This is a genomic window from Pedobacter sp. NJ-S-72 (assembly GCF_053890575.1).
Window position 1 is genome coordinate 1 of the sequence record NZ_CM132681.1, and the last position, 444,868, is coordinate 444,868.

The window sequence follows — 444,868 nt, forward strand, 5'->3', positions numbered from 1 at the left end:
ATGCAAAAAACTTGTACCGAAGTATGGAATAACTGTCTCCAGATTATTAAGGATAATATCCCGGTCCAAAGTTTTAAAACTTGGTTCGAACCGATTTCGGCACTAAAATTGGAAGGCAACATATTAACTGTACAGGTGCCAAGTTTATTCTTTTATGAATGGCTTGAAGAACACTATGTAGGTTTATTGCGCAAGACAGTTAAACAGCAAATGGGAGAAGAAGGTCGTTTGGAATATAATATTGTGGTAGATAAATCGTCTAACAGCGGTTCTCCATACACTACAAGTATGCCCTCCAATGGGAATGGAGCAGCATCAAAAAAACAACAATCAATGCCAGTTCCGGTATCAATTAATAAGGATATTAAAAACCCTTTTATTATACCTGGGTTGAAAAAATTGAATGTGGATCCTCAATTAAATTCTCAGTATACTTTTGATAGTTATGTTGAAGGAGATTGTAATCGTTTAGCCCGTTCTGCAGGTTTTGCAGTAGCAGCTAAACCGGGTGCGACCTCATTTAACCCATTAATGATTTATGGTGCTGTAGGATTGGGTAAAACCCACCTTGTACAGGCTATAGGCAATGAAATCAGACGTACTTTACCAGATAAACTGGTTATATATGTATCCTGCGAGAAGTTCTGTCAGCAGTTTGTCGAGTCCTTAAAAAACAACACAATTAATGATTTTGTGAACTTTTACCAGGCAATGGATGTAATCATCATGGATGATGTCCATAACTTTGCAGGAAAAGAGAAAACTCAGGATATTTTCTTCCATATTTTCAATCACCTGCACCAATCTGGGAAACAGAGAGATCATTATCACCTCAGATAAAGCTCCAAAAGATCTTTCGGGTGTTGAAGAACGCTTATTGAGCCGTTTCAAATGGGGGCTTTCGGCTGATTTGCAAATTCCTGATCTGGAAACCAGAATAGCGATACTAAGAAAGAAAATGTACGCTGACGGAATTGAACTTCCTTCGGATGTAGTTGAGTATGTAGCGAATAACATTGATAACAATGTACGTGAGCTTGAAGGAGCAATGGTATCCTTATTAGCACAGTCAACGTTGAATAAAAAAGACATTGATCTTGGTTTGGCTAAATCAATGTTGAAGAACTTTATCAAAAATACGACGAAAGAAATTTCTATGGATTATATCCAGAAACTGGTTTGTGAGTATTTCGAAGTACCGGTAGAGATGGTAAAATCACCTACACGTAAACGTGAAATCGTACAGGCTCGTCAGATTTCAATGTATTTATCGAAAAACCTGACTAAATCTTCATTGAAAAGTATTGGCGCATTTTATGGTGGGAGAGACCACTCTACAGTGATTTATGCTTGCCAGACTGTAGAAGATCTGATTGATACCGATAAAAAATTCAAAGGTTATGTGACTGATATTCAGAAAAAACTTAAAATGAGCTAGGTTTATCCTGGTTGAAATCAAGGTTTATTTTGATCGAAATAGAAAAGGGCATCCGTATCACGGATGCCCTTTTTACTGTTATAACCAGGTTGTTTCGGGTAAGACAGGATTAGTGCCGTATTAAGGATTGATACCCTTGACGTTCGGGTCAATTACCTCTGCTATAATCACTTCTTTACGTTTTTCGGGATCCATCATTTCCATTAACTTCAATCCTAAAAGTCCGTCCATTGCAGAACCACTGCCATTTCCGTTTCCGCCTATCAAAACATCAGGAATCAGTTTGATTTTACCTTTTGATAGCTCTTCAGTGATTTTGTAACGGGTAAAGTTTTCCCCACCAAGTGCTTTTACTGCAAGTTCATAGGCTTCGGCCGTTGACTTTCCAATAGCCAGAATCTTTCCTGCCTCAGCACTACCTGTCAGTGAGATCAGCTCTGCTTCAGCTGATGCCCTTAGCTTAATTGCTTCTGAATCGGCCTGTGCCCTTGCTTTCGTAGCTTCGGCTTCTGCATGTGCACGCATTTTAGTTGCTTCGGCCTCTGCTCCAACGGCTAATTTTACACCGGCAGCGTCACCTTCAGATTTTTTAACTGTCGCACTTGCAGTACGTTCTGCAATCTCTACACTTTGCTGTGCCTTCACTATGTCTTTCTGCATATCAGCAATAGCAGTTTCTTTCTCCATGCCCTGACGAGTTTCCTGAGCCTGTTTTTGTGTATTGTAAGTTACTTTTTGCTCTTCTGCAATTTTACGGTCTGTTAATGTTTTCATCAGTGATTCTGGCGGAACAATATCTCCGATTAAAGTGTCAACTGCGTTCACATTATATTCATCAAGCACTTTACGAATATGCTCTTTGGCAGATTCCTGACGTTCTCTTTACGTGTACTTAAGAAGGCAATTACGTCGCTGTCCTGAGCCGAGTTGCGGAAATAATTGCCGATTGTTGGTTCTAAAACCTGTGATACGAGGTTGACCATATTACCGAAACGAGCAATTACTTTAGGGGCTTCTGCGGTTGGAACGTGAATGATCTGTGATACATCCAGGTTAAAAGGGAACCCGTCTTTTGAACGTACTGTGATGGTAGAGAGGTTTTTATCTAAATTGTGGGCCTCACTTCTTGCGCTTGCCCAATTCAAAACCAGGTTGGTTGTTGGTACAAGCTCAACTTTCATGATATACTTATTAATCGGGTATTTACCCGGTCCTAATGGTTCAAGCCATACCCCTTTTGACCCTTTTCCGACGATATTACCATGTTTGAAATCGCTGCCTGTTAAGTCATTACCGTCAGTGCCGATATAAGATATAACTACGCCAACGTAACCAATAGCAATTTCCATCATTGGGATTTCTTCCATTTGTATCGCCCATGGGTTCAGGTTGTATGAACCTGCAAGTATCACCTGTGGTTGTAAACCCCGATTACCGCCATTTTTTATAAAATTGTCAAAGTTCTGGAAGTTGTTATGCCCATCTACCAGTTTACCGGCAATCTGGTTAGCTTCAATTGGCAATCCATCTAACGTTGTGACAATACCCACCATACTTTCCTGGATACGAATCATATCCGTAACTGAAACCTGGAATAACATTGTGTTAATACGGTAAGAACCGGAGGTGATGTAAGAAGTCTGACGGCCACGCTGTCCGCCATTTTCAAGGAATTTTACTGCATCCTGAAAGTTATCCGAGTCTACACGCTGACCTAAAATGTTTCCTGTAGGGATTTCCGAACCATCTTTTGCCATGATCAGACCAATTTTACCTTCGGGGATGATTGTAAATTGTTCCATCGTTACGCTGTATTGCCAGAACCACATACCAAAGTACAAACCTGGTGCGAGGGTTTTTCCCTGGAAACCGGCCTCACCTTTAATGGCGATTATACGCCCGTCCGGTAGTTCTTTGTCTGCTCCAAAGAGTACGAACTTCTTGGTAATCAGGCCAACTTTGTCTTCTGGAACGATAACCATACCGAACAAGAAGCGTAGAATGTATTTGTATAATACAAGGCATAAAAGGGCTATAAATACCCAGTAATAATTAGAAATGAGCGCTTCCATAAATGCTGTTTTTTTAATGCAAGGTATATTATTTTTTCAAGCATTATATATGTACTGAGCCTTATTCTGCGATAATTTTAATATTAAATTAGTGTAATATTTATTAATTATTTATTGTTATGGATAATATTTTGTTGAAGAAATATGCCGGTTTAGTTCGATTTTGTCCCGGAAATAAAAACCTTATATTAAACCTAAAATAATTGATATGAAAGTAGCCGTATTCAGTACTCAATCTTATGACAGACAGTATTTTAATCTTGTTAATGCTGATTTTAACCATGAATTTGTTTTCCTTGAACCAGCGTTAAATTCAGCTACTGCAGTCCTGGCTAAAGGATGTACTGGTGTCTGCGTGTTTGTAAATGATCAGGTCGATTCAAATACTTTAGAAATCCTTCATCAATCCGGGGTAAATACTATTGTATTGCGTTGTGCCGGGTTTAATCAGGTGGATTTGAATTTTGCTAAAAGTCTGGGAATTAAGGTGTATCGGGTGCCTTCTTATTCACCGGAGGCTGTTGCTGAACATGCCGTAGCAATGATTATGACTTTAAACCGTAAAACACATAAGGCTTATAACCGGGTAAGGGAAGGGAATTTTTCTTTAGAAAGGCTGATTGGTTTTAATCTGAACGGGAAAAAAGTGGGGGTAATAGGGTTGGGGCAAATCGGTGTTGCCTTTGCGAAAATAATGCATGGATTTGGTTGTCAGGTTGTTGCTTATGATCCTGTTGTTAAAGATGTACCTTCATTTATCGAATTGGTGGAATTGGATACTTTAATGATTACAGCAGATCTGATTTCAAATCCATTGCCCGTTAAATGAGCATACACATCATTTGATTAATCAAAAGCGTTTCGATCAGATGAAGGGTGGTGTGATGCTGATCAATACGAGCAGAGGGGCGATATTGAATACTCACGATGCTATTGAAGCGCTTAAACAGGGTAAATTAGGCTACCTGGGAATTGATGTTTATGAGCAGGAAGACAAGCTTTTTTTTAGAGATCTTTCCGAAAGTCTGATTGAAGATGAACAGATTTTGAGACTGATGAGTTTTTCAAATGTACTGATTACAGCGCACCAGGGGTTTTTTACGACAGAGGCTTTGACCGAAATTGCTCAGACTACTTTGCAGAATCTGAATGATGCAGAACATGGACATTCCGGTTTAGAAAAAGGCCAGTCTGAGAGGAACAAACTGGCCTGATTTCTCCTCTAAAACAGGTTCGTTTTTTTGCTTAAGAGCTGCAGGATAGGGTAGAACTTCCTGGCTGATCATTTGCCCATTCTGGTCTTAATTAAAGAATTCATCATGTGTATTTGAGTATGGGGTTTTTATGGCTTCCTGCAATTTTAAGAACAGTGTTTGTTCTCCTTTTTCTAATTCTTGTATCGCCTGATGGAGCAAATAGTTCCTTAAAATGAAGCGGGGGTTGCTCTTTTTCATTATCTCTTTTGATACTTCATTTGAAGTCTTGTTCTCTCTGATTCTTAAATGGTAATGATTTATTGTTTCTGTGAGTGTTTGTAGTGTGTCTTTGTTAGGAAGCTCATAAAATGAGGCGGAAAAATGCGATGTGACAGCTTCTTGTGTACTAGTTTCAATTGGCAGCGTCATTAACAATTGATAGAAGATTGTCATGTCAGCCTTGAGTAGGGTAAGGGTTTTTTCGAACGCTTCGATCAGCTCCTGATCCTGCTCTTTAAACTCATCGAAGCCTAATTTACCAGCCATCATCACATGGTATTTTGCGAAGTAAATAGTCTTGTATTTTTCCAGTGCTGAGGACAGCTTTTCTTGTCTTCAAATAGGGGTGCGATGGCACTTGCCAGGCATCCCAAATTCCAATAACCTATGGATGGCTGACGGCCATAAGCGTATCTCCGGCCTGGAAGATCTGTTGTATTTGGTGTGAATTCAGGATCATACTGATCAAGGAAAGAGAAGGGGCCGTAATCAATAGTCAGGCCAAGGATCGACATGTTATCTGTATTCATTACACCATGTACAAAACCTACTCTGATCCATTCGACCATTAAAGCTGCTGTTTTTTCTACGATCTCTTCAAACCACTCCAAAGTCTTGTTTTCTCCTTTGATATGCGGAAAAAAACGGTCTATTGTCCATGAAGTCAGTTTTTCCAATTGTGGTATTTCTTGTCTCGCAGCCAGCATTTCAAAGTTCCCGAAACGGAGGAAGCTTGGGGCGGTACGCATGACAATAGCTCCTTGTTCATAGGCAAGGTGCCCATCATAAAAGAGATCACGCATCACCTGATCCCCGGTCGAAACAAGTGCAAGAGCACGTGTTGTAGGTACGCCAAGATAAAACATGCTCTCACTCATCAGGTATTCACGAACAGATGATCTGAGGACAGCTCTGCCATCTCCTCTGCGGGAATAAGGTGTAGGGCCTGCCCCTTTTAGCTGAAGTTCATAAGTTGGTTCTCCGGGATTGTCCCACTCCCCGAGGGTAATTGCCCGCCCGTCACCAAGCTGCCCTGCCCAGTTTCCAAACTGATGACCTGCATAACAGGCTGCGTAAGGATACATAGTTGGGGTTACCAGGTTTCCGCCAAGGATAAGGATATCTTTTTCATCAGGTTTTTCGATGTGAAGTTCTGCGGCCAGTTCATCAGACCAGGCTAAAAGTTCTGGATTTTTAACGGGAGTAGGAATGGCTTTACTGTATAAAGCGCCTGGAGTTTGACGGGGTTGGAGATCTCCGGTTTTATCGCCATCAAATGCGGTAATGAACTCATTTTTAAAGGCTTTTGTACTTAAGTTTTTCATCAGTATATATTGTTTTTAACGGTGTTGAAGCTGTCATGTGTTGCCTGGTTGCCTGCCTTTCGGTTTGGGTTCTGCTGCACATGATGGTTTCATGCTGATCCTGATCGTGTTTTAAATGACAAAGGTAGGTTCATTTTATTGCTAAAAAGTTTTAATTCTGTAAAATCGGTAGCTATTTAATTGTTTTATTCGTATATTTAAAACGAGTTTTTAATCACTAATGGGAAAATAACTTTAACTTATATAATATTAGTGAATTGTTAGTGTAAAAAATACAGCCCATATGTTTTGGTGGAATCTGAAATTATCGTTTTAGAAAATGAACGGAATGAATGGTAACATGCTCTTGCGAGTCTTATTTCAAGAGAGTAATTTTAAACAGATTAAAAGGTTAAATTAATTAATAATATGGACAGGGCATGCGGTCATAAATTTATGGTAATTACCAATGGTGACAAAAACCCGGGTCAAAAAGATTGCTTTGAAGTTGAAATTGTCAGAGAACTAAAAAACAGACTGAGTTATCTTTTAATAAATTATATCTGAGTTATGCATCAATGCTTCTCGGGGTTATATTGAAATTGGTATCCTCCAGAGAGATAGCAGAAGACATTTTGCAGGAAACTTTTATCAAAATATGGAGATCAATTGAGCTGTATGATGCTGATAAAGGAAGGTTATTTACATGGATGTCTTGTTTGGCCCGCAACACAGCAAAGGATTACCTTAAAGGGAAGAACTTTGCCAAGAGTATTAAGAATGATGATATTGATAGTGTTTATGCTCAGGTGAATGATTGCCATTATTTCCGGTATAATACTGATATAATTGGGTTGCGTGATCTGGTGGCAGTATTATCGGACTCCCAGAAGCAAATTCTTAATCTGGTTTATTTTCAGGGATATACCCAGGTAGAAGTTTCTGATGAACTTCATATCCCCCTGGGTACTGTAAAATCAAAAATAAGGCTTGCAGTAAAAGAGCTGCGCTGTTATTTTGGATAGGTTTAACGATAAACTTCTATTTCTGCAATTCGTAATAAGCTATTTCCTGATCCTGTTTGTCCGGTTGTCTGTTTAGCTACCAATCTCAAATATCTTGCTGTGGTCTTTTTGGCTAACGAAATGCGCTGTAGAATTGGATTAGCTTTGATGTTTGAAAATTCACCGGAGGCTATTGTTTTCCAGTTTTTTCCGTCATTACTACTTAGTAATTCATATTTTTCAATGATTCCTGCAGCTATTGCATCCTGGGCAGGCAGATATCCAACGGCCGAAAATTCAAGTGGTTTTGTGAAGTCAATGTCAAGGCTTCCTGTAGTGGGGTTTGTTGCTTTCCAGGTGGTTTTGTTATAGGTTTTTTCTGTGTTTTTAGTTTCTGCTGATTTGATGACCGGTTCCAGGTAAAGGCCGATTTCACTTAACGCGATAGCTACTGGTGCATAAATATGGATTCGGATTTTTCCAGCTGTTTGTGGTTGTGTAAGGCGGATTATCCGGTTTGAACCGATACTGGTTGCTTTTGCCAGTTCTTCCCATTTATTGTTTTTAAAGATATCGATGCTCACGCTATCTATTCTTTGTCCGAGTTTAATATTCTCGCGGAGCTGTATAATGCTGAAACGCGCGGGTTTTTTAAAATCCAGTTGTGCAGTGGCCTGATGAATATTGTTATCTGTGGCCCAATAGCTGTATCTGCTGGCGTCTGTAAGATTAGGGCTTCCATATTGTTGTTGTTGATTGTTTCTTACGTTAGAGAGGCTTATTTTAGCTTCTTTAGCCAGATTATGGGCGAATACTTGTTTAATTAATTTGCCGAATTCTGCTAACGTGTTTACATCTTTAGGGTGTAATATCCCTTCTGTGGTAGGAGAAAGGCCAAGATCCAAAGCTCCGCCATGACCAACAGATTTACAGTAAATATTAAATAGTTCTGCTACAGTTTTGACTTGTCCATCTTGTTCAGCATGATAAAACCATCCCGGACGCAGTGATACATCGCCCTCAGGAATCCACTGTTTGCCTCCTCTTGTACCGCTGCCAAGATTTGCATCATCCATAAAACCGGGCATTGCAGGTTTGTCATCATTGCCTTTAATAGTAATCGTTGACCAGCTTGTTTCTGGTGAAATACCTTTCTCGTTACCTACCCAGCGTACATCAAGGCCAATATCACTGAAAATACTGGCATTTGGCTGTAGTTTTCTGGTAATTTCCCAGGTATTCATCCAATCGTAATAGCTGGACTGATCTACTTTTCTTTTTTCATTTTTGCCTCCATAATAGCCATCTCCGCCATTTGCACCATCGTGCCAGCTCATAAAAAGCTCACCATAATTGCTGTATAATTCTTTAAGCTGGTTTCTGTAAATAGTCAGGTAAGCAGGTGTGCCATAGGCAGGATTATTTCTATCCCATGGTGAACAGTAAACTCCAAATTTCATGCCTTCCTGCTGGGCGGCCTGCTGAAATTCTCTGACCATATCTCCTTTGCCGTTTTTTCATGGGCTTTCGCTAATGTTATAGGCGGCAGTTTTAGTTGGCCATAATGCAAAACCGTCATGGTGTTTGGTTACGAATACAATGCCTTTGAAACCTCCTGATTTAGCGGCAGTTACGATTTGCTTTGCGCTGAATTTTGAAGGGTTGAAAAGGGAAGGGGCTGCATCTCCATAGCCCCATTCTTTATTTTGAAAAGTTGTTGGTGTAAAATGAATCAGACAATACATTTCTGTCTCATGCCATTTCAGCTGTCTTTCTGTAGGGATAGCGCCATAGGGTTGTGGGGCATCAGTTTGGGCATATGCTCCTGTTGAGAATAGCAGAGCTGATAAAATGGAAAGATACTGTATGTTAAATAGCCTCATTGTCTTTGTTAATTGATAGCTGTAAAATACAGTTTTTTCTGCTGATCTCAATTGATTTATCATTATTGTGTCAGCTTTTAGTTAAAATTTCAGTTACAAAGAGATTTGGAATAATCCTTTTGATTTGGTGGAAGTCTTATAGCCAAATTGATTCATTTGAATATGAAAACTTCAAGTTTTAAATCGTTAATAGTTGTAGCCGTTATACTGATATTCAGTGGGTTTGCAACAAGTGTTTTTGCCCAAAGAGGTGGGCGTGGTGGCGGTGGAAGGTCTTTTCATGGTCCCTCAAGAGGTTCATTTGGCAGAGGCGCCTCAGTGCATATCGGCGTTCGTGCCGGTTATCATTACCGTCCGGTTGGTTGGGGGTATAGAAGACCTTATTATTCATACCGAAGTTTTTACAGACCTTACCTGGGCTTTGGGATCAGCGTTTTGCCTTTTGGCTATTACCCGTTTTTTTATGGGGCCGATCAGTTTTACTATTCAGGAGGGTTATTTTACAGACAGTATGATAATCAGTATAAGGTAGTTGTGCCGCCAGTAGGAGCTTCTGTGCCTACGCTTCCTTCGGATGCGCAACAGGTTGTTATCAACGGCCAGACTTATTATGAGTATAAAGGAGTGTATTACAGTGAATCACAAGATGCAGACGGGAAAACGATTTATATAGTTGCGGGTAAAGATGGTGTACTGAATACTGATAATGGAAATGATAATAATACAGATAATGGCCCTCAGATTGGGGATGTTGTGAGCCAGTTACCTGAAGGTTATAAAGAAGTGATGGTCAAAGGAAATAAATATTATGTTACTGATTACGGGGTTTATTATGAACAGATTTTTGGTGATGATGGAAAGGTTTCTTATAAAGTGATAGGAAAATAATCTCTGATCAGATCATTCAGGAGCGGGGGGTGCTTAATTAATTTTTCATGCCCTGCTCCTTTGTAGTTCTCTGATTTTATCCACGGTCTGTCTTTTAAAAAGGTACTGAGATAGGTTGAATCTACTACTGTATCGTCTTCGTCAAAAGCAATCCAGTGGTTTAATGTTTGATCAAAGTTGTAATAAGTGTCCAGATCATAATCAGAAGCGGGCCTGTTAAAAGTGACCTGGAAGGATTTAAAGAAGCTGGTCTTGTGCATTTTGAGGGACATTTACACTATTCAGCATATTGCAGAACAGGGCTTTCAGTTTGATAACCGGAGCAATACTGATGAGTATATCAGGTTTGATGCCAGCCTGTTGCAGTGCAATAACATTTGCCATTGCGCCTAAGGAATGACCAATGACGATAGATGGCTTTCCATATTGATTGATAATCTCTTTGATCGCTTCTATATAAAGGATCAGGTTTGATAGTTCTGCAGGCGAACTTCCGTTTCCCGGGGCATCAAAAGCAGAAATTTCTACATCTTCGAGTTTCAGGAGTTCTTCAATAATAGCAGAGAAATCTGCGGCTTTAGAACTCCATCCATGAGTCAGCAAAATCTTCCGGCTGCCTGTTCCCCATTTGAATCCGTTAAAAATGAGTTGTTTTTTACTAAAATAGGTATCTGCAACGGTGAGCTGAAATGGAGTAGCTTTATTCAATAATTCTTCTTGTGCCAGTCTTAAAGGCAATTTAGGCAATTTAGGAGCATAACAAATCAAATTTCAATTTCCAGAGTAAATTGTCAATTGCTGAGTTGTCTAATTGGCTCAGGTCTTTTGCTTGCTGATAGATTTGTCGGTAGTGTTTCATCTATGTTATATTATTGAACGGTGGCAATATAAGACTTCTGTTTCGGGAGCTTTTCAAGTGAATGTCAAAATTGAGGTAAACTGCTACCTTTGCAGCAATGGAATATTTCAAAAAAAAAACTACTCGATTTACTCAAAACTGAACGTGAAGAAGATCAAAATGCATATCTTAAATTAACTGAATCTTCTTCTGTAGCAGATCGCAGGGCGAATGGTTTAACATGGTATCCTATCGCTATAAGAGGTTCTGAAATGAGCCGTGGTGATTATCTGACGGTAGAAATGGAGCGGACTTCTCATCAGGATATCAGCCATCAGCTTAGATTTGGAGCATCGGTAGTGTTGTTTTCTAACCATGATCCGAAAGTTGACCGGGTAGAGGGGGTGGTTTCTCATCAATCGGGTAATCAGATTAAGGTTACTTTACTTTACGGACTGATGAATTGCCTGATTGGTCACGTGATGGCAAATTAGGATTAGATGTGCTTTTTGATAACAATAGTTATGATGAAATGCAAAATGCGCTTAAGATTGCTTCATCGCCTTTTGAAAAGGAAGAAGATGGGCGGATTGTCAGGATACTGACTGGAGGGTTGGCGCCTTCGTTCAATAATACTGGTTATAATTATACAATTCCATCTTTAAATACTGTTCAGCAGGCTGCGGTAGATAAAATTCTTTCTGCAACTGATCTGGCCATTGTTCACGGCCCTCCGGGTACGGGTAAAACAACTACGTTGGTACAGGCGATAAAAGCACTGATTAAACAGGATCATCACCAGATTTTAGTAGTTGCACCGAGTAATACAGCAGTTGATTTATTGAGTGAAAAATTAGCTGATGAGGGCTTAAATGTGCTACGTGTAGGGAATCCTGCACGGGTTTCTGAAAGACTGACTGCTTTGACACTGGATAGTAAAAATGTCTGTCTGAGCATAGCAGCATGAAGGAGATGAAGAATCTCAAAAAACAGGCTAATGAGTACAAAAATATGGCTCATAAGTATAAGCGGAATTTCGGAAAGGCTGAACAGGAGCAACGTAAAGCACTTTTTAGTGAAGCGCATAAGATTATGAAAGAGGTGGGTAATACTGAGCAATATATTATTGATGATCTGGTTGCGAAAGCTCAGGTAATTACTGCGACTTTGGTTGGATCTAACCATTATACGGTCAGAAACAGAAATTTTCATACGGTGGTGATTGATGAGGCGGGACAGGCGCTTGAACCGGCTTGCTGGATACCCGTATTGAAGGCCAAAAAGGTGATTTTTGCGGGTGATCATTGTCAGTTATCTCCAACTGTGAAGTCTAATGTAGCTGCAAGAAATGGATTAAGCACTACTTTATTAGAAAAGTGTGTGGCTTTGCATCCTCAGGCTGTAGTGTTGCTGGAGGAGCAATACAGAATGAATGAGAAGATCATGGGGGGTATTCTTCGAAGGTTTTCTATGAGGATAAAATGAAGGCACATGTTTCGGTAGCTACCCGTGTATTAATGGAAGGGGAAGAGCCTGTGGAGTTTATTGATACGGCAGGTTGTGGTTTTGAGGAGAAGAATGAGGGGACTAGTACGGTCAATCCTGAGGAGGGTGTGTTTTTGATTAAACACCTGACGCAATTGGTGGGTAAGGTAAAAGAGAGTGGAGTGGCTTTGGTAGATTTCCCAAGTATAGCGGTTATTTCTCCTTATAAACAGCAGGTTTATTTGCTGAAAGAGCTTTTGTTGAATTCTCCGGAACTACAGGTTTATGCGGATAAGATATCTGTTAATACTATTGATAGTTTCCAGGGACAGGAAAGGGATGTAGTATATATAGGACTGACAAGAAGTAATAGTGATGGGGTAATTGGATTTTTGGCTGATGTGAGAAGGATGAATGTGGCGATCACAAGGGCGAAAAAGAAGCTGGTCGTGATTGGAGACAGTGTGCGACATTGGGAAGGTCTGAGTTTTATGGTGGGTTTATAGGGTATGCGGAAGGATGTGGGGGGTATAAGAGTGCATGGGAGTTCGTGGAAGGGTAACGGTAAAAAAAAGACAAGCTATGTTCGGCCGGCATTGCCTTCGCTGAAGGGCTCGGAAAGCTATGTCCTCACATTAGCTTGTCTTTTTTTTATCGTTATCCGGTTCTTGGTTGGTGGCTAGGAAGGAGCTTAAGAAGGAACCTGGGAAGGAGCTTAAGAAGAAACCTGGGATGGAGTATAAAAAGAAACTTTGGAAGGAGCTTAAGAAGGAACCTGGGAAGGAGCTTAAGAAGAAACCTGGGATGGAGTATAAAAAGAAACTTTGGAAGGAGTATAAAAAGAAACTTTGGAAGGAGTTTAAGAAGAAACCTGGGATGGAGCTTAAGAAGGAACCTGGGAAGGAGCTTAAGAAGAAACCTGGGAAGGAGCTTAAGAAGAAACCTGGGATGGAGCTTAAGAAGAAACCTGAAACTGGGACGGAGCTTAAGAAGAAACCTGGGATGGAGCTTAAGAAGTAACCTGGGAAGGAGCTTAAGAAGGAACCTGGGAAGGAGCTTAAGAAGAAACCTGGGAAGGAGCTTAAGAAGTAACCTGGGAAGGAGTTTAAGAAGAAACCTGGGATGGAGCTTAAGAAGTAACCTGGGAAGGAGCTTAAGAAGGAACCTGGGAAGGAGCTTAAGAAGAAACCTGGGAAGGAGCTTAAGAAGAAACCTGGGATGGAGCTTAAGAAGTAACCTGGGAAGGAGCTTAAGAAGAAATCTGGGAAGGAGCTTAAGAAGTAACCTGGGAAGGAGCTTAAGAAGAAATCTGGGAAGGAGCTTAAGAAGGAACCTGGGAAGGAGCTTAAGAAGAAACCTGGGAAGGAGCTTAAGAAGAAACCTGGGATGGAGCTTAAGAAGGAACCTGGGAAGGAGCTTAAGAAGAAACCTGGGAAGGAGCTTAAGAAGAAACCTGGGATGGAGCTTAAGAAGAAACCTGGGATGGAGCTTAAGAAGTAACCTGGGAAGGAGTTTAAGAAGAAACCTGAGATTAAGAGGAAAGCTGGGGTGGAGCTTAAGGAAAAGCAGGCTTGGTTTTTGGATTGTTTTATGATTTATGTGTGGTTTTTTAGTGGTATCGTTAAAATATAATTTTTCAGTGATTTCTTTTTATTGCCTTTTATAATTCCATATATTAGACGTGATGATTTGGTAATCAGTACCTTGTTGCAAGGGGGTATGCCTTGGGCCTGAAAATATATTTATATGGGATTATTCGATTTTTTAAATACCAATGAAAATGATGGTGAAGAGCGTGGAGATGACCATTTTGATTATTCTAAGGGTACAGATATGGGGTTTGTAGAGAGCCTGGTTAGTTTATTTGTCACTAAGCCAGCGGTATTGAAAGCTTATTTTGGGCTTTTGTACGACGAGGAGAAGGATGATAATGACTTGTTTTTAGCTGTTGAGCATTTAGGGGAGGTTGAAGGATTGAAAAAGATGACTCATCTGATTAAAAAGACCTTTTTGCCTGACGTTCCTATGTTTTATACTTCTACAGAAGACCAGCCTGAATTACTAGGATATATCGAGGAAACCAATTTCCCGTTTTATGTAAAGGACAAACCGCAGCCTTTAAATATATTGGTTATGAAACAGTGGTTCGACCCCACTTATAAAAAGAGCTTCATTGAAAAGGTCAAAACTTCAAAAGTCACTTCACTCTTTAAAGATTTTAACCCGCTTGGTAAAGGAATAGATTTTCAGACTTTTGTAAGGGAAGGAAAAGAATTTATTCCTTTGTTCTCTGGTAAGGAAATGATTTTTAAAAGTGGTATGACCGAAGTGCCAAGCGATTTAACGGTAGCCGAATTTGACTGGCGTAAAATTGATGAGGCCATTGACGGTAGCCTCAAGGAGCATTTTTATGTGCTTAACCCTGGTACTTCCTTCGAAGTAGAGTTTCACGCTTAAAGAAATCCCTGATTCTTAGAGTTATGATGAAGGCTTGCCAATAGCAAATACATGGTGAATTCTAATGCCCTGTCTTGAAAATGACGGCCTGTTCTGACATATCAATGATATCTTTTCGTTTTGAACAAAAAAATAGATATGTATCTTTAAAAAATCTTAGAGTCTGTCTGGAATTTATCTGATAAATTTTAAACAGGCTCTTTTTAGTCTAACCTCTAATCAACATTAGGTTTATTGACAAATGAACCCGGCACGAATAAAATAATTATTAAACCGGCAGGGCAGTAATTAGTTTACCAATCCAGGGCTTCATCTGACAAAAACTTGAAATAAATAAATAGATGAATAGAATTGAAAGTTATATTGAAGTGTTTTCTGAAAAAATCATCAATGGTTTACCAAACTTCATCCTTGCTGTAATTACTCTTTTAGTTGGGATATGGCTCATTAAATGGTTTCTTGGATTCATACACCGACGTTTCCAGCGTAATACTGTAGATATTTCTCTGAGTGAATTTTTTTAATCAGTATTATAAGGGTGGTCCTTTATATTTTATTGGTCATCTCTTGTGCATCGATGATCGGAATACAAACGAGTTCTTTTGTTGCGGTTTTAGGAGCAGGTGGTCTTGCGGTTGGCCTGGCTTTACAAGGGAGTCTCTCTAATTTTGCCGGAGGGGTTCTGATCTTGCTTTTTAAGCCTTTTAAGGTTGGACATTTTATTAGCTCTGCCAATAATGTTTCGGGTACGGTATTAAAGATTGATATTTTATATACCACTTTGAAGGCTGGTAATGGTACAACGATTTATGCACCTAATGGCCCGCTGGCAAATGCGGTGATCAATAATACTTCTGATAATGAAATAAGACAGGCGGAATATAAGATTAGTATTTCTTTTGATACTAATATCGATACTGCACGTAAGGTTATACTGGCTGTTTTAGAAAGTGATGGACTAATCCTTAAAGATCCTAAGCCTGTGGTATTGGTCTCATCAATCGAAGATAATGCAGTTGTATTATTAGTAAGGGCATGGGCAGCAAACGGGAACTTCTGGCCTGTTTATCATGCTAACTATCAAAAATTAAAAGAGGCGCTAGAAAAGAATCGAATTATTTTATCAAAAAAAGCCGATATATATGTGATGAGTAATCATGTGTCTTAAGGTCTAAAATCCACCTATAATGAACGAAGAATTTTATCTTCATATCTACAACAAACAAAGCCAGATTGAAGCAATACCATCTAATCTTGAAATAGCGGAATGGGCTGTAAGTCTGCTGAATTTAGTTTACCCTGAGCGGTTAACTAATCCCAGCCATACTTTAGAGGAAATCAAAGGGTATTTTAGCCATTCTGAACAGGAATTGTTGAATATACTGCAAAAGACTAAAGCTTGTACAGCTTGCAATCATCACATCATTGCAGAGACTTTTTATAATGAACTGCCTGAACTTTTCCGTCAGATGAATACGGATATTACAGCTACTCTAAGTGGTGATCCGGCAGCGAAAAGCGAATTTGAGATTATCAGAACCTATCCAGGTTTTCTGGCAGTATCAATTTATAGAATTGCCCATAAATTATTGAAACTAGGTATCCCTTTAATTCCAAGAGTACTGACTGAATATGCGCATTCTGCAACTGGTATTGATATCCATCCGGGCGCTGAAATTGGAGAATATTTATTCATTGATCATGGCACAGGCCTGGTTATCGGAGAAACAACGAAAATTGGTGACCATGTGAAATTATATCAGGGGGTGACATTAGGCGCACTGAGTGTCGAGAAGTTTATGGCGAATACTAAAAGACATCCTACGATTGGTGATCATGTGATTATTTATTCGGGGGCGACGATTTTAGGTGGTGATACCCTTATTGGTGAAAATAGTGTGATTGGCGGGAATGTCTGGCTGACTAAAAGTGTTCCGCCTAATTCAACTGTTTATCATCAGTCAGCAATGAAAGTTATAGAAACAAAAAGCAAAATATAAGCATGGGAACTTTAATAGATTGCATCGGAAATACGCCATTGGTAGAAATTACTAAGCTGAACCCTAACCCGGCTGTCCGGATTTTCGCTAAACTGGAAGGTAATAATCCTGGTGGAAGTGTGAAAGACAGAGCTGCTTTAAATATGATCCGCAGCGCGATGGAACGCGGCGAAGTGAATAAGGATACGAAATTAGTAGAGGCTACCAGTGGAAATACGGGGATCGCACTGGCAATGATTGCTGCGATTTACGGACTGGAAATTGAATTGGTTATGCCCTCGAATTCTACAAGGGAGCGGACTTTAACAATGGAGGCCTTCGGCGCAAAAGTTACTTTGCTGGAATCTATAGAGAAATGCAGGGATTACGCGGAAGAAAAAGGGGTTAAACCTGGTTATTTCTTATTGAACCAGTTTGCAAATCCGGATAATTATCTGGCGCATTATAAAACTACGGGGCCTGAAATATGGACTGATACTGAACATCAGATTACACATTTTGTGAGTTCTATGGAACTACAGGAAGTATCATGGGGAATTCTATGTATTTAAAGGAGCAAAACCCGGAAATACAGATAGTAGGCTGTCAGCCTACTGAAGAGTCTTCAATCCCTGGTATCAGAAGATGGCCTAAAGAATATCTGCCGAAAATATTTGATCCATCAAGAGTGGACAGGGTAATGGATGTTTCGCAGGATGAGGCTTCGGAATGTACAAGACAAATGGCAAAATCCGAAGGGATTTTTGCTGGAATGAGCAGTGGAGGTGCCCTGGCATGCTCACTTAGATTAGCCGCTGAATTAACTTCAGGGGTAATCGTTTTTATTGCCTGCGACAGGGGGGACCGGTACTTAAGCAGCGATCTGTTTTTGTAAATAATAGCATTTATTGACTATCATTAAATGAAAAGCCTCAGCAGATCTATTTCTGCTGAGGCTTTCTTATTATTTAAGCTGAATTTATTGTGCGTCTACTACAGCAATTGTAATCATATTGACAATCTCTCTAACAGAGCTGTCCATTTGTAAAACGTGTACTGGTTTATTCAGACCAAGAAGAATAGGGCCTACGGCTTCTACGTTTCCAAGTTCCTGTAATAATTTATAGGCAACGTTTCCGGATTCTAAATTTGGAAAAATCAAAGTGTTTGCCGGACTTCCTTTTAAGCTGGAGAATGGGTAGTTACTTTGAAGCAATTCTGCATTCATAGCGAAGTTGGCCTGCATTTCACCATCAACAATCATATCAGGATATTTTTGTTTCAGCAATGCTGTCGCAATTCTCATTTTTTCTGGAACAGGCCCGCTGTTTGAACCAAAGTTAGAATAAGATAATAAAGCGATACGCGGAGTGATATTGAATCCTTTGATCGTTTCATTAATCATCCCGGTAATATCTACCATATCTTGTGCTGAAGGATCCGGGTTTACAGTGGTATCTCCTAAAAATACTGGTCCTTTTTTAGTCAGCATCATATACATACCAGCGATTTTTTTAACGCCTGGTTTTGTGCCGATAACCTGCAATGCAGGTTTTAAAGTCGATTTGTAGTTTTTAGTCAATCCTGAGATTAACGCGTCGGCCTGTCCGAATTCTACCATACTTGCACCGTAATAGTTACGGTCACGTACTAGTTTTTTAGCTTCGTATAAGGTGATGCCACGTCTCTGACGTCTTTGGTACAGGTGTTCTGCAAATTTATCTGACTCTTCTGTTCCCTGCCATGGGTCAATGATTTCGACATCGCCGAATTCAATTCCATGTTCAAGGATGATTTTCTGGATTCTGGCTACGTTTCCTAATAAAATAGGGGTGGCGATACCTTCGTCCTTCACAATTTGTGCTGCTTTTAATATTTTATAGTTATCGGCTTCTGCAAATACTACCCGTTTTGGGGCAGATTTTGCTTTGTTAGCCAGATTTCTTAGTATTTTATCATCTGCACCTAATCTGATTTGTAATTCTTCCTGGTAAGCTGTCCAGTCTGTAATCTGTTTGCGGGCAACGCCGGATTCCATCGCCGCTTTGGCAACAGCTGTAGAAACAATGCAGATTAATCTTGAATCGATTGGTTTTGGAATGATATAGTCTTTTCCAAATTTCAGGTTCTTCGCTTTATAAGCAAGGTTCACGATTTCTGGTACCGGAAGTTTAGTCAGTTCAGCAATAGCTTTTACTGCGGCAATCTTCATCTCTTCATTAATCGATGTAGCACGTACGTCAAGAGCACCTCTAAAGATATATGGAAATCCTAATACGTTATTCACCTGGTTAGGGAAGTCGGAACGTCCGGTTGCCATGATGATGTCTTTACGGCTGTTTATGGCCAGATCATAAGCGATTTCAGGATCAGGATTAGCTAATGCAAATACGATTGGGTTTTTGGCCATTGACTGTACCATCTCTACAGATACTACATTCGCTGCCGAAAGACCTAAAAATACGTCTGCACCTTTCATTGCTTCAGCTAAAGTGCTGATATCTTTTCTTGGTGTAGCAAACTCCATACGCTTGGGATCAAGGTCGGTACGGTCAATATTTACAATGCCATCCTTATCGAATACCAGCATGTTTTCCTTTTTGACACCTAATTTAAGGTATAGTTTGATGCAGGATACTGCCGCTGCACCAGCTCCGCTTACCACAAGCTTTATTTTGTCTATTTTTTTATGCTGTAATTCGCAGGCATTTAATAACGCTGCGCTGGTAATGATGGCTGTTCCATGCTGATCATCATGCATTACCGGGATATTCATTTCTTCTTTTAAACGGCGTTCGATTTCAAAACACATCGGCGCTGCTATATCTTCAAGGTTTACACCTCCAAAAGTTGGTTCTAATGCTTTAACTACATTTACAAATTCGTCAGCAGTAGTTGCATTGATTTCTAAATCGAAAACGTCAATGTCAGCAAAGATCTTGAATAATAGGCCTTTACCTTCCATTACTGGTTTACTTGCTGCCGGACCAATATTTCCTAAACCTAATACTGCGGTTCCATTACTGATTACGGCCACTAAATTACCTTTAGCTGTATATTTATATACGTCTTCAGGGTTTCTGTATATTTCCATACAGGGTTCCGCTACTCCAGGTGAATAGGCAAGTGCTAAATCTCGTTGTGAATTTGTTGGCTTGGAAGGTACGACTTCAATCTTACCTGGCCGGCCATCCGAGTGATAATCTAATGCGTCCTGTTTACGGTTTGTTGCTTTGTTCATCTGCGTGTGTATCCTTGATCTTTGTTGTGCTGGAGGAGTAGATTACTCCAAGAAGCTAATAAGTGGTCGAAAGTAGGTATATGTTTAAAATAATACTAGAAAATAATGGGGAAATTACCTTGAATTGACCGTTAGATGTAAGAATTTTTTATATAATAGCTGATTTGTAAAAAATCCAACGTACTTTCACAAGAAAAACTAATCGCAGTCTATGGCATTTTTGAGTATAGTATTGGATCCACCAACGTATGGATGGGCCGATGCTAATGGTAATCTAGCGAAGCCGACGGCTGGACAATTGTTGAAGGAATTCTTTACAAGACTTAATATTTTTAAAACTAAAAAAAACTGGCTTCCGCTAATGAGCTGGACAAAAGTCGTTGTAACGATCCCTTTCCTTTACTTTTTTATCTTTGAATATTTTAGCTGGAGCTTATTGATTGTTGCCTTCTTATATAGTATGATTATCATGGGTACTCATGGAACTATATGGCATCATCGGTTCTGTACACATAATGCTTATGCTTTCAAGAACAAATTCTGGCGCTTTTTTACGCAGAACCTGACTATATCTATGATTCCTGAAGAAATTTATGTGGTTTCGCACCATGTGCATCATGCTAAATCTGATGCTCCTGGAGATCCTTATAATGCTTCTGGTGGGTTTTTATATTGTTTTCTTGCAGATGTTAATCACCAGCCAATAGCAAAAGATTTATGTGAGCGGAATTATCACCGTGCAGCAAGGCTGATGAAACATACTGGTATTCAGCCAAATACTTATGCTCAGTATTTAAAGTGGGGGCTCTATTGCTAATCCTGCAAGAACGGTTCTTGCCTGGGCTTTGAACTGGGGATTCTGGTATGCTACATTGTTTTTGATTGGTGGTCATGGTTTAGCTTGTACGGTATTTGGTGCGGCTGGTATCTGGGCAGTAGGTGTAAGAACTTTCAATTATGAAGGTCATGGTAAAGGAAAGGATATGCGCAGGGATAATTATGATTTCTCAAGAGAAGATATGTCTATTAACCAGCTTTGGCCGGGAATAGTTGCCGGTGAATGGCATAATAATCATCATTTATATCCGAAAAGTGCGAGAACTGGATTCTTACCTCATCAGGTAGACATCGCATGGTATTATATCCGTTTCATGTATTCGATTGGAACTGTTAAGTCTTTTAAAGATTCCAAAACGGACTTTTTAGAGACGCATTATAATAAAGTGGCTATGGAGGAAGAAGATGAAGCACTTCTTTTACAGGAAGAGAAATTGTTGGTCTTACAAAAGGATAAAGGCTAAATTCGCTAAAAGGATTAATTTTTTATGTATTCTAAAGATCAGGTTTCAAAGTTGAAACAGGCCTTCTGGACTGCTTTTGGTCAATATATTGCTCCTCAGCTTTCCGCTGAGGGGATGAGGATTAACTGGATAAATTATAAAACAGGCATTAAGCACCTGCATTTTAAATTGCATGCAGATAATAAGTCTGCTTTTGTTGCCATTGAACTTTCTCATCCTGATGCTGGTGTTCAGGAACTGTTATTCGAACAGTTTATGGAATTCAGGAACATCATGAAAGGTTATTTAAATGAGGAGTGGGAATGGGAACCGAATATGCCTGATGAGAACTATAAAACTGTAAGCAGAATTTATAAGCCTTTAACTGATGTCAGTATTTTTAAGGAGGAAGACTGGCCTAAGCTGATTTCTTTTCTTAAACCAAGGATCATCGCTCTTGATGAATTCTGGTGCGATGCATCGCATAGTTTTGAGCTGTTTAAGTAATAATTAGTTATTCTTACCTGTACCAACTAAATCATTTGATACATTTGTCTTTTGTCAGCGGTTAGGCTGACCTGATTTTCTTATTAATAAAGGTATATGTACGATATTTGTTGTATAGGTCATATTACGCTTGACAGAGTGGTTACACCCACAACGGAAAAGCATATGGCAGGAGGAACATCATTTTATTTCTCAAATGCTATCCGTAAGATGGATGTGAATTATGGTCTGGTTACGGCTGTAGGACAAAGTGAAATGCCATTTGTATTGGATTTACGTGCAAAAGGTACGGATGTTAATGTTTTTCCAAGTGCAAAAACCGTTTATTTCGAAAATATCTATTCGGGAAACCTGGACCACCGGACTCAAAGGGTTTTACAGGAGGCTGATCCGTTTACGGTTGAACAGCTTAAGCCCATACAAGCTGAAATCTTTCATTTAGGACCTTTGTTGTCAAATGATATTTCTGTTGAACTGATCAAAGATCTGGCGGACAGGAGTAGGGTGTCATTATTAGATGTGCAGGGATATTTGCGTGAGGTAAGAGGGGAAAGTGTATGTGCTGTGGATTGGCCACAGAAAATGGAAGCACTTCAATATGTACATACGGTAAAAGCTGATGAGGCTGAGCTGGAGGTGTTAACCGGGGTTACTGGTATACCAGAGGGGGTGAAGATCTTAAGTGACTGGGGAGTTCAGGAAATCGTTATTACAAGGGCTAGTTTGGGGTCTGTTATTTATGCTGATGGTGTATTTTATGATATTCCTGCTTTCAGGCCGTCTGCTGAAGTCGATGCTACAGGCTGTGGTGATACTTATATGGCGGGGGGGTATTTATATCAAAGGGTAAAAGGAGCAGGAATACAGCAGGCCGGAGAGTTCGGCGCAGCTATGGCCAGCTTAAAAATGGAATCTTACGGGCCTTTTGATGGTACTGAAAATGATATACTTCAATTATTAGTGGCTGATAGAAGCTAATCTAAAATATTTTAATGTCTGTTTCCTGATTAACAGTGCTGTTTTTGATGTTAATTCGTCATGGAAATGTTTTATTTAAAATAATTGTTAGTGTAATTTGTACACTATACAAAAGTTGTATATATTTGTATCAGAAAATAAGTCATAAATATTTTCCGGATCAAGGATGAGTCATTATAGGTGACAGCAACACTGCCGGAGATTTAAAGAGAAAACCCGTTCATACAGGTTTATATTTGGTTAGAATAGGGATGTGTCTGGATGGAACAACCCTTTCTTTTTTTTATAGCCTTTTGTAAATTGGTATTCAGCGAGTTAGGTTCCTGTTCAAGGACAAATAGTTAGTTAATCTATTAATTATTATTATTCTGTTTACTCTGCTAATATTCACGGATGATTATGTGCTAATATGATCCCACTTGCACAAGTTTTTAACGCTGCTGCAAATATTACTTTTGGATCTGCAACTATTCCTGCAATTCCTCCCTGTGAAATATTAACTATTCCTAATACTCTTTTCTTCTATTCAATAGAAGCACCTTAAATTCTTCCAGTAACCCTATCTTTCCGGGGCTCCATTCCTGTATGAAAATATCATAAGCATCTTTAGATTTGCTTATTTGCTGTCTTTCTGAGACCTTAAATTTTGGATTGTAACTGATCCGCACTTCTGCAACTTTGAATAATTTTGATTGTAATACCATATGATTTTAATTAATTATGGTACCCAACCAAGCTTTCCAACCAAATTAGCAAAGGAGGAACGGAATAAATGGACTGTGCGGTTGCTAATTGAGCGTTTATGCCATAGTTCCTTTAAGCGTTTTGGTTGGACAAGCTTACCTTTGTGGAGTAATTAATAAACTATAGATTTCTCATAATCTTTATTTTGACTCTAGTTTTATTTCACTTAGTCCTTTGTTAATCCTACTTGGGAGTACAAATAAAATGTCGGCAAGTGTTTTAGTAAAGTCAATCCCTTTTTGTGCATCACCAACAGTAGGTAATCCAGCATTTTCATCTGCATGCCTTTGATCATTTGCATCAAGTCTAACATGATGAGCCCATTCTGCCATATCTTTAGTTATCTGGTGGTCTTCAGCTGCTTTATTAATTCTTTTATATAATGAGCCATCTTTGTATCCTTTCTCTTTAAGCATTGCATCAACAGCGCTAGCGCATAACATTAACGATCCAGAAGGGGCGAATGTGCTATCTATTGCCTGTTGCAAAAATGCTTTTACTTTAATTGGTAAATTCTCGTCTATGATTAAGGGGCTCGGATAGATTTCGCGGACAGCGTTATCATGTGAATATGCAGAGGCAGTTACTACACCACCGCAACGACCACAAACATAAACATACCAATTCCTTGCATTTGTACCGTTAGCCGCTGTCGTTTGCAATGTACTCTTTGCTACTAAATTCGGTTGGTCAACTGAACAATGTGGACATCGTTCAACTTTTAAATAATTATCAAGTTGCATGCTCTTTTATATTAGGTTAATTATGGTAATCAAATCTAAATAAACTTCATAAAGAAACAAGTTTGAACAATTGATTATCAGTCCATCGCAAACCTAAAATTGAGTTTCGAGTTGCTTACATATAAGTCCCTTTTTTTAAACTGTAGGTCCGAACAGATGAATACATTGAGTGGCAAGGCTATATTGCTATTGGTCCCCGTACATTAGAAGTAAAATCAGGTAAATGGCTACTAACAAATGTTTACTTATAAATAATAGACTGTCTCTCCTATGAAGCCAGAGCGAAAGGCCCTAGTGAAATAACTATATGATATTGCTAGAGCTAAGATACTTTTAAATCCTGAAGTAGTTTATGCCCGATCTCCAACAATTTAGGTACGTGATGGATTACTGTTTCTATACTTTTCCAAAGGATCTTTAATAATGCATTGTTTTTTTTCGGCTTAATTCATTCTTTGTTGAACTCTTCAAATGCTGTAATAGCTTCTTGGTTGTTAGCATTCTGTATCAACTTTTTCATGGTGTCCAAAAGAGCAGCTGATTCTGAATGACTCTGACTCTCCGATGATAGTTTGTTAATTACGTCATTTACTGTGCTGCCAAGCACTAGATTACCAGTATTGTTACCGCCTATGTGGACATTTATAGTTGAAGGGCCTTCAGTTTTAGTATGTTTTTTCATAAATCCAACTTCATTAAATAACATCCTTCCTTGCGAAGTAAGTTTAAGATAGACGTCATCAGTATCTTCTTCAACATTCCAATTGTTCTCGCTTAATACTTTATCTTCCAAATATTCTCTGTACCTTTTGACATCAGATTCACTTAGTCCTGTCGCTTTGATTAAATCTCTCCAGTGTATTTTCCTAGGAAATCCTTTTTAGTGTGTGTAGCTGTCAATACCACATCAAGTTTACGATAATTTTCCTGATTCATATCCTTATTATATTCAATTATGCTGTTAATAAATCTTTAAATAAAAGACTGATCATATTCCGGCCTAGAATGTCTACATAAAGTTGATTAATGATAAAGTTGTTTCAACCAATTATGAGAGAGAGAGTCACAGGTTTCATTTTCTGCGTTAAGGTATTGTTTGGTTATACTAAGCCCCATAGGGCTTCCTGGACTTTGTTGTAAGGCAAGCCATGAATGTATCTTAGCTTTTGACTTATGGATTAAGGCATATTTATTAATCCCCGCATCTTCAATTTCCTGCATAGTTTTATTTACTATAGGCAAGATCAAGTCATCAGCTGGCACCATAAAAGCAATAAAGTCTTCCAACATACCTGAAAGATCATTATTAGGCATAATCCAGATACCAATTTTGATTTGTTGATCATTAATCAGTATTAATCCTTCTTCCGGCATATCAGGTGGAAAATTAAATCCAAGCGGAGATATGATGTTGATTAGTCTATCCCATCTAAGGCGAAGATCGGAGTCAGCGTCTAATATGATTCCTATAACTTCTATATTAGACTGCTTTAGTCTAATAGGTATTTGATCAAATAGCTTATCGATCCCTTCACAATCAACGATATCAAAGCAATGGTCTATCTGATGTTTTTCGCACAATGCAAAAAGAACATGCTGATCATCGTTACCCTCTACCAGCAGCTTTTTCGCGAATTTTTCGTTGACTTTCATTATCGGGTTTCAATATTTAAATCGGTCGCAATTTTCAATTCTGCCGCAGTAAATTCAACTTGTTTAATTACTCCATTTTCATTATCAAGACGAACCAATTTACCACTATTTTCCTTGTTTTCTTTTCGATTTAAAATATTTTCAAACCCTCTAATACAATCATCACTGTGCGTAGTAACAAAAACTTGAACGTTCAATATTTTGGATATGGTAAAAATGATTTCCCAAAGTTTCTCCTGCACGGTGTAATGTAAACCATTTTCAAACTCATCAATTAATAAATATCCATTATCCGAATTAATCAAAGCTAAAATAATTGTTAAGATCCTATTCATTCCGTCGCCCATGCTCCGCAACGGTATAACTCCTGAGGAATTTACTAATTTGATAACAGGAGATCTGTCTTGGCCTCCATCTTGGATGAATGCTATTCTTTCTGTAGCAGGCTCAATAATTTTCAAGGCATCAATGACATATACCTCCCGCTCTGTCAAAGTAATATTATCCCAAAGTTTACCATTAACTTCGCGATCAATATTTCTCGTTCTGATAAACTGCAAGTTATCAAACTCGGAAATTAATTGACGATTTACAAATCTACTAAATCGTTCCTCATCTAGGGCGATTAATCTTGCACCTAGTTTTGTTCGAGTTTCAAAGCCAATCTTATAACTGGATAATTCAGAGTCTTCTGTCTTATCAACAACTACCCTCTTTCTACTTAAAATTCCGTCCTTATCTGTTTGTGTCTCCTCAATAAATTTCACAAACCTAATTAATACAGCATCATAGCCGGAATTGGATTTGTCATTTTCAGTACCAATTGATATTGCGTTGTCTTCATTAAAACTAATAGTTCTGTTAGCGAACAGAGATGACAATGTCTTAATATTTGAATCGACGATATTTATATTTTCATTCTCACGCACGCGTTTGAATTTTTCACCTCGCTCTGCTAATAGTTCATAGAGAAACGGTAAATCGCCTTTCATGGCAAAGATTGCAATTGCCTCAAGTAATGTTGATTTTCCTGTGTTATTTTTACCAGTAAAGAGGTTGACTCGTCCCAGTGATGGTATTCGAAAATCCTTTAGATTTCTATAATTATTAATTTCTAATGAGCTTATCATACCTTATAAAGGTAGAAAATTAAGTTGACATGAAGATCTCGCAATGGAAATGTTTTCTTATAATGGTGTGCTAGAAAAGGCCAAAAATGATCTTATCCCTTGTTCAAAATAATGTAAACCCTATTGATAATCATCAGCATTGTAAGTAAAAATGTACCCAAAAGGAAATATATTAAGAAAGAAATCAGTTGTGATAGGCAAAATCTCCAGATACAGAGTAATTGTTGTAATGAGGTGAGAGCCGGATATTTAATCGGCATTAGATATAAGAATAGAGATTATCAGTAGCGATAATACAAATAATGAAATGACGATGTTGAATGATATATTAATATGGATTTCCTTTACACTATGATGGAGTAGTGCTACCAGAACTCACCAAGGTTTTTCTTGTACGGTGGGCGATTCCACCGTCTGCTTATTTGCAACTTTCTTTATTCCTATTCCACCCATGGTTCGGAAAACTGTACAGTTTTCTCAGTGATTTTATAAGGCAGATAATAAACTCCGTTGACATCCATATCCGTGCTTTTAAACTTAGCTATTAATACATATACAGGATCTTTATATTGTTTATTGGTAACTATTGCCTGATAAACTATTGCATAAGCAACGATATTACCAGATGACAGTTTTGTTGTGAAGTCATTTTGTATATGATCTAACAGCACGCTTGCCATTGGGTAATTATCATTATCACCTATTAATCTTTGCATGGTTTTTCCTTCCTGATCGACACAAACACCAATAGGGTAGAATTCACCCTGTTGTTGCTCCAGAAGGCCTTTTGCCATGGAATAGCTATAGTTCAGTAGGTTAATAATAGTATCGGAAAGTTGGTGCATTGTTTGTCTTTAAGAGTTAAAAGACGGCTAAGATACCCCTTTGCTTCCACCTTTCTTGTAGGATGTGCTATTTTAGGCTATGTATTTGGGCTGTATATAAATTATTTTAATTATCAATCTTAAAATCTGATTTCATTGATTTGACTACCAGGATACCTATCAGCCCGATTAATACAACCATGATCACTTCTCCTATAATGAGTACTATATTAGAAGGAGGAAATGATGCGCCGCTGAATTTTATAAAGAATGATAATAAAAGTAGAGCGATTTCTAAAATCGCTGTAACTAAGATAGCTTTTGATAAATTCCCCATGATTAATCTCTATTAGGCGTGTATAGTCATATGTAATACTGCTTTTCTGAGCCTTACTCATTAATAATTCCTGGATATTACCTGAGTTAAAACAGATATAAATAGCCTTAGCCTTGATTATTCTTAATTATAGGGATATATAATATAATTTATGCGATTTTATTACGTGAACAACCGTTTTACCAATGTGAATTTGGGTTTAGATGGGTATCTAAAATGTCATTTCTTCTTATCTGGAAGTTAAAAGATGACGCATGGCAGGTTACGAGGGTTGTGAGTTTCATTAATAAGCAATCACCTGTCTTAAATGATGTTCTAAATGCTGCACATAATCATCGAATATAAAAGCTAATGTTGCACTTTCACTTCCTCCGGCAAAACATTGTCTTTTTAATGATTCAGCAGGTATTAATTTGATCAATTCTAATATTTGTTTGTTGTAAACAGTCCATAAGGAAATAATCTGCCTGCTATCAATCTGGTTATAATAGTTGAAAGTATTACAATTGTTCTGGTCGTAAGTTATTTTTGGGGTGTCCTCAAACTGACCTCTTACAAAACGCTGGTGATTAGCAGCGGCACTGTCAATAAGATGTCCGATGATTTCTTTTTTACTCCATTTGTAGCTGCTGCAGGCTTTAAAGAAAATATATGATCATTAATGTCATTCAAAAGTTGGGGTATAGTATCACATAAATATTGTAATCTTTGAATTGATTGTATAGTCATATATTTTCTCTTATAAATGGTTTAGAATTTATCTGATAGTTCAGATAGTCTCTTATTTCTCAGGGAGCATCTTTGTGTGCTCCTTTAACTTTTGTTCTTTTTGCGCTCTTCAGGCTGTTACTCAGCATCCACTCAATCTGACCATTAACACTACGAAATTCATCAGCAGCCCATTTCTCTATAGCCTTCATCGTTTCTGAATCAATCCTTAACGCAAATGATTTCTTTTCTGACATATTTATTGATTTAATGTCCCGGTATTGATAACGGGTTTTGTTTCGCTGTCTCCACAAAGGACAACCATTAAATTACTGACCATTGTTGCTTTTCTATCATCATCAAACTCAATGATTTTCTTGTCTGCAAGAAGCTTCAATGCACTTTCTACCATTCCCACCGCGCACCTTCAACAATCTTATGGCGGGCAGCTACTACAGCAGATGCCTGTTGTCTTCTAAGCATAGAATGGGCAATTTCAGGAGCATAAGCTAAATAACCTATTCTTGATTCTATGACCTCTATTCCTGCAATTTCCAGTCTTTCTGCCAGTTCTTTTTCTAAAGCAATATTGACATCATCAAAGTTGGTACTTAAAGTAATGGTTGCTGTTTCGTCTTCGAAATGATCATAAGGAAAAGAACCTGCAAGCTTTCTCACTGCAGAATCTGTTTGTATTTTGATAAAAGTTGTATAGCTGTCAACTTCAAATGCAACTTTAAAAGTATCTCTTACTCTCCAAACCAGGATTACACTGATCAGGATCGGATTTCCCATTTTATCATTCACCTTGATTTTTTCACTCTCAAAGTTTCTGGCACGAAGCGAATAGGTGAACCTGGTATACAATGGGTTGACCCAGAACATTCCATTTTGCTTAATAGTTCCTTTATATTTTCCAAAAAGCAAAAGTACTTTTGAACTATTGGGGCTGACAATGATCAAGCCCTTTGCCAGGATGATAAATGCTGGAATACAGGCTGTAATTAAAATGATTTGCTCTGTGCTAATCGCATAAGCTAATAAACCAGCAGTAATGGCTAAAAGGAAGATGACGAGATAGCCATTAAAGGGTGTAACAATCTTTTCTACTTTCATGTGTATAGTATTTAAATGATATTAAATTGATATCATAAATTTAGTTATTTAATAATCGTAATACCAAATGTTTTGATTATTTTTATTTCGGTTGGCTCCTTAATTATCCCATTCTTGTTTCTTGATCACTTTTAAATCATCCAGTACATTAATCGCAATAGCAACACCAGCTTTCCTGAACTCTGGCTTCTTATCCTCGGTCTGTATACAATTAGAGAAGTAATAAACATTATCACTGGTTGTAATGTAGCCTACATACCAGGAAACATACAGGTCACCCTGTTTTCCATTTCCGGTTTTAGCTCTGATTACATAGTCTTTGGTGTTTTTAACTATCATAATGCTTTTTACAATATCCATCGTACGGGAAGAGAATGGAAGTTTATCGCCTTGCAGCCTTTTTAAGAAATCAATTTGTTGAACAGGAGTGATGCGAAGACCTCCCCATAGCCAGAACCCATCTATTCCACCATTGATATTTTCATTGCCATAATTCGCTTTGTGCAACCAGACTTCCATTTTCTCTTTGCCTACTAATTTTGCAAGCTCTTGATAAAACCATACTGTTGAATTTTTAAATGCGTTCTTCATGTCTGTGTCAGCATTCCAGGCTGGTACAGGCCGTTCTTTCTTATCCCATTTGAAAACTACATTTTCATCTTTAACAGCTCCGGTTTCAAGTGCAATTAGTGAATTGCAGATTTTAAATGTCGAGGCAGGGGTAAAAGGTGTGGTCGTTTGTTCCTGGTTGTAATAGGTGTATTGTGCATTCTTCTGATCATACAAAATAAAAGAACCTTTACTGGTATTCATCATAGAATTTTTTAAGATTATCCTGAGGATTTGTCTTAATATCTGATTTAAAAGAAACCAATCCCGCTGCTGTTAATATTATTAAGTACGATATACATTTTATCATTTTCATCTGTATTTTATTAGCTAAAATCCATTACACTGTCCAGACCTCTTTTCAAACCGGTGAAAGTGTCTACTTTCCTGATTGCAAGTAAAGCGCCCTGCACATATGGTTTTGCACTGTTTCCGGCGTCGTGTTTAATCGTAAGTTTTTCATCTTCTAATCCAAAGATAGTTTCAAGTGAAATTACAAATCCTGGTAATCTTACTGAATGTACTTGCGTTCCATTAATATCTGCCCCTCTGGTTTCCTTAATTCCTTTAGTATCTTTTATAGCAATGGTTTTAATAGATTCTTTGATTTTTGATAATCTGTTAGCGAGTTCTAAAGCACTCCCGCTTGGAGAATCGATTTTGCGATCACTTGCGTAGTCAATAATTTCCCAAATGCGCGGCATATACTTAGCTGCCATCTCCGCGAATTTATTCAACAGAACAACGCTGATAGCGAAATTTCCTACAGCCAGTACGGATTTTTTTTTTTCTGATCAGCAATAACACTTATCTCTTCATAATCTGCGTCCGAAAGACCAGATGTGCCCACAACAACATTAACTCCTTTGTGAATAGCAGTAAGAATCTGATGTTTGGCAATGTCCGGTTTAGTATAGTCAACTAAAACATCACACGGAATAGTTAAGGCTTCTTCTATTGTCCCAAAAACCGGGATGTTTTTATCATTGGATAAATTTAGTATCTCATTCAGATCTTTATTCGCATTGGTACGTGAAACCGCAGAAACCAGTTCAAGGTCATCCGTTAATACGATTGCTCTGCAAAGTTCAGAACCAGCCCATCCAGTCGCACCAGCAACACATACGCGTATTCTTTTATTTGTTGTCATCTTTATTTTGAAATTATATTATTTACGAATCGGTTAATTAATAAAGAAATTTATTTGCTCTAATCTACCTGTTTTTTTCATGCGGTGAGGTCATGTTTAAATCAAAATTATGTTAGCTTTGATTTAAACACCATATAAAGTACATGAAAAAAATCACATTACTAATCGTTGCATTGTTGTTCTCGACATTATCTTTTTCGCAGGATATTATAAAACTGTTTAACCGTTCAACAGACTTTTTTGATTTAATGGATCAGAAGAAATTTACAGATGCCCAGGCTTATTTTGATGCAAGTGTATCTGCAAAAATTTCTGCCGCAGATTTGCAGAAAATGTGGGAGACTTTCAACGAGAAGCTTGGTAAATTTGAATCTGCAAGTGGTGTTGAAAGTAAAGCCAAAGGTGATTTTTTTGTAGTTACTGTAGATGGGAAATTTGCAAATGCTACACAATCATTTTTGTTAGCCTATAATAAAGCCGGAAATATGGTTGGTTTTTTTGTTGCGCCAAACAGGTCGGCGGCAACTTATTTAAATCCTGCATATGCAGATACTACACTATATATACAGAAAAAGAGATTTATATTAAAACTCCGGGACATAGCCTTGTTGGAAAACTAACCATACCGAAGAATGCAAAGAACTTTCCTATAGTTGTATTGGTGCATGGTTCAGGGCCAGCTGATATGGATGAAACTGTAGGCCCTAATAAAACCTTCAAAGATCTTGCGGCTGGTTTTGCTGCTAAAGGGGTTGCCAGCATCCGTTATGTGAAAAGAACAATGGTTTATAGTGGTGAGTTTGGTGGTGCGTTCACTGTTAAAGAAGAGACCATGGATGACGCGCTTGCAGCGGTTACCCTAGCTGCTACAATTCCTGATATCGATAAGAAACAGATTTATTTAATGGGACATAGCCTGGGAGGAATGTTAGCACCAAGAATGGCTGCTTTAGCACCTGAATTAAGTGGTATTATATTAGCTGCAGCACCAGCAAGAACTTTAACTGATGTCCTGGTTGAACAGAATAAATATATGTTTGGTTTAGCAAAAGATACAACTCAGATGCTGAAAAAACAGTTTGATGAACGAATCAAAGAACTTGACAGAAGCAGGTTGACTGCGCTGGGGAATATGAAAGCAGACTCTGCTATTTTAGGTTTACCAGTTTCCTATTGGATAGATCTCAATAAATACAACCAGGTAGAAACTGCAAAAAAGATAAGTAAACAACGCATTTTGATTGTACAGGGGGGGAATGATTTCCAGGTTTCGACCCATGACTATGAGCTGTGGAATGCAGCATTGAATAAAAAACGTAATGTAACCTTGAAATTATATCCTGATCTGAACCATTTGTTGAGTTCTCAGGTCGAAAAAGGCTCTCAAAGTCAGTATGATACACCATCGAGTGTGTCTGAAACTTTCATTAATGATCTGGTTGGCTGGATTAAAAACAAACAATAATGGCGAAATTTAAAGCACTCCTTTTTGATTTAGACGGTACTCTTATAGATTCAGAACATTTTCATTATACAGTATGGAATGAGATACTTGCAGAATCTGATGTTCAGCTTGAATATTCAGATTTTCTTAGAAACTTTGCTGGTATCCCTTTACCTGGAAATGCTAAAAGGTTAAAGGAGTTATATGAAATTGAATCGCCTTTAGAGGTCTTGATTTCTAAGAAAGAAGATCTGACTAATGAGCGTTTAATCACAAGTACAATCGAGCTGATGCCTTATGTAAAGGAAACACTTGATTTCTTTTTTCAGAAAGGTATAGCTATGGCTTTGGTTACGGCAAGTAAAAGAGCTGATGTAGATGAGGTATTCAGGAAAAACGGATTAAATAAATACTTTAATTTGTTAGTAACCAGAAGTGATGTGACCAAAAGCAAGCCTGATCCTGAGTCCTATAACCTTGCAGTGAAGGGAATTGGCTTTCAGAAAAGTGAGTGCCTGGTGTTTGAAGATACTGTAAATGGTTTGCTCGCTGCTAAAAATGCTGAATTAACTTGTTTTGCCATTCAGGGTGATGAAGAAAGTCATATTAAATTAGCCAGTGCCGACAGGATTTTTACTGACTTTCTGCAAGCCAGAACCTATATAACAGAAAATGAACTGATCTGATAAAACCAGATCAGAATTAAGGAGCCTGATAATGAGTTGTAATCAGTGTAAGCAGGTCTTCACTTATTCCGGTGTCGTTGTCAGCCTTCCATTTGTTTTCTTTAGTCATTTTGATCTCGAAATTTTCATGGTCATCTATAGAAACAATATGGTTTGTTTCGTCTCCGTCTGTTACTGAATGTACAGATACTGCAACAGGTTTACCTTCAAAATCAACTTCAAATCTGGTTACTTTATAACTCATTAAGCAAAGATATAAATTTACAATTCATGTGCGCACGCTATACCCTAACTAAAGCTCAAAAGGAACTATTAATCCGTTACCAGGTGAAATTGCCGGCAGACTATCAGGCAAATTATAATCTTGCACCCACTCAAAAAGGCTTGGTTATTACTGCGGATGAGCCGGATACAGCACAGCTGATGCATTTTGGGCTTGTTCCATATTGGGCACAGAGTACGAAGCTCGATTTTTCTACGCTAAATGCACGTTCTGAAGAAATCATGGGTAAAAAGACTTTTGCACCGCTGATTACGCATCGTAAAACCTGCCTTGTACTTGCAGATGGTTTTTATGAATGGGATAAAAAAACGGGGGATACGTTACCTTATCGGTTTGTGTTAAAAGACAGGGACTTATTTGCTTTTGCAGGCTTATGGAGCCAGTGGAAAGATCAGTTTTCGGGAGAGGTTTACCGGTCTTTTACTATCATGACTACCGCAGCAAACGAAACTGTTGGAAAAGTTCATGCACCTAAATTTCGAATGCCTGTCATCCTAAGCAGGGAAGAAGAGTCATTGTGGTTAAGCAAAGATCTGGGGACTCCTGATTTGCTAAATTTATGCAAGGCGTATCCGGACGATCTGATGGATTGTTACCGGGTAGATAAGGCTGTAAATGCTACTGTAGTGAAGGGGGTAATTAATAACAGGCCTGAACTGATGCAGGCAATAAGTTAATAGAGAACATAGTGTATCTATGTCCTCTGAATTATTTCTAACCTTTTTTGTTTTCCAGGTAAACTGTTAAAACGCTTTTTAAATAAAGCTCAGGTTTAGGCATGTTAATCACTGTTCCAGGCTCTTTATCCTGTGATTGTTTGATGTAATTTGCTTTGATTTTACCCCAGTCTTTTGAATAAAGCTGGATGAAAGTTTCTACAAACTGCTCATCAGTATAATCTTTTGGAAGCTTACTTAGCACAACTTCTATTTTCTCTTCTTTTCTATGTAATACTGCCATAATGAATTTTAAATCTTTGCAAAGCTATGAACTAAAAGTGATTTACATAAACTTTTCTGAGTTCTATTTGTTCTAGCTCTGTTAATCCTTATAGGATATAGTTCCTAAAAGAAATTAAATCATTGCCTTATGGTGGATCAACTCAGAGAGCAAGGCTTACTGGATTTCTTTATCCGTGTCTGCAGGATCTATATATAGCAGAAAAGAAACTGGTTAATTGTGCAGCTGCATTATCTATAGCCGCATTTACGGAAGAATTGCAGCGTGCATTGATTTCTCAGTCAGAGGAAGCTGGAAAACATGTGGGACGGTTGGATGCCGTATTCGATATGATGAACCAGCAGGCCGGTAAAGGGAAGTGCAATATTATAGAAATCCTAAGTGATAAAGCCGCTTCTATTGTAAAGACGGTCGAAACGGGTACGGCCCTTCGCGATGCAGCAATAATTTATGCAGTTCAGCTCATCGCTCATTATAAAATAGCAAGTTATGGAAGCTTAATTTCGCTTTTAGCGGAACTTGACTATCCTAAGGCTAAATTAATCTTGAAACAGTGTCTGGCAGATGAGCGGGCTGCAGATACTTATCTTACACAAATTGCAGTGAATTTTATTAACCCTGCAGCGCAAAGAGAATCTGAATAATCGATTTAACAGCTAATGCTAGGGAGTTTCTTTCTTGTAGTTATCAGCTACTTTCTCCGCTAAATCAAAAAATCTGGAACGCCAGTAGTTTCTGTCTTTTTCCATTTCTTCGAACGTTGTGATTTCGTGCGGGTCGTTACTCTTTGCACGTTGTATTTCAGGATATTCACCAGAGAAGTCATGTTTCAGCACTTCTCCATATCTTGAGATTACTTTATAAGGTAAATGAGGATCCAGAATATGGTGATAATAGCTCGTTCTGTCAAATCCTGCTGATGCAGTTAACGCCTTGATTGTTATCCCGGTTTTACGAACAACAGAATCTAAATATTCGCCTTTATGTTTCTTGATATCCCCTTTTTTCACTAAAAACAAGGTAAACCAATAATGTTTAAAAATATTCTACATTTTTTTATTAGTATTATTCTACAATTATGTTGATATTAGTGTTTATAATGTAGAATATTTCAATTATTTGAATAATTAATCAACATATTTGTTTATTTGACAATAATAATTATTATGTAATAGAAATATAGATTGAAACAAAATTTTTAATTTAGCAGTTCTTCAACTCGACATGAAGCACTGCTTGATGAGCCTCGTAACAGAAATCTGGTAAATTTCAATAATACCCTACGAGATAAGTCAAGCAGCCTGAACTCATAAATATGGGGTCGGTTGCTTGCTTAAGTTTATTGTAGGGTATATTTTGAAAAAAATATTTGGGTTTACCAGAACCTCTGTTACATTAGACGAGCAAGTAGCCGACCCTGTTCTTTTCACAGATCCCACCTATTTGTTTTCGCAGGCCCATTTTAACAAAACAACCTTTTTAGGGAAATGGTATGTGCGGCTGGCGACTCTATTCCTGGTCAACGCATATTGCTGGCCGCCATACTTTTTCCATTCTTTAATTAAATTGTGCTTATGAATATTTATTCAGGATCTCAGAAAGCAAAATGGGATATCCAGATGCCAGAAAAAGTGTTTCATATTAAAGGAACTATCGTTGTCACTGATCCTCTTGCTGTCCAGTTCAAACCAGTAGAAGGATATGGGTAAATAGGGTAGAGATATTTCCGGAGAGTGCCAATGTGCTCCGGCCCTTTTATGAATGTAATTTTGAATGGGGTGAATTGGGACAGAATGCTTCCTATACCACCGCATTATCAATTTGTTTGGCCATTTTCAGGAATGAAAGGCTGGCGGAAAATTTGTTCGTATGTTTTAAAGAAGAGTTTGTCCAGAATTTTCCTGATGGTAATTTCGAACTTGTATTGGAAATTACAAGGTTTTTAAATAAGAATAACAATAGGCTGCACCCGGATTTATACAGTCGTTTTTGTTTTTCTGCGATTACCAGTTTCAGAGAAATTCTTTTATTTAAAAACCCGGAAACTGGATTAATCACAGCGGACCTGGCAGAAAATTATGCTATGCATAGAGAAACTATGCCTAATGTAAAATTGCGGAAATTAAATGAACGTAAACAAAGGCTTTTATTCAGATTGTTTGCGAAAGATGATTACATGATTAGTGGATATGAATTTCCAGAAATTATGTTAAAGGTAGAAGATCTGATGGCCAGATTTTACTGGAGATCTGTAGAAAAGATTATTATGAGGCAAACTACGGAGAAATATGAAGAATAGGCTAAGACTTATTCTTCATCCAGTTCAGCGTATATGCTAATCCCTTTTTTACATTATATAATGGAGCGTATCCAAGATCTTCCCTGATCCGGCTAATATCAGCTAGCGAATCATGAATATCCCCTGTTCTGGAAGGCCCGTAGGTTTGCCCCGGATCTGTACCGTTAAGTTCTTTTATGCTGGCCCACAGCTGGTTTAATGAGATACGTTCGCTGAAAGCGACATTGTAAATTGAATGGGGTATATCGCCGGGAAATAATAGTGCTTTGATATTGGCCTGCACTACATTTTCTATAAAAGTGAAATCACGGGTCTGGCTGCCATCGCCATTGATTTGCGGTGCTTTATCTGATAATACGGCCTTCATAAAAAATAAAGGAATGACTGCTGCATAAGCACCTTCAGGATCCTGATTCGGACCAAATACATTGAAGTATCTTAAGCCAACACTGTCTGTGCCATAGGTTTTTCTAAAAACATCTGCATATAATTCATTGACCAGTTTAGTCACAGCATAAGGAGAAAGGGGAGCACCGATACGGTCTTCTGTTTTAGGTAGTTCCTTGCTATCGCCGTATGTGGAAGAGGAAGCTGCATAAACCATTCTTTTTACCTGCTGCTCTTTTACAGCAATCAGCATATTTAAAAAGCCTTCTATGTTAACCTGGCTGGTAGTCGATGGGTCATTAATAGAACGGGGTACGGACCCCAGTGCGGCCTGATGGGAGACATAATCTATTCCTTTGCAAGCTGATGTACAAACAGCGGCATCGCGAATATCACCATTGATAAACTCGAATGCAGGATTAGATTCGAATTCCTGGATATTCTTTAAAAAACCTGTCGATAAATTATCCAGTACACGAACTTTCGCAGCACCATACTTCAAATGAAAGTATTGAACCAGGTTTGAACCAATAAAGCCAGCTCCGCCGGTTATCAGGAAAGATGATTTACTTAAATCCTGATTGTGATAAGGATTAATATAAAGTTGGCTTTTAGAGTCTTCCATGAGTAAGTTCTACTGGTAACATTCCTTTGATATCATAAACTACTGTACGCTCTTTACAGAGCTGCAGTACATCAAGCTCTTCAAATTCAGTATGAGCAACAGCAGCAATGACTGCGTCAAACTTGCGGTCTGTAATTGCTTCATTCTGACAGGTAATACCATATTCCTGATAAACATGTTCAGGATCTGCCCATGGATCAAGAATACATACATTTACATGGTATTCTTTTAAACGGGCTACAATATCTATTACCCTTGTATTACGTACATCAGGACAGTTTTCTTTAAATGTGAAGCCTAAGATTAATACTTCACTGCCTGTTACCTGTATTTTTTTTCGAACCATTAATTTGATGACTTCATCGGCAATATATTGTCCCATGCCATCGTTTAAGCGTCTTCCTGCAAGAATAATTTCGGGATGATAGCCTGCTTCCTGTGCTTTTTGGGCAAGGTAGTATGGGTCTACGCCTATACAATGTCCGCCTACAAGACCTGGTTTGAAATTCAGGAAATTCCATTTGGTTCCTGCGGCTTCCAGTATATCCAAAGTATTTAATCCGATCAGGTTAAATATCTTAGCGAGTTCATTGACAAAGGCAATATTAATATCTCTTTGTGCATTTTCTATTACTTTGGCAGCCTCGGCAACTTTAATACTCGGAGCTCTGTAAGTACCTGCTGTAATAATGGTACGGTATAATTCATCTACCCGGTCTGCCGTTTCTGGTGTGGAGCCGGATGTGATTTTTAAGATCTTAGTTAACGTGTGCTCTTTATCGCCTGGATTGATACGCTCAGGGGAATATCCGCAGTAAAAGTCTACATTGAACCGAAGTCCTGATACGCGTTCCAGTACAGGAGCACATTCTTCTTCAGTGACACCAGGATAAACTGTTGATTCATAAATTACGATATCGCCCTGCTTAAGGAATTTACCAACAGTTTCACTGGCTTTATATAATGCAGACAGGTCTGGATGATTAAATTTATCAATTGGTGTTGGTACGGTAATGATATAAATATGTGCATGCTGTAAATCATTAATATCATTACTGAAAGATAAATTAGATTTGACCTTCTGTAAATGACTTTCAGTGATTTCCAGTGTGTTATCGTATCCTGTATTTAGTTCTTCTATGCGTTTTTGTTTAGTATCGAAACCTATCACTTTGAAATACCTGGCAAAAGCTACTGCCAGTGGTAAACCAACATAACCGAGGCCAATAACAGCTATAGGGGTATCCTTGTCAATCCTTGTCATCTATAATCTTCTATTCTGCAATCTTTTTCAAACAGGTCGCAATTTATTGAAATAAAACTGGATCTTAAGCATTAATTGTTTATGCTTCTTAGTAGATTTGGTTAAACTAAACTGATAATGTATGAATAATTTAAAACTCTCTTTGGGGATCCCGTTAATAACAGGTTCTCTGTTGATTTTTGCGGCATTCCATTCCTTTCATTCAACAGGTGATCCTAAATCGGGGATTATCCTTGAAAATATGGATAAACAGGTTCTTCCGGGAAATAATTTCATGGAATATGTCAATGGAAGCTGGATTAAAAAAACTGAAATCCCTTCGGATAAACCTTCTGCGAGCGTAGGCTCGATGGTGAATGATAAAGCACAGGAAGATGTTAAAGCAATTATAGAAAAATCAGCTTCAGGAAAGTTTGCTGATGGTTCTGAAGAACAGAAAATCGGTGATTTGTATGGTTCATACATGAATATGACTGCAAGGGACGCGATAGGTGTGAAGCCTTTGGCTGCTGATTTTAAAAAGATAGATGCGATTAAAAATCAAAAGGAATTAGCTGCTTACTTTGCCTATGCGAATAAAATAGGTAATATGGCTCCTTTCAGTGTTAATGTTTCTGAAGACTTCAAAGACCCTAAAAACTACATGTTGCTAACCTGGCAAGGTGGTTTAGGGTTGCCAGACAGAGAGTACTATTTTACAGATAATGCGAAGTCTAAAGAGATCAGAACTAAATATGTAACACATATTGAGAAAATGCTGACGCTTGCCGGTGTTGCTGATGCGAAACCTAAGGCTGCTGAGATAATGGCTTTGGAGACCTCAATGGCTTCTAAACAAATGAAAAAAAAGAAGAGACCAGAAATATGGCTGGTTTGTATAATAAATATGCAGTTAGCAAGCTGAATACTTTAATGCCAGATTTTGACTGGCTTGGCATGCTTAAAGAGGCTGGTGCTAATAACGCTGACAGCGTAGTTGTTGCACAGGTGAATTATACTAAAGATCTGAATGCTATTATTAAAAATACGCCACTTTCTACCTGGAAAACTTATTTGAAATGGAGTTTGGTACATGGTGCTGCTGGTGCATTGAATACTGCGCTGGACGAAGAGAATTTTAATTTTACTGGAACTGTTCTAAATGGAATACCTAAACAACGTCCGCAATGGCGCAGAGCTGTTGGGATTGTAAATGGCTCTTTAGGGGAGATGGTAGGAAAGTTATACGTTGAGAAACACTTTTCGCCCGAAGCTAAAGCGCGTATGCTCACCCTGGTTGGTAATCTGCTTAAGGCTTATGAAGCAAGTATTAAAGATCTGGAATGGATGAGTCCTGAGACTAAAATAGAAGCATTAAAGAAAATCAGCAAGTTTACTCCTAAGATTGGTTATCCTGATAAATGGAGAGATTATTCCAGTCTTAAGATTGTTATAAATGATCTTTACGGAAATCTGACCCGTTCAACTGCATTTGAGTACAATCGTATGATGAAAAAAATGGGAACTCCGGTTGACAGATCCGAATGGGGGATGACACCTCAAACGGTAAATGCATATTATAACCCGCCATTGAATGAAATTGTGTTTCCTGCGGCTATTTTACAACCCCCATTTTGATGATATGAATGCAGATGATGCGGTAAATTATGGTGGTATCGGTGCTGTAATCGGTCACGAAATTGGTCATGGGTTTGATGATCAGGGCAGTACTTTTGATGGTGACGGTGTGATGCGTGATTGGTGGACCAAAAATGACTTAAGTGAATTTAAGAAAAGAACGGGTGCTTTAGTAGCTCAGTATAGCGGATTTAAAGTGTTAAGTGATCTGAATGTGAATGGTGAATTTACCTTAGGGGAGAACATCGGTGATCTTGGTGGATTGACTATTGCTCTGAAAGCTTATCATACTAGTCTTAACGGTAAAACTGCTCCTGTTCTGGATGGTTTTAATGGTGATCAGCGTGTATTTATTGGCTGGGGACAGGTTTGGTTAAACAAATCAAGAGAACAGGCTTTGAGAAAACAGGTAGGAACTGATCCACATTCTCCTGCAAGGTTCCGCGTTAACGGAGTCGTGAGAAATATTCCTGAATTTTATACTGCTTTCAATGTGAAACCTGGTGACTCATTATATCTTGCACCAGATAAGAGAGTGAAAATCTGGTAAGTTTAATTATATATAAAAAAAAGCCGCTATCCAGTATTGGACAGCGGCTTTTTTTGTTTAAGCAGATTTGCTTAAAACACAGTTTAAATTAGTTTTTAACGAATTCTGTGTTTGCATTAAGGGTGATTTCATCACTTAACATTGCATTAGGATATTTTGAACCTAAAGCGAAGTCAGCTCTTTTGATTGTTCCGGTTACTTTGAAACCTGCAGTAGCTTTTTTAGACATTGGATTAGTAGTTATGCCTCTTAAAGTAGCATCTAAAGTCACTGGTTTAGTTACACCATGTAATGATAACAGACCGCTTACTTTGAATTTATTACCAGCTAATTTTTTAACTGAAGTACTTTTGAAAGTTAATTTAGGGAATTTTTCTGCATCAAAGAAATCTGCACTTTTCAAGTGTCCGTCTCTTTTATCATCTTCTGTATTTACTGAATTTACATCAGCGCTTAAAGTAATAACTGCATCAGAGAAATCGTCCTTTGAAGCTGTGATAGTTGATTCAAAGTTTTTAAATGAACCTTCAACATCAGTAATCAATAAGTGTGTAATCACAAATCCTAGTTTTGAATGTGCTTTGTCTGCCGTCCAGGTAGCGGGTGCTGACTTAAAAGCAAATAGTGCAGTTGAGGCTGCAAATAATAATACAAGTAATTTTTTCATGTCTGTAATTTTTTTTTTTATACGACAAATATGGTATAATTAAATTGTTGTTGTATTGATGTATGATAAGAAAAACATAAGTAAGCAATCTTTATATTAAAAGACTAAAAGCTATTACAGTCTTAAATAGGTATTTAACACCAAGCTTTCAGGTGTTTATACTGTCGTTTAGTTGAAAAATCGTCTTAAATTTGATCTTTAAATTAACCTCTCTCAATTAATATGAAACCATTTACAGGTATGACACCGAAGAATTTGCTTTGTTTCTCGCATCTTCGCTGGGATTTTTTTTTTATTACAGCGGCCTCAGCAATTGTTATTGCGCTTTGCTGATGATACCAATGTATATTTTGTTGAAAATCCCGTGTTTGATGCAAAAGAAAAACCTTATTTGTCTTTTGGGACCAGGTCTGAAACGTTATGGAAAATAGTGCCCCATTTAAGACCGGGATTAAGTTCCAGCCAGATAACCAGGTTTATGATTCAATTAATTGATGAATTTCTGGCAAATGCGGATCTTGATAACTGGACATTCTGGTATTATACTTCTTCAGCTTTAGCACTTACAAAAAAGTACAACCCAAGGTTAACTATATTTGATTGTATGGACGAAGTTTCTCTGTTCAGACGTTCACCTGAAGAAATGACGATCTTAGAAAAGAAACTGGTAGAAAAGGCAGATTTTGTCTTTACACAGGGAAGGGCATTGACTGACAGCAAAAAAAAATTTCATACTAATGTTCATCCATTTCCTTGTGCCGGCCGTCAGGCAGATACAGTGGGAGCTTTGTCATGGGATGATACTTATTCTGCGATGTCTAATTTAATCATTCAGACATCGGCTGGTAAGAATATTCAGCGCAAGCCTTTCAATATTACATCATTTAGTAGTCAATCGTCAATGTTTTCTAAAAGCAATTAGAAGCGGGTTTCGATTATAACCTCTTTTTATAAAATTCAATCGTTTTCATACAAGTGGATACTTGTCTGTGCAGCTTATAGTATCGGGTCAGTAAATGTAAAAAGACTAAACTAATTTATCATTGTGTCAGTTCGCAGTATAATAACTATTTAGTGAGATAAATTTAATTGTTTTATCTTTTAATATATTTTTGTAACTCGAAACGAGCAACTTTATTTTAGCTTTATAAGAATTATGAAATAAGAATAATGATTCCACAAAAATCCAAATCAAAAAAAAACAGAACAAAATAAATCATCTTTTCTCGTTGTTGGAATTGATGGTTCTGTGGGCTCGTGTCATGCTTTTGAGAAGAACACACACACTCAATATGGCAGGAGAGAGGGCCGCTGTAGTATTACTGATCACTTTTAGAAGTTAAAACGGTGGATAAAAGGCGAAGTTCATCAGAAAGATTGAAACATAAGAATGAGATTTTTTCTGCAGCGAGCAATTTGACACCAGATGATGTGAATATTTTGCTCAATGAGCTTCAGGTTTACCAGTTGGAACTTGAAATGCAAAATGATGAGTTAAAAATTTCTTATTTAAAACTTGATCAGGAAAGAGCCAGATTTGTAGGGTTATACGATCTGGCACCCGTAGGCTATTTTATTCTTGATTATTTGGGGATAATTGAAGAAGCTAACGAGAATGGAGTTGATCTGCTTAATTTATCAAGACAGACTATTCTTCATAAGAGATTTCAGAGTTTTATTTCTCCTCAGTCCTGGGAAGATTTTTATAATTTTCTTCAAAGGATGCGATACAATGATAACAAGCAAACTGCGGAAATAAAATTGAAATTACTTGGCGATCAATTTATTTATACCCGCATGGAGGGGAGGGCAGTACTAAATATAATCATCACTGATGTTAAATACTATATTGCCATCATTGACATTACCGAAAGCCGTAATGCACAACAGGTTTTAAAAGAAACAAAAGAGCGACTGGAAATGACGCTTAAAGCTTCTGCGACCGGAACATGGACAATTGGTTGTGAATCCAATGCCGTTTTCTTAGATACACATAGTTTTAAGATTATGGGAATCGGCAGCTCAGAATTTAATGGAACAATTACGGGCCTGATTGACCTTATTCATCCTGATGATCAAAAGCAGGTACGTAATCAATTGATGAACGCTGTACATGGTTTGAAAGATATAAACCTGGAATTCAGGATTTTGTGTGCCCATAATGATTTCAAATATATTGCTGCAAAAGGCCATGAAATTAGGATTCCGGATGAAACAGGTTATTTTGCAGGAATATTAACGGACATCACGGAACGGAAAAAATTTGAACAGGAAACTGCTCTTTTAAAGGAATGATCGGCAGAAACTGATTCTTTCAGCCACATTGACTGCACAGGAAAAAGAGCGTAATAATGTCAGCAGAACTTTGCATGATAGTGTTTGTCAATTGCTTTACGGAATTAAGTTAAATCTGGAAAGTATAGAAAAAACCAATTCGCTGAAAGGGGAATTTAAGAACGTCAATCAATTACTGAACCAGGCAATCAAAGAAACGAGACAGATTTCTTATGAACTGACTCCATCAGTCCTGAAAGATTTTGGCTTTGTTGCAGGAATAAAGGAAATGGCACAGCGCACTAGTACGGCTCATTTTCAGATTGATACTCACATTGATAGTGCTGCGGATTTTCTACATGCTGACGTACAACTGTATATTTTTAGAATGATACAGGAGCTAATCAATAACTGTATTAAACATGCGAAAGCTAATCGTGCAGAGATAAGTGTTTGTTTGAAGAATAACCGGGTTTCTATTAGGGTAGCTGATGATGGTATAGGTCTTAATCTTAATCCTTATAATGATAAAGAAGTTAATGCAGGATCTGGCTTAAGTGGAATCAGGAACAGGGTTTATTTACTAAATGGACAAATTAAATTTAATAATTCCCAAAAAGGCCTGACTGTGACAATTACATTTGAGAATACTCCTGAGCTTTCAGTATAAAAAAGAAGAAAGAGATTGTTTTTGGGAAATAGAATTAAATTATAAAAAGAAACTTTATGTTAAGTTTAATGTTGGCAGAGGATCATAATATCGTGCGGAATGGAATTCGTATGTTATTGGAGGCTGATAAAGAGATCAGTATTGCAGGAGAAGCTACAAACGGGAAGGAAGTGCTTGATATAATAAGTCAAGGGCTTAAAGTAGATATTGTGCTGGCGGATATTAATATGCCAGAGATGGATGGTATTTCCTTAATTAAAGAGCTTAAATTAAAAAGTCCTGAAACGCAGGTTGTCATGCTTTCTATGCTGGATAATGAGAAGTATGTTTCCCAGGCATTCTCTGAAGGGGCATCGGGTTATCTGCTTAAAAATGTGAGTTCTGATGAACTTATTTTTGCATTGAAACATGTATATACTGGTGGTAAATATTTATGTTCGGAGTTAGCTATGCGCTTGCTGAATAAGGTTATTCATACGGTCCCATTGAATAAAGATGGTGCTGATATTGAATACTCTATGCGTGAAATTGAGATTCTGGATCTTATCGCAGAAGGACTTACTAATAATCAGATGTCTGCGAAGCTGTTTATTAGTAAGCGTACCATAGAAGGACACAGACAAAGTCTGATTGAAAAGACAGGTGCGAAAAATACAGCTTCATTAATCAGATTCGCTGTGTTAAGAGGGATTATTCAGTAATCTTATAAGAAACTTAGTAGTTTATAAGCGAACTTTTCTGGCTTAAATTTTACCTTGGCTTTGCCTTGCTGATCAAAATAAAACATACCTTTTTCTGAAAGATATCTGATGTCTTTATATTCAAGGCTAATCTGAAAGGAATATTTTCCTCCGATCAGGAGCTTTGGCTATAGAAGATATTGTTCCGGAAACACTGGAATCTTCTCCATAACCTTCTACATCGATTAAAACTTTGTCACCAATATTGAGTTTTGAAATATCAAATTCATCAGCAATTGCGGTACAATATACCTCGTCTTTATTCTTAATATCTGGCATGATATAAAACAGTGTATCGTTTTTACTGACGTAAGTTTTACTCCTGAAGTTAATTTTATTGGGCATGTAATAGCCAGATTCTTTGGCATATACTGAAGTTTCTTTTTGCCCTGATAAATCAAAAATAGTGAAGAGAAATGTATTTGGTTGTATGACGTTATTAGTGTCAAAAACATCTCTTTTGATAATTCCGTTATAAGGACTAATTACAGGAACGATTTTATGGTGGGTATGAAATTGGGCATTGAAAGACATGCTATTCTTATAAGGAAGAATAAAAGCGATTAACATTAATATGCAGAGTATAATAGAGGTCAGGATGATGCCCCAGCTGAAAAAATCCATTTTTCAGTTTTGCTAACCACATCATTTTTTTGGTTCTCTATCAATTTTATTTCTTCTTCCATTTCAATATTAAGCCAGCATAAAATGAAACAAGCCAGGAAGCCTAGACTCTTCCTGACTTGTTCTTATTCATAGGTAGATAAGATAAATCTTAATCAAAGTATTGATATAGTTTGACTTACTAAAATTTATTGGGTTAAAGCAAGTATTAGGAAGGTAAACTGGATTTTTAGAGAGGTTAAAAAAATTAAACAAATGCATTATCGAATTAGCAGTTAATATAGTACTTTCATTGATCCGAATAATAACCTTGATTAATTTAAATTAACCAATGAATATAACTTGCTATATTGTTGATGACGAGTATCATGTGATCAGTACTTTAAGAGAATATATTAGTGAAGTTCCTTACCTTGAGTTAATAGGGTTTAACAGTAATCCGGAAAAAGGGCTTGTTGAGGTCAACAGGTTAGCGCCGGACCTGGTTTTCTGGATATCAATATGCCTATGCTGGATGGAATGGATTTTTGTCAGATGATCACTACGGCCACTAAAGTTGTTTTCGTAAGTGGTTACCGGGACTATGCTTTTGATGCATTTAGTCATAATGCAGTAGATTATTTGTTAAAGCCAGTTTCGCATAAAAGATTTATGCAGGCTATACATAAAGTGATCAGTTTTGTCCCTATGCTGGGGAAGCCTGCTACACAATATACAACTTCGGAGATTTCCTATATTTATATTAAACACGGGGTTAAAGGCAGACTAATCAAGATAGAATTTGATGATATCTATTATATAGAATCAAACGATAATCAAGTGGTTTTTAACCTTGAAAATGAGAACTACATTGCTTATATCCCTTTGAAAAATGTCCTGCCTCAATTACCGGAAACCAGTTTTTTACGTATCCATAAATCCTTCGTCGTAAATCATAAAAAGATCAGTCATATAGAGGGAAATATGGTTCTTCTTAAGAATAAAACTATTCTGCAGCTGGGTAATACTTATAAAGATTCCTTCTTTAAATACGTGGGTTTAAGTGTGTTAAAAATATAGGGGGTAATACCAATCTTCCAAAGGATATTAAACGGAAAAAAAACGAAAAAACGGAAAAAAACCTTTCTCACGCCACAAAGAACCCACTTTCAGAAAGATTAAAAGATAAGAAGCAAAAACAAAACGAAAATTCCGATTACCATTTGATACCATCTTGCTACCATTCAATCAAAGATAATGGAGTATAAAAGGTATTTAAGTACTATAAAAGCTTACAAAACATGCTTAAACACTGTTAAAACGCAGTTATAAGAGTCTCAATGCTTAAAATAATAAAGCCGTTTAATTAACTATTAAACGGCTTTATTATTTTCTGATAAACACATCAAAAATATTGTGAAAACGTGAATTTTAGCTAAAGGGTATTAGAAAGGGTATTAGATTGGATATTAAAATGAATGTAGTTACGTATCAGTAAAATTGACTAAAAATGCAATCGAAACTATCTGCCCCCCACAAACGTGCAAAAACATGATTTTTTTGCAACAAATAAATGACTGATAATCAGAATTATACGCGATAATGTTTATTGGAATCATAAAAAAAAACGCCTGTGTGATGATTGTATGCCTATTACATCATACTATTTATGCGTATGCTTGCTTTAACCAGGGCAATAGCCTTTATCTTATCCATACGAATATCTCTTGAAGCATGGTGAGCATTCTGACTAACCAATGAAACCCACTCTTCCCCTTTATCACTCTTTTTAACAAACTTCACAACAGTAGTTAGATAGTCGTCAATCATTGCAGATATGATGTGCATTTCACCGTAGTGTATTCCCTCTGACATATTATTTATTTTTCTATAGATCGCAATGTCCCCCGATTTTAGAAGTGGATACATGCTGTCACCAGTAACATATATCGCGCCATCAGATTTTGGAAGATTTGGAATACTGATGTAATCGATTACATTCTGATGCCCTTCAAATAAAGTAACTAAACTAGCAGCCGCATTTAAGTCATATAATGGAATAGCTTGTAATTCCTTTCTGGTATCAGTCCGCAATACAAATTCATTGGTAGTCTCTATTAATCCACTATTGTTATGTGAAGGCATATGGATTTCAGAGTTAGAAAAATCTTTATTGATGAAATCATCCATAGTTATGTGAAAATAATTCACAATATTTTGAATTGTATCTATTTTGGGTTCTGTTCCACGTTCATAAGAAGCTATATTGTCACGGCTACAGCCAATTAACTGCCCAAAATTGTCTTGATTCAATTTTATGGTATCCCGTAAGTATTTGATATTCTGTTTTATATAGTTCATTGTGAAAATAGTTCACACAAATATTTGTTAATGTGAATTATAATCACATTCTTTGTGTCAGTATTTACAAATGTAATATAAGTATGCAAACAGAAGCTAAAAAAGTGAAGTATCCTGAAAATTTATATCTCGAAGTAGAAGTTTTTTAAAGATCCAAGAACGCAACAGGAAATCGCCGATGCTATAGGATTCAGCAGAAACATTTTGAACCAGACGATTAAAGGCAAATACAAAGGGGACAACGTTATACCAAAGCTTTTAGAAACCCTGGCTCTACAAAAGACACAATCCATTAACACATCAAACTAAAGATTATGCAGTACTACAATAATACCTTAAGTATATCATATGGTGAACTGGTTGACAGGAATGCTGCACCAAACATTGTAGGTGATAATGCAATTATCTCTAGGTACAAATATGTTAATCTTAAAAACGCGAAGAAATTAATAACTGTCCGTATGGGATGCCGAAGTAATGACGCATTGTATGCATTCGATTCCCTTCCTATGGATATCAGACAAAAAGCAGCATCAAAATATAAAGATGTTGTTAAAACCGCGCAACAAGAGCCTATCAAAAAAATCCTACAACAGGATTACAAGGCTCTTAGTTTCTTTACGAACTACACACTCCCTAATGGCAATCATTTAAAAGAAAATACAATCAGGGAATATACAGCTACAGCAGTTGCACTGAATACTATAATCAAATTGCAAAGCGATACTAAAGCGTGGAGACAAGCTTTAGGAGGTTCAGTAAATCAAACAGGATCATTATCGACCTTATTAGAATTACTTGATTCATTACAGTCTAAGTGGGGTTGGAAACTTCCTGCGGGGGAAAGAGCAGTCAGAGGAAAGCTAAGTAAGTACCGGGCGTCTGGATATGAAAGCATCATCAGCGGTAAATTATGCAATGAGAACGCTGCAAAGGTTGTAGAGACTGAACAGGAAGCTGCATTGCGTAGAATCATGGCAGTTGCAAGAAACTTCGATGATATGCAGGTCACTAATCTTTATAACATGACTGCTCAGGCAGCTGGCTGGAAAAAAATAACCAAAGGAACAGTAGCGAATAAACGTAGTGAATGGCAAATGTATGCAGACGCAGGTTCTCGTGGTAAAAGCCACCATGATAACAACACTCATGCGATGCAACACAACAAAAGACGTGCTCCTAAAGCACCTTTGCTATATTGGACAGTAGACGGATGGGATGTTGAATTATTGTATCAGAAAGTCGTTCAGCGTATAGATAGCGAAGGAAAGGTTTCTAATAGAACAGAATATCACCATAGATTGACGGCCGTTGTCGTTCTTGATCCATGTGGCAAATATCCGATTGGATATGCAATAGGCACACATGAAACCCCTGCGCTAATTAGACAGGCATTACGTAATGCAGTTAGTCATACTAAAGAACTATTTGGCGAATATCACCACGTTCATCAATTACAAACTGATAGATATGGTAAAGGTGCTTTGACTCCATTCTACGAAGCTATATCAGAAACTTATACACCTGCTCGTGCGCATAATGCCAAAGCAAAAGTAATCGAACCGTATTTTAAACACCTGAATAAAAATCATTGTCAAATTCGCCAGAACTGGTCTGGATTTGGTGTAACCGCAAGAAAAGAAAATCAGCCTAACGCTGAATTTCTAAATAAGATTCAAAAAAGCCACCCTGATCAGGATGGTTGCATTCAGCAAATCATTGAAATGATTGAGGCTGAAAGGAAATCAAAAGTAACAGCTTATTTAAAAGCTTATGAAAACCTTTCCGATGCACATAAGTTCACATTATCTCAGGATGAAGTTCTACACCGCTTAGGTGAAACCTCAACACGTAATAACACTAATAAACTTTATGGTCATGGTGTCCCTCTACAGATAAATAAACAGAAATATGTCTACGATACGTTCGACCCTGAATTTAGACATCACAGAAATCAGGATTGGATTTTAAGGTATGATCCTGCAAATATGAGTCAGGTTTTAGCTACAAACGATGACGGATCTCTACGCTTTATGCTTGAAGAGAAATTCGAGCAGCCAATGGCTTTAGCTGAACGGCAAAACGGTGATGCAGAACAGTTATCGAAGGTCAATCAATTTAACAAAGCCATTGTACAGGATATTTTGGATACTCAGGAAAATGATTTCAACGAATTGAATGATCTTTTTAACAGAGTTCCCTCATTACAGGACACACTAGCAAAACTATTACTGGTCGATAGCAATGGCCAACATAAAGACAACAAGAGCCACGCTCGTCTGATGCAACAGGCAAATAAAAAGCAAATGCAAATCGAGCAGAAAGCTGAAAAGCAAAACCAGAAAGAACAGCTATCCAAACGTGAAGCTTTTCTGGATTCCAAAATAGACATAAACGATTTCTTAAACACTAAATACTAAACATCATGACAAAAGAATTGAAAGTTGAAATTATCAACGCACTTGAAAACTATCTACTATCTAATACTAAGGTCACACAAAATGATGTTGCTAACAGTGCAGAAATCAATGCGGGTTATTTAATAAACATGCGAAAAATGGACTTCACGGTGAGGTCTGGTCAAAAAGTAGTTGAGATTAATGAAAAATACTTTATTCGACTTGCGAAGTTTATCGGGTTCGAATTGTCAACAACAAATAATTGGAATGGAACTACTAAACCAACGATACAGTTGAAAGATATGGTTGCCAGCCTGCAACTTGCAAAAGACAACTTAGATACTTCAGTGTTGATTGGAGAAACCGGAGCAGGTAAGACATTTAGTCTGGATGCTTTCAAAAGTAGATTTCCTACAGAGGTGTTCACAGTAAAGGTTGGAGCATCTGACAACCTTCCTGATCTAATTGGGAAAGTTTTGACAGCGCTGAATGTTGGCCAGCCGCGTAGTACAACATCAGCAAGGATTGCACAGATAGCTTTAAGACTCAAAATCATAAGAGAATCAGGTAACATGCCTATGCTCGCTTTCGATGAAGCAGAGTATATGAAATACCCGGCACTATGCGCTTTTAAAGAGCTGTATGATGTATTAAATAAAGAATGTGCATTAGTTCTCATTGGTACTAACGAGCTGCTTACAAACCTTCAAAGGATGCAGCGCCATAACAAGCCAGGCATTGCACAGCTCTTTCGTAGAATCAAATTTAAAATACACAATATTCCAGCCATTGACAGACGTTTTGAACAGTTTTTAAGCGGTATTGAACCTGGTCTTAAAAAGTGGTTGCAAGCAAACTGCAATAATTACGGTGAGCTGCATGATGTAATGGTACCCGCAATTACTGAGGCCGAAAGAACGGGACAGCCATTGACTTTAGAACTGGTAAAAATTGTATTGGGAATATGAAGAAAGGCATTACACCTGCCGAACTTGATTCAATAAAATTTGATGTTTTTGAGTTTGAAGGCGAATGGTATGAAGCTTATGATCATCCAGAGACAAATGGTGTCTGGTTTATCTGGGGGGACAGCGGGAACGGGAAAACAAGTGTAACCCTAAAACTGGTAAAATACCTTACAACCTTCAAAAAGAAAGTAATCTACAATAGTCTTGAAGAAGGTAGGCGAAAAACAATGCAGGACGCATTTAGAAAAGCCAATATGAAAGAAGTAAACGGAAAGTTCATAATGGTACAAGAATCCATGGCAGAACTAACCGTGAGACTTAAAAAGCGTGGTAGTGCGGAAATAGTAGTAATAGATAGTATTCAATATGCTAACATGACTTTTCTTCAATACAGAGCTTGGAGAAAACTTCATCCAACAAAACTGATCATAATTCTAAGTCAGGTAACTGGTAAGCAGCCAAAGGGACAAATGGCAAAGGATGTAATGTCTGACGCAGATTTAAAAATTTGGGTTGAAGGACATAGGGCAATATCAAAAGGCAGGTTTATCGGTACAAAAGGCTATTACACAAATTGGATTGAAGGTGCTTTCAAGTACTGGGGATCATAGAGATATTAATCATGAAAACAATTACAAAAAATACACATATCGCCAAGATCAGGCAGCATAACCGTGAAGGAATGCAGCAGGTGTGCCATTTGTTGCAATGTACGGAGCAGGACTACTGCGATTACCTTTTTGATCAGTACTGTTTTTTCGTACAGGAAAGATACAAGGCATTCCCTGAGGTGGTTTTAAACAGGATTCTTTATTCCAGTCTGTTTCGTGGCATGTTCAATAATGCTGCTGCACAAAGGGATGAAACAGAGTTTATACCACAAGCACTTGATGTAACTGAGGACGTAACGATTATCAATATCTATGGTCGGTTAGAAGTATTGCAAACTGTACCACTTGGTGGTCAATACCTGATAGAAGAATGGCATGAGATCCACAGTTACAAACGTCTGCTTGAAGATAACCACTTTCTAAACCAATTCGAACACACATTAGAACTCATTAGTAAAACCACAAGACATGGAAAATAATAAAGAAGAAATCGCATTTATTCCTATTAAAATTCAAGAATCTGCAATGTCTGTCTTCAATATAGATAGAGAGACGCTACTGAGTAAATCAAAGAAAAACCCAATTCCTGATTGTAGGCGAGTAATCTGCTACCTGATTGATAAACACACGAAGCTAACTCAGGTTAAAATAATGGGATACATAGGAGCCAATGAAAGATCTGCTGTGTATTATATTATATTGATTCATGCAAAGAACTACTTGAATTTGACCGCGAGTTTGCTGCCAAGGTCATTCAGATTGAACAGAGATTGGAGGGGGTATGCGCATAAAATTGTCAAAGCAAGAAGCTAAAGGCATGTTTGATCTGATCACCTATTTACTGCTCACAAATCCTTACAGTGATCGAAATGAAAAGATACACGACTTGCTTGTTAGTGAAATCAGATTAAAGCTCCGAAATAAGTTAGAACGGAGAGTTCAAAATCATGGGTACTCAATAACCGTATCAGAAGTACAGGCACTTGCTCTTGAGGAATGGATGATACTACAGCGATCATTTATACCAATTGGAAATTTTGTGTACGAATTGAACGAGGCAACAAAAATCACCAATGAAATCAATTACATCTATGGATAGAACTAAAAGGATTGAAAAAAAACAAAGATTAAAGGAGTTTGAAAAAGACTATGTCGAATGGTTGAATTATTACTTCCCCCATTTCAAAGGAAAAAATAAAGCTCAAAAACTACATGAAGATCTTGCCGCCAGATACATTCAGCTTATCAAAAAAAAACTATCATTAACAGAAATCATCAACAGACACCAAAAATTAATAATAAGTCATGGAAAAACTAGGTAAATGGGCACTTAAGGCATTTGTTGGAATGCAAGGTATCATCATCATCGGACTCGTATCCGTAATTCTATACTTCACATTATTTAAAACCATATAAAATGCAAGCAATAAACGAATTAAGTACCGCAGAATTAAAAGAAATAGTAAAGACCCGTGAGAAGGCAGAAAAAGGTGCTTTGATAAAGAAAGAACAGGCATATGTGAAAAATAGAGATTTCAAACTTGAAGAACTCTCTGCTGAAGCTCTTGAATTAGCATTGCAATTAGCCAGGTTTAAATCAAAAGTACATGCTGTGATGAATAATCAGGCGAACGAGCTTGCGGAATATGGTAAGGTTCGAGGCAATAGTAAAGGTGGTTTTGCTATAACGAAATGCGAAAGGTAACCTAAGGATCATAAGGCGAAGAGATACTGAACCAACATGGGACGAAAGGGCGTCTAAGGCAGTTGATCTAATCAAAGAGTTTTTGGGTGATGCTATAAAAAAGAGGGATGTAAAACTTTATGAGATCCTTATCAAGTTCCTTGAAAAAAACCAGAATGGAGATCTGGAATACTCGGCTGTGTTTGGCTTAATGGAGCATGAGGATAAGTTTGACGATCCTCGATGGTTGGAGGGGTTACGTCTTCTTAAACAGAGCTACACGGTTACTTTAAAATGTTTTGGCTACGAATTCAAGAAAAAAAAATGATACTGGTAAGTGGGTTACTCAGGTTTTAAACTTTTCAAGTCTATAAAATGGGACAATCACTATACACGGAGATATCAAAATCACTCGGCACTGAGGGTAAGCCAATTGATCTACCTGATTTAGAAGAAGCCCAAAGGCTTTATAAAAAAGTAACTGTTGATCATCACATTCCTGCTTTTAGATGGGTTTTTAGTTATTACCGTTTTGGAAAGTCGCCAGAAACATTCGCAGAGAAAGAAGTAACAGAATTAATTAACGAGGCGTACACAATTGGCGCTAAATACTTTAGAACCCCTTTAAAAAACATATTATGATAATCGAATTTGAAGACAACGGACAAGACTTCCTGACTTGGAAGTTAGACCAGGACGGAAGAGTAATTGATTGTTCTCCGTTTCAACAATCTGCCTGGGTAGGTAAATATGTATTCCAACATAAATACCTATTTAAAGGTGCTGTTCTATTCTTTACGGATACCCCCGTAACCAGAATCAATCAGCCGTTAACTCAATTAAAACATAGGATATTATCAATTACTCAATAAAAGACATATTATGAAAAGTAATTTAAGAGAAGACATGCAGGCCAATTTCAAGGGTATTGTTAAAGATCAAAAAGACCTTTTATCATTATTCGAAAAGGCAAATAAGACAAATGGAATTGATGTCGTTTATATCGCTGGTAAAATTACTGGCTTGGATTATAGAGATGTGTTTGAGAAATTTAGACGGAGACAGTTAGTATTGGAAGCAGCACAATTTATTGTGATCAACCCTTGCGAGTATGTCGGTTCAGGTGAAGATTGGAAATCTGCAATGAAAATCTGCATTAACCTCTTGCAGTTTGCTACACATATCAGCCTATTGCCTGACTGGAAAGAAAGCAAGGGGGCTACAATTGAAAAGAATCTTGCTGATGCGCTTGGAATAGCACCTCTTGCAATTAAGTTCCCTCATGAAGCGTAATGAGGTCGTAACGTTGGATCGGTTGTCAGTTGGCGACCGGTTCTATAAAGTTGGTGACACCTCGAAATCCATGTTTCAGGTAATGGATACAGAAAAGCAGATTCGTACTGTGAAACAAAAGCACTTTGCCTGTCCGGTGTCGTTTGTGGGAGCCTATTTCGAAACTAATAAGACAGTCTCAATCATGGGAAATATTCAGGTGGTGTTCCTGAGAAATGTTCATGTTCATGCATCATGAAAAGAACAGCAAAAGAAAATAGACGCTATAGGCTACACGTGAGGATTAAAAAGTTTACAACTATAAATCCCCGTACTAAAGAAGTATTTATTAATGCTGGATTGGCAAGCGGTGGAACGGTCAAGTTTACTGCCAACTTCTCTGCAATACTTAAGGAGCTTTCAAATGTGTATGGATATAACATTCAAATCACGATAGATTCAGGTAGTTTATGAAAGATTTCGATGAAAAATACTTGGAATCTGTGTTTTTCTATAAAGGGATTTGCTTTATAGGGATGTTAGAAATAGATATTGAAAGAAAGCCTTTTGTTTGGGATGGTAAAAGTTATCCTACAGGTTCAAAATTCGCAAGACTGGGAGATAATCCAAGACAATCTTTATGCATTGGTTGGAATTTAATATACGAAGGCCAAATATTAAACTATGTGTTGTTTTCCCACGATGCACCAAAGTCAAAAACAGATCATCTAAAAAAAAAAGCATTTTATTGCTATCCTCTACTTAGGCGATGAGGATCTTCAGATGCAAACTAGTATAAGTGGTTCTTATGATATTAGACCTTAAAAAAATGGAAAATTTAATTACAATCGCAATACACGTGATATACCTACTATTTGTATTATTTGTTGTTTTTGGTTATAAAGCCCTGGATAAGAAGAAAGATCCCGAAAGGCTTTCAATGCGTGATCATGATGATCACTCTCCTGTAACAAATGAAGAGGCAGCAGAATTGGCAAATGAGCCTAATCATCATCATTTCGAAATATATGGTGAGGTGTTGTATCATGTTGTTATGGGTAAAAGATATCCGAGTTTCAGAACCGTCAAACCAATGCCAGGGTATCCAGAGGATAAGGATTTCAAATTCCCAATCAGTCCTAAGCAGGCATGTTAAAGTATATATTGTTTAATCATGAGATATGGCGCATATGTACCAATTGTAAGCATTTCTTTGATTTAAGAATAGGCTTTAAGTGTTACAATGCGGTCATACTCATACAGAAGAAGAAGTTTTATGACTAATATGAATTACACAGCGAGTAAGTACTCGCAATTTTTCGCCATTTGCAAGGCACACGGCTTCGATTACAAAGAAAAGGTGTACGAGTTCACAAAGGGAAAGACCATGAGTTTAAGAGCCTTATCAGAGCTTGAATATGCTCAAATGATGAAACTGCTCATTGATCTGAACGAGCCCTTTAGACGGAACTACGTGCCGAAGCCAGGTGATAAGCAGAGAAAGAAAATGATAGCCCTGGCAAGGCTTATGAACTACGGGGATATGAAGACCATTTATGCCCGCTTAGACAATTGGTCACGTGATCAGAAGTTTAAAAAAGGTTGGATGTCGCATAACCCTGCTGAGCTTGATTTGCTGGTCGCCATTTTCGAGCAGAAAGTATACACACATTATTTAACAACTTTAAATTAGGTTTAAATGGTTAATATACATCTTTTAAATAGCGTAAGCCTTGCCGAAGTATAGAGGTGACTTACAAGAATGGAATTTTGTCGGAAATCAAATTTCCGACAAAATATCCCCTGACATTGGATCAGCATGTGAAATTTCTAAATCATATTCCTTACTCTGAAGAAATGCTGAACTTTAATATGGGTTTGATAAAACTTAATGTACAGGCTGAAACACCGCACTTCAAAAAAATAGCTCTTTGGTGTGGTTTCTACCACACAAATAGAGGATTGCAGTACAAAATAACAGAGCCTGAGAAAAGAAAGTTAAAAGAACTGAAAGTAACTGAGGAAATATTGACTGCCTATTATAAATCTACAGCCTTTGAAATTATGGGTAAAGAAGGTACTGGCAAACATTCAGTTAACAATTTCTATACGTATTACAATCTTATTTTACAAGAAATGGCATCAGGTGATAAGAAAAAATATCCTGACACCTGGTCTGAAGCTTTTCAAAATAAACTTACCTCGCAACAAGAGTTAAACGGTTACTGGGCTTACTTACCACACATTAGGCTTACAGCCTAAAAAAGACAGGACTGGTAAAACAATTGACTGGGTCAAAAGACCATAAAATAACAGTTTTACGGATTCCCGTAATTTCAATAAAGTACCTTATTTTACATTTGGATATGGCAAAATTATCAGAGATTTTAAAAGAATATGAAGCTATTGCGCTTCAGGCAATGGGTGTTGATCTTAATAAAGATTATTTTGATTACACGCTAAGGGAATTCTTAACTATGAGTGTCTATTTTTATCCAGAAGGACAGGGAGTTAGGAAAAAGGAATTATTACTCAATGCTGTTATGATATTACTTGCAAATCGTACATAAATATGGAACTAAAATCAAAATATCCGTTCGATAATTTAGAATATGATGAATCACAGGCGGAAAGCATCAAAAGGTCTTTCGCGTATCTTGATCGCGTATTTAGTTATGAATTTTTCATTAATATCAGATCGAAAAGCTCAAATCATTACACAGACAAACCGAATGAACTTTTTTTTAGGTGTCATATGATAGGTACAAACAAAGTCTTTTATGACAAATTTGATATCAATCATTATAAATGCGCTCAGGACTTTTATGATGAAGTTCTAGTAGAGCTGAGGCACGAATACAATATAAAATAATACATTTGTAAACTCAAACCATCTAAATTACTCATTATGAAGAAAATTTTGTTCCCTGCGTTAATTTTGATCACATCACTTTTAGCCTGCAAAAAAACGGAAACAGTTGAAAAGATCGTTGAAAAGCCAATTGAAGTTCAAGTGCCTGGAAATCCATTGAAAACGGTTGCTACTCAAATCATAATCAGTGTAGGCGCTCAGGCTGGTCAGGATTATTATACTCCGCTAAAGGATAATGTGAAAAAGCTTGCTGCTTCTGTCGGTTCATCTACTTACGGATTTTATATTTATTACGGATCAAACGATTTTGACACATTATTTGGTCAGACCAATGGTAAAAAGGTAGTTTTTATTCTTTGTGTAAATAAAGACTGGACAGTAAATGCCGTTTTTAGTCTTGATCGCTCAGGAACTGGTGATCCAAATAGAGGAAATGGGTCAATAAAAAGCACAAATGCTCGCCCAAATTTAGTTCCAACCAATGCAGGATTTTACAATAATTCATTAAGTGGTTTTATGACACAAGGTGATATCTCAGCATTGTAGATTTAAAATTTGAGAAATGAAAATATTCTATTTGAAACAAAAAGCCATGATTAATCATGGCTTTTTTTTGTAGGATAACTTTTTTTTAACGCGGTTGAGCCATTGTTTATATTTGTAACAATGGCTTACAACAACAACAACCGCTTTTTACGCATAAAGGATATACAAGATATATTCCTACTTCACAAAGTTGAAGGCTTAACCACGCGTTTTGTCTTCAAAAAATACATTTACCCACATTATAAAATCAGCATTGCTACATTTTACAACTATATGGGTATTAATGTACGTAAAGAGCTTAGACAGCTTGATATGTTTCCCTCTGAGGAAGATTAAAATTTGGTAATCAATTTGCCATTGATCTTTAGCTTCTCAATCATTGCCTCAACGTACTCTATGCCTGTAATCATTGGATCTTCATACATGCATTGATATCTTAATACTTCATAATTGACAACTCCGGTATCTACAGGCTGATTGTCCACTCTTTGAAGTTTTCCAGTGTTTTCACTTTCAATATCATCCAACACATACTGCACCAGCTTGTGAAACATTACGTGTTTTAAACCTTCTGCTGCACTGGTTGCTATGTTAGATGTTTCCCATGTGGCATCTGTTACCAAATGGAATTCAAGCATTACATTTCCTTTGTAGGATCTGCCTACTTTTTCCCAGGGGATTGACCTCGCTATGAAAATAGCTGGTAAATCGTAATATTCAAACTGTTCGGGATTTAACGGCTGCCCCCTGTACCTGTCAATATGTTTAATAGGTTCAAGATTCAAAGCGATGAACAAATTTTTGTTATCCTCGAAGGCTTGATATCTTTAAAAATAGGTCTGTCATCGTGTTAGTTCTTTTTTAATATCATCATTGATTAAATCTTCTATTCTTTTACTAAGCTCCTTAGATGAGCCTAAAAACTGTCTCTGTGGCATAACGAAATTAATTTTTCGTTTGTGCGCTTTAACGGTGTGTGCAGCGATAGTTTGAGCCTTAATACTTTCGGATCTACCTGACCTTGTTCTTGTATGGGCTTTACGCCTGTAAGCTTTCTTTCTGTATTCGCCTATGCTCGCAGTCGCTTTTACGCGACCACCGTTATTATGTATTTTAGCATATGGCACATCAGTACCAATAATCGCGCGATCACTATTAGCCATTATTTTTCTAATACTTCTCATTAAACGACCACTTTTAACAAGTACGGCTCTCTTACCGTCTTTTCTTGCTCCCCTTTTTGGTGGCTTACGTTTTTTCCAAGGTTCATCGGCAGTATCTATCCAGCTTTGTTTCCGAAAACGTTCCTTTGTGAAGTTGACCGCCACACTGTAGCTGCCCTATTCGGAATAGATTTGCATGTTGTAAGTAGCCTGTTTACCAGCTTTTCGTATTCTTTGAGTTCATTTGCCATATTAACTGTATGAAGTTTCTAAGTTTCGTATCATACGAGCTGCAATTTCAGTAAAGAATTGTTCCATTTCTTTTCTACCCATTTTTGATATCTCAGGATTTTTGCTGACCAAGTCTCCCATTTTCACCATGGCATCCATATTTATAGTAAGATTCTTAATTTGTTGTGCAGATCCAGTGGTTTTGCCTACATCTGAACTTCCTGTGGTTTTGGTATTTGCTAACTTTCCACCGCCATTTTTAACACCGCCGGTTGGAGTTATTGCATCCGGTTTTTTTAATTTCTCTTTCGCAGCATTTTGTTCTTCTGTGATCTTCGCATTAAATCCTTTGTCGAATCGCTTTTTTATCCCCCCGTCCATGATTTCGCTTACAGCTGCAACAGCTTGATTTGCACCTTCGGCAAAACAGTTGGGATTAAATGTAAATGCACCAATAATGGTTTTACCTAACCCAATAAATATCTCAGCTAATAGCTTCCCGACTTCCATAATGCCCGCGAGACTAGCTCTAAATGTTTGGCTTTTATTGTATGCCAAAACCAGACCGCCAATAAGTAGCCCAATTGCTGTAATGAGTATACCTATAGGGTTGGCGTTCATTGCTGCATTTAGTGCCCATTGCGCAGCTGCTACCAAACCTAGTCCTTCGGCTCTAGCAATTTCAAAACCTATTGCGATCTGTGAAATTGTGTTGAGTGCAAGCATAATTCCAATACGAGCCATTTCAAAGGCCATGACAGATTTTGTAATCAGGAAATAAGCTGCCCACGCACCTGCAATTGATAAAACTACAGTGCCGAAATCTTTAATTAATGGTATGTTATTGAGAAACCAATCACCAATGCTTCCCAAAATTGGAAGTACAGATGAACCTGTCTCAATCATTGATACTTTAATCGTATTCCATAATTAACCAACTATCCATTGGATCTTTTACAATTTCGACCGCTTTATTCAACTGACCTTGACTATCTGTTACAAAATCAATACTGTCTTTCAGCTGATCGACACCTTGTGACATTTTGCTAAAGGCCATTGAACTCTCCATATCAAGACCAATGGAAGCGAATTTTTTCATTCTCTGCTCATCGGTAAGACCTGCCATTTTTGTATTTAGATCTGTAGCAATTGACACTAAATCTCTTACTTTACCTGTAGCATCAAAGATGTCAATACCAAGCCCTTTAAAGCCTCCCTTTGTTTTTGATCCGTACACAACGTCAGGTGTGGACATTGATTTCATAGCGTTTGATAATGCCGTACTTGCTGCCTCTGCCTTTAGTCCTGTTGCGGTAAGGAATGCGAATGCTCCACTGGTCTGTTCTAGAGAAACCCCGACCTGTCTTGCACCAGGAATAATTTTCGGCAAATAGTTGGCGATATCTTCAAATTCGGCCTTGCCCTTGTTGAGAGAGTTGCAAATAATACATCGTAAATCTTAATCGCATCTGTTATGCCGGTACTCCCCATGATGTTAGTGGCTGCTTCTGCTGCTACCCCGGCAGAAGTAAAGCCCGCTTTTGCTGCCAAAAGTGTAGGCTCCAATGCTGCCAGTGACGTCTTTACATCAAAACCAGCACTCACGATTTTGTTAAAAGTTTCAGGCACTTCCATTAGATCTCCTGTATTTCTCTTTCCAATATCCAATAACTGCTGACTGACTCCCTGCAGCTCTTCTTTTCCTAACTGAGCCGTGACGTTTACCTTTCGCAAAGAAGTATTCCATTCATCCGCGAGCTTTACAGATTTGATGTAAACCGTGCCAAGGAGTGCTATCCCTGCAACTAATGCAGCAAGTGGGCTTGTTAGTGCGCTTAATGCTTCATCAAGTCCGGGGATCTTACTGGTAAATGATTCGAAAACATCGGTAATACTGCCCTTCAATTCCTTCATTTTGGATTTCATTGCTCCAACACTATTCGCTAGTGTGGAGCTTGCTTGTCCTAATGCGCTTTTGAGCCTGTTTTTCAGTTCTAATAATAACGTGATCTTTGCTTGTCCTGCACCCATTATTTAATTATAAATTATTTGTATATTTGACCTGTGTTCTGATCCGACTTGTTCAGATTTTGCACATCCAGAAAGCAGAAATTTATTTCTGCTTTCTCTTTTTAAAGAAACCGGTAATTTCTGACCGGTTATATTTAGTGATCTTATCCTTAACATCAATTATCCAAATCTCCCTGATACTCTTACTTTGCATTACCTGACCTTTTAAGGCTCTTTGAACATCTGTTGAAGCGACCTTTTCCGTTAGCTTGACGCATATGACATCAGACTGTTTTGAGCCTGCCTTGATCAGCTGTTTAATAGATGCCTGGGTATTGGATGAACTGGTTTTAAATTGTACCACCTGATTGCCGTTCACTATCGCATCCGAATTCGTGCCCTGTTTTACTCCATCAGGTAAAACAATGTTCCTGAGTGCCTCTTTCCATTCCGTATTTGGGTTGATCTCAGGAAGCATGATCACTTTATCACCTGAATTTGCTAAGGTTTTAGAGATAGAAAACATATCCTTAAAATCCTTTCCAGTTGGTGTCAATGAATTTTGATAAACATATCCACCTTTTTTGCCTGCATGTGTCTTCTCATACAGGAAAGGATTATTGTTATCTGCTGTCTTAATCACTGCCTCAGGTAACCTGTCAAAATACGGGTGATCAGCAGGGAATATCAGACCGGACTTAGCTAGATTCGTCTTAAACATTGGAGGTATGTCCGTAGGTACAACAATGTTCTTAAGTGGTGTAACCTTTTCATGTACGCTCTGCTCAATATCGCATCTACAATTCCAACCGTTAGGTGCAAAAATGGTGTCCCATATAAAATCATCAATTGCCCTGGTTACACCATCCAGTAACTGATGTGATGATCTCACTTTCCCATCCCCAACAGTTCTGTAGGTTAAAAAAGGTAAATCGTCCTTTTCTTCCTGATATTGAATCCACCTGCTCCCCATTTGTGCAGAAGAGATCGCGGTATTATATTCAATAGGTAGATATCTATTCGTATATTCGTTATTTATGCGCTGTGCTACCTCTCTAAATTCAGTAAAAGGCACAATCTTGCCATCACTGTGTAATGCCTGCGTGGTTGCCTTTAACTGTTCATGTGTTTTCGCAAAACTGAATTGATACACATTCTGCTGTAAATGCTCAATTTGCTTTCTGTCTGCACTATTCCAGTCAACGGCAAACACATCTTTCCCATATCCCTGGGCGACTGCACCTGCAATGGTGGCTGCAACTTTATTCGCAACCTTTAACGCGGTTCGTTTAGTCTGGTGACCATAATAGAAATCATGAGCCAGTCTTTCAATTTCCTTTTGCAAATCAAGGTCAATATCGCCTAAGGCGTTTACTTTAAGCCCTGAGCAGTGGGGGCAAATACAATTGTAAATCTCATCCAGTTTTTTCTTTTGGTCAATACCTGCCCCGATGCCTCAGGGCTTAACCGAAAAAACTACCATTGCCTAATGCTGTGGGCTGACCTTTGGCCGCGGGCGGTGCATTTGTTGGTGGAGCTGCTTGTACAGGTTCTACCTTACCTGTAATGGGAAAGTCAAACGTGCTGCTGATCCAGTCGTTGTCAATTTGATAGCCAAGCTCAATAGCTTTAGCTACGATACCCCATTTTCCGGGAATAGATAACTTTTGTGAACGATCAAATACAAATTCATCCGTTTCAGAAAATGGCATCCTGAATGTATCTCTAAGTACTGGAAGAATCTTTCCATTGAAAATAAACTCAACTTTCTTTTTATCCCTTCCTGCAATGATATCGTTCATCGTCCGCTCATGTACCTCACTCTGTGATTTGCTGCTACCATTATCACTGACCATTGTGCCACCTAAATAGCGTTTGCTAATTTGCTGGTCAGAATAATTCATTTGTTCCAGGAATACTTGTGCGGATCTCCTTTTGCAGCACTATCCTTGATGTCCAGTGTGGTGCCTTCAGGAAAGATCGCCTGTGATGCTTTACCTAAGGATTTTAACATAGCTTCAATTCGGTCAAGTTCTTTTTTATCCCTCGTCCGTGTGGTCGCAGTTGTCATCGGTATGCCGAATTTCTCAGCAAACATTGCCCATGCCTGGCGCGCATTTTTCTTCCAGATCAAATCTGGTACAATATCATTCATAATGCCGAATTGGTTACGGCTCCTTACTACAATGATCGTCCCTTTAAAGGCGGGATCTGTGACGTCAATTCCTTTATCCCCGTTAGCTTCGAAAAGAAGTAAGTTTTTCTGAGGTATGAAATTACGTCGAGGTAACAGCTGATATATCCCCAAAATAGGATCGACAATCTGCATGATCGTGTAACCGAAAAACTCATGATCAATCAGATCACCGATAGCATCAAATACCCATTCCACTTCTAAGGTCTTTGATTTTACGGGGTCTTCTTTATTGGTCTTACTATCCCTGATGTAATAACGAACAGATTCTGAGAGACCTCTTCTGATGTCCATTTGAGAGCCTAAATGCGCATCCGGTCTCAGGTATTCGTACAAATCCTGTAATAGTGCCCAACGCGGAGTTTCAGGGTTTGACGCGGCTTCAATTGCCGCCCTCCATGCTTGTATATCTTTCCGGCTCAGGTCAGCAAATTCAGCAGCAAGTTGTTGGATCACTCCAATGTCTGAATTTTTAGATGTTGGTTTTGCCGCTGCATTTGGATTAGCATATCCACGGCCTATTCTTGAATTAAACATGTTTTAAGCGTTGTTTAAATAGTTATTAAATTACCAGTTGTGGTTTTCAGGCTTGCTGTCAGACCAAAGCCTGATCTCGCCCTGGTTGGTGTCAGTTAAGGCACTTGGTAGATTTGCAAATGAATTCCCATTGCCAACATCTTTTAGCCAGTCAATAGCGTCCTGATATCTACTTGATCTGTGTTCGGGCCTTGCTTCCTGTTTGGCTGTATAGGTGGTAAAGGGTGATATCAATACCAATCATAATAATATAGCTCTCCCTGGTATCGGGATCAGTTAGGCTGTCAGAAAATATGAGGTCAGTGTTAAATCTGCCTGCTAACCTGTTTTTCATCTGGGATATTGCTGCCTGCTCTGCTCTTAATAGTTTAACAGAACTTGCCAGCTCCGGCGTTGATCCATCCAGTAAACGTAATATTTCTGACTTTACCTGAAAGGCGTAATCTGTGTCTTTAAAAAATCTTCCCATGTTAATATGATTGGTCTTGATACGTTTCTCTTTGTGCTATTCTCGGATCGAATTTTTCAATGAACGTCATTCGATCAAGCTCCTTTAAACCTACGGCTACGGCATCGGGGCCATCATCATGTGCGCCACTGCCTTTTTCAAATTTGTCGAACTGGTCAAGCGTGTCTATCTGATCTAAATGCTCTTTTTCCTTGATGTTCCAGAAAACCCACTTTCTGGTAAATCTTCCTAGAATACTTTCTATATGATCATACTTATTACCGTATGATTTGACGTTTGCAACTACTGGGATATAATAACCCCGTGTTTCGCCCTCATCATCGAAATCATTCTCAAAATCGTTTTGTGCAAAGAGGCCGTCAAATGTGTAGGTAATATTATAGCGCAAAAGCTTTCTGTCTTCATATAAATCATAAAGCCATTCCGCTGCAAGGTTCCGGCTGCATTGCCGTAAAAAGCTGTAAATGATATGGTACTCTTTGCCAATCTTTCCAATAAGGTATAAGCCTTTGTAATCTCCTTTATCCTTATATGATAAATCCCCTATAAAAATTAAAGCTTCATACAGGTGCAGCTTTAGCATTTCTTTCCACTGCATCAGTTCGGGTTTGAATATTCTACCTGCTGATACGTGGATGTGCATGTATTCACGTTTGAAACTTGCGTTGTTTTTGATGTACTTCTTTTTCCAGTATGCGGCTGTCGCCTTCTCCGGCCACGTAGGTACAAAATCTATCAAGTCAACTACAGCAGTTACAGAAAGAATATAATATTCAGTTTTTTCACCATCCCGTTTGTCTTGCTTAATATTTTTGGTGAACTCAGTTTTAAGCCTATTGGTAATACTGTTTTTATGAAAATTGTTATTTGCATAGACCAGCCGTTCCGTAGATTCATCAGAAGCGTCGAAACACCCCATTATCTCCTCTGTAATCTTATCAATGGCATCACCCATCATAGTATCATTGTTGACGTGCTTTTTGCTGTCAACATCATCTATACAGATATAATCAGGACGGTCAGCGCCTTCACGCAAACCGCGTGCTGACTGCTCCCATCCAAGTGATTTAAAGCGGACACCATCAGTAGTCAAAAAGTCCCCATCAGCCCAATTCCCCTTTCCCATTTTATGACCATAATCATTGATCAACTTCTGGTTGTATTCAAGTTCTGCCTGGATACTGCTAATTAGCTGTTTTGCTTTAGGTGCATTCTCCGAACTGAACTGCACCATAAATTGCAGGTCTTTTTTGACAAAATACAAGTACAACGGTATTCCTAACCCTACGTGTACAGACTTTGCACCTGACCTGTAAATCTCAGCCAGGGTTTTGCTCTTCTTATTGCCAATAATAAGATTAGCCAGTTTTTTGTGAAACTTCGCGCATTTGACCTGTGTAGATTTGACTTTAGCGTAATGGGACAAATAGTGTTCAAACCAGGTGACGTAATCACTTTCAAGTTCTCGAATCCTTTGCCCTTTAGCCTTGTCGCTTTCGCCCAAATCTATACTTGTCGCTTTCTTGATCTTTAAGCAATGCGAATCATAATCCTGAACAATTTTAAGCCATTTACTATCCATACAAGTTGATGATGTGAAGGATGAACTTCTTGTGGAAATCAAGATTTAGGTTAGCTAATTCAGGATTGAGGTTTGCGATCCATTCGTCATATACTTTCAGTACTGTCATGACCATCTGTGGAGATAGTTTTGTATTGAAAGTCAACATAACCTTTGAGACTTTAGATAGCGCGTCTGAATCAATTGTTGCCTCTCCACCAGCAGCAAGGTTTTGGATTTCTTTTAAAAGAATAGCCCTTACTTTCATCGGTGACGCTAATAGTTCCTCACGCTGTTTGTCCCAATCTCCTTTTAATCGCCAATTTCCTACAGTCTTTTCCTGTACACCGAATTGCTCCGCTATAGCTTTCGCATTATAGCCCAATTCGATAAACATCATTTCAGCCTGTCGCTGTAAAGCCTCCTTTTTCGCCATTGTTTTTTACACAAAAAAAGCTATTAAAAAACTGGTAAATCGCGGAGTGTCTAAGGTTTAATACATTGTTTATAAGCTTTTTATACTTCTTTTTTTTGTTAGAATTATCGCCATATCCTTGTGTCATAATCGCAGAATAATTATGCAATACAAGGCACTGGAAGGAAACATTGGAGAGCTGAAATTTTACGGAGATATATCTGAATGGTGGATCAGCGGAGATGACTTTACCCGCACTATTGAAGAGATGGCAAGCAAGTTTGTCGAGATACATATCAGGGCACATTGCTTCGGCGGTGATGTCTTTGAAGGTAATGTGATGTTTAACGCGCTGCAAAGATGTAAGCCAAAAACTAAACTATTTATTGACGGTGTGGCTGCTTCCATGATGGGTATCGTAATGCAGGCTTGCGATGAAATCATAGCTGCTGAAAATGCCTGGGTGATGGTTCATTGTCCAACTGGATACCAACAAGGTAATGCAAAGCAGATGTTCCAAGCGTATAAGCTGCTGACAGGAATGGAAAAGAATTTCACGAAAGTCTTTGTCGCAAGAACAGGTAAACCTGAAAAATATGTGCAGGCTTGGTTTGATGGAACTGATTACTGGTTCAGCGCTGAAGAAGCTTTAGCAGAGGGACTCATAACCTCAATTGGAAAACCTGTAGTAACCAATATCGTGCAAATAGACAAGCCCACGGAAAACGATCAGGTAGAATCTGTATTTGGCCGCTTCGCAGCCCTGATGTCCCCTAATTCAAAAGCAAATAACGAAACCCCTATAAAAGATCAAAAAATGAAAAAAGAAATTATCGCAAAATTCGCTTTGGCCGGTGTGACTGAAACGAGTACAGATGATGAAGTATTTGCAGCAATGCAGAAAAAGCTTGACGAGTCTGGTGCTGAGGCTAAAGTTGTAAAAACGACTGCAATAGAAGCCCTGATTTCAGGTGTGGAAACAGCTACACAGAAAAAATATGAAGCTGCCTTACGCACAAGCCTTGTTGCTGTTGGTGAAGCTTCAGGACTTGGTGTCTTGCAGTCAATGTTAGGTTTAAATACTCCCGCTGTTGAAGCCGCTGCACCAGCTGCTGCTGCTGCTGTCCCGGCTATTCCTCAGGTTGTTGCGATGCTTAACGGTAATGTAGTCAATGCAGGTGCAGATAATCGGTCAACCTGGGCGTGGGACAAGTGGCAGGCCGAAGATCCAGACGGGGTCGAAGTGATGATGGAAAAGAAAGAACCCGAAAAGTTCGTGGCATTATATCATGCAAAATTCGGTGTAAAGCCAGTTCTGTAATCAGCATTCAAATAATTCACAAAAATTTTAAAGCTCTAATAAACACAAAATGAAAATCAAAGATTTTAATAATCTAATGATCGCAATGTTATATATCATTGCCTTTGCAGCTACGCTAACATACTTTTCAACTATCTCTTTTACGGGATCATTGATCTTGTTTTCAGTTGCGTTAATTATCTATACTGTAATTCCTAAACAAAAAGGAGTTGCACAAATGGCAATTTTCCGGGAGATATGGACAGGTGAAGTCATCAAGTTCGTCACAGCTGCATTGAAAGCTACGTTTTTGGATGGGATTGCTGATTATTCCAAATATGTATCAAATGTTGGGGATGAAGCTCAGGCAATACATATTAACTCAATGAATGTATTACCTGAAGTATTAATTAACAATACTACCTATCCATTAGGGATCGCTGATCAGTTGATTTGATTCAGGATATTCTTATCCAGTTAAACAAGTATCAAACCGTTGCATCGCCTATTACTGATGACGAAATGTATGCGAGTTCAGTTAAGAAAATGGATCTAGTTAAAGATAGACACGCTAAAGCGATTGCTATTACTATCATCAAAATGGCATTGCATGCGCTTGCACCGGCGGGAAATACTGCTAAAATGCCTGTTTTGATTACCACTGGTGCGCCTGATGCTAATGGTATCCTGCGTATGTCAATGGCCGATATCCTTAGATTGAAAACGCAGTGCGATGAACTTGAGATTGATGAAGCATCCCGCAGATTCGTACTATCAAGTCAACACGTCAATGATTTGATATGGGAAGATAAAAAATTAGAAGGCTTCTTCTTTAAAAACACTACAGGTGAAATTCAAAAGAATCTGCTTTCATTTGATATTCACACGCATATCAATACACCTTACTACAATCCCGCGACTAAAAACAAATTGGCTTACGGAGCAATACCCGCTGCTACTGATCATAAAGCGTCTGTGCTTTTCTCATTGGACAGAGCTGCTAAAGCAATGGGTTGGACTAAGATGTATTTATCTGAAGCTAAAAGCGATACTCAGTTTCAACGTAACCTGGTCAACTTCCGTCAATACGGAATTGTATTGCCTACTGCTGAAGAGCAAAGAGGTGCTGTCGTGTCAGGTAACGCATAACTGATAATAGTTCAAATCATAAATAACCAGTTTTAAATTATTAGCAATAGGCTTCGGGTGAAGCTTATTGCCTCACAAAAATCATATATCATGGGATTCCCAAAAATCATATTAGAATTTCCCGCTGAGGGATTTGCAGGTGATACTGTAAAACACAAGCTGACTGCTGCTAACCTTAAAAATCAGCCTGAGATACTTGACAAAGGTTTCAAACTTGGTGACGAGATTGATATCGTTAAACCGGTGGTTCAAACACCTATTGTTGGAGACAGCGCAGCTACGCCAAAAGTTAGCAAAACCCCTGCCAAGGAAAATAAGGAAAATAAGGTAGTGAAAAGCGGTGATGCTGAAGAGGCTCCGGTGACCAAAGGTAACCGGAAGCGTGCAAAAGAAATTGCTGATGCACACAATGTGGATGACGTTTTCGAAAATCCTGATGGTGAGTTTTTCACTTCGCAAAACCTTGCGCTGGTTAGCGTTAACCAGGTCAAAGCTAAAATTATCACTCACTCTTTCTAATTCAGTAAAAAATGAATAAAGCAGTAGAATTTAATAAGGCCAAACCAGCCGATAGCATCAATTCACAAGTAACCTCTATCAGTGGCTTAATTGCCAACGGTGTAGCGGTTGTAGGTAAATTGATGCTTGGTCAGCCTTATGCGATATACAGCCCTGATGATGCTAAACAGCTTGGCATAGATGCCGCGTATGATGCAACTAATTCAGTGGTTCTCTCTCACCATATTAATGAGTTTTACAGAGGCAGCGAGATCGGCACTAAACTTTATCTTATGGTGGTTTCTCAGACACTACACCTGCGGTGGCTCTTGCTGATCCGGACAATCTCTACGCTAAGAAACTTGTGTCTTATGCGAAAGGCGAAATCAGGCAAATTGCTTTTGCTTACAATGGTATTTTCACTGTCCAGGCTCCTGAAACTTTAACTGATGGTATCAGTTCAAACATCAGGTCAGCGTTTTCATCTGCTCAGGAATTTGCATTATGGTGCTTTGAAACTGAAAGACCGTTGCAAGTATTGTTGGAGGGGCGTTCGTATGGTGGTAATGCTGCTACAGCGATTAACCTTAAGACTTTAGTAACTGGTGCTAATATTCCTTTAGAAGCTGATAAGGTCAGTGTTGTTATCGGTCAGGATTGGGGCTATGCAGAAGCCCTGGCATTTGATTCTGGGAAAAAATATGCATCTGTAGGTCTTGCTCTTGGTATCCTTTGTTCAATTAGTGTAAATCAAAACATCGGTGAAGTTGAGACACTGAATTTAACTAATGTTATTAAAGGTCGATTTGTCACAGGTGGCTTAAGCTCTCATCAAACCATTGAAGACGTAGAAGGATCGCTGTCTACACTGGATACCAAAGGATATATATTCCCTGTCACTTACACTGGGATATCTGGTTATCGTTGGAATAATGATCATGTGTGTGCCCCTGAAATCGTCGATGCTGAAGGAGTAATGAACGAAAACACGATTTCATATGGGCGAACAATGGATCATGCAGTAAGATTACTACGCACCGCTTACACACCAAAGATCAAAAGTGTTCAGATTGTCGACAATGCAACTGGTAAACTACCTGTCGGAGTCGTAAAAAGTTTCAATCAAAAAGGTGATGATGTCTTTGCTGATATGCAGAAAGCTGGGCTGATCAGTGGTGGTCAGACATACACAAATCCTAATAGTAACCTGCTGACTGGTGAAAAAGCCTTAGAAGTAGATTTTATTCTACAGCCCACAGGTACAATTAACAAAGTGAAAGGTACTATCAGTCTTAAAACTTCAATCTAATGAATACACAACAATAAGAAAGAACGGGAAAGCATATGACAGTGGTGACGCTCAGATAGTCATTGACGGGGAAATGTTTAATGAGGTTTCCGAAATCACCTACAAAAACGATCAGGAACATCAGTTGAACTTTTCACTGGGTAATACAGCAACCAGTTGGAGTATGGGAAAAAAATTACACCTACAGCATCTTTAACCATGTACATGACTGATGCAGTAAGGTTGGAACGTAAAGGTGGCGGCAGTTTGATGAAACTTCCCCCATTTGATATACAAGTTAGCTATGTCAACGATTACAATGAAATCATAAACGATACGATCGTTGCCAAATTTATGAGCGAAGGCCGAGAAGTTACAGGCGACATGGGCTTGAAAATGCAATATGATCTGTTTACCCTGTCAGTTAATTTATTGAAATAACTTATTTAAATACTACTTAAACACAATTTAAAGTCCCAAGAGATGAACACATCAAAAGAATTATCAAAATCAGTACTACCCTCAGGAATCACTCAGGAAATGGTTGACAATGCTAAGGTAAAATATCCAAAGGAAGGTGCAGTAAAATATGCTGACTTACCGCTAGATGATTATGGTGACCAGTTTTTAACTGTATTAATATGCAGGCCGAACAGACAGGTTATCAACGAATTTAGTAAGTGGGTTGATAAAAATCCGGGTAAAGCAAACGAAATTTTGGTAAAAAGCTGTTTGCTATCCCATAAAGAAACGGTATTGGCAGATGATGAACTGTTTACTGTTGCTGTCGATGCTATCGCACAATTGATCAGTATCAGAAAGGCTATTGTAAAAAACATCTAACGCTATCAGATGACGATGACATAGAGTCACCCGATAGCGTTAGCGTAGAGCAAGAACTAAAGGATTTTTTGGACGAATATCCTGTAATTGATTCTGGTGAGTCTGCAACGTTCACTGATCAGGTAAGAAGGATAAACGCGCTACTAAGTCATTTCATGCACATTCCATTTCCTGAACAACTCGACGATGATACGTGGTGCGAAAAATACAGGCAGTTTGAATGGTTAAAGGATAATAATTTTTTACCGATTAACACTAAGAAAAACTAATGAGTAAAGTAATTGATTTGGGTTCCCGTTTTAAAAGTGCTTTCGGCTATGTCAGTATCAACGAAAGTTCCAATTTAAAAAAACAGAAGTTTTCGAAAGAGAATGGAATCACAGGCGTAAACGTATATGTGAACAATTCGTCCTTTGAGGAAATGACCCTGAGAAAGAACGATACAGAAAGCTTGTTATTCGGTTCAATGCTCAACATTAAAGGAGAATCTAGGATTTACGCACCGCCACCAATGATCAGCTTTAGCAAAAGCAAAAAGCTGATCATTACTGAAATAGACGGCACTGATGCAGAAGTTGTCGAACGTTATGGAGACAAAAGTTGGGATGTGAAAATACAAGGTATCCTCATCGATATGGTTAACCACCAGTACCCTAAACAAGAGGTCAAAAAGTTGAATGAGTTCTTTGAAGTTCAGGCTGCACTTGATGTTGAGGGCGAAATGTTCGACGATCTAAAAATTAAGAGTATTTATCTTACTGATATTGAAATCGCTGGTGTGGCGGGGTATACTGATACTATCCAATATTCAATTTCAGCAAGGAGCATTAAACCAATTGAATTTTTCTTCGTAAAAAACAACAATTAGGATGGAAAATATTGCATACCTAAACATGATCGCCAAAGTGACTATAGGTAATATATATTTTGATGATGTCTCAGAAATTGAGATCTCAGAGAGTGTGACTGAACTAAGTAATGTGGCTAAAGTGATATTGCCAAGATTTTATAAACAATTAAATGGGAAATATCCATTGGATTACATGAAGGTTGGTGATAAAGTGAAAATAGAATTTGGATACGAAGAAACAGGAATAAACACTGAATTTGAGGGGTATGTTAGAGAAATATCCGCTGATATACCACTAGAGATTACATGTGATCAACTTTATCCTATACGCCAAAAACAACTTTGTCAAAAGCTACAGATCAGTAACGCTTAAAGAATTGCTGACCGATATTACGAAAGGAACTTTTATCAATAAAGTGTTGTGCCCTGATGTAAAGATGGGGAAATACAATATTAACAATGATAGTACATATCAAGTCTTGGACAAGGTTAAAGAAGAGTTTGGTTTCTTTTCAAAAATAAAATCAGATCTGTTATATGTTGGGTTTGCCTGGGACTGGAGACCAGAAATTACAAGTCGTAATGTTTACAGCATTCAGAGTAATGTAAAGCAAAATGAATTAAAGTATAAAAGCAAAGATTCATTCAATGTACGTGTCCGGGTGAAGATTCGAGACAAAAAAAGTAAGGAAACCTATGTAGAAGTAGGTAGTAAAGATAAGGATGCGACGGTGCATACAATTGAATATGCTGCCGATACACCGGAAGTGGCTAAGAAAATCGCAGAAGCCCGATTGAAAAAAAGCGTGTACGACGGTTATACCGGGAGTATTACAGGCTTTTGTTTTTTCCGCTGACCAGTGCAGGTGATAGTATTACTATAAAAGATAGTAGAGAGCCATACAGGGAAGGAACGTACTTAATTGAGAAAGTAATTAAGACATATAGTTCATCAGGCATCAGCCGTAAGAATGACTTAGCTTTTAAAATATGAGTCCTGAAGAATTATTTCAAAAGTTTATAGATAAAAGCCAAGCCGTAAAAGCCGTGAGAACGGTTGGTTTTGGCACAGCTACAGAAATTAAAGAGAGCAGTTGCACGGTGTTAAGGGACGGACAACCTAACCTGCTAGATGTGCGATTTCACGCTACAGACGACGCGCCCGGAAGTCGAGTTGTTGAGATACCGGCCGATCAGAGTAGCGTGATCTACGCAATTATTGATAACCAGGACACAGAAGCTATTTTGCTTAAGTGCAGTGAGATTGCTAAGGTCTTGATTATAGTTGGCGACATGGAGTATCACTTGGATAAATACGGATGTATGATAAAATCCGGGAATGATTCCCTGGGGAAAGTTCTAAGCAATGTGATTGATGAAATCAGTAAGATCATTGTGATCAATGGCAGAAGCCCAAATCTTGCTGTCTTAAACGAATTGAAAATTAAGGTTAATAAAATCCTAAAGTAATGCCATTAAACAAAGAGATACTTAAATCAGCAATTAAAGATGCATTCGATTTTGATAGCGATAAAGATGTTAATCCCGCAGAAGCCAGGGAAAGACAAGCGCAAAAAATTGCCGATGCTATTGATCTTTTTGTAAGAAGTGGCGAGGTGAAAACAAATGTAACCGGCACATCTGCTACTGGTGGAGCTGTCGTAGGAACTGGAATAGGAACATTGAATTAATCCATATGAGAAACGATTTATTACTCAATGAAAATTTTGACCTATTGAATTTAGGTGATGAATGGTATGAGGGTGACAGTGATCAGCAACATGTAGAACTTTTGATGCTCCTTAATAAAGGTGAGCTGAAAGAATTTCCATTTGTCGGTTATGGTGCAGCAAAAAGACTAAACAGCGTATTCAACAAATCTAAAGAAACGCGTGATATAAAAATTGAGTTGGAAAATGACGGATATACTAATTCTGAAATTGATCTGGAAAATGGACTGCAAGACCTAAAGATTAAGATATGATGTTCAACGTAACTGAAATTATAAGTGTATTAATTGGTTTGGGTGGGTTTATCACCGCTCTGATCACAGCTGCTACAAATAAAAAGAAGTCTGCTGCTGAGGTTCAGAACATAGTCGCTGATACTTATGGAGACATCATTTTAATGCTTAGGGAACAAGGTAAGATGAACGGGGAGCAGATCACCTCACTGATGGAAAAGGATGTTGAGAATCAAAAGATCAACTATGAAAATCAAAAGGTCATTAATCAGTACAGGGTATCCGAAAAACAATTACTGAAAAGAGTTCAGGAATTAGAATCAGAAATCGAAAAACTTAAATCATACAATGAAAACATTTCAAAAATCGTCCCTTAAAATGTATTTGCTTATTGCAGTGCTTTTATTTATCGCAGGTTGTGGCACTCGGAATGTTCAGAAGGCTTCTTTATCTGAGCAGGTTAAAGCTAAAATCGAGAATAAGTCGACCTTATCAGGTAACGTCCTATCCAGTAAGTCAGATTCTACCAAACGAAAGGTTATTGAAACTGATAAATCTAAAACAGTTCAAACGGCAGAATCAGAGATCACAGCGGACAGTATAATCCATGATGCTAAAACCGGTAAGACCACTTTTAAAGGCCACGCCCGTTACACGAAAAAAAGCACTAAAAGTACAAACAACGATAAACGGATAACTGATTCAAATCAGTCAGGATTTAAAGAGTCTGCCAACTCAAATTTTAACTATGACAGCGGTTTAAAGGTTGAATTTAATAAACAAATTGAAGCGAATACAAAGGACAGTCAAAGTGAAGGATCAGTATTTCACGAATGGTGGTTTTGGTTACTTGTGGCGATGCTGATCATCGCACTCTTTTATTTTTCAAGATTATGGCGGTAGTTGATCAGGGACAATCATTGTTTGATGTTGCAGTTCAACATTGTGGTGATGTATCCGCGGTCTTTGAACTTGCTCATTTGAACAGTCTTTCAATCACCGACAAATTAAAGGCAGGTTCTGAACTGATCTTACCTATACCTGTAGATTCTGGACTTGTCAAATACTTTCAGGATAACAGTTATGTACCTGCAACCGATATAAATGAAAAAAATGAAATAATACTCCCTGATGGTATTGACTATTGGGCAGTTGGGATTGATTTTATAGTAATGTAATGGCTCAGAAAATAGAATATTGGCAACAAATAATTATTGATCAGTTGGCTACAAACAACATCGTCGTGTCTGGCAGTCGTACAAGTGTGAGGCGTATTTGGACATATGCTGTTGCAGTATGCATCTGGACATTAGATATTTTGTTTGGAAAGCATAAAGAAGAGGTTTCAGCAATAATTGAAGAAAAGATGCCACATCGTGTGGTGGGTGGTATAGAAATAAAGCATTGGATTTCCAATATGGTTATGACCTGGTACTTGATTCAGATAAATATAACAATACAGGATTAACAGATGAACAGATTGCAGCAAGCAAAATCATCAAATATTCTGCGGTTGTGTCTTTAAAAAAAGAAAGCCGGCTTATCATTAAAATAGCGACTGAAACAGATGGGAAATTGCACCCAATCAATTTAGCACAACGAAGTGCTTTTACTACCTACATCGCAGAAATAAAGGATGCCGGGGTAAATGTCAGTGTAGTTAATTACTTGCCTGATAGACTTTATTTAACTGGTGTTATCTATTATGATCCGTTAGTGTTAGACGGCCAAGGTAACAGCATTGTTGATGGTGGTCGTCCTGTTGAAACGGCAATTGAAGATTACATGAAGGAGTTGCCTTTCAATGGGGAATTGGTGCTTATTCACCTCGTTGATAAGTTGCAACAGGTTAAAGGTGTAGTCATCCCGGATATTAATAAAGCTGAAACAAGTTGGGTTAGTGCTGAATCCCCTGACTATGGAGCTATACAGACCATTAATGTAAAGCAAATTCCTGAATCTGGATATTTTGAGGTAGTAAATTTTAACAATATAACCTACTTACCAAATGATGAACAGATTATTTGAAATAGATTATAACAGGCTTATTGCGCTCCTTTTACCTGATGATATTAGGAAGCCTCAGATGTTAACTTGGTTAATGTGCTTAAACTCTCCGGTGAAAATGATTGATGGAATGTTTAACAGATCAAGATCTGATAACCTTTACACATTAGCTCACAATGGGCAGGTTTGCTATCTGAGGAAAGTTTTAAATGATTCTTTCGATCCGAATTTAAGGAGAATAAAAATATCAGACGGTAGTAAATATGAACGTGATTACGTCTACACCAATGTTGAGAAGCAGCCAAGATATTTAGGTGTTATGCATTTAAGGCAATTATCAGATTATGCAGATACAGGGGTGGATTTTAGAGTGATTGTGCCAATTGGATTTCGCTTACAAGATGTTATACACCAGATGAAGGCAGCAATTGATTTTTACAAACTAGCAAGTAAACGATACAAAATAGAACACGATGAATAGAGTAGACTTTTTGCAAACAGGCGGGTTTCCACTTGAAACTGACACATTGAATTTTCTACAGGACAGTTTTAATCTGATGCAGAATTTCTCTGCCATAGTCGGAAAGGATAACTGCATCCTTTCAGGGTGTGAACTCAACAATGGTTCTGTCAATAATGGTTTTGTTGTACTCAATGGTGAGTTGTTGCCCTTTATTGGAGGAATTTTACAGACCAATATTGTCATAAGGGAAGATAACCAGTCCAGACCATTCGAGAACGGACAGATTAAAAAGGTCTTTTATACGCGTTACAGCACTTTTGGAAATGGCACTGGCGAAATACCTTTCAATTCTTTATTGCGGTTCAAGACCTTATCAGCATTTAGAAATTTGCCCCAGCACACATCTAGTGCTTTGCTTTAGATCTTGATGATCCGAACATACTTGCAACATCAAAAGCTGTTAAGCTCCTAAATGATAAAATAGAATCAAAACTGCCGGCTGGTTGCATTTTGATTTGGAGTGGAACTATAAACAGTATTCCAGTGGGATGGGCATTATGTGATGGGAACGAAGGAAGACCAAATTTGACGGATCGGTTTGTTCTTGGGGCAGGTAGCCGTTATGCCGTGTCACAGACAGGTGGGGACGAAAATCACGAAATAAAAGCTGATGAATTACCGCCTATTTCGATACAGGCTTGGAGGGGAAACAGAACGCAAGACCAGTCTGGTAACAGTAAGCAAACTCTTGCATCAGGTGATATCGGACAGGGAAAGGTTGAGTTACTTAAAATTGGGAATGGTCAGTCATTCAGCATAATGCCACAGTTTTATTCCCTTGCCTATATCATTAAACTTTAACATATGGGAAAGCAAACATTAAACACGATTAAAAACTGGTTTAAAACCGGGTTAAAGCCAACTCAGTCTCAGTTTTCAGATACATGGGATTCATTCTTTCATAAGGATGATGTTATACCCTCATCAAGCATAGAGAATCTTGACCTTCGATTCAATCAGAAGGCTGATGACGATGCATTCAAAGGCCACCTTGTTGATATTAATGCTCATAGGTCGCTTTTTGATCAAAAAGCAGATATAGTGCATCGGCATGAAATAAGTGATGTCAGTCAATTAGCCGAGACGTTGTCGGGGAAGCAAGATATCCTTAAAGAAGGTGCAGGAATTAAAATAAGTGCCGATAACACAATATCAGTTACCGTAAGTACTCAGGTTGCATATGCCTCTTTTCAGATTTTCAAGGCGCAAGGAAATACGGGAGATGTCTTGCAAGTAAACGATTGGGTGCGTGGTTTTATTGAGCCTGGCAAAATGATCACCGGGAAGTACAACGGTGGGAATGTTAGTGCTCCGACCAGTTACACTGTAATCGAACAGATAGAATTTAACTAAAACAAATATATGGCGTACTCAAATGAACAATTAACTGAAATGGTTAATGATCTGTCAATGACAGATCCACAAAGTCTTAAACTCGTTTTGAGAAAAATTGTCGAAAAGCTCCCGAACGAACCAATTAAAACAATACCATTTATGCTTGGAAAGCTAATCGTCTTTAAAAGTTCCCTATCAAGAAACCCTAAGGACATTGAGCCGGGTGACATTATACAGGGTTTTTGGGGGGTAGAGTTTATTACCGCAAAATTCCTTGGTGGGAATGAAAATGAATTAACCAATTACAAAAAACTAACAATTACAACAGATGAAAATTAAATCAATATTAACACTCTCCTTTGCCTTAATCACGGCAATTGGTTTTGCACAAACACAAACTTTCCCTGGGCAAGTAAAGATCAAAAACATTCCTTTGGGATCTACAAATGATAGTGTCGTGGTTATTGGAGCCGATGGTTCACTTCGTCATGTTAAAGCGTCTTCTATGGTTGGGGCTTTTGTAGACAAAACTAGTACTCAAAGTATTGGAGGTTTAAAGACATTAACAAATGATCTTGTAATAGGGTCTAATATTTTTGGTAAAGGGCCAAGTACTGGAACGAGAAATCTAGTAATGGGGGAATCAGCAGGATTGGGAAATGTGAGTGCATCCAGAAACGTGATTATAGGATATGCAGGATTAGCGAGAAATACGGTTGGTGTGGGTAAACCTCAGTTGGATATCAAGCAGGAACAATGAGCGCAGTTAGGACAAGGGGGAGCCAAAATACTTACTTAGGGTATAGTGCTGGACAAACAATTGACGGTTCTACAACGCCCGCAGGTGATAATAATTTAATGCTTGGTGCTTATACAGGGTGGAATTGGGAAGGTAGTAACAGATTAGAGATTAATGCAGCAGGTTCCGGGGGGGGGACTCCATTAATATCTGGTGACTTTAGCTCTAGAACTTTAAATTTCGATGCTACAGGTAATACCGTGTTTAACGGTAGCGTGGCCCGGTAAAGATCCGGTTAGTGATATGGATTTTGTGAATAAAAGATTTTCAGCCAATGCCATTAATACGGCTTTAGGAAATTACGTAGATAAGTCCAACCAAGAAACAATAGGTGGTATTAAAACATTTACGAGTACGATAAAAGGTACGGCCATAAATTTAAGTAATTCCACATTTGATGCTAGTGGTAGTATTTTCGGTAACGGTCTATTATCTATGTCAGGCAATGGGAATTTTGGCGGGTCTGTGTCCTCACCGGTTGTTCCAACTACGGGAAACATGCTTACCAATAAAACTTATGTAGATGCTAAGACAGAATCTGGGACTTATGTGCCCGTAATAACTCAAACAAACGGAACCAATTTTGTTATTGGTGCTGTTGATGGAATGTATTCCCGTGTAGGAAATATAGTTAACGTAAGTGTGGCCATTACTTTAACTTCTTGGAGTAATGCAAACCAGAGTCTTTTTGGCATCACTTTACCTATAGCGACTATATATATCAAACATTTCGAGCGGATTGTATAGGGATTGCAGATTATGGAGGGGGTATGGTTAAAGCTTCAACAAACGTTTATAACAATACTGCGAATGTGGCGCGGGTAGCCCTTGATTTCCCAAATGCAACAGGCTCCGGTGGATATGTGTATTTACATTTTCAATACATAGTCAGATAGGACGCTAGACCTGTAACAATTTAATAAACTAAAATGGAAAAATTAATTGAATTACTCTTAGGCAACAATGATTGGCCAACTTTTGTAGCTGCAATGATATTCGCTCTAATTGGCGCGATTATATCTCTCAGGGTTAAGGCAAGCAAAAGGGATAAATTAAGTCCTGAGACACCTTATAAATTCTCATTGACATTCTTGGTGTGGGATAATCTTTTAAAGCTTCTTGCGAGCGCATTGCCTGTGTTTATCGGAATCCGTTTTTCATCTGCACTCTTCGGTCAGGAAGTAACAATGGTATCGGCATTATTTATTGGATATGGTAGTGACAGGTGATCACTAAGCTTGAATCATTGCAGGCTTTAGCGAGAGATAAAGACACTTTAATTAAATAACGATGGGAAAACTATTTACAGGCATAGATGCCTGGCTGAATTCAGCTAAAGATTTACCAAAGGAATTACAGGAGGCTATTCGGCACAATGGATTACTTGAAACAAAGGGAACAGGTAACAACGTAGATATCATGCGTTGGGCTGTACTCCTTGGTGTTATAGGTTGGTATCCAGCAGACAGTGTGCCGTGGTGCGGGCTCTTTAAGGCTATCTGTGCTTATCGTACTGGCTGGCTTAAGCTACCTGCTTCTAAATTGTTGTCATCATTGTGGTGGAGATCGTGGGGTATTAAAGTGGCTATTAAAGATGCAATGGTGGGTGATACAGCAATTAAAGAACGCGACGGTGGTGGTCACGTTACATACATCATTGGTGAAAATGACAAGTATTTCCGGTGTCTTGGTGGCAATCAGTCTGATTCTGTCTGCCCTACGGGATTCTTAAATCTGATATAACTGATGTTAGGCGTGCACCATTTAAATTACAGCCTTTAGGTGTTAAGAAGCATTATTATGCTAATTTAGATGGGTCTGCATCGAAGACAAAAGAAGATTAAAGCACACACCACATTAAAGAAGCTCCAATTCTAGCAGGTTGGGGCTTCGCTGTTTAATTACATTTCTTAATTTTGTGTATGGATAAATTCACAACAGAGGTAAATGGGAAGGATATTACGATTAGTCAGGTTAAAGGGCAACCTTATCTGTTTAATATAACCATTAAAGGAAGCTTCTTAGGCTATATAGATACAACAGATGATAAATCGCTACTGATTAATAGTATCGTGTCTCCTGTGGAAGAAAAAGAGTTGAGGTTGATAATAAAAGAAGCGCTTAAAAAGTAAAGTTTACTTAATAAGTCACAATGATATTGTGTCTACTAATTGTACTTAAAGATACAAAAACACATCCATATTCGCAAGTTTAAATGCAATAAAAGTAGTGTTTAAATAATGTTTAAATAGTGTTTTTATTGCATTTAAACTTGTTGTAAATAGGCGGTTTAAAGCGCTAACAAATAATCAAAATTGGAAATTTGGTTTTGAAAAACCGGAAATTTGGTTTTGGCGATTATAAAAACTAATAAAAAAAAATTCCTCTTATATATGTTTCTCTGAATATACTGCATTCATTTGCAGTGTATTAGAAACTATTTTCATTTTAATTTGTAATTGTTCTAAATAAGTGCTTATACTTGTAATATTATTTAAAATAATTCTAAATAGGTTTTTTAATGAGAATTGGTTTACTCCTGATTACAATATTTATATTCACTGCGACAATTAATGCTCAGAACAAAAGTTCGTTTAGTAAACAGAAAAAAGATACTACTACCAATGAACTGAAAGAAGTAGTTGTTACCGGTGAGTTCCAGCCACAATCTTTAAAGAATTCAGTTTACAGAACACATATAATTAACGCCGAACGTATTCGTCTGAAAGCAGCAGCAAATATTCAGCAGGTTTTAAATACAGAACTGGGATTCAGATTCTCCAATGACCTTACTTTGGGAACAACCGATGTGCAAATGATGGGTATGTCTGGTCGCAGTGTAAAGATATTATTGGATGGCGTACCAATGATTGACAGGGGGGATGCTCGTGAAAGTCTGGATCAAATAGATATTAATACTGTAGAACGTATTGAAATTGTAGAAGGGCCGCTTTCCGTTTCCTATGGCTCCGATGCACTTGTTGGGGTCATTAATGTAATCACTAAAAGAGCAGGTAAAGAAACTTTTAATATTAACGCAAGAATTCAGGAAGAAACGGCTGGAAAAGAATATTCCCCGTTTGGCAGGTCCGGAAAACACATGCAGCATTTAGGAGCTGGCTGGCAAAATAAGGGCTGGAGTGCACTTGTTGGACTTACCCGTGACGAATTTAATGGTTTTGATAGACCTGGACCTACTGTTTTACCTGATGATATCAGTGCAACCTATTGGAAACCGAAATTAAAATGGATGGCCAATGGAAAGCTTGGTTACAGAAATAATAATTTCAATATCTCTTATAGATTTGATTATCTGGATGAAACCATTAATAGTGAAGGTGGTTATCTGGTGAATGAAAATAAATCGCGCAGGCAGCAATATATCACCAACCGCTATGTTCATTTGTTGCAGGGAGATTATCGTTTGAATGATAAATTTCAGTTGAGCACTTCAATTTCTTATAATAACCTGAAACGGGCAACTCAAACAAAGCTGCATAATTTTGCCACAGGCCTGGATAGTTTGACTTCTGAGCCGGGTGATCAGGATGTCGCTAAATTTAATTCAGGAGCTTTCAGAACAGTAATGGTATATAAAATGTCTGATCAGATTTCCTTCCAGCCAGGAATAGAAATTAGTACTGATGTTGCGAGTGGGGCAAGGGTTCTGGGTAGGCCAAGAATCAATGATTATGCTTTTTTCATTTCTTCAGAAGTTAATTTAGCTAAAGGGGTCGTTATTCGTCCGGGTTTCAGGTTTATCAAAAATTCTATTTACGATGCGCCACCTGTTATTCCATCTCTGAATACCAAAATCAGTCTGACTGATAAACTGGATTTACGTCTGGGCTATGCCAGTGGTTTCCGTGCCCCGGCTTTACGGGAACTATTTTATGACTTTAGAGATTCTAATCATACGATTTTGGGGAATACGAATCTAAAAGCTGAACAATCTAATAATTATACCGCTTCTCTTTCTTTTTCCGGGATTGAAACCGCAGATTTTAGTTTGAAATCTGTACTTAGCGGATACTATAATAACATTAAAAACAGAATTGATTTTCAAGTTTCTGCAACAGATAATACCGTAACTACTTTAATTAATATAGATAAATTCAGAACTACTGCGGGTACTTTAGAGAATATTATGATTTGGAAAAATGTTCAGGCAACTGTTGGATTTTCTGTAATCGGTACTTATAATAAATTAAGTGAGGCTTTATCACAAGCAGGAGAGACACCCGAATTTGTCTGGTCACCAGAAGTGAATACAAATCTGGCTTATTATTTTCCCGGGCTGGGTGCAACTGCAAATCTTTCAGCAAAGTTTAATGGCACAAGAAGGAGCTACGAAAGCTATATGGATGGTAAGGTAGAAAAGGCAAGACTGGCAAAAATAGGTTCGTCTACCATTGTAGATCTGATGATGACAAAGAAATTATTTAAATCATTTAATCTGAATGCTGGTGTAAACAATCTGCTCGATATCACTACGCTAAGCAATACTTCTTTAAGTAGCGGAGGCGCACATGTTAGTACAGGTGCTCCCGTACCAATGGGTTATGGCCGTTCTTACGTAGTTGGGTTAAGTTTCAACTGGTCAAAAGATTAAACAATATTTATTAACTATATCATACACAAAATGAACAAATTTACTCAACTTATCACCTTACTATGTTTTGCAACGGCATTTACAGCCTGCAAAAAAGATAGTGATCCAATTATTGCAACTCCTGCTTCTACAGGAAGTAAGATTACGTTAAACGGGCTTATCGGTACAGAACCTGGTTCGTCTGCGGGAAACAGTGTTTTTGTAGATTTCAGTGCTGATAAACAAACTTCTGTAGCCCGTGCGTCATGGGACTTAGGTTTCTATTCAGGACCCGATTTTAAAGTAATCCTGAACAATACCGTTGGTGCAACTGCTATTGCATTAAATGAGACAGATTTAAGTAAGGTGACTGAGGCTGATACTGTTGCTTTGGCAAATGCAGGTACGCTGAGTCTGGGACAGGGGGCAGGTGGTTTCAATTATATAGATCCGATTGTGGGTGATCTCTCAACTTATCTGGCTGGTACAGTAATCAAAACAATTTCTGCAGCTGATGCAGATAACAAAGTTTATATTGTTAATCGCGGTGGTACAACAGGATGGCAAAAAATCCGTGTAATCCGTACAGGCACGGGATATACTTTACAATATGGTAAAATCTCTGATAAAACTTTCAAAAGCCTGAATGTTGCTAAAGATGGGGCTTTCAACTTTAAACATGTATCCTTTACTAATGGTGCTGTTGATGTTGAGCCAGCTAAAGCAAACTGGGATATCGAATGGACATTAGCAACTTACAAAGCTAATGAGACGATCCCTTATACTTTCTCTGATTTTGTACTGATCAATTTTGTTGGTGGGGTAACAGCTGCTGAGGTTCTCGTAGCAGATAGTAAAGTGAGTTTTGCTGATTTTGCAGAAGCGAACCTGTCAACGGTGAAGTTTGTTGGTAAAAGAGAAGTAATCGCTGGTAACTGGAGATCGACTGTTGATAAGCCTGTGGGCGTAAAAACAGATCGTTTCTACCTGGTTAAAGATGGTGCAGGTAATATCTATAAATTGAATTTTGTGAACTTCCATGCTAGTGATGGAGGGGTTCGCGGTAAACCGGTTATCGAATATAAACTGGTTAAAAAGGCATAAACTTGGTTAGTTTAGGTTGCGAAGGCGGCTTTCATGGATATGAAAGCGGCCTTTGGTTATTTAGTCAATTACAAAAAATAGAAAATATGAAACTTACTTTATTAGCAGCGATGGCGGTACTTAGCCTGGGTGCCTGTAATACAAACAAAGAAACAAAATCTGACGGTCTTGCTGACAGTATTAAAATTGTATCCTTAAGTGGCTCAATCAGCGAAGTGCTGGCTGGTGCTGGTTTAGAAAAAAACATTGTTGGTACAGATATTACCAGTAATTATCCAGTGGGCCTGAAAGCAAAACCAAAAGTAGGGCATAACAAGAATATCAATGCCGAAGGAATACTGGCTTTACAGCCTGACCTGGTTATCGGGATCAAAAAAGACTTTAGTCCTGCACTTGCAGCGCAGTTTAAAACTGCGGGTGTGAAACTTTTATTAGTTGATCAGGAATTTTCTGTAAAAGGGACGAAACAATTGATCCGTACGCTGACAGATAGTTTGCATGTAAGAACCAAAGGCGATTCTCTGATCAAAGTATTAGACGCTGATCTGGCAAAGGTCAAAATGGCTGCTAAGAAACCTAAAGTACTATTTATTTATGCAAGAGGTGCGGGAACGATGATGGTTGGCGGTACAGGTACGCAGGTAGAAAATGCGATTACACTGGCTGGTGGTCAGAATGCAGTAACTGAATTTGCTGATTATAAACCTTTAACTGCCGAGGCTTTAGTGAAAGCTAATCCAGATATTATCCTGCTGTTTGATTCAGGTTTACAAAGTTTAGGAGGCCCGGATGGCGTGTCTGAAATTCAGGGGATCAAAGAAACAAATGCAGGTAAAAATAAAAAAATAATCAGCATGGACGGAGAGTTGTTAGGCAGCTTTGGCCCACGTCTGGGAATTGCTATTCAGGAATTAGCTGCTAAAATAAATTGAGTAAAAAAACTAAACTGATTCTGTTATTACTGCTGTTTTTATTGCTTGCAGTTGTAATCCTGTCTTCCTGTATAGGAGCGGTAACGATTGCAATACCTGAATTTCTGTCGATCATCGCCTATAAAACCGGAATTTCGGATGCTGTGAATTTTAAACCACAACAGGCAGCAGTATTGATGAATATAAGATTACCAAGGGTGATTTTGGGAGTGTTAATTGGCGCGGGACTCGGTATTTCGGGCGCAGCTATACAAGGACTGTTTAGAAATCCATTGGCAGAACCAGGATTGATAGGTATATCGGCTGGTGCTACTTTATTTGCGGTAATAGTGATTGTATTAGAAGTGGGGCTTTTTTCAAAATTAAACGGGATTATTGGTTTTTATGCCATTTCTCTGGCTGCTTTTTTTGGGGCTTGTTTGACTACATTTCTCGTTTATAGAATGTCTTCGCGTCATGGTAAAACTGAAGTTGCTACCTTGTTGTTATCAGGCATTGCGATTAATTCTTTAGCGGCAGGTTTTGTGGGGTTATTAACGTATATGGCTACTAATGAGCAATTGCCAGCGATTACTTTCTGGAGTCTGGGGGCAGTCTTGGAGGTGCAAGCTGGGAAACTGTAAGCGGGCTGTTACCGTTTATTATTATACCTGTCATTATTCTTCCATTTCTTGCTAAATCCTTAAATGCGTTGGCATTGGGTGACGCACAGGCATTGCATATGGGAATCAATGTGGTTACAATGAAAAGGATCATCATCATATTAGCTACTATGGCAGTTGGCGCTTCAGTCGCTGTGGCAGGAATAATCGGGTTTATCGGGCTGATTATCCCTCATATTTTGAGGATGACTTTTACCTCGGATAACCGGTTGATTATCCCGGGATCTGCTATTCTGGGGGCTGCTTTATTAACAGCCGCAGACATGGCAGCCAGAACTATAGTTGCCCCGGCAGAATTGCCTATTGGTATTCTGACAGCCCTGATAGGGACACCTGTATTTATGTACATCATTGTTACCGAACGAAATAAAAATAAATTATAAGTTATGATCCAGGTGAAAAATATCACTTATCAAATAGGGAAGAAGGAACTGTCAAAGACTTGAGCTTTGAAGTGAAGTCCGGTGAATTACTAGCTGTGCTTGGTGCTAACGGGGCAGGGAAAAGCACACTGATGAAATTGCTCTGCAGAGAAATTTCGCCTGTTTATGGTAATATTCTATTGCGTGGACAAGAGCTGAAACAATATAAGCTGCCTGAACTGGCAAAGCGACGTGCGGTACTTGCTCAACAGCATACAATTTCCATTTCTTTTATCGTAAATGAACTGGTTATGATGGGCAGATATCCTCATTTTGAACATCAGCCTGGCCCGCATGATATGGAAATAGTGAAAAAGGTGATGGAAGAAACGGGAATTACCCATCTTTCGGGCAGAGATTATAATACGCTTTCAGGAGGGGAACAGCAACGCGTGCAACTATCACGTGTACTGGCTCAGATTTATGATTGTCCGGATGCATGTCTGTTTTTAGATGAACCTACAAATGGTTTGGATCTGCTTTATCAGCAGCAGGTTATGGAGCTGGCGCGCAGGCTTGCTGACAGGGGGTATTGTGTAATCTGTATCTTACATGATATCAATTTTGCCTCTCGTTTTGCAGATAAGATATTGATGCTGAAAGATGGGCAAAAGGTAGCCATGGGAACACCCTTAGAAGTAATTAATTGTGAGAATATACATGAAACCTTCAGTATTAACGTTAAGTTAATGGCTTGTGAAGGATATAATTGTCCGCTGGTTATTCCAGCAACTATACAAACATAAAATTTAGTATTAATGGAAAAAGTAATAGAATTAAAAAGTCAATGGGAAGCTTTCAAAACAGAAAATCCTAAAGTAAGAATAAGAGATGCTGCTAAACAATTAGATACAACTGAAGCAGAATTACTGGCTACTTCTATTGGTGAAACGGTTACCCGTTTGACTAATGATTTTCAGGATATTCTGAAAGCGGTAGAATCATTAGGTAAAGTAATGGCCTTAACACGTAATGACTATTGTGTACATGAACGTAAAGGAGTTTATAAAAAAATGTGACATTTTCGGGTCCAATGGGACTTGCTGTAAATCCGGATATTGATTTAAGGTTGTTTATGATGCAATGGTCTTCTGCTTTCGCAGTAGATGAAAATGGCAGAAAGAGCTTGCAGTTTTTTGGTAAAGACGGTGAAGCTATTCACAAGATTTATCTGGTAGAAACAAGTGATGTGCAAGCCTATGATACATTGGTAAATACGTTTATAGCACATGATCAAAATGCAGTTTTAGTTATCAATAAAGATAAAAAGATAGTAGAAGAAAAACCGGATGCAGAAATTGATGCCGCAGGTTTTAAAGATACCTGGTTATCTTTAAAGGATACACATGATTTTCATGGTATGCTGAGGAAATTTGGTGTCACCAGAACACAAGGTTTACGTCTTGCTCCAGAAGGTCATGCAGTGAGCATCACTAAAGAATCTTTGAAATCGGTTATTGAAAAAGCTTCTGAAATTGATTTGGAAATTATGGTGTTTACCGGAAGTGCAGGTTGTATACAAATTCATACTGGTCTGGTTAAGAATTTATTGCAGACCGGGCCATGGTTTAATGTGCTGGACCCTGATTTTAATATGCATTTGCGTGAAGATGCAATTGCCTCGGTATGGTTAGTTAAAAAGCCTACGGCAGATGGTATTGTAACCAGTATTGAAGTTTTTGATCAGTTTGGTGAGATCATTGTTCAGTTCTTTGGTAAGCGTAAACCAGGTATCCCTGAAAACGAACACTGGAGATTAATGGTGAATGAAACAGCTGTTATTTCTAAATAAGATTCTCGATTTTTTGTTGCTATAAAATGAGTTTATACCAGGAAGCCTGGCCGTTATGGCCGGGCTTTTCTGATTTGTGGCCTTCTGTTTTTTTAACTAATTTTAGCAGCATACGGCGCCGCTCATTTACATTTTTAATCTTTACATCTTGGACAAGCAATCAATTGATAAAAAGGATCTTGAAAAACAGATCGCAGCCAGAGAGGCAGTTAAATTTATTAAAATGATATCGTTGGGTTAGGTACAGGTTCTACAGCATTTTTTGCGATTCAGGAAATAGCTCTGTTAGTAAAAAATGGTTTGAAAATTAAAGGAGTACCTACCTCAGAACATACAGCAACATTGGCTGTTTCGCTGAGTATAGAATTGTTACCTATGGAACAGGTTAAAGCTATTGATATCACTATAGATGGGGCTGATGAATTTGATACAGAATTAAACCTGGTTAAAGGTGGTGGTGGTGCATTATTCAGAGAAAAAATTGTAGCCTCGCTGACTAAAAATGAAATTATAATCGCAGATTCAGGCAAATTGGTTACTCAGCTGGGCAAATTTAAAGTCCCAATTGAAGTAGTGCCTCTTGCGCTTAATTATGTATTGCAGCAGCTGGCTAAATTAAATGGTAAAGGAGAGGTCAGAATGAAAGATAATAAACCGTTTATCACTGATAATCATAATATTATTGTCGATGCAGACTTTGGACTGATCAATGACAATGACGCGGCTGGATTATCAGAACGTTTAAACAGGATAGAAGGAATTTTAGCGCATGGACTGTTTGTGCAGCTTACTTCGAAAGTAATTATGGGAAAAGGAACCGAAACTATTATATATGCTAAAAATTAATCTTGATCCTTTTCCTGTATTGGAATCGGAGCGTTTAATATTAAGAAGAATTACTCCTGCAGACGTGGATGAAGTATTTGCAATAAGATCTGATAAAGAGATTATGAAATACATTCCAAGGCCTCTTGCAAAAACCAAAGAGGATGCACTTGATCATATCAAAGTGGTCGATAAGGGGATTGAAGAAAACAACTTTATCAATTGGGGGATTTCATTTAAAGATGATCCAAAGTTATTAGGGATGATCTGTCTGATCAGAATGCAGCCTGAAAACTACAGATCAGAAACTGGTTATATTCTTCATCCTGATTATCATGGAAAAGGAATTATCAATGAAGCATTAGGGACTGTGATTGATTATGCATTTAATTTAATGTATTGAAAAAATTCCATTCGCTTGAAGCAGTAATTGACCCGGACAATTATGCGTCTGAAAAGGTGTTAATCAAACATGGCTTTGTGAAAGAAGGTCATTTTAAAGAAAACAGCTTCTTTGATGGCAAATTTCTTGATGCTGTTATTTATTCGCTGATTAACAGGTAGAGCTATGTCAGCCTAAAATTTCTAAATCTATAATTATGATATAAATCGTATATTTGTATCATAATTATAATGCTATGGTAAATCTCGAATGGTACAGGACTTTTAAAGCTATTTATGAAACTGGGACCTTAACAGGAGCTGCAGAAGCACTTTTTGTTTCTCAGCCGGGGGTAAGTTTACATTTAAGCTCTTTAGAATCTTATGTAGGATATAAACTTTTTGACAGGACTTCCAGAAAAATGGTTCCTACAGAACGGGGTAAAGTCATGTATAATTTTGTGCTGGAAGCTTTACTTAAACTGGAGGAAGCTGAGAAGCATTTTCACCGGAGTACCGAAAAAAAAACCTACATTAAGTTTAGGAATGTGTTTTGAAACATTCCAGCTGATGCTTGAACCTTATTTATCAAGTTTATCATTTAATGTGATTGTGAAATTCGGTGATTATCCGCAAATGCTGAATGATCTGGATAACGGAATTCTGGATATGGTTATTACGCCTCATATGGAGAGTACCATGAAGAATATTGCCTATAAGCCTTTTTCAAAAGAGAGAATTGTGCTGGTAGCAGGATCAAAAAATGATACAGCAGATTTTGACCTGATACATAAAAATGGAGATTTGAAAGGTATGCAGGAATGGCTGAAACACCAGATCTGGTACGGTACGTCTGGTGATATGGAGCATCTGATGAAGTTCTGGCATTATAATTTTAATAAAAGACTGGATTTTAAACCTAACTATATTGTTCCCAATATGAGCTCTATCGTCAGGTGTATCAAAGGAATGAAAGGCTTTGCGGTATTGCCAGACTTTTTATGCAGAAACGAAATCCTTATGGCAGTGTAAAATTAATCTGGGAAGGAAGTAAAGTGATGGAAAATACGCTTCATTTCGCTATGCGGAAAAAAACAATTTATGCTGCGGAAATAAAAACTATCCAGGACATTTTTGAAAAAGAGATGGTACCGCTGGAAAATGAGACGGGTACGCTGGTTGCCTGATTATCGTCATCAATCATAAAGTAAGGAAAACAAATAGAGACATTTGCCCCATTTTTCAATTTGTTTCCCTGAATGCAGCATAAAAACTTACCTTTGTATCCAGGAAATCACCTTGTAAGTGATTCGGTACTAAAATTCATTAAATTCACATATAAATCATAGTTGTAGATGATTAACATTACACTTCCGGATGGCTCAGTACGTCCATATGAAAAGGGAACAAGTGCCCACCAGATTGCGTTATCGATATCTGAAGGTCTTGCCCGTAACGTTTTAGCAGCCGAAGTTAACGGCGAAGTCTGGGATTCTTCCAGGCCTATTGAAAAAGATTCAGCAGTTAAATTATTAACCTGGAATGATACAGCTGGTAAAGCTACCTTCTGGCACTCTTCTGCTCACATTATGGCTGAAGCTCTGGAAGCATTATATCCAGGCACTAAATTCGGTATTGGCCCTGCTATTGAAACAGGATTCTATTATGATGTTGATTTTGGAGATCAGGAATTTTCATCAGATCACTTTAAAGCGATAGAAACCAAGTTCATGGAACTTGCAAAACAAAAAGAAGTTTTTGTAAGGGAAAATGTTTCTAAAGCAGATGCGGTTGCTTATTTTACTGAAAAGGATGATGAGTATAAATTAGACCTTTTGCAGGGACTTGAAGATGGTAAAATCACTTTCTATAAACAAGGTGAGTTTACTGATTTATGTCGTGGCCCTCATCTTCCGAATACAGGTTTTATCAAAGCTGTAAAGTTAATGAACGTTGCAGGTGCATACTGGAGAGGTGATGAAACTAAAAAACAATTAACCCGTATTTATGGGGTTACTTTCCTAAAGCAAGTGAATTAACAGAATATCTGTTGATGATCGAGGAAGCTAAAAGACGCGACCATAGAAAATTAGGAAAAGAACTTGAATTATTTGCTTTCTCAGAAAAAGTGGGGATGGGTTTACCATTATGGTTACCTAAAGGAACTGCTTTGCGTGAACGTTTGGTTAACTTCTTGACTAAAGCACAAGGAAAAGCAGGATACGAACAGGTAATTACACCACATATCGGTCATAAAAATCTTTACGTAACTTCTGGTCACTGGGATAAATATGGTGCAGATTCTTTTCAGGGTATAAAAACACCTCAGGAAGGGGAGGAGTTCATGCTAAAACCAATGAACTGCCCGCATCACTGTGAAATATATAAAGTTAAACCACGTTCTTATAAAGATCTTCCACTGCGTTTGGCAGAATTCGGTACTGTTTACCGTTATGAGCAAAGTGGTGAGTTACATGGTTTAACAAGAGTTCGTGGGTTTACTCAGGATGATGCGCATTTTTCTGTCGTCCGGACCAGGTGAAAGATGAATTCATGAAGGTGATTGATCTGGTATTGTATGTGTTTAAGTCTTTAGGATTTGAGAGTTACACTGCCCAGATTTCATTAAGAGATCCGGAAAACAAATCGAAATATATTGGTACTGATGAAAACTGGAAGCTTGCTGAGGATGCAATTGTTGAAGCTGCAGCCGAAAAAGGTTTAAATACAGTAACAGAATATGGCGAAGCTGCATTTTATGGCCCGAAACTGGATTTCATGGTGAAAGATGCTTTAGGTAGAAAATGGCAGCTGGGAACTATCCAGGTAGATTATAATTTACCTGAAAGATTTGAACTGGAATATACTGGAAGCGATAACCAGAAACACAGACCTGTAATGATCCATCGTGCTCCATTTGGTTCTTTGGAGCGTTTTATAGCAGTTTTGATTGAACATTGTGCTGGAAATTTCCCATTATGGCTTTCTCCTGAACAATTTATAATCCTTCCTATTTCAGAAAAGTATGTATGAAGAATATGCTAAAAAAGTTTCAGATGAACTAAATAATTCCGATATTCGCGGTTTGATTGACTTTCGTGATGAGAAAATCGGAAGGAAAATCAGGGACGCTGAGGTGAAAAAAACTCCTTATATGCTGATTATCGGAGAGAAGGAAATGGCAGAAGGCAAGGTATCAGTAAGGAAGCATGGAGAAGGAGATTTAGGAGAAATGACTATCCAGGCGTTCAGTGAATTATTAATTAAAGAAATAACAGTTTAAATAGTATATAAATTTGGCATTAGGCAGACCAGGATTTAATAGGGGACCACGTCCTCCTTTTAAAAAAAAAAAGAAGCAGAACATAATATTAATCAGTTTATCAGAGCCCAGGAGGTTAGATTAGCTGGCGATAATGTTGAACCAGGGATTTATCCTTTGGCAAAAGCTTTAGCCCTTGCCGATGAACTGGAGTTGGACCTGGTAGAAATATCACCAAACGCAGTTCCACCGGTTTGTAGAATAATCGATTACAGCAAATTTGTTTACGAACAAAAGAAAAAGCAGAAAGAGATTAAGGCGAATGCTAAACAAACCATTATTAAGGAGATCCGTTTTGGACCTAACACTAATGATCATGATTTCCAGTTCAAACTGAAACATGCAGTTAGTTTCCTTGAAAATGGAGAGAAAGTTAGAGCATATGTGCATTTCAAAGGTAGAGCGATCGTTTATAAAGAGCAGGGAGAGATCTTATTGCTTAAGTTCGCACAAGCTTTGGAAGACATAGGAAAGGTTGAACTTTTACCTAAATTAGAAGGTAAACGTATGTTCCTTACACTGGCTCCAAAAGTTGCAAAAAAAAAAATAAATAAATTACATAAATAAGAACAGGTTATGCCAAAAATGAAAACCAATTCCAGTGCTAAAAAGCGTTTTTCGCTTACTGGAACCGGTAAAATCGCAAGAAAAAACGCATACAAAAGTCACATTTTAACAAAAATGTCTACTAAACGTAAGCGTAATTTGGGTCACACCTCAATGGTGTCAGCTGCTGATATGGGCAACGTTAAGCGTATGCTTGCTATCGGTAAATAATTAAATTTTTTAACCAGGTACCCGGTAGTAAGTTTGCTGAAATACGCAACACCGTTTATCAAAAAACAACAACACTATGCCACGTTCGGTAAACGCAGTAGCTTCGAGAAGAAGACGGAAAAAAGTCCTTAATATGGCCAAAGGCTATTGGGGATCAAGAAGTAAAGTATTCACTGTAGCAAAAAATACGGTTGAGAAAGGTTTGCAGTATGCATACCGTGACCGTAAAGTTAAGAAAAGAGAATTCCGCGGTTTGTGGATTCAACGTATTAACGCTGGTGCGCGTCAGTATGGAATTTCTTACTCTCAATTCATTGGTAAATTAGCAGCTAAAAACATTGGTTTAAACCGTAAGGTTTTAGCTGACTTAGCTATGAATCATCCAGAAGCTTTCAAAGCAGTAATTGATACAGTTAAATAGAAATATATAACATCAACAAAAAAGGGAGCAATTTGCTCCCTTTTTTTATGCTTAAAATATTGGGGCCTGAGCCCCGTTCTTATTCTTGTACTTTATCAGCAGGTTTAGATCCTTTGTGATTATCTTTTCTTTCCTGCATTCTGGCTTTCTTTGCGGTACGCAAATCTTCCAGTTTTTTCTTTTGATCAACGGTTAATACCTGGTCGATCTTAGCATCAGTTTCTTTCTTTGAAGCGACATGCTGATCTTTTTTTGCTTTCCTGTCTGCACTGCTTTGTTTGTGCCAGGCTTCACTCTGCTTGTACTTGTCAAGTTCTACCGCATAAATTTTTTGTTTCTGATCGGTAGTCAGTGTAAGTGTTTTTTCCAGTTTGGCAGTGCTTTTCTCTGCTTTCTGTTCTGCAGTCATTTTTTGTTTGCCTGCGGTTTGCGCATAACTGGAAGTCAATCCGATTATTGCTATGGCTAATGTTAAAACGATTGTTTTCATAAGGATATAATTGTTTTTTAGCGCGGATGATGAAGCTATCATGTGCTACCCGGTTTTGTTCATTTCGCTTTGTGTTCTGCTGCACATGATGGTTTCATTTGTATGTTGTTTTAAAGCATAGAGTGAAAAATAGAGAAAGGGTTTAAAAGCAATTTATTTTTTATTCATTAACAGTTTAGTTCTTGTTCATCTGCGAGATTGATTTCTGCATTTGGGACATCATGTTAGTCAGGGTTTCCATGGTAGGTTCTGGTGTGGCATCAGGTAACGTAGAGCTGATATAAGCCTTTGCTTTCCAGATTTCAAGTATATCTTCAGCAGGAACATTATAAGGGTCGTACATCTTATTATCAGAGATCAGTTTCAATTCTTTGTTCTCTTTGAAACGATTTCCTGCACGTTTATAGACCACACCTTCATTTTTACTGACGATGATATAGGTTTCTCCTGTTTTAACATCATTCCAGTTGTCCATATATTCACCGATAATTATACTTCCCGGTTGAATAGGGAGCATAGAATCCCCAACAATTTCAAAAGCTCTGAAAGTACCATGTTTTAATGCCGGCAGGGGCAATTGGAACTTAGGGAGATCTTTGATGTATTCAGGATCAGAAAAGCCATTAAGATAACCTGCACTGGCTTTTACCGGAACCATCTCGATATTTTCATTATCACTCTGGTCAACTGAAATACTTAGTATCCTCAAATTAGAACCCTGGCTTTTTAATTTAGGTTTCCAGTTATCATTGATGATTTCGTTAATAAATTCATCCATGGTTAGTTCGTAATGTTCTGCTATTTTTTTTAGCAAATCATATTTAGGTTCTGCACGGTCTTCTTCGTATGCTCCAACCAGTGATCTTTTAATTCCCATCAAATCAGCAAATTGCTGTTGTGTATGGCCTTTTTTCTTTCTTAAGTATTTGAGGTTTACGGAAATATTCGACATAAAATAAAAGATTAAAAATAATTTGTTTTTACTAAAATTGTTAGTATTATTGTACCAATAAAGTTAGTGATATTTATTCGCACTGCAAATATATATACTAATTTAATTAGTGGTAATAATTTAAACTACAAGCAATGAGAAAATTTGTCTACATCGTGACCGATAGAAACCGTACTAGTTTACATGTTGGAATGAGCGCTGATTTAATTAAGACGCTTGATTTTTATAAACAAATGCCCAGCCTGTTTTTTGACAGCGGACAGCAACTTACCCGACTGGTTTATTTTGAAGAATTCAAAACAGAAACGCAGGCACTCAGTCGTTTTAAACTGATCAGCAGATTTACCAGAATGCAGAAAGAACGTTTGGTGCGTTCCTGTAACCCGGACTGGGTTGATCTGACTATCGGTCTTGACTTTGAGCATATCACTATGAGCAGGCCATTATCCACGCAGGTGAAGATGTCTTTGAGCATTATGTCTTAGCCTTAAAGACTTTATATTTTAAGAAAAAAAACTGTGCTATTAAAAATAGAGATCTGAAGCTATTCAGGAACAGAAATTTGTTGACGGTATGGAAAATAAAGAAATACAATACGCATTTTTAGTCTGATCAGACAGATACTTCCGGATTTCCCTGAGTTATACAGAGAAATGGAACAGTTCAAAAATAACCTGTTAAGCCGTGATACGTAAAAAGGTCAGCAAGAATTATATCCGGCTGACCTTTTTGCATAATATTCATGGAGGCTATTTAGCTTTACCCTCGTTCTTTATCTTCTCTTCGTCCTTTTTTTTTTTCTTCTTCTCTTTTCTTATCCTTTTCTTCCTGACGTTTTTTTTTTTCTTTTCAATTCTCTTTCTTCTTTTCTTGTTAACGGTACAGCTGGTACAAGTTGTTTGAGAGCTGGCTCAGGATTTTTTTTGAGTCTCACTTTTTACTTCATCCTGTTTTTCTAAGGGTTTATCACCGTCTAATGGAACGGCCGCGTGTAGAGAATCTGTAGCTACGCTATCTGTTTTAGCGGTGTCTACAGCATAAACAGGAGTAGGACAATTATAGTTTCTTGTAATCGGAACAGTTGCTTTCGGAAATGGGCCATAAGTATAACCGGTACTTTTATCATGATATACTTTTTCCATAAACTTAGCAAAAATTGGTAAAGCTGTACGTGAACCTTCACCAGTTTCACCATTCTTAAAGTGTGCAGAACGTTCATCACAACCTACCCAAACACCAGTTACCAGGTCTTTTGTGATTCCCATATACCAGGCATCTACATAGTCTGAAGATGTTCCTGTTTTACCACCAATCTGGTTGTTTTCTTTCCAAAGATCCCATTCCCATAATGCTCTTGATGTTCCGCCTGGTTCATCCATTCCACCTCTGAACATATAAAGCATTAACCAGGCAATTTCTTCTGAAAGTTTTTTTTTTAGTTTTAGCTACGAAGTCTTCCAGAACGTTACCATCCTGGTCAGTGATCTTTTCGACTAAAATAGGATCAGTTCTTACTCCTTTGTTAAGGAATGTACCGTAAGCTCTTACCATTTCAAATACTGAAACGTCATTAGGACTAAAACTTACGGAAGGGACAGATTCTAAATGACTATCAATACCACATTCGTGAGCCCATTTAACAACATTTTCCCAACCTACTTTTTCTGTTACCTGTGCGGTGATTGTATTGATAGAACGGCCCATTGCAGCACGCAGAGAAGTTTCCCGGTAACTATTTTGCCAGTTGGCATTTCTAGGCTCCCAATATTCTGTTTTACCTTTTTCTTCGTATTTGATCTTAACGGGTTTGTCTATAAAGGTGTCACAAGGGCCCATACCGCTTTCAAAGGCAGCCAGATAAGCAAAAGGCTTAAAAGTAGATCCAGCCTGACGCTTAGACTGATTTACGTGATCGTATTTAAAGAACTTATGATCTAAGCCACCTACCCAGACTTTAATTTTACCGTTAAAAGGATCCAGGGTCATCATACCGGTATTCATAATTTTACCGTAATAACGGATAGAATCCAGTGTAGAAAAGAGTGTATCGCGATCACCCTTATAAGTGAAGATTTTCATCATCTTCTTCTTATTAAAATAAGCGGTTACCGAATCAGGTTTGTTCGGATATTTTTTCTCAAGCATGGCATAAATCGGAAGATTTTTCATTGCCCGGCCAGGATAATCAACTTTCTTTTTCTCTGAATCCTGCCATGGATCTTCTTTTCCCCATACACTGTAGAATCTTCGCTGAACCACTTTCATTTGTTCTGCAACAGCTTCTTCTGCATATTTTTGCAGTTTGGAATCAATTGTAGTATAGATTTTCAGACCATCTTCGTATAAGTCATACCCATTTTTATCGCACCAGTTCTCCAGGTATTTAGCTACTGCGGCTCTCAGGTATGAATCTCCATCACTGCCTTCATCTTCTCTTCCTTCTTTAAGTTTAACTGGCGTGTTTTTATAAGTTGTAAGTTCAGTAGCGGTAATATAACCGTACTTATTCATTTGTGATAAAGAAACGTTTCTTCGTTCTAAAGCTCTTTCAGGATAACGTACAGGATTATAAGTTGTCGTTCCCTTCAGCATACCCACTAATAGGGCAGATTCTGGTACGCTCAGTGAATCCGTTTGTTTATCAAAATATACCCTTGCCGCAGTTTTTATTCCATAAGCGTTGTTACCGAATGAAACTGTATTAAGATACATGGTGATGATATCATTTTTAGAATAGTTGGATTCCAGTTTTACAGCTGTCATCCATTCTTTTAATTTAGAAACGATAGTTCTGATCACCGGAATGTGTTTAATAAAGCCCTGTGATTTGTTATACCGTGTGCGGTACATGTTTTTGGCCAGCTGCTGGGTAATTGTACTTGCACCTCGTTTATCGCCCGTGGCCGTTGAAATTCCGCTTGATAACAGAGACCTGAAGTCAATACCCATGTGTTTATAGAAACGAACATCTTCTGTTGCGACCAATGCATTGATTACACTAGGAGAGATCTGTTTGTAAACAACCGGAGTACGGTTCTCTTTGTAATATCTGCCAATCAGTTTTCCATCTGAAGTGTATAATTCAGAGCCTACACTTTGCGTAGGCATTTTTATATCCTTGTAAGAAGGTGAGTAGCCAAAAAGCCACAGGAAATTTAATTGAAGTGCGCAAAAGAAAATGATGATACAGAAAATAAATACAGAGAAATAACGCAGGTATTTATTATGGATCTCTTTAAACATACGATATGGTCAAAAATTAGTAAAACAGTATAAGTTAATTCTTATTAGAATCTGTTTGAATTTATAAGGTAAAAATATTCAGCTATCAAATATAGGTGGTAATCTATTTCCTGTCTAAATTCAAAAAGGTTCAAAGAACATTATGTGCAAATTAACGTAAATAAATCACTAAAATTTTTGTCATTATAAAATACGTTGTCGTTATTGGGGTGTATGTACCATCAGTGATCTGATTCTCCTTGATTATCAGGCCTTTTTTTTGAATTAAAATTGGCTGGAAGCGGATATCCCTGATAGTATTTAATATATGTAAAACCTGAATTGGCATATTTTGTGCTGATCACCACAATCAATACTATCCTATCATTATCAATTATCCATGAGTAAAGAAACCGAACGCTTTTTAGCACCCGCAGGACAAAAAATAAAATTGAAAGATTATAGTACCCATTTTGATGGCGATCTGGGTAAAAAGGTTGGAAAGGCAACGCTTGCTTCTATTAAGGAGAAGCTGAGTAATTATCAGGAAACCTTATATGCTGAAAATTCACATTCTGTGCTGATCATTTTTCAGGCCATGGATGCTGCTGGAAAGGATAGTGCGATTTCACATGTGATGTCTGGCTTAAATCCTCAGGGCTGCCAGGTATATAGTTTTAAAACACCTAATGCCAGTGAGTATGCACATGATTTTTTATGGAGACATTATATCGCCCTGCCCCAGAGAGGAAGGATTGGTATCCATAACAGGTCACATTATGAAAATGTGCTGGTTTGTAAAGTTCATCCGGAATATGTACTGAATGAAAGAATCCCCGGATATGATGAAGTCAAAAATAGATAAAAACTTCTGGAAAGCGCGATATGAAAGTATCCGTAATTTTGAACAGCAGCTCACTGAAAGCGGAACAGTAATCCTCAAGTTTTTTCTCTATGTTTCTGAAGAAGAGCAAAAAGTTCGTTTTCTGGATAGAATCAATGATCCTTCAAAGAACTGGAAGTTCTCGTCCGGGGATATTGCAGAAAGAGCGTTGTGGAAAGATTATATGACTGCTTACGAAGATGCAATTACAGAAACTTCAACTGAAAATGCACCGTGGTACATTATTCCGGCAGATAAAAAATGGTTTGCGCGTTTAACAATCAGCCAGATTCTGGAAGAAACCTTCAAAGAGATGAAACTTAAATATCCTGTATTGCCGGAAGAGGAAATGGCTAAATTGGAAGAGTATAAGAAACAATTAATGGGTGAAGATTAAAACTGTTTAAAATTAAACAGCTTCTTTAATTCTATGTCGTTTATTTTAATAACTTTGCGTTGCTTTTGGTTCTTGATCTTATCGATCAGGATTAAAAGGGAATATGGTGTAAATCCATAACTGTCCCGCAGCTGTAAGCTCTGTAACGGAATTCATATCCAGCCACTCAGATAATATATTATGGGGAAGGCGTGAACCTCCGGGAGTAAGTCAGAAGACCTGCCTCTAGCATTATAATTTCATAGCTTTCGGGGATTGAAGCTAGGGGTGAGTGCTTTTTATTGACGTAATCATTTCCTTAATCTGCTGTTTGCTGTGGGTAACCCTCACAACAAAATGACCAAAAGAAAATTTGCCTATGGTGGCATCTATAGTTCTTTTTTCGGCTTTTCTGCTATCTTATGGCTAGGGGTTTTTGTGCCCTTTAGTTCTTCTGCGCAAACCGATTCTGTTAAAAAGGCGAAAGAGCTTAAAGAAGTTTCTATTCGTGCAATTAAACTGGGCAAAAGACAGCTTTCAGCTTCTCCTTTACAGATTTTATCGGGTAAGGACCTCGAAAGAAATAGTAGCTTATCTGTCTGTTGCTGATGCGATCCGTTTTTTTTCTGGCGTGCAATTGAAGGATTATGGAGGGATTGGCGGCCTCAAAACTATTAATGTAAGGAGTATGGGAACTAACCATACTGCCGTATTTTATGATGGTGTACAGTTAGGGAATGCGCAAAACGGACAAGTCGATCTTGGAAAATTCTCTTTAGATAATATTGATGAAATAGAACTTTACAATGGACAGAAGAGTACCATTTTCCAATCTGCCAGAGGTTTTGCTTCCGGAAGCTCCATTTATCTTAATGCCAAACAGCCTGAATTCGAAAACGGACAAACCGATCATATCAAAGCCGCTGTTAAAACAGGTTCATTTGGGCTGATTAATCCAACCTTATTATGGCAGCATAAAATCAGCGATGCGGTTTCGGCCTCTGTCAGTACAGAATATAAAAATGCTAACGGCAGATATAAGTTTCATTATACTAATGGTGTGTATGATTCTGTATTTGTACGGAAAAATGCAGACATAGAAACAATGCGGATAGAAGCTGGACTGAATGGTAAGTTGCCGGACAGCAGTACCTGGACGGCCAGGGTTTATTTTTACAAAGATCACCAGGGGTTGCCCGGAGCTATTGTAAACAATGTCTATGACTTTAGCCAGCGGTTATGGAACGAGAACTTCTTTGCACAAACTACTTATAAAAAAGAAGCCGGAAGGTATAACCTGATGGTAGCAGCAAAGTTTGCAAATGACTATTCAAGGTATCTGAATCCTGATTATGTGAAAGAGACCGGGCTTCTAAATAATGTCTATAAACAGCGGGAGCTTTATTTGTCAGTTGCCAACCGATATAAAATCAATTCATTCTGGGATATTGTGTTGTCTGGTGATTATCAACGTAATACGCTGGATGCCAATCTTGAGCGGTTTCCTTATCCTACGAGAAATGCCTTTCTGACTGCACTGGCTACACAAATTCACTTTGATAGAATTGATATACAGGCTAATTTATTAAATACTTATGTAAATGATAAGGTAGAACAATATTATTCTGCCGGAAACAAACATATGCTTTCACCGACGGTGATGGTTTCCTGGCAACCTTTTAATCAGAAAGAATTCCGGATACGAAGTTTTTCTATAAGAACATTTTCCGGATGCCTACTTTTAATGATTTATATTATACCCAGATCGGTAATACATTCCTCAGACCAGAATACACAAAACAGTATGATTTAGGATTGACTTATATCAGGGCGTTTGAAGGCAAACTGCTTCAACAGGTTTCTGTTCAGACAGATGCTTATTATAATACCGTAAAAGATAAGATTGTCGCTGTGCCGGGAGCCAACCTGTTCCGCTGGAGCATGCAGAATATTGGCCGTGTAGAGATTAAAGGATTGGATGTGAATGTACAGACGGCCTGGAAGATCACAAATGATCTCCTTTTGAATACAGGACTTACCTATACCTATCAGCAGGCACTGAACGTGACCGATGTCAAACTAAATTACAGAAATCAGATCCTTATATCCCATTAAACAGCGGCTCTTTTCTGCTGGGTGCAGACTGGAAAAACTTTGCGATGAACTATAGCTATATCTATACCAGTGAGCGATATGATCAAAGTGCTAATAATAATAAAAATTATGTACCAGCCTGGTATACTCATGACATTGCATTTCACTATACAAAGACATTAAATAAACAGCGTTTCAGGCTTTCAGCAGAAGTAAATAATCTGTTGAACCAGTATTACGATGTGATCACCAATTTTCCAATGCCGGGTCGTTCTTACCGGTTCACCTTAGCATATTCTTATTAAACCAAATTATAAAAAAATGAAAAAGCAAACCGCTTATTGTTTATCACTGGTCGTTTTGGCAACAGTATCCCTGTTTTCCTGCAGGAAGGATCCACAACTGATTCTTGAAGATGAAATCGTTGTGCCGCCTGGCCCGTCAACACCTGTAAAAGGTTTTTACCTGGTTAATGAAGGTAACATGAATATGAATAGAGCTTCATTAGACTTCATGGATTTACAAACCGGTATTTACCGCAGAAATATCTATAATCAAGCTAATCCGACAGTTGTTAAGGGGCTGGGAGATGTAGGTAACGATGTCGGTGTATATGGTTCGAAATTATATGTAGTAGTTAATATCTCTAATAAAGTAGAAGTTATGGATGTTAAAACAGGCAAACGTCTCAGCCAGATTAACATTACGAACTGCAGATATATTACTTTCCATAAAGGAAAAGCTTATGTAAGTGCTTATCTGGGCACAGTAGGCGATCCTTCAGCACCAAATGGTATTGTTGCGGAAATTGATACCACATCGCTTACAGAAACCAGAAGGATAAATGTTGGCCGTCAGCCTGAGGAAATGGCAGTTGTCAGAGAAAAGCTATATGTAGCTAATTCTGGAGGTTATACACCAAGTAATTATGAAAGAACAGTTTCAGTAATTGATTTGAATAGCTTTCAGGTAGTGAATAAGATTGATGTTGGTGTTAACCTGCATCGTCTTAAAGCGGATAAATATGGTGATTTATACGTAACCTCAAGAGGTGATTATTATGATATTCCTTCTAAACTTTTTGTAATTGATACTAAAACTGAGAAGGTGAAGAAAACCTTTGATATTGGTGTGAGTAATCTTGTCATAGATGATAACTCTGCTTATTTCTATAGTTCAGAATTCAGTTACATCACAGGAGGATATGTGATTAAGTACGGTATTATTGATGTGAAAAATGAAGTCCTTACGGATAAAAAATTCATTACTGATGGTACTGATAAAGATATTACCATTCCTTACGGAATTGCAGTCAATCCTTATACTAAAGATGTATTTATAACTGATGCAAAGGATTATGTTTCGCCTGGTACACTTTACAGCTTTGATCCCACTGGTAAGAAGAGATATGAAGTTGCAACAGGTGATATCCCTGCGCATTTTGCTTTTGTTTATTAATCAACCTAAATCATAACATGATGAAAACTCTACAAAGTAATTTAATCCTTTGGCAATTGCACTTGTTGCAGCTATTGCATTCACAGGATGTAAAAAAGACGTAAATAATGACGTTAAAACAGGAACTCCGGTAAGAGAAGTAACCGCCGCCAGCAGTAAATTTATTACTAAAGTATTTGAATACCTGCCTGCTCCGGGACAGTTTATCAACGAAAGTCTGGGCAGTCTGGCTGGTGCACAGCGGATTATTGGTGATGTTAGTCAGACAGGTATGATTTCATTAGGAGGTTATGGTGGCTATGTCGTTTTTTTTGGATTTGATCATTCTATTACCAACAGACAAGGTTATGACCTTGCAATCTATGGTAATCCATTAGGCCCAGCCTTACAGTGGTCAGAACCGGGTATTGTGATGGTAAGCCAGGATAGTAATGGTAATGGTTTACCGGATGATCAATGGTATGAACTTGCCGGCAGTGAATACAATGCCGCAGGAACTATCAAAAACTATGAAATTACTTATACCAATCCTAATGCTACAGCAAATGTAAACTGGACTGGACAGATAATCAGGGACAATCAGGACAGGTAGAGATTAACAGATATCATAATCACAATTATTATCCACTGTTTGCACCAAATCAGGTAAGCACTACTTTTAAAGGAACATTATTGAATTCTACATGGGGTAAAAATGGTGAGATTTTCATTAATAACCCTTTTGCATGGGGATATACAGATAGCTGGTCAACTGGTGATAATTATGCTGATAACATGTATAACTCATTCGATATTTCATGGGCTGTAAACAGCACAGGACAGGCTGTTAACCTTACTACAATTGATTTCGTAAAGGTTTATACAGGTCAGAACGAAAAAGGCAATACAATGTTAGGTGAAATTTCTACCGAAGTAAGGGGGGCCGCAGATTTAAATATTAACAACTAATCAATACAATGAATAAAAAAAAAAATCAATACCATATGTATTTGCCAGTTTAGCTATACTAGCGATCGCATCTTGTAAAAAGGACAATGAGAAAGAGCTTTTAATTAAGCCAGAGGTGGTGGCTGAACAATTAGCTAAAGGAGGAAAAGACTCGATTACAATTAATGATACTTTATTCCTGCACCCAAAGCTGAAAAAAATAATAAAAGTGCAGTTTACAGCTGGACAGTTAATGGTGCGCGTAAAGGATCTGACTCTGTCTTTACCTTTAAAGGAACAGATCAGGGGGATTATAAGATCAATTTTAAAGCAGCAACGCCTGGTGGCGAAATTAGTGTTGATTATCAGATTCATGTATGGGGTAAATATGAGAATGGTTTTTATATCGTGAACGAGGGCTGGTTTGGTCATGGAACGGGAACGGTAAGTTTCTTCCGTTTCAATACCAATAAAATGGAAGACAGCATTTTTGTTAAAGAAAATCCAACGAAAAATCTGGAACCTAAATCATCTACGCTGCAATCGGGTGTTATTTTTAACAAAAAGTTCTACCTGATTTCAAAGGTAGGCGGGCCAATGGTAGTTACGGACGAATATAGTATGAAAGAGGTAGCCCGTATACCAGGTCAGGGTGGTAATGACTGGCGCTCTTTTGTTGGTGTTAATGAAACCAAAGGTTTAATCAGTTCTGGTAAAGGAGTATTCCCACTTGATCTGAATACCTTAGTTGTAGGTCAAAAGATTGCTGATGTTGGCGGACAGGTTGGTGATATGATCAAAGAAGGTAATTATATCTTTGTACTCTCTTCAACTGACGGTGTTGTGATCCTGAATGCCTCTGATAATACAGTGGTGAAAAAGATTGCTGGCGCATCAGTTGGTTTTGCACGTACTATTGATGGTAGTATATGGGCAGCAGGAGGAACTAAATTGTTTAAAATCAACTCTGCAGTTGAGGTTGAGACAATTACAGTACCTTTCATAATTTCTGGTTCATGGGGTGCATGGCATCCGGGATCTATTACAGCATCTACCAAAGAGAATGCTGTATTCTTTGCTAAAAACGGATCTTTTAGCGGTGGTACAGAAATCTATAAATATATTCCCGGAATGAGGCTTCTCTGGCTAAGGCATTTTTAAAATTACCTGCCGGTAAGATTTTTTATGGTGCTGGTTTGAGTTATAATTCGAAACTGGATCAGTTATTGGTAAGTACTGTACAGTCAGGTTTCGGAGAAAACTTTAAAGCTAACAACTTATATTTTTATGACCCGATAACGGCTGCAGTTAAAAAGACAGTTTCCTATGATGGTTACTATTTCCCTTCGGTCATAGTAAACCATAAGTAATTATAAAGACCTTGTGTGTGTTGTAACCCCTTTTGCTATAATGGTAAAGGGGGTTCTTTAAAATAAGGTAATTCCAACATTCCAGCCCAGCCATCCTCTGAGCTGACTGTTGAATGCATGCGCATAATCCGGAGCTACCTGCTGCTTATAGCCTTTTATACCAGAGCCTTCCGGGCGATTTGCGTTATAGAGTGAATAGGACGGACCTCCAAAAATAGTCAGTCCGTTAAATATTTTGAATTGTAGACTTACCTGTAATTTATTCAGTCCGTCCGGAGACCTCATCCCAATTGCCGGTAGTAATTAGCTGAGCATTATATTCAACAGCAAGAGATAGCTTTTTATTCATCGCCATATCATGTCCAAGGCCAAAGCCTATAGTTGTAATCTTTGCTGTATCTGAAAAATTATGACCTGCCATCAGGATGGAATATAGTTTATGAGTACCAGTTTTGATACTTAAATTGGCATTAATGAGTTCATTACTGGACAAACTGATTTTATGATATCCATTTTTTTTGACCAGGTTAAGCAGGCCAATACTATAACCTGAGGAACTGTCAGCAACATTCACCAATCCGAATTGTACACCTTTAACTATTTTTGCATAGTTAAATAATCCAGCGATCTGGACTCCTTTCATAGTTCCACCAGTCATATTAGCGGCTCCTGCCATTTGTACACCTTTAAAATCTTTGCGGGTACGATTGTATATGCCGGCAACCTGAAATCCACTCATATCTCCTTTGACTATATTGATAGCCCCTGCCATCTGTATCCCATCGGCATTGCCACGAACATGATTGGACAGACCACCCACCTGCATGGCATCTATATTTCCAATAACAGAATTTACAGCTGCAGCCATCTGTACACCTTCTACAGATCCACCAACAATATTGAACAATCCCGCAATCTGGACGAAACGTACATCAGTTTTGTCCATGTTGAACAAACCTGCCATCTCAATGCCATTCAAGCCTGCAGAGTATCCGCCCAAAATATTAAAGGAAGCTTTATTGATTACCTGTGAACTCATCATTCCGTGTGAACTCAGACCCGGCGTAAGAGATGCTTGAAAAGGGCTGTTAGCCAGGAAACCGGATATATTTAAACTCTGGAACCTTTGTTTCGAAGAGACAAAGAATCTTCCAATGCCCAGATTTTCTACCACATTGCTTATCCTGGTTTTGCGTCCTGAGGTGGTATCCTCATATCCTTCTGGTTTTATATTGATATTGGATAGAAAAATCAGCGTGGTATCCCGGTAAGCTTCTTTACTGGCAGTCAGTATCACTTCGTTATAATCACCTTTGAAACGAAGTTTAAAATAACCATCGTTATTAGTTAAGGTAGATTGAAGCAGCCGTTTTTCGTAAACACTGGCCTGTTTGATTCTGGAGCCTGTTTTAGTATCAACAACATAACCGCTGATCAGGTATAAGCGTTCAGCGGTAGTGATGTTTTCTGGTTCTATAGTGAGGTGTAATGTTGCCAGCCGGAGAATAACATGTTGTCCGTTCTCTTTATAATCGACTTTACCTCTGAACAATTGATCAAGGACAGTTCTTATAGGAGTGTTCTGAACAGAAAGTGTAACAAGGCTGTCAGTATTAAATAAGTTACCCTGGTAAGAAAAGTAAAAATTGCCGGAAGTACTGATCTGACTCAATACTTCGGCAATCTTTTGATTTTTTACTTTTATAGTAACTCTTCTGGATAAGTTTTCAGCATGATTATCCTGCTGTGCATGTAGCTTACATACAAAAAATAAAAGGCATAGTACAAGTAATGTCTTGTTCATTATAATTTGTTTACCAGGAGGATTTTTCCTTCACTATGCACCTGTTTAATATCCAGTGTCTGACAGATAGTTTGTAAAATATGATCCAGTGAATCCTCTGTAAAAGTAGTTGTGAGCGTTAGGTTTTTGATACGTGGGTCTTCAATAACAATATTTACCTGGTAGGCCTCGTTTAAGGCTTCTATAAATCTCGAAAGTGAGGTGTTATTGAGGGTAAAGGCTTTGCTACGGTAATAATTATATAACTGATCCGTATTTCTTTCTTTTTTTAATTCAGCTGTTCCATTCTTTATAAATACTTTTTCTCCTTTATGTAATTCTACGGAGGCACTGCCGATGCTTACTTTTACGATACCAGTTTCTACAATAACTTCTGTTTCTTCATTTGCGTGTTTAACATTGAAGGAAGTGCCAACTACCTTTATTTTTACCTTATCTACATCGATGATGAATGGTTTTCTTTGTTCGGTGTGTCACTTTGAAGAATATTTCTCCTTTTTGTAAACGGATTGCCCGGTGATCGGTGAAATTACTGGCAAAGCTCATTAATGAGTTTTTATTTAGTGTCAATACTGAGCCGTCAGGAAGTGTTTTAACAATAACTTCTTTACCTGCACCGACTGGTATATAATCTGTGGCACCAAAAAATCGATAAGTACTCCATATTCCTGCTGCAATGAGGAATATAGCTGCAATTTTAAGCCATCCATATTTGTAGCGTAATGGAACAATTTTAGCTTCCTGTTCAACAGGTGCAGCAACTCTGGCTTTAAATTTCTTCCATGCCTGTTCTTCGTCTATTGTACTAACTGGCTCCAGCTTTTTACTTGTTTCCCAAATCTGTTTAAAATGGTCATAGTAAGTCTTATTAGCCGGATCTTCAGCTATCCAATGCAGTACTTCTGAATTTTCTTCAGTACTTGTCTCGTTTAATAAATACTTTATTAAAAGTTCATCTCTAATCGCCCATCTTAATTCAAAAAATCCTTGTAAAACATTATTCCCAATATAATAAGGGCTAAAAAATCGACCAGCTTTAAGCGTAATATTCTCAAAGCTTTCCCCATCTGGCTTTCTACTGTTTTAATAGAAAGACCCAGCTGGTCAGCAATTTCTCTGTATTTTAACTCTTCAAACCTGCTCATGTGAAATATAAGCCGGCATTGTTCAGGTAAATCTTCCATTGCTCTATGTACTCTGGATTCCAATTCATTTAATTCTATTCTGTGTGAAGCAGGTTCGCTGGCCTGAGAAGTATGAAGTGTAAAGTTCTGATAACGTGTTTTTACCTTTTCATGCTTCAGGAAATTCAGGGTGTCATTGTGGACACATTTATACAGGTAGGCTTTTACTGAGGTTTCGATATTCAGCAGCGCTCTGTTTTCCCAGAATTTCATAAATCTGTTCTGCACAATTTCTTCCGCCATCTCGTCATCACGAATCATCGTGTTTACATAAATATGCAAGGCCTTATAGTGCGCTTTAAACAATTGTTCAAAAGCGGTGTCATCGTATTCAATAGGTGCAGTTAGCGTCACAGTTTCGGTTAATTCCACGTGGTATGTCTTCTCCAAATATATTAAATTCTGCTTCTCCGGTTATCTCAAATATTAATTCTTCGTAAAATTTCTCTTCCATTAGCAGTGTCTACTGCAACCAGATCGATATATTGTACCTTAGGATACCAGAAGGAGCACCTGTCTAATTTGATAAACATTCTTTTGAGCAGATAGGGCTGGCCCTCATCTTTGATATAGATCTTGTATTTGTTGTCAGCCTGAGAGCGCTTCAGGTATAAAGGTAATTTGGTGTAGGCTGTCAAATGAATTTCATATTCATCATATCCTAAATTCTGACTCTGCACGCCATAGACGTATTTCCTTTCAGTACTGGTTAATTCTTCCCGTTTGCCGTCTTCTGCGTACATAATCCAGGAAACCTTAACCGGAGCCTGACTGCATAGCGTCCCGTCTTCATTGAGGTTCAACTCGTAAACGACTGTATTGGCATCAGGACTTTTCTGAATAAAAAACAATAGGTTTTCTATGCGTGCGGCCATGGGATCCTTTTCTCCGAAAGGCTGCGCGCTTAATGAGCTTACTATCGTTAATAGTATCAGTGATACGATTTTAATAGTTTTAAGAGCTTTTCTGAATAAGGTCATAATTTAAATTATTGAGATAGATATTTTAATGATTTTTGTTAGAATATATACTGTACGCCTCCGATATAACCTGCATAAATCCCCTGGAGTCTGGAGCCAGTTTTACTATCCCATTTGGAGATGAATTTCTCTGTCAGTTCTCTGCCTTCAGTTGTATTGGTGTTTACGTAATTGAAGGTTGGCCCTCCGAAGATTTCAATATGTGGCGTGATTTTGAATGCAGGAAGGATTCTGATTGAGGATTTAAAATATTCTCCGACTTTAAAGCTGTGTAAAGAGTTAGCAGCTAATTCAATTCAATATTAAACGGAAGGCTTGTGAAGTGTATACATGTGCACCAAATCCGGCTTCAAAAGCGTATACTTCTTTGTCGTTCTTGAAATTATAACCTGCTCCAATGATTCCATAAATAATTCTTCCTCCTGATCTGAAGGTTAACATAGTGGTCAGATTGTCGTCAACGGTTATACCAATACTTTTTTCTCCATTTTTAATCAGGTTGATTAAGCCAATTGGATAGTCAGAGCTGTCAGCCACATTCATAAAAGCGGCAACTTGTACGCCTTTGACTTTTTTAGCAATGTTCATAAAACCTGCAACCTGTGAGGATGTGTTTTTAGCTTTGTTCAGGAAACCAGCTACTTGTATACCTTTAGTGTTGTCTGCAAGGTTAGCAAACCCTGCTACCTGTGAAGAGACGTCTTTTGATTTGTTCAGGAAACCGGCAACCTGAAAACCTGTTGAGTTTTGTGCGAGATTCATAAAACCTGCTACTTGTGCACCTTTCATGTCATTTGATTTGTTAAGAAAGCCGGCAACGGAGAGGCCCTGACTCTCTCCGGTGATATTCATTAAGCCGGCTACTCTTGTCCCTTCTGCTTTTTGACCAATATGGTTTGAGACCCCAGCGATCTGGACACCTTTTGAGGTGTGATGGATAACGTTGGTTACACCTGCAAGGGTAAACCCGTCTTCTGCTGCTGATACACCTGCAAGTAAGTTAAAGGAGAAGGAATTGCTGTCTAGTGGTGCGTGTCTACCGTTACTGCTTAAAGGGTAGATTAAACCTATATGTGTTTTAGATGGTTTGTTTTGAGCGTATAATGCTGTACTGGTTAATAGGGTTAGCATCGCTGTTTTCAGGATGCTGATTGTATAAGGTTTTATGTTCATTTTGTTGTTGTTTTAGTCTAGGGACAACGAGGTTAAGGTTTACCCTTACGTGGATTTGAAATTTATTTACAAACCGTCATTTAGGGAGGGATTTCAAAAAAGATCACAACTGTTTTCGGGCCGCGTTCATCTCTGAAGGGATGAACAATGCCCGAAAACAGTTGTGATCTTTTTTGAAATTTCTAACTGGTGGTTTGCAGATGCGTTCAAATAGGTAAGGAGACACCTTAATGGGGGGAGTTGGGGAGGGAGGTGACAGATTGAGTTATGGTTTGATGGCGAAACTGGGTGGTGTAGTTGGACTGCTGGTTGGGATTTTTTGGTTGGCGAAGCTGGGCTGGAAATTAGATTATAGTTTGAGGTCGCGATTTGTGACCTCCAAAGAAAACTGTCGGGTAAATAAATTACCAGGCTGAATCTGAACCGCAATACATTTGTATGATGGGTATATTAAATACAATTACTACCGTTTCCCGGAAGATTTTATGTTTGAAATGAATAAAGAAGAGCTTGAAAATTGGAGGTCACAATTTGTGACCTCCAAAGAAGACCGTCAGGGATTGCGTTATATGCCTTTTTGTTTTACTGAATAAGGTGTAACTATGTTGTCTTGCGTGTTAAATAGCGAAAGGGCCATTCATGTGTGAATATACAGATTATTCGAATCTATACAGGGATTCGTGAAATGTTGCTGTTGCATAAAGATGTATCATTACTGGTTGAACAGGTAGAAAAGAAACTTTTGAAGCAGGATGAGAAGATAGAGGTGCTGTTTACTTATTTGAGCAAGTTTATTGAAAAGGAAGATAAGCCCCGTGTGGAGATCGGTTTTAAACAGAAAGGCGGGAAATTTTAGTATTATTTTTCAACAGCTATTGTTTTACTAAATATATTAGCATAATATTGCTGGTATATGGAAAAGGAATTTAACAGGAGACTGAATAGCCATCTAAATCAATGGGTAGAGAACAGTCAGTCATCAGGCTGGTCTGCTACGGAGGGAAGTTTTTTTTTTTATGTTGATGAAGATAGCTCTGTGAAGGTTAATCTGAATAAGCTCAGTGAGGAATATAAGGCCAGACAGATCGTTAGCCAGCCAGGGAATTATTGCAACGCTTTTTTACAAATGATAGATAGACATATACCTGATTGATTTTTTAATCCAGTTTGGTGTTAAGTCTTATAAGTTCAGATTTGTGTTTGTTCTGTTTGGCACCATCGCAAAGGATTACTTTGTAAGCACGAAATAGGGGAATTGTTATAATCCGCCTTCAGCTAATGATTTGAATGCTGAAGACGGGAATAAGGAATCGCAGCCGGCCGGGTGGCCAGTTTTGATGACGAAACTGAGGGGATAAATGAATTATTCTTTGTTGAAGATGTAGGTACTGCCCAATCTTGTTGCAATGACTTGCTTTTTAAGCAGGTTAAACTCTAAAACGACGCCTATTGGTTCAGCCGTAAATTTATCTTTTCCGGTCGCTTCCAATGGATATGCATTTTGTCCGCTCGCCTGAATCATTAAGGTTTTATTATTTTTGGTGATAGTAATTTTAAAAGGTATTTCTTTATTGGAATAAATACCGGGGTATTGCTCTGAATCTTTGTCTGAAATTTGAAATGTTGTAAAAGCTGGAATTTCAAATGGTTTATTTTATTATAGATACTGTTTAGCATCGTGGTTATAATCTTATTATTGTTATAATTTGAACCGTTTGAGGTTAAGGCAACAGCGATTTTATCAGATGGGTAATAGATGTAGACTGAACTGAAACCATCAATACCACCAGTATGGCCGAAACCTGTTTTATCATCAAATGGGAATTTAGCCAGACCCATTCCATGACCATCTTTGATTGTTTGCATTTGAGCTAAACTTTTGGCTGAAACAAGTTTAGCCTATGGCTTTTGTGTAGAGTAATTTTCCATTCTGCGCGATTGCCACGCTCCCCATAAATCTATTATTGCTGTCAAGTGCTTTGAAATAGTCGTCTAATCTGGTTTTTTCAATTTTTGTGCGTAAGAGAAGGATAGTGTAAACCCGAAGATTAATGTGGCAGTAATTTTTTTAAACATGTTTCTGGTTGTATTTCATGTTTGTTTTTTAAATTTCTTTTAATATAAAAGAAATTTATGATTACTGTCAGGTAATTGCTGTATTAAAACAACAATTTCTAAGCATTTGCCCTGTTGATATGTCAAGGTATGATGAGAAAGAGGTTAAGATGCGTCAGAACAAAGACAGACATTGAACTTATCATGCAGGATGTCATGCAATCTTAAAACCCGCATTATTCTATAAAATTATAACAAAATGATGTAAGTGTTTGGATAGGGCAGGGCCTATCTTTGTCCTATAATTAAATAAGATGTCAGATTTAGCGAACCTCCAAACCATTTCTCTTCCGGTATTAGGTATGACCTGTGCGGGTTGTGCTTCCAGTGTGCAATCTATGATTGAAGCTCAGGAGGGGGTACAGAGCGCAGAAGTTAACTATGCTACACAACAAGTGAAGGTCAGTTATGAGCCGGGTAAAATTACTCCGGAACAATTTCAGGCTGCAGTACAAGCTGTAGGGTATGATCTTATACTGGATACGCTTAACGGAAAAGAGAAACAGGAAGAGGTACAACAACAAAATTATAGTGCTTTAAAAACGCGGACTATTCTTGCAGGATTGCTTACTTTACCTGTAGTAATCATAGGGATGTTTCTGATGGATATTCCATATGCAAATTATTATATGCTTGTTTTAACCACGCCTGTATTGTTTGTGTTTGGAAAGAATTTCTTCATCAATGCTTATAAACAGGCACAGCATGGCAGGGCGAACATGGATAGCCTTGTCGCTCTTAGTACAGGTATTTCTTACCTGTTTAGTGTCTTTAATACATTTTTTGCGGAGTTTTGGCATAGTAAAGGGATTCATCCTCATGTGTATTATGAAGCGGCAGCTGTAGTAATTGTTTTCATCATGCTGGGTAAGCTTTTAGAAGAGAATGCAAAATCAAATACTTCTTCGGCAATTAAGAAATTAATCGGCCTTCAGCCAAAAACAGTTATGCTGATTACCGAAGATGGAGAACAGGAAATAGCAGTGTCGGCTGTAAAGGCTGGTGACAGGTTACTTGTTAAACCCGGAGATAAAATTCCGGTTGATGGTGTACTTGATGACGGTCATTCTTATGTGGATGAAAGTATGATCAGTGGTGAGCCTGTTGCGGTTTTGAAAGAATCCGGAGACAAGGTTTTTGCTGGTACGATCAATCAGAAGGGAAGTTTTAAATTCCGTGCTGAAAAGGTGGGAGCTGAAACTTTACTGGCACAGATTATTAAACTGGTACAGGATGCGCAGGGGTCTAAAGCTCCGGTTCAAAAGCTGGTAGATAAAATTGCAGGTATATTTGTTCCGATCGTTCTTTTCATTGCGGTTTGTACATTAGGTATATGGCTTTTATTTGGCGGAGAATATAAACTGAGCCAGGGACTAATGGCTATGGTTACTGTACTGGTTATTGCTTGTCCTTGTGCATTAGGCCTTGCTACGCCAACGGCAATTATGGTTGGGATTGGGAAAGGGGCTGAACACGGAATACTGATTAAGGATGCAGAAGCTCTGGAATCTGGTTATAAAGTGGATACTGTAATTTCTGGATAAAACTGGTACAATTACGGAAGGGAAGCCTTTGGTTACGGGTATTGAATGGGTTAACAGTGAAAAAGCTAATGATGAGCGAATGCTGGGTATCTTTCTTGCGATGGAACAGCAGTCTGAACATCCGCTTGCCGAAGCTGTAGCTGGTTACATCAAGGTGATGGATATCAGGGCAGCTGCAATTACAGATTTTAAAAGTTTGACCGGGAAAGGAGTGGAAGCTGTTTTTAATGGAGAAACATACTTTGCCGGAAGTCATAAAATATTGACTCAGGCCCATGGTGAACTTCCTGAAAAGTTAAAGGAAGTGGTTCATGAATTTCAGCAGAGTGCTAAAACAGTGATCTATTTTACCAGCAGTAAACAGGTGCTGGCAGTTATTGCCATTGCTGATCAGATTAAAGAGGGCTCAAAACAAGCTGTACAGGAGTTGCAGGCGCAAGGGATAACCGTTTACATGCTTACAGGAGATAATGCCTTTACGGCAGCTGCAATTGCAAAACAGGCAGGGATTTTGAACTATAAGGCTGATGTGCTTCCAGCTGAGAAAGCGGAATTTGTGAAAAGCCTGCAGCAAGAAGGGAAAGTTGTAGCCATGATAGGGGATGGGATTAACGATAGCCAGGCATTGGCACAGGCCGATCTTTCTATTGCTATGGGCAAAGGATCTGATATTGCAATCGATGTGGCAAAGCTAACTTTGATCTCCTCCGATCTGAGACAGGTCTCGAAAGCACTTAAACTTTCACAGGCAACAGTGAGAACAATTCGCCAGAATTTATTCTGGGCATTTATATATAACCTGATTGGTATACCTTTAGCTGCGGGGATATTGTATCCGTTTAATGGTTTTCTGCTTAATCCAATGATTGCGGGAGCAGCAATGGCATTAAGCTCAGTCTCTGTAGTGGGGAACAGCCTCAGGTTAAAACTGATTAAACTAAACTAATTTTATTACATTTCTTAAAATATATATCATGGAAACTCTGAAATTTAAAACGAATATAAAATGTGGCGGATGTGTTGCTACAGTAACTCCTCATTTAAATGCAATGGCAGGTCTGGAGGAATGGAAGGTTGATACTGATGTAGCTGATAAAATTTTGACAGTTACAGTGGACAGTGAAAACCTGAAAGAAGAAATAGTAGAGACAATAAAAAAAGCCGGATTCCAGGCTGAATTAATCTGATATGCAGCTGCATGTTAAAAATATGGTCTGCGACCGATGCATCCTTATCGTGAGGCAGCAATTGGAGAACCTTGGGTTTACTGTTAGTGAAATCTCATTAGGAAAGGTAACGGTTTCGCCCGAACCTGATCCCGCAAAATTGCAGGACATTTCTTCGGCATTTCAGGTACTCGGTTTTGAGCTGATTGATAAAGATAAAGACCAGCTTGTTGAACAAGTGAAGACTCAGGTTATTGAGCTGGTTCATTATTCAAATTTATTTGAACTTAAGCAGAGCCTGATGAGTGTAATTGCAGAGAATTAAACAAGGAATATGTTTACCTCAGCAGGTTGTTTTCTGATGTGGAAGGGATCACTATTGAGAAATATATCATTCAGCAGAAGGTGACAAGAGTCAAAGAACTGCTGGAATATGGTGAGCTTAATCTAAATGAAATTGCTTACCAGATGGGGTATAGCAGTGGCGCACATTTGTCTACACAATTCAAAGCCGTGACTGGGGTTACGCCAAGTAAATACAAGGCGCAACCAAGCGGTGACCGTAAACCTCTGGATCAGATCAACTAATCCAGAGGTAAATATTCATTCTTAATCTTTAGATTAGATAATATGGGTTGTATTCTGAATATTACTTTATTATGAATTGTTTAATTTGCTATTCGAAATAAGTTTCGAATCTTTTAAAGCATTCTTTTTCCAGATTTTCACGGTGATTGGGATGCGCAAGTTCAATTAATGCTTTCGCGCGCTGCTTCAAACTTTTCCCGAAAAGGTTTACTTTTCCGTACTCCGTAACCACCAGTGTACATGTCCGCGGGTCGTTACTACACCAGCTCCTTCTTTTAAAAATGGTACAATCCTGGAGATCCCTTTTGAGGTAATTGATGGAAGGGCAATGATCGGTTTTCCTCCCGGCGATAGTGATGCTCCATGAATGAAATCCATCTGTCCGCCGATACCGGAATACTGAAAAGTCCCCATCGAATCTGCACAAACCTGGCCTGTTAAATCCAGTTCTATTGCTGAATTTATTGCAGTGACTTTTGGGTTTTGACGGATCACACTTGTGTCATTTGCATAAGAAATATCCATCACTCTGATACTTGGATTATCGTTCACAAAATCATAAAGTTTACGGGTGCCAATCATAAATGAGGTGATCGATTTACCTCTGTTAATTTTGTTCATACTGTTGTTGATTACGCCATTTTGAATCAAAGGAATGACCCCGTCTGATAGCATTTCAGTATGAAGTCCGAGGTTTTTATGATTACCCAGGTTCTTTAATACCTGGTCGGAATACCTCCTATTCCTAGTTGCAGCGTTGCGCCATCTTCTACTAAAGAAGCAATATGCTGACCGATTGTAACCATCGCATCAGTAACTTTTGCTGAATAATCAACCTCTGGTAATACCGATTCATGCCATACAAATGCGTTGATTTTACTGCTGTGAAGATAACCGTCACCATGTGTACGGGGCATATTTGGGTTAACCTGGGCTATTACATGTTTTGCAGTGTCTACTGCGGCTCTTGCGATATCTACAGAAGTTCCCAAAGAACAATAACCATGCACATCTGGCGGAGAAACCTGTACAATGGCTACATCAATGGGTAAAAAGCCTTCTCTAAATAGTTTTGGGATCTGACTTAAAAAAACAGGGACATAATCGCCATTAGCACTGTTAACTACTGTGCGGGTATTGGCAGAAGTAAATAAAGAATTTAAAAAGAAGCTGTCACGCCATTCCGGGTTATTAAAATCGACGTCTCCAAGGGTCGAAATACTGATTAATCTACTTTTTTAAGCTCAGCATGTCTTTGCTGAAGAGCTTTGATTAGTAATACCGGCGTTGCTGCGCTGCCATGAAGGAACACGCGCTGACCTGATTGAATATGTTTTACTGCATCCTCTGCACTGATATATTTTAGTTGACTCATTATTTGTGATGTTAAACTGCAAGTAAGACAATTCAGGTTGGGTTTTGTGTGATCATAGTCAGAATTTGTAGTGATATTGAGCAGATTTAAGGCTTTTTGATTACCTTTTACGCATTGTATTATTGTTAAAAAAAAATAGTATTAAACAGACATTGTAAATTCTTTTAAAATGGATATAAACGCAATCAGACAAGCGACAAGAGGTTGTACAGACAAAATTTTTATTAATAGTGCCGGTTCTTCACTGGTGACTGATACCGTATTTGACATCATGATGGATAGCCTGACTGAAGAGGCTCAGATCGGAGGGTATGCGCTTGCCTATGCAAACCAGCAGGGGGTTGATGAATTTTATATTGAAAACCGGCAAACTGCTTAATTGCGCTCCTGAAAATATATCTTTTCAGACTAGTGCTACAGATGCCTATGCAAAGGCCATCTCCTCTATTGAATTTAAAGCAGGGGACATTATTCTAACAACTGATGATGATTATGTTTCTAATCAGATTTCCTTTCTTTCGCTAAAGAAACGGTTCGGAATCAGAATTGTCAGAGCGGTTACCAAGCCTGATGGGGATCTTGATCTAGTCGCATTTGAAGAACTGGTTAAAGAACACCATCCCAAATTAGTAGCTCTGACACATATTCCAACCAGTTCTGGCTTGGTACAGGCGGCAGAAGAGGTCGGGGCGATTTGCCGGAAATATAATATCTGGTATCTGGTAGATGCTTGCCAGTCTGTAGGACAGTTAGTTATAGATGTACAAAAGATAGGATGTGATTTCCTTGCAGTTACCGGGCGTAAATTCCTGCGCGGACCTCGTGGTACTGGCTTTTTATATGTTTCTGATCGTGCACACTTGAAGCTGGTCTGGCTCCACTGATCATTGATATGATTGGCGCTGAATGGACTTCAGTTGAGGATTATACGCTGGAGCCTACTGCTAAGCGGTTTGAGTTCTGGGAGTCTTCAATTGCAGGCAGGTTAGCACTCAAAGAAGCTGTGAAATATGCAAATGGCGTTGGGATGGCGAATATTCAAGAATATAATGCAAGTCTGATGATTCAGTTCAGAAGTCAGCTGAAGCAGATAAAGGGGTTGAATTTACAGGATAAAGGAACACGTGTGAGTAATATCCTGACATTTACGATGGATCATCATACTACCGAAGAAATTGCGCAGCGCCTTCGTGATCATCATGTTTATTTTTCAATTACCTCTTTATGCTCTGCAATGATCGATTTTCCAAAGAAAAAATATAGTTAGTGCAGTCCGTCTTTCACCTCATTATTTCAATACTCCTGAAGAATTAGAAAAAGTTGTCACCATTTTGGATTTTTAATTGTTGTTTCACCATGAATGAATTTGACGCAATAGTAATCGGTGCAGGTCAGGCTGGCGTGCCCCTGGCCAAGAAATTGGCTAATGCAGGCTGGAAAACTGCATTGATAGAAAAAAGACTGGTTGGCGGTACCTGCATTAATGATGGTTGTACGCCAACTAAAGCTATGGTAGCTTCTGCAAGAATGGCTTACATGGCCGGTAACAGTAAAGTTTTAGGAATTGATATTCCGGCTTATGAAGTCAATTTTAAGGCTGTTATGGCCCGTAAGTCTGCTATTGTTACACAGTTTCGTGAAGGTTCTATAGCAGGTCTTGAAAAGACAAAAAACCTCACATTGATTTATGGGGAAGCTAAATTCAAGGATGACCATACAGTATATGTGAATGGAAAAGATGGCAGTTTTGAAAACTATACAGCTAAACATATTTTCATTAATACCGGGGCTAGTCCGCGGATTCCTGATATAGAGGGTGTAAAGGCAATCAAGTATCTTACCTCTACTACTATTCTGGAGCTTAAAGAGGTTCCTGAGCACCTGCTGATTGGGGGGGGAGGATATATCGGACTTGAATTTGGGCAGATGTTTAAGCGTTTTGGTTCCAGAATCACAATTATGGAGCAATCATCACAACTGATGCCTAAAGAAGATAATGACGTTTGTGAAGTGATGAGTGGTATTTTTAGAGAAGAGAGTATAGAAGTGCTAACTGATGCTAAAGTCTTGAAGTTTGAGACTTTGGCTAATGATAAAATTAAGGTTACTATAGATTTAAAGGGCGAAAAAACTACGGTTTCTTGCAGCCATGTATTAATAGCCTCTGGTCGTAATGCTCAGACAGCAGACTTAGGACTGGAAAATACATCCATAGAATGTGATTCCCGTGGATTTGTTATAGTGAACGAATTTTTGGAAACTAAAGCATCACATGTATACGCTTTAGGTGATGTAAAAGGCGGCCCTGCTTTTACACATATTTCATATAATGACTATATTGTAGTCACAAAAAATATTCTCGAAGGAAGGCAGTAAAATGAGTATTAAAGATCGTATGATACCTTATTGCATGTTTACCGATCCTCAGTTAGGCAGGATAGGCATTACTGAAACACAAGCCAAAGAAAAAGGAATAGATTACCTGGTGGCTAAAATTCCAATGAAGAATGTAGCCAGGGCTATTGAAACAGCAGAAACCAGGGGTTTTATGAAGGCTGTGGTAGATAAAAAAACAAAGCAGATTCTGGGTGCAACAATTATTGGCGAACAGGGGGGCGAGATCATGTCTGTTCTGCAAATGGCAATGATGGGCAAAATTACCTATGAGGAAATACGGTTTGCCATTTTTGCGCATCCTCTATATGCTGAATCACTCAATAATTTATTCATGTCAATCGCTTAAATGATAAAAGCAGAAAACCTGATCAGGAAATTTGGCACTTCAGTAGCAGTGAATAACATCAGCTTTGAAGTAAAAGAAGGCGAAAACCTGATTTTATTAGGAACAAGTGGTTGTGGTAAAAAACAACTACGCTGCGGATGATCAACAGATTAATAGAACCTGATTCCGGAACAGTGTTTATTAATGGTCTTGATATCCGGACCCGCAGGCCCGAAGAATTAAGGCGTGGAATTGGCTATGTATTACAGAATCATGGCCTTTTTCCACATTATACTGTAGCTGAGAATATTGCTATTGTACCCAGGTTACTAAAATGGCATAATGCCGATATAAAAAAAGAGCAGATGAACTTTTTCATAAATTAAATCTCGATCCTGCATTAGCAGATAAATACCCGTCAGCGCTCAGTGGCGGACAGCAGCAAAGGGTTGGTTTGGCAAGATCACTGATGGTGAACCCTCCTGTTTTATTGATGGACGAACCTTTTGGTGCACTGGATAATCTGACAAGGATTAGTATCCGTAAGGAGTTTAAGGCACTGGATGAACTGGTGAAAAAAACAGTAATCATGGTGACACACGATGTGCAGGAAGCCTTTGAAATGGGTGATAGGATCTGTCTGATGGACAAAGGGGAGATCAAACAGATTGGAACACCCGAAGAATTGCTTTTTCATCCGGCAAATGATTTTGTAGCTGATTTCTTTGAAGAACAGCGTTTACAGCTTGAATTGAAGTCCGTATTGGTGTCAGAATTACTGCCTGAGTATTCAGATCGGACTATTACTGTTTGGGAAAGAATGGAGCAACTTCTTCATGCTGATGACAAAAGTAATGGTTCTTCTGATCGTCATATCGAAAGCCTGATGAGTGCTTTTTCAGCTTATAAAAAACAATAATATGGAGCAGGCACAAACTTTCTGGCAATTTGTAGCACAGCAGTCTGATAAGCTGTGGAGCCAGACCTGGGCACATATAGGGCTTACGCTGATTTCATTGGTTATTGCTATCCTGATCGCTGTTCCGGTAGGGGTTTTGATTACGAGAAAGCAAAAACTATCAGGTATTGTATTAGGTTTTGCAGGTATTTTACAGACTATTCCTAGTATCGCCCTGCTTGGTGTGTCCTGATTCCCTTTTTGGGTATAGGCCCTAAGCCAGCAATATTAGCCCTTTTTCTATATGCACTCTTGCCGATTATCAGAAATACCTATACAGGCATTATGGAAGTAAACCCTGCGGTAGTCGAAGCAGCTAAAGGTATGGGGATGAGCAAGAGGCAAATCCTGATGAAAGTAGAATTGCCTCTTGCTTTTCCGGTATTAATGGCGGGGATTCGTACCGCCACTGTAATTAACGTAGGTGTAGCGACACTAGCAGCTTATATTGCTGCGGGTGGTTTAGGAGAGTTTATCTTCGGCGGTATCGCTTTAAATAATTCTAATATGATCCTTGCAGGAGCTATTCCTGCTGCTTTATTAGCTATTTTATTCGATTTTTTTATTATCACTCGTTCAAAGACTCAATTTAAAAAGTATCCGTATTTCTTATTTAGTACTCCCTTTTGCTTTAATTACGCTGAGTTCTTTCTATTTACTGCCTACTCAGATTGGTGGGAGGATTTTAGGTGGGTTTACGCCAGAATTTATGGGCAGGGAAGATGGATATCTGGGTTTGAAAAAAACATATAAACTGGGTATTGAGACGGTTGTAATCAGCGATGCGGTAATGTATAAAGCTGCTTTTGAGAAGAAACTGGACGTAATCAGTGGTTATAGTACAGACGGAAGATTGAAAGCGTACGATCTAATCATTTTAAAAGATGATAAACATATTTTTCCGCCCTATTATGCGGCTCCGGTAGTCAGACAGGAAGCACTTGATCAGCATCCTGAATTAGAAAGTGTATTAAACCAGTTATCGGGCCATATTAACGATTCAACAATGACTGCAATGAATTATAAAGTAGATCAGCTAAAAGAAACTCCGGAAAAAGTGGCCCTTGATTTTGCCAAAGCACATCATTTATACAAGCCCGCCAGGGGTACAGGAAAAGGGATAATAAGGATAGGGTCTAAAATATTTGGGGAACAATATATCCTCGCTCAGTTATACAAAAAATTAATCAGAGGGAATACTGATTTGGACGTGGTTACTAAAACGGGATTAGGGGGGACAAAAATATGTTTTGATGCACTGACTAATAATCAGATAGATTTTTATCCGGAATATACGGGGACAGGTTTTTTAGTTTTGCTAAAACCAGATCGAAAAACTATAAATAAGCTGACAGGGGATGTTAATGGCGTATATGATTATGTCAGTAATGAATTTAAAAACCAGTTTAACATAAAGTGGCTTAAACCTATAGGTTTTAATAATGCGTATGCATTAATGATGAGAAGAGAACAGGCACAAAGTTTGCAGATTGAAACCATAACAGACTTAACCAACCATATAAACCAAAATTAATATGTCACTATGGGAGCAATACTCCGCAGTGAGATCGCATAGCGTACAAATATGCGATAAACTGCAAAAAGAAGACTACGTGGTGCAACCGACGGAAGAAGTTAGTCCGCCAAAGTGGCATCTGGGCCATACCACCTGGTTTTTTGAGACTTTATTCTAATTCCATATGCTGTTGCCTACCAGCCATTTAATGCTGATTATAATTATGTTTTTAATAGTTATTATGAAAGTATAGGGGCAAGGGTAATTCGTACAGACAGAGGTAATCTGAGCCGTCCAACCGTAGATGATATTTTCCATTACAGAGCTTATATAGATGAGGCAATGGAGAAATTCCTGTTATGCGGTATCAGTAAGGAATTAGAAGAACTAATGATATTGGGTTTAAATCATGAACAGCAGCATCAGGAGTTATTATGGTATGATATTAAATACATATTGGGCCATAATCCCCTATTCCCGGCTTATGCTATCGATAATATAGAAAAAGGACTTACCCTTTCAGAACAGCGTTGGGTAAGTTTTAAAGAAGGTGTACAGGAGATAGGTCATCAGGGAGTATCTTTTCATTTCGACAATGAACTAGGCAGACATAAAGTATACATACAGAATTTCAGTATTTCAACCCGGCTGGTCAGCAATGGAGAATACCTTGAATTTATAGAAGCAGGAGGCTATCAGGATTTTAGTTTATGGCATGCTGAAGGGTGGGACTGGTTAAAGGAGAAACAGATCACTTCACCTTTATACTGGTACGAAATACATGGACAATGGCATCGGTACAGTCTATCCGGATTGGAGACCCTAAAAATGAATTCGCCGGTTTCTAATATCAGTTATTATGAGGCGTCTGCTTATGCACAGTGGAAAGGAATGCGATTGCCTACAGAATTTGAGTGGGAAGTAGCTTCTTCGTCATTCGAATGGGGGAAGCTTTGGGAATGGACTGAAAGTGCTTATTTGCCTTATCCTGGGTTCTCTAAAGCTGCCGGTGCATTGGGAGAGTATAATGGTAAATTCATGGTTAATCAAAAAGTACTGCGTGGGGCATCGGTTGCTACACCCTTAAATCACAGCAGAAATACTTACAGAAACTTCTTTCACCCTGATATGCGCTGGATGTTTAGCGGTATCAGGCTTGCAAAATAATGATATGGATCAATTTCTAAAAGAGGTTTTACAAGACCTTAGTCGACCACAAAAGACTTTAAATGCCAAATATTTTTACGATGGTAAAGGGGATAAGCTTTTTCAGGAAATAATGAATTGTCCTGAGTATTATCCTACCAATTGTGAAAAGGAAATTTTCAGAGAACGGTTTAAAGATCTGGCAGTAACCTTGAAAAATGGGTTCAATACCTTTGATTTGGTAGAGATGGGTGCAGGAGATGCTACTAAATCAAGTTACCTGCTGAAAGAATTAGTAGATACGAAAGTAGATTTTACTTATATGCCTATTGATATTTCATCTACCATGATTGCTCATTTAGAACAGTCATTACCGGAGAAAATTAAGGGGCTTAAGGTGGAGGGATTAAATGGGGAGTATTTTGATATGCTGGAAAAGGCGAATCAGATATCTTCCAGGAAAAAGGTTGTTTTGATGCTTGGTGGTAATATTGGTAACGAAACACCTGAGAATGCAATCGAATTTTGCCGCAAAATCCGTTCTTCGTTACAGGAAGGAGATTTAGTATTGATTGGTTTTGATTTGAAGAAAAATCCGCATACTATCCTTGCAGCTTATAATGATGCAGCAGGTTTTACACGCGATTTTAACCTGAATTTGTTGCACAGGATCAATGATGAGTTAGGTGGTGATTTTGATATTGCCCAATTTGAGCATTATCCAAACTATGATCCGATAACTGGTGCCTGCAAAAGTTATCTGGTGAGCAAAACTGAGCAGAGAATCAACATTGCTGATCACACTTTTCAATTTAAGGAGAATGAGGTTATTTATATGGAGATATCTCAAAAATACAGTATTGAAGAAACTGAAAATATTGCGAAAGTCTCGGGATTTAAAACTGTAAAGCATTTCTTTGATCATAAAAAATGGTTTGTCGACACAGTTTGGCAATGCGTATAGTCAATTCGTAAATTCAGGTTTCTTAATTGATTTGTAAGGCTTAATTACTCATACTAGAGTGGCTAAGCCTTTTTTATTGTCAGCTTTTTGTCTGGTTATCAATCTAATGTCAATTTATTTTATTTAATAGGTATATCGGGAAAAGTCGATATACATTTGCTTCATGGATCAGGTAGAAGTATTTAAAGCATTGTCAAATAAAACAAGATTGATGATTTTGCAATGGCTGAAAGAGCCCGAATTACATTTTCCTCCGCAGGAGAGAGATGTTAAAGAAGTGGGTGTTTGCGTAGGCCAGATACAGCATAAAGCACAGCTGACACAATCAACAATTTCTGAATACTTATCTGTTCTCCAGAGAACAGGGTTGATAGAGTCTACGCGGATAGGGCAATGGACTTATTATAAAAGAAATGAGGCAGCCTGTCTTGAACTTAAACAATTAATAGAAACTTCAATATAATTAAATAGCTATGAATACAGACAGTTTGTTCCAGCCCTTTAAGCTGAAAACATTGAATATGAAAAACAGGTTGGTAATGGCTCCGATGACACGGGCATTTTCACCTGATGGCATACCGACAGCCGATGTCGCAGATTATTACCGTAAAAGAGCAGTTGGAGATGTAGGACTGATTTTATCAGAAGGTACCGTAATCGACCGTCTTTCTTCTGCAAATGATCCGAGTATTCCTCATTTTTATGGAGAAAAAGCATTAGCAGGCTGGGATAAAGTAATTAAAGATGTTCATACAGCAGGAGGACAAATGGGACCGCAGATCTGGCATATGGGTATACAACCTAACCACAAAAGTGGCTGGGTACCTTCCGTAGAATTTGAAGGTCCTTCGGGATTTGTTAATCCTGGAGAGTTGAAAGGAAAAGCAATGACCGAAAGTGATATTGCTGATGCTATTTTATCTTATGGCCGTGCTGCTGCGGATGCTAAAAAACTAGGGTTCGATACTGTAGAAATACATGGTGCTCACGGTTATCTGATTGACCAGTTTTTCTGGGATCAGTTAAATCACCGTACGGATAATTATGGGGGAAAAACTTGCAGAGCGAAGCCGTTTTGCTGTAGAAGTGGTCAAAGAAGTACGCAGACAGGTAGGGAATGATTTTGCTGTTATTCTTCGTTTATCGCAATGGAAACCTGTGGATTATAATTTTAAACTGGCTGCCAATCCTTCTGAAATGGATAGCTGGTTAAATCCTATCGTAGATGCTGGTGTAGATATCTTGCATTGTTCACAACGTCGTTTTTGGGAGCCTGAATTTGAAGGTTCAGATTTGAACTTTGCAGGATGGGCTAAAAAAATAACTGGTGCAGCTACAATTACGGTTGGGTCAGTAGGCCTCGATGGCGATTTTATGGGTGCTTTCCGTGGTGAGGCCTCACAACCAAGTTCTCTGGATGAGCTAGTTAGAAGGATGGATAGAGGCGATTTTGATTTGGTAGCAGTAGGAAGACCACTTTTAGCAGACCCGGCCTGGGTACAAAAAATCCGTGATCATCGTATTGATGAACTAAAAGGATTCACTAGTGTGCTGCACTTTGCCGAACTGGTATAAATCATTTAATAAATATTAGCATTATTGATTGCCCTCAGATTTAAATAAATCTCAAAAAACTGATGCTATCACTTTGAAACTACAATAAAAGGTATAAAAAAAGCAGGTGCCTCTTTGGAGACACCTGCTTTCTTTTTTATTAGGCTCTGTTGTGATTAAAACAAAGAGAATTCAACTCTTCTGTTTTTCTGACGACCAGAAGCAGTTTTGTTAGATGCAATTGGTTGGTTTGGACCATAACCAGTAGCTTCGATACGAGATGCATTAGCACCTTGTGAAACTAAGTAAGTTTTGATCGCTTCAGCTCTGTCTTTAGAAAGACGTAAGTTGATAGCCATTGAACCAGTGTTATCTGTGTGACCTGCTAATTTCAAGCTAAAGTTTTTCTCTACTAATAAAGCAGCAACTCTATTTAAAGTGTTGTAAGAAGTAGAACGGATAGTTGATTTACCTAAGTCAAACTCTAAGTTTCTGATAGCTTCATCAACAACTTTACGATCTTCAGCAGTAACAATTACTTTTTCTTTGATGATTTGTTTTGGTGTTTTTAAAGGACAACCAGCACCGTCAACAACTGTATTTGCTTGAGTTCCAGGACATTTATCAAATTTGTTAGCTACGCCGTCTCCATCTTCATCACCCATGTCTTTAGCATATTGTTCCTGATCTCTCAGTCTGTTTTGCTCAGAAGTAGATAATGCTCTTCTTAACTCAGAACTTTCAGCTGCACTTTCTTCACGAACTGCTGCGATTGCACTGAAGTTTTGTAATTGAGAAGTTCCTCTTTTACCAAGAGCGATCTCAACACCTGCGTGTGCATAAGTGAATTTATCATTTGCTGCACTTTGTACACCGTCAAAATTATTAGTTTTCATAAAGTTAACTGTGTAACCTAAATCAAGGTTAACACCTTTTGATAAACCAACTTTTAAACCTGCTCCAACTGGAATGAACCAGTGTTCACCATAACCTGTGCTTCCAGCGGGTGTAGTAACTGTTCCAACTGCATTAGTATTAGCACTTGAAGACATATAACCAGCACCAGCTGTTAAATAAGGTGAGATTACAGAACGTTTGTGGTTTAAGCTCATGTTAGCAATAGTAAAGTTACCACTAACAGCTGCTGACCAGTCAATACGAGTTTCGAAACTAGTGCTTGGTTGATTAACACCATCAACATTAGCTCTTAAACCCTTTACTTTACCAGCAAGGAAGTCAGCCTGGATGCCAAATCCTGGAAGAATTTGTTTCTTGATATAACCTCCGTAACCCCAGCTCTCCTGTGGTGTACTGAAATCACCATTAGATCTGTTATTGAAAGGAGTATAGTGAGTTAACATACCACCGTTTAAACCTATTGACCAGGTACGGAAGTTCTTCTTGTCAAAGCGTTTTGTTGTATCAGGATTGACATCCTGAGCGAACAACGAAGTTGATAGTCCTACTAAGGAAAGTACCAACACTGATTTTGTAATTCTTGAGTTCATCTTTATTTATAGTTAGTTAGATATTAAATCTTCAGTTCTCTACTGAATGATTAGCTAACACGTAATAATCCTGCCAATTGGTGTGTTCTGGAGGATTAAAATGTAAAATGAACTGATAATGAGTGTTTTATGGCGGTGTTTAATCTTTGTTTTGAAACTGACTATTCCTTTTCAAAATTCAATAAACTGTATAGTATTTGCTACAAAAAAGGTCTTTTTTGAAAATTACAGTTCAAAAACTTCGCCTTTTTCTGGTATGGATACGGAGTATCCGGCCTCTGTAATTGCTGTTGAAAGACTCTCCAGACTTTTGTTTTCACCATGAACCAGGAATACTTTTTTCAAATTTTCAGGCCGTTGTTGTTTCACCGTGTTTAAAAGATCATCGTGATCACCATGGCCGCTTAGTAAATCAGTTTGTTTAATTGTGGCAAAAACCATCAGGTCACGATGACGTAAACGGACGATAGGATCTCCTCTGAGTAGCCGGTTTCCTAAAGTGCCTTTGGCGCAATAACCGATAAATAGAATAGTGCAATAGTAGTTTTGTATATTATGGTATAGATGATCCTGAATTCTGCCACCCTCAAGCATACCAGCCGAAGATATGATAATACAAGGTTCATGGTAATTAGAAATTGAGATACTTTCTCTCTTATCCTGTACGTATGAAAGCTCTTCAAATTCAAACTCATCACCTTTACGGTTATAAAAATCCTGTGATTCTTCATTAAGTAAATGATGATGTTTACGATATACGTCTGTCGCAAAACTTGCCAGCGGACTGTCTACGAATATTTTTACCGGAGGTAACAAGCCTTCACTGAAGATCTTATTTAAAGAATACACAAGTGCCTGGGTTCTGCCGATACTAAAAGCGGGAATAATCAGGCGTCCTGGAAATTTAACACAGGTTTCGTTAATAGTTTCCACCAGTTTTTGTTCAATCGTAGTGTCTTTGCTATGAAGTCTGCCTCCGTAAGTGGATTCAGAAACCAGGTAGTCAACTGCTGGAATTGGCTGCGGATCTACAAGAACCGGGTAGTTTTTGCGCCCAATATCACCAGTAAAAGCAATTCTCTTTTCTTGCCCGTCTTCCTGGATGCTTAATACTACAGCTGCAGCACCTAATAAATGTCCTATAGGAATAAAGCGAAGTGTGATACCTTCCTTTATGGTGAAGTCTTTGTCGAAAGAGATCGTCACAAAACGATCTACTGTATCCATCACATGTTTATGCAGATAAAGTGGTTTTGGTCCGGATGATGCCCGTTTACCTCTTGCCCTTTTATTCTGTTTACTTAAAAATATATTGACGGAGTCCATTAACAGCAATTCTGTAAGATCGGCTGTTGGTGGTGTACATAGGATCTGGCCATTAAAGCCCATTCTTAAAAGAGTAGGCAAATTGCCAGAGTGGTCAATATGGGCATGGGTCAAAATAACGACATCGATAGAGGCCGGGTCAAATGGGAAATATTGATTTTCTTCCTGATAAGTTTCTTTTTTTCATAATCAAGTCCGCAATCAATTAGTATACTATAATCATGCGTTTGAAGCAGATGCATACTTCCTGTTACCTGTTTCGCCGCTCCCCAAATCGTTAATTTCATGTCTGTATATATTTTCCTGCAATCTTAGAGCCTGTTTAAAATTTACCTGATAAAAGGTAAACAAATTAACTTTAAAGCCAGACAAATTCTTATTCTTTATTATCTGAATTTAAACTGTCCTATAGTTTGAAAAGAATAAAAAGATCTGCAATATATCAATTAAACGCTTAGAAAAGGTAATATTATCGAATTCAATGTGACCTTGAACTCATAACCCAGTTTCTCAGCTATATATATACTATGTACAGATTTCCAGCTGAGCAGTTCATTATTAAACTGTGGTTTCTCAAATCCTGATTTTAGAGATGCAGCTGTGTAAAAGACTGATCGGGTTGGATGATCTGTGGCACAGGCGTTATACGTATAACCAAAAGCCTGTTTTTCAATGATACTCAACGTCAACGTTAAACCAATACAATCTGATAGGTGAATCAAATTTACAGGAGCTTTTCCGTTTGGTATTGCTGATTTTCCGGCAAAAAACCTTCCGGGATCTCTATTAGGACCAATTAATCCACCAAATCTGAGAATTGTTGTTGTAAACTCAGGAATGCTTTTTAGTACTAATTCGGCGGATAAAATTGCTTTTCCGGATTCTGTCTCCGGATTTGGTATTGTAAGCTCATTAACTTCCTTATTGGAATCACCGTATACAGAAGTAGCACTGATAAAAATGATATTTGGAATATTCGTGCTGATCGCTGCTTTTGATATTTTTTCGATCTTTGATAAGAAAGTATGTTGCTCAGCCGAGCTTCTTTTTTTGGTGGAATACTGATAATTAACAGATCACAATTGAAAAAATCAGTATCAAAATGATCTTCTCCCTCACTGAAATTTATAAGGTAGGGGATGATTCCTGATTGTTGTAAACTATTTAGCTTTTTGGGTGTGGTGGTTGAACCTTTTACTTTATAACCACTTTTTATTAATTCTTTAGCGAGTTCCAGCCCGTACCATCCACAACCTAAAATGCTGATTTTGTTATTTAAAGGAATCATTATTAATTAGTATAGGTTTTATTTGCGAGGGATATGTGCTTATATTAAAAAAGGGATGATGCATAGCATCACCCCTTTTTTAAATTTTAACGAATTACTAAAGAACAGTTACATTAGAAGCCTCAGGGCCTTTTTTACCATCATTCAATTCGAATTCTACATTGTCACCTTCATTCAATTCTCTGAATGAATCTCCTGCAATCGCAGAAAAATGTACGAAAATATCTTTTCCTCCATCTTCTGGAGTTATAAAACCAAACCCTTTTGCAGAATTAAACCATTTAACTTTTCCTGTTGTACGCATATTAATGTTATAAATTTCGCTGTGAAAATAATCAATTGAATACTAATATCCAAAATCTTAATTGCTTATTGTATTAGTTTTACATGATTTGAGCAAAAACCAGTGTACCATATTTTTGTTGTTAGAAATTATAAAAGATCAATTCCTGATAAATATGAAGTCAAAAGTAAACAGTATTAAAACAGATAGAGAGAATACGATTAAAACAGGTAACAGACCTCAGAATTTGAGAGAATATGAGGAAACAGATAATTTAGGATTGGATGCTGATGGTTCATCTGTGAACTCAGGACGAACTAATTATAATAATGACAATGATCGGATTTCTCATAATCCGGATGGTGAGGATGATAATCATAATACGAAGGAATTGCCGGGTTATTCGCCTTTAATGGATAAATAGCTGGGTATTTAAATTTATTGTAACAGAAATATTGATCTTGGCATCATTTTAGACAATAGTATATTAGACTTTAATATCTATCAACTAAAACACACACAAAATGAAAAAGATGTTCGCAGTATTGGGTATTGCTCTTGCTTTTACAGCATGTTCTAATGCGAAAAAAGAAGAAGCAATTAAAATAGCTACAATTAAGGCTGTGAAAGACAGTATGAGATTAGATAGTTTCAAAAAAGTAGACGCTGCTGAAAAACTGCAGGCTGCTAAAGCACAGGATGAAAAAAGGATATTGATGCTGGCTTCTGCTAAAGCTGCTGAAAATGCTCCTGCCGCTACTATGGCTTCACCAGGTAGTCATTCAGTAGATCATCAGACTACTACGACAGTAACTAAGAAAAAGAAAGGTTGGAGTAGTGCGGCATTAGGAACTGTTATTGGTGCTGGTGCTGGTGGTTTAGGTGGTGCGCTTATTGATAAAAAGAAAGGTAGAGGTGCTATTATTGGTGGGGTAGCTGGTGCTGGAGCCGGATATCTGATCGGTCGTGGACAAGATAGAAAATCTGGTAGAGTTCAGCCAAAAAACTAGGCAGAAGCCCGATTATATAATTGATTGTCATATCCTAAACTAAATTTAGGATATGACAACTAAAATAAAAAAGCCTGATTTATTGTAAATCAGGCTTTTTTATTTATTTCTTTTCAGGAGCTTTTTCTGGAGGTGTAGATACAATTTCACCGTATTCGTTTACGTATGCCATCATACTTTCCAAATCGCCGCCTGTTGAATTTTGTTTGCGTTCTTCTTTGCGTTGCTCTTTATCTTCTTTTTTTTCTTCTGCCTGTTTTTTTCTAGTTGCTTCTTCATGAAGGTCGCCTGAGACTTAGCCATAAATTTCCGTATTTAGTTAAAAAATAACTCTTCTCTGCTGTTACTTGTTAAGGCGTTCCATAAACTATATAGTACTGGATCGATCTAGCCCGAATAAAACTTAAATTCCCGGGCAACAACGGTAGGGGAGCCAGGAGAAATTGAATCTAATCAAATGGTGATTAGCAAGTAAGTATTAAGAGAGTTTGTGTTTATACTCCGTTCTTACGCAAATATACACAAATTAATTTATTTACAAAAGCGAAGTGTTGAATATGTCCATATATATGTAGAAAAATTCTTTGAACTGAGCCATATAACTGAAGGATTTTACTGTGTGTATATGTGGATTGTTGATATTAATTTTCTTTAGTGTATGGGGGTTTGGATTTTTATTTAATATTTTAATGATACATGTGTTCTTTTTAGTTATTAATATTCTAATTATATAAGAATAAATATTTTATTTTACTATTTATTCCCTTTTGAGGCTATCTTCCTATTGTTTTTAGCTGATTTATTCTATGTGTTGTGGTGTGTATTATATTTCCCATTATGTGGATTTATTACTCACTTTATTCTTGTTAATAATTATTTAACCTTTATTTTTTTTTTTTTTTGAATTAAAAATTGTATTTAATGGCGTGATTTTTATAGAGCTCTAATGTATATTAATACGTTTTATTAAAGTGATTTAATATAATTACAACTATTTGGAGTTTTTTTTTTTATATGAAATATGCTTTGATTTTTTTTTTTTGGCATAAAAATTATTAAATGGAAATTTTAAGGGGTTAAAATTTGGATAATACTATTAATTGTCCCCTATTTGTGTGAGTGTAAATTGTAATATTAACTAATGTGAAATATTGATTCCGAGATGTTTGGGGTTTTTAACTATCAGATTTTATTCAATATAAGTTGTGAATCTTGAAATAGTTTTTTGCATTAGGGACAGGCAGTATACTTAATATATCTACGCTAACGCTTTCTATGAATAAATCTCTACGTTTTAAACTCTTAACAAAGTTTACTTCGCTGATATGCTCGTTAACAGGGCTTATGAGGAGGAGGGAGATTTCGGAAAAAAAAGGGTTCTTGCCAATGGTAAGTGTGGTTTTTTTTCTTCTATTTTTACTAAATCCATTTTTCAGCTTCGCGCAGTTTCCATATAATGAGAGTTTTAAGAATTCTACTGCGCCTAGTGTAGTGTTTGGGGGTGTACCTCCGGCAATATTAACAGCTGGGAAATCCCTTGATAACGGTTCAACAAATGATGCTGAAGGAAATGGTTATCTGCGTTTAACCGACAATAAAGCTGATCAAAAGGGTTTACGTTTATTCAAATAGTGTTTTTTCCGGAACTTATGGTCTGGATATTTCATTTGAATACTTTACTTATAAAGGTACTGGGGCTGATGGGATTTGTTTTTTTTTCCTTTTTGACGCAGCGGTCACAGATGCGACTTTTAATATTGGAGGATTTGGTGGGTCACTAGGATATGCGCAATTATATAAAAATGCTACTAATGACTTTGATGGAGTTAGTAAAGGTTATCTGGGAATTGGTCTCGACGAATTTGGGAATTTCGCAAATAATGTTGAACATAGACAGGGTAATGGCGATGGCAAAGCTAAGCCGCAAGTAAGTAATAGTATCACACTTCGCGGTGCAGGAAATGGGAATGCTAATGTGTTCACAAATTATACATGGCTTACAACAGTTCAAACTTTCGATCCTTTAGATACTTCAAATCCAGATAATTTTGGTATCGCGGGTGGTTTAAGGACTGCCAGCGGTAGTAATCCCGAATATCGTAAAGTATTCATCAATTTGGTGCCGAGACCTGGGGGAGGTTTATTCATTACTGTCAGTGTTCAGCATGGTGCTGTAATGACTAAGGTGATCGATAAATTTCCTTATACTACGTCTATTCCTGTTAAAGGTCTGAAATACGGAATTTCATCCTCAACGGGTGGAAGTAATAACTTTCATGAAATCAGAGGGCTCTCCATGACGGTTGATCAGAATACATTAATCCAGCCTGAGGCAGTTAATGACATGGTCTCAGTTTGTCAGGGTTATTCTACTACTCCATTTGATATTTTGTCCAATGACATTTTGCCTAATGTTGGTGGTACTGTGAATATGGCCTCAGTTGATTTAGATCCCTCAACTTTTGCGTTTGAACAGCAGATATCCAAACCAGGCGAAGGAACTTTTACTTTTGATCCCGCTAGTGGTAAAGTAACGTTTGTTCCTGTTGCAGGTTTTAAAAGTAGCTCGGTAATCAGCTATAATTTCATGGATGTTTATGGTAAAGTTTCAAAGACAGGTACGATCACCGTAAATACAATTTCACCTATCATCACCCAGCAACCCAGTGGTGCTACTCTCTGTCAGGGAGCTACATTTACTTCTATTGTGGCAGCAAGCAGTACCGGCTCTGGTATTTCTTATCAATGGCAATCTTTTGATGGGACTGGCTGGATTGATATTCCTGGAGCTACAACTCCGACGTTTACCCTGACTAATGTATCTGTGAGTGCTAATAATGGGAATAAGTACAGAGTTAGGGTTACCGCTACAACTACTGTTACTTGTAATGTCTTTTCTAATGAAGTAGTGTTGAATGTAAATCCGATTCCTGATGTAACTGTACCGGCAGGACTTTTTTATTGTAATAACGAGACTGTTGCTTCAATTCAACTAAGTGGTAGTTTGGATAAAACTACTTATAGCTGGATAAATAGTAATCCTGCTATTGGTTTAGCAAATAAAGGAGATGGTGATGTTCCGTCTTTCAAAGCTTTAAATACTACAAACGGGCCAATCGTGGCTACGATCACTGTTACGCCGGTTTCATTAGCGGGGTGTACGGGTACTGCAAAAACGTTTACAATTACTGTAAACCCAACAGCTATAGTAGATCAGCCTGGAAATGTAAAATATTGTAACCAGGCGAACACAACTCCGGTTGTGTTTACGGATAATGGTACGGGTAGTACTTACAGCTGGACAAATGACCATGCTGAAATAGGTCTTCCTTTGTCAGGTACCGGTCAGGTTCCATCTTTTAAAGCTTTAAATACTACAAACAGCCCAATTGTGGCCACAATCACGGTTACACCAACTTCATCTGAAGGCTGTGCAGGTACTGCAAAGACATTTACAATTACCGTAAACCCAACAGCTATAGTAGATCAGCCAACCAGCGTAAAATACTGTAATCAGATCACTACTGCTCCGGTTGTGTTTACCGATAATGGTACCGGAAGCAATTACAGCTGGACAAATGATCATGATGAAATTGGTCTTCCTTTATCGGGTACCGGTCAGGTCAGGTTCCATCTTTCAAAGCTATAAACAATACAAGCAGGCCAATTGTAGCTACGATCAAGGTTACCCCGGTTTCATCTGAAGGCTGTGCCGGTACTACAAAAACGTTTACAATTACCGTAAATCCAACGGCAGTTGTTGATCAGCCAACAAACTTAAGATATTGTAACCAGACGAACACGGCTGCGGTTGTGTTTACAGATAATGGTACCGGCAGTACTTACAGCTGGACAAATGACCATGTTGAAATCGGTCTGCCTTTATCAGGTACTGGTCAGGTTTCATCTTTTAAAGCTTTAAATACTACAAACAGCCCAATTGTGGCCACAATCACGGTTACACCAACTTCATCTGAAGGCTGTGCAGGTACTGCAAAGACATTTACAATTACTGTAAATCCAACAGCGGTAATAGATCAGCCTGGAAATGTAAAATATTGTAACCAGGCGAACACGGCTGCGATTGTGTTTACAGATAATGGTACCGGCAGTACTTACAACTGGACAAATGACCATGCTGAAATAGGTCTTCCGGTATCGGGTACCGGTCAGGTTCCGTCCTTCAAAGCTTTAAACAATACGAATAGCCCAATTGTAGCTACGATTACGGTTACTCCGGTTTCATCGGCTGGCTGTGCAGGAACTGCAAAAACATTTACAATTACCGTAAACCCAACAACTATAGTAGACCAGCCGGCTAGCGTAAAATATTGTAACCAGGTTACTACGGCTCAGGTCGTGTTTACGGATAACGGTACAGGCAGTACTTACAGCTGGACAAATGATCATGCTGAAATCGGACTTCCTTTATCAGGTACTGGTCAGGTTCCATCTTTCAAAGCTATAAACACTACAAACAGCCCAATTGTAGCTACGATCACTGTTATACCAATTTCATCGGAAGGCTGTGCGGGAACTGCAAAAACATTTACAATTACCGTAAATCCAACAGCGGTAATAGATCAGCCAGCCAGTGTGAAATACTGTAACCAGGTGAACACCGATTCCGGTTGTGTTTACGGATAACAGTGCTGGCAGTACTTATAGCTGGACGAATGATCATGCTGGAATTGGTCTTCCTTTATCAGGTACCGGTCAGGTTCCCTCTTTCAAGGCTATAAACACTACGAACAGCCCAATTGTAGCTACGATTACTGTTATACCGGTTTCATCGGCAGGGTGTATAGGTACAGCAAAAACATTTGCAATTACCGTAAATCCAACAACTATCGTGGACCAGCCGGTTAGCGTAAAATATTGTAACCAGGTTACTACGGCTGCGATTGTGTTTACAGATAATGGTACCGGCAGTACTTACAGCTGGACAAATGATCATGATGAAATCGGTCTTCCTTTATCGGGTACTGGTCAGATTCCATCTTTTAAAGCTTTAAACAATACAAGTAGTCCAATTGTAGCTACGATTACAGTTACTCCGGTTTCATCTGAAGGGTGTGCCGGAACTGCAAAGACATTTACAATTACTGTTAATCCAACAGCAGTAGATCAGCCTGGAAATGTGAAATATTGTAACCAGACGAACACAGCTGTGGTTGTATTTACTGATAATGGTACCGGCAGTACTTACAGCTGGACAAATGATCATGCTGAAATCGGACTTCCTTTATCGGGTACCGGTCTGTTACCCTCCTTCAAAGCCTTAAACAATACAAATAGCCCAATTGTAGCTACGATTACAGTTACACCAGTTTCATTGGCAGGCTGTGCGGGAACTGCAAAAACATTTACAATTACTGTAAACCCAACAGCTATAGTCGATCAGCCTGGAAATGTAAAATATTGTAACCAGGTGAACACGGCGGCGGTTGGATTTACAGATAATGGTACCGGCAGTACTTACAGCTGGACAAATGACCATGCTGAAATTGGTCTTCCTTTATCGGGTACTGGTCAGGTTCCGTCTTTCAAAGCTATAAACAATACAAACAGCCCAATTGTAGCTACGATTACGGTTACTCCGGTTTCATCGGCTGGCTGTGCGGGTACAGCAAAGACATTTACAATTACTGTAAATCCAACGGCGGTTGTCAATCAGCCCGGAAATGCAAGATACTGTAACCAGGCAAATACGGCGGCGGTTGGATTTACAGATAATGGTACCGGCAGTACTTACAGCTGGACAAATGACCATGCTGAAATTGGTCTTCCTTTATCGGGTACTGGTCAATTACCATCATTCAAAGCTATAAACACCACGAATAGTCCGATCGTAGCTACGATTATAGTTACACCAACTTCGTCTGAAGGCTGTGCAGGAACTGCAAAAACATTTACAATTACTGTAAACCCAACAGCGATAGTAAATCAGCCAGCCAGTGTGAAATACTGTAACCAGGTGAACACGATTCCGGTTGTGTTTACAGATAACGGTACCGGCAGTACATACAGCTGGACCAATGATCATACTGAAATTGGTCTTCCTTTATCGGGTACTGGTCAGGTTCCGTCTTTCAAAGCTTTAAATACTACGAACAGCCCAATTGTGTAGCTACAATTACTGTTATACCGGTTTCATCGGCGGGCTGTGCCGGACCTGCAAAAATATTTACAATTACCGTAAATCCAACAACTGTAGCAGATCAGCCAGCCAACGTAAAATACTGTAACCAGGTTAATACGGCTGCGATTGTGTTTACAGATAATGGTACTGGCAGTACTTACAGCTGGACAAATGACCATGATGAAATTGGTCTTCCTTTATCGGGTGCCGGTCAGTTACCATCATTCAAAGCTGTAAACAATACAAACAGGTCAATTGTGGCTACGATCACGGTTACGCCGATTTCATCTGAAGGCTGTGCCGGAACTGGAAAAACATTTACAATTACTGTAAATCCAACGGCGGTTGTCGATCAGCCTGGAAATGCAAGATACTGTAACCAGGCGAATACGGCTGCGATTGTGTTTACTGATAATGGTACTGGCAGTACTTATAGCTGGATAAATGATCATGCTGAAATCGGTCTTCCTTTATCAGGTCCACCGGTCAGGTTCCGTCTTTCAAAGCTATAAACACTACAAATAGCCCAATTGTAGCTACGATCACGGTTATACCGGCCTCATCTGAAGGCTGTGCTGGTACAGCAAAAACATTTACAATTACCGTAAATCCAACGGCTATAGTCGATCAGCCTGGAAATGTGAAATATTGTAACCAGGCGAACACGACTTCGGTTGTGTTTACGGATAACGGGACTGGCAGTACATACAGCTGGACCAATGATCATACTGAAATCGGTCTTCCTTTATCAGGTACTGGTCAGTTACCATCTTTCAAAGCTTTAAATACTACGAATAGCCCAATTGTAGCTACCATCACAGTTACGCCAGTTTCATTATCAGGTTGTGCAGGCGCTGCAAAAACATTTAAAATTACCGTAAACCCAACAGCGGTAGTCGATCAGCTAACCAGCGTAAAATACTGTAACCAGGCCAACACGACTCCGATTGTATTTACAGATAATGGTACTGGAAGTACTTACAACTGGACGAATGACCATGATGAAATCGGCCTTCCTTTATCGGGTACCGGTGAGGTTCCGTCTTTTAAAGCTATAAACAATACGAACAGCCCAATTGTGGCTACCATCATGGTTACCCCGGTTTCATCTGAAGGCTGTGCGGGAACTGCAAAAACATTTACAGTTACTGTAAACCCAACAGCGGTAGTCGATCAGCCAGCCAGCGTAAAATATTGTAATCAGGCATATACGACTGCGATTGTGTTTACAGATAATGGTACTGGCAGTACTTATAGCTGGACAAATGATCATGCTGAAATCGGTCTTTCTTTATCAGGTACCGGTCAGGTTCCCTCTTTCAAAGCTTTAAACAATACAAACAGCCCAATTGTGGCTACGATCACGGTTACCCCGGTTTCATTATCAGGTTGTGCGGGCGCTGCAAAAACATTTAAAATTACTGTAAACCCAACAGCGGTAGTCGATCAGCCAACCAACGTAAAATACTGTAATCAAGCCGTACAGCAGCTCCGGCAGTGTTTACAGATAATGGTACTGGTAGTACGTACAGCTGGACGAATGACCATGATGAAATCGGCCTTCCTTTATCGGGTACCAGTGCGGTTCCGTCTTTTAAAGCTATAAACAATACGAACAGCCCAATTGTAGCTACGATCACGGTTACACCGGTTTCATCTGAAGGCTGTGCGGGTACAGCAAAGACATTTACGATTACCGTAAACCCAACAGCGGTAGTAGACCAGCCTGGAAATGTAAGATACTGTAATCAGGTGAATACGGCTCCGGTTGTGTTTACAGATAACGGTACGGGTAGTAGGTACAGCTGGACAAATGACCATGCTGAAATAGGTGTTCCTTTATCAGGTACCGGTCAGGTTCCGTCTTTCAAAGCTTTAAACACTACGAATAGCCCAATTGTAGCTACGATCACGGTTACTCCGGTTTCATTATCAGGTTGTGCAGGAACTGCAAAAACATTTACGATCACCGTAAACCCAACAGCGGTAGTCGATCAGCCAACCAGTGTAAAATACTGTAATCAAGCCGTTACAGCTCCGGCAGTGTTTACAGATAATGGTACTGGCAGTACTTACAGCTGGACAAATGACCATACTGAAATCGGTCTTTCGGTATCAGGTACCGGTCAGGTTCCCTCTTTCAAAGCTATAAACAATACGAATAGCCCAATTGTGGCTATGATCACAGTTACCCCGGTTTCATCTGAAGGCTGTGCAGGTACAGCAAAGACATTTACAATTACTGTAAACCCAACAGCGATAGTCGATCAGCCTGGAAATGTAAGATACTGTAACCAGGTGAACACGGCTGCGGTTGTATTTACAGATAATGGTACCGGAAGCATTTACAACTGGACAAATGACCATGCTGAAATCGGCCTTCCTTTATCAGGTACCGGTCAGGTTCCGTCTTTCAAAGCTATAAATACTACGAACGGCCCAATTGTAGCTACGATCACGGTTACACCGGTTTCATCTGAAGGCTGTGCAGGAACTGCAAAAACATTTACGATTACTGTAAACCCAACGGCTATAGTCGATCAGCCAACCAGCGCAAAATATTGTAACCAGGCCAACACGACTCCGGTTGTGTTTACAGATAACGGTACTGGCAGTACTTACAGCTGGACAAATGACCATGCTGAAATAGGTCTTCCTTTGTCAGGTACCGGTCAGGTTCCCTCTTTCAAAGCTTTAAACACTACGAATAGCCCAATTGTAGCTATGATCACGGTTAAACCGGTTTCATCTGAAGGCTGTTCGGGAACTGCAAAAACATTTACAATTACTGTAAACCCAACGGCTATAGTCGATCAGCCAACCAGCGTAAAATACTGTAACCAGGCCATTACCGCTCCGGTTGTATTTACAGATAATGGTACTGGCAGTACTTATAGCTGGACGAATGACCATGATGAAATCGGACTTCCTTTATTGGGTACCGGTGCGGTTCCGTCTTTTAAAGCTATAAACAATACGAACAGCCCAATTGTAGCTATGATCACGGTTAAACCGGTTTCATCTGAAGGCTGTGCGGGAACTGCAAAAACATTTACAATTACTGTAAACCCAACGGCTATAGTCGATCAGCCAACCAGCGTAAAATACTGTAACCAGGCCATTACCGCTCCGGTTGTATTTACAGATAATGGTACTGGCAGTACTTATAGCTGGACGAATGACCATGATGAAATCGGTCTTCCTTTATCGGGTACCGGTGCGGTTTCGTCTTTTAAAGCTATAAACAATACGAACGGCCCAATTGTAGCTACGATCACGGTTACACCGGTTTCGTCTGAAGGCTGCGCGGGTACAGCAAAAACATTTGCAATTACTATAAACCCAACAGCGATAGTCGATCAGCCTGGAAATGTAAGATACTGTAACCAGGTGAACACGGCTGCGGTTGTATTTACAGATAATGGCACCGGAAGCATTTACAACTGGACAAATGACCATGCTGAAATCGGCCTTCCTTTATCAGGTACTGGTCAGGTTCCGTCTTTCAAAGCTATAAATACTACGAACGGCCCAATTGTAGCTACGATCACGGTTACACCGGTTTCATCTGAAGGCTGTGCAGGAACTGCAAAAACATTTACAATTACCGTAAACCCAACAGCGGTAGTCGATCAGCCAACCAGTGTAAAATACTGTAATCAAGCCGTTATGGCTCCGGCTGTGTTTACAGATAATGGTACTGGCAGTACTTACAACTGGACAAATGACCATGTTGAAATCGGACTTCCTTTATCGGGGACCGGTCAGTTACCATCTTTCAAAGCTTTAAATACGACAAACAGCCCAATTGTAGCTACGATTACGGTTACTCCGGTTTCATCTGATGGCTGTGCAGGTACAGCAAAGACATTCGCAATTATTGTAAACCCAACAGCTATAGTAGATCAGCCAACCAACGTGAAATATTGTAACCAGGCTACTACAGCTCCGGTTGTGTTTACAGATAATGGTACGGGCAGTACGTACAGCTGGACGAATGATCATGCTGAAATCGGTCTTCCTTTATCGGGTACCGGTCAGTTACCATCTTTCAAAGCTATAAACACTACGAATAGCCCAGTTGTGGCTACGATTACAGTTACCCCGCTTTCATCTGAAGGTTGTGCAGGAACTGCAAAGACATTTACAATTACTGTAAGTCCAACTGCAGTAGTAGACCAGCCCGGAAATGTAAGATACTGTAACCAGGTCAATACGACTGCGATAGTATTTACAGATAACGGTACAGGCAGTACCTACAGTTGGACCAATGACCATACTGAGATCGGTCTTCCGGTATCGGGTACCGGTCAGTTACCATCTTTCAAAGCGTTAAACAATACGAACAACCCAATTGTGGCTACGATTACTGTTACACCAACTTCCTCGGCAGGATGTAATGGTAAGCCGGTTAGTTTTACCATCACAGTTGACCCTACGGCTCATGTAGGTAAACCTGCTGATCAGATAATCTGCAATGGAGCAAATAAACTACAACTCCTATCATATTTAATGGCGGAATAACAGGAACGCCTGTAAACACAACCTATAAATGGACAAATGATCATGCTGAAATAAATTTGCCGGTTTCTGGTACAGGAGATATTCCAATTTTTACTGCAACAAATAGAACTGCTTTTCCTGTTATTGTAACAATTACAGTAATACCAGTTTCTCCATCAGGCTGTGAAGGAGCAGCTGAAATATTTACCATTACAATAAAACCAGATGTATTCCTTTCATTAACCTCTGGTACCAACAACCAATCTGCCTGTATCAATACATCAATTTCAAACATTGTATACACAGTAAACAATGGAACAGCCATTGCAACTAATCTTCCTCCAGGCTTAATCCAAAACTATTCAAACGGAATACTAACTATTAGTGGAGCTTCTTCACAATCAGGTTCATTCCTTTATACTGTAACCGCAACAGGTGATTGTGATTCTAAAAAGCTTCCTGGACAAATTGACGTATATCCAAATGCTGTTATGGATCTGACTTCTCCGACAGGAAGTGATCAACCAGTTTTATGTATTAATACCTCAATAGCCCCAATAGTTTACAAGATAACCAATGCTACAGGTGCAATAACATCATCTTTACCAGCTGGGCTGACAGGGAATTATAATTCAGCTACCAAAGAATTTACCATTACCGGGAACCCAACCTTATCCGGAACTTTCCCATACACTATAACCACTACGGGAGGATGCTCGTCTGTCATCCTTAATGGCATCATTAAGGTAAACCCAAATACAACCTTACAGTTAACATCTGCATCCTCAACTGTAAATCAAACATTATGCATAAACAGCAATCTGCAAACCATCACCTATCAAACTGCAAATGCGACTGGAGCTACAGTATCTGGTTTGCCGGCAGGAGTAACAGGAACCTATAATAACGGTCAGATCAATATTAACGGAAGCCCAACTCAGTCTGGAACCTTTACTTATACTGTGAACGCAACTGGTTTGTGTGTAACAGAACAACTTAACGGAACAATAACTGTTAACCCAAGCCCGATTGGCTTTAATGATTTGATCAGTAATCTGACCTGTACAAATAACAGTATTCAGTACAACCTGCAAGACAATGTCAACAATACTGCAAATGGAGGGAATTCAATTCCTTCTGCATTTACATGGACAGTCGCCCTAAATAACAATGTTAAAGGTCAGCGTAGCGGTTCTGGGAATAGTATCAGCGCGACTTTAGTTAACACAACTCATACTATTCAGCAAGTCATCTATACTGTAACCCCAACTTCAATAACAGGTGGCTGTCCTGGAAAGACCTTTACGATTACTGTTAACGTACCCGTTTGCAGCAGTCTGATAATCACAAAAACCGCAAATGTAAGTGTGGTTTCTGTGCCTGGCGATCAGATACAGTACATTATAACTGTGAAAAATACAGGTAATGCCAGTCATACCGATTTGCAGGTGACGGATCCGCTTTTGGGAGGCAGGTTAAGAGGTCCAGCCTACGGAGATAATGGAAATGGAATTCTTGAAGCCAATGAATCATGGGTATATACAGGAACTTACCGTGTTACCCAGACAGACATAGACGACAATGGAAAGCCTAATGCAAGATCCGGTAAAATTGTCAATACTGTAACTGTTAATACAGCCGAAGCACCAACACCATTAGCAGCTGTTGCAACTGTAGATATTGTTACTAAAGGCTCTATTGTATTGGTTAAAACCGGTGTAATGAGCGTTGATTTTTCTACGATTGTCTATACTTTCAAAATAACGAATACCGGAAGAGTAAAACTGTATAACCTGAATTTGATGGATACCAGAATTGGTGGAAAAATAGAATTGGGAACTAATGAAATTGCGGCAGGAGCTACCATTAATATTACAGCTACATACAGAGTTTCGGACGAAGAAAAGCGAGACGGAAGAGTTATCAATACCGCTACCGTTAGTGCAAAAACTCCTTCTGGTGACCCGGTCTCTGACATTTCAGGCACACAGGCAAATAATGATGATCCAACAGTTCATATCATTGTAGATGCGCCACAGGCGATAAATGACAGAGCAGAAGTTCAGATTAATCAGGTTGTTACGATCAATGTTGCAGGCAATGATTTGGCTTCACTCAACGGTCTGAACAAAGCCAGCATAGAAATCAGCAGCCCTCCATCAAATGGACAGATCGTTGTACATAGCGATGGAACCGTTACTTATACACCAGATAAGGGTTATTCAGGACAAGATGATTTTACCTACTATATCTATGACTCTAAGGCTGGTACCCCAAATAGAAGTAACAGAGCCGAGGTAAACATTAAAGTAATCCCAATTGAACTATTCATCCCAAATACTATCACCCCAAATGGAGATGGTAAAAATGATACATTCAAAATCATTGGAAGAGAAAGTTTCGACGGTATTGAACTATTGGTTTTCAACCGCTGGGGTAATGAAGTATATAAAAATGGCAACTATCTGGACGAATGGGATGGATCAGGATTAACAGACGGAACTTACTATTATATTATCACACTCAAAAAAGCCGGTAGTAAGGTGAATAAAAACGGCTGGATACTTATAAAAAGATAAACTAATAATGAAAAAATTGTATAAAATATTTCTGCTTATCTGCTCAACCGGCTTATTTACCGGTCAGGCCATTGCGCAGCAAAATATTCAATTTTCTCAATATATATTCAATACCTTAAGCGTCAATCCTGCATACGCTGGATATAAAGAAGAATGGTTTGCCCAGATGGCTCTGCGTAATCAATGGGTAGGAATAGAAGGTGCACCTAAGACCGGACAGATCTCCATTGATGGAATTCTTGACCCGCAGACAACTAAACATGGTGTGGGTGTGCAGATTACTTCTGATAAACTAGGTCCGCAATCCTCAAACTCAATCACTTTAAATTACGCATTCCGCATCCAGCTGGATGGAGCCGATACCCGTCGTTTAAGTTTTGGGCTAGGAGTAGGGGCGGCGCAATATGGTTTAAATGGAAGCGTACTGACCTCAGTAGATGGAGGAGATGGTACAATTCCAACAGGAGGTTCCAGTAAAATTACACCAGATTTCAGGGCAGGGATTTTCTATAGTACCCCGTACTGGTATGTAGGTATTTCTGCACTTAATCTCTTAAATAATACCAAATCTGTAGATGATTACAGAAGAAGTGCTGGAATTGCCGATAACATTACGCGTACCAGGCACATGTATTTTGTAGCGGGAGCACTGGTTAATGTTTCTACAGACCTCAGAATCAGGCCAAGTATGATGATCCGGGAAGATTTCAAAGGACCAACAAATGCCGATTTTAATATTATGGCCATATTCAACGATAAAATTTGGCTTGGCGGAGGATATCGTACAAGTATTAAAGCATTAAAAAAAAAGAATATCAGAATACCGATGTGGCCAGCCAGGCTGCACTGATTGGTATTGCCCAGTTTTATGTGAATGAACGTTTCAGAATAGGTTATTCTTACGATTATGCTGCAATCTCCAAACTCAACGGATATCAATCAGGAACACATGAAATTACTGTAGGTATTGCCTTTGGAAAAGCACCGAAATCATCCATCTGTCCGAGAGTATTCTAAAATATTAAAGAAAAAATGATTATTTGTTCTGAATAAGGTGTAAAAGGATTTCAAGTGCAAGGCTGTCAACATCTTTGCTGGAGTTACTCAATACAACGACGCCAATCTGTTTTTCTTTAGAAAAGCCACAAAAGCTTCTGAAACCTGCCGTTCCTCCGTTATGCCAGATAATAACGTCCTCGTTTAAAAATTGCACGATCCAGGCAAGTCCCCTGCCAAATCCAGGTTGAAGATCAGTTTCCTGATGAGATAATGAAATATCCTGATTATCATCCTCCATATTTGAATGGAGATAAGTTATCATGTCGTTTATATTTGATTTTAAACCACCGGCAGCTTTAAATGCTCCCATATCCCAATAGGCAACATCTTTACCCTCTTCATCACTATAGCCGTCGTAAGAAATGTCTTGTTTTTTTTGGGGACATCAAAGCTCGTATCTGTCATTCCGAGCGGTGCAGTAATAACCTCCTGAAGAAGATTCTGGAGTGGAACCTGATAAATATTTTCCAGGATGATCCCCAGGATAGCAAATCCAAGATTTGAATATTCAGATCTTAAGCCGGGAAGTTCATCAGGGATGAAATTTCTCAGATAATCATATATCATTTCTTTTGAATAATTCTGATACGGATTAGCTTCATCATAATCATCTTCTAAATCGGCCGGAAGGCCTGGTAACCCGGAAGTATGATTGCTGAGGTCTACTATTTTTATTGGAGTCCCCTCATATTGTAAATTAGGATAGTTACCGGGCAAATATTTTCTAATATCATCTTTCAGTTTGATTTTACCCTGATGAATTGCATGCGAGAGTATAATTGCGGTAAAGGTTTTAGAAATTGATCCTATCTCATAAAGTGAATGGCTATCCGGCAGGGTATTATTTCCACCTTTGTTTCCCCGTAAAAGAATGTTTCAGTATCAGTACCATTGACTATTCCGATACTCAAACCCCTGTTATCCGGATCTATAAGGTATTTGATGACCATTTTATCAATAAAGAGGTGCAATTTAGTTTGCCTGGGATTATTTGATTGGATTGTAAGCGGATCCCTGGGATTCAAAATTTCCTCATTTTTAGAAACCGGTTCCCATTCGTGATATGCAATAAGATTATCTGTTGTTATCATTATCTTTAATGATAATTCCCCATCTCTGAAATCTATGAGATATTCTGAAGTATTGTTATCGTTAGCAATCTGTTTCCAATATACCACCTTCCCCAGAACTCTTTTTATCTCATTCTTATAGAAGTGTATAACTGATTCTTCCGTAAAAACCTCCTGAAATTCAGGAGAGAATAAGGTGTATATTTTGGAAAACTGATCAGTATTATAAAATTCTACCAGCCGGCTAATGATGAGGTTCGGATCCATATGATTTAAATTTGAATTTAAATTGTTTCCATCTATATGATTACAGCTCAGGCTGTAATTTTTAACCATACATTTTCTGCTACTATCTTGTGGCCTGCAGGTGTTGGATGTATTCCGTCTTTCTGATTTAAACTGGCAATCCCACCCACATCTTTTAATAGGAAAGGAAGAAAATCCATATTGTTTTTCTTTGCCAGTGCAGGAAATATAGCAGCAAAAGAGGTTGTATATTTTTCTCCCATGCTAGGAGGCATTTGCATTCCTGCGAGCAAGAGTTTAGCTCTTGGATATTTCTTTTTTACCTGATCAATTACCGCTTGCAAATTAGCTGTTGTTTCTTTCACAGGAATACCTCTCAAACCATCATTAGAGCCTAACTCTAAAACAAAAATATCTACTGGCTGCTTCAATATCCAACTAATACGACTTTTTCCAGCTGCCGAAGTTTCACCACTTAAACCTGCATTAACAACCTTATAAGGCAAGTGTAAGGAATCAATTTTTTGTTGTATCAATGCTGCTGGGAAAGCTTGTTCCGGATTTACACCCAGTCCGGCTGTCAGGCTCGTTCCGAAGAATAAAATATGTTTAACCGATCCTTGTTTTCCTGAGGGTACTGTTTGTACAGAATCTTTAGGTGTTACCGCAGTTTTGTCCGTCTTACTATCCATATTCCCACAACTGGTTAGTATACAAACGCAAATTATTAAAATGATGTAATCGTAACGTAACTTATTGCTCTTCATCTTACAAAGGGATTGGTTTTTGATATATTTATACAGTAACATAATATCTATTCTTACGTCAAATATCAGTAAATATCATCATTTAACCTTATTTCTTTGGAAACCATATTAAACTTAAAAGACGTTAGTAAACAATATAAAAGCGCAGATTCTTCACTTACTATACTTGATCATATCAATTTCTCTATACAAAGAGGATCTACTGTAGCTATTACTGGTCCTTCGGGTAGTGGAAAAACTACCTTATTAGGATTATGTGCAGGTTTAGACCGGGCAACCTCGGGTAGTGTAGAGTTAAACCACGTCGTATTGGATCAGCTCTCAGAAGATGATCGTGCAGCTGTACGTAACCGTTATGTAGGTTTTATTTTTCAGAATTTTCAATTGCTGCCGACACTTACTGCGATAGAAAACATTATGGTTCCGCTTGAACTGAGAGGCGAAAAGAATATCCGTCCAAGGGCTATGCAATTATTAGATAAAGTCGGCTTAACGGATCGGGCAAATCATTACCCTGTACAACTTTCCGGAGGTGAACAGCAACGAATTTCTTTAGCAAGGGCATTTTCCAATACTCCTGCTATTTTATTTGCCGATGAACCAACAGGAAACCTTGATGGCGAAACCAGCGAAAAAGTGATTCGGCTTCTTTTTGATTTAAATAAAGAGGCAGGCACTACACTGATTATTGTAACGCACGATTTGGAACTGGCATCCCGTACTGACAGAACTATCAGGTTGAAAGGCGGAGTAATTATAGCTGATGAACAAAGACTTATGCCTGATCAACAAGCTGCTTTCCTGAAAAATGTTCCCGTTTCATGGTTATTTAAAATGGCCTGGCGTGACAGCCGTAAAAACCGCTCAAGACTATTCCTTTTTACCTCGTCCATCATCTTAGGTATTGCTGCCCTTGTAGCTGTGTATTCATTTGGTGACAACTTACAACGTGATATTGATGAACAAGCCAAAGCCCTGACAGGGGCAGATTTGATAATTGATAGTCGTAAGGCTATCAGTGTACCAGTAATGGCTATGCTAGACACTTTAGGTGATCAGCAGGCAAAGGAACAGAGTTTTCCTTCTATGCTCTATTTTATCAAAGGGCAGGGTAGCCGTTTAGTTCAGATCAAAGCGCTGGAGGGAAAATATCCTTTTTACGGAGACATTGAAACGACCCCGAAAAGAGCAGCTAAAATCTGGGATCAGGGCAGAAATGCATTGGTTGATAAAACAGTCATGCTGCAATTTAATGCCAGACCTGGAGATTCTATCCAGGTGGGTAAAGTTAATTTTGCTATTGCAGGGTATTTAGATCAGGCTCCCGGACAAATCGGGGTTATGGCTTCTATTTCGCCTGTCGTTTATATTCCTTTTAAATATCTCCCACAAACCGGGCTGGCCCGGTTCGGCAGCCGGATCCATTATTCTTATTATTATAAATTTAACAAGCAAGCTGACATTCCGGTTTTACTAAAAAAGATTCAGCCTGTTTTGGATAAAGAAGGTCTTGGTCAGGAAACAGTTGCCTCTAAAAAACAAAATACAGGCCGTGCATTTCAAGATCTTAACCAGTTTCTTTCTCTTGCCGGTTTTACTGCCCTGTTACTAGGCTGTATCGGGGTAGGAAGTGCTATTCATGTTTATGTCAATGAAAAATTAGCTGCGATTGCTACTTTGCGCTGTCTTGGCATAAGTGCCTGGGAAGCATTCTTTATCTATCTGATCCAGCTCACTTTTATCGGGTTTGCCGGTGCAATTGCAGGAGCTGCAATTGGGTACAGGGCTGCAATTTTTATTGCCCTATGTAATGAAAGATTTTCTGCCAGTAGATTTTACGATGCAGATTTCATGGATGGCAATTCTGCAAGGGGTTATTACGGGTGTAGTCATTGCCATACTTTTCGCTTTACCTTCTTTACTTTCTGTGCGCAGGGTATCTCCGCTAAATGCGATAAGACTATCATTTGAACAATCAAAAGGAAAAGCTGATCCGCTAAGAATGACAGTTTATCTGATTATCTTTTTATTTGTATTAGGTTTCACCTATTTACAGATGAACAGCTGGTTACAGGCAATCGTCTTTTCGGTAAGCCTTGTGATCATTATATTGATATTTTATGGGTTATCTGTTTTACTATTAACGCTGCTAAAGAAAGTACTTCCTTCTGGAATAGCCTATACCTGGCGCCAGGGGTTTTCTAATTTATACCGGCCTGGTAATCTGACGCTCATGCTAATTGTTGCAATTGGCTTATCCACCACATTAATGCTACACTGTATTTTGTCCAGGGAATCCTGATTAATAAGGTTACTTTATCGTCGGGAAAAGTTCAGCCGAATATGGCACTTTTTGATATTCAGAGCGATCAGGTAAAGGCAGTGAATACGCTCGCCAGACAATATCATTTACCCTTAATGAACCAGGTTCCTGTAGTGACCATGCGTTTGGAAGAAATTAACGGTAAAACTGCTTCACAGCTGGCATTGGCCGATAGTTTGAAAAATAAGCGTCCCGCAGAAAGCAAAAAACGGGAAACATCTGCTTCTGCTTTTAAAAATGAGATCAGGGCCAGTTATCAAACTAAATTAACCAGTGCAGAAAAAATTACAGGCGGAGCCTGGGTTGGTCAGGTGAAATCTCCTGGTGATCAGGTCTATATTTCTTTAGATGAACGTTATGCAGAACGTATAGGTGTTAAAATAGGAGATAAAATGCTTTTTAATGTACAGGGAATGATGATTTCTACTGTGATCGGAAGTTTAAGAAGTGTAGAAGGGGGTAGGGTACAAACTAATTTTCGTGTCATATTTCCGGCTGGTATTTTGGAAGATGCACCGCAATTTCATGTGCTGATGACTAAAACACCTGATGCTAAAGTTTCTGCACAATTTCAGGCAGCTATAGTCCGGAATTTTCCAAATATTTCAGTAATTGATTTGGGGCTGGTTTTACAAGTATTGGATACACTGTTAGGTAAAATCAGCTTTGTAATTCGTTTTATGGCTTCTTTTAGTATTATTACAGGCTGGATTGTTTTGATTTCTGCTGTTCGCAGTAGTAAAAATCAAAGACTTCGGGAAATTGTATTGTTGAGGACGCTTGGGGCAAAAGGCAGACAAATCCTTTCGATTACTGCTGTTGAATATCTGTTTTTAGGTTTACTTGCTGCGCTTGCAGGAGTGATCATAGCAATGGGAGCAAGCTGGGCACTGGCGGTATATCTTTTCGGAACCAGTTTTACCCCAAAGTTTTTTGATGTGCTGATTTTGCTCAGTTCGGTGACCATGATTGTAGTAATTACAGGAATGCTGAGTAGCAGAGGAGTCCTGAAGCATCCACCTTTAGAAGTCTTAAGAAAAGATAATTAGGATAAAATGTGATAGAACCATACAAATCGGAACAATGTTTGCATATTGCTAAAAACTTAGACAATCACCATTAGAACAATTATGAAGAAAAGAATACACGTTCTCGAAGACGATCAGGATATCAGATATATTATAGAGTTTTTATTAAAAGATGAAGGTTATGATTTACAACTGTCATCTACTTTTGCTGAACTAAAAGGCAAGCTAAATGACGCCCTGCCAGATTTGTTTATTATTGATGTGATGTTACCTGATGGAAATGGAATTGAAATCTGTGAAGATTTGAAAACGGACATTTTCACTAAACACATCCCGGTTATTGTGATGTCTGCTAATCCAGATAGTAAAGAAAAAAGTGTTACTGCTGGTGCTGATGCTTATATCAGTAAACCATTTGATCTGGATTATGTAGTTAAAAGAATAGAAAGATTATTAGTTAAATAAGAAAATATATTTGGCTGTTTAAATTCAACAGCTAAATATTAAACGCCTTTTGTCTAAATTTATCAAATGATGATTTTACTGGAAAACGAGAATATCAAAGTGTCTGTTGCGGCAAAAGGTGCAGAATTACAAAGTATTAAAAGTAAACTTACTGAGCTCGAATATTTATGGAAGGGCGATCCGGCTTACTGGGGCAAATTTAGTCCCGTACTTTTTCCTATCGTAGGTGGATTAAAGAACAATACCTATTGTATCGGAGATCAGTCTTATCAGCTTCCCCGCCATGGGTTTGCCAGGGATCTTGAGTTTGAGGTTCAAAAAATCAATGATGCGGAAGCTTTATTCACACTTTCTCATAACGAGGAAACACTAAAAATTTATCCTTTTGAATTCCAGCTCAGTTTACGCTATAAACTTTCGGGTGCGTCAGTTTCCTGCACTTATGAAGTGAATAATCCGGGAGATAAGGATCTTTTGTTTTCTGTTGGAGCACATCCGGCATTCGCTGTGCCTTTAATACCAGGTACGTTATATGAAGATTACTATCTGGATTTTGCGCAGGATGAATCGCTGAATATTCATAAGATAGAAGACAACCTGATCAGTGATCAAACCTTAATCATACAATTAAACGACCGTAAGCTAAGCTTACAGCATGAACTGTTTTATAACGATGCTTTAGTTATGAAAGACCTGAAAAGTACCTCAATTCAGATCAGAAATACTAAAAACCAGCACGGGCTTAACTTCCGTTTTATTGATTTTCCTTTTTTTGGTATCTGGGCAGCTAAAGATGCAGATTTCGTTTGCTTAGAACCCTGGTGTGGCATTGCTGATGGTATTCATCATAACCAGCAACTTAGCGATAAAGAAGGTATACAATCTTTATCGCCAGGTCTTGACTGGAAACGTAGCTGGGAAGTAGAGGTTTTATAACACGCTAACTTTTAGGGTCGAAGCCTGACCCTTTTTGAAATATACACGGTGGGTTGCTTTCTGAAAATCAGCCTCCGTGGCTTTATAAATATTAACAAACTTTTGTGGATTGCGGTCAACCAGCGGGAACCAGGAACTTTGAACCTGTACCATGATTTTGTGTCCCTTTTTAAAGCAATGTGCTGCATCCTGCATATCAAATTTAACCTCAGTTACTTCACCTGGAACCAGAGCCTCAGGATTTGAAAAACTATTTCTAAACTTAGATCGCATCACTTCACCACGTACCAATTGCTGAAAACCACCCATTTTGGTTTCATGATGAGGACTGTCATTTGGTGCATCGCCCGGATATACATCAATCAATTTGACAATAAAATCGGCATCTGTACCTGTTGTAGAAACAAATAAATCTGCCAGAAGATGACCCGAAATTACCACATCATTTTCCAGTATAGCTGTCTGATAAACCAATACATCCGGTCTGTTTGCTGCAAAGCGCTGATCTTCATACATAAAATCACTGCCCCTGTCAATTCTTATTTCGCTGGTATATGGAACCGGTTTGTCAGGATCACTGATAAACTCATCGTATTCCTTTGAACTGGTTGCAGGCTGTTCAAAGGATAACTTTCCATCAGGATGGAAATACAGACGCTGTTCCCTTGCTTCAACCGGTGGCCATGCCGTATATTTTTTCCATTGATTTGAACCCGTTTCAAATATCGTGGCTTTTGGCAGATCAGGGTTTATAGTCCCTTTCAGATAATGGTTGAAAAAAGCAAGTTCGATCTGTTCCCTGTAATACGGGCCGGTCTCAGAATGGAAACGTATATTACCTAAAAAGTCATTGTTACCTTTTGTCCAGCTTCCATGTGTCCATGGCCCCATCACAAGGTAATTTGGCGCTGCTGGTTTATTCTTTTCAATACCCGCAAATGTTTTCAAAGGCCCGTATAAATCCTCCTGATCGAACCATCCGCCAACAGTCATCACTGCGGGTTTAATATTTTTGAGAGATGAGGAACTGGTGTGCGTGAAGCCCAGAAATTATCATAGGTTTCATTGTCTACCATCTCATTCCAGATCGGGTTTTTTCTTTTAAAATACTTCTCGTTTACATTTTTTAAAGGTCCCAGGTTTTTATAGAATTCATAAGCATCAGGGGTACCGTATGCTGTAAATGGAACTGCATGGTTTGGTGTCGGTTCTGGTCTTGGCGTACCATAATAAGATAAAAAGGAGAACGTCCCCATCAGGAAAAATGCACCATTATGATGGCGGTCATCACCCATAAACCAGTCGGTTACCGGAGCCTGGGGTGAAGCTGCTTTTAATGCAGGATGAGAATCAATGGTTGTCATCGTGGTATAAAAACCCGGAGCAGAAATCCCCCAGGTTCCAACCTTTCCATTATTTCCGGATACATTTTTGACCAGCCAGTCTATTGTATCGTAACTATCGGAACTTTCATCTATATCCGTCTTTTTCTTCTTGTGCGCAAGATAAGGGGGGGTTGCTACAAATTCTCCTTCGGACATATATCTGCCTCTTACGTCCTGGTAAGCAAAGATATATCCATCTCTCGCGAAGACCATAGAAGGGCCTAAGACTGGTCTGTACAATTCCGGGCCATAAGGACCTACGCTGTAAGGTGTACGTTGATACATTATTGGATATTTTTTTGTCATATCCTTTGGAATGTAAAGTACCGTAAACAGCTTTACGCCATCGCGCATAGGAATCTGTTTCTCGATTTTTGTATAATGAGTCCTGATATAGATTTCATCATCAGCATTGACAGCCGGCTTTTGGGCAGAAGTTCCAAAAGATAACATCGCAATTGCAGCTGATAAAATGTAAGTTTTCTTGGCTAAAGATTTCATGCGGCAAAATAAACAAAATCTACTATTTATGATCATGTGAACAAGATCTGTTTAATCTCCAGTTGACCAGGTGGGCGGCCGCAACGGTAAACCCGCCCAGAGGAATAAGTATGGGTTCTAAACTGTGAATTCCTGAGAAATGGCCAAAGGCTATGAGGGCAAAACCGGTAAACAAGACAAAAAATGGGAGTGACTTATGATGTTGTTTCCGATAAGACATAGTTAAAGAAAGTGTTCCCAAAAAGACAGATACGATGATCATCGAGATTTCTACCCATTCATTGCTTAAAAATTCGAGACCTAAAAGTGGGAGGGCAGTTAAAAATATTGGGACTAAAGCACAGTGAATAGCACATAAAGTAGAAGCAGTCATTCCAAGACGATCAAGATGCTGAGAGGTTTTTGATAGGGCCATATACGTGAAAATTAATGAATGATATAAAAAGTATATAAATGACTACAAATATAAAAGCAACTGTATTGCGTTTGGTGTGTGGTATGTCATTTTTGTGTTTAATGTCATTCCAATGAGAATAGATATCATTTATTGATGATATGACGCTTCTGGCATCTTTCTTGTAAGTAGAATTCGATAAATTAAAATATAATATTATGAAATTACTGCTCGGAATCGTATTCGGATTAATTACTACAACAACTCTTTCATTTGCTCAGGACAAACAAAATCTAAAAATCTACCCGGAACCTAAAGAAGGTTTTCAGCGGTCGGTTATTCAGGTAACTAAAAAAAAAAAAATGAAGAAGATTATAAAGTAGAAATCATAGTGGGTAAAACGGTGAAAGTAGATTGCAATATTCACAATTTGATGGGGAAATTTGAAGAGAAAGATTTAAAAGGATGGGGCTATACTTATTTCGAGTATAATTCTGACGGGAATACTGCGTCTACAAGGAGAGGATGTCCTGATAGAGTTTTAAAAGACAAATTTGTTTACAATACGGAATTGACCCGTTATAATAGCAAGTTGCCAATTATTGTTTATGCACCTAAAGGGTTTCAGGTAAAATATAAGATCTGGACCAGAAGTCAGAAGCAAGTTGACGCAATAGTTAAATAAGAATTTACACGAATTCCCTTTAGAGATAAAGGGAATTTTTAAATCTTTTTGCCAGTAAAGCCTGTAGCCAGATCAGGGTCAATATCTGCAATGATTATTCCTGCTCTTCCATATGGCTTGTATACCATACAAGTTCCATCAGGTGCTATTACCGAGCTTGCCGATTCAGCATAAAGAGAGGCGAAATTTGAACTTGCAAAATAAATGGTGTTTTCCATTGCCCTCATCATCATTGCTTTTTCGTAATAAGGGTTTTCTTTTGCACCCCATTCTGTAAGCTTGATGCCATCCGTGTTACTGCCACTAAAATGTGGATGAAATACTATTTTAGCATCATTTTGTGCTGCCCATCTTACTGATTCGGGATAACGGAATCCTTCATGACAAATAGTAATTCCAAATTTTACGCCGCTCACTTCGAAGATTTTACGCTCCTTACCCGGAATCCAGATCTTATCCTCTGAAGGGTCTAACTGATTCTTTGCCTGATAACCTAATATTTCGCCGGTATTTGATACAACATGGGCAATGTTCAAAATTCCATCCGTATGGTACCAGTCCATAGGTATAATAATGGCAATCGCATTTTCGGCGGTAATTTCACATACTTTATTTAAAGCTGCCTGTAGCTTTTCAGCTGAACGATCTTCAGGCTCATACCCCATTCCCGGGTAACCCGGAATATATGATTCAGGGAAACAGATAATTTCTGCCTGTTCCTGAGCCGCTTCTTTAACCAGTTTTTCAAGCCAGTACAGGCCATCATTTATAGATTTTGGGAATGGGGGGGAAGCTATAGCTATTCGTATCATGTTTAGCAAATATGGCTAAAACGCTATAAATAAGCTAGTACAAGAGCAAATTATACGGAATTATTTTTTTGCCTATATTTTCCTAAACTCAAATGGAAAAGCTGAGCCTTGATAACATAAGCTAGAATGCTCTAAATTCAATTTCCCTGATTTGATTAGTTCAAAGTCTGTATTCCATAAACGCAATAAGCTCCTTCTAATGTCCGAACCAATCATTGTGTTAGGGGATGTAGTAAGGGAATTTGGATCGTTTTTCTGATATAAAGAAATTCATCTACATTTTTAATATTCTTTATGATAAAAAAACTATAAAGTAAAAATTTAGTATCATTTCCAAAAGTTCTTTCCTGCGAGAGTTTATTACATTCATAAAATATTTTTCTGTCAATAGCAGATGCCGGGTGAAGTAATGAATGCCATGGACCATCTTTTAATGCAGCTGTTACGTCGATAGGATACCTTACTGCCAGGACAGTTTTAGTGTAATAATCCATTCTTAATTCATGAGACCCACATAATTCACAATCATTGTCGTACATGTAATTGGATATTATTTCAAATCTATCAGCACATGGCAAATCATCTGAGTCTTGAAAATAAATCAACTTATTTTTTCCCTCATCAATCAGGGTGTTTCTAATCACGTATGGTCCGACTGGTGTTGGACTAAAGTTGTAAAATGAAATTTTACGGTTATTAGTTATTATTTCAGCTATCTCCTTATCTATTATCTGGTCGAGACCAACATATCCTGCCGTTCCTTTAATATAACTTAGATAATGCAAGACATTCTTCAGATATAACTTATTCCCCAAGTGCGGTATAACCACATCGCAATCGTTATTTGGCACTGAGTGTTTTAATATAAAAGGGAGTTGTTTTACTAAGACCCTGTCAAAATTACTGCTTTCCATTGTAGTACGCTCTAACAACATAAAAAGTAATTCAGTAGGCTTAGCAGTTACGCTCCTGATTGAACTAAATACTTCTCTAAAAATGTTGAGGTTGCAGCAAAAAGAACTAACACGTTCGTCTTCACTTGCAGTTTCTATAGGTGCATTTTTTTTAGGTGTCAGAATAATGAGTGTCCTATCATTCTTACTTAGAATAATCTCCAAAGACTCTTTCAAGCAGTCAATATCTGGAATAAAGGAATTATCTTCAAACCTCAAAAATAACAGGTAATCATCGTCATTTTCAACTTCGAGCTGCAGAATGTGTTTTGGAACGTGCTTTTCTAAACTTTGCTTTTTCCAGGTAATCACATTATAGTAACCATTTAAATTCTGTTCCATATGATGTTATCTCCCTTCCTAAATAATTGTTCCTATTTTGATTTTCCTTAAAACGTGATAACAGCAAATCTGCTTTCTTCTTTCATAGCTCAGCTGTCTGATCAAATCAAATTGTTGATTAGTGAATAGTTCACTTTCCCGATGTAGTAATACCGCCCCTCTGGTGTATGCAAATAATTTGAAAACAGTCTCGAAATATAAATCCCGAACAACAACATGATATTTACTTGCAAAATCGACAAGTAAAAAGTGCTTGATTAAGTTTATGATCAATTGATTGCTATCCTCTCCTGAATAGGTGATAACGGGGTATTCCATTCTTTTTGCATTATTTCTAACTAGGTTTATATGTTCATTTTTAAAGATGGACATATAAAATACAAACGCCTTGTAGAATGGGTAATTTTCAAATAGACTGTTTTCTATGCTATATGCATGTACCCCAAAGTATGTACCCCAAAGTATTTTCAAAATATATATTAAGCCAGGCACAAATAATTGGACCGTATTTATGGTCATCTACATATCCAGATGTTTGAAAGCCTTTTCTATATTCTGGATGGAATCCGGTAAAATTAGCCTCAATAACATAGTAGCGATTTTCAGGTGTAAGGGCGATATCCCAGGCGATTAAAGTACCGCTAAGAATCGAATTATGTATTTTCGTAAGGATCTCATTTAAAAAATCATTTAAACCCTGATGATAAGGAGCTTGGTTTCCCCCATGAGACACGTAAGATAAACCAGGAATGATGTCTTTAGAAAACGTATGAACTCTAAATTCTGTTTTTATGCAGATCTTTTTTTGAATCATATGGTTTTCATACTGTCTGGTGCATACAGTTGGTAACAATGCTATGAGTTCAAAATCAGCTGTTTTATCCCAACTTTGGGTTGCATATGAAGCATCCCCTAATGTTGCTTTCAAAAAATAACCTTGTGAGAATAAAGTTCTAATCCTTTGGATACCATCCTTTTGATTTATGAGTGTAGAAAACGGGAGTGTGGAGGGCATACAGTCTGGAGCATAGTAATGCAATATTGCATACTGTATATATTTATTTTCCAACCGCCATTTCAGTACATAAGACTCCTCAATATTTAATTGATAAAGTATTGCTCTAATGAAAAGTGCACCATAATTGCCCGATAAATCATTTAATAGCCATTCTTCAGGCCTTAATTCAAAAGCACTATTCTCTGTCTTACTTCTGATCAGCTGTGGATCTGCAGTTTCGATTTCTTTGATCAGATCATAAAGATCAATCCAGGTGTTCATGGCAATTTCTTTAAAATTCCTGCAACTAAATGTTGCAGGATTCGGTTTGATTTGGTTTGGAAGGCTATGTATGCATGGCTTGCCAGTGGCAAGAGCCCCCATTTGAGTCTGTTGTTTGAAAATAAACGTGCACTTGGGTGTTAGATGCGTAGATACCAACGTCTACTGTTCTCGTGGTGGCCGTAAATGGAATAGTAGTGGTCTTCGACATGAAATTTCCAAGTGACTTCGTCATCACGATAACATTTGGACTTGCTGCACCACTCGGATAAACAGTAAATCTCACAAAACTAACGATTGGGAGTGCCCAAAAAGCACCGCTTACTTGCTCCTGACCATCTGAAGATAAATTTCCACTTGGTAAGGTGCCGCCCGCCCCGTCACTTGTACTTTCACTACCACCTCCCCCGGTACCAGGATAAGTAGGATAATCTGGATTCCACCCACCCGTTGGTGGCGTAGGCCCACCTCCACCACCTCCTCCCGGAGGGTCAGTTATGTAGCCAAACAATATGATACATCCATGGGGTGTATCAATTACCTTTTTAGTAGGTGTTAAGATCTTTTTAGTAGAGGTTAGAAACTTGTCCGTTTTTTTTAGAAGGTTCTTTTTCATTTTTCTAAAGATTTAGTTATTGCATCTTTTTTCGGGTTTTGCATATCCTTATCCTAATTTTTGAAGTACGGAATCTCTGAAAACTACAGCCATTATTGACAGTTCTCAGGATAAAGGTAGATAGGTAATAACCCGGATAAAAGTGTCATTTGTCACATAACCAAATCCTTTTGACACAAAATAGTATTTTAAAATCTTTGTGTCTCACAAGAGTATATAAACCCTAGTATAACTCTGAATTTATATCGCTTTATATGGTTTATTGGAATAAAATAATAGTAAAGGTCAAATGTCCCAAAATTCTAAATCGAAGAGTCAACAAGGAGTATGAAAACTTGATGTTTTTTATTGAAATATCTGATTATTTTTAACAATTGAATTTTAATTGTTTTTTATGTAACTAAACCTATTTAGTTGTGTGTCAAAGTTTTAAATAGTATTTTTAACTTGTTGAAATTAATTATATGCCTTAATTTGGTACATAATTAATAAAATATTCTAACCAGATAAAAGTCTAATTATGAAAATTCTCTTATTAATGGTCTTTTGTATATTAACTGTGACCAGTTGCAAAGAAAAGACTACAAATAGTGCTCAGGTCGTGAACAGCAAAAAATCTAAGCAGGTTTATGTTGACACAAATGGCAAAAGCTATCATTCTCTTGCTCTAATTCCAGAACGACTTCGAACTCCTGAACAAAAGCTTATGATTAGATCTACGAATGATGTATTGCTTCATGGAGTGGTCGCAGAAAACAATCATATGGTTTTGAAGATGAGTAAAGAGGAGTGCGTGGCAAAAGGTATGACTGAAAAAGATTACAATAACCTTCAAACCAGTATTAGAGACAATAATCATTTTTATGACTCAACTGGAAATAAAAAAGTTGCTGAAATTGTGGACGATCTGCACCGGGCTTTGAGGGGAGAAAAAACCAACGGAGTATCACTCCCGTAAATAGCATATTCATATAACATATGCCTGCATAGCTAATCTAATATGCTATGCAGGTTTTTTTTGCCCGATGTTAGCCGATTTTGAAGTCAACTATAGCAAACCTAAAGGATACGTCACTTCATATTTATTGTCAGTTCCGTTAAAAGGTTCATTGTCTAAAATTAAAAATGAGATCCTAAGGGAAAATTAGTGCTAACTCTACCGGAAGTAAACTGAGAAAAGGCTATTCGTAGGTTTATTGCACATTTCAAACCCTATGGATTATTTGTTTCACAAAAATATTTAAAATAACGGGTATGGGAACTCTTACAGTCAAATTAACAGATAATGATGAAGGTGTAGTTGACCTTGTGAAATTAAAACATCACATTAGCACGAAGACAAAAGCATTACTGTTTTGTTTGCACAATCAGGCTAAGCTTGAAAACGAAATAGAGCAATTGCAGCAAGAGCTTGATGAGCTTTTAACCAAATTGGCTCATTATCGGGGACATTCTTTAGAGTTATTATCAGGTATTTCAGGTTTACAGAGATTAACCAATCTTTAAGATTGTTTTTAAAACTTCCATACTGATCATATCAGTATGGTTATTGTTTTAATTTTGTTCTACTAAATTTATGATTTGCTTGTCAACCCCGAATGGTTTAATTATTCTTTCACATAGTACCCGATATTCATGGCGCTATTTGGTGCCAGGTTATTCCAGATCATCCTTACCCCTTCGTTACTGTCTTTATACTTAAATTCAATTGTTCGGCGTAATTTGTTTACCGTTCCGCATTCTTTTGGAGACAGATAAAAATCATGGTCCTGAAAGAACTCCATCAGGTTGTTGAAACTCTTTCTTAAGTACTTATCCGACTGGCTTATTTTTGTCAATTCCCTGATATGGGCAACAATAACTGAATGTTTGACCTGAGCTTTAAGGTCAGGAATCAAATCAATTAAGCCATCTTCTGAAATCACTACTAAAACAGTTTGTGCCTTATTGATCATATGTTCATAATATCTGATCGCTGAATTATAGCGTGCACCTCTTGATGAATCACCATTAGCTGAAGCAATACCATCCAGGATAACACCTATCGCATGACAGGTGCAATCAATATCAATTAATACCGCGCCATCGATAGAAGTAATCTGATGGATAATATCTTTATTGATCCGCATGGGTTTAATCTTAAAACACTGGCTGCTTAACCTGATTGCTTCCCGGCTGGCCTCAGAAGATATTGCCAATATGGTTCCGTGTTTTTGTTTTTTTTGTTGCTTCCATGGTCACTTCCCAAAGTGCATTCAGTTTTGATTTTTCAATCCCCTGGAATAGTCTTTTCAGGCTGGAATAAAACTTTTCTCTATTAATTTTTTCGTTATGCAGTGCTGGCATCCTAAAAGAAACCGACATCATGATGTGATCATTATGTAATACTTCCCAGTGAAAATGTTTGGTGAAATGGATGATAAATAAAGACTCATCATGGAAATTATATTTTCCCGTTAATTGCCCTAAACCATAAATCCAGACTGAATCAGAAAGCATCATCTGTTTATTGTCAGCGAGTTCCAGAAACTTTCTCATCTTCCTGAAATCTTTGATATGAATAGGGTTTTCCAGTACATGGTCACTTTGACATTGGGATGCTGCTGGTGCGCAATAACCATCTTTCCGAAACCTTCTTCTCCTTCATATTTTAGAGAAGATATGGTGTTGCAGGCATCAAACAAGACATGCAGACCGCTTGAGTTTTGTCCGGCAAGAGAAATCGTAGTCAGAAAATCATGTCCGGCTTTACTGACCAGTTCGTCGCGGCTTTTGGCCAGCACATTAAAATCTGACTGGGGTTTATTTTTTAATGCGTTTGCACCTGCATCAAGATATACTTTGATAATACTCTCTAAAAAAGAACGGCTGATACACTGACCGCCGGGAAGCGTATTCTTAGTCATGTAGTAAAATGTACTCAATATTTTTCTGCTTAGTTCTAAGACTACATAAACAAGATAACCATTTACATAAACCGGTTCAGAAATGAAATTTACATTGTTTTTTCCATTGACATGTGACCTTAAAATATGCTGTATCTCGGTTGTATAGGCAGTATTCAGTAGTCCAGTATGGTTCTCTCTTTTTTCTTCGTCGTTTTCCTGTTTGACTAATAGGCTATGTTGTATGCTCAATGCCTTAAGAGAGATGAAATCTTTCATATAATATTCGCAATCAGGACATTCCAGGCTTACAAAAGGTAAGTGCATATCAGGTTTAAGCAATACCCCAATCAGGAAAACTTTAGGCGAAAGCCTGTCATCTAAAGAATTGAAAAGTTCTTCTGCAGCTAGTTGTAACGAAATCTGGCAATGCTGCTGATGTTCCCAAATAATATTATTAGCACCTGTCATACTCAGTATCGGATTTTTAAAGTAGAGTTTGGGCTATAATCTGCTGGGGTTTAAAATGATTAATAAGGTCCTGTTTAAACAGGACTAAATGTTTACCCGCAAATATATTTGAATTTTCCCTACCCAATTGTTAAAGAAAGTTAATTAGGTGAAGCATAAATTACTACATTAGTTATACAAAAACCTCAATCAACCCAATGCAACCAAATAAAGCTTCAAACACAGCCCTAAGCGCAGCTATTCTTGTAGCATCCTTAGGCTATTTCGTAGACATTTACGACCTTTTATTATTCAGTATCGTTCGTATCCCCAGTTTAAAATCATTAGGGCTTAGTGGTACTCAATTAACTGATACCGGGATTATGTTATTAAATATCCAGATGATCGGAATGCTGATCGGTGGTATCTTATGGGGGATGCTTGGAGATAAAAAAGGCCGTTTATCTGTGTTGTTTGGATCTATCTTTCTTTATTCTCTGGCTAATATCGCCAATGGGCTGGTACATTCTGTAAATGCTTATGCATTCTGGCGTTTTATTGCCGGACTGGGGCTGGCAGGAGAGTTAGGTGCAGGGATTACGCTTGTCGCAGAACTGATGCCTAAAGAAAAAAGAGGCTATGCCACGACAATTGTCGCCTCAGTAGGAGTGAGTGGTGCGGTAGTTGCCTATTTTATTGCCCAGCTTTTTGACTGGCGTACTTCCTTTTTTATATCGGAGGAGGTTTTTAGGCTTGTTATTGCTTTTACTGCGAATTGGCGTTGCAGAATCAGGAATGTTCAGTCAAACTAAAGAAGCAAGTAACAGAGGGGATTTTTTCGCACTGTTCCGAAATAAAATACAGTTTGTTAAATATGTCCGGTGTATCATGATCGGTATACCTTTATGGTTCGTTGTAGGTGTGCTCATCACCTTATCTCCCGAATTTGGTAAGGTATTGCGCGTGCAGGGCGAAGTGAGTGCAGGGGCAGCCGTAGCGTGGTGTTACGGAGGAATTGTGATCGGGGATATCGCTGGCGGATTAATCAGTCAATGGCTAAAAAGCAGGATCAAAGTTGTTTATATCTTTCTGGGAATGGCTACGCTCGGAATTACTGCTTATTTCACCCTTTATGACCTTACTTTACAGCATTTCTACTGGTTATGTGGCGGGATCGGCTTAACTGTAGGCTACTGGGTAATCTTTATGACGATTGCTACAGAACAGTTTGGTACAAAATATCAGAGCGACAGTAACGACAACTGTTCCGAATTTTGTACGTGGTGCTGTTGTACCACTGACTCTTCTTTTCCAATTGCTAAAAGGTGTTTATGGCGGAAATATTATTCATTCGGGGATTACCGTAGCAATTATCAGCCTTGCAATTGCATTTTATGCACTAAGCAGGATGAAAGAGACCTTTTCTAAAGATCTGGATTACGTGGAAGAATTTTAAAATCTGCTACTTATTAATTTAACCAAATATATCTTGTATGAAAAACAGTAAAAAAAATCTGCTTGTATTGATGTGCCTACTTTTTCCTGCGTTGATTTATTCAAGTTGTCAGAAAATGGAATCAGGAGCTGGTGGCGGTTCGGGAACAAAACCTAATGCAGCTGCAAAACAAAAATTTATTGCCTATTACATTACTGACGGGCGTAATCCTGCTTTTAAACTTCGTGATATGCCTGATGGCGTAGACATGGTTGTTTTGTTTGGCGTTAAATACTGGCAATATCTGGACACTCTGAAATATCCTGCTGGTACAGGTATGATGGCCAGTTACAAATCTTATGGTGAGTATTTTAGTGATGTTAAAGCTTTACAGCAAAGAGGGATTAAAGTTTTACAGAATGTAGACGATGCGGCCAGCTGGCAGGATGCTAAACCAGACGGGTATGCTACTCCCGAAACCTGGGCCACTGCTTTGAAACAAACATTAATTGATAAATATCATTTAGACGGGATTAGCCTGGATATTGAACATTCGGGTAAAAGACCTAATCCAATCCCTCCGTTTCCAAAATTCCCGGAGATAGGATATAATGGATGGTATAGCGGATCTATGGATGCTAACCCTAATTTCCTTTCTTGTATTGGTGCGCTGACAAAATATTTCGGGCCAAAAGCGAACAACAATACACAGTTACATACGGCAACCGGACTGGATGTTTATTCCTGGAATAAGATTGCAGAGAAATACGGAGATGCTATTGATTATTTCCAGGTACAGTCTTATGATAGAAAGGTTACTGATTGTGTCAGCTGATGATGAATTATGCTGTCGGTACGAACAAAATACCAGCTTCTAAAATGGTTTTCGGATCTTATGCAGAAGGAGGGAAGTCTCAGAATGAGGATGTTAAGTTAGCGAAGTGGACACCTACTCAGGGTAAGAAAGGTGGGATTATGGTTTATACTTTCAATGCAAACGTTACTTATGCAAATGCAGTTTTAGCTGGTCTCAGATCTACTGACTAAATCATTGTATCTATATGCAGAGATATCTCTATGTCTTTAAAAAGGCCTGCTGTGATCAATATTCATAGCAGGCCTTTTTTGATTATGACATATCAAATCCATCTTTTGGAATAAAATTTTGCATCAGAAAGGTTAAAGTCTAAATTGCAGCTTAATCAATAATCATGCAATATATACTTGGAATAGACATTGGAACCGGAAGTACAAAAGCTGTTGCTGTAGGGACAGACCACAAAGCTTTCGATAGCAGTCAATATTTTTATCCAAAAAATGCAATGCAGATCAGCCTGGTTATAGCGAACAAGATCCTGAATTGATCTGGCTGGCTTTTCAGCAAAGTATTGAAGCAGTAGTTTCAAAACTAAAATCCAGCCCGGCAGCTATCAGTTTAAGCTGTGCGATGCATAGTTTGATTGCTGTTGATGAAAACTGTAAGGCATTAGCACCGATGATGACCTGGGCAGATAGCAGAAGTACAGGAATTGCAGACGCTTTATTAGCTTCTTCGCTGGGAGCCGAATTATACAAAGCAACCGGAACACCTGTTCACTCCATGTCTCCATTATGCAAAATCATTTGGATCAAAGAGAATCAATCTCAGTTTTTTAGGACTGTTCATAAATTTATCTCTGTTAAAGAATACATCTGGTATCGCCTTTTTGGTACTTTTGAAGTGGATCATGCTGTGGCTTCCTGTACTGGATTAATGGATGTGAAAAAGCTGGTTTGGTATCCGGAGGCTTTAGCTGCCGCTGGAATTAAGGCAGAACAGCTTCTGCATTAGTCAGTACATCTTATTTAAGAAGTGATTTTGATCCTGCTAAGACATTGCCTTTTTTAGCAAAAGAAACACCGTTTGTAATTGGAGCAACAGACGGCTGTCTGGCGAATTTAGGAACGGGAGCTATTCTTCCTGGAATAGCGGCTTTAACTATTGGTACAAGTGGTGCGTTAAGGGTAGCGGGCAATACGAGTGTGGTGAATGAAAAAGCGATGAACTTCAGTTACCGTCTGGATGAAGATACTTTCATTAATGGAGGGCCTATAAATAACGGAGGGATAGCTGTAAAATGGCATTTGAAGAATATCCTTCAAAAAGCAGAACTTAAAGAAAGCGATTATAATGATAATCTTGGTCAAATAGAAGCTGTTAAACCCGGGGCTGAGGGGCTTATTTTTCTGCCTTATTTGCAAGGTGAGCGCGCACCCATATGGGACTCTAAAAGCTGCGGTACATTTTTCGGAATGCGTTTAAATCATCAGACCCCTCATTTTACCCGTGCGGTGATTGAAGGAATTTGTTTTGCGTTAAATGACGTTTTGTTATCATTAACTGCCTCAGGACAAGAAATTAAACAATTAAATGTAAGCGGAGGTTTTGTTACTTCAGCTATCTGGTTACAGATTATGGCCGATATTACAGGCAAAAGACTTTTGTTGTATAGCGTGGAAGACGCTTCGGCAGTAGGAGCTGCTTATCTGGCTTTTAAAGCAATCGGTCTTTCAACTGATTATCCACTTCCCGATCAGCAGAACATCACTTGTATTGAACCTGATGAGAACAATCATGCTGTTTATAAGACCTATTTTGGTTTTTATCAGAAGCTATATCAGCAGTTAAAAGGGGTGATGCATGAAATGGATGATTTTCAAAAGAAGGCGTAACCTTCTTTTGAAAATCATCATGTCTATTGGTGAACTGAATTGTAATTCTTTACCAATGAAACTATAGATTTTACATCAAAATATTCTATTCCTTTAATGCGTTCAGTCAGATTTATCGTCAGACATTTTCTCCATTAAGGTGTTTTTAATATATTGGGTATTGGTATCTGAGTTATCCGGAGTGATCTCCAGCATTTCACCTGACCCTGGTTTTTCTATATAATATAATGCGCGGCGTTCTCTTCTTGGTCTGTCATCGTCATCACCTCTGCCGCCAAAACTTACCCCACCACCAATTCCAACACCACTATAGCCTCCGGTTCCAATACCAAGGCCTATAGAAGGAGAGAAACGGACACGTCGTCTTGGCTTTTCAGCAGGGCCAGTATTTCCGCCCATAGAATATAAGTTCAGTTTACCAGTTTCTACTAATTTAAAGAAGCGGTAATCAGTCTTTTTGTTAGTTACAAAAGGTTTGCTGACGAAGGTTTCCCCATTCCATAGAAATTCTTTAATATCCTTTGCGTTATACTTCTCGACTGTTCCATCGTCCTTTTTAAGACCGACAGTTAAGAAATCAGTTCCCTGTATCGTTCCTCTGACGAATTGCCAGTATCGATCACGACAGCATCCTGGGCTGAGGCGGCAAGCGCAAGTAGAGAAAAGAGTACCAGGGTACTCACATATTTTATCATTTTCATCTGTTTCTATTTATTGTCTTTTTTGTCAGATGGAGCCTTTGATGATTAAAATAATTATTGCTCTGAGAGCTTAATAATTATTTTAATCATGTCGGGTTCATATCAATCCAAATAACGTGAATTATTTACTAATTGTTGTCATAGGTAGTTCAGATATGTAAAATGCCCTGAACAATCAGGGCATTTTACTCGTTTTATGCAGTTTAGAAGCTACAAAAAACTGATCATTTAAATAAATCAAAAAGACTTAAGCTGCTTTTTTTGCAGGTGCAGCCATTTTAACTGTTTTAGTTGCTGGTTTTGCTTCTTTGTTTGTTTTAAAACGTTTATCAGGTGTTCCGTCTTTTTTCAATGGCTGCTTATTCTTTTTATAGCGCATATCTTTTGACCCATCCTTTTTTGTCTGAGCGAACGTTTGCGTGGTTGTAAAAGCCATTACAGCCAACAGCATCATAACAATTAACTTTTTCATATTGTGGTTTTTTTAAATTTACATGAAGCTATAAAACATTTTCGAGATTTCATATTGAATTATTCTTTGGCGTGTTTCTTGCTTCTTGTGAATTTATATACAAATAACGTACCATGACAAAACAAATTCTTGCAATTGCTATTACAGCCTGCACCTTATGGGGATGCGGCAATTCGAAAACTTCTGAAAAATTAAACGCAGACAGTCTGAGTAAAGACAGTTTAACTATGGGAGCTGTTAAAACCGATAGCTTAAAAATGGATGTAGACCATAGCTCTATGAACGCTGTAGACTGGGATGGTACATATAAAGGAGTTGTTCCCTGTGCGGATTGCGAAGGTATTGAAACGACAATAGTTTTAGGTAAAGAGCTTACTTATAATCTTAAAACCAAGTATCTGGGTAAAAGTGATGCTAAAGTCTTCGAAAAAGGAAAGTTTAGCTGGGATAAAACAGGTCAGATTATTACACTTGATGGTATAAAAGATGCACCAAATAAATATTTTGTGGGTGAAAACAAGATCATCCAACGTGATATGGAAGGTAAAGAGATTACCGGAAAACTTGCAGATCATTATGTGCTGAAAAAAAATAAGCACAAATTTTTATGCTCTGATCAGCTAAAATCTGGTCGCAACAAAAAAGGGATTAGCATTGTAATGCTAATCCCTTTTTGCTATTATAAAATTAAAAAATCTAACAGATTATATTATTCTGTAACTCTTTTTAAGCCGAATTTCTCAATTTTACTGTACAGGTGACTACGTTGAATATCAATGTCATCTGCCGTTTTAGATACATTCCAGTTGTTTTTCTCCAGTTTAAACTTGATAAACTCTCTTTCAGCATGATCTTTATAATCCTGGAAATTAGTGAATTTATCAAAGTTGTTTGTACCAGCAGAAGAACCATTGCTACTACCATTATGACTGTGATTAGCAGCACCAATGTTTGTGCCTCCACCAGGATTAGCAAATGCTGTAACTTCATGTTCAGAGATTATTTTATCACTTAAAATGATCAGGCGTTCGATCATATTATGTAATTCACGTACATTTCCTGTCCATGGTAAATTTTGTAATGCAATCATTCCAGCCTCACTGATTTTTTTAACGGGCATGCCGTAATCTTTACAGATGTCTTCCAAAAAGCTCATCGCGATTTCAGGAATATCTTCCCTGCGCTCAGTTAAATGAGGTACATGGATATTGATTACATTTAAACGGTGGTATAAGTCCATTCTAAAATTACCATCTTCTATCTCTTTCATCAGGTCTTTGTTCGTTGCAGCAAGCACACGTACATTAACTTCTAATTCCTTTTCACCACCAACACGGGTAATTTTATGTTCCTGCAAAGCACGAAGTACTTTTGCCTGGGCAGAAAGGCTCATGTCACCAATTTCATCCAGGAATAATGTTCCGCCATTGCCAGCTCAAACTTACCGATACGTTGTTTGACAGCTGAGGTGAATGATCCTTTTTCGTGACCGAAAAGCTCACTTTCTATCAATTCAGATGGAATTGCAGCACAGTTAACTTCAATTAAAGGACTTTCAGAACGGTTTGATTTCTCGTGTAACCAACGGGCTACTAATTCTTTACCACTACCATTTGCACCTGTAATCAATACACGAGCTTCAGTAGGGGCAACACGTTCTATAGTCTCTTTAATTTTATTGATATTCTCTGAACTACCAAGGATATCTCTTGTTTTACTAACCCTGCGTTTTAATACTTTAGTTTCAGTAACCAGGTTGCCTCTGTCCAGTGCATTTCTGACAGTGATCAGTAAACGGTTTAAATCAGGTGGTTTAGAGATAAAATCAAAAGCTCCTTTTTTACTCGCTTCGATTGCAGTCTCTACTGTACCATGGCCAGAGATCATAATAAATGGTAAATCAGGACTGTAGGCCAATGCTTGTTCAACACTTCCATACCATCCATCTTATTCATTTTTATATCGCATAATACCAGGTCGTATTTTTCTTTTTCTTTTGATCAGATCTAATCCGTCAACTCCATTATCAATATCCTCTACCTCGTAATTTTCGTACTCTAAGATCTCACGTAGTGTGCTTCTTATAGCACGTTCATCATCAATTATTAATAATTTAGCCATAGGGTATGTTAATCTTTATCGGATACGAATATATTTACTAATTATCTAATAATGCAGATAAAATGAAAAAATGCAAGCCTGTAAGCCGGGTTCTGTACCTTGATAAATCAAAGCTTCTACCATTAATCTACTATAAACGTTGCCATTTATCTCTAACGACCTACCCACTGACATCGGACGAGCAGCCCTACATGCGTCAGCCTATTTGGTCTTTCAACTCCCGGGGTTTACCAGCCCTTCCAGTCACCTGGAAAATTCGTGAGCTCTTACCTCACGATTTCAACCTTACCTGTGCCTTGCGGCGGCATCGGCGGCGTATATTTTCTGCGGCACTTTCCATAATTCAGGTCTTCAATCCCAAACCTCTTCCCGTTAGGAAGCGAGATGCTCTGTGTTGCCCGGACTTTCCTCTTTAAGATGCTAAAAGCATTACTTACAGCGATAGAACAGCTTGCATTTTGCGCAAAGATACAAAAAAATGTTACTTGCAGTTCTTGAGATCGTTTTCTACCTGTTGATTCGTGTACATTCCTTGTTTATGTCCAAAACCATTGGTAATATAAACTATCAACTGGGCGATATCTATATTAGCCAGGTTAAATTCAGGCATTTTGCCCTCATAAACCTGCCCATGTACCGTAACAGGGGTCGAAATCCCGTTTTTAATAATACAAGCAAGTTTTTCTTTGTTTGCTTTCATAAAAATACTGTCAGTAAGGGGAGGGGTTAAAGCCCCCAGTCCTTCTCCTTTCGCACCATGGCAATTCTGGCAGTGTTTGATATAGAGATCTCTTCCGTTTACATAATAAGCATCCTGCTGTACTGTTTCGGCAGTCTGGCAGGAATAAAACATGCTGATCAGCGTTAGCGAAACCAGACTGATTAATATAAATTTCCTCATCTCTATTTTTTATCCTCCGCTAATAAAACCGGAATATCTTTTTCCAATTGTGCTACCTGCTCAGGGCTTGTTCCGTCATAAGCACCACGGATTCTTCTGTCTTTATCAATTAATACCAGGTATCCCTGGTGTACATAGCCATCTCTGTTTGTACTGTCTACATTGACAGCAACCAGGTAGCTTTTCTCAGCAAGGGTATATACGCTGTCTTTCGGGCCATATACAAATTGCCATTTTGGGCCATCTACACCTAATTTCTGAGCGTACTTTTTAAGTACTGAAGGTGTGTCATATTTAAAATCTATAGTATGCGATAAAAACATGACATCAGGATTATCTTTGAACTTTTCAGACACCATTTTCAGGTTTCTGTGCATAATAGGACAGATACTTGTACAAGAAGTGAAAAAGAAATCAGCAATATATAAACTTTACCCTTAAAATTGTCGTTTGTAATATATACACTATCCTGATTCAGGAATTTAAATGTGGGTATAGTTTGATATACCGTATCAATACCTTGGGTGCCATCACCGTTTTTAACGGTTTTAGTGTCTCTTAAGCCATAAATCGGAAGTTTTCTTTCTTGTTTGCAAGAAGAAGCAAACAGCGTGACAGCCAGTAAAATAGAGCAGATAAGGGTGGATTGATGTCTCATAATAAATTTCATTGTTCGGGCAAAGGTACACTACTGTAAAAATAAAGTGTAACGTAGCTGTAAATATTTATTAGTTTTGCGCCAAGAATTGTAATGCTTAATGAGAAAGAGATATAATGCTGCCATAACAGCTTTGGGAGGATATGTACCGGAAACCATCTTAACCAATCATGATCTGGAGAAAATGGTGGATACGAATAGTGACTGGATTATTTCCAGAACTGGTATCCATGAGAGAAGAATCCTGAATGATGATTCACTTGCAACCTCCGATTTAGCTACCATGGCAGTTAAAAGGCTGTTGGAAGATAGTCACATCGACCCTGATGAAATCGAATGCGTAATTGTAGCTACAGCTACACCTGATTATATTATGGTTTCGACCGCAAGTATAGTCTGTGAAAAAGCGGGATTAAGAAATGCATGGGGTGTAGATTCCAATGCAGCTTGTAGCGGATTTCTCTACGCGCTGACTCTTGGTGCAAGTTTAATTGAAAGCAATCGCTACAAAAATGTGATTGTGATCGGTGCGGATGCAAACAGTTCTATAATAAATTACGAAGACAGAAATACCTGTATCCTTTTTGGTGATGGTGCCGGAGCAGTTTTGCTGGAGCAGACAGAAGCAGAAACAGGTTTAGTAGATAATGTATTCAGAACCGACGGTATTGGTAAAGAACACCTTATTGTTACTGCAGGGGGGTCATTAAATCCATCTTCATCTGATACGCTTGACAAGAAACTGAATTACATTTCTCAAAATGGAAGGATTGTTTTTAAAGCTGCAATTGAAGGCATGACACAGACTTGTACTGAAATCATGGAAAGAAACCACCTGGAGCCTAAAGATATCAACTGGCTGATTCCACATCAGGCTAACCTGAGAATTATTCAGGCAGTAGGAGACAAATTAGGTTTAACACAAGACCAGGTCAAAGTAAATATCCAGCTTTACGGTAATACAACTGCTGCAACAATCCCATTATGTATGTGGGAATTTAAAGAAGACTTCAAAGAAAATGATAACCTGTTGCTCACCGCTTTTGGTGCAGGATTCTCCTGGGGTGCAACTTATTTAAAATGGGGTAAGTTAAGGGGGTAACAAATCAATGCTGACACGCTTTATAGCTATATTACTTTTAATGTGTTCGGTTTCAGTAAACCTGTCAGGGCTATTTGTCTTTGCAGGTTTTGAAATGAACCAGGGGTATATTGCGAAAGAGCTTTGTGTAAACAAAGATAAGCCACAATTGCATAATGGTAATGGTAAGTGTTACCTGATGAAAAAACTAAAACAGGCAGAGGAAAAGGAACAGAAACAAGATCGTCAGTTCCAGAAAATCCAATTGCAGGAAGCTATCGTTTCCACCCCTTTTGTATTCACTCAATATTCTTATACTGCTATCAACCTTTGTGTGCCAGTTACAACCGGTAAACCAGTAACACAGCTGAATTCTATTTTCCACCCTCCGCAGATCAGCTGCTAATCCAATAACTTTTTTTAATTCAATTTTCTGATGAGCCTGTAGATAAGCAGGCTCCTAATGATGTATATACGCTTTTGTGAAAGCGTATGAACTTCGTTATTAAAACAATAATCATGTCGGGTTCATCTGACAAAAACATAAATATATAAATTGATGAAATTATTTTTAGCCGCAATTGTATTAGTTGCAGGAGCAGTTGCCTGTACGCAAACTCAAAATTATAAGACCGAAAGAGATGAAGTCATGAAATTCCACGATACCGTAATGGAAGATCATGGTGTTTTAGTGAATAACCAGATGAGGTTAGATTCAATGCTAAAAGGTATGCCCGCGTTGAAAACCAGGTTTCCATCTACGGATACATTAAAAGAGAAAGTAGTGATGAAAGCAACATTAGACAGGTTAAATAGTGCTGAAGAACTAATGAATGACTGGATGCACAAGTTTGAGCCTGATGTAACAGGTAAATCTAACGAAGACGCGATCAAATATTTTAAAGCTGAAAGAATTAAAATAGGAAAGATCGACAGTTTGTATAAAGCTGAAATTCAATCGTCCGATGCTTATCTGAAACAATTCAAGAAATAATGGGAAAAAGATTGATTTACCTGTTCCTGCTGCTGGCAGTAGTTACAGGATGTAAAGATAAAGCGAAAAGGCTTCCTTTTTTACAGCAGGATATAACCGGGACTGATACCACTTACCGGACTATCCCGGCTTTTAAATTTCTGAATCAGGATAGTGCAGTAGTGACCAATAAAGATTTTGACGGAGATTTTTATGTAGCTGACTTTTTTTTTACCTCTTGTCCGACGATTTGCCCGACTATGCACCGTAATTTATTAAAGGTGTACAATAAATATCTGAACAATCCAGAAGTGAAACTAGCTTCACATACTATTGATGTGAAATATGATACGCCTTCAAGAATGAAAGCTTATGCGACTAAACTTGGGATTAAAGGGGTACAATGGGAGTTTTTATGGGGTACCAAAGAACAGACCTATGCATTGGCAGAACGGAATTACCTGGTTTCTGTAGGACAGGATAAGGCAGCACCTGGAGGATTTATTCATCAGGGTTATCTTGTTTTGGTAGATAAAGAAAAGCGGATCAGAGGAGCTTATGATGGAACCGTAGATGCACAGGTGGCACAGCTGATGAAGGATATGGATATCTTACTGGCAGAATACAAGCATTAAGATGGACACTGCAAATCTAAGCCGCACGGTAAAAAGGAATATGTATTCCTGGCACCGTATTCTTGGGATTATGACGATCATTCCGGTGATCTTCTGGACCTGTTCAGGTTTGAGCCACCCAATTATCGCCCACTGGTTCAAATTGCAGATTGCACATGAATATATTAAGCCCGCAGCAATTGATAATGGACAGGTTAAATTGTCTGTAAACCAGGTGCTGAGTAAAAACGGGGTTAACTTATTCAGGAATTTCAGACTCATAGGTTTCCGGGGAAAGACCTTTTACCAGGTCAAAGACAGGAAAAATGAGATACAGTATTTTTCGGCTGAAGACGGGGTGAAATTACCTGACGGAGATCGTTTATATGCTGAATATTTAAGCCGGTATTTTTTGGGTGATAGTACTTCTAAAGTTGTTTCGATCACCCCGGTTACCACATTTACGGATGAGTATAAGTACATTAACCGCTTGCTTCCGGTATGGAAAGTTAGTTTTGATAGAAAAGATAAGATGGATGTTTATGTGGAAACTTCGCAAAGCAGGCTGGCTAATTACAATGATACCAACCGAAGGAGTTTTTTCTCTGGGTATTCAGTAATTTCCATAGTTATGAATTCATCGCAAAGATCACAAATAATACAGCGAGGTATACCCTGGTTCTGATACTGGCCTCTATTGTCATTTTCTCCACGTTAAGCGGAATATTGATCTATGGCTTTCTATGGAAGAAGTTTAAAAAGCCTGTTACCGGGCAAAAAGTGGTTTTCTTACGAAAGTACCACCGGAGTATCGGGATCTGGACTTCTATCGTTACCCTGACTTTTATGGGCTCTGGTGCTTATCATGCGACGCATAAATTTACACCAGATGACAGAATCAATTATGTATTTGAACCTGAAATCAAGGCGCGTGATCTGGCTGTTGCTTCTACAGCTCTACCAGTTCAATGGGAGCAGGTGAGCAATATTTCTCTGGCAAGATTTAATGATAAAACTTATTACCAGGTTTATTTGGTTAAACAGGAAAATGATAGCTGGAAAAAGCAACAGGTGGCAAAGGCAGAAACCATGTTTGGTGAAAAAAAGATAAAAAGGAGAAACCTAATGTAGTCTACTATGATGCCGCTAACGGGCAGCTTTTACCAGATGGGATTATGGAGCATAGCTATAGCCTTGTGAAACATTTTGTAGCCCAGGGAGCTGCTGATGGAGAAGCTGCTTGCTGTGAAATGATGGCAAATGCTGCAGCTGATGAATCTGCTCCATTAATTATTTCTTCATCGGCTTATGTAACTAAATTTGATAACGATTATGGCTTTGTTAATAAGCGTTTACCAGTCGTTAAAATAGCATTGAGTACACCAGGGCATCTTACTTATTATGTGGAAACGGCAACAGGGAGGCTAGCCGCAAAAGTTCAGGATTCTGACCGGCGTGAAGGGTTGAGCTTTGCTGTATTTCATAAGTTTTTACTGGTAGATTTTGCCGGAAAAAACTTTAGAGATTTTCTAACTGCTTTTTCTGCTTTTGGGGTCTTGGTAGTGAGTGTATTAGGATTAATCCTCTTCATTAAAACGAAATAGGGAAAACAAATTAATTTAATAATCGTTTTAAAAGGGTAGCCGTTTAAACTTCTAGAAGTTTAAACGGCTTTTCAAATAACCCTACAATTAAGATGAAATTATTCAAGAGCTTTTTCCCTATTGTTCTGCTATTGGCAGGAACACAGACACTGAGCGCACAATTCAAGCTTGCGCCTTTACCTTATGCCTATAATGCGCTTGAGCCTGCTATAGATAAGCAGACGATGGAAATTCATTATACTAAACATCATCAGGGTTATGTTACTAATTTAAATGCAGCAGTTAAAGGTACGGCAGCAGAGGGTAAAACTCTTGCGCAGATTCTTGCTGTAGCCTCAACTTATCCTGCCGCTATCCGTAACAATGCTGGCGGACATTATAATCACTCTTTGTTCTGGCAGATTATGGCTCCTAAACCAAAACCTGCATCACCTGCTTTTTTGAAGGAAATAGATGCGAATTTCGGAACAATGGACAAGTTTAAAGCTGCTTTTGCTGATAGTGCAGCTAAACGTTTCGGCTCTGGCTGGGCGTGGTTGATTGTACAGAATGGAAAACTGAAAATCACAACGACTGCAAATCAGGATAATCCCTTAATGGATGCTGTGGCAGAAAAAGGCCGTCCAATCTTAGCACTTGACGTTTGGGAGCATGCTTATTACCTGAACTATCAAAACAAACGTGCAGACTATATTACCGCATGGTGGACAGTGGTTAACTGGCCGGAAGTTGAACGCAGATATAACGAAGTTGTGAAAAAATAATTACCTGATCAAAGCTGTCCCGATGGGATGGCTTTTCTTTTATTCAAGAATATTATGGCAAAAACAGTAGCGGCGAAACTAGTAGAAATACTGATTCAGGCAGGAGTTAAGCATGTACATGGTTTAGTAGGCGATTCTCTGAACGGAATTGTAGATGAAATCCGCAATTCTAAAGAAATCAAATGGATTCATTACCGGCATGAAGAAGCAGCAGCATTTGCTGCAGGCGCTGAAGCTCAGTTAACAGGGCGTTTAGCGGTTTGTGCTGGAAGCTGTGGCCCCGGAAATATGCACCTGATTAACGGTTTATATGATGCACATAAAAGTAATGCACCCGTTTTGGCTATTGCGGCACATATTCCAAGTGAGCAGGTTGGCACATCTTATTTTCAGGAGACCCGTCCCGAATCTTTATTCCGTGAATGCAGTTATTATTGTGAGACTATTGCTTCGGCAAGACAGATGCCAAGAGTATTGCAGATTGCAATGCAGCATGCCATCGGGCAGAATGGGGTAGCAGTGATCAGTATATCCGGTGATGTGGCGATGGAGAAAATGGAGAATGAAGAATTAGATCATCCTTTGTTTATCAGCCGGCCTGCGATCCGTCCATCTGACGAAGAATTACAAAAGCTGGCGCAATTGATTAATGAAGCCAAAAAGGTTACTTTTTATTATGTGGTGCTGGTTGCAGAGATGCACATGACGAGTTATTAGCGCTTGCTGGTAAAATCAAATCATCACCAATCGTGCACGCACTGAGAGGTAAGGAACATGTACAGTATGATAATCCCTATGATGTAGGAATGACCGGGTTAATTGGTATTTCTTCGGGTTATCACGCAGTAGAAGAAAGTGATCTGCTGATTATGCTGGGAACTGACTTTCCTTACAAAGAATGGTATCCTTCGAAAGCTAAAATTGTACAGATAGATATCAGGCCAGAAAGATTAGGGCGCCGGTGTAAACTAAATCTGGGTTTAACCGGTGATGTGAAAGAAACAGTTAAATCACTGCTTCCTTTTCTGGAAGAAGTACAAGATACTTCGTTTTTAGAGAAATGTCAGGAGCGTTACCAGGATAACAGGAAGAACCTGTTTGGTCATGCACAGCCTGTTTCAGGCAGCCCTATTCATCCGGAATATCTGACCAGGATATTGAGTGAGCAGGCAGCTGATGATGCGATTTTCACAGCTGATGTCGGTACACCTACAGTGTGGGCAGCGCGCTATGTAGACATGAAAAAAGGTAGAAAATTAATCGGTTCTTTTAATCATGGATCTATGGCTAGTGCGATGCCACAGGCAATTGGTGCACAGGTTGCTTTCCCGCAGAGACAAGTCATCTCTTTGTCTGGTGATGGTGGTTTTGCCATGTTAATGGGTGATATATTAACCATTTATCAATATAATTTACCAGTAAAAATTATTGTCTATAATAACAGTTCGCTGGGTTTTGTGGCTATGGAAATGAAGGTGATCGGAATGCCTCCTTTCGGAACTGATCTTAAAAATCCTGATTTTGCAAAAATGGCGCAGGCAATAGGGATCAGGGGAATCAGAGTGGAAGAATCTGATGGGGTAGAAGGTGCTATTGCGGCTGCCTTAGCTCACCCGGGCCCGGTATTGGTAGATGTAGTTGTCAATCAGGCAGAGTTGTCTATGCCACCTAAAATAGACTTTGAACAGGCTAAGGGATTTGGTATTTATATGCTGAAACAAACCTTAAAAGGAGATGATGGAAAAGAGGTTTGGGATACGATCAGTTCGAATTTTTTAGGTAAATAGCGCCCATGAATGTATTTATAACCAGAATAATTCCCGAAGCAGGTCTTCGCTTGCTGGAAGAGGCGGGTTTGAAAATCAAACAATGGACACAGCAAAGGAATATGACAAGAGAAGAGTTAATTGCAGAATGTTCCTGGGCAGATGCATTGCTCAGTGCTGGGCAGCGGTTGGATCAGGAGTTTCTTGAAGCAAGTGCGCATTTGAAAATAATCGCGTTGCATTCTGTAGGATATGATAATGTAGACATTGAAACGGCAACACGACTTAAAATACCCGTAGGTAATACTCCGGGTGTGTTAAGCGGGGCAACGGCTGATACTGCTTTTCTACTCATGATGGCAGCGGCAAGGAATGCTTTTTATATGAACCGTAAAATCAGCAATGGTGAATGGGGATTTTTTGAACCGACTGCTAATTTAGGGAAAGAGCTGAATGGCTGTACCCTGGGTGTTTTTGGCTTGGCTTAGGTAAAATAGGGATAGAAATGGCTAAGCGCTGTGCAGGTGCATTTGGTATGAAAATCATTTACCATAACCGGAACAGAAATGAAGAAGCTGAGAATGAACTGGACGCATCCTACGTTTCTTTTGAAGAGTTGTTAAAACAGAGCGATGTGCTTACAGTACATACTGCTTTAACTCCTGAAACCGAAGGTAAGTTTAATCTTGAAGCATTTAAACAGATGAAACCGGGTTCGATTTTCGTCAATACAGCCAGGGGATCAATACATAATGAGACAGATCTGATAGCGGCATTGGAAAATAAAATCATTTGGGGAGCTGGTTTGGATGTTACAAACCCTGAACCCATGCATCCTGATAATAAATTATTATTACTGCCTAACGTTGCGGTTTTACCTCATATTGGCTCTGCTACCGAAGGGACAAGAAATGCAATGGCAAGGCTTGCAGCTGAGAATATTATAGCAGTATCAAAAGGAGAGAGACCTCCGTTTCTGGTTTAATCCTGAAGTTTATGACAGCCTTTAATGGCTTTCATGAGCATGAATATGAGTTTTTAAAATATCGATCTCATGTTGCATGTGTCTGACTTTTTGTAACAGGTTAACAATCGCTTCGATCCCTGCGATATTGATCTCCAGATCATAATGGAAATGGATATAACGATCCATTTCCACTAATTGTTCAAAATGTATGAATTTGTCTCCGTCAATTATGGTGAGCTGGATTAACCCGGACTCTTCAAGTGAATGAATAAAAGAAGGGTCTATGGCATAATTAACGCAGTAATCTCTTATAGTTATTAATTCGGTTTCCATAGGATGATGAATTATTCTATTACATTGACAACTCCTGTAATTGTTTGAAAAGGTCTATTTGTTTTTCAGTAAGGCTTACAGGTATATTAACAGTATAAGTTATAAAAAGATTTCCAAATTCTCCATCTTTCTTGTAAACAGGGAACCCTTTGCCTTTCAGTCTTATTTTTGTGCCGTTTTGTGTGTGCCTGCAGGAACTTTTAGTTTTACTTTACCACTTAAGGTATCTATCATGGCTTCTCCACCCAGAGCAGCCGTATAAAGGTCTATTTCTTTGATCAGGTAAAGATCGTCGCCAATTCTTTTAAATACGGCGTCATCAGCAATGGTAATGGTAATAAAAAGATCTCCGGAAGGTCCGCTGTTTACACCCGGGCTGCCCTGACCTTTAAGTTTAATTACCTGGCCATTTGAAATCCCGGCAGGAATAGTTATTCTTAGATTTTTACCGTTAACGGTTATCGTTGGTTTATGTGTTTCAGCAGCTTCTCTGAAATTGATTTTTAGTTCAGCCTGTAAATCCTGGCCCTTGAATCTTGCATTATTTCTTTGCTGTCTGCCACCACCTCCACCGAACATTGATTCAAAGAAGTCTGAGAAATCTCCTCCGCCAAAATCAGCTGAGCCACCACCAAATCCTCCGCCGAAGCCGCCCGAACTGCCTCTTCTGCCACCGCCCAGGGATTACCTCCTTGTTGCTGGGCCTGATCTGCATGTTTCCAGTTTTCGCCGTATTCGTCGTATTTCTTGCGTTTATCAGGATCACTCAAAGCCTCATTAGCTTCATTGATTTGCTGAAATAGTTTATTCGCTTCTTTGTCTTTGGGGTTTAAATCAGGATGATATTTACGTGCAAGTTTCCTGTACGCTTTCTTTATCTCTTCCTGCGTTGCCTTCTTATCCACGCCAAGGACTTTGTAATAATCAATGTATGCCATATAAACTAGATATCAATGTGCAAATTTAAGGTTTATATAGATAACAATGCGGAATTGATTTTGAATAACCTTTATGTTAAATAATACTATCGATGTACATGAACTGATATTTATTTATAAATTGCTTTTAAATTACTTAAATCAATAATTATATGAAAAAAATTCTATTATCCGGATGCGCATTACTTGCTTTTTCCTTAAACACGTTTGCTCAAATGGATACACTCTATTCAAATAATCAAAAAATACCTTGTACGATTAAAGAAGTAACGGAAGAAGGTGTTAAATTTAGTCATCCTAATGAAGATCTCGTTAATTCAGTCTATAAGAATAGTGTGCAAAAAATAGTTTTTAAAAGTGGCCGTGTGCAGGTTTTTACAGAAGCTTCTTCTTTTAAAATTGTAAGTGATGTCAGGGAATTTGATAATGTAACTGTTACCGCAGTTGAAAGCGAAGTTAAAGGGCTTTATAAAATTGGTGATGTAAGTTCTAAGGCCAAAGGAACGACAGGCTTTTCTAACCAGGAACGTGTAAAAGAACGTGCGTACCGCAAGCTTAAAATACAGGCAGCAATGATGGGTGCGAATATCGTCTATTTAACTAATCAGCGTACAGAAGGAAATAAGGCTGGTGGTTATTTCCAGGCTGGTTCAACAGCAGAAACAAATCTTACAGGTGTCTCTTATTGTAATGTTGTTCCAAGTCCATCAGATTTCAAAAATCTTGTAAATAGCCGCAAAATTTTTACTACTTACCTTAAGTGAATATAGACTAGGAGGCAGTTCAAGTGATTATAGCTTTAAAGAGTTGGTTAAGAATTTCACGATAGCTAATATTCGTAATGATAACGGTATTATTACAATTGAAGGAGAGCTGGAAGGATTATCAGAATTTAATCAATTCAGATTGGTAGGGGTGAGTACAGACCATTTTAACATATTTTATCGTGATAAAAGCACTGTTTACAACATAAGCGTCAAGTTTTAATTGGCTATGATAAAATAAAATATTGGGAAGACTGTTGAGACTGTTTCATTAATAGTTTTTATTTTTCTAGCTTGGTCATCTAAACATAAAAAATAAAATGAAACCCCTCTCTATAAAGGATATCGCAAAGAAGGCTAACGTATCTATTACTACTGTCTCTTTCATATTGAATGGTAAAGCAGAGAAAATGCGGATCAGCCAGGACATGATCGCAAAAGTCGAGGCGATTATTAAAGAAGTAGGCTTCAAACCAAACCAGGTTGCAAGCAAGAAGTCTGCGTACAGGAAATACGAATACAATCGGATTGATTGTAGAGGATATTTCTAATCCATTTTTTGCTGCCATAGCAAGATTGATTGAGGACAAAGCGTATAAGCATGGTTATAAGATTATTTATTCCAGCACCGAAAACAATCTGGAGAAGGCGAAAGGCCTGATCAAGATGTTTAAATCAAGACAGGTAGACGGTTATATCATTGCCCCGATGGTGGGTATGGAAGAAGATATCCGTGAACTATTGTCTGATCGTACTCCGGTAGTCGTGTTTGACCGTCATTTACCAGGACTGGAAGTAAGCAGTGTTTTGGTAGACAATATAAAAGGTACTTATATGGCTACTGATTCTTTAATCCATCAAGGAATGAAGAACATTGCTTTTGTGACTGTCGATGTTGACGTAGAACAGATTAAAGATCGTTATAAAGGTTATGAGCAGGCGCTCAAAGCAAATAAAATCAAAATAAATAAAAAGCTTTGCAAACTGATTGATTTCATTTAGCAATACTGCCGATGAAACTACTACTGAGCTAACTAAGTTCTTTACGGATAATCCAGAGATTGATGCGGTTCTTTTTGCAACGAATTATCTGGCAGTAAGAGGTTTATTTAGTTTTAGACAAATGAATAAGCAATTGAATGCAACGTTTAAAGTTATTGCTTATGATGACCATGATATTTTCAAGCTGCATTCTCCAACAATCAGTGCTGTAGATCAGCCGATCGAGGAAATTGCTGAAAACGTGATTAATTTTGTCTTAAAGGAGCTTGCCGGTGTTGGTTCTTTTGAAAAAAAGGAATTAAACAATATAGTATTAGCTTCAAGACTGATCGAAAGATAAAAGAAACACAATTGATAATCAGAGTTGATTAAACAAAAAAAGCGGAAGGTCTCCCGATCTTCCGCTTTTTTTATTGATGAATAAAGCTTGTTTAAGCTTGTAAATCTTCCATCAGAGATTTTATTTTAGCGCCTAATTCAGCATCGACTGTTTTGAATTGTGCTTTATCTGCCAGCGGTGCATTTACACTGCAATAGAACTTAATCTTAGGCTCTGTACCTGAAGGGCGCGCTGAAACAATACTTCCGTCTTCTGTAATAAATTGTAATACGTCAGATTTAGGGAAATCAAGTTTAGTTTTCTCTTTAGTGTCTAAATCAGTTTCTATACCTAATTCATAATCTTTTAAAGTTTTTACTTTAGAACCTCCAAGAACCAATGGTGGATTGTTTCTGAATTTCTCCATCATCGCCTTGATTTCTTCAGCACCGCTTTTTCCTTTTTTAGTCAGAGAAACCAGTTCTTCTTTATATAAACCGTATTCTACAAACATATCCAGCATTGCATTGTATAAACTGCTGCCTTTATCTTTATAGAAAGCTGTCATTTCAGCAATGAAAGCACATGAAATGATTGCATCTTTATCTCTTACCAGTTCGCCGATAAGGTAGCCGTAGCTCTCTTCGCCACCACCAATAAAGGTTTTTTTACCCTTGCAGGCTGGTAATCAGGTGACCAATATGTTTAAAGCCCGTTAAGGTGTTATAACACTCAACGTTTTTAGCTTTTGCGATTTCTTCTACCAGGTTAGTGGTCACAACTGTTTTAACGATATATTGATTACCATCCAGTTTTCCTTTTTCCTGCCATGCAGTAAGCAGGTAGTTAATTAATAAACTTCCGGTCTGATTTCCATTCAGCAAGACAAATTCGCCATCGTTATTTTTAACTGCAATACCTACTCTGTCTGCATCAGGATCTGTTGCCAGAACTAAATCGGCATCAATTTCCTTAGCTTTATTTAAAGCCAGCGTCATTGCTTCTTTTTCTTCTGGATTAGGGTAAACAACCGTAGGGAAGTTTCCGTCTGGTGTACTTTGTTCTTTAACCAATGTTAAATTGGTGAAACCGAATTGTGCCAGTGCTTTAGGAACCAAAGTAATACCTGTACCATGAATAGGAGAGTATACTATTTTAAGATCTTTCTGTCTCTTGCTATGGCTTCAGGAGAAACTGAAAGCTCAGTGATTTTATCAAGATATAAAGTATCAATTTCTTCACCTATCAGTTCAATAAGCTGCTCATTGCGCTCAAATTTAACTTCATCGATGCTTTTGATATTTGCTACTTCGTCCATGACCATGGTGTCATCAGGAGAAGTAAACTGTCCTCCATCTGCGCCATAAGCTTTATATCCATTATATTCTTTTGGGTTATGTGAAGCAGTCAGCATTACTCCGCTACGGCATCCTAAATGTCTGATTGCAAATGAAAGCTCAGGAGTAGGACGCAATTCTTTAAAGAAATATACGTGGATTCCATTAGCTGAAAATACATCGGCAGTTATCTTAGCGAAGAAGTCAGATTTGTTTCTGCTGTCATGTGCTATAGCTACTTTAATTTTTTCTCCAGGATATTTCTTTAGTAAATAATTGCTCAGGCCTTGTGTAGCTGTACCAATTGTGTATTTATTTATTCTGTTAGAAGAACCAGCTCCCATAATTCCACGAAGTCCGCCTGTCCCAAATTCAAGACTTCTGTAAAAAGCATCTACTAATTCTGTGGAGGCTTCACTATCGATTAGTTTTTGGATTTCTTCTTTTGTTTGTTGATCATAATTGCCACTAAGCCACTCGTTAATGGTGTTTTGTATTGCTGCTTCTAATTGCATGTTCTCCGTTAATATTTGAATTATTCTGGTCTATAAACAAAAAAACAGGCATGGATGTTTTTATTAAGCCAAATTAAAAAGGCTGTTCTACCATAAAAAAATCCCCTCTCCAAATTTAATTTTGTATATATAATGATTATTAAGCGCGTTTTATTAATTTCACGCCCCAATGCAATTATATACCAAATTAATTGAATTAAAAATATCTGCTACAAATAAAATTAACTGTGGCAGTAATTTCCATTTAATTATTAACCCAATTTAAAAAAATGAAGATATTAAAGTTTGGCGGGACTTCTGTTGGGAGCCCTGAACGGATGACTAAAAATTGCTATATTATCAATCCGGCTGAAGAGCAAATTGTAGTTTTATCAGCGGTGTCTGGTACAACCAATAGTTTAGTGGAAATTTCGAACAAACTTTTAAAGGAAGATAAACAGGGGGCGTTAATTTTAATTAACGCCCTAAATCAAAAATATAATGAATTTGTAATTGAACTTCTTCCTGACGGAGATTTCCGTGAGCAGGGACAAGAAGTAGTGGATTATCATTTTCAGTTTTTAGCTTCATTGGCGAATGATATTTTTACGCCAATTGAAGAGAAAGTAGTCTTAGCGCAGGGTGAATTATTATCAACTACACTTTACCATATTTATCTGAAATCTATCGGTGTGCCTTCTGTGTTATTGGCTGCACTTGATTTTATGAAAATTGATGAGGATAATGAACCTGATATTCCTTATGCTACTGCTAACCTTAAACCTTTGCTGGAAAAACATCAGGGAAATAAATTATTTATTACGCAGGGTTTTATTTGCCGAACAGCAGCTCGGTCGGTGAGGTTGACAACCTGCGCCGTGGCGGAAGTGACTATACGGCTTCTCTGATTGGTGCTGCAATTTTGGCGGAAGAAGTACAGATCTGGACTGATATCGATGGAATGCATAATAATGATCCGAGGATTGTAAAGGGGACAAAACCAATTTCTCATCTTTCTTTTGATGAGGCTGCGGAGCTTGCTTATTTCGGAGCTAAAATCCTTCATCCTCAATCGGTATTCCCGGCACAGAAATATAAAATTCCTGTGCGCCTGCTGAATACAATGGAGCCTTCTGCTGCGGGAACATTGATTTCTTCGGAAAGTGAAAAAGGTAAAATTAAGTCTATCGCTGCGAAAGATGGTATCATTGCGATTAAGATCCAGTCGAGCAGAATGCTGCTTGCTTATGGTTTCTTAAGAAGGGTATTCGAGATCTTTGAGCGTTATAAGACACCGATTGATATGATTACTACTTCGGAGGTGGCGGTTTCTTTAACAATAGATTTTACAGATAATCTTGATAAGATCGTTGAAGAATTACATGCTTTCGGTTCTGTGGAACTGGACAGAGAGCAGACGATTGTTTGTGTAGTGGGTGATTTTGGTGCAAGTAAGCATGGCTTTGCTTCCAGAGTACTGGATTCTATCAAACATATTCCAATCAGAATGATCTCTTATGGGGGCAGTAATTATAATATCTCTTTATTAATTAATACGGGAGATAAAACAGAGGTATTGAGAAGTTTACATAACCGTATTTTTGAATAAAAAACGGATTATCTCTTTTTGAGATAAGTGAGGACGGCTATAACAAGAAATAAGAGTGCGATAAAGAGCCTGACTCTTCTGTCGTATTCTTTTTTGCTGATTTTCTGACGCTGAAGATCGAAATAGTTGCCCATGTAAATCAACATCATTCCAATTAGACAAAATACAATAAGATATTTAAACATTATGTTTTCTAACAAAGATATAGCACAGTTTGCAGATTTAGAAACGCCTTTCTTTATTATGACCTTAGTTTATTACAGCGCAGCCTAAGTGCTTGTGCTGATGCGGCTAAAGTTTATGATTTTCATGTGCATTACGCCATGAAGGCAAATTTTAATGATACACTGCTGAAAAAAATTAAAGAAGCGGGTCTGGGTGCGGATTGTGTAAGCGGCAACGAGGTGAAGAAGGCTATTGAAATAGGTTTCGACAAGAAGCAGGTAGTGTTTGCCGGGGTTGGGAAATCGGACAAGGAAATTAATGAGGCGCTGGATCTGGATATTTTCTGCTTTAATGTAGAGTCTGTTCAGGAATTAGAGGTGATCAATGAGCTTGCCGGAAAGAAGGGTAAAGTGGCAAAGGTTGCCATCCGTATTAATCCTAATGTGGATGCACATACACATCATAATATTACAACTGGCCTGGATGAAAATAAATTCGGGGTAAATTCATGGGATTTACCTGATTGTGCGGAGGCTTTAAAGGCTTCTGCAAATTTGGAGTTCATGGGAATACATTTTCATATTGGCTCTCAGATCACAAATCTTGATGTGTATAAGAATCTTTGTGTACGGATCAACGAGTTTGCGAAATGGTTTGAAGAGCGTGGGTTTATGGTAAAGGTGTTGAATGTAGGTGGTGGACTGGGGATTGATTACCAGAACCCTGAACAACAGATTCCTGACTTTACGGCGTACTTTAAAATCTTTAATGACTTTTTAGAGAAAAGACCTAATCAGGAAGTTCACTTTGAACTTGGACGGGCGATTGTTGGTCAGTGTTCTTCACTGATTAGCAGAGTGCTTTATGTGAAGAATGGTAAGAATAAGAACTTTATTATACTTGATGCCGGGATGACAGAATTGATGAGACCTGCGCTGTATCAGGCTTATCACCAGATTGAAAATCTGAGTAAACAGAATGGGGAAGTGGCGGTTAAGTATGACGTGGTTGGACCGATATGCGAGAGCACAGATTGCTTTGGGAAGGAAGTGCTTTTGCAGGAGACAAAAAGGGGCGATTTAGTGGCGATAAGGAGTACTGGGGCTTATGGTGAAGTGATGAGTTCACACTATAATCTGAGGGAAAATGTGAGGGTGGCTTATAGTACGGTGTAAGTTTCTCCAACAATAGCAAAAAAAGCAATAGGCTATATGCTGGCTACGTTCCCTCTTTGAGGGCCCTGATGCCAGCATATAGCCTATTGCTTTTTTTGCTGTATGGGGTTGCAGGATGGTTTTTTTACACCGCGCTAAAAGGCACCACTCGCATTTCAATCCAGATTTAGGTGTGAAGATGGTGGTTGGTTGCTGGGAGGCGAAACTGTTTGGAGGTGAAAAGTGAGGAGTTGTTTGTTTGGAGGCGAAACTGTTGGGATGTTTTAGTATTCTTGTTATGGCTGAATTTTAGAAAAGGCCAATTTATATTATAGCGAATGAAAGATAGAAATACCCGCGCATCTTCTTATGCCTACGCATCATTGGTTCAGTTTTTTTTTTTATTTTCTCTTTTATGGAATTTATGATGGGACTCAATGGTTTTTTTTTTGGGTTTCCTGGGAGGAATGTTTCTTTTGTTTTTAATGATTGGGGCATTTATTGGATCTGTTGTCAGTGCGGTTGTTTCTGTAGCGATTAAGAAGAATAGGTTAGGCTGGATCATGTGTGTAATTATTGGACTCTTCATTTCTTTAGCGGTATATGACAAAATGGGATACTAAAGGTCTTAATTCTTATACTGTTTGTATGTTTTTATAAAATCAATATGCAGGCTGTTTTAAGACCTGCATATTTGTTTTATTGGATTAAACTTGATGTTATTGTACTTTTTTAAGCTTCCATTGCTGAGGCTCTTTACTGGTAAATTTGGAGATTTTTGTACGGGCGTGGTTAATACTGGTATCGGCCTGTACGTCTACGTCTAAACTGCTTTTATTGTCAGTTTTATTGATGAAACGGAAATAACCGGCAGTATAGGTTGGTACTATTCTCCATAACTGGCCATCTGATTCATCAGCATTGCTGATTTTGAACAGAGTCAAGGTTCTTTGCAAGTTGTTTCGTTTTTAAGTGTTGTGGGATTAACTTGTAATAACCGTCTCTTACATGTTTAACTTCCCATTTTTGATTTAGGTTATTGCTGTCGACTGCTATGGTAACTTTATTACCTTTTCCATCCACCTGCAGGTCTTTTCCGGTTGCATGTTTGGCCTCTATTTCGTAGATGCCGTCTGTAGTGTACGTTGTTATGTTGTACTTGTATTTGATGCCCAGGATATCTGTTTGTGTAAGGTTTGCTCTGTTGTTTACCCAGCCTGTTCCATCTAATTTGGTTAATATCCCGGTTTGACTTGGGTACATCATAATGGAGCTGTAGTCAAATGGGCCCACACCTATGGCATCTGACTTAATTAAGTACTGGTACGGCCAGGTTCCTGTTAGGGTTGAAGTGTTAACAATGGTAAATAAATCACGATCTGAACGGGTTTGTTCATGTTGCAAGCCCAGGGCATGGCCTATCTCATGGGCAACGTTACCAGCTTTCCATCCTGCTTTTTTAGAGGGATCGATCGAAAGTTCTAATCTACCGCCAACTTTTCCAATACCACGAGTGAAGGCACTACCATCACTATTTTGCGTTAATTCAATATAATCACGATGCACTACGTCATTGCTGTCAATGGCAATAAATTGTAAGTCTAAACCGGCGTCGGTCCACATCTTAGTGGCGGAATTCCACATGGTTATTAAATTAGCTGGTATACCTTTGGCAAATTTGTAGTAAACGATCTTTCCTGGCCACATATTGCCGTCTACTGTACTTTCTGTTCTGGGCTCGCCTGGCAGTGAAATGTCTTTTCTGTCCAATACAACATCTCCTTCAAAAAGATATCGTCCATTGTCAATTTCTATCAGATTGACAATGTTTCCACGGTAGAAAGCCTGGATAGTATTTCCACTTGTTTTAGGGTAGTAGGCTTCTGCTTTAACACCAGTTTCTGATGCCGAATTAAGGGGAGTGTTCTCAGGGGCGGCCGATTTTTTACAAGAGGAAAGTGTACCGATTGTAATCATCACAGCTGTTCCCAGCTTGAATGCCATTGGGGTTAATAATTTTCTTTTCATAGGTTTTTAAATAGGTTGATGTTACTAATTTATAATTATTGATGCTAAATCGTTTAAATATTACATGAAACGGTATTTTGCCTTGGTGAAAATGATATTTGGCCAGAATGAACAGGCGTTTAATTAAACAAAAATGCTTTTCCTATTACATCTATAACTGGATTATTCAGTAATCTTGAACCAAGTTTAACATTATAGATTATATCAAATACATAACATGAGATCGTTTAAATTCTTAATCCCGGCATTATCGCTTTTAGTAGTAGCTTGTAATTCTAATCCTAACTCTAATAATACCGAAACACCTAAAGTTGTTGATCATAAATTTGCTCTGGCTTATCAATTTGAAGGGAAAATAGTGGCAGCTAGTGCAGATACCTCAAAACAGAGATTTCTTTGGCGGTGCAACTGATCCGGCGATCTCTCCGGACGGGAATAAGTTAGCTTATACTGTGAGTGATAGTTTAAATAACCGGTCTATCTGGGTTGCAGATATGGTTAGTAAAAGTCAGGCTCAGTTAAACGTGAAAAATAAGAATTACTATCGCGCTATGTGGTCTCCTTCGGGGAACAAAATTGCTTTTAGCATTTTTAACAAAAAATCACTTTGGAAGGCAGGTGTGATTCAAACTGATAATTCTGGTTATATCTTATTGGATAGTACATCAAAGCTCAATGTTTACGCACCAACCTGGAAGAACGAAAATCAGCTTGTTGCTCAGGATCTTCAAAAACTTTACACATTTGACCTGACCGGGAAAATAGTGGAATCAGTAAATATCACCGATCTGATCGGAAAGGATTTCTCCATCGCCAGCAGTAATAATTTCTTTTACAGTAAGGACGGAAAGAAGCTAATATTTAATGCAGGTAATAAAGATGTTTTGGCAGGATTAACGGGGCCAAGTGAAGCAGTTTATGTTTTAGATCTTGCAACGAAACAAGTGAAAAGAATTTCTCCGGAAGGCGTTAATGTGCCGTCTTTATTTGTTACTGCAAATGATAAAGTTGTTTATAGTGGGATGGAGAAGCCCTTTGTAGTCTCAAAAATATATGCTACCGATTTAGAAGGAAGCGACATTAAAGTTATTGTGGATAAAGGAAATAATCCATCCGCTAATTAGCAATAGAGAGGCTATTTACAATCGCTGATTTGTATAGCTAATACAGGACTTGACAGAATCGGGTTGTGGTAGGTTTGGCATTTATGTTGGAAGGGGGTTGGAAGGGCGATTCGCCCTTCCAACCCCCTTCCAACATAAATCACTTATGCATGTTCGAGGCATCTCAGACTTATTAGTTATATTCTGATTAATACTATACTTATCTGGAAATAAATTATGGCTTCTCTGGCTCTTTTAATTCTTTTCCGCATCTGGAACAAAACCTTGCGTTTGCAGGATAAACCGGAGCATAACATACCGGACATTTTTCTTTAGCTTCATCTGTAGCTCTGGCCATTTCTACAGATACAATACCTGTAGGTACTGCAATAATGCCATAGCCGATAATCATGAGTATACTTGCCAGAAGCTGCCCCAGAGGGCTTTGTGGTGAAATATCGCCATAGCCAACAGTGGTAATCGTAACTATTGCCCAATAAATAGAAACAGGAATACTGGTGAAACCACTTGCATCTCCTTCAATAATATACATGAGTGTTCCTATGATAGTGACCAGGGTAACTACGCTAGCCAGGAATACTGTGATTTTATATAAGCTGTTTTTAAGTGCATTTCTTAATATATTTCCTTCACTTGTAAAACGGCTTAGTTTTAAGATCCGAAAAACTCTAAGTAATCTAAACGCACGAATAACAACCAGGTAATGTGCTCCTGCCAGAAACAGGCTCAGATAAGTTGGTAAAAAAGCAATAATATCTATGAGTCCATAAAAGCTGAAGATATACCTGGATGGTTTATCGCTGCTATAAATCCTAAGTGCGTATTCCAGCGTAAAGAATATAGTGAAAATCCATTCCACAATACGGATATAAATCAGGTATTGAGCCCTGAAACTAGCTACACTTTCCAGAAAAACAGACAGAATGCTTAATAAAATAACCCATAGCAAAACAAGATCAAATAATTTACCTGCCCTGGTATCTGATTTGAAGATGATGATGTAAAGCTTTTTTCTGAAGATGTCGTTAATTCTTATGGCCATGTATACAAGGTTAAGCTAATTTTGCATTTTCCAGAAATTAATAACCCTTAAATTACACATTTCTAAAGTCTTTTAGGGGCGTCTTCGTTACCTGCTTTTTTCTATAGTGCATTAATCTTGTTTTTACCGAATTTTTGGGTGAAGCGAATATCCACTCTACAGCTGTCCGTATTGATCGCCCGACGGGAACGATAGGGGGGGAGTCATTATAAGAAAAAAGTATCTAATCCGCTTACGGCTATATATCTAACTCACCAATAATGCTCTTTTTGCCCACCAACAATGCACTTTTAACTCACCAATATGCCCTTCTAACCCACCAACAATGCCCTTCTAACTCACCAACAATGCCCTTTTAACCCACCAACAATGCCCTTCTAACTCACCAACAATGCCCTTCTAACTCACCAACAATGCCCTTCTAACCCACCAACAATGCCCTTATGGAATGCAGATCTGAGGATTCTATAAAAAAACAAGACCGTGTGATTGCTGGCATCCGTTCCTAATATTGGAACGCGGCCAGCAATCACACGGTCTTGTTTTTTTATAATGACAGGTCTAAATGGAACTACTCTTCTTCGAAGAAATCCACCAATCCCCCCATGTAATACTCATTCAGCCCTGTTGTAAAATCCTCATAATCTTCATCAGGAATATTCGTTTGTACAAATTCCAGAGAAGTCCCCTTTTTGTCCACATGAAGTTTTATCGTTACAATAGAAGGCTCTCTTTCTTCACCAAAGTACCACTGCTGTACAATTTTTTTACCGTACTCGAACTCCAGGTTTTTTCCAGTAATATCTCCATCCCATAAAGAGAATTCTGTATCCGGCTCTTCCGTAAATTCCACTTCAGCACCAGTCCATAACTGTATACTTTGTGCTTTTGTCATTGCCAGATAAACCTCTTCAGGCGGAGCAGGAAGATAGTAGTATTTTTTAAAGGTCTTCATTTGTAGTCTATTGTTTATTATATAGTGGCCATGAAACAATCATAGCCTTTTTCTTATTTAAAAGCATTAATGCCCGTTACATCCATTCCTGTAATCAGTAAATGAATATCATGCGTACCTTCATAGGTAACAACCGATTCCAGGTTCATCATGTGGCGCATAATAGAATATTCACCTGTGATCCCCATTCCACCAAGCATTTGTCTCGCATTTCTGGCAACGTCAAGAGCAATTTCAACACTGTTTCTTTTCGCCATTGAAATTTGTTCAGCGGTAGCTCTCTGTTCTCACTTTTCAATACGCCCAGTCTCCAGACTAATAACTGGCCTTTAGTGATCTCAGTAATCATTTCAGCTAACTTTTTTTGCTGTAACTGGAAACCACCAATAGGTTTTCCGAACTGGATACGCTCTTTAGCATAACGTAAAGCTGTATCATAACAGTCCATTGCTGCACCCAAAGCACCCCATGCAATACCATATCTGGCCTGGTTTAAACAGCCTAACGGGCCTTTAAGACCAGAAATTTCCGGAAATATATTTTCCTTAGGAACTTTCACATTGTCAAAAACCAATTCACCTGTAGCAGAAGCACGAAGGCTCCATTTATTGTGTGTTTCCGGAGTAGAAAAACCTTCCATTCCACGTTCAACAACCATTCCTCTGATTTTTCCGGCTTCATCTTTCGCCCAAACTACAGCGATATCAGCAAAAGGAGCATTAGAGATCCACATTTTAGCACCATTTAGCAGGTAATGATCGCCTTTATCCTTGATATTGGTAACCATACCGCCAGGATCTGATCCGTGATCAGGCTCAGTTAAACCAAAACAGCCCATCATTTCTCCGGTAGCCAGTTTAGGTAAATATTTACGACGCTGCTCCTCAGAACCATAAGCATAAATAGGATACATCACTAAAGATCCCTGGACAGAAGCTGTAGAACGGATACCTGAGTCTCCACGTTCCAGTTCCTGCATTAAGATGCCATATGCGATATAATCCAATCCTGCGCCACCATATTCCACTGGAATAGTCGGGCCAAAGGCACCGATTTCACCCAGACCTTTGATTAAGTGTTTAGGAAATTCTGCTTTTTGTGCATAATCTTCTATCACCGGACTGATTTCTTTTTTTACCCAGTCACGAGCTGCCTGCCTTATCAGTTTGTGTTCTTCAGACAGTAATTCGTCTAACAGGTAATAATCCGGTGCTTCATAAAGGTCTTTCTTTCCTGATTTGTTCATGGTTTACAAATATTTGGTTGAGCTGGCTTTCTGCTTCGTGTCAATGTATAAATCTTTTCGTATTATTATATAACTATTATCCGAAGCCTGTTTTCAAAGGTAATAATTTCGTGTAATGGCTGGCTAAAACCAATCAAAAAATTAATTTTGTTGCACAAATCAGATCATTATGTATTTACAAACTGTTGCTTTAAATGATGTCAAATGTTTTGCCCTGCATGGATTTTATCCGGAGGAGCAACTTACAGGAACTGAGTTCCGGGTTAGCGTTGAAGTCACCTTTACCCATACGGGCAATACGGAAGACTTGCAACAAACCGTTAATTATGAAGTGCTGAATACAATTATTCTGGAAGAGATGAGAAATACTAAAAAGATGCTTGAATCTGTGGTTAAGCTTATTCTGGATAGAACTATTTCTACTTTTCCTTTTGTTCTGACTGCCGTAGCGGGAATTAAGAAAATGCATCCGCCTATGCCAGGAGAGATTGATCATTCATTTGTTCAATTATCATATACATCCGAAAAGAAACATTAAAAAATAAAAAAAGTATTAAAATATATATGTCCGACTTTCCTAATTATACAAAGGTAGATCCTGGTTTTTTAGCTCAGCTTGTTGCCGTTTTGGGCGCAGGAAATGTGTTTACTGATAATGTTTCATTAGCTGATTATAGCCATGATGAGACTGAAGATCTTCATTATGAACCCGAGGTTGTAGTGAAACCCGTTAACACAGCGGCTGTGTCTGCTTTACTGAAACTTTGTAATGAACATCATGTTCCGGTTACGCCTAGAGGTGGCGGAACTGGATTAAGCGGTGGTGCTTTGCCGGTGTTTGGTGGCGTATTGTTATCTATGGAGCGTTTTAAGGCTATTATTTCGATTGATACTGAAAATTTGCAGGCGACGGTTGAACCGGGTGTAATTACTGAAGAGTTTATGAATGCGGTAGCGGAACACGGGTTGTTATATCCTGTTGATCCGTCAAGCAAGGGATCTTGTTTTATCGGTGGAAATGTAGCGCACGTTTTGGAGGCCCAAGGCCCAAGGGTAGTGAAGTATGGAACGATAAGAGAATATATATTAAACCTGGAGATTGTTTTACCTACTGGCGAGGTTATCTGGACAGGGGCAAATACGCTTAAATATGCTTCGGGTTATAATCTTACGCAATTGATGATTGGTTCTGAAGGAACGCTGGGTGTGGTCACTAAAATTGTAACTAAACTGGTTCCTAAAGTCCAGAATAGTGTATTGATGCTGGGCTCTTTTTCTGAAAATGAACAGGCCTGTGCCGCGGTATCTGCGATTTTCAGAGCCGGGATTACTCCATCTGCTTTAGAATTTATGGAGCGTAAAGGGGTAGAATGGGTTGTTAAGTTTGATGATATTAAATTTGATATCAAAGATGGGGTAAATGCTTATCTGATGATAGAATTTGATGGGGATGATCTGGATGCTATATTTAAATATTGTGAAAAGGTAAATACTGTATTGGAGGAGTTCGGTTGTTCGGAAGTGCTTTTCGCGGATACTGCCGACAGACAGAAAGAGGAGCTATGGCGTATGCGCAGAACAATGGCAGAATCGGTGAAGTCTAATTCTGTTTATAAGGAGGAGGATACAGTTGTGCCAAGGGCTGCATTGCCAAAATTAATTAATGGGATTAAAGAAATTGGTTCCAGATATGGTTTTGAAAGTGTTTGTTACGGACATGCTGGTGATGGTAATCTGCATATCAATATTATCAAAGCAGGGATGAGCGATGAGGACTGGAAGAATAAACTGAAGGATGGTATTGTTGAGTTGTTTGAATTAACGGCCGGCTTAGGGGGGACGATCTCTGGTGAACATGGGATCGGACTTGTCCAAAAGGAATTTATGTCTATTAAATATAGTGAAATCAACCTCAATCTAATGAGGGGGATTAAAAAGGTTTTTGACCCGAACTGGATATTAAACCCTGGGAAAATATTTTAAGGTTTTTAGCCGATATACGCTTTATGAAGGGTATATCGGCTAGCTTATTTTGTGAATATATTATAATTGCTCGAAGGCCATCATTTTTTCTTTCTCTGCTTCGGGAATAGGAATGGCTTTTTTTGAATGATGAGAAAAGGCTACGCATATGGTCTTTCCTTTAGTGCAAATTTCCTCTTTGCCGTTTACGTGCTTAACAATCATATAATCAAGATCAAAACTGCTGTTTCCAATTCTGGAAGTACGTACGTATATGCTTACTTTATCTTCTATGAATATAGGACTGATATAGTCCATAGAGGCTTGCGCAATAACAACGCCTGTCTCTTTCCAATTCCAGGAAATTGCGTTATTCCAGTATTTTGTACGCGCAATTTCAAGATAGGTGAAATAAATGGCGTTATTCACATGCCCAAGCATATCAAAGTCTGCAAAACGGGTTTCTATCTCTGTTTTATACTTGAAACTGTCTAAATTACCTATGGTTACTGACTTTTTGTCTGTCTGTTTTGTTTTTGTATGCCAAAATGTCTTAAATATCATAGATTATTGGATTGGTATAAGAGTTGAATAGGTGGTTATATATTTAAAAATAAAAAATTAAAGGAGAATATAGCTATGACATTAGTAAAATTTAACAACCGTACAAGAAGCCACGCACCTTACTTTAACAATGTTTTTGACTCTTTGTTCAGTGAAGCGCTAAATAAAAATTATACTATAAATAAAGTTCCGGGTGTAAATATCCTGGAATCGGAAACTAATTATACCATCGAGCTTGCTGCTCCTGGTTTAGAAAAAAGTGATTTTCAAATTAATTTGAAAAAAGATACGCTTTCTGTTTGGGCTGAGAAAAAAGAAGCTGATGGTGAGGTTAAGAAAAATTACAGCAGAAAAGAATTTGATTATTTGTCTTTTGCAAGATCGTTCACTTTACCGGAAAGTGTTGATGCGGAAAAGATTTCTGCGGAATATCTGAACGGGATATTGACGATCGCAATTGGGAAAAAAGATGAGGTGAAGGAAGAAAATAAAGAGATTAAGGTTTTGTAAGGTTTGGTTTTTTAAGAGGGGCATTTCGAAAGATTTGCCCCTTTTTTGTTTCTGAGGGAAAATAGAAAATAAACCGGGTATAGTAGTTTTACGAACCGCGCCCATGAAGAATGGGCAATGTTCGTAAAACTACTATACCCGGTTTATTTTTCCTAAGGAAATCCCTCCCTCAGAAGATGTAAAAAATCGGGCAAACTTTCTACATTGGTTTGTTGGATGGCTGTTTGATTTTGTTGTTAGTTATTGTTGCTGCCTTGTAAGATTTGATTATTTCATTGATGACTAATTGTGGGTTCTCTATGAAGATATAGTGATTGCAACCTTCGGCAAGAATTATTTTACTATTGGGACGGGGTTTAATGAAATTTTGCTGAGAGATCTTCCATTCTTTACTGTCTGCTTCTCCAAAAGGCGGATTGTCTGCATATATACTGGTTATTGGTATTTGAGATGGAAAAGGTGTGGCTCTCAAAGTCACATAATTCTTTTCCAGATCTTTAGCAATATAGTACATGCCAATATTTTTCTTTTTTAAGTCTTCAAGTGACTCCTCGGGGTTTCTATATAATCGCTTGAGGGCTTGTGGTGTAAAGAAGTTGCTATTACATGCGTCAATGAAAATGGCGGCTTTAATTGTTTGTGGATTTCTTGCAGCGTTAATTGTTGAATAGATACCTCCCAGTGAATGACAAACGAGAATTTTGCTTGAGTTGCCATATCCTAATCTTGAAAGGCCTTTTTCGAGACTTTTTATTTCATTGGTGATGTCAGAGTTGATGGAATCGCGAGTGCTTTTGCCAAAACCGGCTCTGTCATAGGTGATCAGGGTTGCTCCGGTAGCATCAGCTATGGGGATTAACAGGCCTTCCCATATGGTTGAATTGTCCATACCGCCTGCCTCAAATAGAATTACTGTTGAAGAGCCTTTGATAATACTGAAGAACAACTTGTGTGTGTCAACATCTACAAGGGTATCTAAGGGGTGGTATTTTTGTTTTGCTTTTTGAATCTTTGCTTTACTGTGATTCATTAAGGACTCCCAGCGCGGATCTTGATGAAGACTTTCGAAATTTGGGTCCTGGTATAAAAAGTCAACATCAAAAGTTTGAATTTCTTTTACATATTGAGCCAAATAATAGAATGTCTTGTTGGGATTTCCGGTCAGGGACCATGAACTTGCAGCGATATATTTATTTCTGGTTACTCCGTTTCCTTTATTAGATTTAGATAATGAATCAAAGGATAATCCGGACTTTAAATATTGTTTTTGATCATTATATTTTAAGGCTCTTTGGTTATGAATAAGGTATTCTTTACTAGCCAGAAATGTGTTTTGTGCGGATGATTTTAGTGCGGTAAACACTAATAGAAGTAGAATTACAGCTTGTCTCATTGATCTTGGCTTTGTAATAGGATGAAATTTTAGGATGTTTGTTACGTTTTTTAATTTAAAGGTTTTGAAAATTAATTATAAGGAATGGTTAAGTTATTGTTGGCGCTGCAAATACTGCTGTTTGGCCTGGCTGGCTTTGCCCAGAAAAAGAGAATTGACTTTTTGGTTTCTTATACGGTTATGTCTAAGGATAGGGAGCTTGCTGGATATAAGACCCGTGGAGGGAAAATTGTTATTCCGGCAAAGTTTATATATGCCGCTGATACACTTTATGACAGGGCTTTTGTTATAGGTAAAGGTGGATGGCAAGGTATTAACAGAAGGGGAGAAGTGATACTTATACCGTTTATTTATGATAATGGCCCTGATTATGATTCGGAAGGACTTTTTCGCTTTGTCGAAAATAATAAAATTGGATTCGTTGATCTAAACTGGAATAAGGTTGTTCCAGCTGTTTTTGATTTTGTTGAACCGTTTAAGGACGGACTTGCTATTTATACGCTGGGTGGCCATAAGGTAATGGATGGTGAGCATTGGTATTGGGCTGGTGGATATGATGGGGGGTATGTGAATAGGTGGAATCAATGGTTTAAAAAAGTAAATGAACCTAGAGCGGGACTAAGGGAAGCTTGGACCAAGGGAGGCAAGCATGTGTTGCTGAATAAGAAGGGCAGGGTCGTGAAGAATTTTAATCGTTAAACAAAAATTGGGTTTCTTCCATCATCATAACGCCCCTGGCACTTAACGTGCCAGGGGCGTTATGATGATGGGTTTAATATGATGATTACTATTCTAAATAATCTTAACGACTATTCGTAATTTCCAGTCAGGTCTACTGAATAACGGGCAAATCCGACGTTCCAAAGAAAGCCGTTCTTATCTTTACTTATTTCTCCATTAAATATAGCTCCATACCCACCAAAACCTCTATGGAGTAGTATGTATGTACCTTGAGCGTCTTTTGCGTGTATCTGTACATCGTATTTCGAATCTGAAACGGCTGTCTCATCAATATAGACTTTTTCTGAAACTTTAAATGTGATAGGCGCATTATCAGGGGTAGCATTATTATATACAGGACTTTTATAAATTACTGGAGCATCATATATGCCCCTGTAGATGGATAATCTACTCCCGCTTCTCGTTTTGTAATCTCCACCCAGATATCGGCATTGTTAGACTTAGGACGAGCTCCGTCTCCAGATCTCCAGTCTATATTTTGAATGGTGATATTTCTTAGGACTGTAGCAACAACTTTTACTTGTTTTTTTAATACTGAGGTTTCTCCTGATGAGTTTTTTGCTGTCAGTGAAACTGTGTAGTCGCCTGGTTTGTTGAATTTGAAGATTTCATCTTTTTTTGTTGAAGTGGTTCCATCTGCGAGTGTCCAGCTGAAAGACACGGCATTTTGAGATTTATTCTCTATGTAATAATCCCGGGTAGACTTGAGTGTTACTGAAGCAGACTCCTGTCCGTCTATTTTGAAATTTGCCTGTGGTGCAGGAGAAGCCGGGGGTTGGTCTGTATTTTTTTTACATGCCGACAAACTAACAACTGTTATTAATAGGAGGTAAAAGGTTGATTTCATAATTTTTAAATTAGTTGACGTCTAAGTTAATAATTTTTTTTTGAGAAATTATTACAGATTCTTAGAAATAGAGTTTGCTAACGTGTAACAAAAATTTAATACGAAAAAAATCCCGTTCTTATGAACGGGATTTGGTGTCTTATGTTGATCCGGGGCTAGGTGTAACCCAGGATTTTTAATACTTGCTTACTGTTTTGCTCTTCTCCGAATACCTCAAAGTTGAATGTCTCATCACGGTTGCGTCGGATAATCACATGCTTAGGGCTTGGTAACAGACAATGGTGAATTCCACCGTACCCACTCAATACTTCCTGATAAGCTCCGGTATTGAAGAAACCAAGGTATTGTACTTTACGCGTCTTCGGCATAAATACCGAGTTCATGTGCGCCTCCTGGTTGTAATAATCCTGACCATCACAAGTGATACCCCCAAGATTGACTCTTTCGTATTCCGCATCCCAGTTATTAATAGGAAGCAGGATGTATTTCTGGTTTAAAGCCCATACATCAGGAAGGTTAGTGATGAATGATCCATCCAGCATTAACCATTTTTCACGGTCATTCTGTTGCTTACGTCCCAATACTTTGTAAAGGATACCTGAAGCTTCTGCTACTGTGTATTTACCGAATTCTGTAATGATATCTGGTTCTACTACATCGTGTTCAGCACAAATTTCTTTGATACGTTTTACGATCTCGTTCACCATGTATTCATAATCAAAATCAAATACTAAGGAGTCTTTAAATGGCATACCACCACCGATATCTAAAGTATCCAGCTCAGGATTGATTTTTTTGAATTTACAGTATAGGGTTACGTACTTCTCAAGCTCATTCCAGTAGTACGGAGAATCTGTGATACCAGAGTTGATGAAGAAATGCAGTAATTTAACCCTGAAATTAGGGTTTGCTGAGATTTTATTGTTGTAGAACTCAATTACATCTTCCATACGTACGCCTAAACGAGAGGTATAGAATTGTGAATCAGGCTGCTCCTCTGCGGCGATACGGATACCTAAATTACAAGTGTTTTCCAGCTCCACTTCGTCGTCAAAAAGGTTAAATTCCTCTTTGTTGTCTAATACGGGAATGATGTTCTTATATCCGTCGTGCAACATATCAATGATATATTGTTTGTACTGATATGTTTTAAAACCATTGCAAATAACTGTAATGTCCTTGGTAAGGGCACCTTTTTTCTCAAGGGCCTCAATCATCGGCATATCGAACGCGGACGAAGTCTCTAAGTGAATGCCATTTTTTAAAGCTTCTTCGACGATGTGTCTGAAGTGGGAGCTTTTTGTGCAATAGCAATACTTGTAATCTCCACGGTAATTGTTCTTGATGATCGCGGTCTGAAACAACAGTTTCGCCTGCTGGATTTTTTTAGTGATCATCGGAAGATAAGTGAAACGTAATGGCGTACCATAAGTCTCAATCATTTCCATTAAATTCAGATCCTGAAAGTATAGTTCGTCATCGATGACACTGTATCCTTCTTGAGGAAAACCTACACTTAGATCAAGAAATTCGGAGTAACTCTGCATTTTTTATATTTTTGAACAATTATTTAAAGGGTTGACAAATTAAAATGAGTTAATTTTGGTGCCAAAGATAAACACTTTAAAATACACTGGTAATTTTATTTTATGACGAAGAGCTTAAAGATTATAGAAGTTAAGTCGGAGTTGGGCGCAGGTACACGCGGTGCTAGCCTCGGCGTTGATGCGATTAAGATTGCCGCACTTGATTTTGGGAGTAGATTTTTTAAAAAACATAAGTCAGTTGAGGTTCCTAATGAGAACCATTTATTACTTGAAAACACGGGTAGTCCATTCGCTAAGCGGATTTCTGGAATTTTGACGATGGTTGAAAGGGTTGCCGATGAGGTGACTGAAACGTTAAGCAAAAATGAGTTTCCAATTGTTCTGGCTGGTGACCATAGTACTGCCGCAGGAACAATAACGGGGATAAAAAAAGCTTTTCCTAAATCGAAATTAGGGGTGATTTGGATCGATGCACACGCTGATATGCACTCTCCATACACTACGCCTTCGGGAAATATGCACGGAATGCCGCTTGCAATGGTGCTTGATGAGGATAATCTTGATGCTAAAGTTAATGAACTTGATCAGGAAACACTAAATTACTGGTATCAGTTAAAAAATGTAGGAAAAATTGCACCGAAGATCAATTATAGTGATCTTGTGCTGATTTCTGCGCGGGATATGGAGAAACCGGAAGAGAATTTACTGAAGAAAAATAAGGTAAAGATGTACAGCACTGCTGAGGTCCGGAAAAGAGGGGTAGAAAGAATCGTTATTGAAACCATGCAGTATCTGGATCAATGCGATCTGATCTATGTATCTTTTGATGTGGATTCTATGGATCCTACGGCTTCAAGAGGTACCGGAACTCCGGTAGCCCAGGGGCTTACTGAGCGTGAAGCTGGCGGATTGATGTCCAGGTTCCTTGCTTATCAAAAGGTATGTTGTTTTGAGATAGTAGAAGTTAACCCGACCCTTGACAGGGAAAATCAAATGGCTGAGCATGCATTTGAGATTTTAATTAAGGCAACGAATGCCTTTAGAAACGAATAGAATTATGAATATCCAACAACATATTATTACTGCGACTGTTAACGCGGTCAAAGAACTATACAATCAGGATTTACCTGAAACACAAGTTAATCTTCAGGATACGCGCAGCGAATTTGAAGGAGAAATTACTATTGTTGTGTTTCCTGTAGTCCGCTTTTCTAAAAAATCACCTGAAGTAACGGCAAATGACCTTGGTGAATATCTTAAGGAACATATTGAAGAAATAACTGCTTTTAATGTTGTTAAAGGATTCTTAAATCTGAGCATTGTAAGCTCTTACTGGGTTGACCTGTTTCAAACAGATTTGCTTAGGGATGAATTTGGTGTTATCCCACTGAATGGTAAAAAAGTAATGGTCGAATATTCTTCGCCAAACACAAATAAACCTCTTCACTTAGGACATGTTCGTAACAACTTATTAGGTTATCTGTTCTGTTTCTGAGCTGTTAAAGGCTAATGGAGCAGAGGTGTTTAAGGTTAACCTTGTCAATGACAGGGGGATACATATCTGTAAGTCTATGCTTGCCTGGCAGAAATGGGGTAATGGTGAGACGCCTGAAAGCTCTGGCTTAAAAGGTGATCACCTGGTTGGTAAGTATTATGTGATCTTCGATAAGGAATATAAAAAGGAGATCGAAGCACTTAAGGAAGCCGGTCAGACTGAGGATGAAGGTAAAAAGAATGCTCCGTTAATCAAGGAAGCACAAGCTATGTTGTTAGCCTGGGAAGCTGGTGATGAGGAAGTAATCTCGCTGTGGAAAAAGATGAACGGATGGGTTTATGATGGCTTCGCAGTCAGTTATAAGAACCTGGGTGTTGATTTTGATAAGTATTATTATGAAAGTAATACGTACTTATTAGGAAAGGATACTGTGGAAGAGGGGCTGACTAAAGGTGTTTTCTTTAAGAAACCTGATGGTTCTGTCTGGATCGATCTTACTGAGGATGGATTAGATCAGAAGTTAGTGCTCCGTGCGGATGGAACTTCTGTTTATATCACTCAGGATCTGGGTACTGCACAAATGAAATATGATGATTTCAAAATGGATGAGTCTATTTATGTGGTAGGTAATGAACAGGATTATCACTTTAAGGTTCTGTTCCTGATTTTAGATAAGTTAGGTAAGAGCTGGGCTAAAGGATTATATCATTTATCTTATGGAATGGTAGATCTGCCTAGCGGTAAAATGAAATCACGTGAAGGTACTGTGGTTGATGCGGATGATTTGATAGCGGAAATGATCGCTACTGCTAAGCAAAAAACTGAAGCACTGGGTAAAGTAGATCATTTCAGTGAGGAAGAGAAGGAAAGTCTTTACTATAAAATTGGTATGGGTGCGTTGAAATACTTCTTGCTGAAGGTTGAGCCTAAGAAACGTTTGTTATTTGATCCTGCTGAGTCTATCGACTTCCAGGGCAATACAGGTCCGTTTATTCAATATACGCATGCAAGGATTAAATCGCTGTTAAGCAAAGCAGATTATAAGAATGGACAGCATGTTTCTAAGGATATAGATTTATCAGCTACTGAACTGGAAATGATAATTTTATTATCGAGATATCCTGCTGAAATCGCTTCTTCTGCTAAGGCGTTTAGTCCGGCTACTTTAGCAAACTATATCTATGAAGTGGCAAAAATGTTTAATAAGTTTTACCACGAGATTCCGCCAATCGTGAAGGAAGAAGATGAAGCAATTAAACAACACAGGTTAAACCTGAGCTGGGTGACTGCAAATATCCTTAAATCGGGGATGCGTATTTTAGGAATTGAAGTTCCGGAGAGAATGTAAAACCTTTTTTTGTCAAAAAATAATTCCATTTGGAATGGAAAGAATAATGGAGGTGCTTTTAACAACGGCACCTCTTTTTATTGTGGTTTAATTTACTGTATTATTGTGCCTAATCATTTGATCAATTTATGAATTGGAAAAAATTATTGTCTTCTAAGCGTTGGGGAAATGAAGATCGCTTTGTTGCAAATGGAAAAGAGGCAAGATCTGAGTTTCAACGTGATTATGATAGAATTATCTTTTCGTCTCCATTCAGGAGACTGCAAAATAAGACACAGGTATTTCCTTTGCCAGGAAGTGTATTTGTTCATAACAGGCTGACTCATAGTTTAGAGGTGGCAAGTGTAGGGCGGTCATTGGGGACTATCTTTTATAACAGGATCAAAGAAACTAACCCGGATATAGATGAGTCTTGTCCGTTGCTTGTTGAAGTGGGTAATATTATCGCTTCGGCCTGTCTTGCTCATGACCTTGGAAATCCTGCTTTCGGGCATTCTGGTGAATCTGCTATTTCTCATTATTTTACTACTGGAGATGGAAAAGTATATAAGGATAGGGTAAGTGAGGCTCAATGGGAGGATCTGATCAATTTCGAAGGGAATGCTAATGCATTACGAATATTGACACATTCTTTTGCAGGAAAAGGAACTGGTGGCTTTGCATTGACTTATGCAACACTGGCTTCTATAGCAAAGTATCCTTGTGCTGCTGTTGCCGGACATGATAAAACGAATATTTATACTAAGAAATATGGCTTTTTTCAGGCTGAAGAGAGTGGCTTTAGAAAAATAGCAGAAGAAATGGGGCTGATCAAGGTTCAGGATGAACCTTTGATTTATAAGCGCCATCCGCTGGTTTATCTGGTTGAAGCAGCTGATGATATTTGTTATAATATCATTGATCTGGAAGATGCACATCGTTTGAAAATTCTTTCTTATGAAGAGGTGGAGAGTTTACTTCTGCCACTATGTAATGATGTTAAATTGCCTGCGCGTTTAGCAGAAATGGAAGATGATGATGCGAAGATTACTTTAATGCGTGCGAAATCTATCAATACATTAATAGGACAATGTTCTCAGGTGTTCTATGATAACCAGGAAGCTATTCTGAATGGTGACTTTAATTTAAGTCTGATGGATGCTCTATACAGGAGCCTTTCTTGTCTGTGATGAAGTATATCGAGCGTATCTCTATCAAAAAGATCTATAATTATTCTTCTGTTGTACAGATTGAGGTTGCCGGCTATAAAGTAATGGGCGGTTTGCTGGAAGAATTCATCCCGGCTTATTTGAATAATGAATCAAAATATCATAAAAAACTGGTAGAGCTGATTCCAAATCAGTTCAAGACTAAAGAGGCTGACGATTATACAAAGATACTTTGTGTGCTGGATTTTGTTTCTGGTATGACTGATATTTATGCGGTAGAGATGTTTAGAAAGATAAAAGGGATCTCTTTTCCTTCAATGAGTTAAAAGGGGCCGTAAGTCTTCTGATAAGTAGTTTTGATAAAAAGAAAACCCCGGTCATGGTGTACCGGGGTTTCTCGTATTTAAAATTTAAGCAACAAATTTTAATCTTTTGTATTTCTACTTTAATCTTTTTGTGTCCCTGATGTTAGCTTCACATTTCCTTTACGTCTGAACCTGGAAATGTCATTGGGCTTTTTGCAGGCCTTTCATCTCCAAAAAGAACGCCCCATTGCTTGAACGATTCTGTTCTGTCGAAAATAACTTTAAGCACGGCAATGAGGGGCATAGCAAGGAACATCCCTGAAACCCCGGCAATACTTCCGCCAACTACTACGCCTAAAATCGCCATTAAGGCATTTATCTTAACTTTCGAACCTACAATCCTTGGCATCAGGATATTGTTATCTAAGAACTGAACTGCTGCAATTACGGCTAAAACAGTGACTACTGGTGCAAGAGACGTTGAAGCGGTTACAGTTAATAATACACCGATTATGTTTCCAATTAATGCACCTACATAAGGGATCAGGTTCAGGATGGCAAAGATAATTCCAATCAGTAAGGCATGCTGAATGCCGAAAAGCATTAATAACCCGCCTAAAAGGATGGTCATGTAAGTGATTTGTATTAGTAACCCGACAAGGTAATTTTTGATAATGGATTCAGTTTCATAAATATAGCCTCTTTAACTTTCGGATGGTCAGTAGTTTTGAACCACATAAACACGAAACGTAATAAGATGTCTTTATAGAAAAGCATCAGGTAAATGTAAATAGGTAATAAGCCGACAAAGACAAATAAGGAACTTAATGTTACTGCTGCTCCGCTTGCCATTCCTCCGGCCATATTTAACAGGTCATTGCTTTTTTTATTGATAAAAGTTAGCTGTTCAGTAGGGGAATAGTGACTTATGCTGCTTATCCATTGGCTGAGGGATTTTAGATGCTGTGCTACGTTTTTCTTGATTTCAGGAAAGTCCGACACGAGGTTTCCTACCTGTGCAGTGAAGAACCAGGCAATGAGCCCTATGAAAATTACGACTAGCAAAATAGGGAAAACGATAGCTATGATTTCAGGGATTTTATATTTTCTTAGAAAACGATAGACAGGCAAAAGCATGATACTAATGAAGAATGCCATGATAACTGGCATGATAATATCACTGGCAACAACAAATAATGCACCGATAAGCGCTAAACCGAGTAACTCAATAGACCGCCTGACGGTGAGAGGTAATTCTTTCATATTGTAATGTAAATGTTAATTTTCAAGGGTTAAACATGAAAAGATAGGAAATGTTTGGGTATTTTTGCGCAATCTTAAATCTAAGTCCTGTCTGTTATGATTACAAATGAAACAATAGTAGCTTTATCAACCCCACCTGGAGCGGGTGCCATTGGCGTAATCCGTTTATCTGGGAAAGATGCTATTGCGATTGCAAATTCCGTGTTTAGCGGAAAGGATCTGTTAAGCCAACCTACACATACACTGCATTTTGGATTGATCAAGGATGGCGACATCGTGATTGATGAGGTGGTAGTTAGTTTGTTCGTAGGGCCTAAGTCTTATACTAAAGAAAACGTGGTAGAGATCTCTTGCCACGGGTCAAATTATATCATTCAGCAGATTATAAATTTGTTGATAAAAAAAGGTGCGTCGGCTGCTAAACCAGAGAATTCACGCTAAGGGCATTTTTAAATGGTGCTATGGATTTATCTCAGGCGGAAGCTGTAGCAGACTTGATTTCTTCGGATTCGCAGGCTGCGCATAGTGTTGCGATGAACCAGCTACGCGGTGGTTTTAGTACTGAACTGAATGTGTTACGTGAACAGCTGATCCATTTTGCTTCAATGATTGAATTGGAACTCGATTTTTCTGAGGAGGATGTTGAGTTTGCAAACAGGGATCAGTTACAGGAACTGATTAATAAGATTACAATAGTATTGAATAAACTGATCCGCTCTTTTGAATTAGGGAACGTGATTAAAGAAGGAATCAATACTGTTATTGCAGGAAGACCAAATGCGGGTAAGTCAACGTTACTGAATGCATTGTTAAATGAAGATAGGGCAATTGTAAGTGAGATCGCTGGAACGACAAGGGACACGATAGAGGAAGTTTTAAATATCAATGGTATCAACTTTAGATTAATTGATACTGCGGGCATACGTGAAGCTACAGACACTATAGAGGCAATTGGAGTAGAGAAAACGATGTTGAAGATTAGCCAGTCTGCTGTTTTGGTTTATTTATTTGATGTGCTTAACCTGACTGCAAAGGAAATTAAAGAGGATATTGCAAGGTTGTATAAACCGGGACTAGCTTTTATTGCTGTGGCTAATAAGATTGATTTGTCTTTTAGTGATAGGTTAAAGGAATTGAATTTGCCTTCTGATATCAGGTTTATTGGTATCTCTGCGAAGGAAAACCAGAATGTGGAAGAATTGAAGGAGTTGTTATATGAGACTGTGATAGGGGATAAGCTGTCGGAGAATCATACGATGGTTACCAATATCAGGCATGTGGAAGCGCTGAGGAAAACACAGGAGTCGTTGAACAGTGTTTCACAAGGGTTGGTTAATCCGGTTACTTCGGACTTTTTAGCGATTGATATTAAACAGGCACTTTATTATTTAGGAGAGATTACTGGGAAGGTTACTACGGACGATTTGCTGGAGAATATATTTATTTAGTAAGTTTTGTATCGGGAAGTAAGACCGATAAACAACGATAAATAACAATAGTAAAATATATATAAAACGCTGATAATTAAATTATTATTTTTTTTTTTTTTGTGATTATACCTTATTGATTCTGCTAGTCGTTTAGCGTATTTTTGTACCTGTATTGTACCTCGAATCCAAATATGTACCTCACGAAAAAAAGCGGGGAAATAACTGGACAAATAGATACAAATCGATACAACTTGATACACTTAGGTGATTAGATCTATTGGATTCCTTAACTAAAAACAAATAAGCATGGAAAAATTCGCATTGCTGGTACGCCTTGAGGCTAAACCTGGAAAAGAAGAGGAAGTTGCCGATTTTATTAAAGGCGCATTGCCTTTGGCACAAGGAGAATCGCAAACTATCAGCTGGTATGCGCTAAAGCTTGGTCCGTCTACTTTTGGAATCTTCGATACATTTGAAACAGATGAGGGGCGTAAAGCACACCTTGTGGGCAAATAGCTGCTGCGCTCATGGCCCAGGCCCCTGACTTGCTGGCCGAAGATCCTGTTATTGAACAGGTTGATTTGCTAGCGGTAAAATAATTCAAACATAAGGGCTGCCAGATTCGGGAGCCCTTATAGAGATCTTAACGTCTGAAAATGGGTTTTGTCAGCAGTAATTCGGGCCTCACAATCAAGCTAGCAAATCAATTTATAGCCAATACTTCTTAAATTCATGATTTGAATACCGGGTTCATCCTTTAACAATTTCCTTAAATGTGTCATAAACACATCCATACTTCTGGTATTGTAATAGTTGTCATCTCCCCAGATTTTGATCAGTGCCTCCTGACGTTCCAGGACATCGTTTTTACACAGGATCATCATCTCCAGTAAGCCCTTAGGTTTTATATTTTTAAGTCTGATGAGACAAATCCCTACAATAGCCTTTTCTTTATAGACAATAGGTCTGAATGGGAATGGAAGGATTTTCTCTACTACTTTAGGGTTTAGCGGTAAAATTGATTAGAATTCGCCGCTCTATGTACCCGTGTATGATTGGAATTTTCATTTAATTTTGGAGAAACAGGATGGAATGAATTCTTGAATATATATATAATAACAGATATTTGCTAGTGCGTATCCAATCTATTCCTTAATATTTTATCCATGCCTAGAATAACTTTAGAAACCTATATCGACGCTGATAAACAAACAGTTTTCGATTTAGCGCGTAATATTGATTTGCACCAGGTATCTACAAAGCACACCAATGAAAAGGCTATTGCAGGGCGAATGTCCGGTTTGATAGAATTAAATGAAACTGTTACATGGCAGGCTCGGCATTTTGGTATTACTCAAAAGTTGTCTAGCAAGATTACTGAGTTCGAGAATCCTGATTTCTTTGTTGACGAAATGCTTTCAGGTGTATTTAAATCAATCAGACATGAGCATCGGTTTATAGAACAAGGCACCGGAACCCTGATGATAGATACGTTTGACTATGTTTCACCTTTGGGGATATTGGGAAAAATAGCTGATTCCTTGTTTCTTTTAAGCTATTTGACAGACTTACTGCTCAAACGAAATGCAGTAATAAAAAGCTATGCTGAATCTAATTAAAGTATGAAACCGTCATGATTTTCAAAATCACACATGGGAATAAATAAATCATGACAGCTTCATCACAAATGAAACAAAATTTAAACAGATGAAAATTTTTCAAACAACTATCACATTAAGAGCAAGAAAGAGGGGGGGCATTGAATTTCTGTTCACATTCCGCGAGATGGAGCGCGAACAGAAATTGAATTGCATTTTTTATTACGTGAAGGCTTATAATACTTTGGTTTTAAAATAATAACTGATTTAATAAAAAAAGGTTTCGGTTATAATTTTATCGTCTATTACGCCAAAAACTGCAATTTCCGCCAACTGTAACCGTTGTCCATTTTTTAAAGTCATGTCCCTGCCCATGGCTACGCTAAAATAGTTGCCTCCAACTACCGGTTCGCTACAAAAGAAGCTGTGTACCTCTTCTATAAGTTCCTGCCTGGCTTTTGACTTTGCTAAAACCGCTTCAATACCTTTGGTTATGGTAGGTACACCCATTGCCAAAGCATGCTCGGGTTCGGTACATACAATGTCGGTACTGTAAAATTGTTCATAAATTTGTACTACATGTCTTTGCTGAAAGAGATCGTAATAACGATTTGCTAATTCCTGAGTTGTCATTTGTTTCTTGATTAATAATCCAAAGGTAACTCACCATTTTAATACTTAAAGTATTAGATAGTGTTGTATATTTGCTCAATCGTATCAATTTATGAGATGGACGCTTTAAGTACAATATTAGAGGCAACCGGGCTAAGATGTGTTGTTTATAGCAAATTCCCCCTCGAGGCCCCGTGGGGACTGGATGTTATTAAGGATGAAAATTCGCAGTTTTGGCGGTTAGTAAGTGGCAGTTGTTCCATTGGGGCACCTGACGGGCGTATCATAGAACTGAAGAGGGGCGATCTGGTATTTGTGCCTCATGGAAGTGCTCACTGGATAGCAGATAAACCTACAAGTTTACGTATACCTTCACCGCAATTCGTTAAGGCACGCAGAGAAGGGAAACCTGTTTTTAATAGTGGTGGTGAGGTAACTACCCTCATAGCCGGTCATTTTGAATTTGATTGCCAATCCTTACATCCTTTTTTAAAGGATTTGCCGTCAATTATTCATATTAAGCAATACAAGACAGAAAACCATCTGTTACTAAAGCAAGTTACACAACTCATGTTGAAAGAACTCAATAACGAAAGGCCGGGAAGCAGTGTAATGTTGAAATGTTTGTCAGAAATTATGTTTATCAATATCATTAGGGCATACATAGAACAGGTATTGCCAGCTGGCGGGTTTCTTTCTGCATTAAATGACCCAAGGATCAGTAAGGCGCTAAAACTAATACAGGAGTCGCCCCAGAACAATTGGACGCTTGAATCTCTTGCATCGGAAATTGGCATGTGTCGCGTTCTTTTTTTTTTTAATCAGTTTAAAAAATTGGTGCATGAAACACCGTTAAGCTATCTTACTAACTGGCGCATTAGGCGCGCTCAAAAGCTATTGACAACAGAGAACAGTAATATATCAGAAATCGCAGCAAACGTAGGTTATCGATCGGAAGCGGCTTTTAATCGGATCTTTAAATCAAAGACGGGGCAGACTCCCGCAGTATATAGAAAAAGTAAGTTTTTTCAGTAATTTTTTTTCTCTTGTATTCCTTAATTACACTAAAAAGAGCTAAGAAAAGAAGATCACCGATGATCGACGCTCAAGCTAGTTGTTAATATTCTACTTTGTCTTGCCTGATTCTTTCACGATGCATAATACCCCACTCACTTAATGATTTGACTACGTCCTTCAGGCTGGAACTATAATCGGTTAGTTCATACTCTACCAATATGGGAGAGGCTTCTGTATAAACAATCCTTTTCACAAATCCATTCATTTCTAATTCCTTCAATTCATTAGATAAAACTCTGGCTGATATACCTGGGATAATGCGTTTTAGTTCATTAAATCTTTTATTCCCCCCCTGACAAGCCAATAATTACTCTCAATTTCCATTTTCCACCTACTGCATAAAGCGCATCTCCTACAGCCAAAAGTAAGGCTGAGCAATCTTCAGAAGTAGTATTTGGTCCTTCACACGATTTTTTCATTGTTGTAAATAACTTAAAGTTTACTAGTAACCTTTTGTTCACTTGTGAAAAAAATGAGCCAAGTTTTCCACATAAACGAACATCTAGGTACGCACAAAATGACTGTTCCTAGTTTGTTTTTTTGGTGTTGCAATTCATTGTTTTGCCGTAGTTTGTGTGTGTTTTTTGTATAGATTAATCATCTTCATCCTCATCAGAGGTGTAAGACCAAGCTATATCGAGATTATCTAAGATATTGTCAAACCGCTCCCGGTCACTGGTTCCCACAAAAGCAGCGGTACAATTTTGCTGGTCATCAAAGAAAAATAATGAGGACCTCATAAAAGTCGTCAGTATAAACACTTTGTTTTTCCCAGCTTATTTCTGACATTTCCCTCCAGTTTTGTTTGATGTAGTCTACAGTTGTTCCGTCAATTTCAGTTAAAGCATTTGCATTGTATTTCAATGCGCCAAAGGTGCCGTTATAAACCGCCATAAGGAGGAAAAAATTTTCCGTTGTTGTAGCTTCTATGACCCAATTCGGATCTTCATCCGTACCGTAATTCCCCCAAACGGGAGGATCGGAAAGGTTTAAGTCCACTTCTTTAATTCCCCAATAGGTGACCACCTGATTTTCTTCATAAAAAACCAAATAACGGTCGTCAGAAAAGCCGATCTCCTGATTTGGTTTCAAGAGTCGGTTGTATACGTAATTAATGTTTTCGTTCTTTCCTAAAGTCAGATAATAGTCTTTAAGTTTTTCAGGAAGCTGCACATTTAACCTGGTTTCAAGCTCAGCGATTTCGTTATTAGAGAAGCCATAACTTTGATCTTCTTCGGATAAGGAGTAAAGTCGTTTTATCTTCTGTAAATTGGTCATTGATGTCTTTTTATTTGTCAAAAATAATAACATTTAGCCAGCTAAACGAGCGGAAATCCAGATGCTAGGCCAACGTGTGTCATAATAATATGCATTTTCCAGTTAATAAAACAGGTTAACAAATGCTACGTTCAATTTTAATGCAAAAATCTTCTTAATGTCTGGTGGTTATTAAGCGGGATACTATCATATGTTGGCTCTTGCTTGATAACCAATCGAATCGATTTTTCCACATAAAAAGCCATCTTAATACACACAAAATGGCTGTTTCTTATTTGTTTCTTTTGTGTTGTAACTTATTTAATAACAGTGTCTTGTATTTATTGCATCGGATGTTAGCTGATGAAATAAATATAATATTGAATAATAAAACCTCTCGTTTCTGCAAGGGTCAGTTCCTGATTTTCGAATTTAGTGTATCTGAAAATTGGAAGGAGGTCAATTCCAAGACAAGCAGTCAAAAAATGATGAGTCTTTTCAGACCCATCATTTTCATCTGAATCTAAACAATCTGATCTGGTTAAGATTTAATAAATTCTAAAATGTCTTTATTAATTGTTTCCGCCTCTGTAGTAGGCATTCCATGTGGAAAACCAGGATAAGAGATCAATTTCCCATTCTGCAATAGTTTAGCTGCTTTAGGAGCTGAAATTGAATAGGGAACAATTTGATCATCCTCTCCGTGCATTACAAGTACAGGGATTTCTACACTCTTCAAATCTTCGGTGAAATCAGATTCTGAAAAAGCTTTAATTCCTTCATAATGTGCCTTTACAGAACCCATCATTCCTTGTCTCCACCAGTTGTGTTTATTACCTTCAGATACTTTTGCCCCCTCACGGTTATAACCAAAAAAGGCAGTAGTAAAGTCTTGGTAATACTGAGGTCTGTGAAACCCTGTACCTTCTCTGATTTCATCAAAAACTGACATCGGTACTCCGTCTGGATTGTTTTCTCCTTTGACCATAATTGGAGTTACAGCGCTAATTAGTACTGCTTTTGCTACGCGGCCTTTACCGTATTTTGCAACATAACGGATAACCTCGCCGCCACCAGTTGAATGGCCAATGTGAATCGCATCCTTAAGATCCAATGCTTTTGTTAACTCTGCCACATCTTCTACGTAAGTATCCATATCATGGCCCTGCGAAGACTGACTTGATCTTCCATGCCCACGGCGATCATGCGCGATCACACGATATCCATGATTTAAGAAAAACATCATTTGTGCATCCCAATCATCACCCGATAAAGGCCATCCATGATGAAAAACGATTGGTTGTCCTGTTCCCCAATCCTTGTAATAAATTTCAGTTCCGTCTTTTACTTTAATGGTACTCATAATTTTAAATTTTATAAATGTGTTTACAATACCCCAATGTTTTAACCTTAAGTTTTTTATAAATCATTTTGCATTGTAGTGATGTAGTGTACCCTATCTTACATTACATGCCTTTGGTTTAATTGCTTGTAAATCAGTTGTTTGTTTGTTTTTTGGAATTTTCAAATTATCTATATATCGTCGATTTACGTTTCTCTTTCGAAAATGCAGATGGTATAAATGCAGATGGGGAAATTAATCCTGAAGATTTTTAATATTACTGCAATTAAAAAACACCTGCTTATTCAAGCTCTGAAATGGATTCCAAAGGCGTATATGAACTAAAAATAATAGTTACATTAAGTCCATTCTTACTGGTAATAGAGAGGTTGCCATCTAGTTGTTTTACCAGTCCATCAATTAACGTCATACCAAAAGAGCGGTTGGCTTCAAAATCAAAATCAGACCCTAAACCAATACCATTATCCAGAATGTTGAGGATAATCTCTTTCTTCCGCTCTTTTAGAAAAATAGAAATCACACCTTCCTTTCCATCTGGAAAAGCATATTTAATAGAATTCGTCACCACTTCATTTATAATTAATCCAACGGGGATTGCTCTATGATATCCAGTTGGAATTCTTCTACCTGAATAATAAAAGTTATTGTTTTCTCCAGATCGAAGCTGGTTTTTAAATAGGTTAGCAATTCATCGACATAATCATACATAGATATACTGTTCATCTGATGGTCTAAGTATAATTTTTCATGCACTAAAGACATAGCCTGCATTCTGCGCTGGCTGGTTTTAATAGCCATTGTTGCATCTTTATTATCGATATAATAACCCTGTGATTTTAGAAGACTTTGCATCATCTGTAAATTGTTTTTTACCCTGTGATGAATTTCTTTGACCAGCCATTCTTTTTCCTTCAATAAATTTTGCTGTTTCTGATTTAACGTATACAGTGCCTCATTCTGCCGGTTGATCTTCTGTTGTTTCAGCTCCAGCTGTATATAACTATTTTGTTTTAGCCTGAAACGATTATAGCCGATAGCTATAATAAGGCCAAGCATTACAATCCCTGCGAAAGCGAAATTTCTGGACTGGGGGAAGATTGAGAATACGCCGCTGCTGCAACTGTGAATCTTTTTGCAAAAGTTTGATATCTTTCTCTTTCTGGGCTGTTTCATAACGGATTTGCATATCAGCAAGCCTCCCTGTGTTTGCAATATTATACATGGAATCTTTATAAGCTGAATATTTTTTGATAGTATTTTATAGCTGAAGCATAGTTTCCAGAAGCAGAATCTACTTTAAATTGTAATAATGAAACGTCTTTTGAAAGAGCTAATATTTTATTGCCAAGCCCATGGAATTTTTTTAGATAAGGATAAGCACTTGTATAACGTTTTTGATCTACATAGAACTTTCCGATAATGTAATTGGCTTCAGCACCTGATATGGATTTGCTCCAGTATATTGCTCCTTTTTTTATAGATAGACTGTCTAAGTCAATCATCCTGAGGAAGTAGCGCTCTGCAATAGCAGGTTTTTTTACAGCTGCATAACAATTACCTTTAATTGCCATTAGAACCTGACGGTCCCTCAGGCTTATTGCCGGGATTTTCCTTTTCAAATTTCTGTGTAAAAGCAATTGCCTCTTTAAACTTACCTTGCATAATAAGATTGTCTGTGATATTTTTAGCCAGATAGAACACCAGGTAAGTTCCTGTTTCAGTTAATTGCTCCATCGCAAGCTCGAAGTATCTCAGGCTATTTTTCTTATCTCCTAAACCAGAATAAATTTCACCCAGGCCATTATATACAATGCCTTTCATCCGGTTATCTTTAAGTTTTTCTATATTATCCAACGCAGCAAGAGAGTAGGACAGAGCCTGGCTGAAATTTCCTTTTTCCAGAAAAACATCTGATAAGTGATAATAATATTTATACAGCTTAGTGACTTTAGCTTCCTTCAACAAACCAATAGCCATACTAGAATACAATTGCGCACTATCCAGGTTCTTTAACTGTTCATAATAAAGCTGACCGATATCATCTGCTGTATAAGCCATGTCTGGTTTAGCATTGATCCTTTTATATAAATCAAGCGCCTGCTTCTGATATTTTATCGAAAGTATCAGGTTTTCAGGCCCTCCAGGCATATAGCGGCCAAGTTCAGAATACCAATGTGCCTCTTCGCTGATATTCCCTACCTGATGCCAATAATCAATTACATTTTTAAATGAGGAAATACCTCTTTTGAGATCGTCTGATAAAAAATAATATTTTCCTATTGCTATTTGTGATTCTTGTTTCCAGCGGATCAGATTATAAGACTGGCCTAAACGGAGTGCCTTATAGAGAAATGGATATCCTTTATTTACATTGCTTTTCAGGCTTCCAGGTAGATTCAGGTAGTGCTCACCTAGCACGAGGTTTAGCCGTACCTGTTGTTCCGGAGAAGCTTTTTTGATCAGGATCTGTGCCTGGTTAATCTTTTCCTGTTCTGCAAATACCCTGCAAATGAGAAAAGTGGATTCGTTATATCCTTCCTGATAATCTAATTTATTACTAAGCTGTCTGGCCTGCAAGGCATAATTCATACAACTGTCCAGATCATTATACCGGTCTGATCTTCTCCACCAGTAAATGGCTGCAATCTTATTTAGCAGCCAGACTTTTGAGGTGTCATTTTTTATTTCGGTTAATTTATTCAATAGCTCACTGGCAGTGATCTCATTGAATTTTGGAACAGAAAGTGTATTTCTTTTTGTTCCCTGACCAGAGACATTGGCAGAGGTGGCGAAGAACAAAATCAGTATCAAATAATATTTAAACATATTCTTCCTGGTTAGGCAGAGTTGAGAGAGACATTGGAAATCTTAAGTTGAAATGTACACCGTTTTTAGATTCAATGCTGACTGTACCACCGAGCTGTTCGCCTAAACCTTTAATCAAGGTCATGCCAAGTGAGGAAGTATTGGAAAGGTCAAATCCTGACGGAAGGCCGATACCGTTATCGGAGATCTTAAATTGATAATATCCATCTTCACAATCTGCTAAAGACAGGGTGATAACTCCTGGCGAGTTATCCGGAAAAGCATATTTTATGATATTGGTAATAGCTTCGTTGATAATGAGTCCAAGCGGCATTGCCTGCGCGATATCAAGCTTTACTTCTGGAACATTGATGTTAAACTTAATTCTTTGGTTGACATGAAAGGTATCACATAGAAATTTAATGAGCTCAGCAACATAGGCCTTCATGTTAATCAAGGCTACCGTATCAGACTGAAATAATTTCTGATGAATTAACGATATGGATTGAATCCTGTTTTGGCTATCCCTGATAGCCATTATTGCGGATTCATCCTGAAGATAGTTACTCTGTGCATTAAGCAGGCTCGTGATTACCTGTAAGTTGTTTTTTATCCGGTGATGTATTTCTTTGATAAGCCATTCCTTCTCTGAAAGTAGTTTTGTCTGTTTCTCAATCAGGTTTTGGAGGGAGTCGTTCTTCATAGTGATTTCCTGCTGGTGGGCAAGCAACAGCAGGCTGGCTTTTTTTCTGTTTCTGAAGTTGTAATAGAATAAGCCCATTATAAATGAAAGCGAAAGCGCAATAAGGCCGCCAATCGTAAAGCGGGTAAACAAGGTAGCCCGGCGAAGCTCTGTTTTTTGCAGTTTACTTTCTTTTCTGAGCAATTCATTCTCCTGATCTTTTTGTTTGGCCTGGTATTCAATAAGAAGCTCCTGAATATTCTTATTCCTGGAGGCACTCATTAATGAATCATTCATTGTTTTATAGATCTTATAGTTGTCAATAGCCGAAATCAAATTGTTCCGGGCAGAGTCTGTCTTGTAAAGATATAAATAGGTATTTCTGATTTTGGAAAGTGAAAATGCCCCTTTTTGTAAAGGAATCACTTGTTTAAGATAGAATTCCGCTTTTTTATAAGCTTTGATCTGAATATAGAATTCTGCTATCGTATAATAGTTATCGGCTATTTGCGAGGGTATATTCCTGAGTCTGGTCTGCCATTTGATCATTTCAAGATAATAGTGTTCTGCCAAATCATATTGATGAAGTGCTGCATAACAATTTCCCTTTATCGCTGCAAAGATTTTTTCTTCCCGAATATCTGACGATTGCCAGTATCATAAGATTTAACCAGGGATAAGACTTCTTTGCTATGTCCCTGTTTAATCAGCTCATCTGAAAGAAGTTTTAAACTAGTTAAGTGTGCATCTTCCTCCTGATTCTGCATAGAAGCGAGCGCCAGCTGGTAACATTTAATACTTTGTTCAGAATTGCCAACTTCAGCATAAGCATTACCTAAATTGGTGTAGAAATAACCTTTCGAGGCATCACTACCAGTTAGTTTCATGTAATCAATGGCTTTAATAGAATAGGATAAAGCATTTTGGAGATTTCCTTTCAAACGGCTCACTACAGAAAGCAGATCATAGGTGAACTGAAGATTTTTATAACCTGATTTTTTATATTTTTCAAGTACCTGAAGTAGTTTTTCTTCTGACTGTTTTAATAAGCCCATATTGAGCATACTGTCTGCAATGGCTTTCTCCATACCGATTTGTTCCTCTGTTTCACCAGCTTTTTCATAAAGATCTGCTGCCATCTGGTAAAAATAAAGACGTTCCTGAGTGAAAGAAAGGTGGTCTCCAAGGCGTGATGCAGCGGCAGCGGCTCCTTTCAGATCACCCGAATCTCTGCTTTGTGTGATCAAGTCCAGGAAATTTTGTTTGGATTTTGAATGGTGACCCTGCTCTTCATAAGTATCAGCTATATAAAGCTGTGCCTGATGTTCCAGATCTGGTCTGGATAAGGAATTAGCCAGAGCCTTAGCCTTTGTCAGCAGGTATAAGGCTCTATCCAGATCTTTCTTTTCTTCAAGTGGCTTGTAAAAGATAATATGTCCCTGTCATCATCAGTAATCTGATCCGGTTAAGTGGATTAACGGACTTTATCTGCGTCAATACAGTTGTTGGGTCTGACTTTCTGAGCTGTATCCTGGCTAAGATAAGCTGTGCAGATTGTTGTCCCTTTTTCCTGCTTTCCAATACCTGAGCCTGATTTGCATAAAAGAAGGCAATGTCCAGGTTTTTTTACTGTTGAGCTTATTGTAAAGATAGAAGTTGCTGATTCTTAACTGGTAATATATTGTTTTTTCCTGACTAGGGGCGTTGTGTAATAATTTAAGGAGATCATCCAGTGAGTATCTCAAATCTGTCTGCCCAAAGAGCTGACAGGGAATTAATAAAAGCATAAGCACTGTCAGGGCCTGCCCTGGTATTTTTAGCATAAGACGTTTACTTGATAAACTCATATCTTATTCCTAGTTTTTTTATTTTAGAATTTAATGTAGTGGACGGGATATTCAATACTTCTGCTGCTCCGCCTGGCCCGAATATCTTTCCATTGCACATTTTCAAGATAGTCAGAATGTGATCTCTTTCCATCTCATGCATAGTCTTTACACTGAAGATATCATCTGACTGGACCGTGGATAGCGTATGACTTGCCGGTAGATCTATTTCCGTAATTTCTGTCCCTTTGGAGAGTAGCATACTTCTCTCTATCTGATGTTCAAGTTCCCGGATATTTCCAGGCCAGCCAGTCATATTGCTGCAAAGTGTGCATTGCCTTACTGGAAATTCCTTGAATAGGTCTGGAAGTGCCTTTATTGTATTTATTCAGAAAATGATGGACAAGGGCAGGAATGTCTTCCTTTCTTTTGCGCAATGCAGGTAATTCGATTGGAAATACATTAAGCCGGTAATAGAGATCTAATCTGAAACGACCTTCGGCAACCTCTTTTTCCAGGTTTTTATTGGTAGCTGCGATAACCCTGACATTTATTTTTCTGGTATGAACACCACCCAGCCTTTCAATTTCTCTTTCCTGTAAGACCCGTAGTAACTTAACTTGCGCCTCAAGAGGTAGTTCGCCAATTTCATCCAGAAAAATAGAGCCTTCATCGGCCTGTTCAAATTTGCCGATTCTTTTGTCATAAGCACCAGTAAAAGCACCTTTCTCATGGCCGAAAAGTTCCGATTCAATTAAAGTTAATGGCAGAGTTGCGCAATTTACAGTAATCATTGGTTTGGTTTTTCTTGGAGAAAGTTTATGCAATGTCTGTGCAATCTTTTCCTTTCCAGTCCCGCTTTCTCCAAGAATAAGAACCGAAGTATCATCGGGTGCAACCATTTCTATTTTCTCAAATACGGAACGCAACAAAGGGCTGTTTCCAATAATGCCGTTGAAGTGGGCCAGGGAAGATTCTTCAGTTGAGGGTATATGCTTAGGTTTTTGTGTTAAGGGGGGATGGACAGCCAGGTCTTTCCCATATATAATATCTTCAATAATCAGAACCAGGCTTTCATGAAATTGGTTGAGGAGTATAGTATCTTTCTCTGTATACTTTTTTGCAGCAGTGTTAAAGAAAACAAACTGGAAACTTTCTTGTCCATACGGGATTTCTATTAAAAGAGCTGATTCTAGTTTAAAATGGTCTGAAAGAGTTCTGATCCAGTTATTTTCCATTCTTAATTTTCTAAACTCATAATCATTCAGGAAAGATTTTTCATATGGCACAAGATTAATAGTACCCCATGATTTAAATGTCCGATGTGAAACTGACATTTCAGCTAATAACTCTTCCTGGCAGAAAGTGCGGAAGTGGTGTGGACTTACCTGCTGCAAATTCAAATCCCCCGCACTTGTTCCTGGCCGGGTTCTGGCGATCCACAAGAAACTGAAAGAAACGATGGAATTAAGGGGCTTTCCAAGTTGTTTCAGCTTTTCAGGCAGCGACTCCTGTTTGTGGAGTATGTTTTTAATTTGCTCCTGAGTGGTTTGTGCTTCGCTTTTATTGTATTTTAAGTTGTTTTTATGCCTGTACTGCGCGATGTCAAGCATAACCATCAGATCCTTTTCTCTGAATGGTTTGACTAAAAAACCATAAGGTAAAGTTGCCTTTGCGGATTCAAGTACGTCCTGACTGGTATTTGCCGAAATGTATATAAAAGGGATTCCAATTTCTGTCAATTGTTCAGCCAGATCAATACCTGACAGGATACCCTTAAGGTAGATATCCAATAAAACCCAATATTGTTTTGTTTTGACGTGATTAATTCCATAGCCTTTGCTACTGAAGGAGCAATTCCGCACACTATGTAACCAGCTTTTTCCAACATCATTCGAAGGTCATTGGCTACAATAAATTCATCCTCAACAATTAAAATCTTTTCTTTACTCATCTTATTTTCAATATCTTACTTAGATTTCTCTGTTTATACCTAGTTTTTTTTTTTATTTTTGAATTAAGGGTGGTCGCTGGTATTCCCAAAAGATCTGCCGCCCCTCCGGTGCCTGATATTTTTCCTTTGCACCGATTAAGGACATCAATAATATGATCCCGTTCATTCTCTGAAATTGTTTTTATACCCGCTTGATGAGGTGTTTCTTCGTTTTTTATTTCCAATTCCAGGAGATCCTCCTGGAGTGTATTACTTTTTGATAAAAGAATAGCCCTTAAAACAACATGTTCAAGTTCCCTGATATTGCCGGGCCAGTTGTATTCGCTCATTTTTTCCATGAACTCACTAGAAAGCCGGATATTTTCCCTGTCCAGCAATTTTGCGTGTTTTTCGATGAAATAAGCCACAAGGATTGGAATATCCTCTTTTCTGGCACGCAGGGATGGAACATGAAGAGGGAAAGCATTGAGTCTGAAAAATAAGTCCAGTCTGAATTTTCCTTTGGATATTTCTTTTTCCAGCTGTAGATTGGTTGCTGCGATTATCCTGAGGTCAGCTGGAATAGGATTTTTGCCGCCAATACGTTCAATTTCTTTTTGCTGAAGTACCCTTAATAATTTTGCCTGGAGATCAAAGGGCATTTCCCCGATCTCATCCAGGAAAATTGTCCCACCATTGGCTTCTTCGAATTTCCCTATCCTCTGGCTTATAGCTCCTGTAAAAGCGTCTTTTTCATGTCCAAAAAGTATGGATTCAATAAGATCGCTAGGCAGGGCAGCACAATTTACTGCAATAAGTGGTTTACTATTTCGTGCCGAAAGCTTGTGAAGGTTTTTTACAATCAGTTCTTTCCGTGCCGCTTTCCCCTGTAATTAATACGGAAGTATCAGTCGGAGCAACAACTATGAGTTGATCCAGCAGGTTGAGCAGGGCAGGGCTCTGGCCAATAATATCCTTGAATCTACCTTCATTCAGCGGAAATGGTAATTTGTTTTTTTCTGGTACAACAGTATTCTTTTTTAAGGAATTGACTTTCTCAAATTCAATGATATGACTGAGGTTTTTGGCCAGGGTACTTTCAAGAACATTCAACAGATCTAAATGTTCGCGTTTGAAAATGTTGTTCAGCCGGCTGTAAAAAGAAAAGGTAATACAATCTCCATTATCCAGGTTGATAGATTTAATCAAATTGGATCTCAGATTATAGGTCTGTGCGATTAGTTTTTTTATGGGGACTCTGTTCAATAACTCTTCAAAATCTTTTCCTGTATAAATGTTATCCCTGGTCATTTCGGGGGTAAGCCTATTGACGGACTGATAAAAATCCGGGGTTGTTCCCGAATCTTTAACAAACTTATCAACTGATACAATATCATATTCACTAAATTGTCTGCGGGCTATTCCGATTTCAGAAAACCTGGTCCTGTCACCTGCTGTTCCTATAAGTGTAAGAAAATCAAAAGGCAGGTATGCTTGGAATGCACTTGTAATCAATAATAGTTTTTTTTTCCAGCTTAATGGTTTCATGGAGATATCGACAATGAAACCTTCCATAAATAATTTGCTGCTGATTTTAAGATTTTCAACATGCTCTTTGCGGTAACGAGCAATATCAATGCTCAGTAATACATCTTTATCGCGATAAGGTTTAACTATAAATCCATAGGGCATTGTAGATTTAGAGGCCTCCAGGACTTTTTCATTGGAATTGGCAGAAATATAAATAAACGCAATCTGTCTGTCCATCAGGATGTTTGCAAGGTCTATCCCCGTCTGCTTCCCTTTCAGAAATATATCAAGCAGGACCAGTCCAACTTCTTGTTGCTCCAGTATTATCAGCGCACCTTTTACCGAATCTGCGATTCCTGCGATCTCGTATCCGGCACGGGAAAGTATCATTTTCAGATCATGGGCAACTATAAACTCGTCTTCGACAATTAGAATTCGTTCTGTCATATTTAGATTGTATTCAGCAGATTTCAAATATTTCTTAGCTAATAGTATGCTTTCTTTTAATTTTAAACTTCTTTATTTTGGAATTCAGCGTAGTGGCAGGTACACCTAATATTTCAGCTGCGCCTCCTTTTCCTGATATTTTTCCTTTACATAACTGGAGTATATGGAAAATATGATCACGTTCATTGTCGAAAATGGTCTTGATGGTTGTTGTGAGCTTATTATTTTCAACTAGCAGCTCCTCTAATTTTGGGAGATGTATTTCTTTAATCAGATTCCCTTTAGACAATAATACACTTCGTTCCATCAAATGTTCCAGTTCGCGGACATTACCCGGCCAGGGATAGGCGATCAGGGAATTGAAAACGCTTCTGGAAAGTGTTTTCAATTCTTTGCCCGTTTTTTCTTTGCGAATTTGTTCATAAAATGTATAGACATTTCAACTATATCCTCTTTACGTTCTCTCAAAGGAGGAATCGTAATAGGGAATACATTTAAACGGTAAAAAAGATCACTCCGGAATTTGCCATTTTCTACTTCTTTTGCAAGATTTCTATTGGTTGCAGCTATGATCCTTACATTTGTTTTGATGACACACTTACCACCAATGCGCTCAATTTCTTTTTCCTGAATTGCGCGGAGTAGCTTTACCTGGATATCCAGCGGAAGTTCTCCAATTTCATCCAGAAAGAGAGTGCTGTTATGAGCGAGTTCAAATTTACCGACCCTGCGGTCTACGGCTCCCGTGAAACTTCCTTTTTCGTGTCCGAATAGTTCGCTTTCGACCAGGTTTGCTGGTAAAGCGGCGCAGTTCACCTTAATCATTAGTTTATCTTTTCTTGGAGAGTGTATGTGTATGGATCTGGCAATCAGTTCTTTTCCTGTACCGGTTTCTCCTTGCAGCAGTACCGTACTATCAGAGGCTGCAACCTGTTCGATTAAATGAAACACTTTTTTGATTCCAGGCCCCTGTCCAATAATTTCAGTGTGGTCGTAGTTCTTTTCTACCTGTTCCTGCAGGTATGATTTTTCTTCTTCCAGCAGTTGTTTATAACGTTTTATTTCCTGAAGTTGCTCTTCGATTTTTTCATTTGCTTTAATATTCGAAACAGCAACAGAAATCTGGAGTGAAATGCTATGCAGCAGACTGTAATATTCATTGGAAACGGCATTGATCTCCTTAGCATACAGGTAAAAAAACCAACACATTCAGTTCTGTCCCAGATAGGTAAGCCTATCATTTCTCTGATTCCGAGATGATGCCAGAACTCAAGCCATACTGGGGGAGAAAACCACGTTAATACTTCTTCAATATTAAATACAACTGGTATAGGTGTTGACATCATAATTTCACATAAACCATCATCAAGTCCATATTTTTTTGTGGAGACAGGTGCAATACCCTTATTTTTGAAAAAAACTCTCCGTCTGATTGTACAAAAATGGACTATGTGTTTTTTTATCGTCATTAATCAGGCAAATCACAAAATGCTCGAACCTGAAGATTTTTTTTAATTTTTCTTCAATTACATTAAACAGGTCGGTTTTATTCCTAATGGTAGCTATGGCGTTACTTAACGAAAGCAGAACTGCATTTTCTTTTTCTTTTTTAATAATCTTTTCATTTGCAATCATATTGGCAATTGCTATAGAAAGCTGAGCAGCAATTACCTGGATTATTTCTTCGTTTTTTTGGATGCTGAGCTCATTGCTATAAGAGAAGATGTAAAGGCCTCCAAATATGACATCTCCACTTCTGAGTCCTATGGCAATGAATTCTTTGACTATTGTTTTTTGATAAAAAGAGATATATGACGGAGCAGGTGATGTTTTGCCAAACGCTTCAATCGTATAGATTACAGGGAATTTGGGTGTTGGCATATCCACAGGCAAACCATTTTTTTCTCTCCAATGTGCAGATAAACCGGAGAAAAATTGTTTTGTTGGTCAGGGATGTTGATTGTTATCTCCTCAAAGGAAAAAACAGACTTTAATTTATTTCTCAGCAGGTCTGAAAGATCATCCCGGTTACGAATTGCAGCAATATCATTACTCAGTTTTAGAAGGATTGCGTTTTTAACCTTAGGGTTTATACCAGCAGCTGATATCGTATGCGGCTTTTCTAAATTCTGCACATTTTCCATAGCTTAAATGTAGGGTTATTATTATAAAACTGGCGAAATTAAAAAATGTGAATTGACGATATTTCGTGAATGTTATTTTTTAGGGTTTGATGGTTAGTTACTTAAGTTGTTGTTTTCTATAATTGAAATCAAGTAGGTTCAATAAAATCTTCTTGCCGCTCAAAATATTTTTTTTTTTGTCCGCACTCGTAAACCATTCGTGAATCAGCGATATATAGAGAGCTTATTATTGATGGTTTGGAGTTAAGTTGCTGAAATTTTAGTCTATTGTTTCGTTGGTATACTTCTTGGCTAAAGGAAGGAAATTATAATGATATGAAACCATCACCAAATCTTCTTTCTCCGGAAAACCACACATTAGTACTGATCGACTTTGAAGGTCAAATGGCTTTTGCTACTAAAAGTATTGCAATTGCCGAGCTCCGGACCAATGTTGCAATTATTGCTGGAGCTTCGAAAATATTTAACGTTCCAACCATTGTGACAACAGTGGCTGAAGAGTCTTTTTCAGGTCCTGTATTTCCTGAGGTTGAAGAGTTTTATCCTCAGGCTACATCCGGTTATATAGATAGAACATCAATGAATACCTGGGAAGATGAGCCTGCTTACAGAGCTATCACAGGCACAGGAAAAGTGAAATTAGTGCTTGCCGGCTTATGGACAGGCGTTTGTATTGTCGGTCCGGCGTTGTCTGCTATTGCTGAAGGTTTTGAAGTTTTTGTGATTACTGATGCCTGCGGTGATGTAAGTGCCGAAGCTCATGAACGTGCAATTCAAAGAATGGTACATGCGGGAGTTAAGCCAGTTACTTCCGTTCAATATTTACTGGAACTTCAAAGGGACTGGGCGAGAACTGAAACCTATGTGGCTGTAACCGATCTGATGAAGAAATATGGTGCGGGCTACGGTCTTGGCATTCACTATGCACATCATATGCTTAAACACTAAGTAACAGTGATAATCAAACTAAAAATTAATAAACCTAATGTTTAATTCCTACAAAATATTTGTGCTGATGTTAACCTTCGTCTTAATTTTCGGAGCAGTCAAAAGTCAGGCGCAGAGTTTTAAACTGATGCGCTTTGATGAAGATTATTCGACATGGAGTGACTCTGTGAAAACTTTGTACAACAGCATAAAATTTCTGCCCTTTTCGCCAGATAAAAAGATGTATTTCTCATTTGGTGGAGAGGCCAGGCTGGAATATGTATCTTTTAATCATGAGGACTGGGGGAGATTAGGGGTCGGTCATAACAATTTCCTGCTGCAACGCTATGACCTGCATACAGATGTACATTTTAGTGATAGAATACGCGTTTTTGTTCAGCTTAGAAGTGCATTGCAGGGGGGGAGAAAAAATGGTTCCAGACCCGTTGATCAGGACGAGCTGAATATTCAGAATCTTTTTGTTGATCTCAAAGCGTGGAAAAAAGCAGATAAGAGTTTAAACCTGCGGATAGGTAAACAAGAAATAGATTATGGGTCTGGCAGATTGATATCCGTCAGAGAAGGGCCAAATGTGCGGTTGTATTTTACGGGTGCAAAGCTAATGTACACGTCAAAAAATCTATCTCTGGATGGATTTGCCATGTTCGCAGATACCATCAACCCCGGAAAGTTTGATAATAAAAGATCAAAGAATATAAATCTATGGGGTGCTTATGGTAAAATTATACTCCCTGAAGCCGGTAATCTGGATGCTTATTACATCGGCATCAGAAGGGATGAATCCCAGTTTGAAGAAGGGGTGAATAAAGAAATCCGCCATACTATTGGAAGCAGGTTCTGGAAAAGCGGAGCTGGACTGATTTATAATCTGGAAGCAGCTTATCAGTTCGGGAAGTTTGGTAGCAAAGGCATTTCTGCCTGGACAGCTTCGGCAGAATTAGGGTACTCCTTTGAGCAAACGAAATTCAGACCCACAATCAATCTCAGAAATGATTATATCTCAGGAAACAGCTATACGAACGGCACTCATTTAAATACTTTTAATCCAATTTATCCAAAGGGAGGGTATTTCGGATTCAGCCCGCAGATAGGGCCGGTTAACCTGATTGATATCCATCCCTACGGGAGCGTGTCTTTAACTAATAAACTAATGGTACAGGCTGATGTAGTATTTAACTGGAGATACTCCTTACAGGACGGTGTTTACAGGCCAGGCGGTACTTTCAATCTGGGTGGTTCAGCTTCAGTCAAGAGATATATCGGTACTGCCTATCTTTTAAGTGTAGTATACAACGTCAATAAATTTATTAACCCTGAATACGGGAATACAATATTTTAAAACAGGGGATTTCATAGATGACATTATTCCGGACTCAAAAAATGGTCTGTTTATGAATACCCGTCTTGTCATTAAGTTTTAACAATAAAAATCAACAACGTGAAAAATAACTTTTCAGCTCAGCAATATATCCATAAAGGGGTAACAGCAATTTTGCTCGTTTTCTGTTCAATTTTAAATGTAACTGCATTATATGCACAACAAACCACTGCTGTGGGAACAACCAAAGTATGGGGCAGCGTCAGCGGTGTGGCTATTGAAGGCATTGTACAAGGGCCTTCCGCTCAGGTTAGTGATCTTCAGATGGTATGTGTTTTTGAGTATACGGAAGGGGATATATTCAATTCCCCACCTGCATTACCTGCCGCACTAAATGGCCTGGTACACCTTGATCATGATATAAAAGGACTGTTGACTACGTTGCGTAAAGAGGGTAAGTTTCTGGGACATGCGCTGGAAACAATCGTTTTAATCCCGCCAAAAGGAACTATAGGGGCAAAAAAACTCCTGTTGATTGGACTGGGGGACAGAAATAAGTTCAACGCCGATATGATGACTGCCGTTGGCAGCGTTGCGATGAATGAAGCGCTCAGACTGAATGTAACAAACTTCTCTTTTGCAAGTGATCTGAAGGATGCAGGTATTGATTCTCCTACCGCACTGGTAGCAGGAAATGTGGTTAAAGGCATTTTTCAAGCTTATCGTACACAAATCTGGCTGAGAGATAAAAAAATGGCCAGTTTTAAACCAATTGCCAAAGTTATACTGCTCGCCGGCCCATCATTTTTTACCGTTGCCGGAGAGGGAATAAAAGAAGCAATAGCTTCCATTAATTAATAAATATCACAAATTCTTTATTCAACAGATATGATGAGTGCAGATATGATTCTGTTCAATGGTAAAATTCACACTATTGCACAGCATAAAAAGGAGATTACGGCGGTAGCAATAAAAGATGGCCGGTTTATGGCTTTGGTAGCGATAAAGAAGTCATGAGTTTAGCAGATTCAGGTACTCAGCTTATTGATTTAAAAAATAAAAGGGTAGTACCTGGTATTAATGATTCACATATTCACTTGATCAGAGGAGGTTTGAATTTTAATCTTGAGCTTCGATGGGATGGCGTGCCTTCTCTGGCCGATGCATTACGGATGCTAAAAGAACAGGTGGACAGAACACCTTCACCACAGTGGGTAAGAGTTGTGGGAGGCTGGTCTGAGTTTCAATTTGCAGAACGAAGGATGCCTACGCTGGAGGAGATTAATGCGATAGCACCAGATACGCCGGTATTTATCCTGCATCTCTATGACAGGGCGTTTATGAACGGTGCAGCACTTCGTTCCGTAGGTTATACGAAAGATACCCCGGCACCTCCGGGAGGCGAAATTCAGCGGGATTCTTCGGGCATGCCTACCGGGCTGATTATTGCAAGTCCTAACGCAATGATCCTCTATTCTACCTTAGCAAAAGGGGCCAAAGCTTTCTTATGAGCATCAGGTAAACTCAACCCGTTGTTTCATGGCAGAGCTCAATAGGTTCGGAATTACAAGCGTAATTGATGCAGGAGGTGGATTTCAGAATTTCCCGGAAGATTATAAAGTGGTACATGAACTCAATGAGAAAAAGCAATTGACAGTGCGCATTGCTTATAATCTTTTTACCCAGCGACCAAGACAGGAGTTTGAGGATTTTGAAGCCTGGACAAATGCTGTGGAGCTTTATCAGGGAGATGATATGTACCGTCACAATGGTGCTGGAGAAATGCTGGTGTTTTCTGCTGCTGATTTTGAAGATTTTCTTCAGCCAAGGCCGGACCTGCCTGAAAATATGGAAGCCGAACTGGAACGTGTGGTTCGGCTACTGGTAGAAAGACGCTGGCCTTTCAGGTTACATGCTACTTATAATGAAAGTATAACCCGTTTTCTGAATGTTTTTGAGAAAGTGAACAGTGATATTCCTTTTGCAGGAATACCGTGGATATTTGATCATGCTGAGACTATTGATGAAAAGAACATTGAGCGGGTAAGAGCGCTTGGAGGAGGGATTGCTATACAAAGCAGAATGGCCTATCAGGGTGAATATTTTACAGAAAGATATGGTCAGAAAGCTGCTTTACAGACACCACCGGTAAAGAAAATGCTGGAAATGGGCGTGCCGGTTGGGGGAGGGTCTGATGCAACGCGGGTAAGCAGCTATAATCCATGGGTATCTATGTTTTGGCTTTGTGCAGGTAAAACTGTCGGAGGACTAAAAATATACAATGAAGAATCGCAACTGAGCCGTGAAACAGCTCTGGAACTCTATACGCGCGGAAGTGCCTGGTTCTCCAATGAACAACAGAAAAAGGGGGACATCGCAGTAGGTATGTTTGCAGACCTTGCCGTGCTTAACAAAGATTATTTTAAGGTAGAGGAAGAATTGATAAAAGGCATAGAGGCGGATCTTACGATTGTAGATGGAAAGATTGTCCAGCAAGAGCGGATTTTTCTTCTTTCTCTCCACCCGAAATTCCGGTACTTCCGGACTGGTCACCAACTCATATTTATAAGGGTTATTATGCTGAATCCGGCAATACACCAGTGCAGATTCATTCTTGTTCAGGAAGCTGCAACGTACATGCGCATCAGCATGATGCTGTACGTCAGAGTAATCTTCCGATTAATAATTATACAGCATTCTGGGGAGCACTCGGTTGCTCTTGTTTTGCTTTTTAAAGAAAGATCATGGAAAATATAATTAAAGCTATTCTTTATTCCGATCCGGGCAACCAGATCAACAATATTGTCATATTGATTTTCAGGATGCTCCTGATGCTGGAATTGTTCCGTGTACATGGAATGAAGAAATTCAGAGTAGAAAACGGACAGCGGGAGCAGGTTCCTAATCCATTACATCTGCCGGAAAAATTGAATGCCCTGGTCGCCACATTTTCAGATACCATAGTCCCTATTCTTGTGTTTGCCGGATTGGGACCAGGATTTTCCTGCTGCCAACTATTGGAGTTACCGCTATAGGGTACTTTGTAGTTCACAGAAAAGATTCCATTGAGGTGCGGGATGTACCGTATATGTATACACTGTCTTTACTGTTGCTATGGGCTTTGGGTTCAGGTGCTTATTCACTGGATCACTATTTACTAACTACATTTTTAAATTAATTTAATATCAATTATGAAGACTACTATTGGAATCAAACCTGAAAACCTGGCAGAGGTTGCCCATTCGCTGAGTAAAATCCTTGCAGATGAATTTGTGCTCTGTACCAAAACACGTAACGCACATTGGAATGTGGAGGGACCTGATTTTTATAATAAGCATAAGTTTTTTGAAGAACAATATACACAGCTTGAAGAAATCGTTGACGGGGTGGCCGAACGTATCCGCACCCTCGGCCATTATGCTCCAGCTACTTTAAAACAGTACCTGGAGTTAACCCATTTATCAGAAGAGACCAGGGAGAAAAATGATAGTCAAGGCTATATTAAAACTCTTCTGGATGATCACGAGAGTATTGTTATTCACCTAAGAGCGAACATTAACGGGTATGCAAATGTGCTACAGGATCTTGGAACGAGTGATTATATTACTGGTTTAATGGAAAAACATGAGACTATGGCCTGGATGTTAAGGGCGCACTTATCTTAAAAGAAATATACAATGGAACAAAAACAGAATATCTGGTTCGTTACCCTGATATTAACTGCAATAGCTGGGTATTGTGATACCATTACCTTTGTTGCAGCAGATAAGATTTTTTCTGCACATGTTACAGGGAACTTTATTGTTTTCGCTTATCAGATCATTAAAGGATCGGATACTGATGCGTGGATCAAGCTGCTGACTTTTCCGGTTTTCATATTATCGGTTATGATTGCGGGAAGGATAGCTGATAAAGTTGTAAACAAGCATTATCTTTTATTCTTTGAAGGTCTTATTCTAATAGCAGCTGGTATTCTGGCCTATCTTTTTGGTTATATACAGAATCAGGAAATTACCTGGCCAATTTATCTGGTGGTGATGATGGTAGTTTTTGCTATGGGGTTTCAAAATGCTTATGGTAAACTCTTTGCTAAAGACACCTTTGGGCCCACGACTATGATGACTGGCAATGTTACGCAAATATCACTTGATCTTAAAGGGCTTATCATTAATGGGTTCAGTAATATTGAATATCTGGAGAATTTCAAAAAAGGAACCGTCACGATCGGCGGCTTTCTTGCCGGGTGTATTCTAGGTGCTTATATCGGTAAACTTTTTGGACTAGCCGGGATTTTATTACCGGGTATGGCTATGGTAATCTGCTATTTATACACTAAATCTATTACCAAAGAGAATCCATTGTAAACCCTGCCCGAATGGCTCTTTTTTTAAAAAGAGCGGCTAGCATATAATAGTTTCATCACTACTAAAAAAACAATTGTATTCTAATGGAAAATACTATTCTAGGTCTGCATCATATTACTGCAATAGCAGAAATGCACAGCAAAATTTTAATTTTTACACCAAAATATTAGGCCTGAGGATGGTTAAAAAGACCGTCAATTTCGACGATCCTGAAACATATCATTTATATTACGGGGATGAAAGCGGTTCGGCCGGAACAATACTTACCTTTTTCCCCTGGGAAGGAATAAGCCAGGGTATTGAAGGAGTAGGAATGGCAACTGAGATTGGTTATTCAGTACCCGAAGGCAGCCTGGATTTCTGGCTGAAAAGGTTTAAAGAACATCGTATACAGACTGGTGAAATTTCAGAACGTTTCGGAGAACAGATACTCCCATTTAAAGATCCTGATGGACTCTCTCTATGTCTCATTATTCCAAAGAACCCTGATCATAGAGTACCGTGGGAAACTGAAGAGATCAAAAATGAAAATGCAACCAGAGGGTTTCATAGCACTACACTAAGCCTTCAGAAAATTGACGAAACCGCGGAGATTCTGACTGATATATTTGGTTATAGACTGCTTGCACAAGAAGGTAACCGATATAGGTTTATTACCGATACTGTGGATACAGCATCGGTTGTGGATCTTCTGGAAATTCCTGATGGTAAGAGGGGGAAAAATGCTGCAGGGACTAATCACCATGTAGCCTTCAGAGTAAAGAATGAAGAGATTCAAATGGAACTCAGAGAAAAAATTCTCAGTAAGAACTTGCAAATCACCCAGAAGATTGATAGGGACTATTTTTTCTCCCTGTATTTCCGTGAACCAGGTGGCGTACTCTTTGAAATTGCTACAGAGAACCCGGGTTTTACTGTTGATGAGCCGCTCAATGAGTTGGGTACCCATTTGATGCTTCCGAATCAGCATGCATATCTTAGAGACGATCTGGAAAAAATTCTGCCTGAGTTAGGCTAAATTTTATTAAATAAAAATCGCATACATAAGATTAACATCGGAAAGACAGGCGAGATGCTTTTTACACTAAAAGTTAGAATTATGAGAAATATAGTTACCGCTGGCAAGAGTTTAAGCCAGGCCAATAAAGTACTGATTATGATACATGGACGGGGAGGAACTGCCGAAGATATTCTTTCTTTGTCATCAGATCTGCACGTTGCCGATTTTGCGCTGCTGGCACCACAGGTTCAGGGAAACAGCTGGTATCCTACGTCATTTCTTTCACCAAGAGAGGAGAACGAGCCTTTTCTTTCTTCGTCATTAAATGTCCTTAAAGAAATGGTAGCAGATCTTGAAGCCAAAGGTTTTTCAAGGTCGCAGATTTATCTTCTTGGTTTTTCACAGGGTGCATGTCTTGCACTTGAATTTGCGGCTTCCGATGCGAAAAGATATGGGGGGATAGTTGCTTTTACCGGAGGGATCATCGGGGAGCATCTTGATCACCGGAATTATCATGGTGATTTTGATGGGACACCTGTATTTATAGGGAGTAGTAACCCTGATTTTCATGTGCCTGTTGAAAGGGTAAACGAGACTGCCGTTCTTTTTGAAGAGATGGGAGCAAATGTACGGAAATCATCTATGAAAACATGGGGCACACCATTAGTGCGTCTGAAATAACACAGGTTAATAAGCTGATTTTCGGATAATAGTGATAATTAAATTTCAAATATTTTAGATACATGGAAAAGGAAACGGCAAGGATAGAGGCTTTTAGTGATGCAGTATTTGCTATAGCAGTGACCTTGCTTGTGCTTGAACTTCATGTTCCGGAATTCAGTAAAAGTCAGGATCCTGGTTTGCTAATGGCAGAACTCAAGGCGCAGTGGCCCGGATATCTGGCTTTTACAATTTCATTTTTCAGTATTTTTATCATGTGGGTAAATCACCATAAGTTGTTCAAGCAGATTTACAAACGCAATACCGGGCTTATGTTTGCCAATGGCCTTATTCTTTTTCTGGCTTCAATTGTATCCTACCCAAGTGCTTTGCTAGCTCGTTTTTATCAGACCCCTTCACAGCAGTTTGCGGTTTCGGTTTATACGGGGATGTTTGTACTGGTTAATATTTCTTATAGTTTATTATGGTATCAGGCCACGAGGAACAAAGAATTGCTTCGTCCCGGATTGGAGGAGCATACGATTACCCTGATACGGAATAATTATTTATATGGTCTGTTTACCTATCTCTCCGCATTTATATTGTCTTTTTATTTCCCAAGCACGGCATTGATCATTTGTGTTTTACTTTGGGGATTCTGGGCGGTGTCTTCCGGAAAAATAAGTAGCAGGGGATAAGTAAACCTCAAAACATCCCGTTCGATTCGATTTGATGAACTTTTTCAAGTTTTAAAAGGATGTTTATAAGGTTCATTTTCTCGTTGTGTGAAGGCGGTCCGGTCACTTGAGCAGATGCTTTTCTTATATTTCCCATGCTCTCATCCATGAGTTTTTTCCCTTTTGGAGTGATGTGGATCATTTTATTTCGTTTATCACTATCTAAAGCCTGCTGTTCTGCCCATTCATTTTTAATCAGCCTGTTAATGATTTGTATCCCCGCAGATTTTTTATGAATATTTAGTCGGATGAGAGAGGTTTTACTCATACTTCCAAATGAAACTAAGCTGATTAAATAAATAAACTCATCAGGAGTTGAAAAAGGAGTATTCGCTATAGCCGTTTTTACATGTATTTTTGCATATCTGTACAGATGTACTACTCTCCCTAGCTCCGGAGATAAAGATCTAAACCCATTAGATGGTTTCTGTAAATTTCAATAGATTAATGAATTTGTTGTCGCTATAAAATTAATAAAATAATTTGTGTAGTTATTTATTTAGATATTAAATTTAATTATTTCACTATTTGTCGATATCAGGATTGTAATTGCCGTAAAACCACATATGTTGTAGACCATTTCTGGTGCAGTACTGTAGGGGTTGTGCTGGAGTTTGAACCGGGGTTGAACCGGCATCGAACCGCCATTGAAGTGGTCTCCAGAGGAATTTGGAAGAAACTTAAATAAACAAAATATTGCAGCTTAACCGAATGTCCATTTTATTGTTGAATTCCAAACGATGTATGAAAGATCAGGGACGAAGATAACAGAGATTAGAGGTGGCAGTCATGCTGTATATATTTCGCATCCAAAAGAAGTAGCGGAAGTTATTTTATCAGCTTCCATGTAAATATCTTTTAATTCCAGAACAATGAAAATATTTGCCTTTGCAGTAAGTTTTCCTCTTCTTCCATTGATCGGGAATTAGTAAAATACTGCCTCTATTATTTCGCAACCCATGAGGTTAGCTTAAATAAAAATTATCAACGGGCTAATCTGCAAATGAGTAGCCCGTTGATTAAGCATTAAATGGATCCACATTAAATACGTGGAATATTCTATGATGCTCTAAATGTCTGATCTTGTTTATCAACAAAAGGCTGGAAAAGATGACTAGGCCAGTTAGGGTCTATATCAGAAATTCTTTCAATAGGCTTCCATTTATCATTCCTTTTTTCGAAAACATCAGTATACGTACCTGTCGATACAACACCTTCTTTATCCTCTTTCCAATTTTTACTATCCATCTCCATTGTACAGAAGCTTTTGTTTCGTTAATACCAGTAATTTCAAACCATCCCATGCTGTGTGACCACCTACCTATAGGAAAAACACTATGTGCATAGTCATATAAATTTTTTAACCCTTCAAAGCCTGTAAATGTTTGCGACCTTAAATCGTGTACTGTAAATGTTGCCTCTGGCCAATAAAGACTAAGATATTTATCAACGGATGCTCTACTTGGATCGTTATCTATATAACATTGATGTAATGATAGCTGTTCGAAAATTGCAAATTTGTCTGAAATACTGAGTTCCATAATTTCTAATATTTTATAAAATTAATAATGAGTTTATTGATGGACAAAGGTAAATTGCTATTGGGGGGCTTACCTATCATTTTACACTTATTACTGATACAAACCCGAAAAATAGAATAAATTAATTAATCTTATCTTTGTTAATGGGTAGAATTTGTTAATAATAAATATAATGATGTTGTCAGAAATGCTCTTATATTTGGTGTTAGATTAGCTGCAATTATCTTATCCAAATGACCCACATCATATCTTATCCCTTCAAACCTATTACTAATAACCGGCAAATGCTTCATATCATCAGTATTGCTGAAAGAATGGTTAGAGGAGGTGATGCTGTCAAAAGACCTCACAGGACTGATTTTTATATCATTCATCTGACAAGCAAGGGAAGCTCTCGGCATATGGTTGATTTTGAAGAAATTGAAGTTAATCGGGGTGACGTTCTTGTAATTACACCAGGGCAGGTGCATAACTTTATCGAAAGCGAAGTGCATGATGGATTTTTACTTGCGTTTCCAAAAGAATTTTTTTACCAGTCTCCCCAGGATATCCATTTTCTGGATAACGCACAAATATTCAATAATATCAATACGGTTACCAAGATTAGTTTTAATGAATCTTTGTTGGAAATTATTAATGCATTGATAGAGAGAATGAAGCTTGAGCTGGCTACGCAATATGATTTTTTCAAGCTCCTGTTCTGCATAATTATTTATCAAATCTTTTACTTTTTACAGAACGCAGATGTATAGAAATCAATAATACGTGTGCTAAATACGATTATTTATCACAGAACCGCATATATGTAGCCGAGTATAAAAAACTCATCCGTGAGGCATTTAGGAAAGAAACCAAAGTGAAATATTATGCCAACAAATTATTTATTAGTGAGCGAAAGCTGCAAATGGCGTCAATGGCAGTGCTAGGTAAATCTCCGAAAGAACTAATTAACGAGCAAATAATACTTGAAACTAAACGTTTGCTCATCCATGCGTCTATGAGTGTGAAGGAAGTGGGATATAATTTAGGATTCGAGGAGCCTACTAACTTTACGAAATTTTTCAAAAGTCAAACTGGAGTATCACCCACTCAATTCAAGGAAGACAGACTGCTTTAATCCTCCTGATTTTTCTATTTATAGCATTAGACATTTGCCTCATTCGTACAGGACAGATGTCATATTTGTATCAGGCTAGGAAAGTGGAAGCGATGATTCCATAATATGACGAAAGATCGCGTTTACCATTTCCTATAAGATTGAAAATAAGTATACTATGTCTTGCAAATAAGACGGCATATAATTCTTGTTGTCTATAAAGTTAAACATGATGAGTCCTTTTTTTTTTTAATTATTAAGTATCAGTAGATTGTGTCTGCTAAAATATAAATACGATTTAGCAATAAGAATAAGCTGTTTTCTGTTTAAAATTTGTTATTAACGTTGTATATGGTTGATTATGAGTAGATAGTGGCTGATTTATTGTGGGGCTATTTATAATTAGATAAAATAATAACCCTAAAACAAAAAGTTATGGCTTTCAAAGCAAGATTAAACTTTTCGGGCAAGGAGTACGATGTACTTCACTGTGCCTATTCTCTAAACCGTGATGTTGATGCAAAAGGAAGACCCTCTTCCGGAGTGTATGGTGGAACAATCGATATCGAACTCGAGTCTACCGAAGATACCTCAGTGTTTGAAGCAATGGTAAACAATCAGTACAAACCTTTAACTGGTACTCTTTTGATTAAAAAATCGGAAGAAGATGCAAAGATGAAGGAAGTTCATTTTGAAGATGGATACATCGTTAAGTATTCAGAAGGAATCAATATCACTGGAGATAATCCAATGACATTGAAATTCCAGATCTCTGCCCGTAAATTAAAACTGGGTAATGCAGAGCACACTAATGACTGGCCTAAGGCTTAATTGTAAAGAACGTTTAACATTTAAAGAAAATTATCATGGCATTTAAAACCAGATTGACTCTAGGGTCTAAAGAATTCGATGTGTTGCAATGCAGCTATTCATTAAACAGAGATGTGGACGCAAAGGGACGCCCTTCATCAGGAGTTTACGGTGGAACTATTCACCTGGAAATTGAATCAACTGAAGATACTTCAGTAATTGAATCAATGGTAAACAATCAGTACAAGCCGCAGGCAGGTACAATTGTTTTCAAAAAAGGCGAAGAGATGCAAAAATGAAAGAATTGCATTTTGAAGATGGTTACATCATCCAGTACAATGAGGGTATTGCGGTAAACGACAATACGCCAATGACGTTAAGCTTTGTTGTATCAGCACGTAAGTTGAAAATCGGCAATGCTGAACACACCAATGATTGGCCTAAAGCTTAATTTAGGTTTGTAACAATGCCATCTATGATTTTCTGGATGGCATTGTTAATTCAAATCTGTTCTGCTCTTTCATCATCATTTCAATTCTTTCCAAATATCAATATAATGGAACACAAAGTAAAGGTGGAGATTAACATAGAAGGGACACCTATATCTACGTTCTCCAGTTTCAATTTGAATCAACGCTTCAATGAACATCATACTTTTGAACTGCGTTTCAATCAGGATCAGATTGAACTTCCAGGTGCACTTTCTCTAAAAAATTCAAAAGAATTTATAGGTAAAAACCTGATGGTAGAATTTGGTGATATCCCTGGTTCAGAGAATCGTTTTTCAGGTATTATCACCAAGGTAGAGATTGCCCAGGCACACGGTTTTATGGGTGATATTATTATCAGTGGTTTCAGCCCGACAATTTTGATTGATCGGGGACCAGATCTGGGTTCTTATTTAAATAAAGACTTGAAAGCTATTATCAGTCAGGCCACTAATGATGTACCTGCAAATGATCTCTATAAGGAAATTAGCCCGAGCCGTAAGGAACCAATTGATTACCTGATTCAATACCGCGAAAGTGATTTTGAGTTTATCAATCGGCTTTCTGCTCAATACCACGAATGGTTTTTCTACAATGGTACGAGTTTGGTTTTCGGAAAGCCAGATGAGTTGAAAGAAGTCAAGCTCATTTATGGACGTGATCTGAATAATATCCAGTATGGAATGGAGATCGCACCATTGAAGTATATGAAATTTGCTTACAACCCCAAACAGGATGAATTATTAACTGCAAAAGGTGAAGGGCGGAGTGCCGGGGTGCCAGATATGGCCCATGTTATTTGCGGCTTCTAATTCTGTTTATAGTAAAACCTATAATCAACCTTTAATTACAAGAGCAGATAATAAAATGGAAATTGATCGTTTCGTGAAGAATGAACAGGAATCCATTATGTCTGGTTTGGTTCATATTCATTGTAAAGGTGATAATCCACAAGTTGCCATTGGGAGTATTGTAGACATTAGTATGAGTGTCAGGAATTTGAATGATTTTTTAATAGAGGATTTTGGGAAATTTCTGATCACCTCTGTATCTCATCAGATTGATGGTATTGGACATTATCACAATACTTTCCAGGCTATACCTGCCGATACTGAACGCGTACCAGTGAGTGTAACTCATAATCCACAACCTGATATGCAATTGGCCGATGTTATTGCAAATGATGATCCTCAGGGACAAGGCCGGGTAAAAGTTAAATTTAAGTGGGCTTGTCAGGCCAATGATGATACCGAATGGTTAAGAGTAGTGAGTCCAAATGCGGGAACTGGTGATACAGGAGCAAACAGGGGTTTTCATGTAATCCCTGAAAAAGGGGATCAGGTAGTAATTGCTTTTGAAGAGGGTAATATTGCCAGACCAGTAGTGATGGGCAGCGTTTATCATGGTAAAAGTGGGGATAGTAAAGGATTTAAGAATAGTAATACTAAGGGACTGACTTCCCGTAAAGGAAGCGCTTTAAGTTTTGATGATTTAAGCCATGCCCTATACCTGGGCACTAATGCAGGTAATTTTATCAATATCAAAAATGGGCAGGGTAAGATAACGGCACAGGCCAACGATAAAATTGTGATTCATACGGGTGATAGTACGATCACTTTGAATAAAGATGGTCATGTTGCAATTACTGGAAAAACACTAAGCGTGAATTTTAGTGAAAGTATTGATATACAGTCTGCTAAAATTACCATAGGTAATCTGGCTCCTGCTGAGGGTGCTACGCCAGAACAACAGGCAGCAGCCACGCAAACCATTGATGTGAAAGGGAAAGCAATTACCGTTGAAGGAGAAGAAACGATTAATGGCAAAGCAAAGGAAACAATGATTGAGGGAACAGATAAACTAACCATGCATTCTCCGAAAGAAGCCAATATTGATGGCGGGCCATTGATGAATATTAAAGCAACAAAGGTGAAATTAAATTAAAGACCATGAGCGAGCAATATTTGATTCATGGGGCATTTTTAAAATGTAGCGGTGGGACGATTCCAAGTCAGATTATGGTTTCTTCACATAGCTCTATATTTGTTCAGAGCTTACAAATAGCCACAGAGGATGATAAACAACCGATGGTGAATATCCAGACATTTGGAGTTTGCAGCTTTACTCAAAAGCCTTGTATTCCATCACCAATAATCTGGCAAGATCAGCATACGGAGGTGGAAATTTGTGGTAAAAATTCACTGACTGTAAAGTCATGTATAAACTGTACTCTTGGTGGGAAGATAGAGCCTGTAATTTCTGGACAAACACCGACACCAGGATTCTCAATTATGAAACAATGGGAATGCTGGTACTGCAACACCTTTACTTGGTTTTGTTGTTGCAGTACCAGCAATAGCTGAGGTTGCGGTAGCCGCCGAGGCAACAGCAGTGGTGGTTGAAACTTCGCTAGCAGCAGAAGTGGCCATGGGTACCTTCGCAACTGCAGGAGTCCTTTTAGCGGATGATGTTACAGGAGTTGGCGTAGTTGACGATGTTGCAATACCTTTTGTAGTAGTCGGTGGGTTGCTTGCAGCGGGGGCTATTGCATTATGGGCACTATGGGATGAGCCTGCTCCGGCACCTGCCCCAGTATTACCTATTCCTGTTACTATTCCAGCACCAGCATATCCACCAGGTGGTATTGTAGAAACGGAACCTGATCCGATTACAATTCCTGTTCCTATTGCAATTCCAAAAACAGATGCAATACCAAAAGATGATACTGATGAAGATGATGATTGTTTACCTAAACCCTTAGGGTTCCATAGAGGTGGAAATACTATTCATAATTTTCTTGCTGATACCAAGCCGCCAAATAGATTATTTGGAAGTGATTTTGTTGTAAAAGGAAAAGCTTTTGATGCATATTCTACAAGTGGTGTGCTTTGGGAAATTAAAACTGATAACTATAGTTCTTATAATGATTTTGTAAAACGCATTCATTTAAGTAAATTAATAGCTGAAACAGAATATGAATATAGTATTGCTACATCTTGTGGGCTCCCATATATTTTGGGCGTACTGGATTCAGAAGAGCAAATTGCAGTACAAACTGTTTTACCTTTAGTAAATGTTAGATTACTTACCTATCCATGAAAAAAAAATATTCTATACAATTTTGTGAACTTTCGTTTAAGTCGACGAAAGATATGTTCAACTTTAAAAAAAAACTCGATGAAATTATTTATCCAAACATACTTGATTATTATTTAGTTGATCCTGGTATTCCAAAACCAATTGCAAATTTTGATGAATTAATTGAAGAGTCTGAGCAGAAAAATACATCTCTAATCCTAAATACGGGAGATGAAGCTAATTATTGTGGAATATCATTCTATCGTCCATATAAACCAATAAGACCCCTCTATTTTTTTTCTGCAATATTTGAGATTCCACATTTTCCAAATTCTGAATTAATAATATTTGAAAAAATTAAACTGCTTGTATTAAGCATAGAAGTTTATAACATATATATTAATCATCCTGAGCAAAATTATTATTTTAAAGATCATTTTATTGGGTGGGGTATGGAGGATGAGCCTTTGAAAAATAATATCCTCCCACCAATTACCAATACACCAGATCGAACCATACAGACCTGGGAGTATCCGGTATATTTTGCATGGATAAATTATTGGTCTAAAGATTTGCTGAAAAAGGTAGGAATGAACTACGAAAAGGATAAGAATTTGTTCTTCAAATCTGTACTGCTTGAAAATGAAGGGATTCTATTTCAACTCACTGAAACACCATTAAATATAGATAATAAAGATCATATAGAATTGCTTAGCAACTGCTGCTATAGTCGTTTTAACAAGATCGGTAATCAGCATATGCTTACTAAAAAATAGAATATTTTAAATGAGCACACAAAAAAGGTATATCACTATTGAAATTAATTGTAGACCTCTTCTATTAAGACCTGAATTAATATTTGAGTGTTGTACCTATCTCAATGAGATCTGCAAAAAAAAACGCCTTTAGAATATATTTTCGAGGATGGACATATGACATTTTCAAGTCATGAACCACAAAAGAGACTGATTAATCTGTTTTTATTGGCAAAGAATAGGATGCTTGAAGGAAATGCCTTAATTCTTTTTAGTAAACCAGACCTAAATGATGCTCCTGGCTTAATGGTGACAGTTATGAATGATATTTCAAAGTTTTCTTGGCCAAGTTTGACCTATTCGAGGGCTACTATCTCATTACCTTTTGAAAAGGAGATAGAACTACATCTATTCGATATCGTAAAAAAACTTTCGATGCTTTTTACAGCATATAAAACCAAAATACATCATCCGTTAATTAATTTTGACTCTACGATACAAAAAAGCTTTTGTTGTGTGAACAAACTCCCACATGATTTGCCAGAACTACCTCATTTGCATGAGTTGAAAATTGATGTATATAATTTTCCGGATGAAGTTAGCTGGATGGCTTATTGGAATAAAGATATTGTGTCGTTTTTAAACCTAGATCTGACTCAGGCAGAAGATATATTCTACAAAGTTGAAAAACTTGGTAATGGCGCCATGATTTACCAATTAACAAAAGAGTTGCTGAGCAGAGAAAATACATCGCATATGTACCTTTTAGGGAACGTATACAGGAAATTATCAAAAGTTGGAGCAAGGAATTTAATGCCAAATGTTTAAAGTAGGAAGCGGGATTATATTTAAAACCGAAATGGATTATTTCTATGATTATAAATGCTCGTTTTTTATTGATGACGTTAAGTTGAAATCGGAAAGTACCGTTAATTGTTTGTATAAGTTAAGGAAGGAAAAAGATCTTAGCGGACCGGACCTACCTATATCCTAGACTTGGTTAATATTGATATTCCCAGAAATGGTAAAAAAAACCTAGGTTTTCTGCAGTTTCAGAAAGAGTTATTCAACAGGATTATTTTTGATCTTGATGTAAAAGGTAGACCCAAAACGTTACTGAATTATGCACAATTATACCAAGAATGGATTGACAAGAGAGATTCCTTACTTAAAAGATACCCTATAAACCCACAGAAAGGTATGATCATTGGTTTTGATAAGCTCGTAAATAATCAAAGATCATTTAGTGAAAAGATTTTTTCTGAGGGTATTATTAACTTGTTATTTCCTAAAGTGTTAGAAGTTGATAAAGATAATAGTAATAGCCAGTTGTTAGGTTATGAGGTGGAGTACATGTTAATGCCAGGGATCATGTTATTAGTTAAGAGGTATTTTCTTTTAGAAACGAAAGAATTTTTAATAAATCGGATAGTGAAAACTACTGATATGCTTACTAAGTGTATATATCAATAATGATCTATTAAAAAAAATAGCACCTGAATTAATAAATAACCAGAGTCTAAAGGAAATAGCCTTTACCGGAAATATGAGTTACGAGTTTAATTATTGTGATGACCTGAAGCACATTATTAGAATTATAAATTTTAAGATTGGAAATAGATTAAAAATTGATGCTAGAGAAGAGATAAATCTTTTAGATTGAGATTTTAAGAGAGGGTGTATCACAAATTGTCTCAACAGCGTTATGGGATTAACATGAATATGTTCACATTCTTGAAAAATTTACGCATGGTTTCAATTATAAAGACTTAGCTATTTTAAGTCTGATTACCGTTTAGAACCTCGAAACTTAGACAAGGGTTCGAACCCCTTCGGCTCCACATATTATTATGTGGAGCCGACGAGATTACTTACCACAATTCTTTTTTAATAATTCAATATCCGTTGGAAACATAATCTTTCTAAAGACTCGCCTATCGGCACCCAAATTACTAATGAAATAAATTTTCACTTTTCCACTCAGGCTCAATATTTGTCATTAACAAGGCATTGTCAAATTTAACAGACCCTTTTGGGAAAACCTCTTCGTTTTCGAAGAAACTTGATTTTACATTCAATACTTCTAGTGGCTGAACTTCCCATTTGTACGTATTTAATTTAAGACCTTCAAATTTGTCTTTGTTGGGCGAATAACCCAGTTTTCCACTTTTAAAGAAGTTAGATGCATTGTGTAAAGTGTATATATCGGTGATTCCGGGCCAAGCGTATCGCTTGAAGATGGGCCAGTCGTATCGGTGATACCGGGCCAACAATTATAGGATTATTTTTTTTACTTTTCTCAAGGATTCCCCTGATAAACTTATGCGGTGCGCACCATGAACAAGTCGATCCAGTATTGCATCTGCAATGGTTCCTTCTCCAATTACTTCGTACCATGTGCTTACTGGTAGCTGAGAGGCAATAATAGTCGCCTGCTTATTGTGTCTATCCTCTATAATTTCCATTAGCAGATCCTTTGCGGTTTATCAAGATTCTGCAAACCAAAGTCGTCCAGAATTAGTAAGTCCTGCTTTTCTATCCTTGCGATTTCTTTATACAAAGAGTTGTCAGCACGAGCTCCATGTAACCTTGTAAAGAGTTTGGCCGTATTATAATAAGCCACTTTGTAGCCCATAGTACAAGCCTGATGTCCCAGAGCTGAGGCGATAAAGCTTTTGCCAACACCTGTTGGGCCGGTAATCAGGATATTTTCTTTTTGCCGAATAAACTGGCCAGTATTTTATTGGTATTTGAGTACCAGTGGATGAACAGTAGAAGCAACAGTTTTACTTGAAAAAAATGATTTCAACATTTCACAAATTGCATATATGGTCGGGTTTGCAACACCAAACTACTTTGCGAAATTTTTCAAAGCTAAATTTAATGTACAACAATGTGAATTTAGGCATTTAAAACGTAAAATCCGAATACATAACCTAAATTTGAAAATAACCATTCGCGTACTCAATAACACTTTCTTAATCCAAAATACCAGATTTTTCTTCGAAAAGAGATTTTTAACATTTCTTCTACAATAATGACGAAAACTTCCCTGTTAACAGCTTTCTAAAAATTAGCTTTACCCTCTTAGAAAGTCAGTTTTATGTTTTTATGGATAAAAAGAAAGTTTAAAAGATGAACAATAAAGATTTAGTTTTTTGTTTACAGGTGAAAAAAGTATTTGTCATTTTTCTTATTTTGTTCCTGTTTTCAGGCAGTAGTTATTCTCAGGATAAAAAGTTTTATATCTATTTATGTTTTGGGCAATCCAATATGGAGGGGAATGCTAAATTTGAGGAGCAGGATACGGTAAATGTAAATAAGCGCTTTAAAGTACTGCAAGCTGTTGACTGCCCAGAGCTTAAAAGAGTTAAAAATACCTGGTATACTGCAGTTCCCCCTTTAAGCAGATGTAATACGGGATTAACTCCTGCTGATTATTTCGGAAGGGCTCTGTTAGCGGGTCTTCCAGACGATGTTACCGTGGGTGTCATCAATGTTGCTGTTGGAGGTTGTAAAATTGAACTTTTTGATAAAAACAACTATCAAGTCTATGTAACCACGGCCCCCAAATGGATGATTGGTATGATCGATCAGTATGATGGTAATCCTTATGGACGCCTGGTAGAGCTTGCCAAGAAAGCACAAAAAGATGGTGTGATAAAAGGCATATTGCTGCACCAGGGAGAATCCAATGTGAATGACGCACTCTGGCCACAAAAAGTAAATACTGTTTATAAGAACCTTCTGAGAGATTTGAATCTGGAAGCTGAAAAAGTACCATTGTTGGCGGGTGAAGTCGTAAATGCAGATCAGGGGGGGATTTGTGCCAATATGAATGCTATTATAGCGAAACTTCCAGAGACCATTCCTAATTCATATATAATATCCTCCAAAGGGTGTGCCGTGGCTGAGGATAAATTACATTTTAATGCAGCCGGTTACAGAGCACTTGGAAAACGTTATGCTGAAAAAATGCTCGCTTTACTGCATTCAGGTAGTTCAAAAATGTAATCACAATAATTATATTAAATCCAAATGAGTCAACTTTACAAAATTAGAACGGCTATTATTTCGTTTTGTCTATTGTTTCCATTCTTTAGCAAATCTCAGAATCCGATTATACAAACGATCTATAACCGCAGATCCAGCACCTGTGGTTTATAACAATACGCTTTATCTCTATACAGGGCATGATGAAGATAAATCTACCTGGTTCAGAATGAACGACTGGAAGTGTTTTTCAACAACAGATATGGTTAACTGGACAGATCATGGTTCACCTTTATCAGTTAAGTCTTTTAGCTGGGCTGGAAAAGATGCCTGGGCGGGGCAATGTATTTTTAGAAATGGCAACTTCTACTGGTATGTTCCAGTTAATCAATTAAATGGGAAAGGAATGGCTATTGGGGTAGCTGTTTCAAAAAGTCCAACTGGTCCGTTTCAAGATGCTCTTGGAAAACCCTTGGTACACAGCGGAGGTGGGGACATAGATCCTACTGTATTTATTGATGATGACGGCCAGGCCTATTTATATTGGGGTAATCCTTACCTAAAATATGTTAAGCTGAATAAAGATATGACATCCTATTCTGGTGATGTTGTTGCCGTTCCATTGAACGAAAAAGGTTTCCATATCAGGCTTAAAGATGCAGATAAAAGGCCTACGGCTTACGAAGAAGCTCCGTGGTTATACAAACGAAAGAGCCTCTATTATTTACTATATGCAGCTGGTGGTGTACCAGAACACCTGGCTTATTCCACAGCACCCACAGCTACCGGACCTTGGAGCTATGGAGATACGATTATGACCATCATAAAAAAAGGAGGCGCATTTACAAACCATCCTGGTTTGGTAGATTATAAAGGTAAAAGCTATTTATTCTATCATAATGGTGCATTGCCTGGAGGAGGAGGATTTACCCGTTCGGTATGTGTAGATGGATGTCAATTTAATGATGACGGAAGCATAGTCAGAATTGATCCATCCGATGGTATTGCAAAAGCAACAGGCAGTATTGATCCGTTTAAGCGTGTAGAAGCGGAAACCATAGCCAGGCAAGAAGGTATAAAAACAGTAAAAGATAGTTTAGGCAATGCTGGTGTTTATGTTACTGCTATAAGTCATGATGATTATATTAAAGTGCGAAACGTTGATTTTAAAAAAGTTGCAAAGACATTTCAGGTTAATGTTGCATCTGGTTCTGTAGCTAAGATAGAAGTTCGCGTAGACAGCCTCAGGGGTAAATTACTTAGCAATTGTGAGATCAAAAATACAGGCGGTATGCAAAACTGGATGACAGTATCTTCTAAAGTCGATAAAATAGAAGGGCTCCATGATTTATACTTTGTATTTAAGGGCGGCAAGGGAGATTTATTCAATTTTAACTGGTGGAAATTCAATTAAAACAATTCAAATGAAAGTATTTAATATCAGAAAATTTTGTGCGATAGGATCAATAATTATGATTTGTTTTTTCGTTGCAGTGCATTGCGCAGAATCCGATTATACAAACAAAATATACTGCTGACCCGGCTCCGATGGTCTATAAAGATACAGTGTTTCTATATACAACGCATGACGAAGATGATGCAACAGATTTTAAGATGCTTAACTCATCAAGAAAATTGATATAAAATTAACAATGACCTGTTGGTCTTGTAAAGCAAGTATAAAAAACAATTAATACTATAAACCTTCACTATGAAAAAGTTATTACCCATTTCAAGTTTGTGCCTGTTTCTATTCACTGCAACAAGCTTGAAGGCGCAAAATCCTAAGCTTACACTTGATTTAACTAAACCCGGCGCAAATGTAAGTCCGCAATTGTATGGGTTGATGACCGAAGAGATCAACCATTCGTACGATGGGGGCTTGTATGCCGAGCTAATCAAAAACAGAATATTTAAGGACAACCCAAATACGCCAGAAGCTTGGAGCGTAATCAAGGAAGGTGGTGCGAAGGCCACAATTAATTGGTTGCCGCAAACCCCGACAATGTACCCGTCGATCAGCGGCGCCATGCAATTAATGGCGCGTTAACTACTTGTTTAAGACTATTGGTGGATACCGCCGGTGGCCGGGCCGGTATTGCAAATGAAGGTTATTGGGGCATACCTGTTTTGCCTAATACAACTTATAACGCTTCTTTTTATATTAAGGGTACGGATAGCAAACCATTGCCCCTCAATCCCTGGGATCCGAAGCCTACAGTTGCTGTTCCGGTAATTGCCGATAATACGGCCGGGCCTATAACCGTAAGTATAGAAAGTAATGACGGTAAAACGGTATATGCTTCGGGGACTATTAATTTGGTGAAAAGCGCCTTTTGGAAAAAATATGAACTTAAATTAACAACAGGTGCTGGTGTTAAACCAACATCTGCCGCCCGTTTTGTGATTTCAACAAACCGTACCGGGGTTTATTATTTTAACCTCGTCTCTTTATTTCCGCCAACCTATCATAACCGTCCAACGGGAACCGGATAGATATCATGAAGTTATTGGCGGATATGAAACCCCGTTTTTTACGTTTTCCTGGCGGTAATTTCCTTGAAGGCCCGAAATTGAATGATGCATTTCCGTGGAAAACTACTTTGGGGCCGCTTGAAGGGCGGCCCGGACATACCGGCTCGTGGGGCTACCGCCCGACTGACGGAATGGGGTTACTTGAATTTTTAGAATGGTGCGAAGACTTGAAAATGGAACCGCTGCTTGCTGTTTATGCTGGCTATTCGCTCGACGGCGACCATGTGGACGCAGGCCCGCTTTTAAAGCCATATGTAGATGACGCGCTGAATGAAATTGAATATGTTACGGGCGACGTACACACATACTGGGGTGCTAAGCGCGCCGCAGATGGACATCCGGCGCCTTTTAAACTCAACTATGTGGAAATTGGTAACGAAGATGGGTTTGACATGTCTGGCAGTTACGACGGACGTTATGCCCAGTTTTATGATGGTATTAAACCAAATACCCCAACCTGCACTGTATTGCATCTATGGGCGGTAAGGATTGGCTTGGAGGAAGAGGTAAATTCACTATCCGCAAGCCCGAAATTGTAGATGAACATTATTACCGCAATGCCTGGGAAATGCAAGAGGATGCGGCACATTATGATAACTACGACCGCAAAGGATATAAAGTGTTTGTAGGTGAGTGGGCAACGCGTGAAGGCATACCTACCACCAATTTGAATGCTGCCCTGGGTGATGCCGCCTGGATGACGGGCATGGAACGAAATTCAGACCTGGTCATCTTGTCGTGCTACGCGCCATTATTTGTAAATATAAATCAAGCCACAGCAACTGCGCCAAAGGCCTGGCAATGGGATTCAAACCTGATAGGTTATGATGCATTGACAAGCTATGGGTCACCATCATACTATGTGCAGAAGATGTTTAACAGTTATATTGGTAATAAAGTGGTGCCTATATGGGGAGCCAATATCCCTACCCAAACCAGGCCTGCCACAAAGCAGGACAGTGTCGCTAATAAAATGCCCGAACCTATACCAGCCATGTTTTATGTAGCTACCCAGGACACCAAAACGGGAAAACTGTTTCTTAAAGTAGTAAATGCGACAGGAAAGCCGCAGCAGGTTGATATCGATTTAAAGGGGGCTAAAAAGTTTTCTCCCGAGGGTATTATCGTGGTGATAAAAGGAGATAAACCAGAAGATACGAACACGATCAGCGATCCGGTAAAAATAGTTCCGGTTACCTCCACAATAAAAGTGGGCGACGCTAAATTTACAAGGACCTTCGATCCGTATTCAGTAAGTGTACTTCAAATAAATACATTAATTAAGTAATTAAAGTCAGCTAAAAATAGCAGGACAAAAATGACAAGTGATCATATATAATTTTATAGAGGTGAACGGTATAGATGTACTTATGTTAACATAAGTACTCTTCTCTTTATCATTTGAAGCATCCCCAAGCTTAACCGGAGCCTATATTTGATTTCATAAAACCTAAGTTAATAGCTGATCAACATCTGCATATTGAGTGCTTAAGGCAGAAGAAGGCCAGAATGTTGATCCGCTATTTTACTTAACAATAACCAAAACCAAATATGAACCAAACAATTTCTATCTGGAAATTACCAATTTTTTTATGGCTGGTAGTTTCAATGGTGCTTCTGCACTTAAATGGTTATGCCCAGGAAAAACAAATTACAGGGACGATCACAGCAATTGATAATTCTGCACCGTTACCAGGGGCTACAGTACAGCTGAAAACGAAGAGTAGATCGACATCTGCTAATGAAAAGGGGCAGTTTTCTATACGGGCAAATACAGGAGATATCCTCGTTTTTAAGATCATCGGTTTTCAGCAACAAGAGGTGATGGTAGGAAGTAGTAACATCATCAATGTTAGTTTGAGAACTGAAGTTACAAGCCTGAATGAAGTTGTTATTGGCTATGGAAAAAAAAGCAAGGGTAACGTTACCGGGTCTATATCTTCCATCTCTCAGGGGCTGATCTGCGCCAAACGCAACCCACTACTTTTGACCAGGCCCTGCAGGGCAAAGTTGCCGGGGTTGTGGTTCAGCAGGTATCAGGCCAGCCGGGTGGCGGCGTATCTATCCAGATACGTGGCGTGTCTTCAATAAGTGGCTCTAATTCGCCACTGTTCGTTATAGACGGTGTTATTATCCCACCGGTAAACAATCCAGGTGGTGGTTCTAATCCATTAAATGCCATCAATCCTGCCGAAATTGAATCCATAGATGTATTGAAAGATGCTTCGGCAACAGCCATATACGGTTCGCAGGCAACCAATGGAGTTGTTGTGATCACTACAAAAAGAGGTAAAGCCGGAGCGCCGCAAATAACTTATGATTTCTATGCCGGCTACCAGGAAATATTGAAGCGGATGCCTGTGGTGGATTTGCCGCAGTTTGCTACTTTCATTAATGCGCGGTCTGCTGGCTTGGGCTGGGGCTTTGATAAAAGGCCCCAATTTGTAATCCTCCTCAATATTTGGGCCCCGGTACCGACTGGCAAAAAGAATTATTTCGGAAGGCTCCGATGATGAACCATACACTTACGGTAAGCGGCGGGGATGCCAGGACCCAATATTTACTATCTACCTCATATTTTGACCAGGAAGGAATAGCCATTGGATCTGATTTTAAAAGATATTCGATAAGGCTGAATTTAGATAACAAAACCACGAATTGGCTAAAAATAGGGACCAGCCTTCAATTGGCGCATATTAATGAAAGTGTAAATTCAACTTCCGGGAATGTAATTGCAACCGCACTTAACGTTAGCCCTGATGTTTCGGTAAGAAACCCTGATGGTTCTTATGGCGGTGTTACCGACCCTAACGGTTGGGTAGCACCGGTTGCCAACCCAGTGGCATTAGCCCAAATTGTCAAAGACCTAAAAAAGAGGAATCAGATATTCGGCAATGTGTATGCCGAAATACAGCTTACTAAAGATCTGTCGCTGCGAAATGAAGTATCTGGTAATTTCGATTTTTATACAGAAGATAGGTTTTCACCAACGTATAGTTTTGGTAAGGGCAATCTCAGCCCTAGCTCAGGTTCCTCTAGCGCCGGCGAAAATTTTTATATAGTAATGCGCAATTTTTTAACGTATAACCATAATTTCAAAAAATTTCATATTGATGCTTTAGTAGGCCATGAAGCGCAGGAAAGCACTTTTCACAATGTTAGCGCTGGGCGAAGGAATTTTCCTACAAACTATGTGCAGGCCATTGATGCAGGCGATGCCGGCACGGCCACAAACTCCGGCGATAATTCAAATTCAGACCCCACTGGAGGTTCTGCACAGGAATCCTATTTCGGCCGTATCAATTTTTCATGGGATGACAGATACCTGCTCACCGGCAATATACGGAATGATGGTTCTTCAAATTTTGCAGCCAATAATCGTTGGGTTACTACCTATTCAGGTGGATTTGCCTGGAAAATTAATAAGGAGTCGTTTTTAAAAGACGTAAAATCTATAAATGAATTGAAGCTGAGGCTTGGTTATGGGCTAACTAACAATCAAGGCATACAGGGCAATACTTTTGCAACCCAACTTAGATCGGTGACAAATGGCTTATCAGGTACAGCGCTATTTCAAAACAATTTGGCAAATCCGGACGTGAAGTGGGAAAAAACTGATTATTATAGTGCTGGGATTGACGGATCGTTTTGGAATGGGCGGTTAGGTTTTTCATTAGACGTTTACGACCGCGAAACAAAAGGCCTTTTATTACAAGTGCCACTTCCAGGATACTCTGGTACTTTAGGGAGTTCGGGGCCGGGATCCATGCAACCGCCTTATGCCAATGTCGGCTCGCTAAGCAACAAAGGGTTTGATTTCCAAATCAATTCTACCAATATTAGTTCTAAAAATTTCAGTTGGAAAACTGCTTTTACCATATCTCGAAATAAGAACAAAGTGACCAGTTTAGGTGCCGGCGGCGGCGATGCTAACTTAAGCCAGAAATCTACACCATTAATGATATCATCGAAAAAACAGTGGTGGGCCAGTCCATTGGCACATTTTACGGCTACGTATTTGATGGGATATTTTCAACGCCATCTGATTTTCAAAACCATGCCAGGACAGCTGACCCAAATGGTAAACCTTATCCGGTTTCTGCGGCAGGCGGTGGTATCTGGTACGGCGATCGTATGTTCAAGGATTTGAATGGCGACGGTGTTATTGACTCAAAAGATCAAACCTTTTTAGGCTCACCGCTCCCTAAATTCCAGTATGGTATCAACAATACATTTAACTACAAAAATTTTGATCTGAATATTTTCTTCAGCGGCAGTTATGGCAACAAGGTATTCAATCAAATGGCCATACAGCAAACTGATCCGGGAAATCATGCCACTTTTTTTTTCACATCGGTACTAAACTATGCGAAATTGGCTCTGGTTGATCCCAACGGCTCTGAAACCGATGTTAACAATGTATATGTTACCAACCCCAATACAACCGTTGTAGGTTTGAGAAACGATAATACCAACGGTAATAATCGTCCTAATAGTTTGTTTATAGAGGATGCCTCATTCCTGCGGTGCAAAAATATCACCTTAGGTTACCGCCTACCAGTAAGTCTTTTATCCAAAATATCTGTGAGTGCTGTTAGGGTGTATGCCAATGTATCCAACGTATTTGTAATTACAAAATATAAAGGCATGGATCCTGAAATAGGTTCGTGGAACCCGCTCCAGGCAGGTTGGGACGACGGTTATTATCCGCAGCCAAGAGTATTTACTATTGGCGCAAACATAACCTTGAAATAATAAAACGATTATCGATTTAAAATATATGTTTATGAAATCAATTCACAAAATTATCATCATCCTGCTATGTGTAGCCGCAATAGCCGGATGTAAAAAGAGCTTTTTGGATCGTCCGTCCAACTCGCAGATAAATTCTAACAATTTTTATAAAACCACTTCCGATGTACGATTGGCTACGGCAAGCCTTTATGGCGGTGGGCACTGGTGGTCATGGAGCAATGAGAGCTGGATACCACTTGGCGACGTATTGAGTGGTACCGCTAGCTTTCCGTATAATGGCGATTTGGTACAGCTTTTTACGCGCACCATTACCGCCCAAAATGGTCTTGTGACAAGGGGCTGGAGTGGGTTATACAATGCTGTAGCGCAATGTAATACGGTTATCACAGCCATACAAGAGCAGGCTGATCCGTCTATTTCGGAAGCAGACAAAAATGCGGCCATAGCTGAGGCAAAATTTATTCGTGCCATGGCTTATTATAATTTGGCGATATATTGGGGTGCAGTGCCAATTATTGAAGACAACCGTAAACTGATAAAGGATCCGCTGCTTAGCCGCAACATTGTTTCGGATGTGTATAAATTCGTTACTAAAGACCTGAAGTATGCAACACAATACCTGCCCAAAACAGATACAAAAGGCAGGGTAACTACCTGGTCGGCGCAAGGGATGCTGGGTAAGGTATATTTGACGATGGCAGGTTTAGGCAAAAGTGGTAGCCGCGACCAGGCCTTGCTGGACAGTGCTAAAAAGTATGCAGGCAATGTGTGTATAAATAGTGGCTTGAAATTGTTTCCTAGTTATTATGATCTTTTTAAGGTGCAAAACAACGATAACCCCGAATCATTGTTCGCGCTTCAATGGGCCGGTGGTGTGGGTTATGGAAATGGCAACGCCCTACAACAATTATTTGCGCCAGATAACATCATTACTCCTCAAAAACAAGGTGGATGGATGTCCTTGGCGCCAAGCTACGATTTATACCGGATGTATTCTGCTAAGGATACGGTAAGGCGTAAAGCCACGATCATGCTCAACGGAGATTTTTATCCCGAATTGAATGCTGCCGGTGGTGGTTATACGGCAAAAGGTACGGGCCTGAAAAAACATATGGTTGGCACCGAAAAAGATAACAACTTGCCAACAATGGATTCTTGGTCATCTCCCGAACATAATGCAATGCTTAGATTGGCGATGTGTGTGTTTTGGTATATGCCGAAGCCATTTTGGGTAACAATAGTACGACGAGCGATGTTGATGCTATAAAATATTTCAATGCTGTGCGGGCAAGGGCTGGCGTGGATATTGTGGCTGTGATCACTCCGGCTTTACTGCGCACGGAAAGAAGGGTTGAACTTGCTTTTGAAGGACAATACTGGCCAGACCTAGTTAGGTATTCTTATTACGACCCGACTAATGCTGTGAAGTTTCTTAATGATCAGGATGCTACTCGCGGTCGGATTAGGTTTACTTATGATCCTGTAACGAAGATAGCAACAAGGGATACTATTGCTCCACCACTTACGCTTCCGGCAACTATCGCTTCATTTACATTACCAATTCCATCATCTGAGTTGACTACCGCCCCTAAATTGGCAGAACCACCGGTACCTTATTATTAATTAAAACATTTAAAAGATATTGTTATGAAAAAGAAATCATACTTATGCCTCTGGTTTTTGCCGCTTTTGTTCATGATTGTGGCTTTATCACCAGCTTGTAAAAAGAATGCAGATAGCGGCGGTGGGGCTCCTCCGGTTATCTCGGCTATTAGGAGTTATGTAGCCTCACCTAATGATACCGTTTTACACAGCGCAGTGCCAAACTGGCAATATGTTGTGATCACTGGGAATAATTTACAGAATGCTACGCAAATAAGTTTCAATGGGGTGCCTGCCACATTTAACAACGCTTTGTTTGCACCGAACAGTGCCGTGGTGCAAATCCCTGGTATGCAGTTTTCAAAAAAATTGATACTGCTAAACTCTATATTGTGGAGTATACAACAAAAGGTGGTTCCACAAAATTTTCTTTTAAATTAGGTCCGGCGGCACCTGCCGTTTGGGGAGTTTCCAATTTATATGCTAATCCAGGCGATTCTGTTTATGTTTCTGGCGCAAACCTATTTTTCGTTCAACACTTTTCGTATAGGGGCACCCCAATCCAATCCTTTAAATTAGACACTTCCGGAATTTCTATTTATTATGCCGGCTGTGACAACCAATGATGAGATAGCGATAACCTCCAAGAGTGGTTCGGTGAATTATAAAATAGTTGCAACACCCATCATCGGTGGTGTTTCCAACGAAAATGCCAACCCCGGTGATTCGGTTTATGTTTATGGTGCCTATCTTAAAAATATCAAAACACTAACTTATGCTGGTGTCGCAATTAATTCTTATACATCATCATATAATGGGGCTTATGTTGGGTTCGTTTTGCCAACGATAACGCAAAGCGGGCCGGTATCTGTTACTACAGGGTTTGGCACTGCTACTACCGTGTACAATGTGCACGATGTAGTAACAGGCTCCATATCAAATTGGGATAGTAATTTTAATTGGGGAGGCTGGGGTGCTGGCAAACAAACGAGTGGCGATCCCAATTTTCCTGGCAATTCAAGCACCTATTTTGTATTGGATATTAATGGGTTGGCCGACGGCGATGGATGGCCCTGGACGACCAACATACCCATGAATGCAGCACAGTGGGTACCCAAAGCTAATGTTACTGACTCGGTTAGTAAATGGGCATTTAAATTTGAAGTAAGTATCTCAAAAGCCTGGAAGGGTACTACAGTTGATATTGTAAGTGGAGTAAATGGCCATGTAGCCCGGTGGGAGCCATGGCGAATAAACGCTACTACCACGGTGCCGTACATTAAAAAAGGTTGGGTAACAGTAACTATTCCTTTAACATCGTTCCGTGCATCAGATCCTGAGCTTGGCGAGGGTATGGGGGCTTCACTAACTAAAATTGCCGATTTAACAGGTGATTCCGGAAATACATCATGCATAATGTATATACATAACTATGGTCTTTCGGCAGCCAGCTTTTATGGTGCTGTTGATAATTTGAGAGTTGTAAAAATTAAATAAACTAAAGCCCCATGGCGGCACATCGCAGTGGGGCTTTTTAACTAATTAACAATGAAGATTAAATGTTCTTTTAAAATATCGATATCTCTTATTGCGTTATATCTTTATTCTCTTGTGAAAAAGCGAATAATCCGAACCTGCAATTAAAAGTTTCTCAGGCCGCCACCATTTACCCAAGTTATAATACATCGCCGAAAGCATCAGACATAACTGGAATGGCCAGTACTGCCGTGCAATTGGTGGCAAAAATGCATATGGGGATAAATTTTGGCAATACCATGGAGTCCCCAAAAGAAGGTGAGTGGCAGAATAGTAAACTGACCGAATCATATGTGAAATTTGTAAAGCAAATGGGATTCAATACTGTACGGATTCCTTGTAACTGGAATTGGACTCATTTAAGTGATCCCGATAAAGCAGAAATTGACCGGGCATGGCTTAGCCGTGTGAAAGAAGTAGTCGGATGGTGTGTAGCTAATGATATGTATGTGATGCTGAATACTCACGGAGATAATGGCTGGCTCGAAAATAATGTCAATGCGGCAAAGCAAGAGGCTATCAATGCGAGACTAAAAGCACTTTGGGAGCAGATTGCTACAACCATGCATGCGTGATTTTGACGAACATCTTATTTTTGCTGGTACGAATGAACCTGCGGTTGAAAATGCTGAGCAGATGTCCATACTCAATAGTTATCACGAAACATTCATCAACGCGGTTCGTTCTACAGGAGGCAGGAACAGTTACCGGGTGCTGGTTGTGCAGGGCCCTAGCACTGACCCTACTAAAACTTTTACTTTGATGAATACTATGCCAAAAGACGAAATTCCTAATAAGTTGATGGTCGAGGTTCATGACTACACGCCTTCTACATTTACGATACTAACGGATGGGGATGCAACTTGGGGCAAAATGGCTTACTACTGGGGGAAAGGGAATCATTCTACTATTGAACCAGAACGCAACGCTACCTATGGAGAAGAGGATGTGATCGATACTGAATTCAAAAATATTAAACAGAAGTTTGTTGATAAAGGTATCCCCGTGATGTTGGGTGAATATGCAGCCTGGAGAAGGAATGCGATTAACAACCCGAATATATCTTCCTAAGGATCTGGCTATGCACAACAAGTCTGTAAATGACTGGACATATTATCTGACCAAACAGGCTAAAGCGAATGGTATTCTGCCATTCTATTGGGAGATAGGTTTTATGTTAGACAGAGCTAATAATGTGGTAAAGGATCAACCTATGTTAGATGCCCTTATTGAAGGATCTAAGTAAATAGTAAGAAATACTATAACTAAATAAAAATACGGTTTTTTAAAGGTTCATGTATAGCATTGAATTTAAAAAATCTGTGACTTCTTAGGAGTCACAGATTTACTTATAAAGAATCCTCAATGGATCGTATCCTGCTATTTAACCGGCGTAAATTTGATGCTCCATACCATGTCTGTCATTAAAAATTATTAATCAATTTAAAAAGAAAATCAATGAAAGTTAATTCGCTAATAGCGGTATTAATCTTACTGTCAGGTTCGCTGATAGCACAGGGAAATTATCAATCGCCGATAGGAGAAGGTAATGAGCCTGTTGCTGCAGGAAAGTTTAAGCCAACTTGGGAATCGCTCCAGCAATATAAAAGTCCCGTATGGTTTAGTAACGCCAAATTTGGCATCTGGGCACACTGGGGGTCGCAGTGTCAGCCAGGGCAAGGCGACTGGTATGCACGTGGTTTGTATGGAGAAAACCCCGACTATTAAAAGTGGCATGTTGCTCATTACGGCCATCCTTCCAAAGCCGGGTTTAAGGAAAGTATGATAAATAATATAAAATGGGTTGGGCTGATTTTGTTTGCTTGTCAGACTGCTTTTGGTCAATCATTTCTCGACAAAGAGATGCGACCGATAGCATTTTTAAATGAAGATGTTGTATTGTCAAAGTCATGGATAAAGCAGCGGGAACTTACTGGTAATCATTGGGGATAAACTTAAAATTAATTGTAATAAATAATTTCTTACTTAACTTTTATGAAAAAAATCATCTTGTGTTTTAGTATTTGTCTTTTTATCCAAACAAATTTATATTCTCAAAACTCTTAAAATTTGCGCCTATTACTCCAAGGTGGGCATTGGAACATATTGTTTGGGAGGATAGTGCCAACAACCAAGTTTTCTCGGAAAGACTTGTAAACTTATATTTAGCGCATAAAATGCCTGTGGGGGCTATTATTATTGATAGTCCGTGGTCAACAGCATATAATAACTTTGATTGGAATACAAAACGTTATCCAAATTCAACAGAGATGATTCATGGCTTCAATAAACAAAATATAAAAGTGATACTGTGGTTAACCGGATGTATAAATAGTACAGCTACAGATATGCCGATTCAAAAACACCCTTCATTTGATGAGGTTGTTGAAAAAAAGTACGCAGTAAACAATGGGAAAGTATCACATTGGTGGAAAGGCGATGGCTTGCACATAGATTTTACAAACAAGGATGCCGTAAAATGGTGGAATTCGCAACTCGATAAAGTTTTAATTGATGGAGTGTATGGATTTAAAGTGGATCAAGGTGAAATATATTTTGGTGATACCGTTCAAACATCAATCGGGAAATTAAAGAACACTGAATTTCGTCCATATTATTACAATAGTATGTTTCAATACATTACTAGTCGCAAAGCTAAAGGTGCAATAGTTGGACGACCATTCTCACATCAGGGAGGTGTGGAAGCATCGGTAGAAAAATTAAGCCTTGGATGGTGTGGCGATTTCGAAGGTTCTTGGGAAGGTTTAAAACTTCAGATAAACAATATATATAAAAGTGCAGAACTCGGATACGGTGCTCCCGGATGCGAAATAGGTGGCTTTTTTGGAGCCCGTGCCGATAAAAAAGAACTGATACGTTATGCCCAGTTTGGTGCTTTAACTGCCAGCATGATAAATGGAGGTGAAAATGGTGCGTTTACAAATCATTTACCCTGGTATCATGGCAATGAGGCAACTTTATGTTACCAGCAGGCGGTGTGGTTGCATAGTCAGTTAATTCCTTATTTATTCAGCACCATAGTGGATGTACATAAAACAAGTGGTTCGTTCGTTGATTAAAAATGTATCGTACAAACAAGAAAGCCACACGGTTGGTAATTATTTATTTACAAAAGCTATTACATCGGCAAACGATTCTGTAAATTTTAGTCTTCCAAAGGAAGGTAAATGGATGGATTTTTGGTCAAGAACTATTTTTGACGGAGGTGCAAATATTACTAAAACATATCCACTTAACCAATTTCCTTTATTCATTAAAGTAGGAGCAATTATTCCAATGAATATTACGAATAGCTATTCGGGTATCGGCGATTCAACTTTAACTGGCAAACAAACCATATACATTGTTCCAAACAGAGAGAAAACTGTATATCAATATTATCGACCGTTAGGAGATGGTATTGAGTTTGAGCCTATACGGATTACTCATGATGGTCAATCAAATGAATTAATTGTAGAAGGTAAGAATAAACTCCCGTACGCATTTTTAATTCAACAGGTTGCTAAACCCATTGAAGTGATTAATGCTGATGAATGGAAATACAATGAAACTAAGAAGAAGGAATTACTAATTCTTAAAAAAGGAAACAAGTTTAGTATTAAACTTAGGTTCTGACAAAAACGGATTCTATATAACAAAACTGGCCATATTGCATGTTATGGGCAAAAATACAACAACAATACACAGGAAAATTATTATAACCCGACACCAAATACTTTCCCGTGGATATAGATGCCATTATTGCAGGATCTAAGTAAATAGTAAGAGATACTATAACTAAATAGAAATGCAGTTTTGTATAGGTTCATGCAAAGCATTGAATTTAAAAAATCTGTGACTTTTTAGGAGTCACAGATTTACTACATATAGGTAATCTTACTGAAACCATGAATTTAAACTTAAAATTAATTGCAATTATAATACACACACAGATTTAGATCAATAATGAATATCAGAAAGATAGTTTTACAGGTAACAGCTCTTTTTGCTGCAGCGGGGGCACAGGCTCAAAACCCGATTATACAAACCATTTATACAGCCGATCCGATCCGGCGCCCAATGGTATATAAAGACACCGTTTACCTGTACACCGGGCACGATGAAGATAAATCGACTGTGTTTGTGATGAAAAACTGGCACTGTTTCACATCTACCGATATGGTGAACTGGACAGACCGCGGATCGCCCCTGTCGGTTAAAACGTTCATCTGGGCGAAGCAAGATGCCTGGGCTGGGCAATGCATTGCCAGGAATGGGAAGTTTTACTGGTACGTACCTATGACCCACGAAACGATGGGAATGTCAATCGGGGTGGCTGTTTCTGATAGTCCTACAGGTCCATTTAAAGATGCGCTTGGAAAACCACTGGTTCACAGCGGTTACGGAGATATTGACCCCACAGTATTTATTGATGGTGATGGTCAAGCATATCTCTATTGGGGGAACCCTTATCTTAAATACGTAAAGTTGAATCCGGATATGATTTCTTACGCTGAGGAGGTAGTTACGGTGCCGTTGAATAAAGAAGGTTTTAATGTACGATATAAAGATGCTGATAAAAGACCTTCAGCATACGAAGAAGCTCCATGGTTTTACAAACGCAAAAACCTGTATTATATGCATTATGCCGCAGGAGGTGTGCCTGAACATTTGGCATATTCAACCAGTACAAGTCCTACCGGACCATGGGTTTACCGGGATACCACTATGCGGATAATTGGCAAGGGAGGCGCTTTTACCAATCATCCAGGTGCGATCGATTATAAAGGCAAATCGTATTTGTTCTATCATAACGCTGCATTGCCAGGTGGTGGAGGTTTTACCCGTTCCGTTTGTGTAGATGAGTTTCAGTATAATAAGGATGGGACCATTCCGCGGATAACTCCAACAACCGAAGGTGTAAAACCTGTTGAACATTTAAATCCATTCATCCGCCAGGAAGCGGAAACTATGGCCTGGGAGCAGGGAATTGAAACCGAACGCAGCAACGACGCGGGAGTTTATGTAACCGAAATCAACAATGGCGATTTTATCAAAGTCCGAAGTGTTGATTTAAGAACGGAGCAGGAATATTTCAGGCAAATGTTTCATCTGCATCAGGTGGTTTTATCGAAATACATATGGATAGCCTCGAAGGAGAACTATTGGGATCCTGTGAGGTTAAAAACACAGGAGGCTTCCAAAGTTGGACCACCGTTTCAACTACAGTAAAGAAGACAAAGGGTGTTCACGATATATACTTTGTTTTTAAAGGCAGTCAAGGCGATCTGTTCAATTTCAACTGGTGGAGATTCGATAAATAAAATCTTCCTTAAAGAATAATTAATTAATTGAAATTAACCCTTAACGAGTATTCATTAGATAAAATAAAAAAAAATGTTTAGAAAAAAAGTGTTATTAAGTACGGTCCTTGCTATCTCTTTTCTGGGATGTATAGAAGATGCAGTAGCTCAGACGAATGCTGATAAGCCGAAAGTGGTTAGTGAAAAACTGGAAGAAAAATTCGCAAATGTTTCTTCAAAACTTACCTCCAATAATGCAAATCCTTTATTAGATTTTATATTCACCGCCGACCCAACAGCTGTAGAATACAATGGAAGAATTTATGTGTATGCCACAAATGATCATCAACAGTATGAGAAGGTAGGAAAGGATGGGAAAAATAGTTACGAGCATATCCGTTCACTGGTCATGATGTCTTCCGATGATATGGTCAATTGGACTTATCATGGCCTCATAAATACAGCAAAGCTGGCACCATGGAGTCAGAATTCCTGGGCGCCTTCCATTACATCCAGACTGGAAGCAGATGGTAAGACGCACTTTTATTTGTATTACGCTAATAGCGGTATTGGCACAGCCATGCTTACCGCCACCTCTCCCGTTGGCCCGTGGAGTGACCCATTAGGAAAGAATATAATTGACCGCTCTGTCCCCGGTGTGGATGTTGATGCTCCATTCGATCCCGGAGTTTTGATTGACGACCAAGGTACAGGCTGGCTGACTTTTGGAGGCGGAACGCCTAAAACGAAATATATGCCAGATAATGCCAGAATTGTCAAATTGGGGGCAGATATGATCAGTTTAGCCAGCGATATTGCTAAGATACCCGCTCCTTATTTTAATGAGGCCAGCGACCTTAACTTTATCAATGGAACCTGGGTTTATAGCTATTGTACGAGTTGGGATGAACGCACTGAATGGCCTTATAGCAATATTGCTAAACCAACCGCATGCAACATATCTTATATGACGAGTAAGACACCCTTAAATCAGGATAGTTGGAAGTATCGCGATAATTACTTTAAGAATACCGGTGAGGTTAAAGTGGGGCCTTTTACAAACAATCACACCCACTTGTTCAAGTTTAAAGAGAAATATTATATTACTTACCATGCCATGTATTTACAGGATTATTTTGATACTAAAGGTGGTTTTCGTAATGTGGGTATCGAGCCAATACAGGTGGATGAAGGGAATGGTGTGAATATCCCCATGGTCGACGCAACTTTTAAAGGTCCGGCACAACTTAACCCATTAAATCCATTCGTTCTTCAGCAAGCAGAAACCACTGCAGGTACTTCGGGGCAAGTCCAGTTCGAAGCTGATGGTAATCCGGGCAATATGGTTGCCATAGGAAAAATAGATAAACAATGTCTCATGGTCAGGGGAGCCGATTTTAGCAAACAGATTCCCGCCCAATTCGAAGCCCGGGTGAAAGGAAAAGGTAAAATTGATGTTTATGTAAATAATCTTAAAGGTAAACCTGTTGTTTCCCTCGTATCTGATGGTAACGATTGGACTACGCTCTCAAAGAAAATAGAAATGAAAATAGATAAAGGAGTAGGGAACATCTATTTTGTATTTAGTGGAGAGGGTTTTTTGTTTGATGAATGGAAATTTATTTATTAATCCTGGTTGCTGGTTTATCGATGCTAATTATAATTAAAACCAGGTAAGAATGAAAAAAACAATATCAATATGAAAAATACGATTTACAGGTTATTGATGACGGCCTTAATTATTATGCTTATAGTGCCGTGTTTATACGCACAAAAAGCCACTAACTAATCCCATTATTTATGCAGATGTACCCGACATATCAATAATACGCGTAGGCAATAGCTATTACATGAGCAGTACAACCATGCATATGAATCCGGGTGTGCCCATTATGAAATCGACAGATCTTGTCAATTGGAAAATTATCAACTATGCCTATGATACTTTGGCAGATCTGCCGGCGCTAAATTTGACAGACGGTCAAAACGCATACAGCAAGGGTTCGTGGGCAAGTAGTTTGCGCTATCACAAGGGGATATATTATGTAACCACTTTTGCATACACCACAGGTGAAACCTATATTTTTAAAAAACAAAAGATATAGAAAAAGGAAATTGGGAACGAATTTCTTTTAAGCCAGCGTACCATGACAATTCCTTGTTTTTTGATGATGATGGCAAGGTATATTTAATTCATGGCGCGGAAAGACTAAAAATTGTTGAATTAAATGAGGATCTAAAAGGAGTTAAACCAGGAGTTACGGAGAGGGTTCTCATCGCGAGAATGCCAGCGGACCAACTGGAAAAGAAGTAGGCCTTAGTGCTGAAGGATCTCAATTATTTAAAGTAAAAGGCAAATATTATTTATTTAATATTTGCGCACCACGCGGTGAAATGCGAACTGTAATTATACATAGGGCAGATAATATCAACGGCCCTTGGGAAGGAAAAGTTGGCTTACAGGATAGAGGAATTGCTCAAGGCGGACTGGTCGACACTCCAGATGGACGTTGGTTCTCTTATCTTTTTCGCGATTTTGCCGCTGTTGGCCGCGTTCCTTATCTCGTTCCTGTCAAGTGGGAAGAAGGCTGGCCTGTATTAGGAGAAAATGGTAGAGTCCCGGAACAGCTAGACCTGCCGGCCAGTAAAGGTTTGATTCCGAATTTGGTTGCTTCTGATGAATTCAACCGAAAGAAAGGAGAAGCAGCACTTCCTTTAGTATGGCAATGGAATCATAATTCGGATAATGCGCTGTGGTCTGTAACTGAAAGAAAAGGATTCCTTCGCCTCAAAACAGGAAGAATCGATACTGATTTTCTTCAGGCCAGAAACACACTTACACAACGCACTATTGGTCCAACCAGCTCAGCTTCTGTTGCCCTGGATGTTTCCAAAATGAAAGACGGCGATTTTGCCGGATTCTCAGCTTTCCAAAAAGAGTATGGATCAGTGGGCGTTAAAATTGATGCGGGTCAAAAAGTCGATCGTAATGATCACTACTGATCATGATAAGCCTGTAGAAGTAAAGCGAATTCCATTGGATCAAGATCAAATTTACTTCAGAATCGATTGTGATTTTACTGGTAAGAATGATGAAGCTAATAGCCTTTACGCTCTTAATGGGAAAGATGAAGCTAGTTTCTTTTACAGTCTTGACGGAAAGGTTTGGAAACCAATAGGGCGACCTTTGAAGATGAAATATAGCATTCCGCATTTTATGGGCTATCGTTTTGCTTTGTTTAATTATGCGACTAAAAACATTGGAGGTTATGCAGACTTTGATTACTTCCATATCAATGACAAGTAATAATATAAATGGCGGCTATAGTACAGCTGATATATAAAAAATAAATTAATGGATCATTTCGGAAATATAAAAATTAGAGGACAACAGTACATCTTAGTACTGTTGATACTTACACTACTTACTGCATTTTGCAAAAAAAAGGAGGATGTTCAATCGCTGCTGAGTGTTTCTTTATCTGAAGTAAATGCTTTGTATCCATCCTATAATACATCGCCAAAAGCACCAGATCAAACGGGTATGGGCAGTACAGCTGTTCAGCTGGCTGCGAAAATGCATTTAGGATGGAATATCGGTAATACCATGGAGGCTGAAGGTGGCGAAACGGGCTGGGGTAATCCTCAAATTACCGAATCGTATGTGAAATTTCTAAAACATACGGGTTTTAATGCTGTGCGGCTTCCTTGTGCATGGAACTGGCATCATTTAAGCGACCCCTCAAAAGCGAAAATTGATCCTGCATGGCTTAGCAGAGTAAAACAAGTAGTTCAGTATTGCGTAAATAATGATATGTATGTGCTGCTCAATATCCACTGGGATGGTGGCTGGCTGGATAAGAATATCAACGCACTTAAGAAAGACTCGGTTAATGCCAAGCAAAAAGCGCTTTGGGAACAGATTGCTACAACGATGCGGGATTTTGATGAGCATCTTATGTTTGCCAGTGCAAATGAACCTCCTGCGGAAAATGCAGAACAGATGGCAATCTTGAACAGTTATCACCAGACATTTATTAATGCTGTAAGGTCTACAGGTGGAAAGAACAGTTATCGGGTGCTTGTGGTTCAGGGACCTGGCACTGATTTCGAGAAAACCAACAATTTGATGAATACCCTTCCCACAGATCAGGTTGCCAATCGAATGATGGTTGAAGTGCATAATTACACCCCGTCCCAATTTACAATATTAGAGCAAGATGCAAGCTGGGGCAAAATGTTCTATTACTGGGGGACAGGTCACCACTCTACGATACGATCCAGCCTGACCGTAATGCAACGTGGGGTGAAGAGCGTGAGCACACCAGGCTGTTCGGCTTGATGAAATCCAAATTTATTGATAAAGGCATTCCTGTTATACTAGGAGAATATGGTGCATACAAGAGGGGAAATTCAAAAGATGTTCCTTTAGATCTGAAAGCACATAATGCTTCAGTAGATTACTGGAATAATTATATGACCAGGCAAGCTATTCAATTTGGTCTTAAACCTTTCTTTTGGGATACTGGCGGAGCATTAGACCGTAGAAACAATAAGGTGCTGGATCAGCGCACCATAGACGCTCTTATTGCAGGCCCTAAGTAAATAATAACTAGGGCTATATAGAGATAAAATGCCTATACCTAAAACTATTTGCCCAGTTGTTTTAAACAAATTATTACTCAATTCAAATCAATATTTTATAAACTTAAAAAACAAATTAACATGAAAAAAATCATTCTATTATTTTTTGCTCTACTAACAGGGATGTTAGCCAATGCACAGCAAACTCTGTATGCCGAAAATTTTGAATCAAATGTTACCATCCTTGGTGATGGTCAAATGCATACATTTAAACCATCTGCAAAGGCAGGAACATGGAGTGGTAAAATAGATCTAAAAACTGCTGGCGATGCCAATATAAATTTGCGTCAAGGGTGGGGTGAGCAATATAATTTGAAAATAGAATCTAAAGGTGCTGCTGTTACCATACCTAATATCAATGTAGCTGGTTTTACAAATTTAAACCTGTCTTATGAACTTGTTGTTGAAGATGCAGGAGATGCTGTAGCATCAAAAATTGAAGCAAGTACTGATGGCGGTGCTTCTTGGGTAACTCTACCTACAGTCGCTAGTGGTGGAGGTTGGTCTAAAGAACCAAAATTGGTTGCCTTGCCGTCAGGAAATTATAAAACAATAAGCCTTAGATTAAATCCCAATACAGTGAGTTCTAATGCTATAATGTTTGATAATCTTATAATTACTGGAAAGAAGCTGTAAGCCTGGCGGACGAATCGAATCGAACTCTTCATTGAAATCAAGGGTTGTATAAATTACTCAAAATCATTTGAGATGGTTAAAAAATAAATAATTGAATTTTTTGTATGGAGCCAGCGTGAAAATGCTACTGGCTCCATTTTATACAAGGTTTATTATTTAAATAGTTCTGATAACAACATATGAATAAAATTATAGTAACAATCTTATTGATCCATTTCAGTATTTGTGCAACAGCACAATATCAGATAAACCAGAACGTGAAAGCCCCGGCTTTCTATACGAATCCCATTTTTTCGGGAGATTATCCTGATCCAAGTATATTACGTGATGGAGATAATTATTACATAGTCCATTCTTCTTTTGAATATTACCCAGGTTTATTGATCTGGCAATCCAAAGATTTGATCAACTGGAAGCCGGTAACTCATGCCTTACACAAAAAAGTAGGTTCGGTATATGCGCCCGATTTGGTCAAGTACAAAAATAAGTTCTATATCTATTTCCCGGCAAACGGCACCAATTATGTGGTTACGGCAGATTCGATCAATGGTAAATGGAGTGACCCTATTGACTTGAAAATCGGCAACATTGACCCGGGGCATATTGTAGATGAGCACGGCAAAAGGTATTTATTTTTTAGCAGTGGAGGGTTTGTACCTTTGGCTGACGACGGTCTTTCTATTGTAGGGAGTCAAAAAAGTTCATACAACGGCTGGCCTATACCTAGAAATTGGTCTATTGAGTGTTTTTGTCTGGAAGGCCCTAAGTTGATAAAAAGGGGAGAATACTACTATATTACTGTAGCCGAAGGCGGAACAGCAGGTCCCATAACCGGGCACATGGTCGTATCAGCGCGATCTAAATCGTTATCCGGCCCATGGGAAAATTCTCCTTATAACCCGATTGTCAGAACAACAGAAAAATCTGAAAAATGGAGATCAAAAGGGCATGCGACCATAATTGATGACGTGAAAGGAAACTGGTGGATGGTATTCCACGCCTACGAAAAAGACTTTTATAATAAAGGTCGGCAGACCATGCTTTTACCTATAGAATGGACAAAAGATGGCTGGTATAAAGTGCCGACCGGCACAATAGATAGCCAGCCGATCAGAAAGCCGGATTTGGCCCCTTCTAAAACCAGTTTTAACCTGAACGACAATTTTGTGGGTAATAAATTAAAGTCTCAATGGCAGTTTTTTGAAGAGCTGGATACCAACAGATTTCAAGTGGCTAACAACAGCTTGTCAGTAAAAGCAAAGGGAAATACGATAGGCAATAGTTCTCCTTTATTATGCATTCCTGAAGACCACTCCTACACCATTGATGTTGAGGTATTAATTGAAGGAAAAGCAACTGCCGGGCTGGCTCTTTTTTACAACAGCACTGCATCTTCCGGTATACTCGCCAACAATGAAGATATAGTCGCCGATTTGCGTGGCTGGCGAGCTCTGGCTGAAAAAAATGTAGTTAACAACCATGTGTTCATCCGTCTCAAAAATGTAGAAAACACGGTAGATATGTATTACAGTAAAGATGGTGTGAAATGGAACAAAATTGAAAATTCCTTTGAGGTATCGGGCATGCACCATAATGTACTTAGCGGATTTTTGAGCTTACGCATCGGCCTTTGTTCCATAGGAGAAGGGAATGTGACTTTTAAGAATTTTAAATATAAAGCCATAAAATAGGCATATGCTTATCACATGAGGATATCCTAATATTCAATTTTCAATATGAAACCATCATGATTTTCAAACTCACAAAGTGGAATGAATAAATCATGATAGCTTCATCTCCATTAAAAAACAATTATGTACTGATGAAAAAAAAAATAAAATATATTGGGCTGTTTTTGTTTGTTTGTCAGAAAGTTTTTGGACAATCATTCCTTGACAAGGCGAAGCAGCCCATTGCATTTTTAAATAAAGATGTTGTTTTGTCTGAGTCATGGATAAAGCAGCGGGAGACTGTCAATACAAAGTATATTTATCAGTTTGATACAGATCGGCTACTACACAATTTTAGGATAAATGCCGGAATTGAATCGAAAGCGAAACCGCTTGAAGGTTGGGAGTCGCCTAATGTGGGATTGCGGGGGCATTTTGTAGGTCATTATTTGTCGGCTTGTGCTTTTTTGATTGAGAAAACGGGTGATACTTTGCTTCAAAAACGTGTGAAATATATGGTTGATGTGCTTGAAGAGTGTCAGCAAAAACTTGGTGGCAAATACCTGAGCGCATTCCCCCAAAAAGATTTTGCTGTATTGGAAACACAATTTAGTGGAGTTTGGGCCCCATACTATACCTATCATAAAATTATGCAGGGAATGCTCGATGTTTACCAGCATACAGGAAATAAAAAAAAGCCTATACAATAGTTATTAATATGGCTGCTTATGTAAAAGAGCGTATGGATAGACTTTCGCCTGAAACTATTGAAAAAATGCTATATACTCCTCAGGCAAATCCCGCAAATGAAGTGGGTGGGATGAATGATGTACTACAGAAATTTTTGAAATTTCCAAAGATTCAACTCATTACAGATTGGCTTGTCTTTTTGATCGTAAATGGTTCAGCCAACCATTGTATGAGGGAAAAGATATTTTGTCAGGATTGCATTCTAATACTCATTTGCCTTTGATAATTGGGTTTGCCAAAAGGTATGAAAATACCGGAGACAACTATTATCGTGATGTTGTTTCCCATTTTTGGGATATGCTGGAACATCATCATTGTTATGTGAATGGTTCTAGTAGTGGTCCAAGGCCTATTGCTACAACTCCAACAGCTCAAACTTCAGAACACTGGGGGAAACCAGATTGTTTAAGTACGACTCTTACTGACAAGACATCTGAATCATGCGTTTCACATAATACTCAAAAAATCACAAGTACTTTATTTCGTTGGACTGCCCAACCCGAATATGCCGATGTATATATGAATACGCTTTATAATTCCGTTTTTGCACTACAAAATTCCGAAAATGGATGGAATGTTTATTCTTTGCCATGTTCTCCGAATAAAAAGGGCTTTGCCAGTCCCAGTGAGTTTTTTTGTTGTAACGGAACAACTATAGAAGCGTTTACGAACTTAAATGCTAATATTTATTTTCATAACAATGATAACCTTTGGGTGAATTTGTATATCCCTTCCACTGTAAAATGGAAATCCAAGGGAATTACTTTGTCACAGACGTCCGATTTTCCAGATGATTCTATCGTAAAATTTAACATAACGGCTAATAAAACTACGCCTTTTGCATTGAAATTATTTATCCCATCCTGGGCTGACGAACAAACTCAGGTTTTGGTAAACGGAGAACCAATTACAACTAAAGTAACTCCGATGTCTTATTTTATAATTGATAGAAAGTGGAAAAACGGGGATAAGATAGAAATACGGTTTAACTATCATTTTAATTTAAAAAAAATGCCTGATAATCCAAACGTAGTTGCACTGTTTTATGGACCGATTTTATTAGCATTTCAAGTTAATGAAGAAACAATTTTAAAAGGAAATGTGGTAGATATTTTGAAAAATATTTCTAAACGAGAAAATTCTATGTCATTTTCATTGAAAAATAATGGAAAAGAATATAGGCTTCTGCCTTTTTACAAAGTAACTAATGAGTCGTACGGAGTGTATGCAACTTTGCGAAATGAGTATTAGGGATTTAGCTTGCTATTCCTAATAACGAATAATTAAAAACTAAAATAGAAAAAACTATAATATAAACCTAAATAAAATGAAATATACGCTTACCTTGGTTTTGGCACTTGTTTTTAGTGTTACAAATGCACAAACAGCCCCAAAAAAATATCATCAATGGGCATCAACACCGCCTCTCGGTTGGAACAGCTGGGATTGTTTTGGAACAACAGTTACTGAACAGCAGATAAAAGAGCAGGCAGATGCGATGGCAAAATACCTTTTGCCGAGCGGATACAACTATCTTACAGTGGATATTGAATGGTACGAGCCTGAATCGAAAGGACATGCTTACGACCCGAAAGGCGATACTTACCATGGATGAATATGGTCGCTTAACTCCCGGTCTGAAAAAATTTCCTTCGGCCGCAGATGGAAAAGGGTTCAAGCCTCTTGCAGACTATGTGCACTCCAAAGGACTGAAATTCGGTATTCATATTATGCGCGGAATTCCTCGTCAGGCCGTGGAAAAAAATACGCCGGTATTCGGGACAAACGTAAAAGCTCAGGATATTGCCATTAAAAGCTCTATCTGTGGATGGAATCCTGATATGTACGGCGTTAATGCCAATAGCCCTGAAGGTCAGGCTTACTACAATTCCATTGTGCAGATGTATGCCGACTGGGGAGTGGATTTTATCAAGTGCGACGATATTTCACGCCCATACGATGATGTACAAAAGGCAGAAATAGAGGCTCTTCGTAAAGCAATAGATAAAACCGGGCGTCGTATTCTGTTAAGTTTATCTCCGGGAGCAACGCCGGTTAAAATGGGCGAGCATGTTATGAATCATGCTAATATGTGGCGTATTACCGACGATTTTTGGGATCGATGGGGATTGTTGCAAGGCATGTTTGAGCGAATGGATGCGTGGACACCTTTTCGTGGATCCGGCCATTTTCCAGATGCCGATATGTTACCCATTGGAATTGTTGAATTCAACCGTCCAACTCATTTCACTAAAAACGAACAATATACGCTTATGAGCCTTTGGGCTATTGGTCGTTCGCCACTTATTTTTGGCGGAGATATGACTAAGCTTGACGATTTTACCAAGGAAATACTCACCAATCCCGAAATGCTAAAAGTAAATCAAAACAGCACAAACAACCGTCAGGTATCGCGGGATAAAAACCTAATAGTATGGGCTGCAGACGTACCCAATAGCAAAGATAAGTATGTTGCGCTTTTCAATGCACAAAGCACAGGGGATAACCTTGATTTCAACAACGCTGATTACGCAAGCCCTGTCATCGCAGGCAAGGGCAGCTCCCAAAAAGTAGAGGTTTCAGTAAAAGGCGGAAAGAGACTTGTGTTATTTGTAAAAGACGGAGGCAACGGCATAAATATGGATCATATTGTATGGGGAGAGCCCGTTCTACATGGTCCGAAGGGCGACTTGAAACTGACCGAACTGAAATGGCTCAGCGCAAGTTCTGGTTGGCAAGAAGTACACGTTAATCGCACTGTAGATGATCAGCCCATTGTTATTAATGATAAATCTCTCGAAGGAATTGGCGCACATGCTGAGTCGGTAATTATCTATCAATTGCCTGAAGGTTATGATTCTTTTACAGCAACCGGTTACGTAACACAGGAAGGAGGCTCTGTAGTTTTTGGGGTATTGGTGGATAAAGGAATATTAGATTTCCCCGACAAGTCCAATGTAAAAGTAAACTTTGAAGCTATTAATATAAAAGGCAAAGTAAAAGTACGCGATTTGTGGAGTCACAAAGATCTCGGAACTTTTGATGGAAGTTTTGAGCGTGAATTACCACAACATGGGGCTGGACTGTATCGGATAACTCCTTTGCATTAAGATACGCTGTAAGCGGTATAAAGCTTTCCAAATTATCAAAAAACAATACGATGGATATACTATAAAACCAATGAAAAGAATTTTAGGAACTGTCTTTATTATTTCAATTGCGATTTTTGGCTTAAATGCACAAAATAAAAAAAAGCAGGCTAAATCGAGAAGTGAATCCTATTTACTGCCGGCATTTCCCACAATACCAGTAATATTACCACAAGACAGTATTACAGTTGGTGACTTGAAATCGTTCCCAGAAATGAAATTGAATATTCCCATCGCATCCGGCCCGTTTGAACCAACCTGGGAATCCATAGAGAAGAATTATCCCGGTGAACCAGCATGGCTTCGAGAGGCTAAGTTTGGTATCTGGGTTCACTTTGGACCACAAGCGGCAGGTGAAAGTGGTGACTGGTACGCACGAAATCTTTACATAGAGGGTACGACTGCTTATAAAAATCACCTCAAAAAATATGGTCACCCACCCATCCGAATCCGGATATAAGGAAGTACTTCGTGATTGGAATCCCACAAAGCTTGACCCGACTGCGCTTACAAAAATTTATAAAGCTGCAGGTGCCCGTTTTCTAATGATTCAGGGGGTGCATCACGATAACTACGATATGTGGAATTCAAAATATCAACCATGGAATTCCGTAAATATCGGTCCAAAGCGTGATTTAATTAACGAATGGGCGAAAGCTTGTCGCGCCAATGGAATGCATTATGGCGTAACATTCCACCATGAGTATACCTGGTGGTGGTGGCAAACGGCTTTTGGCAGCGATAAAGATGGTACAAAAAAAGATGTGCTTTATGATGGGAGCCTGACTCTTGCCGATGGTAAAGGTAAATGGTGGGAAGGATACGATCCACGGTTGCTTTACGGTATTAATTTGCTTGAGTACAAGGGGGTAAGCAAAGCTGCACAATCAGGATGGTCACCTCCACCGGCGGGAATATTCACAAATCACCTGGATTACGCAAGGTGGTATGCAACAAAATGGGCATTGCGAATGATGGATGTAGTGCAACATTATGACCCCGATTTCATTTATACAGATGGTTACGTACAGGGCCCTTTTACCGGTGATGGAACCGGAACCGGTCTCAAAGCAGATGCTATGCAAACGGTTATTGCCGATTACTATAACCGTACACTCAAAAAGCATGGTTCAGTAAATACTTTCAGTATCGTGAAATTTCGAAGGAAGACTAACGGCATAGTAAACACAGTGGAATCTGGTGTTCCTGCAGATATCAAAACCGATCAGCCATGGATTGCTGAAACTCCGGTTGGTGACTGGTTTTATGCTCCAGGTTTTACTTACGATTCGGGAATGATGATTCGATATATTATTGAAGCCATTGCCCGCGATGGTAATGCAGCCTTATGTATTTCCATTTTACCTGATGGTTCATTAGACGAAGGAAGTATCAAAATGTTGAAAGAAGTCGGTGTTTGGATGCAACGAAATGGCGAAGCTGTTTACGGTAGTCATGCATGGACCATTCCAGGCGAAGGAGAGCAAATCAACGGCAAGTTAAAAATGCTTCCTAATGGCGGGTTGAATCGTAAACATGCAGAATTCAAATTTGATGCTCAGGACATTCGTTTTACTATTGGTAAGAACGGTGCATTCTACGCATTTTGTATGAACGTACCAGCTCCGGGAGAACAGTTGAAGATCAAATCTCTTGGCACAGATGCGAAGTATTTTAATAAGCCTGTCAAAAATGTGAAGTTGCTTGGATATAAGGGCAAATTGCAATGGAAAATAGAAGGAGATGGTCTGGTTGTCACTTGTCCGGCGAAAATGCCATTTACAACTGCTGTCGTTTTCAAGGTCGAATGAGGACTACAGTAATTTTAAATAAAGGATTTTTTTTTATTATTAAATGTAGTGTTTTAAATAGACCTTAATTATAAATCGGATAAGTTTTGAAATATATTAACGAAACAAAATGAAGGACTTAAGTTCATATAAAAAACAATATATCACACAAAACAACTCGTATTCGTATTTATACTATGTATATGCTTTTTTTCAGGATATGCACAAAATGGAACAGAAAGAAAACAGTTATTTGATTATGATTGGAAATTCTTTTTAGGTGATGCGCCGGAAGCTAAAGCAAATGATTTCAATGATTCAGGTTGGCGTAAACTTGATCTGCCGCACGATTGGAGTATTGAAGGAAAAACTCATCCTAAAAATGCTACAGGCGGAGGTGGCGGATTTTTTCCGTCAGGAATGGGCTGGTATCGAAAAACCTTTAAGGTGCCTGATAGCTGGAAGGCAAAAAAAAACAGCTATTTATTTTGAAGGCGTTTATATGAATTCCGAAGTTTTTATCAACGGAAAATCGCTGGGTGTATATCCTTATGGTTACACATCGTTCAGTTATGACCTTACACCTTATCTGAATTTTGGAGAAGAGAATGTTATTGCTGTTCGGGTGGATAATGGGCAGCAGATGAACAGCCGTTGGTACAGTGGCTCTGGTATTTACCGCCATGTGTGGTTAAATGTTACTGGTGCTGTACATGTTGCACATTGGGGTGTTGACATTTCAACTCCTGAGGTATCTTCAAAAAAGGCCGCTGTACTGGTAAAAACCAAGGTTAAAAATGAAACAGCATCTGCCCAGAGCGTTGTTGTGAAAACCCTTCTTTGGAATAAAAATTCTAAAAATATTGGTAACGGCCAGATGCAGGTTGTACTTCCTGCCAATAGCGAAAAGGAAATCACCCAGACCATAAAAATGTCAGATCCTAAGCTCTGGACACCGGAAACGCCGCATTTGTATCAGGCCCAGATCCAGGTAGTAAAAGACAAAAAAGTGCTGGACGGTACAAAAACCAATTTTGGTATCCGTTCCATAAAATTTACTGCCAAAAATGGGTTTCAATTGAATGGAAAAACAGTGAAAATAAACGGTGGTTGCGTGCATCACGATAATGGCTGCCTGGGCGCTGCTGCTTTTGACCGTGCCGAAGAGCGTAAAATTGAACTTCTTAAGGCTGGTGGATTCAATGCGGTGAGGACTTCCCACAATCCCCCTTCCGAAGCATTTCTTGATGCCTGCGATAAACTGGGCCTGCTGGTAATGGACGAATCTTTCGACTGCTGGAAAATTGGAAAAAACAGTAACGATTACGCAAAATATTTCGATCAATGGTGGAAAAAAGATTTGCAGGCAATGATTTTGAGGGATCGAAACCATCCATCTATCGTTATGTGGAGTATAGGTAACGAAATTGTAGAACGGGGGAAACCCGAGGCTGTTGAAACGGCTAAAATGCTTTTGCAGGAAAAAAAAAAAATAGACACTACAAGGCCAGTAACCTCTGCAGTTGTGAATTTAGACAAATGGGAGAATCTGGATTCTTTGATAGGTGTACACGATATTGCCGGTTATAATTACAACCTGCATACTGCCCCGGACGATCATAAAAGAGTGCCTTCGCGTATCATCGTTCAGACCGAATCTTTTCCTCCTAAAGATGCTTTTAATAATTGGAAACTGGTACAGGAAAATAATTATGTAATCGGGGATTTTGTTTGGACAGCGATGGATTATCTGGGTGAGTCAGGCATAGGTCGTTGGTATTATTCTGGGGATACACCTGGTGAACATTGGGAAAATATTTTTTTTCCATGGCATGGTGCTTATTGTGGTGATATTGACCTGACCGGATGGAGAAAACCCATTTCCCATTACCGGAGCATGTTGTATAACGATAACGAAAAACTCTATATGGCAGTCCGTGAACCAGCCCCGGAACCCTTAGAAATCAAAGAAACCTGGTGGTCAGTTTATCCAACATGGGAAAGTTGGACCTGGCCGGGTTTTGAAGGGAGAACCGTTCAGGTTGAAGTGTATTCCAAATATCCGGAAGTGAGGCTTTACCTTAATAACAAACTGATAGGCGAACAGGCAACAACACGCGAACAACAGTTTAAAGCTACTTTTACTTTCCCTTATACTCCTGGGACTCTCAAAGCAGTTGGCATAGAAAACGGTAAAGAAATCGAATCCTCTGTTCTGCAAACGTCTGGGGGTGCCGTAAAGATTAGTCTAACTGCTGATCGAAAAGAGATTGCAGCGAATGGACAGGACTTGTCCTATGTTACTATAGAATTAACAGACAAGGACGGGATATTCCAACCGAATGCTGTCAACCGTTTGCATTTTAAAATTGATGGACCGGGTGTCATTGCAGGAGTAGATAATGCTGATTTGAAAGACTTCGAACCATATGTAGGCGATACTCGTAAAGCATGGAAGGGTAGAGCTTTAGTAGTGATAAAAAGCAATCATCAGGCTGGTGAAATTAAACTATCAGTAACATCAAATGGACTGGAAGGGAAAAGTATAACTATTAAATCAATACAAAATAATTAATGCATGAAAACATCAATAAGACACATCATTTTTTTTCTGGTTTCTATTTTAAGTTCATTTGTTATACATGCACAGGAGGTAATCTCGCCTAATGGGGGAAAGTAAAAGTTGTTTTAAATTTGTCTGAAAAGAATGCTGTACACAGTCTTTTTTTTAAAGCATTCTATAAACTTGAAAACAATTTTGTAGAAGTATTACCAGATTCTAAACTGGGTATTAATCGTGTCGATGAACAATTTGCAGATAACTTGCGTTTGATTTCAACATCAAAACCTGTTTCAATACACGATAAGTATAAAATGGTTTGTGGCAAACGCCAACTGTGCGAGAATTTAGGTACTGAAAAAACATTCAGTTTTCAAAATTCCAATCGTCAGCCATTGGATATTGTTTTTAGAGTATATAATGATGGTATTGCATTTCGTTATGTTTTCCCAAATCAATCAGACTCAAAAGTTAATATCATAAACGAGGCTACAACGTATGTTTTGCCTGACAGCACATCCCGTTGGATGCAGCCTTACGATCTTTCATATGAAAAATTTTATCCATTGAGCAAAACGGGTCTCGTTACTAATAAAGGCCAGGAATGGGTTTTCCGGCTTTATACAAAGTGAATAACCAGTCAGTTTGGGCGTTGATTTCTGAGGCAGATATAACTGAAAATAATTGTGCAGCAAAGCTAAGCAATATAAAAAATACCAAGGAATATCAGGTCACATACCCTTACGGTCGTGATAATTTTAAGCAGGAAGGAGTCAAGACTGCATTACCCTGGAATTCTCAATGGCATACACTTATCATTGGGAAATTGTCAGATATTGTCGAATCAACTTTGATTACAGATGTAAGCGAACCAAGCCAGCTAAAAAATACTGATTGGATTAAACCGGGTGCAGTTTCGTGGATCTATTGGGCAAACAATCACGGTTCTAAGGATTACAAAAAGATAGTTGAATATGTTGATTTAGCCGTAGAAATGAACTGGCCTTATGTGCTGATCGATTGGGAATGGGATGTGATGGGTAACGGAGGGAATATAACCGATGCGGTAAACTATGCAAAAAGCAAAGGCATAAAAAACCATTGCTGTGGTATAATTAATTCCGGTACGATCTGGCTCGACGCGACACCGAATGACCGTTTACTTACGGCAGAAAAACGTGCCAAAGAATTTTTGTGGCTAAATAAAATTGGTGTGTATGGGATCAAAGTAGATTTTTTTGCTGGTGACCACCAGGATATGATGGTTTATTACATCGATATTTTAAAAGACGCTGCAAAATATCATTTAATGGTGAATTTTCATGGAGCAACAGTTCCCCGTGGATGGTCGCGCACTTATCCCAACCTGATGACAACAGAGGCGGTGTACGGTGCAGAATGGTACAATAATGATCAGGTATTAACTAATAAAGCAGCAGGTCACAATACTACGCTTCCATTTACACGAAATGTAATTGGCTCGATGGATTACACTCCTGTTACCTTTTCAAACTCACAACATTCACATATAACATCTTATGCGCACGAGCTGGCTTTGTCTATAGTATTTGAATCGGGGTTACAGCACTTTGCCGATAGGCCGTTAGCATATGATCTTTTTGCCAGCAGAACCAAAAAACTTTTTGAAACAGGTTCCGACTGCTTGGGACGACACAAAACTAGTCGATGGTTATCCGGGTGAAAAAGTCATTATTACCCGTAAGAAAGGAAATCAATGGTATATCGCCGGATTGAACGGTAAAGATGTAGCTCAGACCTTAATCGTAAAATTTGATTTTCTTGACAAAGGAAACCATAGTTTTCAGGTTATCAAAGACGGGAAGGATGATAAATTTTTTTTTCTTCAGAAATAATAAAAGTAAAAAAAGGAAATACATTAAAGATTGAATGTCTTCCAAGAGGAGGGTTCGCTGGTGTGATCAGAAAGAATAGTCATGAGATTTAAATATTAGAAATTGAATCAATCAAAAAAAAAATAGTATCAAAAGTAAAAGGACTGATTATTTTATCTTTAGTCCTTTTAGTTGATTTAGCAAATGCCCAAACGGCAATGATTAATTCCCAATCCAGGATGGGCGTTAGTTTAAATGGATCGTGGAAAGTTTTGGTTGACCCGGTAAATATTGGCGGTTGGAAAAAATTTTGGATAGAACCTAAACCACAAAAGAAGACTGATTTTTTTGAGTATTCATTTAATGGTGCACCAGAATTGAATGTACCGGGAGATTTTAATTCCCAGATGCGCGAACTCTCTTTTTATGAAGGTTCGGTTTGGTATAAAAAGCAGTTCAATGTTTCTAAGAAAAAAGATGCTCGACTCTTTCTTTATTTTGCTGCTGTCAATTATTTCTCAGACGTATATTTGAATGGAGAAAAACTTGGAAGCCACGAAGGTGGCTTTACGCCTTTTCAATTTGAAATTACAGACAAAGTGAAAGAAAAGGATAATTCACTAATCGTAAAAGTTGATAATAGCCGTTTAGAGAATGGTATTCCTGGGAGAGGTTATGACTGGCTGAATTATGGGGGTATTACGCGCGATGTAAATATTATTGAAACGCACAGTACTTACATAGACGACTACTTTATTCAATTAAAAAAAAAGGTAGTTTGAACAATGTACTCGGATGGGTTCAGCTAAATGGGGTGAAAACGGAACAAAAAATTAAAATAAAACTCCCCGAATTAAATGTCGTTTACAAAACCAGAACTGACAAAAGGGGCTTTGCAAAGATTGAGTTTTCTTCTCATTTTAAGTTATGGTCACCTGAAAATCCTAAGCTTTACAAAGTTATTGTTGAAAGTGAAACCGACTCTATTGTTGATGAAATTGGTTTTAGGTGCATTGAAGTCAAAGGAGGTGGAGTCTTACTTAATAAAAAACCTGTTTTTATTAAGGCGGTAAATATTCATGAAGAAAATCCAATGAAAAAGTCCAGAGCATATTCATAGGAAGAAGCCAGGTTATTGTTGAGTTCTGCAAAAGAATTGGGTTGTAATCTGGTTAGGTTAGCGCATTATCCACACAACGAAAACATAATTAAGGAAGCTGAAAAAATGGGATTAATGGTATGGAGTGAGCTCCCGGTATATCAGCAGCTATTCAATTTTCAGATAGTCTTGTTCTAAAAAAGATGGAGACAATGTTGAAAGAAATGATTCGCAGGGATAAAAACCGCTCTGGGGTTGTTGTCTGGAATCTTTCTAATGAGACTTATCCGGGTACTCCAAATAGGAATAAAGCACTTATTGATTTGACTGAAAAATGCAAAGCAATTGATTCTACAAGATTGGTGACTCATGTTATAAATACGCAAAACTATGACAATAACTCTTTTAAGGTATCGGATACACTGTATAACTATTCAGATTTAATTGCTATTAACGAATACATAGGTTGGTATGTTCCCTGGCAGGGGGAACCTTCGGAAGCGACATGGAAAATAAACTTCCCTAACAAACCTGTGTTTATCTCCGAATTCGGAGGCGAAGCCCTGTACGGGAGTAAGCATGGCCCAACTGATGAAGCTTCTTCTTGGTCTGAAGAATATCAGGAACAGATTTATAAGGATCAAATAGAAATGTTTAAGACCATTCCTATTGAGAGCGGTGTTTGTCCGTGGATATTATATGATTACAGATCATTAACCAGAATGCATCCTGTATATCAGAATGGATATAACCGAAAAGGACTAATATCTGATAAAGGAGAAAAAAAGAAAGCCTGGTATATCATGCAGGAATATTATGAAAATAAGCGTAAACCCATCAAAAGAAAACAATTTGAAATACAAAATAATTAGTAAAGTGAAAAAATCAATAGCCCTTTTAGCAGTAATGATACTTCTGTCATTATCTAATGTCCAATCGCAGGAGATCAATCGTTTCTTTCCTGAAAAAGATCTGATTACGACGGGAATATACTATTATCCCGAACACTGGAAGGAAAACCAGTGGGAGCGCGATATTAAGAAAATTTCTGATATGGGTTACGAATTTGTACACCTTGCTGAATTTGCCTGGTTCAAAATGGAACCAGAAGAAGGACGGTATGACTTTACCTGGCTTGACAAGGTGGTGAGTCTTTGTGTTAAATATAAACTTTAAAGTATTGATGTGCACACCATCGGCAACTACACCAGCCTGGATGCGGGTAAATTATCCTGAAACCTTTATCATGGATGGCAATTATATCCGGGCCGAGCACGGCACGCGGGGATTAGCTTCAATTGTAAATCAGAAATACCGGCTATTTGTTGAAAAAATAGTAACCGAAATGGCCAAACGTTATGGGCAGAATAAAGAGGTGATCGGATGGCAACTGGATAATGAACCCGATGCCAAACCAGATTATAGCCCATCATCGCAGCAAGCTTTCAGGCTATGGCTAAAAAACAAGTACAAAACTATTGATGCATTAAATGATGCCTGGGGGACGGCTTTCTGGAGCCAGTGGTACAACAACTTCGACCAGGTGATGATCCACAATACCAACCTGGTGGGCTGGTGGGGAAATAACCCCCATGCTTTACTCGATTTTAAACGCTATTGTGCAGATGCCCAGGCGGAGTTTCTTGATTTTCAGGCAGGCACTTTGCGCAACTACATTTCAAAACAACAATATATTACCACCAATTATACGGCAGTTTCTCCTGGTTCTGACCCTCGTCGTACCAAAAAGCTCGACTTTGCAGCATATACAGCCTATCCTAATGGTGGCAGCGATAACCTTGGTGAACTGGGGTTCAGGTTAGGAGATAGTAAGGTGATCCTTTTTGCTTCAGAATACTTTAAGCACTTGGGAGGCGTATCAGGTGTGATGGAAATTCAACCCGGGCCAGTAAACTGGGGAAGTTATAACCCTCTTCTTTTACCTGGAACAGTACGCATGTGGTTGTATCACACATTTGCTGCAGGTGGGAAACTTGCCTGTTCTTACCGGTTCCGGCAGATTTTATATAGTGCTGAACAATACCACGCAGGCGTTATACAAACTGATGGGGTAACGCCTTCACCTGGGGGTGAAGATTATATGCAATTTATAAAGGAAATAAAAGAACTGCGGAAGCAATACAGACCAGGTATTAAGGTGCCGGAAAAACTAGCAGCACGCTCAACTGCCATTCTTTGGAACCTGGAAAATTACTGGACTATAAACAGGCAAAAGCAGACCATGCAGTGGGATACCTGGAATTACCCGGTTAAGTTCATGGAAATAGCGAAGTCTTTGGGAGCCCCCGTTGATGTCATATCTGAAGCCGGTGATTTGTCGAAATATAAAGTGGTTATTGTTCCTGCTTACGAAATGGTGGATTCTGCCTTAATAAAGAAATGGAACAATTATGTGGCCGGCGGCGGCCATTTAGTCATTACCTGTCGCACGGCGACCAAAGATCGTATGGGGCATTTCTGGGAGGGTAAACTGGCAGCCCCAATTTCTAGGCTTATCGGCGCTCAGGTTAGTGCAACAGATATGCTTTCAGCTTATGCAAAAGGTGATATACAAATGAAAGCAAAACATTATAGTTGGAACAACTGGGCAGATTTGCTAATGCCAGATCAAAATACAGAAATCCTTGCTACCTATGAAAACCAATTCTACAAGGGAAAAGCTGCGGTTGTAAAACACAAAATTGGTAAAGGATCTGTAACCTATATAGGCGTTGATACTGACGATTCAAACCTGGAGAAGGATGTATTACGTGGCATTTATGTCGGGTCCGGGGCAACTACGGAGGATTATCCGAAAGGTATTTATGTTTATTGGAGAGATGGCTTTTATATGGCCGTAAATTATTCTTCGGCCGACTATACCATGAATATTCCTGGCACGTCTAAAGTTCTTATAGGGGAAAAAACATTGAAACCTGCGGGAGTATTGGTTTGGTGTGAGTAAATATTCAGATTTAATTGTAGTTTAGATATATGTTTCGGTTTATAGCTCTGATCAGCGCATTCTTACTGTGCAACTCTCTTTTTGCGCAAAAAAATGTATACCAGTTTTCTCATCTGGATATTTCTAACGGCTTATCAGACAATCAGGTAAATGCGATATTTAAAGATAGTAAAGGGTTTATGTGGTTTGGTACTATGGCTGGCCTGAACCGGTATGATGGACACGAATTCAAAGTATTCAAACACAGTTCAAAAGACAGTTCAAGTGTACAAGATGGTATTACAGATATATTTGAGGGCCCAGGGAAACAGTTATGGATTATTTCCAATGGCGGTTTCAGCATTTACAATCCATCTACTGAAAATTTTGAACGGTTTCAGGATAAACACTTTAAAAAGTATAAACTTCCTGGTGGATACCTCAAGGCGATAAACACCGATAATAAGGGCAGGTTCTATTTTTACATAGAAAATCAAGGTATTTTTTGTTATGATTCAAAAAGCAAGACGACAATAAAATATGTTCATAAAAGTGATGTGCCAAATTCTCTCTACTCAGACCAGATCAGCGATTTTATCGATGATCTGAAAGGTAATTTATGGGTTATTTATACCGACGGTGTCATTGACAAACTTAACTTAAGAAACCGGAGTGTAACAAAAAGGTACCTTGCAGTAAAGAAAGGACTGGGTGGGCAGGTCAATTCCTTTAATCTCAATTACGACTCTGAAGGCAATATTTTTATCTATAGCAGGGGTAATCCGTTTGGCCTGTATTGCCTTAGTGTATCAAACGACAGGTTCACTTATTTTGGGAAAAAGCAGGATCATTCTGGATTAAGCTCGAATAATGTAAGCCGGATAATCGAGGGCGAGGATGGAAATATCTGGATAGGGACCGATCATGGCGGAATTAATATTTTAGACAAGCAAACCCACCGATTCACTTATATCTTAAGTAAAGAAAATGACGTGAGGGGATTAAGTGACAATAGCATAGGGGCTTTATATAAAGACAATAACGGAATAGTCTGGGCTGGAACCTACAAAAGAGGGATTTGTTATTACCATAAAAGTATTTATAAGTTTCCGTTAAATCAGTCCCTGACTGGGAAAAATGTCCTAAATGAAGATGTTAATTCTTTTGCAGAAGATAGCAAAGGGAATTTGTGGATCGGAACAAATGGGACAGGTCTGTTGTATTTAAACAGAACCACCGGCGAAATCAAAAGGTACCGTAATAATCCCGCCAGCAGTAATTCTTTAAGCAGTGATATTGTGATAAGCCTTAAGATCGATCGTTCAGGCGTTTTATGGATCGGTACTTATTTGGGTGGACTTGATTGTTTTGACGGAAAGAAGTTTACAAATTTTAAGCACACCACGGATCCCTCGAGTATTTCAGATAACCGGATTTATGCTTTGTTGGAAGATGCTTCCAATCGGCTCTGGATTGCCACTTTAACCGGCGGGCTGGATCTGCTGGACCGGGGTAACGGAAAATTTAAACACTTTAATCCTTCAGTTAAAAATACGTTAAATGCTTATGTGGTTAGTTGCCTGTATGAAGATAGGAACAAGAATATCTTGGTGGGCACTACAGCTGGAGTTAGTATCCTGGATGGAAAAACCTCCAGGTTCAGACACTTAAAGAATAACAGTAAGGATACCAATTCGCTGTTACAAGGTGTTGTAACTTCAATCACTGAAGATAGCAGGGGGGGTGGATCTGGATAGGTACCAGAGAAGGGGTGAGCATATATAATCCTGTAACTGGAAAGTTTACTAATTTAAGCGAAGAGGTCGGTTTGCCGGAAAACACAGTGCTGGCACTTATCGAAGATGAGGATCGTAATATCTGGTACAGTTCTCTTAAAGGGCTTTATAAAATAACTGTAATTGCCACAGGGAAAACCTATAAATTCAGATATAGTAAATACAATAAATCCGATGGGCTGCAGAATACGCAGTTCAATGTCAATGCCGCAGGTAAGACAAAATCTGGTGAACTGATTTTTGGAGGGCCGAACGGGTTCAATATTTTCAGGTCGGGGCAGATCAAGAACAGCCAGTTTCCCTCAGCATTGGTAATGACCGATCTAGAGGTATTTTACCATAAGGTAAGTGTTGGCGAGAAAATAAATGGACTTATTATTTTGCCCGAAACCATAACTGCGCTCAAGAATTTAAGCCTGAGCTACAAAGAGAATATTTTTTCAGTTCAATTTGCATTGCTCAACTATTTTAATCCCCAAAAAGTAATCTATAAATACAGTTTAGAAGGATTCGATAAACGTTGGCTTACAGTTCCTTCAGAAAGCCGTAAAGCTACTTTTACAAATCTTGATCCTGGCAAATATATACTCCATATAAGGGCTTTTAATGAAAATGACTCTGTACTTTTAGCCGAGTCACAATTGAAAATCACCATTTTGCCTCCGTTCTGGCGTACAACCTGGGCATACATCGGATATATTTTAGCATTTGGTTTTCTATTGTTGTTTATCCGGAGCAGGGGGATCAATAAATTAAGACGGGAGTTTGCTCTGGTGCAGGAAAGAATTCAGACCAGGCAATTACGCGAGCAGGACCGCAAGGAAGCTGAAAGGCTCCGGGAGCTTGATCTGTTAAAAATTAAATTTTTAACCAATCTGAGCCATGAATTTAGGACACCCATTTCTTTAATCCTGGCACCCGTAGATACACTTTTGACCGAAACCATGGAGAAGAACCGGCATGGGCAGTTGACCATGATCAAAAGAAATGCGCGGCGATTATTGAACCTGGTAAACCAGCTGCTTGATTTTCGTAAAATGGAGGAGCATGAACTGCGCCTGAATAATAGCGATGGCGAGATTATCTCCTTTATTAAAGATGCAACCGACTCTTTTTATGATCTGGCAGAACGGAAACAGATAAAACTAACTTTTGAAAGCAGCATTGCAAATTTATATGTGTCTTACGATCAGGATAAGGTAGAGCGGATATTGTTCAATTTACTGTCGAATGCATTTAAATTTACACCGTCAGGAGGAACAGTAAATGTTGAATTACACAAGCTACAGGAACAAACAGAAGATAGCAGAGTCTTATTAGAGTTAAAAGTAATAGACTCGGGAATTGGCATTCCAAAAGACAAACAGGAAAAAATCTTTGAGCGGTTTTTTCAAAATGAAACTTCCTCCTCCATCCTTAACCAGGGATCGGGATTGGACTTTCTATCACCAAAGAGTTTGTGAAAATGCAGGGAGGCGAAATAACGGTGGAAAGCGAGTCCGGTCTGGGCAGTTGTTTCACAGTACACCTAAATCTTGCGCTCACTGCACTTCCTGGGCAGGGGCAAAACGATCCTGGGGACACTGATCTGCAAAATGCAGGATCAAATGAAAAAAGTGAGGAAAAAAAAAAAAACTGGTGATAAAGATAAGCACATGCGGGACGCACCTGTTATTTTATTGGTTGAGGATAACGAGGATTTTAGATTTTATCTTAAAGATAACCTACGAGTTTTTTATAAGATCGTGGAGGCTTCGAATGGCAAGGAGGGGTGGCAAAAGGCTCTTGCACTTCACCCGAATCTGATTGTTTCCGATATCAGCATGCCCGAAATGAATGGTAAGGAATTGTGTGAGAAACTAAAATCAGACGAAAGGACCAAGCATATCCCCGTTATTTTGTTGACGGCATTAGCTGCCGAAGAAGAACAAGTTAAAGGGGTTGAGAGACCGGAGCGAATGATTATATGACGAAGCCGTTTAATTTTGAGATTTTACACTCAAAAATCAAAAACCTGCTCACGCTCGATAAAACGTTTAAAAGAATTTATTCCAGGCAAATTGGTATTGCCTCGCCAGAACTGAAAATCGAGTCAGATGATGTTAAATTCCTCAATACAACATTGCTTTACATAGAAGAGAATCTTCACAACCCTCAGTTATCTGTGGAAGATCTGAGTAAACGATTGGTTATGAGTAGAGTATCTTTGTACAAAAAGTGTTTAAAGGTGACAGGGAAAACCCCGGTGGACTTTATCAGATCAGTTAAGCTCGAAAAAGCCGCAGTGTTGTTAGAAAAAAGCAATAAAACGATTTCTGAGATATGCTATATGGTGGGTTTTAGCACCCCGAATTATTTTGCCAAAGCTTTTAAAACAAAGTATCATGTACTTCCTTCTGAGTACATAGTAGAAAAAAGAAATTCCAATTAAAACAATGGTTAATCTGTCTCCAGGTTAACATTTCTTCTTACAAATTTAACATTACTGCTCTGTGGTCGAAATGTGTTAGCGTAGTTTTGCATCGTAAAACCGGGAAACTATATTCTAACCATTTAAATACCTTTTCTTCGTTATGAAACGAATTTCTTCTTTTATTGTATTGTTGCTTGTCGTACAGAAACTATTCGCAGCTAATGTTGTTGAAACACTGCCGAACGGCATGAAGGTCCACCCCAAAGCCGGAGCTGCCAAAACCATTGAAATAAACGTGATCAACAGCAGGATTATCAGGGTGCAGGCTTCGCCCGAAAGTATGATCCCTCAGGTGGCGAGCCTTTGTGTGGTACCCGGATTAGCTCCTACAGTACCTTTTAAGGTAACAGGCAATGCAGAATCTGCACAACTCTCGACTAAGGAACTGACAGTGAAGGTTTCGCTTCTCACAGGCAAAATTTCATTTACAGACAAGTCAGGAAAAGCCATACTTCAGGAAGAGAAAAGAAGTTTTAGTCCTTTTGTTGTTGAAAACGATAAAGGATATACTATGCAACAGGTTTTTTCAGGTACACCTGGCGAGGCTATCTATGGGCTTGGGCAGCATCAATCCGATGACTTTAATTATAAACATAAAAGTGAAGACCTTTTCCAATACAATACAAAAGTGTCTGTGCCATTCATTATGTCTACAAAAAAAATTATGGGATATTATGGGACAACTATTCGCAGAGTAAATATGGGGATCCCCGTGATTACAAAGACCTAAATCAGTTTACTCTTTTTGACAAGAATGGTAAGGAAGGTTTTCTTACAGCCACTTACAATCAAAAAAATAATGCTCCCATTATCCGTCGAGAGTCCGCAATTGATTATGAGAATCTAACAACCGTGAAAAAATTTCCCTCGGACTTTAATTTTAACGATGGTTCTGTGGTTTGGGAAGGGGCCATCCTTGCTAAGCAAACTGATATTTACAAGTTTAGCCTCTACTATGCAGGATATACCAAAGTGTGGCTTAACGATTCATTGGTGGTTCCAGAACGCTGGAGAACTTCCTGGAATCCGAACACGTACAGGTTTTCGTTTCCGCTAACAAAGGGGAAACGCACCAAAATAAGACTGGAGTGGAAGCCCGATGGGGGCGTTTCCTATGTCGGACTTAAAGCACTTTCTTCATCTCCATTGGAGAAAAATGGTAACATATCCTTTTGGTCAGAAATGGGCGATAAAATGGATTATTATTTTGTTGCTGGTAAGGATATGGATGATGTGATCAGTGGTTACCGGACGCTGACTGGAAAGGCGAGTATTATGCCAAAATGGGCTATGGGTTTTTGGCAGAGCCGGGAGCGTTATAAAACACAGGACGAGCTGTTAAACGTGGTGAGCGAATATCGGAAACGTAAGATTCCACTTGACAATATTGTACTTGATTGGAACTATTGGCCTGAATCTGCCTGGGGAAGTCACCAGTTTGACTTGAAAAGGTTTCCGGATGCGAAAGGGATGGTAGATTCGGTACACAAACAGGATGCAAATATCATGATATCGGTGTGGCCTAAATTCTATGTTACAACTGACCATTTTAAACAGTTTAGACAAAAAGGATGGATGTATATGCAAGCGGTGCAAGACAGTGTCCGCGATTGGATCGGACCTGGTTACGTAGGATCTTTCTACGACGCCTATAACCCTGATGCCCAAAAGCTCTTTTGGAAACAGATGAATGAAAACCTGTATGTGAAGGGTTTCGATGCCTGGTGGATGGACGCTTCCGAGCCCAACATCAGGGATTGCACAGATATGGAATACCGGAAGAAACTGTGCGGTCCCACCGCTCTTGGATCTTCTTATAAATACTTTAATGCCTATGCGCTGATGAACGCCAAAGCTATCTATAACGGACAGCGTGAAACGGACAACAATAAGCGGGTATTTCTGTTGACACGGTCAGGTTTTTCCGGATTGCAAAGGTATTCCACTGCTACCTGGAGCGGCGATATCGCATCAAGGTGGGAAGACCTAAAGGCACAGATCCCGGCGGGACTTAACTTTGCTATGTCGGGTATTCCATTCTGGACGATGGATATCGGCGGGTTTTGTGTAGAGAAACGTTACTCAGATGGCCAGCTTGTCTTTGACCAGACAGGCAAGGAAAATACAGATCTAAATGAATGGCGTGAACTGAATTTACGGTGGTTCCAGTTTGGGGCATTCTGTCCGCTGTTCCGCAGTCACGGCCAGTTTCCTTATCGTGAAATCTATAACCTGGCACCAGAAGGCCACCCAGTTTACAAAAGCCTTGTTTATTACGATGAACTGCGTTACCGCCTGATGCCCTACATCTATTCTTTGGCCGGAATGGCGTATCATAAGGATTATACACTGATGAGATCGCTTGCAATGGATTATACCGCTGATAAACACACCTACAGCATAAGCGATCAATTCCTTTTGGGTTCAGGCTTAATGGTTTGTCCCGTTTATAGTTATAAAGCCCGTAGCCGGCCGGGAAGTCTATTTTCCTACCGGAAGCAGTTGGTATGATTTCTATACCGGCAAAAAGATCGAAGGTGGACAAAGGATAAATGTAGAAGCGCCGCTTGAACATATTCCTGTTTTTGTTCCTTCAGGTACCATTTTACCAGTTGGAGAGGTTATGCAATATACTTCTGAAAAGAAAGCTGATGACATTGAGATACGAGTTTACCAGGGTAAAGATGGCAAGTTCAGCTTATATGAAGACGAAGGCACCAACTACAATTACGAAAAGGGTGCTTCTTCCACCATCAATTTTGAATACAACAATACCGATGGAACGCTTGCCATCAGCAGTCGCAAGGGCAGTTACGAGGGGATGTTAACCAATCGGATTTTCCGGATTGTTGCTATTGGTAAAACCACTGCATCAGCTAAAATTGTCCAGTACAGCGGTTCCAGGACAGTTGTGAAAATTTGATAATCAATTTGATAAATAAAATCATAGACAGAAGAATAAAAAATTAATGAATGAAATCAATAATTTTAATTATAGCAGCAGCAGGGGCATCGTTAATGGTTAGTGCTCAACAGAAACAACAGGTTTATCTTGATGTAAACAAACCCATTGAAGAGCGGGTGGAAAATGCACTTTCAGTAATGACTACGGAAGAAAAGGTATCCCTTTGTTATGCACAGTCTAAGTTCAGTTCAAAAGGTGTTCCGCGTTTGGGAATTCCTGAAGTTTGGATGGATGACGGACCACACGGCATTCGTGAGGAAGCTCTTTGGGATGAATGGAGCGGGGCCAACTGGACAAGTGATTCTTGTACGGCTTTTCCAGCACTTACCTGCCTGTCAGCTACATTCAATCCTAAACTGTCCTTGCTTTATGGTAAATCAATTGGAGAAGAAGCCCGGTATCGGAATAAAACCGTATTGCTCGGACCGGGAGTGAACATTTATCGTACCCCCTTGAACGGTCGAAATTTCGAATATATGGGTGAGGATCCCTATCTCAGTTCCCGGATGGTGGTGCCTTATATTCAGGGCGTTCAATCTGAAGGAGTAGCTGCCTGCGTAAAACATTTTGCACTGAACAACCAGGAAGAGTGGCGTGGACATATCAATGTCAATCTTAGTGACCGTGCATTGTACGAAATCTATTTGCCGGCATTCAAGGCAGCTGTTCAGGAAGGGAAAGCATGGTCTATCATGGGGGCTTATAACCAATTGAGAGGTGAGCATTGTTGTCATAGCGACCTGCTTTTGAACAAAATTCTGAAAGGTGGTTGGAAATTTGACGGGGTTGTTATTAGCGACTGGGGCGGCGTTCACAATACAGATCAGGCCGTAAAGAACGGTCTGGATCTCGAAATGGGTACGTATACCAATGGTTTAACCACTAAAGGAAATTTCCCATACTCAGAATACTATCTGGCCAATCCGTTCCTTAAAGGAATTAAAGAAGGAAAGTATGACGTGGCTTTGCTTAACAACAAGGCCCGTCGGATACTCCGCTTAATTTTTCGGACCACCATGAGTGCCGATAGGCCTTTTGGCCGGTTCGTTTCTCCTGAACACAGTGAGGCTGCCCGTAAAATTGCGCAGGAAGGAATTGTACTGTTGAAGAATGAGAATCAATTTTTTCCTGTTCCAGCAGGTAAATTTAAAAAAATTGCTGTCATAGGAGAAAATGCAAGTCGTAGCCTGGTCGTAGGTGGAGGGTCATCCTCACTCAAGGTGGCTTATGAAAATTCGCCATTGGAGGGATTGATCTCAAAATATGGGAAAGATCATATTGTCTATAGTCTTGGCTATGCTTCCGGGCCGTCAGTATATGGACGTGAAGAGCCATCCAAGCTAAATGCTGATTCGTTAACAGCTGCTGCCATCGAAGCTGCAAAGAATGCTGATATCGTATTTTTTATTGGTGGACTGAACAAAAATCACTTTCAGGATTGTGAAGGCGGCGACCGCCGTTCGTTAGACCTTCCTTTTGGCCAGGATAAGCTGATTGATGCGTTGCTGAAAGTAAATAAAAAAACACTGCTATAGTGCTGCTTAGTGGCAATGCGGTGTCCATGCCTTGGATAAATAAAGTGCCTGGGATTGTGCAGGGTTGGTATCTCGGCTCTGAAGCCGGGAATGCATTGGCCGATGTCATTTCGGGTGACGTGAATCCATCAGGTAAACTTCCGTTCTCTTTTCCCAAGAAATTGGAAGATAATGCTGCACATTTCTACGGCAAAATATCCTATCCTGGAGATAGTGTTAACCAATATTACAAGGAAGATATACTCGTAGGGTATCGCTGGTTTGATACTAAAAAAATAACGCCTCAATACGCGTTTGGATTTGGGCTTTCCTATACTAGCTTTGCTTTAGGGCCGCTTTCTACTGATAGATCGACTTATAGTAAGGACGATCTCATCAGGGTCAAATTTACAGTGAAGAATACAGGTCTGCGCTATGGGGCCGAAGTGGCCCAATTGTATGTGCATGATCCTGTATCTACTGTAATGCGCCCGGTTAAAGAACTTAACTTAAAGCATTTGAAAAGGTATTCCTTCAACCTGGAGAAACCAAAATTCTTGAACTGAACGTAAAGATTGCAGATTTTGCTTTTTATGATGAGCAGAAAAAGGATTGGAATGTTGAGGCAGGAGACTTTATACTGCAACTTGGAAATTCATCAGGTCATATTTCCCAAAAACTGAAAATAAAGGTTGAATAGCATTACAAGGAAATTGAAAATTGACGGTCAAAGATATAGATTTAGCAGTGCTGCCTAGCTCATCTCTGGGTATTTCACGGGAAGAGGCTGTTGAGATAACACCACGCTTCCATTTAACCGCAATAAAGGAATTAAATAGTTATCAATGAAGAAGAATATATTATTTACAATATATCACATAAAATGAAGAAAAAAATATTCGTAAGCATTATGGCCTTTTGCATTTCGGTAGGTGTACAGGCACAACAAAAAACTGGTCACCCTGAATTGGTGAAATTTAGTCCCACCGATGAATCTTTAAAGCAGTATAGATATCCGGATTGGTTCCGTGATGCCAAATTTGGTATTTGGTCACATTGGGGGCCTCAGGCAGTTCCAAGGCAGGGTGATTGGTATGCCAGGAGTATGTATATACAGGGTAGTGACCAGAATAAATATCATGTAGCCAATTATGGAGCGCCATCCAAATTTGGGTATAAGGATATTATTCCGCTGTGGAAAGCAGAAAAATGGAACCCTGAACAGTTGATGGCCCTTTATAAGAAAGCAGGTGCCAAATATTTTGTAAGCATGGGCTCGCATCATGATATGTTCTTTTTGTGGAATTCTAAGATCCATAAATGGAACTCGGTAAATATGGGGCCACATAAGGATGTTGTCGGCTTATGGCAGAAAGCAGCAAAAAAAGAAGGTCTCCGTTTCGGCGTTTCTGAGCACTTGGCTGCCAGTTTCAATTGGTTCCAGCCCAGTCATGGGTCAGATAAAACCGGACAGTTTGCCAATGTTCCGTACGATGGCCATGATCCACAATATTCAGATCTGTATCATCTGCCTGCCGATTCAAGCAATATAAAGGAATGGCTTACCAACAATCCGGCATGGCATAAGCAATGGTTAGAGAATGTGACCGAACTCATCGATAACTATCATCCCGACCTGCTTTACTCAGACAGTAAACTTCCTTTTGAAGATTATGGCCGTAAAATGGTTGCACATTATTACAATCAGGATTTAATTAAAAACAAAGGTAAACTGGAAGCCGTTTACACTCCTAAAGAACCTTCCGGTGGCAAGTGGGCGCAGGACGTAGAACGTGGCGTACTGGATTCAATCAGTCCTTTTCCATGGCAGACAGATACATCAATAGGAGACTGGTATTATAGAACAGGGCAAAAATACAAAAGTGCAAACGAAATTGCCCAGCTTTTAATAGATGTGGTGAGTAAAAACGGCAACCTGCTGATCAATGTTGTACAGACCCCGGAAGGTGACCTGGAACCCGATGTGATCAAAATAGTAACGGAAATAATAGAGAATGGACTAAATTGTACGGCGAAGGGATTTACGCTACAAGGCCATGGAAAGTTTATGGCGAGGGGCCCTCTACCATTAAATCAAACCAGAAAAAAGGCGATTTTGGAGGATTAACAGATACCCGAGGATATGAGTCTACAGATATCCGTTACACCACTAAGGGCCGTGATCTTTTTGCATTCTGCTTAAACGTTCCCCAGGGAGATATAAAGATGGAATTATTAGGGCGTAAGTCTAAATACTTAGATAAACCGATTAGCTCGGTTACGCTTCTGGGTAGTAAGGAAAAACTAAACTGGACACAGGACGACGGTTCTCTTGTGATAAAGAAGCCTGTAAATTATCCGGACTGGTCGGTAACTGGGTTTAAAATAGAATTTAAAAAATAACAGTCTAACACTTGATCTTATCCCCCTCAATTACCCACAAATCGAACCATAGTAAATGAATACGCTGGCAGGTTTATTTTGCTCCCCTTTTTTAAGGTGGTGAGATCGATTGTTTGGGTCACGGTTTTATCGGTGGGTTTGCCAACCAATGTTGTTTTTGTTGCTACTATACCATCAATTTTAACTTCACCTAAATCAATGGTTGTATTCACAGAAACAGGTAACAGGTTCACCATTTTTATAATAATGCTATTTGTTTCGCTGTCTTTCACAATGGAATAAGCAATCCGTTTGCGTACTTTTTCTGACTGATCTGTTAAAATCAGATCTGCAGGAATGTATTGATCTCCAGCGTTCTGACCATAGATCTTCTGCACATAATAGCCGGGCGTCGGTTTAACTTCGTCATTATTGAAGTAGATAAGATCCGGATTCCATTGCGTATGACCTTCCTTTGCAATAAGAGGTGCGTAGGAAGCCATGCTTACTACATCGCCGTTGCGCTCCAAGGAAGTTATATATAGGGCCTCCGAAAGTGATGTCTCCCAGTTCGTTCTATTACCACCAGGCAAACTTGCCGCATACTCGCCCAAATAAACCTGGATTTGCTCCGCTCGATCATATTGATCATAAAAATCCTGATTATTGATGAACCAACCGGGCGACTGATAATAATGTTCATCTAGTATTGGCACTTTTAAATCCGATCCGATCTTCCAACCTTCTTCATAATCTGTACCTTCAAAAAATGGTCCTGCCGAGCCAATCACCGTAATTTCTGGATGGGCTTTTTGTAGGGCTTTATAGATCATGGTAAATCGCTCTTTAAAAACTTCGGTAATTTGGTCTTCATTGCCAATTCCTATATATTTTAAGGCAAAAGGTTTTGGGTGACCTGCTTCTGCCCGCTTTTTGCCCCATTTGGTATTTATAGCACCATTGGCATATTCTACCAGATCGATGATATCCTGAATATACTGCGGCATGTCAGACATCGGGATTCCACCTTGTTGGCCACCACCTTCGGTTCCCGAATTCTGACAGGGCACACCGGCTGCAATTACAGGCACTGGCTCGGCGCCAATATCCTCACAGAACTGAAAATATTCGAAATATCCTAAGCCCATAGTTTGGTGATAGCCCCACAAATTGCGGTCTGGTTTACGTGATTCTAATGGTCCAATTGAGTTTTTCCACTTATAAATATTGGCAATACCATCGCCATGCGCCAAACAGCCTCCTGGAAAACGGACAAACTTAGGTTTGATGTTCGCAATTGTAGTAGCCAAATCAGCCCGAAGTCCATTTTTACGGTCCTTATAGGTTTTTTCCGGAAATAAGGAAATCATGTCAAGCCCCAAACTACACACACTATTTACGGTAATTTCAAGCGACACATCTTTGGCATTGGACGATGAGATCAACGAGGTTTTAAGGACTTTCCATGATCCCGAAGAAATAGATAACTTTTTCTGTGCCAACACACCTTGTTTAGTGCTTACTAAATTCACCGTTAGCGAAATGTTTTTGCCCTCGAAAGCTTTTGCAAAAGTTGAAAAATGATAAGTTTCGCCTTTTTTTTTAGCGGTGATCCCGTCAAACCCTGCATTGAAATAAAGACGCCCCTGGTTCATTAACTTTAAGTAGGGCATAATGAGGATTATTTAGGTGGATGCCGTTTAGAGAATCGACTGTAAACGTTGCTTTATCGCCTTTTAGTGACCACGCATATTTACTGTTCCAGTTTTTATCGTCATAGCTCTTATCACTTGGATGATATTCAAAATCACGGTTTTGAATCAGTTCAGCGTAAAGTCCACCGTCTGCGGCATAGTTAATATCTTCAAAGAAGACTCCGGTTAGCAGCTTACTAATCGGCTTTGCAAGTGCCATTTGAGCTGACAATTTTATCTCCAATGGCTTTAAATCTGCAAAACGCTCTGCATCGTCCTTAGTAGTTTCGTTATTGAGTGTATTTTTATATTGGATAAGCTGATGGGCTTTTTTAAGTTCGGCCACTACAGACCAAGGTACACGGTGAACCTGGCCTTCCGTTTTTTGTTCAATATCTGCACTTATTGTGTGGTTTTGGTAGGCTGTGGCGCTTACTTCAGCTACTGGGGTATAGAATTTAAAATCCTTAGTTTCTGTCACGTAGTATTTGCCATCTGCATCTACATAAGTAATTTTATAACTTTCTTTTTGTGTGTTGTAGGTAATAACGGGACGCAATACATTTTTCCCTAACGAGAGATAAGGATAACTTTGCGGGCTCCAGTTAATGAGGTTCTTTGAAGTTGCCGAAGCAAATTGAAGGGTATAGGTATTGATCTGCCAAACGCAAACCCATACTCCATCTTTACCGCGAATCAGATATGGCGAATTCATCTTTTTTTCTGACCCCCATCTCCCATAATCAGACTTTAAGTAGACATGTTCAGCTCCAATGGGCGTCCAGTTTTTTTGATCAGTACTCCAGGCAAAGCGAAGTCCATTGGTATTATAAGTAAAAAGATAAACCGAATCTGGTTCGTTTAGTGGTACTGAACTTGCAAAGGTTACGGCATTTAAACAAAGAAAAAATATGTAGAATAGGAAAAGTTGGCGAAGAAGATATTTGGATTTTCCAACTTCATTCTCACTCACTTCCCGAAAAAAAAAAAGATAAGTCATATTTGGTTCAAGTAATTTGGTGAAACTAAACTAATAAATAAACGTCATAATAACGATTAATTATGATAGAGTTTGATCCAATCCTATTTCCAACTACACTTCTTAGAAACCAGGCGCCTCAAGATAGCGTCTGCATGCAAATATATTTCACCACCTAAATTTAATGCACAACTGTAACCCTTCCTGAAAATCGAACTGTATAAGATGCGAAAATTCGTGACTTTGACCTCCCTAAAAAAAAAAAACAGACCGCTGAAAATTAGAAAAAATAGGGGCAGTTATCTGTGTGGTTTATTAAAGTTATTCTCTGTAATTTTGACTAGATGAAATTACTTCAGCATGGGTGAAATAGAAAAACCGAGTACTCTTTTTAAGCAAATTACTGAAATTGTAACTCATGCAAAGCAAAAGGCATATCAGAGTAGCAATGCCATTTTTAGAAAAATGTACTGGCAAATTGGACATCTTATTGTTGAAGATGAGCAGGATGGTAATGCTAAGGCTGCATATGGAAAAGCTGTATTAAAAAACTTGGCTCAACTGCTTACACTGGAATTTGGAAAAGGTTTTGATGAAAGTAACTTAAGAAATATTCGACAGTTTTATTTAGCCTTTCCAAAACGTGACGCAGTGCGTCACGAATTAAGTTGGACGCATTATAGAATTATAAGTCGTTTAGAAACAGAAACTCTGAGAAATCAATATGTGATGTATGCAGTTGAAGCAGGTTGGAATACACGTACCTTACAACGCAATATTGCATCACAGTATATTGGTCGGGTATTAGATACGAGTAGGCAAGAAGCTCCTAGAGCTGAACAATTAATAAAAGATCCTTATATATTTGAATTTTTGGGCTTGCCTATAGATGTAAAGACATCAGAAAATAAAATAGAAACAGCATTGATTAATCACCTACAGCAATTTTTAATGGAATTGGAAAGGGGTTTGCTTTTGTAGCAAGACAACAACATATTGTTACTGATACTTCTGACTTTTTTATTGATTTGGTTTTTTACAACTATTACTTGAAGTGCTTTGTGCTGATTGATCTGAAAACTGATGAACTAACTCATGGTGCAATTGGACAGATGGATATGTATGTCAGGATGTATAATGATTTGAAGAAAGGTGAGGATGACAATCCAACCATTGGCATGATACTTTGCACAGAGAAAGATGAAACAATTGTTAAATATTCCATTCTAGCAGAAAATGAAAAATTATTTGCAAGTAAGTATCGTTTATACCTGCCGAATGAAGATGAGCTGAAAGAATTAATAGAACAAGATAGAATAAGATTTGACCTTGATAATGACATAGAAAGATAGGTCTGGATTTTTGGGATCAGTGCATTTTGTCCGAATTATAAAAAATGAATTAGCTTTTTTGCATTAATGATAGTCAATATTTCATCGGATTGATTTTCTCTCCATAAAAACTCGCTTCTATTTTTAGCAAAAATAGAAACGAGTTTTCCACAACAAGCGTAGTCTTTTACATGACAAATGTCTGTTTCTTATTTGTTTCTTTGTTGTTTTTTTAATGCGTTGAATTACAGCTGTTTGTGTTTGTTGTATCGGAAAGTAAAGTGTCTAAGTAAAGGAAGCTAAAATCCAATAAAAAGCAGTTTAAATATAATTAAGCTGCTTTTTTATTTATTGATATTTTCCTTTGATAATCTAACAATAGAGTCAAAAAGAATTATTACTTCGATAACAAAATCATTAAAATTGCCAAACCAGTAAAAAGACGGTTTGTTTTTTGTTTTGGGATAATTTCATCAATCAGTTTTTGAATGTATATGGCTGTTGATAAGCCTAGTTTAGATTGTACTATAAATCAATCTTAAGAATCTTGAAAAATGGCCCATTATTCTACGTTACCATCAGAAAAATTGATAGCTATTAAAAAAGCCGGCTATTTGAAAAATAGCCGTTTGTAGATTTTCCATGGACTTATTCTCCGAAGTTTTTCATCTCAGTGAGGTTAGGAACGTAGATTAAATAGTCATTGCCTTTGATAATTCTTTCCAGCCCTGTATCGTCTATTTTTAATTTCTTTTTATAAATGGCTTCCTGTAAAGGTCTTAAATCGTAACTATACCACTGGTCATCTTTTATGACTGTTAAAAATGGTTTATATTGCTCTAAATCTGCCAATGTCTTACCTTCATCTTTTCCCATGATCATCAGGTGTAATGATTTTCTGTAATGTCCATCTTCAATATTGGAAATCAGGTTGCCGATATCATATACTTGCAATAAGCTCTCGCCTTTAGGGGTATGGCCCGCACCAAATTTGAAAAGATTCTTTTTGTTTTCCCATTCAGGTAGTTTTTGAAGCACTAAGTGCTTTAATAATTGAACCCTTAATCTGTGTTTTCGATTTAAATATAATTCCCTGCTTGATTTTAGTGCTTCCAGCTGCTCTTTTTCATTAGCTGCTGATAAATTTAGGGCAGCCAATGTGTTTAGTTTTGTTAAAAAATCTTCCGTCAATAAATAGAATTCGGTGTCTTTTTTTCGGTCAAAAGCCTTGGAATCATCCATCATTTGCTTATAAATCTCTTTTGCTTTAGCATTTTTGGAGTGTTTATTCAATTCAGAAATGATGACCCGATCCGAGAATATACTGATTTGCTCAATTCCGTAAGGTTTTATATGGTGCTTAAGGGTGTTGAAAAAAAAAAATCAAATTCTACCTCCTGACTTAAAAATGAAAAATTCGAATTGTGACCATAGTCAGCGATGAATTGCTTTAGTGCTGGAGGTGATAAGGTATTGATTTTTTCTTCTAATATTTTTACGAGATACGGATCCACTTCCTGGAAATAGTTGTCAAACTTAATGCTGTTGATGGTGGCGTTCATAAAGTAAGGAATTTCATTTCGAAAATGATATTCACCAACTACAACAGAATTGCTGTTGGTCATTTGCTCCTGTAAGGTCGTCCAGCCTTTACCTGTAAAAGAATTATTCTTGTCTTTTTGAAAAGTAGTATAGTTTTTTTGGATTAAACTATCTAATAGTGTGTTTTGTGCGTAACCGAAATTTGCAATAAATAAGGATAGAAAGAGTAGTTTGGTTTTCTTCATTTGGTTTTTTTTTTAATAAAGATATAATTAAACAGTAAAATAAAATATATCTTTTAGGATACATTTCTTAATGTCTTGTAAATGAAAAGAATCCACATCCGAAGCTCTGTTATTCCATATCGGAGGCTCAAGAGGCGCTCAATTTTTCTGAGCGAGCGTTGTGAGATCTGCCGAAACGTAATAATATCCCTAAACATCGAGACGGCAAGTTTAGCTATGTTTTGAAGTCTGATCTAAATAAATTTTCTAACCAAAACGATTAAATTACGGCTAAATTGAATACCTCCGCTCATGCGCTTAAATATGAGTAATGATTAAAAAGAGTTAGGACTGATTATAATGGTTTTTTTTTAATGGTTCTCCAAAATTTGTTGTACAAAATTAATCCATTTGTATTGTGGGATACTTTTGTCAATATAATAATCTGGTTGTAATCCAACGTTATCTATCATGAAATCTGAAATTCTAAAACTTTTGGATAGGGAATATCCTAATTCAAATTCTTTACAGGGAGACATAACAAATGCCATATTAGAGATATCCAAAGCACCAAAAGTATAGCACCAAATAGTTTTACCTTTTTACTCTGTTTGGCTTCTAGTAAAAATTGTTCGGCAGTGCTTGCATTATTTTCATTGATCATGATGGCGACATTACTCGGGTAGGGGATGATTTTTTTATAAGAAGCATCTGCGCCACCGCCATTATTTCTAATATCAATTATAAGATTGGGTGTAGAAGTAATCAAAGCGTCATTGGCTTGTAGTATGCTGTCAATCTTTTTTCTTTGTGAAAGATTAAAATCAGGAACACGTAGATAAAGAGTTGTAGGCGATATGTTTTGTATATAGGAGACCTTGGTATTTAAATATGCGACATAATCCTTTATTTCCTAACGTTCTTCATATTTTTGGCTCACTCTTTTCATATTCAAATAGCCAGGATACTTTTGAAGGGATATTTTCTTTTGATAGAAATAATACGAAGGTGGTTTTTGAATCAGAACTAGAATCGCAAGGTCTTTCTGAAACTATGATATTTACTCGTGCTACCCGTATGATGGAAGAAAAGCTTTTGAAGAAATGAGAAAAGCCATAGGTACTGTATGAGTCATATTCAAAAACACTAGTTATATAACCACAGTACCTAAGACATCTCTGTTGCCCATTAAGTGGAATTATTTATTCCATTCAATATTATTTTCCGCCCATTGTTTTGCAGACGTAGTTTCAATCGAATTTTGAAAGTTGAAAGTTTTCTGAAGCTCCCAGGATACACCACGGCCATCTCCAAAAATAGATCTGTATTTTTTTACAAAATTTGTCGGGTCATTTTTTAAATAAATCATTTTTCAACTCGTCAACATCAGAGACCGTACGCTCAAATTTCTCTCCCGATAATGAATCTATTACATCAGCAAATTGTCCATAAGTAATGGTATCCCCACTGATATAAACTATAGTATTTTTTATTTGTGGTTCTGCAAAAAAGATTGCTGCAGTCAGATTGCCGATGTCCTCTGGTGTGGTAACGGTTACGGTAGTATCTGGACTACCCAATGCATTTACGGTTTTTTTTTTATCAAAATCTACCAAGCCAAACGATTTTTCGAAGAGATAGCTGGTAAACATACCTGTTGAAATAATGACCCATTCTGTATTGTTCTGTGATCTGAGAAGCTTACGTACGTCGAGCTGTTCATCGAATAAGTCTTGTGCACTACCACGACCAATAACCTCAAAGTCTACACCAAATTGCCATGGGAAGTAACGCTTTACTCCAGCATCAAGTACTGCAGTGGCAAGTTTTAATTGAAATCCGCCTGCTCCACTACCATATCCAGTACATGAAATGACAACATCAAAGTTTTTGAAAATAGATATCAAATCTGAAGATGGGGCGGAGAGATCAGCGGCGAGTAAAGATGCTCCGAGTGACCTGATTTCATCTACATTTCTTTTTTTTTTTTCTTCATCGTCGGATTCGATTGTTGTATCACGAAGCAATACGGTGACTTTGACATTATTACGTTTTTTTTTGACTCTTGCGCTATATTGCGGATTACGGGCATGCCCAGTTCTCCAGCTCCTAAAATTAGGATTGATTTATTTTCCATATCCATTAAATATATTTTCCAAAATGACGTTCTTTGTATAATTAGTTGCACTAACGGCGTTTTTGTTTGGACAAATTTAGAATAGCTATATCTCAGGAAAGATAAGGCACCTTTTGGTTTGTAAGTTACCTGCAGGTTAGTTTATTGATTATAAGTTTATTAAATTTTCACAGGAATTTTTATTTTACATTACAAATACTTATCAATTTTTTATTGACCAGCTATATTATGATGAAATTGGGTAATGGACTGTCGCTTAGATTTTTTGTGCCCACAATCTACAGATTGATTTCCGTTAATATGACTTGTTGATTTGAGATAGATAGGGCTGGATGTCAGATACATTATAAAAATAAAGACATGGAAAAACTTGTTACCGATGAGAAGCTTGTAAAAGCCTGGGACGATATCTGTAAGGTTTTAAACAAAGATCATGATAATCTGAAAAGTGACATATTAAACCATGTTGGAAATAAATGGTCATTATTTATCATACATGCCTTGGGTATCGATGGGCGTATGAGATTCTCTGCATTACAAAACCACATCAATGGTATCAGTCAGAAAATGTTAACTAAATGTCTCCGTGAATTGGAGCGGGATGGGTTAGTATCCAGAAGTGTTTATCCTGAAGTACCTCCAAGAGTTGAATATGCATTAACCAATCTCGGTATTGGTTTATTGGAACAGGTAACCCCACTTTGGTTATGGATTGCCAATAACATTGTTCAATTTAAAGATTCCGAGCAAATTATACACATACTACTCCTGTTGAACCATAACATATTTCGCTAAGCGGCTAATTACAAGGTAAGTCATCAACAAGGTATTTCAGGATGTAAAAGTAAAGATTCAATGTCAGGCCATTATCTTTTCGTATGGGGCCATCATCAAATGATATATTATGCCCTGTTCTTCTTGTAATCGCTTGGTTTACATCCATATTTTGCTTTAAACACTGTTGAGAAGTAGTTTGGAGTAGAAAATCCAACCATATAGGTGATCTCTGAAATGGAATAATTCTCATTAATTAAAAGATATTGAGCCTTCTTTAACCTGCGATTTAAAATGTAATCAGTAATGTTGCAGTCCAGTAAAGCCTTTACTTTTCGATAAAGTTGCACTCTGGATACACCAATAGCCCTGGCAAGATCATCTACACTGAAATTCTCATTTCCAAGATTCTGTTCCACAATACCAGAAAAGTCATTGATAAACTTCTTATCAAGTGTTTTAGAAATAGAAGTTTAGCAGAAGAGCTGATGTCACTGGTGTAATGTGCCTTTAACAGCACCCGGTTTTTGAGCAGGTTGTTCACACAAGCCAGTAGATAATCAAAATTAAAAGGCTTGACAACATAAGCATCTGCCATACTTTCTATTCCCTGAATTTGTTGTTCTAAACTACTTTTAGCCGTCAATAAAATGATTGGAATATGAGAAGTTCTGACATCCGATTTAAGTTTGTTAGTTAATTCAGTACCTGGCATTCCTGGTAAAATCACATCAGAGATGATCAGATCCGGAACTTGTTCATAGGCAGATGTTATACCACTGCTGCCGTTATTTGCAGTAAATACCTCGTATCGTTCACTAAATTTATGGCTCAGGTAATTCAGCAGATCAGTATTATCTTCAATGATGAGTATCGATTGATCTTTAAATGGACTGAAAGAATCTTTTGTCTGTATTTCTACCGGTTCATCAAGATCCGTTGTATAGATCCTGGCCTGTTCATAAAGCTCTTCTTTATCCAGAGCCTCTTTCTTTTTCTCCAGTTCAGTAAAGTGCGCTTCGCCGGTAAAAAGTTTTAAAGAAAAAGTAGTGCCCTGCCATTTTTGGCTGTGTACCTCAATATCTCCATGGTGCAGGTGCATTAATTCTTTGGAAAGGGATAATCCTAGTCCTGAACCTTTTGCTGCATTGATCCCGGATTGATAGAAACGCTCAAATACATGATCCTCTTCTTCAGCAGTCATTCCACTTCCATTGTCTTTTACGTCTACATACACATTTTTATCCTCTTTTCTTATGGAAATATGAATCATCCCATTTGTACTGGTAAATTTTAATGCGTTTGACAGCAGATTGAAAATTACTTTATCCAGCATATTCGCATCAAACCAGATGATTAAGTTCTGTTCTTTAGTGATCAGACGTAGGTCTATATTGCGTTTTTTAGCATTGTGCTGAAAACTTTCCATAATATCCGTAATAAACTCTATCAGGTTATTCGGAGATGATTTGATCTTCATTTTATCATGCTCAATCTTTCGATATTCAATCAATTGGTTAATTAATCTCAGCAATCTGAATACATTTTTATGAATCAGTTTCAGATTCTTTCCGGCCGTTACTTTTAATTTCTCATTTTGCAGCAGATCTTCAAGGGGAGAAAGAATAAGAGTCAATGGCGTCCGGAATTCGTGTGACATATTAGTAAAGAAATTGAGCTTGGCCTCAGTTGCAATTTCAGCTTTGGCCGACATTTCAATCAGCTGGTTACGTTGTTTTAATATTTCCTGGTTATTTGCTTCCAGGTTCTTATTGCTCTTGCGGTTTTCCAGTAAAAAGTAAAAAGCAAGGCCACCAAATACCACGGCCAGTACAAGTGTGATGACTGTAACGTTTAATACAGTTTGCTGGTTATTAAACAAAGACTTTTGTTCTTCCAGTAAATTTTGCTGCCGTTCAATGTCTTTTTGCTGACTGCTGATCTTATTCCATTGTAATTTCATCAACTGCACATAGTAGCGTCAATTACCAAAGATTGCAGGATGTTCTCCTTCGAAAAGGCTTCTTTATTCAAGATCTTAAAGGCAGTCTGAATGGCTTCTTTACCGCCAGTAGGGTAAAGTACACTGGCATCAAGAACCTGGTTGGCTACCATTTCAAGGCCCCCGCCAGTACCAGGTAATGCGTCTATACCTATAATTTTGATAGAGCGGGTTGATTTTAGCTGGTTTAAGACCTCCCTTGCTCCGGATCCCATCATATCATTATGTGCAAAAATAACATCAGTATGAGTTAAAACTGCGCCAACTTTTAGTAACTGTTTCTTTGCATTTTCCTTCAGCCAGTCGCCGTAAATTTCGGTTTTGACTTGTAAGTCGGGATGTTTTTTTAATCCATCCATGAAACCTTTCTGTCTTTCAATCGTAGGAGAAGAGCCGGGAAGCCCCATGATTTCTAAGAGATTACCTTTACCCTTGAGCATCGTCCCAGCGTATTCGCCAGCCATTTACCGATTTGATAGTTGTCTGCGCCAACATATGCTGTATAAGAACCAGAAGAGATTTTACGATCAATAACAATTACCGGTATACCTTTATTATAGATTTGGTCTACAATGGGAGTGAGCGGGTTTGCTTCATTGGGCGAGATAATAAGCATATCAACGCCTTGTTCCAGCATTTGCTTAACCTGAGCAATTTGTTTTTTACTGTTATTGTTGGCATCAGTATAGATCAATTTTGCCCCTGGATGCAATGATAATTCCATTTTCATCTCTTCGAGCATAGTTTTACGCCATAGATCAGAACCCACACATTGTGAAAAGCCAATTATGTATGCAGGATCTTGTTTTTTTTCACTGCAACCCAGTATAATACTGCTGAACAGGAATAATAAGATAAACTTGAGATAAGAGGAAAAAGACATATACAGGTGGGCTAACCTTTTGATCTCAATAAATATGTTTGGTATCAAAGATTGGCTATTTGGTAAAGATTAGTTTTTTTTGCCGTACGGGTACTATCTTTAAAGATATGAAAAAAAAATAAAAAAGTCCTTAAAATGCCTTAGGCAAATTCCTTGATCAGAAACAGATCCGTGTATCAAAATTGTAATGTTTATGTTTTAAAATTGAAAGTTTAGGCTGTTTTTATTTTTCAAATAAAAATAAACTACTGATTTAAAGCGCTTTGACATTTTGTTCAAAATTTAATGCATTTGAAACAATAATGGTGTTGATCGGGGGCCTATAGCCCTACTTTGCAACCCTTAACCAATATATAAACCCCTGTATGAAAAAACATTCTGTAATGGTCTGGTCCATGGTCGTTGCCCTTGGTGGCTTTTTATTTGGATTCGATACCGCAGTAATCTCCGGTGCCGAAAAATCTATCCAACAGTTCTGGCATCTTTCGGTTTTTGAACATGGCCTCACTATTTCTATCGCTTTAATTGGTACTGTGATTGGATCTTTAGTTGGTTCGCGTCCTTCTGATCGCTTTGGTCGTAAAAACACACTGTACTTTGTAGCCATCGCTTACTTGCTTTCCTCTCTGGGTACTGCTTTTGCCGATAACTGGTATGTGTTTTTAATTTTCCGGTTGTTAGGTGGACTGGGTGTTGGGATTTCTTCCGTAACCGCACCAATTTACATTTCTGAGGTCTCGCCAGCTAATAGACGCGGTCGTTTAGTAGGCTTGTTCCAGTTTAATGTAGTTCTGGGTATTCTGATTTCCTATTTATCCAATTACCTGATTAGCCAGGGAGGTGAAGCCTCATGGCGCTGGATGCTAGGGGTACAGGCCTTCCCTTCATTTATTTTCCTGGTCTTGATCAGGTTTATTCCTGAGAGTCCAAGATGGCTGATCCTTAAAAGGGGAGCAATGGAAAAAGCATTAGAAATTTTAAGGATCATTAACCCTTTGAACTGTGAAGAAGAGTTGCTTGCCATTCAAAAATCAGGTCAGGATCTTTCAGGTTCAGGGGGGCAAAAAGAAAAGCTGTTTTCTGCGAAATATAAAAGAAGACCAGTGATTCTGGCTATGTTATTTGCTTTCTTTAACCAGGTTTCCGGAATTAATGCCATTATCTATTATGCACCGAGAATCTTTGAAATGGCGGGTTTGGGTGCACATTCATCCTTATTGTCTACAGTAGGGATCGGGTTGATCAATTTTATATTTACGCTGATTGCAATCAACTTTATAGACAAGGTTGGTAGAAGGGTACTCATGCTAATTGGGTCGGTTGGGTTAATCGTTTCATTATTTATGGTCGGCTTTACTTTCTATTCTGGAAATATGAGCGGTTTTGCCATTCCTGCTTACATGATGTTATTCATAGCTTTTTTCGCTTTTTCTCAAGGGGCGGTCATCTGGGTATTTATCTCAGAAATATTTCCGAACCAGCTTCGTGCTAAAGGACAGACACTTGGTAGTTCTACGCACTGGATAATGGCAGCTATAATTGCTTTTTGTTTTCCGTATCTGGCTGAGACATTTGGAGGGGCCACTACTTTCTTCTTTTTTGCCAGTATGATGGTCTTGCAATTGATTTTTGTATGGCGTCTGATGCCGGAGACAAAAGGAGAATCTTTAGAGCAAATAGGATCTAATTTAATCATGCATTAAAAAAATCGGACATGAAAAATACTTGTTCTACACAAACAATTATATGTTTTGGTGAAATCCTGTGGGATGTATTGCCCTCTGGCAAAAGGCCAGGAGGTGCACCAATGAATGTTGCTTATCACCTGCATAAACTGGGGATTAACACCCATTTGATTAGTAGTATAGGAAAAGATACTGCTGGAGAAGAACTACTGGGTTTTTTAAAAGCAATAGGGCTGTCTACGGTTCATATTCAGGGAAATAAAACATATCCAACCAGTGAGGTATTAGCCAGAATTGGTGAGAACCATGAAGTTGCTTATGAGATAGTTTACCCGGTAGCCTGGGATTATATTAACTGGGAACCAGCATATCAAGCATTACTGAGTAGCGCAGCTGCCTTGATTTTTGGTAGTAGCCTGGGTTCACGGAACCTGCATTCAAGAGAAACCTTATTAAAAATGCTGGATTATGCTCAGTATCGCGTATTTGACATCAATATAAGGGAGCCTCATTATACTCCTGAGCTGGTTACTGAACTTTTGCAGCATTGCGATCTGGTTAAGGTTAACGCCAATGAATTGAATCTGATTGCGCAATGGTATGATCACAGGTGTCTAACAGAAACTGATTGTGTGGAGCTGCTTTTTGAACGTTTTGAAATCAAGGAAATTCTAATTACCAAAGGGAGTCAGGGAGCCACTTACCATACCAGGTCCTATAGTTATGACTATCCGGCATATCCTGTAAATGTTGCAGATACAGTAGGAAGCGGGGACTCTTTCCTTGCAGCTTTTTTAGCTATGAAATTAACAAACGAGCACGTAGAAGATACTTTAGATTATGCAGTGGCTATGGGAGCATTTATTACCTCTCAAACCGGGGCTTGTCCGCAGTATTCCAAATTTGATCTGGACAGGTTTATCTGGAAAAGAAAAATGGGTATGAATGACGGTCAGCTGGTCTGAAGACTAGTCAATTAAAATTTAAACACAACCAAATAACCAAAATGTATGAAACGAATACTACTATTTTGCTGCCTTTTATTGGCAGCGACATTGCAGGGGCTTGCGCAGTCCCGCACCATTTCTGGTATTGTAACAGATAAAACTACTAATCCATTGGATGGGGTCACTGTTAATATAGCAGGAACCGATCAAACTGTGGTCACAAATGCGAAAGGCAAATTTGTCATTCAGGGTAAGAGCGGTCAAATTATTAAATTTATCTATATGGGGGCACAAACTGTTACCATACCCATAGGAAAAGATAATGAGGTAAATGTACAGCTCGATATCACTGCGACAAATCTTAATGAAGTTGTGGTTACAGGATATCAGAAAGAACGCAAAAAAGACATTACTGGCGCAGTCGCAGTGGTGAATGTAGCAGAGATCAAAGATATTCCAGTTGGGTAACCCGATAAAAGCACTTCAAGGAAGGGTTCCTGGGCTATTTATTACCTCAGATGGTTCACCAGGTGGAGGTGCAGCTGTGAGAGTACGTGGAAATACAACCCTTCCGTTAGCAGGGTTACCGGGTAATGACCCGTTGTATATCATTGATGGTGTCCAGACACAAAGAGGTCTGCAGGAGATTAATCAAAGTGATATTGAATCCATACAGATCTTAAAAGATGCAGCTTCAGCCTCCATCTATGGTTCCCGTGCAGCTGCTGGTGTAATCATCGTGACTACAAAAAAAGCAAAAGCCGGGTTTAGCAGTATCAATTTTGATGCATCCGTTTCACTTCAATTTTACACCTCCAAGTTGAATACATTAAATGCACAGCAACGCGGTGAAGCCTACTGGCGGGCGGCAGTAAATGATAAACTTGATCCAAATACCAATCAAACCTACCAATACAACTGGAACAAGGATTTCAATAATCCGGTACTTAACAACTTGATTTTGCCAGAATACCTTGATGCGGCCAAGACCATGAAACCGGCCAATACAAATTGGTTTAATGAGATAGCTCAGACTTCAGTCATTCAGTCTTACAACCTTTCTGTAGCTAATGGAAATGAGAAAGGTAATTCATTGTTCTCTGTAAGTTATTATGATAACAAAGGGGTGATTAAAGAAACGCATAATCAAAAGATGACCGCCCGCTTTAATTCGGAATACAACTTCTTCAAGAACCGGCTGAAGATAGGGGAAACCTTTACTGGTACCTATATGAAGGATGTATTGATTCCTACTGGTGATGTGACTTCTTTAGCTCAGATTGAAGAACCGGTGGTACCTATTCATAACGTTGATGGTATAGGATGGGGTGGGCCCGCACCCGGAATGGCCGACAGGCAGAACCCGGTCAGGCTGATAGAAGATAACAAACAAAATAAGAACAACTTTGCACGGATTTTAGGTAATGTATATGCTGAAGTAAATATTATCAAAGGATTAAACTTCAGAACCAGTCTTTCTGCCGATTACAATGGGAACTATTCACGTACTTTAAGGAAATCATACGTTTCAGGTTTCTTGTCAGATCCAACAAATCTTGTCAATCAGAATTCTAATTACGAAGGCAACTGGATATTTACCAATACATTAACTTATAAAAAAAAAAAGGTAAAAGTAAATTAGATTTATTAGCCGGTCAGGAAGAGGTCAGGTATATTAACCAGAGTTTTTACGGAACAAGACAAGGGGTAGGCCTGGAGAATATTAACTATGCCTATTTAAGTTCAGGATCAACAAATATAGATAATGGTGGGTCAGGAGCGACATATGGATTGCTCTCTTTTTTTGGAAAAGCTAATTATTCTTACGACGATAAATACCTGGCCTCAGTTACCATAAGAAGAGATGGTTCTTCCAGGTTTGGAGCTAACCAAAGATATGGCGTATTTCCTGCAATTTCTTTAGGCTGGCGTTTAAGTGAAGAAGGGTTTATAAAGGATAATATTAAAGCAATATCCGATCTGAAATTAAGGTACTCTTATGGTCAAACTGGAAATCAGGCTAGCCCTTATTATGCTCCGTACACGCTTTACTCTGCTATTTACGGTGTAAATCATATTTTCGGTTATGAAACCGGTTCTGCATACGATATAGGTGGTGCAGGTACTGGCCAGCTGCCTTCTGGTTTTACACAAATACAGCAAGGTAATGATAACTTAAAATGGGAAACTACTTCTCAATCTAATTTTGGTCTGGACTTTGGTTTATTTAATAATACCATAACAGGATCTGCTGACTACTTTATTAAAAATACAAAAGATATCCTGCTCACACCAGCTTATCTTGGGGTTTTAGGTGAGTCAGGCAATCGTACAATCAATGCTGCATCGGTACGTAATACAGGCTATGAGTTTTTATTAAATTATAGTGGCAAGGTATCACAAGATCTTTCCTTTTCCCTGACAGGTAATATAGCGGCATACCGGAGTAAAATTACCAGTCTGCCTCCAGACGCTATCGCTATCGCATCTTATCCAGGCAATGGAACTGATCAGACTATTCTTGGCAAACCTGTTAATTCTATGTACGGTTATGTTGCTGATGGTTTATTTACTTCTCAGAATCAGGTTGATAACTCACCAGCACAACCAGGAAAAGGGTTGGGCAGACTCAGGTATAAAGACCTGAATGGAGATGGAATTATTGACAGTAAGGATCAGCGGTTTTTGGGCTCGACAGACCCAGACTTTACTTATGGACTAAACACAACTATCAGTTATAAGCAATTTGATTTGGTTTTCTTTTTCCAGGGTGTTCAGGGTGGACAGGTATATAACACCTACAAGGGGTTAACCGATTTTTCATCTATAGCTCCAGGCGCAAACTGGGGAACCAGGACCTTAGGTGCCTGGACGCCACAAAATCCAAACTCAACCATTCCGGCATTAACAACTGTTGACCGGAATAACGAAGGCCGGGTTTCCACCTATTTTATTGAGAATGGGTCTTATCTGAAATTAAGAAATATCCAGCTTGGCTATAATCTTAAAAATGCACTCAAGCATTTGAATATTAAAACCGCAAGGATCTACCTGCAAGCCAGTAACTTATTTACTGTTAAAAGTAAATCGTATACGGCAACTGATCCGGAAAATCCTTCGAATGTTTATCCTATTCCAGTAATAGGCACAATGGGAATTAATTTTTCATTTTAATTAGTACAGACATGAATCATAAAATATATATAGCAGCATTAATAGGTGTTTGCTTATTGTCCTGCAAAAAATCATTGGACACTATCCCACAGGGTACAGCAGCCAGTAGCGACCTGAACACCCCTGCCAATGTTGATAAAATGGTTATCGCAGCTTATTCAGCATTAGGAAATGATGAATATATGACTCCTTATAGCAGTATGTGGCCTTATGGCAGTATCAGGAGTGGTGATGCTTATAAAGGAGGAGATGGTCCGGGAGATATCAATGAATTCCATGGTTATGAAACTTTTTCATTGAACCGTGTGGATTATGGACCTACAGATGCCCTTTGGTTTCGTCTTTATTTAGCAATTGGAAGGGCTAATGATGCCCTGGCCCGGGTAAATGCAATATCAACTGCCGACTTTCCAAATAAAACAATCAGGCAGGGAGAATTAAGGTTTCTAAGAGGACATTTTTATTTTCTTTTAAAAATATTATTTAAGTATGTGCCCTATATCGATGAAACTATAGCTAAAGAGAACTATTCAACCATTTCTAATCGTGCTTTAACAGACGATGCTTTATGGACAAAAATTGAAGATGACTTCAGTTTTGCGGCAGCCAACTTGCCACCTCTGCAACCTGAGATTGGAAGAGCTAATAAATTTGCTGCAAAAGCTTATTTAGCTAAAACCTTATTATACCATGCTTATACTCAGGATGGGAGTAATAACGTAGGTGGCATTGATCAGCCCAAACTGATTCAGGTGAATAGTTTGTGTGATGAAGTCATCAACTCCGGATCGTACGCATTAAGTGCAGATTTTGCGAATAACTTTTTATCACAGTTTGAAAATAGTAAAGAGTCTGTGTTTGCTATACAATATTCTATAAATGATGGTACGCCACAAGGGCGGGCAGATTTTGGTCACGAACTGAATTATCCAATGAACCAGGAATACGGTTGCTGCGGTTTCCATGTACCAAGTAATAACCTGATCAATGCATTTAAAACGGATAATACGGGTTTGCCAATGATAACCACCTTCAATAGCAATGATGTAGAGCCTGCTGCCGATTATCAAACCAATTCTTTTGATCCCCGAATGGATCACACCGTCGCAATTCCTGGGCATCCTTATAAATACAGACCAGCATTTATCTTTCAAACTTCCTGGGCACGGGCACCACAGATTTATGGTCCGCACCTGAGTATGAAAGAAACAGTTTTACCTGATGATCCTGCCTTTAAAAAGTTTCCACCTTTTATGTCAAGCGGGAAAAACTGGGCTATTATCCGTTATGCCGATGTGCTGTTATTTAAAGCTGAAGCCCTGATTGAATTAGGTAGGTCAATGGAAGCTTTACCTTTAATTAATCAGATCCGTCAGCGTGCTGTAAGCAGTGAATCATTATTAAAACAAGCCAATGGGAGTACCACATCAAATTATAAAATTGATATTTATAAACCCGGTATTAACTGTATGTGGTCTACCGACTTTGCCCGTCAGGCATTAAGATTTGAACGTCGTCTGGAATTTGCAATGGAAGGATACCGTTTCTTTGACCTGGTTCGCTGGGGTATTGCAGCAGATTATATGAATAACTATTTTACAATTGAAAAAACAAGAAAACCCCATCTTCAGGATGCTTTTTTTCAAAAGAACCGGGACGAATATTTACCCATTCCTTTGAACCAGATTAATTTTAGCAAAGGATTATATAAACAAAATGCGGGCTGGTAGTTTTAATGATGACTAAAGATTTATAAATGATCAAACCATTAAAAACAAATTTACACTCATGAAAAAGAAAATAATTGGACTACTGTTGTTATGTATGATCATTGATCATGAAGTAAAAGGGCAGACAGAACGACTAAATACAGAAAAATACCGTCCTCAAATTCATTTTTCTCCAGAAGCACATTGGATGAATGATCCGAACGGAATGGTTTATTATAACGGGAAATATCATCTTTTTTATCAATATTATCCGGGAGGGAATGAATGGGGCCCTATGCACTGGGCCCACGCCACAAGTATCGACCTGGTACATTGGAAGCGTCTTCCTGTTGCTTTATACCCAGACAACTTAGGCTATATTTTTTCTGGTAGTGCGGTGGTAGATTACCACAATACTTCAGGATTCGGGAAAGATGGTAAAATACCCTTAGTAGCGATTTTTACACACCACAATGTAGATGGGGAGCGGGAAAAGCGAAAAGATTTTCAAAATCAGAGTTTAGCGTACAGCCTGGATGAAGGAAAGAGCTGGTCGAAATATGAGGGTAATCCAGTATTGCATATCCCGGGATCACGGATTTTCGTGATCCTAAAGTAATGTGGTATGAGGCCGGTAAAAAATGGATCATGACCCTTGCTACCAAAGACAGGGTCACATTTTATTCTTCTCCGGATTTAAAGAATTGGAGCAAGGAAAGTGAGTTTGGTGAACATACAGGTGCACATGGCGGAGTATGGGAATGTCCAGATTTATTTCCTTTGAAACTGAATGGGAAAACCTATTGGGTGCTGATTGTGAATATTAATCCTGGCGCACCAAATGGTGGTTCAGGAGGCCAGTATTTTATAGGTGATTTTAACGGTAAGGATTTTACACCAGTTAACACTCAAGCAAGGTGGATAGACTATGGTGCCGATGATTATGCAGGTATTACTTGGTCAAATACAGGGGAGAGGAAAGTGTTTATTGGATGGATGAACAATTGGTTGTATGCTAATAAAGTGCCTACATCTACCTGGAGAGGAGCAACTACGCTTCCCCGTGAATTGAAATTGCAGAAATGAATAATAATGAAATTCTATTGGCTTCAATGCCTGTTAAAGAGCTGGAAAAGATTGCTTTGAAGCCTGTCGTTAAAACCAATGTAGCTATAAAAGGAGATAATGATTTGATGAATGGTATCAAACTGCATAGTCCTTTTAAGCTGGAAATCAAAAGTGATGAGCTAAAGTCTTTTACAATTTCTGTAGAGAATGATCATGGAGATAAATTGCTGGTTGGTTATGATGAAAAGAAAAATAGTTATTTTATTGACAGGTCAAAATCCGGAATGGTTTCTTTCGATGAGAATTTCTCAAAGATTCATTACGCACCTAGAATTGCAAGGGGTAAAAAAATGGATATTTCATTATTTATTGATGTAGCTTCTGCCGAGCTCTTTACTGATGAAGGGTTAACCGTAATGACAGATGTGTTTTTTCCGCATAAGCCTATGGATATTATTCGTTTTAAAGCTGAAAATGGCAGTTTATTGAAAGAGGTGAAATACACACCTTTGAAAAGTATCTGGACAGGAGAGAAGTTATGAAAACAATAATTCGAAGAGGAGGGGATGCATTTAATTCTCTTAATTTTAGCTCTTTGAATTTGCTTTCCATAAAAATTGTCATTGATGTGGAAAATTCAGTTTAATTTTCCACATCAATGACAGTTTTAAAATGCATGTACCCTATTTGTTTCTTGTTCCGTTTAGAATATTGATTTGCAATGTATTGCGCTTAATGTCATCTAATTACCCTTAATTCCTTTTAATTACCCTAAAAATGGCTAAAAAAAGGAGACGAGCAGTCACGATTGCATTGTTAGATTTTCTGTGCAGTCCATTCTCAAGGATTTAAATTTATCAAAAATCCCAGGCGTAAATTTCTGGCTGGAAAGTAGCGAACCTGGCACATTTCAAGCAGAACTACTAAAAACACTGATTCTCATAGCCAATTACTTATTTAAACACCAATCCCAGAAGCTTTTTTTCTTGTTCGATTTTGATTCAACTTCAACAGAATAGCTAGAAATTGGACTATCTGGTTTAGTTTCTATTTCCGTGTAGTCAAGCTCATCTCTAATGAGGTGTGAAGGGACTGGAACTATATCATTCATTATAGTATTTGTTTTAACACATTTATGTTGAATAGAATAAATGGGGATTGAATCAGTCGGCTTAATTTCTATTATCTTCTGATCAGCTTTTACATGTGCAATGTTTATTGCTTCTGGTCTAGTAGGTAAAGAGTTACCTGATTTCATACTTTGGAGAAACACTTCAAGTGCACAATCGTTGGGCAATTTTACTTCCCTTGCTTTGCTCCCTTCAAAAGGGCCAATTATTCCGGCTGCTTCCAGTTGGTTGATAATTCGCTCAGCTCTATTATAACCCAATTTTAGTTTTCTCTGAATAAGCGAAGCGGAGCCTTGCTGATGCATCACGATCAATCGTGCAGCATCAGCAAACATTGAATCGAGTTCATTGGGATCAAAATCCATAGATGACTCACTCATCATGCCGTATTTAGGTAAAAGATATGCTTCCGGATATCCTTGCTGATTTCCAATAAATTCATTTACTCTTTCTACCTCTGTTGTATCTACAAAAGCTCCCTGTAAGTGGATGATTTCAGCACCTGTTGACAGTAACATATCACCATTTCCATTTAATAACTCTGCACCACTACCATCTAATATGGTGCGAGAGTCAATAGCAGATGTCACTCGAAATGCCAATCTCGCTGTGAAATTGGCCTTGATTGTACCAGTGATAATTTTTACAGATGGTCGCTGAGTGGAAATAATCAGGTGAATACCAGCGGCTCGTCCTAACTGCGCCAAACGACTAATCACTAATTCTATTTCGTGATTATCCATTAACAATTCTGCAAACTCATCGATTACTACTACAATATAGGGAAGGAAGCGATCGCCATTATTAGGATTTAATTGTCGGTCTATAAACTTTTGATTGTATTCTTTGATCTGTCGTACACCCGCGTTCTTCAACAGGTCATAGCGTTCATCTAATTCTATAGCCAGACCATTTAAGGTATTGATTGCATTCAATTTATCACTGACAACAGTTTTTGTTGCACCTTTCAGTTTTGCTAAAAAGTGTTGTTCAATTTTACGGAACAAACCTAATTCTAAATTGTTAGTGTCAATTAGAACAAGCTTCAATTGAGAAGGGTGCTTCTTGTAAAGAAGTGAAAATAGGATAGCATTTAAACAAACAGATTTGCCTTGACCAGTTGCGCCTGCAATCAACAAATGTGGTAATTTAGTTAGATCTACAAGAAACACTTCATTTGCCATTGTTTTGCCCAACACGATAGGTAAATCAAAATCACAGGTTAGGAATTTTTGAGTCCCCAATAATGAACGTATTGAAACCAGAGACGGATTTGCATGCAGGACTTCGATGCCCATAGTTCCTTTGCCGGGGTTCGGACCTATGATATTAATTTCGGCAGCCAAAGTTAGCGCCAGGTTGTCTTTTAAACTTTTGATCTTTGAAACTCGAACTCCTGGTGCAGGAATGAATTCGTATAAAGTAAGTGATGGTCCTACTATACTACTTATGGCGCTAATTTCAATCTGGCTATAATTGAAGGTTTCTACTATTTTATTCTTATTTAGTTCAAGTGTTTCAGCATCAATAATGATGCTATCACTATAGTTTTCTAATAACTCAAGATTTGGATACTTATAACTTGCGAGATCAAGTCGGGGATCGTATGCGCCAAATTGGTTTTCTGAGCTGTGCGGCAAATCATTAATTGTGTTTTCAATATTCATTTGGTTTTTTCGAGAGGTTAACTAAATGTAAGCATAATGTGCCAGATCATTGAATTTGGCAATTGTGTTTTAGACCTTTACATTTGTCGAAAGCAAATAATTATTTCTAACTTAGAAAACTAAAAAACGTGGTAAGGCTGTGATATGTATGTCGTAACTTTTTAGGAAATATACCAATTTCAATGACCGAAACCCAACTAAAGAATTTTATTGAGTCACTAAAAACTGAGAATCAAGAGCTCAGATTGATGTTAGATTTTGGTTATACCTGGGATGGTCAATCTGCAACGCTTTATGAGATTAGACCGCAATGGAATAATCCGACTAAAATTTTACATCTCGAATTTGCCAAATTACGCTTTATAAAAACCACTAAAATTTGGCGGTTATATTGGAAACGAGGGTCTGGAAAATGGGAAGCATATGGACCACACCCGAAGAATTCAAATCTCCAGGAATTACTGATTGCGATTAAAAAAGATTCTCACTGTTTTTTTTCGGGTAATTGAATTTCTTGCCCCATTCTAGCGCCAGGATTTTATTTGGTATTTATTATGTTGGCAATGTGCAAAATTCTCCCATTTGCAAAATGTACGATAAGTAATTCAATAGTAGAAAGGCGAGGGGGCCATTATAATTTGTCCATTAAATTTCAATTTTGTATTTTTAAGGTACATCAGTAGCTTAAAAATATGTCCGATTCAGAGCTTGAAACTAAACATGAGAAATATCTTATTACGATCAGAAATCTGAGGGCAAATAACTTCAGTAAAGATTTACCTTTCCTTATTCTTTCTGAAAATCTCCCGGAAAGCCAGGTTTACAAGGAATTTTCAGATGGTCGCATCGAACTTCAAGAAGTTGGATCTACTGGAAAAAACTTCCGTACGCGTGTAATTAAAGTCCTTAAAGGAATGCAGGCAGATAGTATCCGTAAAAGTTATGGATTACTCTAAACCAACTCTTTTAGTTATATCTGGTCCTAATGGTGCTGGCAAGTCAACTCATATTCAGACCATGCTATCCGAACCATTTAAAGGAATATTTTCTTTTGACAGAGATAAAACTCGTATTTCTTTTGAACTAGAGCTAAAGACGGCGGGAGTTCTTGAAAAAGAAATAACCCCTTGTCACATCCCGATTACTGGTGATATGCTATTTTATTTTAATAACAACTTTGCCAGTAGCTCTTCCACTCTCAACATAAGCTAAAGCATCATCATTGTTTGCTCGAAAGGGTAGATTTTATCTATAATAGGCTTTATAAATCCTGTTTCTACTAGCTTGGTAATTTGGCTGAGTTGTTCTCCGTCTGCACGCATAAATAAAAACGAATAACTAACGTCTTGATTTTTAGCTTTTCTTAATATTCCACTACTGGCTAAAGATAAAATCAATCTTATATACCAAGGAGCTTTTATATCTCTGGCAAATTCTGCAGTTGGAGGGCCTGATATGGAAATTGCTTTTCCTCCCTTTTTCAAAATATTAAACGATTTTTCTAGTGTTTTTTTGTCCTGGCTATTTAAAACTAAATCATAATCATTTAGAACATTCTCGAAATCTTGGTTTTTGTAATCAATCAGTACATCTGCTCCCAATCCGTTCAATAAATCAAAATTTCTGGTACTGGAGGTTGTTGCTATAGTTGCGCCTATATGTTTGGCAAGTTGAATAGCAACTGTACCCACGCCACCAGAACCCGCCTGGATAAAGACTTTTTCCTTTCTTTCTTTAATCCGCCACGTTCTACAAGAGCCTGCCATGCTGTTAAGGCAACTAATGGGAGTGAAGCAGCCTCTTCCATACTGATGTTTTTAGGTTTATATGCAACATCTTTTTCATCGATTGCAATCTGCTCTGCAAAAGTACCGATGCTAAAATCAGATGGTCGAGCATAAACTTCATCGCCAACCTTAAATTTCTTTGCGTTTTTCCCAACTTTAACAACTATGCCCGCCAAATCATGCCCCAAAATTAAAGGTAGTTTATAGGGCAAAATGGGCTTGAATTCGCCGGATTTTATTTTTGAATCGAGTAAGTTTAATCCTGCCGCATTAATTTCAATTAATACTTCGTCATCCCCCATAATTGGGCTCGGTACAACAGCAAATTCTAATTTTTTGCTGTATTTGTTTAAGATAAAGGCTTTCATCTTTTTAAGTATTTTGTTTCTTAAGGATCGTATAAGTTGTCTTTGGGTTAACCAAGTTGAAGGCAAAGAAGGGAAGAATCTACTTGCGTAATACAATGCTTTGGAATCACCAACACGAATGGTATACTGATTGTCTTTAATTCCTGATAACAATGCTTTTACTAAGTTTTCGGGAGACAATTTCTTATCTGTTCGTTTTGCGGTCATTTCTGTTTCTACAACAGGAGGTAAAAGTTCAAATACTTTAACCCTGCTTTCCAAAATTTGTAGATTTTTTCTAAGCAGTTTAGTGTAGAAACTCAATGCTGCTTTTGATGCAGAGTAGGTTGGCTCATCAAGCGCCGGAACCATGCTTAAAATTGAAGTAGTAATGATAATTGCAGCTTCTGGTTTCGATTTTAGCATGTCAATAAATACATTGTTTAAGCCAATAACACCCAAATAGTTTACCGTCATTTCGTATTCAGCATTTTTCAAAATCTGGTTATTTGCAATTCCCAAGTTTAAAGCTGGACTACCAACACCGGCATTGTGATATAAAATATCAATACCGCCTAACGAATTGACTTGTTCATAAAGTGCAGCTGCATCTTTTGCATTTCCAGCATCGCTTTGCATAGCGATAAGTTCTGGGTACAGTTTTTTCGCCGCATCTAATTTATCCTGATTTCTGCCGGTAATGATAACTTTTGCACCTGCAGACATAAATTGTTTGGCAGCCTCGAATCCAATACCTGACGCACCTCCTGTGATCAATATTGTTTTTCCTTTAATTTCCATATTGTTATGAATTGAAACGTTTACAAGCTTGCATTTACATTAGCTTCCTCAACCAATTGATGAATTTTTTTTGTTTGCCCAACCGGCACTTCAAATTGATCTTTTGCTAAGGCGATTAAAAGTTCATCGGCAACTTCTGATGCCGGAATTCCATTGGCACCTCCAATTTCTGCCGAAAAATCTGTATTAACCAGGGGTGGATAAAGTTCATAGATATTAAGATTCTCATTCTCAGCAAATGTATCCCGTAAACCTTGTGTATAGCTGTGTAATGCAGCTTTACTTGCAAATAGGTTGGTAAATATTTATTTCCACGATAGACCGCAATAGAGGAAACGTTCACGATTGCAGCCTGTTCTTTTTTAGATAAGTGAGATTGCAAAAGCGATGTAAAGTGAATAATGCCGAGGTAATTTGTATTCATTTCTTCAGCAGCTTTTTTGGCAGCATCATTATTGCTGTCTTTCAAATCGTTCATGTAAGCTGCCCCAGCATTATTAATAATGATATTTACGTCCGGATGTTGTGCAATGAGCTCTTTCGAAATGCGAATACGATCTGTTTCAATTGATAAATCTCCCTGTATTCCTACTGTATGGTCTAATTCTGCTAATGCATTTTTTAAGCGCTCTTGGTTGCGGCCATTTATGATGATTTTATTTCCTGCATGATGTAGTTTTTTAGCAATTGCAAGACCGATTCCTGCACTTCCGCCACTAATAAATACTGTATTTCCTGATGTTTTCATGATAATTTAAAATTTTAATTTAATGTTGGATAATCTGTATAACCTTTAGCGCCCGGCGTATAAAATGTCGATTGATCAGGTGCTTGTAGTGGCGCATCATTTTTAAAACGTGCAACCAAATCTGGATTTGCAATAAACGGTACACCGAAAGAAATTAAATCAGCACTATTTTCTGCAAGTACCTTATTTGCAGTTTCCTTATTAAATCCCCTGTTAATGATGATTGTTCCTTTGTAAATTGGTCTGAAATGTTTTGCAACTTCTTGAATAGCATGAATGTTACCAGAAACATCGGTAAAAGGCTCAATTAAGTGCAAATAGGCAAGGTTGTAGTTGTTAAATCTGTTAACCATATAATCATACAGCTCAATGGTTTCGTCATCAAGGGATATGCCCATAATGCCATTCAGTGACGGATTAAGTCTTATACCAACTTTGTTTAAATCGATTACAGTGGCAAGTTCATCAAGGATATCAAATAAAATCCTCGTCCTGTTTTCAACAGAACCGCCATAATTGTCTTCTCGTTGGTTACTGTTTTTACTGACTGAAAAATTGTTGTAGCAAATAGCCGTTTGCACCGTGTAATTCCACTCCATCAAAACCCGCTTGTAGCGCATTTATTGCCACAGATTTAAAATCGTTCACTGTTCTTTTTATATCTTCTGTAGTCATTGGTTGTGGAGCGACAGACGGTTTAAAGCCTTCGGCAGTAAATACCTGTTGCTCCGGATTAAATGAAGATGGCGCTAAAGGTTTTTTTCCATTATGAAGATCTGGATGGGAGTAGGCACCCGTATGCCATAGCTGTGCAAAAATAATTCCTCCTTCATTGTGTACTTCTTTTGTAGTCAATTTCCATCCCTCAACCTGTGTTGCAGAATAAATGCCTGGAACATTTACTACACCGACAGCTTCTGGACTAACAAAAGTACCTTCTGTAATTATTAGTCCCGCTGTTGCACGTTGTTTATAATATGCTGCGGTGAGTTCAGTTGCTCTATGTTCAGCATTGTCAGATCTGGCCCTGGTCATTGGTGCCATTACTACTATTCGATTTTTGAGGCTTATTCCGCTCAAATGAAATGGCTCAAATATTAGTTTATCGTTCATAGTTGTTTTTATTGTTTTAAATATACTTTTTAGTATATTTTGTGTTATTATTTTAAATATGTTATTTGTTTATGCTAGTCAACTGGTTATTAGATTTTGTAGCTGTCAAGTTCCGTTTTCAGGCTTTTTAAAAGGCCTTGCATAGGTTTTGCTGTTCCTAAAGATCGGCAGATGATGATTGCTCCCTCAACTGCGGAAACTGCTTTAAAGGCATAAATGGCTGGATCAAGGTTGGTATTAAATTCACCATCTTTGATCCCTTGTTTTAAAATGGACACAAATAATTCTTGTCCACGTCGTAAAACTACTGCAACTTTTTCTCTGATCATTGGATGATTGTCATCTGATTCAGCAGCCATGTTAATTACAGGGCATCCACCATCAATATAAGTAGATAGTGGATCTTTATAAAAATCAAGATAGCGAAAAAAACTTGCACGAGCACTTTTTGCACGAGAAATATTCGACATTAATCTGTTGCCATTATTCTCTAGCATAAAATTTACAGCTTGGAGGGCTAAATCCTCTTTTCCATCAAAATGACCATAAATACATCCTTTAGTTAGTTTGGAAGCCTCAAGTAAATCATCTATACTGGTCCCCGATATTCCTTTTTTATTAAAAATAGGTGCTGCCGTTTCCAGTATAAATTGTTTCGTTCTTTCTGATTTCGTTAACATTTCCTTTTTCTTATGATGCAAAAATATACTAAAAAGTTTATTTTGTATATTGTTTTTTATAATCTATCTTCAATATGACGTTTGAATTACACATTAGGAATATCTAAATTTTCTCAAGGTTTGTATAAAATAATTTTATGATTGGAGATGAAATTTTTGTTAATTTCCGAAAAATCAGTGTTTATCATGAGAATAATTATTCTTCAAGAATTTTCGAAAAACCTCCAATCCAATCAATTCGGCCGCAAAAATGGTAGGGTTACACACCGCCCCTGAACCAATAATTTTAAGGTAATTCTGAAAAGAGCTGATTTTTTATTTGAGGCTTTTATTGTCAGTAAGATATGATCGTGAGATGTTCGCTAAAATTTGTTCGATGTTTTGGCTAAAAAAATGAGAACTCCAGTCTTCATTAATTCTAATTTTTTTTTAGTGTAAAAACCATTTGTGAAATTATACCCATTATTCATAATAGTTTGAACTTGACCAAAGTTATTTGGCGAAAATGAAAAATAACCTGCGTTTTCTGAATTTTTGACAGTCAAAAGCTGAAAGTTTTTCAGTGATCTAGTAATTTTTTCAGCTTTTACTTGCAGAAATACACTTGGCATTTCAGTTGTGATATTTTTATCGAACGCAAGTTTATAGAGTTTAATTAATTATAGTTTTAATCATTTAAATCAAATTAAGGAGGAAAAACCCATGACATTGGTTAAATTTAATCCAGAAAACAAGAGAAATTCATTATCGCCAGGCTTTGGTGATGCTTTTGATTCCATCTTCAATGACACTTTCTTTGGAGACCGAATGGTTACTAGAGTGCCAGCCGTTAATATCAGTGAAACTGTGGATCATTATCACGTTGAATTAGCCGCGCCCGGACTTAAAAAGGAAGATTTTAAATTGAGTCTTGAACGGAATATATTGAGTATTTCTGTAGAGAAACGTACAGAAAGCAAACAAGAAGAAAGAAACTATGCTAAACGTGAATACAGCTATAATTCTTTTGTTCGTTCATTTACTCTACCTGAAAGTGCTGATGAAAATGGCATTCAGGCAACATATAACGACGGTGTTTTAGCTATCAATATCCCGAAAAGAGAAGAAGCAAAGATACTTAGCCGTCAAATAGACATTAAATAATTTCTCCAAAAATCCATCTCCAGAGCTACTTAATGGTAGCTCTTTTTTATCTTTTGTTATGGAAGCTTTATTTGAAATTTCGTTAAACATGAAAACCATTAAAAGTTTGGAAAGCCTATGCAAGCTTTTATTTATGATCTGATCAGCAATTTGCTACGCGCATTTTTGGTTTGATGCAGTGAGAAAGATGAATAGAGGGGGAATTCGATGATCACTAAGGAGATTTTTAAAGAATTGAACATGGAACATAATCAGAAGTAATTCTGCGTTAAAATTTACCTGTCAATAGAGATTGGGTTAAGTAGGTATTACGTTAGCTTATAAAGTGATATAAAAACACCACGTCTCCATTGTATGCTGGTTTTGGTTGATCTCTAATAACGAGAGTAGCTTCAATAATAACTTTGGTAACTCCTCTCAAATTTACTATAGAAGTAAGTTTGGCCTTTAGCTGCACCTCACTATCTACCAAAACAGCCTGCCCAAATTTAAATCGCTCTATACCGTAATTTATTTCCATTTTTATATTGCGAACATCTGCAATCTGCTTCCACAAATATGGGATCAACGATAAAGTTAAATAGCCATGTGCTATAGTGGCTTTTTAAAAGGGCCTTCAGTTTCAGCTTTTTGCTTATCAACATGGATCCATTGGTGATCTAATGTTGCGTCTGCAAATTTGTTAATCTGTTCCTGACTAATTTTATGCCATTTAGAAATGCCTAGTTCTTTACCTAAATAAGATTTATACTCTTCGAAATTATTGATTATCAACATATGTATGTGTGTTGGATTAAAAAAATAGTTTAATACCTTAGAACAACTCAAAACTTCCTTTACTCAATATTATTCTTCAAATTTCGCTCCAGAAAGCCACATTATATAATTTAACAATTTGACTGTATTTGGCGAATTATCTTTTTTACAATGAAAAGGAGAGGGTTTTGTACGTGCAATTTCTTACATCAAGAAGCTTCCTTTTCATTCATGTAAGGATTGTAGTAGCATTTGTAAAAATGCTCCTTGTAATCTTTATAACTGCTCACTGCACCAAGGAGGCTCATTATTTTGATGTAATACCAAGCCAGGTCTATTTGATGCGGTTTAAAACCACTTCTGGCACTTTTAGGGTATAAATGGTGATTGTTGTGCCATTCGCCAGCAACAATACCCGGCCATAACTGATTGATAGATTTATCTTTATTACTAAAATCAACTCCTTTATGTTGCTTGTCTTTCCCTTTGGCGTGGCCTTCATAATTAAATGTTCTTACACCTACAGCCCAGAACCCTGCTGCTCCAAAAAGACTGCAGGCAAGTGCATGGCCCCCTGTAAGATAGAATGCCAAATACCAAAAAGACCAGTTTAATATCCATGAAGTTATTGCATATAAAGGATTTACATAAGAGCCCCATTTTTGATATTGCGGATAAGTATTAGCTGTCAAACCTGCATGCCTCATCAGCATTTTAACGCGGTTATAATCGGTTTCACTCAAATCCTTGGCTATAGGTTGATGATTAACGTCAGCCAGAAAACAATATAAAAAGCCCGCCTGTGCATTATAAGGATCACCCGGTTCATCTGATTTAGAATGATGGACATGATGTGAAATCACATAGATTTCTTCAGGGATTACATTTAACGTTAAATTTTGCGTAAAAAAAAAAAAACGCCAGAATGAATTTCTGAATTTATATGCACCGTGGGTACAATAGCGATGATGCCAGATCGTTCCATGAGTACCCATAATAATCATGCTATAAAAAAAAGCAGCCAATAGTGTCCACCAACTTAAAAAATAGAAAAGGAATATCAGAAAAAAGGGGATCAGACAAGCTACTTTGAACCAGCTAAAAAACGGAAGCCAGTTTTTGCGGTCTCTAAATACATTTATCCTTGAAAAAAATTCGTGAAAAATTTCACTTGCTGTAGGCTTTATTAACCTCCCTTGAGCATCCTGCCACCCATATTTGGGGCGCTGTAATACATAATCTAAAAATGGCATAGCGTAAAAATTGTTTATTTTATAATAATCTAAGTATGTCAAATCGAGGCGCAATTATAATAAAATTATCAATTAAATAAAATACAATTTCGTGATAAATACATTGTTCATAGTGTTAAACAGAGTATTTGGGATAGTTGTTGTCATGGAGTTTCTATTTATCAATAGAAAGACATTTAGAGTTTTAATCATGATGTTAATGTAGTTTTTATCGGTAAACCTCAAAACATCCCATTCGATTCGATTTGATGAACTTTTTCAAGTTTTAAAAGGATGTTTATTAGGTTCATTTTCTCGTTGTGTGAAAGCGGTCCGGTCACTTGAGCAGATGCTTTTCTTATATTTCCCATGCTCTCATCCAGGAGTTTTTTCCCTTTTGGAGTGATGTGGATCATTTTATTTCGTTTATCACTATCTAAAGCCTGCTGTTCTGCCCATTCATTTTTAATCAGCCTGTTAATGATTTGTATCCCCGCAGATTTTTCATGAATATTTAGTCGGATGAGAGAGGTTTTACTCATACTTCCAAATGACACTAAGCTGATTAAATAAATAAACTCATCAGGAGTTGAAAAAGGAGTGTTCGCTATAGCCGTTTTTGCATGTATTTTTGCATATCTGTACAGATGTACCAGCGAAGTATTGATTACACTATCTGCAGACCGTCCTTTTGCTTTTCCTTCCCATTCCGGTTCTGGTAAATCATTATTGTGATTAGTATGCTGATCGAGCCAGAGCCTGAATGTATTTAGATCATGTGTAGTATGAACGGACTCTTTTTCATATATTTTCACCAGAGTGACCAGTTCGTTAATTAAGTCGTATAACATGATTCAGTTGATTTAATGTAATAGTTAATATTTTGGGCTCAATTCTGAAAAGAATTGAGTTAGGTTATTATTCTAAGGGTTCTATTTAATAAAGCAATTGCAAATTGCTTTTTATTTAAGGTTTTAAAGATATGCATCTCTTCAATTAGAGTGGTCTCATTATCCAGAAATTTCAAAATTTGTTGTGCCTTGTTTTTTTTGAACAGCACTGAGAAGATTTCTTCGCCAGAAAGGCGTCCGCTGCCAAGTAAATGCAAAAGGGTAGCATCATAAGTCTTAAATCTCTTTGGAAAAATGGCTGAAATAATCGGAGTTCCGGATTTCTTTAGTCTTTCTACAATAGCGGCGGTATGTTTTTGTATAAAACGAAAGGTATAACCTGTAGATCCCTTCGTAAATCCGCCGGCAGTACCAAGATAAATAATACGGCCTTGTTGTCTTTGGACAGGATGGTCAGACATGGGAATTACCCCATATTCCCGCTCTTTAATAGTGTACCGGTCACAATGCAGTTGTTCTTGAATATATTGTTTTAAAGCGGTGGTATAATCTTCAGTTGCCAATTCTTGTTCAGAAAAGACCGTATACTCTACTAAAGCGAGTTTTGGACTTAAGGGCAATACATAGACAAATGATGTTCCTGTTTGCTGAGGAGTTCTAAAATCCATTAGGGTTGCACATTCAGCGTCAAAAATGGCGTTTTCTGTTTCTATGATCCAACCCATGAAATGCTGCAGCAAATAATGATAACGTTCTGGTCTTTTGTTCTGGATATGCGGAATGCTGCTGGAGAAAGTATAATCGGAACTATAGATTTCTCCATCAATGACTGCATAGGCTTGTTCGTTTTCTGTATAAAGTCTTTCTACATTTCCTTGTATTGTAGTGATATGGGTGTTCTCTGATAGTTTTTCGTCAGCGAAGGTATAGAAGTCTATTGCCCGGATCATTTTGTACTCATAAGGATAGATATTTAATTCCTGATGGATAGAATAGCTGGAGAAAGATAAACGATTCCATTTTTTTGTATACTACTGGTTCAAATACATCCACATGCTCTTCCCAGAAACACCACGTTTTATCATTGCCATTTTTAGGGGATTTGTCTACAAGCAACAGCTGTTTATTAGAAGCTTTGAGGTAAGGCAGCATGCGTACAGCCAGGCTTCTGCCGGAACATCCTCCTCCTGCAATAATATAGTCAAAGTGCTTCATAATTATTTTTTTTGAGACTGCTGCCAATATTTTCTGGAGGCGAATAACATACCGAATGATTCCCCATGGTGTCTGTCCAGTCCAGATGCTTATGATGCATTTTATGTGCACGTTTAATGGTTTTGATATACCTGTTGTTACTTCGTGAAAACCATTTGAAACGTTGATGGATAACCACATCGTGTATGATAAAGTAAGCAATTCCATATATAAGGATTCCCAGTCCCATGTAAAACATCCAATTGAACCCTGATTTAGCCCCAAAGAAAAACAGAAGAATACTTGGAGTGGCAAAGATTAGAAAAAAGGCATCATTCTTTTCAAAGAAATGAGGTTTTTTTTGATGATGGTCTTTATGTAATACCCATAGTAAACCATGCATTACGAATCTATGGGTAAACCAGGCAACTCCTTCCATAAGAATAAAAGTGCCTGTTGTAATAAATAAATAATTAATCCAGCTATTCATTTTAATGCAATTTAGAGTTGGACAGATAGGTTAAGATGTCCTGTTTCAGTTTTTGATCTTTAGTTGTTTCTAGGTTAGCAAGCAGATATTTTTTATCCTCATTTATATTGTCATTATACTTGAGGAAGGCAGGAAGGTTTGTTTGAATCATAAATCTCAAAAAACGTATTTCCAGATTATGTGGTTCCTTTTTTACAGCCTCTTCTATGAATTTTTTTCCTTTTTTAAATCTTGCGAACTTATGAATTGGGTTAATTCCATGTTTTGCCTGCATCATCTCCGCAGCACCTTTATAACAGATCAAAAGAGGAGGAGAGGTGTAGCTCACAACAGAAAGTAGTTTTAAAAGCCGGTTCGCATCCACTTTATTATGTGCGGAGGTTTCAAACAGGGTTTTTACTTTCTGAATCTCCGGTTCTGCTGAATAGCTTTTAGTTGTAAACAACAGCAGGATTAAAAAGACTATGCTCTTCATATCATGTTTGTTTTGTACCTGATGATGGAATCAAACATCAATCCGAATTTATGTGTATTGGAAATACGGATTCTTCCGGACATTACTTTTTCAGCAGTACTGCTTTTGATCTTATTAAATAAATTTTTATAATAGACATACGACATACGCAAGATGAACGCCATTTCTGGATGATGATGGTAGTTGCCGGATTCCTGTTAAGGCCAGTTCAAAGTCTGCTTCTATTTCTTGTTCAATGATCTTTTTTTCCGTGTTTGAAAAGGTAGATAAATTCACATTTGGAAAATAGGTACGACTTAAGGTATGAAAATCTGCATTTACGTCTCTAAGGAAATTTACTTTTTGGAATGCAGAACCTAATTTCATTGCTGAATCCTTTAGTTTTTCATACTGTATTTTGTCGCCTTCGGTAAAGACCTGTAAACACATAAGACCTACTACTTGTGCAGAACCAAGAATGTATTGATTATACTTTTCAGGTGTATAATATTCTTGTTTGAGATCCATTTCCATGCTTTGAAGAAATAATTCTATCAATTCTTTATCTATATAGTATTGGTTTACAACCTGCTGAAAAGAGTTGAGCACTGGATTTAGGCTTATTCCGTCTTCTATGGCCTCAAAGCAATCTCTTTTAATTTTTTTGAAAGTAAAATTGCTTTGTCATAATCATGAAAGCTATCTACAATTTCATCGGCCAGCCTTACAAATCCATATATGGAATAAATGGGGTGACGAAGTCTTTCGGACAAAAAATAAATACCCAATGAAAAACTTGTACTGTAACGTTTAGTGATCATCTTGCTGCATTGTGCCGATAACTTGTCAAATATTTCTTTCATGGTTTATTTCTTTAAGTACTTTATGAGTTGGTGAGCTGCAACATTTCCTGAAATGATAGAGGGAGGAACTCCGGGGCCGGGTACTGTAAGCTGTCCGGCATAAAACAGATTGTGTATTTTTTTATTCTTTAACGATGGTTTCAGATTTGCCGTTTGCATCAGTGTATTAGCCAATCCATAAGCATTTCCTTTATAAGAGTTGTAATCTGCTATGAAATCACTTACGCAATAGCTTTTTTTTTATAATCCAGATGCTGACGGATCGGGGTTCCGGTATAATTTTCGAGCCGGTCCATGATTGTGAAGTGAAGTATTGTTCCCGAATCGTTTCCGGATCTTTTACACCTGGGGCCAGCGGCATTAAAATAAATAGATTTTCATGTTTATCTGGTGCAACAGTGGGATCTGTGACACTTGGACAGCATACATAAAACAAAGGTTTGGAAGGCCACTGAGCTTCTTTATAGATTTCGTACGCATGTTGTTTTAAATCCTCGTCAAAGAAAAGTGTATGATGATTTAAGCGATCTATTTTAGTGCGGACACCTAGATAAAATATTAGACAAGAGGGAGCAAGAACTCTGTTGTCCCAGTATTTTTGTGAATAATTTCTATGTGTGTGGCTCAGCAGTTTTTCTTCAATGTGATGGTAGTCTGCGGCGGCAATAATACCATCATAATGTCTAATTTTTTTATTTGATGTTAGATTTACAATGTGTTTTCCCTGTACTTCAAGTGCAGTTACAGCTGCATTAGTGTGAAATTTTACACCTTGCTTTTCAGCAACACTTTTCATCATGGCCTGGATTACTTTTCCAAAGCCACCTTTGGGATACCAGGTGCCAAGTTTTAAACCAGCATAATTCATTAGACTATATAATGCGGGTGTATCATCAGGCATTGCTCCAAGAAAAAGTACAGGAAACTCCATTAACGCAATTAGTCTGGGATCTTTGAAGTATTTTTTCACATGTGCACTAAAAGAGGTAAAAACCTGCAACTTAAACAAGCCTTTAATAAGTGCTGAGTCGGCAAATTCCAGTAAGGAAAGTCCAGGTTTATAAACCAGCTTTTCCATTCCTATTTTATATTTATATTCTGCCTCAATTAGGAAACGCTTTAGGTTTTCTGCACTTCCACTTTCTATAGATTCAAATAATTGACATAATTCCTCGAAGTTAGCGGGAATGTTCAACACCTCGTTAGTACCGAAAACTACACTAAAGCCAGGGTCAAGCAATTGTAATTCATAGAAATCTTCAGCTTTGTGACCAAAATCATTGAAAAATTTTTCAAATACTTCGGCATCCAATACCAACTTGGCCCCATATCAAATACATAACCATTCTCTGTGATGAGTTGGCGCGCCCTTCCACCAATTTCTGGATTTTTTTCATAGACGTCTACCTGATAACCTTGCTTTGCCAGGTAAGCTGCAGAACTTATGCCAGCAAATCCAGAACCGATGACGGCTATTTTTAATACTTCCTGTTTCAATTTGTTTGGCATTCAGTCGATTAATTGTTGTAAATAGTAAATCTCAATGTTTTAATATTAATAATACAAATATATACTAATATAGTTTATTTTTGCACTAATATTAATGAATGAAAACGTGGAATAGAAACTAAATCACCTATTGAGTTGTAATTTATACCTAAGGAAATGAAAATATTGTTAACAGGTTCAACAGGTTATATCGCTCAGCGTCTGCTTCCTGTTTTGCTGGAACATCAGCATCAGGTTGTTTGCTGTGTCCGAAATAAAAACCGCTTTGATAAGGACAAATTTGCAGGCTTTGATTTAGAGATAATCGAAATTGATTTCCTGAAAAAGGAAAATCTTGCTGATATTCCTTCAGATTTAGATGTCGCTTATTACCTGATGCATTCTATGTCATCCACAAAAAATGATTTTTCTGAGGCAGAACTGTTAACTGCTAGTAATTTTAAACATGCCATAGAACAGACAAGTACAAAACAAGTTGTCTTTTTGAGTGGAATTATTAATAGCGTAAATTTATCCAAACATTTACTTTCCCGTTTAAACGTGGAAGAGACATTGAAATCTGGTAAATATGCATTAACTACTTTACGAGCTGGCATTATTGTGGGCTCTGGTAGCGCCAGCTTTGAAATTATCAGGGACATCGTAGAAAAACTTCCGGTAATGGTTGCTCCAAAGTGGCTCAATACACGTTGCCAGCCGATCGGTATTCGTGATGTGATCCGTTTTCTTGAAGGAGTAATTATGAAGGAGTACACTTTTAATAAGGCATATGATATTGGAGGTCCTGAAGTGATTACCTATATAAAGAGATGCTTTTAAGGTTTGCTAAAGTGAGGGGACTTAAACGCCATATCCTTATTGTCCCTGTAATGACCCCAAGGTTATCTTCCTATTGGCTTTATTTTGTTACTTCTACTTCTTACCCCCTGGCAAGTAATTTAGTGGATAGTATGAAAGTTGATGTTATCGCAGAGCCCAATGATCTGCCGCAAAAATTGGGTATTGAAACCATGAAGTACGAACAGTCCATAAAACTGGCATTCGGAAAAATTGAGCAGAATCAGGTCATATCGAGCTGGCGGGACGCGATGAATAATGATGATTACCCCAATCGGTTTAAAAAGCTCATTACAATTCCTCAGGAAGGATGTTTTAAAGATGTACGATCAATGAAATTAGATGACCCTGAAAGAGCGCTACACAATATTTGGTCTATAGGAGGATCAACGGGGTGGTATTATGCAGATTGGCTGTGGGATATTCGCGGGTTTTTAGACAAATTATTTGGAGGAGTGGGCTTGCAAAGAGGGAGGACTAACTCCGACAGCCTGTCAACTGGTAGTGTCGTCGATTTTTGGAGGGTGATTCTTGCAGATAAACAAAATCGGCGGTTGTTATTGTATGCCGAGATGAAATTGCCTGGTGAGGCCTGGCTGGAATTTAAAATAGATAAGGAAAACGTGTTGGTACAAACTGCTACTTTTCGCCCGCTAGGTATAGCTGGTCGAATTTATTGGTATTCAGTCTTACCCTTTCATGCTTTTATTTTTAAAGGAATGATGAAAAATATTGCCAGTCATCGTCAACCAAAATAACCACTTGGTTTTTATTAACAAAAATATACTTTATCAAATCTATATATGAAAAAAAAAAATACTTCCTATAGCTAATGGCTTCGCTCTAATTGTCACGATTTTGATCAATTATCTTTCTAATGCCGGGATATTAAATGGCAATACAATGAAAACTGTATCTGATAAATATTTCAACTATTTTACCCCTGCAGGTTATGCCTTTTCAATCTGGGGGGGCTTATTTATCTTGGTTTATTGGGTTTTGTATTTTATTCATGGCGTAATCTTCTAAAAGAGAAAGAAGAAGATTCGATAGTCTTAAAAATTGGTTGGTGGTTTGTGATTTCCTGTTGCGCCAATTCCCTTTGGGTTGTTGCATGGTTGTATGACTATATAGGTGTATCGGTTCTTATTATGACTGTCCTACTGATCTCCCTGTTAAAAATTATTGCTAATACACGGATGGAATTGGATGCTCATCCCTTTAAAATGTACCTTTTTGTGTTTTGGCCTTTTGCATTATATTCTGGATGGATCTCTGTTGCCATTATCGCTAATATTGCGGCTTTCCTGACTAAAGTTAGTTGGAGTGGATGGGGGATTTCTAATGTGACCTGGACAATTATAATGATTTGTATAGCTGGTTTAATTAATATATTCATGATTAGGCTACGGAATCTTCGCGAATATGGCTTGGTAGGGGGTTGGTCATTAATGGCTATTTCTGTATCTAATAATCATACTAATGGCAGCACGGCTGTGGCATATACGTGTTATATTGTTGTGGTAATCTTATTGGTTTTTATAGGAATAAGTGGCTTGAAAAACCGCGGAAGCTCACTTGAAAAGATGTAAGAATTAAAAGGATGGCTTTAAGCCCCCTCTTATCTTTTGTAGGTCATATAAACGTTGAAAGATTAAGAAGATTTTTTCTTTAAACTTGGATGATATGTATCATCTGGAGGTAGGAATTAGAAAAGAAAAAATAGTTGTAATAAACTAGATTAAAGCTGACTGTAATGTATGACAAAGATTTGTTATGTCCTTAGAAATATTGTATTAGCCAAATAGTAGGATTAAATCATCGACGGTGCTTTACCGAATTTTTGTTTGAACGAACGCGAAAAATGGGGCAGACTTTCGAAGCCGAGATCTAAATAAATGGCAGATGGCTTTTGATGTTTCTGTTCTATTAAATGCTTTGCTGCTGTAAGGCGTTTATCTAACAGCCATTGCCATTGACGGGGCGGTACACCAAACGTTTTTGCAAAGTCGCGTTTAAAACCTGCCAGGCTGCGTCCGGTGAGCCGCGCAAATCTTTCAACCGGGACGTTAAAATGAAAATTGGTCATCATAAAGCGTTCCAGATCAATTTTATGAGGTTCTGCAAAATCGAATAAGTATGACCTTAATTGTGGCAGACTATGTAATAATAGTTTAACGCCTTCTTTAACTTTGAGGATACCCATATCTTTTGTGAGTGTCCCTCCTGCGGCGCGTGCATAAGGAATAATGGATTGAAAATAGCCAATAAGAAATGGATCGGGCGGAACGGGCACGTTAGATGGGCCAACATATTTAGAACTGGTGCCGATCTCTTCTTCCAGCGCTATTTTGCGCAACAGATCTTCCTGAAGGCAAATAACAATGCTTTCATAACTTTGGCCAGGAAGAGGTGTTTTAGTCAGCGTACCCAGCTGATTTTTACCGACCAACATCATTTCGCCTGCTTTGACCTCCATGCGCTGGTCAGCCGTTTCTAAATGAAGTTGGCCGGAAACCATCAAAACTAGCGTATGATGGTTCCAGAAGCATACTTTATCTTTCCGTTCTGCGGAGAGATAAGAATAGAAGATCACGCCGGGAAGTATTTCAGTTGGATTGGTCATTTATCTCTGTAGGTAAGTACCGCCTAAGATGGCGCCCGGTGCAAAAGTAGTATTTAATAATTCTATTTCTGACGTTGTAAATTCAATGCTCATGGCAGCGGTATTTTCCGGTAACCTTGTACGGCGGCTCATGCTTACTAATGGCATAATATGGTCGCCTTGCGCATTTACCCAGGCGATGGCAATTTGTGTGGGTGTAACTTGTTTATCTTTCGCTAAGGCTTTCAATACTTCCACTTTTTCCAGGTTTTTGATGAGATTATTGCCCTGAAAACGGGAGAAGTGGAGGTGATGATCATTATCTGCAAGCGGTGCTTTCATATCGCCTGTTAACAAACCTTCGGCAGTGTTGGCAAAGGCGGCTACTGCAATACCCATTTCTTTAGCTGCTGGTAACAATTCGCTTTCCACCTGTCGGTCTGCAAGTGAATAGCCAATTTCCAGTGCACTTATAGGATGAATCTGGTTTGCTTTACGCAGTTGATCAGATGTGATCTCAGAAACACCGATGTAGCGCACTTTACCTTCTTTGATCAGGTCGGCTACAGTACCTATAATATCTTCTACAGGTACGCTGCCGTCCATCCGGCAGGGCTGGTACAGGTCTATGGTTTCAATGCCTAAACGGGTAAGCGAATAATTGATGAAATTTTTAATGGCCACAGGGCGCAGATCCAGGCCCAGCCATTGGCCATTATGAAATAAAGCACCAAATTTAACGCTGATGAAAGCATCGTCCCTGCGGCCTTTAATGGCTTTACCGATTAACAATTCATTATGTCCTGCACCATAAAAGTCGCCGGTATTTAAAAAATTGATGCCACTGTCAAGCGCAGACTGACTGTATGTAGCTATGCTTTCAGTTTCATCTGGCGTTGAACCTCCCCATACGGAAGACATGCGCATACAGCCCAAACCTAGTTTGGACACGAGCGGGCCGTTTTGACCCAATTGTATTTTTTTGATCGTTGTCATCATACAAAGATCAGCGTTCGATCAATATTGAGCTTGTCTATACGGCTCAAATTAATTATCCTGATGGCTCATCAGGATCTGCATTTCATCCGTAATTTATGTATTTAACAAATCAGAAGCAGCCGATGTTCGCCGTCATTTTCTGTAGGTGCCCGATGCACACATGGTAAAACTTTTTGTTCAGGATGATCTACTGCTAATCTCCAAAGATTACCTAAACCTAAATTTATTGGCTGGGCATTGGGTTTAGGTTTATAATGCAGATCAAAATAATATTCCTTCAAAAAGGTTTCAAATTCCGCTTCTGAACCGTTATGTAATTCTTTGAGTTTTTCCCGGATTTCAGGAATCAATATTTTTTGTTCAACCTGATATTGGGTAAGATATCACTTGCAGTACCATGATAGGTACATAAAAATGTATCCGTTGCAACCGTTGAACGATCTACATGATAAGAATATACATCCGTTGAAATGAAGTCTAACTCCTCATCTCGTTCGTAAACTTTAAGTAAATTGAGTAAAGGCGATGCTCCGAAATCTGTTAATAGCTGTAAATCACTTAAGATAGTTTCCCTTGCCATATTACCTTTTTCTGATAGTTGAAGCGCTAAAAGGTCTGCAATGGAAACTTCTGTAATGTTCTCTTTTAATTGAAGTTTAGACATAATTTCTTTAAAATCTCCAACTAAATTTCTGGACCAGCAAATTGCATTCATAGCTCCTTGAAAATTGGTATTTACAAGTTCAGAAAAAGTAGAAACTGCTCCAATTTGATTGTAGTCAGAAAATTCATTTTTCATATTTTAGAATAAATTGTTTTTAGAAAAGCCATTTTTAGCTATTGATATTGAAGAAATACTTTGACTGTGATTTTTGAAGATTTTGTAAATCAACTAAGAAAGGCATATGAATTCATTAATAAATAAAAGGGTTTAAAACTAATTCAAATTTCTGTATTCATTCGGTGTAACACCAGTTTTTTGCTTGAACAATCTTGTGAAATGCTGTTGGTATTTAAATCCCAAATCTGTAGCAACCTCATTTATTGATTTTGAATAGTCAAAAATTTTAGACTTCGCTTCATCAATTAATTTGGTCTGAATGTAATCTAAAGCGGTATTCCCTGTTTCTTTTTTGATCAAATCGCCAAAATAATTTGATGATAGATGCAATTCTTCCGCACAATAAGCAACAGTTGGTAACCCTATATTTGCTGCTTTTCCTGATTTAAAATAATCATTCAACAAGTTTTCAAAACGAACCAAAATGTTTTTGTTTTCATTGCTTCTGGTGATAAACTGCCGGTCGTAAAAACGCTGACAATAATTCATGAAAAGCTCGATGTTCGATACAATCAGCGTTTTGCTGTGTTTGTCAATATTTTGCTGTATTTCTTCTTCAATTTTTTTGAGGCAATCGATAATCGTCTGACGTTCTTTTTTTGATAAATGCAAAGCTTCGTTCACTTCGTAAGAGAAAAAAGAATAGTCTTTGATGTTTTTATCAAGCGAGGTTCCTTTAAGTAAATCGGGATGAAAAACCAAGGCATACCCAGATGGTTTGGTGGCAACGCCTTTGCTGTCAATACCATAAATCTGCCCCGGTGAAACAAAAACGAGAGTTCCGTCATCATAATCGTACGGCTGACAACCATATATTATATCGCCGCATTTTATATTTTTTAAGAATATAGCATAAACGCCTAGATACCTTCTAAAATGCTGGATGGTTGGGACTTCATTAAAATTGATAACGCTCACTAAAGGATGCAAGGTATCTACACCGGCGTATTCGTTGTACGTTTTTACCGTATCAATTCTATCAACTTGTTCCATAATTCAAATTTTAAAATACGAATTTATTAAAACAAAAATTATATATGTTATAACTACATCCACACTACAATCAGTAAAAGTGGTAAAAAGAACCGTATTGTGTATAAAGCTTGCTTAGTCTTTAATGAACAAATTTGTATTGTGAATTTCTGGAACATTTAATGATTTGGAACATTCAATGATTAAAAAATAGAGTTAATGAAAACAGAAAATATATTTGAACGATTGAGAAACGGCGAAACCATTGCTGCAAACGATTCGGAGGCTTATAAAATGCGGGAAGCCGCTTTTGCTACCAAGAAGTTGCTTTTGCAAATGAACAGCACAGCAGAACCTTTAGAAATCATTAAAATACTAAGCAAGATTACGGATAACGAAGTAGATGAAAGTGTTGCTGTTTTTACACCTTTCTATATCAATTACGGAAAACATACCAAAATCGGCAAAAATGTCTTCATCAATTTCGATTGTGTTTTCCTGGATTTGGGTGGCATCACGATTGAAGACAATGTATTGATTGCACCGAAAGTGAGCTTGCTTCAGAAAGTCATCCTATTTCTCCAGATGAAAGACATTCCCTAATTACGAAGCCCATCCACATTAAAAAAAATGCCTGGATTGGTGCGAATGCAACGATTTTGCAAGGTGTAACTATTGGCGAAAATTCAGTTGTGGCGGCGAATTCCGTGGTTTCAGAAAATGTGCCTGACAATGTTATTGTAGGCGGAGCGCCAGAAAAAAATTAAAAAAACATCTAACTCAACGTATTGATAATCAGTATAGATTGAGAAAGGCATTAGGTTCGGGCAGTGTAAAAGGAAAATTGAATTGCAGTAGAAATTTTACCCATAATATTAAAATCAATAAAAAATGGAAGAACAATATCACAATAATTCCCGAAGAAAATTTATTCAACAAACAGCAATTGCAGGGGCAGGAGCTATGCTTGTGAATCCATTTGCACTTTTTTCACAATCAAATAAATCAAAAATGATGAGCAAAATAAAATCAAAAGGTTACGCAGGAAAAGATGAACAAGGAAAAAATTGACACTTTGGAATTTTGAACGCAGACCTGTTGGCGACAACGATATATTAATTGACATCAAATTTTCCGGCGTTTGCCATTCTGATATTCATACCATAAAAGGGCATTGGGGAAAACAACAATATCCACAAGTTCCGGGGCATGAAATTGCTGGTATTGTGACTGCTGTTGGTAAAAGCGTAACCAAATTTAAAGTTGGAGACAAGGCAGGCGTTGGTTGTATGGTAAACAGTTGTATGCAATGCGAAAGCTGTAAAAAGGGCGAAGAGCATCATTGCGAAACTACTGGAATGGCGGGGACTTACGGAACGCCCGAAAAATCATCTCCAACAGGAATTACGCAGGGTGGATATGCTAACAACCTTGTAGTTACCGAACATTTTGCCATTAAAATTCCTGAAAATATAGATTTGAAATATGCTGCGCCATTGCTTTGTGCTGGTATTACCACTTATTCGCCATTAATGAAAGTGAAGATGAGAAAGGGTTACAAAATTGGTGGTGTTGTCGGTATTGGGGGATTAGGACATTTGGCAGTGAAATTAGCAGTTTCCAAAGGTGCAGAAGTTTATGCTTTTACCACATCGGCTTCCAAAGTAAATGATATTAAGGCTTTTGGCGCCAAGGAAATAATTGTTGTGAATTCTGTTGAGGATTTGAAACCAATGAAAGGTAAACTCGATTTTATGATTTCTACCGTTCCTTATGTCTACGAAATGTCGAGTTATATTGATTGTGTAAAACCCAACGGATTTTTTACCCAGGTTGGACAACCCATCAATGGTGAGCTTACGATTAATAATTTTAATATGATTTTTAATCGGGTTAACTTTAATGGTTCATTAATTGGTGGTATTCCCGAAACACAAGAGGTGATGGATTATTGCGCTGAGCATAAAATCTATCCTCAAATTGAAATCATAAAGGCAGAAGAGATCAATGAAGCTTGGGATAAAGTAGTTAAAAAAGAAGCCCGTTATCGTCGTTATGTGATCGACGCAGCATTTTTAATAATATCACCTCGGTATGAAAACAATTCAAATTATTTCAGTATTAACTGCAACAACTATATTTATTAGTTGCAACCCTAAAAATCAAGAAAAAATGAGAACAGACAATAACAAAGAACTTTTTGCTAAGGGCGAAAAATTGGATAACGGATATTTTACAGGTGATGTTTATTTGGAAACGTTGCTACAGAAAGATAAAAACAATAATTTCATTATGGGTGCGGTAACTTTTGAACCAGGTGCAAGAACCAATTGGCATACGCATCCCAAAGGTCAGGTGTTGATCGTTACTGAAGGTAAAGGATTGTACCAGGAAAAAGGCAAACCTGCAAAAATCATTAAAAAAGGCGATGTAATCAATATTCCTGAAAATGTAGAACACTGGCACGGCGCAACGGCAACCGCCAAAATGGTACATATTGCCATCACTAATTACGAAGGCGAAACCAATGCTGTTTGGCTAAAACCTGTTACTGAAGAAGAATTTAGCGAAGCAAACGGAATATAAATATCATCAATATGCGCAACTATCAATTTTTACAATGGATATTTCTATTGTTCTTCATATTAAGTACAAATAAAATGAATGCACAACAAAAAAACCTGGCAAAAAATAATCTTAGTGCCCAGGAACAAAGCCTTGTCCTTATTTCGGCATTCATGGCATCAGGAAATTTAGAACAATTGAAAACTCAGTTAAATAGCGGACTTGATACTGATCTAAGTATTAATCAAATCAAAGAAGCGATAACTCAATTGTATGCTTATTGTGGTTTTCCCAAAAGTTTGAATGCGATTAATCTTTTTAGAACAGTTTTGGACGAAAGAAAAGTAAAGGGTATTACTGACAAAGAAGGTAAAAAGACGGCGGTTGAAAATAAAGTTGCCGATAAATACGAACAAGGCAGGAAAGTATTGGAAACCTTAACCAAAACGTCACAAGCTAAACCTGCACCGGGTTTTGGAGATTTTGCGCCACGCATCGATACTTTTTTTAAAGGAACATTTATTTGCTGATATTTTCGCAGTAGATGTGTTGAGTTTTAAAGAAAGAGAATTGGTTACCATAGCTGCTTTAGCATCAATGGAGGGGGTTGAAGGGCAGTTGCAAGCTCATATCGGCATGGGAAAAAATACGGGAATTACAGAAGATCAATTTAAAGATATTGCCGGATTAATTAAAACAAACATCAGTAAAACGCAGGCGAACACAGTGCTGAAAATTATCGGTCAGCCCTTGCTGCCAGTTATTGATAATGATATGATGGTACGTATTTCTGAAATTGAAATCCTACCGGAATATTTAGAGGAATACAAAGCGATTTTAAATGTAGAATCAAGTGTTTCTGTAAAAATTGAGCCAGGTGTAATAGCTATTTTTCCAATGTATCAGAAAGAAAATCCAAACCAAATCAGGATTGTGGAGATTTATGCTAATAAAGCTGGATATCAATCGCATTTAACTACCCCACATTTTCAGCATTACAAAGACGACGACTTTGAAAATGGTGAAAAATTTAAAGTTAATTGATATGGAAGGTTTGGACAAAGAAATGATGGTGGAGATCTTTAAAAAGTTGAAATAATGGCTGACTGAAAAGTATAAAGAAATTTATCTTTTCTTGATTCAAAAGGGATATTCATGAAAAATTATCAAAAAACGGTTGTTTTTCGATAATGGTCTTAAGCTAGGGGGAGCAATGTCCCTTACAAAAATAACATACTGTCTAATGGGTAACTGATGCCTGCGCGTCAACATGATGTTATATTCGACCATACGATAAATCTTCCTTTCAACTTCTTGCAGTTCCGTTGCGTTAAGGTAATTCCTGTATACTATTTCAGTTATTCGTGTAATAAAGGTGAAGATATAAGAATATGTTTGTTATTAGTAAGATGTTAAAATGTCATTGGAAAGCAAACATCAAAAAGAGTTAAGCTACTCAAATAGAAATTTAGTATTATATCTCAAAAAAGATAAAACATGGAGATTGCCATTGCCACTTTAGAAAATATTGAAATAGATAGAATAGTAGAAGTATTAAACCAATCATTCTCTGATTACATTGTGCCTTTACAGCTCAATTCAAAACAATTAGCATTTAAGATTTCTTCAGAAAATGTAAAGTTAGATTTATCAATCGGAGTTTTTTCATCTGGTAAATTAATTGGGTTTATGCTTCACGGCCTTAACGAAGTTGACGGAAAATTATCAGCTTATAATGCCGCAACTGGTGTTGTTCCTGATTATCGCGGGCAAGGTCTTGTTGGTAAAATGTATGACTTTTTATTGCCGAAGCTAAAGGCAATAGGTGTGGAGCAAATGTTGTTGGAGGTAATCGTGGGTAATGATGCTGGTGTCCGGGCCTATGAAAAAATGGATTATCAAGTAAATAGAACACTTGATTGTTTTCGTGGGGCAATTGAAACGGTAGAAAAATCGCCTGTGGCAGTAATTAGAGATTTAGAAGACTTTGATTGGGATAAGTTTTCTTCTTTTGGACAATAAAACCTTCATGGCAAAATTCTGTAACGACACTGGAAAACAGTAAAGACTACTGTGCTATAGTTGGAGCCCATTTAGACGAAGAGTTAATCGGTTACATGGTATATAATCCTGTTTTAAGGAAAATACATCAAATTGCTGTTTCATCTAAACATAGACGTAAAGGCGTGGCGACGCAGCTGGTCAATACAATGATCGCATCGATTGATCCAAAAGAATTGTTTATGAACAATGTTGATACCGGTTCGTTAGAAACAATTGCATTTTTCAAAAGCCTTGGACTTTCTAGGCATGTAGCTCAATTGGAAATGAAAAGAAGAGTATGACGAAAGAAAAAATCTAACTGCGTATATGGATCGTGTCTGGGTTCGCTAGATGCCGTTACTATAAGCTAAAAAGCCTCTGCAAATCTTACGAAAGCAGGCTTTTTAGCTTATAGTATTTATTCCTCTTTTACTCCTTTTATCCAATCCTTAAATTTGTGGATTTTCTGTTATAAAAGACTCATGTTCTTCTTCTCCTTCAGGACCTGCCGGTAGAATATGCTCAAAATAAGTTCCTTTCAATACCTTGCGTAATATACCCTCACCCAAAAATGGCTTATTGTCATTTAATGTTTTTGCCGCTTTGAGCAAATGACGGATATCATATTGCAAAGGATTAATATCAGGTACCTGCTTATTCAGGTTTAATAGTTCATAAACTGCGATCCTTGCTGTTCTTACCGAGCTCTCCATGGTAAATACCACATCATTATTTGTTTCTACAAATTGTCCGATCAATCCCAGGTTTTTGCACCCTTCAGGAACAACCCGTGGGCGATCACCTTTGGCTCTGGGCATAAACATCGAAGTGATATAAGGCATGAAAGCCGTACGAACGATGGTGTTTTCTATCACATTATCCAACTGGTCTATGATACCCGTATGATAACACAATTCAGCAAGGATCTCGTCTCCTGTACATTCGGGCATTGTTTTCTTAATATAATTCCCTTCCTTGTCCATAAACAAAGCATACACCCAAAGTACCAGAATATCATCTGGTTGTTCCGGGAAATGAGGCTGTCTGTTACAAGTAAAACTCATTAACCAGTTGGAATCTGTAATAGTAACAATTCCTCCGGTAGCTGTTTTCCCGGAATAAGGATCATTCACACAATATTCCTTTAGCTTTTCAACCAGCGCAGAAGGTCTGCAGGTTAAAGTCACGGATTCCCAGGACGACTTTTCGATATTGCTGCAGAATTTTTCTGGTTTACCAAAGCTGTCTGATTTAGCAGCAAGATTTTTCCATAGTTTCCATCCGCCACTCTTTCCGCTTATGCTATTGTCGATAGCTATAATAGGTGCTGTTTTGTTATCACCATAGAATGTATCTTCGGTCATTGAACCAGTAGTAACAATCACATAGTCTTCTTTTCCAACCGGTATTTTAACTTCTTTTCCATTTTGCTCTGTAATAATTCCTTCCACCACTGTCTTTCCTTCGGTATTGATATGGATATCCAGGTCATTGATTAGTGTATTGAACTGAATGTTAACACCTTTGTCTTTTAGATAATTGCGTAGAGGTGTTACAAAGGTGTCATATTGATTATACTTAGGGAATACTAAAGAGGAGAAATCATTTAATCCATCAATAGCATGCAGGAATCTGTGCATATAAAGCTTTAACTCCAGTAAGCTATGCCAGTTCTCAAAGGCAAACATGGTACGCCAGTACGTCCAGAAATCGCTGCTCAGAAAGGTTTCACTGAAATAATCTTCAATAGTTAAATCGTCCAGTTCTTCTTTTTTCTTAAGCAGAAGCTTAACGATGGCCAGCTGGTCTTTTTTGTTCAGACCAAATTTACTGAAGTCCTTTATTTCCCCTTTGTTATGAATAAGTCGTGCTTTAGAATAATTGGAGTCATTATCATTGATCAGGCGATATTCATCTAAAACAGTATAAGGAGCAGGCATTTCAAGCGCTGGAATATCCTGGAATATATCCCAAAGATTTTCATAGGTCATGTCCATTTCCCGGCCACCTCTGATGATATAGCCTTCCTTAGCATTACCTGCACCATCTAATGATCCGCCATCGATGTGCAATTGTTCTAAAAATGTGATGTTTTCGGCTGGTACCTGACCGTCTCGAATGAAATAATAAGCAGTAGCCATACCAGCAATACCACTACCTATAATATAGATTTTACTATCCTTATATGATTTAGCGGGAATCCCTCTATTGCGTTGGTAATTTCCAATCTGATCCGAAAAGGGCATAGATTTTTGCGGTGTATTACGTTGTTGCTCTTTGCTTGAATCTGGTTCATGATTCACATTTCCATGATCAGAGGAGGCGCTTAAAATTTTATCGGATTTGGAGGTGATTGCTTTCATCGCTTAATGTTTTAATTATGAAATAAAGACTATACCCTTGTATACTTCTTAATGTATGTGGTTTAGCCTTTCAAAACAAAGATATAAACGCAGACATGTTCTTTAAATGTATAGAATCATTCAAAATGATGATGCATATCACTTTGGTGAGCATATAAGTTAAAGGGCTGCTTCTACATCGAAGCAGCCCTTTAACTACAGATGTCTCTGGAGATGAGACATTCTTTTATTTAGATCTTTCGCAGAATTTAAAGCCTTGCGATTATAGATTCAGTTACCTGTTCCACTATTTCAAAAGCAGTTTCGGCCATTTTATTCCCTTTGTTGTCTAATAGTGGATTAACCTCTACAACTTCAATACATAACACTTTTTCTGAGGCAACTATGGTTTGAATAATAATAATGATCTCCTGCGGATCAAACCCTTTGGAAACCGGAGTACCTGTGCCTTGTGAAATCAAATCACAATCCATACTGTCTACATCGAAAGAAATATAAATGATTTCGCAATCCTTTAATTTCTTCAATGCTTCTTCTACACAGGTTTTCAAACCCCTGAAACGTACTTCTTCTACCTTATAGTTTTTAATTTCTAATTTTTCAATGAGTTTGTCTTCCGCTTCTTCAGTATCGCGAACACCAAAATATATCAGGTGTTCTGGTTTCAACTTCTGTTCGTCTGTTCCAATGGTTTTTAAGTTATTCCAGAGTAGTAAAGTGTCTCCGGTAATCTTGTTCTGTTGACAATCCAGATTATCATTGGCCAGGGCTGCTGCCAGGGGCATGCCATGTATGTTGCCGGATGGAGAAGTATATGGAGAATGTAAATCCGCATGAGCATCTATCCAAACCACCCCCAGTACTTTATCAGGGTAAGCTGCTTTTATTCCGCTGATTGTGCCCAATGCTGATGAATGATCACCAGAAAATACGAAAGGAAAGTGGTTTGCTGACAAACTCTGCTCTACAGCATTAGCAAGCCGTGTACATTGCTGCAGCACATGTTCAATTCTTATTGCAAAAGTATTCCGGTCTTTATTATAGATCGTTTCGTTATGCGTCTGAACATCCAGCGTGCTGAAATTGTTAAAATATTCACTTCTTCTTATTAATTGCAGCAATTTCGATGGCATCTATTCCCATATCAGATCCCCGGGTTCCCGCACCAATATCAGATCTGTTTTTAACCAGATTTATTGTTCTTTTCATAAAGTCCTAAGCAACGCTTAACAGTGATCTCTCAATGATGTCCAGGCTTTCGATAATTTGTTCTTCAGTGATGACTAATGGAGGGGCGAAGCGGATTTTATTTCCATGAGTAGGTTTGGCAAGTAAGCCGTTCTCTTTAAATTTCATGCAGATATCCCAGGCCATATCAGATTCTTCTGCACAGTTAATGACAATCGCATTAAGTAGCCCTTTACCTCTGACCGACTGGATAATGTCTGTTTTCTTTGCAATATTTTCTAATCCTGCTCTGAATAGTTTCCCCATTTTATCTGCATTTTCAGCAAGATTTTCATCAATAACGACTTGTATAGCTTCTCTGGATACTGCACATGCCAAAGGATTTCCTCCGTATGTTGAACCATGCTCTCCTGGTTTAATGGTCAGCATGATTTCGTCATTTGCCAGGACTACTGAAACTGGTAACACGCCACCTGAAACTGCTTTTCCTAATATCAAAATATCCGGCTGGTTACTTTTCTCTTCAGAATTGACTTCGTATGAAGCCAGCATGCTTCCCGTTCTGGCAATTCCGGTTTGTATTTCATCAGCAATGAATAAGACGTTATAGGCTTGGCAAAGTGCCTTAATACGTACCAGGTAATCGCTGTCCGGGACAACTACACCGGCTTCACCCTGAATAGGTTCAACAATGAAGCCTGCAATATTTTTATCTGTTTTTAAAAGAACTTCAAAAGCATCCACATCATTATATGGAACATGAGTTATTCCACCTACAAATGGACCAAAATCTTTCTTTGCACTTTCATCATTAGAAGCTGAGATTACAGAAATAGTTCTGCCATGAAAATTTCCATCAGCAAAAACTATTTTGGCCTCGTTAGGACTAATGCCTTTGATTTGGTACGCCATTTTTTCTACAAAGTTTCATTGCTGTTTCAACTGCTTCCACACCCGAATTCATGATCAATGACTTATCATAACCAAATAAATTACAGACAAACTCTTCAAACTCACCCAATTTGTCACTATAAAATGCCCTGGAAGTCAGGGTAAGTTTTTCTGCCTGATCTTTAAGTGCATTAATAATTCTTGGGTGACAATGCCCTTGATTCACTGCTGAGTAGGCAGAAAGAAAATCAAAATATCTCATTTCTTCAACATCCCAAACAAAGACACCTTCTCCTCTTTCCAGCACGACAGGTAGCGGGTGGTAATTATGCGCACCATATCTTTCTTCTTTCTCTATTAGCTCCTCGGTTTTACTTAAGTTTGTTGAAATTTCCATAATTGATTGTTCTTGATGCGAATATAGTAATATTTATTATTTTTGTGCTCGATAAAAGTTAATTTGACTTTTTAATTGGTTTTGAAAGTGTATTTGGCTCTAATAAGCCTGTTTAAAAAATAACCTAATCTTAAATAATTCATGGATCACATTGATGAATTTGACATCCAAATTTTAAAACAACTGGAAATAGATGGACGAATGGCATATTCGGCTATCGCTGCAACACTTGGTATATCCAACACCATGGTTCATCAGCGAATCTCCAGGTTAACCGAACAAGGTATATTAACAGGAATCAAACCTGTATTAGATGAAAAGAAGATTGGTTATGACTGGGGTGCCTTTACAGGGATTACTCTTGAAAAAGACCATGATTCAAATCGTATTATTGAAGAATTAAAGAAGATTCCGGAGGTTACCGAGTGTTATTATATTAGCGGCACTTATACCTTATATTTGAAAATCATTGCCAAAAATCATGAGCACATGAGGCAGGTACTTTATGAAAAAATAGATAATATCCAGGGTATCGCTAAAACAGATTCTATCATGGAGCTTGGATGTGCGTTTAAAAGGAATATTATCCTGTAAAACATTTAATCAAAATAGTAGGCCAAATAATTATCTTAAAAATACTTTAATCATATATTTGGTGCATATGTACAAAAAGTATATCATCTGGCTTTTTTTTCTAGCTGTATTTACAAGTGATTTTTCTGGATTATTTGTTTATGCCGGCTATAAATTAAATCAGGATTATATCACTTCATCTCTTTGTATAAACCGGGACAAGCCCTGGATGAAATGTAACGGTAAATGCTATTTGATGAGAAAGATCAGAGAAGCAGAGAAAGATGAAAATCATAAGGCCGTTAAAAATGTCCTGAATCAATTGTCCGTATCATTCTATCAGCACAATTCTGCACCTTCATTAAATACTACGGTATTCATCATTGAAGACCAGTCAGGATATTCTCGCTACAGCTATAATTATATCAGTAATTATTGCGACCAGATCTTCAGACCGCCAAAGACTGCGGCTTAATTTCCTGTTATTCTTTTATACTCCCGGTATATGTCAGGATATATCTTATGATATATCTATAATTTGTTATTTCCTGTTTTAAAAAACAGGTTATTTATCGGCGTGGCTTATTTTGTCAATATTAATGATGAATGTGAGTTTTTTTTAAGGTCATGGCTTTAGCAGTATAAAAGAATTAAATAAAAACTTATTGTGGATTTGCAGGGAATTGAAATGCCTTAGCCTGATAAATACGTCTGGCAAAAAGAAGAAATCGACGTCCGTTGTACCGAAAGGAATTTAGGTGCAACAGAAGAAAATAGTAAAATCCTAAGAAACAATAGAATTGGCTTCTTATCAGAATATTAAAAACATGATTAATTTAAAAATAAAGACTTTCGGCATCCTTTTATTATTAGGGATTACATTTTGTGTGGGTTGTAAGCAAAATGTAAAAGAACAGATTGCTAAACCTGTTATGCAAAATGGAAAGATCAAGGTCGCTATACTCATCTATCCAGGTGTAGAACTTTTGGATTTCGCAGGACCTTCAGAGGTATTTAGCAATAGTAAATATTTCCAGGTCTATACAGTCTCTACTGTTCAGCCAAAATCAATACTAAGAGTAACACGCTAAGTATAAATCCAGATTTTACGATTTCCAATGCACCTCAACCCGATATACTGGTTATCCCAGGTGCGACGATGGAGACCATCGGGGCCGTCGCTTCAAATCATCAAGTGATCAGCTGGATCAATAAGGTCAGTGACAAGACTAAGCTAACTATGTCAGTTTGTTCTGGTGCAGGTTTATTATCAAAAGCAGGAGTATTGGATGGAAAAACAGCAACTACTCATTTTGGCGCTATAGATACCTTACAAAAGCTGACACCTAAAGCAAAATTTATCGGTAACGTGAGATTTGTTGAAGATGGAAAGATTATGACTACAGCGGGTGTGTCAGCAGGCATTGACGGAGCTTTGCATGTGATAGAGAAATTAAAAGGACTGAAAGAGGCGCTGTTTGTGACGGCTGTTATAGAATACGATAAATGGAACCCGGCTGATGGTAAAGTTATCGGTGCTATGGAAAATAATAAAGGAATGGATATGCGCATGATGCATCATGAGAATGCCGCAAGTTCTGCAGGAGCAATGAAAAGCTTAACACCGAAGACAATAAATAAGGAGGAGAAAGATGTAGTTTGTGGGATGACTATTCCCAAAGGGAGCTCGAAATATAACCTTCACTACAATGGTAAAGACTATCACTTTTGTTCGGCCACCTGTAGAAATTTATTCGAGAAAAATGCAGCTGTATATGCTTTGAAAAAATAATACTATTTGATTATTTATCATTATGATGTTTCGTAAGGCAGTTTTGTTTCTTTATATATTGATCTCGCTGATGGCGAATTGTTCGCGATTTTTTATTTTCGCCGGATTTGAATTCAATAAGGAATATATTGCCAGTAATCTTTGTATTAACCGGAACAGACCTGAGATGCACTGTAATGGGAAGTGCTACCTGATGAAAAAAATCAAACAGGCAGAAGAAAATGAAAAGAAAGAAGCTGCAAGGAATAACCTAAGCCAGTTGAAGTCTCATTTTACCAGGAGCTTTTTAGCTTTTCTTTTCACGATCCCTTTACTTTAAATATCGGGGATCATTCGTTTCCTGCTTACGCGTATTTATATACTAGTCATTACATCCGAAACATTTTCAGGCCACCCAGGCCATTTGCCTAATTTTCAAATATCTTCCTGATCACCTCATTTTTTGATTGTGCCTCAAGCTTTTTTTTTTGTAGCGGGTTTATGGCTATGCAATTGAAAATTTCAATCCTTATGCTGCTTAATCAATTTGAGCGTGCTGGTGAAACGTATAAATCAATATTTGATTTCCTGAGCTATAAGCTTCAGGAGGATACCCTGTTGAAATTAAAAGATTGGCCTTTGGCCAGATAACTACAAAATGAACATGAAAGCAATTTTAAAACTTACAATTATATTATTTATACTTTATTGTACTCCTGTATTTGCACAATCCGGCATTATACAAGGTACAATTACTGCATCCCGGGGACAGGCTGTCTTTAAACAACAGTTAAGCTATTAAATACAAATTATGGCGTACTGACTGATGCAGAGGGGAAATACACCATCAAAAATTTAGCAAGCGGAAATTATACCATCAGTGTTTCTGCCATTGGCTATGCTTCGAAACTCAAAAAAAATACCCTTGGTAAAGGGGAGGTATTGATCTCGGATTTTAAACTGGCAGAAAGTAATCAGCAATTGAATGAAGTAACGGTGTCTTCTGAAAAACGACAGGAAAGTGTTCAGAATATTCCGGCCGCAATTACATCTTTAGATGCGAAGCAGATTAAGGATTATCGGTTATGGGATATTACAAATCTTACAGCGATCGCTCCGAGTTTGTTTACCGTTGAACATGGTAATAGTACCGGGGCAAATTTCTTCAATATACGTGGCGTATTAGGCTATACGAACGAGCAGGCAGTAGCTACTTATATTGATGGTGTATATCAATACGAGTTTTTCTCTGCACCCCCTTTGTTTAATGATATATATACAAAGTAGAGAGATTTTACGTGGACCACAGGGAACACTTTATGGTCGCAACGCATTTGGTGGTGTAGTCAACATTACCACCAGACAACCCGGTAATACATCTTCTGGTTACGCTGAAATCAGTTTAGGGAATTACGGGCAACAACGTTATACGGTTAGCCTTTCAGGACCGGTAGTGAAAAATAAACTTTTCGCCAGCGGAGCCTTTACTTATAACCACAGAGGATCGATTTATTATAATAATTACACTAAAAGCGGTTATGACAGGCGGGAAGATTACTCGGGTAATTTCAATTTGCGCTATCTGCCTTCTGAACGCTGGGCACTTTCTTTAAATGTGAAAATAGAAAATGATAATGACAGAGGAAGTTATCCCTGGGTCAAATCCTATACGCAGGTCCTTGAAAAACCTTATGAAGTATCTTCAAATAATACCAATATTGAGCGGAGAAATAACTTTAATACGTCCTTACAGGCAAATTACTATGGTAAAGACTTCAATTTCACTTCAGTTTCTTCTTATATTAATTACCACCTGGATTACCCTGGGGGCTATGATTTTGATTTTAGTCCTTTAAATATTTTAACAGGAAGCCCTGATATTCGTCAACATATTTACACACAGGAGATTCGTTTGTCTTCTCCTACCGCGAATAGCAGTAAACTGCAATGGGTTGCAGGCGCATATGGATTCTTGCAAAATAACAGTAACGCTTCATTATCCAGTTATGGCCCCGACTATTTACTATTAGATCCTAAATCAGGTGCACCATTTAATACTATTGCTTATAGTTCTGCAAAAAATCAAGGCTTTGCTTTTTTTGGACAAGCTACTTATGCTATTGCAAGTCAATGGGATGTGACAGCAGGTATCCGTTATGATCATGAAGTCAGGAGGTTAAGCAAGTATACTGATTATCAGAAAGATCCCAATCCACCTGTATTACTAACTCCGAACAGGGATTACCGGGCTAATTTCAACGCAGTAACACCAAAGCTGACAGTTAGTTATAAACCAAAAGATCAAATGCTGATTTATGCATCTTATGCAAGGGGTTTTCGGGCTGGTGGATTAAACACGACAGCACCAACGCCAGATCAGGTACCGTATGATCCTGAACATTCAGATAATTATGAGATCGGATGGAAAAACACATTTCTGGATAATAAGTTGAAACTCAATCTTACTGGTTTCTATCTGGAACAACATAATCAGCAGGTAGGAACTTCTCAGGATGGTGTTAACCAACTTATTTTAAATGTGGGAGAAATGCACAATAAAGGTATTGAGCTTGAATTATCGGCATTGCCCTTAAAAGGTTTTCAAATTGATTTGAATGCTAGTTATTCTCATGCCAGATATGCTTCCTTACTACTGTATAACAAAGAGGCGAAGGCTGTTGTGGATAATAAGGGGAATCAGCCAATTTATAATCCACCATTCAGCTCTATGCTGGCCGCTCAGTATAGTTACGATTTTGGCGATAGTAAACAAAAATTAACGGCGTTTCTGAGAGAGAGAGAGTATCGTTATCTGGATAAATATTACTTTGATTTTGTCAATGGTCTGAATCAGCCGGGCTATAGTTTATTTAATGCTAAAACTGGCGTAACAGGTAAGAATTTTGAACTCAATTTCTGGGCAAGGAACATTACTGATAAAAGATATGTAGCCTATGGCTCTTTCAGCACTTTTATTTTGGGAACCCCCAGAACTTACGGGACAACTTTAATCGTGAAATTTTAAAACGGATCAATGATGAGAAATTTATTCTTAAATAATCTTCCGGAAGTTTCAACATGGAACGCCGCAAATAGAACTAATCAAACCGCTTTAATCTATGAGGATAGAAGGGCAACATTTGGTGAATTTGAAAAATATTCAAACCAGGTTGCTGGCGGTCTGGATCTCTTAAATGTAAAACCTGGAAACAGAGTAGCCATTTTAAGTAAAGACATTGATTATGGTTATGAAATCTTATTCGGTTGTGCAAAATCAGGATCAGTACTCATCAGCATGAACTGGAGGTTATCTGCCCGTGAGATTAAATATATCCTGGATGATGGAGGTGCTGAGCTTTTGTTTGTGCAACAGGAATTTGTTGGTTTAGTTCAAGAGATACTTCCTGAATTACCATCAATCAGAAACATCATTACGATAGATGGAGATGGATCAGTATACCCTGATTACCAGTCATGGCGTGATGCTTTTCCTGCGCTTAATTCTCTGTCTTTTAAACCCACGGAAGAAGATGTTGTTCTTCAGCTTTACACAAGCGGAACTACAGGTAAACCGAAAGGGGTGCAGTTGGCTCATTATACATTTTTCAGGCTCTTGCACAATATGTATAGTGCAGGTGATGAGTGGATGGATTTAAATGATCAGGATATTCTATTGGTATCTCTTCCGATGTTCCATATAGGTGGTTTGTGGTGGGCCATTCAGGGGTTTATTTCGGGAAGTACAAATGTTCTTATTGATGTTTTTATTGCCTGGAAAAGGTCTTGCAGCTAATTGAAAAAAAGCATAAGATCACTAAGATTGAACTTGTCCCTGCCATGCTTGGGTTTTGCCTTTCGGAACCAGCTTGTCAGGCAACAGATTTTTCCTCTGTTAAGGCGATTCTATACGGTGGATCACCTATATCTGATGTCCTGATGAGAAAAGCAGCCGGGAAGTTTCAATGTGATTTCTTCCAGATTTATGGGATGACTGAAACGGGTAATATGGCAGTTTGTTTGCGTCCGGAAGACCACGATTCAAATGGGGCGAAGCGGATAAATGCTGCGGGAAGACCTTTGCCTGGTGTAGAAATTAAGGTCGCAGATACGCTGGGACGGCAGTTAAAAGCTGGAGAAATAGGAGAAATATATATCAAGTCTCCTTCAGTGATGCTGGCTTATTGGAAAAATAAAGAAGAAACTGAGCGAACTCTGGTTGATGGCTGGGTCAGAACCGGCGATGGTGGATACCAGGATCAGGACGGCTACTTATATATCTGTGATCGCATTAAGGATATGATCATCTGTGCAGGTGAGAATATATTCCCGGCAGAAATCGAAGCTATTTTATGTGAACACGAAGGAGTAGCCGAAGCTGCCGTAATAGGAATCCCTGACGATTTACTTGGAGAGTCGGTTAAGGCTTTTGTGGTGTTAAAACCTGCTGTAGCATTAAAATCCAGGGAACTTATCTCTTTTGTGAGAGCGAGATTGGCGAATTTTAAAGGCCCCAGCTCTGTCAGCTTCATTGAAGAACTGCCAAGAAATCCAAGCGGAAAAGTTCTAAAACGAGTGCTTAGAGAACCCTACTGGACAGGAAGAAAACGCGCAGTAAATTAATATTTATAATCAAAAAAAGATAATTATGAAAACAGAAATATTTGAAATAAGAAATGCTAAAAATGATGAAATCGGGGGGGAGGTCTTAGGTCTTGATCTTCGGAATTTAACTCCTGACTCTCCGGAGTTAGTGGAAATCAGATCTGCTATTTATAGAAATAAGCTCATAGTTAGCTCATAGTTATCCGGAATCAGGAACTCACACCAGCGGAATATGTGGAATTCACACGGAAATTAGGTACTCCTCAGGTTTATTTTCAGGATAATTATCATCATCCTGATTTTCCGGAGATTTTTGTTTCCTCCAATATCAATGAGGATGGGGGAAAAGTCGGTGTGGCTGGTACTGGTCATTACTGGCATACTGACTGCCAGTTTCAACAGCAGCCATTATCCCTGACTTCGATATCTCCAATTATTATCCCTGAATCGATTAGAGCAACTTATTATATTGATATGGCAAAGGTATACCGTGCCCTACCAGATGAGCTTAAGTTACTTGTAGATGGAGCTACTATGATCCATGGAGGGAATAATCGCTATAAAGTTCAACCTTCAGACGTTGATAAATCATTACAGCAGCTGATTGATTATATGAATGAAATTGTGCCGCCGGTAAAACACCCTGCTGTGATTGAACATCCTGTAACCCGGGATAAAGCTCTTTATATGAGTAGTGGATTTACCATGGGGGGAATTGAAGGTCTGACTTATGAGGAAAATCAAAAAGCCATGCGGGCTTTATTTGATTTTATCGAAAGGGAAGAACACGTTCATACACACTCATGGGATAAAGGGGATATCATCATCTGGGATAATCGTTTTTTTTTACTGCACAAGTCTTCTGAGCTACCTCCTGGAGAAAAAAGCAAAAGTTACCGTATTGGAATTTATGATGCATATCCATTTTATACTGGACTTGAAGACTAAAGATTATGGAAATCGAAAGACACACATTGAATTTAAATCCCGGATCTATAGCTATAGATCCGGATTTTATAAAAAGAGTATTAAATCCATATAGGGAGCATACGACCTATCTTAAACAGGCTGTTTTTCATACAGAACCGGATAAGGCAATTCAGGGATTGAAGGTAACCGGAGATTTTGCTATAGCACAATCCTGTTATATTGATGATACGGGCCATTTTAATGCAGTAGAATACAATATTTGTTATAACCAGCTTGGTTGGTTAGTGTTTCTGGGGTATTGTATTAAAAATCAATTGATACCTGAGCTGAAAGATTATACAGAAGAAACTTTTTTCCATAAACAGCTAACTCATATCTTGATCGTCAAGATAAATTCATCTTTCAGTCAGCTATTAAACGCAAAAGGATTTTCTGGTACCTGGGGCATTACAGCTATTAAAAAAACTACGCAATGCACATTTCTGTATACCTATTGCAATTTCCAAGATATAAATGGAGGCTCTTCAAAAGGAGAAGTTGTATTGGGAATATTACCTGCAAAAGAAAAAAGCTAATCCAATAATATACCATGAAATCTCAAAATTCAAAAATAATAACAGACCAGATCAAAGGGGAATCGGGGGAGAGAAAGCGACAGCTGCTGACGGATTTTATCCGAAACTTGCTGGTTGAGTTTCTGGAATTGGATTCCATTGAAGATGTCGCTTTAGACCAGGATTTTATTGATCTTGGTACTAGCTCTACAGAAGCCGTTGCCTTTAAGATAAATAAAGCTGAAAAAAGTTATTAAGTTGTTCTTTTCGTACCACGCTTTTATTTGATTATCCCACACTGGATGTACTGGTTGATTATCTGATAATTGAAATAGGTCAGCAGGAAGTTGAAATTAAAGATCAGATAGAGGTAGATGTTTTGAAAACCTGCGAAACTAAGGTCTTTGCTAAAGAAAAGTTACCTGTACATGCTGTTGCCATTGTAGCAATGGAAGGTGCTTTTCCTGGCATAGCGGATAGCGATGGATTATGGGAACGGGTACACTCTGGAGAAAACGCAGTGTTTCCGCTTAAAGGTAAAGAGATGACATTGACTTACGGAGCGTTGGGGGATCCTGAATGGGATACCCTGCTGGATCTTTTGGATATAACATCAGCGGAATATTATAGCATGGAAAGACCGCTGAGATTATTTTATAAAGTCTTGGCCAGGGGGCGATGAATGATCATGCTATAAGCCTGAGCGCATTGTCTTCTCAGGTTACTGGTGTATTTATAGCTTCTTCACCAGACCACCCCGTTGACGGTGATTTTCCAGTAAAGCCTTATCAGATAACACTGTCCAATGCACTTTCTTTTCGCTTGAACCTGCAAGGGCCAAGTGAACAGGTAAATACCTTTTGTACCAGTGTATATGTAGCATTGCACAGGGCTGTACAGAGTATCAGGTCAGGAGAAATTACCCATGCAATAGTGGGAGGGATAAATCTTATTGAAGACGGGGTTTTTAAAAAAGCAGCCATGGCTGGATTATACGATGATTTGTTAAGTCCTGGGAATAGCACTAAAAGCTTTTGTCAGCATGCTGATGGTTTTGTACGTACAGAAGGTCTCGGCTTATTCATCCTTAAGCCATTACCACTTGCCGTGAGCGACGGAAATAAGATACTTGCGCTTGTCAGAGGTACTGCTGTTCATCATGGAGGGAGCGGTTTTTCAATAGAAGCTCCTAATGTGAAGGGGATGAAGTTTGTTATGGAAAGATGTATACAAGACTTCCGGAATAAATGTAGATACTATTGATTATGTAGAAGCCCATGGTATTGCTAATCCATTGGCAGATGCACTTGAACTTGGTGCAATTGATCATGTATACCGTTCCTTTTCTAATCAGAAAGATAAAAAATGGAGAGTTAGCAGTGTAAAGCCTAGTATAGGTCATCCGGAAATTGCAGCAGGTGCAGGCTCGATGCTAAAGGTTATTCAAGCAATGCAGCATGGCGTAATTCCTGGTAATCCTGGCATAACAACCTTGAATCAGGAGCTGCCAGATTCTCATTCGCTAATTATTGAACAGTATGCGACAGAGTGGAAGGTAGCGCAGTTTCCGCGAAGAGCTGCCTTGAATAGCTTTGCTATAGGTGGGGTCAATTCGCACGTTATCCTGGAACAATATACCCGCAATAATTTTATAGAGCAGGAAAAACTGCCGGATGATGAACAAGATGATGCGCTGCAAAAGCTAAGTGAGTATAGTCAGCCTCTTGATCCTTTGGTTTTGAAGTTATATTACACCGGCATATTCAGGCAATTTTCAATTTGGACCTTGAGGTAATTGATTGGTCCCGGTCTCCTGTTTATTATGGTTTCGACTCAATCAAAACGGTACAGTTAATCCGCAGGATCAATCAAAGTCTTGGTATAACTATTAAATTGGGGCAAGCACTATCACTGGATAGTTTTCAGGATTTTTTTGAGCTGGTAGAAAAGACCTATAAACTGAGAGATAGTAGCAAAGAAACTTTTCTGATAGGAAATAGCTCCTTTGATGAAACATTGCGGGGCTATCCCATTTCACAAGTTCAGAAAGGCTTATGGTATATACAGGAAAGTAACCCTGCTTCGAGTGGGTTTAATGTTCCGATAGCATTTAAGATTAAAGAATTTTTAAATAGAGACTTACTTTACCAGGCTTTTAAATCAGTATTACAAAAGTACCCCATTTTAACGGCTAATCTTGTTCAATATCATGATACTGATGAACTGACGCATCAGTTTTTACCCTTAGAACAGATTGCTGCGGCCCCTGTTGAAATAATTTTAAAACCAGGACAATCAATAACAGATGCTATGTTCTCCTTGCTTAGAGAGCCATTTGATCTGAAATCTGAACCATTGATCAAATGGTATTGGCTTTCAGAGGAGGATTCTGGTATTTCATATCTTTACTTTATTATTCATCATATCATCATTGATGGATTCTCAGGGATCAGGTTTATGCAGGTGTTCTGGGAGAATTATCACCTACTTTCTAAAGGTAATCCTTATCCAGTATCCGGAGAGCCAGACCTTGCCTTTTTTGATTATGTAAGATGGGAACAAACCTATTTGAATAGTAATCAGGCAATAGATGATTTGGTGTGGTGGAAGGAAAAAACTAGCTGGGATAGGTCAGCCTTCTGCTCTGCCTTATGACTACAGAGATGGTTTTGAAATGATTGGTGTGGGATGCGAAAAAACTATACTAACGGGGGATCGGCTGGTAAAGTTGAAAAATACGGCGAGAGAACTACAGGTAAACATTTCGACGCTTATACTGACTATATATAACATACTGCTATATAAAATTACCGGGGAAGAAGATATCGTGGTTAGCACTCCTGTCGGCGGTAGGCCTGAGCATGCTCATGAGCAAAGTGTAGGGTGTTATATTAATCTCATGATTAGCCGTAATCAGGTTTCTGAAGAAAAAAGTTTTGATTCTTTGCTGAAGGAAGTGCGTGATAACTTTAACCAGGGGCTTAATCATGCATTTTATCCTTTTACCAGGCTCACTTCGAGTTTGGGTATAAAAATAAATAGCGGTATAGAATCTCCTTTACCAATCTCCTATACTTACCAGAATATATTTGATGAAATCCTGGAGAACGAAGAGTTTAAAGGGGCTATTCAACCTTTTTTTGATGTTTATCAGGAGACTGAAGATCACTATACACTGGAAGTTTATGATTTTAGGGATTCACTTGAAATACAAATCAAATATCAGCGGAGTCTGTTTCAGGAAAAAAAAAAAACTATATGCCGGCATTTGCGCTATCTTGAGAAGTTAATACAAGATGTTATAGAAAACCCTCAGGCTAAGATTAAAGATTATGATATACTGGAATATCAGGAAAAGAAACAACTGACTCAGGAGTTTAATTATACGGACATAGATATACCTGATCTCTGTATTCATGAAATGATTGAAGAGCAGGCACGTCATTTTCCTGATAACGTTGCCTTGATTGATAGTGAATCTGGAAAAGTCATAACATACCGATCGTTAGCAGAGCAGAGTACACATATTGCCCGTTTTTTGCAAAGCCAGGGTGTTAAACCAGATGCCTTAATTGCATTGTCTATGGAGCGTTCTACTGATGCAATCATAACGCTATTAGGAATATTAAAGGCTGGCGGGGCCTATCTTTTTATAGACCCGCTCCATGAAGAAGAGAGAGTACAATTTATGCTGAAGGATGCTAAGGTAAAAATGCTCCTTACACAGGAACGGCTTATGGACAGATTAGCCATTGCAGTTAACAAAACATGTTTGTTATGGTCTGTAGATCAGATACTGAAAACTCCTCTTATATCGGTTCCGGTTCTGGAAAAAGCAGTACTTCCAGCTCATCTTGCCTATGTGATTTATACTTCGGGAAGTACTGGCAGACCCAAAGGTGTGATGATTGAACATCTTTCACTAGTCAACCTTTCTTTACACCTGGTGCGGCAGTATAAGATTGTTCCTTCTGATAGAATTCTTCAATTTGCTTCTTTGGCTTTTGATATGTCGGTTGAAGAGATTTTTCCCTGTTTGATTACTGGGGCTGGTATTGTAATCAGATCTGAACAGGACATAAATCCACCTGATTTTCACCGGGTAATCATCAGCAAAGGTGTAACTATACTCAATATCCCTCCTTTATTTTTTAATGTTATTGAAACATTGGATGATGACAAGCAAGAGGATCTGTTTGCCCAAATCAGGCTAATTTCAGTAGGAGGTGAGACGATGTCAGAAAAATATGGAGTAAGTTGCGGGCCTTAAAAAATGTACAATCATTTAATGCCTATGGCCCCACCGAATACACCGTAAATACAGCCATAGCCGAAGTCGGGGATTGCGGGCAACTCACGGTCGGTAAACCTATAGCAAATACAAAAGTCTATGTGCTTGGTAAAAATATGGAACTCTTACCTGTTGGCGTAAAAGGCGAACTCTATATAGCTGGAGCGGGTCTTACCAGAGGATATCTCAACAGAGATGAACTTAGCGCTGAAAAATTCTTTATTAATCCTTTCGGCAGGGGTAAGATTTATCGTACTGGTGATCGGGTACGCTGGCTTGATAATGGAAATTTACAGTTCTTAAATCGTCTGGATGACCAGGTTAAAATTCGGGGATATAGGGTGGAATTAGGTGAAATAGAGAATGTATTGGCTGAGTATGAGGGGATAAAGAAAGTTGTAGTAATTGCGAAAAACCAATCCGAGGGAAATATATTGATGGCTTTTTATCTTTCTGAAATAGAATATGATCCGGTTATGCTTCGTATTTACCTATTAAAAAAAGTACCAGAATATATGGTTCCAGTAAATTTCATCAAACTGGACGATATACCGCTTACACGCAATGGCAAAGCAGATCGCAAAGTCCTTGCTAGCCTATCCGTAAGTCATATTCTCCAAAAGAGTTATGTTCCTCCCGGGACAGCCATTGAAGAATCTATAGTAAAAATATGGGAGGATGAACTGGCTATAGAAAAGGTAGGTATAATGGATAATTTTTTCGACTTGGGAGGACATTCTCTGGTGGCAATCAGAATTGTGCTGCGGATCAACAAGACCTGGAAAGTAAATCTGCCAATAGGGGCTTTTTTAAAGGCGCTGAACATTCAGGAATTAGCCGACCTGGTAGAAAGAGCGGGTAATGGAAACGATGATGATATTTTGCATAGTTCTTATAAAGATGTAGCTCGTGGTGAGCCGAACGAAATACTTTCTGAATGTCTGATTACGCTGCGGACACCGGACAAAGATTCGGATAACGTCCCTGTTTTTGTTATTCCTGGTTTACCAGGACTTTGTGATGGGTATTATGGACTGGCAAAAAATATATATGGAACCGGGCGGGTATATGGTCTTCAAATGAAAGGACATCATCGTGATATGCCGAGTGGTGGCATCGGGGAAATGGCAGCACATAATATTGAACTGGTTAAGCAAGTTGTTAAAGCCGGGGCTGTAAAATTTTTCGCTCATAGCTACGGAGGAACAATTCTATATGAGATGCTCAAAAAACTCGAATTAAGTGATATTTCTGTCGTCGAAATCGTCATGATAGATTGTAGTTTATCTGCTGATATTAATGGAAAAAATATAGATGATATCATGCTTTTTTGTACTGTTCTGTTTCAGGAAATTCATTTAAAAGAACGAAATAAAATTCTTCAAAAGATTCAGGATATTTTGAGAGCTGAGCCAGAATCCACATGGGAGAACCACATCGAAAAGTTAATTGTCGAAAAAGAACTCCATAAAGAAGCTCTTATTTTTGCTCAATGCTGGAAAGTAGTGGAAGCTTCTTTATCTGTACAATACGCTTATCCATATGGTAGATTGCCTTATGCTTTAAAATTGATAATTGCTGAGGAGAGTAAAGACTGGTTAAAGGCTGATTCATGGAATCCTTATTTTAATAAAATAGATGTTTACCATGCCAAAGGAGATCATCTATCTATAATCAGACCACCTTTTTGTAATCTTTGGTTAAAGGATCTGTAGTTAGTATCTACTTCAATATTTCCACTCATCAAAAACGGCCAGAAAATATTTGATTTGCTGGCTGTTTTTGGTGGTTTTTTTTATAAAACCTTTTTCTGATTGGCGTGCATACTGGTCGCATAATCAGTTGGGGACATTCCAAACTGTTTGGCGAAAATGCGTCCAAAATGAGTCTGAGAACTATAGCCAACCATTTCTGAAATCTCGTAAATTTTAAAGACGCCCTCATTGAGTAATTCTGCTGCTTTTTTTAACCTGGCCAGGTTGATAAGTTCATTTGGGGAAAGGTTGGAAATAGATTTTATTTTCCGGTACAGCGTTGGCCTGCTCATATTCATGTGATCAGTCAAAAGGTCTACATCTAATTTTGGGTTGCTAATACCTTGATCTATAATTGTCTGTATTTTTTTTAAGAATAACTCATCTGCTTTGGAGTAGGCGAGGCTCTTGATGTGGAGCAGAGGAGAGCTTGAAAAATAGGCTTTAATTTTATTCCGGTTGGCAATTAAGCTTGAAGCCTGTACCTGTAAGAATTCCGGAGATGGGTTTTTTTTCAATATAAACATCTGCACCGAGTTCCAATCCTTCGATCTTAGATTGTAAGCTATTTTTGGCTGTCAGCAGGATAACAGGAATATGACTGAATTCTATCCCTGATTTTATTCTTCTGCAGAATTCGAAACCATCCATTTTAGGCATCATTACATCACTGATTACCAGATGAACAATTTCTTTTTCAGATATCAAGACCTTCAAGACCGTTTGAGGCAATAAGAATTTTGAACTTTTCGCTCAGGTCATCCGATATAAAATCAAGGATTTCTTCGTGATCATCAACAAGAAGAATAACCGGTTTTTCCAGGATATTACCTGATTTATTTAGTGCGGAGTTTAAATCTTTTTCCATTTTCCTTTTAAGTTGAACTCAATCATTTGATGAATGGGGAACACAGCTACCAATATATTACCATCAATATTATTATCTTCCAGTTTAAGAGAGCCTTTGTGTAGTTCTGTAAGTGATTTTGCAATGGACAAACCGATGCCTGTTCCTTGTTTTATTTCGGCTTCCTTTGTCCTGAAAAATGGCTCGAAAACCTTATGTTTCAGTTCCGGGGCGATCTTATTTCCATCATTCTGAATACGGACTGTGAACTGATCCTGCTGTTCATTTACCGTAAGCGTTACTTTTACAGTTTGTTTACCATACTTGATCGCGTTATCCACCAAATTACTACTAATTATTTTATAAAAGGCTTCCAGGTCGATGTAAGCATAGAGAGCTTCTTCTGGTAAAATAGTCTCGTAACCAATCTCTTTCTGCTCGGCAGCAAGCAAAAACTGCAAATTTACGTCGTAAAGGATCTCAGAGATATTCGCTTTAACGAAATTTAAAGAGAATCCATGAATCTCAGTTTTCCTGAAATCCAGAAGCTGATTAGTCAGGTTCAGTAAACGGTCAGTATTACGGTCCATAATCTTCAGATTCTTTTCAAACGCAGGGACTTCTCCAGCAGATTTTGATCATTTTCTCCATTGGTCCTTTAATCAGCGTAAGCGGCGTCCGTATTTCGTGTGCTACATTGGTGAAGAATTCGATTTTTGCCTGGTAGATCTCCTTTTCTTTTTCATGTTCAAAGATTTCCATCCGCCTGTTGTTTTTATGCTGAATTCTTTTGTGGTATTGTCTGATTACAAGGACAATTAAACCAATAAAGAGCAGCGCGTATATTAACCAGGCGCCGGGCTTTTCCAAAAAGGTGGAAGTACTATAATTAACAGTTTAATATTGTTTTTACTCCATTCTCTACTGCCCTGGATCATTGCTTTTGCTTCAAAGACATATTCTCCCGGTGCGAGTTTTGTGAAGTATATTTTTCTGTTTGTTTTTAGATATTGCCAATCGTTAAACAGTCCGCTTATTTTATAAGCATATTCAGTTTTTTCAGGAGAGAAATAGCTTAATGCAGCAAAATCTATGTTAAAAGAAGACTGACTGTTTTTTAGAATAATCTTATTGGTATATAAGATGGATTTCTGCAAGACAGAATCTTCTTTTTTTGACTGCTGTTCTGTATTGTCAACCTTAAAGCCTGTTAAGAATAAAGGGGCAGTTTTAGAAGTGGTACTCAGTTGGTTTGGAAGAAAACTGATTAAGCCTTTTACACTTCCAAAATACATTCTGCCATCCGTATCTTTAAAAGATGAGCTATAGTTAAACTGATCAGTGAGTAAGCCGTCTGTTTTTTTTTTGTATAAACTTTGAAATTCTTTTTAAGTGGGTCAAAACAGACAAGCCCGCGGGTACTGCTGATCCATAATTTATATTGATCATCTTCCAGAATATTAAAAAGAAAATTACCTGGCATCCCATTTTTCACAGTATAGGATTCAAAACCACCTGTTCTTTTGTTAAATAGCGATAAACCACCACCATCTGTAGTAATCCAGAGATTCTTTTTACTATCCTGAAAAATGCAGTTTATGGTATTATTGGGCAGACTATTACCTTGTTTACTATCATTCCTGTAATTTTTATAACTACTGTTACCAAGCCTGAAGCTGAAAAGTCCGTCATTAAAACTTCCGACCCAGATCGTTCCTTCTGCATCTTCTTTGAGATTGTTAAAGAAGAGGAAAGGTAAGCCCGGTACAGGATCAAAGTCATCCTTTTGGCGGTTGTAAGTATAAATTCCTTTCGTGGTCGCAATAATAATTTCGCCAGCCCTGGTTTTATATAAACTTAGATGAAATCTGATTGGAGCAAACTTCCCTTACGCATGTGGTAGTGTTTGATAATCAAACCAGTGTTGATGTTCATCACATCGAGACCATGTTCAAAAGTACCTATCCAAAGGTGATCACCATCAGTAAGAAGGCCATGAATATTATAATGCGCAATGGTCTTCTTACTGCCATCAGGGAAATAGGATACAAATTTACCGCTTTCGGGGACTAATTTGTTGAGTCCGGCATCTTCAGTCCCAATCCATAAATTGCCGTTCTGGTCTTTACAGATTTCCCTGACGTCATTTCCACTAATGGAGTTTTCCTGCAGTGTAGGAAAATATTTGGTGAAAATGGAAGATTGGGCAGCATAATAGTTCATTCCGCCAAAATAAGTTCCGGCCCACATTCCGCCATCCGTATCTCTGCAAAGGGAATAAATTGCGTTGTCGGATAAGGAATAGGGGTTGCTGTTCTGTTTTTTCAAATGAACCAGTTTCTGGCTTTGATGGTTATAATATAAAGACCGGATTCTGTGCCAATCCAATACTCCTGGTCATTCAACTTTTTTATTGCCCGGACAAAAATGTGAGTTTTGTCCTTATTCATGACAATCAGGTCTTTTAGCACATTTGTTTTAAGATCGAATAATTTGATCCCCTGGTTTACAGTACCAATAATGAGCTGCTGATCATTTGTTTCTTCGATTGCAGAGATCCAGCCCATTGCTATAGTTTTCTTTGGAGCGGTTAGGTTCAGAATTTCAAAAGTTCGGGAGGTCTTGTTGTATTTACCGATATAACCATCCGGGCTGCTCACCAGAATTTCGCCATTTGCACGGCAATAGATATAAGTCGGTACGAATGACTTGTTGAGCAAAACCAAAGAAAACCTTTTTTGGACCAGGCTATAAGTATATACCTTCCCTGAGGAGAGCACCCATAAATTACCTTCATGATCGAGCGTGAGCACTGCTATGCCCAGTTTTTTTGTCTCTTTGATCAGTGTGAAAGATTCGTTGACAGACAGCATTGTAATGATATAACCCCTGATCTGTACCTACCCATAAGCTGGCTGGTTTGTCACTGAGTAATGAATGAACCTTATCATTGCCCAAACTTCTCGGATTTGAAGGGTCATGACGATAAGTTTTGAAAGAATAACCATCAAACCTGTTGAGTCCGTCTTTTGTCCCCATCCACATCAAACCACTATGATCCTGAGTACTGCAAAACACACTATTGTTGGAGAGGGCATTCTCTACCTGGTAATGTTTAAAGTAATAAGGCTGTGCCTGTAACATCTTGGCAGACAGTAATAAGAAGAATAAGGTTAGAATTCTCAATTTGATTTATCGTTATCTCAAATATATCATTAATTATAAAGCTGAATCGATTTTATATCTAAACCTTTTAGAGTTGCACGTAACAAAAAATAGAGACAAATTGAAGAATTATTGATACAAACGCGTGAAACAACCAAAAGCTAAAAACCTAATATTTGATTGAACCTGGGTAGAACGAGCTGATTATCCGGGTACACCTAACCAAATATAAAATCTTTATGGAAAAAAGTCTACATGCTTATTGCAGAAGGGTGTGCTTAAAGCAGTATCAGCTTAAAGCTTTTATCTTCTGTATTTCCCTTCTTTTCTACCTGACCAGTACCGCACAAACGAGCAATGTAAGCGGAACGGTGACGGATGAGCAAGGACAAACACTAATTGGTGTTACCGTAAAAGTTAAGGATACAAAAATTGGCGTAATGTCTGATGTGAAAGGTGAATTTAAAATTGCCGTTCCGGATAAAAATGCAGTTTTAGTATTTGCTTACATCGGATACAACACCACAGAAATTCCTTTAAATGGACAAACTGAGCTGAACGTTAAATTGAAAGATCACAACAATGCTCTTCAGGAGATCGTGGTCACAGGATATGGTTCACAGAAAAGAGAATCCATTACCGGGGCGATTTCATCTGTAACCAGTAAAGATATAGAGCGGGTACATGGTGGATCTACGTAAGTACGGCGCTGGCAGGAAAGATTCCGGGAGTTACCTTCCGGATGACAGATGGCCGGCCGGGAGCAAGCGCCAGTATTCAAATCCGTAATATGGGCCGTCCACTATATGTTATTGACGGGATTCAGCAGGAGGAGCAGCAGTTTTTAATAACATTGCGCCAAATGATATTGAAAGTATTTCAGTGCTAAAAGATGCTTCTGCTGCTATTTACGGAGTACGTGCAGCCAATGGGGTAGTGGTAGTTACGACTAAAAAAGGAACAACCGGTGAAAGCCGGATCAACGTAGATGCTTACCTGGGTTTCCAGAACTGGTCAAGGTTCCCTGATGTAGTGCGTACGTCTTATGATTACATGCGTTATAAAGCAGAGGCAGAGATGAATTCTAACGGAAGTACCAGTATCACGCCAGGAGAATTGGAAAAATACAAACTCGGAACCGATCCTGCCTACAGGAGTTTTGACTGGCGGAATTATATCCTGAAAAGCAATAATAATGCACCTCAGAATTCAGTCAACGTAAACTTTACCGGAGGAACGGATAAAATGAGTTATTATGTTTCTGCTACGAATCTGTATCAGAATTCTGTATTGGGAAAAGAATACGAATTTAAACGAACCAATATTCAGTCTAATATTACCGCTACTGTAGCCAACGGGCTTAAAGTTGGGGTAAACATTAACGGAAGAATTGAAAGCCGGGAGAATCCTGGAGTTCCTGGCACGGATGATTACCTGCTGGCTCGTCTTGCGGTATTGCGGAACAATCCTCTGGAACGTCCCTATGCTAATGATAATCCAGACTATCTGAATGATATCGGACATACGGAAACCAACTATGCCTTTTTAAATAAAAAGCTTTCTGGCATATACCGTAACGACTGGAGAGTTTTACAAACCAATTTCAATGCAGAATATCAGATCCCGGGTGTGAAAGGGTTGGTGGTTAAAGCAGTATATTCTTATTATCTGGCTGATTATGTACTCAACAATCATGAATATACTACTTATAATACCTATACTTACAGGCCTGCTACCGGTGCCTACGACATTACAGGCGGTAGTAATAACCCATACCGGGAACGCGAGCAGAAGAAAGAGTTTGCGACCACCCTGCAAAGCCAGCTAAATTATAATAACATTTTTGGTAAACATACTGTGGGTGCTACACTGGTTGCTGAAAGGATAGACTTGAAGCATCAGCGGAATTATATACACTCTTCGCCGATTTCCAATAACCTGCCTTTAATTTATTTTCCAACTGCCGACAGGTACGATGACGTCGATGATGGCGAAGCACGTATCGGCTATATTGCCAGGTTAAATTATAATTACAGTAATAAATATTACGTGGAAGCTTCTGCAAGACGGGATGCCTCTTATTTATTTGCACCTGATAAACGGGTCGGTTATTTTCCGGGTGTTTCTGCAGGATGGAGAATTACTGAGGAAGGGTTCATGAAAAAGTTGCTTGGTGATAAAAAGATTCTGGGTGATCTGAATTTCCGTTTTCTTACGGAATACTTGGAGACGACCGTAATCCAAATGATCCGAACCAGCCTATTGTACCGCCATATGCCTACCTTCCAGGCTATAACTATAACCAGGGAACGGTTATTCTGGATGGAAATCCTGTGATTGTTTCCAGAGATAAAGGAATTCCTCTAAACAGAATATCCTGGCTGAAGAGCAGAACGTTTGATGCAGGTGCAGATTTCAGTATGTTCAACAATAAACTGACTGGTACCATAGATTATTTTTATAGAAAACGTACTGGACTGCTGGGTGGCAGAAATGATATTATTGTTCCCGTTGAACTGGGCTATAAATTACCGGATGAAAATGTGAACAGTGATGCACAATATGGTCAGGAGATCTCTTTAAATTATAGCAGTCAGGTTGGACAAGTCAATTTTAATATTGGGGGTAACTTCTCTTATACGAGGTCTGAAAACCTGCAATCCTATAATCCTTTATTCTTTAATTCGTGGGATAAATATCGCAACAACTCTTCCGAAAACAGGTATACCAATATAGATTGGGGTTACGAGACTATTGGTCAGTTTACCTCTCAGGAACAAATCAACAATTATCAGGTGAATATTGATGGTAAAGGAAACAGAAGCCTTTTACCCGGTGATCTGATCTATAAGGATCAGAATGGCGATGGTAAAATTGATGAGTATGACGAGCGGCCAATAGGCTTCGGTTATGGCAAACAGCCCAATATTAATTTTGGTTTAAGCTTTGGAGCAAGTTATAAATCTTTTGATTTTCACGCAGATTTTTCTGGAGGAGCGGGGTATACGTGGTTCCAGAATTATGAAACAAGATGGGCCTTCCAGAACAATGGTAACCTGAATACTATTTTTGAAGACAGATGGCACCGCGCCGATCCATTTGATTTAAACAGTGCATGGATTCCGGGTAAGTATCCCGCAAACCGGTATAATGATGGCGGACATAGCAACTACAATCATAACTCAACTTTCTGGCTGCATAGTGTGAGATACATTCGGGCAAGAACTATAGAGTTTGGCTACACTTTACCAGCTGCAATGTTAGCCAGGGTCAAGATTAAGCGGGCAAGGTTCTATGTAAACGGATACAACCTGTTCTCAATTGATAATATGAAACAGTATAACGTTGACCCCGAAGTTGCAGATGACAATGGTCTTCAATTTCCACAAAATAAAGTGGTTAACATAGGTCTCAATTTAACTTTTTAACAACATGAAGAAGAAGAAGATATATACAGTACTCATATTTGCTGTTCTTTTATATGCCGGAGCTTGTAAAAAAGACAGTGCATTTTTAGATGTACCTCCTAAACAGATTATTCCTGAAGAAATTGCATTCTCGGATCCGGCTTTGGTTCTTTCTATTTTAGGAGATTTATATAACCGGCAGCTAGACTTTTCAAGTCTGGATGGTGATGGCTGGAGGTCTTTCGTTGATTTTAGTGAAGCTTTTCCTTCTGAGAACGGAAGTTATAATATCGTTCAGGGACAGGTTGGGGATATGGAGAATGGGGTAATTGGGATTATGGGTATATCCGCGACATGAATCTTTTTATCAAGCGGGCAACTATTGCCACCAAGCTTACTGAAGCAGATAAGGCGAGATTCATTGCAGAAGCACGTTTTCTGAGGGCTAATTTTTATTTTGAAATGGCGAAGCGTATGGGGGGAGTACCATTAATTACAGAGCCAATGCAGTATGATTACTCGGGTAATGTGACTGACTTACAGGTTGCCAGGTCAAAAGAGTCAGCAGTCTATGATTTTGTAATCAGCGAAGCTGAGGCGATAAAAAATATATTACCTAAAGATGTGAACCAGAAATCCAGAGCATCTAAAGGAGCTGCACTGGCAATGGAAGCGAGGGCAGCTTTGTATGCTGGATCTATTGCCAAATATGGTTTCAAGGCTCCACAGGTTACTTTGCCCGGTGCAGAGGTGGGCATACCTGCTGGTATGGCTGGCGGTTATTATCAAAAAGCACTCGCAGCTGCGGAAGAAATCATTAAAGGGCAGGCTGGTTCTTATCAGTTATATAAAGTATTACCTGATCTTTCGGAGAACTTTGCGGCAGTGTTTCTGGATAAAAGCAGTGTCAATCAGGAATCAATTTTTATTGAAGATTTTAAAGTGAACTCTGCTAAGGTTCATGGTTTTACAACTAACAATCAGCCATTTTCTATTTCTGATGAAGGTTTAGATGCCGGACGTCTTAACCCTTCTTTAAACCTGGTACAGGCCTTTGAAAAACTAGACAACACTTATGCGCCTATTGCTACAAAGGACGCGCAGGGCAATCCTGTATTTTACACCAGCCAGCTGGATGCTTTTGCAGGGAGGGATGCCAGGTTAGCGGGAACCATTTTACTGCCTAATGGGGTGTTTAAAGGTAAGAATGTTGACATCTGGGCGGGTTACCAACTGGCCGACGGCAGTATTTTAAGCAGTGATGATGCGAGTCATTTAGCTAAGCTGCCTGGAACTGATGTTGCGGTTCAGGTAGTTGGGAAAGACGGGCCGGTTAATGGACAGGAGTTCAGGTCGCAAACAGGATTCTATGTCCGGAAATATTTAGATCCGCAAGTAGGTTCCGGAAGAAGAGGCAGACAGAGTGATGTAGCTTTTATCCGTTATCGTTATGCAGAGGTTTTATTGAATGCGGCCGAAGCTGCTTTTGAGCTGGGTATGAGTGGCGTTGCTGATGGATATATCAATCAGGTTCGTGCCAGAGCCGGTTTAACCAGTCCTATACAGGGGGTTACTTTTGACCAGATCGTTCATGAACGCCGGGTAGAACTTGTCTTTGAAGGACATACTTTATTTGATATGAAAAGATGGCGTTTAGCACATATCGTTTGGGATGGAAGTAAAATGACGGTAGCACAGTTAGTGAGTAATATCGGGCTATCTACCAAGAAAAACACGCAACCTTATGGACTTTGGCCATATAAGTACTACAATCCGGGGAATCCGAATCATGGCAAGTGGCTCTTTAAAGAAGTATTGCCTTCTGCAGTTACAGGAGCAAACATGTTCCAGATGGGGAACTATTATTCGAATATTGGTAATGATATTCTATCTGCAAATCCAAAAATTGTTAAACAACCAAACCAGTAGCCCTGGTTTTTAAACGCTGCAATTATGAAGTTAAAACCTATATATATCCTGTTTCTTTTCCTTCCGGTTTTCTCCTGTAAAAAGGATAATTACGAAGCGCCTTCCTCTACTTTAAAAGGCAGGATCCTTTATAACAATGAGGAGATTGGATTAGAATATGACCGTGTTCCCCTGGAACTCTATCAACCTGGTTTTGGAAAGAATGGGGCTATTACGGCAAAGTTTGCTCAGGATGGAAGTTATTCAACACTTTTGTTTGATGGCAATTATAAGCTGATTATCCCTAATGGACAAGGCCCCTTTAAATGGCATCAAAATACAGCGGGAGTTAATGATACTTTAGCCATAGCTGTTAATGGGAGCCAGACGCTAGACTTACAAGCCATTCCTTATTATCTGATCAGGAATGCAGTTTATAAAGCGGTTGGAACTGAGCTGACCGCTACATTTCGTGTAGATCAGATCATTACTGGTAGCGATGCTAAAAAGATTGAACGTGTTAATTTATACGTGAACAAAACTCAGTTTGTTTCAGGCTCAGACAATATTGCCAGTTCAGAGCTCTCCGGAGGAACTATAACTGACCCCACTGCTTTAAGTCTTAAAGTTACTATTCCGGCTATTGTTCCGGTACAAAATTATGTTTTTGCCCGTATAGGAGTCAAAATAGAAGGACTGGAGGATATGGTCTTTTCACCTCTTCAAAAAATCCAGTTGTAACCACGAAATACTAATTGTAACCGCAAAATAAAATCAAATGAAAAAAATTGTAACAGGAACAATGCTCTTAATACTGGGCTATTCTGCAAATGCACAGCAGGCAAAATGGGCTTTAATTAAAGACAAAATTGTTTCTCCATGGGCAGAAAAGGTCAATCCAAATGCCCCTTTGCCGGAGTATCCGAGGCCACAGCTTGTACGCAATAATAACTGGAAAAACCTGAACGGGCTTTGGGAGTATGTCATTTTGCCAAAAGAACAATCGGAGCCTGCTAAATATCAGGGAAATATCCTGGTACCATTTGCTGTAGAATCAGCTTTGTCGGGAGTCGGCAAAACAGTCGGTAAAGACAGTGTATTGTGGTATAAAAATAATATTATGTTGCCAGCTTCTGTAAACGGTAAAGAAGTACTCTTGCATTTTGGAGCAGTAGACTGGCAGGCGGAGATCTTTGTCAATGGCAAAAGCGCGGGTAAACATGAAGGAGGTTTTGATCCTTTTTCGTTGAACATCACTTCTTTACTTAAAAAAGGGGCAAAGCAGGAAATCAAAGTCCGGGTATGGGACCCGACAGATCAAGGGCCTCAACCAAGAGGTAAACAGGTGAAAAAGCCTGAAAATATATGGTATACACCGGTAACGGGTATCGGCAAACTGTTTGGCTGGAAGCGGTACCCAAATCTTATATTTTATCTACCAAACAGACACCCGATATCGATGCACATCGTATTTCGGTCAGTGCTGCGGTTCAAAATAGCCAGTCTGGAGACCAGTTGAAAATCAGTATATTAGATGGTACATCCATTGTTGGTGAAGAAAAAGTAGCTGTGAATACTACGGCTGAGATTTCGGTTAAGAATGAAAAGTTATGGTCTCCGGAACATCCATTTTTATATGATCTGAAGATCACATTATTGCGAAAGGGGAAACCCGTAGATGAAATAAAAAGTTATTTCGCCATGCGTAAAATTTCTATGGGCCCGGATGCCAAAGGTATTCAGCGGATGTTGCTTAACAATAAATTTGTTTTTCAATATGGACCGCTGGATCAGGGCTGGTGGCCTGATGGTTTATATACGGCGCCAACTGAAGAAGCAATGGTATACGATATTGATGAACTCAAAAAAATGGGTTTTTAATATCCGTAAACATATTAAGGTTGAGCCTGCAAGGTATTACAATTATTGCGATAGGGTTGGGATGCTATTGTGGCAGGATATGCCAAGCGGTGATCTGGGCAACGGTTGGGAAAGCAACCCTGGGATAATTGGCCGCGCCACAGACAAAAACAGGACTGCAGAATCTGAAGGGTATTACCGTAAAGAATGGGATGCAATTATGAACAGTTTGCATAATTTTCCATCTATAGTAGTTTGGGTGCCGTTTAATGAGGCCTGGGGACAGTTTAAAACAGTTGAAATTACTGAGTGGACGATGAAAAAAGACCCTTCCAGGTTAGTTAACAGTGCAAGCGGAGGTAACTTTTATACCACGGGGCATATAGTGGACCTGCACAATTATCCGCAGCCAGCAATGCCCCGGCCAGATTTGTTTGGCAAGAACCAGATCCTTGTTTTGGGTGAGTTTGGTGGATTGGGATTACCTGTGGATGGACATACCTGGCAGCAAAAGAACAACTGGGGTTTCAGTCTTTCAAAAATTTGGGTGACCTGTTTACCAAATATGCATCTTTCACTAAAAGGATAGAGGAATTAATACCACTAGGATTGTCAGCTGCGGTGTATACACAGACAACAGACGTAGAAGGAGAAATAAATGGTTTTATGACCTACGATAGAAAGGTGATTAAAATGCCTGTAGAAGAACTGAAAAGAGTTAATGAGAAACTTTATCTGATACCTGCCCCTTAATTATGGCTTTAACACAACATACATAGCATGAAACGATTAATTATCTCTTTGGCCTTAGCAGGTTTGCTGCTAAAGTCTTCAGCTCAGCAACGTATTGCTCCGGCATATCCATTGCTTACACATGATCCTTATTTTAGCGTTTGGTCATTTACAGATGGATTAAATACCTCAGCTACCAAACATTGGACCGGGGCAAGTCAATCTCTGATCGGTTTGGTAAAAGTAGATGGCAAGGTTTACCGCTTTCTGGGTGGACAGGAAGAAAGCTACCAGACTGTACTTCCTGCTTCAGATGAAAAAGTATATACCGCAAAATATGTGGAGTCCGCACCTGGGAAGGGATGGGATCAGGCAGGGTTTTCGGACTCTGGCTGGAAAACAGGAACAGCTCCTTTTGGAGATGGTGCAGCAACTACGCAATGGAGAACTAAAGACCTGTGGATGCGCCGGACTTTTAACCTGGAGCAAACAGATTTTAAGGGGTTGAAACTTAAATTGATGAACGATGATGATGTAGAAGTCTATTTAAATGGAACCCGGATTTTTACCTGTGAATGTTTCAATGGCAAGTTTATCTATGTACCTGTAGATACGAAGATTTTGAAAAAAGGAGAAAACTTATTAGCTGTTCATGTTAAAAATAATGTGGGTGGTCAATGGCTGGATGCAGGACTCGTATATGATAAACCTGCTGCGGGCACACCCGATGTTTTGCTGGCTAAACAGACAAAAATAAGGTTAAGCGCCACTCAGACTTCCTATAATTTTGATTGTGGAAATGTAAATCTGGATGTGGATTTCGCTTCGCCTCTGCTGATGAACGATTTGGATTTATTGTCCCGTCCGGTTTCTTATGTGTCTTTTAAATTGAAATCTAAAGATGGTAAAAAGCACAATGCTGAAGTCTATTTCGGAGCAAGCACAGGTTTAGCTGTGAATACAGAATTTCAGGAGGTTATTGCCAGGCAGTATAAAACGGGACAGTTGTCAGTTTTAAAAGCGGGAACCAAAGAACAGGCGGTGTTGAAAAAACGTGGTGACGATGTACGTATCGATTGGGGCTATCTGTATGTCGCTGCTCCAGACAATACCCAGGCAAAGCAATTTATTGCCCCTGCAGATGAAGCTTTAGTTGCATTTACAACAGGCCGTACAATTGGCAAAACAAGTACCGGGGGGAAAAAACTAATGCTTTCTACCGTGCTGCCTTTTAATCAGATAGGTACATCGCCAGTTGAAAAATACATTTTAATTGGCTATGATGATTTATACGCTGTGTGCAGTATTTTGGTCAGAATCTGAAACCCTGGTGGAACAGAAAAAATAATCAGACAATAGAAAAGCAGTTGGAACTGGCTAATGCAGAATATGCAGCTGTGCTGAAAAAATGCAATGACTTTGATCAGAGATTTCATTTAGACAACGTAAAAGCAGGAGGGACAAAATATGCTGAACTTTCAGATCTTTCCTATCGTCAGTCTATTGCTGCGCATAAGTTGGTAGAGAGCCCGCAAGGGGATCTTCTTTTTATGTCTAAAGAAAACTTCAGTAATGGATCTATCAATACCGTAGATATAACTTATCCTTCGGCACCGCTATTTCTTGTCTATAATCCCGATTTGTTAAAAGGCATGATGAATGGGATCTTTCATTACAGTGAAAGTGGCAAATGGAAAAAACCATTTCCTTCACATGATCTGGGAACGTATCCTTTAGCGAACGGACAGACTTACGGGGAAGATATGCCAGTAGAAGAAGCAGGTAATATGATTATCTACAGCAGCGATCGCAAAAGTAGAAGGTAATGCTGATTATGCTAAAAAACATTGGAAAACACTTTCAGTCTGGGCAGATTATCTGAGTAAAGAAGGGTTTGATCCGGCTAACCAGCTTTGTACCGATGACTTTGCGGGCCATATGGCCCGCAATGCAAACTTATCCGTTAAAGCAATTGTTGCTTTAGGTGGCTATGGAATGCTTGCGGATAAACTGGGGATGAAAGCCGAGGCTGAGAAATATAAAACTATGGCAAAACAGATGGCAGTTAAATGGATGGAAATGGCAAATGACGGAGATCATTATGCCTTAACCTTTGACAAGAAAAATACATGGAGCCAGAAATATAACCTGATTTGGGACAAAGTACTTGATATGGATATCTTTCCAAAGGAGGTATTCAAAAAAGAAATCAAGTATTATCTGACTAAACAAAATGCTTTTGGTTTGCCATTGGATAGTCGTCGCACTTATACTAAATCGGACTGGATTATGTGGACAGCAACACTGACTGACGGATAATCGTGCAGACTTTGAAAAGTTTATAGATCCAGTGTATAAATATGCGACGGAAACGCCCAGCAGAGTCCCGCTAAGTGACTGGCATGAAACTATAGATGGTAAACAGGTAGGTTTTCAGGCGCGAAGTGTAGTGGGGGGATATGCGATTAAATTGCTGGATTATAAATTACATGATAAATAAAAAGAAGTTTAGCTTGGTATTCTTGTCCTGGTGAATTATCTGGCAAGAATACCATTTAATTATAAAGGATTATGAAATTAAGTTATATCACTATTTTCGCAATTGCCGGGACAATTTTTGCTTCCTGTAATTCAGCTACCCAATCAACAGCAGTAACAGATAACCTGCAAACTGTAAAACTTTCAGCAGATTCTTTTAAAAGGACTACAGACGGGAAGGAAACAAGTCTTTATATCCTGAAAAATTCTAAACATGCCGAGGCTGTTTTTACAAATTATGGAGGTAGGCTGGTTAGCTTACTGATTCCTGATAAGGAAGGTAAATTAACGGATGTAGTGGTCGGTTTTAATAGTGTATATGCCTACGAAAAATCTACGGAACCTTATTTCGGTGCAACCATTGGGCGTTACGGTAACCGGATTGCCAAAGGTAAATTCAGTGTTGACGGTCATGAGTATGCTTTATATCTTAATAATGGTCAGAATACTTTGCACGGAGGTAAAAAAAGGATATCAGTATGTAGTCTGGGATGCAAAACAACCAAATGCTCATACGCTGGAACTCCAGTATGTATCTAAAGATATGGAAGAGGGTTTTCCTGGTAATTTAATGGTTAAAGTAACTTACACTTTAACTGATGACAATGAGTTAAAAATGGACTATGTGGCTACAACTGACAAGCCAACCGTCGTGAATTTAACCAACCATGCATTTTTTAATCTGAATGGGGAAGGAAGCGGGAAGATTTTAGGCCATCGGTTACAGATCTATGCGGATGGGTATACACCAGTCGATTCTACTTTAAATTCCAACCGGTAAGATCGAAAAGGTAGCTGGAACTCCATTCGATTTCTCTAAACCATTAACTATAGGAGCCAGGATCAATGATAAAAACGAACAATTGAGCTATGGTAAAGGCTATGACCATAATTTTGTATTAAATAAAACAAAAGGAATGGGCATGTTTCATGCGGCTACTGTTCAGGGGGATAAATCGGGTATCGTATTGGATATTTATACCACAGAGCCTGGGCTACAGTTTTACAGCGGTAACGTGATGCAAGGTGAAAATACTTTTAAGGGTGGCTCCAGTGATGATTTTAGAACAGCAATAGCCCTGGAAACCCAGCATTTCCCGGATTCTCCAAATCGGCCTTTCTTTCCTTCGACAGTACTTCGTCGGGGCAGACCTATAAATCGAGTTCTGTTTACAAGTTCTCGAGCATGTAGGATAACAATGCGCTCAGGTTATTCATACAATGCCCAATCCTCAATGACTTGTTTTCCCACTTTATCTCTTTACATATATATCGGCCCATTATCACGAACCCAAAAATCATCTGTAGGATAAATATATAAATCTATGTTAATTAAAGAAACATTTGCCTCATGAAGTATTTCTTCAATTTTTTCTTTTTCATCCTCATTGTAAGCAATTATATGTACTTTTTCACTGGTTACCAATGCTTCTGTCATGGCTAACCAGGTATTGTCAAGCCTATTTGAAAAGGTTTCACCATATTGACATTCGTGAGGCTATTGAAGTTAGTTTGTATTTAATAATTGATGCAGCAATAACCTGATGTAATACCCGGCAGGGAAGAAAGTAAATATGGTTTTATTTTAAGTTAGATTGTTATTCGATAGCTGATTTGTAAAAAAAAGATTACTTCATTGCCTTATTCAGTGCAATAATCGCAGTCTTAAACTGTTCAGGAGCGATTAAAAACTGAATATTAACTTTTCTCAATGCAAAACCAGCACTTTTAATATTGATATTGTTTTCCGTCAGTGCAGTAATAAGCACTTTTAGCCAATAATCCAGGCTGATCCAATAATCCAGGCTGATCCATATTGGTGCCAAGCAGACAAACCATGGCAACCTTCTCTATCGTAACCTTCTCAAAATCATCTTCCAGTTTACTGATTAGTTTCTTATTAAAATCACGTGCCCATATCACAATAGAGATGCTATTTGCACTAGTCGATTTAAAGGTGTAACTAACTTTATGATCATAAAATGCCTGCATAATCTGTAGATCACTACCTACATTTCCTACCATAGAAGGATCGTAAACATCAATCATCATTAATTTATCAGTTCCGGTAATTACCTCCACACGTTTATGTTCACAAACGAATTCGCGGGTAATTAATGTGCCCGGATGAGAGGGCTCAAATGTGTTTTTAATCCGCAGGTTGATCCCGCTTACCTCTAAAGGTTTTGAAGCTTTGGGGTGAATAGCTTCCATTCCCACATCAGCCAGCTGATCGGCAATATCATAATTGGTAAAGCCTACCGGTGTACAGTTTTCTAAGCCCACCAAAGCTGGGTCAGCAGTAGAAAGATGATATTCTTTATGGATAATTGCTTCTGCAGGTCTTAAGTATTCTGCTATTTTGCTAAAAGTAACTTCCGAGTAGCCTCTGTCAAATTCACGCATAATACCTTCAGTACCTTTGGCATATCCGGTAACAATGCAGAGTGTTTTTTCAAGCTCAATATTTTTGAAAGCATGTTTGATCCGTTGATCAATAGTAAAAGCACGGTGATCGCCAAATCCGCTCAGGTCAACCAGACTCGCATTGATATCCATATTCTGCAGGATATTGGTGAAGTTAAAAGCAGAGTGACTTTCACCAATAGAAGCAAGTATTTCTCTTGCAGCCTGTAATATTCCTTCCTTACTCACGTAGCCGGAAGCTAATATATTAGCTAAATTTTCCAGATACTTCTGAGCTTCATTTACATGATTTTCAATAAACTGATTGGCAACTGTCAGATCTAAGCCCAGTTCAACATATCTTTTATTGATTGCTTTTTAGTTTTGACAATCAGATCTTTTAAAGGGCGATGGAAATTCTGATGTTTAGCAATCCGGTGATAAACACCCGGAGCACCGGTTTTCTTATTTTCAAGAAGGAGATCTGTAACACCGGAGAAAGCCGATACCACAAATATTCTATTATATAATTGATTTCCTGTACGTTCAAATAGAACTATATTTTTAATGACATCCTGCAAGGCACTCATCGAAGTGCCGCCAATTTTTTCTACTGTTAACATCTGATATTTTTAATATACCGGGACTGTAAGGTTCCTTTGTTTAGTTTTCGGCCTAAAACTACAGGATTTTTCCCATTCCAGATCATCAATCAGATGTATTTATCATTTTGATAATTTTTCAACGGCTTCTTCCAGAGAATCCAGGAAATTGACCTGTCTTCCATTATTACTTTCGTAAATAAAATCTTTGATACTCTTACCAGGATATTGAATGAAATCACCAACAATAACTAACCGAACCCTGTAATTTGAAAATTTTGAAGAATCTCTCTCTCCTGCAATACCAGTTTTCAGATCGAAAAATTCTGGTGTGATATTTTTGTCATGGATAATGATTTTATCAAAATCCTGGTAATAAAGGTCAACTAATAACTGAAGCGCTTCTTCCGGGGTTTTAATCACGACTTCTTCCGATATCACTTCTGCTATTTGGCTATTATTGACCTGATGAGTTCTTATCTCCATGGTAATGCTGGTTTATTTTGTTGCTTTAGGTAGCCATTCTTATTTTATACTATAAGAATGGATTGGTAAGATTTTCATAAATTTATAGATTAAATCTCAACCTTATGAAAAAGAGTACAATTTTCCTTGTTTTGTTATTTGCAGTAACCAGCACTTTTGCCCAGTTAAAAACACAATATTTTGATGAAAACTGGAAACCTGTTGCTAAGGAGGACATGGTTTACTACAGACCAGAGCCTAAAGCAGTAAATGGAAAATATCTTTTTAAAGATTATTACAAGTCAGGCAAACTTCAATTTGAAGGATTTTCTTTATCTAAAACCGAAGAGAAATTTGATGGAGAGGTTAAGTATTATGCTGAGGACGGAAAGATTAGCGGAATATCAACGTTTAAAAATGGAGTCCTGAGTGGCTCAGTTAAAACGTATTTTGAGGATGGCAGACTTAGACAAGATGCGACTTTCAAAAATGGAGAGGAAGAATCGGCAATACTTTACACTTACAAAGGAACAGAAATAGAAGGGAACCTTTCATTATATGATCTGATTACCGTATTTGAAAAAGACGAACGCGTTAAACAAATTATTTATGACGGAGATCCAAAGGGGCTCAGACAGGAAACGCTTTTAAACGAGGGTAAAGTTAAATATTATGGGGCCGATGGAAAGCTTTTAGGGGAGATCGTGTATGATCTATATGGCAACCCTAACAACGGGACTCTTATCGAATTTGATTTTAACCCGATGAAAGTTTCTACTACCCGTTTTTTTGTTGATGGTAAAGAACAGGTACAAGAGAAGATTTTAAAAAATACTTATACCAATTTAACTCAGTACAATTAACCAATATTAACGAGATATGAGCAGGAAAAATAAGCTCCAGGTGGTATGTTTTGGTGAAGTATTATGGGATAATTTTCCATCTGGTAAAAAACCCGGTGGGGCAGTAATGAATGTAGCTTATCACTTGAAAACCTTAGGGGTGAACAGTCATTTAATCAGTAGGGTCGGAGCTGATGAAAATGGAAGAGAATTGATGCAGGTACTGGGGGATATGGGGTTGGAAAGTACTCTTGTACAGGTAGATCAGGAGCAGAAAACCTCTACTGTAGAAGTCCGTACAGATGAGGGCAATGAAGTGACCTATGAAATTGTTAAGCCCGTAGCCTGGGACTATATCGCGTTTGAAAAATCACAAATACGCTTAGTGGCACAGGCTGATGCCATAGTTTATGGAAGTCTTTCCGGCAGATGTGAAACAAGTAGAAAAACACTTGCACATTTATTAGAATTAGCATCATATAGAGTCATGGATGTTAATTTAAGAGCCCCTGATTATGATGAAGAATACATTTCTGCACTATTATACAAAACCGATTTACTGAAATTGAATTTAGAGGAACTGACCATCATCAGTAATTGGTTTAGTCAAGATTGTCAGACAGAAACAGACCGTATAGAGTTACTTAGAAGCAAATTTAGCATCCTGGAGATAGTAGTCACCAAGGGGAGTAAAGGAGCTTCTTATTATGGAGAACAGACGGAACATCACTGGGCTGCCTATGCGATTAAAGTAGAAGATACTGTAGGTAGTGGTGATTCCTTTTTAGCTGGTTTGCTGGCAATGAAACTATCAAACGAATACATTAATGATACTTTAGATTTTGCAGTTGCCCTGAGTGCTTTTATAACGACAAAAGCAGGAGCATGTCCTCCATATCAAATAGCCCATGTAAACCAGTTTATGAGGATTCATAAAAAAAAACAGCAGCTTTTAGGCTGCTGTTTTTTTAAAAGCTTGTAGTAGTAGGCCATCAAGGATGACTCAATTATATTATTTTACACGTTCAACGTATTCTCCTGTACGTGTGTCTACTTTTACTTTATCTCCTTCGTTAACAAATAAAGGTACTTTTACTTCATAACCAATTTCAGTTGTTGCATATTTCAGCGCACCAGAAGAAGTATCGCCTTTAACTGCTGGCTCAGCATAAGTAATCATTAATTCTACGAAGTTTGGTGCCTGAGCCATAATAGGTTCTTCACTTTCAAAAGAAACGATAACATCCATTCCTTCTTTGATAAATTTCGCAGCGGGGCCGAATAGTGCTTTAGCAACACTAAACTGTTCAAAAGAAACATTATCCATTACAACAAAGTAGTCACCTTCTTCATATAAATATTGGAAATCACTGGTTTCTACACGGCAAATTTCAACCTGCTCGTCAGTTGCTAGACGGGCCTCTACAATTTTCCCGGTTTTAATGTTACGAAACTTTCCTAAGTAGAAAGCTCCACCTTTACTGGTGTACGATGCAGGATTTCTGTAACTGTTACCAGTTCATTATTGAAACGTAAAATATTTCCTACTTTGATTTCGGATGCCTTTGCCATAAAAATATAGTTGTAAAATTTGAGTCCAAATATATGTTTTTTTTTTTTTTGTGTATTTATAATTTAAAACATTTCATAAGATAGTTTGTTCTGGCACAGAATTATCTGATAGGGATGAGCTGGTCAAGTCAATAACGGACAGCTAAAGAATAGACACTGTTAAACCTCATCACGATATAAATAATAATCACGATAAAAATATCGCCTTATGAAAAAACCAAGAATATCAAAAGTAGTTTCAAAGAAGGAAGACCTCTTAATAAATAAAGAGGATGGATCAGGTCAGTTACTGACTACCAATCAGGGATTAAAAATTAATGATGATCAAAATTCACTGAAAGCCGGTGAACGTGGGGCAACGCTGCTGGAGGATTTTATTCTTAGGGAAAAAATCACTCATTTTGACCATGAAGAGTTCCTGAACGGATTGTACATGCAAGAGGATCAGGGGCTCATGGTATATTTGAGCTGTATAAACCTCAGGCCGAATATACAAAAGCAGGTTTTTTAAATGATGTCAATATGAAGACCCCGGTTTTTGTCAGGTTTTCTACTGTAGCTGGTTCCAGGGGCTCTACCGATCTGGCCAGAGATGTAAGAGGGTTTTCTGTTAAATTTTATACACAGGAAGGTATTTATGATCTTGTAGGTAATAACATGCCGTTTTTTTTTTTTTTTTATACAGGATGCGATCAAATTTCCTGATCTTATTCATGCTGTAAAACCTGAACCTCACCATGAGATGCCTCAGGCAGCATCTGCACATGATACTTTTTGGGATTTTATTTCATTAATGCCCGAATCTGCCCATATGATAATGTGGCTAATGTCCGATAGGGCTATTCCACGCAGTTACAGGATGATGGAAGGTTTTGGTGTCCATACTTTTCGCCTGATTAATGAAGAAGGAAAAGCTCATTTTGTTAAATTTCACTGGAAACCATTACTGGGAGTACATTCAGTAATCTGGAATGAGGCTTTGAAGATTTCAGGAAATGATCCTGATTTTCATCGCCGTGATCTTTGGGAAGCCATAGAAGCCGGAGCATTTCCTGAATGGGAACTGGGAATCCAGGTAATTCCAGAAGAAGATGAACATAAGTTTGAATTCGACTTACTCGATCCAACTAAATTGGTACCGGAAGAACTGGTGCCAGTACAGCGGATCGGGAAAATGATGCTGAACAGGAATCCTGATAACTTCTTTGCGGAGACAGAACAGGTAGCTTTTCATCCGGGGCATATTGTTCCGGGTATTGACTTTACCAATGACCCGCTTTTACAAGGGCGTCTTTTCTCTTATACGGATACACAGCTTTCACGACTGGGCGGGCCAAATTTTCATGAAATCCCGATTAACAGACCTGTTTCCCCCGTGCATAACAACCAAAGAGGTGGTCATATGCGTCAAACGACGATCAATATACCGGCCGGACCAGTTACCAGCCAAACAGTATAAATGCAAATTCACCATTGCAGGCTAAAGTTTCAGAGGGAGGTTTCAGTTCTTATCAGGAAAGGATTGATGCTAAAAAGATCAGGGAACGCAGTGATAGCTTTTTTGATCATTTCAGTCAGGCCAGTCTCTTCTTTAATAGTCAGTCGGAAACCGAAAAGAATCATATCGTTGATGCCTTCCGTTTTGAACTTGGAAAAGTGGAGATTGAAGCGATTAGAAAACGTATGCTTGGTATATTAACACAGGTAGACCTCACACTTGCTAAACGTGTGGCTGAAGGTTTAGGACTTGCGGTACCTTCAGGACCAGAGAAACCTGTTAATCATAGTGTTCCGGCTGATGCTGATCAGCAAAGGTATGAACCTAAAATTGTGAAAAGCACTTTAAAATCAAGCGCTGCACTGAGTATGAAAGATACGCTGAAAAACACCATAAAAAGCCGGAAAATAGCTATTCTGGCAACGGATGATGGGGTGAATGGGGCGCAGCTGGATAGTTATAAGAAAACCTTAGAGTTGGCCGGGGCAATGACAAAAACCGTAGCTACACATGACGGACATATCAAAGATGATAAGGGGAAATCAGTTAAGGTTGATTTTACCTTCCTGACTACAGCATCCGTTCTGTTTGACGCTGTATATATTCCTGGAGGCAAGAAATCAATTGAAGCGTTAACTGCCGAAGCCGATGCAATTCATTTTGTAGAAGAGGCTTTCAGACATTGTAAAGCCATTGCAGCAAATGCGGAAGGCGTTCAATTCATAGAACTTTCTAAAATCCCATTAAAAGCTGGAAAAGCAATCCTTAACGGAGTATTGCTGGACAAGACGGCAAAAGATTTTGAAAAAGCGATACAACAGCATCGCTTTTGGGATCGTGAAAAGCCAGGGAAAATCCCGGCTTAAGATATATTTTGCTCAAGCAGGGCGATTGCAGCCTCATTGCCCTGCTGTGCTGCAAGATCAAACACAGATAATCCTCTGGAATCGAGGATAGTCTTGTCAGCTCCATAGGCTAAAAGAAGTTTTACCAGTTCATTCCTTCCAAACATGGCAGCAAACATAAGAGCTGTCCCTCCGTTTCCATGTTGAAGATTCAGATCGGCCCCCTGCTGAATCAGCAGTTCAGCAATGTCAGGATAACCTTTAAAAGAAACCCCCATTAATGCAGTATTACCACCAAAATCCTGTGCATTTACAGCTGCCCCTGCTTCAATCAATACTTTCACAGCTTCGTAACGATTGTTATATGCTGCGATGATCAAAGGAGAATATCCTTTCCCATCCTGGCTGTTTACATCAGGGTTTTGTGCTAATATCTTCTTTAATTGCTCAGTGTCCCCTGTTCTTGAAGCGTTAATCAGCTTATCAGTATGATTGTCCATTTAATAAAATTTGAAATGAAACTGGTGAACATCTGAAAAGGTTAAATAGTTTTAAACTATCACGAGGTAAGCTGTTTTATTCAAATACCTTAAGCAAAAAAGGTTATTTTTGACCAATACATACAAGAAATTTATCATTAAATATGACTTTGAGCGAATACATTTCCGAAGTGTTAAGTACAAATGAAACCTTACCATTTCCTACAGTTACCGTAGAGTATTCCCGAAAATCTGTCATTACAAGTATAGGTCAAACGGAAAGGAACATCTATTTTCTTCAGCAGGGGATTATAGAGATTGGAATGGAAACTGCTATTGGAAATAAAATCATTGATTTTTGTTTCTCCGATGACCTGGTTTCTTCTTATACCTCTTTTTTATCACAAGAAGCATCAGATGTATATCTCTACTGCTTAACAGATTGTATTGTAGAAGTAGTTCCCTATGCTCAATTAAATGAAGCCTATAAAACATCCTTGCTGTCCAATCAATTTGGAAGGCTTGCTACCGAAGGTCTTTATATGAAAAGAGTGAGAAAAGAAAAGGATGCATTGACTAAAAATGCGGAACAAAGATATCTCGAACTGATTAAATACAGGCCGGAAGTTATTAAAGAAATCCCCGTTCACCGGATAGCCAGATACCTTGGTATCCATCCCGAAAGTTTAAGCCGGCTCCGTAAATCAATTTCCTAACATAGGTCAGTATATTCAAAAAGCTGTATTTGTTACCTTTGTCTCTATAAATTAGCAGAGAGATCATGGTGCATTTTCAAAAAAGATTAGCGTTACGCTGGGCAGATTTAGATCCCAATTTCCACCTTAGACATAGCAGTTATTATGATTTAGCTGCACAGTCGCGTTTAGAAATTTTAGGTGAGCTTGGTCTGACTATGTCAGTCATGCAGGAACACCATTTTGGGCCTGTAATCTTCAAAGAGTCCTGTACATTCATCAGAGAAATCAAATCCGAAGACCTTATAAATATCAATATCAAGGTCGAAAAGATGAGTGCAGATGGATCGAAGTGGTCTATTTTGCAGGAATTTACAGATGATCAAAATAAGATAAGAGCCATTCTGACTGTAGAGGGATCCTGGATAGATACAAAATTGCGCAAACTAGCCAGACCAGTACCCCAGGTTGCTCAGGATGCCTTTAATTTATTACCTAAAATAGAGAAAACCTTAAGCGGTAGTTTTTAAGCTAAAACATTAACCCATAGAATTGGGTTAATAAAAATGTAAATTAGAGCATCGCCGGAAATTCATATGAGAAACTATTACCAAATTCTACTAATATTTACTTGCTTTTTTTTTTGTCTCACTAACGTACTCGTCTGCTGTGCAGGCTCAGCAAGTGCCAGATTTACCCACGCTTATGCAGCGTGCAATTAATAAAGACATGGAGCTGGCCAATAAACAGCTTGATGTTGAGCAAAGTAAGGATTCAAGACAGTCCTTATCAGATGCTTATTTACCGCGGGTAAGCAGTCTGGCTAGTTTTGCTTATTTAAACAGTACGGTCAATGCCAGTCTGCCATCCTCAACGTTTCCAATCTTAAATATTCCAATTCCTGCATTGGATGGAACTTTTAATATGCACAACAACACCTGGTTAGCCAATGTAAGTGTAAAAGCGTTGCTTTTTGATGGGTTTAAGATCGGCAATTATAAAAAAGCAATTACCGAAAAGATAAAAGCGCAAACGGTAATACTGGAGAATGATCGTCAGGTGATTATAGGTAAAGTGAGTGAAACTTATGATATGCTGGCTCTGTTGAAACAAAGTAAAGTCGTATTGGATCATAGCGATAAACAACTTGAAGCTCAGTCAAAGATTGCAGATAAAGCTTTTTCCTATGGCTTAATTACCAAATATGAGCATAAAAAGATTGATGTCGCACGTGCGCAATTACAAGCAAAACTTGCTGAATATGATGGAAAACGGAATTTAGTTCTTAAACGTTTAGAACAATTGACCGGAATCGGAGTGGATACACTCAAGCTGATCGATAACAGTCTGACTCCTTATTTAAATATAGTACCGAATCAGGACATACATAACCGTCCCGAATTTGCGGCATTGATGATGCTCAGGATAAGGCTTATAATTATCAATTAAAAGCTAAGAGAAATCATTTGATACCTACAGCTGCGGCTTTTGGTTCAGTATCCTATATGAATTTATCAAATCTTGTTTTTCAGAACAAAGCAGGGACGCTAAGCCCTAATACCGGCGATGTGAAACTCCAGATGAATAAATTACAGCTATTCCCTACATTTATTGCCGGAGTGGGCGTGAAGTGGGACATCTTTGATGGATTTGAGAGTAAACACGAAATCAAGAAAATCAAGATCGAATTACAACAGGTCAGGAATAAAAAAGAAGAGGCAAAAGAACTCCTGTCACTGAATTTAATCAAAGCAAATACTGATTATAGCATCGCCAATGCACAGATCGCTGCAAAAGGGAAAGAAAAGGAAGTATCATTGGATGCCCTTAATATTGCTTCTAAAGAATTCAGAACCGGACTGATCAAACCAGCCGACCTGATCACCGCAATAACTGATAGTGAAAAAGCAGAGTTAGGGTATTTAGAAACTGTATTTAATCAAAGACGTGCAGCTGTCGAAGTACACAAAGCTTCAGGAAACCTTACTATAGACAAATTCAAATAAGAGAATTAAATATTTTATGATGATGAACCATACCAAAATCTTATTGCCACTAAGTATGATTTTCTTTTGTGTTACTTCTTGCAGCCAGAAAAAATTGGAGAATGCATTTGAAGGAAAAATAAAAAGAGAAACAATCGCTTTTACCACTAAAGTGGCAGGGCGGATTCTGAAAATATATGTAAAAGAAGGTGATCTGGTACATCGCGGGGATACACTCGCAATGTTGAATTTGCCAGAAGTTACTGCTAAGGTTGCTCAGGCACATGGTGTAGTTAAAGCAGCATCCGCACAGCATACCATGGCAGATAATGGAGCTACGCAAAACCAGCTAAAACAAATACAGGCTAAATATAAAGCCAGTTCGGAGCAGTTCTCTTTTGCGCAAAAATCATTTAAGCGTGCCAGCCAATGTATGCTGATAGCATGATGGCACCTCAGGCCTTTGATGAAGCCTTTGCGAAATATCAGGGTGCAAAAGCACAGCTTGATGCCACAACAGCAGAGCTGAACGAAGCTAAGAAAGGGCCCCGTTATGAAACGAAAGAAGCTGCGATGGGACAGCAGCAGCAAGCAGAAGGCGTATTGCAGGAAGCGGAAGTTGCCTATTCTGAAAGGTATATCATTGCAACTAATGACATGGCTGTAGAAACTATTACGTTACATGAAGGAGAACTGGCTACACCCGGTTATGCGATCTTCAGTGGTTATATTCCTGGCAGTACCTGGTTTCGTTTTACTGTTCCGGAAAGTCAGATTGCCCAGATTAAACAAGGGAGTGACGTAACCGTTAAAGTTCCTTACAGTCAGGAAACCTTCACTGGAAAAGTGGTGACGATTAAACAAATGCCTAAATATGCCGATATCACTACAGCTTATCCTGACTACAAAATGGACGAAGCCGTTTTTGAGATCAAAGTAGTTCCACATGATAATAAAAAAAACGGAAGTACTGCTTTTTAACGCTGCTGTTTTATTACCAAGATAGACCTGATGCACCGGCTAATAAATAATTTCTTCTTTTTGGTTAAACGAGAGTTTGGCCTGTTTTGGAGCAACAAGATATTTGTGGTCGCATTTCTTGTTATGCCCGTCATTCTTGCCTTTCTTTTAGGCAATGTTTACATGGATGGTGCAGTTAAACACTTGAAAATTGTAGTGGTAGATAAAGATAACACACCTATGAGCAATAAGCTTATAGATATGTTCGCGGAACATCAAACCTTACATGTGTTAAGTGTAAAACACGAAACAATCGATCTGGATCAGACTATGCTGGATACGCGTGCTATAGCTATAGTGGTGATACCAGAGCGTTTTTTGAATCAGATGTCTTTAATAAGCGCAGGCCCGAGGTAAATACTTATTTGAATATGAGTAACACCGTTGCTGCGGGTGCCGTAGGAACAGCGATAGCGCAATGCAATGGCACACTAAATGCTGGGATCGGTATAGAAGCGATGAAAAAAGCGGGCTTGCCGGCAAATATTGCTGCGCAAAGACTTCAGCCTTTTCAGCTCAACCTGTTTCAGTTATACAATCCAGGGCAAAGTTATCTTGTCTTTTTATGGCCGGCACTTATTTTTTCTATTCTGCATCAATTGCTCTTATTGGCGATGGCTGTTAGTTTTTCTCAGGAAATAGAAAATAATACATTTAATCAGACAGGCATATTAAGCCGGACAACTTCGGCTGTACAACTGATCATTGTGAAAATGTTCCCTTACCTGATGTTATCAATGGTTACATTACTGGTCTTCTATTTATTTAGTTTACATTTTAAATTGCCCCATCCGGTGAATCCGGGAGTGCTGTTTTTATCACAGATTTTAATGGTGATCAGCACTTGTTTACTGGGGGCGGGTTGTATAGTCTCATTTTTCCATCTCAGCTGAAAGCTACAGAACTGCTTTTGTGTATCGCCTCACCTGCATTTACAGTGTCAGGTTTTACATGGCCAGCAGATCAGGCTCCTGCAATACTGGAAGGTTTTGGTAAAATTATCCCCTTAACACCGTACTTGAAAAGTTTGAGGGCTTTATTATTGGAAGGAGCCAATATCCATGATGTAATGCCTTTTATCCAGCACCAGCTTATATTAATAGCTGTATATTTTTTACTCAGTTTTATACTGCTGAAATTAAAGATCAGAAAGAGCCTTCGGATTTCAAAAGAAGCAATAGCCGAAGAATAAAACTATGAACAGACTTAAAAGATTTTTATCATTAACCGGCAGAGAATTCAGATTATTTAAAAATAATCCGATCATGGTTATGCTGTTTATAGGCGGGCCAATTTTGTATGGGATCATATTTGGTGCTATGTATCAAAAAGGTAAGTTCACCGATTTGCCCGTCATGGTAGTTGATAAAGATAATTCTTCAATGAGTACCAGATTTATTGATATGCTCAATGATATGGATGTCTTAAAGGTCGTAGCAGTTAAACATGAAAATGTAGAAATGCGCACTGTCTTAATGAATGATAAAGCGATGGCAGCTGTAGTTATACCAGATGGGTTTGAAGCTGATATTTTACAAAACAGGCATCCCGAAATCAATGCCTATGTAAACAATGCGAATTTAATGACTTCAAGTTATATATCCCGGGCTTTGCTAACTGCAGGCGGTACATTAAATGCGGGTATAAAAATAGGGGCGATGGAAAAACAGGGGCTGCCGGGGGCTGTAGCGGCGAATCAATATGAGGCATTTCATTCAAACACTTTTCGTCTGTATAATCCAGCTTCAAACTACATGATTTATTCCTGGCCGTCTTACCTGGCTATTATTTTGCAAACCGTAACCATTGTTGTTATGGCTTTGAGTTTTACCTCAGAATATGAAGCGGGTACTTTTAAAGAATTGTGTCAGAAAAGTAAGTCTGTATCCATGATGATGGCCATCAAAGTAGTTCCCTTATTGGATGATATCAATAGTTCTGGCCGGTATCTTAGCGTGTTTCTATGTGATTTTCAAGGAGCCATTTCCGAAACATATGGGAGATGCCGCGGTGATTTTTTTCTTATTTGTAGCTTCCGCTACATTTATGGGGATGGTAGCCAGTATCATTTTTAAAACCCAGTTAAGAGCTGTACAATTCTTAATGGTATTGTCGATGACAGTATATATTGTATCAGGTTATAGCTGGCCATTTGATCAGACCGGATGGGCTGCACGATTATTTGCTTATATTTTTCCAATGATGCCCTTTGTTAATGGTTACAGAATATTATTATTTCAAAGTGGTACATTGGGTGATATTACCGATTATACTACGATTTTATGCATTCAGCTTTGTTTTTATGCGATGCTGTCCTATATCCTTTTGAAAAAAAAAACACGGAACGAAATGGAAGCAGGAGAAGCCTCTGCATAAAAATCATGATCTCTTATAGCGTATTTTCTATTAAAAAAAAAGAAAGCATGAGTACTTTTGCCCAGCTGATATCTTTCATGAAAAATTCTTTGTAGAATAATAATCCCACACTTCCAAGATATCCCGCAGAGTCACACATGTAAACTTTGATGATCCCTGAAGACACAATCAGACTTATACTCATGCCCATCGCCAGCATTTCGGTAAATTGTCTTCCTTCGAGATAGCTAAAAATAATTCCCGGACCATGCCCAGAGGCAAGCCGTTAAGAAACAGAAAGAAAAAATTATAGGGATAGGGCACCATTCCAAAAAAACAATAGTGCAAGCTCAGCAAACAGGATTAATCCATTAATAAACTTTTTTCTGCCGGAAACTTTAAGTTCTGAAATGACTTTAATGCCCATGAATTTAGAAAGCATGTAGCCAAACACTTGCGCAATAATCAGAACAGCTTTATAATCCAGGTTCCAGAGAGAGAGCCCTATGTATGTCCCACATTCAAACGAGACCTGGCTAATGACTTTGGGGCCTAAAATAAAAAGTCATTGGGTGAAGTGAAAAATAATGGCCAGATCTTTGCAAAATAAAAGAATCGGCACATGAAATAAAACTGAATATTATTGAATTAAAATAGAACATAATTGCGGTTAAACAGGTTATAAGGATAAATAACCTATCAAACAGATTAATGAAACATACATCATACCAGGAAGCAATAGCAGAATACGAGTTAAAAGAAAGTGAGCAGGCTTTATTGCTTTATGCACATTATGGCAGGGCGATATATATGGGGCAAACCTTAGAGCAGCAGACAATCAATATGTTAGCTATAGATGATATAGTTAAAAACAAGCCTGAATCACAAGATGCGTATGAGGCCATCTGGGCTAAGTACGACCATAGCAAAATGATGGTTGGAATTATGACTACTTTATTGCAGGAAGCTTATCATATCAGTGATACTGATATGGAAGAGTTTAGAAATGTGTTAGTCATGAGAAATAATTTAGCACATAGATATTTTAGATTTAATGATATCCTGTTTAAGTCGCATAGCGGACGTAAACGGATGATTAAAGACTTTATAGACTTCACAAACAGTATAAAAGCTGTAGAAGAAAAGTTATCAGTTTATATAGCTGCTTATAACAGAACTAATGAGTTAAGCACCGAAAGTATTGCGAAGTTATTAGCTGAACGGAAAGAAGAGTGGAAAGACAAGGTCATTGATGATACTTATGATAGCAGTGTAAAATATAACTAACCTTTTACACCGGAGAGCGGGTAATTTCGGGAATTTGATCATATTTACGGATTCTTGTACAAATCCAGAATATGATCAAACCGATTTCTATTAATGACTTTATCTGTTTAGCTGAACCCATTCCTTTAATTGATGTCAGAACGCCTGCTGAATTTGAACAGGGAAAAATACCTGGTGCTTTCAATGTCCCGATTTTCACTAATGAAGAACGTGTTCTTGTCGGGACTACTTATAAACAGGTTGGAAGAGAACAAGCAATCTTATTAGGGTTTGATCTGACGGGCAATAAATGGTCATCTTTTATTAAACAGGCCCTGGAAATATCCCCGGCAAAAAAGATTGCTGTTCATTGCTGGCGTGGGGGGATGAGAAGTGGTGCAATGGCCTGGGCACTTGATTTATATGGTTTTGAAGTTTACCTTATTGAAGGGGGATATAAAAACTATCGAAGATGGTCTGCCACACAATTTGAAAAAACCTATCAACTGATCATCGTTGGGGGGATGACCGGCTCGGGAAAAACTAAACTACTTCATCAGCTCGAATCTGCTAAAGAACAAATAATAGATTTAGAAGAGCTGGCTCAGCACCAGGGATCATCTTATGGCACCATGAATAAAATGGTGCAGCCTACTCAGGAACAATTCGAAAATAACTTCGCTTTTGAGCTGAATCAACTTGATCAGGAACGCCGGATATGGGTAGAAGATGAAAGCCTGACTATCGGTAAAAGATGTATACCAAATCCCTTTTGGTATCAAATGAGAAACTCGCTATTACTCAACTCAATCTGAATGTTCCTCATGAACACCGTGTCAAATTGCTGGCTGGTGAATACGGAGCTTTAGACAAAGCCTTCTTAATAGAATGCACTGAACGGATCTGGAAAAGATTGGGCCCTGAGCAGACTAAAAATGCGATTCTGGCCATTGAAGAAGACCGGATGCCTGACTTTATCCGTATCGTATTGGTTTATTATGATAAAACCTATAAAACCGGGCTGAACAAGCGGGATAAAAAAAAGATTATTACAGTAGATATTGATAGTACAGATATCATCGCTAATGCTGCTAAAATGCTGGTGTCAATAAAGGAACTGGATTCCAAAAAACAATTATAAATCAAAGAAATGGATTCGAAAGAGATAAAACTTACTCAATACTCTCATGGTGCAGGATGCGGTTGTAAAATCAGCCCTGCTATACTTGACAAAATTTTACATAGTACAATTCCAGCGACAAATGATCCTCGTCTTTTAGTTGGAAATGATAAAAGGGATGATGCAGCAGTCTTTGATTTAGGTAATGGATCAGCATTAATTTCAACTACGGATTTTTTTATGCCTATCGTGGATGATCCTTATGATTTTGGCAGAATTGCCTCTGCAAATGCAATTAGTGATGTCTATGCTATGGGCGGGAAACCGGTAATGGCTATTGCGATTTTGGGTTGGCCGATCGAAAAACTTGCCCCTGAAATTGCACAGAAAGTATTAGAAGGAGCAAGATCTATTTGTGCTGAAGCTGGGATTTCACTTGCGGGGGGCACAGTATAGATTGTCCGGAACCAGTTTTCGGTTTATCAGTAAATGGGCTTGTCAATATTCCACAACTCAAACAAAATTCTACAGCTACTGCTGGTTGCAGGTTATATTTAACAAAGGCGTTGGGTGTAGGTATATTATCTACTGCACAAAAGAAAGGTGTTCTGCTTCCAGAAGATGCAGCAATTGCACTGAAAAGTATGGTCACTTTGAATAAGCTGGGCGAAATATTTGGTCAGTTAACAAGTGTAAAAGCGATGACCGATGTAACAGGTTTTGGCTTGCTTGGTCATTTGGCCGAAATGTGTGATGGAAGTGGTTTATCGGCAACTATTGAATTTAATAAAGTCCCTGTGATTTCTTCACTGCCTTATTATCTTAATTTGAATTGCTATCCGGGTGGTACACAAAGAAACTGGAATAGCTACGGACATAAAGTAAGTAACCTGACAGACCATCAAAGATTTATCCTGGCAGATCCTCAAACAAGCGGAGGCCTGTTGGTTGCAGTAGAGGCAGGTGGAGTTAAAGAGTTTGAATTTCTTTTGAAGGAACAGGGTCTGACGGATGATCATTTGGTTTCCTTTGGCTGGCTGGAAAATTCGGAGAATGAACATTTAATTAGGGTAATTTAAAACTTCAATGAAACTTAGATTTCGATAAGACTGAAATCTCAATAAATAACAAATTATGATGAAGAACATTTTATTGAAAATATCTTTTATAGCGTTGCTATTCACATCTGGAACCGCTGTTTCCTTTGCACAGATATCAAAACCTTTTTTGCAAAGTAATCCCTGGAAGGAGGATCAGCTGATTGCACCCGAAACACTTGCTAACCTGATCAGTAAAAAAGCAGACGTTAAAATTTATAATATTGGTGTTGTTCAAAATATCAAAGGAGCAACTAACGTGGGAGCTGCAAGCGAAGCAGAAAATCTGGCAAAACTGAAGGAGATATTGAAGACAGTGCCTAAAAATAAATCTATTGTGATTTACTGCGGATGCTGTCCGATGGGTAAATGCCCGAATATAAGACCTGCATTTAAAGCATTGGCAGATCAGAAATTTACTAATTACAAATTATTGGATCTGCCAACAAATATCAAAATTGACTGGATCGATAAGGGGTATCCTGTAGAGTAGGGCCGGGAATTAGCATATTTGAATAATTATGGGTACCTGGAAATAGCTTTTGTTAGGCTTTTTTCGTGTTTTTGAACTAGAGAAATCAGGCGTAAAGTTTATTAAATAGGATTTCAAAAACATAAAACACGAAAGAAAGATTGAACCATATTAAAATGGAAGATGAAGATAGTCTTGATGTTCTGTTTTGGTTAAGCAAGACTGTTTCTGAAAGACTAGCTGAAGTAAGTCGTTTAAGAAAGAACTACTTCACCTGGATTGATGGTGTTTTTCCTGATAAAATTGAAAAAGTAGTTCATCAAAGAAAATTATGATTTTTGAGCAGGATTTTATAGATTTTATTGAACTGCTTAACCTCCATAATGTTGATATACTTAATGCTATTACTGGTGTTGAATTTGATGAAGCCTATAATAATAAAATTGATGGAGAGGTGGACGATTTAAAAGTCAATTTTATTAATCAGGTTGAAGCTTTTGCCGGAGGTATGCTCAGGTCTTTCGGAAATATTTCTATTTGCTGGTTTATTCACAATTATTTTATTCTTTATTTTGCTGAAAAGAAGTACATTCTAACCAAAGGAATTATCAGTAATGTACTGGTAATTAGTGTTTTTATTGCCCTAGATTATTTATCAATAAAGTATCATACAAGATTATCAATCGCCGATTCGCCAAATTATGGTAATAATCAGAATCTTCTGCTGGTCAATCTGATCAAAGATTCTTTCGTAAGCATATTTACCTATATTATCATCTATAATGTTCAGATTAATATTCAACTGCAAAAATCGAAGCTTGAAAATGAAATGCTCAAACAAGCGCAATTAAGGGCACAGCTTTTATCGTTACAGCAGCAAGTCAGTCCTCATTTCCTGTTTAATTCTTTAAGCACCTTAAAAACCATCGCTAAAGACCAGGAAACTAAAACTTATGTGCTTCAGTTAGCCAATGTATATCGTTATCTGCTTAACTTCAATGAACATCATCTGGCAAGTGTTAAAGACGAACTGGCTTTTATGAGATCATATCTGTACATATTAAAGGAGCGTTTTGAAGATGCGCTAAAAATTTCCATTCATGTTCCTGATGAATTTCTCAGCTACCAGATCCCTACACTTTCGCTCCAGTTGCTTATTGAAAATGCCGTAAAGCATAATATAGTTTCTCCTGAACAGCCACTACATATCAGGATCTACACTTACCCTAAGCTATAACAGAGTAGATTCATTATTTGGTCATCAGGTTATCTTTTCAGCGAATATCTCTGGTGTAACAGACGAGTTATCTTCAATTCGCAAAGTAAATGAATTTGTAGGCATTACAGTGCCGATTGTACAAACAGCAGCTACAACTGTCTAAAAAAAGCTGGCTGTCAGTTGGGACTGAGCTGACAGGTACGCAGACTTTTATGTCATTCAATCAACCTTCGATGCCGCGTGATGCAGTCCATTCAACAACAGAGCTTAAAACAGGGCCAACCTTTGAATATAAAGTCTCAAAAAAGTTCCTGTTTGGTGTTAGTGCTGGTTTATTCACAACTTTATCTTCGAGGATATTTGAACAGGGGAAAGAAAGCACCATCCAATTATTTTATTGAGAGAAAAAAGGAGCTCAACACCTTACGCAAATTTCACGATCTCTTTCCTGCCTTTTCTGAAATCAATCGTTAGGAAATAAGTACAATTGTTTTCTAATGTCCCGCTGCTTTAGAAAACAAGTTAATGACTATTACGCCGGCAACAATTAAAGACATGCCTATAATCGCTGCTGTATCAGGCACCTGTTTGTATACAAAAATTCCAATAATTGTGATAAAAACTATACCGACACCAGACCAGATTGCATAAGCAGTTCCTACTGGCATGATCTTAATGGCTATACTTAAAAAATAAAAGGCCAATAATATACCTGCAACAGATATGGCACTTGGATACAATTTTGTAAAACCTTCTGATTTTTTTAAAAATGTAGTTCCGGTAATTTCACAGATAATGGCTAGAAATAAAAAGAAGTATGATTTCATTTATTTGTTTTTTTTGTCAGATGAACCCGACATGATTTAATTAGTAAGACAAAGGAACGACGATTAAATGCACTATTTTTTGATATAGATCAAAAAATACTTAATCCCTCTTAGTCTGCTTAATGTTTCGGAAGTGATACCAAGATAAGAAGCAATATTCCCTAATGTCTGTTTCTGAGTCCTCCATGAATTCTGAATTCTCAAAAATTGGTTTCCCGCCATATAATGAATTCGCTGCAAAAAAGAAGATATCTTCAAAGAGAAACCAGGAGTTGAAAACTTTGTTTTTCAGACTGTAATAGTTCTTTAAAGAACCATAGTTCAATACAAATAAAGAAGTAGGCATTTGCCCGGCTTTATAGAGAAAATCTCCCTTCTTGTTTTTTTTATACTGTATTTTCTTCTCTAAAGCGGTTTCTGCTTCCTCCGATAAAACTCCATAACATTGAAGATTTCTTTTAAAACTTCCCATCTGGTTACAAATTTAGTAACATGATCCGGAATCAGCATAAATATATTTGAGCCAGATAATAACCTCCACCCAATACGATTAATGGTAATACAATAGGCATCTAGCTGACAGGCCACTTGAAAACGGCGGAATAGGTGAAAAGTCTGACAGTGGCTGGATCATTGGGGTCATAAATTTTACGAAGCCACAGGGTGAGATGGCTCTTTGGTTGAAATTTAGAGAAAATTTTCCTATTTCTAAAGTGATTAAAAGTGCTTGTTTAACGGGATTACAGCTTGCAGGAAGCAGTTATTATAAAGGGAAAGATATGAAAGCATAATGGGATCAGGTTTGGTTGTGCTTCGATAAATGAGAGGGATATGGAATTTGCAGTGGGTGTTTTGAAGAAGATAACTTTGGGATATACGAATACCATTATTTTAATGGTTTGATCACCGGCTTAAATCGCCTTAAAAACAAAAGAACTGACTTGAAAAACATTCAAAATAAGCTTGTCACAAGCAGCTGATAACAAGCACGTTAAAGCCACTTTGTTCAGGCGTCATTCGGAGACCATTCACAGGCACTAAAGATATTTTTCAATTTTTACCGAACAACAAGCTTAAACTTGTTGTAAATTATTTTTCAAATAAAAATTTAAAATGACGTTTATAAATGTTTTTATTAATCCATAGTGGATTATAAAAGATACGGATTTCTCGTACATATTCCTTTGTATGATTATCAATCTTTTCTGGTAAAATGAATACGATTCTTTGAATAGTTTAATTATTGTATATATTTACGTAAATGTTTACGTAAATATGTGCAATGGTAGCAAATATTATTAATGAATCAGGTTCATTCGCCATCGGTGCCAGGCTCCGCCGGTTGTACGAGTCATTGGTAAATGATATGACTCAGATCTATAAGGAACAAGGTTTGCCTTTAGAAACAAAAGATTTTATCCTTTACTATCTAATGAGCAAAAGGAGCAGTATCAGCATTTCAGATATCGCAAAAGAACTAAGCCTAACGCATCCTGCGGTGATTCATATTGCCAAAAGTTTAGAAAATATCGGGTATATAGAATCTGAAAAATCATCCACTGATAGCAGGAAGAGGCTGTTGAAATTAACGAAAAAAGGGCAAAAGGATTTAGCCAGATACCGGGTGCTTTGGGATGATATTATTGCTTTAAATCAAGAAATATTTGAACAGCAGACGCATCTTTTACAGCATATAGAAAAGCTTGAGGAAATGCTGAAAGAGAAGACATATTATCAAAGATATCTCAGTCTGCAAGCCTCAAAAAATACTCCTTAATTATGAATCAGAAAATACATTCTATGAAGACGCATTTGTCATTATTGGATAATCCAATCATGAACGCTTTAGTAACCGTTCATGAAAATTTCTCAAGTGGTACCTCAGAAATTAAAAGATACAATGAAGATACTATTCCATTTATGGGAATGACAGGTACAAACGGTGAATTATTAACGCAAATAGAACCTTATTTTAAAGCAGGTGAAGAAGTCTTTTTGAAAGATGCTGCTGGTCAGCGTATTCCCGATCGTTGGGAGATCCTGAATCGCTTGAATTGCTTACAGATGGTCTATACGCCCGATGCTATTAAGACTGTTAGCATGGAGGGAGTAATCAAACTTTCTGTTCATGATGCTGATGAACTGTTTCAATTGATCAACCTCGTTCAGCCTGGTTTCTTTAAAAAAAGAACCTCTTCACTTGGAAATTATTATGGCATTAAAAAAGATGGCCATTTAATCGCAGCTGCGGGAGAACGATTTAAATTAAAGGGCTTTACGGAATTGAGTGCTGTCTGTACACATCCTGAACATACGGGTAACGGATATGCACAGCGGTTATTAAATGTTTTATGCAGCAAAAACTTAGCAGAAGGAAATACTCCTTTTTTACATGTAGTTGATTCTAACATCAGGGCAATAAAAATTTATGAACACCTGGATTTTGAAATCAGGATAAATTTACCCTTGGTAAAATTGAAATATTTGGGAGATACTATGCTTTAATACCTTTTATTTCCTGATCATTGTAAACATCCTCTTATTAAAACGTAAGACGGTTTGATTTAGAAAGGAATAGCAAAAAAACTTTCACACTACTGGGCAAATGATTGTATTTGGCGTTAATTTCAATACTTTTACCAGCTTTGCCGTTTGATGTTGGCATGGTAAGCACGTGCAACCCAATTCGCATCCTCATATCCCATGAATATCCTCACATCTGCCCCCGGTACTAGATGCTAATAGTGACATGTTGAGTGTCGTATAAAAATGATCTTCCATGTTATTCCAATTCATTATTGCCCCTACGACGGCACTATTCCATATAAATGGTACCCCCGAATCCATGTAATACTTAATGTTCTTTTGATAAGGATCTTTGATCAGATAAGGCCCCTCCAATGTTCTGTTTGTGAAGTACCTTCGTTTTTCATCCTCGTTGTAAGTTCTTCTCGTGTAATGATGATGTCCTTTTCAAGAATGAAGTTTCCATCTTTAAAAACGATGTTTTCGGCTTTGAACCCTTTACTGGTGAGATAATCAGTAAGCTGTTTAATATCATCTCCGGCTTTTGGTGTCGTAGCAATTCCTTCTTTTTTTTACAGGAAGAAATGACAATACTGAGGCAGATCAGCATAAACAGCATTTTAATGGCTTTTTTACATGTTTCTTTTTTCATGTTTTTGAGTTAAATTAAGTTGTTGTTTATGAATATGCTTATTTTTAAGTAAAAAATATTATCGTTATTTAATTATTTGAGTTTTTTATATAAAAGTATATTCTTTTATGGTTATTTTTTTTTATATAAAAACAGGATGGAAGGAGACCAGTTATTCTGCATTTCCAGACAATTGAGAAATATTAGATCCATGAAAATTATTATAAATGCAGCGAGGTTTGAGCTGTAGAAGGAGGGCTCTGTTATATTAGAAAAGAGCGCATTTTTTGATATCAGACAGGCAAAATCTTAACGATTCTGCCTGTCTGATATAGCCTCTGTAATTTTCACAATGACACTTGTCCTGTTCGTATTTACTTCTGGATTAAACCCAATATTCATTAGGAAATCACCAGAAAACAGTTGCTCACTTTTGATAGCAGATTTAGTTCCCGGATAAAGGTTGATCTCCTCCAGACGATATTTTTTATTCGGATCAAGCCCTTTTAACCTGATTGGATTTTTTTACTGCGCTCTCCATACCTGTAATTAACCAGGTAATTAAATATAACTGCCTTTGATTTAGTGGAGTCTACATACATCAGCGAAGCCATATTTTGCTCATGCGGATTAACCAGACGGTACTGATCACCCTGCCAGATCACAGGTTTTAACGAATTATAAGTGCTTACTGCATCCTGACAGAATTTTAAATCATTTGCTTTTAACTCACTGATTACAATATCAAAGCCGAGCTTGCCCATCATAGCTACATCAGTTCTAAACTTAATGGGTTGTTTACCCCAGTCTGTCACATGATTTGAACTGGCAATAGCAGGGTAAAAATAGGAGTAGTCCCATTGGATAAATATGCGTTCTAACGGATCGGTGTTATCGCTTGGCCAGAATTCTGTGTGAAATATTCAGTGCACCATAATCTACCCGGCCGCCGCCACCTGAGCAGAGCATTAAAGGTATAAGCGGGTATTTGGCACGTATTCTTTCCAGCACTTTATATAGCCCGCGTACATACTCAATATAAAATTGGGACTGGTTATTTTTTAAATGGGCAGAATAAGCATTGTAAATAACTGCATTACAGTCCCATTTTATATAAGCGAGGGAAGGCGCCTTAATGAACAAAGAATCTACAATATCATATACAAAATCCTGTACTTTAGGATTGCTCAGATCCAGCACCAGCTGATTTCTGAAATAGTATTCTTCCCTTTTTGGCTGTTTAACCACCCAATCCGGATGTTTCGTATATAAATCACTTTTAGGATTAACCATTTCGGGTTCAATCCAGATACCAAATTTAACACCATTAGCACTGGCTTCTTTAACCAGCGAAGTAATCCCGTTAGGTAGTTTTTTGCGGTTTTCCTGCCAGTCGCCTAATCCTGCATGGTCGTCATTTCTGGGGTGATTATTCCCAAACCAGCCGTCATCCAGCAGAAATAAATCTACCCCAAGCTTTTTGGTATCCTTTAGTAATCCGCTTAGTTTTTGTTCATTAAAATCAAAATAAGTAGCCTCCCAATTGTTTAACAACGTGAGTCTGTTACCTTTTCCGTCCAGCAGTTTATAATTTCTGGCCCAGCTTTGGAGTTTTCTGCTGGCTTCACCCTTCCCCTGATCAGAGAAGGTGTATAAAAATGCTGGCGTTGCAAATTCTTCATTGGGCTTTAAAACATAAGGGGATGCATAATTATTCATGCCGGCAATAATTCTCAGGTTGTCCTGAAAATCTACTTCAAAATCAATTTTGAAGTTACCGCTCCATTCCAGGGCTCCATATAATACATTGCCTTCATCTTCGCCAGCTGGTTTATCCAGAGAGATCATAAAAACGGAGGGCATAAACAAATTGGCCCGGGTGCCCAGCTTGGTATCCAGTGTTTTTATACCGTGGGTCAGCTGAGATTCTTCGGGCTGCATTTCTTTAGCCCAATCGCCATGAAATTGTTTTAACCAGTAACTCTGTGCTTTAAGATACAAATTGGCAGAAGCAAATTTTTGCAGGGTAATATTTCCCTTTTCATTATGTTTGATCACACTCCATTGCTCAATAATATCTTCTTTATAATATGATTTGTAATATAGGGTCACTTCAAAATTATAAACAGGATCTTTCAATAAGACTGTTAACAGGGATATATTATCATTTAAACGACTTGATTTGTGACTGATATATCTTAAATCCAAAGACATATTGCCATCAGCATGGATAACTGATATAGCTGGTTCCACCAGGTTTCTTGATCCGGATGGTGTATATGCCGAATTCAATAGACCAGTATAGTCTTCGGTTTGTTTATATACGGTTTTAATGAAATCATATTCATTAGAATCCGACAGTTTCTTGCCTAGAAAAATGTTCTTTAAATTCTTGTTCTCATCTGCCTGCAGTACCATTGCATTATGAGCAGTTTCTATAGGAATAATAATATTTTGTGCCCGGCTTTGATCTGTTAATGCTATCGTAAATAGCGAGATGAGAAAGCTTTTTGATAAAGCAGATTTGAGTAATTGATTCATTTAATTGAAATATTGTTGAATATAATAAAGCTAAACCTTTGAAGCCATAACTTTTTTGAGTTGCCCGTTAATTTTCACTTTAACCTTAGATGGTTTTGCTGATGTGATATGGTAACTGATGATTTTTCCATCTTTCCATTCGAAATCTAGAGTAAAATATATTGGGTTTATCGCCAGAACAGTATAAATTTACGACAAGTGGCCAGTTATCTTTACAATCCGAATTATAAGTTCAAGAGGGTAAACTTGTCATTAAAAGTATTATTGCCCGTCATTAAATTAAAGCAGAATTTAAATGGAAAATAGCGCAGCAGACAGGATGCTAAACCAAAAATTGGAATTGATTAAGGAATTAAATGATGGTCTGTGGGGGTATCCAAATTCATCAGTTCATTTAAAGCAAGCAGAAGATATCCTAACTGATTTGCTGTTAAGTTTTCCTGAAAATACTTTGGTGCTTACCAATATAGGTATGCTGTTATGTGACCAGGGCAAATATGAAGAAGCTTTGATGCATCTGAAAAAAGCGGAGCTTATAGGTACATTTGATAAGAACTTATATTTAAATATAGGAATTGCCATGATGAATATTTCTGCTGAAACACGAGAAAGGGCACCGGATTATTTCAAAAAGGCGAAGGATTTAGATGATGCGGAATTGAGTATAGTGGCATATTTTGATCCGCAGGGGTATTAAATGATTTCCAGAAGAACAATCACATGTCCGCTTGTGTACATGTGATTGTTCAGAAATGAACATGTGTTGTTTTTTAAAGCGTTGTTTTTGAGTGTGTTGAGTTGTTATTTATCATTGGCATGGTTATTCCTTCATCAGTAAATATATCAATCAAATTAAGCCTGTTATGATGAATTTTAAATTCTTATTATTATTAGTACCTTATTATTCCAATGGCCTGGTATCACAAAAAACTGGAAGGGTAGTGATACACCTGGTCACTGCTATGCTACCTTTGAAGACTTTAATGGCAAACAGGATTTCAAAGTTAGACTTTTGAAAAATGGTGCTTTTAATTTTAAATATTCTGCAACATTAAAAAAAGGTACACTTCATCTTGCGTTAAAATCGCATTCGAAGACAGTATATGAGAAAGATATAACAGGAACAGTCTCCGATGAGCTTAAAATTGAAAACCCTAAAGGTGAAAAGTATAAATTCATCTTTACAGCCAAACATGCGGAGGGCAGTTTTGATGTCCGGTATTAGAGCACTTTTAACTCTTTTTATATTGTTAACTGTTTTTGAAACGGAGGCGCAGGTTAAAACTGAAATGACTGCGGCCAAAAAAGCTTTTGAGGGCACCTGGTATAATAAAAAAGAGAATCGCTATCTCAATATATCCTTTGATTATGACGATTATGCATTGATTAACGATTGGGTAGGCAGGTCAAAAAAATCTGCAAATATAGATGCTTACAAAGCCTTTCCTAGAGGTGGTAAACTCATTTTACCAGAAGAAAAAGAACATCATGGGGCTTATTGTGAAATGCTGATTAGTAGAAAAAGATTACTCTATAAATGCAAGGGACTCTTTTTAAAAACCGATCAGTTTACAGACAGTGGCTATTACGTTAAAATCAAAATTAAATAATCTTTTCCATGACGATGAATTCAATGGGTTGTTTGATCTCTCCAAACCGGCCATCACCTTCAAATGGCTGTGTCTCGCCAGTGGGAAGATAGCCCCTGCGCTCATACCATTCAATCAGCTCTTTACGACTGCTGATCACTGTCATTGTAATGGTATGGCAATTTGATTGTTTCGCGATAATTTCAGCTTCTTCAAGCAGGATCCTTCCAATTCCTTTACCCTGGAGTACTGGTGATACGCTAAACATCCCCAGGTATAATTTGCCCCCTTTATTTCCAGATAAACAGATCCCAAAATTTGTTCGTTATCCTCAGTAGTATACTTTAATATACTAATCGCATCCTTGCTGAAATATTCCGTCAGGGTTTTTTCGTCAATTCTGATACCACCTAATAAGTCGGCTTCAGTTGTCCATCCTTTTTTTGATTCTTCGCCACGATAAGCACTATTAACTAATACATTTAATTGAGGTACATCTGCGACTGTGGCTTTGGTAACCGGCATATATTTTATTTTTGGGCTAAATTAAGATTTTAAGTTATTGTAACCAAAATCAGGTTACAATAACTTAAAATCTTCGCGTACAGGGTCGAATATATCTATCAGTTTACAATCCGTAATTGCAGTCCCGCCATGCGGAACATTTGGTGGAATAAGTGCAAATGTACCTGTGTCCAGTACTTTTGAAACACCATCTACAGTGAGCTTAAACTGACCTTCAATGACGAATAAACACTGATGATTGATATGCTGATGTATCGCTGACGGGCTTCCTGCCTTTACCTCAAGAAAGTTGATTGTATTACTGTCAGTATGTATGATCTTGGATAAATAGCCTGGTGATAACTCTTTGGTTTCGATATCGGCAAAACGATTAAAAATAGGATTCTCCATTTGATTACTTTATTTTTTTTTTTGATGAAATAAAAATACATTTCTTTCCTCGTTGAAAAGCCTGAATTCTCATAAACTTTAATGGCACGTTCATTATCATTACGTACATGTAAAAATGGAATACCAGATGCAGCTTTGATCCTTTGAACCTGACTCATCAATAATTGTCTTGCATATCCTTTGCCCAGATAATCCGGATGGGTACAAACAGCACTGATTTCGGCATAAGGTGATGGATTTAAGCGTTGTCCGGCCATGGCTACAAGTTTACCATCGTCAAAAATACCCTGGTAATTTCCGAACTCAATTGTTCTTTGCGCAAATGGCCCTGGGTTGGTCAGTTTAGTTAATTCGAGCATTTGCGGAACATGTTCTGTAGTTAAAGAAATATGTTCCATTTCAACAGGTGTCACAGATTGATCGTAAACCATTTGAAATGCACTGATCTTACCTAGTACTTTCCAGGCATCCGGAACCTCTATTTCTACAGGGGTGACAAATCCTACAGGACTATCGTGTGGAATGAGCTTATAGAGTTTGCCGAAATTCTTCTGTGAATATTCCTTTAATCCTATAAAAGGTGAGATCTCTTCGTCAAAATATTTAACAGACTCATGGTCGTTCGAAAATTTAATGTTTCCACTAATTAATGCGTTCCATGCAGGGTTATCTAAGATATGATCCATGCAGACAAACCTAGAAAAAAAATATCAGATTGATCGTCCTGATATTAAAATACTATGATTACAGGTATTATATTTGTTTACGACTGATATTTATTCATTATCAAATGATCACAATACTATATGACAAATTCTAATTCAAAACAACTACAGCCTTCTAATTTTGATTTTTTAGACCTGTTAAAGAAAAATAATGACAGGAATTGGTTCAATACCAATAAAGAAGCATTTGAAAAAGAACAAGCGCATATAGAAGCTTTTGCTGATGCTTTGTTACTGGATCTAAATACTAATGATGTCATTGAAACTCCTTCAGGAAAGAAGAGTTTATACCGGATTTATAGAGACACTCGCTTCTCAAAAGATAAAACTCCTTATAAAATACATTGGAGTGGCAGTTTCAGGCGGGCAGCCAAACATCGCAGAGGTGGCTATCATTTTCATCTTGAAAAGGGCAATAGTTATATTGCTGGTGGATTTTTCGGGCCATCTACAGAAGATCTGAAGCGTATCAGAGAAGATATATCTTTTGATGCAAAGCCGTTGAGGAAAATATTAAACAGCGCATCATTTATTTCAACATTTGGCACATTAAAAGGTGAGCAGTTGAAAACCACACCTAAAGGTTTTGATGCCAGCAATGAGGCTATTGATCTTTTACGCTTTAAACAGTTCTTGCTGGTCAGGAAGTTTTCGGACGCAGAAGTTTTAAGTGAAAATTTTTTAGCTGAAGCAGGCAGGACTTTTAAAAATATGCGTCCGTTTTTTGATTATATGAGTGAAGTATTGACTACTGACATTAACGGACTTGAAGAAGAATAATTATATTCGGTTCTACCAATTTATGAGATGATGCTTCATGATAACCTTATTTTAATACTCGTTTTACTTTTAGGAGTTACCATTCTTGTAATGGTTGGGCAAAAACTAAAAATCTCCTATCCTATATTTTTGGTTCTTGCAGGTTTAATTATAGGGTTTACTCCTGGAATTCCACACCTTACCGTCGATCCTGATATTATATTTTTACTTTTTCTACCACCTTTGTTATATGAAGCGGCATGGACGACCTCCTGGAAAGATTTCAGGGAATATAAAGGTGCCATATTTTTAATGGCAGTGGGTTTGGTCCTGATTACTTCTGTAGCTGTTGCTTATGCCTCAGTTGCCTTTATACCAGGTTTTACTTTAGCTCTCTTGCTTCTTATTGGGCGGAATTATTTCTCCGCCGGATGCAATTGCTGCCTCCTCGGTTTTGAAAGGAATTAAGATTCCCAAAACTATTAATTCGCTATTGGAAGGAGAAAGTCTGGTCAATGATGCTTCCAGTTTAATCGTCTTTAAATTTGCCCTTGTGGCAGTTGTCTCCGGGACTTTTGTGTTTCAGGAAGCCGCCTTAAATTTTGTTGTCGTCGCAGGTTTTGGGATTTTGATAGGTCTTGCTATAGGAGGGGTGTTTTATGCAATTCACAGATGGCTGCCTACCAATGAGAATATTGATACAGTTTTAACGCTGCTTACTCCTTATTTCATGTATATCGTTGCCGAACATTTTAAGGTTTCGGGGGTAATGGCAGTTGTTTCCGGCGGTTTGTTTTTTTATGTAGTCAGTCTCATATCATTCTGACTCCAAATTCCAGAGTCAAAGTCAACTCAGTCTGGTCAGCAATCACATTTATGATGAATGGGGTAGTTTTTATCTTAATTTGGCCTTGCCTTACCGGATATTGTTGCGGGCTTAGGATCAGAATATCCATTGAAAACAGCGATATATTATGGGATTGGGATCAGTATCCTGACTTTAGCAGTTAGATTCCTGTGGTTGTTTTCTACAAGCAGACTTACCCGCCTGGTGAATAAAAAAACAAGGATTCGTTATCAGGGAATGACCTGGCATTCTTCAATTGTCATTGTCTGGGCTGGTATGCGTGGTGTGGTATCGCTGGCAGCAGCTTTGTCTATTCCTTTGATGTTAAACAGTCAGACGGCTTTTCCGTTACGAAATCTAATTCTGTTTATCACTTTTGTAGTCATTTTGGTCACTTTGGTTATCCAGGGACTTTCATTGCCTTATGTGATCAAATTATTGAAAATACCAGAGAACACTTATAAAATACCAGAACAGGAACAAAGTGCGCAAATTAAGCTGAGGTTGATTGATAAATCACTGGTAAGAATACAAGAAAATTATCAATTTCAATGCATACACAATGAACTGATGGCGAGTTTTAAAGCCGAACTGGAAAACTCATTAACAGGTAAAAGAAATAATCTGGAAGCTTTTAGAACAGGTAAAATTGATAAACAGGAATTGAAAGTTTATCGTGAGATTATGCTTGATTTAATTCACGTTCAGCGCCATGAATTGCATCTGCTGAAAAATGATAGAAATTACGATGATGATATTATCAGAGAAGAAGAAAATCGACTGGACCTGGAAGAACTGAGTAGAAAAGGTAATCTGTTCTAGGTTTATCAGACTGCAGTTTACTAGCATTAACATAAGCTTTAACCTATTTAACATGACATAATGGTAAAACGTTTATCTAATGCGGCGAGTCCACGTATACTTTTGATAAGAATCCAAGGTCAAATCTGGCTAAAAAAAAAAAAGAAAGCCAGAAATGTTTATTTCCTGATTGGACATCATGCCGGTCTATTGAAGTCTATGAGTTTAAAACTATGTTTGGTAATGCGATTCTGGGCAGCTGAAAAAAATAATTATAAAGGGCTGTACTCAACTTTACAGCCCTTTATTTTAGCTAGCTAACCTGTTCCAGGTCAGGTCATCATAATAGATCAGGCCATCGGATGATGAAGCCCAGTAGTCCTGACTTCCACCTCTGAAAGTATGGAACGTAATCAGTTTGATCAAACGTTTAGAGGTATCAGTTGTCCATCGGATATCGTTTTTGGTCAGTAAATCGACTCCGTCAACAGAATAGGAGATTTGCCCGTCGAAATTTGATCCTGTATTGCTCTTCACCCTGATTTTAATGGTGTACCAGGTATTTTTAGCAAGCTCTTTACTCTGTTTTCCGAAGTTATTCCCGCAATCCTCAGGCATATCTTTATAATACACATAAGGTCTGAAATATGGTTTGTCCGTACCACTATTATCTTTTTGATTAGTAGGGTTGTACCACATAATTCTTGCACTGCCTCCGGTTCCACTGTCTGCTTTGTTACAGCCAGTAAAACCAATCGCCAATCAGAAATCCAAATCCGGTTTTTCCGCCTCTGCTCCATTGAAAATTGGAAGCGAAACGTACTTTGAAGCTTAATTCATATTCAGAGCCATCCGGAACATCTATCTGGACGGTGTTTCCACTGCCAGCAGCAGCAGGTACAGAAGAAATAGAATTGGCAGGAATTCTTACGCTAACTGCATTACCTGAGATGTTAACATTGCCGGCTTGCCAGTTTCCCAGGATATCCCCTAAGTCAGCAGCCGCAGTAGCTTTGCTGTAGGCACCATCACTGTAGGTGAAGTTTGCTGTTCTGCTTGCATAAACTGCTCTTGCGGTTGTTGTCGCATCTTCATCAATGATTGAGTTAGTCTGCACATCTTTTTTGCATCCTGCGGCTGCAAGACAAATTCCCAGTGCTGCAAGAAGGAATTTTGATTTGTGTAAGTTGGTTTTCATAAGTAGAGGTTTATATTTTGGTTTTTGTTGAGCTTGATTAAAAATCATCCAGGGTCTTGATCTGATAGTAGTTCTTTCTTTGATATATTGTTCCATGCCAATTGCATAGTCAAGTTGAACTTTATTCATTAACGGTCTGGATTTTTTAATGGCAATCAGGGCATTGGCATACGATCTGCTTTTGATATAGATATCTGCTATATTCAGATAAGGTGAAGCAGATTTTGGAAATTCCTGTTTACAGAGGTTATATAATTTGAGTGCACTTTCCTGATCACCCATATGATTAAATAATGTATTTCCGAAGGAATTTAATGCAATAATACTCATGTCATAGTGGGTGTTTTTTGTCTTTTTTAAGAACCGGTAAAGATTTATTGCAGAATCAATATTGCCGGTTTCCTGAAATTTATTTCCCATAACCAGGTTCACAGGGACTTTCATGGCCGGTAAGCCCGAACCACTTAGCCAGTTCGTAATATTTTTAATGATTTCTGAACTTACCTGCTGAGCTGAAATGTTGCTTAAAAACGTAATGCCGATTTCTTGCTCGGGAATCAGAACTACTTGATTCTGGAAACTGCTGATCTCACTCTTTTTTAACAGGAATTCATTGCCACTATCTCTGATCAATTCCCAGCCGAGCGTTATACCCTGACTTTGCCCTGTCATATATCTGATTGTAAAAAACTCATCGAAGACGGCTTTTTTAACAAAAATACCGGTAGTTGTTTTTCCTTTGTTTAAAAGCATTTCTATCCATTTGGATAAATCAGCAGCAGTAGTGTGCAGGCCATTACTACCACCATTTTCGCGGTTGTAAGGGTAAAGACTATCTGGTTTTGATGTAAATGTCAGCCAGTTATTAATACTGAATGGTTGAACAGAAAGGAGTGGTTTTGAAAAGCTGGAAGATTTCATTCCTAATTTCTTAAACACTTGCTGATCTATATACTCTTCAAATGGTTTTCTGGTTACTTTCGTGATCAGGTCAGCAAGAATATCGAAGTTATAAGGAGATCTGACCACACGGGTACCTGGAACAGGAAATTTTAGCTGTTGAGAGGCAATGCTGCGGGTTGTATTTTCCAGTGCTTTAGCCGAAGTATCAGGCGTGTCCCACAAAACCGGGTAATGCTGTATCCCGGATGTATGTGATAATAAATGTCTTATGGTTATCTTTTTATTCGGTTTGTCACCTGTCTTAAAATAGGGCAAATATTTTTGTACAGGATCATCGAGTTTGATTAGTCCTGAATCCAGCATTTTTAGAACTGCTGTAGCCAGCATAGGCTCAGATATACTGCCAGCAGAGAATGGGATTAAAGAATCTATCGGGTGATGATCTTTATCAGCAATGCCCATTGTAATATTGAAAACAGAATCTTTATGTACAATTCCAACTGATAAACCCGGTATGGAATAGGCTTGTCTAACCTGCATGAGGTAGTTATTGAGTTCTTTGATCCTATCCCCGGAAAATTGATGAGTTAAGACCTTTTCTTGCCCTCTTTTGCAGCTAAATAAACATATTAGCAATAAATTGAAGAATATAATGGAAAATTCTTTTTTTTTCATAGACTCAGTTCTAAAATTATATCTGGTTAATAGTCAGTCGGGTAGGTAGACTAAGAATGAATTTAAGAAAACGAAAAACAAGAAAATCGTTTGAATCTTGCTGAAACTATAAAAAGTCTCATTAAGGGAAGATTCAAACGATTGAAATAATTTTTAAATTATGAAGATTAACTGTGATGTAGCTTTTCTGGATTTAATACGAATTGATAATTAGTTTAATAATTTCCTGAGATACGCTAAAAGTTCAAGCCCCAGTTTTGATTTCAGTACAGGGACTAAGACTTCTTCTAATTTCACCTGCTCAATTTTATACATTTCATATTTTTTATCGTTGCCATGGATAATACTGAATTCAACATTTGAAATCCTATCGGCAAGTTTTACGATAATAGCATCTTCATTTTTAGCTATTTTTTTATAAAAATTGGCCTTCCTTTCATCTCTGCTACTTCCTTTGTCATCACTTAGGGTGTATACAATTTCTGCAACAACCGGGCCGAATTTCTCTTCCAGCTCAGTTTTTGTAATTTCGGTATCTTCTAATACATCGTGGAGCCATGCTGCAACTAATAAATTCAGGTTGTAGGCATTACTGAGATCAACATTGAACTTCATCAGCACACTGATCACGTTACCTAAATGTATTTCATAGGGCGAGACACCATATTTTTGATCACCATGTGACTTTATAGCAAAGGCTCTCGCTTCATTAAATAGTTGTTTATAATTCATAGGTGTTACCTCAATGGAATAGACAAGCGGGTTTAAATTAGATATTAATATTCCATTCTTTTAACAAAAGCAGGATTAAGATACTTCTTCAAGTCTTTATAGGGAACTGAAACTATAATTTGTCCCTGGGCAAAACTGGCTACTTCATAAGGGTTATATAAAAATGATATGCCGGTTTTATCAAAAAAGAAGTTTTTGTTAGCTGCCAGGTGATCTTCAAATAAGATGGTGGTCAATGAAGAATCAGGTTGTACTTTGTATATTGAGCTCTGAAATTCTTTTCTACGAGCTTTTGCAATGAAATTGAATCTATCTTAACTACATCAGAAAGTGTTAAGTGTTTTTGACTTTGAACATCAAAACAATACAGACTAGTTGCATAATTATTATGTGCACCACCAGAATAGCCATCAAACAAATGTTTGATAATTACAAAACCATTGCCATTATAGTACATATAAAGGTTTTGCGTTTTATAATAATTTAAAGTAGCGCTTGATTCATCGGCCTGGCTGGCCATTTCCCGGATTTCATCCTTATAGGCTTTAAGATAACTATTGGCATCATTTTTTATACCCGCATCCCACGAAGAGCCGGGTTTTTGAAGATCCAATGCTTTTTTCATCTGCTTATCAAGCCATTGTTCCTGTGGTGTATTTCCTGATGGCATTAAATATTCATAATTGATATTAGCCACAGGAGAATCTTTCTTTTTTGGAAATGCTTTGACTGAGTCTGCATAAGTAGCAATTTTGAAAGCATAACTTCCTTCAGGATAAGTTTCTTGCAGGTGGATGCTGGATTTTTCTTTACCGTAAATCCTTAGCCCGCTAAAAACACTTCCAGTCCATTTCAAATGTAATTTTACCCCGGTTGTAACTGCATCCTCGGTATAATGATCTGCAAGACCGTCTTCTACTAAAATAATGCTGTCCTGACTAACAATTTTATCGGTAACAAGATTTACCTGAACACCATTGTAATCATAATTTCCTGTAAATTGTTTTCCGGTTCTGCTTAAGTTAATGACCACATTCCGCTCGCCGATTATACCCTGAAATCTTTTGTAAAAAATTTCCGGGATATGCTCCTGAACGGCTATTTTTCTAGTTACAACCGCAGTTATAGCAGAGTCTGCTGACGATGCTTTTTTTTCTGATGAATGGCAACCCGCAATTAATATCGGGAGGCTGAATAAATATAAGGATGATAATTTCATAGGATAGTTGATATTGCATGTGAAATTAAATAATTTCGGATGAATAATAAATTTTAATAATTTACTATTCAATATTTCCAATGCAGATGTATTTTATTTCTATGTAATCCTCTATACCATATTTAGAGCCTTCTCTACCTGATCCAGAATATTTTACACCGCCAAAGGGAGCTACTTCCGAAGAAATTAATCCCTCATTGATACCTATAATTCCATATTCCAGTGCCTCACTTATCTTCCAGCTTCTTTTTAAGTCATTTGTGTAAAAATAAGATGCAAGCCCATAAATGGTATCATTAGCTAAATGTATAGCCTCTTCATCATTCGAAAATTTAAAAATAGGGGCCACCGGGCCAAAAATCTCTTCTTTTGCAAAATCCATTTCTGTCTTTGCATCTCCAATTACTGTTGGCAAGAAAAAGCGATCATCCATTTTTTTTCCGCCAATAAGGATTTTACCTCCTTTTTTCACCGCATCCTCAACCAAAGATTCAACCCGGCTGATTGCTTTTTTATTGATAAGCGGGCCGATATTTCACCTCTTCGTCCATCCCGTTTCCTGGCTTCAGCTTTGAAACTGCTTTTACGAATCTGGCAGTGAAAACATCGTATATTTTCTCATGTACTAAAATTCGGTTTACGCAGACACAGGTCTGACCCGAAAATCTGAATTTACCAGCTATTGCGCCTTTTACAGCTGCATCGATATCCGCATCTTCAAACACAATGAAAGGAGCATTTCCTCCTAATTCCAGGCTAAGTTTTTTTAATGTAGATACACATTGCGTACTTAAGATCTGGCCGACCCTTGTCGATCCTGTAAATGATATCTTTGATACTAATGGACTTTCACATAAAACTTTGCCCATTGCAGAAGCATCTATCCCAACAACAACGTTAAATACTCCTTTTGGAAAGCCTGCTTTTTCGGCAAGATGAGCTATAGCCAGTGCCGTGAGCGGAGTTTCTTCACTTGGGCGCACAACTACCGTACAGCCTGCAGCAAGGGCAGGGGAGACTTTTCTTGTGATCATAGCCAAAAGGGAAGTTCCATGGAGTAATTGCGCCAACTACCCCGATTGGTTGTTTAATAACCATAATCCTGCGATCAGCTGTGTAACCAGGGATGATATCACCATACAGCCTTTTCGCTTCTTCTGCGAACCATTGGATAAAGGCAGCTCCATAATCTACTTCGCCACGGCTTTCATGAATTGGTTTGCCGCTTTCCAGTGTCATAATCTTAGCAAGATATTCTCTGTTTTCTATAATCAGAGAATACCAGTATTGCATAATCACTGATCTCTCTTTTGCAGATTTTTTACTCCATGGCTTAAAGGCGCTGTGTGCAGCATCAATAGCCTGGCTAACTGTATAACCATCGCCATTGCTGACTTCTGCAATAAGGCTGCCATCTGCCGGATTCAGAACTTCAAAAGTCTCAGTTTGTCCAGAAACCCATTCTCCATTTATATAAGATTTGCTGAAAAGCAATTGTCTGTATTCTTCCATTATTAATTAATGTTTTTTGTCTTGTAAGCATGCTTGCTCTGCTTCCTATAGTAAAACGCAGGATTTTATAAGAAGTTTTTCCAGACCGTGAATATTAAGATAAAGCTTTACATTCAACTGTTAAAATTAGTCTTCTTTTTGGAAAAGTTATAAAATCCTAACCTGTTTTTCTTAAAATGCTTCATTTAAGCCTAAAAAGAATCCTCTTGACCTATAATTGCCAAAGGCATAATCAAGGCAGAGGTTGGTACGCGTAGCTTTATTAAACAAGACCCGTAAACCTGCACCACCTGCTGGCTGCCATTTCTGGAATAATTTTGTTCCCAAATCATCATTTGTGGTTTGTACATTAAAAAAGGTAGCGCCACTTAGAAATTTGTTTTTTGTTATAGGGAAGCGGTATTCTACTTCAGAATAGAAATATTTTGAACCTTTGAAATATCCGATAGTATATCCTCTTCCACTACGGAAGGCAGGATCTTTTCCTGAACCAGGTAACTCAAGGTAGGGGAGCGCGCCGCTAACCAGGTACGATCCCCCCAGTTCCAGAATGCAATTACATGTTCTGGGTTCCGGGTCGAAAGGCTCCAGTACTTCCTGAAATCAGTAGTAAATTGTACTGCGTTTTTTGAACTTCCCATCCAGCTCTGATTTACCCGAAAGCCAGCGTCAGCATAAATACCTTTATATGCGCGGTTTTGATTATCACGGGTAGTATATTGTATATTGAAAAGTAGGCCATTCGCCATATAATGATCACGATCAAATCCGTGCCGGTCGCTATAGATATTATATGGAGTCAGTTCAGTTTCTGTTTTTCTGTCCTCTATTTTTCTTCTGATATCAAATGATACTCCAGCCCCAACAAAAAGATTCTCCTGAATCTGCTTATATACTTTTTCCTTAAAGCTATAAAACTGAGCATGGAGCACATAACCTTTGCGGTCCGGATTAGTCAAAACTTCATCACCTTCGTTTCCTGTTGCACCCTGACCGATGCCTAATCCAAAATCGGGAGTAACAGTCTTTGCGGCCACAAGGCTACCCTGAAAATTCCACTTATTACCCGGAGTGTAAACATTATGACTGATGTAAAAATAGATAATTCCTTTAGTGGTAATAGAGGCCGATGTTGCGGCCACTGACATCAATGTGTTTGGATCACTGCCTAATACTTTACCGGCTACTGCCTTAATACCTATCTGAGCTCCAATACTAGGGTTGTAAGCTACATTAGGCATTGGCGTAATACCTGATTTTTTACGAAGCGGATTGGGTTTTCTGTTTGGATGGATCATATTCCGGATTAAATCAGCAACATCATATTGCTTATAAGTAGTATCAGCAGGAGCTGTTGTCTGACCGTAAGAGTTGTTGCAGATACTTATACAAGCAATTAGAAATGCCACCTTCCATACGTTTGATAGCTTTTTGCATTGATGTCCTTCTGTCCGTTGTGATAAATATTTAAATTCCAATATATAAAGGCTTAGTAAAAGGTTAGGTGTAGAATTTAAACCGAAAAACAGGTGAAATGTTTTAAAACATCGTTTTTATCCATATGCTCAGGTACTTTATCTAACAAATTTGATTGGTTGTTCAAGGGGAATAAGATTAATTAAATAGATTATATTTATACTTATAATATATTTTGTATTGATATTTGTGATAATAATAGTATTTAATTTAACATATTTACGGTAATAATTTAATCAATTGTATCTGTTTGCTCCTGTTTTAATATGATTTGAAAAGTTTGAACTGTGTTTTGATGTCTTTAAGGGTATTCCTTCAAGTTGTAGTCGAGTTGTGTCTTATGTTTGTTACACTAAATTAACTGACCGTGGAAACTTTGTTTTGTGTTTTTTTTTTTTTGATGTATTTTTGGTTATTATGTCGATTTATTGTGCTTTAAATACTGTTTTATATTGATTTGAAATGTGAGTTGGCAATGCTTTAATTTCTTGTTTTTGATTTGTTTGCTCCCGTATTCTCCTTTAAAATTCTGTTTTTACCGCTTTTTTGAATCTTATTTTTTTTTGTCCTGAAAACTAAGTGTGATAAAAAAAACACAATAATTTAATGTTTAAATCATTTTATGTATTAATAAATTTGTACTTTCGTTAAAAAACATAACGTATTTATATTTTATTGAATGATTTAGACTTTATTGCTTTACGAAATACCATATTATAAAGAATGTTTAACTTTTTTAAGAGAAAAAATCAAATTGAAGATGTAGAATGGCTGGGTGTTGATATACATTCGCACTTATTGCCGGGAATTGATGACGGATCCCCTGATTTGGAGCAGTCTTTGAATTTAATTAAGCAATTAAGTGATTTGGGCTTTAGTAAATTCTTATGTACACCCCATATTTTTGCGGAGTTATATCCGAATAATTCAGATACGATTATGTCTGCGCTTTCCCAGGTTAGAAATGGGTTGGAAAAGAGTGGTTTAGCTATTGAAATTGATGCAGCAGCAGAATATATGGTTGATGAGAATTTTAAGGTTACTGATGGGTTACTTTGTTTGCCAGGAAAGTATATTTTGATTGAGATGTCTTATCTCTCGGAGACTCCCGGTATTGAACAAGTGATCTTTGATCTGAAAATTCACGGGTATCAGGTGATTCTTGCTCATCCGGAGCGCTATAGTTTTAATCATGCTAGTTTAAACCGGTTTAATAGATATAAGGAAATTGGTGTTCTGTTTCAGTTAAATTTATTGTCTGTTTATGGGTATTATGGTAAAGAAGTTAAACTTGCTGCTGAGTATTTACTGGAAAATGGACTTTATGATCTTGCTGCTACCGATTTGCATCACACCAGACATTTGCGTGCGCTTTCGGCAGCGGTTACCAGTGGTTTTCTATATAAAAAATTGGGTAATTATAGTTTTAAAAATAAGGAATTATTCTCTTGAGCTATAGCTTGAGGGGGAGATGGATAACGAAATAATGCAGAGTTCTAATTTGGCTAATTCCGATTTAAAAAGAAGATAAAACGATTTATATATTCAAAATGGGTGAAAAGAATATGTAGCTGAAAATTAAAATAACCCGAATACAATTATAAAATTAAAACCTGTTAAAAAGCGCCTTACCTACCTATGAGAAGAAGTTTTAAAAACAGTAAAATCAAAAACAGTGCAATATTGTTTTTGGGTTTACTTTTCGCATCATGTGCAAGTACGAAAAATGTACCTTACTTTCAGGACATTACGTCCACGGAGAAGTCTGTATTAGCTAATACAGCTGTCTTCACAGAGCCTGCTATTCAGCCTGATGACATCCTTTCCATTTCTATTTTTACTATTGACCCTGCTACTTCAATGGTTGTAAATCAAGTTGGTACGCAAGCTTTAAGTAGTATTCCAGGTCAGGTTGCCGGGATTACTGCGACTCCTGCGACTGCTGGATTTCTGGTAGATAAAAACGGAGAAATTGATTTATCTATCATAGGTAAAGTGAAAATCGGTGGGCTGACTACCTTTCAGGCCAGGGATTTAATCAAAGAAAAAAGCTGCTGTGGGTCTACAAGGATCCTAATGTGCAGGTTCGCTATGCTAATTTTAAAGTGACAGTTTTAGGAGAGGTCGGGAGGCCGGCTTCTTATGTGCTGCCTAATGAAAGGGTAAGTGTGCTGGATGCATTGGGTCTGGCTGGTGATCTGACTATTTTCGGCAGGCGCGAAAACGTATTGTTAATTCGGGAAAATAACGGTAAAAAGGAATTCGTCCGCCTGAATTTAAACTCTTCCCAGATTTTTAATAGTCCATTTTATTATCTCAAACAGAACGATGTGATTTACGTCGAGCCTAATAAGGGAAAAGCCGCTTCTTTAAACCAGGCAAGAACCCAGACTTATGCAATTATTGGAACTGCGCTCTCAGTTTTAATTGTCTTGTTTTCAAGACTTTAGTTAATCACCTCTTAGTTTAAATCAATGAACAATCAAACTGAAAATAGAGTATCAAATAAAGACGAGCCTTTAGATATTAAGAAAATATTATCACGCTTATTATATAATTGGTATTTGATTTTTATTCTCTCTGGTAATTTGTGTAACTATATCTGTTTTGTATGCGAGATATAAAACACCAAGCTATAAAATATCAGCAAGAGTGCTGGTGAATGATGAAAAGAAAGGTAGTGGTTTGATGGCCGGTAGTGATATACTGGGTGATCTAGGTGGTTTATTAGGTGCCAAAAGTACAGTAGATAATGAAGCAGAGATCTTAAGAACCCGGTATTTAATGGAGCAGGTCGTAGAAGATATGTCTTTGAATGTTACCTATTACAGAAAGGGAAGAGTTAAAAATACTGAACTCTATAAATCTCCTGTTATGGTGAAAATAGTTTCTGCTGAAGACACTATTAAGGAGACTAATATAGATATCGAACTTTTAAAGAATAATCAGGTATCTATCAGTTCTAAAAAGTTAGATACCCTGGTTAGTCTTGATAAACCGTTTAAAGTCCCGTGTGTCGGAATAATTTTGATTTCAAGAAATACAGGTATTAAAGATTTGTATAGCAAATACAGGGTTAACGTCACCTCTGTTGATTCAAAAGTTGCTGATTTCATGGAAGACCTTACCGTTGAGGTGAAAAATAAACTAATTACAATTGTCGATGTATCTCTGAACCATCCGATTCCTAAAAAAGGAGAGGACATTTTAAATCAGCTGATTACAAGTTATGTTCAGGGAAATGTAAAAGACAAAAATGAAATTGCTGATAGTACAGTTAAATTTATTCAGAACCGTTTAAGTTTTATTGGGAAAGAACTTGGAGATCTGGAAGGAAACATTCAGGGCTTTAAACAAAAGAATAATCTGGCTGATATGACTGAGCAATCTAAATTGCTGGTGCAAACCACGGGTCAATATGTTAGTGATTTAAGTAAAATGGAAACTCAGATCAGCATTCTTAAAAGTTTACAGGAATACCTCAAAGATGGTTCAAAAAACAAAAGGGTTTTACCTAGTTCTTTAGTTCCTGCTGATTTAGTATTTAGCAGTGCTGTGAAAAATTTAATGCTTTAACGCTCGAAAGAGCGAGAAGGTTAATCGGAGTTACAGAGGCTAATCCGGCAATCATATTAATTGATAAAGAAATTGCTAATGCGAGAGCGGATATAGAGGCTAATCTGGTTACTACATTAGATGCCTTTACTATTACCAGAGATAAGTTAAGCAGTCAGATGAAAAAGGCCGAAACTCAGGTTCGCGGTGTTCCTGAAATTGAACGTAATTACCTGAATTTGGCTCGTCAGCAACAAATCAAGCAAGAGCTTTATCTCTTTTTGATGCAAAAAAGTGAAGAAACTGCGATTTCTAAAACATCAAATATTTCGAATTCAAGAACGATAGATCCGCCTAAATCTGAGGTTAAGCCTTTTAACCCTAAAAAAGCAATGATTTATGTCGTAGGTCTTTTTATGGGGTTATTGATACCAGTATCGACCATATATCTGAAAGATATTTTAAATGATAAAGTTCAGACGAAGGGGGATATAAGTAAGTTAACAAGTGTGCCGGTAATCGGAGAGATTAGCCATAACGAAGAAGTCAGTAACCTTGTGGTTGCGAATAGCTCCAGGTCTGCTGTTTCTGAGCAGTTCAGAGCGCTAAGAACAAATCTTTCTTTTTACATGAAGACTAAACAAGAAAAGGTTATTCTGATTACTTCGAGTATGTCTGGTGAAGGAAAGTCGTTTGCGGCCATTAACCTCGGAAATATTCTGGCATTATCGAATAAGAAAGTCCTGCTGATGGAACTGGATTTGCGTAAACCGGGATTATCTGCAAAACTGGATATTTCCAATCATGTTGGTTTTACCAACTACATTATCGATGCAAATTTAACTGCTAACGATATTATAAAGCCTTTAAGTATTCATAAAAATTTATCCATAGTAAGTTCGGGTCCTGTTCCTCCAAATCCAGCCGAAATGTTGCTGGATGACCGGACAAATGAATTGATAGAAGAACTTAAACAGCAGTTTGACTATATCATTATAGATGCCCCTCCAATTGGAATCGTTGCTGATGCACAGCTGATGTCGGTTCATGCGGATGTGTGTATGTATGTGGTTAGGCAAAACTTCACCTCTAAACAGCAATTGAATATTATTGATGATTTAAGCAGGAATGAAAAGATGAAGAATATTGGGATCGTTGTAAACGATATCGATGGTCATGGTTACGGCTATGGCTACGGTTATGGCTACGGTTACGGCTATGGCTCTTATGACGCTCCGGATAATAAAAAAAAAAGTGGTTTAATAAGTTGTTCAAATCTTAATTAATTATGTTTAAAATACTTGATTGTACCTTACGGGACGGTGGTTATTACACAAACTGGGACTTTGATAAAAATCTGGTCCATACTTATCTTAACTCTTTAAACAGCCTGCCGGTTGATTATATCGAGGTTGGATACAGGAGTATTCCTATTAAAGACTATTATGGTAAATACTTCTATTCTCCTGTATATGAATTGCAGGAGTTAAAAAGTCTGACCAATAAAAAGCTGGTTATCATTTTTAATGAAAAGGATATCAGAGTAGAGCATGTTGCTGATTTATTGCAGCCAATTATTGGTATTGTAGACATGGTTAGAATTGCACTGGATCCACAGCAATTGGGTCGTGCATTGAAATTAGCTGCCGAAATTAAAAGATACGGCTTCGAAGTAGGCTTCAATGTAATGTATATGTCCAAATGGAAACAATATGGAAACTTTATTGAAGAACTAAGCGGTCTGGATGGCCTGGCAGATTATTTTTACATGGTTGATAGTTATGGTGGTGTTTTTCCTGATGATGTGAAGCAGACGATGGACCTGATCAGATCAAAAACTGATTGTAAAATTGGTTTTCATGGTCATAATAATCTTGAAATGGCTTTAATCAATTCTCTTACTGCAATTGATTATGGTGCGGATATCGTGGATTCAACAATTTTAGGAATGGGCCGTGGAGCAGGGAATTTAAAGACTGAATTGTTACTATCAGTTTTAAATACCAAATATAACATGGACATAGATTTTAATGCTATCGGAAATGTAGTTGATGGTTTCGATAAACTGTTGAAAAAATACGAATGGGGGACTAATGTGCCTTATATGATTTCAGGATCAAATTCATTGCCTCAAAAAGATGTAATGGATTGGTACACAACCCGAGTTTATTCATTGAATAGTATGGTGAGAGCCCTTCAGAATCAAAAGAATAATATTAAGGATAATGAAGAATTACCAGTTTTCAAACCTGCAAAAACTTATAGTAAAGTACTGATTGTGGGTGGTGGACCTAATTCTGTGGAGCACGCTAAAGCAATCATTGAATTTATTAACCAGACAGAAGATATTGCTGTTGTACATTCAAGTTCAAAAAATGCCTTGCATTATAAGGACGTTCAGGCGGATCAGTTTTATTGCCTGGTTGGAAATGAAGGACACCGTTTAGAAAAAGTATTCAGCGATCTTGGAGATTTTAATGGGATTTGTGTTTTTCCTCCGTCCCAAGAAAAAAATGGGAACCTATATCCCTGCTCAGATCCATGACCAGTGTTTTGAGTTTGGGGAGATCTCTTTTACAGATAAATTTAAAGATTCTCATAGTCTTCTGGCTCTGCAAACAGCAATTGAGTTAAAAGCAGAAGAAATTTATATTGTTGGATTTGATGGTTATCAGGAGGCTTCAATTTCTCAGTTGGAAAGAAGCCTGGTTGAAGAGAATGAATTCTTATTCCAGATCTTCCAGCAGACCTATAATATCGCATTGGTTTCTTTAACGCCAACCAGGTATAAAACATTACTGTCCGGTTCAATTTATAGTTTAGTATGCTAATGGATTTTATCGTAGTTATTCCCGCCCGGTATCAATCAACCAGATTTCCAGGAAAGCCTCTTACCGTTATCAACGGTAAGAGTATGTTACAGCGGACATATGAGCAATGTATTAAAGCTGTAGATAAGAGTTTGGTTTATGTGGCTACCGAAGATCAGCGGATTGTTGATCATTGTCGTTTTTTTTTGGCATTCAGGTCTTGTTAACTTCGGATAACTGTCTGACTGGGACAGACCGGATCGCTGAAGTGGCTAATCTTGTGAAAGCTGACTATTATATCAATGTTCAGGGCGATGAGCCTCTGTTCAACCCAGATGATATTACAAAAATAATTTCTCAGTTGGATACTCATCCGGGGGAGATCCTGAATGGATACTGTGCGATTACTGACGAAAGACAGTATAGAAGTAAATCTGTGCCTAAAGTTGTTTTCAGACCTGATGGCAGGCTTTTGTATATGTCCAGAAGTCCTGTTCCTGGTAATAAAGGATTGGATTTTGTAAAAGGATGGAGACAGGTTTGTGTATATGCTTTTCCTTTCGATGCGCTAAAAGACTTTGCCGCAACTGAAAATAAAACCACACTGGAAGCAGAGGAAGATATTGAAATTCTAAGGTTTCTGGAGTTGAATTATGAAGTGCGGATGATTGAGCTTTCCAGTGAATCAATTGCCTTGATAATCCTGAAGATTTAACAGAGGTATTAGCTAAATTAAAAGAAGATGCTATCAAAGTATAAAGTTTTGCTATGGGATTTTGATGGAGTTATTATGGATTCCATGCCGATAAGATCAAAGGGGTTTGAACTGGTACTGGCTGAATATCCAAAAGAACAGGTTGAGCAGCTGATGGCCTTTCATGAGGCTAATGGGGGTTTGTCAAGGTATGTTAAGTTCAGGTACTTCTTTGAGGAAATCAGAAAAGAATCCATTACTGACGACGAAGTTTTAGCGTTGGCTGGCAAATTTTCTGAGATTATGCTTTCTTTATTAATGGATGAGAATTTATTAATTCAGGACAGCGTTTCTTTTATCAGGAATAACTGGCAAAAATTCGAGATGCATATCGTATCCGGATCTGATGGCAAAGAGCTTAGGATCATTAATGATTCATTAGATCTTTCCTCTTTTTTTAAAACGATCAATGGTTCGCCCACACCCAAAAAACAATTAGTTGAAGCTGTTTTAGCGGATAATCAATATGATAAAAAAGATGTGATTTTAATTGGTGATTCTATCAACGATTTTGATGCAGCTTCATTTAATGATATTTCTTTTGCGGGTTATAATAACACGGAGTTAAAGATTGTTTCTGAAAATTATATTGAGCAGTTTACCTGTAATTCTGACAAATGAAATTAAGTATCCTTAAGACGGTTTTATTTGAGTCCTTAAACAGATTCTGTACGTTGGTTATTGTATTACTTGTTTCCAGGAATTTTTCGGTCAGTACTTATGGCTATTTTTCCTTATTTATCACTATAACTTCTATCGGGCAGACTGTTATTGATTTTGGTTCGCAGAATTTTGGCGTAAAAGAACTGATTAAACTTAAGGATATTTCGGCTATCAAAGGAATGGTCAGAACGGTGAGTACTTTCAGATTTATTGGTTTTATAGTCTGGGTGTTATTCTCCATTGTATATTCCTTTTTTATTGAAGACTCTTTTACTTTTGCCCCTTTTGATTCTATGGGGACTGATTTATCTGTATTACTGTGATTGGATTTTAAAAGGAATAGGTAAGATTTCCAGCCAGGCACTCATCAACTTAACTACAAATGGGATCGCTTTACTGGTTCTTTACCTATTGATCTGGAAAAAGCTGGATTTAAGTAACAGCTATATTATAAGTATTGCCAAAATTGGTCCTTTACTGGCTGCAGCTATAATTTCCGGCTTTTTCTTAAAATGGGCTACTCAATCCAATCTGGTACTGGTTGCAATCAAAAAGACCTGGCCAAAAAGCCAGTTCAACGAAACTATGCTTTTTACCACTGGAAGTTTTTGTGCCAGAGCATATAATTCGATAGGGCTTATTTTAGTAGGTTTTCTGACAGATAAAACTTCACTGGGTATGATTTCTTATGCCTTCACGTTTTATAATATCTTCAGCATGGGCAGGGCGATATTAATCACCTCTGTTTATCCTTATTTCTGTAAGCTGGACAGGAGAAAGGCACTCACTCAAGTTATCATTGTATTTAAATCTGAGTGCAACGCTGGGTTTTGTTCTATTTCTAATTGTTTACCTGAATTATTCAAATGAGATTATACATATCATAGTTCCTAAAACCACCCCGATCTCTGATATTATCAGATTCAATTTTAATGTAGGGGTAGCTTTGATAGGTGTTGTGTGTATGTCCTTTTTTACCATTACCTTTTTACAGGCATTTGAAGGTGGCGGGATCTTTAATAAACTTACTGTTTATGGTTTGATTATCGTTCTTGTCCTGAATCTTGTCAGTTATTTTCTGGGCTATCTGAGATACAGTTCGATCGTATCCTTACTGGTCGCAGAGTCATTAATCGCTCTCTATTCCTATATCTACATATTTAAAAAAATACCGGATGAGAGCATTGGTTAACAGGTTATTCTTAAGTCTTGTGCTATTACTTCCATGGCATTCTCTAATTGTGAACGGATACTTGAGAAAGTATTTTTCATTGATTGTACTTTGGAAAGAATTAGCCGTTGTTGCTTTATTTATACTGGCCATTACCCATAAAGGACCTAAGATGAGTGGCATGAAACTAATTGTACTCTTGAGTACAATCTTTCTTCTAACTGCGCATCTCATTTTTAACAGTATAGGTGTGCTGGCGGCTTATAGTTACCGGATTTATCTCCTGCCCATATTAATGACAATTTCTCTTTATAAACTGGCAGATCTGATCGATTGGGAAAGGATAGCGAAGTGGTTTATAATCGGCGCTTTTGTGATGGCGATTTTTACGACCATCCAGCAGTTGTTTCTAGGAGAAAGCATCTACCTGAATGCAGGTTACCCGGTGAATACTTTTAGTGATGAAAAACTAAACTTCACTTTCTATATTGGATACGGTCTTTTACAGCGTGGGGCAGGAGGATTCATTGCACCAATCCCCTACAGTGTCTACTTAATTCTGGCCTTAGTCTTATCTTTTAAATATAAAGAGCTGTTTAGTGCCAAATTTGGCAAAGCCCTGAATATGGTTTTGACGATAAGCCTTGTCCTGACATTTACCCGCTCAACAATTGCGACCTATCTGTTTTTCTTTGTTATACCTTATTTAAATTTCTTTACCCGCAAGACTGTGAAGTACCTGCTCGTCCTGGTATTTATTGTGATCATTCAGTTTTTTATAGTTCCTGTTTCTATTCAGGAAATGGAGCTGGGTACGATTGATACTTTCTGGAGTAATAGTACCTCTTTAGAAGATACAAGTTCTGCAGGCCATTTTGAAAGTCTGGATAGAGGATTTAAAATCGCATGGGAAAATATTGGGAACGGAATTGGTTTAGGGAAAGTCGGTGCTCATACGGCTGCATTTTTTGATAATGCGCTGGTTATTGAATCAGGATACTTATCAGTGATCATTGAGCTAGGCCTGTTAACGGCAGTATTTGTCTATCTCTCTTTTCCGCTGGTTCATTACAAGAAGGGTTCATTATCAACCGTAATCATTTTGGTTTATCTCGCAGTGTCATTCCTTTTACCCTTAATCTATTACGTAGAATTATCATTGCTAATTCTAATAACCATTGAAGCATTAAATAAAGACAAAGATCTATATGTTGATAATAGTAGGAAGTCCGTGGCAAGCTCTTTTAGCTAAGAGCTATATTCTTAAAGAAAATATAACTGATCCGCAATATGTGATAGAGAAATCTTCTCCGAAATCATACGCGGAAATTATAAAAATACTCAATGCTGAAGAAACAGCTATCAGGCTTATTGTAGAATGGAGCCAGTTGTCTGTACTTTCCAAAAGTAAAGCAGCCATTGCATCAGCTTATATTGATTTTTTAATCGAATCTTTAAAACATGAGTATTTTAAAAAAGTAGAAACTGTTTTAGTTTTCTCTGAGCAAACTGTAGTATTTAAAATTATTTATGATCTTTTTGGGGATCGTAAAATTTATATCAAATCGGAGGACGGTATCTTAGATTATCTTCCTGAATTAAAAAAAATTCATGGTTTTACTGAAACGAATTGCAGGATATTTGTTTTTACAGTCAAAAGTTAAATACTACGTCTATAAAAATTATTATCACCTATTCAATAAGGTAATTATGTCTTGTCGCGTTGAAGAAGTTAGTCCCGATCGTTATATCCCTCTGGCCGGTCTTAAAACCGAATTTTTGTCAGTTTTAAAAGAGGCTTATCAGATTAGTGCTACTGGAGATACTTTTAAAGATAAAGATGTGTTATTACTATGTCAGTCTCTTTCTGAAGATAAAGTGATGTCCCTGGAGGAAGAACTGAACTTGTATGAAAAGTTTGTTCACAGGTGTAATGACTTAAAACTAAGTGTGATCATTAAACCCCATCCGCGATCATGCGCAGAAAAAATTGAGGCCCTGAGTAAATTAACCTCTGATCAGGTTATGTTTTTTGAAGACTATGGCATTCCTGCCGAGTCTATGTTGCTGAGTGGGAAGTTTAAAGAAGTTGTGGGTGTTTATTCCAATACATTATCTATGCGAATGAATTTTTCGGGGTTAAAGGCATTTCTTTATTAACACCTAAAATGATTGGTCTGTTAGCTAGAAAAGAGAAGAAGAGATTTACCTATATCTATGCCCAGCTCAGAAAATATTTTAGTGATGAATACACTGTTTTTGAATAGTATATGAAATAATACAACCAGCTTATGAAATTAATATCATTTCTTCCATTTAGAGAGCGTATTGCATGCTTATTGTTTGCAATAATTCTTGTTACAGGTGATTTTAAGGCAAATGCCCAGGGAAATCAGTCACGTGAAATTAAATTGGGTGCTTATTATTTTGATGGATGGACGGGGAAATATGCACAGCATATCAGTCCAAAACTCATGAATTCTTTTTCCAGCAGGAAACCCAAGTGGGGTTGGATTACAAGCTCACAAAAGGTTGTTGATCAGCAGATTCTGGCAGCATCAGGTGCGGGACTTTCTTTTTTTAGTTTCTGCTGGTATTATAGTGGAAAAAATAAGTTCAAAGGAGAACCTTTAAATAATGCACTGAAATTTTTTCAGAAGTCCGAATATGGTGGCAAAATGCAGTATTGTCTAATGGTTGCTAACCATAAGGGATTTGAAATAGGTAAAGATGACTGGAATACAGTTCAGGCAGAATGGATCAGACAATTTAATACTGCTGGTTATTTAAAAGTTGATGGCAAACCGTTGTTGATTTTATTCTCAGTACAGAGTCTGGTTGATAATCTGGGGTCTGTGGATGCAGTAAAAGATGCTTTTCAATCTTTAAAAAAACAGCAGCTATAGCTAGCGGACTAAGCGGAGTAACTATTGCGGCTTGTGTGTCCGGTGATAAACGGAGCATCAACCAGGCAGAAGATTGTGGTTTTGATATTTTGACTGGTTACAATGCGCATAGTGCTGGTTTTACCTCAAAAAACAACACAGCAGATTCCTATTGATAGTATGCAGACTGCCGAGAAGCGGATGTGGAACAGGGTGGCAAAAACAAGTTCATTAAATTATATCCCTGTGTCAACGCTGAACTGGGATCCAAGACCATGGTCGGCGCCGAATAATAAATATGATACAGCGCCTTATTTTGTTGGTTATTCTGAGAAATCAGTGTATAAATCTGTTTCGGGTATGATCACCTGGATGGGTAAAAATGCGACACGTATTACTAACGAAAAAATAGGCATTCTTTATGCCTGGAATGAAAATGGGGAAGGAGCGTATCTGACGCCCTCAGTAAAAGGTCCTGACTTTTTGAGAGGACTACAAAAAGCTTTAAATAATAAATAATGAGTTTGATACAAAAGAGAATTAAAATTCTATTGGATGCACATATTTTTGATCATTCTTTTCAGGGCACTGCAACCTATATGTATGGGTTGTATTCCGCATTGGTAGAATTTGAAAGATTGGAAATCTTTTTATGTGCACATAATATTGATCATTTAAAAACACTATTCCCAGATCCCAGGTTTAACTTTGTAAAGTTAAATTCTGCTTCCAGAATGAAACGTCTGCTCACAGAATACCCCCGGTTAATCAGGGAGGGGAAATACGATTATGCTCATTTTCAATACATAGTACCTTTTGTTAAAAACTGTAAGTTTATCAATACGATCCATGATTTGCTTTTTTTAGAGTTCAAGCAATATTTTCCATGGACTTACCGCATGAGCAGGAAGGTGCTTTTTTTAGTTTCTGCTAAAAGATCTGATATCGTACTCACAGTTTCAGAGTATTCGAAGATAGATGTTTCTAAAAGGTTTCTGATTGATCAGCAGCATATTCATGTTACGCCTAATGCGGTAACGGTAAGCCCGCGTATTGAGCCTGGGGTGGATATCAAAGAGAAATACGGTATTGGTAAATACATCTTATATGTCAGTCGTTTCGAACCCAGGAAAAATCACCTTGGACTACTCACTGCTTTCCTGAAATTGAAACTATATGACCAGGGGTATAGCTTAGTTTTTATCGGAAGTAAAAAGGAAGTAAAAAGGAGAAAATTGAACAGGATGCTTTTAATGAATTACAAAAACTGATTCAGGATGATACCCGAAATCATATCCATTTCCTTGAAGGAATAAGCTGGCCGGATCTTAATGCCTTTTATCATCAGGCAGAAGTTTTTGTTTTTCCATCGCTGGCAGAAGGTTTTGGTATACCACCTATAGAAGCAGCAATGAATGGATGTAAGGTGATCTGTTCAAATCAGACAGCAATGTCAGAATTTGGTTTCTTTAAGTACTTGTTTGATCCCAATAATCAGGTGGAATTTGAGACCATGTTACAGGCTGTACTTGAGGATCAGAATTATCCTTTTGAACAAATAAAGCAGGAAATAGCGAGTAAATATAACTGGGAAGTTATAGCAAGTAATTTTTATAATATCATTAGCAAAAACGATCAGAATTAAATATATGCGCATAGCAATAATCGGGACAAGGGGTATACCAAACTATTATGGTGGTTTTGAACAATGTGCAGAATACCTTGCACTTGGGTTAGTAAAAGAGGGTTTGAAGTTGTCGTTTACAATTCTCATAATCATCCTTACCAGGAAAAGGAATGGAACGGAGTTAAATTAGTGCATTGTTATGACCCTGAAGATAAAATCGGAACTGCAGGTCAGTTTATCTATGATTTGAACTGTATTCTGGATGTGAGAAAACAGAATTGTGATATTATCCTGCAATTAGGTTATACCAGCAGCTCTGTATGGGGTTGGTTGTTGCCTAAAAAGACAGTGGTTACCACGAATATGGATGGGCTGGAATGGAAACGTACAAAGTATTCAGAAAAAGTAAAGAAGTTTTTGAGGTATGCTGAAAGTCTTGGTGTGAAATATAGTGATCATTTGATATCAGATTCTATAGGGATTCAAGACTACCTAAAAGATAAATATCAAAAGAGCTCTACATTTATAGCTTATGGAGCGACAGTCTTTGAGAGCCCGGATATCAGTGTGCTTTCGGCTTATGGTCTGAGGCCCTATGCCTATAATATGTTAATTGCAAGGCTGGAGCCTGAGAACAGTATCGAGGTGATCCTTGATGGTGTAGCTATGGCTAATCTTGAAATTCCGTTTTTAGTGGTTGGTAAACACGAAACTTCTTACGGGAATTATTTGAAAGAAAAATTTGCAGCCTATCCTCAGATACAGTTTATAGGAGGTATTTATAACATTGATATTTTAAATAGTTTAAGACATTATTCGAAAATCTATTTTCATGGTCATACCGTTGGTGGTACAAATCCATCACTTTTGGAGGCTATGGCCTCAAGCAGCTTGATTTGTGCCAATGATAATCCGTTTAACAAGTATATCTTAGAAAAAGATGCGCTCTATTTTCAGACCGCAGAAGAGGTTAAACAACATTTGTTAAATGTAGTTTATGATCGTGATCTATATCAACTGATGATTGCAAATAACAGAGATAAGATCACGAAAATATATGACTGGGAGATTATCGTAAGTCAATACGCTCAGCACTTTTTGGACGTTAAGGGTGTAATAAACCGCTGATTTTATAGGGTTTTCTTTAGTTTTAACTGTAGCCCATAAGAATTATATAAAAGTTTTCCCTGATCAAGGGCTGTAGCAAAACCAACGCTATAGCCCTTGTTCAATGCTTTCATACTTTCCAGATAGAAAGAAAACTGTTGAACAGTTGCAAAGATATTGGTCGTTTGCGGATTCCTGATCTTGCCGGTTGATCCGCCGTAAATGCTGGTTCCAAAAGTACCGTAATTTTGAGAATAAGATAGTTTAGAAGAAAAAGTCCAGTTATACAAACTTCCTGCAAGTCCAAGATGAAAGGCAACCACCCTGTTGTTGATGAAATAATCGGCATACCGGTAGGCCTGACCTGCTCTGGCGTCATTTCTGGTAGTTATGAAAGGGTTTCCGATACCCATATCCTTATAAGACCAACCTTCCATATAGTAGAAATTATTATAGTAATCTTCATCACCGGATTTTGTTGGAGTTGACCATGGATAACCAGCCTGATCTTTTGAATAGAACAATTCAAACAGTACCTTTTTCCATTCAAACCCTCGGTTCTTAGGGTTGTAATGTTTATTCTCGATACTAATGCCATTTAAGCCGTCCCTGATGTTTGCAAGTTTGGATAGGGCACCCACATCATAAAAGCTTTGACGGTAAATCATCACTTTCAGGTTGTTGAAATCATATTCTGCGCCTACGTCAATAGAGCCCAGCTGGTTGCCTATTTTGGAAGTCGGGACACCCGCTGATCCATAAGATTTTCCTGTGGCTACATAAAAGAATGATTTTAATGTTGATAATTTGAAATTCGGACCAAATGCTTCCTGCTCATTGCCCCAGTATACCTGGTGATTAAATCCACCGTAAAGTTTTAATTTCCAATCCTGTTTACCTAAGCGTACATACAATGATTTTTGATGAAAATAGGTAACCGGATGGGTATTTTTAATATAATAGAGTGCTGGATTTGGTGGTGTGCCTGCTATCACATCCAGGATTCTTGTTTTTCCTACCCAGCCATGAACAAAGTTACCTTTGAATGAAAAAAGACCGTCAAAGATGGGAACTCTGTAATAATCCGGGATGGAAAGTTCTATTTTCGGTATACCTAATGCATTTCCTGAGACGGAGAAATTACCAGAGCTTAAAGATGTATCGCCATTCAGGCCCATGACATCTTTGCTTCTTCCGGCTTTAAATTGGAAGATACCTGCTCTTACTTTGGCATAAGCCTCTATAAGCTGGAGGCTGGATTCTTTGCCTGCATTTGCTCTTCCTTCAAACCCAAATCCCCAGTCTATCAGCTTTCTTTTTCTTGAATTGCTGTCTGGGGCAGAGGGAATATCATAATCCCGATAAAGTCTGCCGATAAAACTAGCCGATGCACCAGGCGAGGGAACTGATCCGAATTGATTAGAGCGCATCCAGAATGGGACTGTACCATTAGACGTTCCTATGGCCTGGGTTTCTATTTCTGCCTTTATATTACTCAGCGTCTGGGCTTTTATTTCGATAGTCGAAATGAAAAGTATTGCAGGGATAAGTAGTGATTTGGTATTGATTATTTTGAGGAAATTCATAAAAGGATGGATTGAAATCGGTTGTATAGCTGATTTATATAAAGGTCTCTCCAAAAGTTATACTCATTTCTTTGACCACTTCTTTTATTTCCTGTTCCTGATCTTTTGGATAAATCAGGAGTGCATTCCCTTCGTCTACAACAATGAAGTTATCAAGCCCTCTGATGATAGCCAGTTTATCATTATTGATATGAATAATGCTATTCTGAGTATCTTTTATGTTTAATTGTTTTGCAGATAATACATTATTATCGTCATTTCTCGGGGCAGATTCGTATAATGAAGCCCATGTTCCAAGATCAGACCAGCCAAAATCCGAAGGTATAGTGTAAACATTGTCAGCTTGTTCCATAATCGCATAATCAATAGAAATATTTGGGGATTTCGGGTAAATTCATTCATTGATAAATGATTGTTCGTCAGTAGTGTTGTACACACCATTTCCGCTGTCAAACAATGTGTATATCTCTTCAGCATGTTCTTTTAACCCTTTAAGAATAGAGCTGACTTTCCAGATAAAAATACCCGCATTCCAAAGATAATCGCCGGCTGACAAGAATTCTTTTGCTTTATCAAGAGAAGGCTTTTCTGTAAACCGGATCACTTTATGCAGGCCTTCTTTTTCGTCGGTGTCGTATTTTATGTAACCATAACCAGTATCTGGCCTGGTCGGAGATATACCTAAAGTAACCAGGGCTTCGTGTTTTTCTGTATAGTTTAATGCTTGCTTTATTTTTTCGATGAAAATATCTTCATGAAGAATGAAATGGTCAGAAGGAGCAACTACTATGTTTGCGTCTGGATTTATAGATTTTAGTTTAAATGAAGCGTAGGCTATGCATGGTGCTGTGTTATTCCTGCTTGGCTCGCAAATTAACTGCTCTAAGCTAATTCCTTTTAGTTGATTAACAATGATATCACTATACTGACTATTAGTTACGATATATATGTTTTTAGCCGGGCATAATTTCAAAAAACGATCGTAAGTTAACTGGAGTAGTGATTTACCTATTCCCAGGATGTCCAGGAACTGTTTAGGGTATGCGTTGCGGCTTTTGGGCCAGAATCTGCTGCCAACACCGCCGGCCATTATTAATACAAAATTGTTATTCTTCATTGTTCTTAGTTAAATGTTTTTGGTTGTAAATGGTTGAAAATCTATATTTTATTGATATTTTGTCTCTTTTTTTTCTTGTGCATCGTATCTTTAGTGTTTTTTTTAAGCGTATAATTTCACAGGTAATTACTTTAGGAGCAGATGTGTGTGTTAATTTTAAAATTATTGAATTATTATGTATAAACTGTGCTAAAATTCAGGAATTAATGATTGTTTAACCTTTAGATTACCGGATTCTTGCAAATGTATTTATTTTTATGTTATTATAATTATGTTTTTATGGTGTTTCTTGTTTAATAAAACGCTTTTTTTTTATTAAAATATTATATTTAAATGAAAATTTAATGCTGTGGTAATAGGGGAATTGTTTAAGAGTATTATATTTGTGCCTATAACGTCCCTATTTATGATTAAATTAAAACCCTCACTAGTAATTTTGGCCGCCGGAATGGCGAGCCGGTACGGTGGTAACAAGCAAATTGAATCTTTTGGTCCCTCGGGAGAGACTATTATGGAGTATTCAATTTTTGATGCCATCAAAGCGGGCTTTGGTAAAGTGATCTTTATCATTCGCGAAGAGTTTGCAGACTCTTTTAAAGCATCCATTGAACCTAAGCTTATAGGCAGGATTGAATTTGATTATGTTTACCAGTCTTTGGATAAGTTTAGTGGTGGGGTAGAGATTCCTGCAGATCGTACAAAGCCATTTGGAACACAACATGCTTTATTATGCACTAAAGATGTATTGGATGCTCCTTTTGCGGTAATTAATGCAGATGATTTTTATGGTTACGACGCTTTTAAGCAGGCTTATCATTTTCTGACCACAGAAGCGGCGGATGGAAAATACGCCTGCGTGGGATATGAGCTGAAAAATAGCTTAAGTGATCATGGTTCTGTGACTCGTGGTGAGATTAATGTGGATCCATCAGGTAACATTGTTGGGATCACTGAGCGTAAAGAAATTACTAGAATAGATGGTAAGGCAATTGTGAAAAACGGTGCGTCTGTTATTGAGTTGCCGCTGGATACAAAAGTGAGTATGAATTTCTTTTGTTTTACTCCTGAATTTGTAAATTGGAGTGAGGCTGAGTATGCTAAATTCCTGAGCATAAATATAAATAATCTAAAAGCAGAGTTTTTGATTCCGGAGGTTGCTGATCAGTTGATTAATGCCGGTAAAGGTGTGGTTAAAATGATCCCGACTGAGGCTAAGTGGTTTGGTGTGACCTTTAAAGAGGATGCGCTGATTGTGAAAGAACAATTGCTGGAATTAACCGAAGAGGGTCTTTATCCTGCTAATTTGTGGAATTGATTGATAATCAAGGTAATCAACTATTTAAATCTATTGTAATGAAGAAAAGAATTTTAATTACCGGTGGCGCTGGCTTCATTGGTTCTCATGTAGTACGGAGGTTTGTTAAGAATTATCCAGATTACAGTATTGTAAACCTTGATAAATTAACTTATGCCGGAAATCTTTTGAACTTAATTGATGTTGAGCAGGAGTTGAATTATGAGTTTGTGAAAGGTGATATTGTGGATGCTGTTTTTATATCAGACTTGTTCAGAACTTATCAGTTTGATGCCGTGATTCATTTGGCGGCAGAGTCTCATGTTGATCGCTCGATAACAAATCCTATGGAATTTGTGATGACGAATGTCATTGGCACTGTTAATCTTCTGAATGCGGCAAAGGAGCATTGGAAAGGTGATTATGATCATAAACGCTTCTATCATGTTTCTACAGATGAGGTTTATGGTGCTCTGGGTGAAGAAGGTATGTTTACCGAAGATACATCCTATGATCCGCATAGTAGTCCTTACTCTGCTTCTAAAGCAAGTTCTGATCACTTTGTGCGTGCTTATCATGATACCTATGGTTTGGATGTGGTGATCTCAAATTGCTCAAATAATTATGGTTCTCATCATTTTCCGGAAAAATTGATCCCTTTGGCTATCAATAATATTAAAAATAATAAAGCTGTACCTGTTTATGGTAAAGGTGAAAATGTGCGTGACTGGCTTTGGGTTGAAGATCATGCCTGTGCTATTGATGTGATTTTTCATCGGGCAAAGGCTGGTGAGACTTATAATATTGGTGGGCATAACGAATGGAAAAATATTGATCTGATTAAATTGCTTTGTAAAATCATGGATCAAAAACTGGGGCGTACAGCTGGTTCTTCTGAGCAATTGATTGCTTATGTGACTGATCGTGCTGGTCATGATCTGAGGTATGCGATTGATTCTTCTAAACTTCAGGAGAAGCTGGGCTGGGTGCCTAGTTTGCAGTTTGAAGAAGGTTTAGCCAAACTGTGGACTGGTATCTGGAAAATGAGCAATGGCTCAATGATGTAACTTCATCAAGCTATCAGTCTTATTATGAAACTCAATACGCAGAAAGATAAATGGAAATATTAGTATTAGGTGCTTCCGGTCAGTTAGGTAGTTGCATCAAAAAAGTGGCTGCTGAGGCAGGTTTGAATTCTATTTCTTTTCCTGATGAAAATGCTGGGAATATATTGGATTTTGATGGGCTTAAAAACTTATTTGTAACAGAGCAGCCTGAATTTGTAATTAACTGTGCGGCTTATACTGCTGTAGATAAGGCAGAGGATGATATTGAGCTTTGTGGAATGATTAATAAAAAAGGCGCAGAAAATATCGCTTTGCTATGTCGGGAATTTAATGCGGTGATGGTTCATGTCTCTACCGATTTTGTATTTGCTGGTAACAGTGTTGATTTGTTGAGAGAGGCTGATGCTGCCGATCCGATAAATGTTTATGGTTTGACTAAATTAGAAGGGGAGATGGGCTGTTGCTGCTGTTCTTCCTGCTCATTTTATTATCCGTACAAGCTGGCTGTATTCTGAGTATGGGAATAATTTTGTGAAAACTATGCTGAAGTTAGGCGCAGACAGAGATGAGTTGAATATTATAGCAGATCAGATTGGTACACCTACCTATGCTATTGATCTGGCGAAAGCTATTCTGGTTATTATTAAATCCGGAAAAACTGATTATGGTATTTATCATTATAGCAATGAAGGGGTGACTTCCTGGTATGATTTTGCGCAGGGGATTTTCGATCTGAGTGATACTGATGTGAAGTTGTTTCCGATTCCAACTTCTAAATATCCTACCAGGGCAACGAGGCCAAAGTTCTCTGTGATGGACAAAACTAAAATCAAAGAAACATTTGATTTGGAGATCCCTTATTGGAGGGATAGTTTAACGGTATGTGTCAATCAATTAGCTTTTTTTAGCAGCAATTTAAATTAACGTATGAAAGGAATAATTCTGGCAGGGGGAAGCGGAACGCGTTTGCATCCATTAACCCTTGTAATGAGTAAACAAATGATGCCGGTTTATGATAAGCCGATGATATATTATCCGTTGTCAACTTTGATGCTGGCGGGCATCAAAGAGGTACTTATTATCTCTACACCTCACGATTTGCCTAATTTTGAGAAATTATTAGGAGATGGTAGTAGTCTGGGTTGTAAATTTTCTTATGCGGTGCAGGAAGAGCCAAACGGGTTAGCTCAGGCTTTTGTAATAGGGGCTGATTTTATTGGTAAGGATAAGGTTTCGCTTGTATTGGGTGATAATATTTTTTACGGGGAGGGGATGTCTAAATTATTGCAGGCAAGTGCAGATCCTGATGGAGGGGTGGTCTTTGCTTACCAGGTTTCTGATCCTGAGCGTTATGGCGTGGTGGAATTTGATAGTGATAAAAAAGCAATATCAATTGAAGAAAAGCCTGAAAATCCAAAGTCTGATTATGCAGTTCCTGGGTTGTTGTTTTTTATGATAACAGTGTGGTGGAAATTGCAAAAAACATTAAGCCTTCTCCTCGTGGGGAATATGAGATTACCGATGTGAATAAAGTTTACCTGGAGCAGGGTAAACTGAAGGTTGGAGTGTTGAGCAGGGGTACAGCCTGGTTGGATACGGGTACGTTCAACTCTTTAATGCAGGCTGGACAGTTCGTTCAGGTAATTGAAGAGCGTCAGGGTTTAAAAATCGGTGCGATAGAGGAAATAGCTTACCGAATGGGTTTTATAAATTCAGAGCAGCTTGCTGCCGTAGCAAAGCCGCTGGTTAAAAGTGGGTACGGTCAGTATTTGTTAAAGCTGATTAAGTAGTTATTTTATGTTACGATTTGTTTCGTAGGAAAAACCCCCGTATACGAAGGTGTGGGGGTTTTTTTTTATGTATAATTTTTTCTGTTTCACTATGCAATGTATTTGTTTTTGTTACGTTTTTATTCTTAAATGAAATGCCAAATAATTATTTAAAACTTTAGGGAGAATGAGGCTTGTTTTTTAGCTAAAAATTTCTAATTATTGATTATTTAATAATTATTTCACATTAAATGACTTTTTTCAGTTAAAATTTGCAATATATTTGATAATACACTTTGCGATTGACGCTTATTTGCTATATTCGTTTATCCTAAATACAATCTACCTATGCAAACACGCTATTTATATCTATTGAGGTATGTTTTACCTATCACGGACCTGTTAATGCTTAACCTGATTTACTTTGCAGCATTTAACATTAGCATTTTATTAGGAAAATTTGTTTCTTATGAGTTGCTTCATCACTATGTGGTTATTTGTAATTTAATCTGGGTCTTTAATGCCCTGTTATTTGGCATGTACACAGAGTATGGTGCAAGGCGTTTGGAGCGGATTTACAGAAGCACATTCAGAAGTATTCTGATGCATTGTGTGTTGTTCTCAGTTTATCTGCTACTAGAGAAAAACATAGAGTTCTCCAAAACATTTATTGTCATATTTTATTTATTACTACTTGCGGTTTCATTTGTGCTAAACCGTTTTGTTGGAACAGCTCTTCAATTCCTGCTCATCAACAAATTCCATGTCACCAAAAAGGTGGCAGTAATGGGAGGGAATCCTACTGGTAATCGTCTGGCAAGCTATCTGACTCAACAGAATAATGTTGATTTTTATGGGATTATAGCTGAATGCGATGAAGATTTTTACAGCGATCAAACCGGCCTGATTTCTGAATTTGCTATTGCTGAAATGAAAGCAGCAGCAGCTGGTGGCGTGAAGGACTTATATGTGTCCGTTCCGCCAGAAAGAATGGGAATGATGCATACCCTGGTTCGCGAAGCTGATAAACAATGTTTGCGCTTAAAATTCATTCCCGATATTGCCGGTTCTTTAGATGCGCCCTATACAATGAGTTATATGGGAGATGAATTTCCAATTATAACCCTTCGTAACGAACCTTTGGAATTGATGGGCAACCGTTTCAAGAAACGAACATTTGATATTATATTCAGTGGATTAGTGATTTTATTTATTCTAAGCTGGCTGTATCCGATCATTGCTTTACTGATTAAGATACAGAGCAAAGGCCCTGTATTATTTAAACAATTGCGCAGCGGCAGAAATGATGAGCCTTTCTGGTGTTTGAAATTCAGAAGTATGCGAATGAATAGCAGCAGTGATAAAAAACAGGCTACTAAAAATGATGACCGTATTACACCAATTGGCAAGTTCCTGAGGAAAACAAGCCTCGATGAGTTACCGCAGTTCTTTAATGTGTTTGCCGGAAGTATGACTGTAGTTGGGCCAAGACCACATATGTTGAGTCATACCGAACAATACAGAGCCATTATCAGTGAATTTATGGTGCGTCATTTTATGAAACCGGGGATAACTGGTTGGGCGCAGGTAAATGGTTTCCGTGGAGAGACTAAAGAAGCTGGTTCAATGGAAAAACGGGTTAAACACGATATCTGGTATCTGGAAAACTGGACTGCTATGCTCGACGTAAAGATTTTGTTTATGACAATTATCAATGTGCTTCACGGAGAAGATAACGCTTATTAATATCATGCCCATACTGTTCATATAATGCACATCGTCAATTGGATTTATGCGATATACCTATAGAGTTTTACTACTGTTTCTACTGATCGCTCAATTCCATTTTACCTTTGCTCAGATCAAAAGAACAATCATCGGAAATGTAACCGATTCTAAAACCGGAGAGACATTAATTGGTGCCAGTGTTAAATTAACGACTGGTTCAAAAGCCATAGCTATGACAAATAGCTATGGCTTTTATGCACTTAGTGCTGACGAAGGACCACATGATATTTCAGTCAGTTTTATTGGTTATAAAACGATAACCCAAAATATCATCCTATCAAAAAATACCCGTCTTAATTTTGTGCTGGAAGCCGGTAATCAATTAGATGAAGTGGTTATTTCCGGAATAAAAAGCAGTGATAATGTAAACAATCCGCAAATGGGGTTACAAAAGATCAATATCAGTGAAATCAATAACCTGCCCGTTTTATTAGGAGAACGTGATGTGATGAAAGCCCTGCAATTATTGCCTGGTATTAAGCTGGCAGGAGAAGGCAATAGCGGTTTTTATATCAGGGGAGGTTCAACTGACCAGAATTTGATTCTGCTGGATGAAGCGCCCGTTTACAATGCATCGCATTTATTAGGTTTCTTCTCAACTTTTAACTCTGATGCAATTAAAGATGTAACGGTTTATAAAGAGGGGATGCCTGCGCAATATGGAGGAAGACTTTCTTCTGTTCTGGATATTAAAATGAACGATGGAAATCGTAAAGAAAATACAGTTGAAGGTGGTATCGGTTTGATTGCTTCGAGACTGAAAGTAGAGGGCCCTATTGTGAAAGATAAAGGTTCATTTATGATTAGTGCCAGGAGAACTTATATGGATGCATTTTTTAAACTATCCCCTAATCCATCTGTCAATAAAAACACGCTGTATTTTTATGATCTGAATGCTAAGGCAAATTATAAAGTGGATGATAAAAACACCTTTTTCCTATCTGGTTACTTTGGCAGAGATAAGTTGAACCTGGTTAAACTCTTTGGTTTTGACTGGGGGAATACAACTGTAACCTTAAGATGGAATCACTTATACAGTAACCGGTTATTTTCTAATACCTCGCTGATTTACAGTAAGTATAGTTACGTCATCAATAATTCAATGGATGACTCGAATTTTGAAGTCAACTCTTTTATCAGGGACTTTAACTTAAAACAGGATTTTGAATACAGTATCAGTAATCAGCATAAACTTAAGTTTGGACTGAATGGGGTTCATCATACTATCGCTCCAGGGACAATGACCTCGACCGGATCATCCAGTGTGAACCCGGTTACTTATCAAAACAGAAAAGGAGTAGAGCTTGCAGCCTATGTTACAGACGAATGGACAGCCAGTGAAAAACTAAAGTTTATTTATGGGCTTAGGCTAAGCAGTTTTTCTTTGCTGGGCCCTGGAAATTTTCAAAAAAAGTTATGACACAGAAGGAAATATTACAGAGATTAAGCCTTATGGTTCAAAAGATATCGTGAAAAGCTATATCAATCTGGAACCAAGATTTTCAGCAAGTTATAAGCTTAATCGTAATAGTTCCATTAAAGCCGCTTACACCAGGAATACCCAGAACATCCACCTGATGTCTAACTCTACATCTACCTCTCCAACAGATTTATACATTATGAATAGCAATAATGTGAAGCCAGAGATTGCTGATCAGGTATCAACAGGGTACTTTCGGAATTTCAATGACGATCAGTTTGAATTCTCAGCAGAAATCTATTATAAATGGATGCAGAATCAGATTGAATACCGGAGTGGTACAGATCTGCGTGAAAAAGATAATGTGGAGGCCGATTTGCTCTATGGCGATGGACGGGCTTATGGTATTGAGCTATTCCTGAAGAAGAGATTTGGCAAGTTTAATGGCTGGATCGGGTACACCTATTCAAGAACAGAGCGTCAATTTGATACACTGAATGAATGAAGGCAAATGGTTTTATGCTAAACAAGACAGGACGCACGACCTTTCGCTGGTTGGTATTTATAAGCCTGGCGCCCGCTGGACTTTTTCTGCAATTTTTGTTTACAATACAGGAAATGCGGTCACTTATCCAAGCGGCAAATACCAGGTTAATGGAAGAACTGTTTTCTATTATACAGAGAAAAATGCTTATCGTGCTCCGGCTTATCACCATCTGGATGTTTCGGCAACACTGGAAGGTAAACCAGGTAAGAGATTTCAGTCAAGCTGGTCTTTTGGAATTTACAATTTATACAACCGCCAGAATGCTTTTGCAATCAATTTTAAGGATGATCCGAATGACGCCACTAAAACACAGGTGGTCAGAACAACATTATTCGGTATTATTCCTTCAGCAACCTGGAACTTTAAATTCTAGTATTATGAAGTATTATTCAACAAAACATGGGAATTTTAAACTGGGGGCAGGACTGTTAACAGGTTTTTTATCTCTAAGCCTGCTTAGTGCATGTGAAAAGGTGATTGACTTAAAGCTGGATAACGTTGCTCCGGTAATTGTGATTGATGGTGGAGTAAACGACCTGAACGAAAATCAGCTGGTAAGAATTTCCAAGACTTATAGTTTTACGGATGCCAATAAATTTAACGGAATAAGCGGTGCTAAGGTCGTATTAACTGCAAGCAACGGTACTTCAGTTAATTATACGGCCGTTTCACCAGGAGTCTACAGCAGTCCGAAATTTAAGGGGATACCAGGGACTACTTATAAGTTAACCGTGGATATAGAGGGTAAAACCTATACCGCCTCCTCGACAATGCCTAAAAAGGTTATTTTGAATTTATTGACTTTCAAAGACATTACGATTGCAGGAAAAAAAAAGAAGTATGTGGCTGTGATTTATGATGACCCACCGGGGGTACCCAATTTTTATAATTCTATAATCAGGTTTAAGGGGATAGTGAAGTTTGATGCAGCGACGGATGACCGCTTTAATGATGGGATGGGAATAAAGTTAATGATGTACTTTTTTACGATTTGAAGGATATGGTGCCAGGAGATACAATAGCAGTCGAATTTCAATGTGTTGATGTGGCAGTACATAGATATTTTTTTAGTTTGGAACAGAATTTAGGAGAGACTCAACCTGTTTCTCCTG

573 protein-coding genes, 1 other RNA gene, 43 pseudogenes and 1 riboswitch (1 of these 618 cut by a window edge) are annotated in these 444,868 nt (G+C 38.2%); of the genes and pseudogenes, 411 read left to right on the plus strand and 206 right to left on the minus strand.

Annotated elements, in window-relative coordinates:
• A pseudogene (gene dnaA / locus ACWYN3_RS00005) lies at positions 1-1,438 on the plus strand (chromosomal replication initiator protein DnaA).
• Between the two features lie 120 nt (positions 1,439-1,558).
• On the opposite strand, the gene ACWYN3_RS00010 reads toward dnaA, so the two are convergent.
• Both ACWYN3_RS00010 and ACWYN3_RS00015 read right to left on the minus strand, forming a co-directional pair.
• Positions 1,559-2,281: a hypothetical protein gene (locus tag ACWYN3_RS00010; protein ID WP_456219292.1), complete on the minus strand. Its 723-nt coding sequence runs from the start codon at positions 2,279-2,281 to the stop codon at positions 1,559-1,561.
• Positions 2,260-3,510 (minus strand): SPFH domain-containing protein, encoded by a 1,251-nt coding sequence (locus tag ACWYN3_RS00015; protein WP_456219293.1) that lies wholly within the window; start codon positions 3,508-3,510, stop codon positions 2,260-2,262. The genes ACWYN3_RS00010 and ACWYN3_RS00015 overlap by 22 nt, the downstream gene beginning before the upstream one ends.
• Before the next feature lie 208 nt (positions 3,511-3,718).
• Here ACWYN3_RS00015 and ACWYN3_RS00020 point away from each other — a divergent pair, with 208 nt between their 5' ends.
• A complete protein-coding gene (locus ACWYN3_RS00020) occupies positions 3,719-4,339 on the plus strand; it encodes an NAD(P)-dependent oxidoreductase (protein ID WP_456219294.1) in 621 nt (206 codons plus the stop codon).
• 13 nt (positions 4,340-4,352) lie between these two features.
• Complete coding sequence (locus tag ACWYN3_RS00025) at positions 4,353-4,724, plus strand: NAD(P)-dependent oxidoreductase (protein ID WP_456219295.1); 372 nt, start codon at positions 4,353-4,355, stop codon at positions 4,722-4,724.
• A gap of 87 nt (positions 4,725-4,811) precedes the next feature.
• On the opposite strand, the gene ACWYN3_RS00030 is transcribed toward ACWYN3_RS00025, so the two are convergent.
• On the minus strand, positions 4,812-5,255 hold the full coding sequence (locus ACWYN3_RS00030; protein ID WP_456219296.1) for a protein adenylyltransferase SelO family protein: 444 nt from the start codon (positions 5,253-5,255) through the stop codon (positions 4,812-4,814).
• Positions 5,255-6,310, minus strand: coding sequence for a protein adenylyltransferase SelO family protein (locus ACWYN3_RS00035; RefSeq protein ID WP_456219297.1), 1,056 nt, complete (start codon positions 6,308-6,310; stop codon positions 5,255-5,257). The genes ACWYN3_RS00030 and ACWYN3_RS00035 overlap by 1 nt, the downstream gene beginning before the upstream one ends.
• Positions 6,311-6,849: 539 nt before the next feature.
• On the opposite strand from ACWYN3_RS00035, the pseudogene ACWYN3_RS00040 reads away from it, so the two are divergent.
• A pseudogene (locus ACWYN3_RS00040) lies at positions 6,850-7,314 on the plus strand (RNA polymerase sigma factor); the annotation flags it as partial.
• Positions 7,315-7,316: 2 nt separating this feature from the next.
• Here ACWYN3_RS00040 and ACWYN3_RS00045 read toward each other — a convergent pair.
• Positions 7,317-8,117 carry a discoidin domain-containing protein gene (locus ACWYN3_RS00045; protein ID WP_456223335.1) on the minus strand — a complete coding sequence of 267 codons (801 nt, stop codon included), beginning with the start codon at positions 8,115-8,117 and terminating at the stop codon, positions 7,317-7,319.
• A 6-nt stretch (positions 8,118-8,123) separates the two neighbouring features.
• Positions 8,124-9,239 (minus strand): annotated as a pseudogene (locus tag ACWYN3_RS00050) (alpha-L-fucosidase); the annotation flags it as partial.
• Between the two features lie 99 nt (positions 9,240-9,338).
• On the opposite strand from ACWYN3_RS00050, the gene ACWYN3_RS00055 reads away from it, so the two are divergent.
• Positions 9,339-10,064, plus strand: a complete 726-nt coding sequence (locus ACWYN3_RS00055; protein WP_456219298.1) for a DUF6515 family protein — start codon at positions 9,339-9,341, stop codon at positions 10,062-10,064.
• Here ACWYN3_RS00055 and ACWYN3_RS00060 read toward each other — a convergent pair.
• Positions 10,043-10,324, minus strand: a complete 282-nt coding sequence (locus ACWYN3_RS00060; RefSeq protein ID WP_456219299.1) for a hypothetical protein — start codon at positions 10,322-10,324, stop codon at positions 10,043-10,045. The two genes, ACWYN3_RS00055 and ACWYN3_RS00060, sit on opposite strands and share 22 nt — an antisense overlap.
• Positions 10,302-10,802, minus strand: coding sequence for an alpha/beta fold hydrolase (locus tag ACWYN3_RS00065; RefSeq protein ID WP_456219300.1), 501 nt, complete (start codon positions 10,800-10,802; stop codon positions 10,302-10,304). The genes ACWYN3_RS00060 and ACWYN3_RS00065 overlap by 23 nt, the downstream gene beginning before the upstream one ends.
• 210 nt (positions 10,803-11,012) lie before the next feature.
• Between ACWYN3_RS00065 and ACWYN3_RS00070 the strand changes: the two genes are divergently transcribed.
• The 10 genes and pseudogenes from ACWYN3_RS00070 to cysM all read left to right on the plus strand — a co-directional run bounded on the left by ACWYN3_RS00070 (position 11,013) and on the right by cysM (position 17,718).
• Positions 11,013-11,396, plus strand: coding sequence for a hypothetical protein (locus tag ACWYN3_RS00070; RefSeq protein ID WP_456219301.1), 384 nt, complete (start codon positions 11,013-11,015; stop codon positions 11,394-11,396).
• Positions 11,366-11,869 carry an AAA domain-containing protein gene (locus ACWYN3_RS00075; protein ID WP_456219302.1) on the plus strand — a complete coding sequence of 168 codons (504 nt, stop codon included), beginning with the start codon at positions 11,366-11,368 and terminating at the stop codon, positions 11,867-11,869. The genes ACWYN3_RS00070 and ACWYN3_RS00075 overlap by 31 nt, the downstream gene beginning before the upstream one ends.
• A gap of 5 nt (positions 11,870-11,874) precedes the next feature.
• On the plus strand, positions 11,875-12,387 hold the full coding sequence (locus ACWYN3_RS00080; RefSeq protein WP_456219303.1) for an AAA domain-containing protein: 513 nt from the start codon (positions 11,875-11,877) through the stop codon (positions 12,385-12,387).
• Positions 12,384-12,893: an AAA domain-containing protein gene (locus ACWYN3_RS00085; RefSeq protein ID WP_456219304.1), complete on the plus strand. Its 510-nt coding sequence runs from the start codon at positions 12,384-12,386 to the stop codon at positions 12,891-12,893. The genes ACWYN3_RS00080 and ACWYN3_RS00085 overlap by 4 nt, the downstream gene beginning before the upstream one ends.
• A 169-nt stretch (positions 12,894-13,062) precedes the next feature.
• Positions 13,063-13,407, plus strand: a complete 345-nt coding sequence (locus ACWYN3_RS00090) for a hypothetical protein (protein WP_456219305.1) — start codon at positions 13,063-13,065, stop codon at positions 13,405-13,407.
• A 726-nt stretch (positions 13,408-14,133) separates the two neighbouring features.
• The gene (locus tag ACWYN3_RS00095) at positions 14,134-14,844 is read left to right on the plus strand and encodes an enhanced serine sensitivity protein SseB C-terminal domain-containing protein (protein ID WP_456219306.1); all 711 of its coding nucleotides are present in this window, start codon (positions 14,134-14,136) and stop codon (positions 14,842-14,844) included.
• A gap of 341 nt (positions 14,845-15,185) precedes the next feature.
• Positions 15,186-15,368, plus strand: coding sequence for a mechanosensitive ion channel family protein (locus ACWYN3_RS00100; protein WP_456219307.1), 183 nt, complete (start codon positions 15,186-15,188; stop codon positions 15,366-15,368).
• A gap of 53 nt (positions 15,369-15,421) precedes the next feature.
• The gene (locus ACWYN3_RS00105) at positions 15,422-16,012 is read left to right on the plus strand and encodes a mechanosensitive ion channel family protein (RefSeq protein ID WP_456219308.1); all 591 of its coding nucleotides are present in this window, start codon (positions 15,422-15,424) and stop codon (positions 16,010-16,012) included.
• Between the two features lie 19 nt (positions 16,013-16,031).
• Positions 16,032-16,844 carry a serine O-acetyltransferase EpsC gene (gene epsC, locus ACWYN3_RS00110; protein ID WP_456219309.1) on the plus strand — a complete coding sequence of 271 codons (813 nt, stop codon included), beginning with the start codon at positions 16,032-16,034 and terminating at the stop codon, positions 16,842-16,844.
• A gap of 2 nt (positions 16,845-16,846) precedes the next feature.
• Positions 16,847-17,718: pseudogene (gene cysM / locus ACWYN3_RS00115) on the plus strand (cysteine synthase CysM).
• 84 nt (positions 17,719-17,802) lie between these two features.
• On the opposite strand, the gene ACWYN3_RS00120 reads toward cysM, so the two are convergent.
• Positions 17,803-20,064 (minus strand): NADP-dependent malic enzyme, encoded by a 2,262-nt coding sequence (locus ACWYN3_RS00120; RefSeq protein WP_456219310.1) that lies wholly within the window; start codon positions 20,062-20,064, stop codon positions 17,803-17,805.
• A 211-nt stretch (positions 20,065-20,275) separates the two neighbouring features.
• On the opposite strand from ACWYN3_RS00120, the gene ACWYN3_RS00125 reads away from it, so the two are divergent.
• From ACWYN3_RS00125 to ACWYN3_RS00140, 4 genes are all read left to right on the plus strand, one after another.
• Positions 20,276-20,881 (plus strand): hypothetical protein, encoded by a 606-nt coding sequence (locus ACWYN3_RS00125; protein WP_456219311.1) that lies wholly within the window; start codon positions 20,276-20,278, stop codon positions 20,879-20,881.
• A 28-nt stretch (positions 20,882-20,909) separates the two neighbouring features.
• Positions 20,910-21,365 (plus strand): hypothetical protein, encoded by a 456-nt coding sequence (locus ACWYN3_RS00130; protein WP_456219312.1) that lies wholly within the window; start codon positions 20,910-20,912, stop codon positions 21,363-21,365.
• A gap of 24 nt (positions 21,366-21,389) precedes the next feature.
• The gene (locus tag ACWYN3_RS00135) at positions 21,390-21,851 is read left to right on the plus strand and encodes a DUF4268 domain-containing protein (RefSeq protein WP_456219313.1); all 462 of its coding nucleotides are present in this window, start codon (positions 21,390-21,392) and stop codon (positions 21,849-21,851) included.
• Positions 21,852-21,947: 96 nt separating this feature from the next.
• Positions 21,948-22,829 (plus strand): PfkB family carbohydrate kinase, encoded by an 882-nt coding sequence (locus tag ACWYN3_RS00140; RefSeq protein ID WP_456219314.1) that lies wholly within the window; start codon positions 21,948-21,950, stop codon positions 22,827-22,829.
• Between the two features lie 387 nt (positions 22,830-23,216).
• Here ACWYN3_RS00140 and ACWYN3_RS00145 read toward each other — a convergent pair whose 3' ends face one another.
• From ACWYN3_RS00145 to ACWYN3_RS00215, 15 genes are all read right to left on the minus strand, one after another.
• A complete protein-coding gene (locus tag ACWYN3_RS00145; protein ID WP_456223336.1) occupies positions 23,217-23,333 on the minus strand; it encodes a JAB domain-containing protein in 117 nt (38 codons plus the stop codon).
• Positions 23,334-23,335: 2 nt separating this feature from the next.
• Positions 23,336-23,533 (minus strand): hypothetical protein, encoded by a 198-nt coding sequence (locus ACWYN3_RS00150; protein ID WP_456219315.1) that lies wholly within the window; start codon positions 23,531-23,533, stop codon positions 23,336-23,338.
• 180 nt (positions 23,534-23,713) lie between these two features.
• Entirely contained in the window at positions 23,714-24,316 is a 603-nt protein-coding gene (locus tag ACWYN3_RS00155; RefSeq protein WP_456219316.1) for a DUF4145 domain-containing protein, read from the minus strand.
• A gap of 448 nt (positions 24,317-24,764) precedes the next feature.
• Positions 24,765-25,109 carry a hypothetical protein gene (locus ACWYN3_RS00160; RefSeq protein WP_456219317.1) on the minus strand — a complete coding sequence of 115 codons (345 nt, stop codon included), beginning with the start codon at positions 25,107-25,109 and terminating at the stop codon, positions 24,765-24,767.
• 230 nt (positions 25,110-25,339) lie between these two features.
• Positions 25,340-25,969 (minus strand): DUF3226 domain-containing protein, encoded by a 630-nt coding sequence (locus tag ACWYN3_RS00165; protein ID WP_456219318.1) that lies wholly within the window; start codon positions 25,967-25,969, stop codon positions 25,340-25,342.
• Entirely contained in the window at positions 25,969-27,099 is a 1,131-nt protein-coding gene (locus ACWYN3_RS00170; protein ID WP_456219319.1) for an AAA family ATPase, read from the minus strand. Before ACWYN3_RS00170 ends, ACWYN3_RS00165 begins: the two co-directional genes overlap by 1 nt.
• 440 nt (positions 27,100-27,539) lie before the next feature.
• Positions 27,540-27,944, minus strand: a complete 405-nt coding sequence (locus ACWYN3_RS00175) for a hypothetical protein (RefSeq protein ID WP_456219320.1) — start codon at positions 27,942-27,944, stop codon at positions 27,540-27,542.
• A 106-nt stretch (positions 27,945-28,050) separates the two neighbouring features.
• Complete coding sequence (locus tag ACWYN3_RS00180) at positions 28,051-28,260, minus strand: hypothetical protein (RefSeq protein WP_456219321.1); 210 nt, start codon at positions 28,258-28,260, stop codon at positions 28,051-28,053.
• 283 nt (positions 28,261-28,543) lie between these two features.
• On the minus strand, positions 28,544-28,681 hold the full coding sequence (locus ACWYN3_RS00185; protein ID WP_456219322.1) for a hypothetical protein: 138 nt from the start codon (positions 28,679-28,681) through the stop codon (positions 28,544-28,546).
• A 367-nt stretch (positions 28,682-29,048) separates the two neighbouring features.
• Positions 29,049-29,225, minus strand: a complete 177-nt coding sequence (locus tag ACWYN3_RS00190) for an Arc family DNA binding domain-containing protein (protein WP_456219323.1) — start codon at positions 29,223-29,225, stop codon at positions 29,049-29,051.
• 2 nt (positions 29,226-29,227) lie between these two features.
• The gene (locus ACWYN3_RS00195; RefSeq protein WP_456219324.1) at positions 29,228-29,380 is read right to left on the minus strand and encodes a hypothetical protein; all 153 of its coding nucleotides are present in this window, start codon (positions 29,378-29,380) and stop codon (positions 29,228-29,230) included.
• Complete coding sequence (locus tag ACWYN3_RS00200) at positions 29,374-30,084, minus strand: SPFH domain-containing protein (protein WP_456219325.1); 711 nt, start codon at positions 30,082-30,084, stop codon at positions 29,374-29,376. The genes ACWYN3_RS00195 and ACWYN3_RS00200 overlap by 7 nt, the downstream gene beginning before the upstream one ends.
• A 99-nt stretch (positions 30,085-30,183) precedes the next feature.
• Positions 30,184-30,900, minus strand: a complete 717-nt coding sequence (blaOXA, locus tag ACWYN3_RS00205; protein ID WP_456219326.1) for a class D beta-lactamase — start codon at positions 30,898-30,900, stop codon at positions 30,184-30,186.
• 119 nt (positions 30,901-31,019) lie between these two features.
• A complete protein-coding gene (locus ACWYN3_RS00210) occupies positions 31,020-31,430 on the minus strand; it encodes a dihydrodipicolinate reductase C-terminal domain-containing protein (RefSeq protein ID WP_456219327.1) in 411 nt (136 codons plus the stop codon).
• 26 nt (positions 31,431-31,456) lie between these two features.
• Positions 31,457-31,843: a hypothetical protein gene (locus ACWYN3_RS00215; protein ID WP_456219328.1), complete on the minus strand. Its 387-nt coding sequence runs from the start codon at positions 31,841-31,843 to the stop codon at positions 31,457-31,459.
• A 143-nt stretch (positions 31,844-31,986) separates the two neighbouring features.
• Here ACWYN3_RS00215 and ACWYN3_RS00220 point away from each other — a divergent pair, with 143 nt between their 5' ends.
• Genes ACWYN3_RS00220 through ACWYN3_RS00230 form a run of 3 tightly spaced genes read left to right on the plus strand, consistent with a single transcriptional unit; the run spans position 31,987 to position 33,973 of the window.
• The gene (locus ACWYN3_RS00220) at positions 31,987-32,463 is read left to right on the plus strand and encodes a DUF3887 domain-containing protein (protein WP_456219329.1); all 477 of its coding nucleotides are present in this window, start codon (positions 31,987-31,989) and stop codon (positions 32,461-32,463) included.
• Between the two features lie 41 nt (positions 32,464-32,504).
• A complete protein-coding gene (locus ACWYN3_RS00225) occupies positions 32,505-33,308 on the plus strand; it encodes an alpha/beta fold hydrolase (RefSeq protein WP_456223337.1) in 804 nt (267 codons plus the stop codon).
• Complete coding sequence (locus ACWYN3_RS00230) at positions 33,308-33,973, plus strand: HAD family hydrolase (RefSeq protein WP_456219330.1); 666 nt, start codon at positions 33,308-33,310, stop codon at positions 33,971-33,973. Before ACWYN3_RS00225 ends, ACWYN3_RS00230 begins: the two co-directional genes overlap by 1 nt.
• Positions 33,974-33,989: 16 nt before the next feature.
• Here the strand turns inward: ACWYN3_RS00230 and ACWYN3_RS00235 are convergent, their stop codons facing one another.
• Positions 33,990-34,217, minus strand: coding sequence for a hypothetical protein (locus ACWYN3_RS00235; RefSeq protein ID WP_456219331.1), 228 nt, complete (start codon positions 34,215-34,217; stop codon positions 33,990-33,992).
• Positions 34,218-34,243: 26 nt separating this feature from the next.
• On the opposite strand from ACWYN3_RS00235, the gene ACWYN3_RS00240 reads away from it, so the two are divergent.
• Complete coding sequence (locus ACWYN3_RS00240) at positions 34,244-34,933, plus strand: SOS response-associated peptidase (protein WP_456219332.1); 690 nt, start codon at positions 34,244-34,246, stop codon at positions 34,931-34,933.
• Positions 34,934-34,970: 37 nt separating this feature from the next.
• Here the strand turns inward: ACWYN3_RS00240 and ACWYN3_RS00245 are convergent, their stop codons facing one another.
• The gene (locus tag ACWYN3_RS00245) at positions 34,971-35,216 is read right to left on the minus strand and encodes a hypothetical protein (RefSeq protein WP_456219333.1); all 246 of its coding nucleotides are present in this window, start codon (positions 35,214-35,216) and stop codon (positions 34,971-34,973) included.
• 122 nt (positions 35,217-35,338) lie between these two features.
• Here ACWYN3_RS00245 and ACWYN3_RS00250 point away from each other — a divergent pair, with 122 nt between their 5' ends.
• Positions 35,339-35,860, plus strand: a complete 522-nt coding sequence (locus ACWYN3_RS00250) for a DUF892 family protein (RefSeq protein ID WP_456219334.1) — start codon at positions 35,339-35,341, stop codon at positions 35,858-35,860.
• An 18-nt stretch (positions 35,861-35,878) separates the two neighbouring features.
• Here the strand turns inward: ACWYN3_RS00250 and ACWYN3_RS00255 are convergent, their stop codons facing one another.
• Complete coding sequence (locus ACWYN3_RS00255) at positions 35,879-36,235, minus strand: hypothetical protein (RefSeq protein ID WP_456219335.1); 357 nt, start codon at positions 36,233-36,235, stop codon at positions 35,879-35,881.
• Positions 36,236-36,790: 555 nt separating this feature from the next.
• On the opposite strand from ACWYN3_RS00255, the gene ACWYN3_RS00260 reads away from it, so the two are divergent.
• Both ACWYN3_RS00260 and ACWYN3_RS00265 read left to right on the plus strand, forming a co-directional pair.
• A complete protein-coding gene (locus ACWYN3_RS00260) occupies positions 36,791-36,925 on the plus strand; it encodes a hypothetical protein (RefSeq protein WP_456219336.1) in 135 nt (44 codons plus the stop codon).
• Between the two features lie 32 nt (positions 36,926-36,957).
• Entirely contained in the window at positions 36,958-37,515 is a 558-nt protein-coding gene (locus ACWYN3_RS00265; RefSeq protein WP_456219337.1) for a hypothetical protein, read from the plus strand.
• 1 nt (position 37,516) lies between these two features.
• On the opposite strand, the gene ACWYN3_RS00270 is transcribed toward ACWYN3_RS00265, so the two are convergent.
• Together ACWYN3_RS00270 and ACWYN3_RS00275 are read right to left on the minus strand one after the other, a co-directional pair.
• Positions 37,517-38,527 (minus strand): SDR family oxidoreductase, encoded by a 1,011-nt coding sequence (locus ACWYN3_RS00270; RefSeq protein ID WP_456219338.1) that lies wholly within the window; start codon positions 38,525-38,527, stop codon positions 37,517-37,519.
• Positions 38,514-39,791, minus strand: a complete 1,278-nt coding sequence (locus ACWYN3_RS00275) for a nucleotide sugar dehydrogenase (protein WP_456219339.1) — start codon at positions 39,789-39,791, stop codon at positions 38,514-38,516. Before ACWYN3_RS00275 ends, ACWYN3_RS00270 begins: the two co-directional genes overlap by 14 nt.
• 121 nt (positions 39,792-39,912) lie before the next feature.
• Here ACWYN3_RS00275 and ACWYN3_RS00280 point away from each other — a divergent pair, with 121 nt between their 5' ends.
• From ACWYN3_RS00280 to ACWYN3_RS00290, 3 genes are read left to right on the plus strand one after another with little or no spacing between them, the layout of a single operon-like run.
• Positions 39,913-40,695, plus strand: a complete 783-nt coding sequence (locus ACWYN3_RS00280) for a hypothetical protein (protein ID WP_456219340.1) — start codon at positions 39,913-39,915, stop codon at positions 40,693-40,695.
• Positions 40,656-41,408, plus strand: a complete 753-nt coding sequence (locus ACWYN3_RS00285; protein ID WP_456219341.1) for a hypothetical protein — start codon at positions 40,656-40,658, stop codon at positions 41,406-41,408. The genes ACWYN3_RS00280 and ACWYN3_RS00285 overlap by 40 nt, the downstream gene beginning before the upstream one ends.
• Positions 41,409-41,412: 4 nt before the next feature.
• On the plus strand, positions 41,413-41,958 hold the full coding sequence (locus ACWYN3_RS00290) for a M13-type metalloendopeptidase (RefSeq protein WP_456219342.1): 546 nt from the start codon (positions 41,413-41,415) through the stop codon (positions 41,956-41,958).
• A gap of 88 nt (positions 41,959-42,046) precedes the next feature.
• Here ACWYN3_RS00290 and ACWYN3_RS00295 read toward each other — a convergent pair whose 3' ends face one another.
• A complete protein-coding gene (locus ACWYN3_RS00295) occupies positions 42,047-42,625 on the minus strand; it encodes a YceI family protein (RefSeq protein ID WP_456219343.1) in 579 nt (192 codons plus the stop codon).
• A gap of 313 nt (positions 42,626-42,938) precedes the next feature.
• Between ACWYN3_RS00295 and ACWYN3_RS00300 the strand changes: the two genes are divergently transcribed.
• The 4 genes from ACWYN3_RS00300 (at position 42,939) to ACWYN3_RS00315 (ending at position 46,270) form a co-directional block, all read left to right on the plus strand.
• Positions 42,939-43,547 (plus strand): hypothetical protein, encoded by a 609-nt coding sequence (locus ACWYN3_RS00300; RefSeq protein ID WP_456219344.1) that lies wholly within the window; start codon positions 42,939-42,941, stop codon positions 43,545-43,547.
• Positions 43,548-44,002: 455 nt separating this feature from the next.
• Entirely contained in the window at positions 44,003-44,920 is a 918-nt protein-coding gene (locus tag ACWYN3_RS00305; protein WP_456219345.1) for a PAS domain-containing protein, read from the plus strand.
• A 28-nt stretch (positions 44,921-44,948) separates the two neighbouring features.
• Entirely contained in the window at positions 44,949-45,569 is a 621-nt protein-coding gene (locus ACWYN3_RS00310; protein ID WP_456219346.1) for a sensor histidine kinase, read from the plus strand.
• Positions 45,570-45,637: 68 nt separating this feature from the next.
• Entirely contained in the window at positions 45,638-46,270 is a 633-nt protein-coding gene (locus ACWYN3_RS00315; protein WP_456223338.1) for a response regulator, read from the plus strand.
• Between the two features lie 126 nt (positions 46,271-46,396).
• On the opposite strand, the gene ACWYN3_RS00320 is transcribed toward ACWYN3_RS00315, so the two are convergent.
• The gene (locus tag ACWYN3_RS00320) at positions 46,397-46,933 is read right to left on the minus strand and encodes an HlyD family secretion protein (protein ID WP_456219347.1); all 537 of its coding nucleotides are present in this window, start codon (positions 46,931-46,933) and stop codon (positions 46,397-46,399) included.
• Between the two features lie 331 nt (positions 46,934-47,264).
• Here ACWYN3_RS00320 and ACWYN3_RS00325 point away from each other — a divergent pair, with 331 nt between their 5' ends.
• Positions 47,265-47,471 carry a hypothetical protein gene (locus ACWYN3_RS00325; RefSeq protein ID WP_456219348.1) on the plus strand — a complete coding sequence of 69 codons (207 nt, stop codon included), beginning with the start codon at positions 47,265-47,267 and terminating at the stop codon, positions 47,469-47,471.
• Positions 47,435-47,992, plus strand: coding sequence for a LytR/AlgR family response regulator transcription factor (locus ACWYN3_RS00330; RefSeq protein ID WP_456219349.1), 558 nt, complete (start codon positions 47,435-47,437; stop codon positions 47,990-47,992). Before ACWYN3_RS00325 ends, ACWYN3_RS00330 begins: the two co-directional genes overlap by 37 nt.
• Positions 47,993-48,565: 573 nt before the next feature.
• On the opposite strand, the gene ACWYN3_RS00335 is transcribed toward ACWYN3_RS00330, so the two are convergent.
• Positions 48,566-49,273, minus strand: coding sequence for an XRE family transcriptional regulator (locus ACWYN3_RS00335; RefSeq protein WP_456219350.1), 708 nt, complete (start codon positions 49,271-49,273; stop codon positions 48,566-48,568).
• A 314-nt stretch (positions 49,274-49,587) separates the two neighbouring features.
• Here ACWYN3_RS00335 and ACWYN3_RS00340 point away from each other — a divergent pair, with 314 nt between their 5' ends.
• From ACWYN3_RS00340 to ACWYN3_RS00435, 20 genes are all read left to right on the plus strand, one after another.
• Positions 49,588-51,693, plus strand: coding sequence for a hypothetical protein (locus ACWYN3_RS00340; RefSeq protein ID WP_456219351.1), 2,106 nt, complete (start codon positions 49,588-49,590; stop codon positions 51,691-51,693).
• Between the two features lie 5 nt (positions 51,694-51,698).
• On the plus strand, positions 51,699-52,640 hold the full coding sequence (locus ACWYN3_RS00345) for an AAA family ATPase (protein ID WP_456219352.1): 942 nt from the start codon (positions 51,699-51,701) through the stop codon (positions 52,638-52,640).
• Positions 52,637-53,251, plus strand: coding sequence for an ATP-binding protein (locus tag ACWYN3_RS00350; protein ID WP_456219353.1), 615 nt, complete (start codon positions 52,637-52,639; stop codon positions 53,249-53,251). Before ACWYN3_RS00345 ends, ACWYN3_RS00350 begins: the two co-directional genes overlap by 4 nt.
• An 11-nt stretch (positions 53,252-53,262) precedes the next feature.
• Positions 53,263-53,730, plus strand: a complete 468-nt coding sequence (locus tag ACWYN3_RS00355) for a hypothetical protein (RefSeq protein WP_456219354.1) — start codon at positions 53,263-53,265, stop codon at positions 53,728-53,730.
• Positions 53,720-54,064, plus strand: a complete 345-nt coding sequence (locus ACWYN3_RS00360) for a helix-turn-helix domain-containing protein (RefSeq protein ID WP_456219355.1) — start codon at positions 53,720-53,722, stop codon at positions 54,062-54,064. Before ACWYN3_RS00355 ends, ACWYN3_RS00360 begins: the two co-directional genes overlap by 11 nt.
• Positions 54,045-54,350: a hypothetical protein gene (locus ACWYN3_RS00365; protein WP_456219356.1), complete on the plus strand. Its 306-nt coding sequence runs from the start codon at positions 54,045-54,047 to the stop codon at positions 54,348-54,350. The genes ACWYN3_RS00360 and ACWYN3_RS00365 overlap by 20 nt, the downstream gene beginning before the upstream one ends.
• Positions 54,343-54,573, plus strand: a complete 231-nt coding sequence (locus ACWYN3_RS00370; RefSeq protein ID WP_456219357.1) for a hypothetical protein — start codon at positions 54,343-54,345, stop codon at positions 54,571-54,573. The genes ACWYN3_RS00365 and ACWYN3_RS00370 overlap by 8 nt, the downstream gene beginning before the upstream one ends.
• A gap of 95 nt (positions 54,574-54,668) precedes the next feature.
• Positions 54,669-54,956 carry a hypothetical protein gene (locus ACWYN3_RS00375; protein ID WP_456219358.1) on the plus strand — a complete coding sequence of 96 codons (288 nt, stop codon included), beginning with the start codon at positions 54,669-54,671 and terminating at the stop codon, positions 54,954-54,956.
• An 82-nt stretch (positions 54,957-55,038) separates the two neighbouring features.
• Positions 55,039-55,263, plus strand: coding sequence for a hypothetical protein (locus ACWYN3_RS00380; RefSeq protein WP_456219359.1), 225 nt, complete (start codon positions 55,039-55,041; stop codon positions 55,261-55,263).
• Positions 55,264-55,310: 47 nt separating this feature from the next.
• Entirely contained in the window at positions 55,311-55,577 is a 267-nt protein-coding gene (locus ACWYN3_RS00385) for a hypothetical protein (protein ID WP_456219360.1), read from the plus strand.
• Positions 55,574-55,807, plus strand: coding sequence for a hypothetical protein (locus ACWYN3_RS00390; RefSeq protein ID WP_456219361.1), 234 nt, complete (start codon positions 55,574-55,576; stop codon positions 55,805-55,807). The genes ACWYN3_RS00385 and ACWYN3_RS00390 overlap by 4 nt, the downstream gene beginning before the upstream one ends.
• Positions 55,808-55,817: 10 nt before the next feature.
• Complete coding sequence (locus ACWYN3_RS00395; RefSeq protein ID WP_456219362.1) at positions 55,818-56,228, plus strand: DUF4406 domain-containing protein; 411 nt, start codon at positions 55,818-55,820, stop codon at positions 56,226-56,228.
• Positions 56,229-56,250: 22 nt separating this feature from the next.
• Positions 56,251-56,466 (plus strand): hypothetical protein, encoded by a 216-nt coding sequence (locus tag ACWYN3_RS00400; RefSeq protein WP_456219363.1) that lies wholly within the window; start codon positions 56,251-56,253, stop codon positions 56,464-56,466.
• Positions 56,467-56,504: 38 nt separating this feature from the next.
• Complete coding sequence (locus tag ACWYN3_RS00405; RefSeq protein ID WP_456219364.1) at positions 56,505-56,681, plus strand: hypothetical protein; 177 nt, start codon at positions 56,505-56,507, stop codon at positions 56,679-56,681.
• Complete coding sequence (locus tag ACWYN3_RS00410; RefSeq protein WP_456219365.1) at positions 56,678-56,980, plus strand: hypothetical protein; 303 nt, start codon at positions 56,678-56,680, stop codon at positions 56,978-56,980. The genes ACWYN3_RS00405 and ACWYN3_RS00410 overlap by 4 nt, the downstream gene beginning before the upstream one ends.
• A gap of 86 nt (positions 56,981-57,066) precedes the next feature.
• Positions 57,067-57,363, plus strand: coding sequence for a hypothetical protein (locus tag ACWYN3_RS00415; RefSeq protein ID WP_456219366.1), 297 nt, complete (start codon positions 57,067-57,069; stop codon positions 57,361-57,363).
• A gap of 204 nt (positions 57,364-57,567) precedes the next feature.
• Positions 57,568-57,900, plus strand: coding sequence for a hypothetical protein (locus ACWYN3_RS00420; RefSeq protein ID WP_456219367.1), 333 nt, complete (start codon positions 57,568-57,570; stop codon positions 57,898-57,900).
• Between the two features lie 128 nt (positions 57,901-58,028).
• On the plus strand, positions 58,029-58,469 hold the full coding sequence (locus ACWYN3_RS00425) for a hypothetical protein (protein WP_456219368.1): 441 nt from the start codon (positions 58,029-58,031) through the stop codon (positions 58,467-58,469).
• Positions 58,470-58,573: 104 nt separating this feature from the next.
• Complete coding sequence (locus ACWYN3_RS00430; protein WP_456219369.1) at positions 58,574-58,777, plus strand: hypothetical protein; 204 nt, start codon at positions 58,574-58,576, stop codon at positions 58,775-58,777.
• Between the two features lie 338 nt (positions 58,778-59,115).
• The gene (locus tag ACWYN3_RS00435; RefSeq protein WP_456219370.1) at positions 59,116-59,625 is read left to right on the plus strand and encodes a hypothetical protein; all 510 of its coding nucleotides are present in this window, start codon (positions 59,116-59,118) and stop codon (positions 59,623-59,625) included.
• Between the two features lie 332 nt (positions 59,626-59,957).
• Here the strand turns inward: ACWYN3_RS00435 and ACWYN3_RS00440 are convergent, their stop codons facing one another.
• From ACWYN3_RS00440 to ACWYN3_RS00490, 11 genes are all read right to left on the minus strand, one after another.
• Positions 59,958-60,422 (minus strand): hypothetical protein, encoded by a 465-nt coding sequence (locus ACWYN3_RS00440; protein ID WP_456219371.1) that lies wholly within the window; start codon positions 60,420-60,422, stop codon positions 59,958-59,960.
• A 45-nt stretch (positions 60,423-60,467) separates the two neighbouring features.
• On the minus strand, positions 60,468-60,953 hold the full coding sequence (locus tag ACWYN3_RS00445) for a phage virion morphogenesis protein (RefSeq protein WP_456219372.1): 486 nt from the start codon (positions 60,951-60,953) through the stop codon (positions 60,468-60,470).
• Between the two features lie 87 nt (positions 60,954-61,040).
• Positions 61,041-61,925 carry a hypothetical protein gene (locus ACWYN3_RS00450; protein ID WP_456219373.1) on the minus strand — a complete coding sequence of 295 codons (885 nt, stop codon included), beginning with the start codon at positions 61,923-61,925 and terminating at the stop codon, positions 61,041-61,043.
• 7 nt (positions 61,926-61,932) lie between these two features.
• Positions 61,933-62,409 (minus strand): phage tail tape measure protein, encoded by a 477-nt coding sequence (locus ACWYN3_RS00455; RefSeq protein WP_456219374.1) that lies wholly within the window; start codon positions 62,407-62,409, stop codon positions 61,933-61,935.
• On the minus strand, positions 62,364-63,050 hold the full coding sequence (locus ACWYN3_RS00460) for a phage tail tape measure protein (RefSeq protein WP_456219375.1): 687 nt from the start codon (positions 63,048-63,050) through the stop codon (positions 62,364-62,366). Before ACWYN3_RS00460 ends, ACWYN3_RS00455 begins: the two co-directional genes overlap by 46 nt.
• An 82-nt stretch (positions 63,051-63,132) precedes the next feature.
• Positions 63,133-64,374: a phage head morphogenesis protein gene (locus ACWYN3_RS00465; RefSeq protein ID WP_456219376.1), complete on the minus strand. Its 1,242-nt coding sequence runs from the start codon at positions 64,372-64,374 to the stop codon at positions 63,133-63,135.
• A 118-nt stretch (positions 64,375-64,492) separates the two neighbouring features.
• On the minus strand, positions 64,493-64,933 hold the full coding sequence (locus tag ACWYN3_RS00470; protein WP_456219377.1) for a phage portal protein family protein: 441 nt from the start codon (positions 64,931-64,933) through the stop codon (positions 64,493-64,495).
• The gene (locus tag ACWYN3_RS00475) at positions 64,930-65,760 is read right to left on the minus strand and encodes a phage portal protein family protein (protein ID WP_456219378.1); all 831 of its coding nucleotides are present in this window, start codon (positions 65,758-65,760) and stop codon (positions 64,930-64,932) included. Before ACWYN3_RS00475 ends, ACWYN3_RS00470 begins: the two co-directional genes overlap by 4 nt.
• Before the next feature lie 169 nt (positions 65,761-65,929).
• Entirely contained in the window at positions 65,930-66,229 is a 300-nt protein-coding gene (locus ACWYN3_RS00480) for a hypothetical protein (protein ID WP_456219379.1), read from the minus strand.
• 1 nt (position 66,230) lies between these two features.
• A complete protein-coding gene (locus ACWYN3_RS00485; RefSeq protein WP_456219380.1) occupies positions 66,231-67,811 on the minus strand; it encodes a hypothetical protein in 1,581 nt (526 codons plus the stop codon).
• Positions 67,804-68,226, minus strand: a complete 423-nt coding sequence (locus ACWYN3_RS00490; RefSeq protein ID WP_456219381.1) for a terminase gpP N-terminus-related DNA-binding protein — start codon at positions 68,224-68,226, stop codon at positions 67,804-67,806. Before ACWYN3_RS00490 ends, ACWYN3_RS00485 begins: the two co-directional genes overlap by 8 nt.
• A gap of 142 nt (positions 68,227-68,368) precedes the next feature.
• On the opposite strand from ACWYN3_RS00490, the gene ACWYN3_RS00495 reads away from it, so the two are divergent.
• The 49 genes and pseudogenes from ACWYN3_RS00495 to rplT all read left to right on the plus strand — a co-directional run bounded on the left by ACWYN3_RS00495 (position 68,369) and on the right by rplT (position 95,989).
• A complete protein-coding gene (locus tag ACWYN3_RS00495) occupies positions 68,369-69,526 on the plus strand; it encodes a head maturation protease, ClpP-related (protein ID WP_456219382.1) in 1,158 nt (385 codons plus the stop codon).
• Positions 69,527-69,575: 49 nt separating this feature from the next.
• Entirely contained in the window at positions 69,576-69,962 is a 387-nt protein-coding gene (locus tag ACWYN3_RS00500) for a hypothetical protein (RefSeq protein WP_456219383.1), read from the plus strand.
• Complete coding sequence (locus ACWYN3_RS00505; protein WP_456219384.1) at positions 69,959-70,654, plus strand: hypothetical protein; 696 nt, start codon at positions 69,959-69,961, stop codon at positions 70,652-70,654. The genes ACWYN3_RS00500 and ACWYN3_RS00505 overlap by 4 nt, the downstream gene beginning before the upstream one ends.
• Positions 70,655-70,744: 90 nt before the next feature.
• The gene (locus tag ACWYN3_RS00510; protein ID WP_456219385.1) at positions 70,745-71,173 is read left to right on the plus strand and encodes a hypothetical protein; all 429 of its coding nucleotides are present in this window, start codon (positions 70,745-70,747) and stop codon (positions 71,171-71,173) included.
• A gap of 11 nt (positions 71,174-71,184) precedes the next feature.
• Positions 71,185-71,598: a hypothetical protein gene (locus ACWYN3_RS00515; RefSeq protein WP_456219386.1), complete on the plus strand. Its 414-nt coding sequence runs from the start codon at positions 71,185-71,187 to the stop codon at positions 71,596-71,598.
• The gene (locus tag ACWYN3_RS00520) at positions 71,517-72,461 is read left to right on the plus strand and encodes a DUF2586 family protein (RefSeq protein ID WP_456219387.1); all 945 of its coding nucleotides are present in this window, start codon (positions 71,517-71,519) and stop codon (positions 72,459-72,461) included. The genes ACWYN3_RS00515 and ACWYN3_RS00520 overlap by 82 nt, the downstream gene beginning before the upstream one ends.
• Positions 72,462-72,617: 156 nt before the next feature.
• Positions 72,618-72,881, plus strand: a complete 264-nt coding sequence (locus tag ACWYN3_RS00525; protein WP_456219388.1) for a hypothetical protein — start codon at positions 72,618-72,620, stop codon at positions 72,879-72,881.
• Positions 72,882-72,923: 42 nt separating this feature from the next.
• A complete protein-coding gene (locus tag ACWYN3_RS00530; protein ID WP_456219389.1) occupies positions 72,924-73,283 on the plus strand; it encodes a hypothetical protein in 360 nt (119 codons plus the stop codon).
• Between the two features lie 68 nt (positions 73,284-73,351).
• Positions 73,352-73,552 carry a hypothetical protein gene (locus ACWYN3_RS00535; protein WP_456219390.1) on the plus strand — a complete coding sequence of 67 codons (201 nt, stop codon included), beginning with the start codon at positions 73,352-73,354 and terminating at the stop codon, positions 73,550-73,552.
• Positions 73,552-74,151, plus strand: coding sequence for a DUF6046 domain-containing protein (locus ACWYN3_RS00540; RefSeq protein ID WP_456219391.1), 600 nt, complete (start codon positions 73,552-73,554; stop codon positions 74,149-74,151). Before ACWYN3_RS00535 ends, ACWYN3_RS00540 begins: the two co-directional genes overlap by 1 nt.
• Position 74,152: 1 nt before the next feature.
• A complete protein-coding gene (locus ACWYN3_RS00545) occupies positions 74,153-74,506 on the plus strand; it encodes a hypothetical protein (protein ID WP_456219392.1) in 354 nt (117 codons plus the stop codon).
• A complete protein-coding gene (locus tag ACWYN3_RS00550; protein ID WP_456219393.1) occupies positions 74,442-74,990 on the plus strand; it encodes a hypothetical protein in 549 nt (182 codons plus the stop codon). Before ACWYN3_RS00545 ends, ACWYN3_RS00550 begins: the two co-directional genes overlap by 65 nt.
• A 133-nt stretch (positions 74,991-75,123) precedes the next feature.
• Complete coding sequence (locus ACWYN3_RS00555; protein WP_456219394.1) at positions 75,124-75,603, plus strand: hypothetical protein; 480 nt, start codon at positions 75,124-75,126, stop codon at positions 75,601-75,603.
• Positions 75,603-75,824 carry a hypothetical protein gene (locus ACWYN3_RS00560; RefSeq protein WP_456219395.1) on the plus strand — a complete coding sequence of 74 codons (222 nt, stop codon included), beginning with the start codon at positions 75,603-75,605 and terminating at the stop codon, positions 75,822-75,824. Before ACWYN3_RS00555 ends, ACWYN3_RS00560 begins: the two co-directional genes overlap by 1 nt.
• 5 nt (positions 75,825-75,829) lie before the next feature.
• Positions 75,830-76,117: a hypothetical protein gene (locus ACWYN3_RS00565; RefSeq protein WP_456219396.1), complete on the plus strand. Its 288-nt coding sequence runs from the start codon at positions 75,830-75,832 to the stop codon at positions 76,115-76,117.
• Complete coding sequence (locus ACWYN3_RS00570; protein WP_456219397.1) at positions 76,114-76,473, plus strand: hypothetical protein; 360 nt, start codon at positions 76,114-76,116, stop codon at positions 76,471-76,473. Before ACWYN3_RS00565 ends, ACWYN3_RS00570 begins: the two co-directional genes overlap by 4 nt.
• Positions 76,445-76,999 carry a hypothetical protein gene (locus ACWYN3_RS00575; RefSeq protein WP_456219398.1) on the plus strand — a complete coding sequence of 185 codons (555 nt, stop codon included), beginning with the start codon at positions 76,445-76,447 and terminating at the stop codon, positions 76,997-76,999. The genes ACWYN3_RS00570 and ACWYN3_RS00575 overlap by 29 nt, the downstream gene beginning before the upstream one ends.
• Complete coding sequence (locus tag ACWYN3_RS00580) at positions 76,990-77,274, plus strand: hypothetical protein (RefSeq protein WP_456219399.1); 285 nt, start codon at positions 76,990-76,992, stop codon at positions 77,272-77,274. Before ACWYN3_RS00575 ends, ACWYN3_RS00580 begins: the two co-directional genes overlap by 10 nt.
• Positions 77,274-77,564 (plus strand): hypothetical protein, encoded by a 291-nt coding sequence (locus ACWYN3_RS00585; protein ID WP_456219400.1) that lies wholly within the window; start codon positions 77,274-77,276, stop codon positions 77,562-77,564. Before ACWYN3_RS00580 ends, ACWYN3_RS00585 begins: the two co-directional genes overlap by 1 nt.
• Entirely contained in the window at positions 77,501-78,124 is a 624-nt protein-coding gene (locus ACWYN3_RS00590) for a hypothetical protein (protein WP_456219401.1), read from the plus strand. The genes ACWYN3_RS00585 and ACWYN3_RS00590 overlap by 64 nt, the downstream gene beginning before the upstream one ends.
• On the plus strand, positions 78,105-78,584 hold the full coding sequence (locus ACWYN3_RS00595) for a hypothetical protein (RefSeq protein ID WP_456219402.1): 480 nt from the start codon (positions 78,105-78,107) through the stop codon (positions 78,582-78,584). The genes ACWYN3_RS00590 and ACWYN3_RS00595 overlap by 20 nt, the downstream gene beginning before the upstream one ends.
• On the plus strand, positions 78,577-78,987 hold the full coding sequence (locus ACWYN3_RS00600) for a hypothetical protein (protein ID WP_456219403.1): 411 nt from the start codon (positions 78,577-78,579) through the stop codon (positions 78,985-78,987). The genes ACWYN3_RS00595 and ACWYN3_RS00600 overlap by 8 nt, the downstream gene beginning before the upstream one ends.
• A gap of 122 nt (positions 78,988-79,109) precedes the next feature.
• Positions 79,110-79,427 (plus strand): hypothetical protein, encoded by a 318-nt coding sequence (locus ACWYN3_RS00605; protein ID WP_456219404.1) that lies wholly within the window; start codon positions 79,110-79,112, stop codon positions 79,425-79,427.
• Between the two features lie 3 nt (positions 79,428-79,430).
• On the plus strand, positions 79,431-79,979 hold the full coding sequence (locus tag ACWYN3_RS00610; RefSeq protein ID WP_456219405.1) for a hypothetical protein: 549 nt from the start codon (positions 79,431-79,433) through the stop codon (positions 79,977-79,979).
• 9 nt (positions 79,980-79,988) lie between these two features.
• Positions 79,989-80,300 carry a hypothetical protein gene (locus tag ACWYN3_RS00615; protein WP_456219406.1) on the plus strand — a complete coding sequence of 104 codons (312 nt, stop codon included), beginning with the start codon at positions 79,989-79,991 and terminating at the stop codon, positions 80,298-80,300.
• The gene (locus ACWYN3_RS00620; RefSeq protein ID WP_456219407.1) at positions 80,290-80,721 is read left to right on the plus strand and encodes a hypothetical protein; all 432 of its coding nucleotides are present in this window, start codon (positions 80,290-80,292) and stop codon (positions 80,719-80,721) included. The genes ACWYN3_RS00615 and ACWYN3_RS00620 overlap by 11 nt, the downstream gene beginning before the upstream one ends.
• Positions 80,718-80,987, plus strand: a complete 270-nt coding sequence (locus ACWYN3_RS00625; protein WP_456219408.1) for a hypothetical protein — start codon at positions 80,718-80,720, stop codon at positions 80,985-80,987. The genes ACWYN3_RS00620 and ACWYN3_RS00625 overlap by 4 nt, the downstream gene beginning before the upstream one ends.
• Positions 80,944-81,507, plus strand: a complete 564-nt coding sequence (locus ACWYN3_RS00630; RefSeq protein WP_456219409.1) for a hypothetical protein — start codon at positions 80,944-80,946, stop codon at positions 81,505-81,507. The genes ACWYN3_RS00625 and ACWYN3_RS00630 overlap by 44 nt, the downstream gene beginning before the upstream one ends.
• A 182-nt stretch (positions 81,508-81,689) precedes the next feature.
• Entirely contained in the window at positions 81,690-81,989 is a 300-nt protein-coding gene (locus tag ACWYN3_RS00635) for a hypothetical protein (protein WP_456219410.1), read from the plus strand.
• 61 nt (positions 81,990-82,050) lie between these two features.
• A complete protein-coding gene (locus ACWYN3_RS00640) occupies positions 82,051-82,503 on the plus strand; it encodes a TIGR02594 family protein (RefSeq protein WP_456219411.1) in 453 nt (150 codons plus the stop codon).
• Positions 82,504-82,682: 179 nt separating this feature from the next.
• A complete protein-coding gene (locus ACWYN3_RS00645; protein ID WP_456219412.1) occupies positions 82,683-82,892 on the plus strand; it encodes a hypothetical protein in 210 nt (69 codons plus the stop codon).
• A 389-nt stretch (positions 82,893-83,281) separates the two neighbouring features.
• Positions 83,282-85,372, plus strand: a complete 2,091-nt coding sequence (locus ACWYN3_RS00650) for a TonB-dependent receptor plug domain-containing protein (RefSeq protein ID WP_456219413.1) — start codon at positions 83,282-83,284, stop codon at positions 85,370-85,372.
• Positions 85,373-85,402: 30 nt separating this feature from the next.
• The gene (locus ACWYN3_RS00655) at positions 85,403-86,455 is read left to right on the plus strand and encodes an HmuY family protein (RefSeq protein WP_456219414.1); all 1,053 of its coding nucleotides are present in this window, start codon (positions 85,403-85,405) and stop codon (positions 86,453-86,455) included.
• An 86-nt stretch (positions 86,456-86,541) separates the two neighbouring features.
• Entirely contained in the window at positions 86,542-87,387 is an 846-nt protein-coding gene (locus tag ACWYN3_RS00660; RefSeq protein WP_456219415.1) for a heme/hemin ABC transporter substrate-binding protein, read from the plus strand.
• Positions 87,384-88,010: a FecCD family ABC transporter permease gene (locus ACWYN3_RS00665; RefSeq protein WP_456219416.1), complete on the plus strand. Its 627-nt coding sequence runs from the start codon at positions 87,384-87,386 to the stop codon at positions 88,008-88,010. Before ACWYN3_RS00660 ends, ACWYN3_RS00665 begins: the two co-directional genes overlap by 4 nt.
• A gap of 23 nt (positions 88,011-88,033) precedes the next feature.
• A complete protein-coding gene (locus ACWYN3_RS00670) occupies positions 88,034-88,432 on the plus strand; it encodes a FecCD family ABC transporter permease (protein WP_456223339.1) in 399 nt (132 codons plus the stop codon).
• 59 nt (positions 88,433-88,491) lie between these two features.
• Positions 88,492-89,217, plus strand: coding sequence for a heme ABC transporter ATP-binding protein (locus tag ACWYN3_RS00675; RefSeq protein ID WP_456219417.1), 726 nt, complete (start codon positions 88,492-88,494; stop codon positions 89,215-89,217).
• Between the two features lie 12 nt (positions 89,218-89,229).
• A complete protein-coding gene (locus ACWYN3_RS00680; RefSeq protein WP_456219418.1) occupies positions 89,230-89,490 on the plus strand; it encodes a ChuX/HutX family heme-like substrate-binding protein in 261 nt (86 codons plus the stop codon).
• Positions 89,487-90,263: a hemin-degrading factor gene (locus ACWYN3_RS00685; RefSeq protein ID WP_456219419.1), complete on the plus strand. Its 777-nt coding sequence runs from the start codon at positions 89,487-89,489 to the stop codon at positions 90,261-90,263. Before ACWYN3_RS00680 ends, ACWYN3_RS00685 begins: the two co-directional genes overlap by 4 nt.
• A 282-nt stretch (positions 90,264-90,545) precedes the next feature.
• Complete coding sequence (gene rpiA / locus ACWYN3_RS00690) at positions 90,546-91,109, plus strand: ribose-5-phosphate isomerase RpiA (protein WP_456223340.1); 564 nt, start codon at positions 90,546-90,548, stop codon at positions 91,107-91,109.
• Complete coding sequence (locus tag ACWYN3_RS00695; RefSeq protein ID WP_456219420.1) at positions 91,096-91,491, plus strand: GNAT family N-acetyltransferase; 396 nt, start codon at positions 91,096-91,098, stop codon at positions 91,489-91,491. The genes rpiA and ACWYN3_RS00695 overlap by 14 nt, the downstream gene beginning before the upstream one ends.
• Positions 91,488-91,652 carry a GNAT family N-acetyltransferase gene (locus ACWYN3_RS00700; protein WP_456219421.1) on the plus strand — a complete coding sequence of 55 codons (165 nt, stop codon included), beginning with the start codon at positions 91,488-91,490 and terminating at the stop codon, positions 91,650-91,652. Before ACWYN3_RS00695 ends, ACWYN3_RS00700 begins: the two co-directional genes overlap by 4 nt.
• Before the next feature lie 74 nt (positions 91,653-91,726).
• Positions 91,727-92,026, plus strand: a complete 300-nt coding sequence (locus ACWYN3_RS00705) for a LysR family transcriptional regulator (RefSeq protein WP_456219422.1) — start codon at positions 91,727-91,729, stop codon at positions 92,024-92,026.
• Positions 92,016-92,501 carry a hypothetical protein gene (locus ACWYN3_RS00710; RefSeq protein ID WP_456219423.1) on the plus strand — a complete coding sequence of 162 codons (486 nt, stop codon included), beginning with the start codon at positions 92,016-92,018 and terminating at the stop codon, positions 92,499-92,501. Before ACWYN3_RS00705 ends, ACWYN3_RS00710 begins: the two co-directional genes overlap by 11 nt.
• Entirely contained in the window at positions 92,471-92,656 is a 186-nt protein-coding gene (locus ACWYN3_RS00715; protein WP_456219424.1) for a hypothetical protein, read from the plus strand. The genes ACWYN3_RS00710 and ACWYN3_RS00715 overlap by 31 nt, the downstream gene beginning before the upstream one ends.
• Positions 92,657-92,824: 168 nt before the next feature.
• A pseudogene (thrS, locus tag ACWYN3_RS00720) lies at positions 92,825-94,752 on the plus strand (threonine--tRNA ligase).
• A 13-nt stretch (positions 94,753-94,765) separates the two neighbouring features.
• Positions 94,766-95,358: pseudogene (gene infC, locus ACWYN3_RS00725) on the plus strand (translation initiation factor IF-3).
• A 9-nt stretch (positions 95,359-95,367) separates the two neighbouring features.
• Complete coding sequence (gene rpmI, locus ACWYN3_RS00730) at positions 95,368-95,568, plus strand: 50S ribosomal protein L35 (RefSeq protein ID WP_041887185.1); 201 nt, start codon at positions 95,368-95,370, stop codon at positions 95,566-95,568.
• A gap of 76 nt (positions 95,569-95,644) precedes the next feature.
• The gene (rplT, locus tag ACWYN3_RS00735) at positions 95,645-95,989 is read left to right on the plus strand and encodes a 50S ribosomal protein L20 (protein WP_068400926.1); all 345 of its coding nucleotides are present in this window, start codon (positions 95,645-95,647) and stop codon (positions 95,987-95,989) included.
• A gap of 79 nt (positions 95,990-96,068) precedes the next feature.
• Here rplT and ACWYN3_RS00740 read toward each other — a convergent pair whose 3' ends face one another.
• Positions 96,069-96,479, minus strand: a complete 411-nt coding sequence (locus ACWYN3_RS00740; protein WP_456219425.1) for a hypothetical protein — start codon at positions 96,477-96,479, stop codon at positions 96,069-96,071.
• 175 nt (positions 96,480-96,654) lie between these two features.
• Positions 96,655-97,431: an XRE family transcriptional regulator gene (locus tag ACWYN3_RS00745; protein ID WP_456219426.1), complete on the minus strand. Its 777-nt coding sequence runs from the start codon at positions 97,429-97,431 to the stop codon at positions 96,655-96,657.
• A gap of 134 nt (positions 97,432-97,565) precedes the next feature.
• On the opposite strand from ACWYN3_RS00745, the gene ACWYN3_RS00750 reads away from it, so the two are divergent.
• Positions 97,566-97,916, plus strand: a complete 351-nt coding sequence (locus tag ACWYN3_RS00750) for a GIY-YIG nuclease family protein (RefSeq protein WP_456219427.1) — start codon at positions 97,566-97,568, stop codon at positions 97,914-97,916.
• Between the two features lie 426 nt (positions 97,917-98,342).
• On the opposite strand, the gene ACWYN3_RS00755 is transcribed toward ACWYN3_RS00750, so the two are convergent.
• On the minus strand, positions 98,343-98,834 hold the full coding sequence (locus ACWYN3_RS00755; protein WP_456219428.1) for a hypothetical protein: 492 nt from the start codon (positions 98,832-98,834) through the stop codon (positions 98,343-98,345).
• The gene (locus ACWYN3_RS00760; protein WP_456219429.1) at positions 98,803-100,539 is read right to left on the minus strand and encodes a transglycosylase domain-containing protein; all 1,737 of its coding nucleotides are present in this window, start codon (positions 100,537-100,539) and stop codon (positions 98,803-98,805) included. The genes ACWYN3_RS00755 and ACWYN3_RS00760 overlap by 32 nt, the downstream gene beginning before the upstream one ends.
• A gap of 514 nt (positions 100,540-101,053) precedes the next feature.
• Between ACWYN3_RS00760 and ACWYN3_RS00765 the strand changes: the two genes are divergently transcribed.
• The 12 genes and pseudogenes from ACWYN3_RS00765 (at position 101,054) to ACWYN3_RS00820 (ending at position 107,761) form a co-directional block, all read left to right on the plus strand.
• Complete coding sequence (locus ACWYN3_RS00765; protein WP_456219430.1) at positions 101,054-101,518, plus strand: hypothetical protein; 465 nt, start codon at positions 101,054-101,056, stop codon at positions 101,516-101,518.
• On the plus strand, positions 101,496-101,933 hold the full coding sequence (locus ACWYN3_RS00770; protein ID WP_456219431.1) for a hypothetical protein: 438 nt from the start codon (positions 101,496-101,498) through the stop codon (positions 101,931-101,933). The genes ACWYN3_RS00765 and ACWYN3_RS00770 overlap by 23 nt, the downstream gene beginning before the upstream one ends.
• Before the next feature lie 49 nt (positions 101,934-101,982).
• Positions 101,983-102,174: riboswitch (cobalamin riboswitch) on the plus strand.
• A gap of 95 nt (positions 102,175-102,269) precedes the next feature.
• A complete protein-coding gene (locus ACWYN3_RS00775; protein ID WP_456219432.1) occupies positions 102,270-102,521 on the plus strand; it encodes a hypothetical protein in 252 nt (83 codons plus the stop codon).
• A gap of 28 nt (positions 102,522-102,549) precedes the next feature.
• Positions 102,550-103,725: a TonB-dependent receptor gene (locus ACWYN3_RS00780; protein ID WP_456219433.1), complete on the plus strand. Its 1,176-nt coding sequence runs from the start codon at positions 102,550-102,552 to the stop codon at positions 103,723-103,725.
• The gene (locus ACWYN3_RS00785; protein WP_456219434.1) at positions 103,644-104,027 is read left to right on the plus strand and encodes a TonB-dependent receptor domain-containing protein; all 384 of its coding nucleotides are present in this window, start codon (positions 103,644-103,646) and stop codon (positions 104,025-104,027) included. Before ACWYN3_RS00780 ends, ACWYN3_RS00785 begins: the two co-directional genes overlap by 82 nt.
• A gap of 44 nt (positions 104,028-104,071) precedes the next feature.
• Positions 104,072-104,311: a hypothetical protein gene (locus tag ACWYN3_RS00790; RefSeq protein WP_456219435.1), complete on the plus strand. Its 240-nt coding sequence runs from the start codon at positions 104,072-104,074 to the stop codon at positions 104,309-104,311.
• A gap of 16 nt (positions 104,312-104,327) precedes the next feature.
• Positions 104,328-105,464: a YncE family protein gene (locus ACWYN3_RS00795; protein WP_456219436.1), complete on the plus strand. Its 1,137-nt coding sequence runs from the start codon at positions 104,328-104,330 to the stop codon at positions 105,462-105,464.
• 49 nt (positions 105,465-105,513) lie between these two features.
• Positions 105,514-106,056, plus strand: a complete 543-nt coding sequence (locus tag ACWYN3_RS00800; RefSeq protein WP_456219437.1) for a hypothetical protein — start codon at positions 105,514-105,516, stop codon at positions 106,054-106,056.
• 80 nt (positions 106,057-106,136) lie between these two features.
• Positions 106,137-106,412, plus strand: coding sequence for a hypothetical protein (locus ACWYN3_RS00805; RefSeq protein WP_456219438.1), 276 nt, complete (start codon positions 106,137-106,139; stop codon positions 106,410-106,412).
• Between the two features lie 174 nt (positions 106,413-106,586).
• Positions 106,587-106,670 (plus strand): annotated as a pseudogene (locus tag ACWYN3_RS00810) (hypothetical protein); the annotation flags it as partial.
• A gap of 129 nt (positions 106,671-106,799) precedes the next feature.
• Entirely contained in the window at positions 106,800-107,552 is a 753-nt protein-coding gene (locus ACWYN3_RS00815) for a DUF5074 domain-containing protein (protein ID WP_456219439.1), read from the plus strand.
• 35 nt (positions 107,553-107,587) lie between these two features.
• Complete coding sequence (locus tag ACWYN3_RS00820; RefSeq protein WP_456219440.1) at positions 107,588-107,761, plus strand: DUF5074 domain-containing protein; 174 nt, start codon at positions 107,588-107,590, stop codon at positions 107,759-107,761.
• Positions 107,762-107,818: 57 nt separating this feature from the next.
• Here ACWYN3_RS00820 and ACWYN3_RS00825 read toward each other — a convergent pair whose 3' ends face one another.
• The 7 genes from ACWYN3_RS00825 to ACWYN3_RS00855 form a co-directional block, all read right to left on the minus strand.
• Complete coding sequence (locus ACWYN3_RS00825; protein WP_456219441.1) at positions 107,819-108,046, minus strand: hypothetical protein; 228 nt, start codon at positions 108,044-108,046, stop codon at positions 107,819-107,821.
• Positions 108,021-109,565, minus strand: coding sequence for an STN and carboxypeptidase regulatory-like domain-containing protein (locus ACWYN3_RS00830; RefSeq protein WP_456219442.1), 1,545 nt, complete (start codon positions 109,563-109,565; stop codon positions 108,021-108,023). The genes ACWYN3_RS00825 and ACWYN3_RS00830 overlap by 26 nt, the downstream gene beginning before the upstream one ends.
• Positions 109,565-110,014 (minus strand): FecR family protein, encoded by a 450-nt coding sequence (locus tag ACWYN3_RS00835; RefSeq protein WP_456222826.1) that lies wholly within the window; start codon positions 110,012-110,014, stop codon positions 109,565-109,567. The genes ACWYN3_RS00830 and ACWYN3_RS00835 overlap by 1 nt, the downstream gene beginning before the upstream one ends.
• A complete protein-coding gene (locus ACWYN3_RS00840) occupies positions 109,998-110,612 on the minus strand; it encodes a FecR domain-containing protein (protein WP_456222827.1) in 615 nt (204 codons plus the stop codon). Before ACWYN3_RS00840 ends, ACWYN3_RS00835 begins: the two co-directional genes overlap by 17 nt.
• Positions 110,537-111,121, minus strand: a complete 585-nt coding sequence (locus ACWYN3_RS00845; RefSeq protein WP_456219443.1) for an RNA polymerase sigma-70 factor — start codon at positions 111,119-111,121, stop codon at positions 110,537-110,539. Before ACWYN3_RS00845 ends, ACWYN3_RS00840 begins: the two co-directional genes overlap by 76 nt.
• Before the next feature lie 47 nt (positions 111,122-111,168).
• Positions 111,169-111,729 (minus strand): DUF4833 domain-containing protein, encoded by a 561-nt coding sequence (locus tag ACWYN3_RS00850; RefSeq protein ID WP_456219444.1) that lies wholly within the window; start codon positions 111,727-111,729, stop codon positions 111,169-111,171.
• Positions 111,730-112,020: 291 nt separating this feature from the next.
• Positions 112,021-112,902: a hypothetical protein gene (locus ACWYN3_RS00855; RefSeq protein WP_456219445.1), complete on the minus strand. Its 882-nt coding sequence runs from the start codon at positions 112,900-112,902 to the stop codon at positions 112,021-112,023.
• Between the two features lie 230 nt (positions 112,903-113,132).
• Between ACWYN3_RS00855 and ACWYN3_RS00860 the strand changes: the two genes are divergently transcribed.
• The 4 genes from ACWYN3_RS00860 to ACWYN3_RS00875 are packed head-to-tail and all read left to right on the plus strand — an operon-like array spanning position 113,133 to position 114,055.
• Positions 113,133-113,318, plus strand: coding sequence for a hypothetical protein (locus ACWYN3_RS00860; RefSeq protein WP_456219446.1), 186 nt, complete (start codon positions 113,133-113,135; stop codon positions 113,316-113,318).
• A gap of 18 nt (positions 113,319-113,336) precedes the next feature.
• Positions 113,337-113,495 (plus strand): ORF6N domain-containing protein, encoded by a 159-nt coding sequence (locus tag ACWYN3_RS00865; RefSeq protein ID WP_456219447.1) that lies wholly within the window; start codon positions 113,337-113,339, stop codon positions 113,493-113,495.
• A gap of 50 nt (positions 113,496-113,545) precedes the next feature.
• Complete coding sequence (locus ACWYN3_RS00870) at positions 113,546-113,758, plus strand: hypothetical protein (protein ID WP_456219448.1); 213 nt, start codon at positions 113,546-113,548, stop codon at positions 113,756-113,758.
• Positions 113,759-113,815: 57 nt separating this feature from the next.
• Positions 113,816-114,055 (plus strand): hypothetical protein, encoded by a 240-nt coding sequence (locus ACWYN3_RS00875; RefSeq protein ID WP_456219449.1) that lies wholly within the window; start codon positions 113,816-113,818, stop codon positions 114,053-114,055.
• A 210-nt stretch (positions 114,056-114,265) separates the two neighbouring features.
• On the opposite strand, the gene ACWYN3_RS00880 is transcribed toward ACWYN3_RS00875, so the two are convergent.
• Together ACWYN3_RS00880 and ACWYN3_RS00885 are read right to left on the minus strand one after the other, a co-directional pair.
• A complete protein-coding gene (locus tag ACWYN3_RS00880; protein ID WP_456219450.1) occupies positions 114,266-114,424 on the minus strand; it encodes a hypothetical protein in 159 nt (52 codons plus the stop codon).
• A complete protein-coding gene (locus ACWYN3_RS00885; protein WP_456219451.1) occupies positions 114,424-114,768 on the minus strand; it encodes a hypothetical protein in 345 nt (114 codons plus the stop codon). The genes ACWYN3_RS00880 and ACWYN3_RS00885 overlap by 1 nt, the downstream gene beginning before the upstream one ends.
• Positions 114,769-115,271: 503 nt before the next feature.
• Between ACWYN3_RS00885 and ACWYN3_RS00890 the strand changes: the two are divergent.
• The 4 genes and pseudogenes from ACWYN3_RS00890 (at position 115,272) to ACWYN3_RS00905 (ending at position 118,315) form a co-directional block, all read left to right on the plus strand.
• Positions 115,272-117,507 (plus strand): annotated as a pseudogene (locus ACWYN3_RS00890) (heavy metal translocating P-type ATPase).
• A gap of 28 nt (positions 117,508-117,535) precedes the next feature.
• Entirely contained in the window at positions 117,536-117,748 is a 213-nt protein-coding gene (locus tag ACWYN3_RS00895) for a heavy-metal-associated domain-containing protein (RefSeq protein WP_456219452.1), read from the plus strand.
• A gap of 22 nt (positions 117,749-117,770) precedes the next feature.
• A complete protein-coding gene (locus tag ACWYN3_RS00900; RefSeq protein WP_456219453.1) occupies positions 117,771-118,052 on the plus strand; it encodes a hypothetical protein in 282 nt (93 codons plus the stop codon).
• A 38-nt stretch (positions 118,053-118,090) separates the two neighbouring features.
• On the plus strand, positions 118,091-118,315 hold the full coding sequence (locus ACWYN3_RS00905; RefSeq protein WP_456219454.1) for a helix-turn-helix domain-containing protein: 225 nt from the start codon (positions 118,091-118,093) through the stop codon (positions 118,313-118,315).
• An 88-nt stretch (positions 118,316-118,403) separates the two neighbouring features.
• Here ACWYN3_RS00905 and ACWYN3_RS00910 read toward each other — a convergent pair.
• The 3 genes and pseudogenes from ACWYN3_RS00910 to ACWYN3_RS00920 all read right to left on the minus strand — a co-directional run bounded on the left by ACWYN3_RS00910 (position 118,404) and on the right by ACWYN3_RS00920 (position 119,690).
• Positions 118,404-118,990, minus strand: a pseudogene (locus ACWYN3_RS00910) (acetyl-CoA hydrolase/transferase family protein).
• A gap of 41 nt (positions 118,991-119,031) precedes the next feature.
• Positions 119,032-119,541 (minus strand): hypothetical protein, encoded by a 510-nt coding sequence (locus ACWYN3_RS00915; protein ID WP_456222828.1) that lies wholly within the window; start codon positions 119,539-119,541, stop codon positions 119,032-119,034.
• Entirely contained in the window at positions 119,541-119,690 is a 150-nt protein-coding gene (locus ACWYN3_RS00920; RefSeq protein ID WP_456219455.1) for a hypothetical protein, read from the minus strand. The genes ACWYN3_RS00915 and ACWYN3_RS00920 overlap by 1 nt, the downstream gene beginning before the upstream one ends.
• A 169-nt stretch (positions 119,691-119,859) precedes the next feature.
• Between ACWYN3_RS00920 and ACWYN3_RS00925 the strand changes: the two genes are divergently transcribed.
• The 16 genes and pseudogenes from ACWYN3_RS00925 to ACWYN3_RS01000 all read left to right on the plus strand — a co-directional run bounded on the left by ACWYN3_RS00925 (position 119,860) and on the right by ACWYN3_RS01000 (position 128,571).
• Positions 119,860-120,069 carry a hypothetical protein gene (locus ACWYN3_RS00925; protein ID WP_456219456.1) on the plus strand — a complete coding sequence of 70 codons (210 nt, stop codon included), beginning with the start codon at positions 119,860-119,862 and terminating at the stop codon, positions 120,067-120,069.
• Positions 120,035-120,574, plus strand: coding sequence for an aminotransferase class V-fold PLP-dependent enzyme (locus ACWYN3_RS00930; RefSeq protein WP_456219457.1), 540 nt, complete (start codon positions 120,035-120,037; stop codon positions 120,572-120,574). The genes ACWYN3_RS00925 and ACWYN3_RS00930 overlap by 35 nt, the downstream gene beginning before the upstream one ends.
• An 8-nt stretch (positions 120,575-120,582) precedes the next feature.
• Positions 120,583-120,957 (plus strand): aminotransferase class V-fold PLP-dependent enzyme, encoded by a 375-nt coding sequence (locus tag ACWYN3_RS00935; protein WP_456219458.1) that lies wholly within the window; start codon positions 120,583-120,585, stop codon positions 120,955-120,957.
• 89 nt (positions 120,958-121,046) lie between these two features.
• Positions 121,047-122,066 carry an FAD-dependent oxidoreductase gene (locus ACWYN3_RS00940; RefSeq protein ID WP_456219459.1) on the plus strand — a complete coding sequence of 340 codons (1,020 nt, stop codon included), beginning with the start codon at positions 121,047-121,049 and terminating at the stop codon, positions 122,064-122,066.
• A 1-nt stretch (position 122,067) separates the two neighbouring features.
• Entirely contained in the window at positions 122,068-122,433 is a 366-nt protein-coding gene (locus tag ACWYN3_RS00945) for a hypothetical protein (protein WP_456219460.1), read from the plus strand.
• On the plus strand, positions 122,434-122,574 hold the full coding sequence (locus ACWYN3_RS00950; protein ID WP_456219461.1) for a hypothetical protein: 141 nt from the start codon (positions 122,434-122,436) through the stop codon (positions 122,572-122,574). It begins immediately after the preceding gene.
• Positions 122,571-122,860 (plus strand): annotated as a pseudogene (locus tag ACWYN3_RS00955) (ATP-binding cassette domain-containing protein); the annotation flags it as partial. The gene ACWYN3_RS00950 and the pseudogene ACWYN3_RS00955, both read left to right, overlap by 4 nt.
• 6 nt (positions 122,861-122,866) lie before the next feature.
• Positions 122,867-123,331 carry a hypothetical protein gene (locus ACWYN3_RS00960; RefSeq protein WP_456223350.1) on the plus strand — a complete coding sequence of 155 codons (465 nt, stop codon included), beginning with the start codon at positions 122,867-122,869 and terminating at the stop codon, positions 123,329-123,331.
• A gap of 1 nt (position 123,332) precedes the next feature.
• Entirely contained in the window at positions 123,333-123,563 is a 231-nt protein-coding gene (locus ACWYN3_RS00965; protein WP_456219462.1) for a hypothetical protein, read from the plus strand.
• Between the two features lie 8 nt (positions 123,564-123,571).
• Positions 123,572-124,123, plus strand: a complete 552-nt coding sequence (locus ACWYN3_RS00970; protein WP_456219463.1) for an ABC transporter permease — start codon at positions 123,572-123,574, stop codon at positions 124,121-124,123.
• Positions 124,107-124,904: a glycine betaine ABC transporter substrate-binding protein gene (locus ACWYN3_RS00975; protein WP_456219464.1), complete on the plus strand. Its 798-nt coding sequence runs from the start codon at positions 124,107-124,109 to the stop codon at positions 124,902-124,904. Before ACWYN3_RS00970 ends, ACWYN3_RS00975 begins: the two co-directional genes overlap by 17 nt.
• Position 124,905: 1 nt before the next feature.
• Entirely contained in the window at positions 124,906-125,064 is a 159-nt protein-coding gene (locus tag ACWYN3_RS00980) for a DinB family protein (protein ID WP_456219465.1), read from the plus strand.
• A 164-nt stretch (positions 125,065-125,228) separates the two neighbouring features.
• Positions 125,229-126,053: an SUMF1/EgtB/PvdO family nonheme iron enzyme gene (locus ACWYN3_RS00985; RefSeq protein WP_456219466.1), complete on the plus strand. Its 825-nt coding sequence runs from the start codon at positions 125,229-125,231 to the stop codon at positions 126,051-126,053.
• 4 nt (positions 126,054-126,057) lie between these two features.
• Positions 126,058-126,996 carry an L-histidine N(alpha)-methyltransferase gene (locus ACWYN3_RS00990; RefSeq protein ID WP_456219467.1) on the plus strand — a complete coding sequence of 313 codons (939 nt, stop codon included), beginning with the start codon at positions 126,058-126,060 and terminating at the stop codon, positions 126,994-126,996.
• 163 nt (positions 126,997-127,159) lie between these two features.
• A complete protein-coding gene (locus ACWYN3_RS00995) occupies positions 127,160-127,459 on the plus strand; it encodes an ArsR/SmtB family transcription factor (protein ID WP_456219468.1) in 300 nt (99 codons plus the stop codon).
• 10 nt (positions 127,460-127,469) lie between these two features.
• Positions 127,470-128,571 (plus strand): annotated as a pseudogene (locus tag ACWYN3_RS01000) (NADH:flavin oxidoreductase).
• A 155-nt stretch (positions 128,572-128,726) separates the two neighbouring features.
• On the opposite strand, the gene ACWYN3_RS01005 reads toward ACWYN3_RS01000, so the two are convergent.
• The 5 genes from ACWYN3_RS01005 to ACWYN3_RS01025 all read right to left on the minus strand — a co-directional run bounded on the left by ACWYN3_RS01005 (position 128,727) and on the right by ACWYN3_RS01025 (position 132,976).
• Complete coding sequence (locus tag ACWYN3_RS01005) at positions 128,727-130,058, minus strand: OmpA family protein (RefSeq protein WP_456219469.1); 1,332 nt, start codon at positions 130,056-130,058, stop codon at positions 128,727-128,729.
• A 225-nt stretch (positions 130,059-130,283) separates the two neighbouring features.
• On the minus strand, positions 130,284-131,498 hold the full coding sequence (locus ACWYN3_RS01010) for an MBL fold metallo-hydrolase RNA specificity domain-containing protein (RefSeq protein WP_456219470.1): 1,215 nt from the start codon (positions 131,496-131,498) through the stop codon (positions 130,284-130,286).
• Positions 131,495-131,671: a hypothetical protein gene (locus ACWYN3_RS01015; protein ID WP_456219471.1), complete on the minus strand. Its 177-nt coding sequence runs from the start codon at positions 131,669-131,671 to the stop codon at positions 131,495-131,497. The genes ACWYN3_RS01010 and ACWYN3_RS01015 overlap by 4 nt, the downstream gene beginning before the upstream one ends.
• Positions 131,672-132,234: 563 nt before the next feature.
• Positions 132,235-132,672, minus strand: a complete 438-nt coding sequence (locus tag ACWYN3_RS01020; RefSeq protein ID WP_456219472.1) for an NAD(P)-binding domain-containing protein — start codon at positions 132,670-132,672, stop codon at positions 132,235-132,237.
• 97 nt (positions 132,673-132,769) lie between these two features.
• Positions 132,770-132,976 carry a cold-shock protein gene (locus ACWYN3_RS01025; RefSeq protein ID WP_037438206.1) on the minus strand — a complete coding sequence of 69 codons (207 nt, stop codon included), beginning with the start codon at positions 132,974-132,976 and terminating at the stop codon, positions 132,770-132,772.
• Between the two features lie 154 nt (positions 132,977-133,130).
• Here ACWYN3_RS01025 and ACWYN3_RS01030 point away from each other — a divergent pair, with 154 nt between their 5' ends.
• The 13 genes and pseudogenes from ACWYN3_RS01030 (at position 133,131) to ACWYN3_RS01090 (ending at position 148,206) form a co-directional block, all read left to right on the plus strand.
• Positions 133,131-133,379, plus strand: coding sequence for a hypothetical protein (locus tag ACWYN3_RS01030; protein WP_456219473.1), 249 nt, complete (start codon positions 133,131-133,133; stop codon positions 133,377-133,379).
• A gap of 100 nt (positions 133,380-133,479) precedes the next feature.
• On the plus strand, positions 133,480-133,965 hold the full coding sequence (locus ACWYN3_RS01035; RefSeq protein ID WP_456219474.1) for a YMGG-like glycine zipper-containing protein: 486 nt from the start codon (positions 133,480-133,482) through the stop codon (positions 133,963-133,965).
• Between the two features lie 1,386 nt (positions 133,966-135,351).
• Positions 135,352-135,597, plus strand: coding sequence for a hypothetical protein (locus ACWYN3_RS01040; RefSeq protein ID WP_456219475.1), 246 nt, complete (start codon positions 135,352-135,354; stop codon positions 135,595-135,597).
• A 343-nt stretch (positions 135,598-135,940) separates the two neighbouring features.
• The gene (locus tag ACWYN3_RS01045) at positions 135,941-137,614 is read left to right on the plus strand and encodes a PKD-like domain-containing protein (RefSeq protein ID WP_456219476.1); all 1,674 of its coding nucleotides are present in this window, start codon (positions 135,941-135,943) and stop codon (positions 137,612-137,614) included.
• A pseudogene (locus ACWYN3_RS01050) lies at positions 137,611-137,706 on the plus strand (hypothetical protein); the annotation flags it as partial. The gene ACWYN3_RS01045 and the pseudogene ACWYN3_RS01050, both read left to right, overlap by 4 nt.
• A 72-nt stretch (positions 137,707-137,778) precedes the next feature.
• The gene (locus ACWYN3_RS01055) at positions 137,779-138,612 is read left to right on the plus strand and encodes a PKD-like domain-containing protein (protein ID WP_456219477.1); all 834 of its coding nucleotides are present in this window, start codon (positions 137,779-137,781) and stop codon (positions 138,610-138,612) included.
• A complete protein-coding gene (locus ACWYN3_RS01060; protein ID WP_456219478.1) occupies positions 138,599-140,095 on the plus strand; it encodes a PKD-like domain-containing protein in 1,497 nt (498 codons plus the stop codon). Before ACWYN3_RS01055 ends, ACWYN3_RS01060 begins: the two co-directional genes overlap by 14 nt.
• A gap of 140 nt (positions 140,096-140,235) precedes the next feature.
• The gene (locus ACWYN3_RS01065) at positions 140,236-140,619 is read left to right on the plus strand and encodes a PKD-like domain-containing protein (RefSeq protein WP_456219479.1); all 384 of its coding nucleotides are present in this window, start codon (positions 140,236-140,238) and stop codon (positions 140,617-140,619) included.
• A gap of 128 nt (positions 140,620-140,747) precedes the next feature.
• On the plus strand, positions 140,748-141,713 hold the full coding sequence (locus ACWYN3_RS01070) for a PKD-like domain-containing protein (protein ID WP_456219480.1): 966 nt from the start codon (positions 140,748-140,750) through the stop codon (positions 141,711-141,713).
• Positions 141,605-144,631, plus strand: coding sequence for a PKD-like domain-containing protein (locus ACWYN3_RS01075; protein WP_456219481.1), 3,027 nt, complete (start codon positions 141,605-141,607; stop codon positions 144,629-144,631). Before ACWYN3_RS01070 ends, ACWYN3_RS01075 begins: the two co-directional genes overlap by 109 nt.
• A gap of 56 nt (positions 144,632-144,687) precedes the next feature.
• On the plus strand, positions 144,688-147,189 hold the full coding sequence (locus ACWYN3_RS01080) for a DUF7507 domain-containing protein (RefSeq protein WP_456219482.1): 2,502 nt from the start codon (positions 144,688-144,690) through the stop codon (positions 147,187-147,189).
• Between the two features lie 7 nt (positions 147,190-147,196).
• Positions 147,197-148,039, plus strand: a complete 843-nt coding sequence (locus ACWYN3_RS01085; RefSeq protein WP_456219483.1) for a PorP/SprF family type IX secretion system membrane protein — start codon at positions 147,197-147,199, stop codon at positions 148,037-148,039.
• The gene (locus tag ACWYN3_RS01090; RefSeq protein WP_456219484.1) at positions 148,018-148,206 is read left to right on the plus strand and encodes a type IX secretion system membrane protein PorP/SprF; all 189 of its coding nucleotides are present in this window, start codon (positions 148,018-148,020) and stop codon (positions 148,204-148,206) included. The genes ACWYN3_RS01085 and ACWYN3_RS01090 overlap by 22 nt, the downstream gene beginning before the upstream one ends.
• A gap of 19 nt (positions 148,207-148,225) precedes the next feature.
• On the opposite strand, the pseudogene ACWYN3_RS01095 reads toward ACWYN3_RS01090, so the two are convergent.
• From ACWYN3_RS01095 to ACWYN3_RS01105, 3 genes and pseudogenes are all read right to left on the minus strand, one after another.
• A pseudogene (locus ACWYN3_RS01095) lies at positions 148,226-149,121 on the minus strand (serine hydrolase domain-containing protein).
• Positions 149,055-149,585 (minus strand): hypothetical protein, encoded by a 531-nt coding sequence (locus ACWYN3_RS01100; protein WP_456219485.1) that lies wholly within the window; start codon positions 149,583-149,585, stop codon positions 149,055-149,057. The pseudogene ACWYN3_RS01095 and the gene ACWYN3_RS01100 overlap by 67 nt, the downstream one beginning before the upstream one ends.
• Before the next feature lie 47 nt (positions 149,586-149,632).
• Entirely contained in the window at positions 149,633-150,256 is a 624-nt protein-coding gene (locus ACWYN3_RS01105) for an arylesterase (RefSeq protein ID WP_456219486.1), read from the minus strand.
• Positions 150,257-150,427: 171 nt separating this feature from the next.
• On the opposite strand from ACWYN3_RS01105, the gene ACWYN3_RS01110 reads away from it, so the two are divergent.
• The 5 genes from ACWYN3_RS01110 to ACWYN3_RS01130 all read left to right on the plus strand — a co-directional run bounded on the left by ACWYN3_RS01110 (position 150,428) and on the right by ACWYN3_RS01130 (position 155,083).
• Entirely contained in the window at positions 150,428-152,302 is a 1,875-nt protein-coding gene (locus ACWYN3_RS01110; protein WP_456219487.1) for an ATP-binding cassette domain-containing protein, read from the plus strand.
• Positions 152,259-152,633, plus strand: coding sequence for a hypothetical protein (locus ACWYN3_RS01115; RefSeq protein WP_456219488.1), 375 nt, complete (start codon positions 152,259-152,261; stop codon positions 152,631-152,633). The genes ACWYN3_RS01110 and ACWYN3_RS01115 overlap by 44 nt, the downstream gene beginning before the upstream one ends.
• 41 nt (positions 152,634-152,674) lie before the next feature.
• Positions 152,675-153,703: an ABC transporter permease gene (locus ACWYN3_RS01120; RefSeq protein ID WP_456219489.1), complete on the plus strand. Its 1,029-nt coding sequence runs from the start codon at positions 152,675-152,677 to the stop codon at positions 153,701-153,703.
• An 81-nt stretch (positions 153,704-153,784) separates the two neighbouring features.
• On the plus strand, positions 153,785-154,147 hold the full coding sequence (locus ACWYN3_RS01125; RefSeq protein WP_456219490.1) for a response regulator transcription factor: 363 nt from the start codon (positions 153,785-153,787) through the stop codon (positions 154,145-154,147).
• Positions 154,148-154,213: 66 nt separating this feature from the next.
• On the plus strand, positions 154,214-155,083 hold the full coding sequence (locus tag ACWYN3_RS01130; RefSeq protein WP_456219491.1) for an aldose 1-epimerase family protein: 870 nt from the start codon (positions 154,214-154,216) through the stop codon (positions 155,081-155,083).
• Here the strand turns inward: ACWYN3_RS01130 and ACWYN3_RS01135 are convergent.
• The 3 genes from ACWYN3_RS01135 to ACWYN3_RS01145 are packed head-to-tail and all read right to left on the minus strand — an operon-like array spanning position 155,078 to position 157,384.
• A complete protein-coding gene (locus tag ACWYN3_RS01135) occupies positions 155,078-156,076 on the minus strand; it encodes a CocE/NonD family hydrolase (protein WP_456219492.1) in 999 nt (332 codons plus the stop codon). The two genes, ACWYN3_RS01130 and ACWYN3_RS01135, sit on opposite strands and share 6 nt — an antisense overlap.
• Positions 156,076-156,969, minus strand: coding sequence for a CocE/NonD family hydrolase (locus tag ACWYN3_RS01140; RefSeq protein WP_456219493.1), 894 nt, complete (start codon positions 156,967-156,969; stop codon positions 156,076-156,078). The genes ACWYN3_RS01135 and ACWYN3_RS01140 overlap by 1 nt, the downstream gene beginning before the upstream one ends.
• 22 nt (positions 156,970-156,991) lie before the next feature.
• A complete protein-coding gene (locus tag ACWYN3_RS01145) occupies positions 156,992-157,384 on the minus strand; it encodes a MerC domain-containing protein (RefSeq protein WP_456219494.1) in 393 nt (130 codons plus the stop codon).
• A 197-nt stretch (positions 157,385-157,581) separates the two neighbouring features.
• Here ACWYN3_RS01145 and ACWYN3_RS01150 point away from each other — a divergent pair, with 197 nt between their 5' ends.
• Positions 157,582-157,746: a hypothetical protein gene (locus ACWYN3_RS01150; RefSeq protein WP_456219495.1), complete on the plus strand. Its 165-nt coding sequence runs from the start codon at positions 157,582-157,584 to the stop codon at positions 157,744-157,746.
• 8 nt (positions 157,747-157,754) lie between these two features.
• Complete coding sequence (locus ACWYN3_RS01155) at positions 157,755-158,048, plus strand: ecotin family protein (RefSeq protein ID WP_456219496.1); 294 nt, start codon at positions 157,755-157,757, stop codon at positions 158,046-158,048.
• A gap of 38 nt (positions 158,049-158,086) precedes the next feature.
• Here ACWYN3_RS01155 and ACWYN3_RS01160 read toward each other — a convergent pair whose 3' ends face one another.
• The 5 genes from ACWYN3_RS01160 to ACWYN3_RS01180 form a co-directional block, all read right to left on the minus strand.
• Entirely contained in the window at positions 158,087-158,860 is a 774-nt protein-coding gene (locus ACWYN3_RS01160) for a carbon-nitrogen hydrolase family protein (protein WP_456219497.1), read from the minus strand.
• Between the two features lie 212 nt (positions 158,861-159,072).
• The gene (locus tag ACWYN3_RS01165) at positions 159,073-160,155 is read right to left on the minus strand and encodes a glycosyltransferase family A protein (protein ID WP_456219498.1); all 1,083 of its coding nucleotides are present in this window, start codon (positions 160,153-160,155) and stop codon (positions 159,073-159,075) included.
• A gap of 18 nt (positions 160,156-160,173) precedes the next feature.
• Positions 160,174-160,473 (minus strand): hypothetical protein, encoded by a 300-nt coding sequence (locus ACWYN3_RS01170; RefSeq protein ID WP_456219499.1) that lies wholly within the window; start codon positions 160,471-160,473, stop codon positions 160,174-160,176.
• Positions 160,474-160,582: 109 nt separating this feature from the next.
• Positions 160,583-161,434 (minus strand): hypothetical protein, encoded by an 852-nt coding sequence (locus ACWYN3_RS01175; protein ID WP_456219500.1) that lies wholly within the window; start codon positions 161,432-161,434, stop codon positions 160,583-160,585.
• Between the two features lie 64 nt (positions 161,435-161,498).
• Positions 161,499-162,050 (minus strand): hypothetical protein, encoded by a 552-nt coding sequence (locus ACWYN3_RS01180; protein WP_456219501.1) that lies wholly within the window; start codon positions 162,048-162,050, stop codon positions 161,499-161,501.
• Between the two features lie 520 nt (positions 162,051-162,570).
• On the opposite strand from ACWYN3_RS01180, the gene ACWYN3_RS01185 reads away from it, so the two are divergent.
• Both ACWYN3_RS01185 and ACWYN3_RS01190 read left to right on the plus strand, forming a co-directional pair.
• Positions 162,571-163,008 (plus strand): hypothetical protein, encoded by a 438-nt coding sequence (locus ACWYN3_RS01185; RefSeq protein ID WP_456219502.1) that lies wholly within the window; start codon positions 162,571-162,573, stop codon positions 163,006-163,008.
• Between the two features lie 296 nt (positions 163,009-163,304).
• Entirely contained in the window at positions 163,305-163,556 is a 252-nt protein-coding gene (locus ACWYN3_RS01190) for a hypothetical protein (RefSeq protein ID WP_456219503.1), read from the plus strand.
• Positions 163,557-163,657: 101 nt separating this feature from the next.
• Here ACWYN3_RS01190 and ACWYN3_RS01195 read toward each other — a convergent pair whose 3' ends face one another.
• Positions 163,658-164,248: a diadenylate cyclase gene (locus tag ACWYN3_RS01195; protein WP_456219504.1), complete on the minus strand. Its 591-nt coding sequence runs from the start codon at positions 164,246-164,248 to the stop codon at positions 163,658-163,660.
• Positions 164,232-165,406, minus strand: a pseudogene (locus tag ACWYN3_RS01200) (hypothetical protein). The gene ACWYN3_RS01195 and the pseudogene ACWYN3_RS01200 overlap by 17 nt, the downstream one beginning before the upstream one ends.
• Before the next feature lie 197 nt (positions 165,407-165,603).
• Between ACWYN3_RS01200 and ACWYN3_RS01205 the strand changes: the two are divergent.
• The 7 genes from ACWYN3_RS01205 to ACWYN3_RS01235 all read left to right on the plus strand — a co-directional run bounded on the left by ACWYN3_RS01205 (position 165,604) and on the right by ACWYN3_RS01235 (position 169,532).
• Positions 165,604-166,197 carry an MFS transporter gene (locus tag ACWYN3_RS01205; protein WP_456219505.1) on the plus strand — a complete coding sequence of 198 codons (594 nt, stop codon included), beginning with the start codon at positions 165,604-165,606 and terminating at the stop codon, positions 166,195-166,197.
• Positions 166,181-166,813, plus strand: coding sequence for a hypothetical protein (locus ACWYN3_RS01210; protein WP_456219506.1), 633 nt, complete (start codon positions 166,181-166,183; stop codon positions 166,811-166,813). Before ACWYN3_RS01205 ends, ACWYN3_RS01210 begins: the two co-directional genes overlap by 17 nt.
• A 143-nt stretch (positions 166,814-166,956) precedes the next feature.
• Positions 166,957-167,655, plus strand: coding sequence for an EndoS/ChiA family endoglycosidase (locus tag ACWYN3_RS01215; RefSeq protein WP_456219507.1), 699 nt, complete (start codon positions 166,957-166,959; stop codon positions 167,653-167,655).
• A complete protein-coding gene (locus ACWYN3_RS01220; protein WP_456219508.1) occupies positions 167,655-167,867 on the plus strand; it encodes a hypothetical protein in 213 nt (70 codons plus the stop codon). Before ACWYN3_RS01215 ends, ACWYN3_RS01220 begins: the two co-directional genes overlap by 1 nt.
• Before the next feature lie 164 nt (positions 167,868-168,031).
• The gene (locus ACWYN3_RS01225; protein WP_456219509.1) at positions 168,032-168,184 is read left to right on the plus strand and encodes a hypothetical protein; all 153 of its coding nucleotides are present in this window, start codon (positions 168,032-168,034) and stop codon (positions 168,182-168,184) included.
• Entirely contained in the window at positions 168,181-168,651 is a 471-nt protein-coding gene (locus ACWYN3_RS01230; RefSeq protein ID WP_456219510.1) for an FGGY family carbohydrate kinase, read from the plus strand. The genes ACWYN3_RS01225 and ACWYN3_RS01230 overlap by 4 nt, the downstream gene beginning before the upstream one ends.
• A gap of 44 nt (positions 168,652-168,695) precedes the next feature.
• Positions 168,696-169,532: an FGGY-family carbohydrate kinase gene (locus ACWYN3_RS01235; protein ID WP_456219511.1), complete on the plus strand. Its 837-nt coding sequence runs from the start codon at positions 168,696-168,698 to the stop codon at positions 169,530-169,532.
• A 102-nt stretch (positions 169,533-169,634) separates the two neighbouring features.
• Here the strand turns inward: ACWYN3_RS01235 and ACWYN3_RS01240 are convergent, their stop codons facing one another.
• The 3 genes from ACWYN3_RS01240 to ACWYN3_RS01250 all read right to left on the minus strand — a co-directional run bounded on the left by ACWYN3_RS01240 (position 169,635) and on the right by ACWYN3_RS01250 (position 170,705).
• The gene (locus ACWYN3_RS01240; RefSeq protein WP_456219512.1) at positions 169,635-169,931 is read right to left on the minus strand and encodes a hypothetical protein; all 297 of its coding nucleotides are present in this window, start codon (positions 169,929-169,931) and stop codon (positions 169,635-169,637) included.
• A 170-nt stretch (positions 169,932-170,101) separates the two neighbouring features.
• A complete protein-coding gene (locus ACWYN3_RS01245; RefSeq protein WP_456219513.1) occupies positions 170,102-170,233 on the minus strand; it encodes a hypothetical protein in 132 nt (43 codons plus the stop codon).
• A gap of 247 nt (positions 170,234-170,480) precedes the next feature.
• Positions 170,481-170,705, minus strand: a complete 225-nt coding sequence (locus ACWYN3_RS01250; RefSeq protein ID WP_456219514.1) for a hypothetical protein — start codon at positions 170,703-170,705, stop codon at positions 170,481-170,483.
• 113 nt (positions 170,706-170,818) lie between these two features.
• Here ACWYN3_RS01250 and ACWYN3_RS01255 point away from each other — a divergent pair, with 113 nt between their 5' ends.
• Positions 170,819-171,466, plus strand: a complete 648-nt coding sequence (locus ACWYN3_RS01255; RefSeq protein WP_456219515.1) for a copper resistance protein NlpE — start codon at positions 170,819-170,821, stop codon at positions 171,464-171,466.
• On the opposite strand, the pseudogene ACWYN3_RS01260 reads toward ACWYN3_RS01255, so the two are convergent.
• From ACWYN3_RS01260 to ACWYN3_RS01275, 4 genes and pseudogenes are all read right to left on the minus strand, one after another.
• Positions 171,415-172,826 (minus strand): annotated as a pseudogene (locus ACWYN3_RS01260) (sigma-54-dependent transcriptional regulator). The gene ACWYN3_RS01255 and the pseudogene ACWYN3_RS01260 overlap by 52 nt on opposite strands.
• A gap of 65 nt (positions 172,827-172,891) precedes the next feature.
• Positions 172,892-173,284, minus strand: an RNA gene (gene rnpB / locus ACWYN3_RS01265) — RNase P RNA component class A.
• Between the two features lie 23 nt (positions 173,285-173,307).
• Positions 173,308-173,727: a c-type cytochrome gene (locus tag ACWYN3_RS01270; protein ID WP_456219516.1), complete on the minus strand. Its 420-nt coding sequence runs from the start codon at positions 173,725-173,727 to the stop codon at positions 173,308-173,310.
• 2 nt (positions 173,728-173,729) lie between these two features.
• Positions 173,730-174,104 carry an SCO family protein gene (locus ACWYN3_RS01275; protein WP_456219517.1) on the minus strand — a complete coding sequence of 125 codons (375 nt, stop codon included), beginning with the start codon at positions 174,102-174,104 and terminating at the stop codon, positions 173,730-173,732.
• Positions 174,105-174,485: 381 nt separating this feature from the next.
• Between ACWYN3_RS01275 and ACWYN3_RS01280 the strand changes: the two genes are divergently transcribed.
• The 13 genes and pseudogenes from ACWYN3_RS01280 to ACWYN3_RS01340 all read left to right on the plus strand — a co-directional run bounded on the left by ACWYN3_RS01280 (position 174,486) and on the right by ACWYN3_RS01340 (position 182,172).
• The gene (locus tag ACWYN3_RS01280; RefSeq protein ID WP_456219518.1) at positions 174,486-175,487 is read left to right on the plus strand and encodes a beta-ketoacyl-ACP synthase III; all 1,002 of its coding nucleotides are present in this window, start codon (positions 174,486-174,488) and stop codon (positions 175,485-175,487) included.
• A gap of 7 nt (positions 175,488-175,494) precedes the next feature.
• Positions 175,495-175,872 (plus strand): hypothetical protein, encoded by a 378-nt coding sequence (locus ACWYN3_RS01285; RefSeq protein ID WP_456219519.1) that lies wholly within the window; start codon positions 175,495-175,497, stop codon positions 175,870-175,872.
• Positions 175,873-176,025: 153 nt separating this feature from the next.
• On the plus strand, positions 176,026-176,460 hold the full coding sequence (locus ACWYN3_RS01290) for a hypothetical protein (protein WP_456219520.1): 435 nt from the start codon (positions 176,026-176,028) through the stop codon (positions 176,458-176,460).
• A complete protein-coding gene (locus ACWYN3_RS01295; RefSeq protein WP_456219521.1) occupies positions 176,460-177,074 on the plus strand; it encodes an SCO family protein in 615 nt (204 codons plus the stop codon). The genes ACWYN3_RS01290 and ACWYN3_RS01295 overlap by 1 nt, the downstream gene beginning before the upstream one ends.
• Before the next feature lies 1 nt (position 177,075).
• The gene (locus ACWYN3_RS01300; protein WP_456219522.1) at positions 177,076-177,738 is read left to right on the plus strand and encodes a hypothetical protein; all 663 of its coding nucleotides are present in this window, start codon (positions 177,076-177,078) and stop codon (positions 177,736-177,738) included.
• Positions 177,702-178,184: a PepSY-associated TM helix domain-containing protein gene (locus ACWYN3_RS01305; protein ID WP_456222829.1), complete on the plus strand. Its 483-nt coding sequence runs from the start codon at positions 177,702-177,704 to the stop codon at positions 178,182-178,184. The genes ACWYN3_RS01300 and ACWYN3_RS01305 overlap by 37 nt, the downstream gene beginning before the upstream one ends.
• Before the next feature lie 44 nt (positions 178,185-178,228).
• Positions 178,229-178,657: a hypothetical protein gene (locus ACWYN3_RS01310; protein WP_456219523.1), complete on the plus strand. Its 429-nt coding sequence runs from the start codon at positions 178,229-178,231 to the stop codon at positions 178,655-178,657.
• Between the two features lie 92 nt (positions 178,658-178,749).
• Entirely contained in the window at positions 178,750-179,421 is a 672-nt protein-coding gene (locus ACWYN3_RS01315; protein ID WP_456219524.1) for a superoxide dismutase, read from the plus strand.
• Positions 179,422-179,475: 54 nt separating this feature from the next.
• On the plus strand, positions 179,476-180,138 hold the full coding sequence (locus ACWYN3_RS01320; protein ID WP_456219525.1) for a thiamine pyrophosphate-binding protein: 663 nt from the start codon (positions 179,476-179,478) through the stop codon (positions 180,136-180,138).
• Between the two features lie 11 nt (positions 180,139-180,149).
• A pseudogene (locus ACWYN3_RS01325) lies at positions 180,150-180,377 on the plus strand (ubiquinone-dependent pyruvate dehydrogenase); the annotation flags it as partial.
• A gap of 36 nt (positions 180,378-180,413) precedes the next feature.
• Entirely contained in the window at positions 180,414-181,208 is a 795-nt protein-coding gene (locus ACWYN3_RS01330) for a thiamine pyrophosphate-dependent enzyme (protein ID WP_456222830.1), read from the plus strand.
• A gap of 5 nt (positions 181,209-181,213) precedes the next feature.
• The gene (locus tag ACWYN3_RS01335; protein ID WP_456219526.1) at positions 181,214-181,675 is read left to right on the plus strand and encodes a hypothetical protein; all 462 of its coding nucleotides are present in this window, start codon (positions 181,214-181,216) and stop codon (positions 181,673-181,675) included.
• Between the two features lie 17 nt (positions 181,676-181,692).
• Positions 181,693-182,172: an NAD(P)-dependent oxidoreductase gene (locus ACWYN3_RS01340; RefSeq protein WP_456219527.1), complete on the plus strand. Its 480-nt coding sequence runs from the start codon at positions 181,693-181,695 to the stop codon at positions 182,170-182,172.
• Between the two features lie 21 nt (positions 182,173-182,193).
• Here ACWYN3_RS01340 and ACWYN3_RS01345 read toward each other — a convergent pair whose 3' ends face one another.
• From ACWYN3_RS01345 to ACWYN3_RS01360, 4 genes are read right to left on the minus strand one after another with little or no spacing between them, the layout of a single operon-like run.
• Positions 182,194-182,487, minus strand: coding sequence for a chaperone modulator CbpM (locus ACWYN3_RS01345; protein ID WP_456219528.1), 294 nt, complete (start codon positions 182,485-182,487; stop codon positions 182,194-182,196).
• Positions 182,488-182,506: 19 nt separating this feature from the next.
• On the minus strand, positions 182,507-182,653 hold the full coding sequence (locus ACWYN3_RS01350; protein WP_456222831.1) for a hypothetical protein: 147 nt from the start codon (positions 182,651-182,653) through the stop codon (positions 182,507-182,509).
• Positions 182,650-183,066, minus strand: coding sequence for a J domain-containing protein (locus tag ACWYN3_RS01355; RefSeq protein WP_456219529.1), 417 nt, complete (start codon positions 183,064-183,066; stop codon positions 182,650-182,652). Before ACWYN3_RS01355 ends, ACWYN3_RS01350 begins: the two co-directional genes overlap by 4 nt.
• The gene (locus ACWYN3_RS01360) at positions 182,991-183,392 is read right to left on the minus strand and encodes a DnaJ domain-containing protein (protein ID WP_456219530.1); all 402 of its coding nucleotides are present in this window, start codon (positions 183,390-183,392) and stop codon (positions 182,991-182,993) included. The genes ACWYN3_RS01355 and ACWYN3_RS01360 overlap by 76 nt, the downstream gene beginning before the upstream one ends.
• Positions 183,393-183,577: 185 nt before the next feature.
• Between ACWYN3_RS01360 and ACWYN3_RS01365 the strand changes: the two genes are divergently transcribed.
• The 4 genes from ACWYN3_RS01365 to ACWYN3_RS01380 all read left to right on the plus strand — a co-directional run bounded on the left by ACWYN3_RS01365 (position 183,578) and on the right by ACWYN3_RS01380 (position 185,531).
• The gene (locus ACWYN3_RS01365; protein WP_456219531.1) at positions 183,578-184,189 is read left to right on the plus strand and encodes a hypothetical protein; all 612 of its coding nucleotides are present in this window, start codon (positions 183,578-183,580) and stop codon (positions 184,187-184,189) included.
• A 320-nt stretch (positions 184,190-184,509) separates the two neighbouring features.
• The gene (locus tag ACWYN3_RS01370; protein WP_456219532.1) at positions 184,510-184,740 is read left to right on the plus strand and encodes a LacI family DNA-binding transcriptional regulator; all 231 of its coding nucleotides are present in this window, start codon (positions 184,510-184,512) and stop codon (positions 184,738-184,740) included.
• A complete protein-coding gene (locus ACWYN3_RS01375; protein ID WP_456219533.1) occupies positions 184,673-185,191 on the plus strand; it encodes a substrate-binding domain-containing protein in 519 nt (172 codons plus the stop codon). The genes ACWYN3_RS01370 and ACWYN3_RS01375 overlap by 68 nt, the downstream gene beginning before the upstream one ends.
• Positions 185,178-185,531 carry a substrate-binding domain-containing protein gene (locus ACWYN3_RS01380; RefSeq protein WP_456219534.1) on the plus strand — a complete coding sequence of 118 codons (354 nt, stop codon included), beginning with the start codon at positions 185,178-185,180 and terminating at the stop codon, positions 185,529-185,531. Before ACWYN3_RS01375 ends, ACWYN3_RS01380 begins: the two co-directional genes overlap by 14 nt.
• A gap of 91 nt (positions 185,532-185,622) precedes the next feature.
• On the opposite strand, the pseudogene ACWYN3_RS01385 reads toward ACWYN3_RS01380, so the two are convergent.
• Positions 185,623-187,362 (minus strand): annotated as a pseudogene (locus ACWYN3_RS01385) (phospho-sugar mutase).
• 269 nt (positions 187,363-187,631) lie between these two features.
• On the opposite strand from ACWYN3_RS01385, the pseudogene ACWYN3_RS01390 reads away from it, so the two are divergent.
• Together ACWYN3_RS01390 and lysA are read left to right on the plus strand one after the other, a co-directional pair.
• A pseudogene (locus tag ACWYN3_RS01390) lies at positions 187,632-188,950 on the plus strand (aspartate kinase).
• Between the two features lie 186 nt (positions 188,951-189,136).
• Positions 189,137-190,290: pseudogene (lysA, locus tag ACWYN3_RS01395) on the plus strand (diaminopimelate decarboxylase).
• A gap of 698 nt (positions 190,291-190,988) precedes the next feature.
• Here the strand turns inward: lysA and ACWYN3_RS01400 are convergent.
• Positions 190,989-191,213: a hypothetical protein gene (locus ACWYN3_RS01400; protein WP_456219535.1), complete on the minus strand. Its 225-nt coding sequence runs from the start codon at positions 191,211-191,213 to the stop codon at positions 190,989-190,991.
• A complete protein-coding gene (locus ACWYN3_RS01405; RefSeq protein WP_456219536.1) occupies positions 191,185-192,297 on the minus strand; it encodes a M12 family metallopeptidase in 1,113 nt (370 codons plus the stop codon). Before ACWYN3_RS01405 ends, ACWYN3_RS01400 begins: the two co-directional genes overlap by 29 nt.
• A 368-nt stretch (positions 192,298-192,665) precedes the next feature.
• On the opposite strand from ACWYN3_RS01405, the gene ACWYN3_RS01410 reads away from it, so the two are divergent.
• Complete coding sequence (locus tag ACWYN3_RS01410) at positions 192,666-193,421, plus strand: TolB family protein (protein WP_456219537.1); 756 nt, start codon at positions 192,666-192,668, stop codon at positions 193,419-193,421.
• Between the two features lie 214 nt (positions 193,422-193,635).
• On the opposite strand, the gene ACWYN3_RS01415 is transcribed toward ACWYN3_RS01410, so the two are convergent.
• From ACWYN3_RS01415 to ACWYN3_RS01425, 3 genes and pseudogenes are all read right to left on the minus strand, one after another.
• The gene (locus ACWYN3_RS01415) at positions 193,636-194,463 is read right to left on the minus strand and encodes an ion transporter (protein WP_456219538.1); all 828 of its coding nucleotides are present in this window, start codon (positions 194,461-194,463) and stop codon (positions 193,636-193,638) included.
• A gap of 571 nt (positions 194,464-195,034) precedes the next feature.
• The gene (locus tag ACWYN3_RS01420; protein WP_456219539.1) at positions 195,035-195,418 is read right to left on the minus strand and encodes an SRPBCC domain-containing protein; all 384 of its coding nucleotides are present in this window, start codon (positions 195,416-195,418) and stop codon (positions 195,035-195,037) included.
• Between the two features lie 53 nt (positions 195,419-195,471).
• Positions 195,472-196,664, minus strand: a pseudogene (locus ACWYN3_RS01425) (acyl-CoA dehydrogenase family protein).
• A gap of 169 nt (positions 196,665-196,833) precedes the next feature.
• On the opposite strand from ACWYN3_RS01425, the gene ACWYN3_RS01430 reads away from it, so the two are divergent.
• Together ACWYN3_RS01430 and ACWYN3_RS01435 are read left to right on the plus strand one after the other, a co-directional pair.
• Positions 196,834-197,202 carry a dihydroneopterin aldolase gene (locus ACWYN3_RS01430; protein WP_456219540.1) on the plus strand — a complete coding sequence of 123 codons (369 nt, stop codon included), beginning with the start codon at positions 196,834-196,836 and terminating at the stop codon, positions 197,200-197,202.
• 26 nt (positions 197,203-197,228) lie between these two features.
• On the plus strand, positions 197,229-198,647 hold the full coding sequence (locus ACWYN3_RS01435) for an FAD-binding oxidoreductase (RefSeq protein WP_456219541.1): 1,419 nt from the start codon (positions 197,229-197,231) through the stop codon (positions 198,645-198,647).
• 60 nt (positions 198,648-198,707) lie between these two features.
• Here ACWYN3_RS01435 and ACWYN3_RS01440 read toward each other — a convergent pair whose 3' ends face one another.
• Positions 198,708-199,190: an acyl-CoA thioesterase gene (locus ACWYN3_RS01440; protein ID WP_456219542.1), complete on the minus strand. Its 483-nt coding sequence runs from the start codon at positions 199,188-199,190 to the stop codon at positions 198,708-198,710.
• A 75-nt stretch (positions 199,191-199,265) separates the two neighbouring features.
• On the opposite strand from ACWYN3_RS01440, the gene ACWYN3_RS01445 reads away from it, so the two are divergent.
• Positions 199,266-199,700 (plus strand): Hsp20/alpha crystallin family protein, encoded by a 435-nt coding sequence (locus ACWYN3_RS01445; protein ID WP_456219543.1) that lies wholly within the window; start codon positions 199,266-199,268, stop codon positions 199,698-199,700.
• 199 nt (positions 199,701-199,899) lie between these two features.
• Here the strand turns inward: ACWYN3_RS01445 and ACWYN3_RS01450 are convergent, their stop codons facing one another.
• Positions 199,900-201,093 carry an alpha/beta fold hydrolase gene (locus tag ACWYN3_RS01450; protein ID WP_456219544.1) on the minus strand — a complete coding sequence of 398 codons (1,194 nt, stop codon included), beginning with the start codon at positions 201,091-201,093 and terminating at the stop codon, positions 199,900-199,902.
• Between the two features lie 84 nt (positions 201,094-201,177).
• Here ACWYN3_RS01450 and ACWYN3_RS01455 point away from each other — a divergent pair, with 84 nt between their 5' ends.
• Complete coding sequence (locus tag ACWYN3_RS01455; protein WP_456219545.1) at positions 201,178-201,792, plus strand: WG repeat-containing protein; 615 nt, start codon at positions 201,178-201,180, stop codon at positions 201,790-201,792.
• Between the two features lie 391 nt (positions 201,793-202,183).
• Here ACWYN3_RS01455 and ACWYN3_RS01460 read toward each other — a convergent pair whose 3' ends face one another.
• Positions 202,184-202,681, minus strand: a complete 498-nt coding sequence (locus ACWYN3_RS01460; RefSeq protein WP_456219546.1) for a PKD domain-containing protein — start codon at positions 202,679-202,681, stop codon at positions 202,184-202,186.
• A gap of 155 nt (positions 202,682-202,836) precedes the next feature.
• The gene (locus tag ACWYN3_RS01465) at positions 202,837-204,228 is read right to left on the minus strand and encodes an arginine decarboxylase (protein WP_456219547.1); all 1,392 of its coding nucleotides are present in this window, start codon (positions 204,226-204,228) and stop codon (positions 202,837-202,839) included.
• A 102-nt stretch (positions 204,229-204,330) separates the two neighbouring features.
• Between ACWYN3_RS01465 and rocF the strand changes: the two genes are divergently transcribed.
• From rocF to ACWYN3_RS01480, 3 genes and pseudogenes are all read left to right on the plus strand, one after another.
• A complete protein-coding gene (gene rocF, locus ACWYN3_RS01470; RefSeq protein WP_456219548.1) occupies positions 204,331-205,281 on the plus strand; it encodes an arginase in 951 nt (316 codons plus the stop codon).
• Positions 205,282-205,285: 4 nt separating this feature from the next.
• Positions 205,286-207,071 (plus strand): annotated as a pseudogene (gene argS, locus ACWYN3_RS01475) (arginine--tRNA ligase).
• Positions 207,072-207,199: 128 nt separating this feature from the next.
• A pseudogene (locus tag ACWYN3_RS01480) lies at positions 207,200-208,545 on the plus strand (deoxyguanosinetriphosphate triphosphohydrolase).
• A gap of 148 nt (positions 208,546-208,693) precedes the next feature.
• On the opposite strand, the gene ACWYN3_RS01485 reads toward ACWYN3_RS01480, so the two are convergent.
• Both ACWYN3_RS01485 and ACWYN3_RS01490 read right to left on the minus strand, forming a co-directional pair.
• Positions 208,694-209,218, minus strand: coding sequence for an AI-2E family transporter (locus ACWYN3_RS01485; RefSeq protein WP_456222832.1), 525 nt, complete (start codon positions 209,216-209,218; stop codon positions 208,694-208,696).
• On the minus strand, positions 209,170-209,787 hold the full coding sequence (locus ACWYN3_RS01490) for an AI-2E family transporter (RefSeq protein ID WP_456219549.1): 618 nt from the start codon (positions 209,785-209,787) through the stop codon (positions 209,170-209,172). Before ACWYN3_RS01490 ends, ACWYN3_RS01485 begins: the two co-directional genes overlap by 49 nt.
• Positions 209,788-209,883: 96 nt before the next feature.
• Between ACWYN3_RS01490 and mnmE the strand changes: the two are divergent.
• Positions 209,884-211,257, plus strand: a pseudogene (gene mnmE, locus ACWYN3_RS01495) (tRNA uridine-5-carboxymethylaminomethyl(34) synthesis GTPase MnmE).
• Between the two features lie 266 nt (positions 211,258-211,523).
• Complete coding sequence (locus tag ACWYN3_RS01500; protein WP_456219550.1) at positions 211,524-211,733, plus strand: putative quinol monooxygenase; 210 nt, start codon at positions 211,524-211,526, stop codon at positions 211,731-211,733.
• Between the two features lie 179 nt (positions 211,734-211,912).
• On the opposite strand, the gene ACWYN3_RS01505 is transcribed toward ACWYN3_RS01500, so the two are convergent.
• Positions 211,913-212,101 carry a winged helix-turn-helix domain-containing protein gene (locus tag ACWYN3_RS01505; protein ID WP_456219551.1) on the minus strand — a complete coding sequence of 63 codons (189 nt, stop codon included), beginning with the start codon at positions 212,099-212,101 and terminating at the stop codon, positions 211,913-211,915.
• Positions 212,102-212,383: 282 nt separating this feature from the next.
• Here ACWYN3_RS01505 and ACWYN3_RS01510 point away from each other — a divergent pair, with 282 nt between their 5' ends.
• Positions 212,384-212,836 carry an SRPBCC family protein gene (locus ACWYN3_RS01510; RefSeq protein ID WP_456219552.1) on the plus strand — a complete coding sequence of 151 codons (453 nt, stop codon included), beginning with the start codon at positions 212,384-212,386 and terminating at the stop codon, positions 212,834-212,836.
• A 246-nt stretch (positions 212,837-213,082) separates the two neighbouring features.
• Here the strand turns inward: ACWYN3_RS01510 and ACWYN3_RS01515 are convergent, their stop codons facing one another.
• Complete coding sequence (locus tag ACWYN3_RS01515) at positions 213,083-213,448, minus strand: SnoaL-like domain-containing protein (protein ID WP_456219553.1); 366 nt, start codon at positions 213,446-213,448, stop codon at positions 213,083-213,085.
• A gap of 96 nt (positions 213,449-213,544) precedes the next feature.
• Between ACWYN3_RS01515 and ACWYN3_RS01520 the strand changes: the two genes are divergently transcribed.
• Positions 213,545-214,462 carry an AraC family transcriptional regulator gene (locus tag ACWYN3_RS01520; protein WP_456219554.1) on the plus strand — a complete coding sequence of 306 codons (918 nt, stop codon included), beginning with the start codon at positions 213,545-213,547 and terminating at the stop codon, positions 214,460-214,462.
• Between the two features lie 82 nt (positions 214,463-214,544).
• On the opposite strand, the gene ACWYN3_RS01525 is transcribed toward ACWYN3_RS01520, so the two are convergent.
• The 17 genes from ACWYN3_RS01525 to ACWYN3_RS01605 all read right to left on the minus strand — a co-directional run bounded on the left by ACWYN3_RS01525 (position 214,545) and on the right by ACWYN3_RS01605 (position 228,228).
• A complete protein-coding gene (locus tag ACWYN3_RS01525; RefSeq protein WP_456219555.1) occupies positions 214,545-214,808 on the minus strand; it encodes a winged helix-turn-helix transcriptional regulator in 264 nt (87 codons plus the stop codon).
• Positions 214,786-214,923 carry a hypothetical protein gene (locus ACWYN3_RS01530; protein WP_456219556.1) on the minus strand — a complete coding sequence of 46 codons (138 nt, stop codon included), beginning with the start codon at positions 214,921-214,923 and terminating at the stop codon, positions 214,786-214,788. Before ACWYN3_RS01530 ends, ACWYN3_RS01525 begins: the two co-directional genes overlap by 23 nt.
• Before the next feature lie 295 nt (positions 214,924-215,218).
• A complete protein-coding gene (locus tag ACWYN3_RS01535; protein WP_456219557.1) occupies positions 215,219-215,782 on the minus strand; it encodes a hypothetical protein in 564 nt (187 codons plus the stop codon).
• A gap of 520 nt (positions 215,783-216,302) precedes the next feature.
• A complete protein-coding gene (locus ACWYN3_RS01540; protein WP_456219558.1) occupies positions 216,303-217,124 on the minus strand; it encodes an alpha/beta fold hydrolase in 822 nt (273 codons plus the stop codon).
• Between the two features lie 280 nt (positions 217,125-217,404).
• The gene (locus ACWYN3_RS01545; RefSeq protein WP_456219559.1) at positions 217,405-217,689 is read right to left on the minus strand and encodes a hypothetical protein; all 285 of its coding nucleotides are present in this window, start codon (positions 217,687-217,689) and stop codon (positions 217,405-217,407) included.
• Between the two features lie 14 nt (positions 217,690-217,703).
• The gene (locus ACWYN3_RS01550; RefSeq protein WP_456219560.1) at positions 217,704-218,180 is read right to left on the minus strand and encodes a sensor histidine kinase; all 477 of its coding nucleotides are present in this window, start codon (positions 218,178-218,180) and stop codon (positions 217,704-217,706) included.
• Positions 218,181-218,353: 173 nt separating this feature from the next.
• Positions 218,354-218,695 carry a hypothetical protein gene (locus ACWYN3_RS01555; RefSeq protein WP_456219561.1) on the minus strand — a complete coding sequence of 114 codons (342 nt, stop codon included), beginning with the start codon at positions 218,693-218,695 and terminating at the stop codon, positions 218,354-218,356.
• Positions 218,685-219,950 carry a tetratricopeptide repeat protein gene (locus ACWYN3_RS01560; protein ID WP_456219562.1) on the minus strand — a complete coding sequence of 422 codons (1,266 nt, stop codon included), beginning with the start codon at positions 219,948-219,950 and terminating at the stop codon, positions 218,685-218,687. Before ACWYN3_RS01560 ends, ACWYN3_RS01555 begins: the two co-directional genes overlap by 11 nt.
• Complete coding sequence (locus ACWYN3_RS01565; protein ID WP_456219563.1) at positions 219,943-221,184, minus strand: sensor histidine kinase; 1,242 nt, start codon at positions 221,182-221,184, stop codon at positions 219,943-219,945. The genes ACWYN3_RS01560 and ACWYN3_RS01565 overlap by 8 nt, the downstream gene beginning before the upstream one ends.
• Positions 221,185-221,219: 35 nt before the next feature.
• The gene (locus tag ACWYN3_RS01570) at positions 221,220-221,858 is read right to left on the minus strand and encodes a hypothetical protein (protein ID WP_456219564.1); all 639 of its coding nucleotides are present in this window, start codon (positions 221,856-221,858) and stop codon (positions 221,220-221,222) included.
• A gap of 583 nt (positions 221,859-222,441) precedes the next feature.
• Positions 222,442-222,753, minus strand: a complete 312-nt coding sequence (locus tag ACWYN3_RS01575) for an AAA-type ATPase lid domain-containing protein (protein WP_456219565.1) — start codon at positions 222,751-222,753, stop codon at positions 222,442-222,444.
• Complete coding sequence (locus tag ACWYN3_RS01580; protein WP_456219566.1) at positions 222,719-224,230, minus strand: sigma-54 dependent transcriptional regulator; 1,512 nt, start codon at positions 224,228-224,230, stop codon at positions 222,719-222,721. Before ACWYN3_RS01580 ends, ACWYN3_RS01575 begins: the two co-directional genes overlap by 35 nt.
• A gap of 157 nt (positions 224,231-224,387) precedes the next feature.
• The gene (locus ACWYN3_RS01585) at positions 224,388-225,236 is read right to left on the minus strand and encodes a sigma 54-interacting transcriptional regulator (protein ID WP_456222833.1); all 849 of its coding nucleotides are present in this window, start codon (positions 225,234-225,236) and stop codon (positions 224,388-224,390) included.
• The gene (locus ACWYN3_RS01590) at positions 225,196-226,347 is read right to left on the minus strand and encodes a response regulator (protein ID WP_456219567.1); all 1,152 of its coding nucleotides are present in this window, start codon (positions 226,345-226,347) and stop codon (positions 225,196-225,198) included. The genes ACWYN3_RS01585 and ACWYN3_RS01590 overlap by 41 nt, the downstream gene beginning before the upstream one ends.
• A 34-nt stretch (positions 226,348-226,381) precedes the next feature.
• Positions 226,382-226,735, minus strand: coding sequence for an AAA-type ATPase lid domain-containing protein (locus ACWYN3_RS01595; protein WP_456219568.1), 354 nt, complete (start codon positions 226,733-226,735; stop codon positions 226,382-226,384).
• Complete coding sequence (locus ACWYN3_RS01600) at positions 226,732-227,556, minus strand: sigma 54-interacting transcriptional regulator (protein WP_456219569.1); 825 nt, start codon at positions 227,554-227,556, stop codon at positions 226,732-226,734. Before ACWYN3_RS01600 ends, ACWYN3_RS01595 begins: the two co-directional genes overlap by 4 nt.
• A 195-nt stretch (positions 227,557-227,751) precedes the next feature.
• Complete coding sequence (locus tag ACWYN3_RS01605; RefSeq protein WP_456219570.1) at positions 227,752-228,228, minus strand: hypothetical protein; 477 nt, start codon at positions 228,226-228,228, stop codon at positions 227,752-227,754.
• Positions 228,229-228,806: 578 nt separating this feature from the next.
• On the opposite strand from ACWYN3_RS01605, the gene ACWYN3_RS01610 reads away from it, so the two are divergent.
• The 12 genes from ACWYN3_RS01610 (at position 228,807) to ACWYN3_RS01665 (ending at position 237,479) form a co-directional block, all read left to right on the plus strand.
• On the plus strand, positions 228,807-229,439 hold the full coding sequence (locus ACWYN3_RS01610) for a hydrolase (RefSeq protein ID WP_456219571.1): 633 nt from the start codon (positions 228,807-228,809) through the stop codon (positions 229,437-229,439).
• 37 nt (positions 229,440-229,476) lie between these two features.
• Entirely contained in the window at positions 229,477-230,778 is a 1,302-nt protein-coding gene (locus ACWYN3_RS01615; RefSeq protein WP_456219572.1) for an alginate export family protein, read from the plus strand.
• A 99-nt stretch (positions 230,779-230,877) separates the two neighbouring features.
• The gene (locus ACWYN3_RS01620; RefSeq protein ID WP_456219573.1) at positions 230,878-231,615 is read left to right on the plus strand and encodes a M17 family peptidase N-terminal domain-containing protein; all 738 of its coding nucleotides are present in this window, start codon (positions 230,878-230,880) and stop codon (positions 231,613-231,615) included.
• 30 nt (positions 231,616-231,645) lie between these two features.
• Positions 231,646-231,774 carry a hypothetical protein gene (locus tag ACWYN3_RS01625; RefSeq protein WP_456219574.1) on the plus strand — a complete coding sequence of 43 codons (129 nt, stop codon included), beginning with the start codon at positions 231,646-231,648 and terminating at the stop codon, positions 231,772-231,774.
• Positions 231,771-232,268 carry an amidohydrolase family protein gene (locus tag ACWYN3_RS01630; protein WP_456219575.1) on the plus strand — a complete coding sequence of 166 codons (498 nt, stop codon included), beginning with the start codon at positions 231,771-231,773 and terminating at the stop codon, positions 232,266-232,268. Before ACWYN3_RS01625 ends, ACWYN3_RS01630 begins: the two co-directional genes overlap by 4 nt.
• Before the next feature lie 28 nt (positions 232,269-232,296).
• Positions 232,297-233,514 (plus strand): amidohydrolase family protein, encoded by a 1,218-nt coding sequence (locus ACWYN3_RS01635; RefSeq protein ID WP_456219576.1) that lies wholly within the window; start codon positions 232,297-232,299, stop codon positions 233,512-233,514.
• Positions 233,502-233,792 (plus strand): hypothetical protein, encoded by a 291-nt coding sequence (locus tag ACWYN3_RS01640; protein ID WP_456219577.1) that lies wholly within the window; start codon positions 233,502-233,504, stop codon positions 233,790-233,792. The genes ACWYN3_RS01635 and ACWYN3_RS01640 overlap by 13 nt, the downstream gene beginning before the upstream one ends.
• Positions 233,793-233,948: 156 nt before the next feature.
• Positions 233,949-234,422, plus strand: a complete 474-nt coding sequence (locus ACWYN3_RS01645; protein ID WP_456219578.1) for a Dps family protein — start codon at positions 233,949-233,951, stop codon at positions 234,420-234,422.
• A 12-nt stretch (positions 234,423-234,434) separates the two neighbouring features.
• Positions 234,435-235,121, plus strand: coding sequence for a YoaK family protein (locus tag ACWYN3_RS01650; RefSeq protein ID WP_456219579.1), 687 nt, complete (start codon positions 234,435-234,437; stop codon positions 235,119-235,121).
• A 178-nt stretch (positions 235,122-235,299) separates the two neighbouring features.
• The gene (locus ACWYN3_RS01655) at positions 235,300-236,139 is read left to right on the plus strand and encodes a ring-cleaving dioxygenase (protein ID WP_456219580.1); all 840 of its coding nucleotides are present in this window, start codon (positions 235,300-235,302) and stop codon (positions 236,137-236,139) included.
• An 81-nt stretch (positions 236,140-236,220) separates the two neighbouring features.
• Positions 236,221-236,802: an alpha/beta hydrolase gene (locus ACWYN3_RS01660; RefSeq protein ID WP_456219581.1), complete on the plus strand. Its 582-nt coding sequence runs from the start codon at positions 236,221-236,223 to the stop codon at positions 236,800-236,802.
• Between the two features lie 62 nt (positions 236,803-236,864).
• A complete protein-coding gene (locus ACWYN3_RS01665) occupies positions 236,865-237,479 on the plus strand; it encodes a TMEM175 family protein (RefSeq protein ID WP_456219582.1) in 615 nt (204 codons plus the stop codon).
• Positions 237,480-237,486: 7 nt separating this feature from the next.
• Here ACWYN3_RS01665 and ACWYN3_RS01670 read toward each other — a convergent pair whose 3' ends face one another.
• Together ACWYN3_RS01670 and ACWYN3_RS01675 are read right to left on the minus strand one after the other, a co-directional pair.
• Positions 237,487-237,786 carry a hypothetical protein gene (locus tag ACWYN3_RS01670; protein ID WP_456219583.1) on the minus strand — a complete coding sequence of 100 codons (300 nt, stop codon included), beginning with the start codon at positions 237,784-237,786 and terminating at the stop codon, positions 237,487-237,489.
• 791 nt (positions 237,787-238,577) lie between these two features.
• Complete coding sequence (locus tag ACWYN3_RS01675) at positions 238,578-238,766, minus strand: hypothetical protein (RefSeq protein ID WP_456219584.1); 189 nt, start codon at positions 238,764-238,766, stop codon at positions 238,578-238,580.
• A 526-nt stretch (positions 238,767-239,292) separates the two neighbouring features.
• On the opposite strand from ACWYN3_RS01675, the gene ACWYN3_RS01680 reads away from it, so the two are divergent.
• From ACWYN3_RS01680 to ACWYN3_RS01710, 7 genes and pseudogenes are all read left to right on the plus strand, one after another.
• Complete coding sequence (locus ACWYN3_RS01680) at positions 239,293-239,811, plus strand: AraC family ligand binding domain-containing protein (protein ID WP_456219585.1); 519 nt, start codon at positions 239,293-239,295, stop codon at positions 239,809-239,811.
• Between the two features lie 104 nt (positions 239,812-239,915).
• Positions 239,916-240,176 (plus strand): helix-turn-helix domain-containing protein, encoded by a 261-nt coding sequence (locus ACWYN3_RS01685; RefSeq protein WP_456219586.1) that lies wholly within the window; start codon positions 239,916-239,918, stop codon positions 240,174-240,176.
• A 414-nt stretch (positions 240,177-240,590) separates the two neighbouring features.
• Entirely contained in the window at positions 240,591-240,986 is a 396-nt protein-coding gene (gene tssD, locus ACWYN3_RS01690) for a type VI secretion system tube protein TssD (RefSeq protein ID WP_456219587.1), read from the plus strand.
• 35 nt (positions 240,987-241,021) lie between these two features.
• Positions 241,022-241,416: pseudogene (gene tssD / locus ACWYN3_RS01695) on the plus strand (type VI secretion system tube protein TssD).
• Between the two features lie 105 nt (positions 241,417-241,521).
• Positions 241,522-242,265 carry a contractile injection system protein, VgrG/Pvc8 family gene (locus tag ACWYN3_RS01700; RefSeq protein WP_456219588.1) on the plus strand — a complete coding sequence of 248 codons (744 nt, stop codon included), beginning with the start codon at positions 241,522-241,524 and terminating at the stop codon, positions 242,263-242,265.
• A gap of 55 nt (positions 242,266-242,320) precedes the next feature.
• Positions 242,321-243,397 (plus strand): phage baseplate assembly protein V, encoded by a 1,077-nt coding sequence (locus ACWYN3_RS01705; RefSeq protein WP_456219589.1) that lies wholly within the window; start codon positions 242,321-242,323, stop codon positions 243,395-243,397.
• A 5-nt stretch (positions 243,398-243,402) separates the two neighbouring features.
• Positions 243,403-243,708 (plus strand): annotated as a pseudogene (locus tag ACWYN3_RS01710) (DUF4280 domain-containing protein); the annotation flags it as partial.
• 30 nt (positions 243,709-243,738) lie between these two features.
• On the opposite strand, the gene ACWYN3_RS01715 reads toward ACWYN3_RS01710, so the two are convergent.
• Positions 243,739-243,882, minus strand: coding sequence for a hypothetical protein (locus tag ACWYN3_RS01715; RefSeq protein WP_456223351.1), 144 nt, complete (start codon positions 243,880-243,882; stop codon positions 243,739-243,741).
• Between ACWYN3_RS01715 and ACWYN3_RS01720 the strand changes: the two genes are divergently transcribed.
• The 4 genes from ACWYN3_RS01720 (at position 243,881) to ACWYN3_RS01735 (ending at position 246,759) form a co-directional block, all read left to right on the plus strand.
• Complete coding sequence (locus ACWYN3_RS01720; RefSeq protein ID WP_456222834.1) at positions 243,881-244,552, plus strand: DUF6310 domain-containing protein; 672 nt, start codon at positions 243,881-243,883, stop codon at positions 244,550-244,552. The genes ACWYN3_RS01715 and ACWYN3_RS01720 overlap by 2 nt on opposite strands.
• A 53-nt stretch (positions 244,553-244,605) precedes the next feature.
• Positions 244,606-245,307: a DUF5953 family protein gene (locus tag ACWYN3_RS01725; RefSeq protein WP_456219590.1), complete on the plus strand. Its 702-nt coding sequence runs from the start codon at positions 244,606-244,608 to the stop codon at positions 245,305-245,307.
• Positions 245,308-245,463: 156 nt separating this feature from the next.
• The gene (locus tag ACWYN3_RS01730; RefSeq protein ID WP_456219591.1) at positions 245,464-246,114 is read left to right on the plus strand and encodes a hypothetical protein; all 651 of its coding nucleotides are present in this window, start codon (positions 245,464-245,466) and stop codon (positions 246,112-246,114) included.
• 168 nt (positions 246,115-246,282) lie between these two features.
• On the plus strand, positions 246,283-246,759 hold the full coding sequence (locus ACWYN3_RS01735) for a hypothetical protein (protein ID WP_456219592.1): 477 nt from the start codon (positions 246,283-246,285) through the stop codon (positions 246,757-246,759).
• A gap of 479 nt (positions 246,760-247,238) precedes the next feature.
• On the opposite strand, the gene ACWYN3_RS01740 is transcribed toward ACWYN3_RS01735, so the two are convergent.
• The 3 genes from ACWYN3_RS01740 to ACWYN3_RS01750 are packed head-to-tail and all read right to left on the minus strand — an operon-like array spanning position 247,239 to position 248,011.
• Entirely contained in the window at positions 247,239-247,556 is a 318-nt protein-coding gene (locus ACWYN3_RS01740; RefSeq protein WP_456219593.1) for a hypothetical protein, read from the minus strand.
• 3 nt (positions 247,557-247,559) lie between these two features.
• Complete coding sequence (locus ACWYN3_RS01745) at positions 247,560-247,751, minus strand: ATP-binding protein (protein ID WP_456219594.1); 192 nt, start codon at positions 247,749-247,751, stop codon at positions 247,560-247,562.
• Positions 247,751-248,011, minus strand: coding sequence for an ATP-binding protein (locus ACWYN3_RS01750; RefSeq protein ID WP_456222835.1), 261 nt, complete (start codon positions 248,009-248,011; stop codon positions 247,751-247,753). The genes ACWYN3_RS01745 and ACWYN3_RS01750 overlap by 1 nt, the downstream gene beginning before the upstream one ends.
• A 410-nt stretch (positions 248,012-248,421) precedes the next feature.
• Between ACWYN3_RS01750 and ACWYN3_RS01755 the strand changes: the two genes are divergently transcribed.
• The 59 genes and pseudogenes from ACWYN3_RS01755 (at position 248,422) to ACWYN3_RS02045 (ending at position 297,256) form a co-directional block, all read left to right on the plus strand.
• The gene (locus ACWYN3_RS01755) at positions 248,422-249,300 is read left to right on the plus strand and encodes a sialate O-acetylesterase (RefSeq protein ID WP_456219595.1); all 879 of its coding nucleotides are present in this window, start codon (positions 248,422-248,424) and stop codon (positions 249,298-249,300) included.
• A gap of 142 nt (positions 249,301-249,442) precedes the next feature.
• On the plus strand, positions 249,443-250,693 hold the full coding sequence (locus ACWYN3_RS01760; RefSeq protein ID WP_456219596.1) for a glycoside hydrolase family 43 protein: 1,251 nt from the start codon (positions 249,443-249,445) through the stop codon (positions 250,691-250,693).
• Positions 250,694-250,990: 297 nt separating this feature from the next.
• Positions 250,991-251,329, plus strand: a complete 339-nt coding sequence (locus ACWYN3_RS01765) for a hypothetical protein (protein ID WP_456219597.1) — start codon at positions 250,991-250,993, stop codon at positions 251,327-251,329.
• Positions 251,263-251,775 (plus strand): hypothetical protein, encoded by a 513-nt coding sequence (locus ACWYN3_RS01770; protein ID WP_456219598.1) that lies wholly within the window; start codon positions 251,263-251,265, stop codon positions 251,773-251,775. The genes ACWYN3_RS01765 and ACWYN3_RS01770 overlap by 67 nt, the downstream gene beginning before the upstream one ends.
• Before the next feature lie 5 nt (positions 251,776-251,780).
• Complete coding sequence (locus ACWYN3_RS01775; protein ID WP_456219599.1) at positions 251,781-252,353, plus strand: hypothetical protein; 573 nt, start codon at positions 251,781-251,783, stop codon at positions 252,351-252,353.
• The gene (locus tag ACWYN3_RS01780) at positions 252,290-253,102 is read left to right on the plus strand and encodes an alpha-L-arabinofuranosidase A (RefSeq protein WP_456219600.1); all 813 of its coding nucleotides are present in this window, start codon (positions 252,290-252,292) and stop codon (positions 253,100-253,102) included. Before ACWYN3_RS01775 ends, ACWYN3_RS01780 begins: the two co-directional genes overlap by 64 nt.
• A gap of 263 nt (positions 253,103-253,365) precedes the next feature.
• A complete protein-coding gene (locus ACWYN3_RS01785; RefSeq protein WP_456219601.1) occupies positions 253,366-253,905 on the plus strand; it encodes a carboxypeptidase-like regulatory domain-containing protein in 540 nt (179 codons plus the stop codon).
• Entirely contained in the window at positions 253,812-254,327 is a 516-nt protein-coding gene (locus ACWYN3_RS01790; RefSeq protein ID WP_456222836.1) for a TonB-dependent receptor plug domain-containing protein, read from the plus strand. Before ACWYN3_RS01785 ends, ACWYN3_RS01790 begins: the two co-directional genes overlap by 94 nt.
• Entirely contained in the window at positions 254,324-255,964 is a 1,641-nt protein-coding gene (locus ACWYN3_RS01795) for a TonB-dependent receptor domain-containing protein (RefSeq protein WP_456219602.1), read from the plus strand. The genes ACWYN3_RS01790 and ACWYN3_RS01795 overlap by 4 nt, the downstream gene beginning before the upstream one ends.
• Entirely contained in the window at positions 255,949-256,569 is a 621-nt protein-coding gene (locus tag ACWYN3_RS01800; protein WP_456219603.1) for a hypothetical protein, read from the plus strand. Before ACWYN3_RS01795 ends, ACWYN3_RS01800 begins: the two co-directional genes overlap by 16 nt.
• A 31-nt stretch (positions 256,570-256,600) precedes the next feature.
• Positions 256,601-257,836: a RagB/SusD family nutrient uptake outer membrane protein gene (locus ACWYN3_RS01805; protein WP_456219604.1), complete on the plus strand. Its 1,236-nt coding sequence runs from the start codon at positions 256,601-256,603 to the stop codon at positions 257,834-257,836.
• On the plus strand, positions 257,797-258,192 hold the full coding sequence (locus ACWYN3_RS01810; RefSeq protein ID WP_456219605.1) for a RagB/SusD family nutrient uptake outer membrane protein: 396 nt from the start codon (positions 257,797-257,799) through the stop codon (positions 258,190-258,192). The genes ACWYN3_RS01805 and ACWYN3_RS01810 overlap by 40 nt, the downstream gene beginning before the upstream one ends.
• A gap of 24 nt (positions 258,193-258,216) precedes the next feature.
• Positions 258,217-258,612, plus strand: a complete 396-nt coding sequence (locus ACWYN3_RS01815; protein ID WP_456219606.1) for a hypothetical protein — start codon at positions 258,217-258,219, stop codon at positions 258,610-258,612.
• Between the two features lie 162 nt (positions 258,613-258,774).
• Positions 258,775-259,668: a glycan-binding surface protein gene (locus ACWYN3_RS01820; RefSeq protein WP_456219607.1), complete on the plus strand. Its 894-nt coding sequence runs from the start codon at positions 258,775-258,777 to the stop codon at positions 259,666-259,668.
• 215 nt (positions 259,669-259,883) lie between these two features.
• A complete protein-coding gene (locus ACWYN3_RS01825) occupies positions 259,884-260,282 on the plus strand; it encodes a glycoside hydrolase family 5 protein (RefSeq protein WP_456219608.1) in 399 nt (132 codons plus the stop codon).
• Positions 260,275-260,778, plus strand: coding sequence for a glycoside hydrolase family 5 protein (locus tag ACWYN3_RS01830; protein ID WP_456219609.1), 504 nt, complete (start codon positions 260,275-260,277; stop codon positions 260,776-260,778). The genes ACWYN3_RS01825 and ACWYN3_RS01830 overlap by 8 nt, the downstream gene beginning before the upstream one ends.
• 10 nt (positions 260,779-260,788) lie before the next feature.
• Positions 260,789-260,953, plus strand: coding sequence for a hypothetical protein (locus ACWYN3_RS01835; RefSeq protein ID WP_456219610.1), 165 nt, complete (start codon positions 260,789-260,791; stop codon positions 260,951-260,953).
• A gap of 212 nt (positions 260,954-261,165) precedes the next feature.
• Positions 261,166-261,435, plus strand: a complete 270-nt coding sequence (locus ACWYN3_RS01840; protein ID WP_456219611.1) for an alpha-L-fucosidase — start codon at positions 261,166-261,168, stop codon at positions 261,433-261,435.
• Between the two features lie 296 nt (positions 261,436-261,731).
• Positions 261,732-262,787 (plus strand): TIM-barrel domain-containing protein, encoded by a 1,056-nt coding sequence (locus ACWYN3_RS01845; RefSeq protein ID WP_456219612.1) that lies wholly within the window; start codon positions 261,732-261,734, stop codon positions 262,785-262,787.
• The gene (locus ACWYN3_RS01850; protein WP_456219613.1) at positions 262,753-263,343 is read left to right on the plus strand and encodes a hypothetical protein; all 591 of its coding nucleotides are present in this window, start codon (positions 262,753-262,755) and stop codon (positions 263,341-263,343) included. The genes ACWYN3_RS01845 and ACWYN3_RS01850 overlap by 35 nt, the downstream gene beginning before the upstream one ends.
• 444 nt (positions 263,344-263,787) lie before the next feature.
• A pseudogene (locus tag ACWYN3_RS01855) lies at positions 263,788-264,540 on the plus strand (family 43 glycosylhydrolase); the annotation flags it as partial.
• Positions 264,541-264,842: 302 nt separating this feature from the next.
• Positions 264,843-265,031: a carbohydrate-binding protein gene (locus ACWYN3_RS01860; protein ID WP_456222837.1), complete on the plus strand. Its 189-nt coding sequence runs from the start codon at positions 264,843-264,845 to the stop codon at positions 265,029-265,031.
• A 73-nt stretch (positions 265,032-265,104) separates the two neighbouring features.
• Positions 265,105-266,640 (plus strand): glycoside hydrolase family 43 protein, encoded by a 1,536-nt coding sequence (locus ACWYN3_RS01865; protein WP_456219614.1) that lies wholly within the window; start codon positions 265,105-265,107, stop codon positions 266,638-266,640.
• Between the two features lie 196 nt (positions 266,641-266,836).
• Positions 266,837-267,115, plus strand: a complete 279-nt coding sequence (locus ACWYN3_RS01870) for a family 43 glycosylhydrolase (protein WP_456222838.1) — start codon at positions 266,837-266,839, stop codon at positions 267,113-267,115.
• A 289-nt stretch (positions 267,116-267,404) separates the two neighbouring features.
• Positions 267,405-268,013 carry a beta-xylosidase family glycoside hydrolase gene (locus ACWYN3_RS01875; RefSeq protein WP_456219615.1) on the plus strand — a complete coding sequence of 203 codons (609 nt, stop codon included), beginning with the start codon at positions 267,405-267,407 and terminating at the stop codon, positions 268,011-268,013.
• Positions 268,000-268,317: a beta-xylosidase family glycoside hydrolase gene (locus ACWYN3_RS01880; protein WP_456219616.1), complete on the plus strand. Its 318-nt coding sequence runs from the start codon at positions 268,000-268,002 to the stop codon at positions 268,315-268,317. Before ACWYN3_RS01875 ends, ACWYN3_RS01880 begins: the two co-directional genes overlap by 14 nt.
• A 102-nt stretch (positions 268,318-268,419) precedes the next feature.
• Positions 268,420-269,352, plus strand: a complete 933-nt coding sequence (locus ACWYN3_RS01885; RefSeq protein ID WP_456219617.1) for a glycoside hydrolase family 5 protein — start codon at positions 268,420-268,422, stop codon at positions 269,350-269,352.
• Complete coding sequence (locus ACWYN3_RS01890) at positions 269,352-269,615, plus strand: hypothetical protein (RefSeq protein WP_456219618.1); 264 nt, start codon at positions 269,352-269,354, stop codon at positions 269,613-269,615. Before ACWYN3_RS01885 ends, ACWYN3_RS01890 begins: the two co-directional genes overlap by 1 nt.
• A gap of 120 nt (positions 269,616-269,735) precedes the next feature.
• Entirely contained in the window at positions 269,736-270,290 is a 555-nt protein-coding gene (locus ACWYN3_RS01895; RefSeq protein ID WP_456219619.1) for a hypothetical protein, read from the plus strand.
• Positions 270,291-270,469: 179 nt separating this feature from the next.
• The gene (locus tag ACWYN3_RS01900) at positions 270,470-271,981 is read left to right on the plus strand and encodes a family 43 glycosylhydrolase (RefSeq protein ID WP_456219620.1); all 1,512 of its coding nucleotides are present in this window, start codon (positions 270,470-270,472) and stop codon (positions 271,979-271,981) included.
• Between the two features lie 131 nt (positions 271,982-272,112).
• On the plus strand, positions 272,113-272,670 hold the full coding sequence (locus ACWYN3_RS01905; RefSeq protein WP_456219621.1) for a beta-L-arabinofuranosidase domain-containing protein: 558 nt from the start codon (positions 272,113-272,115) through the stop codon (positions 272,668-272,670).
• A gap of 139 nt (positions 272,671-272,809) precedes the next feature.
• Complete coding sequence (locus ACWYN3_RS01910) at positions 272,810-273,961, plus strand: beta-L-arabinofuranosidase domain-containing protein (RefSeq protein ID WP_456222839.1); 1,152 nt, start codon at positions 272,810-272,812, stop codon at positions 273,959-273,961.
• Between the two features lie 76 nt (positions 273,962-274,037).
• Positions 274,038-274,325 carry a hypothetical protein gene (locus tag ACWYN3_RS01915; RefSeq protein ID WP_456219622.1) on the plus strand — a complete coding sequence of 96 codons (288 nt, stop codon included), beginning with the start codon at positions 274,038-274,040 and terminating at the stop codon, positions 274,323-274,325.
• Complete coding sequence (locus tag ACWYN3_RS01920) at positions 274,318-275,820, plus strand: NPCBM/NEW2 domain-containing protein (protein WP_456219623.1); 1,503 nt, start codon at positions 274,318-274,320, stop codon at positions 275,818-275,820. Before ACWYN3_RS01915 ends, ACWYN3_RS01920 begins: the two co-directional genes overlap by 8 nt.
• Before the next feature lie 70 nt (positions 275,821-275,890).
• Complete coding sequence (locus tag ACWYN3_RS01925) at positions 275,891-276,319, plus strand: alpha-L-fucosidase (protein WP_456219624.1); 429 nt, start codon at positions 275,891-275,893, stop codon at positions 276,317-276,319.
• A complete protein-coding gene (locus ACWYN3_RS01930; RefSeq protein WP_456219625.1) occupies positions 276,288-277,670 on the plus strand; it encodes an alpha-L-fucosidase in 1,383 nt (460 codons plus the stop codon). The genes ACWYN3_RS01925 and ACWYN3_RS01930 overlap by 32 nt, the downstream gene beginning before the upstream one ends.
• A 180-nt stretch (positions 277,671-277,850) precedes the next feature.
• Positions 277,851-278,141 carry a sugar-binding domain-containing protein gene (locus ACWYN3_RS01935; RefSeq protein WP_456222840.1) on the plus strand — a complete coding sequence of 97 codons (291 nt, stop codon included), beginning with the start codon at positions 277,851-277,853 and terminating at the stop codon, positions 278,139-278,141.
• Between the two features lie 10 nt (positions 278,142-278,151).
• Positions 278,152-280,224, plus strand: coding sequence for a glycoside hydrolase family 2 TIM barrel-domain containing protein (locus ACWYN3_RS01940; protein WP_456222841.1), 2,073 nt, complete (start codon positions 278,152-278,154; stop codon positions 280,222-280,224).
• A gap of 119 nt (positions 280,225-280,343) precedes the next feature.
• A pseudogene (locus ACWYN3_RS01945) lies at positions 280,344-281,023 on the plus strand (glycoside hydrolase family 97 N-terminal domain-containing protein); the annotation flags it as partial.
• A 36-nt stretch (positions 281,024-281,059) separates the two neighbouring features.
• Complete coding sequence (locus ACWYN3_RS01950) at positions 281,060-281,911, plus strand: glycoside hydrolase family 97 catalytic domain-containing protein (protein ID WP_456222842.1); 852 nt, start codon at positions 281,060-281,062, stop codon at positions 281,909-281,911.
• Positions 281,853-282,083, plus strand: a complete 231-nt coding sequence (locus ACWYN3_RS01955; RefSeq protein ID WP_456219626.1) for a glycoside hydrolase family 97 C-terminal domain-containing protein — start codon at positions 281,853-281,855, stop codon at positions 282,081-282,083. Before ACWYN3_RS01950 ends, ACWYN3_RS01955 begins: the two co-directional genes overlap by 59 nt.
• Positions 282,084-282,280: 197 nt before the next feature.
• Complete coding sequence (locus ACWYN3_RS01960; protein WP_456219627.1) at positions 282,281-282,844, plus strand: sugar-binding domain-containing protein; 564 nt, start codon at positions 282,281-282,283, stop codon at positions 282,842-282,844.
• A gap of 32 nt (positions 282,845-282,876) precedes the next feature.
• Complete coding sequence (locus tag ACWYN3_RS01965; RefSeq protein WP_456219628.1) at positions 282,877-283,182, plus strand: hypothetical protein; 306 nt, start codon at positions 282,877-282,879, stop codon at positions 283,180-283,182.
• A 182-nt stretch (positions 283,183-283,364) separates the two neighbouring features.
• Complete coding sequence (locus ACWYN3_RS01970; RefSeq protein WP_456219629.1) at positions 283,365-284,033, plus strand: glycoside hydrolase family 2 TIM barrel-domain containing protein; 669 nt, start codon at positions 283,365-283,367, stop codon at positions 284,031-284,033.
• A 4-nt stretch (positions 284,034-284,037) separates the two neighbouring features.
• Positions 284,038-284,337, plus strand: a complete 300-nt coding sequence (locus ACWYN3_RS01975; RefSeq protein ID WP_456219630.1) for a beta-galactosidase — start codon at positions 284,038-284,040, stop codon at positions 284,335-284,337.
• A 7-nt stretch (positions 284,338-284,344) separates the two neighbouring features.
• Positions 284,345-286,126 carry a beta-galactosidase gene (locus ACWYN3_RS01980; protein WP_456222843.1) on the plus strand — a complete coding sequence of 594 codons (1,782 nt, stop codon included), beginning with the start codon at positions 284,345-284,347 and terminating at the stop codon, positions 286,124-286,126.
• A gap of 29 nt (positions 286,127-286,155) precedes the next feature.
• Positions 286,156-287,862: a ligand-binding sensor domain-containing protein gene (locus ACWYN3_RS01985; RefSeq protein ID WP_456219631.1), complete on the plus strand. Its 1,707-nt coding sequence runs from the start codon at positions 286,156-286,158 to the stop codon at positions 287,860-287,862.
• Between the two features lie 14 nt (positions 287,863-287,876).
• The gene (locus tag ACWYN3_RS01990; RefSeq protein WP_456219632.1) at positions 287,877-289,364 is read left to right on the plus strand and encodes an ATP-binding protein; all 1,488 of its coding nucleotides are present in this window, start codon (positions 287,877-287,879) and stop codon (positions 289,362-289,364) included.
• 2 nt (positions 289,365-289,366) lie between these two features.
• Positions 289,367-289,543, plus strand: coding sequence for a hypothetical protein (locus tag ACWYN3_RS01995; protein WP_456219633.1), 177 nt, complete (start codon positions 289,367-289,369; stop codon positions 289,541-289,543).
• Positions 289,497-289,871: a response regulator gene (locus ACWYN3_RS02000; RefSeq protein WP_456219634.1), complete on the plus strand. Its 375-nt coding sequence runs from the start codon at positions 289,497-289,499 to the stop codon at positions 289,869-289,871. Before ACWYN3_RS01995 ends, ACWYN3_RS02000 begins: the two co-directional genes overlap by 47 nt.
• Complete coding sequence (locus tag ACWYN3_RS02005; protein ID WP_456219635.1) at positions 289,868-290,332, plus strand: helix-turn-helix domain-containing protein; 465 nt, start codon at positions 289,868-289,870, stop codon at positions 290,330-290,332. Before ACWYN3_RS02000 ends, ACWYN3_RS02005 begins: the two co-directional genes overlap by 4 nt.
• Before the next feature lie 142 nt (positions 290,333-290,474).
• Positions 290,475-291,104: a hypothetical protein gene (locus tag ACWYN3_RS02010; protein ID WP_456219636.1), complete on the plus strand. Its 630-nt coding sequence runs from the start codon at positions 290,475-290,477 to the stop codon at positions 291,102-291,104.
• 80 nt (positions 291,105-291,184) lie between these two features.
• Positions 291,185-292,885: a TIM-barrel domain-containing protein gene (locus tag ACWYN3_RS02015; protein ID WP_456222844.1), complete on the plus strand. Its 1,701-nt coding sequence runs from the start codon at positions 291,185-291,187 to the stop codon at positions 292,883-292,885.
• Positions 292,886-292,997: 112 nt separating this feature from the next.
• Positions 292,998-293,297, plus strand: coding sequence for a DUF5110 domain-containing protein (locus ACWYN3_RS02020; RefSeq protein ID WP_456219637.1), 300 nt, complete (start codon positions 292,998-293,000; stop codon positions 293,295-293,297).
• A 50-nt stretch (positions 293,298-293,347) separates the two neighbouring features.
• The gene (locus ACWYN3_RS02025) at positions 293,348-294,874 is read left to right on the plus strand and encodes a glycoside hydrolase family 3 protein (protein WP_456219638.1); all 1,527 of its coding nucleotides are present in this window, start codon (positions 293,348-293,350) and stop codon (positions 294,872-294,874) included.
• 26 nt (positions 294,875-294,900) lie between these two features.
• Entirely contained in the window at positions 294,901-295,419 is a 519-nt protein-coding gene (locus ACWYN3_RS02030; protein ID WP_456219639.1) for a glycoside hydrolase family 3 C-terminal domain-containing protein, read from the plus strand.
• Entirely contained in the window at positions 295,416-295,553 is a 138-nt protein-coding gene (locus tag ACWYN3_RS02035) for a fibronectin type III-like domain-contianing protein (RefSeq protein WP_456222845.1), read from the plus strand. Before ACWYN3_RS02030 ends, ACWYN3_RS02035 begins: the two co-directional genes overlap by 4 nt.
• 183 nt (positions 295,554-295,736) lie before the next feature.
• Complete coding sequence (locus tag ACWYN3_RS02040; protein ID WP_456219640.1) at positions 295,737-296,981, plus strand: alpha-L-fucosidase; 1,245 nt, start codon at positions 295,737-295,739, stop codon at positions 296,979-296,981.
• Entirely contained in the window at positions 296,879-297,256 is a 378-nt protein-coding gene (locus tag ACWYN3_RS02045) for an alpha-L-fucosidase C-terminal domain-containing protein (RefSeq protein ID WP_456219641.1), read from the plus strand. Before ACWYN3_RS02040 ends, ACWYN3_RS02045 begins: the two co-directional genes overlap by 103 nt.
• Positions 297,257-297,282: 26 nt before the next feature.
• Here the strand turns inward: ACWYN3_RS02045 and ACWYN3_RS02050 are convergent, their stop codons facing one another.
• Positions 297,283-298,908, minus strand: coding sequence for an alpha-L-arabinofuranosidase C-terminal domain-containing protein (locus ACWYN3_RS02050; protein WP_456219642.1), 1,626 nt, complete (start codon positions 298,906-298,908; stop codon positions 297,283-297,285).
• Positions 298,853-299,929 carry a hypothetical protein gene (locus ACWYN3_RS02055; RefSeq protein WP_456219643.1) on the minus strand — a complete coding sequence of 359 codons (1,077 nt, stop codon included), beginning with the start codon at positions 299,927-299,929 and terminating at the stop codon, positions 298,853-298,855. Before ACWYN3_RS02055 ends, ACWYN3_RS02050 begins: the two co-directional genes overlap by 56 nt.
• Positions 299,930-300,268: 339 nt before the next feature.
• On the opposite strand from ACWYN3_RS02055, the pseudogene ACWYN3_RS02060 reads away from it, so the two are divergent.
• Positions 300,269-301,260 (plus strand): annotated as a pseudogene (locus tag ACWYN3_RS02060) (PDDEXK nuclease domain-containing protein).
• A gap of 627 nt (positions 301,261-301,887) precedes the next feature.
• Here the strand turns inward: ACWYN3_RS02060 and ACWYN3_RS02065 are convergent.
• From ACWYN3_RS02065 to ACWYN3_RS02085, 5 genes are all read right to left on the minus strand, one after another.
• On the minus strand, positions 301,888-302,532 hold the full coding sequence (locus ACWYN3_RS02065) for a hypothetical protein (protein ID WP_456219644.1): 645 nt from the start codon (positions 302,530-302,532) through the stop codon (positions 301,888-301,890).
• 56 nt (positions 302,533-302,588) lie between these two features.
• Positions 302,589-303,026, minus strand: coding sequence for a hypothetical protein (locus tag ACWYN3_RS02070; RefSeq protein ID WP_456219645.1), 438 nt, complete (start codon positions 303,024-303,026; stop codon positions 302,589-302,591).
• A gap of 490 nt (positions 303,027-303,516) precedes the next feature.
• Positions 303,517-303,915: a S41 family peptidase gene (locus ACWYN3_RS02075; RefSeq protein WP_456222846.1), complete on the minus strand. Its 399-nt coding sequence runs from the start codon at positions 303,913-303,915 to the stop codon at positions 303,517-303,519.
• A 288-nt stretch (positions 303,916-304,203) separates the two neighbouring features.
• Positions 304,204-304,374: a hypothetical protein gene (locus ACWYN3_RS02080; RefSeq protein WP_456219646.1), complete on the minus strand. Its 171-nt coding sequence runs from the start codon at positions 304,372-304,374 to the stop codon at positions 304,204-304,206.
• Complete coding sequence (locus ACWYN3_RS02085; RefSeq protein ID WP_456222847.1) at positions 304,355-305,131, minus strand: aromatic alcohol reductase; 777 nt, start codon at positions 305,129-305,131, stop codon at positions 304,355-304,357. The genes ACWYN3_RS02080 and ACWYN3_RS02085 overlap by 20 nt, the downstream gene beginning before the upstream one ends.
• A 371-nt stretch (positions 305,132-305,502) precedes the next feature.
• Here ACWYN3_RS02085 and ACWYN3_RS02090 point away from each other — a divergent pair, with 371 nt between their 5' ends.
• Complete coding sequence (locus ACWYN3_RS02090) at positions 305,503-305,937, plus strand: winged helix-turn-helix transcriptional regulator (protein ID WP_456219647.1); 435 nt, start codon at positions 305,503-305,505, stop codon at positions 305,935-305,937.
• Between the two features lie 107 nt (positions 305,938-306,044).
• On the opposite strand, the gene ACWYN3_RS02095 is transcribed toward ACWYN3_RS02090, so the two are convergent.
• The 3 genes and pseudogenes from ACWYN3_RS02095 to ACWYN3_RS02105 all read right to left on the minus strand — a co-directional run bounded on the left by ACWYN3_RS02095 (position 306,045) and on the right by ACWYN3_RS02105 (position 308,801).
• On the minus strand, positions 306,045-306,335 hold the full coding sequence (locus tag ACWYN3_RS02095) for a helix-turn-helix domain-containing protein (protein WP_456219648.1): 291 nt from the start codon (positions 306,333-306,335) through the stop codon (positions 306,045-306,047).
• The gene (locus ACWYN3_RS02100; protein WP_456219649.1) at positions 306,299-307,879 is read right to left on the minus strand and encodes an ATP-binding response regulator; all 1,581 of its coding nucleotides are present in this window, start codon (positions 307,877-307,879) and stop codon (positions 306,299-306,301) included. The genes ACWYN3_RS02095 and ACWYN3_RS02100 overlap by 37 nt, the downstream gene beginning before the upstream one ends.
• Positions 307,879-308,801, minus strand: a pseudogene (locus ACWYN3_RS02105) (substrate-binding domain-containing protein). The gene ACWYN3_RS02100 and the pseudogene ACWYN3_RS02105 overlap by 1 nt, the downstream one beginning before the upstream one ends.
• A gap of 365 nt (positions 308,802-309,166) precedes the next feature.
• Here ACWYN3_RS02105 and ACWYN3_RS02110 point away from each other — a divergent pair.
• The 9 genes and pseudogenes from ACWYN3_RS02110 to ACWYN3_RS02150 all read left to right on the plus strand — a co-directional run bounded on the left by ACWYN3_RS02110 (position 309,167) and on the right by ACWYN3_RS02150 (position 317,926).
• Complete coding sequence (locus tag ACWYN3_RS02110) at positions 309,167-310,504, plus strand: sugar porter family MFS transporter (RefSeq protein ID WP_456219650.1); 1,338 nt, start codon at positions 309,167-309,169, stop codon at positions 310,502-310,504.
• An 11-nt stretch (positions 310,505-310,515) separates the two neighbouring features.
• Positions 310,516-311,451: a carbohydrate kinase family protein gene (locus ACWYN3_RS02115; RefSeq protein ID WP_456219651.1), complete on the plus strand. Its 936-nt coding sequence runs from the start codon at positions 310,516-310,518 to the stop codon at positions 311,449-311,451.
• Positions 311,452-311,496: 45 nt separating this feature from the next.
• The gene (locus ACWYN3_RS02120; RefSeq protein WP_456219652.1) at positions 311,497-311,901 is read left to right on the plus strand and encodes a carboxypeptidase-like regulatory domain-containing protein; all 405 of its coding nucleotides are present in this window, start codon (positions 311,497-311,499) and stop codon (positions 311,899-311,901) included.
• Positions 311,894-313,075, plus strand: a complete 1,182-nt coding sequence (locus ACWYN3_RS02125) for a TonB-dependent receptor plug domain-containing protein (RefSeq protein WP_456219653.1) — start codon at positions 311,894-311,896, stop codon at positions 313,073-313,075. Before ACWYN3_RS02120 ends, ACWYN3_RS02125 begins: the two co-directional genes overlap by 8 nt.
• A gap of 17 nt (positions 313,076-313,092) precedes the next feature.
• A pseudogene (locus ACWYN3_RS02130) lies at positions 313,093-314,607 on the plus strand (SusC/RagA family TonB-linked outer membrane protein); the annotation flags it as partial.
• Positions 314,608-314,618: 11 nt separating this feature from the next.
• Complete coding sequence (locus tag ACWYN3_RS02135; protein WP_456219654.1) at positions 314,619-316,337, plus strand: RagB/SusD family nutrient uptake outer membrane protein; 1,719 nt, start codon at positions 314,619-314,621, stop codon at positions 316,335-316,337.
• 58 nt (positions 316,338-316,395) lie between these two features.
• Positions 316,396-316,935, plus strand: coding sequence for a glycoside hydrolase family 32 protein (locus ACWYN3_RS02140; protein WP_456219655.1), 540 nt, complete (start codon positions 316,396-316,398; stop codon positions 316,933-316,935).
• Entirely contained in the window at positions 316,935-317,402 is a 468-nt protein-coding gene (locus ACWYN3_RS02145) for a glycoside hydrolase family 32 protein (RefSeq protein WP_456219656.1), read from the plus strand. The genes ACWYN3_RS02140 and ACWYN3_RS02145 overlap by 1 nt, the downstream gene beginning before the upstream one ends.
• Complete coding sequence (locus ACWYN3_RS02150) at positions 317,399-317,926, plus strand: GH32 C-terminal domain-containing protein (RefSeq protein WP_456219657.1); 528 nt, start codon at positions 317,399-317,401, stop codon at positions 317,924-317,926. The genes ACWYN3_RS02145 and ACWYN3_RS02150 overlap by 4 nt, the downstream gene beginning before the upstream one ends.
• A 407-nt stretch (positions 317,927-318,333) precedes the next feature.
• Here the strand turns inward: ACWYN3_RS02150 and ACWYN3_RS02155 are convergent, their stop codons facing one another.
• Complete coding sequence (locus ACWYN3_RS02155) at positions 318,334-320,181, minus strand: DNA translocase FtsK (protein WP_456219658.1); 1,848 nt, start codon at positions 320,179-320,181, stop codon at positions 318,334-318,336.
• Between the two features lie 182 nt (positions 320,182-320,363).
• On the opposite strand from ACWYN3_RS02155, the gene ACWYN3_RS02160 reads away from it, so the two are divergent.
• The 3 genes from ACWYN3_RS02160 to ACWYN3_RS02170 all read left to right on the plus strand — a co-directional run bounded on the left by ACWYN3_RS02160 (position 320,364) and on the right by ACWYN3_RS02170 (position 321,393).
• Entirely contained in the window at positions 320,364-320,690 is a 327-nt protein-coding gene (locus tag ACWYN3_RS02160; protein ID WP_456219659.1) for a DUF3024 domain-containing protein, read from the plus strand.
• A gap of 183 nt (positions 320,691-320,873) precedes the next feature.
• The gene (locus ACWYN3_RS02165; RefSeq protein ID WP_456219660.1) at positions 320,874-321,137 is read left to right on the plus strand and encodes a hypothetical protein; all 264 of its coding nucleotides are present in this window, start codon (positions 320,874-320,876) and stop codon (positions 321,135-321,137) included.
• A complete protein-coding gene (locus ACWYN3_RS02170) occupies positions 321,124-321,393 on the plus strand; it encodes a hypothetical protein (RefSeq protein ID WP_456219661.1) in 270 nt (89 codons plus the stop codon). The genes ACWYN3_RS02165 and ACWYN3_RS02170 overlap by 14 nt, the downstream gene beginning before the upstream one ends.
• Here the strand turns inward: ACWYN3_RS02170 and ACWYN3_RS02175 are convergent.
• The 7 genes from ACWYN3_RS02175 to ACWYN3_RS02205 form a co-directional block, all read right to left on the minus strand.
• On the minus strand, positions 321,390-321,872 hold the full coding sequence (locus ACWYN3_RS02175) for a zinc-binding dehydrogenase (protein WP_456219662.1): 483 nt from the start codon (positions 321,870-321,872) through the stop codon (positions 321,390-321,392). The two genes, ACWYN3_RS02170 and ACWYN3_RS02175, sit on opposite strands and share 4 nt — an antisense overlap.
• Positions 321,836-323,116, minus strand: coding sequence for an SDR family NAD(P)-dependent oxidoreductase (locus tag ACWYN3_RS02180; RefSeq protein WP_456219663.1), 1,281 nt, complete (start codon positions 323,114-323,116; stop codon positions 321,836-321,838). Before ACWYN3_RS02180 ends, ACWYN3_RS02175 begins: the two co-directional genes overlap by 37 nt.
• A gap of 115 nt (positions 323,117-323,231) precedes the next feature.
• Positions 323,232-323,864, minus strand: coding sequence for an SDR family NAD(P)-dependent oxidoreductase (locus ACWYN3_RS02185; RefSeq protein WP_456219664.1), 633 nt, complete (start codon positions 323,862-323,864; stop codon positions 323,232-323,234).
• A gap of 14 nt (positions 323,865-323,878) precedes the next feature.
• Positions 323,879-324,463: an oxidoreductase gene (locus ACWYN3_RS02190; RefSeq protein ID WP_456219665.1), complete on the minus strand. Its 585-nt coding sequence runs from the start codon at positions 324,461-324,463 to the stop codon at positions 323,879-323,881.
• Positions 324,405-324,977, minus strand: coding sequence for an oxidoreductase (locus tag ACWYN3_RS02195; protein WP_456219666.1), 573 nt, complete (start codon positions 324,975-324,977; stop codon positions 324,405-324,407). Before ACWYN3_RS02195 ends, ACWYN3_RS02190 begins: the two co-directional genes overlap by 59 nt.
• 89 nt (positions 324,978-325,066) lie before the next feature.
• Positions 325,067-325,657 (minus strand): TetR/AcrR family transcriptional regulator, encoded by a 591-nt coding sequence (locus tag ACWYN3_RS02200; RefSeq protein ID WP_456219667.1) that lies wholly within the window; start codon positions 325,655-325,657, stop codon positions 325,067-325,069.
• A 362-nt stretch (positions 325,658-326,019) separates the two neighbouring features.
• On the minus strand, positions 326,020-326,268 hold the full coding sequence (locus ACWYN3_RS02205; protein ID WP_456219668.1) for a hypothetical protein: 249 nt from the start codon (positions 326,266-326,268) through the stop codon (positions 326,020-326,022).
• 91 nt (positions 326,269-326,359) lie between these two features.
• Between ACWYN3_RS02205 and ACWYN3_RS02210 the strand changes: the two genes are divergently transcribed.
• A complete protein-coding gene (locus tag ACWYN3_RS02210; protein WP_456219669.1) occupies positions 326,360-326,800 on the plus strand; it encodes an Hsp20/alpha crystallin family protein in 441 nt (146 codons plus the stop codon).
• A 313-nt stretch (positions 326,801-327,113) separates the two neighbouring features.
• Here ACWYN3_RS02210 and ACWYN3_RS02215 read toward each other — a convergent pair.
• From ACWYN3_RS02215 to ACWYN3_RS02270, 12 genes and pseudogenes are all read right to left on the minus strand, one after another.
• Positions 327,114-327,577 (minus strand): annotated as a pseudogene (locus tag ACWYN3_RS02215) (MaoC family dehydratase).
• A 188-nt stretch (positions 327,578-327,765) separates the two neighbouring features.
• The gene (locus ACWYN3_RS02220; RefSeq protein ID WP_456219670.1) at positions 327,766-328,809 is read right to left on the minus strand and encodes a fatty acid desaturase; all 1,044 of its coding nucleotides are present in this window, start codon (positions 328,807-328,809) and stop codon (positions 327,766-327,768) included.
• A 221-nt stretch (positions 328,810-329,030) separates the two neighbouring features.
• Positions 329,031-329,639: a MarR family winged helix-turn-helix transcriptional regulator gene (locus ACWYN3_RS02225; RefSeq protein WP_456219671.1), complete on the minus strand. Its 609-nt coding sequence runs from the start codon at positions 329,637-329,639 to the stop codon at positions 329,031-329,033.
• Positions 329,640-329,698: 59 nt separating this feature from the next.
• Positions 329,699-330,589, minus strand: coding sequence for a lycopene cyclase family protein (locus ACWYN3_RS02230; protein ID WP_456219672.1), 891 nt, complete (start codon positions 330,587-330,589; stop codon positions 329,699-329,701).
• Between the two features lie 7 nt (positions 330,590-330,596).
• Positions 330,597-330,854 carry a lycopene cyclase family protein gene (locus ACWYN3_RS02235; RefSeq protein WP_456219673.1) on the minus strand — a complete coding sequence of 86 codons (258 nt, stop codon included), beginning with the start codon at positions 330,852-330,854 and terminating at the stop codon, positions 330,597-330,599.
• Complete coding sequence (locus ACWYN3_RS02240; RefSeq protein ID WP_456219674.1) at positions 330,841-331,323, minus strand: beta-carotene hydroxylase; 483 nt, start codon at positions 331,321-331,323, stop codon at positions 330,841-330,843. The genes ACWYN3_RS02235 and ACWYN3_RS02240 overlap by 14 nt, the downstream gene beginning before the upstream one ends.
• Position 331,324: 1 nt before the next feature.
• Entirely contained in the window at positions 331,325-331,798 is a 474-nt protein-coding gene (locus ACWYN3_RS02245) for a hypothetical protein (RefSeq protein ID WP_456219675.1), read from the minus strand.
• Between the two features lie 126 nt (positions 331,799-331,924).
• On the minus strand, positions 331,925-332,386 hold the full coding sequence (locus ACWYN3_RS02250; RefSeq protein ID WP_456219676.1) for a phytoene/squalene synthase family protein: 462 nt from the start codon (positions 332,384-332,386) through the stop codon (positions 331,925-331,927).
• Between the two features lie 23 nt (positions 332,387-332,409).
• Positions 332,410-332,640, minus strand: a complete 231-nt coding sequence (locus ACWYN3_RS02255) for a squalene/phytoene synthase family protein (RefSeq protein ID WP_456219677.1) — start codon at positions 332,638-332,640, stop codon at positions 332,410-332,412.
• A 3-nt stretch (positions 332,641-332,643) separates the two neighbouring features.
• Complete coding sequence (locus tag ACWYN3_RS02260) at positions 332,644-332,814, minus strand: hypothetical protein (RefSeq protein ID WP_456219678.1); 171 nt, start codon at positions 332,812-332,814, stop codon at positions 332,644-332,646.
• A gap of 43 nt (positions 332,815-332,857) precedes the next feature.
• Positions 332,858-333,958 (minus strand): phytoene desaturase family protein, encoded by a 1,101-nt coding sequence (locus ACWYN3_RS02265; protein WP_456219679.1) that lies wholly within the window; start codon positions 333,956-333,958, stop codon positions 332,858-332,860.
• Positions 333,856-334,137, minus strand: coding sequence for a phytoene desaturase family protein (locus ACWYN3_RS02270; protein WP_456219680.1), 282 nt, complete (start codon positions 334,135-334,137; stop codon positions 333,856-333,858). Before ACWYN3_RS02270 ends, ACWYN3_RS02265 begins: the two co-directional genes overlap by 103 nt.
• Before the next feature lie 168 nt (positions 334,138-334,305).
• Between ACWYN3_RS02270 and ACWYN3_RS02275 the strand changes: the two genes are divergently transcribed.
• The 3 genes from ACWYN3_RS02275 to ACWYN3_RS02285 all read left to right on the plus strand — a co-directional run bounded on the left by ACWYN3_RS02275 (position 334,306) and on the right by ACWYN3_RS02285 (position 336,578).
• The gene (locus ACWYN3_RS02275; RefSeq protein WP_456219681.1) at positions 334,306-334,968 is read left to right on the plus strand and encodes an NAD(P)H-binding protein; all 663 of its coding nucleotides are present in this window, start codon (positions 334,306-334,308) and stop codon (positions 334,966-334,968) included.
• Positions 334,959-335,744, plus strand: a complete 786-nt coding sequence (locus ACWYN3_RS02280) for an SDR family oxidoreductase (RefSeq protein WP_456219682.1) — start codon at positions 334,959-334,961, stop codon at positions 335,742-335,744. The genes ACWYN3_RS02275 and ACWYN3_RS02280 overlap by 10 nt, the downstream gene beginning before the upstream one ends.
• Positions 335,745-335,978: 234 nt before the next feature.
• Positions 335,979-336,578, plus strand: a complete 600-nt coding sequence (locus ACWYN3_RS02285) for a hypothetical protein (RefSeq protein ID WP_456219683.1) — start codon at positions 335,979-335,981, stop codon at positions 336,576-336,578.
• Positions 336,579-336,799: 221 nt separating this feature from the next.
• On the opposite strand, the gene ACWYN3_RS02290 is transcribed toward ACWYN3_RS02285, so the two are convergent.
• From ACWYN3_RS02290 to ACWYN3_RS02310, 5 genes are all read right to left on the minus strand, one after another.
• Positions 336,800-337,612, minus strand: a complete 813-nt coding sequence (locus ACWYN3_RS02290) for a helix-turn-helix domain-containing protein (RefSeq protein ID WP_456219684.1) — start codon at positions 337,610-337,612, stop codon at positions 336,800-336,802.
• Entirely contained in the window at positions 337,613-338,590 is a 978-nt protein-coding gene (locus ACWYN3_RS02295; RefSeq protein WP_456219685.1) for an aldo/keto reductase, read from the minus strand.
• Positions 338,591-338,691: 101 nt separating this feature from the next.
• The gene (locus ACWYN3_RS02300; protein WP_456219686.1) at positions 338,692-338,940 is read right to left on the minus strand and encodes a hypothetical protein; all 249 of its coding nucleotides are present in this window, start codon (positions 338,938-338,940) and stop codon (positions 338,692-338,694) included.
• Entirely contained in the window at positions 338,937-339,389 is a 453-nt protein-coding gene (locus tag ACWYN3_RS02305) for a hypothetical protein (RefSeq protein WP_456219687.1), read from the minus strand. The genes ACWYN3_RS02300 and ACWYN3_RS02305 overlap by 4 nt, the downstream gene beginning before the upstream one ends.
• Positions 339,390-339,527: 138 nt before the next feature.
• Positions 339,528-340,424: a helix-turn-helix domain-containing protein gene (locus ACWYN3_RS02310; protein WP_456219688.1), complete on the minus strand. Its 897-nt coding sequence runs from the start codon at positions 340,422-340,424 to the stop codon at positions 339,528-339,530.
• 198 nt (positions 340,425-340,622) lie between these two features.
• Here ACWYN3_RS02310 and ACWYN3_RS02315 point away from each other — a divergent pair, with 198 nt between their 5' ends.
• From ACWYN3_RS02315 to ACWYN3_RS02355, 9 genes are all read left to right on the plus strand, one after another.
• On the plus strand, positions 340,623-341,006 hold the full coding sequence (locus tag ACWYN3_RS02315) for a hypothetical protein (protein ID WP_456219689.1): 384 nt from the start codon (positions 340,623-340,625) through the stop codon (positions 341,004-341,006).
• Positions 341,007-341,059: 53 nt separating this feature from the next.
• Positions 341,060-341,170, plus strand: a complete 111-nt coding sequence (locus tag ACWYN3_RS02320; protein WP_456222848.1) for a hypothetical protein — start codon at positions 341,060-341,062, stop codon at positions 341,168-341,170.
• A gap of 124 nt (positions 341,171-341,294) precedes the next feature.
• Positions 341,295-341,474, plus strand: coding sequence for a twin-arginine translocation signal domain-containing protein (locus ACWYN3_RS02325; RefSeq protein ID WP_456219690.1), 180 nt, complete (start codon positions 341,295-341,297; stop codon positions 341,472-341,474).
• Positions 341,471-342,550, plus strand: coding sequence for an NAD(P)-dependent alcohol dehydrogenase (locus ACWYN3_RS02330; RefSeq protein ID WP_456219691.1), 1,080 nt, complete (start codon positions 341,471-341,473; stop codon positions 342,548-342,550). Before ACWYN3_RS02325 ends, ACWYN3_RS02330 begins: the two co-directional genes overlap by 4 nt.
• On the plus strand, positions 342,498-342,989 hold the full coding sequence (locus tag ACWYN3_RS02335; RefSeq protein WP_456219692.1) for a (R)-mandelonitrile lyase: 492 nt from the start codon (positions 342,498-342,500) through the stop codon (positions 342,987-342,989). The genes ACWYN3_RS02330 and ACWYN3_RS02335 overlap by 53 nt, the downstream gene beginning before the upstream one ends.
• A gap of 74 nt (positions 342,990-343,063) precedes the next feature.
• Positions 343,064-343,498, plus strand: coding sequence for a carboxymuconolactone decarboxylase family protein (locus ACWYN3_RS02340; protein ID WP_456219693.1), 435 nt, complete (start codon positions 343,064-343,066; stop codon positions 343,496-343,498).
• The gene (locus ACWYN3_RS02345) at positions 343,443-344,012 is read left to right on the plus strand and encodes an antibiotic biosynthesis monooxygenase (protein WP_456219694.1); all 570 of its coding nucleotides are present in this window, start codon (positions 343,443-343,445) and stop codon (positions 344,010-344,012) included. Before ACWYN3_RS02340 ends, ACWYN3_RS02345 begins: the two co-directional genes overlap by 56 nt.
• A gap of 453 nt (positions 344,013-344,465) precedes the next feature.
• Positions 344,466-344,990, plus strand: a complete 525-nt coding sequence (locus ACWYN3_RS02350) for a GNAT family N-acetyltransferase (protein WP_456219695.1) — start codon at positions 344,466-344,468, stop codon at positions 344,988-344,990.
• A gap of 86 nt (positions 344,991-345,076) precedes the next feature.
• A complete protein-coding gene (locus tag ACWYN3_RS02355) occupies positions 345,077-345,313 on the plus strand; it encodes a GNAT family N-acetyltransferase (protein WP_456222849.1) in 237 nt (78 codons plus the stop codon).
• Between the two features lie 147 nt (positions 345,314-345,460).
• Here ACWYN3_RS02355 and ACWYN3_RS02360 read toward each other — a convergent pair whose 3' ends face one another.
• The 4 genes from ACWYN3_RS02360 to ACWYN3_RS02375 all read right to left on the minus strand — a co-directional run bounded on the left by ACWYN3_RS02360 (position 345,461) and on the right by ACWYN3_RS02375 (position 349,850).
• Positions 345,461-347,374 carry an oleate hydratase gene (locus tag ACWYN3_RS02360; RefSeq protein ID WP_456219696.1) on the minus strand — a complete coding sequence of 638 codons (1,914 nt, stop codon included), beginning with the start codon at positions 347,372-347,374 and terminating at the stop codon, positions 345,461-345,463.
• Positions 347,375-347,622: 248 nt separating this feature from the next.
• Entirely contained in the window at positions 347,623-348,495 is an 873-nt protein-coding gene (locus tag ACWYN3_RS02365; protein WP_456219697.1) for an arginase, read from the minus strand.
• Between the two features lie 94 nt (positions 348,496-348,589).
• Positions 348,590-349,474, minus strand: coding sequence for an ornithine--oxo-acid transaminase (rocD, locus tag ACWYN3_RS02370; protein ID WP_456219698.1), 885 nt, complete (start codon positions 349,472-349,474; stop codon positions 348,590-348,592).
• On the minus strand, positions 349,449-349,850 hold the full coding sequence (locus ACWYN3_RS02375; protein WP_456219699.1) for an aminotransferase class III-fold pyridoxal phosphate-dependent enzyme: 402 nt from the start codon (positions 349,848-349,850) through the stop codon (positions 349,449-349,451). Before ACWYN3_RS02375 ends, rocD begins: the two co-directional genes overlap by 26 nt.
• A 141-nt stretch (positions 349,851-349,991) precedes the next feature.
• On the opposite strand from ACWYN3_RS02375, the gene ACWYN3_RS02380 reads away from it, so the two are divergent.
• The 19 genes and pseudogenes from ACWYN3_RS02380 to ACWYN3_RS02470 all read left to right on the plus strand — a co-directional run.
• Positions 349,992-350,444 (plus strand): Lrp/AsnC family transcriptional regulator, encoded by a 453-nt coding sequence (locus ACWYN3_RS02380; protein WP_456219700.1) that lies wholly within the window; start codon positions 349,992-349,994, stop codon positions 350,442-350,444.
• Positions 350,445-350,679: 235 nt separating this feature from the next.
• The gene (locus ACWYN3_RS02385) at positions 350,680-350,898 is read left to right on the plus strand and encodes a hypothetical protein (protein WP_456219701.1); all 219 of its coding nucleotides are present in this window, start codon (positions 350,680-350,682) and stop codon (positions 350,896-350,898) included.
• A gap of 352 nt (positions 350,899-351,250) precedes the next feature.
• Positions 351,251-351,514 carry a hypothetical protein gene (locus ACWYN3_RS02390; protein WP_456219702.1) on the plus strand — a complete coding sequence of 88 codons (264 nt, stop codon included), beginning with the start codon at positions 351,251-351,253 and terminating at the stop codon, positions 351,512-351,514.
• A gap of 20 nt (positions 351,515-351,534) precedes the next feature.
• Positions 351,535-352,215 carry a DJ-1/PfpI family protein gene (locus tag ACWYN3_RS02395; protein WP_456222850.1) on the plus strand — a complete coding sequence of 227 codons (681 nt, stop codon included), beginning with the start codon at positions 351,535-351,537 and terminating at the stop codon, positions 352,213-352,215.
• A 193-nt stretch (positions 352,216-352,408) separates the two neighbouring features.
• Positions 352,409-352,534, plus strand: coding sequence for a hypothetical protein (locus tag ACWYN3_RS02400; RefSeq protein WP_456219703.1), 126 nt, complete (start codon positions 352,409-352,411; stop codon positions 352,532-352,534).
• Between the two features lie 506 nt (positions 352,535-353,040).
• Positions 353,041-353,133 (plus strand): annotated as a pseudogene (locus ACWYN3_RS02405) (hypothetical protein); the annotation flags it as partial.
• A gap of 3 nt (positions 353,134-353,136) precedes the next feature.
• A complete protein-coding gene (locus ACWYN3_RS02410; RefSeq protein WP_456219704.1) occupies positions 353,137-353,481 on the plus strand; it encodes a TonB-dependent receptor plug domain-containing protein in 345 nt (114 codons plus the stop codon).
• Positions 353,462-355,219 (plus strand): TonB-dependent receptor, encoded by a 1,758-nt coding sequence (locus tag ACWYN3_RS02415; protein WP_456219705.1) that lies wholly within the window; start codon positions 353,462-353,464, stop codon positions 355,217-355,219. Before ACWYN3_RS02410 ends, ACWYN3_RS02415 begins: the two co-directional genes overlap by 20 nt.
• A gap of 9 nt (positions 355,220-355,228) precedes the next feature.
• Positions 355,229-355,987, plus strand: a complete 759-nt coding sequence (locus ACWYN3_RS02420) for an AMP-binding protein (protein ID WP_456219706.1) — start codon at positions 355,229-355,231, stop codon at positions 355,985-355,987.
• Positions 355,978-356,814, plus strand: a complete 837-nt coding sequence (locus ACWYN3_RS02425) for an AMP-binding protein (RefSeq protein ID WP_456219707.1) — start codon at positions 355,978-355,980, stop codon at positions 356,812-356,814. The genes ACWYN3_RS02420 and ACWYN3_RS02425 overlap by 10 nt, the downstream gene beginning before the upstream one ends.
• A gap of 25 nt (positions 356,815-356,839) precedes the next feature.
• Positions 356,840-356,995, plus strand: a complete 156-nt coding sequence (locus ACWYN3_RS02430) for a hypothetical protein (RefSeq protein WP_456219708.1) — start codon at positions 356,840-356,842, stop codon at positions 356,993-356,995.
• 35 nt (positions 356,996-357,030) lie between these two features.
• Positions 357,031-357,744 carry a TauD/TfdA dioxygenase family protein gene (locus tag ACWYN3_RS02435; RefSeq protein ID WP_456219709.1) on the plus strand — a complete coding sequence of 238 codons (714 nt, stop codon included), beginning with the start codon at positions 357,031-357,033 and terminating at the stop codon, positions 357,742-357,744.
• 5 nt (positions 357,745-357,749) lie between these two features.
• Positions 357,750-358,301 (plus strand): FcoT family thioesterase, encoded by a 552-nt coding sequence (locus ACWYN3_RS02440; protein WP_456219710.1) that lies wholly within the window; start codon positions 357,750-357,752, stop codon positions 358,299-358,301.
• A gap of 14 nt (positions 358,302-358,315) precedes the next feature.
• Positions 358,316-358,537 (plus strand): hypothetical protein, encoded by a 222-nt coding sequence (locus ACWYN3_RS02445; RefSeq protein ID WP_456219711.1) that lies wholly within the window; start codon positions 358,316-358,318, stop codon positions 358,535-358,537.
• Between the two features lie 122 nt (positions 358,538-358,659).
• Positions 358,660-358,962 carry a hypothetical protein gene (locus ACWYN3_RS02450; RefSeq protein ID WP_456219712.1) on the plus strand — a complete coding sequence of 101 codons (303 nt, stop codon included), beginning with the start codon at positions 358,660-358,662 and terminating at the stop codon, positions 358,960-358,962.
• The gene (locus ACWYN3_RS02455) at positions 358,959-359,543 is read left to right on the plus strand and encodes a beta-ketoacyl synthase N-terminal-like domain-containing protein (protein WP_456219713.1); all 585 of its coding nucleotides are present in this window, start codon (positions 358,959-358,961) and stop codon (positions 359,541-359,543) included. Before ACWYN3_RS02450 ends, ACWYN3_RS02455 begins: the two co-directional genes overlap by 4 nt.
• Positions 359,491-360,075, plus strand: coding sequence for a hypothetical protein (locus ACWYN3_RS02460; RefSeq protein ID WP_456219714.1), 585 nt, complete (start codon positions 359,491-359,493; stop codon positions 360,073-360,075). The genes ACWYN3_RS02455 and ACWYN3_RS02460 overlap by 53 nt, the downstream gene beginning before the upstream one ends.
• Positions 360,060-360,935 (plus strand): condensation domain-containing protein, encoded by an 876-nt coding sequence (locus tag ACWYN3_RS02465; RefSeq protein ID WP_456219715.1) that lies wholly within the window; start codon positions 360,060-360,062, stop codon positions 360,933-360,935. The genes ACWYN3_RS02460 and ACWYN3_RS02465 overlap by 16 nt, the downstream gene beginning before the upstream one ends.
• 33 nt (positions 360,936-360,968) lie before the next feature.
• A pseudogene (locus ACWYN3_RS02470) lies at positions 360,969-364,283 on the plus strand (AMP-binding protein); the annotation flags it as partial.
• Between the two features lie 83 nt (positions 364,284-364,366).
• On the opposite strand, the gene ACWYN3_RS02475 reads toward ACWYN3_RS02470, so the two are convergent.
• From ACWYN3_RS02475 to ACWYN3_RS02525, 11 genes and pseudogenes are all read right to left on the minus strand, one after another.
• Positions 364,367-364,852: a helix-turn-helix domain-containing protein gene (locus ACWYN3_RS02475; protein WP_456219716.1), complete on the minus strand. Its 486-nt coding sequence runs from the start codon at positions 364,850-364,852 to the stop codon at positions 364,367-364,369.
• Positions 364,776-364,988 carry a response regulator gene (locus ACWYN3_RS02480; protein ID WP_456222851.1) on the minus strand — a complete coding sequence of 71 codons (213 nt, stop codon included), beginning with the start codon at positions 364,986-364,988 and terminating at the stop codon, positions 364,776-364,778. Before ACWYN3_RS02480 ends, ACWYN3_RS02475 begins: the two co-directional genes overlap by 77 nt.
• Before the next feature lie 34 nt (positions 364,989-365,022).
• Complete coding sequence (locus ACWYN3_RS02485; RefSeq protein WP_456219717.1) at positions 365,023-365,193, minus strand: hypothetical protein; 171 nt, start codon at positions 365,191-365,193, stop codon at positions 365,023-365,025.
• The gene (locus ACWYN3_RS02490) at positions 365,178-365,762 is read right to left on the minus strand and encodes a sensor histidine kinase (protein WP_456219718.1); all 585 of its coding nucleotides are present in this window, start codon (positions 365,760-365,762) and stop codon (positions 365,178-365,180) included. The genes ACWYN3_RS02485 and ACWYN3_RS02490 overlap by 16 nt, the downstream gene beginning before the upstream one ends.
• A 16-nt stretch (positions 365,763-365,778) precedes the next feature.
• Positions 365,779-365,934 carry a histidine kinase dimerization/phospho-acceptor domain-containing protein gene (locus ACWYN3_RS02495; protein WP_456219719.1) on the minus strand — a complete coding sequence of 52 codons (156 nt, stop codon included), beginning with the start codon at positions 365,932-365,934 and terminating at the stop codon, positions 365,779-365,781.
• Positions 365,935-366,017: 83 nt separating this feature from the next.
• Entirely contained in the window at positions 366,018-366,467 is a 450-nt protein-coding gene (locus tag ACWYN3_RS02500; protein WP_456219720.1) for a triple tyrosine motif-containing protein, read from the minus strand.
• Positions 366,449-366,655, minus strand: coding sequence for a hypothetical protein (locus ACWYN3_RS02505; RefSeq protein ID WP_456219721.1), 207 nt, complete (start codon positions 366,653-366,655; stop codon positions 366,449-366,451). Before ACWYN3_RS02505 ends, ACWYN3_RS02500 begins: the two co-directional genes overlap by 19 nt.
• Positions 366,656-366,727: 72 nt before the next feature.
• Positions 366,728-367,045 (minus strand): annotated as a pseudogene (locus tag ACWYN3_RS02510) (two-component regulator propeller domain-containing protein); the annotation flags it as partial.
• Complete coding sequence (locus ACWYN3_RS02515) at positions 367,030-367,500, minus strand: ligand-binding sensor domain-containing protein (protein WP_456219722.1); 471 nt, start codon at positions 367,498-367,500, stop codon at positions 367,030-367,032. The gene ACWYN3_RS02515 and the pseudogene ACWYN3_RS02510, both read right to left, overlap by 16 nt.
• Positions 367,497-367,985, minus strand: coding sequence for a hypothetical protein (locus ACWYN3_RS02520; RefSeq protein WP_456219723.1), 489 nt, complete (start codon positions 367,983-367,985; stop codon positions 367,497-367,499). The genes ACWYN3_RS02515 and ACWYN3_RS02520 overlap by 4 nt, the downstream gene beginning before the upstream one ends.
• Positions 367,966-368,316 carry a ligand-binding sensor domain-containing protein gene (locus ACWYN3_RS02525; protein ID WP_456219724.1) on the minus strand — a complete coding sequence of 117 codons (351 nt, stop codon included), beginning with the start codon at positions 368,314-368,316 and terminating at the stop codon, positions 367,966-367,968. The genes ACWYN3_RS02520 and ACWYN3_RS02525 overlap by 20 nt, the downstream gene beginning before the upstream one ends.
• A gap of 260 nt (positions 368,317-368,576) precedes the next feature.
• Between ACWYN3_RS02525 and ACWYN3_RS02530 the strand changes: the two genes are divergently transcribed.
• The 17 genes and pseudogenes from ACWYN3_RS02530 (at position 368,577) to ACWYN3_RS02610 (ending at position 380,095) form a co-directional block, all read left to right on the plus strand.
• Positions 368,577-369,038 carry a carboxypeptidase-like regulatory domain-containing protein gene (locus ACWYN3_RS02530; protein WP_456219725.1) on the plus strand — a complete coding sequence of 154 codons (462 nt, stop codon included), beginning with the start codon at positions 368,577-368,579 and terminating at the stop codon, positions 369,036-369,038.
• A gap of 41 nt (positions 369,039-369,079) precedes the next feature.
• A pseudogene (locus ACWYN3_RS02535) lies at positions 369,080-369,213 on the plus strand (TonB-dependent receptor plug domain-containing protein); the annotation flags it as partial.
• 6 nt (positions 369,214-369,219) lie between these two features.
• Positions 369,220-370,674: a hypothetical protein gene (locus ACWYN3_RS02540; protein ID WP_456222852.1), complete on the plus strand. Its 1,455-nt coding sequence runs from the start codon at positions 369,220-369,222 to the stop codon at positions 370,672-370,674.
• Positions 370,671-371,765, plus strand: coding sequence for a hypothetical protein (locus tag ACWYN3_RS02545; RefSeq protein ID WP_456219726.1), 1,095 nt, complete (start codon positions 370,671-370,673; stop codon positions 371,763-371,765). The genes ACWYN3_RS02540 and ACWYN3_RS02545 overlap by 4 nt, the downstream gene beginning before the upstream one ends.
• A gap of 4 nt (positions 371,766-371,769) precedes the next feature.
• A complete protein-coding gene (locus ACWYN3_RS02550) occupies positions 371,770-372,102 on the plus strand; it encodes a hypothetical protein (protein ID WP_456219727.1) in 333 nt (110 codons plus the stop codon).
• A complete protein-coding gene (locus ACWYN3_RS02555; protein WP_456219728.1) occupies positions 372,099-373,673 on the plus strand; it encodes a RagB/SusD family nutrient uptake outer membrane protein in 1,575 nt (524 codons plus the stop codon). The genes ACWYN3_RS02550 and ACWYN3_RS02555 overlap by 4 nt, the downstream gene beginning before the upstream one ends.
• 24 nt (positions 373,674-373,697) lie before the next feature.
• Positions 373,698-374,393: a DUF3823 domain-containing protein gene (locus ACWYN3_RS02560; protein WP_456219729.1), complete on the plus strand. Its 696-nt coding sequence runs from the start codon at positions 373,698-373,700 to the stop codon at positions 374,391-374,393.
• 37 nt (positions 374,394-374,430) lie between these two features.
• Positions 374,431-375,171, plus strand: a complete 741-nt coding sequence (locus ACWYN3_RS02565) for a sugar-binding domain-containing protein (protein ID WP_456219730.1) — start codon at positions 374,431-374,433, stop codon at positions 375,169-375,171.
• Entirely contained in the window at positions 375,123-375,533 is a 411-nt protein-coding gene (locus ACWYN3_RS02570) for a hypothetical protein (RefSeq protein WP_456222853.1), read from the plus strand. Before ACWYN3_RS02565 ends, ACWYN3_RS02570 begins: the two co-directional genes overlap by 49 nt.
• On the plus strand, positions 375,508-376,101 hold the full coding sequence (locus ACWYN3_RS02575) for a glycoside hydrolase family 2 TIM barrel-domain containing protein (RefSeq protein WP_456219731.1): 594 nt from the start codon (positions 375,508-375,510) through the stop codon (positions 376,099-376,101). Before ACWYN3_RS02570 ends, ACWYN3_RS02575 begins: the two co-directional genes overlap by 26 nt.
• 20 nt (positions 376,102-376,121) lie before the next feature.
• Positions 376,122-376,265 carry a hypothetical protein gene (locus ACWYN3_RS02580; protein ID WP_456219732.1) on the plus strand — a complete coding sequence of 48 codons (144 nt, stop codon included), beginning with the start codon at positions 376,122-376,124 and terminating at the stop codon, positions 376,263-376,265.
• Positions 376,266-376,292: 27 nt separating this feature from the next.
• Positions 376,293-377,567, plus strand: coding sequence for a DUF5127 domain-containing protein (locus ACWYN3_RS02585; RefSeq protein ID WP_456219733.1), 1,275 nt, complete (start codon positions 376,293-376,295; stop codon positions 377,565-377,567).
• Positions 377,543-378,563, plus strand: a pseudogene (locus ACWYN3_RS02590) (glutaminase domain-containing protein). Before ACWYN3_RS02585 ends, ACWYN3_RS02590 begins: the two are co-directional and overlap by 25 nt.
• 31 nt (positions 378,564-378,594) lie before the next feature.
• A complete protein-coding gene (locus ACWYN3_RS02595) occupies positions 378,595-378,744 on the plus strand; it encodes a glutaminase domain-containing protein (RefSeq protein WP_456219734.1) in 150 nt (49 codons plus the stop codon).
• Between the two features lie 71 nt (positions 378,745-378,815).
• Positions 378,816-379,322, plus strand: a complete 507-nt coding sequence (locus tag ACWYN3_RS02600) for an aldose epimerase family protein (RefSeq protein WP_456219735.1) — start codon at positions 378,816-378,818, stop codon at positions 379,320-379,322.
• Complete coding sequence (locus ACWYN3_RS02605) at positions 379,219-379,563, plus strand: aldose epimerase family protein (protein WP_456219736.1); 345 nt, start codon at positions 379,219-379,221, stop codon at positions 379,561-379,563. The genes ACWYN3_RS02600 and ACWYN3_RS02605 overlap by 104 nt, the downstream gene beginning before the upstream one ends.
• 1 nt (position 379,564) lies before the next feature.
• Positions 379,565-380,095: an aldose epimerase family protein gene (locus ACWYN3_RS02610; RefSeq protein ID WP_456222854.1), complete on the plus strand. Its 531-nt coding sequence runs from the start codon at positions 379,565-379,567 to the stop codon at positions 380,093-380,095.
• Here the strand turns inward: ACWYN3_RS02610 and ACWYN3_RS02615 are convergent.
• The 4 genes and pseudogenes from ACWYN3_RS02615 to ACWYN3_RS02630 form a co-directional block, all read right to left on the minus strand.
• Positions 380,044-380,238: pseudogene (locus tag ACWYN3_RS02615) on the minus strand (agmatine deiminase family protein); the annotation flags it as partial. The gene ACWYN3_RS02610 and the pseudogene ACWYN3_RS02615 overlap by 52 nt on opposite strands.
• Before the next feature lie 272 nt (positions 380,239-380,510).
• Positions 380,511-381,437, minus strand: coding sequence for an amino acid kinase family protein (locus ACWYN3_RS02620; RefSeq protein WP_456219737.1), 927 nt, complete (start codon positions 381,435-381,437; stop codon positions 380,511-380,513).
• A 92-nt stretch (positions 381,438-381,529) separates the two neighbouring features.
• Positions 381,530-381,811: a hypothetical protein gene (locus ACWYN3_RS02625; RefSeq protein WP_456219738.1), complete on the minus strand. Its 282-nt coding sequence runs from the start codon at positions 381,809-381,811 to the stop codon at positions 381,530-381,532.
• A 102-nt stretch (positions 381,812-381,913) separates the two neighbouring features.
• On the minus strand, positions 381,914-382,276 hold the full coding sequence (locus ACWYN3_RS02630; protein WP_456219739.1) for a DUF4180 domain-containing protein: 363 nt from the start codon (positions 382,274-382,276) through the stop codon (positions 381,914-381,916).
• A 104-nt stretch (positions 382,277-382,380) separates the two neighbouring features.
• On the opposite strand from ACWYN3_RS02630, the gene ACWYN3_RS02635 reads away from it, so the two are divergent.
• Complete coding sequence (locus ACWYN3_RS02635; RefSeq protein ID WP_456219740.1) at positions 382,381-383,118, plus strand: toxin-antitoxin system YwqK family antitoxin; 738 nt, start codon at positions 382,381-382,383, stop codon at positions 383,116-383,118.
• Positions 383,119-383,134: 16 nt separating this feature from the next.
• Positions 383,135-384,079: a carbohydrate kinase family protein gene (locus tag ACWYN3_RS02640; RefSeq protein WP_456219741.1), complete on the plus strand. Its 945-nt coding sequence runs from the start codon at positions 383,135-383,137 to the stop codon at positions 384,077-384,079.
• A 30-nt stretch (positions 384,080-384,109) separates the two neighbouring features.
• Here ACWYN3_RS02640 and efp read toward each other — a convergent pair.
• Positions 384,110-384,669, minus strand: a pseudogene (efp, locus tag ACWYN3_RS02645) (elongation factor P).
• A gap of 208 nt (positions 384,670-384,877) precedes the next feature.
• On the opposite strand from efp, the pseudogene ACWYN3_RS02650 reads away from it, so the two are divergent.
• Positions 384,878-387,033: pseudogene (locus tag ACWYN3_RS02650) on the plus strand (catalase).
• Here the strand turns inward: ACWYN3_RS02650 and ACWYN3_RS02655 are convergent.
• Positions 387,030-387,512 carry an ankyrin repeat domain-containing protein gene (locus ACWYN3_RS02655; RefSeq protein WP_456219742.1) on the minus strand — a complete coding sequence of 161 codons (483 nt, stop codon included), beginning with the start codon at positions 387,510-387,512 and terminating at the stop codon, positions 387,030-387,032. The pseudogene ACWYN3_RS02650 and the gene ACWYN3_RS02655 sit on opposite strands and share 4 nt — an antisense overlap.
• Before the next feature lie 143 nt (positions 387,513-387,655).
• On the opposite strand from ACWYN3_RS02655, the gene ACWYN3_RS02660 reads away from it, so the two are divergent.
• The 11 genes from ACWYN3_RS02660 to ACWYN3_RS02710 all read left to right on the plus strand — a co-directional run bounded on the left by ACWYN3_RS02660 (position 387,656) and on the right by ACWYN3_RS02710 (position 393,567).
• Positions 387,656-388,207, plus strand: coding sequence for a Crp/Fnr family transcriptional regulator (locus ACWYN3_RS02660; RefSeq protein WP_456219743.1), 552 nt, complete (start codon positions 387,656-387,658; stop codon positions 388,205-388,207).
• A gap of 65 nt (positions 388,208-388,272) precedes the next feature.
• Positions 388,273-388,716, plus strand: coding sequence for an acyl-CoA thioesterase (locus ACWYN3_RS02665; protein ID WP_456219744.1), 444 nt, complete (start codon positions 388,273-388,275; stop codon positions 388,714-388,716).
• 175 nt (positions 388,717-388,891) lie between these two features.
• A complete protein-coding gene (locus ACWYN3_RS02670) occupies positions 388,892-389,635 on the plus strand; it encodes a TolC family protein (protein ID WP_456219745.1) in 744 nt (247 codons plus the stop codon).
• Between the two features lie 17 nt (positions 389,636-389,652).
• On the plus strand, positions 389,653-390,192 hold the full coding sequence (locus tag ACWYN3_RS02675; protein WP_456219746.1) for a TolC family protein: 540 nt from the start codon (positions 389,653-389,655) through the stop codon (positions 390,190-390,192).
• A 94-nt stretch (positions 390,193-390,286) separates the two neighbouring features.
• Positions 390,287-390,619, plus strand: a complete 333-nt coding sequence (locus tag ACWYN3_RS02680; protein ID WP_456219747.1) for a biotin/lipoyl-binding protein — start codon at positions 390,287-390,289, stop codon at positions 390,617-390,619.
• A complete protein-coding gene (locus ACWYN3_RS02685) occupies positions 390,601-391,152 on the plus strand; it encodes an HlyD family secretion protein (RefSeq protein ID WP_456219748.1) in 552 nt (183 codons plus the stop codon). Before ACWYN3_RS02680 ends, ACWYN3_RS02685 begins: the two co-directional genes overlap by 19 nt.
• A gap of 30 nt (positions 391,153-391,182) precedes the next feature.
• A complete protein-coding gene (locus ACWYN3_RS02690; protein ID WP_456219749.1) occupies positions 391,183-391,548 on the plus strand; it encodes an ABC transporter permease in 366 nt (121 codons plus the stop codon).
• Positions 391,549-391,562: 14 nt separating this feature from the next.
• Positions 391,563-392,084: an ABC transporter permease gene (locus ACWYN3_RS02695; protein WP_456219750.1), complete on the plus strand. Its 522-nt coding sequence runs from the start codon at positions 391,563-391,565 to the stop codon at positions 392,082-392,084.
• 44 nt (positions 392,085-392,128) lie between these two features.
• Positions 392,129-392,383 carry a hypothetical protein gene (locus ACWYN3_RS02700; protein WP_456219751.1) on the plus strand — a complete coding sequence of 85 codons (255 nt, stop codon included), beginning with the start codon at positions 392,129-392,131 and terminating at the stop codon, positions 392,381-392,383.
• Positions 392,384-392,387: 4 nt separating this feature from the next.
• The gene (locus ACWYN3_RS02705; protein ID WP_456219752.1) at positions 392,388-393,266 is read left to right on the plus strand and encodes an ABC transporter permease; all 879 of its coding nucleotides are present in this window, start codon (positions 392,388-392,390) and stop codon (positions 393,264-393,266) included.
• A complete protein-coding gene (locus ACWYN3_RS02710; RefSeq protein WP_456219753.1) occupies positions 393,157-393,567 on the plus strand; it encodes an ABC transporter permease in 411 nt (136 codons plus the stop codon). The genes ACWYN3_RS02705 and ACWYN3_RS02710 overlap by 110 nt, the downstream gene beginning before the upstream one ends.
• Before the next feature lie 13 nt (positions 393,568-393,580).
• Here the strand turns inward: ACWYN3_RS02710 and ACWYN3_RS02715 are convergent, their stop codons facing one another.
• From ACWYN3_RS02715 to ACWYN3_RS02725, 3 genes and pseudogenes are all read right to left on the minus strand, one after another.
• A complete protein-coding gene (locus ACWYN3_RS02715) occupies positions 393,581-393,766 on the minus strand; it encodes a DUF5690 family protein (RefSeq protein WP_456222855.1) in 186 nt (61 codons plus the stop codon).
• Positions 393,767-393,772: 6 nt separating this feature from the next.
• Positions 393,773-393,873: pseudogene (locus ACWYN3_RS02720) on the minus strand (DUF5690 family protein); the annotation flags it as partial.
• Complete coding sequence (locus ACWYN3_RS02725) at positions 393,854-394,105, minus strand: DUF5690 family protein (RefSeq protein WP_456222856.1); 252 nt, start codon at positions 394,103-394,105, stop codon at positions 393,854-393,856. The gene ACWYN3_RS02725 and the pseudogene ACWYN3_RS02720, both read right to left, overlap by 20 nt.
• Before the next feature lie 152 nt (positions 394,106-394,257).
• Here ACWYN3_RS02725 and ACWYN3_RS02730 point away from each other — a divergent pair, with 152 nt between their 5' ends.
• The 8 genes and pseudogenes from ACWYN3_RS02730 (at position 394,258) to ACWYN3_RS02765 (ending at position 399,121) form a co-directional block, all read left to right on the plus strand.
• Positions 394,258-394,833, plus strand: a complete 576-nt coding sequence (locus ACWYN3_RS02730; RefSeq protein ID WP_456219754.1) for a hypothetical protein — start codon at positions 394,258-394,260, stop codon at positions 394,831-394,833.
• 71 nt (positions 394,834-394,904) lie between these two features.
• Positions 394,905-395,627, plus strand: a complete 723-nt coding sequence (gene mnmH / locus ACWYN3_RS02735) for a tRNA 2-selenouridine(34) synthase MnmH (RefSeq protein ID WP_456219755.1) — start codon at positions 394,905-394,907, stop codon at positions 395,625-395,627.
• Positions 395,585-395,953 carry a hypothetical protein gene (locus ACWYN3_RS02740; RefSeq protein WP_456219756.1) on the plus strand — a complete coding sequence of 123 codons (369 nt, stop codon included), beginning with the start codon at positions 395,585-395,587 and terminating at the stop codon, positions 395,951-395,953. The genes mnmH and ACWYN3_RS02740 overlap by 43 nt, the downstream gene beginning before the upstream one ends.
• A 9-nt stretch (positions 395,954-395,962) precedes the next feature.
• A pseudogene (gene selD / locus ACWYN3_RS02745) lies at positions 395,963-397,011 on the plus strand (selenide, water dikinase SelD).
• A 55-nt stretch (positions 397,012-397,066) separates the two neighbouring features.
• The gene (locus ACWYN3_RS02750) at positions 397,067-397,522 is read left to right on the plus strand and encodes a rhodanese-like domain-containing protein (protein ID WP_456219757.1); all 456 of its coding nucleotides are present in this window, start codon (positions 397,067-397,069) and stop codon (positions 397,520-397,522) included.
• 140 nt (positions 397,523-397,662) lie between these two features.
• Positions 397,663-397,836 carry a hypothetical protein gene (locus ACWYN3_RS02755; RefSeq protein WP_456219758.1) on the plus strand — a complete coding sequence of 58 codons (174 nt, stop codon included), beginning with the start codon at positions 397,663-397,665 and terminating at the stop codon, positions 397,834-397,836.
• Positions 397,833-398,738 carry a sensor histidine kinase gene (locus tag ACWYN3_RS02760; RefSeq protein ID WP_456219759.1) on the plus strand — a complete coding sequence of 302 codons (906 nt, stop codon included), beginning with the start codon at positions 397,833-397,835 and terminating at the stop codon, positions 398,736-398,738. Before ACWYN3_RS02755 ends, ACWYN3_RS02760 begins: the two co-directional genes overlap by 4 nt.
• 194 nt (positions 398,739-398,932) lie before the next feature.
• Positions 398,933-399,121, plus strand: coding sequence for a hypothetical protein (locus tag ACWYN3_RS02765; RefSeq protein WP_456219760.1), 189 nt, complete (start codon positions 398,933-398,935; stop codon positions 399,119-399,121).
• Between the two features lie 93 nt (positions 399,122-399,214).
• Here ACWYN3_RS02765 and ACWYN3_RS02770 read toward each other — a convergent pair whose 3' ends face one another.
• Together ACWYN3_RS02770 and ACWYN3_RS02775 are read right to left on the minus strand one after the other, a co-directional pair.
• Entirely contained in the window at positions 399,215-399,547 is a 333-nt protein-coding gene (locus tag ACWYN3_RS02770) for a DMT family transporter (protein WP_456219761.1), read from the minus strand.
• A gap of 100 nt (positions 399,548-399,647) precedes the next feature.
• Positions 399,648-400,019 carry a hypothetical protein gene (locus ACWYN3_RS02775; protein WP_456219762.1) on the minus strand — a complete coding sequence of 124 codons (372 nt, stop codon included), beginning with the start codon at positions 400,017-400,019 and terminating at the stop codon, positions 399,648-399,650.
• A gap of 810 nt (positions 400,020-400,829) precedes the next feature.
• On the opposite strand from ACWYN3_RS02775, the gene ACWYN3_RS02780 reads away from it, so the two are divergent.
• On the plus strand, positions 400,830-401,324 hold the full coding sequence (locus tag ACWYN3_RS02780; RefSeq protein ID WP_456219763.1) for a MarR family winged helix-turn-helix transcriptional regulator: 495 nt from the start codon (positions 400,830-400,832) through the stop codon (positions 401,322-401,324).
• Positions 401,325-401,326: 2 nt separating this feature from the next.
• Positions 401,327-402,052: a GNAT family N-acetyltransferase gene (locus ACWYN3_RS02785; RefSeq protein ID WP_456219764.1), complete on the plus strand. Its 726-nt coding sequence runs from the start codon at positions 401,327-401,329 to the stop codon at positions 402,050-402,052.
• A gap of 961 nt (positions 402,053-403,013) precedes the next feature.
• On the opposite strand, the gene ACWYN3_RS02790 is transcribed toward ACWYN3_RS02785, so the two are convergent.
• Genes ACWYN3_RS02790 through ACWYN3_RS02800 form a run of 3 tightly spaced genes read right to left on the minus strand, consistent with a single transcriptional unit; the run spans position 403,014 to position 405,245 of the window.
• Positions 403,014-403,220 (minus strand): GH36 C-terminal domain-containing protein, encoded by a 207-nt coding sequence (locus ACWYN3_RS02790; protein ID WP_456222857.1) that lies wholly within the window; start codon positions 403,218-403,220, stop codon positions 403,014-403,016.
• Positions 403,211-403,627: an alpha-galactosidase gene (locus ACWYN3_RS02795; protein ID WP_456222858.1), complete on the minus strand. Its 417-nt coding sequence runs from the start codon at positions 403,625-403,627 to the stop codon at positions 403,211-403,213. The genes ACWYN3_RS02790 and ACWYN3_RS02795 overlap by 10 nt, the downstream gene beginning before the upstream one ends.
• Positions 403,596-405,245, minus strand: coding sequence for an alpha-galactosidase (locus ACWYN3_RS02800; protein ID WP_456219765.1), 1,650 nt, complete (start codon positions 405,243-405,245; stop codon positions 403,596-403,598). Before ACWYN3_RS02800 ends, ACWYN3_RS02795 begins: the two co-directional genes overlap by 32 nt.
• 295 nt (positions 405,246-405,540) lie before the next feature.
• Between ACWYN3_RS02800 and ACWYN3_RS02805 the strand changes: the two genes are divergently transcribed.
• The 4 genes from ACWYN3_RS02805 (at position 405,541) to ACWYN3_RS02820 (ending at position 406,855) form a co-directional block, all read left to right on the plus strand.
• A complete protein-coding gene (locus ACWYN3_RS02805) occupies positions 405,541-405,942 on the plus strand; it encodes a hypothetical protein (RefSeq protein ID WP_456219766.1) in 402 nt (133 codons plus the stop codon).
• 166 nt (positions 405,943-406,108) lie between these two features.
• A complete protein-coding gene (locus tag ACWYN3_RS02810) occupies positions 406,109-406,261 on the plus strand; it encodes a hypothetical protein (protein ID WP_456219767.1) in 153 nt (50 codons plus the stop codon).
• Complete coding sequence (locus ACWYN3_RS02815) at positions 406,258-406,470, plus strand: hypothetical protein (protein WP_456219768.1); 213 nt, start codon at positions 406,258-406,260, stop codon at positions 406,468-406,470. Before ACWYN3_RS02810 ends, ACWYN3_RS02815 begins: the two co-directional genes overlap by 4 nt.
• The gene (locus tag ACWYN3_RS02820) at positions 406,457-406,855 is read left to right on the plus strand and encodes a hypothetical protein (RefSeq protein WP_456219769.1); all 399 of its coding nucleotides are present in this window, start codon (positions 406,457-406,459) and stop codon (positions 406,853-406,855) included. The genes ACWYN3_RS02815 and ACWYN3_RS02820 overlap by 14 nt, the downstream gene beginning before the upstream one ends.
• On the opposite strand, the gene ACWYN3_RS02825 is transcribed toward ACWYN3_RS02820, so the two are convergent.
• The 4 genes from ACWYN3_RS02825 to ACWYN3_RS02840 are packed head-to-tail and all read right to left on the minus strand — an operon-like array spanning position 406,848 to position 408,435.
• The gene (locus ACWYN3_RS02825; RefSeq protein WP_456219770.1) at positions 406,848-407,102 is read right to left on the minus strand and encodes a GNAT family N-acetyltransferase; all 255 of its coding nucleotides are present in this window, start codon (positions 407,100-407,102) and stop codon (positions 406,848-406,850) included. The two genes, ACWYN3_RS02820 and ACWYN3_RS02825, sit on opposite strands and share 8 nt — an antisense overlap.
• Positions 406,997-407,359: a hypothetical protein gene (locus ACWYN3_RS02830; RefSeq protein ID WP_456223352.1), complete on the minus strand. Its 363-nt coding sequence runs from the start codon at positions 407,357-407,359 to the stop codon at positions 406,997-406,999. Before ACWYN3_RS02830 ends, ACWYN3_RS02825 begins: the two co-directional genes overlap by 106 nt.
• Positions 407,360-407,413: 54 nt before the next feature.
• Positions 407,414-407,749, minus strand: a complete 336-nt coding sequence (locus ACWYN3_RS02835) for a cupin domain-containing protein (RefSeq protein WP_456219771.1) — start codon at positions 407,747-407,749, stop codon at positions 407,414-407,416.
• Positions 407,635-408,435: a GNAT family N-acetyltransferase gene (locus ACWYN3_RS02840; protein ID WP_456219772.1), complete on the minus strand. Its 801-nt coding sequence runs from the start codon at positions 408,433-408,435 to the stop codon at positions 407,635-407,637. Before ACWYN3_RS02840 ends, ACWYN3_RS02835 begins: the two co-directional genes overlap by 115 nt.
• A 120-nt stretch (positions 408,436-408,555) precedes the next feature.
• Between ACWYN3_RS02840 and ACWYN3_RS02845 the strand changes: the two genes are divergently transcribed.
• From ACWYN3_RS02845 to ACWYN3_RS02860, 4 genes are all read left to right on the plus strand, one after another.
• Complete coding sequence (locus ACWYN3_RS02845; protein ID WP_456219773.1) at positions 408,556-409,254, plus strand: DUF2461 domain-containing protein; 699 nt, start codon at positions 408,556-408,558, stop codon at positions 409,252-409,254.
• Positions 409,255-409,281: 27 nt separating this feature from the next.
• Positions 409,282-409,701 carry a cation:proton antiporter domain-containing protein gene (locus ACWYN3_RS02850; RefSeq protein ID WP_456219774.1) on the plus strand — a complete coding sequence of 140 codons (420 nt, stop codon included), beginning with the start codon at positions 409,282-409,284 and terminating at the stop codon, positions 409,699-409,701.
• Positions 409,688-410,059: a cation:proton antiporter domain-containing protein gene (locus ACWYN3_RS02855; protein ID WP_456219775.1), complete on the plus strand. Its 372-nt coding sequence runs from the start codon at positions 409,688-409,690 to the stop codon at positions 410,057-410,059. The genes ACWYN3_RS02850 and ACWYN3_RS02855 overlap by 14 nt, the downstream gene beginning before the upstream one ends.
• Positions 410,060-410,188: 129 nt before the next feature.
• On the plus strand, positions 410,189-410,902 hold the full coding sequence (locus ACWYN3_RS02860; protein ID WP_456219776.1) for a cation:proton antiporter domain-containing protein: 714 nt from the start codon (positions 410,189-410,191) through the stop codon (positions 410,900-410,902).
• A gap of 288 nt (positions 410,903-411,190) precedes the next feature.
• Here the strand turns inward: ACWYN3_RS02860 and ACWYN3_RS02865 are convergent, their stop codons facing one another.
• The 10 genes from ACWYN3_RS02865 to ACWYN3_RS02910 form a co-directional block, all read right to left on the minus strand.
• The gene (locus tag ACWYN3_RS02865) at positions 411,191-411,643 is read right to left on the minus strand and encodes a polysaccharide lyase (protein ID WP_456219777.1); all 453 of its coding nucleotides are present in this window, start codon (positions 411,641-411,643) and stop codon (positions 411,191-411,193) included.
• Positions 411,618-413,522: a serine hydrolase gene (locus ACWYN3_RS02870; RefSeq protein WP_456219778.1), complete on the minus strand. Its 1,905-nt coding sequence runs from the start codon at positions 413,520-413,522 to the stop codon at positions 411,618-411,620. Before ACWYN3_RS02870 ends, ACWYN3_RS02865 begins: the two co-directional genes overlap by 26 nt.
• Before the next feature lie 345 nt (positions 413,523-413,867).
• On the minus strand, positions 413,868-414,389 hold the full coding sequence (locus ACWYN3_RS02875) for an HD domain-containing protein (RefSeq protein ID WP_456219779.1): 522 nt from the start codon (positions 414,387-414,389) through the stop codon (positions 413,868-413,870).
• Positions 414,390-414,433: 44 nt separating this feature from the next.
• Positions 414,434-414,688 carry an RsiV family protein gene (locus ACWYN3_RS02880; protein ID WP_456222859.1) on the minus strand — a complete coding sequence of 85 codons (255 nt, stop codon included), beginning with the start codon at positions 414,686-414,688 and terminating at the stop codon, positions 414,434-414,436.
• A complete protein-coding gene (locus tag ACWYN3_RS02885; RefSeq protein WP_456219780.1) occupies positions 414,622-415,608 on the minus strand; it encodes a hypothetical protein in 987 nt (328 codons plus the stop codon). Before ACWYN3_RS02885 ends, ACWYN3_RS02880 begins: the two co-directional genes overlap by 67 nt.
• Positions 415,609-415,672: 64 nt before the next feature.
• Positions 415,673-416,080 (minus strand): aldehyde dehydrogenase family protein, encoded by a 408-nt coding sequence (locus tag ACWYN3_RS02890; protein WP_456219781.1) that lies wholly within the window; start codon positions 416,078-416,080, stop codon positions 415,673-415,675.
• A gap of 40 nt (positions 416,081-416,120) precedes the next feature.
• Positions 416,121-416,591 (minus strand): aldehyde dehydrogenase family protein, encoded by a 471-nt coding sequence (locus tag ACWYN3_RS02895; RefSeq protein WP_456219782.1) that lies wholly within the window; start codon positions 416,589-416,591, stop codon positions 416,121-416,123.
• Positions 416,578-417,120 carry an aldehyde dehydrogenase family protein gene (locus ACWYN3_RS02900; RefSeq protein ID WP_456219783.1) on the minus strand — a complete coding sequence of 181 codons (543 nt, stop codon included), beginning with the start codon at positions 417,118-417,120 and terminating at the stop codon, positions 416,578-416,580. The genes ACWYN3_RS02895 and ACWYN3_RS02900 overlap by 14 nt, the downstream gene beginning before the upstream one ends.
• Positions 417,121-417,291: 171 nt before the next feature.
• Positions 417,292-417,447, minus strand: a complete 156-nt coding sequence (locus ACWYN3_RS02905; protein WP_456219784.1) for a hypothetical protein — start codon at positions 417,445-417,447, stop codon at positions 417,292-417,294.
• 77 nt (positions 417,448-417,524) lie between these two features.
• On the minus strand, positions 417,525-418,529 hold the full coding sequence (locus tag ACWYN3_RS02910; protein ID WP_456219785.1) for a hypothetical protein: 1,005 nt from the start codon (positions 418,527-418,529) through the stop codon (positions 417,525-417,527).
• A gap of 790 nt (positions 418,530-419,319) precedes the next feature.
• Between ACWYN3_RS02910 and ACWYN3_RS02915 the strand changes: the two genes are divergently transcribed.
• The 21 genes from ACWYN3_RS02915 to ACWYN3_RS03015 all read left to right on the plus strand — a co-directional run bounded on the left by ACWYN3_RS02915 (position 419,320) and on the right by ACWYN3_RS03015 (position 433,189).
• On the plus strand, positions 419,320-420,048 hold the full coding sequence (locus ACWYN3_RS02915; RefSeq protein WP_456219786.1) for a tyrosine-protein phosphatase: 729 nt from the start codon (positions 419,320-419,322) through the stop codon (positions 420,046-420,048).
• Positions 420,049-420,234: 186 nt separating this feature from the next.
• The gene (locus ACWYN3_RS02920) at positions 420,235-420,705 is read left to right on the plus strand and encodes a polysaccharide biosynthesis/export family protein (RefSeq protein ID WP_456219787.1); all 471 of its coding nucleotides are present in this window, start codon (positions 420,235-420,237) and stop codon (positions 420,703-420,705) included.
• The gene (locus ACWYN3_RS02925; RefSeq protein WP_456219788.1) at positions 420,702-421,046 is read left to right on the plus strand and encodes a polysaccharide biosynthesis/export family protein; all 345 of its coding nucleotides are present in this window, start codon (positions 420,702-420,704) and stop codon (positions 421,044-421,046) included. Before ACWYN3_RS02920 ends, ACWYN3_RS02925 begins: the two co-directional genes overlap by 4 nt.
• Before the next feature lie 157 nt (positions 421,047-421,203).
• Positions 421,204-422,172, plus strand: coding sequence for a hypothetical protein (locus ACWYN3_RS02930; RefSeq protein ID WP_456219789.1), 969 nt, complete (start codon positions 421,204-421,206; stop codon positions 422,170-422,172).
• A 158-nt stretch (positions 422,173-422,330) separates the two neighbouring features.
• A complete protein-coding gene (locus ACWYN3_RS02935) occupies positions 422,331-423,437 on the plus strand; it encodes a polysaccharide biosynthesis tyrosine autokinase (protein WP_456219790.1) in 1,107 nt (368 codons plus the stop codon).
• Between the two features lie 2 nt (positions 423,438-423,439).
• Entirely contained in the window at positions 423,440-424,696 is a 1,257-nt protein-coding gene (locus tag ACWYN3_RS02940) for an aldolase catalytic domain-containing protein (RefSeq protein WP_456219791.1), read from the plus strand.
• Complete coding sequence (locus ACWYN3_RS02945) at positions 424,665-424,982, plus strand: hypothetical protein (protein WP_456219792.1); 318 nt, start codon at positions 424,665-424,667, stop codon at positions 424,980-424,982. Before ACWYN3_RS02940 ends, ACWYN3_RS02945 begins: the two co-directional genes overlap by 32 nt.
• Positions 424,982-425,188, plus strand: a complete 207-nt coding sequence (locus ACWYN3_RS02950) for a cytidylyltransferase domain-containing protein (RefSeq protein ID WP_456219793.1) — start codon at positions 424,982-424,984, stop codon at positions 425,186-425,188. Before ACWYN3_RS02945 ends, ACWYN3_RS02950 begins: the two co-directional genes overlap by 1 nt.
• Complete coding sequence (locus ACWYN3_RS02955; RefSeq protein WP_456219794.1) at positions 425,155-425,676, plus strand: cytidylyltransferase domain-containing protein; 522 nt, start codon at positions 425,155-425,157, stop codon at positions 425,674-425,676. The genes ACWYN3_RS02950 and ACWYN3_RS02955 overlap by 34 nt, the downstream gene beginning before the upstream one ends.
• A gap of 27 nt (positions 425,677-425,703) precedes the next feature.
• Positions 425,704-426,336 carry an HAD family hydrolase gene (locus tag ACWYN3_RS02960; RefSeq protein ID WP_456219795.1) on the plus strand — a complete coding sequence of 211 codons (633 nt, stop codon included), beginning with the start codon at positions 425,704-425,706 and terminating at the stop codon, positions 426,334-426,336.
• A complete protein-coding gene (locus ACWYN3_RS02965) occupies positions 426,333-426,701 on the plus strand; it encodes a hypothetical protein (protein ID WP_456219796.1) in 369 nt (122 codons plus the stop codon). The genes ACWYN3_RS02960 and ACWYN3_RS02965 overlap by 4 nt, the downstream gene beginning before the upstream one ends.
• Positions 426,664-427,248 carry a hypothetical protein gene (locus tag ACWYN3_RS02970; RefSeq protein WP_456219797.1) on the plus strand — a complete coding sequence of 195 codons (585 nt, stop codon included), beginning with the start codon at positions 426,664-426,666 and terminating at the stop codon, positions 427,246-427,248. Before ACWYN3_RS02965 ends, ACWYN3_RS02970 begins: the two co-directional genes overlap by 38 nt.
• A gap of 94 nt (positions 427,249-427,342) precedes the next feature.
• On the plus strand, positions 427,343-427,570 hold the full coding sequence (locus ACWYN3_RS02975; protein WP_456219798.1) for a hypothetical protein: 228 nt from the start codon (positions 427,343-427,345) through the stop codon (positions 427,568-427,570).
• Positions 427,554-428,801 (plus strand): hypothetical protein, encoded by a 1,248-nt coding sequence (locus ACWYN3_RS02980; protein ID WP_456219799.1) that lies wholly within the window; start codon positions 427,554-427,556, stop codon positions 428,799-428,801. The genes ACWYN3_RS02975 and ACWYN3_RS02980 overlap by 17 nt, the downstream gene beginning before the upstream one ends.
• Positions 428,758-429,213, plus strand: a complete 456-nt coding sequence (locus ACWYN3_RS02985) for a polysialyltransferase family glycosyltransferase (RefSeq protein WP_456219800.1) — start codon at positions 428,758-428,760, stop codon at positions 429,211-429,213. Before ACWYN3_RS02980 ends, ACWYN3_RS02985 begins: the two co-directional genes overlap by 44 nt.
• Complete coding sequence (locus ACWYN3_RS02990) at positions 429,161-429,709, plus strand: polysialyltransferase family glycosyltransferase (RefSeq protein WP_456219801.1); 549 nt, start codon at positions 429,161-429,163, stop codon at positions 429,707-429,709. The genes ACWYN3_RS02985 and ACWYN3_RS02990 overlap by 53 nt, the downstream gene beginning before the upstream one ends.
• A gap of 131 nt (positions 429,710-429,840) precedes the next feature.
• Positions 429,841-430,455, plus strand: coding sequence for a hypothetical protein (locus ACWYN3_RS02995; RefSeq protein WP_456219802.1), 615 nt, complete (start codon positions 429,841-429,843; stop codon positions 430,453-430,455).
• Positions 430,456-430,557: 102 nt separating this feature from the next.
• The gene (locus ACWYN3_RS03000; protein WP_456219803.1) at positions 430,558-430,953 is read left to right on the plus strand and encodes a hypothetical protein; all 396 of its coding nucleotides are present in this window, start codon (positions 430,558-430,560) and stop codon (positions 430,951-430,953) included.
• Positions 430,953-431,705 carry a glycosyltransferase gene (locus ACWYN3_RS03005; RefSeq protein ID WP_456219804.1) on the plus strand — a complete coding sequence of 251 codons (753 nt, stop codon included), beginning with the start codon at positions 430,953-430,955 and terminating at the stop codon, positions 431,703-431,705. Before ACWYN3_RS03000 ends, ACWYN3_RS03005 begins: the two co-directional genes overlap by 1 nt.
• A 23-nt stretch (positions 431,706-431,728) precedes the next feature.
• Complete coding sequence (locus ACWYN3_RS03010; RefSeq protein WP_456222860.1) at positions 431,729-432,079, plus strand: glycosyltransferase; 351 nt, start codon at positions 431,729-431,731, stop codon at positions 432,077-432,079.
• Between the two features lie 63 nt (positions 432,080-432,142).
• Positions 432,143-433,189: a DUF1972 domain-containing protein gene (locus ACWYN3_RS03015; RefSeq protein ID WP_456219805.1), complete on the plus strand. Its 1,047-nt coding sequence runs from the start codon at positions 432,143-432,145 to the stop codon at positions 433,187-433,189.
• Positions 433,190-433,191: 2 nt separating this feature from the next.
• Here the strand turns inward: ACWYN3_RS03015 and ACWYN3_RS03020 are convergent, their stop codons facing one another.
• Genes ACWYN3_RS03020 through ACWYN3_RS03030 form a run of 3 tightly spaced genes read right to left on the minus strand, consistent with a single transcriptional unit; the run spans position 433,192 to position 435,871 of the window.
• Positions 433,192-434,754, minus strand: a complete 1,563-nt coding sequence (locus ACWYN3_RS03020) for a capsule assembly Wzi family protein (protein WP_456219806.1) — start codon at positions 434,752-434,754, stop codon at positions 433,192-433,194.
• A gap of 34 nt (positions 434,755-434,788) precedes the next feature.
• Positions 434,789-435,106, minus strand: a complete 318-nt coding sequence (locus ACWYN3_RS03025; RefSeq protein WP_456219807.1) for a hypothetical protein — start codon at positions 435,104-435,106, stop codon at positions 434,789-434,791.
• A gap of 42 nt (positions 435,107-435,148) precedes the next feature.
• On the minus strand, positions 435,149-435,871 hold the full coding sequence (locus ACWYN3_RS03030) for a mannose-1-phosphate guanylyltransferase (protein ID WP_456219808.1): 723 nt from the start codon (positions 435,869-435,871) through the stop codon (positions 435,149-435,151).
• Positions 435,872-436,277: 406 nt separating this feature from the next.
• On the opposite strand from ACWYN3_RS03030, the gene ACWYN3_RS03035 reads away from it, so the two are divergent.
• The 11 genes and pseudogenes from ACWYN3_RS03035 to ACWYN3_RS03085 all read left to right on the plus strand — a co-directional run.
• Positions 436,278-437,186 carry a nucleotidyltransferase family protein gene (locus tag ACWYN3_RS03035; protein WP_456219809.1) on the plus strand — a complete coding sequence of 303 codons (909 nt, stop codon included), beginning with the start codon at positions 436,278-436,280 and terminating at the stop codon, positions 437,184-437,186.
• A gap of 38 nt (positions 437,187-437,224) precedes the next feature.
• A pseudogene (gene rfbB / locus ACWYN3_RS03040) lies at positions 437,225-438,282 on the plus strand (dTDP-glucose 4,6-dehydratase).
• Positions 438,283-438,747 carry an SDR family oxidoreductase gene (locus ACWYN3_RS03045; RefSeq protein WP_456219810.1) on the plus strand — a complete coding sequence of 155 codons (465 nt, stop codon included), beginning with the start codon at positions 438,283-438,285 and terminating at the stop codon, positions 438,745-438,747. It abuts the pseudogene before it with no gap.
• On the plus strand, positions 438,737-439,156 hold the full coding sequence (locus ACWYN3_RS03050; RefSeq protein ID WP_456222861.1) for an SDR family oxidoreductase: 420 nt from the start codon (positions 438,737-438,739) through the stop codon (positions 439,154-439,156). The genes ACWYN3_RS03045 and ACWYN3_RS03050 overlap by 11 nt, the downstream gene beginning before the upstream one ends.
• Before the next feature lie 3 nt (positions 439,157-439,159).
• Positions 439,160-440,022 (plus strand): annotated as a pseudogene (gene rfbA, locus ACWYN3_RS03055) (glucose-1-phosphate thymidylyltransferase RfbA).
• 327 nt (positions 440,023-440,349) lie between these two features.
• Positions 440,350-441,747, plus strand: a complete 1,398-nt coding sequence (locus ACWYN3_RS03060) for an undecaprenyl-phosphate glucose phosphotransferase (RefSeq protein WP_456219811.1) — start codon at positions 440,350-440,352, stop codon at positions 441,745-441,747.
• Positions 441,748-441,793: 46 nt separating this feature from the next.
• Entirely contained in the window at positions 441,794-443,209 is a 1,416-nt protein-coding gene (locus tag ACWYN3_RS03065) for a TonB-dependent receptor (RefSeq protein ID WP_456219812.1), read from the plus strand.
• Between the two features lie 49 nt (positions 443,210-443,258).
• A complete protein-coding gene (locus ACWYN3_RS03070; RefSeq protein ID WP_456219813.1) occupies positions 443,259-443,714 on the plus strand; it encodes a TonB-dependent receptor plug domain-containing protein in 456 nt (151 codons plus the stop codon).
• Positions 443,707-444,129, plus strand: a complete 423-nt coding sequence (locus ACWYN3_RS03075) for a hypothetical protein (RefSeq protein ID WP_456219814.1) — start codon at positions 443,707-443,709, stop codon at positions 444,127-444,129. Before ACWYN3_RS03070 ends, ACWYN3_RS03075 begins: the two co-directional genes overlap by 8 nt.
• Positions 444,130-444,133: 4 nt before the next feature.
• Positions 444,134-444,751: a DUF4249 family protein gene (locus tag ACWYN3_RS03080; RefSeq protein WP_456219815.1), complete on the plus strand. Its 618-nt coding sequence runs from the start codon at positions 444,134-444,136 to the stop codon at positions 444,749-444,751.
• Positions 444,748-444,868 carry the 5' portion of a hypothetical protein gene (locus ACWYN3_RS03085; protein ID WP_456219816.1) on the plus strand. It continues 86 nt past the right edge of the window, so the window shows 121 of its 207 coding nt (coding positions 1-121); its start codon is at positions 444,748-444,750; its stop codon lies off the right edge, out of view. The genes ACWYN3_RS03080 and ACWYN3_RS03085 overlap by 4 nt, the downstream gene beginning before the upstream one ends.

Excerpts from the sequence above, each read along its gene's own strand:
- ACWYN3_RS01900 (WP_456219620.1), top strand. The coding sequence starts at position 270,470 with ATGAATAAAATTATAGTAACAATCTTATTGATCCATTTCAGTATTTGT.
- ACWYN3_RS00980 (WP_456219465.1), top strand. The coding sequence starts at position 124,906 with ATGTCACTATGGGAGCAATACTCCGCAGTGAGATCGCATAGCGTACAA.
- ACWYN3_RS00580 (WP_456219399.1), top strand. The coding sequence starts at position 76,990 with ATGGCGGTAGTTGATCAGGGACAATCATTGTTTGATGTTGCAGTTCAA.
- ACWYN3_RS02840 (WP_456219772.1), bottom strand. The coding sequence starts at position 408,435 with ATGGATCATATCTTAGATAACCCTGCATGGAACGCATTAATTAGTGGA.
- ACWYN3_RS02080 (WP_456219646.1), bottom strand. The coding sequence starts at position 304,374 with ATGATTTATTTAAAAAATGACCCGACAAATTTTGTAAAAAAATACAGA.
- ACWYN3_RS02120 (WP_456219652.1), top strand. The coding sequence starts at position 311,497 with ATGAAACGAATACTACTATTTTGCTGCCTTTTATTGGCAGCGACATTG.
- ACWYN3_RS01835 (WP_456219610.1), top strand. The coding sequence starts at position 260,789 with ATGCACAACAAGTCTGTAAATGACTGGACATATTATCTGACCAAACAG.
- ACWYN3_RS02525 (WP_456219724.1), bottom strand. The coding sequence starts at position 368,316 with ATGTTACAGGCACAGCCTTATTACTTTAAACATTACCAGGTAGAGAAT.
- ACWYN3_RS00395 (WP_456219362.1), top strand. The coding sequence starts at position 55,818 with ATGAAAAGTAATTTAAGAGAAGACATGCAGGCCAATTTCAAGGGTATT.
- ACWYN3_RS00655 (WP_456219414.1), top strand. The coding sequence starts at position 85,403 with ATGAACAAATTTACTCAACTTATCACCTTACTATGTTTTGCAACGGCA.
- ACWYN3_RS01755 (WP_456219595.1), top strand. The coding sequence starts at position 248,422 with ATGAACAATAAAGATTTAGTTTTTTGTTTACAGGTGAAAAAAGTATTT.
- ACWYN3_RS02875 (WP_456219779.1), bottom strand. The coding sequence starts at position 414,389 with ATGAATTATAAACAACTATTTAATGAAGCGAGAGCCTTTGCTATAAAG.
- ACWYN3_RS02315 (WP_456219689.1), top strand. The coding sequence starts at position 340,623 with ATGAAAACAGAAAATATATTTGAACGATTGAGAAACGGCGAAACCATT.
- ACWYN3_RS02920 (WP_456219787.1), top strand. The coding sequence starts at position 420,235 with ATGAGAAGAAGTTTTAAAAACAGTAAAATCAAAAACAGTGCAATATTG.
- ACWYN3_RS02825 (WP_456219770.1), bottom strand. The coding sequence starts at position 407,102 with ATGTTTAGCGTATCACCAGTACTCCAGGGTAAAGGAATTGGAAGGATC.
- ACWYN3_RS01280 (WP_456219518.1), top strand. The coding sequence starts at position 174,486 with ATGAGAAAGAGATATAATGCTGCCATAACAGCTTTGGGAGGATATGTA.
- ACWYN3_RS02625 (WP_456219738.1), bottom strand. The coding sequence starts at position 381,811 with ATGTTAACAGTAGAAAAAATTGGCGGCACTTCGATGAGTGCCTTGCAG.
- ACWYN3_RS01255 (WP_456219515.1), top strand. The coding sequence starts at position 170,819 with ATGACAAAACAAATTCTTGCAATTGCTATTACAGCCTGCACCTTATGG.
- ACWYN3_RS00485 (WP_456219380.1), bottom strand. The coding sequence starts at position 67,811 with ATGGATAGTAAATGGCTTAAAATTGTTCAGGATTATGATTCGCATTGC.
- ACWYN3_RS02660 (WP_456219743.1), top strand. The coding sequence starts at position 387,656 with ATGACTTTGAGCGAATACATTTCCGAAGTGTTAAGTACAAATGAAACC.
- ACWYN3_RS03075 (WP_456219814.1), top strand. The coding sequence starts at position 443,707 with ATGAATGAAGGCAAATGGTTTTATGCTAAACAAGACAGGACGCACGAC.
- ACWYN3_RS01310 (WP_456219523.1), top strand. The coding sequence starts at position 178,229 with ATGGAGCATAGCTATAGCCTTGTGAAACATTTTGTAGCCCAGGGAGCT.
- ACWYN3_RS01915 (WP_456219622.1), top strand. The coding sequence starts at position 274,038 with ATGAAATATACGCTTACCTTGGTTTTGGCACTTGTTTTTAGTGTTACA.
- ACWYN3_RS00935 (WP_456219458.1), top strand. The coding sequence starts at position 120,583 with ATGATTGGCGCTGAATGGACTTCAGTTGAGGATTATACGCTGGAGCCT.
- tssD (WP_456219587.1), top strand. The coding sequence starts at position 240,591 with ATGGCTTTCAAAGCAAGATTAAACTTTTCGGGCAAGGAGTACGATGTA.
- ACWYN3_RS03015 (WP_456219805.1), top strand. The coding sequence starts at position 432,143 with ATGTGCAGAATACCTTGCACTTGGGTTAGTAAAAGAGGGTTTGAAGTT.
- ACWYN3_RS00755 (WP_456219428.1), bottom strand. The coding sequence starts at position 98,834 with ATGCTTTATATGTTCAGAGGTGGAATGGATGAACCAGGCGGAACATCA.
- ACWYN3_RS01555 (WP_456219561.1), bottom strand. The coding sequence starts at position 218,695 with ATGGCAATTAAAGGTAATTGTTATGCAGCTGTAAAAAAACCTGCTATT.
- ACWYN3_RS00155 (WP_456219316.1), bottom strand. The coding sequence starts at position 24,316 with ATGCAACTTGATAATTATTTAAAAGTTGAACGATGTCCACATTGTTCA.
- ACWYN3_RS01705 (WP_456219589.1), top strand. The coding sequence starts at position 242,321 with ATGGAAATTGATCGTTTCGTGAAGAATGAACAGGAATCCATTATGTCT.
- ACWYN3_RS00140 (WP_456219314.1), top strand. The coding sequence starts at position 21,948 with ATGTACGATATTTGTTGTATAGGTCATATTACGCTTGACAGAGTGGTT.
- ACWYN3_RS00315 (WP_456223338.1), top strand. The coding sequence starts at position 45,638 with ATGTTGGCAGAGGATCATAATATCGTGCGGAATGGAATTCGTATGTTA.
- ACWYN3_RS02170 (WP_456219661.1), top strand. The coding sequence starts at position 321,124 with ATGGATTACTCTAAACCAACTCTTTTAGTTATATCTGGTCCTAATGGT.
- ACWYN3_RS01215 (WP_456219507.1), top strand. The coding sequence starts at position 166,957 with ATGGAATCAGGAGCTGGTGGCGGTTCGGGAACAAAACCTAATGCAGCT.
- ACWYN3_RS02810 (WP_456219767.1), top strand. The coding sequence starts at position 406,109 with ATGATGAATTTTAAATTCTTATTATTATTAGTACCTTATTATTCCAAT.
- ACWYN3_RS00615 (WP_456219406.1), top strand. The coding sequence starts at position 79,989 with ATGGCGTACTCAAATGAACAATTAACTGAAATGGTTAATGATCTGTCA.
- ACWYN3_RS00765 (WP_456219430.1), top strand. The coding sequence starts at position 101,054 with ATGAGTAAAGAAACCGAACGCTTTTTAGCACCCGCAGGACAAAAAATA.
- ACWYN3_RS02400 (WP_456219703.1), top strand. The coding sequence starts at position 352,409 with ATGAAAAAAATCAAACAGGCAGAAGAAAATGAAAAGAAAGAAGCTGCA.
- ACWYN3_RS00165 (WP_456219318.1), bottom strand. The coding sequence starts at position 25,969 with ATGAAAGTCAACGAAAAATTCGCGAAAAAGCTGCTGGTAGAGGGTAAC.
- ACWYN3_RS01085 (WP_456219483.1), top strand. The coding sequence starts at position 147,197 with ATGAAAAAATTGTATAAAATATTTCTGCTTATCTGCTCAACCGGCTTA.
- ACWYN3_RS00940 (WP_456219459.1), top strand. The coding sequence starts at position 121,047 with ATGAATGAATTTGACGCAATAGTAATCGGTGCAGGTCAGGCTGGCGTG.
- ACWYN3_RS01465 (WP_456219547.1), bottom strand. The coding sequence starts at position 204,228 with ATGCAGAGTTACTCCGAATTTCTTGATCTAAGTGTAGGTTTTCCTCAA.
- ACWYN3_RS01120 (WP_456219489.1), top strand. The coding sequence starts at position 152,675 with ATGGCACTTTTTGATATTCAGAGCGATCAGGTAAAGGCAGTGAATACG.
- ACWYN3_RS02240 (WP_456219674.1), bottom strand. The coding sequence starts at position 331,323 with ATGAATAGCTGGATTAATTATTTATTTATTACAACAGGCACTTTTATT.
- ACWYN3_RS02965 (WP_456219796.1), top strand. The coding sequence starts at position 426,333 with ATGAAATTAAGTATCCTTAAGACGGTTTTATTTGAGTCCTTAAACAGA.
- ACWYN3_RS00320 (WP_456219347.1), bottom strand. The coding sequence starts at position 46,933 with ATGGATTTTTTCAGCTGGGGCATCATCCTGACCTCTATTATACTCTGC.
- ACWYN3_RS01490 (WP_456219549.1), bottom strand. The coding sequence starts at position 209,787 with ATGAAAGAATTACCTCTCACCGTCAGGCGGTCTATTGAGTTACTCGGT.
- ACWYN3_RS02335 (WP_456219692.1), top strand. The coding sequence starts at position 342,498 with ATGAAAACAATTCAAATTATTTCAGTATTAACTGCAACAACTATATTT.
- ACWYN3_RS02820 (WP_456219769.1), top strand. The coding sequence starts at position 406,457 with ATGTCCGGTATTAGAGCACTTTTAACTCTTTTTATATTGTTAACTGTT.
- ACWYN3_RS00575 (WP_456219398.1), top strand. The coding sequence starts at position 76,445 with ATGAAAACATTTCAAAAATCGTCCCTTAAAATGTATTTGCTTATTGCA.
- ACWYN3_RS00235 (WP_456219331.1), bottom strand. The coding sequence starts at position 34,217 with ATGAGTTATAAAGTAACCAGATTTGAAGTTGATTTTGAAGGTAAACCT.
- ACWYN3_RS01980 (WP_456222843.1), top strand. The coding sequence starts at position 284,345 with ATGTGCACACCATCGGCAACTACACCAGCCTGGATGCGGGTAAATTAT.
- ACWYN3_RS00850 (WP_456219444.1), bottom strand. The coding sequence starts at position 111,729 with ATGACCTTATTCAGAAAAGCTCTTAAAACTATTAAAATCGTATCACTG.
- ACWYN3_RS01455 (WP_456219545.1), top strand. The coding sequence starts at position 201,178 with ATGGTTAAGTTATTGTTGGCGCTGCAAATACTGCTGTTTGGCCTGGCT.
- ACWYN3_RS00965 (WP_456219462.1), top strand. The coding sequence starts at position 123,333 with ATGGAGCAGGCACAAACTTTCTGGCAATTTGTAGCACAGCAGTCTGAT.
- ACWYN3_RS01205 (WP_456219505.1), top strand. The coding sequence starts at position 165,604 with ATGCAACCAAATAAAGCTTCAAACACAGCCCTAAGCGCAGCTATTCTT.
- ACWYN3_RS00785 (WP_456219434.1), top strand. The coding sequence starts at position 103,644 with ATGCCTACTTTTAATGATTTATATTATACCCAGATCGGTAATACATTC.
- ACWYN3_RS01745 (WP_456219594.1), bottom strand. The coding sequence starts at position 247,751 with ATGGAAATTATAGAGGATAGACACAATAAGCAGGCGACTATTATTGCC.
- ACWYN3_RS01765 (WP_456219597.1), top strand. The coding sequence starts at position 250,991 with ATGAAAAAGTTATTACCCATTTCAAGTTTGTGCCTGTTTCTATTCACT.
- ACWYN3_RS00925 (WP_456219456.1), top strand. The coding sequence starts at position 119,860 with ATGGATATAAACGCAATCAGACAAGCGACAAGAGGTTGTACAGACAAA.
- ACWYN3_RS00515 (WP_456219386.1), top strand. The coding sequence starts at position 71,185 with ATGAATAAAGCAGTAGAATTTAATAAGGCCAAACCAGCCGATAGCATC.
- ACWYN3_RS02430 (WP_456219708.1), top strand. The coding sequence starts at position 356,840 with ATGAAAACAGAAATATTTGAAATAAGAAATGCTAAAAATGATGAAATC.
- ACWYN3_RS00710 (WP_456219423.1), top strand. The coding sequence starts at position 92,016 with ATGTGTTTTGAAACATTCCAGCTGATGCTTGAACCTTATTTATCAAGT.
- ACWYN3_RS02670 (WP_456219745.1), top strand. The coding sequence starts at position 388,892 with ATGCAGCGTGCAATTAATAAAGACATGGAGCTGGCCAATAAACAGCTT.
- ACWYN3_RS02150 (WP_456219657.1), top strand. The coding sequence starts at position 317,399 with ATGAATAATAATGAAATTCTATTGGCTTCAATGCCTGTTAAAGAGCTG.
- ACWYN3_RS03020 (WP_456219806.1), bottom strand. The coding sequence starts at position 434,754 with ATGAATTTCCTCAAAATAATCAATACCAAATCACTACTTATCCCTGCA.
- ACWYN3_RS01715 (WP_456223351.1), bottom strand. The coding sequence starts at position 243,882 with ATGGCCACTTCTGCTGCTAGCGAAGTTTCAACCACCACTGCTGTTGCC.
- ACWYN3_RS02835 (WP_456219771.1), bottom strand. The coding sequence starts at position 407,749 with ATGGAGAATCCTATTTTTAATCGTTTTGCCGATATCGAAACCAAAGAG.
- ACWYN3_RS02715 (WP_456222855.1), bottom strand. The coding sequence starts at position 393,766 with ATGCTGGCGATGGGCATGAGTATAAGTCTGATTGTGTCTTCAGGGATC.
- ACWYN3_RS02020 (WP_456219637.1), top strand. The coding sequence starts at position 292,998 with ATGCAATATACTTCTGAAAAGAAAGCTGATGACATTGAGATACGAGTT.
- ACWYN3_RS02210 (WP_456219669.1), top strand. The coding sequence starts at position 326,360 with ATGACATTGGTTAAATTTAATCCAGAAAACAAGAGAAATTCATTATCG.
- ACWYN3_RS02985 (WP_456219800.1), top strand. The coding sequence starts at position 428,758 with ATGTTGATAATAGTAGGAAGTCCGTGGCAAGCTCTTTTAGCTAAGAGC.
- ACWYN3_RS00360 (WP_456219355.1), top strand. The coding sequence starts at position 53,720 with ATGGAAAATAATAAAGAAGAAATCGCATTTATTCCTATTAAAATTCAA.
- ACWYN3_RS01035 (WP_456219474.1), top strand. The coding sequence starts at position 133,480 with ATGAAAAAGATGTTCGCAGTATTGGGTATTGCTCTTGCTTTTACAGCA.
- ACWYN3_RS01645 (WP_456219578.1), top strand. The coding sequence starts at position 233,949 with ATGAAGACTACTATTGGAATCAAACCTGAAAACCTGGCAGAGGTTGCC.
- ACWYN3_RS02550 (WP_456219727.1), top strand. The coding sequence starts at position 371,770 with ATGAAGAAGAAGAAGATATATACAGTACTCATATTTGCTGTTCTTTTA.
- ACWYN3_RS02945 (WP_456219792.1), top strand. The coding sequence starts at position 424,665 with ATGGGAACCTATATCCCTGCTCAGATCCATGACCAGTGTTTTGAGTTT.
- ACWYN3_RS01140 (WP_456219493.1), bottom strand. The coding sequence starts at position 156,969 with ATGAAATCTTTAGCCAAGAAAACTTACATTTTATCAGCTGCAATTGCG.
- ACWYN3_RS00150 (WP_456219315.1), bottom strand. The coding sequence starts at position 23,533 with ATGGTATTACAATCAAAATTATTCAAAGTTGCAGAAGTGCGGATCAGT.
- ACWYN3_RS02205 (WP_456219668.1), bottom strand. The coding sequence starts at position 326,268 with ATGCCAAGTGTATTTCTGCAAGTAAAAGCTGAAAAAATTACTAGATCA.
- ACWYN3_RS03005 (WP_456219804.1), top strand. The coding sequence starts at position 430,953 with ATGAGTTTGATACAAAAGAGAATTAAAATTCTATTGGATGCACATATT.
- ACWYN3_RS00950 (WP_456219461.1), top strand. The coding sequence starts at position 122,434 with ATGATAAAAGCAGAAAACCTGATCAGGAAATTTGGCACTTCAGTAGCA.
- ACWYN3_RS02695 (WP_456219750.1), top strand. The coding sequence starts at position 391,563 with ATGAGTAACACCGTTGCTGCGGGTGCCGTAGGAACAGCGATAGCGCAA.
- ACWYN3_RS00635 (WP_456219410.1), top strand. The coding sequence starts at position 81,690 with ATGGAAAAATTAATTGAATTACTCTTAGGCAACAATGATTGGCCAACT.
- ACWYN3_RS00060 (WP_456219299.1), bottom strand. The coding sequence starts at position 10,324 with ATGCACAAGACCAGCTTCTTTAAATCCTTCCAGGTCACTTTTAACAGG.
- ACWYN3_RS01850 (WP_456219613.1), top strand. The coding sequence starts at position 262,753 with ATGTACATAAAACAAGTGGTTCGTTCGTTGATTAAAAATGTATCGTAC.
- ACWYN3_RS02375 (WP_456219699.1), bottom strand. The coding sequence starts at position 349,850 with ATGGAAATTTCAACAAACTTAAGTAAAACCGAGGAGCTAATAGAGAAA.
- ACWYN3_RS02005 (WP_456219635.1), top strand. The coding sequence starts at position 289,868 with ATGACGAAGCCGTTTAATTTTGAGATTTTACACTCAAAAATCAAAAAC.
- ACWYN3_RS02585 (WP_456219733.1), top strand. The coding sequence starts at position 376,293 with ATGAAACGATTAATTATCTCTTTGGCCTTAGCAGGTTTGCTGCTAAAG.
- ACWYN3_RS01640 (WP_456219577.1), top strand. The coding sequence starts at position 233,502 with ATGGAAAATATAATTAAAGCTATTCTTTATTCCGATCCGGGCAACCAG.
- ACWYN3_RS01315 (WP_456219524.1), top strand. The coding sequence starts at position 178,750 with ATGAAATTATTCAAGAGCTTTTTCCCTATTGTTCTGCTATTGGCAGGA.
- ACWYN3_RS00480 (WP_456219379.1), bottom strand. The coding sequence starts at position 66,229 with ATGGGAAGATTTTTTAAAGACACAGATTACGCCTTTCAGGTAAAGTCA.
- ACWYN3_RS00995 (WP_456219468.1), top strand. The coding sequence starts at position 127,160 with ATGGATCAGGTAGAAGTATTTAAAGCATTGTCAAATAAAACAAGATTG.
- ACWYN3_RS00085 (WP_456219304.1), top strand. The coding sequence starts at position 12,384 with ATGAAGGCACATGTTTCGGTAGCTACCCGTGTATTAATGGAAGGGGAA.
- ACWYN3_RS00450 (WP_456219373.1), bottom strand. The coding sequence starts at position 61,925 with ATGATTGAGACAGGTTCATCTGTACTTCCAATTTTGGGAAGCATTGGT.
- ACWYN3_RS01405 (WP_456219536.1), bottom strand. The coding sequence starts at position 192,297 with ATGAAAAGAAAATTATTAACCCCAATGGCATTCAAGCTGGGAACAGCT.
- ACWYN3_RS02940 (WP_456219791.1), top strand. The coding sequence starts at position 423,440 with ATGTTTAAAATACTTGATTGTACCTTACGGGACGGTGGTTATTACACA.
- ACWYN3_RS00750 (WP_456219427.1), top strand. The coding sequence starts at position 97,566 with ATGAGAAAATTTGTCTACATCGTGACCGATAGAAACCGTACTAGTTTA.
- ACWYN3_RS02110 (WP_456219650.1), top strand. The coding sequence starts at position 309,167 with ATGAAAAAACATTCTGTAATGGTCTGGTCCATGGTCGTTGCCCTTGGT.
- ACWYN3_RS02555 (WP_456219728.1), top strand. The coding sequence starts at position 372,099 with ATGAATCTTTTTATCAAGCGGGCAACTATTGCCACCAAGCTTACTGAA.
- ACWYN3_RS00570 (WP_456219397.1), top strand. The coding sequence starts at position 76,114 with ATGATGTTCAACGTAACTGAAATTATAAGTGTATTAATTGGTTTGGGT.
- ACWYN3_RS02235 (WP_456219673.1), bottom strand. The coding sequence starts at position 330,854 with ATGAAGCACTTTGACTATATTATTGCAGGAGGAGGATGTTCCGGCAGA.
- ACWYN3_RS01025 (WP_037438206.1), bottom strand. The coding sequence starts at position 132,976 with ATGCGTACAACAGGAAAAGTTAAATGGTTTAATTCTGCAAAAGGGTTT.
- ACWYN3_RS00410 (WP_456219365.1), top strand. The coding sequence starts at position 56,678 with ATGAAAGATTTCGATGAAAAATACTTGGAATCTGTGTTTTTCTATAAA.
- ACWYN3_RS02115 (WP_456219651.1), top strand. The coding sequence starts at position 310,516 with ATGAAAAATACTTGTTCTACACAAACAATTATATGTTTTGGTGAAATC.
- ACWYN3_RS02765 (WP_456219760.1), top strand. The coding sequence starts at position 398,933 with ATGTCATTCAATCAACCTTCGATGCCGCGTGATGCAGTCCATTCAACA.
- ACWYN3_RS00275 (WP_456219339.1), bottom strand. The coding sequence starts at position 39,791 with ATGACAAGGATTGACAAGGATACCCCTATAGCTGTTATTGGCCTCGGT.
- ACWYN3_RS01170 (WP_456219499.1), bottom strand. The coding sequence starts at position 160,473 with ATGGAATACCCCGTTATCACCTATTCAGGAGAGGATAGCAATCAATTG.
- ACWYN3_RS01780 (WP_456219600.1), top strand. The coding sequence starts at position 252,290 with ATGGGCGGTAAGGATTGGCTTGGAGGAAGAGGTAAATTCACTATCCGC.
- ACWYN3_RS01800 (WP_456219603.1), top strand. The coding sequence starts at position 255,949 with ATGTTCAAGGATTTGAATGGCGACGGTGTTATTGACTCAAAAGATCAA.
- ACWYN3_RS00340 (WP_456219351.1), top strand. The coding sequence starts at position 49,588 with ATGCAGTACTACAATAATACCTTAAGTATATCATATGGTGAACTGGTT.
- ACWYN3_RS01285 (WP_456219519.1), top strand. The coding sequence starts at position 175,495 with ATGCTGACACGCTTTATAGCTATATTACTTTTAATGTGTTCGGTTTCA.
- ACWYN3_RS02685 (WP_456219748.1), top strand. The coding sequence starts at position 390,601 with ATGTATGCTGATAGCATGATGGCACCTCAGGCCTTTGATGAAGCCTTT.
- ACWYN3_RS01225 (WP_456219509.1), top strand. The coding sequence starts at position 168,032 with ATGCAATATATACTTGGAATAGACATTGGAACCGGAAGTACAAAAGCT.
- ACWYN3_RS00175 (WP_456219320.1), bottom strand. The coding sequence starts at position 27,944 with ATGCACCAACTTTCCGATACTATTATTAACCTACTGAACTATAGCTAT.
- ACWYN3_RS00125 (WP_456219311.1), top strand. The coding sequence starts at position 20,276 with ATGGCATTTTTGAGTATAGTATTGGATCCACCAACGTATGGATGGGCC.
- ACWYN3_RS00600 (WP_456219403.1), top strand. The coding sequence starts at position 78,577 with ATGAATAGAGTAGACTTTTTGCAAACAGGCGGGTTTCCACTTGAAACT.
- ACWYN3_RS00540 (WP_456219391.1), top strand. The coding sequence starts at position 73,552 with ATGAGTAAAGTAATTGATTTGGGTTCCCGTTTTAAAAGTGCTTTCGGC.
- ACWYN3_RS01145 (WP_456219494.1), bottom strand. The coding sequence starts at position 157,384 with ATGGCCCTATCAAAAACCTCTCAGCATCTTGATCGTCTTGGAATGACT.
- ACWYN3_RS02145 (WP_456219656.1), top strand. The coding sequence starts at position 316,935 with ATGTGGTATGAGGCCGGTAAAAAATGGATCATGACCCTTGCTACCAAA.
- ACWYN3_RS01515 (WP_456219553.1), bottom strand. The coding sequence starts at position 213,448 with ATGACAACTCAGGAATTAGCAAATCGTTATTACGATCTCTTTCAGCAA.
- ACWYN3_RS02280 (WP_456219682.1), top strand. The coding sequence starts at position 334,959 with ATGCTTTTAAGGTTTGCTAAAGTGAGGGGACTTAAACGCCATATCCTT.
- ACWYN3_RS01005 (WP_456219469.1), bottom strand. The coding sequence starts at position 130,058 with ATGAACTCAAGAATTACAAAATCAGTGTTGGTACTTTCCTTAGTAGGA.
- ACWYN3_RS00260 (WP_456219336.1), top strand. The coding sequence starts at position 36,791 with ATGAATATTTATTCAGGATCTCAGAAAGCAAAATGGGATATCCAGATG.
- ACWYN3_RS00330 (WP_456219349.1), top strand. The coding sequence starts at position 47,435 with ATGCCTATGCTGGATGGAATGGATTTTTGTCAGATGATCACTACGGCC.
- ACWYN3_RS01840 (WP_456219611.1), top strand. The coding sequence starts at position 261,166 with ATGAAAGTTAATTCGCTAATAGCGGTATTAATCTTACTGTCAGGTTCG.
- mnmH (WP_456219755.1), top strand. The coding sequence starts at position 394,905 with ATGATCAAACCGATTTCTATTAATGACTTTATCTGTTTAGCTGAACCC.
- ACWYN3_RS00775 (WP_456219432.1), top strand. The coding sequence starts at position 102,270 with ATGACCAAAAGAAAATTTGCCTATGGTGGCATCTATAGTTCTTTTTTC.
- ACWYN3_RS01355 (WP_456219529.1), bottom strand. The coding sequence starts at position 183,066 with ATGTTCGGTGGAGGTGGTGGCAGACAGCAAAGAAATAATGCAAGATTC.
- ACWYN3_RS02780 (WP_456219763.1), top strand. The coding sequence starts at position 400,830 with ATGGTAGCAAATATTATTAATGAATCAGGTTCATTCGCCATCGGTGCC.
- ACWYN3_RS01185 (WP_456219502.1), top strand. The coding sequence starts at position 162,571 with ATGAAAATTCTCTTATTAATGGTCTTTTGTATATTAACTGTGACCAGT.
- ACWYN3_RS01450 (WP_456219544.1), bottom strand. The coding sequence starts at position 201,093 with ATGAGACAAGCTGTAATTCTACTTCTATTAGTGTTTACCGCACTAAAA.
- blaOXA (WP_456219326.1), bottom strand. The coding sequence starts at position 30,900 with ATGATGAATACCAGTAAAGGTTCTTTTATTTTGTATGATCAGAAGAAT.
- ACWYN3_RS00390 (WP_456219361.1), top strand. The coding sequence starts at position 55,574 with ATGATAATCGAATTTGAAGACAACGGACAAGACTTCCTGACTTGGAAG.
- ACWYN3_RS01440 (WP_456219542.1), bottom strand. The coding sequence starts at position 199,190 with ATGATATTTAAGACATTTTGGCATACAAAAACAAAACAGACAGACAAA.
- ACWYN3_RS02665 (WP_456219744.1), top strand. The coding sequence starts at position 388,273 with ATGGTGCATTTTCAAAAAAGATTAGCGTTACGCTGGGCAGATTTAGAT.
- ACWYN3_RS00325 (WP_456219348.1), top strand. The coding sequence starts at position 47,265 with ATGAATATAACTTGCTATATTGTTGATGACGAGTATCATGTGATCAGT.
- ACWYN3_RS00385 (WP_456219360.1), top strand. The coding sequence starts at position 55,311 with ATGGGACAATCACTATACACGGAGATATCAAAATCACTCGGCACTGAG.
- ACWYN3_RS01930 (WP_456219625.1), top strand. The coding sequence starts at position 276,288 with ATGGTCACCCACCCATCCGAATCCGGATATAAGGAAGTACTTCGTGAT.
- ACWYN3_RS02935 (WP_456219790.1), top strand. The coding sequence starts at position 422,331 with ATGAAAAAGGCCGAAACTCAGGTTCGCGGTGTTCCTGAAATTGAACGT.
- ACWYN3_RS01825 (WP_456219608.1), top strand. The coding sequence starts at position 259,884 with ATGGCCAGTACTGCCGTGCAATTGGTGGCAAAAATGCATATGGGGATA.
- ACWYN3_RS00500 (WP_456219383.1), top strand. The coding sequence starts at position 69,576 with ATGAAAATCAAAGATTTTAATAATCTAATGATCGCAATGTTATATATC.
- ACWYN3_RS02805 (WP_456219766.1), top strand. The coding sequence starts at position 405,541 with ATGGAAAATAGCGCAGCAGACAGGATGCTAAACCAAAAATTGGAATTG.
- ACWYN3_RS02055 (WP_456219643.1), bottom strand. The coding sequence starts at position 299,929 with ATGACTTATCTTTTTTTTTTTCGGGAAGTGAGTGAGAATGAAGTTGGA.
- ACWYN3_RS02560 (WP_456219729.1), top strand. The coding sequence starts at position 373,698 with ATGAAGTTAAAACCTATATATATCCTGTTTCTTTTCCTTCCGGTTTTC.
- ACWYN3_RS02485 (WP_456219717.1), bottom strand. The coding sequence starts at position 365,193 with ATGGAAAAAGATTTAAACTCCGCACTAAATAAATCAGGTAATATCCTG.
- ACWYN3_RS02360 (WP_456219696.1), bottom strand. The coding sequence starts at position 347,374 with ATGAAAGCAATCACCTCCAAATCCGATAAAATTTTAAGCGCCTCCTCT.
- ACWYN3_RS01420 (WP_456219539.1), bottom strand. The coding sequence starts at position 195,418 with ATGAAGACCTTTAAAAAATACTACTATCTTCCTGCTCCGCCTGAAGAG.
- ACWYN3_RS01125 (WP_456219490.1), top strand. The coding sequence starts at position 153,785 with ATGAAGAAAAGAATACACGTTCTCGAAGACGATCAGGATATCAGATAT.
- ACWYN3_RS01650 (WP_456219579.1), top strand. The coding sequence starts at position 234,435 with ATGGAACAAAAACAGAATATCTGGTTCGTTACCCTGATATTAACTGCA.
- ACWYN3_RS02445 (WP_456219711.1), top strand. The coding sequence starts at position 358,316 with ATGAAATCTCAAAATTCAAAAATAATAACAGACCAGATCAAAGGGGAA.
- ACWYN3_RS00825 (WP_456219441.1), bottom strand. The coding sequence starts at position 108,046 with ATGAGGTCTCCGGACGGACTGAATAAATTACAGGTAAGTCTACAATTC.
- ACWYN3_RS01605 (WP_456219570.1), bottom strand. The coding sequence starts at position 228,228 with ATGCCAACACCCAAATTCCCTGTAATCTATACGATTGAAGCGTTTGGC.
- ACWYN3_RS02350 (WP_456219695.1), top strand. The coding sequence starts at position 344,466 with ATGGAGATTGCCATTGCCACTTTAGAAAATATTGAAATAGATAGAATA.
- ACWYN3_RS01530 (WP_456219556.1), bottom strand. The coding sequence starts at position 214,923 with ATGAAAAAATCGTGTGAAGGACCAAATACTACTTCTGAAGATTGCTCA.
- ACWYN3_RS02990 (WP_456219801.1), top strand. The coding sequence starts at position 429,161 with ATGGTTTTACTGAAACGAATTGCAGGATATTTGTTTTTACAGTCAAAA.
- ACWYN3_RS01815 (WP_456219606.1), top strand. The coding sequence starts at position 258,217 with ATGAAAAAGAAATCATACTTATGCCTCTGGTTTTTGCCGCTTTTGTTC.
- ACWYN3_RS02100 (WP_456219649.1), bottom strand. The coding sequence starts at position 307,879 with ATGAAATTACAATGGAATAAGATCAGCAGTCAGCAAAAAGACATTGAA.
- ACWYN3_RS02770 (WP_456219761.1), bottom strand. The coding sequence starts at position 399,547 with ATGAAATCATACTTCTTTTTATTTCTAGCCATTATCTGTGAAATTACC.
- ACWYN3_RS00200 (WP_456219325.1), bottom strand. The coding sequence starts at position 30,084 with ATGAAAGTAGAAAAGATTGTTACACCCTTTAATGGCTATCTCGTCATC.
- ACWYN3_RS00695 (WP_456219420.1), top strand. The coding sequence starts at position 91,096 with ATGCTAAAAATTAATCTTGATCCTTTTCCTGTATTGGAATCGGAGCGT.
- ACWYN3_RS01590 (WP_456219567.1), bottom strand. The coding sequence starts at position 226,347 with ATGACAGAACGAATTCTAATTGTCGAAGACGAGTTTATAGTTGCCCAT.
- ACWYN3_RS02165 (WP_456219660.1), top strand. The coding sequence starts at position 320,874 with ATGTCCGATTCAGAGCTTGAAACTAAACATGAGAAATATCTTATTACG.
- ACWYN3_RS01940 (WP_456222841.1), top strand. The coding sequence starts at position 278,152 with ATGAATTCCGAAGTTTTTATCAACGGAAAATCGCTGGGTGTATATCCT.
- ACWYN3_RS01655 (WP_456219580.1), top strand. The coding sequence starts at position 235,300 with ATGGTTAAAAAGACCGTCAATTTCGACGATCCTGAAACATATCATTTA.
- ACWYN3_RS01190 (WP_456219503.1), top strand. The coding sequence starts at position 163,305 with ATGGGAACTCTTACAGTCAAATTAACAGATAATGATGAAGGTGTAGTT.
- ACWYN3_RS02040 (WP_456219640.1), top strand. The coding sequence starts at position 295,737 with ATGAAGAAAAAAATATTCGTAAGCATTATGGCCTTTTGCATTTCGGTA.
- ACWYN3_RS02845 (WP_456219773.1), top strand. The coding sequence starts at position 408,556 with ATGACAAATTCTAATTCAAAACAACTACAGCCTTCTAATTTTGATTTT.
- ACWYN3_RS00875 (WP_456219449.1), top strand. The coding sequence starts at position 113,816 with ATGGAAAAGGAATTTAACAGGAGACTGAATAGCCATCTAAATCAATGG.
- ACWYN3_RS03030 (WP_456219808.1), bottom strand. The coding sequence starts at position 435,871 with ATGAAGAATAACAATTTTGTATTAATAATGGCCGGCGGTGTTGGCAGC.
- ACWYN3_RS00280 (WP_456219340.1), top strand. The coding sequence starts at position 39,913 with ATGAATAATTTAAAACTCTCTTTGGGGATCCCGTTAATAACAGGTTCT.
- ACWYN3_RS00545 (WP_456219392.1), top strand. The coding sequence starts at position 74,153 with ATGGAAAATATTGCATACCTAAACATGATCGCCAAAGTGACTATAGGT.
- ACWYN3_RS01960 (WP_456219627.1), top strand. The coding sequence starts at position 282,281 with ATGATTAATTCCCAATCCAGGATGGGCGTTAGTTTAAATGGATCGTGG.
- ACWYN3_RS01730 (WP_456219591.1), top strand. The coding sequence starts at position 245,464 with ATGACATTTTCAAGTCATGAACCACAAAAGAGACTGATTAATCTGTTT.
- ACWYN3_RS00020 (WP_456219294.1), top strand. The coding sequence starts at position 3,719 with ATGAAAGTAGCCGTATTCAGTACTCAATCTTATGACAGACAGTATTTT.
- ACWYN3_RS01680 (WP_456219585.1), top strand. The coding sequence starts at position 239,293 with ATGACCCACATCATATCTTATCCCTTCAAACCTATTACTAATAACCGG.
- ACWYN3_RS01880 (WP_456219616.1), top strand. The coding sequence starts at position 268,000 with ATGATCACTACTGATCATGATAAGCCTGTAGAAGTAAAGCGAATTCCA.
- ACWYN3_RS02800 (WP_456219765.1), bottom strand. The coding sequence starts at position 405,245 with ATGAATCAATTACTCAAATCTGCTTTATCAAAAAGCTTTCTCATCTCG.
- ACWYN3_RS00215 (WP_456219328.1), bottom strand. The coding sequence starts at position 31,843 with ATGACAACAAATAAAAGAATACGCGTATGTGTTGCTGGTGCGACTGGA.
- ACWYN3_RS01630 (WP_456219575.1), top strand. The coding sequence starts at position 231,771 with ATGAGTTTAGCAGATTCAGGTACTCAGCTTATTGATTTAAAAAATAAA.
- ACWYN3_RS01130 (WP_456219491.1), top strand. The coding sequence starts at position 154,214 with ATGATGATTTTACTGGAAAACGAGAATATCAAAGTGTCTGTTGCGGCA.
- ACWYN3_RS01700 (WP_456219588.1), top strand. The coding sequence starts at position 241,522 with ATGGAACACAAAGTAAAGGTGGAGATTAACATAGAAGGGACACCTATA.
- ACWYN3_RS02050 (WP_456219642.1), bottom strand. The coding sequence starts at position 298,908 with ATGCCCTACTTAAAGTTAATGAACCAGGGGCGTCTTTATTTCAATGCA.
- ACWYN3_RS01295 (WP_456219521.1), top strand. The coding sequence starts at position 176,460 with ATGGGAAAAAGATTGATTTACCTGTTCCTGCTGCTGGCAGTAGTTACA.
- ACWYN3_RS00760 (WP_456219429.1), bottom strand. The coding sequence starts at position 100,539 with ATGCCTACGCAAAGTGTAGGCTCTGAATTATACACTTCAGATGGAAAA.
- ACWYN3_RS00015 (WP_456219293.1), bottom strand. The coding sequence starts at position 3,510 with ATGGAAGCGCTCATTTCTAATTATTACTGGGTATTTATAGCCCTTTTA.
- ACWYN3_RS01625 (WP_456219574.1), top strand. The coding sequence starts at position 231,646 with ATGATGAGTGCAGATATGATTCTGTTCAATGGTAAAATTCACACTATT.
- ACWYN3_RS00715 (WP_456219424.1), top strand. The coding sequence starts at position 92,471 with ATGCAGAAACGAAATCCTTATGGCAGTGTAAAATTAATCTGGGAAGGA.
- ACWYN3_RS00295 (WP_456219343.1), bottom strand. The coding sequence starts at position 42,625 with ATGAAAAAATTACTTGTATTATTATTTGCAGCCTCAACTGCACTATTT.
- ACWYN3_RS02475 (WP_456219716.1), bottom strand. The coding sequence starts at position 364,852 with ATGTTTATATTGAAAAAAAACCCATCTCCGGAATTCTTACAGGTACAG.
- ACWYN3_RS01820 (WP_456219607.1), top strand. The coding sequence starts at position 258,775 with ATGCCGGCTGTGACAACCAATGATGAGATAGCGATAACCTCCAAGAGT.
- ACWYN3_RS00680 (WP_456219418.1), top strand. The coding sequence starts at position 89,230 with ATGGAAAAAGTAATAGAATTAAAAAGTCAATGGGAAGCTTTCAAAACA.
- ACWYN3_RS01535 (WP_456219557.1), bottom strand. The coding sequence starts at position 215,782 with ATGACCAATTTACAGAAGATAAAACGACTTTACTCCTTATCCGAAGAA.
- ACWYN3_RS02290 (WP_456219684.1), bottom strand. The coding sequence starts at position 337,612 with ATGACCAATCCAACTGAAATACTTCCCGGCGTGATCTTCTATTCTTAT.
- epsC (WP_456219309.1), top strand. The coding sequence starts at position 16,032 with ATGAACGAAGAATTTTATCTTCATATCTACAACAAACAAAGCCAGATT.
- ACWYN3_RS01160 (WP_456219497.1), bottom strand. The coding sequence starts at position 158,860 with ATGATACGAATAGCTATAGCTTCCCCCCCATTCCCAAAATCTATAAAT.
- ACWYN3_RS01335 (WP_456219526.1), top strand. The coding sequence starts at position 181,214 with ATGAATGTATTTATAACCAGAATAATTCCCGAAGCAGGTCTTCGCTTG.
- ACWYN3_RS02200 (WP_456219667.1), bottom strand. The coding sequence starts at position 325,657 with ATGTTAACGAAATCAGAAAGAACGAAACAATTTATACTGGAAACGGCA.
- ACWYN3_RS00135 (WP_456219313.1), top strand. The coding sequence starts at position 21,390 with ATGTATTCTAAAGATCAGGTTTCAAAGTTGAAACAGGCCTTCTGGACT.
- ACWYN3_RS01635 (WP_456219576.1), top strand. The coding sequence starts at position 232,297 with ATGGCAGAGCTCAATAGGTTCGGAATTACAAGCGTAATTGATGCAGGA.
- ACWYN3_RS02455 (WP_456219713.1), top strand. The coding sequence starts at position 358,959 with ATGAATGATCATGCTATAAGCCTGAGCGCATTGTCTTCTCAGGTTACT.
- ACWYN3_RS00490 (WP_456219381.1), bottom strand. The coding sequence starts at position 68,226 with ATGGCGAAAAAGGAGGCTTTACAGCGACAGGCTGAAATGATGTTTATC.
- ACWYN3_RS01805 (WP_456219604.1), top strand. The coding sequence starts at position 256,601 with ATGAAATCAATTCACAAAATTATCATCATCCTGCTATGTGTAGCCGCA.
- ACWYN3_RS03035 (WP_456219809.1), top strand. The coding sequence starts at position 436,278 with ATGATTAAATTAAAACCCTCACTAGTAATTTTGGCCGCCGGAATGGCG.
- ACWYN3_RS02340 (WP_456219693.1), top strand. The coding sequence starts at position 343,064 with ATGAATGCACAACAAAAAAACCTGGCAAAAAATAATCTTAGTGCCCAG.
- ACWYN3_RS00495 (WP_456219382.1), top strand. The coding sequence starts at position 68,369 with ATGCAATACAAGGCACTGGAAGGAAACATTGGAGAGCTGAAATTTTAC.
- ACWYN3_RS00460 (WP_456219375.1), bottom strand. The coding sequence starts at position 63,050 with ATGGGTGCAGGACAAGCAAAGATCACGTTATTATTAGAACTGAAAAAC.
- ACWYN3_RS00195 (WP_456219324.1), bottom strand. The coding sequence starts at position 29,380 with ATGGTAGAAAGTGCATTGAAGCTTCTTGCAGACAAGAAAATCATTGAG.
- ACWYN3_RS00290 (WP_456219342.1), top strand. The coding sequence starts at position 41,413 with ATGAATGCAGATGATGCGGTAAATTATGGTGGTATCGGTGCTGTAATC.
- ACWYN3_RS00595 (WP_456219402.1), top strand. The coding sequence starts at position 78,105 with ATGATGAACAGATTATTTGAAATAGATTATAACAGGCTTATTGCGCTC.
- ACWYN3_RS02705 (WP_456219752.1), top strand. The coding sequence starts at position 392,388 with ATGAACAGACTTAAAAGATTTTTATCATTAACCGGCAGAGAATTCAGA.
- ACWYN3_RS01905 (WP_456219621.1), top strand. The coding sequence starts at position 272,113 with ATGAAAAAAAAAATAAAATATATTGGGCTGTTTTTGTTTGTTTGTCAG.
- ACWYN3_RS00180 (WP_456219321.1), bottom strand. The coding sequence starts at position 28,260 with ATGGGGAATTTATCAAAAGCTATCTTAGTTACAGCGATTTTAGAAATC.
- ACWYN3_RS01575 (WP_456219565.1), bottom strand. The coding sequence starts at position 222,753 with ATGACTGGCTGGCCTGGAAATATCCGGGAACTTGAACATCAGATAGAG.
- ACWYN3_RS01030 (WP_456219473.1), top strand. The coding sequence starts at position 133,131 with ATGAAGTCAAAAGTAAACAGTATTAAAACAGATAGAGAGAATACGATT.
- ACWYN3_RS01270 (WP_456219516.1), bottom strand. The coding sequence starts at position 173,727 with ATGAGGAAATTTATATTAATCAGTCTGGTTTCGCTAACGCTGATCAGC.
- ACWYN3_RS01665 (WP_456219582.1), top strand. The coding sequence starts at position 236,865 with ATGGAAAAGGAAACGGCAAGGATAGAGGCTTTTAGTGATGCAGTATTT.
- ACWYN3_RS01175 (WP_456219500.1), bottom strand. The coding sequence starts at position 161,434 with ATGAACACCTGGATTGATCTTTATGATCTGATCAAAGAAATCGAAACT.
- ACWYN3_RS01970 (WP_456219629.1), top strand. The coding sequence starts at position 283,365 with ATGGAGACAATGTTGAAAGAAATGATTCGCAGGGATAAAAACCGCTCT.
- rocD (WP_456219698.1), bottom strand. The coding sequence starts at position 349,474 with ATGGCGTACCAAATCAAAGGCATTAGTCCTAACGAGGCCAAAATAGTT.
- ACWYN3_RS02010 (WP_456219636.1), top strand. The coding sequence starts at position 290,475 with ATGAAACGAATTTCTTCTTTTATTGTATTGTTGCTTGTCGTACAGAAA.
- ACWYN3_RS00895 (WP_456219452.1), top strand. The coding sequence starts at position 117,536 with ATGGAAACTCTGAAATTTAAAACGAATATAAAATGTGGCGGATGTGTT.
- ACWYN3_RS02975 (WP_456219798.1), top strand. The coding sequence starts at position 427,343 with ATGTCCTTTTTTACCATTACCTTTTTACAGGCATTTGAAGGTGGCGGG.
- ACWYN3_RS02030 (WP_456219639.1), top strand. The coding sequence starts at position 294,901 with ATGCCTTGGATAAATAAAGTGCCTGGGATTGTGCAGGGTTGGTATCTC.
- ACWYN3_RS01415 (WP_456219538.1), bottom strand. The coding sequence starts at position 194,463 with ATGGCCATAAGAATTAACGACATCTTCAGAAAAAAGCTTTACATCATC.
- ACWYN3_RS01240 (WP_456219512.1), bottom strand. The coding sequence starts at position 169,931 with ATGGGCGGAAATACTGGCCCTGCTGAAAAGCCAAGACGACGTGTCCGT.
- ACWYN3_RS02605 (WP_456219736.1), top strand. The coding sequence starts at position 379,219 with ATGGTCAGAATACTTTGCACGGAGGTAAAAAAAGGATATCAGTATGTA.
- ACWYN3_RS00270 (WP_456219338.1), bottom strand. The coding sequence starts at position 38,527 with ATGGAAGACTCTAAAAGCCAACTTTATATTAATCCTTATCACAATCAG.
- ACWYN3_RS01830 (WP_456219609.1), top strand. The coding sequence starts at position 260,275 with ATGCGTGATTTTGACGAACATCTTATTTTTGCTGGTACGAATGAACCT.
- ACWYN3_RS02885 (WP_456219780.1), bottom strand. The coding sequence starts at position 415,608 with ATGAAATTATCATCCTTATATTTATTCAGCCTCCCGATATTAATTGCG.
- ACWYN3_RS02775 (WP_456219762.1), bottom strand. The coding sequence starts at position 400,019 with ATGGGAAGTTTTAAAAGAAATCTTCAATGTTATGGAGTTTTATCGGAG.
- ACWYN3_RS00660 (WP_456219415.1), top strand. The coding sequence starts at position 86,542 with ATGAAACTTACTTTATTAGCAGCGATGGCGGTACTTAGCCTGGGTGCC.
- ACWYN3_RS00475 (WP_456219378.1), bottom strand. The coding sequence starts at position 65,760 with ATGTTTAATTCAAGAATAGGCCGTGGATATGCTAATCCAAATGCAGCG.
- ACWYN3_RS00920 (WP_456219455.1), bottom strand. The coding sequence starts at position 119,690 with ATGAGTCAACTAAAATATATCAGTGCAGAGGATGCAGTAAAACATATT.
- ACWYN3_RS02275 (WP_456219681.1), top strand. The coding sequence starts at position 334,306 with ATGAAAATATTGTTAACAGGTTCAACAGGTTATATCGCTCAGCGTCTG.
- ACWYN3_RS02255 (WP_456219677.1), bottom strand. The coding sequence starts at position 332,640 with ATGAAAGAAATATTTGACAAGTTATCGGCACAATGCAGCAAGATGATC.
- ACWYN3_RS00650 (WP_456219413.1), top strand. The coding sequence starts at position 83,282 with ATGAGAATTGGTTTACTCCTGATTACAATATTTATATTCACTGCGACA.
- ACWYN3_RS01725 (WP_456219590.1), top strand. The coding sequence starts at position 244,606 with ATGTTCAACTTTAAAAAAAAACTCGATGAAATTATTTATCCAAACATA.
- ACWYN3_RS01365 (WP_456219531.1), top strand. The coding sequence starts at position 183,578 with ATGAAAAAAATTCTATTATCCGGATGCGCATTACTTGCTTTTTCCTTA.
- ACWYN3_RS01875 (WP_456219615.1), top strand. The coding sequence starts at position 267,405 with ATGCGAACTGTAATTATACATAGGGCAGATAATATCAACGGCCCTTGG.
- ACWYN3_RS01460 (WP_456219546.1), bottom strand. The coding sequence starts at position 202,681 with ATGAAATCAACCTTTTACCTCCTATTAATAACAGTTGTTAGTTTGTCG.
- ACWYN3_RS00745 (WP_456219426.1), bottom strand. The coding sequence starts at position 97,431 with ATGTCGAATATTTCCGTAAACCTCAAATACTTAAGAAAGAAAAAAGGC.
- ACWYN3_RS02155 (WP_456219658.1), bottom strand. The coding sequence starts at position 320,181 with ATGAATATTGAAAACACAATTAATGATTTGCCGCACAGCTCAGAAAAC.
- ACWYN3_RS00770 (WP_456219431.1), top strand. The coding sequence starts at position 101,496 with ATGATGAAGTCAAAAATAGATAAAAACTTCTGGAAAGCGCGATATGAA.
- ACWYN3_RS00585 (WP_456219400.1), top strand. The coding sequence starts at position 77,274 with ATGGCTCAGAAAATAGAATATTGGCAACAAATAATTATTGATCAGTTG.
- ACWYN3_RS01180 (WP_456219501.1), bottom strand. The coding sequence starts at position 162,050 with ATGAAAAAGAACCTTCTAAAAAAAACGGACAAGTTTCTAACCTCTACT.
- ACWYN3_RS01550 (WP_456219560.1), bottom strand. The coding sequence starts at position 218,180 with ATGCTTGGCCTTATTATAGCTATCGGCTATAATCGTTTCAGGCTAAAA.
- ACWYN3_RS02090 (WP_456219647.1), top strand. The coding sequence starts at position 305,503 with ATGGAAAAACTTGTTACCGATGAGAAGCTTGTAAAAGCCTGGGACGAT.
- ACWYN3_RS00095 (WP_456219306.1), top strand. The coding sequence starts at position 14,134 with ATGGGATTATTCGATTTTTTAAATACCAATGAAAATGATGGTGAAGAG.
- ACWYN3_RS01220 (WP_456219508.1), top strand. The coding sequence starts at position 167,655 with ATGATGAATTATGCTGTCGGTACGAACAAAATACCAGCTTCTAAAATG.
- ACWYN3_RS02690 (WP_456219749.1), top strand. The coding sequence starts at position 391,183 with ATGCACCGGCTAATAAATAATTTCTTCTTTTTGGTTAAACGAGAGTTT.
- ACWYN3_RS01890 (WP_456219618.1), top strand. The coding sequence starts at position 269,352 with ATGAAATCCAAATTTATTGATAAAGGCATTCCTGTTATACTAGGAGAA.
- ACWYN3_RS03065 (WP_456219812.1), top strand. The coding sequence starts at position 441,794 with ATGCGATATACCTATAGAGTTTTACTACTGTTTCTACTGATCGCTCAA.
- ACWYN3_RS00645 (WP_456219412.1), top strand. The coding sequence starts at position 82,683 with ATGGATAAATTCACAACAGAGGTAAATGGGAAGGATATTACGATTAGT.
- ACWYN3_RS00030 (WP_456219296.1), bottom strand. The coding sequence starts at position 5,255 with ATGATGGCTGGTAAATTAGGCTTCGATGAGTTTAAAGAGCAGGATCAG.
- ACWYN3_RS00230 (WP_456219330.1), top strand. The coding sequence starts at position 33,308 with ATGGCGAAATTTAAAGCACTCCTTTTTGATTTAGACGGTACTCTTATA.
- ACWYN3_RS01540 (WP_456219558.1), bottom strand. The coding sequence starts at position 217,124 with ATGAGTACCATTAAAGTAAAAGACGGAACTGAAATTTATTACAAGGAT.
- ACWYN3_RS02220 (WP_456219670.1), bottom strand. The coding sequence starts at position 328,809 with ATGCCATTTTTAGATTATGTATTACAGCGCCCCAAATATGGGTGGCAG.
- ACWYN3_RS02185 (WP_456219664.1), bottom strand. The coding sequence starts at position 323,864 with ATGAAAACATCAGGAAATACAGTATTTATTAGTGGCGGAAGTGCAGGA.
- ACWYN3_RS01500 (WP_456219550.1), top strand. The coding sequence starts at position 211,524 with ATGGAAAAATTCGCATTGCTGGTACGCCTTGAGGCTAAACCTGGAAAA.
- ACWYN3_RS01370 (WP_456219532.1), top strand. The coding sequence starts at position 184,510 with ATGAAACCCCTCTCTATAAAGGATATCGCAAAGAAGGCTAACGTATCT.
- ACWYN3_RS02655 (WP_456219742.1), bottom strand. The coding sequence starts at position 387,512 with ATGGACAATCATACTGATAAGCTGATTAACGCTTCAAGAACAGGGGAC.
- ACWYN3_RS00105 (WP_456219308.1), top strand. The coding sequence starts at position 15,422 with ATGATCGGAATACAAACGAGTTCTTTTGTTGCGGTTTTAGGAGCAGGT.
- ACWYN3_RS02950 (WP_456219793.1), top strand. The coding sequence starts at position 424,982 with ATGGATTTTATCGTAGTTATTCCCGCCCGGTATCAATCAACCAGATTT.
- ACWYN3_RS00100 (WP_456219307.1), top strand. The coding sequence starts at position 15,186 with ATGAATAGAATTGAAAGTTATATTGAAGTGTTTTCTGAAAAAATCATC.
- ACWYN3_RS01895 (WP_456219619.1), top strand. The coding sequence starts at position 269,736 with ATGAAAAAAATCATTCTATTATTTTTTGCTCTACTAACAGGGATGTTA.
- ACWYN3_RS02310 (WP_456219688.1), bottom strand. The coding sequence starts at position 340,424 with ATGGAACAAGTTGATAGAATTGATACGGTAAAAACGTACAACGAATAC.
- ACWYN3_RS00370 (WP_456219357.1), top strand. The coding sequence starts at position 54,343 with ATGGATAGAACTAAAAGGATTGAAAAAAAACAAAGATTAAAGGAGTTT.
- ACWYN3_RS01150 (WP_456219495.1), top strand. The coding sequence starts at position 157,582 with ATGAAATTACTGCTCGGAATCGTATTCGGATTAATTACTACAACAACT.
- ACWYN3_RS02195 (WP_456219666.1), bottom strand. The coding sequence starts at position 324,977 with ATGAACGATAAACTAATATTTGAGCCATTTCATTTGAGCGGAATAAGC.
- ACWYN3_RS01245 (WP_456219513.1), bottom strand. The coding sequence starts at position 170,233 with ATGAAAATGATAAAATATGTGAGTACCCTGGTACTCTTTTCTCTACTT.
- ACWYN3_RS00120 (WP_456219310.1), bottom strand. The coding sequence starts at position 20,064 with ATGAACAAAGCAACAAACCGTAAACAGGACGCATTAGATTATCACTCG.
- ACWYN3_RS02995 (WP_456219802.1), top strand. The coding sequence starts at position 429,841 with ATGAAATTAATATCATTTCTTCCATTTAGAGAGCGTATTGCATGCTTA.
- ACWYN3_RS00560 (WP_456219395.1), top strand. The coding sequence starts at position 75,603 with ATGCCATTAAACAAAGAGATACTTAAATCAGCAATTAAAGATGCATTC.
- ACWYN3_RS00945 (WP_456219460.1), top strand. The coding sequence starts at position 122,068 with ATGAGTATTAAAGATCGTATGATACCTTATTGCATGTTTACCGATCCT.
- ACWYN3_RS01520 (WP_456219554.1), top strand. The coding sequence starts at position 213,545 with ATGGACGCTTTAAGTACAATATTAGAGGCAACCGGGCTAAGATGTGTT.
- ACWYN3_RS01510 (WP_456219552.1), top strand. The coding sequence starts at position 212,384 with ATGCCTAGAATAACTTTAGAAACCTATATCGACGCTGATAAACAAACA.
- ACWYN3_RS02390 (WP_456219702.1), top strand. The coding sequence starts at position 351,251 with ATGATTAATTTAAAAATAAAGACTTTCGGCATCCTTTTATTATTAGGG.
- ACWYN3_RS02960 (WP_456219795.1), top strand. The coding sequence starts at position 425,704 with ATGCTATCAAAGTATAAAGTTTTGCTATGGGATTTTGATGGAGTTATT.
- ACWYN3_RS02495 (WP_456219719.1), bottom strand. The coding sequence starts at position 365,934 with ATGGAAATCTTTGAACATGAAAAAGAAAAGGAGATCTACCAGGCAAAA.
- ACWYN3_RS01320 (WP_456219525.1), top strand. The coding sequence starts at position 179,476 with ATGGCAAAAACAGTAGCGGCGAAACTAGTAGAAATACTGATTCAGGCA.
- ACWYN3_RS01505 (WP_456219551.1), bottom strand. The coding sequence starts at position 212,101 with ATGATGATCCTGTGTAAAAACGATGTCCTGGAACGTCAGGAGGCACTG.
- ACWYN3_RS00795 (WP_456219436.1), top strand. The coding sequence starts at position 104,328 with ATGAAAAAGCAAACCGCTTATTGTTTATCACTGGTCGTTTTGGCAACA.
- ACWYN3_RS00565 (WP_456219396.1), top strand. The coding sequence starts at position 75,830 with ATGAGAAACGATTTATTACTCAATGAAAATTTTGACCTATTGAATTTA.
- ACWYN3_RS01995 (WP_456219633.1), top strand. The coding sequence starts at position 289,367 with ATGCAGGGAGGCGAAATAACGGTGGAAAGCGAGTCCGGTCTGGGCAGT.
- ACWYN3_RS02140 (WP_456219655.1), top strand. The coding sequence starts at position 316,396 with ATGAAAAAGAAAATAATTGGACTACTGTTGTTATGTATGATCATTGAT.
- ACWYN3_RS02160 (WP_456219659.1), top strand. The coding sequence starts at position 320,364 with ATGACCGAAACCCAACTAAAGAATTTTATTGAGTCACTAAAAACTGAG.
- ACWYN3_RS02505 (WP_456219721.1), bottom strand. The coding sequence starts at position 366,655 with ATGCCAGGTAATTTTCTTTTTAATATTCTGGAAGATGATCAATATAAA.
- ACWYN3_RS01920 (WP_456219623.1), top strand. The coding sequence starts at position 274,318 with ATGGATGAATATGGTCGCTTAACTCCCGGTCTGAAAAAATTTCCTTCG.
- ACWYN3_RS01925 (WP_456219624.1), top strand. The coding sequence starts at position 275,891 with ATGAAAAGAATTTTAGGAACTGTCTTTATTATTTCAATTGCGATTTTT.
- ACWYN3_RS01100 (WP_456219485.1), bottom strand. The coding sequence starts at position 149,585 with ATGGATCCGAACCTCATCATTAGCCGGCTGGTAGAATTTTATAATACT.
- ACWYN3_RS02415 (WP_456219705.1), top strand. The coding sequence starts at position 353,462 with ATGATATATATACAAAGTAGAGAGATTTTACGTGGACCACAGGGAACA.
- rplT (WP_068400926.1), top strand. The coding sequence starts at position 95,645 with ATGCCACGTTCGGTAAACGCAGTAGCTTCGAGAAGAAGACGGAAAAAA.
- ACWYN3_RS02380 (WP_456219700.1), top strand. The coding sequence starts at position 349,992 with ATGGATCACATTGATGAATTTGACATCCAAATTTTAAAACAACTGGAA.
- ACWYN3_RS03060 (WP_456219811.1), top strand. The coding sequence starts at position 440,350 with ATGCAAACACGCTATTTATATCTATTGAGGTATGTTTTACCTATCACG.
- ACWYN3_RS02480 (WP_456222851.1), bottom strand. The coding sequence starts at position 364,988 with ATGATGCCTAAAATGGATGGTTTCGAATTCTGCAGAAGAATAAAATCA.
- ACWYN3_RS00345 (WP_456219352.1), top strand. The coding sequence starts at position 51,699 with ATGACAAAAGAATTGAAAGTTGAAATTATCAACGCACTTGAAAACTAT.
- ACWYN3_RS02750 (WP_456219757.1), top strand. The coding sequence starts at position 397,067 with ATGATGAAGAACATTTTATTGAAAATATCTTTTATAGCGTTGCTATTC.
- ACWYN3_RS00190 (WP_456219323.1), bottom strand. The coding sequence starts at position 29,225 with ATGTCAGAAAAGAAATCATTTGCGTTAAGGATTGATTCAGAAACGATG.
- ACWYN3_RS01300 (WP_456219522.1), top strand. The coding sequence starts at position 177,076 with ATGGACACTGCAAATCTAAGCCGCACGGTAAAAAGGAATATGTATTCC.
- ACWYN3_RS01430 (WP_456219540.1), top strand. The coding sequence starts at position 196,834 with ATGTATTTACAAACTGTTGCTTTAAATGATGTCAAATGTTTTGCCCTG.
- ACWYN3_RS01105 (WP_456219486.1), bottom strand. The coding sequence starts at position 150,256 with ATGGATAGTAAGACGGACAAAACTGCGGTAACACCTAAAGATTCTGTA.
- ACWYN3_RS02575 (WP_456219731.1), top strand. The coding sequence starts at position 375,508 with ATGAACTCAAAAAAATGGGTTTTTAATATCCGTAAACATATTAAGGTT.
- ACWYN3_RS02190 (WP_456219665.1), bottom strand. The coding sequence starts at position 324,463 with ATGGAGTGGAATTACACGGTGCAAACGGCTATTTGCTACAACAATTTT.
- ACWYN3_RS02870 (WP_456219778.1), bottom strand. The coding sequence starts at position 413,522 with ATGCAGGTTAGACAAGCCTATTCCATACCGGGTTTATCAGTTGGAATT.
- ACWYN3_RS00430 (WP_456219369.1), top strand. The coding sequence starts at position 58,574 with ATGGCAAAATTATCAGAGATTTTAAAAGAATATGAAGCTATTGCGCTT.
- ACWYN3_RS01340 (WP_456219527.1), top strand. The coding sequence starts at position 181,693 with ATGGCTAAGCGCTGTGCAGGTGCATTTGGTATGAAAATCATTTACCAT.
- ACWYN3_RS00035 (WP_456219297.1), bottom strand. The coding sequence starts at position 6,310 with ATGAAAAACTTAAGTACAAAAGCCTTTAAAAATGAGTTCATTACCGCA.
- ACWYN3_RS01615 (WP_456219572.1), top strand. The coding sequence starts at position 229,477 with ATGTTTAATTCCTACAAAATATTTGTGCTGATGTTAACCTTCGTCTTA.
- ACWYN3_RS00285 (WP_456219341.1), top strand. The coding sequence starts at position 40,656 with ATGGCTGGTTTGTATAATAAATATGCAGTTAGCAAGCTGAATACTTTA.
- ACWYN3_RS02980 (WP_456219799.1), top strand. The coding sequence starts at position 427,554 with ATGAGAGCATTGGTTAACAGGTTATTCTTAAGTCTTGTGCTATTACTT.
- ACWYN3_RS00625 (WP_456219408.1), top strand. The coding sequence starts at position 80,718 with ATGAGCGCAGTTAGGACAAGGGGGAGCCAAAATACTTACTTAGGGTAT.
- ACWYN3_RS00355 (WP_456219354.1), top strand. The coding sequence starts at position 53,263 with ATGAAAACAATTACAAAAAATACACATATCGCCAAGATCAGGCAGCAT.
- ACWYN3_RS00900 (WP_456219453.1), top strand. The coding sequence starts at position 117,771 with ATGGTCTGCGACCGATGCATCCTTATCGTGAGGCAGCAATTGGAGAAC.
- ACWYN3_RS01795 (WP_456219602.1), top strand. The coding sequence starts at position 254,324 with ATGATGAACCATACACTTACGGTAAGCGGCGGGGATGCCAGGACCCAA.
- ACWYN3_RS02440 (WP_456219710.1), top strand. The coding sequence starts at position 357,750 with ATGGAAATCGAAAGACACACATTGAATTTAAATCCCGGATCTATAGCT.
- ACWYN3_RS02385 (WP_456219701.1), top strand. The coding sequence starts at position 350,680 with ATGAGAAAGATCAGAGAAGCAGAGAAAGATGAAAATCATAAGGCCGTT.
- ACWYN3_RS00705 (WP_456219422.1), top strand. The coding sequence starts at position 91,727 with ATGGTAAATCTCGAATGGTACAGGACTTTTAAAGCTATTTATGAAACT.
- ACWYN3_RS02915 (WP_456219786.1), top strand. The coding sequence starts at position 419,320 with ATGTTTAACTTTTTTAAGAGAAAAAATCAAATTGAAGATGTAGAATGG.
- ACWYN3_RS02490 (WP_456219718.1), bottom strand. The coding sequence starts at position 365,762 with ATGGACCGTAATACTGACCGTTTACTGAACCTGACTAATCAGCTTCTG.
- ACWYN3_RS02530 (WP_456219725.1), top strand. The coding sequence starts at position 368,577 with ATGGAAAAAAGTCTACATGCTTATTGCAGAAGGGTGTGCTTAAAGCAG.
- ACWYN3_RS02630 (WP_456219739.1), bottom strand. The coding sequence starts at position 382,276 with ATGGAGATAAGAACTCATCAGGTCAATAATAGCCAAATAGCAGAAGTG.
- ACWYN3_RS02830 (WP_456223352.1), bottom strand. The coding sequence starts at position 407,359 with ATGCCGGTTACCAAAGCCACAGTCGCAGATGTACCTCAATTAAATGTA.
- ACWYN3_RS00790 (WP_456219435.1), top strand. The coding sequence starts at position 104,072 with ATGAACTATAGCTATATCTATACCAGTGAGCGATATGATCAAAGTGCT.
- ACWYN3_RS02070 (WP_456219645.1), bottom strand. The coding sequence starts at position 303,026 with ATGAAGAAAACCAAACTACTCTTTCTATCCTTATTTATTGCAAATTTC.
- ACWYN3_RS02635 (WP_456219740.1), top strand. The coding sequence starts at position 382,381 with ATGAAAAAGAGTACAATTTTCCTTGTTTTGTTATTTGCAGTAACCAGC.
- ACWYN3_RS02000 (WP_456219634.1), top strand. The coding sequence starts at position 289,497 with ATGCAGGATCAAATGAAAAAAGTGAGGAAAAAAAAAAAAACTGGTGAT.
- ACWYN3_RS01445 (WP_456219543.1), top strand. The coding sequence starts at position 199,266 with ATGACATTAGTAAAATTTAACAACCGTACAAGAAGCCACGCACCTTAC.
- ACWYN3_RS03025 (WP_456219807.1), bottom strand. The coding sequence starts at position 435,106 with ATGGAACAAGCTGACAATGTTTACACTATACCTTCGGATTTTGGCTGG.
- ACWYN3_RS02640 (WP_456219741.1), top strand. The coding sequence starts at position 383,135 with ATGAGCAGGAAAAATAAGCTCCAGGTGGTATGTTTTGGTGAAGTATTA.
- ACWYN3_RS00880 (WP_456219450.1), bottom strand. The coding sequence starts at position 114,424 with ATGATTCAGGCGAGCGGACAAAATGCATATCCATTGGAAGCGACCGGA.
- ACWYN3_RS00335 (WP_456219350.1), bottom strand. The coding sequence starts at position 49,273 with ATGAACTATATAAAACAGAATATCAAATACTTACGGGATACCATAAAA.
- ACWYN3_RS02600 (WP_456219735.1), top strand. The coding sequence starts at position 378,816 with ATGAAATTAAGTTATATCACTATTTTCGCAATTGCCGGGACAATTTTT.
- ACWYN3_RS01435 (WP_456219541.1), top strand. The coding sequence starts at position 197,229 with ATGTCCGACTTTCCTAATTATACAAAGGTAGATCCTGGTTTTTTAGCT.
- ACWYN3_RS02305 (WP_456219687.1), bottom strand. The coding sequence starts at position 339,389 with ATGAAAAATGAATTTTCTGACTACAATCAAATTGGAGCAGTTTCTACT.
- ACWYN3_RS00620 (WP_456219407.1), top strand. The coding sequence starts at position 80,290 with ATGAAAATTAAATCAATATTAACACTCTCCTTTGCCTTAATCACGGCA.
- ACWYN3_RS01165 (WP_456219498.1), bottom strand. The coding sequence starts at position 160,155 with ATGGAACAGAATTTAAATGGTTACTATAATGTGATTACCTGGAAAAAG.
- ACWYN3_RS02850 (WP_456219774.1), top strand. The coding sequence starts at position 409,282 with ATGATGCTTCATGATAACCTTATTTTAATACTCGTTTTACTTTTAGGA.
- ACWYN3_RS02760 (WP_456219759.1), top strand. The coding sequence starts at position 397,833 with ATGATTTTTGAGCAGGATTTTATAGATTTTATTGAACTGCTTAACCTC.
- ACWYN3_RS00080 (WP_456219303.1), top strand. The coding sequence starts at position 11,875 with ATGAAGAATCTCAAAAAACAGGCTAATGAGTACAAAAATATGGCTCAT.
- ACWYN3_RS01020 (WP_456219472.1), bottom strand. The coding sequence starts at position 132,672 with ATGATTCCTTTAAATAACAAAATCAGCATTTTAGGTTGTGGATGGTAC.
- ACWYN3_RS02225 (WP_456219671.1), bottom strand. The coding sequence starts at position 329,639 with ATGTTATACGACTTAATTAACGAACTGGTCACTCTGGTGAAAATATAT.
- rocF (WP_456219548.1), top strand. The coding sequence starts at position 204,331 with ATGACGAAGAGCTTAAAGATTATAGAAGTTAAGTCGGAGTTGGGCGCA.
- ACWYN3_RS00630 (WP_456219409.1), top strand. The coding sequence starts at position 80,944 with ATGCTACAGGTAATACCGTGTTTAACGGTAGCGTGGCCCGGTAAAGAT.
- ACWYN3_RS00245 (WP_456219333.1), bottom strand. The coding sequence starts at position 35,216 with ATGGCAGTATTACATAGAAAAGAAGAGAAAATAGAAGTTGTGCTAAGT.
- ACWYN3_RS02500 (WP_456219720.1), bottom strand. The coding sequence starts at position 366,467 with ATGTATTTTGGAAGTGTAAAAGGCTTAATCAGTTTTCTTCCAAACCAA.
- rpmI (WP_041887185.1), top strand. The coding sequence starts at position 95,368 with ATGCCAAAAATGAAAACCAATTCCAGTGCTAAAAAGCGTTTTTCGCTT.
- ACWYN3_RS00885 (WP_456219451.1), bottom strand. The coding sequence starts at position 114,768 with ATGCAAACAATCAAAGATGGTCATGGAATGGGTCTGGCTAAATTCCCA.
- ACWYN3_RS02135 (WP_456219654.1), top strand. The coding sequence starts at position 314,619 with ATGAATCATAAAATATATATAGCAGCATTAATAGGTGTTTGCTTATTG.
- ACWYN3_RS00990 (WP_456219467.1), top strand. The coding sequence starts at position 126,058 with ATGGATCAATTTCTAAAAGAGGTTTTACAAGACCTTAGTCGACCACAA.
- ACWYN3_RS02025 (WP_456219638.1), top strand. The coding sequence starts at position 293,348 with ATGAAATCAATAATTTTAATTATAGCAGCAGCAGGGGCATCGTTAATG.
- ACWYN3_RS00855 (WP_456219445.1), bottom strand. The coding sequence starts at position 112,902 with ATGAACATAAAACCTTATACAATCAGCATCCTGAAAACAGCGATGCTA.
- ACWYN3_RS00435 (WP_456219370.1), top strand. The coding sequence starts at position 59,116 with ATGAAGAAAATTTTGTTCCCTGCGTTAATTTTGATCACATCACTTTTA.
- ACWYN3_RS00530 (WP_456219389.1), top strand. The coding sequence starts at position 72,924 with ATGAACACATCAAAAGAATTATCAAAATCAGTACTACCCTCAGGAATC.
- ACWYN3_RS01660 (WP_456219581.1), top strand. The coding sequence starts at position 236,221 with ATGAGAAATATAGTTACCGCTGGCAAGAGTTTAAGCCAGGCCAATAAA.
- ACWYN3_RS02565 (WP_456219730.1), top strand. The coding sequence starts at position 374,431 with ATGAAAAAAATTGTAACAGGAACAATGCTCTTAATACTGGGCTATTCT.
- ACWYN3_RS01250 (WP_456219514.1), bottom strand. The coding sequence starts at position 170,705 with ATGAAAAAGTTAATTGTTATGATGCTGTTGGCTGTAATGGCTTTTACA.
- ACWYN3_RS01610 (WP_456219571.1), top strand. The coding sequence starts at position 228,807 with ATGAAACCATCACCAAATCTTCTTTCTCCGGAAAACCACACATTAGTA.
- ACWYN3_RS01015 (WP_456219471.1), bottom strand. The coding sequence starts at position 131,671 with ATGAAATTAACGATTTGGGGAGCGGCGAAACAGGTAACAGGAAGTATG.
- ACWYN3_RS00985 (WP_456219466.1), top strand. The coding sequence starts at position 125,229 with ATGGAGAAATTCCTGTTATGCGGTATCAGTAAGGAATTAGAAGAACTA.
- ACWYN3_RS02900 (WP_456219783.1), bottom strand. The coding sequence starts at position 417,120 with ATGGAAGAATACAGACAATTGCTTTTCAGCAAATCTTATATAAATGGA.
- ACWYN3_RS00640 (WP_456219411.1), top strand. The coding sequence starts at position 82,051 with ATGGGAAAACTATTTACAGGCATAGATGCCTGGCTGAATTCAGCTAAA.
- ACWYN3_RS03045 (WP_456219810.1), top strand. The coding sequence starts at position 438,283 with ATGGAAATATTAGTATTAGGTGCTTCCGGTCAGTTAGGTAGTTGCATC.
- ACWYN3_RS00055 (WP_456219298.1), top strand. The coding sequence starts at position 9,339 with ATGAAAACTTCAAGTTTTAAATCGTTAATAGTTGTAGCCGTTATACTG.
- ACWYN3_RS00375 (WP_456219358.1), top strand. The coding sequence starts at position 54,669 with ATGCAAGCAATAAACGAATTAAGTACCGCAGAATTAAAAGAAATAGTA.
- ACWYN3_RS01290 (WP_456219520.1), top strand. The coding sequence starts at position 176,026 with ATGAAATTATTTTTAGCCGCAATTGTATTAGTTGCAGGAGCAGTTGCC.
- ACWYN3_RS00240 (WP_456219332.1), top strand. The coding sequence starts at position 34,244 with ATGTGCGCACGCTATACCCTAACTAAAGCTCAAAAGGAACTATTAATC.
- ACWYN3_RS02245 (WP_456219675.1), bottom strand. The coding sequence starts at position 331,798 with ATGAAGAGCATAGTCTTTTTAATCCTGCTGTTGTTTACAACTAAAAGC.
- ACWYN3_RS01985 (WP_456219631.1), top strand. The coding sequence starts at position 286,156 with ATGTTTCGGTTTATAGCTCTGATCAGCGCATTCTTACTGTGCAACTCT.
- ACWYN3_RS01785 (WP_456219601.1), top strand. The coding sequence starts at position 253,366 with ATGAACCAAACAATTTCTATCTGGAAATTACCAATTTTTTTATGGCTG.
- ACWYN3_RS00510 (WP_456219385.1), top strand. The coding sequence starts at position 70,745 with ATGGGATTCCCAAAAATCATATTAGAATTTCCCGCTGAGGGATTTGCA.
- ACWYN3_RS01560 (WP_456219562.1), bottom strand. The coding sequence starts at position 219,950 with ATGTTTAAATATTATTTGATACTGATTTTGTTCTTCGCCACCTCTGCC.
- ACWYN3_RS00470 (WP_456219377.1), bottom strand. The coding sequence starts at position 64,933 with ATGAATTATTCTGACCAGCAAATTAGCAAACGCTATTTAGGTGGCACA.
- ACWYN3_RS00830 (WP_456219442.1), bottom strand. The coding sequence starts at position 109,565 with ATGAACAAGACATTACTTGTACTATGCCTTTTATTTTTTGTATGTAAG.
- ACWYN3_RS00170 (WP_456219319.1), bottom strand. The coding sequence starts at position 27,099 with ATGATAAGCTCATTAGAAATTAATAATTATAGAAATCTAAAGGATTTT.
- ACWYN3_RS00930 (WP_456219457.1), top strand. The coding sequence starts at position 120,035 with ATGAATTTTATATTGAAAACCGGCAAACTGCTTAATTGCGCTCCTGAA.
- ACWYN3_RS02325 (WP_456219690.1), top strand. The coding sequence starts at position 341,295 with ATGGAAGAACAATATCACAATAATTCCCGAAGAAAATTTATTCAACAA.
- ACWYN3_RS01775 (WP_456219599.1), top strand. The coding sequence starts at position 251,781 with ATGAAGTTATTGGCGGATATGAAACCCCGTTTTTTACGTTTTCCTGGC.
- ACWYN3_RS01040 (WP_456219475.1), top strand. The coding sequence starts at position 135,352 with ATGGTAAGTGTGGTTTTTTTTCTTCTATTTTTACTAAATCCATTTTTC.
- ACWYN3_RS01670 (WP_456219583.1), bottom strand. The coding sequence starts at position 237,786 with ATGAGTAAAACCTCTCTCATCCGACTAAATATTCATAAAAAATCTGCG.
- ACWYN3_RS02730 (WP_456219754.1), top strand. The coding sequence starts at position 394,258 with ATGAAACATACATCATACCAGGAAGCAATAGCAGAATACGAGTTAAAA.
- ACWYN3_RS01720 (WP_456222834.1), top strand. The coding sequence starts at position 243,881 with ATGGGTACCTTCGCAACTGCAGGAGTCCTTTTAGCGGATGATGTTACA.
- ACWYN3_RS02420 (WP_456219706.1), top strand. The coding sequence starts at position 355,229 with ATGATGAGAAATTTATTCTTAAATAATCTTCCGGAAGTTTCAACATGG.
- ACWYN3_RS02230 (WP_456219672.1), bottom strand. The coding sequence starts at position 330,589 with ATGATCCGGGCAATAGACTTCTATACCTTCGCTGACGAAAAACTATCA.
- ACWYN3_RS02785 (WP_456219764.1), top strand. The coding sequence starts at position 401,327 with ATGAATCAGAAAATACATTCTATGAAGACGCATTTGTCATTATTGGAT.
- ACWYN3_RS00555 (WP_456219394.1), top strand. The coding sequence starts at position 75,124 with ATGAGTCCTGAAGAATTATTTCAAAAGTTTATAGATAAAAGCCAAGCC.
- ACWYN3_RS01275 (WP_456219517.1), bottom strand. The coding sequence starts at position 174,104 with ATGCACAGAAACCTGAAAATGGTGTCTGAAAAGTTCAAAGATAATCCT.
- ACWYN3_RS01865 (WP_456219614.1), top strand. The coding sequence starts at position 265,105 with ATGTTTAGAAAAAAAGTGTTATTAAGTACGGTCCTTGCTATCTCTTTT.
- ACWYN3_RS03080 (WP_456219815.1), top strand. The coding sequence starts at position 444,134 with ATGAAGTATTATTCAACAAAACATGGGAATTTTAAACTGGGGGCAGGA.
- ACWYN3_RS01345 (WP_456219528.1), bottom strand. The coding sequence starts at position 182,487 with ATGGAAACCGAATTAATAACTATAAGAGATTACTGCGTTAATTATGCC.
- ACWYN3_RS01135 (WP_456219492.1), bottom strand. The coding sequence starts at position 156,076 with ATGACTGTTGGCGGATGGTTCGATCAGGAGGATTTATACGGGCCTTTG.
- ACWYN3_RS00220 (WP_456219329.1), top strand. The coding sequence starts at position 31,987 with ATGAAAAAAATCACATTACTAATCGTTGCATTGTTGTTCTCGACATTA.
- ACWYN3_RS00610 (WP_456219405.1), top strand. The coding sequence starts at position 79,431 with ATGGGAAAGCAAACATTAAACACGATTAAAAACTGGTTTAAAACCGGG.
- ACWYN3_RS01675 (WP_456219584.1), bottom strand. The coding sequence starts at position 238,766 with ATGGATAGTAAAAATTGGAAAGAGGATAAAGAAGGTGTTGTATCGACA.
- ACWYN3_RS02180 (WP_456219663.1), bottom strand. The coding sequence starts at position 323,116 with ATGGAAATTAAAGGAAAAACAATATTGATCACAGGAGGTGCGTCAGGT.
- ACWYN3_RS03000 (WP_456219803.1), top strand. The coding sequence starts at position 430,558 with ATGCGCATAGTGCTGGTTTTACCTCAAAAAACAACACAGCAGATTCCT.
- ACWYN3_RS01210 (WP_456219506.1), top strand. The coding sequence starts at position 166,181 with ATGTTCAGTCAAACTAAAGAAGCAAGTAACAGAGGGGATTTTTTCGCA.
- ACWYN3_RS00350 (WP_456219353.1), top strand. The coding sequence starts at position 52,637 with ATGAAGAAAGGCATTACACCTGCCGAACTTGATTCAATAAAATTTGAT.
- ACWYN3_RS00740 (WP_456219425.1), bottom strand. The coding sequence starts at position 96,479 with ATGAAAACAATCGTTTTAACATTAGCCATAGCAATAATCGGATTGACT.
- ACWYN3_RS02295 (WP_456219685.1), bottom strand. The coding sequence starts at position 338,590 with ATGATGACAACGATCAAAAAAATACAATTGGGTCAAAACGGCCCGCTC.
- ACWYN3_RS00860 (WP_456219446.1), top strand. The coding sequence starts at position 113,133 with ATGGGGGGAGTTGGGGAGGGAGGTGACAGATTGAGTTATGGTTTGATG.
- ACWYN3_RS01600 (WP_456219569.1), bottom strand. The coding sequence starts at position 227,556 with ATGTGTTGGTTTTTTTACCTGTATGCTAAGGAGATCAATGCCGTTTCC.